This window comes from Ruegeria sp. BG6, assembly GCF_056538465.1.
Genome location: NZ_JBQFTB010000001.1, coordinates 112,210 through 561,545 on the forward strand (window position 1 = coordinate 112,210; position 449,336 = coordinate 561,545).

Genomic DNA, 449,336 nt, shown 5'->3' on the forward strand with positions numbered 1-449,336 from the left:
GCCGCGGCTTTGACGCGCTGATCGATGTGTTCGGCGCGGACCACGGTGGCTATGTCAAACGGATGAAGGCGGCTGTATCGGCGCTGTCCGATGGCAAGGTGCCGCTGGATATCAAGCTGACCCAGTTGGTGAAACTGTGGAAGAATGGCGAGCCGTTCAAGATGTCAAAACGGGCAGGGAACTTTGTCACTCTGCGCGATGTGGTCGATCAGGTTGGGCCAGACGTGACCCGCTTTGTGATGCTGACGCGCAAGAACGACGCGCCGTTGGATTTCGATTTCGACAAGGTGCTGGAACAGAGCCGCGAGAACCCCGTGTTCTACGTGCAATACGCCCATGCCCGCGTCATGAGCGTGCTGCGCCGCGCAGCCGAGGCGGGGATTGCCACAGATGACGCGACCCTTGCCGGGGCGGATTTGGGCAAGAACGACCATGCCTCTGAACTGACGGTCGCCAAAAAACTGGCCGAATGGCCGCGTCTGGTGGAAATCGCCGCGCGTACCAACGAGCCGCACCGGGTTGCATTCTACCTGTACGAGCTTGCAGGCGACTTCCACGCGCTGTGGAACAAAGGCAATGACGAAACCCAACTGCGCTTTATCCAGGATGGCGATGTTGCCACAAGCCAGTCGAAAATCGCTTTGGCCCGGGCCGTTTCTGTTGTGATTTCAGCGGGCTTGGGTATTCTTGGCGTCACTCCGGCGCAGGAGATGCGGTAACCAACACCGCCCGAACCGCCGGATCGAGGCAGACAAGAAATGACCCGCGCGCCACGTATTAAGGCGCATTCGGGCGGTGAGGCGGAAATGACGAGTTACGATTACTCGGGGCAGTCAGGCCCCGGGCACATGCATTACACGAATCAGGCGCATCCCGAAGATGGCTATGATTTTTCCGACGACATGCAGGACTATGATGCCCCGCACAGTGCGGTTGGACTGGGCCGGATCGTCAATGTGCTTGGTGCGGTCGCCTCTCTGGCGCTGGTCGCCGGTGTCGCTGTCTGGGGTTACAAACTGATCATGCGCGATGTCAGCGGGGTCCCGGTGGTGCGCGCTGTCGAAGGACCGATGCGTATCCAGCCGGAAAACCCGGGTGGAACACCCGCCGATCACCAGGGGCTTGCCGTGAACGCAGTTGCCGCGCAAGGCTCGGCCGCCGCGCCGGCTGATCGCCTGATCCTTGCACCGCGTCCGGTTTCATTGGCGGACGAGGATGCTCCGATGGGTACCTTGAAGCCGACAAAGGCCGTACACCACATCGAAGAGCCGATCTCGGATCAGGAGGCCGCGCGGTTGCGGCAGGGCGCAGTTGACGCACTGGTTGCTGAGCTGGCCCAGGAAGCTGCCAAACCCGGTCAAGTGGAAGAGGAAGGCGTGCAATTGGCCTCGCTGTCCACGCTTGATGACGAGCCCGCCATTGATCCGGCCGATCTGGCTGCACAAATGCCGGATCCAGAACTGGCGGTCCTGCCCGGCGTTCGCAGATCTCTGCGTCCGGTGGTGAGACCTGCGCGCGCGGTGCATCGCGGTGTGCCTGCGGACAGCCAGACCGAGGCCGCAATCAACGCCGCCGTCAAAGCGGCGGTCGGGTTGGATGTTGATCCGAATGCGCTGCCGAAGGGTACCCGGATGGCCCAGCTGGGGGCCTACGAAAGCGTTGAAGTCGCGCAGGCAGAATGGAGCCGGATGAGCGGTCGCTTTGATGAGTATATGGATGGAAAGCAAAGGGTTATCCAGAAAACCTCAAGTGGTGGCCGGACATTCTATCGACTGCGCGTTCTGGGCTTCGATGATCTGAGCGACTCGCGTCAGTTCTGCGCGGCGCTCCAGGCACAGGGGGCTGACTGCATCCCGGTTGCAGTACGGTGACATTTGGTGCCGCGATCACCGACGCCGAAGGCCTGCGTCTGACACCTGATGAAAAGAGCCTGTTCCGTCAGATGAACCCGTTCGGGTTCATTCTGTTTGCCCGCAACATCGACACCGCAGATCAGATCCGCGCCCTGTGCGATGATTTCCGCGAGGCGGTGGGCCGCAACTGCCCCATCACCATCGATCAGGAAGGCGGGCGGGTTCAGCGCTTGCGCTCGCCTTTGGCAAGGGAATGGCTGTCCCCATTGGACCACGCCAATCGCGCTGGCGATCAGGCTGAACGCGCCATGTACCTGCGCTATCGTCTGATTGCGAATGAACTGTTCGAGTTTGGGATCGACAGCAATTGCGCCCCGATGGTTGACCTGGCCCGCAACGAAACGCACCCATTTCTGAAGAACCGCTGCTACGGCACTGATCCCGCATCGGTTTCCAAAATTGCTAAAGCCGTGGCGCAGGGGCATCTGGATGGTGGTGTCCTGCCGGTTATCAAGCATATGCCGGGGCATGGTCTGTCGACATTGGACAGCCACCATGACCTGCCGCATGTGGATCTGGCTCAAGACGAGTTGGCACAGGCCGACTTTGCACCGTTTCGCGCCCTTAATGACCTGCCAATGGGGATGACCGCGCATCTGGTCTACGACCGGATCGATCCACAACCGGCAACGATTTCACCGACGATGATCCGGTTGATCCGCGACAAGATCGGTTTTGATGGCCTGATCATGACCGACGATATCTCGATGAAGGCGCTCAGCGGCGCGCCCGAAGACATTGCCGGTCAGGCACTGGCCGCAGGGTGCGATGTGGTTCTGCACTGCAACGGGTGCTTCGAAGCGCGGGCCAGAGTACTTGAAGCTGCCGGAGAGATGACCGGGCAGGCGCAAACCCGCGCTGAACGGGCGCTGGCGATGCGCAAAGCCCCTCGGGAACTTGACATCCCCGCGGCCGAGGCGGAACTATCTGCCCTAATGGGCGGGCAGGTGTATGAACGATAACCTTTTCAGCGAAGACCCGGTTTCGGTCGCGGACCGGCTGGCAGCCGAGGCGCTGATCGTTGACGTCGACGGGTTCGAAGGCCCGTTGGATGTGCTGCTGACCCTGTCACGGACGCAAAAGGTCGATCTGCGGAAAATCTCGGTTCTGGCGCTGGCGCAGCAATATCTGGCCTTTGTCGAAAAAGCCCGTGCGCTGCGGATCGAGCTGGCCGCCGATTATCTGGTCATGGCCGCCTGGCTCGCGTTTTTGAAATCCCGACTGTTGTTGCCCCCTGACCCGGATGATGAAGGCCCCTCGGGCGAGGAACTGGCCGCCCATCTGGCGTTCCAGCTGGAGCGTCTGCAGGCCATGCGCGACGCGGCCGCGCGCCTTATGGCGCGCGACCAGCTTGGGCGCGACTTTTTCAAACGTGGGCAGGGCGAGGATGTCACCCGCATCCGCACCGTGACGTACTCAGCGACGCTGCTGGACCTGATGCAGGGCTATGCGCGTATCCGGACGCGCGACGAGTTCCGCCCGTTTGTGATGGACCGCGACGCCGTGTTCACCATGGAGCAAGCGCTTGAACGGATGCGTCCCCTGATCGGGTTCGCTGGCACCTGGACAGATATGGAGACCTATCTGCCCGAGGGCTGGAATGCCGACCCGATGCGGCGGCGCTCGGCCACGGCGGCAACGTTCGCAGCCTCGCTGGAACTGGTGAAAGAAGGACATATGGAGATCAAGCAGAGCGAAACATTTGCTCCGATCCATCTGCGCAAGAGGACTGACACTCGTGACTGACGCCCCCGAAGACGAAGGCACCGGCACCCTGTTCGAAGCGCCGCCCTTGGCGGAACAGGAACGTATGGTCGAAGCCGTGCTTTTCGCCAGCGCCGAACCGGTGACCATCGCCGATCTTGAGGCGCGCATGCCTCATGGCAGCAACGCCGCGCAAGCTGTTGAATTTTTGCAGAAACGTTATGAGGGGCGGGGCGTGCGCGTGGTCCGGGTGGGCGAAGCCTGGGCGATCCGTACCGCCCCCGATCTGGGTTTTCTGATGCAGAAGGAAACGGTCGAGACCCGCAAACTCAGCCGTGCCGCGATTGAGACGCTGGCCATTGTGGCTTATCACCAACCCTGTACCCGTGCCGAGATCGAGGAAATTCGCGGCGTTTCGGTATCACGCGGAACCATCGACCAGTTGCTGGAAATGGAATGGATCAGGTTGGGCCGTCGCCGCATGACACCGGGTCGACCGGTGACTTTTGTGGTGACACCGGAGTTTCTGGATCATTTCGGGCTTGAGAATGCCCGCGATCTGCCGGGCCTCAAGGAATTGCGCGCCGCCGGTCTGCTCGAGAACAGGCCCCCTCCGGGCACGATCCCGCTGGGTGAAGGGCGCGAAGAAGAGGCGGACGACGAGCAGACCGAGCTGTTCGAGGGCGAGTAGGCAGGACGCCCATTTGTTGCCGCATGGATCGACTAGGTTAAGGGCAGAAAACGGAGTTGAGCAATGAATGCAAATCGGATCATCGACATGATCGTGCGTCAGGTCATGCGCCGGCTTGTCACGCGGGGCGTGGACATGAGCTTTGACATGGCCGACCGGATGGCCCGCAAGCCCGGGCAGACAAATGATGCGCCCCGCGACCCGGAGGCCGAGCGTCACATGCAGGAAAGCGCCAATCGGCAGGCGCAGGGCATGAAACAGGCTCAGCGCATGACCCGGCAGATGCGCCGGTTTATGAAGTTCTGACCGTTAGCCGACTGCTTTGAAATGCTTGGACAGTTTCAACCCCTGTCCCTGATAATTCGAGGCGATCCCGGCACCGTATAGCTGCGTTGGCATCTCGGACATCTTTTCGTACACCAAACGCCCGACGACCTGTCCATGTTCCAGAACAAAGGGCGCTTCGTGGCAGCGCACTTCAAGAACGCCGCGCGATCCTTCGCCGCCGGCGGCAGCGTGGCCGAAACCCGGGTCGAAGAAGCCGGCATAGTGCACGCGAAACTCTCCGACCATGGCCAGGTATGGGGCCATTTCAGCGGCGTACATAGGTGGGATATGAACCGCCTCGCGACTGACGAGGATGTAGAATGCGCCCGGATCCAGGATGATGCAGCTATTCCGGGTCCGCACTTCTTCCCAGTAATCCTGCGGGTCATATTCACCGATGCGATCCAGATCAATCACGCCCGTATGGGGCTTGGCGCGATACCCAACCAGATCAGTGTCCGGCAATTGCAGATCGACCGAAAAACCCAGCCCGTCCTGAATCACCGCAGGGCCATCGACCAGCGGCGATTCAGCGTGCAGCGCAGTCAATTCCGCGTCGCTCAGCACGGCCTGACCCTGACGGAAGCGGATCTGGTTCAGGCGCATCCCCGGACGAACGAGAACCGAGAACGAGCGGGGGCAAATCTCCGCATAAAGCGGGCCGGAATACCCCTTCGGAACCCGGTCGAATTCCGTGCCTTCGTCGGTGATGGTTCGGGTCAGCAGGTCCAGCCGCCCGGTCGAGCTTTTGGCGTTGGCCACGGCGCTGGTGTCGGCAGGCAGGGCCAGCGACTCCATCAGTGGCACCAGATAGACGCATCCCTTTTCCAGAACGGCACCGTCGGTAATGTCGATCCGATGCATCTCGAACTCGGCCAGACGATCCGCGACTGTGCGTCCTTCACCCGCGAGGAACGAAGCGCGCACCCGGTAAGCCATTGTTCCAAGACGCAAATCCAGGCTGGCAGGTTGGATTTGCGCCGGCAGGAAATCGGGGTTGGCGGTAATCTCACCGCGCGCAATCATCGCCTCGATCTGCTGGTTCGGGCATACGCCTGTCATTCCGATCCCCCCTGATGCCAGAGCGGGATCTGGCCTGTCTGCCATAAACGTCGGTGTGATTTGGTCGGGCTAGCAGGACTCGAACCTGCGACCTTCCGTCCCCCAGACGGACGCGCTACCAGGCTGCGCCATAGCCCGACGTTGAGGTGTTCATAAAGACTTTCCCGGCAGGGGCAAGAGGAAATCATCGCCTTTTTTCTTATCCTGCCGATCGGTTTTCTATTCTGTTCAACAGTGCGCGCAGTTCATTTGCGACGGGGGCGATTTGCTTCAGCAGGTCCTCGTCAAACTCGGTCCTGTTCCAGGCTTGCGATGCGATACCGCCCAGCAAAGGTGCCTCATCCAGATATTCTGGTTCGGCCTGCCTAGCGGCTTCCGAGCCGTTTGTTGCCGGGGCTTCCGCTGCTTCGGGCCGGGCCGAAACTTCCGGGGTAACGGAATCGCTGTCGCCCAGATCAAGATCAATCTGACCGGATGGCGGGACAGGGGGAGCGGTGAACGGAACGACGGTGTCGTCCTGAGTGATCACATCCGCCTCGGCCGCATCCTCGAGCGGCTGAGACAGCGAGGCCACATGCGCGACACCCTGTTCGCGCAGGATACGCTGAACACCTTTGATGGTGGTCCCATCTTCGTGCAAAAGCTTCTTGATGCCACCCAGCAGCCGCATGTCATTGGGGCGGTAATACCGGCGGCCACCAGCACGTTTGACAGGTTTGACCTGCGTGAAGCGGCTTTCCCAGAACCGCAAAACATGAGCCTGAACGCCCAACCAGTCCGCAACTTCACTGATGGTGCGAAACGCGTCGGGGGACTTGCTCATAATCGTGGCGCCCTGAACTTACTTGCGATTCCCTGCGGCGACGCGATCTTTCATCAGATGCGACGGACGGAAAGTCAGCACGCGGCGCGGCTGAATGGGAACCTCTTCACCGGTTTTGGGGTTGCGGCCGATACGGGCGGTTTTGTCGCGAACACTGAATGTACCGAAAGATGAAATCTTCACCTGTTCGCCACGTACCAGTGCGTCGGACATGTGGTTCAGCACGCTTTCGACCAGCTGCGCGCTTTCATTGCGTGAAAGGCCAACTTCACGAAAGACGGCCTCGCTCAGATCCATTCGGGTCAGTGTTTTGTCGCCCATGCCATTTCCCCTGTTGATAACAAAGCATAGGGGTAGAGCAAATTCGCTGTCAATATCAATGAATTGCAAGCGGACATGTAAGCCGAATTGCGCCTGTTACCAGCGCAGGACTACAGCACCCCAGGCGAGACCGCCGCCAATTGCTTCGGTAACGATCAGGTCGCCGGGTTTGATTTGGCCACGCTTCTTGCCGACCGACAGGGCCAGGGGAATCGAGGCTGCAGATGTGTTTCCATGATCCTGAACTGTGACAACGACATTTTCCATGGGCAATCCCATCTTCTTGGCCGTGCCCTGAATGATGCGGATATTGGCCTGATGCGGGACGATCCAGTCCACGTCCGCACTGCCAAGGCCGACTCGTTCAAGCGCGGTGTTCGCTGTTCCGGCCAGCTTTTCGACGGCATGGCGGAACACCTGATTGCCTTGCATCCGCAAATGGCCGGTCGATTGGGTGGATACACCACCATCGACATAGAGCAGATCCTTGTAGCGCCCGTCCGAGTTCAGGTCGGTCGCCAGAATTCCACGGTCCTGCGCCGTGCCTTCACCTTCCTGTGCCTCAAGTATCAGCGCACCGGCGCCATCTCCGAACAGCACACAGGTCGACCGGTCGGTCCAGTCCATGATTCGCGAAAACGTCTCGGCGCCGATCACCATAACCCGCTTTGCCTGACCGGCCAGGATCAACGCGTTCGCATTGCCGAGCGCAAAAACAAACCCGGCGCAAACAGCCTGCACATCGAAAGCAAAACCACGGGTCATGCCCAGTCCGGCCTGCACCATTGTAGCAGCGGACGGGAAGGTCAGATCGGCGGTCGAGGTCGCCAGAACAATGGCATCGATATCATCGGCGGTCAGACCGGCATCATCCAGCGCAGCAGTTGCTGCCTTGATGGCCAGATCGGATGTCGTCTCATCATCGGCGGCAAAGTGACGGCGTTCGATTCCGGAACGGGTTCGAATCCACTCATCCGTTGTATCCAGCGTTTTTTCGAATTCAGAGTTCGGGACCACGCGTTCCGGCAAATAATGCCCGATACCAACTACAACTGAACGGCCTGCCATTTTGTAGGTACTGCCTTTTTTGTTATTCTTCCGCCTGGGGCGGAGTATGCGCGGCATCTTGTGCAAGCTCGGCTGTGGATGCAACCCGTGCCGCCAATTTTTCAGCGAAACCCGACTCGGCCAGGGTAAACGCCAGTTTGACGGCCGCCGAGACACCCGTGGCATCCGCCCCGCCATGCGATTTCACGACCGTCCCGTTCAGGCCCAGAAACACGCCGCCATTCACGCGACGGGGATCAATGCGTTTCTTCAGGCGTTGCAACGAGGTGATCGCAAGAACCGAGGCCAGCCGGGACAGGGGCGAATACTTGAACGCCTCGCGCAGCAGGTCGCCTATCAGGCTGGCTGTGCCTTCTCCGGTCTTGATGGCGACATTGCCGGTAAAGCCATCGGTTACAATGACATCCGCCTTGTCACCGGGGATATCACTGCCTTCGACGAAACCCACAAATTCGAAATTCGCCTGCTCTGCGAATTCCGTGATCATGGTGTGGGCTTCTTTCAGTTCGGCGCGGCCTTTATGTTCTTCGGTCCCCACGTTCAGCAGGCCGATGCGGGGGCGGCCAAGCGCCATGCCATTGCGCGCGTAGGATGCGCCCATCAGTGCATATTGCAGCAGATCCTTTGCGTCGGCGCGGACATCCGCCCCGACATCCAGCATCACGTTGAAACCCTGCGGGTTGCGCGAAGGCCACAGAATGGCGATGGCCGGACGGTTCACGCCGGGCAATTTGCGCAGGCGCATCATCGACAACGCCATCAGCGCGCCGGTATTGCCGCAGGACACCGCGCCATGGGCATCGCCCTCGCGGACCGCTTCCAGCGTCGACCACATCGAGGTCTGCTTGCCGTTGCGCACCACCTGGCTGGGCTTGTCCTCCATCGTGACCACGTCCGGGCAATCACGAAAAACGACGCGCCCTTCAAGGACACGCCGTTTGGCAACCAGTCTACGCAGCTCTTCTTCCGGCCCGTGCAGGATAAATCCGATGTCCGGGTTCTTACTTGCCGATTTGGCAATACCCGCGACAACGGCAGCGGGCCCTGCATCACCACCCATAGCATCAACCGAGATGATGATCCGGTCGTTTTGCGTGGGCTGATCCGTCATGCCTGGGCCTGCGTCCTGTCAGGCTTAGGCTGCGTCTTCGTCCAGATCGATTTCGTCGGCTTGTGCGACGACTTCGCGATCATCATAGTGGCCGCAGGATGCACAAACGTGGTGCGGGCGCTTCAGCTCACCGCAGTTCGGGCATTCGTTCGGGTTTGCAGCAACCAGAGCGTCGTGTGCGCGACGGTTGTTGCGACGCGACTTGGAAACTTTGTTCTGTTGGACGGCCATGGTCTCAACCTTTGTCTACTAAGGGCCGACAGATTCGCTGTGGCCGGGGTTTCATTCTTCGTTTTCTCGTGGTTTGACGCGCGTTTAGGGGACGAGCCCCGCAATGTCCAACCCAAATTCCGATGAGCGCGCGAAAATACTGCGATTCTCGTCATGTTCAAGCGATTTTTCTGAGCGCCTGCTATGACAGGAAATCGCCCTAGTGTCACTCGTCTTTTTTCATCGCATCGCGCAAACCAGCCAGTCCGGCGAACGGCTTGACGTCCTCATCCGTCATCGCCTGTTTGCCCGGCTCGGTATAGTCAGCTTGCCCCAGTTCCGCGCCGTCCTTGCGCGGGTATTGGGGCAAGGCCAGCGACAGCGCCTCGATCATGATCGCTTGCGGATCGATTTCGGCGCCCAGCGGTTCGGTTTCGTCCCCTTCGGGAATTTCGAACTCTTCTTCGTCCGGGTCACTCCAGTCGGCCAGAAATACTCGTGTGACCGGGAGATCGATCCGGGTTGTCACTGGATCCAGCGAGACGACACAGGGCTGAACGACCGTCGCGCCGAGCTTGCCTCTGACCACCCAGTCTCGCTTTCCCTGTGCGCGTACGTCTCCCTTGAAGCTGAGTTTGCGCAGCCCCAGCAGCCCAAGTTCGTCCTTGATCGCCGCCAAAGATTGGGTCCCGGGGCGCAAATCAAACGGCGTCGGCGTGTTTTGCGGCAGGTCGGCCACCCGCAGAGATGTATGGTTGCTCACTTCATGGCCCTTTCCTGTGTTGAACCGAGGCACCGGTTTCTGTAATCGGATAGAAGCCGCAAGAGGCCAAGGCAAGAGGGTGCAGATGTTGAAGATCGTGAACAGGTTCAATCCGGCGTCGAAGATGCTTGTCTTTGCTGCGTGCCTGGCAACCCTAGGTGCCTGTACGGCGACCTACAAAAACCACGGCTATATTCCACCGGCCGAAGAGCTGGCAGAAATCAAAGTTGGCGTAGACACCCGCGACAGCGTGGCCGAAGCGGTCGGCGCGCCCACCTCGACCGGTGTAGTTCGGGATTCGGGGTACTACTATGTGGCGTCGCGTGTCCGGTTTTACGGCCCCAAGAAGCCCGAAGTGGTATCGCGAGAGTTGCTGGCCATCAGTTTCGACCAGCGGGGTGTTGTGCGAAACATTGAACGTTTTGGCCTGGAGGATGGAATCGTAGTGCCGCTGGAGCGCCGCGTTACCGAATCCAACATCGAGGACCAAGGGCTTATTCGCCAGCTGATCGGTAACATTGGCAACTTCAACCCGGCCAACATCCCGGGGGCAACAAACTAAAGTTCCGCCAAACTTGCGATGGTCACACGACAGTCACACATTGCATGGTATCGATACGGCAAGTCGATTTCGGGTCAGCAACCGCGGAGGATGCGACCATGGCACTTTTGCTCGGTAAGGGGCGGTATCGCGCCCGTCTTGCGCAGTCACCGCAGGACGTTGCGGCGGCGCAGCGACTGCGGACACTGGCTTTTGGAACGGGGCAGGCCGATCAGGACGATTTCGATCCGGTCTGCGCGCATATACTGGTTGAAGACGTGCGAAGCAGCGTGCAATTGGTTTGCTGCTTCCGCATGCTGACAATGAACAGCGGCGCTGACATCGGGCGCAGCTATTCCTCGCAATTCTATGACCTATCGGCGCTTGAAGGTTTCAGCGGGCGGATGGTCGAGATGGGGCGGTTCTGCATACATCCCGACTATTTCGATCACGACATACTGCGCGTCGCGTGGGGAGCCATGACCACTTATGTGGACGAGAACGAGGTCCGGATGCTGTTTGGCTGTTCCTCTTTCGCAGGCACCGAGACGGCCGAGTATCTGGACGCATTCGCCATGCTCAAACATCGTCATCTGGCGCCGAAGCGCTGGTTGCCCCGGGTCAAGGCACCGGATGTTTTCCGCTTTGCCGCGCGCCTGCGGCGCAGGCCGGATGTGAAGAAGGCGATGCTGCGGATGCCGCCACTGTTGCGGACCTATCTGATGATGGGGGGCTGGGTCAGCGATCATGCGGTGGTGGATCGGCGCATGAACACGTTGCACGTGTTTACCGGGCTTGAGATCGGAGCGATACCCCCGAGCCGCAAACGTTTGCTGCGAACCGCGGCCGGGTGATTTGAGTATTTTGGAAAAGGTGAAGCCGGGGCGTTGACGCGTCCCGTCAGCCGGTTTAGCTGGCGGGCATGGCGAGAATTCCTTTGTTGCAGATGTCCGGTGTTTCCCTGACGTTCGGGGGTGATCCGGTGTTTTCCGGGCTTGATCTTGTGGTCCAGCCCGGTGATCGGGTGGCCCTTGTCGGGCGCAACGGATCAGGCAAATCCACATTGATGAAAGTGATGGCGGGTCTGGTCGAGCCTGATCACGGCGAAATCGTTGTGCCGCCCGGAAAATCGGTTGGGTACATGGAGCAGGACCCGACGATGGAAGGGTTCGCAACGCTGGGCGATTACGCGTCCAGCGGATTGGAGCCGGACGAACTGTACAAGGTGGAACGCGCCGGTGAGGGGTTGAAGTTCGACCCGTCACGCGCGGTTGAGACCGCCTCGGGCGGCGAGCGGCGGCGGGCGGCGCTGGCCAAGCTGATGGCCGAGGCCCCGGATCTTATGTTGCTGGACGAGCCGACCAACCATCTGGATATCGAAGCGATTGGGTGGCTTGAACGCGAGCTGGGGTCAGCGCGGGCGGCTTTTGTCCTGATCTCGCATGACCGTGCCTTTTTGCGCGCACTGACGCGGGCGACTTTGTGGATTGATCGCGGGTCGGTGCGGCGTCAGGAACAGGGGTTTGACGCGTTCGAGGCGTGGCGGGACAAGGTCTGGGAGGAGGAAGACCAGCAACGCCACAAGCTGAACCGGCTGATCAAGTCCGAGGCGAAATGGGCGGTTGAGGGCATCAGCGCCAGACGCAAGCGCAACCAGGGTCGTGTGCGTGCCTTGCAGGCGCTGCGGGCGGAGAAAGCAGCGCAGATCAAACGTCAGGGCGCTGCCGCCATGTCATTGGAATCCGGCCCGAAATCCGGCCGAAAGGTGATTGTGGCCGAAGGGCTGGCCAAGAGCTTTGGGGATACGCAGATCGTGCGAAATTTCGATCTGCTGGTTCAGCGCGGTGACCGTGTGGCCTTTGTCGGGCCCAATGGTGTGGGCAAGACGATGCTGTTGAAGATGCTTCTGGGACAAGAGGCGCCGGATGAGGGCGCGGTCAACCTGGGGACCAATCTAGAGATCGCGGTTTTCGATCAGACCCGGGCGCAGCTTGATCCCGAAATGACCTTGTGGGACAGCCTGACCGGTGATCCGGACATGCGGGTGTCGGGCAAGGCTGATCAGGTTATGGTCGGCGGCCAGCCCAAGCATGTGGTTGGCTATCTCAAGGAATTTCTGTTCGACGAGCGGCAGGCGAGAGCCGCCGTTAAGTCTTTGTCTGGTGGGGAAAAAGCACGTTTGCTGTTGGCGAAGCTGATGGCAAAATCATCGAATCTGCTGGTGCTGGACGAACCGACCAACGATCTGGATGTCGAGACGCTGGACCTGTTGCAGGAACTGCTGGACGACTATGATGGCACGGTATTGCTGGTCAGCCATGACCGGGACTTTCTTGATCGCGTGGCCACCACTACCATCGCGATGGAGGGTAATGGGCGCGCTACAGTCTATGCTGGCGGCTGGTCGGATTACATCGCGCAACGCGGCGACGTGATCGATAAGAAAGAAGAAAAATCAAAACCTTCAAAGGCAAAGGTCAAGCAGGAAACGAAGCCGAAATCGGGACTGTCCTTCTCGGAAAAGCACCGGTTGGAAAAACTTCCGGCCGAGATCACGCGCCTTGAGGCTGAGATTGCCAAGCTGGAAGATCTGATGTCTGATCCGGAGCTGTTTACCCGCGAGCCGGTCAAGTTTCAGAAAGCCACCGATGCGCTGGTCGAGCGGCAGGAGAAACTGTCCGCCGCCGAGGAAGAATGGCTGATGCTGGAAGAAAAGGCCGAAGGCACTTAGTACTGTTTTGTACGCCCCGGCATCCCGGGTGTGTTTGATTTGTACCAAATTCCTGCGGCCGTATTCGGTGCATCAGCGCATGCGCAGCGCGCCGTCGATGCGGATGACTTCGCCGTTCAGGTAACCCATCTCGACGATGAATCCAGCCAGACGCCCGTATTCACGCGGATCACCCAGACGGGGCGGATTGGGCACGTCGGCGGCAAGCTGCTGCTGCACCTCTTCCGGCAACCCGGCCAGCATCGGGGTCATGAAGATACCGGGCGCGATGGTCATGACGCGTATGCCGGTCGAGGCCAGATCACGGGCCATGGGCAGGGTCATTCCCACCACGCCACCTTTGGAGGCAGCATAGGCGGCCTGACCTTTCTGTCCGTCGAAAGCCGCGATCGACGCCGTGTTGATGATCACCCCGCGTGCGCCGTCGGGTTCGGGTTCGTTGCGCGCCATCTCGGTTGCGGCGAGACGTGACACGTTGAAGGTGCCGACCAGATTGATGTCGATGGTTCGCTGGAACGCGTCCAGCGGGTGGGGGCCATCCTTGCCGACCGTCTTGATGCCATAAGCGATACCGGCGCAGTTCACGGCGACCGTGATCTTGCCCATCTTGTCCGTGGCCGATGCGATGGCAGCAGAGACCGAGGCCTCGTCAGTTACGTCCGTATTCGCGAAGTGCCCGTTGATATCCTCTGCCACCTGCGTTCCCCGTTCGGCGTCCCGGTCCAGAATCGTGACCTGAGCACCGTTTTCGGCAAAATAGCGGGCAGTGGCTTCGCCCAATCCGGATGCGCCGCCGGTGACGATCGCGGCTGTGGTGGACAATTGCATGGCGGGCTCCTCTGCGGTGATTTGAACGTGTGTTCATTTAATGGGAAGAGGCTATGCCTGTCCAGTCGTGTGTGCAGGAAGGTCCGTTTCCGTCCCAATTGGGTAGTTTATCGCCTGACGGGTGGTTTCACTCGGCGGCTGAGACGTCAGGAATGGTTGCTGTGACAACGTCCGAAGCTTTGATCTTGTAGACTGAAGGCGCGAGTTCGCTCTGAGACTGTCGGATGAAGATTTCACCTGTCACCCAAACCGGATCCGCAGATATGTCGACGCCTTCCGGATACTCAACAGAAATTACCTGATCAGGAAGTGGTGCGGTTGGATGCCGGCACGTCTGAGACAACAGAGGCACTAACAGGAAGTCTTTCACGTCCTTGAATTCAAACTCAACGGGATGAGCGTACCCGGCAATGAGAACAAGATCGCCTTCCAGGTCAGAGTTCCCCGGCACGCATTCGGCAATCTGCATCGATAGCATACGATCGCTTAAGTCTCTGGGCAGGCAACTTGGGTTTGACAGGTATTCATCCAAAAACTGAGCGCACTCGACAAGACGGCCTTCGCGAAGATCTGACCACGAGATCTTCTGCGGCTCGGACTGTGCTGCCAAACCAGTCAGAGAAACAAAGAAGACTGAATAGACCGGAAGCCTAATTGTCATTCTGACCGTGTGAAACAGTGAGCGGGCTTTTGTAATCCGGTTCGGTCAGACCCTGTTTACGCATCGCAATACCTGTCAGGCATTCCCTGATCGTTCGATTGGCATTCAAAGCCGAAACGTAGGTTGGGTCCATCAACGGAGCCAGTTCGACAATTTCGAACCCAATCACATTCGACTCGGCGCAGAGACGACGAATTATCGGAAAGATCTCGCGCGGCATCAGGCCGCCAGGTTCGGGCGTTCCCGTGCCGGGGACAAATGCCGGGTCAAAGGTGTCGATGTCGAAAGAGATAAAAATGTATTCCGGTCCGTCGTTCGCCTCGGCAATGACGTCCTCCATAACAGCGTCCCAGCCCCGGTGTTCGATCTCGGCCATGGTATGATAGCGGAACTGGTTGGTGCGCATCCATTCAAATGCTTTTTCGTCCGGGTAGTATCCGCGCAAAGCCACTTGAATGAAATTCTTACCCTCAACCAGGTCTTCTTCGATCAACCGATAAATTGGCATGCCATGATTGATCAGGTGCCCAAAACTGTATTTCCCGGCATCGTAATGTGCGTCGAAATGAACAACGCCGACGTTTCCCTTGCCGTAAACGTCCGTCATGGCCGCCACGTTCGGATACATCAGTGAATGATCGCCACCTACGACAAAAGGTATCACATGGCTGCCGTCAGCGTGTTGTACCGCCGCTGCCTGACCAACAAACGAGCGAACCGCGTGAATTGTGCGCTCGGTGCTCATCATGTCGTTCGGGGCGTTGCCGTAGTCGACGACCGTCATATCCTGAAGTGGGTCTACCATGACGTGCATATGTGGTTGCCGTGCCCCGTAGCCGAGGTAGATTGATGAGTTGCGCACGGCGTTTGGCCCGCGTGAGGCACCGCGCGCGCCGCTGCCCATATCCGTAAATGCTCCCATGATCGCCACGTCGACTTCAGCCGCTGCAAGATCGCCGGGCGTGAAGGCCAAGGGTTGGTGCAAAAACGTTGGAAGCTGCGCATAGCCTTGACCAAAGAAACGCTGAGGGTCGACAAGTCCGGGCTCTCGTCCTTCCCGCTCTCCTTCAAAACTCTGCAGGGGGGTGCGCCATGCATTGTAGGTTGGGTCCTCGGTGTCCAGAGGGATAACGGGTTGTTCCCCTTCGCGGATCGGTGACTGGCTGCCTTCGAACTCATGGCCATAAAGCTGAGCGTTCGCGGCACCAGCAAAGGCAACGCACAAAACAGCGAGCGTGAATTGGAGACTTTGAAACACCGGAAGCCCCTCCCTTGGTTTTGGCTTAACCAAAACTATCGCCGAAACTGCAGTTTTTCGCAAATTCTGGCTCGGGTACGTCCTTTGCACTGGGATGTAAGGCCTTTTGTCAGCCTGTTTTTCCTCCTGCAAATCCAGAGTTTCTTTTCCAGACTTGCGACCTTGTCCACTTAGCTGGCGCTCCGCCCATGGTTAAGCTTGGCGGTCAAACGAAAACGGCCACCGGTCAGGTGGCCGCTTCGAAGAATTGTATTTGTGTTCAGCCCAGCTGCACCAGCGCGTGACGCTTTTTTCCGGCGCTCAGCTTAATCGGTGAAGACAGCGCACCTGCGTCGATCATCAGGCCCGCATCCGTCAACGGTGCGTCGTCCAGTTTGGCGCCGTTTTCGGCGATCAGGCGTTTGGCTTCCTTGCCCGATTTTGCCAGACCGGATTTCACGATGATCTGCACGATGGACATGCCGTCGCCCAGTTCATCCACGCTGAGGGTTAGGGTAGGCAGATCACCTCCGACACCGCCTTTTTCGAACACCTCGCGGGCGGTGGCTTCTGCCGTCGCGGCGGCGTCGGCCCCGTGCAGCAGGGTGGTGACCTCATTGGCGAGACGGATTTTGGCCTCGTTGATCTCGGACCCGGCCAGCGCGCCCATGCGGTTGCATTCCTCGACAGGGAGTTCCGTGAAGATTTTAAGGAAGCGGCCCACATCTGCGTCGGTGGTGTTGCGCCAGAACTGCCAGAATTCGTAGGCGCTCAGCATGTCACCGTTCAGCCAGACCGCGCCGCCCTGCGACTTGCCCATCTTGCGGCCATCGCTGGTCGTCAGCAGCGGTGTGGTCAGGCCGTAGATCTCCTGATCCAGAACCCGGCGGGTCAGGTCTATGCCGTTGACGATATTGCCCCACTGGTCTGAACCGCCCATCTGCAGAACGCAGCCATAGCGGCGGTTCAGCTCGAGGAAGTCGTAGGCCTGCAGGATCATGTAGTTGAACTCGAGGAAGGACAGCGATTGTTCACGGTCCAGGCGTGATTTCACCGATTCAAAGCTCAGCATCCGGTTGACTGAGAAATGCCGCCCGATATCGCGCAGGAAATCGAGGTAGTTCAGACCGTCCAGCCATTCGGCATTGTTCAGCATCAGCGCGCCGGTCTCGCTGTCGTCATAGGACAGGTATTTGGCGAAAACCTGCTTCATGCCCGCGATATTGGCGTCGATCTGTTCGGGGCCCAGCAAAGGGCGCTCGTCCGAGCGGAACGAGGGGTCGCCCACCTTGGTCGTGCCGCCGCCCATCAGGGTGATCGGCTTGTGGCCGGTCTTTTGCAGCCAGCGCAGAACCATGATGTTCATCAAATGACCCACGTGCAGCGACTGCGCCGTGGCGTCATATCCGATATAGGCAGTTTGCACCCCGCTGATCAGCGCGTCGTCAAGGCCCTGATAATCGGTGCAGTCGGCGAGAAAGCCGCGCTCGATCATCGTGGCGATGAAATCCGATTTGGGGTGGTAGTTCATATCGTGCCCTCGGGGTTGATGTTGCGGGGCACTGTATAGGCGGCGGGATGGGTAAGGGAAAGGCACCTTTTTCGCTGAGATCGATGCCTAGGGGTCTTTCGGTTCAGGTGACTGGTCGACCGGTGGCAGGCTGAACGCGTATATCATTGCGATCAGGTTCAGCACCGCCAGCACGAAAATGGGCGTGACCGGGTCATGCAGATGGGCCACGGCGCCAAGAATGGCGGCGAACACGATGCCGACCAATCCGGCAATCACGTCCCCCAGCGCGACAAGGTAGGGACGTTCCTTTTCCTCGGTCAACTCGATCAGATAGAGGTAGCGACCGTAGATCACGCCATTACCTCCGACGGACAGCAGCAGGATCACCAGCGCGTAGAGCCAGACGTTCTGTGCGTAACCCAGCATCGTGAACGCCAGCGCCAGAATGGCCGATATCATCGAAATCAGGCACCCCAGCCACATGACCGGCTTGACCGATATGCGCCCGCTGAGCCAGCCCCAGACGACCGAGCCGATCACGACGCCTGCGCTGGCGGCCATGACGAAGTAGCTGAGCGAGTGTTTGGTGCCCACATGGTAGGTCGCCGCGTGGATGGTGTAGAACGGCATGGCCAGTTCCACCGAGATGAAGATCATACGGGCGGTCAGAAATTTGCGGTACCAGCCCAGGGCCATGCCGGTTTTGAAGCCGGTGGCAAGCTCGGCGAGGGGTTTGGGCTTTTGTGCCGGTGCGGGTTTGGCAGCGTGTTCTTCCTCAAGCAGGCGGACTCCGGCAAAGCTGATACCGGCGGCAAACATCGCGACAACACCGCACCACATCACGACGATATGGCGCTGGAGGGGTTCTTCTGAGGCCAGAAGATCCTTGGTGATCCAGACGATCGCAATGGCCAGAACGCCCGAGATCGTGGCCTGGGCAAAGACCATCCGGTTGCGCTTGGCCTTGGGAACCGACACACCGTAGATCTGGCTGGTGCCGAGGCTAGTGATCCCCTGACACAGGCCCATGATGATCGCGGTAATCAGGAACAATGCGACCACCATGATCTGCGGCAGGTTGGTGGCAAACAACGCCACAACGGCCAGGATGGCCCCGGTCAGGATGTTTGGGATATAGACCGCCACTTTCGCGCGGGTCACGCGGTTGATGAAGGGCGAGACGAAGATTTCAGCGATCAGCCTTGCGCCGGTGACAAACGGCAGCAGCAGCCCTGCAACGAAAGTGGGGGCTCCAAGCGCAAGATAGAGGAATGGCAGAACCAGCCGGGGGTTGACCAGTTGCCCGCCGATCGTCGCCAGCGCGCCTGACCAGAAAATCAGCTGGTAGTTGCGGGCCTCAATCGGATTGGTGCCCTCGGAGGTGTCCGGTCGCTGCATCAGGTAATGACTCGGGTGTTCTGGTTTCCATACGGTTGTAACTTGCCATACTCGGTCACTTTTTCGCAAATCCCCCGAGTATCGGAGTGCGGTGCCGGGTTGGATATTGATTTGAGGCAACGATTCCGGTTGCCGTGTGATCGGCGAATTCCATGCGGCTTGCTTTGTGCGGCTATACATGGGCAGGTTGAACCTGACGCCGGGATTTCAGGCGCAGAATGAAGTTGCAGGAGAGACAAGGGTGGGGCAGGCCATCAAGAAAAACGGGTCCGTCAGAGCTTTGGGCGCCATGTCCGGAACATCCCTGGATGGGGTGGATGCCGCCGTGGTGGTAACGGACGGGCGCGAGATTCTCGGGTTTGGGGAAAGCCTGTACCGCGCCTATTCGGATGAGGAACGCGCGCTGTTGCGCAGGGCGCTGGGACGCTGGCACGGCCCCGAGGTCGACGCGGCGGAGGAGTTGGTGACCCGCGCCCATGCCGAGCTTCTGTCAGAGTTCGAAGAGGTGGACGTCATCGGGTTTCACGGACAGACCCTGGCCCACGCGCCGAAAACACAAGGGACGTTGCAGGTTGGCGATGGCGTTGGCCTGTCGCAGGCGCTGGGCTTGCCAGTGGTCTGGGATTTCCGCAGCGACGACGTGGCGATGGGGGGCGAGGGGGCGCCGCTGGCACCGTTCTTTCACTTTGCCTGCGCCAAATGGATTGGCGCGACCCGGCCACTGTGTTTCCTGAACCTTGGCGGGGTTGGAAACCTGACCTATGTGGATCCGGCCTGTGCCGGGCCAGAGACGCCGGGCGCATTGCTGGCTTTTGACACCGGTCCGGCCAACGCGCCGGTTGACGATCTGATGCAGGCGAGGTTGGGTTTGCCAATGGATCGGGACGGGGCCGTGGCGCGGGGCGGTTCGGTGGAGACCGGCGCGCTTGAGCTGTTTCTGGCCGAGCCGTTCTTTGCCCGGATGCCGCCGAAATCACTGGATCGCAACGATTTTGCCGAGATGATTGAACTGGTCAGAGAGCTTGGCGATTCGGATGCGGTCGCAACCCTGACCGGAATGTGCGCGGCCGGTGTGGCGCAGGGGATGGAGCATTGCCCGAAACCGCCCGAACGAGTGCTGGTTACGGGCGGCGGACGGCGCAATCCGGTGCTGATGAAGATGCTGAGCGTGTCACTGGACTGTCCGGTCGAACCGGTCGAGGCCGTCGGATTGGATGGCGACATGCTGGAGGCGCAGGCGTTTGCCTATCTCGCGGTGCGCGTCGCGCGGGGGCTGCCGACCTCGTGCCCGGGAACAACCGGGGTCAAGGCGTTGGTGGGGGGCGGGATTGTATCCTCGCCGTCCCGTGGGGTCGCGGTTGGCGGGTAAGGGGCGCTGCCCCTCGGCCTTGCGGCCTCACCCCGGGATATTTGGGGCCAGATGAAGAACGGATCCTAACGGCTAAGGCTTTGGGCGTAGTCCGAGGTGAATTCGGCATAGCCGTTTGACGTGGATTTCAGATGCGCCTGTGTCCAGCGGTGCAGTTCGGGCAACTGATGGAACGGGACGTTCGGAAACGCGTGGTGTTCCGCGTGGTAGGGCATGTTCCAGGCAAGAAAGCGGATCAGCCTGTTGGTGAAGGTGGTGCGTGAGTTTTCCAGCATGTTGGCGACGGGCGGGCAGAGGCCGTGTTCGGCCAACAGGTAGAGACGCAGGAACGGCTGGCCGATCAGAACCGGAAGGATCCACAGCCAGAATAGTGTTGGGGAAAACAACAGGCTGAGGGCCGCGAGGGTGTAGAGGGACAGGAGACAGCGCGCCTCGGCCCGGATTGCGCGGTGCTGGCGGGCGGGCAGGTAGGGGGCGTCGATCCTGCCGCAGGCGTTGCGGAACATCACCCGTGCCATGCCGGACCAGTAGGGCCAGCCGCTGAGGTAGACCGCAAGGCTGCGCCAGTTGTCCGGACGGGGCTTGCCGTCGAGCTCGGGGTCATTCTGCGGGTGATTGGTCCATTTGTGGTGGGCCAGGTGGAAAAAGCGAAACCATGTGAAGGGCAGCGCGATGGGAACCGAGACCACGTGGCCGACCGCGTCGTTGAGCCATCCGGTCCGGAACGGGGTTTTGTGGGTGCATTCGTGGCTGAGCGTGAACAGGAAGACCAGAAGAATGCCCTGCGGCAAGAGCAGAACGGGCCAGAACGGGATTTGTGCAGCGATGCCGGCACTGGTTGCAGTCAGAACCCCAAGATAGATCAGAAGATGTTTCAACCCGAAGATGTCCGAGCGTCTTTGCAGACGGTCCTTTGTGTCTGCCGGGATGGAAGAGACGAGTGCGCGGTGATCCATGAGGTCAGCCGCGCGGGATGTCGAAGCCGGGTTCGGCCAGTTCGAAGCCTTCGAACTGAAACCCCGGCGAGACCGTGCAACTGACCAATGTGTAGGCGCCAGTGCTGCGGGCGGATTGCCATTGGTTTTCCGGCACGATCAGTTGCGGCTCACCCTCAGACAGATCGGGGGTGAGCAGGTGGTCGGTGGCCGGGCCGTGGCTGGTTGCGCTCAGCGAAAGGACCAACGGCGCACCGGCGTGATAAAGCCAGATTTCGGTGGCATCCACACGGTGCCAGTGGCTGCTTTCGTCTTGCTGCAGAAGGAAATAGATGCAGGTTCCAGTGGCGCGGCCTGAATTGCTGGCGCGCCAGGTTTCCCGGAACCAGCCACCTTCAGGGTGGCGCTGCATTTGCAGATGACTGATGATCTCTTGTGCGCTCATTTGATCCTCGGATGTTCGGGTCAATTATGCACGGGATGGCGCAATCCGCTATGGCAATCGCAGGCACAGGCCATATGTTTGGCGCATGACCCTGACGATCCCCTTTGACAATTCCTACGCCCGGCTGCCGGATACGTTTTTCGCGCGGCAGGCGCCGGTTCCCGTTCGTGCGCCGCAGATGATCGCGTTCAATGCCGATCTGGCCAAGGTTCTGCGAATTTCCGCGGGTGATGTGCAGGAGATGGCCGAGGCCTTTGCAGGAAACACCGTGCCCGCAGGGGCCGAACCGTTGGCGCAGCTTTATGCCGGGCATCAGTTCGGGCACTACAATCCGCAACTGGGCGATGGCCGCGCCGTGCTTTTGGGTGAGACGGTCGGCACGGATGGGGTGCGCCGGGACATTCAGTTGAAAGGGTCCGGACCGACCCCGTTTTCGCGGCAAGGGGACGGACGCGCCTGGCTGGGTCCTGTGCTGCGCGAATACGTGGTTTCCGAAGCCATGCACGCGCTGGGCATCCCGACGACCCGGGCGCTGGCGGCAGTGGAAACGGGTGAGGTCGTTCTGCGGGAAGGTCCGTTGCCCGGCGCGGTTCTGACCCGTGTGGCGCAAAGCCATCTGCGGGTGGGTACGTTTCAGGTGTTTGCCGCGCGCGGGCAGTTGGACAGTTTGAAACGACTGACGGACTATGCGATTGCGCGCCATTATCCCGACGCAGAGGGTCCGATGGGCCTGCTGCGTGCGGTTGTCGACGCGCAGGCGCAACTGATCGCGGGCTGGATGAGTGTGGGGTTTATTCACGGGGTAATGAACACCGACAATTGCTCGGTTGCCGGAGAGACCATCGATTACGGGCCGTGTGCCTTCATGGACAGCTATCATCCGAACACGGTCTACAGTTCGATTGACCGGATGGGGCGGTATGCCTATTCCAACCAGCCCGAGATTGCTGTCTGGAATGTGGCGCAACTGGCCACATCGCTGATCCAGCAGATGGAGGACAAGGAAGCCGCCGTCGAGGAGGCAACGGAGATCGTGCACGCAATGCCCGAGCTGCTGCAGGCGAACTGGTTGCGTCGGTTCCGGGCCAAGATCGGGCTTGCAGCGGCAGAGGAAGGGGATCTTGAGATGATTTCCGACCTGCTGACGCGGATGGCCCAGAACGGCGCCGATTTCACAAATACCTTCCGCGCGCTGGGCAGCGATACGGCACGGGACCAGTTCACCGAACGCGAGGCGTTTGACGCCTGGGCCGACGGATGGAGCGCGCGTCTGGCACGCGAGGCAGACCCGCAAAGCGTTATGGCAATGGCCAATCCGGCTTTCATCCCGCGCAATCACCGTGTCGAACAGATGATTCAGTCCGCCGTGAAAGGGGACTACGCGCCGTTTCACAGTCTGAACAAGGTACTGGCGAACCCATACGTGGATCAGCCCGATGCGGCCGGCTTGATGCGGCCCCCGACCGAAAGTGAAGTGGTCCGGGCGACCTTCTGTGGCACGTGAGTGCAGAGGCTAGGGTGTCGCCCGATACGGGTTGATCGTGTCCGGCCAGCGCCGCTGGTACTGGGTGACCAAAAGCAGCACATCCGATTCAGGCAGCGCGGTTCGTGAATCGCTGATCATGCGCAGGTTCAGGGTGTCGATTTCGTCTGCAGTGACGGGGCGGCCCGGATCATAGTAGACCGTCACCAGAATGCTGCGCCCCTGTTTTGTCACGGACATGTCCCGCAAGGTTCCGCCGTCCTCGGCGATGGCTTCGCGCAGGGCCCGGCGCGCGGTCGCCAGGTGTTCGGGGTTTGCGGTGACATTCGCCAGTTCTCCCAAACCGCCCCGGAACTCGCGAAAATAGGTACCGACAGCCAGCAGACAGAGCACCAGAACGATGATCGAGTCCCCGATCGGAGCGACGGGCGCAAGGGGGCCATCGCGGAACAGGTAGATGGCGCCCAGACCCAGTCCGGCGGCGGCGGTGATCATGCCATCGAAAAGCGAAGCGCGGGCCTCCAGACGCAGAATCGAACTGTTCTTGCCGGTCTTGCGCCAGGTGAAGTGATGAAAGGCCCAGAGGAAAAGACAGGTGGCCCCGATCGTCGCGAAATACACGAACATGGGCGCGAAATTCAGCGGCTCGGGATCAATGCCGCTAAGATAGCTGTAGATGTTCTTGATTGCGTTTGTGATGGCGAACAGGACAAGCCCCAGCAGTGACAGGGCACGGAAGGTGGAGAAGATTGCCTCGTCCGCCGCATATCCGAAGGGGCGCAGCTTGTCGGGTCCTGCGCCGACGCGCTGGCTGATCCGGCGGCCCAGAAAGGCAGAGCCGAAACCGATCAATGAAAACAGGCCATCCATCATGATGGCATTGGAGTTTGACAGGATACCGGCCAGAATACCCGCCCCAGCCATGAACAGATTGCCCCACATGGCCACAAGCAGCGACCGACCTTCGAGGCGTTTCTTCTTGTCTGTGTCCGGCATTGCCATCCTGTTTTTCCCCGAATTAACATCAATCCGCTGCACAAATAGTCAATAGCGTGCATTTCGCCAATGATTTGAACTGCGCGGATATTGCACCGAAAAACAAGCATTCCGGGGTTGCACACGGGAACGGGCGACGCAATCTTAGAGGTCTACGACAACCGGAAGCCCATGACCCGTTCGCCGACCCTTCGACTTGCCAGTTACAACATTCAGAAATGCGTCGGGCTGGACCTTCGGCGCCAGCCGCAGCGTATCCTTCAGGTTCTGGAGGGAATGAAAGCGGATATCGTGGTTTTGCAGGAGGCCGACAAACGTCTGCCGCCCCGGCCTGCGGCGCTGCCGCATTTCATGCTGGACGAAGCTGGCTGGAACATTGTCGATCTGGGCGGCGCGGGCAGCCTGGGCTGGCACGGCAACGCGGTAATCTGGCGGGGTGACGCCATACAGGTGCGCAGCGCATCCCATCACGAGTTGCCGGGGCTGGAGCCGCGCGGGGCCGTTCAGGTGGAATTCGATACTCAGATCGGTCCGCTTCGGGTTATGGGGATGCATCTGGGCCTGCTGCCCGCATCCCGCCGCCAGCAGTTGACGCAACTCAGGCGCAGCGATGCGGGGCAGAACAGTATGCCGACTGTCTGGGCGGGGGATTTCAACGAATGGTCGCGTCAGCCCGTGCTGGATCACCTGGTTCCGGGCATGCGGTTTCTGCCTCCGGTCGCAAGCTTTCCGGCGGCGCAACCCCTGGGCGCGCTGGACCGAATCGCGCTGGGCGGCGGCCTTGAGGCAATGCTGCACGGTGTACATAACGCGCGGCCGGCGCATATTGCGTCGGATCATCTGCCGGTCTGGGCTGACCTGCGGTCTGCAGTCTAGGGCGCGCTGGAAAATCACCTGTGGCGCGCGCCGTGCAGACGTACTAAGACAGAAACCCGAACACTTCTGGGGGTCATCATGCCGGATACGATCATCACCCGATGCGAAGCCAAAGGGCTGCGCATGACGGGGCAGCGCCGCACAATTGCCCAGGTGCTGGAGGAAAGCGAAGACCATCCGGATGTCGAAGAACTGTACACGCGCGCCTCGGCCGTTGATTCCGGCATCTCCATTGCAACAGTCTACCGGACCGTCAAATTGTTCGAAGAGGCGGGAATACTGGAGCGGCTGGAATTCGGCGACGGACGCGCGCGGTATGAGGACGCCGAGCGCGATCACCACGATCATCTGATCGACATGCAGTCGGGCGAGGTGATCGAGTTCGTTGATCCCGAGATCGAGGCACTGCAGGAAAAGATTGCCGCCAAGCTGGGCTACAAGCTGAAAGGGCACCGGCTGGAACTGTATGGTGTTCCGCTGGAACAGGACTGACCCATCACGAAAAGCGATTGGTCGCTTCAAGTCAATTCATTAAACCTGTCGTAATCCGGCTTGCGACGTCGCGAATGTTCCGGTTTTGGTGACTCACAGGCTCAGATTTTTCCAGCCCACCCAAACGGACACGCGCATGAACAACGTAAACGGCATATTGCTGATCATTGGCTCGATGGCGGCCTTTTCGCTTGAAGACATGTTTATCAAGCATCTGTCGACCAGTGTGTCGACCGGCCAGATCATGATTGTTCTGGGGCTGTTCTGCAGCCTTGTCTTCGTGCTGATGTCTTTGGCCACACGCAAACGCATCTTTGACCCGGTGGCGTGGCAGCCGTTGCCTCTGGCCCGTGCCGCGACCGAAGCGGTGGGGGCACTGACCTTTGTTACCGCCCTGTCGCTTGTCGACCTGTCCACAGTTGCAGCCGTGTTCCAGGCGATGCCGCTGGCGGTGACCATGGGGGCAGCGCTGTTTCTGGGGGAACAGGTTGGCTGGCGGCGGTGGAGCGCGATTGGCGTTGGCTTCATCGGTGTTCTGATGATCATTCGTCCCGGACTTGAAGGTTTCCAGCCCGAGTCCCTGTTTGTCGTGGCAACCGTGATTGCCATTGCGGTGCGGGATCTGATCACGCGGAAACTTGATGTTCGCGTCGCGTCATCTGTTGTGGCGCTGCAGGCCTACATCGCGGTGGCGTTTGCCGGTGCGGTTCTGATGGTGTTTTCGGCTCAACCGGTCATTCCGCTGCAAACGGCGCAGATCGGTCCTTATCTTGGCGCGATCGGGTTTGGCGTTCTGGGATATTACGGCATCGTAACCGCGATGCGGATCGGTGAGGCTTCGGCCCTGACGCCATTCCGGTACACCCGCCTGGTCTTCTCGATTGCCGCAGGGATGCTGATGTTCGGCGAACGTCCCGACCAGATGACACTGGCCGGTGCCATGCTGATCATGGGTTCCGGCCTTTACACCTTTGTTCGCGAGCGCCGTCTGGCGCGTGCCATGGCAGTTGCGGCCTGACGGATCGTCGCAGGTTGGGGCAAACAGGGTGCTGTTAGCCCTAAAGGCCACCTGATCGATGTGTTAGCGATAACATGACCGGTTTACTTTTCACCCGTTGATGGTATGAGGCGTGCAACTGAACGCAGCCACAGGGACGGGCCTTATGAGCACCATCATCGACATCCATGCACGTGAAATTCTGGACAGCCGGGGCAACCCGACGGTCGAAGTGGACGTGATCCTGGAAGACGGCACCATGGGACGCGCCGCTGTGCCCTCTGGCGCATCAACCGGCGCCTATGAAGCGGTGGAAAAGCGCGATGGCGACAAGTCGCGCTATATGGGCAAGGGCGTTCTGGAAGCCGTCGCCGCCGTGAACGGTGAGATCGCGGAAGAACTGGTGGGCTATGACGCGACCGAGCAGGTGGCGATCGATCAGGCGATGATCGAACTGGACGGGACCGAAAACAAGGGCCGTCTGGGCGCCAACGCCATTTTGGGTGTCTCGCTGGCGACTGCCAAGGCCGCAGCGGATTTCACCACGCAGCCATTGTATCGCTATGTGGGCGGCACTTCGGCCCGTGTTCTGCCTGTACCGATGATGAACATCATCAACGGCGGTGAACATGCAGACAACCCGATAGACATTCAGGAATTCATGATCATGCCCACCTCGGCCGCGAATATCCGCGAAGCCGTGCGCATGGGGTCCGAGGTGTTCCACACGCTGAAACGTGAGTTGTCGGCCGCTGGTCTGGCCACCGGTGTCGGCGATGAGGGCGGCTTTGCCCCCAATATTGCATCCACCCGCGAGGCTCTGGATTTCATCCTGCAGTCCATCGAAAAGGCAGGCTACAAGCCGGGCGAGGAAATCCACCTGGCGCTGGATTGTGCTGCAACCGAATACTACAGGGACGGCAAATACGTCCTGTCGGGCGAGAATATCTCGCTGACGTCCGAGGAAAATGCCGAGTATCTGGCGGCGCTGGTCAAGGATTACCCGATCATCTCGATCGAAGACGGCATGTCCGAGGATGACTGGGACGGCTGGAAAGCTCTGACCGACATGATCGGCGACAAGGTGCAGTTGGTGGGTGATGATCTGTTTGTAACTAACCCGGCGCGTCTGGCCGAAGGGATCGAGCGCGGTTGTGCCAACTCGATGCTGGTCAAGGTAAACCAGATCGGATCGCTGACCGAGACCCTGCGCGCTGTCGATATGGCGCATCGCGCACGCTACACCAATGTGATGTCGCACCGCTCGGGCGAGACCGAGGACGCAACCATCGCTGATCTGGCGGTTGCAACCAACTGTGGTCAGATCAAAACCGGCTCGCTGGCGCGGTCCGACCGGCTGGCCAAGTACAACCAACTGATCCGGATCGAGGAGTCACTGGGTGAGGTCGCGGAATATGCCGGAGCATCGATCCTGCGCTGAGTCGGAGCCTTTCGGCAAAAATAATAAGAATCCTGACTGAAGATCATTGCGGAGTCAGATGCTTTGGCCCGCGTGTCAAAAAAACATGTTCCTCCCTCGCCGATTAGGCGGGGGCACGCCATTTCAGTGATTTGCGGTTGGGTGCCTCGGACAAGAGTTCCCGTAGTCGCCCGGTTCATGCCATTCGGCAAGCAGCTTGGGAAACATGATTGTTTGACGGGTTCTGGCCGAGTTGTGGGGCGCAGCAGTGTGGTAGAACCGAGCTGATCAGCAATCGGGTCTATGTTCGCCCATCCAGGGCTTGGGAGAACCAGAGCGGCGTCAAACAGGTGCCAGATCGGTTGCTCATTCTATGTGTTCCAAACGATAGGGCTTTTGATGGGGGGCGTTTTCAAGCTGCCGCCTTGCTGTCTGTCACTGGAGCATGTGGTGAAAATCTCAGTTCTCCGTATCGCTTTCAGGTTGTGGCAAAGGGGCGCGTTTTGTCGCGAAAGTGTAAATTTCGGGATGCGAGGACAGAAAATATTCAAAAAATCCGAGACGAAATTAGGAAAACGCTCGAAAAGTCCGATCGCTGGATCGTCTATGGTTATCAATGCTCTAGCAGTGAATATGCTGGTCAAAAGACCGCGAAAACAGACATATCGGCGGAAAATGGCCGAGTATTATATCGTTATGTGTGAACTTGTTCCTAACGGCGGTGTCTCAACATGAGTTATCCTGATTGCATTGCAGAAAGGAGCTCACGATGTCTGTATCAAAATTCCTTCTGATGGTTTCGGCTCTGTCCGTATCCTTCCTTGCGGCTTGCGCAGGACCCGATACCTACCCGATCACAGGGATGCAGGTGTCTCAGGATGACCCGGTTCAGGAAATGTATAACCCCGATGTGATCTTCCGCGGGGAAAGCCGCTAGAGCGTTCTGCTCATCAGCATATAGCGGTCGCGGGCCTTGAAGCCGCTGCGCAGGTAGAGTTTTTGCGCAGCGTCATTGGTGCGATCGACTTCCAGATGCAGGGCCGTCACTCCGGCCTCGGCAAGGGCTTTGGGCAGATCGTGCAGCACTTCGGAAGCGATACCGCGGCCACGCACGGCCGGGCGGATGTAGATTTCATCGACAAAGCCGTCCATGCCGCCGAACTCGACCGACCACCCGAAAGTCAGGATGATATAGCCCAGCGGAGCCCGGCCGGGGCCAATCAGGTATATGCACCCATGCGGGATTCCTTCCAGAAGGGGACGCAGACCTTCGCGCCGCTGGTCGGCATCCTGTTCAATTCCAGTCTCGGCATGGAATGCGGAAACCAGCGTCATCAGGCGGTCCAGGTCGTCCGGTCGGGCGAGGCGGAGTGCTGCGGTCATAGCCGGGCCAGCCTTTCTGTAAGCAGTGCAAAGAAACCATCAGCGTCCAGATCGCCCATGAATGTGGCGTTTGGTGCGCGGTCGGTGACGCCCCACCAATCTGCGACGGTCATGCCCATGGTCAGTTCCGAATGGGTTTCAATCTCGACATTGACGTGACGCCCGCTGAACAAGTCGGGACGGATCAGATAGGCGGTGACGCAGGGATCGTGCAGCGGTGCGCCTTCGCTGCCGTATTTGTTCATGTCGAACCGCTCGAAGAAATCTGTCATTTCGGCCACGGCGATGCCGACCTTGTTGCCGAGCGAACGGAAGGCGTCATTTCGGGGTCTGGTGACAAGTGCCTTGTGAGTGACATCCAACGGCATGACGACGATAGGCCTGCCGGATCTGAACACGATATCAGCAGCTTCCGGATCCACGTGAATGTTGAATTCCGCCGTTGGGGTGATGTTTCCGACCTCAAAATAAGCCCCGCCCATCAGGACAATTTCCTGAACACGGTCGACAATGTCGGGGGCCTTCTGAAACGCCGTTGCGATATTGGTCAGCGGACCCAGCGGGCAAAGCGTCACGGTCCCCGGTGCCTGTGTACGCAGGGTATCGATGATAAAATCGACCGCGTGGCCTTGCGCCAGCGGCATCTGCGGGTCGGGCAGAACCGGGCCGTCCAGTCCGGTTTTACCGTGCACATGTTCCGCAGTGATCAGAGGGCGGTTCAGCGGGCGGTCGCATCCGGCATAAACGGGCACTTCGGTGTGACCAGCCAGTTCGCAGACGATACGCGCATTCTTGGCCGTCAGTTCCAGCGGCACGTTTCCGGCGACGGCGGTGATGCCCAGAACCTCGACCTCTTCGGGGCTGGCCAGCGCCAACAGGATGGCGACGGCATCGTCCTGTCCGGGATCGGTGTCGATTATGATCTTGCGGGCGGTCATGCTCTGCCTCCGGGGGTGGTGAAGGTCGGACACTGACAAGCTGAGCGTGTCTTGTCCAGTTGTTTCAGGCCCCGGTTGTTGCGCTTACCGGCGGGAGTTTGCCATTGGCGCGGTGTTCCTCGATTTTCACCTCGTCCCACAGCGCATCCATCTCGGCCAGATCACTTTGGGTGGGCGTCTTACCGCGTTCGGCCAGCCGGGCTTCGACCTTTTCGAAGCGGCGGGTGAACTTGGCGTTTGTGCGGCGCAGGGCGGCCTCGGGTTCGATGCCTAAGTGGCGGCCAAGGTTGACGATCACGAACAGCAGATCACCGAATTCGTCCTCGAGTGCGTCGGCATCCATGCTGTCGCGCGCCTCTTCCAGTTCAGCGGCCTCTTCCGTGATCTTGGCCAACACGTGGCTGGCATCGGGCCAATCAAATCCGACCCGGGCGGCGCGTTTTTGCAGCTTATGGGCACGCAGCAGGGCAGGCAGGTTGGCCGCAACCCCGTCCAACGCGCCTTTCTGCTTCTTGCCTGCACGCTCTGCCGCCTTGATGGTTTCCCAGTCCGCTGTCTGTTGTTCGGCGGATTTATCGCGGGACTCGTCGCCGAACACATGCGGGTGGCGGTCGACCATCTTGTCCGACATGGTGCGAACCACGTCCTGAAAGGTGAAATGCCCAGCCTCTTCAGCCATTTGCGCGTGAAAGACGGATTGAAACAGCAGGTCTCCCAACTCGCCCTTAAGCTCATCATAGGCCTCGCGCTCGATGGCGTCGGCGACCTCGTAAGCCTCTTCGATCGTGTAGGGGGCGATGGTGGCGAAATCCTGTTCGATATCCCACGGGCACCCCGATTCGGGGTCGCGCAGGCGGCGCATGATTTCCAGCAAGCGCTCGATCCCTGCGTCAGAGTCGGTGATCAGCGGATTTTCAGCCATTGCGAAGCCCCTTGTTCCGGTGTCAGATGCATCCATCCCGCAGCTTGGATCAGGAGTCCACCCCCGATGCCCGTCGTCAACCGAATTGCCGATTTCTCTGCCGATATGGCCGCATGGCGCCAGCACCTGCATACAATCCCGGAACTGGAGTTCGAATGCTTTGAAACGGCGGCTTTTGTCGCGGACCGTCTGCGCGAGTTCGGCGTGGATGAGCTGCACGAAGGCATCGCCAAAACCGGCATGGTCGCCATCATCAACGGGCGGGGTGAAGGGCCGACCATTGGCCTGCGTGCGGATATGGATGCGCTGCCGATCACTGAGGAGACTGGTGTAGACTATGCTTCGACGAATCCGGGCAAGATGCACGCCTGCGGGCATGACGGGCACACAACCATGTTGCTCGGGGCTGCGCGGTATCTGGCCGAGACACGGAATTTCCGGGGGCGGGTTGCGCTGATCTTTCAGCCCGCCGAGGAAGAAGGCGGCGGGGCCGGCGTGATGGTGGAAGAAGGCATCATGGACCGGTTTGACATCTCGCAGGTCTATGCGCTGCACAACGCGCCGGGCATTGCCGAAGGGGCGTTCCACACAACGCCCGGCCCGATCATGGCGGCGGTCGACACGTTCGAGGTGCATATACAGGGCAGGGGCGGCCATGGCGCGATGCCGCATGAAACCCGCGATCCGGTGATGGCGGCCTGCGGTATCGCGCAGGCGATCCAGACCATCGTCAGCCGCAATAACTACGCGTTGGATGATCTGGTGGTTTCGGTCACGCAGATTCATACCGGAACCGTGAACAACGTGATTCCCGACACGGCCTATATAAACGGCACCGTGCGCACCTTTGATCCCAATGTGCAGAAGATGGTGATGGAGCGGATGGAGCAGATCGTGCAGGGGCAGGCGGTATCCTACGGTGTCGAAGCGCGGCTGGACTATGACGTCAGTTACCCAGCCACGGTCAACGATGACGCCAAGGCGGTATTTGCGGCTGAAGTCGCCCGCGAGGTTTCCGGCGATGACCGGGTCACGGCCAATAGCGGGCGCGAGATGGGGGCCGAGGATTTTTCCTATATGCTGCAGGCACGCCCCGGAGCATATCTGTTTCTGGGACAGGGTGAAGGTGCAGGACTGCATCACCCGAAATACAACTTCAACGACGACATCGCACCGGTCGGGGCCTCATTCTTTGCCCGGATCGTGGAAAAGGCGCAGCCACTGGGCTGACAGGGAGAAGACATGGCACTGGAAGACGCAAAAAACCAGGTGGATGAGGCGTTCACCAATCCCGACCTCAAGGGGTTGTCCTACGAGAACACGTTCGGGGGCGCGACCTCGTTCCTGAGGCGGCTGTATACCAAGGACCTGAGCGGAGTTGATATCGCCGTGACAGGCGTACCTTTTGATCAGGCCGTCACCAATCGCCCCGGCACGCGTCTGGGCCCGCGTGCGATCCGCGAGGCCAGCGCACTGCAATCGCCCGATGCGCCTTATGGCTGGCCCTTTGATGCGCTCAGCGAGTTGGCCATCGTCGACTATGGCGACATGGCCTATGACTACGCCAACATCCCGGCCTTTCCGGATACGCTAACCGATCACATCCGCACCATTCTGGAGGCGAATGTCGCCTCGGTTACGCTGGGCGGGGACCATTACATCAGCTTCCCTATCCTGAAAGCCTATGCCGAGAAATACGGGCCGATATCGCTGCTGCAATTCGATGCGCACACTGACACCTGGGCCGACGACGACATGTCCCGCGTGGACCACGGCACGATGTTCTACAAGGCGGTTAAGTCCGGGATCGTGGACCCTAAACGCTCGGTTCAGGTGGGGATTCGCACACACAACGAGGATACGCTGGGCGTCAACATCATCGACGCGCGCGAAGTGTATGAGTCCGGCCCTGCCGCCGTGGCGCAGAAGATCAAGGGTATTCTGGGCGACAGTCCCGTTTACCTGAGCTTTGACATTGATGGGCTGGACCCTGCCTTTGCCCCCGGTACCGGGACGCCTGTCTGGGGCGGGCTGACCTCGATCCAGACGCAGATCATTCTGCGCGACATCGCCGGAATCAACATCAAGGGCGGCGATGTGGTCGAGGTTTCGCCTCCGTTCGACACCTCCGGCGCCACCGCGATTGCCGGTGCGCATGTGGCGACGCAGATCATTTGTCTGCTGGGCTGGAACAAGCTGGCTCCGGTTTAACATTTGGTTAGTCATACTTCCGGTATTTGCTTGATTGTATGACCGGGCAGAAGGGACAACAGGCATGGCAGATTTCAACCAACCGATCAGCGGCAATGATCTGGCCCGGTTTTCCGGGCCGAACACGTTCATGCGCCTGCCGCAGTCGGCCTCGCTTGAAGGGCTGGATGTGGCGGTTTTGGGTATTCCGATGGATATCGGCACCTCGTGGCGGTCCGGTACGCGGTTCGGGCCGAAACAGATCCGAAGTGAAAGCGCGATGATCCGGCCCTATAACATGGCGACATTCGCCGCGCCGTTTGACAGTTTGCAGATTGCCGACATCGGCGATCTGGCGATCAATACGTTTTCGCTGGCTGACAGTCTGACGATCATCAAGGACAGCTATGACGGCATTCTGGCGCAGAACGTGACCCCGGTGGCGATGGGGGGCGATCATTCGATCACCCTGCCGATCCTGCGCGCGATTGCGGCAAAGCACGGTTCGGTCGCCCTGGTGCATGTGGATGCCCATGCGGACGTGAATGACGAAATGTTTGGCGAGCGTGAGACCCATGGCACCGTCTTCCGCCGCGCCTACGAAGAGGGGCTGATCATTCCCGACAAGACCTTTCAGATCGGAATTCGCGGGTCCGGCTACGCCGCCAGCGATTTCACTGAAGCGAAGGGATGGGGTTTCCGCCAATATCCGGCCTGGGAACTGTGGCAGCAGAACCTGACCGAGATCGGCTCGCTTATCCGCAAGTCTGTAGGGGATCATCCGGTTTACATCACCTACGACATTGACAGTCTGGACCCGGCCTATGCGCCCGGCACCGGGACGCCTGAGATTGCGGGGCTGACCACACCGCAGGCGCTTCAACTGATCCATGCGCTTGGCGGCATGAATGTCGTGGGCTGCGATCTGGTCGAGGTTTCGCCGCCCTACGATCCGTCCGGCAACACGGCGCTGACGGCGGCGAACCTGTTGTTTGAATTGATCTGCATCCTGCCTGGTGTGACGTCACGATAACCGGGGTCGCATATTGCCCCGCATCGCGATCCGGCTAGGGTTTGTCAAAGGGTTGGGATCGGGATGACAAAGATGGTGCTGTGGCTTTGTGTTGCGCTGTTGGTTGGACTGGCGGCGTTCATTCGGCTGGCTCCGTCCGATCCCGTGACATGGCACGTCGCCCCGGTTGGTAACACGGACCGGGACATGAAAGGCGGCGTGGTGCGTGTGGTTGAAACCGGTCCGGACGGGTTGGCGCGTTTCGATACCATTGCACGGGCCGCTCCACGGACGACGGTTTTGGCCGGGTCGGTTGGTGATGGAATGGTGACATATGTCACCCGAACACCGACATTAGGGTTTCCCGATTACACAACGGCACAGCAAGACGGGGACATCCTGCGCATTCATGGCAGATTGCGGTTCGGGCGTTCAGATTTTGGGGTAAACCGGGCTCGTGTCGACCGGTGGTTGGCTTTGTTGCAGCCCTGAGGACAGGCAACCCTCCTGCACCTCGCGCCACATGGGGACGTTCAGTGACATCTGGCATTGGGCCATGAACATGCGGCCATCGACTTGCAGGCAGATCATCTCTCCCAGTTCGACGCGGGTGCCGGATTTATCGGTGCAATAACAATCCTGAACCTTGCCGCCGGGGCCGACCACATCGGCCATGGCAGGTGCCGCGCAGAGGGCAAGAACAAGCACGATCCGTTTCATGAATAACAGCTTAGCACAAGGCTTGCCCTTGACCAAAGCCCCGGGATGATAGACACCCCGCGCATGATCCCCGAAGAACGCCTTGAACAGATAACTCAGCGATTCCAGTACCTCGAAGCGGCCATGGCAGATGGCGCGTCGGGCGGTGATATTGCGGCATTGGCCAAGGAATATTCCGACCTCAAGCCGGTGGTTGATCAGATCATGACCTGGCGACAGCTCGTGGCCGATCTGGCCGAGGCAAAGGTGATGCTGGCGGATCCGGACATGAAGGAACTGGCCGAGGAGGAAATCCCGGCGTTGCAGGCACGTATTCCTGACGCAGAGCACGCGTTACAACTGGCGTTGTTGCCGCGGGACGCAGCGGATGCGCGCCCGGCGATGTTGGAAATCCGTCCCGGCACCGGCGGGGATGAGGCCGCTTTGTTCGCCGGAGACCTGCTGCGCATGTATCAGCGCTATGCCGAAGCGCGGGGCTGGCAGTTCGAGATCATTGAGGAGCAAGGCTCCGATCTGGGCGGGATCAAGGAAGTGGTGGCCCATATCAAGGGTGACAACGTCTTTGCACGCATGAAATACGAATCCGGCGTGCATCGGGTGCAGCGGGTGCCAGAAACCGAAAGCGGCGGGCGCATTCACACTTCGGCGGCTACTGTTGCTGTTTTGCCCGAGGCTGAAGACGTGGATATCCAGATCGACGCAAATGACATCCGCATCGACACGATGCGGTCTTCGGGTGCTGGCGGCCAGCACGTGAACACCACCGACTCGGCAGTACGGATCACCCACCTGCCCAGCGGCATCGTGGTGACCAGTTCCGAGAAGTCCCAGCACCGCAACCGCGAGATTGCGATGCAGGTGCTGAAAACGCGGCTTTACGATCTGGAGCGGCAGCGAATCGACAGCGAGCGTTCGGCGGATCGGGCCAGTCAGGTCGGCTCGGGCGACCGGTCCGAGCGGATCAGGACCTATAATTTCCCCCAAGGTCGCATGACGGATCACCGTATCAATCTGACCCTGTACAAGCTGGATCAGGTGATGCAGGGCGATCTGGACGAGGTGATCGATGCGCTGACCGCAGATGATCAGGCGCGGCTTCTGGCCGAGATGGCGCAATGACCGGGGCACAGACTGCGGCGCAGGCGATGGTGGCGGCAACTGCCCGGCTGCGCGCGGCAGGCGTTGAAGATCCGGCGCGGGACGCGCGGCTGTTGCTTGCTCATGCGGCCCGGATCGAAGCCAGCCGGGTCACCCTGATCGCGCCAGAAGAGCTGTCGCCGGATATCGCCGAGCGCTATGACCAGCTGATCTCGCTTCGGGCCATACGCGTTCCGGTCTCGCACCTGTTGGGTGAGCGCGAGTTTTACGGCCGTCGGTTTCGCGTCAGCCGTGATGTGCTGGACCCGCGCCCCGAAACCGAAGTGCTGATCGAAGCGGCCCTGAGCGAACCTTTTGACCGGGTGTTGGATCTGGGGGTCGGGTCCGGGTGTATTCTGATTACGCTGCTGGCCGAGCGGCGCAGCGCAACCGGGGTTGGTGTCGACCTCAGCGAAGCCGCCTGTTTGCAGGCCAGCGCCAATGCGGTGCAGCATCAGGTGCAGGCCCGCATCGATGTCTGGCATTCCGACTGGTTTGGTGCGGTTGATGGCATGTTTGACCTGATCGTTTCGAACCCGCCTTATATCTCGCTTTCCGAAATGGAGGAGCTTTCCCCCGAAGTACGCGAACATGAACCGCGACTAGCGTTGACAGATGAGGGCGACGGGCTAGATGGATATCGTCGGATCGCGTCATCGGCCCCGGGTTTTCTGTCGCGGGGCGGACGTCTTCTGGTCGAAATCGGACCGACGCAGGCCAACTATGTGTCCGCGTTGTTTGATGCCGCCGGATTGGCTGAAATTCGTGTCATTTCCGATCTGGACGGGCGGGATCGGGTAATTGTCGCAAGAATGCCCGGTTAGGCCCGAAAACTGAGGCTGAAATGCGCCTGCGAAAGTAAAAAAGCTGCGAAATATCCGATAAACCCCTTGTCTGCGCGGGCAGGACATGCTTACTCAGAGTAGTCAGCGAGGCTGGCGCTTTTGCGGCGCACCCCTGACGCCAAGCCCAAAAAAGTCGATGACGCGGTACGGGACAAGCCTCTGAGCAGCGTAAGGTACGGGTTGATCGACAGCGAATGACAAGGCTGACGTAAAATAAGATGAGATCTTCAAAATCCCGCTCGCGGGCCAAGAATAACCGCAATCGCCCTTCTGGTGGTAACGTCGTAAACCGGGTTTTCGACAGTTCAGGCCCCGAGGGCAAGGTGCGTGGCACGCCGCAACAAATCATTGATAAGTACAATCAGCTGGCGCGTGACGCTCAGTTGTCCAACGACCGCGTGGCGGCCGAAAATTTCCAGCAGCACGCCGAGCATTATCTGCGCATGCTGAGCGAAGCGCAGCGCGAGATTGATGCGCGTCGCGAAGAGCAGGAGCGCCAGAATCGCGAGCGCCAGGCCGAACGCGATCGCGAACGCGCCGAACGTCAGGAACGTGAAGCTGCCCGCCAGGCAGACCCGGCCGAGGCACCGCAGCCCGACGTGATGGATTTCGGTTCCGAGGAGGCAACGCCGGAATCGGGTCTGGTCGAGACGCCGGAAAGCAAAGAGGATGCGCCGGTCGCCGAAACGCCCGAGAAAAAGGAAAAACCCGCGCGCAAGCCCCGGGGCCGTAAGCCCAAGGCCGCGCCTGCACCTGCTGAAGAAGCGCCTTCAAGTGAAGGCGACGCGCCGGAAGCGGCTGAGTAAGCGCTCGTATCGGTTGAGAAGAAGCCCCGGGTTACGCCCGGGGTTTTGTGTTTCAGCCTTTGGAAACTTCACGCGCCAGCGCGCAGAAGGCTTCCAGAGGGACCTGTTCGGCCCGTTCCGTGGGCTGGATACCAGCAGCCAGCAGACGATCCTCGATATCCGGGGCCACGCCTTTTAGCGAGGCGCGCAGCATCTTACGGCGCTGGTTGAATGCGGCGGCGACCACGCGGGACAGTGTTGCGGCATTTGCCGGGAAACGCGGCTCGGGCAGGGCGGTCAGGTGGACCACTGCGCTTGAAACCTTGGGCGGCGGAGTAAACGCGCCGGGCGGCAGGGACATGGCAATACGCGCCTCGGCTCGCCACTGGGCCAGAATAGCGAGGCGGCCATAGGCCTTGCTTCCGGGTTGGGCGACGATACGCTCGGCCACTTCGCGCTGGAACATCAGAGTCAGGCTTTGCCAGAACGGCGGCCATTCGGGCGGTGTGAGCCACCGCACCAGCAGTTCGGTGCCGACATTGTAGGGCAGGTTGGCCGCGATGCGAATCGGCGGGGTCAGATGGGCCAGAGGGTCGATTTCCAGAGCGTCGCCATTGATCACCTCAAGCTTGCCGGGATAGGCGGCAGCGATGTCGTTCAGGGCGGCGATACAGCGCGTATCTTTTTCGACCGCGACGACCTTGCGCGCGCCTTCGGACAGCAGGCCACGGGTCAGTCCGCCGGGGCCCGGCCCGATTTCCAGCACATCGCATTGGGTCAGATCCCCGGCCTGACGGGCGATCTTTGCAGTCAGGTTCAGGTCGAGCAGAAAGTTCTGACCCAGCGACTTGCGGGCCGAGAGCTGATGTGACGCGATGACTTCGCGCAGAGGGGGGAGGGTGTCGATTGCGCTCATGATCCGATTACCGTGGCGCGGGTTGGTGGGTAAGCGCCAGAGGTTTTTTGCCTCCGGCGGGGATATTTTCGGCCAGGTGAAGGATCAAGGGGTTTGTGCCATCTGTTGGGCAAGTTTCAGGGCCTCGATCAGGCTTGCGGGATTGGCGATTCCTTTTCCGGCGATGTCCAGTGCGGTGCCGTGGTCAGGCGACGTGCGTATGAAGGGCAGGCCCAGCGTTACGTTTACGCCCTTGTCGAAATCCAGTGTCTTGATCGGGATCAGGGCCTGATCGTGATACATGGCGATTGCGGCATCGTATTGGGCGCGGGCGGCGGCGTGGAACATCGTGTCGGCCGGATGGGGGCCGGTGACGGTGTAGCCGTTGGTTGGCAGGTCTTTCAGAAGCGGCGCGATCCAGTCCAGTTCTTCCATTCCCATTTTGCCGCCTTCGCCCGCATGTGGATTGAGGCCCGCCACCGCGATACGGGGGTGTGCGATGCCGAATTGACGGCGCAGACCGTCAGCCGTGATGGCAATGGTGTCGCGCAACAGATCTGGCGTCAGTTCGGACGGCACGCGGGACAGCGGGATGTGGATCGTGGCGGGCACGACGCGCAGATTGGAACTGGCCAGCATCATCACCGCGCGCTCCTGACCGGCGAGGGCCGCCAGAAACTCGGTATGTCCGGGGAAGGAAAACCCGGCCCCGTCGATCAGGGCTTTCTTGTGAATGGGCGCCGTGCACAGCGCCGAGGCCTCGCCCGAGCGCACGAGGTTGACGCCCAGTTCAATGGCATCGATGACCGACGGCGCATTGTCCGGATCGGGATGGCCCGGTCGGTTGGGCGCGGGAAATTCCAAGTGCAGCACGGGCAGGGCCTCGGCGCTGACGGCTTGCGCCTGCGATGGTGCGCTTATTTTGCGGATCGGGGTGCCTTTGGGCAGGTGTGCAGCGTCGCCGATATAGAAAAACGGGCAGGCGCCGCGCAATTGGGACCATGCGCCAGCGGCGATTTCAGGGCAGATCCCGGCCGGTTCTCCGCAACTGAGCGCAATCGGGGCGATCATTGCGAGATGATGGTCGCATCGGCCTTCATCTGTTCCAGAAGACTGTCGGCAAAGGCTTGCAGGCGCTGCTGGGTCAGGGCATTCGCAATGTCCTGGCGCGTCGTGTCCTCGCCTCTGTCTAGGGTGCGGGTGCACAGCATCAGGAACATCAGGGTCTGCCCGTTGTTGCGGGTGAGCGTTGTCGACACCTCGTTGTTGTCCAGCTTGGCCAGTTCCAGCGCAACATCGCGCGGGATTTCCGACGGGGCCGCGGAGACACGATCCAGTGCTGCAGCCGGCTGATCCTTCGCGATGCCATAAAGGTCGTCGCAGGTGTCGATCTCTTCCTTCAGCCTGTTGGCCCGGGCCAGGGTTTCCGCGCTGCGCCCGCCGGGCAAGTAATACGCAGCATAGTCGATCTCGGAAAACCGGGGCGCGGCGGTCGAAACCTCGCGAACGCCGCGCATCTGGAACAGGGCGACAGCGTTGGGCAGCGACAACGGTGCGGTGATTTCGCCGTTCTTGAGGCCCAGAAGCACCGGTTGCAGGGCCGGGGGCAGGTCGGTCAGGCCCAGCCATTCCAGCCTGCCGCCATTATCACGGGTAGCGGCGGCTGAGTACTGTGTGGCAGCGGCAGAGAAGGCGTCATAGCCTTCGAGTTTCGAGATTTCGTCTGCCAGGACCTGGGCCTGAGGCAGAGTTTGCGGGGTCACCGGGATGATGATTTCCGACAGCAGAACCTGCAGGCCGCCATTGCCGCCTTGTCCCAGTGCCCGGTTGATCTCGTCTTCCGAAGGGCGGGATTGGGAAAGAAAGCGTGTGCTGATGAACTCGCGCCAAGCCAGCTGGTTGGCGACCAGATCCCGCACGGTTTCGCGATCGACCCCTTCATTTTTGAGGGCATTGAGGAATTCGTCGGACGACAGCTGACCGCGGGATGCGAATTCGTCGATACCGACCTCTATGTCTTCGGGTGTTGCCGTGATGCCGGCGTCGCGCAGGGCCTGGTTGCGCAGGCTGTCTTCGATCAAGGCTTCGCGCACCTCTTGGTCTGAACTGCCGGGAACGCCCAGAACGGTCAGCAATTGCTGGCGTTGCTGCAACTCGTACCAGGTGATTATGTCCTGATTGACACGGATCGCCGGCGAGAACAGGCTTTGGGCCGAGATCTGCCCGGCTGCGAGCGTGATGACCGCGGCAGCAAGTGCCGGAGTGGCCCGCCTGATCCAGCCGGAACGAATAAACCTTGAGAAACCTGATATCAGCTGCATGATCTTTTGTACTTCTTACCGCCGCCGTCGATGGCGTAACCTGTCAGGGCAACGGTAAACCCGAATTCCGTCGAAGGCTCAATACTTGATGTTGATGTGAAGCGTCGGCTGACGCTCATGTTAACCTGAACACATTCGTTCTGATAGGTCAGTCCAAACCCGTACCGGATCGGTTCGTCTTCGCTGAGGTCATAGCGCGCCTCGGCGCGGGTCAGCCAGTTCTCGTCTATTCTGTAGCGCCCGTTCACCCAGAATTCCGAGATTTCGTCATCCACGTTCTCGTCTGGGTCAGGCTCCTGCCAGACATAGCTGCCGACGATTGCATCGTCACCGCGCGCCCATTGACCGCGCAGTTCGGCCTTTGCAAAGCTGAAATCGCCGTTGATCAGGCCGCGCCCGCCGATGGACCAGCCCTTGACCGTGTCAACCTGCCCGGCAATCAGCAAATCGGAAGACGTGCCCTGAAGTCCGGATGTCAGGTTGAAGGCCGGGTCGGCATCGGCGCGGAAAACCTGACCTACCGTTGCCAATGCACGTGAGCCATTGATACCGTACCGCGCCCAGTTGACGCCTACAACGCCGGTCGGCCCGTCTTCACGGCGATCGACTGCGGGAAAGCGGGACAGAGAAAGCAGATCGCCCTGATCGAATTCCTGAAATGTGCTTTCGTCAATCGGCACGTCATTGGTCGACACATGGGTCCACCCGACCTGAGCGATGGGTTCCAGCACCTGCGAGGCACCGGATGCTTCGCGGCGCTGCATTGGATAGCGCAGCGTCATTGCCGCACGAGGCGTGAGCCGGTTGACGTTATCTGCGAAATTGCTGTCGTGCCGGATGTTGAACCTGTCCACCGACGCACCGAACTGTGCGTCAGCCCGTAATCCGGTGGCGAATATCCAGCTGCGCAGCCACTCGGCGTCAACAGTGGCACGCGCCACATCGCGTCCGGTGACGTCGACATCGCTGGTACGCTCGTATGCATGGCTGAGAAAAGACAGGCGGACTTCGCCGCCAACACCTTGGGGGAAGTATCGTTTCTGGTAGTTCAGGTCGAAAATCCGCGACGGTATTTCATCCTGATCTTCGCTGTCACGCAGCGTTTTGTAGTGGATCAGGTTGGTCCTGAAGGCCGTATCCCGTTTGATCCGCTCAAGCGCGACTTCGCTACGCAGGCGGTCGTAATTGGGCAGGCCATAATCCGCCAGATAACCGTCGTCAGACGTGGTGTTGATGCTGAACAGGAACCGGAAGTCGTTCTTCAAGAGAAAAAAGCCACTTGCGAACAGATAGCCGCGATCCTGGTTCGGCTGGATGTCGTCACGTGTGTAGGCCCCTTCGATGTTTATGCGGCCTGTTTTGAACGCTTGCCGGTACCGGTAGCCCAGCGTTCGTGTGCCCGAAGACAGGTACGGGGTCAGGGTCAGGTCCTTGTGGTCACCGAGCTTGAAGAAATACGGCACCTGAACGCCGGTCCCAAGCTGCGAGGTGGTTCGAATGGACGGTACAAGAAACCCTGTCGCGCGTTCCAGTGTTGGATCCGGCAGGCGCAAATACGGAAAGTAGAAGACAGGGAAATCCAGCACACGGAACTGTGCGCCTTCGAAATACAACTGCCGCTCAAGCTGGTCGTGGGTGACCTTGCGGGCGCGAATCTGCCATAGCGGCGCGCGACCGTTGGCACAAACTTGGCAGGACGTGGCCGAAACCTTGCTGAGCTGCGTGTATCGACCAGCGGCGCGGCGCGCCTCGACCGAGGCGATCTGGGTCTGTTGGTCGAACACCATCCGCGCGCCGATCAGAAGGCCATTCTGGATACCGTTGTCAAGTTCTGCCGAATCGGCCAGAATCGTGGTGCGTCCCTCCTGATCGATCCGGATCGGTCCCTGCAGTTCTAGAGAACCTGTTTCACGATCATAAATGATGCTGCGGGCAGTCAGTTTGATGTCGCCCTGAAACGCCTCGACATTGCCTTCGGCGATCAGCTTGCGATCCGGAGTGATAAAGATCTTGTCTGCGACCAGAAGGGCGGGAAGGTCCTGCGATTCAGCCGCTTGCCCGGCATTTGGTGCAGGCGCGGACTGCGCTGTAGCGATAGCTGGCGCGCAGTGGATCAGCGCACCGGATAGCAACAAGGGTAGCAAGTGCCGCATCAGCCGTCCTCCGCATGCAGCAACAGGCCCAGCGACAACAGCAGAGCGGCAAAGGGTGGAGCCCAGGCCGAGACGTAGACCGGCAATTGTCCGTTTTCCCCCAGGATTTGCGCAAAATTGCGGATAAAGTACATGGCAAAGCCCAGTAGAACGGCGGTCAGCACAGCGATGCCTGTGCCGCCGAAACGCACGTGGCGCATGGTAAAGGCGGCGCCGATTAGGACCATCGAGACCAGAAAGAAGGGCCGCGCGAGCTCGGATTGCAGCCAGACCTCGTATTGCTTGGTCGAGAACCCGGCCTCTCCCAGATCGTTGATCAGTTGCGGCAGATCATAGACCGAGACAGAGTCCTGCTGGCCTAGCGAATCCAGAATGCGCTGCCGGGTCAGAGACGTGGGCAGGTCCAGCCGGTCATGCGTCACCGCATTCAATTCGGGGTTTTCGTCATCTTTCAGGGACCAGATCTTGGCGTCCTGCAGGACCCATCTGCCATCTTCCAGCCGGGCTTCGTCAGCGACGATCTGCTGGGTCGGCTTGCCGTTTTGGCCAAAGGTGATGATCGTGACACCAGTCAGATGCAGGATGTCGTCATTCTCGGTGCCCTGCGCGTGAATGACCGATTGCCCGTCCTCCGCCCCTTGCCGCAGCCACAGGCCATCACGGCTGATGGACAGGGTGGAACGGCCGTCGTTGCGGTAGCTGTCCGCCAGACGCCGGTATTCTTCGGACGTTGCCGCAGCGATCGGGTTCAGCAGGGCCACGGCCAGCGCTCCGATAATCAGCGCCAGAACTACCGGCGCAGCCAGAGCGCGGATGCCGGACCGCCCGGTTGCACGGGTCACAACCAGTTCTGAACTGCGGGCCAGTCCAATGAACAGGGCAATGGTCGACAGAATAATCAGCAAAGGCAACATCTCGCTGATGGCAGCGGGAGTGTTCAGCAAAGTCAGCTGAAGCAGGCGCCCAAAAGACAGGTTGGAATCGTCAAAACGGCGGATCTGTTCGATCAGATCGATCAGAATCATCAGTGTCAGAAAAATGCCGCCAATGACCAGAAAACTTTGCAGGAATCTGCGGGCGAAATAGCGGTCGAGGATCACAACAACGCCCTCATCACCCCGAAAAAGCAAGGGGCCGGGCCGAATTTGCCGGAACGTGATTTTCTGCGCGACGGCTTGTGCCTGCCGTTTGGTGCCAAGTCTTGTCCCCCGATGCCTGTCGGTTCTTTTTGCGGGACTTTAATGCAAATGACGGCTGGGGAAAACTGCTATCTGGTCAAGCCGCGCGGTGCGGGCTAGGTCTTGGGGAACAGATTTTGAGGAGTTTGCAATGAGCAGTCTGGTTCCGGTCCGTTTTCAGGCCTTCGATGTGGATGCAATGGCGCAGGCCGAGGGGCGCGTGGCGATCATCATCACGTCAGAGGGGAAAATGGGCCCAGCCGCCCGCCGCGCCAATCGCCTGACACGCGGCGCGGTTGCGCGACTGGTTGAAAGCGAGAAGTTCGGCAAGGCCAAAACCGGGGACGTCATCTCGTTGGGCTGGCCGGGTGGGATGGCAGCGGAAGCGCTGGATGTTCTGGTTCTGCCGCGCCGGCCCGAGCGGGCCGAGGCGCGCAAGGCGGGTGCGGCACTGGCCAAGCTGGCAGGGGGCAAGGATCTGCTGGTGATGGCGGCCAATCAGCTGCGGTGCGAAGATCTGGCCATGGGTATCGCGTTGCGCAGTTACGATTTCGATGCGCACAAGACCAAGGACGCGGAAGAACCTGGCACCGTCACCATCAACCACGGCAAGCATGACGAGGTCGAGGCCGCCTTTGCGCCGCTTTATGCCGTGGCCGACGGCGTTCGGATGACCCGTGACCTGACCAACGAACCTGCCAACGTACTGACCACAACCGAGTTCGCCGATCGTCTGAAAGAGATGGAGGCGCTGGGGCTCGAGGTCGAGGTTCTTGAAGAAGACAAGCTGGCCGAGTTGGGAATGCGCACATTGCTGAGCGTCGGACAGGGGTCCGACAGCCCTTCGAAAGTGGTGGTGATGCAGTGGAACGGGGGCGACAAGGACGATGCGCCGCTGGCGCTGGTCGGCAAGGGTGTCGTGTTCGACACCGGCGGCATTTCGTTGAAGCCCGCCGGTGGCATGGAAGACATGACGATGGACATGGGCGGCGCGGGCGTTGTGGCGGGCACCATGCGGGCGCTGGCAAAACGCAAAGCAAAGGCCAATGTCGTCGGGCTGGTGGGGCTGGTCGAAAACATGCCCTCGGGCAATGCCACGCGGCCCGGTGACGTGATCACCTCGATGAAGGGCGATACGGTCGAGATCATCAATACCGACGCCGAGGGGCGGTTGGTTCTGTGTGATGTGATGTGGTATGCGCAGGAACGGTTCCGGCCCGTTGGCATGGTCGATCTGGCCACGTTGACAGGTGCGATCATCATCGGTCTTGGGTATGAAAATGCCGGTGTATTCTCGAACAACGACACGTTCTGCGATGCGTTCCTGAAATCTGCCGGGGCCGAGGATGAGGGCGCGTGGCGGTTGCCGCTGGGCGAGGCCTATGACAAACAGTTGAAATCACGCATTGCGGATATGAAAAACGTGGGCGGACGGCCTGCGGGCTCGATCACTGCGGCGCAGTTCCTGCAACGGTTTGTCAAGGAAGAGACGCCGTGGATTCATCTGGACATTGCCGGTGTTGCCTCGGTTTCAACCGAGACGCCTTACGCTCCCAAGGGGGCCACGGGCTGGGGCGTGCGCGCACTGAGCCGGTTCGTGCAGGATAATTTCGAGTAATCGGATGGGGGCCGTCTATTTCTATCACCTGACCCGGCAGCCTTTGGAGCAGACCCTGTCGGTGCTGCTTGACAAGGCGCGGCAGGCCGGGTGGCGGATTGCCGTGCGGGGGACCGATCCCGCGCGGATGGACTGGCTGGATGAAAAACTGTGGCTGGGTCCCGAGGAGGGGTTTCTGCCGCATGGTCGGGAAGGCGGGCCGCATGATGTGGCACAGCCCATCCTGCTGACCACCACGGCGGATGCCGCAAATGACCCATCCTGTGTGATGGCGGTGGATGGCGCGCCGGTCGAGGCCGACGAGGTTGCCGCGTTGGAACGGGTGTGCATCCTGTTCGATGGCAACGACGAACAGGCCGTTCAGCACGCACGGGGGCAGTGGAAGGCGCTGACCGCCGCGGGATGCTCGGCGCAATACTGGTCCGAGGCGTCGGGGCGGTGGGAAAAGAAGGCCGAGGCCTGATTTTCGAAAACAAGTCAGGAGAGTGACGGATGAAAACCAAGCCTCTGGGCCGTACGGGCATCATGGTGTCGGACCTGTGTCTGGGCACGATGACGTTTGGCACGCAAACTTCAGAACCCGAGGCGCATGCGCAGATCGACCTGGCGTTGGATGCCGGGGTAAACTTTGTGGATGCGGCCGAGATGTATCCGGTGAACCCGGTCTCGAAGGAAACGGTCGGGCGGACCGAGGAAATTCTTGGTAACTGGAATGCCGAAAACCGGTCACGACGGGGCGACTATGTGTTGGCCACCAAGCATTCCGGCGCGGGGTTTGCCCACGCCCGCGACGGCGCGCCAATCACCGGGCAGACCATCCCCGAGGCCATCGAAGGCTCGCTGCGGCGGTTGCAGACGGATTGCATTGATCTCTACCAGTTTCACTGGCCCAATCGCGGCAGCTACATGTTTCGGCAGAATTGGGATTATGCACCATCTGGGCAGAATACCGGAGAAGTTCTGGAGAACATGCAGGAGTGCCTTTTGGCGCTGCAGGCGCAGGTGAACAAGGGCAATATCCGCGCATTCGGCCTATCGAACGAAAGTGCGTGGGGGACGGCACAGTGGCTGCGGCTGGCCGAACAGATGGCCGCGCCACGGGTCGCGTCTGTACAGAACGAGTATTCGCTGCTCTGCCGCCACTTCGACACCGACCTGGGTGAGTTGAGCGTACACGAGGATGTGGGCTTGATGGCATTTTCCCCTTTGGCCGCAGGGTTCCTGACCGGCAAATACCAGAACGGGGCAGTGCCGGCCGGATCGCGCATGTCGCTGGTGCCCGCAATGGGGGGACGCAAGTCCGCGCGTGTCTTTGACGCAGTGGCGGCCTACCTCGAGATCGCGGATCGCCACGGCTTGGACCCGGTTCACATGGCGCTGGCCTGGTGCCGGACCCGACCTTTCATGATGTCAGCAATCTTCGGGGCCACGAGCGTCGTGCAGTTGGAGCATATTCTGCGCGGTGCCGATCTTGAATTGTCGATGGACGTTCTGGCCGAGATAAATCAAGCGCACCGGGCCCATCCGATGCCGTTCTAGGGGCGCAGCCCCCGTCGCCAGCGGTGTCTTGCCCGAGGTCTTTCTGAACAATTGACTGGTTTGGTCAGTGATGCGTGGGCTGGGTCCGGTCTTGCCTCAGGTCACGGGCCGAGAGGCCGTGGGCCGTACGGAAGGCGCGGGCAAAGCTGGATTGTGAGGCGAATCCGGTGGCCAGGGCCACATCCATCAGTGGCATGTCCGTGTCGGTCACAAGACGGCGCGCCTCGGCCAGGCGCAATTGCAGGTAGTGGTCCTGCGGCGTGGTGTTCAGGCGCAGTCGGAACTGTTGTTGCAGGGTGCGGGGGCTGGTGCCCAGACGATCGGCGATATAGGCCAGCGGCAGTGGTTCGTCGAGCGAGGATTCCATCAGCGAATTGGCGCGGGCGGTCAGGGCAGAATGGCGATGCGGTGCGCCGGTGCGGCTTTGGGGTTTCGAAGGTTGAGGCGCGCCTTCGTAGAGGAACAGGCCCGAAACCCGCGCTGCGAAGCCGGCGCCATGGCGGGCGGCGATGATGTGAAGCATCATCTCGACCGCGGGAATCGCACCACCCGATGTCAGGCGGCCTTCCGACACGGTGAAGCGGTCCGGGCGGACGTCGACTTCGGGGAACCGCGCGGCGAAACTGCTGAGGTCTTCCCAATGCGTTGTGGCAGGGTGGCCATTGAGCAAACCGGCTTCGGCCAGCAGCCACGGTCCACCATCGATACCGGCCATGGTGGCGCCGGTGCCGGCAATGCGGCGCAGGCCAGCCAGCAGACTGGGCGTGGCATGGCGGGCGAGCTGGAACCCGGCGACGACAATCATCAACTCGCAGCTTTGCAGCCGGGCCAGGGGGATCCCGGGCACCTGCAGGGCGCTGGTCAGCATTGCAGGTTCAGCCGTTGCGGTGACGTAATCCCAGTCAAAGGCCGGGCGGTCTGCCAGACGGTTGGCCGCGCGCATTGGATCAACGGCCGAAGCGAAGCTGAGCGTGTTGCATTCGTCCAGCACCAGTACCGCCGTTTTCAGGGCGCGATGTTCGGGCTGAAGTATGTTTTTTGCGGATTTCATCAAGTTCGATTCGCATTCTGGCAAGTGTTTTCCCAAGGCTGCGTCAGAGTCGGCAGCAACGCAAATCAGAATCCGGGGAAAAGCCTGGGGAAAACCCAAGGTGAAGCCGGGTATAACTTGGGGAAAACGCAATGCCTCTGGAAATGAACCGCGAAGTCTTCATCACCTGTGCTGTCACCGGATCGGGCGGGACGCAGGATCGCAGCCCGCATGTGCCGCGCTCGCCCAAGCAGATCGCCGAAAGTGCGATTGCCGCGGCAAAGGCTGGCGCAGCGGTGGTGCATTGCCACGTACGCGACCCGGAAACCGGCGCACCGTCGCGTGACCTGGCCCTTTATCGCGAAGTCACCGACCGCATTCGCGATGCCGAGGTTGATGCGGTTCTGAACCTGACCGCCGGCATGGGCGGCGACATCGTGTTTGGCGGGATTGAGAACCCGTTCCCTGTCAATGAAGCCGCAACGGACATGATCGGTGCGTCCGAGCGTGTGGCGCATGTTGCGGAGTGTCTGCCCGAAATCTGCACGCTGGACTGCGGCACCATGAACTTTGCCGAAGCCGATTACGTCATGACCAACACGCCCGGCGCGTTGCGTGCGATGGGCAAGATGATGACGGACCTGGGTGTGAAGCCGGAAATCGAGGCGTTTGACACCGGCCATCTGTGGTTTGCCAAGCAACTGGTCAAGGAAGGTATTCTGGAACCCAACGCCCTGGTCCAGCTGTGCATGGGCGTCCCGTGGGGCGCGCCGGATGATCTGAACACGTTCATGGCGATGGTGAACAATGTGCCGGATGACTGGACCTTCAGCGCGTTTTCGCTGGGACGGAACGAGATGCCGTTTGTTGCCGCCTCGGTTTTGGCGGGCGGCAATGTGCGCGTCGGGCTGGAAGACAATCTGTGGCTGGAGAAAGGCGTGCTTGCCGAGAACTGGCAGTTGGTGGAGCGTGCGGGCAACATCATCGAAAACATGGGTGCACGGGTGATCGGACCGCAGGAAGTGCGTGAAAAGCTGGGGCTGGTTAAACGGGCTCCGGTAGCGAAGTGAGAACGGAGCGGTACTTGGGGGCCCAGCCCCCAAACCCCCGGAGTATTTTGAAAAAGATGAAATATGCGCGTTCAACTGGCAGGATGACATGAAAACAGCGGCGATCATTGGTGGTGGTGTAATCGGCGGCGGATGGGCCGCACGGTTTCTGCTGAATGGCTGGGATGTTCGGGTGTTCGACCCGGACCCGGAAGCTAAGCGCAAAATTGGCGAAGTGCTGGAAAACGCGCGTCGGTCGTTGCCCGGTCTCAGCGATGTGCCTTTGCCGGCCGAAGGGGCGCTGAGCTTTCACGAGGATATGGCCGATGCCGTCAGGGATGCGGACTGGATTCAAGAAAGCGTACCCGAGCGGCTAGAGTTGAAACTGAAGGTTTACAAGGGGTTGCAGGAGGCGTGTGATCCTGGCGCGATCATCGGATCCTCGACCAGCGGCTTCAAGCCTTCGGAGTTGCAGGAAGGCGCACTGCGCCCCGAGCAGATCGTCGTGACGCACCCGTTCAATCCGGTGTATTTGCTGCCGTTGATCGAACTGGTGCCGACCGAGAAGAACTCAGCCGAGTTGGTTGCCACGGCCAAGGAAATGTTGACGTCGGTCGGCTTCTTCCCGCTGCATGTCAAGAAAGAGATCGACGCGCATATTGCAGACCGGTTTCTCGAGGCCGTCTGGCGTGAGGCGCTGTGGCTGGTCAAGGATGGCATTGCGACCACGGAAGAGATCGATGAGGCTATCCGTATGGGCTTTGGCATCCGCTGGGCGCAGATGGGGCTGTTCGAAACCTATCGCGTGGCCGGGGGTGAGGCCGGGATGCGGCATTTCATGGCGCAGTTCGGACCAGCCCTGCAATGGCCCTGGACCAAGCTGATGGACGTGCCGAAATTTACCGATGAACTTGTCGACATGATCGCCGAACAGTCGGATGCGCAATCCGGGATGCACTCGATCCGCGAACTGGAGCGTATCCGCGACAACAACCTTGTCGGGATGATGCGGGCGCTTAAGCTGCAGAATTACGGGGCTGGTGCAGTGCTGAACCAGCATGACGCAATGCTGCGGCCCGGCGCGCTGCCGACGCTGGAACAGGCAGATCTGAGCCAGCCGATCCTGACCCTGTCGCGGGCGGTGCCGCTGGACTGGACCGATTACAACGGTCACATGAACGAGGCCAAATACCTCGAGGCTTTTGCTGCGGCGACCGACCGGTTCATGGAGATCATTGGTTGTGACGCGGATTACATCGCCTCGGGCGGCAGCTATTTCACCGCTGAGAACCACCTTCGCTATATCGACGAAGTCCATGCGGGCGCAAAGATTGAAGTGCGCACGCAGATGTTGTTGGGTCAGGGCAAGAAACTGCACGTTTTCCATAGCATGTACGAGGGCGACAAGCTGCTGGCAACGGGTGAGAGCTTTTTGCTGCATGTCAGTCTGGAAACCCGCCGCCCCAGCGCGCCTTCGGCCGAAATCGAGGATGCGATGGCGCGAATTGCCGCCGCGCAGGCTGATCTGCCATACCCCGAAGGTGCGGGTGTGGCCATTCGGAAACCGTCATGACCCGGCGGGTTCTGGTCACGGCCGGCGCCGCGGGCGTCGGTCGTGCCATGGCCGATGCGTTTGACGCGGCAGGCTATGAGGTCTGGGTGACGGATATCGATCAGGCGGCGCTGCAGGCCTTGCCGGATCACTGGACGGCGCATTGGACGGATGTGACCAGCGAGAACGACATGAGCGCCGTCTTTCAGGCGGCCGGTGCAGCAGGCGGTCTGGACGTGCTGTGCGCCAATGCGGGGATCGCAGGGCCGACTGACGCGATCGAGGATATCGATCTGGCCGCGTGGCGGTCCTGTGTCGCGGTCAATCTGGACGGCGCATTTCTGGCAGCCAAACATGCGGTCCCGATGATGAAATCGGCGCGGGCGGGAAGCATAATCCTGACGTCTTCGACGGCCGGACAATATGGGTATCCGTTTCGGGCACCTTACTCAGCGGCGAAATGGGCCGTTATCGGGTTGATGAAGACGCTGGCGATGGAGTTGGGGCCACATGGTATTCGCGCCAATGCAATCTGCCCGGGCGCTGTCGAAGGCCCTCGAATGGAGGGCGTTTTGCAGCGTGAGGCCGCGGCCAAAGGAATGACGCGCGACCAGGTTTACCAGGGCTATGCCGCGGGCACCTCGATGGGCCGATTCGTCGAGGCACAGGATATCGCCAATATGGCGGTCTTTCTAGCCTCGGATGCGGCAAGGCTGGTGTCGGGGCAGGTGATTGCCGTGGATGGTCACACCGTCAACCCCGACCCCAAAGTCTAAGCGTCAGGCCTGATTTGGGCCACGCAACTGACGAATAGCGCTGCGCACGGCCTGCCAGTCCTGAGCTTCCTGTGTGTTACCGGAAGCTTCGCACTCGCGCATTTTCTGAGCGGCTTCCGCCTCGGCTCGGTCGCCGTGAGCGGTATAGAGGGCGCGTGCGTATTCTGCCGTTTTCAGTGCGTCCATTCTTGTAGTCCTCCGTCTTGTGGTCGGATGTCCCAAACGTTCGCGCGAAGGCACCATAGCACAGGAACTATCAAGCCGCATCACTGCGTCTGAGACGGATCTGAGATCGCTGACCTGAATTGCCGCAGATGATCCGGAAAATCGCGGGCGGTCAGGTCCGCCTCGCGGATCAGGGTATCGAAATGGCGGGTGAAAACCTCGACCCGGTCACGGTCGCGGAAAGCCATGTAATGGCTGCCGGCGTAGAAAACGCACAGAAGGGGGCCGAATATCGTGACTGGTGCGGAATAGAGCCGTTTGGCATCAAACAGATAGATGCGCAATCGTGGATAAAGCAACTCGCAGAGTTCCAGCAGATGATCGATCTGATCCAGCCGGACCTGCAAAGGCAGATCCTGATAGTAGCCCGTGCCATGGGCAAAACTGTGGATTTCATAAAGCGGCATCGCGATCTCATAGTCCGATTGCGCACTGCGCATCCACGCCAGTCGGTCGGCAGACGCACCGATCGCCTGATCGGCCGTACGACCCAGATGGGGGGCGTATTCCCATTCCAGAACGGCACGGGTTTTCAGCATGTCGGGCAGGGTGGCCGGGACATAGCGGATCTTGTATCCCGCCGCCTCCTGATGCCACTCAAAGATACGCTCATCAACCAGGGCGCGGGGGGCTTCGGCCATTGTCAGGGAACTGGCCAGCAGCTCTGCCGCGCTTTCAGGGCGGTTGGAGAGGCTGAGCAGCCAGTCCGCCGAAACACCAAGCGCCGAAGCGCAACTGCCAACTACATGCGCGTTAGGCAGTCGGGCGCCCGCGTCGGCCAAAAGCTGTGAAACTGTGGATCGGTCCACGCCGATTCCCCGGGCCAGTGCGCTTTGACTGACACCGCGTTCTTCCATGGCGCGGGCCAGACGCAGACGAAACTGCGCAGCGCGATCTCGTTTGTCGATTTTTTCCTGCATATGATAATAAATATCACGTTTGATTAGTTTTGTTAATCATATTCAGAATTCTCACGCCCCTCTGTTGCCGATAAATCTTGAAACATAACAAGACTATGGGTGACGGAATGGAGACACGGCGCAGATCAGTCGTGAAGGCTGTGGTTTGGAATGCGATGGGGCTGGCAATGATGACGCTGGTCGGGCTGATCGCAACCGGATCGGCGGCAGTTGGCGGTACGCTGGCAATCATCAACACAGCCATCGGACTGACCCTGTATGTGATTTACGAACGTGTCTGGGCCGGCATCACATGGGGGCGTGATGTCTGAGCGTTCCGGTCCCGAGTGGCGCACTTTCGCATTGATTCTTGCCTGTTACGGGGCGTGGTTGCTGACAGTCTTCTTCATGGCGTCCTGGAGCCTTTGGCTGGCCATCCCGGCAATGGGGGTCATAGCGGCACTGCATTCTTCCCTGACTCACGAGGCTTTGCATGGCCATCCGTTTCGAACCAAATGGGTGAACGAGGCGCTAATGGCGCTGCCGCTGACATTGTTCATTCCCTATAACCGGTTCCGGGATATGCATCTTGCGCATCATCGTGATGCGGCACTGACCGACCCCTATGATGACCCCGAAACCAACTATCTGGACCCCAAGGTATGGGAGTCTTTGGCCGGCTGGCAAAAGCTGGTTTACAGCGCCAATAACACACTTTTGGGCCGCATGGTTCTGGGGCCGCTTATTGGCCAGACCGCGTTCTTTCGCGATGAGTTGCGCGGGGCGCTGCGTGGCGATCCGGCCATTTTGCTGGCATGGGCATTGCATCTGCCTGGGGTGGCCATGGTGTTGTGGATTGCTGCTGCGTCTGCCATGCCGGTCTGGGCGTTTGTCATTTCGGCCTATATTGGGCTGGCACTGGTAAAGATCCGCACTTTTCTGGAGCATCGCGCGCATGAGAAATCGCGGGCCCGAACCGTTATCGTCGAAGATCGCGGTCCGTTGGCTTTTCTGTTTCTGAACAACAACCTGCACGTCGTTCATCATATGAACCCGGGCACACCGTGGTATCAGCTGCCTGCGCTTTACCGGAATAACAAGGAACGGTATCTGGCCTGCAACGAGGCCTATGTCTATCGTTCTTACGGACAAATCTTCCGTCAGTATTTCTGGAGCGCCAAAGATCCGGTGGCGCATCCTCTCTGGCCAAAGGGTTGATTTAAGGACAAAAGGGAAGCCATGAGCCTATGGATTCCCGTCACCGTTGCGGCCGCTGCGTTTCAGACCGTGCGGTTCATGCTGCAAAAATCACTGAGCCGCATTCAACTGAGTGCGGCAGGCGCCACATTCGCGCGGTTTGCCTATTCGATGCCGCTGGCCGTCATCGGCCTGATCGTTGCCATGCAATCGACCGGTTTTGCACTGCCACATTTATCCGCGAAGTTCTGGATGTTTGCGGTTCTTGGCGGGACCACTCAGATTCTGGCGACGATCTGCGTCGTAGCTCTGTTCAAACAGCGCAATTTTGCTGTGGGTATCACCTTTAAGAAAACCGAAGTGATTCAGACGGCTATCGTCGGTTTCCTGATCCTTGGCGATCAGGTTTCATCAGGGGCATTAATTGCCATCCTGCTGGGTTTGGCGGCGGTGTTCTTGTTGTCCAAAACACCGGGCGGCGACGGAGAGTGGTGGCGCCACCTGACCAACAAGGCGTCCCAACTGGGGTTGGGATCCGGCGTGCTTTTTGCCTTTTCGTCAGTCAGTTATCGCGGTGCATCGATGCAATTGGGCGATCTGGATGCGTGGTTCCGCGCGCTGGTCACGCTGGCCGCCGTGATCATGTTTCAGTTCCTCAGCATGGGACTGTGGCTACTATGGCGTGACCGGGCCGAATTGCGGGCCGTTTGGGACACCCGGCGAACCGGTGTTTTTGTCGGGCTGACCAGCTTGTGTGGTTCGTTCTGCTGGTTCTTTGCGTTCACGCTGCAAAATGCGGCCTACGTCAAAGCGTTGGGGCAGGTGGAATTGATCCTCAGCCTGCTGGCTTCGTTGCTGTTTTTCCGCGAAACCATCACCCGGCGTGAGATCGCCGGGATGTCTTTGCTTGGAATATCAATTTTGGCGTTGGTGTTGGCGATCTAGCCCGCGCGGCGTTCATCAAAGCTGAGGGCGATGAAGCTTGGCAGGTGATCGCCCATGCCCACGACTGATGGGCCGTTGTCCTCGTGACGGTTGCGCCCGCGGGGTTTGGGTTCTTTTTCCCGCTTGCCTTCACTTTTTCGGCCTTCGGAAGATCTGGATTTCTTCTCGGGCTTCGGGGTGTCCGGTTTGGGTTCATCTTTGACCGGGTTGTCGATGCGCGGAATATCCTTCTGGATCAGTTTTTCAATCGCATCCAGTGCCTTTTCATCGCGGCCCGAGCAGATCGTGATGGCCTTGCCCTCACGCCCGGCGCGGCCTGTGCGGCCGATGCGGTGGACGTAATCCTCGGCATGGCCCGGTACGTCGAAATTGAACACATGGCTGACCGATGGAATATCCAGGCCGCGTGCTGCCACGTCGGAGGCGACGAGCAGGCGCAGAGAGCCGTCGCGGAAACCGTCCAGCGTTTTCATCCGCTGCGACTGGTCCAAGTCGCCATGGATGGCGGCGGCATTGTAGCCGTATTTCTTCAGCGATTTCGCGCAGATATCCACATCGGTCTTCCGGTTGCAGAAGATGATCGCGTTGGTGCATTTGTCGCCTTCGGAGTCGATCAGCGCACGCAGAACCTTGCGTTTGTTGCTGGCTTCACGGTCGCGGCGACCACCCTTGAACATGACCACTCCCTGCTCGATGGTCTCGGACGCAGTGGCCTGACGGGCAACCTCGATCCGGGCGGGGGCAGACAGGAAAGTGTCGGTGATGCGTTCGATCTCGGACGCCATGGTGGCCGAGAAGAACAGGGTCTGCCGGGTGAACGGCGTCAGCGAGAAGATGCGTTCGATATCGGGGATGAATCCCATGTCCAGCATCCGGTCGGCTTCGTCCACAACCATGATCTGCACGCCGGTCAGCAACAACTTGCCGCGTTCGAAATGGTCCAGCAGGCGCCCCGGTGTGGCGATCAGAACATCGACGCCCCGATCAATCAGCGATTCCTGCTCCTTGAAGCTGACACCGCCGATCAGCAGCGCCTTGGTCAGTTTCAGATGCTTGGAATAGGTGTCGAAGTTTTCCGCCACCTGAGCGGCCAGTTCCCGGGTCGGACACAGCACCAGCGAGCGCGGCATACGTGCACGCGCGCGGCCACGGGCCAGCAGGGTGATCATCGGCAGGGTAAAGCTGGCGGTTTTGCCAGTACCGGTCTGGGCGATCCCCAACACATCGCGGCCCTCAAGCGCAGGTGGAATCGCGCCTTCCTGGATCGGAGTGGGTGTTTCGTATCCGGCTTCCTCAATAGCCTTGAGGACCTTCGGGTTCAGGTTCAGTTCGTTAAACTTTGTCATATATGTCCGGTTCATGCGGACACTTGACCTGGCCCGCGCGTCTGTAAAATGCCGGGCCCGGATGGCCATGCGCCCCATGCGCATTTCGGCTTGGGCGGGACATAACAAAATCGTAACACCAGGTCAAATGAAGAGCGGTTAATCTGGAGGCGCCAAAGGCGTGTATTCAGTTTTCCGCAACAATTCAATTGGTTCCGGGAAAGTGTTTCGCAACTTTAACGTCCAGATCAAGCGGACGATGCCGGATCATGCCGTGATCTTCCAGCCGGGTGCGTGTCGCGGGGGCTGCGCCGCTCATCTCGTCAAAAAAGCGGCGCAGCCCATCCAGGCCATCTTCTGCTTCGATCATGCCCAGAAGTTCATTCATGTTCACGCCGCCACGCTCGCGAGCGACATTGGGGGACATGCCGGGCTGATAGGACCCGCGTGCGATCCGGAACGGATAGTGGGCCAGCCAGTGTTCCCAATCGGGCGCGTGGCGGTGGCAAAGGTCCATGCCGTCCAGTTCCACGCAATCGCGCAGAATTTCCCCGTTTTGGAACAGGTTGTGGATACGAAAGTTGATCTTCGACATGCCGGTACGAACGAACAGCTTGCCCTGGATGTGGCTGAGGAAACCGCACAGAACAAAAGCGCCGTAGGTGGGATAAAGGGTTTGCACCAGCGTGTCGCGGCCCCGGCCTTTGGGAATAAAGGCCTTGTACAGATCTTTGCCGGTCGCCAGCGCCTCGATCGGGCGGGTGCGGGCGGCGGGAATGTCATCTGGAACCTGCGCCAGCAGGTCCGGAACCGGGCGTTTCGGCCACAGGAACTCGTCCAGGTCGATATGGGCCAGCCAGTTCAGATCTGTCTTGCGGTACGTGTAGGTGGCGTTTGCTGTCTGGCGCACCTGGTGTTTGTCCGGGCGGTCCCGCTTTCGCCTTTCCCAGAATGCGGCGTCACAGACCCACACTTCTATCTTTGGATGGGCCCGGAGGGCTTCGAAAGCCTGCGGATTGGGTTCGTCCAGAAAAAGGTACATCCGGTCGAGCCCCAGATCGAGGTGGTAGGCTGCAAATCGGAGGATATCAGGAGCCGCACCCCGTATGGTTGAAACGATACCCCAGCGCGGGTTTTTTAGGGCGTCCGTGGACTGAGGTAATGGCGTCATGGCGCCAATTTGCGGGCAGTCGCTGCGGGTTTCAAGCCTGGCTTGGGTGGCAGATCGGCCCAATTAAGGGCCCGATAATCAAAGCCGCATTCGATTGTCGGCTTCACGATCCGAAAATAGGGAGAAAGGTCGAAATCGCGTGGCGTGAAAAGCGAATGGTGGCGAATCCTCAGAATCTCTCGGGCGTGATCCTTGGAGCAATCCTCGAGCAGTGCCGGCAGGATCGGATAGCGTACACTTTGGAACGCCTGCGCAATTACGGTCGAACAGATTGCCCGCGTCGGATCGCCGGAACCCAGTGCCAGCATCTGGCGGCGAAAGCGAACCGGGACAGGCGGGTTTGGCATCAAATAGCGCAGCAGGTCAAAAATGTTCTTCAGGTCATAGGTCTTGCCGATGCTTCCGCGCATGAAGGCAATTACCCGCGCAGAATCCTCGTTCGTCAGGCCGACAGGCCGACAGATTCGGGTGTTGAGATGGGCAAACTGAGATACAGGCACGGCACGCACCCCGTCCTGAAGGTCAGCTTCGATCAACTGAGTATCCGGGTCTTCGCCACCCGCAAAGAACGCCACATGCGACCAGGTAGAATTCGTTAGATACTTGATTGCCGATGCAACCCGGCTGTTGCCCTCGACCAACAGAACATCGCAGGGCTGAAGTGTCTGGCGCAGCCGCTCGGGTGTAGTTGAGGAGAAACTCTGGTACCCTTTGAGGGGTTTCTCAATATACCGCGACAGAGCATATCCGAGCCTGGTCAGAAGTCTGTTCATACCTCTACCTCCGCGCTTGCGTTCGAAAGCAGGTTATTCTGACTCCGAACAGACCCGGATCACAAGCGTATTGATATCACGTCATCATTTCCTTGGTCGCTGAAAGGTTCAGCGCCGGATAGTCGCGGACGACCCGGTCGATGTCCCATTGCAAGCGGGTCAGATAGACAATGTCACCATCGTGGTCATGGGCGATGTGTTGCTTGTTGGCATTCACGAACTTTTCAACTTCGGGCTTGTCGCCGCTGACCCAGCGGGCACTGGTGAACTGCGACGCCTCGAAACGCACAGGCAGGCCATATTCCATCTCGATCCGGCTGGCGAGGACTTCGAATTGCAGCGCGCCAACGACGCCTACGATGAAACCTGAGCCGATCGAGGGTTTGAACACCTTGGCCGCGCCTTCTTCGGCAAACTGCATCAGAGCTTTTTCAAGGTGCTTAGCCTTCATCGGGTCGCCTGCGCGAACACCCTGCAGCAGTTCCGGCGCGAACGATGGGATGCCGGTCACGCGCAGCGCTTCGCCTTCTGTCAGCGTGTCGCCGATGCGCAGTTGGCCGTGGTTCGGAATGCCGATGATGTCCCCAGCCCAGGCTTCTTCCGCCAACTCGCGGTCGGAGGCCAGGAACAGGACGGGGTTCGAGATCGCCATCGGTTTTTTCGATCGCACATGCGTCAGCTTCATGCCGCGCTTGAAATGGCCAGAAGCCATGCGCACGAACGCCACACGGTCGCGGTGCTTTGGGTCCATATTGGCCTGCACCTTGAAGACAAAGCCTGCGACCTTCTTTTCGTCGGGTGCGATCTGGCGCGGTTCAGCGGACTGAACCTGCGGCTGCGGTCCGTAAGCACCGATGCCCTCCATCAATTCCTTCACGCCGAACGAGTTGATCGCCGAGCCGAACCAGATCGGGGTCATGTGGCCTTCCAGTACCGCCTGCGGGTCCAGGGCGGGCAGCAGTTCGCGCGCCATTTCGACCTCTTCCAGCAGCTTTTCCAGCAAGTGTTCGGGCACATGCTCGGCCAGTTTGGGGTCGTCCAACCCGTTGATCTCAATGCTTTCGGCTACCTTGTTGCGGTCGGCGCGGTCCATCAGCTCCAGCCGGTCGCGCAGCATGTCGTAGCAGCCGATAAAGTCGCGCCCGACACCGATAGGCCACGCGGCGGGCGTGACGTCGATGGCCAGCATTTCCTGAATTTCGTCGATAATCTCGAACGTATCGCGGCTTTCGCGGTCCATCTTGTTGCAGAAGGTCAGGATGGGCAGATCGCGCAGGCGACAGACCTCGAACAGTTTCTGCGTCTGGCTTTCAACGCCCTTTGCGCCGTCGATAACCATCACCGCCGCATCCACGGCTGTCAGGGTGCGATAGGTATCCTCTGAGAAGTCCGAGTGACCGGGCGTGTCAACCAGATTGAACCGAAAGTTCCCATAATCGAACGACATCGCAGAGGCGGAGACGGAAATACCGCGATCCTTCTCCATCTGCATGAAGTCCGAACGCGTCCGCCGCGCCTCACCCTTGGCGCGCACCTGGCCAGCCATCTGAATTGCGCCCCCGTACAACAGGAACTTTTCAGTCAGCGTTGTTTTGCCCGCATCCGGGTGCGAGATGATGGCAAATGTCCGGCGCCGGGCAATCTCGGGCGGCAATACGGGTTGGTTCGAGGCGGTATCAAGCATGAGCGCGCGTATAGGCGTGGAATCCTGCCGAGGCAAGACAAAGGGGCTGGTTCGAATCATACCGTTATGGCAATAAGAACATATAGTGAACAAATTGCGGAGAAGATCGATGAATTTGAAAGAGATTGCCGACGAACTGGTTGCCGGTTGCCGCGAAAACCGGGCCAAGGAGAATTTGGAGAAACTCTATGCGCAGGATGCTGTTTCGGTCGAAGCGCATGAAATGGAAGGCATGGGCCGCGAGACGCATGGACGCGATGCGATCCGGGGCAAGCATGAATGGTGGGAAAGTGCGCACGAGGTGTCTGGTGCATCCGTCAGCGATCCGTTCCCGCACGGCGACGACCGTTTTGCCGTGATCTTTGAAGTGCAGGGCACGGTCAAGGAAAGCGGTGAAAGCTTCGACATGAAAGAGGTAGGCATCTATCACGTCGCCAACGGAAAGATCGTGCGCGAAGAGTTCTTTTACTGACGCGCTTTGACTTCTGGTCTTCCCTGTCTGGCCGGTGCTAGACATGCGGGCAACAACAGATGGGGAGGATCGGATGGATCTGGGAATACGTGGAAAACGCGCACTTGTCTGTGCCAGCAGCAAGGGTTTGGGTCTTGGCTGTGCAGAAGCCCTGGCCGCAGCCGGTGTCGATCTGGTGATGAACGCACGCGGGGTGGACGCTTTGGAAGCCGAAGCCGCCCGGTTGCGAACGGAACATGGCGTCGACGTGCAGACGGTGGCCTGCGACGTGACCTCGGCCAAGGGGCAGAGCCAGGTGATAGACGCCGCGCAGGGTGTTGATATTCTTGTGACAAATGCCGGTGGTCCACCGCCCGGATTGTGGTCGGACTGGGATCGGGATGATTTTATCAAGGCGCTGGACAGCAACATGCTGACGCCGATCGCGTTCATGAAGGCACTGTTGCCGGGGATGATGGACAAGGGCTGGGGCCGGGTGGTGAATATCACCTCGCAATCCGTGCGCGCGCCGATCCCGGCGCTGGGTTTGTCGAACGCGGCGCGAACCGGACTGACGGGCTATGTTGCCGGGACGTCCCGACAGGTGGCCCGGCGCGGGGTTACCATCAACAATCTGCTGCCGGGTATTCATGCCACGGATCGCGCGGTGTCGCTGGACGGCGGCGTGGCGACGCAGAAGGGGATTTCAATGGATGAGGCGCGCGCGGAACGCGAGGCGACCATTCCTGCCCGGCGATATGGCACGCGGCAGGAATTCGGCGCGGCATGTGCATTTTTGTGCTCGCAACATGCCGGGTTCATCGTTGGACAGAACATCCTGCTGGACGGCGGCGGCACCAATCTGACGATGTGAGCATGGCGCAGGGGTTTTCACTTAAGGACCAATTGTTCAACGCGGAAAAAACCAGCTATCTTGCGGGTTTATTCTCTGCTTCTGATGCTGGTTTTGACGCAACTGCCTTTCAGGCGCGCGTCATGCAGCGGTTGCCAGAACTTGAGTTGAAAGAGCGGATGGCCTGGATTGCCGAGTGCCTGCAACAGGCAGTTCCCGGTGAATTGCCTGATGTTGCCCCGGTTATCCTGCGCGCGCTGCCGCCGCCTCTGGATCCGGACAAGACCGATGATGATTTCGGAGATTTCATCTTTGCGCCCTTGGGCGATTGGGTGGTGTCGGCAGGGCTGAACTACCCCGATCTGGCACTGGATGTACTTGCGGAACTGACGCAGCGGTTCTCGATGGAATGGGCGATCAGACCGTTTTTGAACGCCCACCCGGATCTTGTGATCGAAAGGATGCAGGATTGGTGCGTGCATTCCAGCTATCACGTGCGTCGTCTGGTCAGTGAAGGCACGCGGCCTCGATTGCCTTGGGGGCAGGCGGTGGGGCTGGAGTTGAGCGATCCGGTGCCACTGCTGGACAGGTTGCACGGCGACAACACACGATATGTCACGCGGTCTGTGGCGAACCATTTGAACGATATCACCAAAACGGACCCGGACCTGGTTCTGGATCGATTGCAGACCTGGCAGGCGGAGGGCCGACAGAACGCTGACGAGCTAAGATGGATGACCTCTCATGCCCTGCGCGGGCTGGTGAAATCGGGCCATGCAAGGGCGATGAAGATGCTGGGTTATGATCCCGATGCCGAACTGATCGTTGCGGTTGACCTGCATGGGGATGCCCGGATTGGTGAGGCGCTGGAGTTTTCAGTTGATCTGAGAGGTTCAGGAGATCAGCCGGTTTTGGTTGATTATATCATTCACTTTCAAAGGCCTGGCGGAAAGGTTTCACCCAAGGTTCACAAGCTGAAACAGTCCGTTCTGCGCGATGGCACGCTCAGCTTGGCCAAGAAACACAAGCTGAAAGGCGATGCCACCACCTTTCGGTTGGTGCCGGGCATGCACCGGTTGGAGATTCAGGTGAATGGAAAAATACGCGCCGGTGCGGATTTCGAACTGCTGGGCTGAGACGGCAAGAAACTCTCACGCTTTTGTCAGAATGGCGGTCGCCTGATTGCGCGCCAGTCGGTCTTGCACTAGCTGCTGAACAGTGGCTGAGGAAAGGATTCCGATGATGAAGCATGAGGCGGTACAGAACTATTATGGCGAAGTCCTGCAAGGCAGTTCGGATTTGCAGACCAACGCATGCTGCACGCCCGATGACATGCCGGATCATCTGAAGAAGATTCTATCCCGGGTGCATGACGAGGTGCTGACACGGTACTACGGCTGCGGCTTGATTGCGCCGCTGGACCTGGAAGGAATGTCGATCCTCGATCTGGGGTGCGGTGCGGGCCGTGACGTTTATGCGTTGTCCGCCATGGTCGGCGAAAAGGGCCGCGTCGTCGGCGTGGACATGACGCCGGAACAGCTGGACGTCGCGCGGGCGCATCAGGACTATCACGCGAATGCGTTCGGATATGCCGCCAGCAATGTTGAATTCCATCACGGCTTCATCGAAAAGCTGGACGAACTGGATCTTGAGCCGGGATCGTTCGACATCATCGTGTCCAACTGCGTTATTAATCTGGCCACCGACAAGGATGCTGTTCTGCGTGGCGCGCATCGGCTGCTGAAAGAGGGCGGCGAGATGTATTTCTCGGACGTGTACGCTGACCGCCGTGTTCCTGCCGCCATGGCTGAGGATGACGTTCTGTACGGCGAGTGCCTGTCCGGGGCATTGTACTGGAACGACTTCCTGTCAATGGCGCGCAAGGCCGGGTTTGGTGATCCGCGCCGGGTGACGCATCGTCCGCTGACCATTGAAAATCCGGTTCTGGAAGAGCGCGTCGCGCCGCTGAAATTTCTTTCGGCCACCTACCGGTTGTTCAAGCTGCCTGATCTGGAACCTGCCTGCGAGGATTACGGTCAGGCCGTAATCTACAAGGGCACCATTCCCAACGCGCCGCATCTGTTTGAGCTGGACGACCACCATGCCATAGAAACCGGCAAGGTTTTCCCGGTTTGCGGCAACACCTGGATGATGCTGCACGATACGCGCTTTGCACGGCATTTCCAGTTCATTGGTGATTTCTCGAACCACTATGGCATCTTCGAAGGTTGCGGGGGCGAAAGTCCGTTCGAAGCCACAGGAGAAGCCGCCTCTGGTGGATGCTGCTGATCCCTTGCGCCTGAGGGGCGGGATTGTTATCCCCGCCCAAGCCCGATGAATTTGATCGGGAAAGGCAACGGGGTTCATCGGTGACAGTAGAGAAAGCTCCTCCTCCTCGTCTGGAGATTCGCAATCTGGTCGCGCGCTATGACGGTCAGGTCGTGGTGGATAACGTCTCGCTGACGGTGCAGGCAGGGCAGGTAACATGTCTGCTGGGACCGTCCGGCTGTGGTAAGTCCACCACGCTGCGCATGATTGCCGGGGTCGAGATGCAGGACTCGGGCGAGATCTACGTCGATGGCAAGCTGATCTGCGACACGGTTTTCCGTGTCCCGCCGGAACGGCGCGAGATCGGGTTGATGTTCCAGGATTTTGCCCTGTTTCCCCATCTGAGCGTGGCGGACAACGTTGCGTTCGGTCTGAAAGGCCGGAAAGAGGAGAAACGCGCCCGGGTCGAGGAGCTGCTGACCAAGGTTGATCTGATGCGGTTCATCGACGGGTATCCGCATCACCTGTCAGGTGGTGAACAACAACGCGTGGCGCTGGCCCGCGCGCTGGCACCGCGCCCGCGCATCATGTTGATGGACGAGCCTTTTTCGGGCCTCGACAATCGTTTGCGCGATGGCATCCGGGATGAGACGCTGGCCATCCTCAAGGAAGAAGACGCGGCGGTGGTGCTTGTAACGCACGAGCCCGAAGAGGCGATGCGCATGGCCGATGAGATTGCCCTGATGCGCCGCGGCAAGATCATTCAGCAGGGCGCGCCGTATAACGTGTATACGCGTCCGGCAGACAAGGCGGCTGTTGCTTTTTTCAGCGATGTCAACGTGTTGCGTTCGCAGGTGAACGGAGCTTTGGCGGAAACGCCTTTCGGGCAGTTTCTGGCGCCGGGTGTGCCGGATGGCACCGATGTCGAGATTGTGTTTCGACCACAGCATGTGCGACTGGACTTCGACCGGGGCGGCAAGGGGCCGCTGCCGACGCACACGGATGGGGTTGCTGCGCGGGGGGTGGTGCAGCGCGCGCGGTTTCTGGGCAATGAAAGCCTTGTCGAGTTTGAGATGGATCATGATGGCTCGACCCTGAAAGCCACTGTTCCGAATGTTTTTGTACCCGGCCCGGGTCGGGTCATGTGGCTGACGGTTCGCCGCAACCGGTGTTTCGTATTCCCGGTCTGAGGGGCTATGGCTCAGTTTAGTGCCAAGTGGTGCGTGAAAGCCGCAGATTGCGGACGTGCATTGCTTGCCGCAGCGTGGGGCTGGGTCTATCAATGGCGAAACGCGGGGGTAATTCGGGCACATGCGTATTCTTCTGACCAACGATGACGGCATCAATGCGCCGGGATTGATCACGCTTGAGGCGATTGCAGCCGAACTGGCAGGGCCAGGCGGAGAGGTCTGGGTCGTTGCCCCGGCCTTCGAACAGTCCGGCGTTGGTCATTGCATCAGCTATACCCATCCCATGATGATCGCCAAAATGGGCGAGCGTCGCTTTGCCGCCGAAGGCTCGCCCGCTGACTGCGTTCTTGCGGGCCTGCATGATGTGATGAAGAACCAGCGGCCCGATCTGGTTTTGTCCGGCGTCAACCGGGGCAACAACTCGGCAGAGAACACGCTTTATTCCGGGACCATCGGCGGCGCGATGGAGGCGGCACTACAGGGCGTACCTGCGATTGCCCTGTCGCAATATTTTGGCCCCCGGAATCTGGGCCTTGACGATCCGTTCGAGGCCGCTGGCCGGTTCGGCGCGGATCTTGTCCGGCGCATTCTGGATGCGACACCGCAAGAGCAGGGCGATTACCGGTTGTTCTACAACGTGAATTTCCCACCAGTGCCTGCGAATGAGGTGTTGGGCACCCGTGTCGCATCACAGGGGTATCGCCGGGACACATGCTTTTCGGTAGAACCCCACAGTTCGCCCTCGGGGCGGCGGTTCTTGTGGATCAAGGGCGGGTATCAGCATAACCCGACTGCTCCGGGGACCGACGCGGCAGTCAATCTGGAAGGCTACATCTCGGTCACGCCGATGCGGGCAGACCTGACGGCGCATGATACGCTGGAGGCGCTGAAGGCGATCGAATGAGTGGACTGAACCCTGAAACAACCATGCAGTTCCTGTTCGCCCTGCGTAAACGCGGGGTGACGGATGCGCGCGTTCTGGCGGCGATGGAACAGATCGACCGGGGCCGCTTCGTCAAGGGCCTGTTCGCGGAACGCGCCTATGAGGATACACCCCTGCCGATTGCATGTGGTCAGACGATCAGCCAGCCGTCGGTCGTGGGGCTTATGACGCAGGCGCTCGAGGTTCGGCCAAGGGACACAGTTCTGGAGATCGGAACCGGCTCGGGCTATCAGGCGGCGATCCTGGCGAAGCTGGCGCGCCGGGTTTACACGGTTGAACGCCACAAGCGCCTGGTGCGCGAAACCGGTGAGTTGTTTCGCGAACTGGGCCTGACAAATGTGACGGCCATGCTGTCGGATGGATCGTACGGTCTGCCCGAGCAGGCCCCGTTCGATCGGATCATTGTGACCGCCGCTGCGGAAGACCCGCCCGGGCCGCTCTTGGCGCAGCTTAAAATCGGCGGTATTATGGTGTTGCCGGTGGGCCAGTCGGATGCGGTTCAGACTCTGATCCGGGTCAGGCGAACCGAAACCGGGCTGGACTATGATGAATTGTTGCCTGTCCGTTTTGTGCCCTTGCTGGAAGGGCTTGGGAAGGATGGGGTGTAGTTGATATTTCCGAACTATGCGCCGGAACCCCGGAAAACAGGGGCAGGCGTTGAGGACAGCAAGATGAGAGCAGTTTCCAAATCAGCAATGCGCCGTTGCGCCCTTGGAGCGACGGCATTGGTAATCCTTGCCGGGTGCGAGGGGCCATTGGACTATGACCTGCGGGGCAATGTAGGCGGATTTTCGACCGCCGATGCGGCGCTGGCGGCCACGGGCAATCGTCCGGCTCCTGACGTGCGTGGGGTCATCACCTATCCCAACTATCAAGTCGCGGTGGCTCGCGGCGGCGATACCGTCAATGACGTGGCCGCACGTGTTGGGCTGCCTCCGTTGGAACTAGCCCGGTTCAACGGTTTGAATGTCACTGACTCTCTTCGCGATGGCGAAGTTCTGGCGCTGCCGCGTTCGGTCGGCGGCGGCAGCAACGTCGATATTGCAGCCTTGGCCGGGTCCGCCATTGATGAGGCTCCCGAGAGCGGGGGTGTTCAGACCACGACATTGGAGCCGGCAAAGCCTGTATCACCCACACCTGCACCGGTGGGGCCCGAACCGGTTCGGCACAAGGTCAAGCGTGGGGAAACGGCCTATACCATTTCGCGTTTATATCAGGTGCCGGTGGAGTCCCTGGCGGAGTGGAACGGTCTTGGGTCCGATTTCACCGTGCGCGAGGGCCAGTACCTACTGATCCCGGTCAAGGATCAGCCAGCGCCACGCAGGTCCGCGGCAGCGGCCACTACTGCAACGAATGTAACGCAGCCGGGGCAGGGATCTCCGACGCCGACACCCCCCAGTGCCACGCAGCCCTTGCCGGACGAAGAGGTCGCGCCATTGGCCGAAGCGCCTGATGTGACGGCGGAAGCGCCGACAAACACCAGCACCGCCGCCTTGTCCCTCCCGGTCAGCGGGACGATCATCCGCACGTTCGACAAGAACAAAAACAAGGGGATCGACATCGCCTCGAGTGCGGGCGCGCCGGTCAAGGCAGCTGATGCCGGGACTGTGGCTGCTGTGACGGAGGACGCAAATCAGGTTCCGATCGTACTGGTGAAGCACAGCAATGATCTGGTCACGATTTATGCCAATGTTGCCGACGTTGCCGTCAAGAAAGGCGACAGGGTTCGGAGAGGACAGCAAATCGCGGCTCTGCGGGGCGGTGACGAGGCCTATGTGCATTTCGAGGTGCGGCAGGGGTTCGAAGCCGTCGATCCCGAGCCTTACCTCAAGTGACGGAAATGGCCCGTTTCGGGCCATGCCTCCGGCGGGAGTATTTTGAAAAAGATGAAGCCGGTCAGCTGTGCGGGTCGTAGTCGCTGAGCCGTTTGCCAGGTTCGTCGGGGAAGATCTCGGGCATTGGCGTGACCGCCTCGATCAGATCGATACGGAAGACGCGGAAACCGTCTCGCAACTCGCACCAGGCGGTGAGGGTCCATACTCGGCCCCAGTATTCCATGTGCAGCGGGCGGATCACGCGATCGGTCAGGACGCCGTCGATGCGGCGGTAGGACAGGCGCAGTTTCTGGCGGGATTTGATTGCGGCGCGGATCGGGGCCATATGTGCCAGTCCGCGCGCGGCGTCGGCAAAGGGGTAGACGGCGAACTTCCAGCTGTCGGCTTCGGCCACGACCTGAGTGGGCAGCACGGCGTCGATTTTGTCGGCCAGTGATTCAGCTGCGGATTTAAGGTCGGGATCGGCCGCCTCGGCCACAATCGCCATGCCGAGGTTCAGCGCCTCGAGTTCAGCGGGGGTAAGGTTCAATGGTGGCAGGGTGATCTGTTCGCGCACCATATAGCCGACGCCGCGTTCGCCCTCGACCGGAAAGCCCGAGGCGACCAGCGTGTCCATGTCGCGATAGATGGTGCGGACCGACACCTCGAGCCGGTCCGCAATGTCCTGCGCGCGGTGCAGTTTGCCGTCGCGCAGGATCTGGATGATGTCGAACAGGCGGTCAGAGCGGCGCATGACGCACCGTCCTGACCTGCCTCAGGCGGTCATGTTCCATAACACATTCTCGTGGCGCATCTGGATGCTTTCGGGGTTGACGGCAGCCATCAGGCCCGCGCAAAAATCCTGCTGCGGGAACTGCGCTGCGGCATCCTTGGCGGCCTTCATGTCTGTCCAGATCACGTAATCCGTCCAGCGGCCATCCTCACCCTGGCTCAGTTGGCGATGGGCAAATCCGGGGGCCGCGCGGACAAATGCCTCGGACGCCTGGCTGAGTTTCACGAACTCTTCCGGGGTGGTTCCGTTGGCAAGGGTGAAGGTGACGATTTCAGCAACATGGGTCATTTGATTCTCCGTTGACCAGGTTTCAATGCCCTCTGCCTAGCCTTTTGCAACTGACATAAACCTGTCAGTTGAGAATTGCGAGTCCGCAAAAACCGCGCCACCGGTTCACATTTATGCGCGGAATTGACCTGCCTCACTTTTGCAAAGCGCTTTGCAGGCGTAGACACGGACCCAGATCACATTTCCGGCGCGTGGCGCCGACGTAAAAGGAGAAAAGACATGCTCAACAATATCGGTCTTCCCGGCCTTCTGCTGATTGCCGTCGTGGTGCTGGTGCTGTTTGGCCGCGGCAAAATCAGCTCGCTGATGGGCGAAGTGGGCAAAGGCATCACCGCGTTCAAGAAAGGCGTCAAGGACGGAACGGAAGAGATTGAACAGGACGCGTCCGAGCTGGCCAAGGATGTTACGCCCGAGACCGAGAAAGACAAGGTCTAAGCGCGGATGTTTGATCTGGGCTGGACCGAGCTTCTTGTCATCGGCATCGTTGCGCTGATCGTGGTGGGGCCCAAAGACCTGCCGGTTCTGTTTCGCAATGTCGGTCGATTCGTCGGCAAGGCGCGCGGTATGGCGCGTGAGTTTTCCAGCGCCATGAACGAAGCGGCGGACCAGGCAGGTGTGAACGAGATCAAGAAGGGTCTGAATGCCGCTGCCAATCCTGTCAACACCGCCATGGACGGGGTAAAGCAGGCCGCGCAGGATATGGCCAAAAGCATGGATCCGACCAAGTTCGACCCGGACAGCGAAACCGGCAAACTGGCCGCTGAACGGGCGGAACAGGCCAAGAAGATCCAGGCCGCAACAGCTCGCGCCGCCGCCGACCGCAAGGCGAAAGAAGCCGCAGACGCGTTGGCCAAGGCAGAAGAGGCGGAAGCGGCGCTGAACACTGAAAGCAAGACATGACCAAGACCGACGAGATCGAAGATACCTCGGCCCCATTGATCGAGCATCTGGCCGAACTGCGCACACGGTTGATCCATTGCGTAGTGGCGTTTCTGATCGGTATGATCATCTGCTTTACGGTGGCCACGCCGATCTTCAACTTTCTGACGCAGCCACTGTGCGAGGTACTGACCGAGCGTGGACAGGATTGCGGGCTGATTTTCATATCGCCGCAGGAAGGGTTCTTTGTCGCCATCAAGGTCTCGTTGCTGGGCGGTTTCATGCTGGCTTTTCCCTATATCGGGATGCAGATGTGGCGGTTCGTGGCGCCCGGCCTTTATCGGTCGGAAAAGAACGCCTTTCTGCCATTCATGCTGGCGTCGCCCTTCATGTTTCTGCTGGGGGCAAGCTTTGCCTTCTACGTGGTCACGCCTTTGGCCTATGACTTTTTCCTGGGCTTCCAGCAATTCGGAGCGGAAGGCGAAGCGGTGGCCGACGGAACAAACGCAGCGCCGCTGAGTGTGGTGTTCCAGGGCTCAGCGCAGGAATACCTGAACCTGACGATCAAGTTCATCGTGGCCTTTGGCCTGTGCTTCCAGTTGCCGGTTTTGTTGACCCTGATGGGCAAGGCCGGGCTGGTCAGCGCCGAGGGGCTGGGAGCGGTACGCAAATACGCGGTCGTTGGCATTCTGGTGCTGGCCGCCATCGTGACACCGCCGGACGTGATCACCCAGATCATCCTGTTCGTCGTGGTCTACGGGCTGTACGAGATTTCGATATTCCTGGTGGCTCGGGTCGAGAAAAAGCGCGAAGAGCAATTGCGCGCCGATGGCTACTATGACGACGAAGAAGAAACAGACGAAGAGATCGTACAGGAAGAAGACGCTAGGTAAATCTGCTGAATGAAATGGATAAGGCGCGCCGGTTTCTGGCGCGCCTTTTTCGTGCCCGGCCCTTGTTGCGTCCGGGCGAACATGGTTTGACACAGGCAGAGATGACCGGAGGAGCCGATGGACGACCTAGCCCTGAACCGTATCGCCGACGCGCTGGAGCGTATGGTACCTGCACCGCTGGCCGCGCCCGATTTCGCCGTGGCATCGGCATTTGTCTGGCATGTTGAGCCGGATCGCCTGACGCCGGTCGAGCAGGTCAACAGGGTCGATCTGGATCTGCTGGTGGGGATCAACCGCTCTCGTGACACGCTTCTGGACAACACGCGCCGTTTCGCTGCAGGATTCAAGGCCAACAACGCCTTGCTGTGGGGCGCGCGGGGAATGGGGAAATCCAGCCTCGTCAAAGCTGTGCATGGCACTTTGCAGCATGAGCATCCGGATCTCAAACTGGTGGAATTGCAACGCGAGGACATGGGCTCGGTCGCGCGTCTTCTGAACCATCTGCGGGCCGCGCCTTACCGGTTCATTCTGTTCTGCGACGACCTGTCGTTCAGCCATGATGACCAACACTACAAGTCGCTAAAGGCGGTGCTGGATGGTGGTATCGAGGGCCGCCCCGAGAACGTGGTGTTCTATGCCACCTCGAACCGTCGCCATTTGATGCCACGTGACATGATCGAGAACGAACGCTCAAGCGCCATCAACCCCTCCGAAGCGGTCGAGGAAAAGGTTTCCCTGTCGGACCGGTTCGGCCTGTGGCTGGGTTTCCATCCCTGTGATCAGGATGAGTATCTGGCGATGATTGACCGTTACTGCGCCGCCTACGGTGTTTCGGTCGATGCTCAGATCCTTCGGGCCGAAGCCATTGAATGGCAGGCCACGCGTGGCGCAAGGTCCGGTCGCGTGGCCTGGCAGTTCTTCGTCGATCTGGCCGCGCGCAACGGCGTTCACATCGCCTGACCCGCCCGCTTCATCTGGCCAAAAATATCCCCGCCGGAGGCATGGCCCGTCAGGGCCATTCCTATAGCAGCGCCAGAATACGCGCGGCCTCGTCCGCTGTGCTGGTCAAGGCTTCGCGGTCTTCACCGGGATGGAAGCGGGCGCGCACGGCGGTTGGCATTGGCGCAGGTTCCACAATAGAAACCCGCGGTCCTGTCCGCTCGGTCTCGGCCGCCCAGCTGCGGGCCAGCGCCATTTGCGCGGCCTTGGTTGCGCCGTAGATGCCGTAGAACTTCTCGCCCGCCTTGGGGTCGTCAAAGAACACGGCGTGGCCGGCTTCGCCCAGTAGCGGCGCGATGTATGGGATCAGCACCGAGGTTGCGTTGGCGTTGGTATTCACCGCCTTGGTCCATTCCTTGGGGTCGATGAAATGCGCAGGTGTCAGGGCCGAGGTGTGGATTGCGGTGTGCAGCCAAAGATCGACCTTACCCCAGCGGTCGTGAATGCCCCGGCACAGGGTCGCCATTGCGTTAGGATCAGCAATGTCCATCGGCGCCAGAGTGGCGCTGCCGCCCTTGGCCTTGATGCGGTCGTCCAGTTCCTCAAGCCCGCCCGTGGTGCGGGCAACGGCAACAATGTGGTGTTCGGGCGCCAACGCTTCGGCCAGAGCGGCACCCAGCCCGCGCGAGGCCCCGGTGATGAGGGCGATTTTGGTCTGATCAGTCATGGTTGCGGTTTGGACCCGTGCGCGCAGGGCGTCAAGTCGCGATCACGAGCCGGGAATGGCAATCCGGTGCGTTTGGCCGCTTTGTCGCAGCATGATGCCGTCTTCATCAATCGCAACAATAGTGCCCGAAGCCACTCGGCTGCCGGTTTTGACCTCTTTTACGCGGCCCGAAGACATCCGCATCAATGCGCGCATATTCGTGGAGGGGCCAAAGACACCAAGGAGGGAAACAGATCCCTTTTTCAGCGCACCTTTCTGGGTGGCTGCGGCCTTCACTTTAGAGTTCGACATAAGTTCTGGCCGGGCAGGGCCCGGCCCCTGTTATCGGGTGGTGGTTGGCTTGCGCCTACCAAATGCGTTCGACGAACAAAAGCCCGGTCGTACGTGGCGATACGGGCAAGTGATCACGCTGGCAGGAACTGGTTGGATTCACGCAGCGTTCGCCGCCGGGTTGTGAGCGGAAACCCACTCATACATAGCATTCGGGCGGTGGGTTGGTTCGAATCGTGCGGCCGGATCGCTTCAGTTGGCGCCGTTCAGCCAGACGCCAGCTTGGCTGCGTTCCACGACCCGCCGACAACCATCATGTCCTGTTTCTTCTGGCTGACCCGGCTGCTGTTTTCGAGGCTTTCAAGATATTCCTCGCTGACACTTCCGGTTGGGTAATTGCCGTCAAAACACGAGCAGTCGAATTGCTTGATCTCGGGATTGCCTTCTTTCGCGGCCCAGATCAGGTCATCCAGTTCCTGATAGAACAGGGCGTCCGCACCCAGTTCCTGGCGGATTTCTTCGATAGATTTGCCGTTGGCGATCAGTTCATGCTTGGTGGGCATGTCAATGCCGTAGACATTCGGGTATTTGACCGGGGGCGAGGCGCTGGCGACGTACACCTTTTTGGCGCCGGCCTCGCGGCACATCTGGACGATTTTCTTGATCGTATTGCCGCGCACGATAGAATCGTCGATCAGCAGGACATTCTGGTCTTCAAACTCAAGCGGAATGGCATTCAGCTTGCGGCGCACGGATTTCTGTCGTTCCTGCTGGCCAGGCATGATGAATGTGCGCCCGACATAGCGGTTTTTGACCAGACCTTCGCGATAGGGGATGCCGGTGATCTTGGCGGCCTCGAGCGCGACGGGGCGTGCGCTGTCCGGCACGGGGATGATGCGATCAATCTCAAGACCGGCAGCCTCGATCTGGCGGGCCAGCGTTTGGCCCATGCGCATCTGTGTTTTGTAGACCGAGACGCCGTCCAATAGCGAATCCGGCCGCGCAAGGTAGACGTATTCGAAGATACAGGGGGTCAGTTGGCCCTCAACCGCCTGGAACGCGTGCATGTTTCCTTCCAGATCGATCAGGATCGCCTCACCGGGTTTCACGTCACGCAGCTTGTCAAAGCCGTTGATGCCGAATGCCACGTCTTCGGACGCAAAGGCATAGTCGTCGCCATCTCCGTCCACATCGCGTTTGGCAACGGACAAGGGGCGGATTCCATAGGGATCGCGGAACGCCAGCATGCCGACGCCGGCAACCAGACAGATCACCGAATAGGCGCCCTGAACCCGCTCCATCGTCATCTTTACGCCGGCAAAGATATTCCGAATGGGCTCGGCATTGCCGTTGACCTTGATGGCATCGGCCACTTTGTCGGCCAGAACGTTCAGCAGGATTTCCGAGTCGGATGTGGTGCGCAGGTGGCGGCTGTATTTGCCGGTGACCTTCTCGCGCTGTTCTGCGGTGTTGGTGATGTTGCCGTTATGAACAAGATAGATGCCGTAAGGCGCGTTCACGAAGAACGGTTGCGCCTCGGCCGCGCTGAGCGAACCTGCCGTGGGATAGCGGACATGACCAATACCGGTTTTCCCCAGAAGGGTTTCGGCGTCTTGCGCGTTGAAGACGTCCTTGACCAGCCCGTTCGCCTTCTTTTCACGAAAGTACTCACCGTTATATGTGACGATGCCCGAGGCGTCCTGACCCCGGTGCTGCAGCATCAGCAGCCCGTCATAGATTTCCGCAAAGACATCATGTGTCCTGCTTGCGATCCCCAAAATCCCACACATGTACGGGCTCCAATTCCTATGACGTTCTTGTGGTGAGTGTTCTCAATGGCCGGAACCGGAGTATTTGCCGGATGGTATTCGTACCCGTTGTCGCCAGTCTTCAGAACGGCAAAGTCGCGCCATCGCAAAAAGGGCAAGCGCGAAAGAAAACAGATACAGCAAGACCGGCAGCTCCGATTCCATGTCGGTTCGGTTCCACATAATACCTAACGGCGCGTGTGTCATCTAACGATCACAATCGCGATTTGCCGCAGGCCAATATTTGTCTGAATTCACGCGGAAGATGACATTTTTACCGACTTATGCTGTCATGCGAACAATGCCGACCGTTAAGGCGGTTTGTTACCGGACTGGATGTTACCTATGTGGCAGCATAAGCCAAAGGCCAAGGAAGCGGCCGCAGCAAAGCGCCGATGTCACCGATGCCGGGGCATGGGACGTGCGCCATGCCAGATCTGCAACGGTGCCGGAGAAGTGGTCAAAAGCCGCGATATCCTTGGCAAACCGATCTCAAGCAGATGCGACGGATGTTTTGGGTTGAAAACGATCCGATGTACGGTCTGCGGCGGCGAGGGGTTTGTCTGAGACCCGCAAACAAAAAGGCCCGGGCATTGCCGGGCCTGTCTGCAAACTCAACTGATAAGGCGTATCAACCTTCCGAGTTGCCCGCGGTGCAGCTGGCGACCAGTTCTTCATACTGGGTCGTAACCCAACCTAAGGCCGCTTCGGGGTTTTGCTCTTCGATCTTGCCACTGAACTGTTCGAAGACTTTGGCCGAACGGCTTTCGTCAACGATGGTATAGCTTTGGCCGGTCATCACCGTGTCGTAGACAAAGAAGGCGATGGCCACCAACAGAATGCCCCGCGCGATGCCGAAGAAAAAACCGAGTGCCTGATCCAGGCCGCCAAGCGCCGAGCGCTGGACCAGCGATGAAAACAGCGGCGTGAAGATGCTGACCACGATCAGTGCGATGGCAAAGACACCCGCAAAGCCGGTGATCACCGACAATTCGCAGCTGTCGCGCAGGAAGTCTCCGACGACCGGGATTTCCTTGACCAGCGGAACGGCCTGTGGTGCGAAGATAAAGGCCAGAACTGCGGCGGCGACCCAACCTGCGATGGCCATAACCTCGCGCATGAATCCGCGCGAATAGGCCAGAATGCCCGACAGCACGACGATCAGGGCGACTACCCCGTCAATTATTGTAAAACCTTCCATGGCCCTCGCCTGTTCGTTTTCTGCCCCTCGGGGCGCGACTTTAACCTGCTCCGAAGGTTTCGCCAACAAACCCGACCAAATCAGAGGGTCGGGTGAGTGTCAGACCTGCCACAGTGCCGGTTTTGCCACCTGCCGGAGCAATTGCCGCCGTGAAACCAAGTTTTTGCGCTTCTTTCAACCTGTTTTCGGTCTGCGGGGCCGGTCTAAGTGCCCCGGAAAGAGAGATTTCTCCGAAAACGACCGTGTCGGCGGGCAGGGCCGTGTCCTCACGCGCGCTGAGCAGTGCTGCGGCCACAGCCAGATCGGCAGCGGGTTCGCTAACTTTCAGCCCGCCTGCCACGTTCAGGTAGACATCGAGACCGGCAAAGGGGATACCACATCGGGCTTCGAGTACGGCGAGGATCATCGCAAGCCTTCCGCTGTCCCACCCGACGACAGTGCGGCGGGGCTGGGAATGCGGCGACGGTGCGACGAGGGCCTGCAACTCCACCAGCACGGGCCGGGTGCCCTCGATCCCGGCAAAGACGGCCGAGCCTGGGCTGGGTGTGCCACGTTCCGACAGGAACAGGGCCGAGGGGTTCGTGACCTGTGCCAGCCCTTTGCCGGTCATTTCGAACACTCCGATTTCGTCGGCGGGGCCAAAGCGGTTCTTGACCGCGCGCAGGATGCGGAACTGATGGCCACGCTCGCCTTCGAAATACAGCACCGTGTCGACCATATGCTCGACCACGCGGGGACCGGCGATCTGGCCTTCCTTGGTGACATGGCCAACCATGATGATCGAGACCCCGTGGCGCTTTGCAAAGGTCGTCAGCTCGTGAGCCGCTGCGCGAACCTGAGACACTGAACCGGGGGCGCTGTCGACATTGTCGGCCCACATGGTCTGAATCGAGTCGATGATCGCGAGGCCCGGTTTTTCCGTTTCCAGCGTTGTCAGAATATCGCGCAGGTTGGTTTCAGCGGCGAGTTGCACGGGGGCGTCTTCCAGACCCAGACGGCGCGCGCGCATGCGGACCTGCGTGCTGGCTTCTTCGCCCGAGACATAGATCGTCTTGACGCCTGCCCGGGCAAATCTGGCCGCTGCCTGCAACAGCAGGGTGGATTTGCCGATGCCGGGGTCGCCACCGACCAACAGGGCCGAGGCCGGCACAAGACCGCCGCCCAACACCCGGTCCAGTTCCTCGACGCCGCACAGGGTGCGGGGCGGGGGTGTTTCCTCGGTCGACAGGTCGGACAGCGCTACGGCCTGTCCACGCTTGCCGCCCAGCGATTTCTTCGCCGGGCCGGCGGAAAGGGGGGTTTCCTGAGTGATGGTGTTCCATTCACCGCAGGCGTCACATCGTCCGGACCAGCGGGAATGCGACGCGCCGCAGGCGTTGCAGGAGAAAGAAGTCGTTTTAGCCATGGCGCAATTCGTGCCCGAGCCGGGGCGGTTCTTCAAGCCCTTGCGGGGCTTTCTTCACCGCCGGTGGCGGCCACGACCTCGGGCCCTGCGGGCCGTCGGCCATGGCGGGCGCTGGCGCGCCGGGGTGGGTGGCTTATTCGGCGGCCCGGGGCGGTGACATGGCAATGACGCTTGCGGCGCTGGGGTCACTTCCGTCGGGCGGTGTTTGCAATTGGGTCGAAAGTTCAGGCAGAAGCTCGAACAGTTCATCGCGAAGGCGCGCAAGCTGGGATTTGGCGATGGATTCCTCGATCTCGATATCGCGGGTCCACTGGCGCAGCTCGTGCTGGACGGTCTGGGCATCTTCGATTCGTTGACGGAACAGCTCGATCTCTTCCTGACGTTGTTTCAGGAAGGTGCGGGCGCGGGCCACTTTGTCCGCGCCATAGGTCTGTGCCAGTTCGTGGCTGACCTGGCTCATCTGTGCGGCCAGTTCCAGAACCTCGGGTTCGAGTGACTGAAGGTCCGGGTGATCGCGCAGAAAGGCCAGGCGTTCCTTTACCGCGTCGAACTCGGAGGCAAGCGCGAAGGCTCCGCTGCGATCGGCGGCATGGGCCACCTGATAGGCATCGACCACATCCTGCATGTTCAGGGAAAACTCTCGATGCGTCTTTTCCAGCGCCATCATTCTGGCGTTTGAGGGCAGGTAGAAGGCCAGCATGAGAATCAGTGCAGTCAGGCCGAGCTGGACAAACATGCCCGCATCTATCGTGCCCGATCCGGCAATTCCGGCCTGCACCGACAACCAGGGCCAGACGCCGGCGGCCGATAGAGTGGTGGCCAAAACCGCTGCGAGGGCCGACGCGCAGATCAGGAAAAAAGTCAGTCGTAGAAAGGCATTCTGACATTGCAATGTGATAGTATGGATGGCGTCCATGACGTCCCAACTCCTTCTCGCAAACCGGCACTGACCGGGTCCGGGCGGCGGGGTTCGTCAAACACACAACGTGATCCGCAATGGACCGGCAAGGTACAAAAACTAAACTGCTCGAATTAGGAAGATGATACTCAGTATAATGATTTCAATCAATTAGACCTGAGGATTTCGTGAACTGGATGTCATTTCCGTAACGTAGCCCACGGCGATTGACGCCAGAATACAGCCCGTGAACAGATAAAGACCCCACGCCGTTTCGATGGTGGCGTAGGAGATGCCCTTGGCCAGCGTGATGTAAAGCGCGATGAGGAAAATGTCGGCCATGGCCAGTTTGCCCAGGATATTGAGCGCGGGCTGGACGCGGGCGTCCAGTAGATTCCATTGGATCAGCGCGGTGCCGATGGTTTTGATGTAGGGCGCAAAGAGGGCGAAGACGGTGACGATCAGCGCGAGGAAAACATCGGATCTCCAGAGGGATTGCAGGCCGGTGATGACGCTGATTTCGCTGAGGCCGAAGATCGGCAGTAGACCGGCTCGCATCAGCGGGGCGAACCATGCGATGGGGTAGAGGATCAGGAGCGAGAGGGTGGCGAGGCGGAGAGTCATGTGTGCAGACTTAGGCCCTCATGCCTTTGACGGAAAGCGTTAAACCCATAGTGTAAATCAATAAGATGGCTCCGACGAGGAGGTCAGACTGTAGTTTGTGTGATACTGTTGATCGCAATTTCCGATGCAGGATAACTGCAGAAACCACTTAGCCTCCCATAATTGGAGCTAGTGATATTTGACCTTTAAAACCAAAAACTTGCGACAAAAGAACCCCGACTAGCATGCCGGGTAGCAGGCCTTTGACCATCGAAAAGATCACTGGAAAGAAGATTACTTCAGTTTTGAGTGAACGGGGTACACCTGATTTTTCTCCGATGAAGTGAATAATAAACCAAGCGATCGTTACCGACAAAAGGTAATAAAATAGCAATTGTTGCAGGACAACTATTGCGTCGTCCATCACCGCACCGCCTCAATAGGCCCCTCTGCGCTGCCACTAATGAACTGCTCCACATAGGGATCACCCGAGGCATCCATATGCCCAACCGGGCCGGTCCACTGGATCACACCTCCGTGCAGCATGGCCACGTTGTCAGCAATCGCACGGACCGAGCTCATGTCGTGGGTGATGGTCATCGCGGTGGCGCCCATCTCGGTCACAATCTCGCGGATCAGGTCGTTAATGACGCCAGACATGATCGGGTCCAATCCCGTGGTGGGCTCGTCGAAGAAAATGATCTCGGGCTCGGCGGCGATGGCGCGGGCGAGGCCCACGCGTTTTTGCATGCCGCCCGACAGTTCGGCCGGAAAGCGGTCGGCGACGTTGGATTTCAGGCCGACGCGGCGCAGTTTCTCGATGGCGATTTCGCGCGCCTCATCCGCCGGGCGTTTCAGCGAACCGCGCAGCAGGCGGAAGGCGACGTTTTGCCAGACGGGCAGGGAGTCGAACAGCGCAGCCCCCTGAAACAGCATCCCAAAGCGTGCCAGGAACGCATCGCGGTCGCCTTTGGTCGCGTCTTTGCCATCGACATAGATCATGCCGCTGTCGGGCTTGATCAGGCCGAGGATGCATTTCAGCGCCACGGACTTGCCGGTGCCCGAACCACCGATTATGACCATCGAGGTGCCTTTGGGGATCTCAAGGTTCATGCCCTGCAGCACGTGGTTGTCGCCAAAGGCTTTCTGTACGTTCTCCATCCGTATCATAGCGAGAAGAACACCCCTGTCAGAACGAAATTAGCGGCGAGGATCAGCACAGCGGCAGCCTCGACCGAGCCTTTGGTGGCGCGGCCCACGCCCTGCGCGCCGCGGCCCGAATTCATGCCGTAGTAACATCCCATGATGGCTGCGATCATGCCGAAGGCTGCACCTTTGACCAGCGACGAGACGATGTCGCGGGTTTCCAGGAAATCCACGGTGTTTTTCAGATAGGCCGCCGGGTTGAAGCCCAGGTTTTGCGTTGCGACCGTGTAGCCGCCCATGATGCCGATTACGTCGCCAACCGCGACCAGAGCAGGCACGGTGATCAGCGCCGCCAGCACGCGTGGGGCGGTGAGGTATTTCATCGGGTGCGTGGACAGCGTGACCAGCGCGTCGATCTGCTCGGTCACTTTCATCGTGGCGATTTCGGCGGCGATGGACGAGGTCACGCGCGCGGCGATCATCAGGCCGACCAGCACCGGACCAAGCTCGCGCACCATGCCGATCGCAACGATCTGGGGCACGACGGCTTCGGCATTGAAACGCGCGCCGCCCGCGTAGATCTGCAGCGCCAGCGCGCCGCCGGTGAAAATCGCGGTCAGGCCGACGACGGGCAGCGACAGCCAGCCGATATTCAGCAGCGCGATGCCGAATTCGCGCGGGTAAAACGGCGGGCGAAAGATATGAGAGACCGCATCCAACGCGAACAGTCCGACGCGGCCGAATGCCGCCAACATGGTCAGGACGACGCGTCCAAGACCACCCAGAAGGGAAATGGGGTTCATTCCACGTAGCCCTTGGAATAGCGGTTGCCCAGTGAGGTCAGGATTTCATAGCCAATGGTCCCCGCGGCCTCGGCCAGATCATCTACGGTCTGATGTCCGTTCAGAATGCGCAGACGCTCGGGCGCATGCGGCAGGTCGGTGACATCGACGGTAATGAGATCCATCGAGATGCGGCCGACCACGGGGCATGGCTGATTGCCAGAGAACATGTCTATGCCGCCCCCGATGGCGCGGTGCAGCCCGTCGGCATAGCCAGCCGCGACGGTTGCAATCCGTGACGGTCGGCGCGCGGTCCAGCTGTTGCCATAGCCAACGGTTTCACCCACGGCCAGATCCCTGATCTGCACAACAGGCAGATCGGCTGTCACGACGGGTTTTGCGGCGGCGAACGGCAGACCGCCATATAGTCCGACGCCCGGGCGACAGAAGTCGAAATGGAATTCGGGTCCCAGCATGATGCCGCCAGTTGCCGCCAATGATCTGGGAGCGGCAACCCCGTCGGTCATCTCGCGGAAGGTGCGCAACTGTTGTTGGTTCATCGGGTGATCCGGCTCGTCCGAACAAGCCAGATGTGACATCACCACGACCGGGTTCAGCGCCTCGGCTTGCGGGCGCAGTGCGGCCCAGTCGGAAGGTTCCAATCCCAGGCGGTTCATGCCGCTGTCGAGCTGAATGCCAAAGCCGTGATCCGGCAGTGCCTCGCGATGGCGCTGAAACTGCTGGGGCGAGTTGATCAATGGTGTCAGATCGTGATCCCGCAGCAGATCGGCGTCGCCTTCCATGTGGCCGGAGAACACGCCGATCATCGGACCGGGGCCGACCGCCTGCCGAACAACGGCGCCTTCTTCGGCGACGGCGACAAAGAACTTCCGGACGCCTTCTTCGGCCAGTGTTGCCGAGACAGGCCCGGCACCCAGGCCATAGGCATCCGCCTTGACCACGGCGCCGGTTTCGACATCCGTTTTTGCGTCGAGCGCCCGCCAATTGCTGGCGAGCGCCTGAAGATTGATCGTCAAACGTGCAGTACTCATGGAACTGTTCATGACATTGGATCGCGGCAGGTCAAGAGGGAATGCTTCAATTCCCCTCGGGTTTATGGGCCTCATAAGCAGCTTCAAGCTCAGATCGCAGGAAATCGGCAAACAACAAAGGCTTGAACCCGGGGGCGCCGGTGCCGGGCAGAGGTTCGACAATTGTGCTCACATGCGGGTCAAAGAAGAACGGCACGCTGTATCGTTCACGACCCGAACGGTTGATGACGCGATGCGGTGTGGACAACAGGCGGCCATTCGACATCCGATGCAGCATATCCCCGACATTGACGACAAATGCCCCGGGGCGTGTGGGGACATCGACCCAGTTTCCGGCAGGGGTTCTGACCTGTAATCCACCGACCTGATCCTGCGCCAGCAAGGTCAGGCAGCCAAAATCGGTATGGGGTGCCGAGCCGAACAGATCACCAGGGCTGGCTTCGGATTGCGGAGGATAGTGCAGCAACCGCAGCCAGATGGTCGGAGTGTCGAAGGCCGAAAGAACAGAAAAATCGGCTGCGCCACTGGCCTTTAGGGCAATTCTCATCAACCTGCGCCCCAGATCGGACATGGCGCGGGCATAGGCCTCAAGCGTGGTCCTAAAACCCGGCAGATCCGGCCACCGGTTCGGGCCTGACAGGTAGATACCGGGATCGGCCTTTGTGTCTTCGCGCATCATCATGAAGCTTGCCGACTGATTGGGTTTGGTCACATCGGCCAGGTTCGAGTTTACATCCGTTGACGTATCGATGGCGATATAGCCGCGGTGGGTTCGGCCAACGGCGATCGCAAGTTTTTCGTCAAGCGGAAGCGCGTGAAACTGTCTTGAGGCTTCGAAGACATCGCTGATCAGACCGGCATCTATGCCGTGATCCTCGATATAGCCGAAGCCTGTTGTTCCATAAGCAGCCCGAAAATCGGCTGCGATTTCATCCTCGGCGCGCGCGCCCAGACGGATGACGGGGATTTCAGTGAATTCTGTCATTGTTCTTTCGCTTTGTTAAGGAAGATTGCAGGGGCAGAAAATGCCCCCGATCTATCCGGCAAAGCGTTTGCGGCGGTGCCCGAAGTGGCGTTCAAGCACCACGCGACGGGGTTTATGAGCATGACAAAACAGCATGGCCCGATCCGTGCATATCAGTTTGCCAAGGTCAAGGGATCAATACCCTTCGATCTGCCCGCCCTGTTGCCAGGGCTTGACCAGATTTCCGAAACGGGTGAACTGGGCCTCGAAGGACAGCTCGACAGTGCCGATGGGGCCGTGACGCTGCTTGCCAACGATGACTTCGGCCTTGCCGTGCAGGCGTTCCATGGCCTGCTTCCACTCTTCCATCTTTTCCAACTCGTGATCGCCGGGCTTTTCGCGTTCCTTGTAGTATTCCTCGCGGAACACGAACATCACCACGTCCGCATCCTGTTCGATCGAGCCCGATTCCCGCAGGTCGGACAGTTGCGGGCGCTTGTCGTCGCGGTTTTCGACCTGACGGGAAAGCTGAGACAGCGCGATCACCGGGATGTTCAGTTCCTTCGCGATTGCTTTCATGCCCATCGAAATCTCGGCGATCTCGTTGACGCGGTTGTCGGACATGCCGCGGCAAAGTTGCAGATAGTCGATCACCAGCAGGTCCAGCCCATGGGTCCGTTTCAACCGCCGTGCGCGGGCGGCCAGCTGTGAAATCGGCAGGGCGGGCGTGTCGTCGATGAACAGGGGGCACGCCTCAAGCTCCTTGGCGGCATCGACGAAGCGGCGGAATTCGGCTTCGGTCATGTCACCTTGGCGGATCTTGTGTGAAGAAATCTCGGACGCTTCGGCCAGAACCCGACCAGCAAGCTGCTCGGCGCTCATCTCCAACGAGAAGAAGCCGACCACTCCACCGTCAATCGCGCCCTCGCTGCCGTCCGACTTCAAGCCACGCTTGTACGCTTTGGCCACATTGAAGGCCACGTTGGTCGCCAGCGATGTTTTTCCCATCGACGGGCGGCCCGCCAAAATGATCAGGTCCGATGGGTGCAGGCCACCCAGTTGCTTGTCCAGATCGGCCAGACCGGTGGAAATCCCTGCCATGCCGCCACCGCGCTGGTACGCCTCGTTGGTGACATTGACGGCTTCTGTGACCGCCTTGAGGAAGGATTGAAAACCCTGTTCGGTCTGGCCCTGCTCGGACAACTGGTAAAGCTGCTGCTCGGCCTCGACGATCTGTTCTTTTGGTTCGCTGGAAACGTCGACCCGCGCCGCCTTGTCCGAGATGTCCCGGCCCAGACGGATCAGTTCGCGCCGGATGGCGAGGTCATAGATCATCTGCGCGTAGTCATGCACCGCGAAGGCGCTGATTGAGGCGCCGGCCAGTTTGACCAGATAGGCCGGCCCGCCAAGTTCCTTCAGGCCTTCATCCTCGGCCATGAAAGATTTCAGCGTCACAGGCGAGGCCAGCGCATTCTTGGCGATGCGCGCGGCCGCGACTTCGTAGATGCGGGCGTGGACCGGATCATAGAAATGCTCGGCCCCGATGATCGAGGCTACCCGGTCATAAAGGTCGTTATTGGTCAGGATCGCGCCCAGAAGCTGCTGCTCGGCCTCGATGGAGTGCGGCATTGTTTCGGCGTTCTGAATTTGCGCCGCTGCCTGCTCGATACTGCTGATCTCGTTCATTGCTGTTCTCTTGCCCCTTGGACAGAGGCCATAACGCAGCGCCCTGAGTCGGCGCAAATTGTATGTTTTCTGGGGATAGCCTGTGCATATCTTCCCGCCCCATCATATTGCAGGATGGGGCAGGGGTCCGTCAACATGTTGTGGATGGAGTGTCGGGCGTATTCGGCAATGTTTCCGATTGGGAAACGGTTTGCGCCACGTCAGCCCTTATTCGCTTCCTGCCAGCCGCGCGGATCGTTCAGGAATGCCTCGACCCCATCTAGTGTTTCCTGATCAAACGCTTTTTGCGCCTTGGCCTCGGCCAGAACATCCCACCAGGTACACAGGCTGTGCAGTCGCACCCCATGATCACCCAGGGTTTTTTCGGTTTCGGGGAAGATGCCGTAGTAGAAGATAACGGCAGTATGCCCGCAGGTCGCGCCGGTTTCGCGGATCGCGTCGACGAAGGACAGTTTCGAGCCGCCATCGGTGGTCAGGTCTTCGACCAACAGAACGCGTTCGCCTTCGCTCATGGCGCCTTCGATCCGGGCGTTGCGGCCATAGCCTTTGGGTTTCTTGCGCACATAGGTCATCGGCAGAGCCATACGCTCGGCCACCATTGCGGCAAAAGGGATACCAGCGGTCTCGCCGCCGGCAATGTTGTCGAATGCTTCAAAGCCCGCATCGCGCATCACGGTGACGGTCAGGAAATCCATCAAGGTCGACCGGATGCGAGGGTACGAGATCAGCTTGCGGCAATCGATATAGGTCGGGCTGGGCAAGCCGCTGGCTAGAGTGAATGGCTCGCGTGCGTTGAAATGCACGGCCCTGATCTCCAGCAGCATCCGCGCGGTCAAACGGGCGATTTCAGTGCTGTCGGGAAATGAACTGGGGATCATGGCGGAACCTCGGGGCTGAAATGACGTTGCGGGCTGATAGCCCGTCCAAAGGGGCGCTGTCGAGAGGGGTTGGCCCAAAAGAAAAGCGGACCCTGAATAAGGTCCGCTTTTGCCCTTGCGGGCTGCTGGACGGGCCTAGGTGGGCTAGGCCTGCCCGGATCAGGGCATTTACGCGAAAGGGACTTCGCTGTGCAACCGGCAATTTGCCGACCGCATAGTGTCAGTCATGCCTGTGCGATAACCGAAACAGTATGCCCGCAGTCAGGTGTGCCGGCCTGAGGAAGCACGTTACAGATCAGCACTTTGTGAGCAATGTGGCAGAAGAAAAAGGGGGGAACCGGCTGCCTGCGCCGCGGATGATGTTACTTGGCATCACGTGATTGTGCGTTGAGTGGTCTTAGGTCACAGGCCCTGAGCTTTGGCGCCTTTCTGGAGGTGCCGATACAACAGATCAAGGGCGTGGTCCCGTGCGGCAATGCGCACCTTGTCCCGGCCCAGAGCACCAAACTCGACGGTTTCGGTTATGGTGTCCTGGCCTTCGGCCGCCAGACCGAAGCACACACGACCTTCCGGCTTGAATTCAGACCCACCCGGACCGGCAATTCCGGTGACAGAGACAGTCAGCTGAGCGCCCGAATGCTTCAGCGCGCCCTCGGCCATTTCCCGGGCGACCTGCTCTGATACCGCTCCGTGGGCTTCCAGCGTGTCAGCCTGCACGCCAAGCATCTGCTGTTTGGCGGTATTGGTGTAGGTGACAAAGCCGCGTTCCACCACGGCAGAACTGCCGGGAATATCTGTCAGCGCGGCGGCAACAAGGCCGCCAGTGCAGCTTTCGGCTGTGGCGATCATCACCCCCTGCGCCTTGGCCCGATTCAGGATGTCGGTGACGCTCACAGGCCCAGTACCCCATGCGAAAAGCCGGCCAGCAGCGCGACGCAGATGGCTGAAAACACACCGGCGATCACGTCATCCAGCATCACGCCCATTGGGTCGCCACGCCGGTCGGCCCAGCCGACAGGGCCGGGCTTGGTGATGTCGAACAGGCGAAACAGCACGAAACCCGCAACCCAACCGGGCCAGAGCGCGGTGATTTCCAGCCCGTGCGCCCAGGCCGGGTATGAAATTGCCCAGAGGGCGATGAACTGCCCTGCAACCTCGTCAATCACGATTTCCGACGGATCGTGGTCATCCTGACCTGCGGTCATGACCTTTGTGGCCCAGAGCCCTGCGACAAAGACGATCAGAGTAGCCAGGGCCAGCAAGGGGAAGCCACCCAGCGTGTGCAATACCCAGACCATCGGCAGCGCGGCCAGTGATCCCCAGGTGCCGGGGGCGGGGCGCAGATAGCCTACGCCGCCAACGGTTCCAATCAGACGAGCCGCGTTCATGACTTCACCAGACAGGCCGTGGCCAGTGACGCGATGCCCTCACTGCGGCCGGTAAAGCCCAGACGTTCGGACGTGGTCGCCTTGACCGAGACCTGATCGGCCCGCAATCCCATGATTTTCGACATTTCTTCGCGCATTGCGGGCGCGTGAGGACCGATCTTGGGATATTCGCAAACAAGTGTGCAATCGACATTCGAGATGCGGTAGCCCATCTGTTCGGCCAGTTCGACCGCGTGCCGCAGAAATATTGCGCTGGCGGCCCCTTTCCATTGCGGATCCGATGGTGGGAAATGCTGACCGATATCTCCCTGCGCCAGCGCGCCATAGATTGCGTCGGTTACGGCGTGCATCCCGACATCGGCATCTGAATGTCCCTGAAGCCCGCGATCATGCGGCACTTTTACACCGCACAGGATCACATGATCTCCATCGCCAAATCGGTGAACGTCGTACCCGTTGCCCAGCCTTACTTCCATGTTCGTTCCCATGATACGTTCCGCCCGGGCAAAATCCTCGGGTCGGGTGATTTTGATGTTGTCTGCGTCGCCGGGCACGATAGCCACGCCTATACCTGCCGCGCGGGCGACTTCAACGTCGTCCATGGCACCGCCGGGGTGTGCGGCATGGGCTGCAACGATGGCGTCATAGTGAAATCCCTGAGGGGTCTGGGCCGCATACAATCCAGTGCGATCCTGTGTGCCCGTGACAGCGAAGCCGTCCCCCGTCCAGAGCGCGTCGGTCACCGCCACCCCCGGTGCCGCGGCGATGTTGTCGTTCAGTGCCGCCAGTACGTCGAGGATGGTAGCGCGGCTGACACAAGGCCGGGCGACATCGTGGATGAGGACGCGCGCCACGGTCTTGTCCGCCAGCGCCTGCAGGCCATTGCGGACAGACCCGGCGCGGTCTGCTCCTCCTGTCGCCAAAATCAGATCGGTACCGTCAAATTCAGCCCGTGCGGCGTGGTCGTCGGGGGAAAGGACCAGAACGATATGATCAACCAGTCCCCGGAACCTGTCGATTGTCCAGTCGGCCACGCGACGTCCGGACAGAGTGCGCCATTGTTTTGGCGTTCCGCCACCCGCGCGCATTCCGCGTCCGGCGGCGACAATAATGGCGGCGGTGGTCATGAGGTCTGCTCTCCTGCGTTGGGTCATTGTTTAGGATGCGGTGAATGCAGAGGCAATCGCCCGCGTCAATCTGCCTAAAAATTAGGCATGCGATGATTTTGCAGGCTTGTGGCATGCGGATTTCTTGGTCATATGCGCAGAATTCGATATTAAATGCGCAACTGCCCAAGGAATAAGCACTTTGACCCTGCATCTTGCTGACAAGCCTTTGTACCCGCCGGTTTTGCTGGCGCCGATGGCCGGAATCACCGATCGCCCGTATCGCGATCTGGTGATGCGCTTTGGCGCGGGCATGGTTGTCAGCGAAATGGTCGCCAGCCAGGAAATGGTGCAGGCAAAACCGGGCGTGCGCGAACGGGCCGAGCTTTCGGCGGATGTCGAAAATACCGCCGTTCAGCTTGCCGGGCGTGAAGCACGCTGGATGGCGGAAGCCGCGCGGCAGGTCGCTGATCGCGGCGCGCGGGTGATCGACATCAACATGGGCTGTCCAGCCAAGAAGGTGACCAACGGGTATTCGGGTTCGGCCCTGCTGAAAACGCCCGACCATGCCCTGACGCTGATCGAGGCGGTGGTGGAGGCGGTGGATGTCCCAGTGACGCTGAAGACCCGGCTGGGTTGGGACGACAGCCTGCTGAATGCGCCGGATGTGGCGCGCAGGGCGCAGGATGCCGGTATTCGGATGGTCACGATCCACGGTCGAACACGGTGTCAGTTCTACAAGGGACACGCAAACTGGCAGGCCATCCGTGCGGTGAAAGAGGCAGTGACCATTCCGGTCATAGCAAACGGCGACATCGTCGACACGCAAACCGCACGGACCGCCTTGGATCACTCGGGTGCCGACGGCGTGATGGTCGGACGTGGGGCGCAGGGAAAGCCCTGGTTGCTGGCGCAGTTATGTCACGACCTGTTCGGTGCCGACGCGCCGGACGTTCCGACAGGGCATGATCTGAGCGCGATGGTGCAGGAGCACTATCAGGCCATGCTGGATTTCTATGGACCCGACCTTGGTCTGCGCGTCGCTCGCAAGCATCTGGGGTGGTACATGGACGAAGCAGGAACGCCCGCCGCCTTGCGCCGCGCGATACTGACATCGCGCGCTACATCCGAAGTTCTGCGTTTGATCGCGGATGCAATCCCGCATCAGGGGGAAGCGGCCGCATGACCTCGGACCAGAGCATTTGGGCCTCATTGCCGGTTCCCGCATTCATCATCGACCGTGACGACCGGATCGCCGACGTCAATTCAGCGGGTGAGGGGTTCCTGAACGCCTCGCGCCGTTCGGTTGTCGGGCATCCGGTGTGGGATCAGATAGCCGTCGACGCCCCCCTGGAAGAGGCGTTTCTGAGGGCACGGCAGAATGGTTCGCCTTTGTTCGTCAATGATGTGGATGTTGGATCGGGCAGTCGTGCGCCTCTGCAATGTGCGCTGCAGATCGCGCCGTTGATGGGTCATCCGGGATCAATGATCATGATCCTTTCTCCGCGCGAACTGGCCGGACGGATGACTCGCGGGAACACGGTGAAATCCGCCGCGCAATCGGCTATCGGAATGGCCGAAATGCTGGCACATGAGATCAAAAACCCGCTGGCTGGCATCACTGGAGCTGCCCAGCTGCTTAGCATGAATATCTCTCAGCAAGATATTGAGTTAACAGACTTAATTGTCGAAGAAAGCCGCCGGATCGTAAAGCTGTTGGAGCAGGTGGAGCAGTTCGGAAACCTGTCGCAGCCGGACTTCCAGCCGGTCAACCTGCATGACGTGCTGGACCGTGCGCGGCGTTCGGCGCTGCTGGGGTTCGGCGCACATATGAAGATTGTCGAGGATTATGATCCGTCGCTGCCGCTGGCTTATGGCGATCAGGACCAGATCCTGCAGGTCATTCTGAACCTTCTGAAAAACGCATCCGAGGCGGCCGGACCGGAAGGCGGGACCATTCGCCTGCGCACCTATTTCGAACATTCATTTCGTCTGCGGCGCAACGATGGGTCCGGCCATTCCCTGCCGCTGCAGATCGAAATCATCGATGACGGCCCCGGCTTGCCCGAAGACATCCTGAGCGACATTTTCGATCCCTTTGTCTCTGGCAGGGAAAACGGCACGGGTCTTGGTCTGGCGCTGGTCAGCAAGATCGTCTCCGACCACGACGGCTGGGTTTCGGCCGAGTCGGTTCCGGGCCGGACGGTTTTTCGCCTGTCACTCAGGCGGGCGCCACGGGACGCGCAATGAAATTGAAACCGGCGGCAAATGGCATAGCAAGGAGAACAGCAGATGGATGGCACAGTTCTGGTCGCAGATGACGACCGCACGATCCGGACGGTTCTGACGCAGGCACTGACCCGTGCGGGATGCAAGGTGCACGCAACTTCTTCTTTGACGACGCTGATGCGCTGGGTCGGAGAGGGCAAAGGCGATGTGGTCATCTCGGACGTGGTCATGCCGGACGGCAATGGGCTTGAGATGCTGCCGAAGATCGCGCAGGACAGGCCGGGATTGCCGGTTATCGTGATCTCGGCCCAGAACACGATCATGACGGCAATTCAGGCGGCTGAGGCCGACGCTTATGACTATCTGCCGAAGCCTTTTGATCTGCCGGATCTGATGAAAAGAACGGCCCGGGCGCTGGATCAGAAGCAACGACCGCAGTCTGGTGCCCCGGAATTGGTTCGGGATCGCCCGGAGGAATTGCCTCTGGTGGGGCGTACGCCGGTTATGCAGGCGCTGTACCGGCTGGTGGCGCGGGTCATGAACACCGATCTGCCGGTTATGATTTCCGGTGAAAGTGGAACCGGTAAGTCTCTGATTGCGAAAGCAATACATGACTTCTCGGATCGTCGGACATTGCCTTTTGTTTCCGTCACCGCGTCTGAGTTGCGGGATCTGGAAGGACCTGCCCGCGTCATGGCGCGGGTTCGGGGTGGCACCCTGCTGATCGACGAAATCGCAGATATCGAAGACGACATTCAGGCCCGGATCGTGCGGATGATGGACAGCCCGGGCGATCATCTGCCGCGCTTCATGGCAACCAGCCAGTCGGACCTGACCGAAGCAATGGAAAGCGGCCGCGTGCGCCAGGATCTGTATTATCGTCTGTGTGGCGCGACGATCCACGTTCCGGCCCTGCGCGAAAGAATGGACGACATTACTTTGCTGGCCGATCATTTTCTGGCACGGGAAGAGCGTGAGACCGGCACGAAACGCTGGCTCAGCGCCGAAGCGGTTGAACTGGTGCGCCGTTATTCGTGGCCCGGGAATGTGCGGCAACTGGAAAACGCGGTGCGCCGCCTTGGGCTGACCAGTCAGGCGGATGAGATATCCAAAACCGAAGTCGAGATGGTTCTGGGCAGCCAGCCTGAGGCCGAACCGGTTCTGGGGGGCGGAGAGCGTGAGAAACTGTCGGCCTCGGTCGCGCGGCATCTGCGGCGGTATTTCGATCTGCACGGCAACATGTTGCCGCCTCCGGGACTGTATCAGCGTATCCTGCGCGAAGTTGAGGCGCCGCTGATCGAAATCGCGTTGGACGCAACCGGCGGAAATCAAGCAAAATGTTCGGATTTACTAGGGATTAACCGAAATACGCTGCGAAAAAAGATCATCGACCTCGATATTGAGGTGACACGCCGTCGCAAACTGATGTAATATCGCCACACAAACCGTGGCATTCGGGTTTCTACCTGGCAAGGACCACGACATATGGCGGTAAGCCGCGCAAGCGGCACATCAGGATGAGGGCAGACGGTGGCAACCCGGGCACAGAGCGGGCCAATACCATCGATTAATCGATGGCGAAAATCCCGAAAACTGCGCAATTTCGGCACCTTGGGGCTGGTTCTTCTGGGGCCAGCACTGGCGCTTGCCACCTATCTTGTCATTGGTCCGTTCGATCTGGGTTCGGCCGCGCCGACATTGCGCCTGATCCTGTTGGCCGACCTTGTCTATGTGCTGGTCGTGGCCGCACTTGTGCTAAGTCAGGTCGGCAGTCTGATCGCGGCGCGACGCGCCAAGTCAGCAGGTTCCCGTTTGCATTTGCGCCTGATCGGCGCGTTCACGCTTCTGGCGCTTGTGCCGACGGTGACCGTTGCCATTTTTGCCGGACTGACCGTGAATATCGGTCTGGAGGGTTGGTTTTCGGATCGTGTGCGCGAAGTTGTCGGGTCGTCGCTCAGTGCGGCCGAAGCCTATGAACAGGAACACCGTCAGGGCCTGACACAGGACGCGACCGTTCTGGCCCGGTTTTTGGATAATGCTCGGTCTCTGGATTATTATATTTCTGACGCTGAGTTGCGCGAAGTTCTGGCCCAGGGCCAGTCGCAGATTCAGCGTGGCCTGCGTGAAGCTTATGTCATTGACGGTAGCGGCGATATCCGGGCCCGGGGCGACAGGTCTTACCTGTTCAACTACGAAGAACCCACGGCTGAGCAACTGGCGAACGCGACCCACCGGGGCCTGCTGATCATCGCGGACTGGCAAAACAGCGAATTCAGGGCGCTGGTCCCTCTGCGGGCGTATCTGGACCGTTACCTTTATGTCAGCCGTGACGTGGACGGGCAATTGCTGACCCTTTTGGATGACACCAAGGAAACAGCGCAGTTCTATCAGCAGCTTGAAAGCGAACGGGGCAGGGTGCTGTTTGAATTCGGCCTGTTGTATCTGGGTTTCGCGGTGATCCTGATCCTGGCGGCGATGTCGTTGGGCATGTGGTTTGCTGAACGCTTGTCTCGCCCGGTGGGCCGCCTGACCACAGCAGCGCAGCGTGTTGGCGCGGGTGACCTGAGCGTTCAGGTTATTGAAGAGGCCAGCGATGACGAGATCGCGATGCTGGGTCGGTATTTCAACCAGATGACCCGCCAGTTGAAGGGTCAGCGGGACACGTTGCTGGAAAACACCCGTCATATTGAACGCCGTCGTCGACTGTTCGATTCAGTGCTCAGTTCGGTCACCTCAGGGGTTGTCGGAGTTGATCCTGACGGGTGCGTTACATTCGTGAACCGATCCGCCCAGCGTCTGCTGGACTGGTCGCGGGGCGAGGAGCTTTTGGCGATCGGTATCGCGGTACCCGAGTTCCTGCCTTTGTTCGAGAACCTTAAGGAAAGTGGGCAAGAGGCTGTTCAGGAAGAGATAAAAGTCACCCGAAAGGGCCAGTTGGAGAACCTTTTGGTCCGCATGGCAACTCGGCGCGGTGAGGATGGCGGGCTGGAAGGTTACGTGGTTGCCTTTGACGACGTGACAGACCTTGTCAGCGCGCAGCGGATGGCAGCCTGGGGCGACGTGGCGCGCCGGATCGCGCATGAGATAAAGAACCCTCTGACCCCGATTCAGTTGAGTGCCGAAAGGATCAAGCGAAAGTTCTCGCGCAAGCTGGACGAGGAGGACAGCAGCAGCCTAGAATCGATGACGGATGTCATCGTCCGGCAGACGAATGACCTGCGGCGCATTGTTGACGAATTCTCGAAGTTCGCTCGCATGCCTGAACCGGAACGGCGCGAGGAAAACATCGTTGATCTGGTGCGCGAGGCCGTTTTGCTCCAGCAGGCCGGGCAGCCGGATGTGCAGATCGATGCAGATCTGCCGAACCACGCTATTCCGGCGGATGTGGATGCGACGATGTTGAATCAGGCCCTGACCAACCTGATCAAGAACGCGGGCGAAGCTATTGGAACCTTGAAGGAAAAAGGTGCACCTAAAAACCTCAAGCCGCAGATCAAGGTTAGGGTATCGACAGATGATGCCGGGACACAGATCACCATCGCGGATAACGGAATCGGGCTGCCGGAAGACCGGGCGCGTCTGTTTGAACCCTATGTGACCACCCGCGACGAGGGCACCGGCCTTGGCCTGCCCATCGTGAAGAAGATCATCGAAGAACATGGCGGAGCGCTGACTTTGGAAGACGCGCCCGTATTTGACGGACAGGACCATTTTGGCGCAATGGCCGTGATCCGGTTACCTGGGGGCAGTGTTTCCCCGTCAGTCGCGCCACAGAAGCAGGCTATTAAAACCAACAAACTGAAAGCAGGCCAAAGATGAGCGACATTCTGATCGTAGATGACGAACGCGATATTCGCGAGCTGGTGTCCGACATTCTGGAGGACGAAGGCTATTCAACCCGACTTGCCGGCAATTCGGACGATTGCATGGCGTCGATCAACGCTGAACCTCCGGGTCTTTTGATCCTCGACATCTGGCTCAAGGACAGCCGAATGGACGGGATCGACATCCTGAAAGCGGTAAAGCGCGACAACCCGGACGTGCCCGTTGTGATTATTTCCGGTCACGGGAATATCGAGATTGCCGTGGCGGCCATCAAGCAGGGCGCTTATGACTTTATCGAAAAGCCATTCAACATTGACCAGTTGATGGTGGTCATCCGGCGCGCGATGGAAACCTCGCGTCTGCGTCGCGAAAACGCGTCGCTCAAGCGCAAGGAAGTCAGCTGCTCGGACATGATCGGCAAATCGGCATCGTTCCGTGCGATGCAGGGCCAGTTGGACAAGGTGACGAAGTCCAACGGCCGCGTGATGCTGAGCGGCCCTGCCGGGTCGGGTAAGGAAATCGCGGCACGCTATATCCACGCACATTCCAACCGTGCCAATGCGCCTTTCGTGACCGTGAATTGCGCCGGGGTCGAGCCCGAGCGGATGGAAGAGGTGCTGTTTGGCCGCGAGACATCTGAACGCGGTGTTGAATCAGGCCTGCTTGAGGAAGCCCATGGCGGCGTGATCTTCTTTGATGAGGTCGCCGATATGCCGTTGGGCACGCAATCGAAGATTCTGCGGGTTCTTGTGGATCAGCAATTTCAGCGGGTTGGCGGAACCGACAAAGTCCGGGTTGATCTGCGCGTCATCTCTTCGACCAATCGGGACCTGGAAGAAGAAATCACTGCTGAACGGTTCCGGGAAGAGTTGTATCACCGCCTGAACGTTGTTCCGATTGCGGTGCCGTCGCTTGAAGACCGGCGCGAGGACATTCCGGTACTGGCGCAGCACTTTATCGAAATGTGCAATGAAGCGCAGGGCTTGCCCGTTCGCGAATTGTCGGATGAGGCAATTGCACTGCTGCAGACCATGACGTGGCCGGGCAACGTGCGTCAGCTCAAGAACCTGATCGAACGCGTGTTGATCCTGGGGGATGGAACCGGTCCGATCGAGGCGCGGGAACTGCCCAACGACGAGGAAAAGGCCGAAGATTCTGGCCGCGTGGTTCTGTCCGGTGCGCTGGCGACTTTGCCGTTGCGCGAAGCGCGCGAGGCGTTCGAGCGGGAATACCTGCTGACACAGATCAACCGGTTCGGTGGCAATATCAGCCGCACCGCCAGTTTCGTCGGGATGGAGCGCAGTGCGCTGCACCGCAAGCTGAAGTCGCTTGGCGTGGTCACATCGAACAAATCCGGCGCGCGTGTCGCGCAACTGGATGAACCGGAACCGGCGGAATAACCCGCCGGTTCAGCCGGTGTGACCCGGCGTTATGATCTGAAACGACCCGTCGTCGAACTTCACGAAACAGGACTCGGTGCTTAGCGGCGGCAGGGTTGTCGTACGGGTCAGCGATACCCGGGATTTCACCGCTTGTTTGCAAGGTGGCAGGCTGACCGGGCGAAAACCCTTTTTGGCCATGCATTGCGCCTCGACCGTGTTGCGCAGGTCCTGATTCACATCGACGGTGTAGACGCGTCCGGGTTCCCACCATCCGGGTGAACGGTAGCAGTGGCCGCGACCATCGCAATAGGTGCGCCCCGGCCAATAGACGGGTGGGCTTTGCCGGACTTGGTTGGCAACAGGCACTTCATTCAGGGCCTTTACCTGGCATTGCGTGGTCTCCTGCTGCAGTCGCGCCACGCTGGCACCTTCGCGGTAATAGAGTGACAGAGGCCCGCAGGAAGACAGCAAGAACAAAGGAATAAAGGCGCGTAGCATTGTTTTCATGCGCATATCTTGCCTCACTCCCTGTTCCATGACAATTCAATTGACCGCTTTGGGGGCATCTGTCATTCAAAGATTTCAGGCAGAAGGGCCAGGAACATGAAGGTCATCATTTGCGGTGCGGGTCAGGTCGGCTGGCAGATTGCACGGCACCTTTCGGGCGAACTGAACGACGTGACAGTGGTGGACAACAATCCCGATCTGGTGCGCCGCGCGACCGAAACGCTGGACGTGCAGGGTATCGCAGGCTTCGCCAGCTATCCGGATGTGCTGGAACGGGCCGGGGCCCGCGATGCAGACATGATCATCGCCGCGACCCACTCGGATGAGGTGAACATGGTCACCTGCCAGATGGCGCATTCGGTGTTTTCGATTCCGCGAAAAATCGCTCGTCTTCGGTCCAAATCCTATCTGACAGCGATTCATGCGGACCTGTTTCGCCGGGACCATCTGCCCATCGACGTGGTGATCAGCCCGGAACGCGAGGTAGCCGCCGCCGCCATGCGCCGCCTGTCGGCCCCGGCGGCTTTTGACACCGAGATTTTCATGGATGGCAAGGCGCAGCTGCTGGGCATCCGAGTGGATGAAGACTGTCCGATCATCAACACGCCGCTCAGACAGCTGACCGACCTGTTTTCCACGCTCAGCTCGATCGTAGTCGGTGTACGCCGGGACGGCACGCTGTTTGCACCGGAATCCGAGGATCAGCTGTTTGTCGGTGACGAATGCTATGTCTTCACCAGCGTCAACGACGTCGAGCGCACGATGGAGGTGTTCGGCAAAGCACAAAAGAAACAGGACCGAGTCGTCATTGTGGGTGGCGGCAATGTCGGCCTTGAAGTGGCTCGCACGCTGGAAGAACGCGAAAGCCGCGTGCGCGCCAAGATCATCGAACGCGACCGCCGATGCGCCGAACTGGCCGCAGAAGCGCTGGAGCGGACGATTGTTCTGAACGGCGACGGGCTGGATGCGGCATTGCTGCGGGAGGCTGGCATTGAACGGGCCGACGCGATGCTGGCCGTCACGGATGACGACCGTGCCAATCTGTTGGCCGCGGTACGTGCCAAGGCCGAGGGTTGCGCGATGGCGATCGCGCTGATCAACGATCCCAGCATGGTGGCGCTCATGGGGCCATTAGGGATCGACGCCTATATCAACCCGCGCGCGACCACCGTCAGCTCGATCCTGCGCCATATCCGTCACGGCCGGGTGCGGCAGGTCTATTCCATCGGCGATGCCGAGGCCGAAGTGATCGAGGCCGAAGTGCTGTCAACCTCTCCCATGGCGGGGCAGAGACTGCGCGACATCGATTTCCCCGAAGGCGTTCTGGTCGGCGCGGTGCGCAAGGGCGACGAGTTGCTGCGCCCGACCGGCAGCCTGCGGATTGATGAAAAGGATGTGGTGGCCATCTTTGCCATGGCCAAGGACGTGCCCGAGGTCGAGCGCTTGATGCAGGTTTCGATCGATTTCTTCTGATGGCACACGCGCGGACACAACGGATCGGGCTTTTGCGGCGTTTGCCGCTGTTTCTGTTGATTTGGGGAATAACCGCGTTCTCGATGTGGGTGCCCGCAGTCTACGCGCTGGTATTGGATGACCACGACACGTCGCGATCGTTCTTCTACTCGGGCCTGCTTGGACTGTTTCTTGTGGCGAGCATCGCGCTGGCCTCGTCCAACAGGATACCTCGGCGCGGCACATTGGGGCAGTTGGCCGTTCTGCTGGGCTGTTTTACCGTTCTGCCCGTGTTTTTGGCGATCCCGTTTCACGATGCGCTTGGCAACACCACCTTCCTGAACGCGTATTTTGATATGGTCAGCGCGATGACCACAACCGGCGCCGACCTGTTTCCGAACCCCGACCGCCTGACTGCGCCGCTGCATCTGTGGCGGGCGTTTGTGGGCTGGATGGGTGGTTTGCTGATGTGGATTTCCGCAGCGGCGATTCTGGCGCCGTTGTCCTTGGGCGGGTTTGAGATTACCGCGCAGGGTCAGCCGGGACGACCGGTTTCCGGTGTTGCGCAAAGCGAAAAGGTTGATCCAAGGGGACGCCTGCTGCGTGTGGCGCGAACCCTGACACCCGTCTATGCAGGGCTGACTGCGGTGGTCTGGATATTGCTGCTGATTGCCGGTGAGGTTGGCCTGACCGCCGTAAGCCACGCGATGTCGGTCATGGCGACCTCCGGCATTTCCCCGGTGGGCGGGATGGAAGGGGCTCAGGCAGGTTTGACCGGTGAGGCGATCCTGTTCCTGTTCCTGTTCTTTGCATTGTCAAGGCTGACGTTTTCGGCAGATACGGCGACCTCGGGCTACTCCCGGCTGGATAAGGACCCCGAATTCCGCATCGGATTGTTGATCGTGGTTGCCGTAGCAGCCCTGCTGTTCTTTCGCGTGTTGGCTGGTGTGAACGAAATCGACGGCCAGATGTCGGTGCTTCAGGGCCTTAAGGTGATATGGGGCATGACATTTACAGCCTTGTCTTTTCTGACAACGGCAGGATTCGAAAGCAGCAACTGGGACGATGCGCAACAGCTTTCGGGGCTGGGAACACCGGGTCTGATCCTGATGGGGCTGGCCCTGATCGGGGGAGGGGTCGCCACCACGGCCGGCGGGGTCAAGCTGTTGCGTGTGTTTGCGCTATACCTCAATGGCGCGCGCGAGATCGACCGGCTGATCTATCCGTCATCGGTCAGCGGCGTTGGCGGCGGGAACCGGCGCATTCAGACCAATGGCGCCTTCATCGCCTGGATCTTCTTGATGATGTTCGCGCTTACGGCGGCGGTGTTCAATCTGTTGCTCGCCGCCATGGGGGCCGGGTTCGAACAGGCAATGGTTCTGACTGTTGCCGCGCTGAGTACGACCGGCCCCTTGATTGAACTGGCAACTGACGTTCCGATCCGGCTGATCGATATGACTGCAGGTGCAAAACTGACGATGTGCGCAGCAATGGTAATCGGCCGGCTTGAAACACTGGCGATCATTGCCTTGATCACCCCGGCCCTCTGGCGGGACTGACGTGGGGTCAGCAAAAGGAATTAGTGCCTGATTTTTAATCTGGAATATCTGTGAACTCCGCTCCATACTCACCCGGAGGGAGCGCGTTGGTCCGCAGCGCGTAGCAAGAACAATGGCGAGATTATAAAAATATGGCTTCGGACAGACAGAATCTTCAGGACGCGTTCCTGAATAATGTACGGAAAGCAAAGGTTCCGGTCACGATTTTCCTGATCAACGGTGTGAAATTGCAGGGTGTGATCACCTGGTTCGACAATTTCTGCGTATTGTTGCGCCGCGACGGACAGTCGCAGCTTGTCTACAAGCACGCGATTTCGACAATCATGCCGTCGCAGCCGATCAGCCTGTATGAGGGCGAAGACGCCTCTTGATGGAACATGAGAGGGCGCGCACCCGGGCCTGGGTGCTGCATCCCCAAATCAAATCAGATGAACAGCGCCGTGTCCCGGGACCGGCGCTGGAAGAAGCGGTGGCGCTTGCCGCTGCTTTGCCCGATCTGGATGTGGTCGGGTCGGAAATCGTGCGCTTGCAACGGGCCCAGCCGGGGCTTTTGTTCGGCAGCGGCAAGATCGAAGAACTAGGCGAGCGACTGCACGAGCACGAGGTCGAACTGGTTCTGATCGATGGCCCGGTGACGCCGGTACAACAACGCAATCTTGAGAAAGCGTGGAAGGTCAAGATCCTTGACCGGACCGGACTGATCCTGGAGATCTTCAGCGATCGGGCACGCACCCGCGAAGGTGTGTTGCAGGTCGAGATGGCCGCGCTCAGCTACCAGCGGACGCGGCTTGTTCGGGCCTGGACCCACCTAGAACGCCAGCGGGGCGGCCTGGGGTTTGTCGGTGGACCCGGCGAAACCCAGATCGAGGCCGACCGGCGTGCGATTGACGAACAGCTTGTGCGCCTGCGCCGCCAGTTGCAGAAGGTGGTCAAGACCCGCACGCTGCACCGCGCCGCGCGGGCCAAGGTTCCGTATCCGATTGTCGCGCTGGTTGGGTATACCAACGCCGGAAAATCCACATTGTTCAACCGTCTGACGGGTGCTGAAGTGATGGCCAAGGACATGTTGTTCGCTACGCTGGACCCGACCATGCGGCGGGTCGAGTTGCCCGACGGCCCCGAGGTGATCCTGTCGGATACCGTTGGTTTTATCTCGAACCTGCCCACCGAACTGGTCGCCGCATTTCGCGCCACGCTGGAGGAGGTGCTGGGTGCCGATCTGGTCGTGCATGTCCGCGATATCAACCACGAGGACACCGAAACACAGGCACAGGATGTCGAGGCCATTCTGACCTCGCTGGGGGTCGATGATGAACGGCCCCGGCTTGAGGTCTGGAACAAGATAGACCTGATGACTGACGACGAACGTGAGGCCGCTTTGGCGCGTGCGGAACGTGATGCTTCGATCTTTGCCATCTCGGCAGTGACCGGCGAAGGCGTCGAGGCGCTGCTGGCCGAGATTGCAACCAAATTGCAGGGCGTGCGGCATAAGGAAACTTTGACGCTGGGGTTTGCCGATGGCGGCAAGCGCGCGTGGCTGTTTCGGCAGGATGTGGTCCGGTCCGAGCAACAGACCGAAAACGGGTTCGAGATCACGGTGCTTTGGACCGCGAAGCAAGCGGCGCAATTTGCTGCTCTTTGATCCGGGGTCTGGTTTTGACGAAGAAAGACAGCAAGAAGGTCTATTTGAGTGGGCACATCGCTGTGCCTGCCGAAAGACTTGAACAGGTCCGTGCCGCGCTTTCAGAACATATCGCGCTGACGCGCGCCGAACCCGGTTGTGTCACCTTCGAGGTCGTTGAGGATCCGGGCATCCCCGGTCAGTTCAACGTTCATGAGGTCTTTGAAAACCGGGCTGCGTTCGACGCACATCAGGAACGCATGAAAGCCTCGCGCTGGTTCATGGTTACAGAAGGCATTCCACGCAAGTATTCGATTACCTCGGAATAACCCGGTCTGGACTTGTGCCTATCGCCCGTCGATTTGACGCTGATAGTCATCGGCGTCGAACCAATCCAGTGAAGACTGGACTTCATGATCGGCCGTCAGTTCCCATTCTTCCCAGCCGCGGGTGACGACATGGTTTCCGGTTTGCGCATGGTGCCCTTCCAGCGTCCAGACAAAAATCGCGTGATTTCCGGCCCAACGCAGCATATCGCACCTGACTTCCAGATCGGGAAATTCTGCGAAAAGGCCACGCGCCATTTCAGCAATCGCCGCGCGACCTACGATCGGGTCTCCCCGGTTGATTGAAATCTGGCCGTCTGATGCAAAAAAACTGGCGACGGCATCTGCGTCGCCCGAACTCCATGCAATCGCATAGTCGCGCGCGAGATTGTTTAGCCTGTCCTGAATACTGGCCATCTGTGCCCCCGGTCCCAAATAGTCCGCCCGCAGATCGTAGGCGAAAACACCCGTTTGCGTCCACGTCCGCGCAAAAAAGGGGCAAGGTCTTGCCGACGCGGGGTATTAATGCGGGATCAGGTGGGTGACACCGACGGCCGCGGCACGGGCCAGGTCGATGTCCAGAGACATTGGCAGATACTCTCCGCGCCGCCACAGTTGTGCCTGATCGTCGTAATAGCGTGACAGAAAATGGCCTGACTGACCCGTGGCGGTAATAAAGACCGAACTGTCCGGGTCGGCGAAGTCATAGACGCCGCGATAGCCTGCGCCATGTACGTTCTGGAACGGGTCGGGCCCTTCGCCCGAGGTTCGGCCGCGCAGCAGGGTGTTGTCTCCGCCGCTGGTCGATTGACGAATGTTCACGAAATAGCGCAGCACCGGAACCGAACCCAGAACCGGGTGGTCATGGGTGGCCTGATGCGCGTCACCCCAGCGCAGGGATTCCAGGGCGCTGCCGTAATTCTCGGCAATCCAGATCAGAGCATCGTCCAGCGCCAGTCTTGCCATGTCGGTGCAGGTCTCAACCGGCGCACTTTGACGGACGTCGCACCAGACCGAGGCCCCGTCGATGTCGCGGTAGACCCTTTCGATAAACAGCGGTTCGACATGTTTGAACTCGCTGGCCAGCGGGCCCAGTTCATCCGCGATCAGCCGGTTCTGCAGCGCGCGCAGCCATGCCGCATAGATCAGCGGTTCCGGCAGATGCTCGTTCATCTCGCCGTTCCACTCGGCCAGCAGGGCCAGGGCGATCTGGCGCTGACGTTCCGCTGTGCCGACAGGAGCGGATTCGCCGGTGAACCACAGGTCCGCTCCAATCAGGGGCAACAGAGACCGGGCGGTGAAACTGACGGTGTCGAGCTGCGCCTCGATAAAGCTGTCGCGGGTGTGCACCTCGCGTGACTGCATCAGGCGTTCCCAGCGATGGACACGCTGGGTGTCGCCCCATTCATACGACACGTGCTGAGGGAAGGGGCGGTCTATGATCTTGTTGTTGGTGTTACCCAGAACGCCACCCCTTGGGGCCACGAACTCTGGGTTGTCGGTATAAGGCATGCGGCCTTGCCAGCGGTTCTCGGCCAGCCAGCCGGGGGTCGGAATGCGGCCCTTGCTTTGGTTGCGCAGGTCGCGTTGTGGCATGGCGCCAATCAACTTCAAGGCGATCGTGTCCTTGTCCACCAGTGACAGGTTTTGCGACGGCGAGATGAAATCTTCGGCCGCCGTGATGGCCTGCTGCACCGTATCCGCGTTCATCAGCGCCATCGAAGCGGTCATCGACGTGTCACGCGGGCTAAGCGCCGTCCACGCAAGCGAGGCCACATGGCCCGTTGGTGTGATCGTTTCCAGATCGTAGTGAGTGCCGGGCAGTACCGGGCCGTTTTCCGTCCAGCGTAGGGTCAGAGTGATGGGCGGCTGGTCTTTGATCTCGATGATCGACGGGCGGGTCTGGAATGTTTTGTATCCGTCCGGTGTCAGGTATTCTTCGGGGTTTTCCGGGTTCAGTTGTTCGATATGGACATCCTGATCGTCCAGATAAGATGAGGTCAGGCCCCAGCCCAACCGGTCGCTGCGCCCGGTCATGATGGCGGGAATGCCGGGAATACTCGCGCCGATCACGCCGCCTTTGGCCAGCCCCAGCCGTGCCAGATACCACACGCCGGGCGCGGTAAAGCCAAGATGTGGGTCGTTCGCAAGCAGGGTTCCGCCACTGGCAGACCGCGATGGCGCGGCGCTCCAGGCATTCGACGCACCGGCAAGACCGCGTTTTGGAAAGGGCGAAAGCGGGGTGTCAGGCATCGGCGTTCCCCGCGCGTATCGGGGCAGGCCGGGGAACAGGCTGGCATATTCGGGCAATGCTGCAATCCCCGGGCCGGGAACGTCGGGCAGTATGTCCGCCAGTCGGTCCGGGTTATTCAGCATCAGTGATGTACGTGCGCGCAGCACCTCGTCCTGCAAATGGCCCGACAGTTGCAGGCCCATCAGTTTGATTACGGCGATGCTGTCCCCCGGTTGCCAGGGGGAGACCGGGGCGTTGAACAGGAACATCTCGGGTGCGCCGCGCCCAAGGGCCTTGTCGTTGATTTCATTCAGCCGGGCGTTCACGCCAGCGGCGTAGGCTTTCAGCGCTGCTTTGGTGTAGTCGTCCTGAACCTCGACAGAACGATGGGCCAGTCCATAAAGGTCGAGACGGCGCAGCAGCTTGTCGATATTGACAGTTCGGGCACCGAAAATTTCCGACAGACGCCCCTGCGAGGTGCGGCGCATAACGGTCATCTGCCAAAGACGATCCTGCGCATGCACATATCCGAGTCCGAAGAACACATCCGGGTCACTTTCGGCCAGAATATGCGGCACGTTTGATGTGTCGCGCACGATCTCGACCGGGCTGGTCAGGCCATTGACCTTTAGGGTCTGATTGTATTCGGGCAGGGACTGGCTGGCGAGGAAATAGACCAGTGCAACCGCCGCCACGGCCAGCAGGACAAGACCCGACGTGATGCGCACCAGCCAGCGAAATAAAAGACCCATCCTTGCCCCACAGTTTTTTCGTATTCGTTTGCGGCGAAAGTAGTGGAAGGCGGTCCCAACCGAAAGAGGAGCCGAACAACAATTTCCGTGTCGTCAACGCAAAAAACGTAAGCCCCGCCACTGCTGAACGACACGTGGCGGGGCTCCGCAGGAGGGGGAGTGGTAACCCGGTGTTACGGAATGATACGCGTGTATTTGATGCCTTCGACGGTCGCCCCGAACAGCAGGCCCGCCTGACCAAAGACCGCCGCGATCACAGGCGTGCGCAATGTCGTGGTGCTGGCCCCGACGCTGCTGCCGGTTGCGTCGACCACATAGCCGATGTCCGCGCCTGCGGTCCAACCGTTGGAGCGGCGGAAGTCGTTCAGCGCGTCTTCGGTCATGAAGAACAGAACATGCGCGTATTGCTGCGCGCCGATCTGCAGCCCGGCTGAGCCTTTGACAGCGGAATAATAGTCGACTGTCGCGCCCTGAACTCGCAATGCGCCCTGGCCAAAACCGCCGCCGAAGATGAACCCGGCTTCGGTGATCAGAGGCATGACAAGCATACCGTTCGCCTTGCTGGCGATCTCGATCGTGTTCGGGTACTTACTGTACATTTCGTTCAGCGTCGCATCGACACGGGCGTCGATGGTCGCTGCGTTGGTGTTGCCGACGCCGTTCCCGCAGGCGGCGGTAAATGTCAGCCCTGCCATGCCAAGTGCAAAGCCGCGACGACCCAGTCGGGGGGAATTGGAACTGCTCATGTTTCCTGTCTCTGTAATAAGTGCCTGATATGTCGGGTGTTCCCGATCTTGTGTGCAAGAATACGCCGATTGCGCCCGGCTGTCACGGGAAAGCTGCGGGTCAGGGGCCTTCAATCGGCGAAAAATTGCGACAGGGCGGGGTTTTAGCCTTGCAGAAGGCGCGCTACTTCGGGCGCGAAATAGGTCAGAACTCCGTCACAGCCCGCGCGTTTGAACGCCATCAGACTTTCCAGCATCACCTTCTCGCCATCGATCCATCCGTTCTGGGCCGCCGCCCGGATCATCGCAAACTCGCCCGACACCTGGTAGGCATAGGTCGGCGCGCCAAACGTGTCTTTAACCTGACGGCAGATATCAAGATAAGGCATGCCCGGCTTGATCATCACCATATCGGCGCCCTCGGTCAGGTCGCGTTCGATCAGACGCAGCGCCTCGTTCGAATTGGCCGGGTCCATCTGATAGGTCTTCTTGTCGCCGGTCAGTGCGCCCGATGCGCCAACCGCATCGCGGAACGGACCGTAAAACGCACTGGCATACTTGGCGGCGTAGCTGAGAATCATGACGTTGTGATGCCCCGCAGACTCGAGCGCGTGGCGCATCGCACCGATACGTCCATCCATCATGTCCGACGGGCCGATGATATCCGCGCCGGCATCCGCCTGCGCCCGCGTCATTTTCACCAGTGCTTCGACCGTGCGGTCATTTACGATCTCGCCATCGACGACATACCCGTCATGGCCGTTGATGTTGTACGGATCCAGCGCCACATCGGTCATGACGGCGATATCGGGGGCAGCATCCTTGATGGCACGAATGGCCCGGTTCGACAGGTTGTCAGGATTCCACGCTTCGGCGCAGTCTTCGGTTTTCAGGGCGCTGTCGGTATAGGGGAAAATACAGATTGCTGGGATGCCAAGCGCCTGCGCCTCGACGGCGGCGTGGGCGATTAGATCGACCGATCGGCGCACGACGCCCGGCATTGACGGCACCGGTTTCTCGACCCCTTCGCCGTCGCGCACGAACACCGGCCAGATCAGGTCATCCGGCGTCAGCGTATTCTCGCGGACCAGCCCCCGGATCGCCGCAGACTGGCGGGCCCGGCGGAAACGGGCGAGCGGATAGGGGGCGATGGTCGGTTTCATGGCGCGTTCTCCTTGAACAATCGTGCTTTGGGTGGCATGAAAACGCGTAGGTCTCAAGGGTAACAATCGACGCGGCATTGTGACAAAACCCCGTAAGACAATGTTTAAGGGGTTATGGCTTGGACTTATACTCTTCGATTACCGAAGTCATTGATTTGCGAAGCTTCTCGAACCTGTGGTTCTGGATCGCACTGGCTGTCATGTGGTCATCGGTGAGCCATTGGGTCCTTGGCGTTCCCTATGATCTGATCGTGCGCGCGCGACGCTCGGGCGGGCAGGCCGAAACGGACCTGATGGATATCGTCCGGATCAACACGAACCGCATGCTGTACATCATGGACATGTCCGGTGCCATTTTGTTTGCGATTTCGTGTTTTGTGCTGACCGGGCTTGCGATATCGGGCTTTTATTATGGGGTGGAGTTCGCGCAGGCTGTTTTCCTGCTGATGTTTCCGATGTCGATCGTGGTCATGTTGTATGTGGCGACCGCGCGTCGGCTGCAGCAGATCCCCAAACCTGACTTGGTCATCCGGACCCTGATGCGATGCAGGCTGTACACCCAGTTGATCGGCATGTTTTCGATACTGGTCACGGCCTTCTGGGGCATGTATCAGAACTTTTCTCTGGGACCACTGGGATAGACAAGTCGGAAAGGCGAGGCGATGAAGGCTGCGGACCACGTAACAGTTGGCGGAGCCCCCGAAGGGTTTGACGCGCAGCTTGTTCTGAAAGAGATTTCGCGGACCGGCGGTCCGGTGGCCCATGTCGCACGTGATGACAAGCGGATGGAGGCGATGCGGGCCGCGCTGGCCTTTTTTGCGCCGGAAATGCCGGTCTTTGTGTTTCCCGGCTGGGATTGCCTGCCTTACGATCGGGTTTCGCCCAACGCCGATATTTCGGCCACACGGGTGGCGACCCTGGCGGCGCTGGTGCATCAGATGCCGCAGCAATTCGTGCTGTTGACGACCCTGAATGCCGCAACCCAGCGCGTGCCGGCCCGTGAGGTCCTGCGCGAAGCGGCCTTTACTGCGCGGGTCGGGCATCGCATTGACGAAGACGCATTGCGCAATTTTCTGGTTCGCATGGGGTTCACCCAAAGCCCCACGGTAATGGAGCCCGGCGACTATGCCATCCGGGGCGGGATCATCGACATATTCCCGCCCGGTGAATCCGGCCCCGTTCGTCTGGATCTGTTTGGCGATGTTCTGGACGGTGCACGCCGGTTCGACCCGGTATCGCAGCGCACCACCGAGAAACTGCAAATTGTCAAACTGGCCCCGGTATCGGAAGTCATTCTGGACGAGGCCGCGATCACCCGGTTCCGTCAAAACTATCGTATTGAGTTCGGCGCCGCAGGTACGGACGACCCGCTTTACGAAGCGGTCAGTGCCGGGCGCAAGCATCAGGGGATGGAGCACTGGCTGCCTTTCTTCCATGACCGACTGGAGACACTGTTCGACTATCTGTCCGGTGCGACGATCCTGCTGGATGATCAGGTTACGCCCGCGCGGCTGGCCCGGTGGGACAGTATTGCTGATCAGTATGAAACCCGCAGGCTGGCGCTGGAAAACCGGTCGCGCATGGACTCGGTCTACAAGCCAACTCCGCCAGCCTTGCTGTACATGGATGACGGGGCCTGGGAACAGGCTGTTGCAAACCGGCGCGTGATGCAGTTCAGCCCGTTGCCGCAGGCAAGCGGACCGGGCGTGATCGACGCAGGTGGCCGGATCGGGCGCAATTTCGCCCCCGAACGACAGCAGGAGAACATCAGCCTGTTTGGCGCACTGGCCAGTCACATCACCGACAAACTGGCCAAGGGGCCAGTTCTGATCGCGTCCTATTCCGAAGGTGCCCGCGAACGCCTGACCGGTCTGATCGAGGATGAAGGTCTGGCCGAGGCGATCCCGGTGAAGGACGGCACTCGCATCGGCAAGCGCGGGTTGTACCTGGCTGTCTGGGCGCTGGAGCACGGGTTCGAAACCCCCGGTCTGACGGTGATTGCAGAACAGGATGTTCTGGGCGACCGCTTGATCCGGCAGCCAAGAAAACGCCGCAAGGCCGAGAATTTCCTGACCGAGACCCAATCGCTCAGCCCCGGTGATCTAGTTGTTCATGTCGACCACGGCATCGGTCGCTACATGGGGATGGAAGTGGTGACGGCAGCGGGGGCCGCGCACGAATGCCTTCTGCTGGAATACGCGGAACAGTCCAAACTGTATCTGCCGGTTGAAAACATCGAGCTGCTGTCAAAATACGGTCACGAAGAAGGTCTGCTGGACCGTTTGGGCGGTGGCGCCTGGCAGGCCAAGAAAGCCAAGCTGAAAGAACGCATCCGCGAAATGGCGGACAAGCTGATCCGGATCGCCGCCGAACGCGCCCTGCGCAAGGCTCCGGTCATGGACCCGCCGCCGCATGCATGGGAGGAGTTCAGCGCCCGTTTCCCTTATCAGGAAACCGACGACCAGTTGCGCGCCATTGCCGAGGTGATGGAGGACATGCATTCAGGCGCGCCGATGGACCGCCTGATCTGCGGCGATGTGGGTTTTGGCAAGACCGAAGTTGCAATGCGCGCGGCATTTGTCGCTGCCATGTCCGGTGTTCAGGTGGCGGTTGTTGCGCCCACGACGCTGCTGGCCCGCCAGCACGCGGCCAGCTTCAGGGACCGTTTCAGAGGGTTCCCCCTGGAGGTCCGGCAGCTCTCACGCTTTGTTTCGGCCAAAGAGGCGCAGCAAACCCGGGACGGACTGGCGCGGGGAACGGTTGATATCGTGGTCGGTACCCATGCGTTGTTGGCCAAGGGTATTCGGTTCAACAATCTGGGCCTTCTGATTATCGACGAGGAACAGCATTTCGGAGTGGCGCATAAAGAGCGTCTGAAACAGTTGCGCTCGGACATTCACGTGCTGACCCTGACAGCCACGCCGATCCCGCGTACTTTGCAACTGTCGCTGACGGGCGTGCGCGATCTTTCGATCATCGGCACCCCGCCTATCGACCGTCTGGCCATCCGTACCTACGTCAGCGAATTCGATGCGGTCTCTGTCCGCGAGGCGCTGCTGCGCGAACATTATCGGGGTGGGCAGAGCTTCTACGTGGTGCCGCGAATATCCGATCTACGCGAGATCGAGGAATTCCTGAAAGAACAGCTGCCGGAACTGACTTATGTCATCGCTCATGGGCAAATGGCGGCTGGCGAGCTTGATGACCGGATGAATGCGTTCTATGACGGCAAATACGATGTGCTGCTGGCCACGACGATTGTGGAAAGCGGTCTGGATATTCCGACCGCAAACACCATGGTCGTGCACCGCGCGGATATGTTCGGCCTTTCGCAGTTGTATCAGATACGGGGCCGGGTCGGGCGTTCGAAGGCCCGCGCCTATGCTTATCTGACCACCAAGCCACGCCAGAAGCTGACCGCCACGGCTGAAAAACGCCTGCGCGTTCTGGGTTCGCTGGATACGCTTGGCGCAGGTTTCACCCTTGCCAGCCAGGATCTGGACATTCGTGGTGCAGGCAACCTGCTGGGCGAGGAGCAGTCCGGCCAGATGCGCGACGTGGGCTATGAACTGTATCAGTCGATGCTGGAAGAGGCGATTGCCAAGATCAAAGCCGGTGAGATGGAAGGGTTGTCGGATGCTGATGATCAATGGGCTCCGCAGATCAATCTGGGTGTGCCGGTCCTTATCCCCGAGGATTACGTGCCGGATCTGGATGTACGGCTGGGCTTGTATCGCCGCCTCTCGTCGCTCTCGACCAAGGTCGAGTTGGAAGGGTTTGCAGCCGAACTGATCGACCGCTTTGGCACTCTCCCGAAAGAGGTGAACACCCTGATGCTGGTCGTGCGCATCAAGGCGATGTGCAAGCGGGCGGGTATCGCCAAACTGGATGGCGGACCGAAGGGCGCGACGATCCAGTTCCACAACGACAAGTTCGCTTCGCCTCAGGGGTTGGTCGATTTCATTCAGAACCAGCGCGGACTGGCGAAGGTCAAGGACAACAAGATTGTTGTGCGCAGGGATTGGAAGAAAGACAGTGACAAGATAAAGGGCGCGTTTGCCATTGCCCGCGATCTGGCCGAGAAGGTGGTTGCCGTGAAGAACAAGGCCAAGGTCTGAGCGTCGCGCTCAGTCACCGCCCACGAAGGTGCACAACTGCCATTCCCCCTGGTCGGATTTTACCAGCGCCGCGCGATGACCGGTCATAGGCCAGAGGTAGTCGCGGTGCATGAAGCCTCGCGCGCCGTCGGTTAGCATGACCTTCTGGTATTCGGCGTCAGGATCGTATTCGCTAATCAGGACGACCTCATGGCTTATCAGATCGACAATGTCGGCGGTCCGGTCTGCGCCCACCCGCAGTGACACCCCGGAGCCATTCACAAAATACGCGTTGAACGGGTCGACGGATGCGGGCAGGCCGATCTTCCACTGATACGGCATCCAGAATTCGCCCAGATCGTCAAAGTAACCGGGCGCGGCGAGGGTTTCCTCGAGAGCGGACCAGTAGGCTTCGCGCATCTCGTCGGCCTGATCGCGGTACTCCTCGGCCAAGGTGTCGGCGGGAAGTGTCAGGTTTTCCCTGAGTTCCCGGGGGCCGCCATTGCCGCCGTGGCTGAGATAAATGTCCGGGCAGGCCACCGCCACAACCGCTTCGGTGTCGCGGGCTGCGATGTTGGCCAGCAGGTTGGCGCGGAACGTCACCAATGTCGGATCACGTTCGGCCTGGTCGACCGGGGTAAACGTCATGCGTTCGGCCTGAACGGGAAGACCGGCGGCCAAAAGCATCAGGGCAGGGAGAAACCTCATTCGGCGGCCTTCATTGCGGACTGGGCGCAGAAGCACGAAGCGGCGACCGCGCGGTCTGCACGGGCCAGAGCCAGATCCAGTCTTTGTTTGATCTGCCTGATTTCAATGGAGTCACCTCGGGATTTCAGGCAATCGTATAGCCCCCTTAGGCTCCAGACATTGTCGGGATGGATCGACGCACGGCTGAGCGTGCCGCCCAGTCCTAGATCCTCGCGGTAGACAGCTTCGGCCTCGGCAACGTGGCCCTGTTCGAACAGCAAGGCCCCGAGTGCGTGGCGGGTTGGCTGCATCCAGCCCCATGGTTCGTCATAAGGCAAAGTGTCATCCAGTTCGACCGAGCGGCGCAGGTGTGCATAGGCGGTGTCGTAGTTTCCCTTGCGGTATTCGATTTCGCCCCGCAGCATTTCAGCTGCGATATCCAGCAGGTCGACGACACGATTATTGTGCAGTCGCCGGGTTTCGGGGACGCGGCCCCGGGCGGCAAGAAACCTCTGTTCTTCCGCTTCGGCCTCGGCCACCTGATCCGTTGCGGCAAATGCGATGGCACGGGCGTAGAGCTTGGTCGCGGTCAATGTGCAGTAGAGATCCGGGTCTTCGGGCAGTTCCAGAGCCTTGGCTTCGTCCCAACGGCCAAAACGGATAAGGATATGCGGCCCCATGGACATGTAGCTTTCGAAATAGTCCGCCATCGGCGGGCTTTCGATGCGCAGCATTTCCTCGGGCGTGGTATCCCAGATGCCCTGATTGGCACGCAGGGCCGGTTCCATCTGGCCCATAAACAGCGCGCCGTAGATGGTGAAGTGATAGTTGTGCTGACGGTAACCGGTGTAGATGTTGAACGGACCTTCGCGTTCGTAATACTTCAAATCTGCTTCGGTGGCTTTTTCGTTCCAATGGGTGACGTTCTGGTAGTGGCCGCACTGTACGTCGATATGGGTGGGCATGTGCACCAGATGACCTGCGTCCGGCACCAGCGTGCGCAACACGTCCCCGGCTTTCAGCGCCTTTTCAGGAGTGGGCGACATCTCCATCAGGTGCACGTACAAGTGCAGAAGCCCGGGATGCGACATGGCGGCCGGGTCGTTCCCCATGGCCCATTCCAGGGTATCCTGCGCTTCAAGGGTGGCGGCGCCGTCGGCGGGTTGACCGGTTTCCAGATCCCACATTTTCCAGGGGGTCAGGTTCAGCAACGCCTCGACAAATATGGTGCGCAGATCAAGGTGATCGGGAAAAGCTGCAAAAACTGTGCGCATCGCGTCCGCAAAATCATGGTCCCAGTCGTGCATGTCTTCGGTCGGCTCACGCTGAGGATAGCGGGCGGGCAGGGCGCGGATGAGCGCCTGTTCAACCGGAGTGCACCATTCAGCCAACGCCAGTGCTTTTTGGGTGGCGTCATAGGCCTCGGCCAATGCCTTCTCTTGTCCCTGATCGTCCAGCAATTCCCACGGCAGGTTGTAGTTTGGTCCGGCTGCGTAAGCCACGCCCCAATGCGCCATGGCGCAGTCCGGATCATGTTCCGCCGCGCGCTGGAAACAGGCCAGGGCCTCGGTGTGGTTGTAGCCGTAGGTCCAGATCAGACCTCGGTCGAACCACAGCTGCGCCTTTTCCGATGATGTGGTGACAGGGCAGGAGTATGTGCCCAGATCATAGTAATCACTCATAGAAAACTCCCCCGAAAAACGCGGGAAGCTTAACGTGATTCAGGGCATTTGCACAGGCTCAGGCCAGTAATCTGTTTTCGACGCGACCCATGTGAACCATCACGCCGAAAGCCATCACGCACATGGCAAGAATGCCCGTTGTCAGCGGTGTCACTGAGCCATCGAACAAAAGGCCCACTGGAGCTGCGATGGCTGCGGCCAGAACGGTCGAAATCGACCCGATCACAGATGCCGCCATGCCTGCGATGTGGCCCATCGGTTCCATCGCGATGGCATTCAAATTGCCCAAAGTGACGCCAGCCATGAAGAAGATGGTGGTCTGCCAGAATACAAACACCGCGAATGAGGCGTCGGGCGTCAGGTTCGCCATATTCAGAAAAATGACGCAGGACGTAATCAGGATCTGCGCCCCCAGCGCCCATGTTACCACGCGCCGCATACCCACTCGGACGACAATCGCGGCGTTCAGCAGGCTGGCCGAACCAGACATCAGCGCGACAAACCCGAACCAGAATGGGAAACTGTCCGCACTGTCATGGATCACGTCATAGACCGGCTGCACCATGGTCAGCATGGTGAACAGAATGCCCATGCACAGGGTCTGAACCAGGATCGAAAGGCGCACCGTAGGGTGTGACATCATCTCGTGCGTGGCCGCTACCAGCAGCGGCAGGCGAAACGGGCGACGGTCTTCGCGGGCCAGCGATTCTGGCAACCGTTTTCCCATCCACGTCACGACAATCAGGGCGAACAGGATGAAGGATACGAAAATCCCGCGCCAGCCGAACAGGGCAATCACGCCTGCGCCCAGCATCGGCGCAATCGCGGGAACAAGCGTAAATATCATCATCGCGATCGAAATGATCCGGGCCATCTCGCGCCCGGAATAGAGGTCGCGGATAATGGCCATGGCCACCACGCGGGGACCGGCGGCACCAAGTCCCTGAAGAACACGCGCAGCCAGAACCAGTTCAAGCGAGGAACTTGCCCAGGCAACAGCGGACGCCACGATATATAGCACTGCACCGCCAAAGATGACGGGCTTGCGCCCCAGCGCGTCCGAGATCGGGCCGGTGAAAAATGTGCCAAGCCCCATGCCCAGAACAAAGGATGTCAGGATCAGTTGCGCCCGGTTCACATCATCAGGGCTGAGCTCTGCGCCGATTTCGGGCAGGGCAGGCAGCATCGAGTCGATAGAGAACGCGATCGTGGCGAACATCATTGCTATCAACGCAATGAACTCGCCCCGCGACATGCGATAGGTCATGGGGAACTCCTTACCTGCTTGCGCTATCACGGCAAATCAGGCGGCGCTATAGCGCAAACGCACAGGACTATGTGCTAATTTGCAGGGGAAGCCTCAAGTTGAGACATGATTTCGCGGATGACTTTTTCCCACATTTCCGGCTGCTGGGCGCCAGGAACTGCGTGTTTGTTGGCCACGATGAAGGTCGGTACTGACCCAACACCCATTTCCCGTGAGTGCGTATCGCGGTTGCGGATATCGTCCCGGTCCGCGTCGGATTTCAGCAGCTTCATGACGACGGCCGCGTCCATACCCTGACTGTCGGCGATATCGGCAAGCACCTCATGGTCGCCGATGTCGCGTGCCTGCACAAAATAAGCATCGAATAAGGCGTCGACCACCGCGTCCTGCTTGCCTTCAATCCCGGCCCAATGGATCAGCCTGTGCGCATCAAGTGTGTTGGGCGTGCGTTTCATGCCCTCGAAATCGATTTTCAGGCCAGCATTTTCGGCGTGTTCGACCACGGGCGCATAGGCCTGCACGGCACCATCCTTGCCGCCAAACTTGCGCTCAAGGTATTCTCGGCGGTCCATGCCCGCGTCCGGCATGTCGGGGTTCAGTTGAAACGGATGCCATTCGATCACGAAAGGATGATCCGGTATGGCGGCCAGCGCTTTGTCCAGATGGGTTTTGCCAATATAGCACCACGGGCAGATCGGATCGGACAGAATATCAAGCTTGACGGATTGGGTCATGAGTTAGGTGCCTTGAAATAGGCCGGCAATGCGCGGCGCAGGAGTTTCCCATTGCCGCCTGCGGGAAGCGCCGGCAGATGTACGAAAGCGCGGGGCTGTTTGTATCGCGCAAGGTTGTCCTGGACATAGGCACGCAAGGCCGTCTCGTCCAGAGTTTCGGGGCCGGTGTAAAAGGCAGCTATCACAAATGTGTCCTGCTTGACCTCGACCGATGCGGCACCGACCTGTGTGATCCCGGGGTATTTTGACAAGACGGCCTCGACTTCGACTGGCGAAACCCGATAGCCGCCTGCATTCATCATATCATCGTCGCGACCCAGGTAGGTGATTTGCCCGTCGATCGCCATGGCGCCCTGATCTCCGGTCAGAAACCAGTCCCCCTGCATGCGGGCCTGAGCCTCATCCGGGGCGTTCAGATAAGTCAGCATCAGGCCGGGGTCGGACCGGTGGATGGCGATTGTGCCTTCCTGCTCCTGTGGAACAGGGCCATCGGGTCCCAGAATTGCGATCTTGCGACCGGGTTGCGGCTGGCCCAATGCCTCGCCCCGGGCCGGGTTTTCAGGACTCGAGGAAATGAAGGTCGAGCATTCGGACATGCCGTAGGCTTCGTAAAGTTCGGTTCCCGTCACCTCGGTCCAGCGTTCGTGCAGGTGTCGCGACAGTTTTTCGCCTGCGCACAGTCCGTGGCGCAGGTCGGGCAGGCTGAGCCGGTCTGTCCGCTGAACCATCTTTCGGTACACGCCGGGTGCTGCGGCAAAGATTGTGGCCCCGTGACGCCGCAACAAGTCGGGCAATGCTGCCGGATCGGTTCCCGGTTCGGGGATCAGCGCCGTCGCCCCGATGGTCCACGGATCCATCAGGCCAGTGCCAAGCGTGTAGGTCCAGTTGAACGCACCGGCATGACACAGCCGATCCTCGGGGCGCAGCCCATACCACCCTTCCACCATCATTTGCCGTGCCCAGATTGCGCGATGCGCATGCGCAACCGCACGCGGCTTGCCCGATGTCCCCGAGGTATAGACCACATAAGCCAGCCGATCCGGATCACCGAGATCAAAGGTGGCGGGCGGCAGATCACGCATGGCACGCAACGTTGCCAGATCAATTTGCCGGGGGTGCGGGGCACAGGCAACATCCGGTGCCTTCAGTATGGCGGCCGGGGACAGGTCGTCAATCATGCGGGCCGTTTCAGGCGCCGTCAGTTGCGATGACGTCGGAACAGGAACGACACCGACGGCAATCGCCCCCAAGTAGGCAATCGGGAAATCTACAGTATTCCCAAGGCGCATCAGAACGATGTCGCCGGGTTTCAACCCGGCCTGCAACAATCCTGTGCCGGTGCCCAGAACGGCAGACAGCAGTTGCCGATAGCTCCAGTCCTCGGTCGCCGTTTCATTCAGAACGGAGAGCGCGGTTTTTTCCGGAACCCGCTCTGCGTGGCGCAGAACGTGCGCTGCGAGGTTAAACGGAGTGGGGCAAGGGGCAGGCGGACCCTGATCAAAAATGGACAGCATGTCGTCTGGCTAACGCGGGGCAAGGCGCGTTGCAAGCGGCGCGGCCCGGCCCTATAGAAGTGCCATGAGAACGCAGGACCCGAAATCCCTGATCCGTATCGCCCGCGATGCCGGCGAAAATGTCGAACCCGAGCCATTGGATCTGGGCGCGCGCGTGCGCGAATTGCGCAAGGCCCGCAAGTGGACGCTGGAACAGGCGGCGACCCAGGCCGGTCTGGCGCGCTCAACGCTCAGCAAAATCGAAAACGGTCAGATGTCGCCGACCTATGATGCCCTGAAGAAACTCGCGACGGGGCTGGGGATTTCGGTGCCTCAACTGTTCACGCCACCCCAGCGCGATCAGGTCATTGGACGCATGTCCGTCACACGGATGGGGGAAGGTGCGGCCCATGCCACGACGACATACGAGCATGAGTTGCTGGCCGAAACGCTGACGAAAAAACAAATGCTGCCCTACCGGGCCCGCGTACGCGCCCGCTCGATGGACGAGTTCGATGGCTGGGTTCGTCATGATGGTGAGGAATTCCTGTACGTTCTGACAGGCGTCGTGCGGCTTTATACCGAGTATTATGAACCTGTCGAAATGCGCCGCGGCGACAGCGCCTATTACGACGGAAGCATGGGTCACAACGTCGTCTCGGTCAGTGACGAAGACGCGTTGATCCTGTGGGTTACGTCACTTGCGTAACGTCTGATCGAATTCGCGATTCAGGCTTTCGGTGAACAGGAAATCCTCCAGTTCTTCCCGGGCTTCGTTCACAGTCAGGTGGTGCCGTTCCGCCAGGTAAGCCTCGAACTGTTTTCTGTCTTGCCGGAAATGCGCGACATCCTGATCACGCAGGTTCGGAAAGCGCCGCTTAGCGCGCGCCAAGGATCCGTTCCAATCCTGCGTCAGTTCTGTCCATTTCATAATCATCAGCGAGCTTTCCGTTTCTTGTGCTACAGGACTGCCCGGCCCCCAGATATCAGGTTACGTAGGGGCGGGGTATATACATGCATGACAAAATGTCGCACCCGGGGATGTGATGACCGGAACGGAAAATGCCCGCTGCGGAACGTCCGCAACGGGCCACGGACCTGCGTTTCGGAGTGAGTGGCGGCCGGTCCGTGAACCACCAGGGCAGGGCGAACCGCCCGCAACTATATCACCGAAACTCAACAACTTTTGCACGGTTCACTGAGGTTCGATTTGATGACACGTTACATGCCCGGCACCCGATCCGTAAAGGTTCTTGTGTCCATTGGAGCAATTTTCGCTGAAATTAGAAGGTCCAACAACATATTGTGACGGACGCTGCGTAAGCAGTCATATGCTGCGGTGTTTTGACATGTGCCACTTTCCGCCGAAGTATTCCCTGACAACCGCCATCCGAGAAGACCGGGGCAGCACACGTTAGACGAGCGTTACGAGGCGTTGGTAAAGCGGGTTTCGCCGCACAAACGCGGGCGAGGAGGGGTACGCCCGCTGCAGATTATTCCTGATACCACCAGACCTCGGGCATGTATTGCGGGCCATCGCCGTAAATGGGCAGGTTTGGCGCGTACTTAAGCTCTTTCACATGCGCGATACGGCCGACATCGAAGTTCCAGATCGGAATGACATACCGGCCAGCGGTCAGGGTGCGGTCAAGCGCGCGGGTGGCCGCGACAAAGTCTTCCCGCGTTTCCGAAGCCAGCATCGCATCGATCATCGCGTCGACCGCGGGTGAAGCGACACCCATCAGGTTCCGGGTTCCGGGCGTGTTCGCGCCATCGCTGCCCCAATAGAGGCGCTGCTCGTTTCCGGGGGACAGGGACATGGCCCTTCGGAATGGCGTCATATCGAAATCGTGTTCCGAGATGCGACCGGTGTATTGCGCGTTGTCGACCGTTTCGGTTGTCACCTGAATGCCAAGGCGTTCCAGTGCACGGGAATAGATCTCGACTGCGGTGGCCATATCGCTGTCGCCCTGCTGCAGCAAAACGGTCATGGTGAAGGCATCGCCATTCTGGTTGCGCAGCACACCGTCCTGAATGGTCCACCCTGCTTCGGACAGCAGGTTCGCGGCCTTTCGGATATTGGCGCGATTGCGCGCCGAGCCATCACCTTGTGGTGGGCTGTAGCCTTCAATCGTTCCGGGTAGAAGATCATCGGCAAACGGTTGCAGCAACTCGGCGACCCGGCCCGTCGCTGGCCCGGGTTGCATCGCCAGGTCAGAGCCCGAAAAATACGAGGTGATCCGGGGCTGGGCACCGCCGGTGATGGTGTCGTTGATGAATTCGAAGTTGAAAGCCAGCGTCAGCGCCCCGCGCACACGCCAGTCATCGAATGGCGCCTTGCGCGTGTTCATCACAAAGCCGGTCATGCCCGACGGTTTGCCATGCGGGATTTCCGTTTTGATCACGTCTCCGCGCTGCGCGGCGGGGAAATTGTATTGCGTGTCCCATTTGTCGGCGTTGAATTCCCGAATGGCGGAGAGTTCCCCGGCCTTGAACGCTTCGAACAACACGGTCTGATCGCCGTAGAATTCGATCCTCATTTCATCGAGGTTCATGGTGCCACGGCGGAATGGAACATCGCTGCCCCAGTAGTCTGGGTTACGGCGCAGGTTTACGAAGCGCCCGGCCTCATAGTCCTCGACGACATAAGGCCCCGAGCCGATTGGAACATCGTGCAACTGTGCGTCGGCAAAATCCTTGCCGTCCCATTGTGCCTTCTGAAGGATCGGGCGCAGGCCCGCAATCAGCGCCAGTTCGCGGTCAGGTTCGTTGAATGTGATCCTGACCGAGCGTGGACCGGTCTGTTCGATGCTGTCGATCTTGGACCACAACCCGCGATACCGGAGATGCCCCTTGGTCCCCAGAGTTTCATAGGACCACATCACGTCGTCCACGGTGACCGGGCTACCGTCCGAGAATCGGGCGTTCTCGCGCAGCGTGAATTCCACCCAGGATCGGTCCTCGGCTGTCTCAACTGATTCGGCTAACAACCCGTAAAGAGTGAAAGGTTCGTCCCAGGATCGGCCCATCAGGCTCTCATGGGTCCAGAATCTCAGTTGCCAGGGTGACGTGCCTTTTTGCACAAACGGGTTCAAACTGTTATAGCCGCCGGTATTCCCGAAAACGACCTTTCCGCCTTTTGGTGCATTCGGGTTTACGTAAGGCAGAGACACAAAATCCGGTGGTAGGGCGGGATCGCCATACATAGCTATGCCATGAGACGAATCTGCATGGGCGAATGTGGTCGCAAAAATGCCGGTGATTCCCACCAGCATTGAACGAAGGGAGGGTGAAAAATCGGGGCTCATTTTGGAAACAATCCTGCTCTGGCCTTATTTTGTTGGGATTCACCGTAGCCATGATTTTTCTTATTATCAAACTTTTAGCTTGGACGAAGGCGCAGAATTGCTTATAAAGGATGCACTGCTCGATAGGTTTCTTGCCTGTATGAAACCTGCCTCAATAACTTAACGCCCGCTTCGTGCGGGCGTTTTTTTGTGATGGTGATGTCGGTGCTAGAGGAGTTGCATTGGCCCCAGCTTTCCCCGTTTTCTTTGCACGTGCAGCATGGCACTGTGTCGGAAATTCTGACTCAGCAGGAGAGCGGCGATGAGCGTTTCGGGAAAGACGGCAATTATCACGGGATCAAATTCGGGGATCGGGCTGGGCGTTGCGCGCGAACTGGCCAGGGCGGGCGCCAATGTGGTTTTGAATTCGTTCACCGATCGGGATGAGGACCATGCACTGGCTGCTGAAATCTCGAACGAGACCGGAACCAACGCGCGATATATCCAGGCCGACATGTCCAAGGGGGATGATTGCCGGGCCCTGATCGAAAAGGCCGGGGCTTGCGACATTCTTGTCAATAATGCGGGCATTCAGCACGTCGCGCCGATCGACCAGTTCCCGGTCGACAAATGGGATGCGATCATCGCGATCAACATGAGCTCGGCCTTTCACACGATGGCGGCAGCTTTGCCAATGATGCGGAAGGCCGGGTGGGGGCGCATCGTCAATATCGCGTCGGCCCATGGTCTGACGGCGTCACCCTACAAGGCGGCCTATGTTTCGGCCAAACATGGTGTGGTCGGCATGACCAAGACAGTTGCGCTGGAAACGGCGCAGGAACCGATCACCTGCAACGCCATTTGCCCGGGCTATGTTCTGACACCGCTGGTCGAGGCGCAAATCCCCGACACGATGAAAGAATACAACATGAGCCGCGAGGACGTGATCAAGAACGTGATGCTGGAACGCCAGCCCTCGAAAGAGTTTGCAACGGTCGAGCAACTTGGCGGGACGGCATTGTTTTTGTGCTCGGATGCGGCGGCGCAAATTACCGGAACGACGATTTCCGTCGATGGCGGCTGGACTGCCCTGTAGTTTTTCATGGGGGCGCGGCCCCCATACCCCCGGAGCATTTCGGAAAAGATGAAGGGGCGGGCTTTTGAAACGGATCAATCTGGCTTTGCAGGGCGGCGGCGCACATGGCGCCTTTACCTGGGGTGTACTGGACCGGTTGCTGGATGAAGAGGATATTGAGGTTGCCGCGATTACCGGCACATCCGCAGGAGCATTGAACGGGGCGGCTTTCAAGTCCGGGATGGTGCGGGCCGGGCGCGAAGGCGCGCGAGAGTGTCTGAACGGACTGTGGAAGCGCATGGGGGCGGTTGGCGACATGCGGATCGCCAACTGGATGCAGGCGCTGGAGCCTGCCCAGATCGCGCAGGCCATGGAGTATTCGCTTCCCTATTCGATTGGCGACGCGTGGTCGCGCATGGTTTCGCCCTATGCCTACGGTCCGTTTTACCAGAACCCGTTGAAGTCCGTCGTCGACCGTTTTGACTTTGGCGAGATTTGCGCGAACGAAGGCCCGCAGCTGTTTGTCTGTGCGACCTGCGTGCGCAGCGGCAAGATCCGGGTGTTCACGGGCGAAGATGTATCGACGGATGCCATACTCGCCTCGGCCTGCCTGCCGACGCTTTTTAAGGCCGTAGAGATATTCGATCCGAAAACGGGGCGAACCGAGGCCTATTGGGACGGAGGTTTTGCGGGAAATCCTGCGCTGTTTCCTTTGTTCAATGACGAGTTGCCGGATGATGTGGTCATCGTGAACATCAACCCGCTTGAGCGGGACGAGGTTCCGAAGACACCACAGCAGATTCAGAACCGGATCAACGAGATCAGCTTCAATTCGTCCCTGTTTCGCGAACTCAGGGCGATTGACTTTGTGCAGCGCTTGTTGCGTGAGGGCAAACTGAAGGTGGGTGAGATGAGCCGGGTTCTGGTTCACATGATCGCAGACAATGAGTTGATGAACAGTCTGTCGGTTGCCACGAAGACCGTTCCCAACCCGGTGATCCTGCACAAGCTGAAAAAGGCGGGCCGGGTAGCCGCGGACGGCTTTCTGTCAGCCCATAAAACCGATCTGGGTGCGCGTAGCACAGTAGATCTGCGTGCGATGTTTGGCTGATCACTCTGGCGGGCGGGTCGGGTCTTTTTCGTTTGGATAAACAAGACCTGCCGAGATCACCAGTTTCGCGGCATCCTCGATCGTCATGTCCAGTAGGATGACGTCTTCGGCTGGAAAAAACAGCAGAAACCCGGATGTGGGGTTCGGGGTCGTCGGAACAAACACGCTGAGCAGTTCGCCGCCGGTTTCTGCAAGGCGGCTGACCTCGCCTTTGGCGGTGGTGGACACGAAGCCGATCGCCCAGATACCACGACGCGGATACTGGATAAGGCAAGCCTTTTCGAACGAGCGGTCTGTTTGGGCAAAAACCGTTTCGGAAATTTGCTTGATCCCGGAATAGACCGAGCGGACGACAGGCATCCGATCAACAACGCGTTCTGCAAAAAGGATCAGCGAACGTCCCAGTATGCCCTTGGCCACCCAGCCCACGATCACCGTGAAGATCAGGAAGATGATGACCCCGACGCCGCGCAGGTTGATGCCGACATATTCCTGCGGCTGAAACCTTTGCGGCACCAGCGGCAGGACCGCACTGTCGATCCAGCCCACCACGGACCAGATCAACCAGATTGTAAGCCAGACCGGCGCAATGACGACAATCCCCGTCAGAAACGACGCCCGCAGGCCTGCAAACAGGCCGGGGCGGCGATGCGGTTCTTCGTCAAACGGTGTATTCATCTTAGTTCCGAGCGGTTTGCAGACTGCAATTAAGCAGTCTGGCGTGATGGTGCAATAGGGACGGTGTCAGGCGGTGTTGCGGGTCAAAGCCTTTGCGATGCCGGCGGCAAGGCGGGCGTTGTTGCGAACAAGCGCGATATTGGCCGTCAGGGATCGGCCCTTGGTCTGCTCGAATATACGCTGCAGAAGATAAGGGGTGACGCCTTTTCCCGTGATCCGGTGTGTCTCGGCGTCGGATTGGGCTGATGCGATGATCGGTGCCAGTTCATCGGCCGGAATCTGGTCGGTTTCGGGGATCGGGTTTGCAACCAGTTGTCCCCCGGGCAGGCCAAGGGCGCGGCGGGTTGAGTGGGCTTTGGCAATATCTTCCGGGCTGTCCATGCGCAAAGGCGCAGCATAGGGTGATTTGGCTGACCAGAAGGCCGGGAATTCATCCTGACCATGAGCAATCACCGGAACGCCCAGCGTTTCCAGAACCTCGAGCGTTTTGGCCAGATCCAGAATGGCCTTGGCACCCGCGGCCACGACCGTCACGGGCGTCTGTGCAAGCTCATGCAGGTCGGCGGAAATATCGAACGAGGTTTCGGCCCCCTGATGCACGCCGCCGATGCCGCCGGTGGCAAAAACCTCGATCCCCGCGTAATGAGCGGCGATCATCGTCGCAGCAACGGTTGTCGCACCGGTGCCGCCAGTCGAGATACAGGCGGCCATGTCGGCGCGCGAGATTTTGGCGACACCCTGCGCCTTGCCCAGATCCTGTAACTGCTCAGGTTCCAGCCCAACATGCAGCTTGCCCTTGATCACCGCCATGGTGGCCGGAACCGCCCCTGCGTCGCGGATATCCTGATCGACCTGCGCGGCGACCTCGATGTTCTGCGGGTAGGGCATTCCGTGGGTGATGATTGTGCTTTCAAGTGCAACGATGGGCTGGCCTGCGTCTTTGGCGGCGCGGACCTCGGCTGAGTATTGGATGTCGATCACAGTGGGGTTTCTCCGGAAACATAAGTTGCGGCTGCGTGCAGAGCGCGGGTCAGAGCCGCGTCGCTATCTGCGCCATTTGCTTCAGCGGCAATATGGGCCGCCATGAAAGTATCACCCGCGCCGGTCACGCGCGTAACCAAAACGGATGGGGGTTTCTGGGTCTGGATGCCATCGGCCGAGCCGACAGTGGCCAAGTTGCCGCCATCCGTTACCAAAACCCGTAGCGCGCCCCGATCCAGCAGGCCCTGGGCAGCGCTTTCGGAATCCCCGAACTCGCGCTGACACAGCAGACCGGCCTCTTCGAGGTTGACGTAAAGCGTCGCGCGGGCGTGTTTGAGGAAAGGCAGAAGGCGCTCGGCCTTGCCGGGTGAGGCCGGGGCAACGCGCAGATCGGCGCGAGAGAACGCCGGACTTTGCGCGATCTCCTCCAGCAGGTCTTGCGTCAGGTTCCCGTCCAGCGCAACCGGACCTTCGAACGGCGTATTTTCGTACCCCAATGGCCCGTGCATCAGTGGCCGGAGGATCTTGGCCCCGGCGGCTTCGAGAGAGTGGGCATCCGCGATTGCGGCAATCAGACCGTTTGCACCTTCGACCGCCATGTACCGGTCTGTCGGCAAATCCTGCGAGCGGTAAATATGGTCTGTCACCATCCCAAGGCGTGCACAGGCGTGCACAAGCTCGTCACCTTCGGGATCACGGCCTATGGCGGTCAGCAGGGTCGGGGTCATACCAAAGCGGACCAGCGTCATTGCGATGTTCATCGCCACGCCACCAGGCAGTCGGGTAATCCGCCCCGGAACGTCCGAGCCCTGACGCATGACGCTGGCGGATCGTCCGATCACGTCCCACAGGACGGACCCGATACACAAAATTTCACTGGTCTGAGTCATGCCGTTGTCATGCCGCAGCCCCGTGATCCGTGCAAGTCAGAACGTTAACGCCAACGGGAATTCCTGCCACGGCCTGCCGTTTTGGCTTGCCATCGCGCGTTATCGGCAGAACAATTGAAGGATATGTTGTCGGTATTCATGTTCATGTTGGATTGCAGCAAATGAGCCGCATTGTCAGAGCGTTATTCAAAACCCGCCCTGTACTTCTTCTTCTTGTTGCTCCTTTGGTTTTCTGGATCGCAGTCGGCAACGCATCAGCTCAGACGGCGAAACCGACAGTGGTGGATTTTCGGATCAATCAGGGCACATTGTTTCTGGAAATCAGCATGAATGCCGAGGCATTCGTCGCCGGGATTAACCCTTCAGAGGATCCGTCGCCCGTTTCAGGTGAGTACAGAAGACTGCGCCGCTTGGCGTCTTCGGAACTTGAGCCGCACATAAAGCAGTTCATGAAAGGCTGGTCGCCGTCCATGAACGTGTTTGCAGGTGGACCCGTCACGCTGTCCTACGAAGGTTCCCGCGTTCCTGTGGCCGGAGACCCTGAGGTGCCAAGGATTTCACGGGTTCTGCTGGCCGGGGCTTTACCGCCCGGCGCGTCCAGCCTGCAGCTGACCTGGCCCGAAGGTCACGGGCCGATGGTCCTCAGGCAGCAGGGGGTGGATGCGCCTTATACCGGGTATCTTGTGACGGGCGAGACAAGCCCTCTGATTCCGCTGCGCGGTGGGGCCGGTATGGACCCGGGTCAAACCCTGAAGGCCTATTTCTCCAACGGAATCGTTTATGCCACGACAGACGGGCTGCCGGTTATCCTGATTGCGTTGCTGCTGGTGCTGCACGCCCTTTGGGTGTCGGCGGTCTTATGGCAGCTTTCTGCTTTCGCGCTGGCCACTGCGGTTGGTCTGATATTGGGCACGCTACAGCTTGTCACGATCCCCTGTGCCTGGGTGCCATATCTCATGCCCGCAGCAACCGTGGTGCTGGGTGTGTGGAACGTTACAGTCCGGCGACCGGGCTTTCTGCGTTTGCTGACTGTTGCTCTGGTGGGTGGTCTGATCGGTTTAAGCCAGGCCTTCGCTTTGACGGCGATCGGAGTACCGCCGGATCGGCTGGCACCGGCGGTTCTGGGCTTTGGTCTGGGTGCGTTGACCGTGCCGGTCTCGGCCGCTGTTGTGTTGTTTGCATTGGCACTGGCGGTTTCCCGCAGATCGATCCGGCTCAGGCTGCGGATTTCGGTTCTGCTATCCCTCGTGATTGCCGGCTTCGGGGCATTTACCTTTGTTCGGCCCTTCCTTCCTTTCTAGGAAAGTGGCGCCAACAAAGCGGTCAGCGCTGCGACAGGATCATCACCCGCCCAGATTTCGTCGCCGATCCCAAAAAAGTCAGTGCAGGGGGCCAGACTGCCAATCAGCTCAGCCGTCAGACCGCCTTCGGCCACAACCGGGACTTCGATCATCTCGGACCACCACTGAAACAGATCTTGTTCGGCGCGCGTGCCGTCGCCAAGCTTGTCTGTTCCAACCGGCCCGAAGGCGACATAGTCCGCCCCGGCTTCACCGGCGGTCATGCCGTCATGGCTGGAAGCTCCGCAAAAGCTTCCGACGATCGCATCTGCCCCCAGTTCCTTACGGGCGGACCGCACGGAACGGGCGGCGTCATCCAGATGCACCCCGTCCAGACCCAGACGTTGCGCCAGCAGAACGTGGTTTGAAATCACCAGCGCCACGTCCCGCGCATGGGCGACTTCACGGCAGGCATCGGCCGCGCGTGCGATTGCATCCTCGTCGTTGCCTGCCAGGGCCAACCGGATGCATGCGATTTCTGTGCTGTCCAGAACGCGCGCCAGTCTTTCAGGGAATCGGCTCAGTTCGATGGCCGGCGGTGTGATCAGGTAGATCTGCGGCTGCTCGGGGGTGTCCATTGGCGCGTCCTTCGGATTTCTGTCTTTGGCGGGGTTTAGCGGATTGAGCGGTGGAAGCAAACTTTTATGCCTGCCGAGCGGGTATTTGAGAGCAGAACAAGGTGATTGGCTTGCCTCGTCGGTGACAGGGTATTAGAGCGGGCGGAACTTTCGGAGTAAGCCATGCCCAGCGACAAATCCCAGCCCTCATTCGTGCTTGTGCGCCCGCAGATGGGTGAAAACATCGGCGCAGCCGCGCGCGCAATGTGGAATTTCGGTCTGGATCGGATGCGTATCGTGGCTCCCCGGGACGGCTGGCCCAACCCCAAGGCAGTGGCCATGTCCAGCGGCGCGGGGCGGCTGCTGGATGAGGCGCAGCTGTTCGATGACCTGGCCGGAGCGCTTGAGGACAGCACCTTTGTCTTTGCCACCACGGCCCGTCAGCGCGGGTTGACCAAACCGGTTTACAGCCCCGAGCGCGCCATGCAACTGGCCGCCGAAAAAGTCGCGGCCGGTCAAAAGGTTGCGGTTCTGTTCGGACCCGAACGTGCAGGACTTGAGAATGAGGATATTGCGAAGGCAAACGCCATCATTTCGGTTCCTGTGAACCCCGAATACGCCTCGCTGAACCTCGGGCAGTGCGTGCTGCTGACCGCTTACGAGTGGATGCGCCAGACCGGAGACGTGGTGCATGAGACCACCGATCTGGGCAAGGGCGACTGGGCGACAGGGATCGAGGTTGAGAAATTGGCCGAACATTTCGAAGACCGGCTTGAGACCGCGGGTTTCTTTTATCCGCCTGAGAAGGCCGATGGGATGAAGGTGAACCTGCGCAATCTTTGGTCGCGGATGAACATGACACGGGCAGATGTGCAGATGTTGCACGGTGTCATGCGGCAGATGGTCCGCTGGAAGGAAAAGGGCTGAGGCTGGACCTTACACTCCGGTAGCCCTAGCTTGCGTGAAAATCAAAGGCATGAGGACGGCATGAGCGGCAAGCGCAGCATCTTCGAAGAAGTCTCGGACACCGAAAAACAAAAGGCGGTGCAGCCGGGGATGATCGACCGGGGCCGGCGCGGTGCGCGCGTGGCCATTCGTGTCTGGTTGATGAGCTTGTTTGCCCTGGTCGTGATCATGATCGCCGTAGGCGGGTTGACGCGGCTGACCGACAGCGGATTGTCGATCACCGAATGGCGCCCTGTTACCGGAGCCATCCCGCCGATGTCCGAGGCCGACTGGCAGGCCGAGTTCGACAAATACAAGCAGATCGATCAATGGCGCATTCAGAACCAGTGGATGGAACTCGAAGATTTCAAGTCGATCTACTGGTGGGAATGGGGTCATCGGCAGCTGGGCCGTGTGATCGGTTTGGTCTGGGCGCTCGGGTTCCTGGGCTTCTTGGTGACGCGCAGGATACCGACCGGCTGGACCGGACGATTGCTGATCCCCGGCGCATTGGGTGGCGTTCAGGGTGCAGTTGGCTGGTGGATGGTCGCCTCGGGCGTGACCCAGGGCGAAGGGATGACGGCCGTCGCCAGCTATCGGCTGGCAATACACCTGGGGCTGGCCTTCGTGATCTTAGGGTTCCTCGCCTGGTACATCCTTCTGCTGGGCCGGGAGGAGCGAGACCTGATGCAGGCCCGCCGCGCGAAAGAGGCAAAGCTGTTTTCCCTTTCAACCGGTCTGATGCATTTCGCCTTTTTGCAAATACTCATTGGCGCCCTGGTTGCGGGGATCGACGCCGGTCGTTCTTATACCGACTGGCCGTTGATCGGCGGGCAGCTTTTGCCACCTGACGCAACAATGCTGGAACCGATCTGGCGGAACTTCTTCGAAAGCCCGGGGCTGGTGCAGTTCATCCATCGCTGCGCCGGTTATCTTCTGTTCGCGTTTGCGGTTGTCGTCTGGCGTCGTGGCGGAACCAGCGCGCATCCTCAGACCCGATTTGCATTCAATGCGGCCTTTGCGGCCTTGTCGCTGCAAGTGGTCGTGGGAATCCTGACGGTGGTCTACGGGGCGCCATGGCAGATCGCCATATTCCATCAGTTCATGGCCGTTGTTGTTTGGACGCTGATCCTGCGTGCGCGTTTCCTGACGGCCTATCCCATCGCAACTTCACTACGCGGAGCGTGACTTACATGACTGCATTCAATGACCTGATGGCTTTTCAGCGCGAAACCTCGGCCCTGGGACAGATTGCCGGGCGTCTGGGTTGGGATCAGGAAACAGTCATGCCGCGTGGGGCTGCCCCTCAACGGGCCGAGGAAATGGCGGCGATCGAGGCGGTTCTGCATGCCCGCCGGTCCGACCCGCGGGTGGCCGATTGGCTGGATCAGGCCGCGCCGCAGGACGAGATCGGTAAGGCCCAGTTGCGCGAAATTCGCCGTGCTTATGAACGGGCGGTCAAGGTGCCGGCTGATCTGGCGACGGCAATTGCCCGCGTGACATCCGCGGCGCAGGGGAAATGGGCGCAGGCTCGTGCGGATGAAGATGTATCGGCCTTTCTTCCGGTTCTGGCTGAGGTCGTCTCGCTGAAACGCCAGGAAGGTGAGGCCCTGGCGCAGGGCGGCGACATTTATGACGCTATGGTCGAGGATTATGAGCCCTATACGACAGGTGCCCAGATCGCCGCCAACTTTGATGAGATGCGCCCGCGGCTGGTTGCCCTGCGTGCTGCGGTTCTGGACCGGCCGGAACCGGCTGCGCTGAGCGGAAGGTTTGATGAAGCGTCGCAGATGAAACTGTCGCAACAGCTGGCTGTAGCCTTCGGCTATGACCTGAACAACGGCCGCGTGGACAAGGCGGTGCATCCGTTCAGCTCGGGCTCTGGTCTGGATGTGCGGATTACCACGCGGACCAGCGAGACCGACCCGTTCAATTGTTTCTACTCAACGATTCACGAGGTTGGCCACGCCGCGTATGAACAGGGCATTGACAGTGCCTATCTGCTGACCCCGCTGGGCAGCGGCGTGTCCATGGGCGTGCATGAAAGCCAAAGCCGGATATACGAGAACCAGCTGGGCCGCTCGCGCGCCTTCACGGGCTGGCTGTTCGGTCAGATGGTCGAGGTTTTCGGCGGTTTTGGAATCCCCGATGCGGATGCGTTTTATGCAACCGTCAACCGCGTCCACAACGGGTACATCCGGACCGAAGCGGATGAGGTGCAGTACAATCTGCACATCATGCTGCGCTTTGATCTGGAACGTGCGCTGATGGCAGGTGATCTGCAGGTGAGTGACTTGGAGGCTGCCTGGAACGACCGGTTCAAGGCCGATTTCGGTTACGCGGTCGACAAGCCCTCGAATGGATGTTTGCAGGACGTGCACTGGTCGATCGGGCTGTTTGGGTACTTCCCGACCTATTCACTGGGCAATGTCTATGCCGGGTGTCTGCATCAGGCCTTACGCGCCGCAGTTCCGGGTTTGGATGCGCAGCTTGCCAAGGGCGATACATCGGGTGCAACCGGATGGCTGCGCGAAAACGTGCAGCGGCATGGCGGGTTGTATGCGCCGCGGGAAATCATCGCCCGCGCCAGCGGTTTGGCGCCGGGCCCTGAGCCGCTGTTGACCTATCTGGAAGAGAAGTTCGGATCGATTTACGGATTGTGAAAAAAGAACTGCGCACGGGGTTTCGCAGCCTGGCCGCAGTTCAACCCCACGTCACCGGGTCCAGACGGAACAGTTTGGACAACTGTTCGTATACATCCGGCACCTCGTGTTTCAGAGCTTGGGGCCGTTCGAAAAACACCTCGACTGAAACTGCGAAGAATTCTTCGTGCCCTGTGGCGCCATAAGGGTCGATAACGGTGCGACGCCCGGCCTCGACCGCGTGAACATGGGCGTCAAAAGCGGTAAGGAAGACGCGTTCCCACTCGGCAAAGCTCTGACCTTCGCTCAGGACTGGTACGCCGTTTGTGCCGCCTGACAGGTCGTCGATCTGGTGGGCGAATTCGTGCAGTACGACATTTTGCCCGTCACGGTCATCCATCGCGCCCCGACGGCTATGCGCCCAGGACAGGATAACCGGCCCGCGGTCCCAGCTTTCACCGGTGCGGACGATTTCTTTTTCGGTCACGACGTAACCGCTGCGTCGGCTCTGACGGGATTTGAAAGCGCTGGGATAAATCAGGATCGTGGTCAGATTGTCATACCAAAGATCACTGTTCACCACGAGCAGACAGGCCTGCGTCGCGATCGAAAGCTGCATTTCCTCGGTCACGTCCAGCCCGTCACAGCCATAAAACTCGACCTGATCGAGAAACAGGTTGACCTTGCCCTCCAGCGTGGTCCGAAACCGGGCCGGGAGCCTTCTGATCATGGGAACCTGATCGGCGATCACGGCACGCTCGTGATCGGACAAAGGAGACGACAGCAGAGAGTTCCGCGTTTGCCTTTTGGACCAGTAGCGATAGCCGAGGAAACCGGTGACAAGCAGCAGGCAGGCGATCAGGATGAACATGGCGTCACTCTAGTCGGAAGATACCGAGACAGAAACGCTTTTTGCTGCCGGGGCCGCGCAGAGAATGACTGCGCGGCCCGGCAGAATTTACTCTTCAGTCTCTTCGTCGCCCTGATCGGCAATCCAGGCAACGCTGACGACTTCTTCGCCTTTCCCGGTGTTGAACACCTTCACGCCACCTGCCGAACGCGAGCGGAAGGAAATGCCATCGACCGGCACCCGGATCGACTGGCCCTTGGAGGTGGCCAGCATGATCTGATCGTCGATTTCAACCGGGAACGAAGCCACCAGTTCGCCACCGCGCATGGCTTTGTCCATGGCCGCAACGCCCATGCCACCGCGCCCGCGAACCGGGTAATCATGGCTGGAGCTCAGCTTGCCCGAACCGCCTGTCGTGATGGTCAGGATCAGGTTTTCGGCCGCCGACATCTCGGCATACCGCTCCTGAGGCAGAACGCTGTCGGCGTTGCCTTCATCCTCGTCGGCCTCAGCCTCATCGGTAACACCGGCCATCAGGCGGCGCATCTTGAGATACGCGGCACGCTCGTCCGAGGTTGCCTCGAAATGGCGGATGACCGACATTGAAACGACCCGGTCGCCGTTGGTCAGCTTGATGCCGCGTACACCCGTCGACTTGCGGCCCTTGAAAACCCGGACAGCCGTGGTCTGGAACCGGATCGCGCGGCCGGAATTGGTGACCAGCATCACGTCGTCATCTTCCGAACAGATGCGCGCATTCACCAGTTCCACGCCTTCCGGCAGGTCCATCGCAATTTTACCGTTGCGCTTGACGTTGGTGAAGTCGCTCAGCGCATTGCGGCGTACATCCCCGGCGCTGGTGGCGAATACGATCTGCAGGTTCTCCCATTCATCATCCGGTACATCCACCGGCATGATAGCCGCGATAGAGACGCCGGTCGGGATCGGCAGGATGTTGACGATAGCCTTGCCCTTGCCGGTGCGCCCGGACTGCGGCAAACGCCAGGTCTTGAGCTTGTAGACCATCCCGTCGGTGGTGAAGAACAGCAATTGCGTATGGGTGTTGGCCACAAAGAGGGTGGTGACCACGTCCTCTTCCTTGGTCTGCATACCCGAAAGACCCTTGCCGCCGCGTTTCTGGGCGCGGAAATCGGCCAGCGGCGTGCGTTTGATGTACCCGCCCGAAGTGACGGTCACGACCATGTCTTCACGCTCGATCAGGTCTTCGTCTTCCATGTCACCGGACCAGTCGACGATCTCGGTACGGCGCGGAACGGCAAACTGGTTACGCACTTCGCGCAACTCATCGCCGATGATGCCCATGATGCGCTCGCGCGAGGACAGTATATCCAGGTATTCCTTGATCTTGGCGGCCAGTTGCTCCAGCTCGTCCGTGACCTCTTTGACGCCCAGTTGAGTCAGACGCTGCAAGCGCAGTTCGAGGATGGCACGGGCCTGAACTTCGGTCAGGTTATAGGTGCCGTCGTCGTTCATTCTGGACAGAGGGTCGTCGATCAGGCGCAGATAACCCTCGATTTCGGCAGCGGGCCAGCGGCGGGTCATCAGCTTCTCGCGCGCCTCTGCGGCGTCTGCTGACGAGCGGATCGTGGCGACCACCTCGTCCACGTTCGAAACGGCCACTGCCAGACCACACAGGATATGGCTGCGTTCGCGGGCCTTGCGCAGGTCGTATGCAGTGCGGCGGGCGACAACATCTTCGCGGAAGTCGATGAACGAGGTCAGGAAGCGGCGCAGGGTCAACTGCTCGGGGCGGCCACCATTCAGCGCCAGCATGTTGCAGCCGAACGAGGTTTGCATCGGCGAGAACCGATAAAGCTGGTTCAAAACCACTTCGGGGGTCGCGTCGCGTTTCAGCTCGACCACCACGCGTACACCGTTGCGGTCGGATTCGTCCTGTACATGGGCAACGCCTTCAATGCGTTTTTCACGCACGGCTTCGGCGATCTTTTCGATCATCGCAGCTTTGTTCACCTGATAGGGAATCTCGTCCACGACAATGGCGTAACGGTCTTTGCGGATCTCCTCAACGCGGGTCTTGGCGCGTATGATGACGCTGCCGCGGCCTTCCAGATAGGCTTTGCGCGCACCGGAGCGGCCCAGCATCACGCCGCCGGTCGGGAAATCGGGACCGGGGACGTATTCGATAAGTTGCTCGGAGGTCAGGTCCGGATCGTCGATCAGCGCCAGCGTGGCATCGACCACTTCGCCCAGATTATGTGGCGGGATGTTGGTCGCCATACCAACGGCAATACCGCCGGCACCGTTGACCAGCATGTTCGGGAAGCGCGCGGGCAGGACAGTCGGTTCCTTGTCCTTGCCGTCGTAGTTGTCCTGAAAATCGACCGTCTCTTTTTCGATATCGGCCAGCAGCGACGCAGCAGGTTTGTCCATTCGAACTTCGGTGTACCGCATGGCCGCCGGGTTATCGCCGTCCATCGATCCAAAGTTGCCCTGACCATCCAGAAGCGGCAGCGACATTGAGAAATCCTGCGCCATCCGCACCAGCGCGTCATAGATCGCGCTGTCACCGTGCGGGTGGTACTTACCCATCACATCGCCAACGGGGCGCGCGGACTTGCGGTATGCCTTGTCGTGCGTGTTCCCGGTCTCGTGCATCGCATAGAGGATACGCCGGTGGACCGGTTTCAGCCCGTCGCGCAGATCGGGGATTGCGCGGCTGACGATGACGGACATCGCATAATCGAGGTACGACGTGCGCATCTCGGATTCGATGGACACCGTCGGGCCGTCATAAGCGGGGCGTGCCGGTGGGGTTTCGTCCATGTTTTCAGGGGTTTCTGGCGTATCGCTCACGTAAACTGCCCGTTCTTTGTGCGGAGTCTATATCTTGTGGATGCACCTTATCAGACCCGGCACATAAGGTGCAAGCAACCTGCGTAATCGCGCAAGAATAACCTCGGTAACATCAGAGTAACATATTGTTAAGTAAGGATTAGGTGGTTTGCGTGCTATGCTGAAGAGACCTTGACAGAAATCGGAGGTCTGCATGGAGCGAAGTGAAACGGAGCTGATGTTAAAGGGGTACGGGCTGACAACAGCGGAATTCTTCTATCACATGCCCGACTACATTCATGTGCTGAATACATTCATCTGGCAGGATTACGATCTTGCGCCGGATCACCCAAAGCTGTTTGATTTCATCGACTTTTGGCAGCGTGAAATCGAAGGACCGCTTCATTCCGTCCGGTTCACGCACCGCAAGATGATCGCACCGGGTGAATGGCGTAACATGGTGGGTGAATTTCGGGTGAACTGAAAACGGACCTGAATGGCAGCTGTTGATGTTGCCTGTGTCATTTTCTGTTGTATCGGTTAAGGTGCGCTTCAGACTTCGGATCACACACGGATTAGCCTGATGCAGAGAGTAATGATTGCGGTTGCCGCCTGTTTGACGTTTTGCGGGCCGGCATCGTCCGAAGGAGTTTTGGACAAGATAAAAAAGGGTGCTGAAAGCACGGCGGACGCCATCGGTCAGGGGGCCGAAGCCGTCGGCGGGACACTCAAGAAGGGCGCAGGCGCGGTTGATGAGACGCTCAATTCAACCGCCGATCTGGTGTCTAACGAAGCCACCCCGGAAGAAACACGCGCCAAGCTGGATGCTATGGCGGAAACGGTACTTACCCAGTTGCTGGCGGAAAACCCGGATGCGGCGTTTCTTTATGAAATCAGTGCAGGCTATGCGGTGTTTGATTCCCGAAAAGTCACGGTGTTTCCTGTTTCCGCAGGATATGGCCGAGGCGTGGCGGTATCAAAAGAAACAGGTCAGCACACTTACATGAATATGGGAACAGGTGGGGTAGGTGCGGCCATCGGCATTGGCGGTTTTGAAACCAAGTTCGTCATCCTGTTCGAGACCCCCGCAGATCTGGAACACTTTATCGCCTACGGATACGACGCGACGGCTGAATCCGGTGCCATGTACGGCGATGACAGCAAAAGCGAGACGGTCCGGTTCACCGAGGGGCGTTCGTTCTTTGTGCTCAGCAAAAAGGGCTGGCGCGTCTCTGCCGGGGCGTCAGGAACCAAATACTGGAAATCCCCGGAGCTGAACTGAGGTTCAGGCGGAACAGCTTGCGCCGCCCAGGACGCAGAATTTGGCGCAATGGGGGTGGTTCAGGTGCACGTCCGCCTCGGCGTCCGCCAGTGTCGGCCCCATCTCGAACTCAGCCTCATAGGGCAGCAAGGTGCAGGCCAGAACCGCCGGACGATCCGCGCCTTTGCGTTTGACAACCATGCGGGACGAGGCGCACATGACGCTGTCGGGGGATTTGTCCAAAATGCCCCAACAAGCGGTCGTGATTTCAGGCACTTCTACGGTTTCGTCCATCTCGGGAAACAGGACAGTTTGACCAGGGTTGTGCGCGTCAATGTCAAAACCATGCTCTGCAAAAAACGCCGCATAGCCGGCGCGGCTTTCGGCGTCGCTGTCCCCCCAGACCGTCCGCCCGGCAACCGCCATTTTGATCCCGTTGTCGCGCAGCCACTCCATCCCGGTCAGGGTTTTGCCAAAGCTTCCTGCACCGCGTTCCTTGTCGTGCAGTTCGGGAAGGAAATGATCGACCGAGACCCGCAATGTCAGCTTGTCGCCAAAGTCACGTTGCAGACCTAACAGGCCCTCGCTCATCTTGCGGCGCATCATCGGCTTCATGGCGTTGGTCAGGATCAGGACCTCAAATCCGTGGTCCAAGGCGGCACGGGTCATGTCGATCATCTCGGGGTTCATGAACGGCTCGCCGCCAGTGAACCCAATTTCGCGGACCGGCCAGTTTCTGGATTTGATTTGCTTCAGAAAATCGGTCACCTCCGCCGCCGTGACATAGACCAGAGCATCGTTGGTTGGACTGCTGGCAATATAACAGTTCACGCATTCGATATTGCATAGGGTTCCGGTGTTGAACCAAAGCGTTTCGGGATTGCTCAGCTTTACCGAGGCGCGAATCTGACCGTCTGCTGTCATCAGTTTGTCCTGAAATTTTCCAGCATTGGCGATTTGGGCAGCGTTGTCTTTCATTCCCGTATCCGGTTCCTTGTAGTCGTCAGAATGACTTAACCTTTCGGGACAGCAGAGTTAAGTATGACGCGGCGGTCCTGACAGAGTTTTGATGACCTGCGAGAATTGAAAATTGATTGCGCTAACATTGGACATGCCGTCAGGGGCAAGGTAAGGAAAACCCATGGTTTCTCGTGTCATACCTGTGGACCCGTTCGATCTGGTCATTTTCGGCGCAACCGGCGATCTGGCAAAGCGCAAGATTCTTCCTGCGTTGTTCCGGAGGTTCTGTGCAAGGCAATGGCCCGACGATGTCCAGATCATCGGCGCGGCACGAGGGGATCATGACTGTCAGGGGTTCCGCGATATCGTGGCCGAATCTCTGCGTCAGCACGCGTCTCGGCATTGTCAGGACGAAGCGGCGCTGGAAAGCTTCCTTCAACGTGTCGATTATGTCGCTCTGGATGCCGTGTCGACAGTGGGATGGGATCGGCTGGCGGAAAAACTGACAACCGACCGCATCCGCGCCTTTTACTTTTCGGTTGGGCCAAGATTGTTTGGACCGTTGGCGGAGAGGATCAAATCCAACGATCTGGCGACCTCGCAAACGCGGATCGTGGTTGAAAAACCCTTTGGGCATGATCTGGACAGTGCGCGGGCCCTGAATGCGACTTTGGCGGCGCATTTCGAAGAAGGGCAGATCTATCGGATTGATCACTACCTGGGCAAGGAAACGGTTCAGAACCTGATGGCCGTCCGCTTCGGGAACATGCTGTTCGAACCGTTGTGGAACAGCCAGTATGTCGATCACATCCAGATCACCGTTGCCGAGACCGTCGGCATAGACGGCCGCGAGGAGTATTATGACCGCGCAGGTGCAATGCGTGATATGATGCAGAACCATCTGATGCAGCTTCTGTGCCTGATCGCGATGGAACCGCCGGCCAAGTTCGACCCGGACGCGGTGCGGGATGAAAAGCTGAAAGTCATTCGCGCACTGGACCCGGTTGAGCCGCACCACATCGTGCGCGGGCAATTCGCGGCAGGCGGCGGTATGCCCGGCTATCGTGACGTTGTGGGCAACCCGCGTTCGACCACGGAAAGCTACGTGGCTTTGCGGACCCATATCAGCAATTGGCGTTGGGCGGGGACCCCGTTCTATATGCGCACGGGCAAGCGGCTGGTGGCGCGGTCCTCGGTGATCAATGTGCAGTTCAAGGATGCGCCGCACTCGATCTTTGGTGAGGAATCCGGGCGGCATGCCAATGCGCTGTCCATCCGGCTGCAGCCAAATGAGGGCATCACGCTTAAGGTTACGATCAAGGAACCGGGACAGGGGGGGATGCGTCTGATCGACGTGCCGCTGGACATGAGCTTTGCCGTTGCTCTGGGCCCCGAAAATCAGGACCCGCCGGACGCTTATGAACGGCTTGTCATGGACGTGATCCGGGGCAACCAGACCCTGTTCATGCGCGGGGACGAGGTCGAGGCCGCGTGGGCCTGGACCGACCCGATCATTGCCGGGTGGCAGGCGCGGGGCGACGTGCCGAAACCCTATGATACAGGCAGCACCGGTCCGGGCGATGCCGAGCAGCTGATGAAAAGAGATGGTCGCCACTGGCAAGGGATAAAGCCATGAATATTCAGGAATATGCAGACCGCGACATGCTGGCCATCGATGTGGCAAACGCGTTGGCCGGGGATCTTGAGGCGGCCTTGCTGCACCATGACGTGGTGTCTTTGGCTGTTCCGGGGGGCACGACACCGGGGCCGATCTTCGATGGGCTTTGCGCCGCCGATCTTGAGTGGGATCGGGTATGTGTCCTGCCGACGGATGAACGCTGCGTTCCGGGGGACCACGACCGCTCGAACGAACGGCTCATTCGCGAGCGTTTGCTGACCAGCCGGGCCTCGGTCGCGCAATATCTTCCGCTTTATGTTGCCGGCAAGGCGCCCGAAGAGGTTTTGCCCGAGATTGAAAGCCTGATTGCGCCGGTTCTTCCTCTGTCGGTTCTGGTGCTGGGCATGGGCGAAGACATGCATACGGCATCGTTGTTTCCCGGTATGGACGGGCTCGAGGCAGCCCTGAGCAGCCACGCACCTACGCTGGCGGTGGCTCGTACCGAAGTTCAGCCCGAAGCGCGCATCACCCTGACCGCGCCGGTACTGGATGGGGCGCTGTCCAAACATCTGGTCATCTATGGCGCATCCAAGCGCGAGGCGCTGGAACGGGCAATGTCACTGCCGCCGGAAGAAGCGCCGATCGCTGCGGTTCTGAGCGGTTTGACGGTACATTGGGCGGAGTGATGACAATGCAGTTGGACACACTCAAATCGCTGGCAACATCTGTTAAGGATCACAGCATTCTGGACCTGTTCGACAGCGACGCTGACCGGGCGCACCAGTTTTCGGCATCTGCCGGAGATCTGCTGTTCGACTACTCCAAAACCCTGATCAACTCCGAAATCCGTGATGCCTTGACCGGGCTTTGCGATTCTGCGGGTCTGGCCGACAAGCGTACCGCCATGTTCGGCGGAGAAAAAATAAATCAGACCGAAGGGCGCGCGGTCCTTCACACCGCGCTGCGAAATCTGGATGGCGGGCCGGTTGAGGTCGATGGTCAGGATGTGATGCCAGAGGTTCTGGACACATTGCAGCGGATGCGCGTTTTTGCGGAAGAAGTACGCGGAGGCTCGATCGTTGGGGCAGGGGGTAGCTTTACGGATGTAGTGAATATCGGGATCGGCGGATCCGACCTGGGGCCCGTCATGGCCACCCATGCGCTTTCGCCATACCATGACGGTCCAAGGCTGCACTATGTCTCGAACGTGGATGGTGCGCATATTGCGGATACTTTGCGCCAGCTGGATCCCACGCGAACGCTGGTCATAGTCGCCTCCAAGACGTTCACGACCATCGAAACAATGACCAATGCCCGGACAGCGCGCGCCTGGATGCTGGACGGCGGCGGTGACCCGGCACGTCAATTTGCCGCCGTGTCAAGCGCGCTTGACAAGACGCAGGCCTTTGGCATCCCGGAAGACCGCGTATTTGGTTTCGCCGACTGGGTCGGCGGGCGCTATTCCGTCTGGGGGCCAGTTGGCCTGCCGGTGATGATCGCCGTCGGGTCCAACGCCTTTGACGCGTTCCTGCGCGGCGGTCAGGCAATGGACCTGCATTTCCGGTCCGCTGAGTGGTCCGAGAATATGCCGGTGATGCTGGCGCTTGTCGGTGTCTGGCACCGTCAGGTACTGGGCTATCCCAGCCGCGCCGTTCTGCCCTATGATCAGCGTTTGCTGCGTCTTCCGGCTTATTTCCAACAGCTTGAAATGGAATCGAACGGCAAGTCGGTCGCCATGGATGGCAGCCCGTTGACCGTGCCGTCTGGCCCGGTTGTCTGGGGAGAGCCGGGAACAAACGGACAGCACGCCTTTTACCAGCTGATCCACCAGGGCACCGATATCATACCGTGCGAGTTCATGGTGGCCGCGGAAGGACACGAACCTGAACTGGCGCATCACCACCGCCTTTTGCTGGCCAATTGCCTTGCCCAATCCGAAGCGCTTATGCGCGGGCGTTCGCTGGAGGAAGCGCGGTCGCGGATGGCAGACAAGGGGTTGAAGGGCGATGAACTGGAGCGGCAGGCGCGTCACCGCGTGTTTCCGGGAAACCGTCCATCCTCGACGCTGATCTATCCAAAGCTGACCCCGTTTGTGCTGGGCCAGATCATTGCGCTCTATGAACATCGGGTTTTCGTGGAGGGCATTTTGCTGGGCATCAACTCGTTCGACCAATGGGGCGTTGAGCTGGGCAAAGAGCTTGCCACATCTCTGGGACCAATCGTCGACGGCGACGAAAAGGCTGCGGAAAAGGACGGTTCGACCGCTGCCTTGGTAGACTACGCCCTGCGTCACAGAGCCTGAATTCCCTAATAACACCGGCGCCCTTAGCGCGGTTTTGTACAATCTTTTATTGTCAGACAATTAAATGATTGGCAGGATTTGTCAGGGGAGACGCTCTGATCAGACCGCCGAGACTTGGTCCGGTGCAGATTGATGATCAGGGATCAGCGCCGCGGGCCTCTTGCGGCGCAGCCAAAGGGAGGATGCCCATGCTGGGACAGATGATGACGCAGCCATTGCTGATTTCGTCGCTGATTGATCATGCGGAACGCTATCACGGACAGACCGAGATTCATTCGGTAGAAACCGATGGAACCATCACACAGACCAACTGGTCCGAGATTTCACGAAATGCGCGTCGGCTTGCGTCCGCACTTACGCAACTGGGCCTGCAGCCGCAGGACCGGATTGGTACCCTTGCATGGAACAACCGCCGCCATCTGGAAATCTACTATGCAACTTCGGGGGCCGGGTATGTCTGCCATACTGTGAACCCGCGCCTGTTTCCCGAACAGCTTACATACATCATCAACCACGCAAAGGATCGGGTCCTGTTCTTTGACGCGACCTTCATCCCCTTGGTCGCGGTGCTGCGCGACAAACTGACCGAAGTACAGCACTACGTACTGATGGGACCGAGAAATCAGGATGCCCTGTCGCAGATCCCAGGATTGCAGTTCTATGACGAGCTACTGGAAACCGGCAAGGCGGACTTTGATTGGCCCAGCTTTGATGAAAATACCGCTGCGGGCCTGTGCTACACGTCCGGAACAACCGGGAACCCAAAGGGGGTTCTGTATTCCCATCGTTCGACGGTGCTGCACAGCTTTGCGTCGAACGCTACGGATGTCATCGGGTTTTCGGCGGTTGATGTGGTCCTGCCGGTTGTTCCGATGTTTCACGTCAATGCCTGGGGGTCGCCCTATGCCTGTGCCATGTCCGGATCACGCATGGTTCTGCCTGGCCCTGATCTGCACGGGGAAGCGCTGGTCAAGCTGATCGACAAATATGGCGTTACGCTGGCCATGGGTGTGCCGACGATCTGGCAGGGTTTGCTGGCATATGCCGAACAGTCCGGCAGCAAACTGGCCAGTCTGAACCGTACGGTGATCGGTGGTGCCGCATGCCCGCCATCAATGATCGAAACGTTCAGGGAATCCTATGGTGTCGACACGGTGCACGCCTGGGGCATGAGCGAGATGAGCCCCCTGGGCACCGCGAATGTTGCTTTGGCAAAACACCGTGACCTTCCGGTTGAAGAACAGCACAGGTTGCGCGAAAATCAAGGTCGCCCGCCGTTTGGGGTCGAGCTGAAAATCGTGGATGACGCAGGCAACGATCTGCCGCACGACGGACAGACGCAGGGCGACCTGTTGGTGCGCGGGCATTGGGTGCTGGACAGCTATTTCCGGATGCAGGACGAGGACCTATTGCAGGATGGCTGGTTTGTGACCGGAGACGTCGCCACGCTGGACGCGGACGGATACATGACGATCCGCGACCGGTCCAAGGACATCATCAAGTCGGGTGGCGAATGGATCAGTTCGGTAGAACTGGAGAACATTGCCGTTGCGCATCCTCAACTGGCCACGGCCGCCGTCGTCGGCGTACCACACGCCAAATGGGGCGAACGCCCGCTGCTGGTGGCGGTCCGGGCCGCGGGGCAGGATCCGGCGCCGGACGAGATATTGTCGTTCTTTGATGGGAAAATCGCCTCGTGGCAAATCCCGGACAGGGTCGTCTTTGTCGACACCCTTCCACTGAGTGCAACCGGCAAGGTGATGAAACGCATTTTGCGTTCAGATCACTCGAATGCGCTGACCGGTTAAGCTCTTGGCTTTCTGGAAATTTGGCTCCGGCGGTAGGGATCAAACCTACGACCAATTGATTAACAGTCAATTGCTCTACCGCTGAGCTGGGCCAGAACGGTCCTCGCCGTGTAGTAACAGGCTCTGATCTCTTCCAGAGGTAAGTTGACGGTATATTGGGATGCCACGTAGAAACCAACTCCGGACTTGCGCTCAACGAAAGAGTATCTGGCGGGGGCTTGTGAAACCATAAAAGCCTATATAGTCAGGCGGGCAAAATCATTGCTATCCTCGTGCGCGATACGGAGAGTTTTTTATGAACGCCGCTGATTTGACTTCCAGCTCGAAAAACTTTCTGTCGTCCATTCATATAATGCGAGGCATTGCCGCATTGATGGTTGTTTGGAGCCATCTGGTAGGGTTTTGGTTGTACTCAACCTCTGGCACTTGGTCTGTTTACACTTTCTTCTACAACAACTTGATGTTGCCCTTCCATCTGTATCACGGCCTGGGGCATCTGGGGGTTGTGATTTTCTTTCTGATTTCAGGGTATATAATCTCTCTGGCGGTGGAAAACGACACCCGAAAAGCTTTTGTAATAAAACGGGTTTTCCGGATTTTTCCGGCGCTTATTGCGGCGGTTTTCTTTACTGGGTTCATTAATTTTGTTTTGGATTTTTTTGGCTTCCCAATCATCCCGGGTACATCGCTGGCAGATTTTAGAGATCTGCTTGGGTCCGCATTGTTGTTTGATCAACTGGTCTACTTCAAGAAAGGTATCCTGACAGTAACATGGACGCTGGTGGTTGAGATTTTGTTCTATGCCCTGGCCGCCGTGTTTTTCACGAGGATGTCCAGCCGTCCCATTCAATCCACACTGTTAATCCTTCTTGTGCCGTCGGTCATTATCGTGCTCATGCCGTCGGTAATTATCGTGTGGCCTGGTAGCAAGGTCATCATGTCATCCTTGTCCCATTATACGGTTTACTTTCCGATCTTCGCCATCGGAAGACTGACCTACCTGTATCGCGCCAAGAAAATAGAAGCGCCTGAATTTGCAGTGATGAATATGGTAACAGCTGTATTGTTCATCCAGCTTTATGAACACTATCAGCCTGGCTATCTGTTCGAAACGCCTACAACTCTTCCCATTTACACCTACATACAAGCTGTTTTGATTTTTTGGGGTGCGATATTGGCGAAGCCCAAGAAGTCGAAATTTCTCTACTTTTTCGCAAACATCAGCTATTCCCTGTATCTGTTCCACATACCGATGGGGATCTTCGTGCTGACCGTGCTCGATGGCAAAATTGCGTATGAGTGGAGCCTGCTTCTTTCTTTCCTGGCCTCGGTCCTGATCTCGACCGCCTCATGGAAGCTGATCGAGATTCCGGCGCAGCGCAGCGCGAGGAGACTTCTCGAGCGATCGGACGGCTGGTCGCTGAACTTCATACCGTTCTGGGCAAAAAGGTAAGCGATGGGGCACAACGTGCCCCATTTTCCGTTGGGGCGTACAGTGCCTTCGGCTCTTGCCAAGAAACCCATGGTCCTGAGGAATGCAAGAACCCGAAGCCCACAGGTCGGGTTCGCCTGGCGTTGCAAAATCAACGGTTTGTGATGGAATTGGCTCCGGCGGTAGGGATCGAACCTACGACCAATTGATTAACAGTCAACTGCTCTACCGCTGAGCTACGCCGGAACTGAGCTGCATGTATCAACAGGCAAAGCGGAGGTCCAGATGCAATTACGAATTTTTTGAGGGGTGAAGTACAAGCCCTCTGATCTGATCCGGCGGTGACCCAAGGCGGGCTTTCTTCTACAACGCTGCCGACGGCCTCATTGAGCCCAAAGCAGACTATCGTTTCGCCATACCCAATGACGCGGCGAGATAGTTAGTTGTTGGTCACTCAGACTGAATGGGTCTAACCTCTCCCGTGCGGGCCATCATAGCTTTCGCATAATCACGTTTTACAGTTGCACTGTCCTCGAAGCGAGCATGCACTACGCAAAAAAACAGGGCACTATCATCTAAACCGCTGCGAGGTGTAAACCAATCGAAAGGGTCGGTCGGCTCTACCGATGCAACCTGATTGGTTGGTGGCGCGGCAGGTGCGATATTGGCTTCACTATTTGTTATGTCATCGAGCAGTGTTGGGCGAGCCGTGCCGGTATCCGGTGTGAGAATACCCATGATCTGCTCGCGACCAGCCGGAATGAAACGCCCTTGTTCCTCGACGGGAAACCGGATCGGCTGCCCTGCATAGACATCTCGCTGAACTTGGCTGTTCTTAACAACAATCACACCGTTAACGAGAACGTACGGGATGCCTTCTGAAGGAAGGCCTTGCTGGCCAAGCGTATAGTTGGCCTTTTCGGTCACGGATTCCGGATCAAAAATTGTGATGTCCGCAACCATGCCTTCTTGCATCCTCCCACGCACTTGCATTGCCCGCAATCCGGTATCGCCCAACCGCTTTGCATGGATGTAGCTTAGCTGAGTGAGCGTGAGCATTAATGGCACATTCGCTTCGCGTGCCAATCTCAAAACAAGTGCGTGGCTGCCAGCAGATCTGGGATGCCCAGCATAGTCTTCATAGGGCGCATCCCAACTCATCAGATTGCCTTCGATGTCCAGTCCGGCCATCCCGTCGCCCGAGATGCCGTAACCCGCGATAGTGATCCAGTCGTTTAGCCATTGCTCCCTCGGCGGGCTGAAAACAATGGCTGTCCGTCCCGGCTCATTTTCTGCGAAACTCAAGAATTCGTCTTTGGTTACGAAGCGATCAAGTTGGGGGTCAAAGATGGTGTCTTCGTATTTGTACCCCATCGAACCTTCCCAGTTTTCGGGGGCGATGATCGAAGCTCCGTAGTTTCCCGACCCTGCGGTCCAAGGATAGTAGCTGGACCAAACGTTGTAGCCTTGGTCGCGGGCCATCTGGAGTTTTTCCTGATTTTCCCACCAGCCATAGTCATTGTCATGATGTATGTGGAGCGGTGCGTCGAGCACTATCGCATTGACCAAGATTTCGTTCACGCCCGTCTGTGTTTCTGTCGGTGTCGAAGCACTGGGATGAAATCGGTGATGGACGGAGGTCAATCTTCCGTAACGCGCCGCAGCCCGCTGCGCTTCGAACATCTCATAGGTAGTAATACCTTCGCGGGCGTAGCCGATGGTCGATCCCACGCCGAGCGCGCCTAAACGCAGCCCCTCATCAAGCTGTGCACTAATTTCGTTCATTTGCTCACGGATACTTGGGACCGAAGACCATCCCTCGACGCCGTCTTCCACAGACTGCGCCCTTAGCGCAAAGAAGTTCCGGAAGTCTATGTCTCCTCCTTCAAGCACGAGGCCGTCATGGACCCGCATCCGCGCGAATTCTTGTCCAACGACTGTGCCATAGTTTGCCTGCGTTGCACCCTTTCGTGCTTCGTACCATTCATCGATGTTCGCGGCTCCGACCTCAAAATCCATTTGGGTTGTGACGCCATCACGAAGGTTTACCTTGATACCCCACGGGTCCAACCCATGTTGCTCGAGGTCAATAAACCCAGGAGCTACAACGTGACCTGTCGCATCGATGGTCTCGCTGCCATCAATTTCTTCGTCAGTGATCGCGGTGATCCAACCATTGCTGACTCCGACGTTTGAGATCTGATCGAACCCGGTTTCCGGGTCCATTACCCGACCGTTGAGAATGACGACGTCGTAAGTCTGCGCGGTGCATAGTGTCGAAAGAACAGACAACGTGCCCGCCAGAAACAAGGTGCGCATAGATAGATCCTCCCGTTGACTATCAGAATATCGGAAAGCGGTTTCAGATCAACAAAATGGCATGTTTTGATATCTATTGGCGGTAGGTTGAATGGTCGTTTGTCCGCAGAGCGCACATTCGTGCCATTTGAGTCTCGGCATCAAAAGGGCATCGCGACCCTATATCCCTCTGCCGAAACATGAGGGCTTTAAGTGCGTGTCGGAATTATCTGGAGAATTTTGGCTCCGGCGGTAGGGATCGAACCTACGACCAATTGATTAACAGTCAACTGCTCTACCGCTGAGCTACGCCGGAACTGAGGGCCGTATAGCAACCTCGGATTTCGCCGTCCAGAGCAGAACGACCGGAAGAACGAAAATTCTTTTCGGCTTATTCCACCCTGTAAAAACAAGCGTCGGTCGACAATTTTCCTGTCGGACGGACGCGCGATTTTCCCCAAAGATCAACAAGATGCGCGAAAACATTCCGCTCGGCTGCCGGCAGAAGTGCTTTTGGCGTGTCGGTGTAGATCCGTATGGCCAACTCGCGGGCGGTGCCGGGGTTATGGCTGAGTGCCTGCAGTATCTGGGCTTCACGGCTTCTTCGGTGGCTGATCAGCCAGTCCAGCCGGGCGGCGGGATCGGCAATGGGTGCACCATGTCCCGCGTGAAAGACAGACCAGTCACGGGCACGAAGACGTTCACAGGCGACCATGAAATCGGTCAGATCCCCGTCCGGCGGAGACACCAGAGAACTGGCCCAGCCCATCACGTGATCCGCTGTAAAGCACACATCACCCCAGGCGAGCGCGATGTGGTTTCCCAGATGGCCCGGCGTATGAATAACCTCGACCTGCCAGCCGTCGCCGTCAACGGTTTCGCCGTCTGCCAGTTCGACATGCGGGCGAAAATCCCCGTCTATTCCTTCACCACCGCCAACAAGACCGTTTTCCGCAAGTTCGCGCATTACGTTGCTGCGCCCGGCCTCGGGGCCGCCAAAAGCCAGAATCGGCGCACCGGTGCGGGCGGACAAAGGGGCGGCGAGGGGAGAATGGTCCAGATGGCTGTGGGTGACAAAGATGTGGCTGATCTTCTGCCCAGGGTTCAGCGCGCCCAGAATGGCGTCGAGATGCGGTTCGCTGAGGGGGCCGGGATCGATAACCGCGACGTCCCCTGATCCCAGAAGATAAGTATTGGTCCCGCGATACGTCATTGGAGACGGGTTTGGAGCCACGATGCGTCTGAGGCCGTGTTGCAATTGCTCGGCCTGTCCTGTCGGCGGGTCGAAATCGTCGGGGGCTTGCATGGGCGATGTGCTCTTTCTCTTGCCGGTGCGGCTCGCTAGGTTTAGCGCATGTCAACGCATTGGCTCAAACCATATATGCCGCGCAGCCTGTACGCCCGGGCTGCCCTGATCATTGTTCTGCCGGTGGCTGTCCTGCTGCTGGTGGTGGGAATCGCGTTTCTGCAAAAACACCTGGAGGATGTCACCGCGCAGATGACGCGCGCGACGTCGCGCGAAGTGATGCTGGTGACCGAGGCCGTTGAACACGCGGAAACGCAGCAGCAGGTGTTGGCTGCGATACGGCCCGAACTGGCCACGCTCGAAATGCAGCTTCGGTTTCTTGACCTGAACGAACAGCCCGATGTCGGCAGGCGGCGCTGGTACGATTTCATCGCGCCTCAGGTGGAAGCGGAATTGCGAGCGTTGATTCCGAATCTGACGGCTGTGGCCCTTCCCAGCGGTCACGAAGCCCGGCTGTACCTGGATACGGACCTGGGACTGCTACAACTGACATTCGATCGTCGCCGCATGTCACCTACAACACCGCATCAGTTGATTGTGACGATGGTGTTCTTCGCCATAGTGATGACAACGATATCGTTTCTGTACATGCGCAATCAGTTGCGACCGATCACCCGGCTGGCAAACGCGGCCCAGGCCTTCGGGCGGGGCAGGGTCGTGCCGTATTCACCCGGAGGTGCCACCGAAGTCCGCGCGGCAGGAAGCGCCTTTCTGGACATGCGCGCGCGGATCGAACGTCAGATGGAACAGCGTACCCTGATGTTGTCCGGGGTCAGCCACGACCTGAGAACGCCGTTGACGCGTCTGAAACTGGGTCTGTCGATGTTGCCCGAGGATGAAGCAGCGCCCCTGTTGCAGGACGTGAATGAGATGCAATCGCTGCTGGATGCATTTCTGGAGTTTTCGCGGGGTGCCGCCGAGGGCGCACCGGAAGAAGTGAACCCGGAAATCCTGCTGCAGCAGATTGTGGACGACGCACAACGCGCCGGGCTAGCGGTTGAACTGGTTTCAGTCGAAGGCGGAGGAACCGTCATGTTGCGCTCGACGGCATTTCGGCGCGCCGTTGAAAACCTGATCGGTAATGCGGTTCGCTATGGCGACAGGGCAGAGGTCAGTCTGACCCTGACGCAGAAGTCGTTGCGGGTCAGGGTCGAAGATGACGGACCCGGCATCCCTGCGGAACAGCGCACCGAGGCGGTCAAGCCCTTCACCCGGCTTGATCCGTCCCGGAATCAAAACAAGGGCAGCGGCGTGGGATTGGGGCTGGCGATTGTGGCCGACATAGCCCGCGCGCACGGCGGCGTTTTGCGGCTGGCCGAAAGCAGCCGACTGGGCGGACTGTGTGCGGATATCATTATTGGACGGTAACGGCAGTTCCGGCGCGAATCGCGGCTACGATTGCGGAGGGCTTCCGGACCGGTATCTTGAAACTGCGCTCTATGGGAAGAATACCCAGTAACCTTTGCCTTTTCGGTCTTCGTTTCATATTTCGGCTGAAAGCAGATTGAGTGCCTTGGCCGGCCGTCGGTAATGCAAAAGCGTTACACCGTTGACTTTGTCCGGGCATTCCCCGAATTACTTTGGGAGGCAAGGGCCGTTAGCTCATCTGGATAGAGCGCCAAATTCCTAATTTGGAGGCAGCAGGTTCGAGTCCTGCACGGCTCACCACTTTTCCGGTATTCACCCTCTCGCAGCGCAAGGTTTGCCACAACTGGCTAAGGTTATGATTCTTTACCGCGAATCGGATCTATTGTTCCTTGTCCAACTAACACCCGAACAGTGCCTGAACGTAATATGGGGAAATCCACTCTCCTAGGGGATGAGGGACTTGAACCCCCAACCAAAGCGTTATGAGCGCTCTGCTCTAACCAATTGAGCTAATCCCCCAGGAACACGCGCTACGTACAGCAATGTTATCGGCACGCCAAGAGTGTTCGGTGCTCAATCTGAAATTCTTGGCGTTCACGGCATCCGGCGGCGTCCAGTGACACACCTGTTGCGCCTGACCGTTGCAACGCGCGGCGCAATCGAATAACCCGCGCGAATAGCATTCAGGAAGGGTTGGCCATGACAGCGGGCAAGAACGGAATCACCTATGCTGACGCAGGTGTCGATATTGATGCGGGAAACGCATTGGTGGACCGCATTAAACCTGCGGCCAAGCGGACCAACCGTTCCGGAGTGATGAGCGGCCTGGGCGGGTTTGGCGCCTTGTTTGATCTGAAAGACGCGGGATACACCGATCCGATCCTGGTCGGTGCGACGGACGGAGTTGGAACGAAACTGCGGATTGCCATTAATACTGGCGTTGTCGACGGCGTGGGCATCGATCTTGTCGCCATGTGCGTCAACGACCTGATCTGTCAGGGGGCCGAGCCGCTGTTTTTCCTGGACTACTTTGCGACCGGCAAGCTGGATACCGATACAGCCGCCCGGATCATCGAAGGTATTGCTGAAGGTTGCGTTCAGTCTGGCTGTGCCCTGATCGGTGGAGAGACGGCGGAAATGCCGGGCATGTACCCGGAAGGAGATTTCGATCTGGCCGGCTTCTCGGTCGGTGCCATGGAACGCGGTGCGCATCTGCCGGCAGGTGTGCAGCAAGGCGATGTTCTGCTGGGACTGGCGTCCAATGGGGTGCATTCCAACGGGTATTCGCTGGTGCGCAAACTGGTCGAGATGTCGGGCCTGGGCTGGGATGCAGATTCTCCGTTTGGTGACGGGTCGTTGGGCGAGGCATTGCTGACCCCGACACGGCTTTATGTGAAACAAGCACTGCAGGCGATCCGGGCCGGGGGCGTACATGCGCTGGCCCATATTACCGGCGGCGGTCTGACCGAAAACCTGCCTCGGGTTCTGCCCGACGATCTGGGTGCCGAAATTGACTTGAGTTCGTGGACACTGCCCCCGGTCTTTGGCTGGATGGCTCAGGTCGGCGGCATTGCCGAGGCCGAGATGCTGAAGACTTTCAACTGCGGCATCGGCATGATCATTGTCTGCGCCGCTGACCGTGCTGATGAATTGGCAAACCTGTTGACTGAAGCCGGAGAAAGCGTTTCCCGCATTGGCACCGTTACCGATCAGCCCGGTGTATCCTATTCCGGTAAATTGCTGTGAGCCATAAGCGCGTCGCCATCCTGATTTCCGGTGGCGGATCGAACATGGTGTCGTTGGTTGACAGTATGACCGGCGAACATCCGGCGCGTCCCTGTCTGGTTCTGGCCAACAACGCGCAGGCCGGCGGTTTAAGAAAGGCCACGGATCGGGGCATTCCGACCGCTGTGGTGGATCACCGCCCGTTCAACGGTGATCGCGCCGCTTTCGAAGCCGAACTGTTGAAACCCTTGCAGGAAGCACAGCCGGATATTGTGTGCCTCGCCGGATTCATGCGGGTGCTGACCGGCGATTTCGTTTCCCAGTTTCAGGGCAGGATGCTGAATATCCACCCCTCTCTGCTGCCCAAGTACAAAGGTCTGGATACGCATGCCCGGGCCATCGCGGCGGGCGACGCGGAGCATGGATGCTCGGTGCACGAAGTCACCGCCGCGCTGGATGACGGGCCGATCCTGGGACAGGCGCGAGTCAGGGTCGAAGCAGGCGATACGCCGGAATCTTTGGCGGAGCGCGTGCTGGCCTGGGAACACAAACTGTATCCTGCCGTGCTGAGAAGGTATGCAGAAGGCAACAGGTCGCCAGTTCTGCTGCCGTGATCCGCTGTGGGTGATTTACACGCGGCTGTTATTCTGCCTATGGTTTGCTCAAAGGCTCGGGACGAGGTCAAAAACGGGCAGTTGAAAGAACAAGAGCAAGAACAGTACGGCGAATGAAAACCCTGACAACGACGCAAGAGCTGGCCGCATTCTGCAAGGCCGCGGCGGACTTCCCTTATGTCACCGTGGACACCGAGTTTCTGCGCGAGCGTACCTATTATTCGAAACTCTGCCTGGTTCAGCTTGCCGTCCCTTCCAACGACGAAGACAGCGCCGTTCTGGTGGACCCACTGGCGGATGGGCTGTCGCTTGAACCGCTTTTCGACCTGTTTCGGAATGAGGACATCGTCAAGGTGTTCCACGCTGCGCGTCAGGATCTGGAGATTTTCTGGGTCGAGGCGGGTGTCTTCCCAAAACCCCTGTTCGATACGCAGGTGGCCGCAATGGTCTGCGGATTTGGCGAACAGGTCGGCTATGAGACGCTTGTGCGCAAGATTTGCCGACAGGGCGTCGACAAGACTTCTCGCTTTACGGATTGGTCACGGCGCCCGCTGACCGATGCGCAAAAGACCTATGCGCTGGCGGACGTGACCCACCTGCGTCAGATTTACGAACATCTGGCGGCTGAGCTGGAAAAAACACGCCGCAGCCATTGGGTGGCCGAAGAACTGCGCACCCTGACCGAGGCTGGCACTTATGAAATGCGGCCTGAGGAAGCTTGGAAGCGTGTCAAAACGCGCACGAATTCGGCAAGATTTCTGGCTGTCGTGCGTGAGCTTGCCAAGTTTCGCGAGGCATACGCGCAGGAAAACAATGTGCCACGCAGCCGCGTGTTCAAGGATGACGCATTGATCGAGCTGGCATCGACCAAACCGAAAACGGCATCAGATCTGGGCGGTTCACGTTTGTTGCTGCGCGAGGCGCGCAAAGGCGCAATTGCCAACGGGATTCTGGCAGCGGTTGAAACAGGTGTGAATTGCCCTTCGTCGGATCTACCGCTGGTCGACAAGGCGCGCGACAACCTCAAGGTCAACCCGGCGCTATCTGACTTGCTGCGCGTTCTGCTAAAGTCAAAAACCGAAAGTTCGGGTGTGGCGGCCAAACTGATTGCAACCAGTTCCGAGCTGGATCAGATCGCAGCGGGCGAACGTGAACTGCCAGCCATGTCGGGTTGGCGGTTTGAGGTGTTCGGTGAAGACGCCCTGAAACTGTGTGAGGGCAAGATCGCCCTGGCCGCCAAAGGGCAGGTCGTGAAGGTCGTTTCCCTCTGACGCCGATCAGCGCCGCCGCGATTCCAACGTGTTCTGCTGGCCGACCACCCGCACCAGACGGATGGATTGCAGATCCTGCAGGCTGACATTGATCGCGTCCGAAACCATCCGGGACCTCTCGGAACCTTGGCGGGTCTGAGCCTTGGGGTAATTTACCCGAAAGCCGAATTCCAGAACGCCGTTTTTCGAGTTCTCTTCACTGACAACAGGAACCAGACGCGCATTGAAGGCGCCCTGGCGTATTGCCGTGCCGGATGCATAGACAATCGCGCCCGAGGGTGTTGGATCGATCCTCAGTTCATCGATCCTTGCAAGCAGGACGCTCGTATCCGCTTCTTCGGGGCGGGAAAACAGGCCGGTTCCGGTGCGTTGCTTCGGGATAAGCGCATTGGCTTCGTCGACCGGAACCTCCTCCGGTGGGGGCGTGCCCGGGCCAAACCAGTTCGAAGGGTTCGCCCGAGAATCGCGCCAGCTATTGCAGGCAGACAGGGTCAGCGATGCGACCATTAGAAAGGTGAGTGTTTTTTTCATGGTCTCAAAGCCCTGAGCAGTAGTTCCGACAATGGGTTAGCGCAATTTCCATGCTTTGAAAAGCCGGACTGGGACTGGACAGACGCGCATGCTCGGCATAGGTCAAAAAAGTGAAGGTAACAAAAGGACCGCGGCAACATGGCAACGCCTGCCTTTGAAGAGATCGTCGAGGATTTCGAATTCCTTGAGGACTGGGAAGACCGGTATCGTCATGTCATCGATCAGGGCAAGGCGATGGAACCTCTGGACGAGGCGCTGAAGGTTCCGGCCACAAAGGTTCATGGATGCGCCAGCCAGGTCTGGCTGCATCCGATGATCGACAACGGTGTGTTTCGTTTTGACGGCGACAGCGATGCACTGATCGTGCGCGGCCTGATTGCGGTGTTGCGGTCGTTGTACAATGGGTTGCCAGTGCGTGACGTGCCGATGGTGGACGCCGGCGGGGAACTGGCGAGATTGGGTCTGAATGATCATTTGTCAGCGCAACGGTCCAACGGCCTGCGTTCGATGATCGAACGGATTCGCGACGTAGCGCGGGAAAACGCCTGATCGGGACTGGCGAGCGGCCAGTCGCGCGCACCCCAAGGTATTTTCAGACAGAAGAAGACCGGGCTGCCCAGTCTGCCAGGGTGGTTTCGAGATCTCCGTAGCCGGTAAACCGCCGCTCGAATTCCAGGCCCATGCGGTCGGCGCAGTCGCGCGCGCGAGCGGTCAGATCGGGGTCGTCGGTTTGCGCCTGGTACACGAGCTTGGTGTAATTGCCGAAATACATGTCGCGCAGTTCAGGGTGCCGGTCGAGGCCCAGAGGTTTCCAAATGAACGCATCGAACTGGCGGGCCAGAAAGTCGGTCAGATAGAAAGCTGTGGTTTCATCCTCGCCGCGCGCCTCGAACCGGGTGTTCCCTTCGAAGAAGGAATAGCAATGCGGTCCCTGAACCATTTCGACACCCAGTTCGGCGCACGCCTTTTGCAGCAGCCCTCCGGTTCCGCAATCGGCGTAGACAACAAAGATCTGGTCATAATTGTCGCGATGTTTGGCGACGGCGTCCTCAACGGCCCGAGTGATGCGATCGGGGTGGATGTGCAGGATGGCAGGCAGGCAGGTCAGCGCCATGTGATCCCAGCCGTTTCGCTTTTTCAGATCCAGAATTTCACGTGCTAGCGCGCCGCAAGCCAGCAAAAGAATGCGCCCCTGTTTTTCATCGCTGGAATAGCCTTCGGTTGTAAGGCTGGCATCGTCAGGTATGCGGTCCTGTTGCATTGCATTGCCTCCCGGGCAGTCCTTTGATCAGAAAAGGCGCGATCCATCGATGTGGCAAGCCCTGTCGCGAAATCGAGTGACAACACGGCGAGAATTGCGACCGGGCGAACAAAAAAGCCGCCCAGTGGCGGGCGGCTTAATGAACTCAGTCCTGAGCTTGTCAGCCCGCCATTTGATTGTGCTTGCGCGACACAAAGTCCTTGGCGGTTTCCACAGCCACGGCCGCATCGCGGCAATAGGCGTCCGCGCCAATCGCTTTGCCGAACTCTTCGTTCAGGGGCGCGCCGCCCACCAGAACAATATAGTCATCGCGAACGCCCTGTTCGACCAGGGTGTCTATCACCACCTTCATGTAAGGCATCGTGGTGGTCAGCAGGGCCGACATGCCCAGAATGTCCGGCTCTTCCGATTCCAGCGCTTCCAGATAGTTTTCGACCGGGTTGTTGATGCCGATGTCGACCACGTCAAAACCAGCACCTTCCATCATCATCGACACGAGGTTTTTACCGATGTCGTGGATGTCGCCCTTGACGGTTCCGATCACCATCTTGCCCACGCGTGGGGCACCGGTTTCGGCCAGCAGCGGCTTCAGGATCGCCATGCCACCCTTCATCGCGTTTGCAGCCAGCAGTACTTCGGGAACGAACAGGATGCCGTCACGGAAGTCATGGCCAACGATGGTCATGCCGCCGACCAGCGCTTTGGTCAGAATGTCGTAAGGGGTCCATCCGCGTTCAAGCAGGATGTTCACACCTTCTTCGATTTCTTCTTTCAGGCCGTCATAAAGATCGTCGAACATCTGTTCGACAAGTTCGTCGTCATTCAGTTCGGACAGGACGATGTCTTCCTCATCGGACATGGGGCATTTCCCTGAGCTGTGCGGACCCTTGGCCCGTGGTGGCGTTTTTCCCGTTTTGACCATTTTGCCGCAGTTCGACTGTGACGATTGCGACGTCGGCCGATCCGGGACCGACTTATAGGTCAAATTATTGACCCGCCCGAATGAATAATTTGCAGAATGATCCTGCAACTCATTCAGATTATGACAAAGCCACGGACCAATGGCCTGACTCCGGATTCCATCGCTGTGGCGCGGCGATAATTAGGCGGAAATCGATGCTTGTGTCCGGGAAAAGCTGCATCTACATTGCAATGGAACAAAATGAGAACAGCGGGATGCAGCAACCTAACATTCGTGGCAGAGGTGTCGTGACAAACGCAACGGGGCGGTTTGAGCGTTTGCAGACCGTTGCCTGCGATGACGGTTGGGACATTGAAGAGGATCTTCCGCCCTTACGGACGGAACTGCGAGATGAATCCGCCCGTAGCCTGATCACCTATAACCGGTCGCCGGATCTTTCGTTCGACAGATCGATTAACCCTTATCGCGGGTGCGAACATGGGTGCGTGTATTGTTTTGCTCGCCCGACTCATGCCTATCTGGGATTGTCGCCGGGCTTGGATTTTGAAACCCGTCTGATTGCGCGCCCCAACGCCGCCGAAATCCTGCGGCGCGAGATGTCATCCAAAAGCTACCGGGTTGCGCCAATAGCAATCGGTACGAATACCGATCCCTATCAGCCGGTCGAGAAAACCCGTTTGATTACAAGGTCGTGCCTGTCCGTTCTCAAGGACTTCCAGCATCCGGTCGCGGTTGTCACCAAGGGTGCGCTGATCGAACGAGATCTGGATATTCTGGCGCCCATGGCTGAACGCGGATTGGCGTGCGTCGGGGTTTCTTTGACGACGCTGGATGCGCAACTGTCCCGCAGGCTTGAGCCTCGTGCGCCATCGCCACAGCGCCGCCTGCGGATGATCCGGCAGTTGGCTGGGGCAGGGGTCCCGGTTCGTGTCATGACCTCTCCGGTCGTGCCCGGGCTGACAGACCACGAGCTCGAAAACCTGCTTGAGGCCGGGAAGGAGGCCGGGGCCGAATCCGCCAGCTGGATCATGCTGCGCCTGCCACGAGAAGTCTCGGAGCTTTGGCGCGAATGGCTGTTGGAGCATGAGCCGGCACGGGCGAACAAGATCATGTACTTGTTGCGGGACATGCATGGCGGGCGTGAATACGACCCGCGTTGGGGTCACAGAATGCGCGGCGAAGGTGAATATGCGCAGATCATCGCCAAACGCTTCAGGCTGGCGACCAAACGATTGCAACTGAGTACCCGGACAACGCGTTTGCGGTGTGACCAGTTTGAGCGGCCGCCACAGGCTGGAGACCAACTTAGCCTGTTCTAACGAAAAACACCCCGGGCAGGCCGGGGCGTTCTGCGAAAATAGTCAGCTGCGATCAGCGGTTTTCGATATCCACATAGTCGCGCATTGTTTCACCCAGATACAGCTGGCGCGGACGCCCGATCTTGTTCTGAGGATCGGCGATCATCTCTTTCCACTGGCTGACCCAGCCAACGGTGCGGGACAGCGCAAAGATCGGGGTGAACATCGAAGTCGGGAAACCCATCGCCTCAAGAATGATGCCCGAGTAAAAGTCGACATTCGGGAACAGCTTCTTCTCGGCGAAATACGGGTCATCCAGCGCCTGCTTTTCCAGCGCCTTTGCAACTTGCAGTTTTGGGTTGTCTTCGATACCCAGCAGGTCCAGAACCTCGTCCGCCGATTGCTTCATCACCTTGGCGCGGGGGTCAAAGTTCTTGTAGACGCGGTGGCCAAAGCCCATCAGGCGGAACGGGTCGTTCTTGTCCTTGGCGCGAGCGATGTACTCCGGAATACGATCCACGCTGCCGATCTCTTCCAGCATCTCAAGACAAGCCTGGTTGGCGCCGCCATGCGCAGGACCCCAAAGGCATGCAACACCCGCTGCGATACAGGCAAACGGGTTCGCGCCCGAGGACGAAGCCAGGCGCACGGTCGAGGTCGAAGCGTTCTGCTCATGATCTGCGTGCAGCGTCAAAATCCGGTCCATTGCTCGGCTCAGGATCGGGTTTACTTCATATTCTTCTGCCGGCACTGCAAAGCACATGCTCAGGAAGTTGGACGCATAATCAAGATCATTGCGCGGGTAAACGAAGGGTTGGCCGATGTGGTACTTGAACGCCCAGGCGGCAATTGTCGGCATCTTGGCGATCAGGCGGTGCGACGCGACTTCACGCTGGTGAGGGTCGGAAATGTCGGTCGAGTCGTGGTAAAACGCCGACATTGCGCCAACAACGCCCACCATGATCGCCATCGGATGTGCGTCCCGGCGGAAGCCACGGTAGAAGTATTGCATCTGCTCATGCAGCATGGTGTGGCGCGTGATCGTGGTTTCGAACTTCTCCAGATCCTTTGCGACCGGCAGTTCCCCGTAAAGCAACAGATAGCAAACTTCGAGGAAATGCGACTTCTCTGCCAGTTGGTCGATCGGATAGCCCCGATGCAGCAACTCACCCTTTTCGCCGTCGATGTAAGTGATCGTGCTGTCGCAGCTTGCTGTCGACGTGAAACCGGGATCATAAGTAAAGACACCCGCCTCGCTGTACAGTTTGCGGATATCGATGACGTCGGGCCCGGCGGTCGGCGAATGAACCGGCAACTCATAATCCTTGCCATGGACATTCAGAGTGGCTGTTTTTTTGCTGTCGGTCATCGTTATCCCTTCCTCAATCATGCGCTGGCCGGATCACAGTCCGACCTTGCGGCGACGGCTGTACGCAGGCGTACAGACCGGGTGTTAGCCGAGCAGCGTTACCCGAATATGAAGATTGGGTTTATTTCGCTGCATCAGAAAGCCGTGCCAGGGTCTCATCCCGTCCCAGCACAAGCATCATGTCAAAAACCGAAGGCGTTACAGCCCGACCCGCCAGCACTGCCCGCAAGGGACCAGCCAGCTTGCCGAACTTGAGCCCCTGAGATTCAGCAAACGAATTCAGGGCGTCCTCCAGCTCGCTTCGCGTCCAGCTAACATTTTGCACGTGCGGCGTCAATTCTCTCAGTATACCATCGGATACAGATGAAAGAGCTTTTGCCGCTTTCTCATCGGGTTCGATGGGACGCGACGTCAGAACAAAATGTGCTTTTTCAAGCAGTTCGGGGAAAGTCCGTGCCCGATCCTTGAGGCAATACATCGCACGCTCGAGATCACCACTTTGTGTCGCGCTGAGAGCGGGTTCGCCGGCGGCGGCCAGGTAGGCTTCGATTTCTTGCCGCAGTGCAGCATCATCCGAAATCGCGACATGCTGGCCGCACAGGTTTTCCAGCTTTTTCAGATCGAAACGGGCCGGGCTTTTGCCGATACCGTCCAGGTCGAACCATTCTTTGGCCTGTGCATCGGTGAAGAACTCATCATCCCCATGGCTCCAGCCCAGACGCGCCAGATAATTGCGCATTCCGGCGGCAGGATAACCCATTGCCTGGTATTCCTGTGCTCCCAGTGCGCCGTGGCGTTTGCTCAGCTTTTTGCCGTCAGGCCCGTGAATCAGCGGGATGTGGGCCCAGACCGGGACATCCCAGCCCATCGCCTGATAGATCATCATTTGACGCGCGGCATTGTTCAGGTGATCGTCGCCACGAATAACGTGGGTCACGCCCATATCGTGATCATCGACCACGACGGCCAACATATAGACGGGGGTGCCGTCCGACCGCAGCAGAACCATGTCGTCCAACTGGTCGTTGCGAATGGTCACGTCGCCCTGAACCTGATCGCGGATTACGGTGCTGCCTTCCTGCGGGGCCTTGATGCGGATCACATAAGGCGCGTCTGGGTGCGAGGCCGGGTCGGCGTCGCGCCAGGGGCTGCTGAACAGGGTCGATTTTCCCTCAGCCCGGGCCTGTTCGCGGAAGGCGGCGATCTCGTCCTGAGTCGAGAAACACTTGTAAGCCTTGCCTTCTGCCAGCAACTGCAGCGCAACTTCGGCGTGGCGGTCCGCGCCCTCGAACTGGCTGATCACATCCCCGTCATGATCCAGACCCAGCCAGGCCATGCCCTGCAGGATGGCTTCTGTTGCTTCCGGGGTCGAACGTTCACGGTCGGTATCCTCGATCCGCAGCAGGAACTTACCGCCACGTCCCCGCGCATACAGCCAGTTGAACAGCGCGGTCCGCGCGCCACCGATATGCAGAAAGCCGGTAGGGGAAGGGGCAAAACGGGTGACGACCTGATCGGACATTGTGTTGATTAACCTTTTGGTAACCGTGTCGGGTTTAGTTTGGCGCCTGTCTAACGAGCCCGAAGGACGGGGGCAAGCATGCGCGTTCTTGCACGGATTGAGGTCGCGCTGCGGAACCAGAGTGGATCTTTGTTCCACTGGTCTCCGGTTTGTCTGGCCGCGGGTATTGGCCTGTACTTCAGTTTGCGGTTCGAGCCGGACCGGGAGCTGTATGTTTGGGTGGCTGGAATTGGCTTGGCAATCGGGATCCTCGGGGTTCGGTTGCGGTCCGGCTGGGCGGCGTTGGCATTGGGGGGTGCGCTGATCGCTGGCGGGTTCATTCTTGCTGGCGCGCGTTCCCACATGGTGGCAGAGCCGGTCCTGTCGTGGCGTTACTACGGCCCGGTCGAGGGGCGGGTCGTGGCCCTGGATCGCTCTGCGTCGGATGCGCTGCGGGTCACGCTGGACCGGGTACGACTAGGGGATCTACCCGTAAACAGCAGGCCCCGGCGCATCCGGCTTTCTTTGCACGGTGGCGCGGTGTCTTTGGTTCCGGGGCAACGGATTATGACAACGGCTCATCTTTCGCCACCCCAGGGTCCGGTGGAACCTGGCGGGTTCGATTTCCGCCGACATGCATGGTTCCAGCGTCTGGGGGCCGTTGGATACACGCGCGTTCCAGTACTTACCACCGAAGCGGCGACGGCAGGTGATGGCCAAATTTGGATCGCGTCCTGGCGGGCCACGATTTCGAGCAAGGTTCGTTCAGTCCTGCCCGGTGAGGTCGGAGGATTTGCCGCTGCCGTTACAACAGGGGACCGCAGCGGCATGGGGCAATCCACGCTTGAAAGCCTGCGGGCCTCGAATCTGGCACATCTTCTGGCGATTTCCGGCCTGCATATGGGGCTGCTGACCGGGTTCGTTTATGTGGTTTGCCGTATCGGGCTTTCTGCGGTTCCACCATTGGCGTTGCGCGCACCAGTTCGAAAACTGTCAGCCCTGTGCGCTCTGTTCGCCGCCGTGATCTATCTGCTGCTTTCCGGTGGAAGTGTCGCCACGGAAAGGGCCTTTATAATGGTTGGTGTTATGCTCGGGGCCGTGCTGATCGACCGGCGAGCTATCTCTCTGCGCACAGTAGCGGTAGCCGCATTAGCAGTATTGGTTCTGCGCCCGGAATCTTTGCTGAGCCCGGGCTTTCAGATGTCATTTGCTGCCACTACAGCCCTGGTTGTTGTGTTTGGTGCATTGCGAGATTTTGGCCCGCTCCCCGGTCCCAAATGGCTTAGACCGGTTGCAGGAGTCCTCTTGTCATCTGCAATTGCAGGCTTGGCAACTGCCCCGATCGGCGCGGCGCATTTCAACACGATGTCGCACTACGGGTTGCTGGCGAACGTTTTGTCAGTACCTGTGATGGGAACAATCGTGGTGCCATCGGCCGTGGTTGCGGCCTTGCTGTCACCCTTTGGGCTGGAAGCATTGGCGTTAGGCGTCATGGGAATCGGCCTGCGCTGGATTTTGGGCGTTTCCGAATGGGTGTCAGGGCTGGAAGGCGCGCAAGGCTTTGTCGCCAGCCCACCAGACTTTGTGCTGCCGGTGTTTGCACTGGGTGCTTTGTGGTTTTCTCTGTGGCATGGCAAGGCGAGATGGGCCGGTGTGGTGCCCGTTACCACGGCTTTTTTGATGTGGGTGCAGGGGCACCGCCCCGAGGTTCTTATCGCCGATTCCGGCGCGTTGGTTGGTGTGATGACCGAGAACGGTCGGGCGCTGAGCAAGGCGAAAGGAAGCGGCTTTGTCGCGTCGGTCTGGCTTGAGAATGACGGTGACGGTGTTGATCAAGTGCTCGCAGCCGGAAGGTGGCCGCAGACGGACAAAAAAATCGCCCGATATGACCTGAAAGGCACTGAACTGGTACATCTGTCCGGCAAAAAGGCGGTTCAACTGTTTGATGAATGCAAATCCAACCAGATCATCGTGTCTGCTTTTGAACTGTCGTTGAGCGGGGGATGCCAAATCATCGATGCTGGGATTCTGCGACAGACCGGCAGCCTTTCCATCTCGGGTCAGACTGTGCGAACAAGCTCGGAACTGTCGGGCCAAAGGCTATGGTCCCCGGGCAGGCCCGGGAACTCCTGAGCGGTCAGTAAGTACGGATCAGGCCGACGAGTCGCCCCTGAACCCTGACTTTGTCCTCGGGCAGAACACGGGTTTCATAGGCCGGGTTTGCGGCTTCCAGCGCAATGGCTTGGCCACGGCGGAAGAACCGTTTCAATGTTGCTTCCTGCTCTTCAACCAGGGCCACTACGATATCGCCGTTGTCTGCTGTCGATGTTTCCCGGATTACAACTACGTCACCGTCGTTGATCCCGGCATCGATCATCGAGTCACCGCGAACCTCAAGCGCATAGTGTTCGCCCTTGCCGGACACCATCGTGCCGGGAACCGCCACGCGATGCGATACATGGCTGATCGCTTCGATCGGGACACCAGCAGCGATCCGCCCCATGACCGGCAATTCCAGTGCGTCGACTGAAACAGGTTCGAAATTCGCAGGGCGCGGGCCCGCTGGTTTGTCACCTTCAATCACGCGGGGCGAGAATGCGGCCGTGGGTTCGCCGCCGAGACTTTCAGGCAGCTTCACGATCTCGATCGCGCGCGCGCGGTGGGCGAGGCGTCGGATAAACCCGCGTTCTTCCAATGCAGTGATCAGGCGATGAATGCCGGATTTCGATCTGAGGTCCAGCGCCGCCTTCATTTCATCGAAACTTGGCGGAACACCGTCCGACTGCACGCGTTTGTGGATGAATTCCAGCAAATCCAATTGCTTCTTGGTCAGCATTGCTCACACCTCGATGCTCATACGTTTTCTTTTGTTCTACGCATGTTCACGTTTTGTGTCAACGAATTTGCCGTTTTTCAGATCGGCAGGTACTGAACCTCGTCACCTGTATCGCGCGCTGGATCGTGCGGAGGGCGAACGATCAGAGCATTCGCCTGTGCAAGAACACTAAGCAGGGAACTGTCCTGATCCGCACAGGCCCGGATACCGTTTTCGTCCCGAATGGCGCGCATATAATGTTCGCGCGGGCCGTTGTCCCCTACTGGTTCAGTCAGTTTCGCGGATCTGAGCGGTTGCAGCGTCTGCTCCAACCCCAGCATCCGTCGAACCATGGGAGCGAGGAACAGGTAGCCACATACCATGGCACTGACCGGGTTGCCCGGCAGACCCACCATAGCTGCATCCCCTAAACGTCCTGCCATCAACGGTTTTCCCGGGCGCATGCGGATTTTGTAGAAGGCGCGCTGCATCCCAAGACCTTGCGAAACGTCAGACACCAGATCGTAGTCGCCAACTGACGCACCACCGATCGTAACCACCAGATCTGCTCCTTTCGCCAGAGCGAACGCGGTTTCAAGTGATGAGACCGTGTCCTGTGCGATCGGCAGCATTCGCACTTCGGCGCCCAACCCCTGCAGCAACGCATGCAAGCCAAAGGTGTTGGAGGCAATGATCTGATCCGGGCCGGGTATTTCGCCGGGCATTACAAGTTCATCGCCCGTAGAGATCAACGCGACCACCGGTTTGCGTGTCACCGGAACGACCGGGATGTTCATGGCAGCCATCAGCGCCACGTCTTCGGCACGAATCTGGCGCGGCGCGGTGATTTTGGCACCGGCTCTGAAATCAACTCCGGCAGGACGTATGTTCGTTTTCTGACCAGGTGTATCCGTTATGGTGATCAGATCCCCTCGGCGCTCGACTTCTTCCTGAATGACCACGAAATCGGCACCATCCGGTACTGGAGCGCCGGTGAAGATCCGAACGGCCTGTCCCGGGCCGACAGTTCCTTCGAAACGTTGGCCTGCTGCCGATTCACCCACCAGTTTGAACATGGCATGAAGTTCGACTTCGGTCGATTTGACGGCGTACCCGTCCATTGATGATGCCGCGAATGGAGGCTGATCACGCGTGGCTGCTACATCTTGATTCAGAATGCGGCCTGCGGATTGGGCAAGCGGGACATGTTCGACTGGCAATGGTTCAACCAGGTCAAACAGCAGTTCCCGGGCTTCTTCAACGGTGATCATTCCGCCTCATAACGCCCTGATTTTCCGCCGTCTTTCAGAAGAACGCGGATGCCCCCGATCTCCATTGCCTTGTCCACAGCCTTGGCCATGTCATACACCGTCAATGCAGCAGTAGACACGGCGGTCAGCGCCTCCATCTCGACGCCGGTCTGGCCGGACGTCTTAACCGTCGCCTCAATCCGAACACCCGGCAGATCGGGATCAAGCATCAGTTCCACCGATACTTTCGTCACAGGCAGGGGGTGGCACAGAGGGATCAGGTCTGGCGTCTTTTTTGCACCCATGATGCCCGCAAGGCGTGCAATACCCAGGACATCACCCTTTCTGGCCCGACCTTCGGAAATAATTTCAAAGGTTTCCTGTGCCATCCTGATGTGGCCGGCCGCAACGGCAATACGGTCCGTCACGGCCTTGTCCGACACATCCACCATATGCGCCTGACCCTGAGCGTCAAAATGGGTCAATGGCATCACATCACCCCGGGAACCAGAGGACGCGCCAACAGGGCGCGGGTCGCTGCCTCGACATCATCCTGACGCATCAGGCTTTCGCCGATCAGGAAACAGCGCGCGCCGTACCGAGCGATATCAGCCAGATCTTCCGGCGATCCCAGACCGCTTTCACAGACGATGGTTCGATCGGCCGGAACCAGCTTCGATAGTCGCCGCGTTGTGTCAAGAGTGGTCTCGAACGTCTTGAGATTACGGTTGTTTATTCCGATCAGCGGGCTTTTCAAAGCTGCCGCGCGTTCAAGTTCTGTCTCGTCATGTACTTCGATCAGGACGTCCATGCCCCAATCGATTGCTGTCTGTTCCAATTCGGCGGCCTGAGAGTCCTCGACGGACGCCATGATGATCAGAATGCAATCGGCACCAAGCGCGCGGGCCTCAATCACCTGATAGGGGTCGTACATGAAATCCTTGCGCAGAACGGGCAGGGAAACGGCCTCGCGCGCCTGAACAAGATATTCCTTCGCGCCCTGAAAACTGGGGGTATCGGTCAGAACAGAAAGGCAGGCGGCACCACCATCCTCGTACGCTTTGGCCAGTGCGGGCGGATCAAAATCCGGGCGTATCAACCCTTTCGACGGACTGGCTTTCTTGATCTCTGCGATCAGCCCATACCCGGAACGCGCGGCGGTGTGCAATGCTTCGGCGAACGCACGAACTTCGGGTGCTTCGCGTGCCTCGCTTTCCAGCGTTTCCAGTGCCTTATTCGCCTTATCTGCCGCAACCTCTTCCAGTTTGTAGGCTTTGATTTTGTCCAGAACGGTCTCGGTCATGCGGCTTCCTGTGTAATTCGGGCAAGAGTTGTGATTTTTTCCCAGGCTTTGCCGCTGTCGATACTCTCAACGGCCATTTCTACGCCATCGCGCAAGTCACTTACAGCATCCGCAACGACAAGCGCCGCAGCAGAATTCAGCAGAACGGCGTCACGATAGGCCGATGGTGCGCCATCCAGCAGGGCGCGGAACGCAACTGCGTTTTCTTCCGGTGTGCCGCCAAGGATATCTTCGAACGGATGCACGGGCAGTCCGGCATCTTCGGGGTGCAGTTCAACCTCCTTTACGATCCCGTCTTCCAGAGAAGCAACCCAACTGACGCCGGTGATTGTCAGTTCATCGGTTCCGTCCGAGCCGTGAACCAGCCAGGCGTGCTCCGCCCCCAACAGGCCGAGGGTTTCGGCCATGGGCCGGATCAGATCGCGGCTGAACGCGCCGGTCAGTTGCCGTTTTACTCCGGCGGGGTTCGTAAGCGGGCCGAGGATATTGAAGATCGTTCGCGTGCCCAGTTCCTGTCGGCTTGGCATCACATGGGCAATTGCCGGATGATGCATGGGCGCCATCATGAAGCCAATGCCAGCTTCTTTCAAAGCTTTTTCAACCGTTTGCGGGCCGACCATCACGTTGATGCCCAGCTGCCCCAGCGCGTCTGCCGCGCCGGATTTAGAGCTGAGATTGCGATTGCCGTGTTTTGCCACAGTTACACCTGCGCCAGCCACAACAAAGGCGGTTGCGGTGGAGATGTTCAGCGTACCCTTGCCATCGCCACCGGTGCCAACGATGTCGATTGCCCCGGGTGGTGCTTTGACGGCATTGCACTTTGTGCGCATGACGGCGGCGGCCGCGGCGTATTCATCCACGGTTTCACCGCGCGTGCGCATGGCCATCAGCAACCCGCCAATCTGACTGGGCGTGGCTTCGCCATCAAAAAGGATGCCAAAGGCCTGCTCGGCCTCGGACCGGGTCAGCGGGCGGTCGGCCGCGGCCCCGATCAGCGGTTTAAGTGCGTCGCTCATGCGGGGACTTTCAGTTCTTGCAGGAAGTTTTTCAACAGCGCGTGCCCATGCTCCGATGCGATGGATTCGGGGTGGAACTGGACGCCGTGGATCGGCAAATCCCGATGCTGCAGACCCATGATGGTGCCGTCCTCCAGCTCGGCCGTGATCTCAAGGCAATCAGGCAGGCTTTCACGCTCAACGATCAGTGAATGATACCGGGTTGCTTGGAACGGGGAAGGCAGGCCCGAGAAGACCCCTTTGCCTGTGTGGTGCATGATACCCATCTTTCCATGTACGATCTCGTGGCACCGCACGACTTTCCCGCCAAAGACCTGTCCGATGGTTTGATGTCCAAGACATACACCCATCAACGGAGTGCGTGTCTCGGCGGCCGCCTGCGTCAGGGCCAGGCAAATCCCGGCCTGATCCGGGTCGCAGGGACCGGGGCTGAGCAGAATGCCGGCCGGGTTCATGGCCATTGCCTCCTGCACGTCCAGCGCATCATTGCGGCGAATGACCATTTCGGCACCGAGTTCGCCCAAATAATGTACCAGGTTGTAAGTAAACGAGTCGTAGTTGTCGATCAGCAGCAGCATTTGGGCACTTGTCTCGGCTTGGGCATTTCGGGCTGGCGATGCAACCACGGGCCACGGTATAATGTCGGGACATACATGCTCAGGCTTGTGGGGCAGCGTCAAGGGGACATCCCGCAAAGGACAGACCTGACAGGGAATTGCCGCAGCAGACGGCGCAGAAGCGATCGACGCAGAGAAAGACGAGAGGCAAAAGAAATGGGCGGATTTGTCGGAGGAATAATCGCCGGTGCGGTTGTCGTGCTGGCTTTGGGCGCGGTTCTGTCGTTGAACACGCCTTTGTCGTCAAAACCGGCCGTCTCAACGCACGCACCCGAACCTGCGCCGCTCGAGGATCCGGTGTCGACGGCCGATGCACCGGATGCCGGAACCGACGCCGATCTGGTCGAACTTCCGCCTGAAGCACCGGAACCCGTCGATGAACAATCAGATTCCCTTGCAGGGGTGACAAATGTCGACCCCACGCCGGATACGCAACCCGTCGTAGGAGAGAGTGAGCCCGCAATCGAAACGCCGGACGTAGCGCCCGAACCTGAAGTTGCGGTTGGCCCCGACGCGCCGGTTGCACAACCCGCCCCTGCAATTCCCGCTGGCACGCCACAGGTCGATTCTTTGCCTGAGGTGGCCGATACCGCGCCTGAACCTCCGGCACCACCAGCCGAAGAAGTCGCTGTTCTGGAACCGGAAGCAGAGCCTGCACCACTGCCGAGCAAGCCGGAAGAACCGAAGGTTGAGAATCCGTTTGAAAACAGCCCCATTGCCGTGGAAGGGGATGAAGATACTCTTCCTCGCAATCTGCCCCGTATCGCGACCTTGCCGCAGATCGGGGGCGATCAGCCCGCAACGGCGGGCTCGACAATTGGCAGGCGCGTGGTTCCCTTGACTGAACGGGACGACCCTGTTGTGGAAGCCGAAGAGACCGAGCAGGTGCCGGTCGGAAAACCGATCGAGGCATACGCGGCCAGCTTTGAAAACCCGGAATCCAAGCCCTTGATGTCGATCATCCTCATTGACGACGAAGGTGCCTTTGGGGCCGAGGCTTTGCGTGATTTTCCCTATCCGCTGAGTTTCGCGATCAGCCCGTCGGATCCTGACGCCGCTGAAAAGATGGCGCGCCACCGCGAGGCCGGTTTTGAAGTAATGGCCATCGCGGACTTGCCGGAAGCCGCAAATGCACAGGACGCCGAGGTGTCTTTGGCGGTCTGGTTCGAGACGCTGCCGGAAACGGTGGGTATTCTGGAAGGTGTAAACACCGGCATTCAGGGTAATCGTCAGGTGGCGGATCAGGTGGCGGCGATTGCGGCCGGAACCGGGCGCGGTCTGATCACGCAGGACAACGGTTTGAACACGGTTCAGAAACTCGCTGCCCGCAACGGGACACCTTCAGGTGTCGTGTTCCGCGACATTGACGGAGCAAGGCAGGACCCGAAGATCATGCGCCGCTTTCTGGATCAGGCCGCATTCCGGGCCGGGCAGCAGGGGACGGTTGTGATGCTGGGACGTTTGAGACCAGAAACGATTTCCGCACTGCTGCTGTGGGGGCTTGAGGATCGCGGCAACCGGGTTGCAATGGCACCGATCTCGGCCGTGATGTTGAAAGAAGTTCAGTAAATGTCAGGGAAAATTCAATAAAAGGCGGCTGGTCAGTGGATCGCCGCCTTTTTCTTTAGCTGTTTCCTGATCCCGTAAATCGGGCGGCGTCCGCCGCAGCGCGCCGGATCGCGTTCGATTTATGGACCGTTTCCATATATTCAGCCTCTGGGTCGCTGTCATAAACAACACCGCCGCCGGCCTGAATGTACAGTTTCTGGTCCTTAACGATTGCCGTTCGCAGGGCGATGCACATGTCCATGTCGCCGCCGGCGCTAAAATACCCGACGCCGCCGCCGTATACACCGCGCTTTTCGGGTTCGAGTTCATCAATGATTTCCATCGCGCGCACCTTTGGGGCACCCGAGACCGTGCCCGCCGGCATCCCTGCAAAAAACGCGTCCAGCGCGTCTTTGTCCTCTGCCAGTTCGCCAACCACGTTCGAGACGATATGCATCACGTGGCTGTAGCGTTCGATGATGAACTCTTCCGTGGGGCGCACGGTGCCGATTTTGGAAACGCGCCCGGTGTCATTGCGGCCCAGATCCAGCAGCATCAGGTGCTCGGCCAGTTCTTTCTTGTCGGCAAGCAAATCGACTTCGTTCGCCTTGTCCTCTTCCGGCGTCGCTCCGCGCGGACGGGTGCCGGCGATGGGGCGGATCGTAACTTCATCCCCGAAGACACGTACCAGAATTTCCGGGCTTGCGCCGACAACCTGAAATCCGCCGAAATTGAAATAGAACATGAACGGCGAAGGGTTTGTGCGCCTCAGGGATCGATACAGCGCAAAAGGCGGCAGCGGGAATTCCTGTGTCCAACGCTGGGCCGGAACCACCTGAAAGATATCGCCTGCGCGGATATATTCCTTGGCCTTTTCAACCGCTTCCATATAGCCGGATTTGGTGAAGTTCGAAACGGGCGGGGCGATCTCATGCGCGTCGCCCAGATCCCTGGATTCGGTCGGCATCGCGCGTTCCAGATCGCGGACAGCATCCATGACGCGTTCGGCAGCCTGCGCATAGGCGGCCTTGGCGGATTGACCTTCGCTGACCCAGGCAGGGGACACGACCGTCACGTCGCCTTTGACCCCATCCAAAACCGCGATCACCGACGGGCGCAGCATCACCGCATCCGGCAGGCCCAACGGGTCGGGGTTCACATCCGGCAGGTATTCGACCAGCCGCACCATGTCATAGCCAAGATAGCCGAACAGGCCCGCCGCAGCCTGCGGCAGTTCTTCAGGCAGGTCGATGCGGGATTCGGCCAGGAGCGACCGCAGGTTGTCCACAGGATTGCCGTCCTGCGGCACGAAGGCGTCCGGATCGAACCGGGCAGAGCGGTTCAGCGAGGACGTCTTACCATGGCAATGCCAGATGAGGTCCGGCTTCATACCGATGATCGAGTAGCGCCCGCGGACTTCGCCCCCCGTGACCGATTCCAGAACAAAAGCGTCCTTCTGAGCCCCCGTCAGTTTCAACATCAGCGAGACGGGCGTGTCCAGGTCGGCGGCCAGGCGGGTATAGACGACCTGATTCTCGCCTGCCTCGTAGGCACGCGCGAATACGTCAAATTCTGGGGTCAGGGCCATGTCCGCTCTCTTTTAGTAGCTCGCCTGCACGGCGTTCAGCGCACGCTGATCAATAACCGGGCGGGCACGAGTCTGGGCATCGCGCACATAGGCGTCAAAAATGTTCTGAGCCAGCGCCTGGTTCATCTGGACTTCCAGCGCGGCTTTCATCTGGCGCAGTTCGTCGGTCTCAGCCGGCGGCAGCAGTTCGTCCAGCCTGACGATCAGGGCGGCATCATTGCCGGGTACAACCCGCAACTCACCCGGCTCCATTTCAAAGACCTGGGTCATGAATCCGACCGGAGCGTCATCAAGGAAGGCGGTGCGGGTCAAAGCGTTCTCTACCCGGAACGGCAAACCTGTCGCGGCAAAGTCGCCGTCGGTCGCCAGTTGGGTCAAGACAGTGTTGGCCTGATCCTGCAGGGCCTTGCCTGTTTCAGCCTGAACCCATGCCTCGGCCACACGGTCACGGGCGGTCTCAAGCGGTTCAGGCCGCTGCGGCAGAACCTCATTCAGGCGCAACGCGAAAATCGAGCCGTCTTCGAGAAAGCCGATTTCGGGGAAGTCGCCTTCGCGGACGGCTTCGGCGGCGGCGCGAAAGCCCTCATACGCGGCGACACCTTCTTTGTTTTCACGGGTCCAGTCGATCTGGCCCAGTTCCAACTCGGTTTCGCCTGCCAGTTCTTCCAGGGTGGCCCCACCGGCAAGCATGTCGTTGATGTCCTCGGCCTGCGCCTCGATCAGACGCCGTGCACGCTCGGCTGCCAGTTCCTCGCGCAGGTCAGGGGCAGCGTCTTCAAACGGGATGTTGTTTGCTGCCAGTGATCCGTTGATCCGGAACAGCGCAGGGCCAAACACGGATGGCAGAGGTCCAACCACCACATCAAGATCTGCCCCAAAAACAGCATCGGCCGCTTCGCCGAGGTCCTCGCGGGTCACGTCGCCCAGATCAATATCGCTCAGTTCGAGCTCGCGATCACGCACGAGTTGTTCAAATGTCGTGCCGCCAACCTCGATCTGCGCCAGGGCATCCATAGCGGCCGCTTCGTCCGAAAAGGCCAGCCGTTCGACGAGGCGTCGTTCCGGTTGCTGGAATTCGGCGATGCGCTGATCATAGAGGCTGCGCAAGGCGTCGTCCTGGACTTCAACGCTGTCGAGCAACATTTCGGGCGACAGGATCGCGTAGGTCAGGCGTTTGGTGCGGGGCAGGGTGAAACGATCCGTGTTTTCGTCGTAATACGTTTGCAACTGCTCGTCCGTGGGTTCAGCAATCGGTGCGGTCAGGGCATCGGCCCCAAGTGTCGCGACGGTAAAGCTGCGCCGTGCGCCGACATAGCCCGTCAATACGTCCGACAGCGTTGCGGGCATTACGACGCCGCCAACAACCGCCCCCTGGACAATGGTCCGCGCGGATTCCTTGCGAAGATCAGATTCGAACTCGGCATCGGTCATCCCCGCCTGTTCCAGTTGGAACTGGTAGGTTTCGCGGTCGAAATTTCCGTCCACGCCCTGAAATGCCGGGATCGCGACGATTTCCTTCTGCAGGTTTTCATCGCCAATCGAAACGCCCAGCTGAGCCACTTCGTTGTTCAACGCAGCCAGAGCCGTCAGACGGGACAACGCCAGTTGGCCCAGCCCCAACTCCTGTGCCTGCGACATTTGCAGGGCCTGACCTGTCTGGGCCTCGACTGCGCGGATTTCACGCTGCAGTTCGCGCACATATGCGTTGATAGGGACCACTTCGTCGCCGACCTGCGCCACCGTCCGCACCGTACCGCTGAGGTTTACGGCGCCGAACCCTGCAAGTCCAAGCATCAGCAAGCCCATGAGAATCCAGACGAAGGTCTTTGATAGGTTTTTCATGCCTGCGGCCATGGACGCCCTCTTTCATGCTTTTGTCGGCAGATGACTGCCCTGTTGGTTGCGGCCCTGAATACGACGCGGACCGCCGGGGGGCAAGATCAGATGGAAAGCGCCTGAAGACGGTCGAACAAACGTTCGATACCGACGCGGTCGATGTTGGCAAAAGCGATGCGAACCTGCCGTCGGCCCGCCGTATCCTGAGTGGGTGTGAACATGGTACCTGGCAACAGCAGAACACCAGCTTCGGCCACCAGCTTTTGGGCAAGCTCATCTGACGGAATGTCGAATGGATGTTCAAGATATGCGAAATACGCGCCCAGCCCAAGCAACCGCCAGCCCCTGGCCGTCAGTCTGGGCATCTCTTCCGCGATGGCCGCACGGCGATCCAGGATTTCATCACGTTCAGACGCAAGCCATTGTGACAGGTTCTGCATCCCCCACAACGCGGCGAACTGGCCAATCTGACCCGGGCAGATAGCAACCGTGTCCAGAAACTTTTCGATCTCGGCCAAAAGTTGTGGACTTGCCGCGATGGCTCCGACCCGGTGGCCGGTCAGACGGAAGGCCTTGGAAAACGAGTAGAGATGAACAAATGTATCCTGCCAGTCGGGCTGACGGAACAGTTCATGCGGAGCACCGGACCGGCTGTCGAAATCCCGATAGGTCTCGTCCACCAACAGTTTGATGCCGACCTCACGGGCAAGATCATAGAACGCCCCAACCAGTTCCGAGGGGTATTCGACGCCGCCTGGATTGTTCGGAGTGACCAGCGCAATCGCGCGTGTCTTTTCGGTGATCAGGTCTCGGGCCCGGGCCACGTCCGGCAGCAGATCATCACCCGTGGGAAGATCAACAGCCCGCACACCAGCCATGTCGAGCCACATTTTATGATTGAAATACCAAGGGGTTGGCAGGATAACCTCGTCCCCCTGATCCGTGATCGCGGCGATCACAGCAGAAAATGCCTGATTGCATCCTGATGTGATTGCGACCTGTTCTGGATCAACATGGGACTGATAATGTGCCCCGATCTGGCGGGCCAGCTCTGTGCGAAGGTCGGTATTACCCAACACAGGCCCGTAAAGATGGGCGCTGTTTTCGGAAATCGCGAACTCTGCCATTGCCTTTCGCAGTTCGAGTGGCGGAGGGTCCACGGGCGCGGCCTGACTGACATTGATCAGAGGCCGGTCTTCGGGAAACTCGACGCCTTCCAGCCAGCGTCGCGCCTCCATCACCGGAGGGGCGAAAGTGGCGGTGGTGCGTGTATGTGTCATGCGGTTTTTGCGAGGCAATGCCCCGCGCTCCGAGGTATTTTGAACAGAAGAAACCGCGGCGTGGGATCAATCGGTGCCGCGATAAGGCTCGACATATTGCAGGGCCATGTCCCAGGGGAAGAAAATCCAGGTGTCCTGGCTGACCTCGGTGATGAAGGTGTCCACCATCGGGCGACCTTTGGGCTTGGCGTAGACTGTGGCGAAATGCGCGTTGGGATACATGTCGCGTACAAGTTCCAGCGTTTTGCCGCTGTCGACCAGGTCATCAATGATCAGCACACCGGTACCGTCGCCCATCAGGTTGGCATCAGGCGCCTTGAGCACTTCGGCCTCGCCTTGTTCCTGATGATGGTACGAGCGGACGCTGATCGTATCGACCGTGCGAATATCCAGTTCCCGGCTGACGATCATCGCAGGAGCCATTCCGCCCCGAGTGATGGCCACGACCGCGCGCCAGGCGCCGTCGTCAGGCCCCTGGCCATCGAGACGCCACGCCAGGGCGCGGGAATCGCGGTGAATCTGGTCCCAGCTGATATGAAACCCTTTTTCGTGCGGCAGGCGGTCTTTGGCGCTCATCTGATCAACCCTTTTCAATATCCGGCGCATCGACGGCTTTCATGCCGACGATGTGATACCCCGAATCCACGTGCAGATTTTCACCGGTTACACCGCTGCTGAGGTCGGACAACAGGTATAGGGCGGATTTGCCGACATCGTCGATGGTCACGTTCCGGCGCAGGGGCGAATTATATTCGTTCCACTTCATGATATAGCGGAAATCGCCGATACCGCTTGCCGCCAGTGTTTTGATCGGACCCGCCGAAATTGCGTTAACGCGAATCCCGTCCTTGCCCAGGTCTTCAGCCAGATACTTGACGGACGCTTCAAGAGCGGCCTTGGCGACGCCCATCACGTTGTAGTGCGGCATCACCTGCTCGGCCCCGTAATAGGTCAGCGTGATTGCGCTGCCGCCTTCGGACATCAGTTTTTCTGCGCGCTGCATCACTGCGGTAAAGGAATAAACCGACACGTCCATCGTCAGGTTGAAATTAGCCCGTGACGTATCGACATAGCGCCCGCGCAGTTCGTTCTTGTCCGAGAAGCCGATGGCATGGACGATAAAGTCCAGCTTGCCCCATTTTTCAGAAAGCTGCGCGAACAACCCGTCAATGGATGCCTCATCACTGACGTCACAGGGCAACACGATATCGCTGCCCAACTGGGCCGCAAGTGGGTCAACCCGTTTTTTCAACGCATCGCCCTGATACGAGAAGGCCAGCTCAGCGCCTGCTTCGGACAGGGCGCGGGCGATTCCCCATGCGATTGATTTGTCATTGGCCAGTCCCATGATGAGGCCGCGTTTTCCGGCCATCAACTGATTAGACATATTTGGATCTCCGCCTGTCCCGGTTTTATCAGAGTGGTTTAGGCCATTGGATGCGCCGCTTCAAGGCTGAGCGGGTCTTGCCCGCAGCGGGTTCTCGCCTTAGGGTCGTCAACATTACTTTCCAGGGGATGGAAATGAACGAGCGTAGCGGCATTTTTGCCGGAACTGATCCGTTTGAATTGGCGGAGCGGTGGCTGGGCGAGGCCAGAGAGTCTGAACCTAACGATCCGAATGCGATTGCTTTGGCGACCGTAGATTCGGACGAGATGCCCAATGTGCGCATGGTTCTGCTTAAGGAAATCGAGCCGGACGCCTTTGTATTCTACACGAACTATGAAAGCGCCAAGGCAGTGGAACTGGAAAGTGCCGGCAAAGCGGCTTTTGTCATGCACTGGAAATCCTTGCGGCGGCAGATCCGAGTTCGTGGTACAATATCGCGCGAGGATGGTCCGAAGGCGGATGAATACTATGCCTCGAGATCACTGAAAAGCCGTTTGGGGGCCTGGGCTTCCAAACAATCGCAGCCGCTGAGCAGCCGATCGGTTCTGATGGCGGAAGTGGCAAAAGTAACGGCGAAGCTTGGACCCAATCCGCCACGCCCGCCGTTCTGGGGCGGGTATCGGTTGGAGCCGACGGAAATCGAGTTTTGGGCCGATGGTGCATTTCGTTTGCATGATCGGTTCAGATGGCGGCGGGATCAATCGGGTTCCGCGTGGCAAGTGCAGAGGTTGAATCCATGACTTTCGCGTATCGTGAAATGCAACACGCAGAAAACAATGATTTTTTTCAGCTTGAATTTGCGCGCCATTCCCATACACATCAAACCCTTAACGAAGTGCTAATTTTCGCGATGGGAAAACAGTGCCAGAAGATCTGAACAACATGTACCGCGTACGTGGACACGTTAAATGGTTCGATCCCGCAAAGGGGTACGGATTTGTTGTGTCCGACGAAGGCGGCCCGGATATTCTGTTGCATGTGAACGTGTTGCGCAATTTCGGGCAAAGTTCGGTCGCCGATGGCGCCGGTATCGAGATTATGACGCATCGCACTGATCGCGGAGTTCAGGCGGTCGAAGTCGTGAGCGTCGATCCTCCCGCACGTGCAGATGCCATGCTGCTGGCCGATTTCGCCGATCTTGACCCGGTCGTGATTGCCAACGCACCGCTTGAGGCGGCGCGCGTCAAATGGTTCGACAAGGGCAAGGGCTTTGGCTTTGCAAATGTCTTTGGCCGTGATGAAGACGTTTTTCTTCACATCGAGGTTCTGCGCCGGTCCGGGCTGGCCGATCTTCAGCCTGGCGAGGCCCTGGCGATGCGTGTCATCGACGGCAAGCGGGGACGTATGGCGGCGCAGGTTCTGGCCTGGGAAGCTGCTCTGGACGCCTAAGTGCCAATGATCAGGTTTCTCTCGGTTCTCATTATTCTTTCAGTAATGTGGGCTGAAACCGCGTTGGCGGCCTGTCGGGAAGACAGGATCTATGTCCGGAACGACAAAACTCACATTCGGTTTGATATCGAACTTGCGATCTCGCCTCAGGACCGTGCGCGCGGCTTGATGTTTCGGGAATCACTGCCGACGCAGTCGGGGATGCTGTTTGTCTTCGATCCGCCGCAACCCGTGGCGTTCTGGATGAAGAACACGCTGATTCCCTTGGACATGATTTTTCTGGATCAGTCCGGGTCCGTAATGAAAGTGCACCACAATGCGGTTCCGGGTGATCTGACCCCTGTCGACGGCGGGGGTAAGGTATTTGCGGTATTGGAAATTAACGCCGGTCTCGCGGCGCGGTACCTGATAACGCCCGGTTCCCAGATGCGGCACAAAGTTTTTTCGCGCGGACCTGCGATTTGGCCCTGTTAGGGCTTTTCAAATCAAATCGGCACGTTTAGGAAGGCGCACGGTCCGGGGCGTGGCGCAGTCTGGTAGCGCACCTGTTTTGGGTACAGGGGGTCGTAGGTTCGAATCCTGCCGCCCCGACCACTTCCAAGATTAAATTGGGTTTCCACCAAATTCGGTGTACAGCCGCGAAAAATCGCGATTGACCATCTCGCTTTGCACTGGGATCTTCACGATTTTCCCACTTTTCTGCGGAACCAAAAAAAACAACTCGGCATCAACCCGATAGCCGGCCTGGATTTTGCTGGAATGCAGATACGTCACGATCTGCGGTAGGTTCTGAGGATAACCGTCAAAGTTGAGAATCAGATAGGCCGTCATGTCGGGGGGCAGCAACTCGCGACATTCAACGGTGTTACGGTCGGTTTTTACATAGTTGTTGCCCGGGCCCGCGCAGTCGGTTTCAAACGCACTGAACAGCTTTTGGGGATACTCCGGGAATTGAGCGCTGCGCGATGACGGGGACGTGTCTTGTGGTGTGCAGGACACGATCAGCGCGGCAACGGGCAGCAGATGAAGCAGATTCATATGTAAAACCAACAGGGTTCAGATTTTCGCGATGATTTCACTATGACACGGGACCGGCGCGCGGGACGATGATTCTCTGGCCCAAGCATTAACATCGTGTTGCTTGATAATTGGCCGATAACCATGGTGAGAAAAAAGAGAAATCAATTTGAGCCGCCCGGCGGTCAGGTCCTGCGTGGAGGCGTCTTACCTGTGGAGGAATCGTGGACAAGTGAATTGCGGACTCGTCATGGGATGAGGTCAACAAAAAAGATTTGAAAAAAGATCGAAAAAGCCCGTTGACCACATATGGGTATATACGTCAGATTGTATGGGCCGAAAGACGTGCCACAATATCTGGTAGGTACTTACCAGAATAAGGCAACGGGCGAGGGACGGAAAGCATACCAATGCCACGTGCAGCCGAATTGTTCGGCTATGCGCTGTCAAAGGCAGCGACCGATACCCTTTTGTCCGGAAATCGGTGGCAGGCGGTCGACACCCCGCAAACAAGATTTGGTGTCGAAAACCGAAAATTAAGCTGGTTGTAGCTAGGGCGGCGGACATGAAGATTGACAGAAAATTCACCAAATCCGGGCAGGATGCATATGCAGATCTGGAGTTTGTTTCGGCAACATCCGAAATCCGCAACCCGGATGGCACAATTGTTTTCCGTCTCGAGAATATCGAAATCCCTTCAAGCTGGAGCCAGGTTGCGAGCGATGTCATCGCCCAAAAATATTTCCGCAAGGCTGGTGTTCCGTCCAAGCTGAAGAAAGTCAAAGAAAAGGACGTTCCCGAATTCCTGTGGCGCTCGGTTCCCGCTGAAGACGCTGAGTTTGACGGAGAAATCTCGTCCAAGCAGGTGTTCGACCGTCTGGCCGGCGCTTGGGCGTATTGGGGCTGGAAAGGCGGGTATTTCTCAACCGAGGATGACGCGCGCGCTTACTTTGATGAGATGCGCTATATGCTGGCGACCCAGCGCGCGGCGCCGAACTCGCCGCAATGGTTTAACACCGGTCTGCATTGGGCCTACGGAATCGACGGCCCGGCGCAGGGTCACCATTATGTCGACTACAAGACCGGCAAGCTGACCAAATCCAAATCCGCTTATGAACATCCGCAGCCGCACGCGTGCTTCATCCAGTCCGTTGATGATGATCTGGTGAACGAAGGCGGCATCATGGATCTGTGGGTGCGCGAGGCGCGCCTGTTCAAATACGGCTCTGGCACCGGGACCAACTTCAGCCATCTGCGTGCAGAAGGTGAGGCGCTGTCGGGTGGTGGCAAGTCCTCGGGCCTCATGGGCTTTCTCAAGATCGGCGACCGCGCCGCTGGCGCGATCAAATCAGGCGGGACAACCCGTCGAGCAGCAAAGATGGTGATCGTCGATGCAGATCACCCGGACATCGAGCAATTCATCGAATGGAAGGTGATCGAAGAGCAGAAGGTGGCCTCGATCGTTGCCGGATCGAAGATGCACGAGAAGATGCTGAACGGCATTTTCGAGGCCATCCGCTCATGGGACGGCGCGCAGGACGATGCGTATGATCCCAACAAGAATGACAGCCTGAAAAAAGCGGTCCGCGAAGCCAAGAAAGTCGCGATCCCTGAGACTTATATCAAGCGCGTGCTGGATTATGCGCGTCAGGGTCACGACAGCATCGAGTTCCCGACTTACGACACCGACTGGGATTCGGAAGCCTACAGCTCGGTTTCAGGTCAGAACTCGAACAACTCGATCCGCGTGACCAATGCGTTCCTGACTGCTGTTGAAAAAGACGCGGATTGGGAGCTGATCAACCGCACCGATGGCAAGGTCGCCAAGACCGTCAAAGCACGCGATCTGTGGGAGAAGGTCGGCCACGCCGCATGGGCCTGCGCCGATCCGGGCATCCAGTTCCACGACACCGTGAACGAGTGGCACACATGCCCCGAAGATGGTGAGATTCGCGGCTCGAACCCGTGTTCGGAATACATGTTCCTCGACGACACGGCCTGTAACCTGGCCTCGATGAACCTGCTGACCTTCCTCAAGGATGGTGAGTTTCAGGCGGCGGACTACATGCATGCTACGCGCCTGTGGACCCTGACGCTGGAAATCTCGGTGACCATGGCGCAGTTCCCATCCAAGGAAATCGCGCAACTGTCTTATGACTTCCGCACCTTGGGTCTGGGCTATGCCAATATCGGCGGTCTGCTGATGAACATGGGCTACAGCTATGACTCGGATGAGGGGCGTGCAATCTGTGGCGCGCTGACTGCGATCATGACCGGTGTGGCCTATGCGACCTCGGCTGAGATTGCCGGTGAGCTTGGCCCGTTCAAGGGTTATGAGCGAAACGCAGACCACATGCTGCGCGTCATCCGCAACCACCGCCGCGCGGCGCAGGGTGTGGCCAATGGCTATGAAAAGCTCGCGGTTAAGCCGGTGCCTCTGGATCACGGCAATTGCCCGGACAAGCGTCTGGTCGATCTGGCCATGTCGGCCTGGGATGAAGCGCTGAGCCTCGGTGAAAAGAACGGTTACCGCAATGCGCAGGCCACTGTGATCGCACCAACCGGTACGATCGGTCTGGTGATGGATTGCGACACCACCGGGATCGAGCCGGACTTTGCGCTGGTCAAGTTCAAGAAGCTTGCCGGTGGCGGTTACTTTAAGATCATCAACCGCTCGGTGCCGTCGGCGCTTGAGAAGCTGGGCTATTCCTCGTCCCAGATCGAAGAGATCGTGGGCTATGCGGTTGGTCACGGCACCATCGGCAACGCGCCGGGGATCAACCATACCTCGCTTACCGGTCATGGCTTTGGCCCGAACGAACTGGCAAAGGTGGACGCCGCACTGGAAAGCGCCTTTGATATCCGGTTCGTGTTCAACCAGTGGACATTGGGCGAGGACTTCTGCACCGGCGTTCTGGGCATCCCGGCCACCAAGCTGAATGACCCGACATTCGATCTGCTGCGCCATCTGGGCTTTACCAAAGCGGATATCGACGCGGCGAACGACCATGTCTGCGGAACCATGACGCTGGAAGGTGCGCCGCATCTGAAAGAAGAACACTATTCGATCTTCGACTGCGCCAACCCATGCGGCAAGAAAGGCAAGCGTTTCCTTGGGGTTGATAGCCACATCACCATGATGGCAGCAGCGCAAAGCTTCATCTCGGGCGCGATCTCGAAAACGATCAACATGCCGAATGACGCGACCATCGAGGACTGCCAGAAGGCCTATGAATTGTCGTGGTCGTTGGGTGTGAAGGCCAACGCGCTGTATCGCGACGGCTCGAAACTGTCGCAGCCTCTGGCCGCTGCGCTGGTCGAGGATGACGACGATGCTGCGGAAGTGCTGGAAAGCGGTTCGGCGCAGGAAAAAGCCGTCGTTCTGGCCGAGAAAGTGATCGAGAAGGTTGTGGTCAAGGAAATGATCCGCAGCCATCGCGAGAAACTGCCGCATCGCCGAAAGGGATATACTCAAAAGGCGATCGTGGGTGGCCACAAGGTCTATCTGCGAACCGGTGAATTCGAGGACGGCAAGCTGGGTGAGATTTTCATCGACATGCACAAGGAAGGCGCTGGCTTCCGGGCGATGATGAACAACTTTGCCATCGCGGTGTCGGTTGGTCTGCAATATGGCGTACCGCTGGAAGAATTCGTGGATGCCTTCACCTTCACCAAGTTCGAACCGGCGGGGATGGTGCAAGGCAACGACTCGATCAAGAACGCGACGTCGATCCTGGACTACATCTTCCGCGAGCTGGCCGTGTCTTATCTGGACCGCACCGATCTGGCGCATGTGAAGCCCGAAGGCGCGACCTTTGATGATCTGGGCCGCGGCGAGGAAGACGGGTTGTCGAACGTTTCGGAAATCAGCGAAACGGCGGCGTCCAAGTCCTTGGAAGTACTGAAACAAATCAGTTCGACTGGCTACCTTCGCAAGCGATTGCCGCAGGACCTGATGGTGTTCAATGGCGGGCAGTCCGGCGCGAACGGCATGGCCGAATCCGCAGCGCAATTTGCGGCACCGGTTGCGGAGACAGCCGTCGCGACCAGCATGGATGCCCGTACGAAGGCAAAGATGCAGGGATACGAGGGTGACCCGTGCGGAGAATGCGGAAACTACACGCTGGTGCGCAACGGCACCTGCATGAAATGCAACACCTGTGGCGCGACAAGCGGGTGTAGCTGACGTTTAGCGCCCTGGCACCCCGGGGCGCAGGGGTCGGATGCTGCCACAGTGACCGGCCCCGACGAATACGGAGAAAGGCTCTGAGACTTACCAACTGACCTTTCTCCACTCGGCCGATATGCCCGTGTTGGCCGGGAACAGGGTGGGGCGGAATATCGGTCCTTCCCACTCTTTCACGGGGCGGGTGCGCTCGTCCCATGCGCAGTCCAGGCCGCAGGCAAAAAAACACCGGGCGGTCAACGATACGAGCCTGGAAGGCGAAACTGACAGGGGGCTTCGGCCCCCTTTCTTTTTTGACCTGAGCAAAGCCTTGCCGGAATGCGCTCCTGTCATCGGGCAAGATCCGCCGAACAGAACCTCGAGTGTTTTTCTTGGCGGTGGACCGCAGATGCGACTCTGCAAAACACGCAATGATTGGCCTTAATTGCACACCCTCAACCATTGCGAGTGACAGAAGACGTCACTCGGGTGTTTCTGGGGCCTGTCCGGACAGAAAACAGACAACAAAACTCTCAGGAGGCACCGAATTGAAACGCCAAAATCTGGCTGTATTCTCAGCAATCGTACTTGGATTGCCCACACTGGCCGTCGCTCAATCCTCAGTGGACACAAACGGGGATGGCGTACTGACAATCGAAGAAGTGCAGGCAATTCTGCCCGATGTCGACGCAGACGGGTTCTCGGCCATGGATGCAAATGGCGACGGCGCGCTGGATCAGGCCGAGATTGCCGTCGCACAGGAAGCGGGTTTGCTTCCATCCAGCGACGGCTAAATCCGGGTGCGGGAAAGCGGCCTGAGCATTTCAGGCCGCTTTTCAGTGTCTCATCTCGGCAAGTGAATGTTGAATCTGCTTCGAAGTTCAGCATCCAACAGCGGGTCGAATTGTGCCGGCGACGGTGCTGACAGGATTTCCTCTTTTCGCTTGATCGCTTTCTCAATCAGATCAGGTTTGCCGAGTTCCACCCATTCCTTGGGTGAGGAGCGATCTCCGAAGGTCGGATAGACATAATCTGCCTGCATGCGGCTGAGCGTTGCATCCGTGCCAAGATAGTGACCCGGTCCGCCCATGCAGACGGCCGCCATCTGGTCCAGCGCCAAAGTTTCGTCCGTCACTTCGATCCCGCGCACGCAGCGCTGCGCCTGGCCGATCAGGTCATCACTGAGGATCAGGCTTTCGAAGCAGAAGCCCAACAATGAGGCGTGCATTCCAGCCGCTTCGTAGACCATGTTCAGGCCCGACAATCCGGCCATAACGTTCGAGCACATCTGCTCCCACCCGGCCTGCATGTCCGGCAGTTTCGCATCCGATGCTCCGCCGGCGGCACCGCCCGGAATGTCGTAGAACCTGTGCATCTGGGCGCAGCCTGCGGTCAGAAGGGCCTGTTCACCCGAACCGATGGACATCGCGCCGGTGCGCAGGTCCAGACCAAAGGGCCAGGTGCCAAAAACGGCTGGCGCACCGGGTTTGACGGCATTGACGTAAACCAGACCGGCCAGGCATTCCGCCGTTGCCTGAGTGATTGCGCCCGCAATCGTCGAGGGCGCAGTTGCCCCGGCCATTCCCGCCGACAGCAGCAGGACCGGCATCCCGGCCTTAATGCATTCTTCCATGACTTCGCAGCTTTCCGTTGCGAATTTCATTGGCGGAACGACAAAGCAGTTCGAGTTGGACATGAACGGCCGCTCGCGCCATTTGTCCTCGCCGCCCGCGATCATGTGCAGCATTTCTATCGCCGGGGCCACATGGCTGGGTTCGGTAAAGGATGTGCCGATATGTTTGAACGTGCCCGAGGTCGTGGCGTAGACCGTGTTCAGATCCATCTCAAGGTTGTCCGCAATATCGCGGCAAACCATCGGACGCTGCACAAAGTGAATGTTGTCAAGCTGCTGGCAGATGCGTGATGCGTCATGCAGATCCTGCACGGTCGAATCGCGGTATTCCTGACCATGTACATCGACCATGCTGACAGCAGCGCCGGCCGTGCCGTAATGAACACGCGTGCCTGACAGTTCCAGATCGGTCTTTCCATCCCGGCTGTAAAGCGTCACGGAACGATTGGCTTTGGCGATGGTATCTTCCACCAGCGCACGCGGGAACCGGATGCGACCGTCATCACCCAGGGTACAGCCTGCGGCAACAAGATAATCGATCCCGCTTTGCGGCGCATCCGCAAGGCCAATCGTTTCCAGCGCTGTCAGCGCAGCTTCGTGAATGCGTTCCAACTGTGCCTGAGTCAGCACGTTCAGGGTGCCGCCCTCCATTCCGGGCCGCACGGGGCGCAGGTGATCGGGCAGGGCAGAGGCACGGGCGGCACGGCGCGCGGAGCGTCCGCCGCTGCGAGAGGAAGTACGGGTTTGGTCGTTCATGTGTTTGGTCCGGGTTAAGAGCTGTTCCTGAAGAGTGGCTTAATTCACCCTCAGAATGGCCTTCCCCGCGCCGCACGTCCGCGATCCGCACCAATGGTGCGGCTGATCAAGCGGATTTTCCAGTAGTCGCTTTTCATGCGGACCTCTTACGTTGGCCGTAGTTATCCTTCACCTGGCGACATGATCTGTCCTGTTTGCGACCCAAACTTAGAAATAGGTCGCCATTGCTCCCTTTCTTTGTCGAAAGGGTTTCAGCGTGAGATTTCTTCCCGTTCGGGTGGAAATCTGATATAGTCGGATCACTATTTATTAACCTGTCTGTTGTCAGAATTGAAATATCAGTTCTCGGACCCAATGTTCGGGTAAATGGTTTGTAAGCGCCCCGAAATTCCCGCTCATCGGGGCTGTAACATGTTGGAGACGTGGATGAAATTCAGCACGGCCCTCATTGTCGCAGTGACAATGTTAAGCGCCGTCCCGGCAGTCGCCGAGGATTGGACCGGGGGTTATGCAGGATTCAGCTTTGGGTATACTGAAGCGGACGGCCCCAACGGATCCAGCGGTGACGATTCCAGTTTTGGACTCCATGTCGGCTATGACCACGATTTCGGAAGCTTCGTTCTGGGAAGCGAACTGGAATACAATCACCTGTCGCTGAACCTCGGTCAGGGGGAAGGGACATTAGACAGTCTGACACGGCTGAAACTGCGCGGCGGGTACGACTTCGGACCGGCGCTGGGGTATGTGGTGGTCGGGGCCGCACGGATCGATACCTCCGCCGACAATGACACGGCGGCGGTCTACGGAATTGGCGTTGCCTATCCGGTCAATGACAGATTTATCATCAGTGGCGAGGCGCTACGTCAGAATTTTGATAATGTGACCCGATCAAATGGCAGTCTCGGCGCCAACACTTTCAATCTGCGGACGACCTTCCGGTTCTGATCACTGGTTCGGCTTATCCCGGGAGCGTTCATTGCCAAATCAAGCAGTGTTTGCAGCGCTGCAATGAAGAGGTCGTTTTCGATCGTCATCGCAACCCGGATGTAACCAGCCGCAACGCTGCCCAAGCTCTCACCTTGCCTCACCGCAATGGAATGCGTTTCGAGCAGCGCCATTGCAAATGCCTCACCACTTCGCCTGTTGATACGAACATTCAGCATCAAATACATGTCCCCTGTTTGGGCACCAGCCTGACAACGTTCCGAGTGCTCAACAGTTTGATAGCCAAGGTTCGCCGATTGCGGACGAGTTCCGAGAATTCCTGTTTCATATCACTGCCCGAGTTCAACGCAATACTCGCGGCGTCCTGAATAGACCCGGGAACACCATTCATGGTGTGTGTTGCCAGATTAACCAGTTGGGAGTTGACGTCTTCAATCTCGACGATCCAACTGCGGCGCGAGCCTGTCGTAATATGTGATTTGGACACTGAGCCGACGACCAAGATGCGTTCGGCCATACCCGGCTCAGTACGAGGCGAAATATGGACGCCACCCCAAACCTGAGTATCATCGACTTCGTCCGAAATCAGTCAAAGGTCGCGTGTTCGGCAAATACCAGAGATGCTTTGAAACGGGTCGGCGGAAAAGACCGCTCCGGTTGGATTGGTGGGCAAGGTTGATCTGCAAGGACAACGCCCCCGTCGGCTGCGGTATCGCTCCGTTCTGCGCTTGGCGGGAACTCGTTTTTCGGCTGGGTCTGAATGGCGTTGTATTGTCAATCAGCTACGAGGTGGCAACTCAGCCTGTACTTTTTTGGTAAGCGACTTGCGCACAATGTCATAGGAAGCGGTCAGCCGGTGGCGCATCTCTTCGGCATCCGTTTCCCATGGCAACAGCAACCAGCTGCGGTGAAAATAGGGCGCTTTGTTGCCGACGCCCGCTTCGATCAGCATCTGCGCAGTGTCGACATCAGGGGTTTTTACTGAAACGCCGTTGCACGCCGTGCCTATGCAGGCAAACATCTTGCCGCCAATCTTCCACGCGTCATGACCGCCGCCCCAGGGGTCGGACACTTCCGCTCCGGGCAGGTCACGGCATATGGAGTTCACGAGGTCTCGGCTCATACAAGGCAGAGTGCCCCTCCATCCGCGCGATCACAAGCCTTGGCTTGACGTGTTTTACGTGGTAATCGGTCCTTATGAACCGGATGACCTTCATCATTATCTGCTGCATTACCTGCTGATTTCTCAAGCGGGCCGGTTTCTTTCGTTTTCATCCCTGAGACAAGTTGCTAAGCCCGCGCCAACGCGCAAGCTATTGCTGTTTCTTAGGAGCCAACCAGATGACGACCATCAGACTGCACAACACACGGACGCGGACGAAGGAAGATTTCGTGCCGATCGATGCCGACAATGTGCGGATGTATGTCTGCGGCCCGACCGTCTATGACCGCGCGCATCTTGGCAATGCCCGGCCCGTGGTGGTGTTCGATGTGCTTTATCGATTGCTGCGCCATGTCTACGGCCCGGAACACGTGACCTATGTGCGCAACTTCACGGATGTGGATGACAAGATAAATGCGACGGCGCTGGCCCGAAAGCAGGCAGGCGCGGTCGGGTCGCTTGAGCAGCTGGTGCAGGAGCGTTCGGACGAAACCATCGGCTGGTATCTGCATGACATGGGGGCCTTAGGGGCGCTTGAGCCGAACGAGATGCCGCGAGCGACACAATTTGTCGATCAGATGATAGCAATGATCGAAGACCTGATCGCAAAGGGGCACGCTTATGCGGCCGAAGGTCATGTGCTGTTCGCGGTGGACAGCTGGAAGGAAGAATACGGAAACCTGTCTGGGCGGTCGGTCGACGACATGATCGCAGGCGCGCGTGTCGAGGTTGCGCCCTACAAGAAGAATCCGATGGATTTTGTGCTGTGGAAGCCCTCGACCGATGAGTTGCCTGGTTGGGAGTCACCCTGGGGCCGTGGACGTCCGGGATGGCATATCGAATGCTCGGCCATGGCTTTCGAGTTGCTGGGCGAAAGCTTTGACATTCATGGGGGCGGCAATGACCTTATGTTCCCGCATCATGAAAACGAAATCGCCCAGAGCAAATGCGCTCATCCGCATGGCGAGTTCGCAAGGGTCTGGCTGCACAATGAGATGTTGCAGGTCGAAGGGAAGAAAATGTCCAAATCGCTGGGTAATTTCTTCACCGTACATGATCTGCTGGAGCAGGGTGTACCGGGCGAGGTGATGCGCTTTGTGTTCCTGCAAACTCATTACCGCAAGCCTATGGACTGGACCGAGAAAAAGGCGCGCGAGGCCGAGGGGACGCTGCGCAAATGGCGGACGCTGACATCGGGCATCGAGCCCGCCGGCAGTGTGGCACCCGCGTTTGTGGAGGCGCTGGCCGATGATCTGAATACTGCGGGTGCCGTCGCGGAACTGCACCGGCTCGCAGCGAAAGGGGACGCTGCTGGTTTGTTGGCTGGCGCCCGTCTTCTTGGGCTACTGACGGATGAGCTGGGGGACTGGGCGCAAACAGATAGCGTCGATTTGTCCGGCCATGCCGAAAAGCTTGTTCAGGCGCGGGCTGCTGCCATGCAGAGCAAGGATTTCGCTGAAGTGGATCGTCTGAAAGCCTTGTACGTTTCCGCAGGCATTGAAGTTCGGATGAGCAAGGACAGTGTCGAACTGGTCCCCGGCGCGGGCTTTGATGCATCCAAGCTGGAAGGTGTGTGATGACCAAGGAACGGCTCTATCTTTATGACACCACCCTGCGCGATGGGCAGCAGACACAGGGCGTTCAGTTCTCGACCGCTGAAAAGGTGCAGATCACGCAGGCGCTGGATGCGCTGGGGATTGACTATATCGAAGGCGGTTGGCCGGGTGCCAACCCGACGGACAGTGCGTTTTTCTATGTGGCACCAAAGACTTCGGCCTGTCTGACCGCGTTCGGGATGACCAAACGCTCGGGTCGGTCCGCAGACAATGATGACGTTCTGGCGGCGGTGATAAATGCCGGAACGCAAGCGGTTTGTCTGGTGGGGAAATCACATGATTATCACGTGACCGACGCGCTTGGTATCGACCTTGCGGAAAACACCGAGAACGTACGCGCCTCGGTCGCGCATGTCGTGGCGCAGGGTCGCGAGGCTTTGTTCGATGCCGAGCATTTCTTTGATGGTTACAAGGACAATCCGGACTATGCGATCTCGGTTTGTCGCGCAGCACTGGACGCAGGTGCGCGCTGGGTTGTGTTGTGTGACACAAATGGTGGTGCCCTGCCTGCGGAGGTCGGGTGCATCGTTTCCGAGGTGATCGCTGCCGGGCTGCCTGGGGACCGTCTGGGTATTCACACCCATAACGACACGGAAAACGCGGTGGCCTGTTCGCTAGCCGCTGTAGATGCAGGCGCGCGCCAGATACAGGGTACGCTGAACGGATTGGGCGAGCGTTGCGGCAACGCCAATCTGACTGCCCTGATTCCGACGCTTTTGCTGAAGGAACCCTATGCCTCGACCTATGAGGTTGGCGTCAGTCGCGAAGCCTTGTCAGGTCTGACACGGATCAGCCGGATGCTGGACGACATATTGAACCGGGTGCCCAGCAAGCAATCGGCTTATGTCGGGGCCTCGGCCTTTGCGCATAAGGCAGGGCTGCATGCCAGCGCGATTCTTAAGGACCCGTCGACCTATGAACATGTCGACCCGGCGACTGTTGGCAATTCGCGCATCATTCCGATGTCGAACCAGGCCGGGCAATCGAACCTGCGCAAACGCCTGACCGAAGCCGGGCTGACGGTCGAAGCCGGCGATCCGGCGCTGGGGCGCATACTGGAGCGGATCAAGCAGCGCGAGGCGGTCGGGTATTCCTACGACACCGCGCAGGCGAGCTTTGAATTGCTGGCCCGGGCGGAACTGGGGCAACTGCCTCAGTTCTTCGAGGTCAAGCGTTACAAGGTCACGGTTGAGCGGCGCAAAAACAAATACAACAAGATGGTCAGCCTCTCCGAGGCCGTCGTTGTAGTGAAGGTCGACGGGGAAAAGAAACTGTCGGTCAGTGAATCGCTGGACGGCGACGGCAGCGACCGGGGCCCGGTCAACGCTCTCGCCAAGGCGTTGGCCAAAGATCTGGGTCAGTATTCGCGGATACTGAATGACATGCATCTGGTCGACTTCAAGGTGCGCATTACTCAGGGCGGCACCGAGGCGGTCACGCGGGTCATCATCGACAGCGAAGACGGTCATGGACGCCGATGGTCGACTGTTGGTGTCAGTGCCAACATAGTTGATGCCTCGTTTGAGGCTCTGCTGGATGCGATCCAGTGGAAACTGGTGCGCGACTGCAATCCGCGCTCGGAAGCGGCTGAGTGAGCGTGAAATTCGACGACGATCTCAAGGCCTGTGCGCAACTGGTGCACCGGGCGGATCCTGATCGATTCATGGCGGCAATGGCTGCCCCGGTTCCTGCACGCGCGGTCCTGTTTCCCATTTACGCACTGAATGTCGAAGTTGCGCGGGCACCGTGGGTGACGCAAGAGCCGATGATCGCGGAAATGCGCCTGCAATGGTGGCGAGATGCGCTTCAGGAAATCGCCCAAGGCCCGTCGGTGCGGCGGCATGAGGTCGTGACGCCGCTATCCAGGGTTCTCAGCCCTCATCTGGCATCGGCTATGGATGAATATGTGGCGGTAAGGCGTTGGGATATCTACAAAGACCCTTTCGAAGATGAAGAGCAGTTCGATACCTATATCGACCAGAGTGCGGGAACATTGATGGTCGCGTCAGCGCAGGCGCTCGGCGCTGCCGATGAAGCCGTTTTGCGCGATTTTGGCTATGGCGTCGGGGTCGCCAACTGGTTCCGTGCCATCCCCGAGCTTGAGGCGCGCGGCCGCATTCCTTTGTTGAACGGAACACCCGATGCCGTACGCGCATTGGCGAAGGCTGGGCTGGATCGGCTGAACAGCGCGCGCGCAAGGCGGACGGATGTTTCAGTGCAGGCCAGACCCGCGTTATTTGCGGGATGGCAGGCGGACTGGGTGTTGAAGCAGGCGCTGGCACAGCCTGAACGCGTCGCCAATGGCACATTGTGGCAAGGGGAAGTCAGGCGCCGCGCGTCACTGATGTGGCGGTCCGTCAGCGGTCGCTGGTAATGCGCCGATCAGGCTGTTTCGGCCTCGGCCGGTTTCAGAACCAGCCACAACAATGCGCCACCGGCCAGCGTCAACAATGGGATCATGGCGAGATTGACGGCCGTCCACCCCTCGACCGGTGAACCGCCCGAACAGTTCATCAATCCACCCGATGCCAGCGACGCCAGAGTAACACCGCCAAATACCAGCAGATCGTTCAGTCCCTGCATCCGTCCACGCTCGTTCACGTCGTGCGAGTCCGCGAGCATGCTGGTCGCGCCGATAAAGCCGAAATTCCAGCCAATCCCCAGCAGGATCAGGGCGACAAAGAAATTGCCAAGCTCAACGCCTTGCAGGGCGACGACTCCGGCCGCTGCCAGAATGGCCAGGCCGAGCGCGACGATCTTTTCAACCCCGAACCGGGCTATTAGTTGGCCGGTGAAGAAGCTGGGGACATACATCGCCAGAACATGGCTGGTCACGATATCCGCCGCATCATTCGGGCTGAAACCGCATCCAACCACGGCCAGGGGCGTGGATGTCATTACAAGGTTCATCAGCGCATAGGACACCATGGCGCAAATCACCGCCACCGCAATGCGCGGCGTCCGGAGCATTTCGATCCGCGTTCTGCCCTTCGGCGCATTTTCGGCGGGTTTTTCCGGTGTGGGAATATCGAGGAAAAAGAACAGGGCCGATCCGAATACGTTTACGGCAATCACGGCCAGATAGGTGCCGAGAAATGGAATGACATACGCTTGCGCCGTCAGCTTGACGATCTGGGGTCCTATGATTGCAGCGGCAAGCCCGCCGGCCATGACGTAGGAAATCGCCTTCGGACGAAAGCCGTCTGACGCAGTATCGGCGGCGGCAAAACGGTAAAAGCCATGTGCGCTCATGTAGATGCCGGTCAACAGACTGCCCACGAGGAAGATCTGGAAAGACCCCAGATACAGGCCGTACGCCCCGATAACGCCACCACAAGCTCCGGCAGTTGCTCCAACCAGAAAACCCACCCGGCGACCCCACTTCTGCATGATCGCCGAGATCGGCGTGGCAGCCAGCATCGACCCCAGCACGATCAGTGAGATAGGCAATGTTGCAAGGCAGGGGTTGCTGGCCAGCGACTGCCCCGCCAACCCGCCGACAATGAACATCATCGGCATTTGCGCGCCCAGAATGGCCTGCGCAGCAACCAGAACCGCTACGTTGCGTTTGGCCTGAGAATTGTCGGGAGAGGCAGTGATCATCGTCATGGGGCATGGGTATCGGTGAAATCCCCGGCACACAAGCGGGTTGCATATGCGGCATATGTGCCTAACGTGCGGCCCGTATCACATTATGGAGAGGCCATGTCCGTCGGACGCATCATCGAAACGCCCGAATGCGTTGCCGAAGGGGCAGGGTGGCTGGCAGAAACCTGTCCGCGCATGGCCCACGCGATGGACCAAACCGGGCCATTGCCCTTGCGTCGTCGCCCGGATGGATTTGCGCAGCTGCTCAGTGCGATTGTCAGCCAGCAAGTCAGCGTGGCTTCGGCCAATGCGATCTGGAAACGGCTGCAGGATGCCAAGCTCACTGGACCGCGCAAGATCATGTGGGCGACCGATGACGATCTGCGCGCCGTGGGGCTGAGCCGTCAGAAAATCCGATACGCCCGCGCGCTGGCCGAAGCACGTATTGATTACAGGGCATTGCGCGATGCTCCTAACGCGGATGTTGTGGCCACGTTGACCGAAGTGCCAGGCATCGGCGTCTGGACCGCCGAGATCTACGCGATGTTCTCGCTGGGCCGCGCGGACGTGATCGCGCCTGGGGACCTGGCATTGCAGGAGGCTGCGCGAATTCTGTACGACCTGCCAAAACGCCCGACGGACAAGGAGTTGCGCCAAATGGCCGAAGCCTGGTCACCGTGGCGGTCGGTTGCGGCGCGGGTATTGTGGGCCTATTACCGGGTCGCGAAAGAACGAGAAGGGATCAGATGACACGGGTTTTGAATGCGCTCCGGAAAGAGCCGGTTTCGGGGGATACACGCTCGGTCGTGGTATTCGTGCACGGTTACGGCGCCAATGGGGCTGATTTGCTGGGCCTTGCCGATCCGCTGGGCGAACATCTGCCCGACACGCTGTTTGTGGCCCCGGATGCGCCGGAACAGATCCCCGGCATGCCCAACGGGTATCAGTGGTTTCCGATCCCCTGGATTGACGGCTCGTCCGAAGAAGAGGCGCGCAGGGGAATGGCGATGGCGGTTGAGGATTTCAACGCCTTTCTTGACGCTTTGATGGTGGATGAGGATCTGTTGCCGGAACAATTGGTTTTGTTCGGCTTTTCACAAGGCACCATGATGAGTTTGCACGTGGCACCCCGGCGCGAAGACCCGGTTGCCGGTATCGTGGCCTTCTCGGGCCGGTTGCTGGAGCCTGACATGCTGGCCGAGGAAACCGTCAGCCGCATGCCGATTCTACTGGTCCATGGCGATTCTGATGATGTCGTGCCTCCGCAATCGCTTCCCGAGGCGGCGGAAGCTTTGCAAGGGGCTGGCTTCAAAGAGATTTACGCACATGTCATGAAGGGCACGGGCCACGGAATTGATCCTGACGGCCTTGGCGTGGCCTTGGCGTTCATGCGCGACAAGTTGAGCTTGTGAGCCTTTCTGAGAGCCAAATAACGAAGTAGTGGGCGCGGGTTTCTCCGCCCCCAGTTTTCCGAGATTGCAACACGGCTGCATGGAACCATCCTGCTTTGCAGATTAGCTGCGTTTTGTATGCGACTGCTTTGTCTGGGCGATAACACCTCGCGGATCAAAGCCTAACAGTCAATTATTCGCGCCTTGAGCCGCGAAGAAGTGATTTGGCAAACCTCTACAGGCGCGCTTCAATGAGGTCAGGGAGGTTTGCCATGAAGAATCCGGAGTCCTTTGAAAAGTTCTACTTCGCCAAAGTCGGGATGGGCGAGGCTTGTGGCTGCGCCGAACGCATTATTGATGTCTTCGAGTTCAACAGAATGGGAGGCGCGCACTCAAAGCAAGCTGTGAAACGCGAGGGTGGAAAACGCCGATCCTTCCGGGCCTGGGCTGTCAAATACGGTCTTCTGAGCCGAAAACGGCAAAGCTAGCACAAAACCCTCTGTAGAGCTTTAGGAAGCTCATTGTCATTTTTTTGGAAACAGTTCGTCCTGCCCAAGGTGAACTCGCACAATACACTTTGTTCATCCCATTTACTTGTTTCCTTCCACTCAACACCGGCCACCTAGTGTTTTGGTTGCTGAATCCGATTATGTGGGGAAGCTCGTTACCAGCAACCTAACTGCTGACGGTAGATGCGAGTCGGGTTGGAAGTGTTTCGGTCTTTTTTATTTACGTTCAGGCGAACACTGGCATGATGAAGCGGCTTCCGGAATTTATCCCTAAGGAACAAGATAATACGAAAATATCCTAATGGATATTACCGGTTCCGCGATATCGTTCTTTGGCTGGTGGTGCCCAAGGAGAGACTCGAACTCTCACGCCCGTGAAGGCGGGGGATTTTGAATCCCCTGCGTCTACCATTCCGCCACTTGGGCCACGAACACTGGATTATCGCCCAACGCGGGGAAGGTCCAGAGGCAAAAAACAACCAGTATCCGGATTGTTTGCCTTTGAACGGTTGACGCCCCGATGGGTGCATGGTTTGCCTTGCCGGGTGTGAGATTTGGACCTTAGTGTTTTATGTTGCGATCCCTTTATGACTGGACCATCCGTCTGGCCGAACATCCGCATGCTCTTTGGGCGCTGGCCATTGTGGCATTTGTGGAAAGCTCGTTCTTTCCGATCCCGCCGGATGTGCTGATGATTCCAATGATCCTGGCGCGGCCGTCGCGGGCATGGTTGATCGCGACCGTTGCCCTCGTGGCTTCGGTGCTGGGTGGCATGCTGGGATACGCGATCGGAGCCTACTTTTATGAAAGCATCGGCCAACCGGTCCTTGAGGCGATGGGCAAAGGCCATGCCATGGAAGAGTTCAACGAGCGTTTCAACGATTTCGGGTTCTGGGCTGTGCTGACCGCAGGTGTTACGCCATTCCCGTACAAGGTCATCACGATCATGTCCGGCTGGACCGGGATGCCCTTTGGGACGTTTGTTGCGACCTCAATTCTGGCACGGGCCTTGCGGTTCTTTGTTGTTGCAGGACTTTTGTGGGGGTTCGGCGAACCGATCCGCGATTTCATTGAAAAGCGCCTGGGTCTGATGTTTACCCTGTTCATCTTGCTGTTGTTCGGCGGATTTTTCGCGGTGAAGTATCTATGACTAACCGAAACAGATTAGTGCTGATTGCGGCCGCAGGGTCTGTCGCCTTGCTGTTGGGGGCATGGGGATTCCAGTACCTTGGCGGGTTGGCACCCTGCAAGATGTGCATTTGGCAGCGGTATCCGCACGCCGCCGCAGCGTTGATTGGTGCCGTGGCGATTGCTGTGCCACGGGTCTCGGTTCTGCCGCTTCTGGGGGCTTTGGCCGCCGCGACCACGGCGGGTATCGGTGTGTATCACGCCGGCGTCGAGCAGAAGTGGTGGGAAGGTCCCAGCAGCTGCACGTCCAGCGACATTGGTGGGTTGTCGACGACCGAGTTGATGGATCAGATCATGAATGCGCCGCTGGTGCGCTGTGACGACATCCCGTGGGAAATGCTTAGTCTGTCCATGGCAGGATGGAATGCCGTATTGTCGGCCGGTTTGGTTCTGGTCTGGCTTGCAGCTTGGCGGGCCCGGTAAACGTCAGATCTGATCCAGTTCCGCATCCCAGTACAGGAAGTCGATCCAGCTGTCGTGCAGATGGTTGGGCGGGAACTTGCGCCCGATATTGCGCAGCGCCTCGGCATCGGGTTGGCGGGGTTGCTTGCGCAGAGACATGCCAGCTTGCCGCAGCGATTTTGACCCTTTTCGCAGGTTACATGGGCTGCATGCTGCCACCACGTTCTGCCAGCTGGTCACGCCGCCCGCCGCGCGCGGAACAACGTGGTCAAAAGTCAGGTCGCCTCGGCTGCCGCAGTACTGGCAACGGAATTCATCCCGCAGAAATAAATTAAAGCGCGTGAAGGCCACGCGCTTTCTGGGTTTTACATAGTCTTTCAGAACAACGACCGAAGGTATTCGTATCTCGGTACTGGGACTGCGGACAACTTCGTCATATTCGGCCACGATGTCGACCCGATCCAGCCAGGCGGCCTTGATCGCCTCCTGCCATGGCCAAAGAGACAGAGGATAATAGGACAGGGGGCGATAATCGGCGTTCAGGACCAGTGCCGGATGACGCCTGAGTGCACCGGGTTCCCTGACAAATTCGGTCCTGAAGTCTCCGTCCATAACAGAATCGCTCCTCGCTCTGCACTGCCCGTTTTTTGACATCAGAGCGGGGAACACCCGCCCCGGCCTTAACTTAACTATATATCGTGTTAAAACTCTGACAAGCCCTGATTTTCCACAATATCTCGGGGATTGATTAATGCGAATCCGTAACAATCGCGTGACAGTTATCCACAGCTTTCGCTAGGTAGTTTCTGCGCGCTATGGTGTAGTTCATGTCCTGGTTCATTCGCTTCAATAAACCTTTCGATGTCCTGCCGCAGTTTACCGACAGGGCGAACGGAGATTCGCCGCGCAGCACGCTATCCGACTACATCGATCTGCCCGGTGTCTATCCGGCCGGACGACTGGATCGGGACAGTGAGGGTCTGCTGCTGCTGACGGATCACGGAAAGCTGCAGGCGCAGATTTCCGACCCGAAACACAAGATGGCCAAGACCTACTGGGTTCAGGTCGAGGGTATTCCCGACGCTGCCGCGATGAAGGCGCTGCGCGAAGGGGTCGAACTGAATGATGGGTCAACCCGGCCCGCAAAGGCACGGGTGATTGACGAACCGGAAAGTCTTTGGCCCAGGACGCCGCCAATCCGGGTGCGTCAGACGGTTCCTGATTGCTGGATCGAACTGACCCTGCGCGAAGGGCGCAATCGGCAGGTGCGCCGGATGACGGCAGCGGTCGGACATCCCACATTGCGTCTTGTTCGGGCCCGCATCGGGGATTGGACGCTGGAGGGATTGCAGCCGGGGCAATGGGAAAGCCTGCCCATGCCTGAGGTTTCCGCAGCACCGCAACGAAAGAGGGACCGCAGACCGCGACGGTGACAGAAGGCAGGGCCTGAGGTACACTGGGCTCATGAAAGTCACACCGGACATACCGCGCCCGTCGGCAGTTCTGGAGGCGGCGCTTTACGTCAATGATCTGGACGCGGCAGAGCGTTTTTACGGCGACATTCTGGCGTTGGAGAAAATCCAGCGCGTGGACAACCGGCACGTGTTCTTCCGCGTGGGCCGTTCCGTGTTGTTGTTGTTCAACGCCGAGGAAACGGAACAAGCACCGCGAAATCCTGACTTGCCGGTGCCGCCGCATGGCGCGCGCGGGCCGGGGCATGTGTGCCTTGCTCTTTCGCGGGTCGAAATGGACACAATGCGCAAGCATCTGCTTGACTGGAACGTACCGCTGGATGCCGAGTTTGATTGGCCGAACGGGGCCCGTTCGCTCTATGTGCGGGACCCGGCCGGCAATTCGGTCGAGTTTGCGGAACCGCATTTGTGGGGCTGAACCGGACTGCCCTCGGATTGTCCGGGGGGAAAGTTCGGGGAACACCGTCAGATATGCGGCTTTGCACGGGCTTGCGGGACGTGGGGGTTGACAAGCGATGTATTGGAATGAAACGTCGTAAGTGTTGGGAGATTTTTGAAATTCAGGTGCGTGAACCCGTTTTTTCGACGGGGGAACTTGCTGTGTTGACAAGCTCTTAGGAGGGGTTGTTTACGGATCTTCCGACCACAATAAAGATTTGGGAGATCACGAAAATGAAAAACAACAGCAAACTGGGCCTCGGCGCGCTTGTTACCGCAGCGCTGATGGCGCCTGCTGCTTTTGCGGAGGAATTCATCACAATCGGCACCGGTGGTGTGACTGGCGTTTACTATCCGACCGGCGGTGCGATCTGCCGTCTGGTGAACAAGGGCCGCAAGGAACACGGGGTACGCTGCTCGGTCGAATCGACCGGCGGTTCGGTCTACAACATCAACACCATTCGCGAAGGCGAGCTGGAGTTCGGTGTGGCCCAGTCCGACTGGCAGTACCATGCATATAACGGTTCCTCTAAATTTGAAGAGGCTGGCCCGTTCGAAGGCCTGCGCGCCGTGTTCTCGGTTCACCCCGAGCCGTTCACCGTTGTTGCACGTGCCGATTCCGGTATCACCAACTTCGAGGACCTGAAGGGCAAGCGCGTTAACATCGGTAACCCCGGTTCCGGTCAGCGCGGCACCATGGAAGTCCTGCTGGGCGAAATGGGCTGGACCACCGGCGATTTCGAGCTGGCAACCGAACTGAAGGCGGCTGAACAGTCTGCTGCCCTGTGCGACAACCAGATTGACGCGATGGTCTACACTGTTGGTCACCCGTCGGGTTCGATTCAGGAAGCAACCACCGCTTGTGACTCGGTTCTGGTGAATGTCAGCGGCGATGCGGTCAACAAGTTGGTTGAAAACAACTCGTTCTATCGTACCGCTACCATCCCCGGCGGGATGTATCGTGGATCGGATGGCGACACCCAGACCTTCGGCGTGGGCGCGACATTTGTAACGTCGGCTGACGTGTCGGAAGACGCTGTGTATGCAGTTGTAAGCTCGGTCTTCGAGAACTTCGATGACTTCAAAAAGCTGCACCCGGCATTTGCCAATCTCAAGCCGGAAGAGATGATTGCGGACGGCCTGTCGGCTCCGCTGCATCCGGGTGCCGAGAAGTACTACAAAGAAAAAGGCTGGATTCAGTAATCCGTCCTAAACAATTTGACGAGGCGCTTTTCGGCGCCTCGTTTTTCAACCGGTGAAACACCGGAACAAATAACCGCGCCGGAAACCGGCCGCTGAACGGGGAGAGATTTGATGAGCGCTGATCAGCAGGGCAATCGTCCGTTATCCGAAGAAGAACTTCAGGAATTGGTCGCATCTTCGGATGCAGGGGCCCGTGATCCAGCCGGAAACGTGGGCTTGTTTCTGGCGATTGTTGCCGCGATCTGGTCGATTTTTCAGGTTCTTCTGGCGTCACCGATCGCAAACTACGTTCTTCCCGGCAGCATTGTGAATAACGCACGGCAGTTCCATCTTGCCTTTGCGATGTTCCTGGCCTTCGCGGCCTATCCTGCGCTGAAATCCAGCCCCAGAAACTACATCCCGATCCAGGACTGGATCATGGGAATTCTGGGCGCGTTTGTCGCGCTTTACGGTTTCTTCTTCTACGACAAGATCGTCAATGCGGGCGGTCTGGCAGACGACACGGACAAATGGGTCGCTCTGGGTGGTCTGTTGCTGCTGTTCGAGGCCGCGCGCCGCGCGCTTGGCCCGGCGATGGCGATCATTGCCACGATCTTTCTTGCCTATGTGTTCTTCGGCTCGTCGGAATGGGTGCCCGAAGTAATCCGCTGGAAAGGCGCGAGCCTCAAAAAGGCGATGAGCCACATGTGGATCACGTCCGAAGGTGTCTTCGGCATCGCCCTTGGCGTATCAACAAAATTCGTGTTCCTATTCGTGCTGTTCGGTGCATTGCTGGATAAGGCCGGGGCAGGGAACTACTTTATCAAAATGGCCTTTGGCGCGCTTGGCCACCTGCGCGGTGGCCCGGCCAAGGCGGCCGTGGTGGGTTCAGCGGCAACCGGCCTGATTTCGGGTTCGTCCATCGCCAACGTCGTGACCACCGGCACATTCACCATCCCACTGATGAAGCGCGTCGGCTTTTCCAGCGAACAGGCCGGATCGGTCGAGGTCGCCAGTTCGGTCAACGGCCAGATCATGCCGCCCGTGATGGGGGCCGCAGCCTTCCTGATGGTCGAATATGTGGGCATCTCTTACGTCGAGGTGATCACCCACGCCTTCCTGCCTGCCGCGATTTCCTACATCGCACTGGTATACATCGTCCATCTTGAGGCGGTGAAGCGGAACATGCCCACGCTGGGCGACCGCGACGTGCATCTGGCGCGAACCGTAGTCGGGATGCTGTCCTTCTTCCTGATCTTTGCCGGACTCTGCTATGGCTCGCAATTTCCGGTCGATGCCGTGACCAGCTGGGTGCCGACGCAAGCTGGGCTAATCCTCAGCCTGATTGTCTGCGCGGTCTATGTCGGCCTTTTGTATCTGGCGGCGCAGGTTCCGGACCTGGAGCCTGATGACCCCAATGCCAAGGAAGTTACGCTGCCGGTCATTGGCGAGATCTACAAGGCTGGTCTGCATTACCTTCTGCCGATCATCGTTCTGGTCTATTTCCTGATGATCGAACAGAAGTCGCCCGGTCTGTCTGCTTTCTGGGCCACGGCACTGCTGTTTGTGATCCTTCTGACGCAGAAACCGCTGAAGGCGCTGTTCCGGGGACAAACCAACATGTCCGCGACATTCAAGGAAGGAGTTGCTGACCTGTGGCAGGGCCTGATCGACGGTGCGCGCAACATGATCGGTATCGCGCTGGCGACGGCCACTGCGGGTGTGATCGTGGGGACTGTGACCCTGACGGGTGTCGGACAGGTTATGGCTGACTTGGTCGAGTTCCTTTCGGGCGGCAACCTGATCCTGATGTTGGTGATGGTGGGGCTTCTCAGCCTGATCCTGGGCATGGGCCTGCCGACCACGGCGAACTACATCGTCGTCAGCTCGCTGATGGCTGGTGTCGTGGTTGAACTAGGGGCTCAAAGCGGCCTGATCGTTCCGTTGATCGCCGTGCACCTGTTTGTGTTCTACTTCGGTATCATGGCCGACGTGACGCCACCGGTTGGTCTGGCCAGCTTTGCCGCTGCCGCCGTGTCGGGGGGCGACGCAATCAAGACTGGGTTCACCGCGTTCTTCTACAGTTTGCGCACCGTGGCTCTGCCGTTTGTGTTCATCTTCAACACAGATCTTCTGTTGATCGATGTCACTTGGGTCGAAGGCATTATCGTGGCGATATTTGCGACGATAGCGATCCTCGTATTTACGGCTGGCACGATGGGGTACTTCCTGACCCACAGCCGCATCTATGAAAGCGTTGCGCTGATCTTTGTGGCTTTCGCACTGTTCCGGCCGGACTTCTTCATGGATCGCTTTTCACCGCCATTCGAAACGGTCGAACCTTCCGCGTTTGTCGAGGCGATGGGTGAAACTGCACCGGGGACCGAGGTTCGGATGGTCATCAGCGGGCCGGATTTCGACACCTTGCAGATGGTTGACACAACCATCGTCGTCCCGGTCGGCAGTGAAGAAGGCGGTGCCGCGCGTGTCGAGGCGATGGGCCTGCTGCTGATCGAAGAAGACGGGTTGGTCAAACTGGAAGAACCACTGTTCGGTTCGCCAGTTGCGGATGATCTGGGCAATTTCGACTATTACGGGGACGAGGCCGTGCGCCTGACCTCGGTCAGTCTGCCGTCCAGCCAGCCTCCGAAACAACTGGTCTACATCCCGGCGATGATCCTGCTGGGTCTGATCGCCTTCCTGCAACGCGGCCGCGCCGCAAGACAAGAGGTGCCGGCATGACACGTTCTGTTCTTTGCGCTGTTGATATCAGCAACGGGGATCTGGATGTCCCGGTCCTAAAAAAAGCCGGGGCGCTGGCCGAGATGGAGGGCGCGCAACTGGATGTCGTGTCGATCGTTCCGGATTTTGGTGAAACCTGGGTGTCCGGTTTCTTCGAACCCGATCATCACGAAAAGGCGCTACAGGACGCCCATGCTAGACTGTCGGAAATGTGCGAGGCCACACTGGGCAAAGAACGCAACGAAAAAGTGCGTCACGTGGTGGCAACCGGAACCGCCTATCAGGAAATCCTGAAGACAGCAGAAAGCGCGGGCAGTGATCTGATCGTGATCGGCGCGCATAAGCCCGATCTGAAGGATTATCTGCTGGGGCCCAATGCCGCCCGCGTCGTGCGGCACGCGAACGTTTCAGTTTATGTCGTCCGCTAGGTCAGCGCTGCTTCAGTAGCCTGTCATCTCAAGGTACCCACGACCTTCGTGGGTGCCTTTTATTTTGACCGGGCCTTCCCAGTACTCGAACCGGGTGCCCATCCACGCTTTTGGTGTCAGGGCCGATACTTCGACATCCAGGTCACGATCCGGTAGCGTGACACGCCACCGAACCGGAACATCGCGTTCTGCGACGATTTCGGTTTCCAGCGGCGTCATTGAAACAGACCCATTCGGCAAGCTGGTTGCCTCTCCGTCCGCGCCAATCCAAGTGGCCGAGGTGAAGTCTCCGCGCGCGCCACGAAGACGGAACGCCATGAGCTTGTCGCCGCCCTCAAAGCTGAGCGAGAACCAGTCCCAGCCGCTTTGGTCCGCAGCCAGAGGTTGCGAGGACCATTCGCGGTCCAGCCATCCCTGACCGGTGACTTCCACATCCCGGTCCGGCAAGTACAGAGTGCCCCGGACCGTGTAGGCGGGCTGAGAATAGTAGTAGCTGGCCTGACCATCTGCGGATTTGACCGAATACCCATCCTCACCGTGAAAAATCAGCGGTCCAGCGGCCGTCAGCGACAGGTCATATCCAAAGTTCTCGCCATTTGCCGTCAATGACAGGGTATTCAGGTCCGGACCACCCATTCGCCACTCGTCAATCCAAGCCTCGAAGGGGTGCGAGGAAACCCCGGCCTGCCCGATACCGCCACGCGACAGGCGCTCGGCAAAATAGTGGGTATCGGGCGTTGTGACAGCGGCGTGCCCCATCCAGATCTGAGGGCTCTGCCAACCACCAGTTTCAACCGGTTTCAGCGCTGAGCGAAACAGGGTCCACTGTACACCGTAATCCAGTCCATCTTCACCGCGCAGATTTGCCGTCAGGTACCACCATTCGATGCGAAAGGACGGATGCGGGCCGTGATCCTGCGGGAAATTGAATTGGTAGCCGGGTTCAGGAACATCAAAGCCCTCGGCGGAGCCGCCCAACCCGGCATAGCCCTGTGCCAAAGCCGGAAAGGGAAGCGCCAATAACAACACGAAAAGCCAGGTCCTAACGTTCATTGGCAAACACCTTCAGCAGATCCGCCGGGGGCAGGCGCAGCAAGCGCAAGGCGGGCAGGGCAGCGGCGGCAAGCGCGGCGACAACGGTCAATCCAAACAAACCCAGCCATTCCCTTGGGAACAGGAACATCGGCAACTGCCAGCCAAAAGCCTGCACATTGATGACAGTCAGCAGAACCCAAGCCAGAACAAGGCCCAGCGGCAGCGCCAGGCAGGCCGTCAGGATGGCCAACAGCCCGCTGCGTAGCAACTCCAGCCGGGCCAGGTGCGCGCGGCTCAGCCCAAGGGCCCAGACCGGCGCGATCTGCGGCAGCCGTTGTGTCCACAATGTCAGAAGGCTGGTCAGGATGGCGAATCCGGCAACGCCGAGTGTCAGAATGTTCAGCGCCGAAGTCACAACGAATGTCTTCTCGAACACAGTTATGGATTGCGCCTTCATCGCTGCCTGTTGGACAACGCTTTCGCGCGGTAGTTCGAAACGGTGCCGGACCGCCTGCGCCAGCTGACCTGCGGCTTCCGGGGAAACGCGGACACCAAAACGCCGAGCCGGTGTATTGGGCGCGATGGCATTAAGCTGTTCCATCGACACGATGGCCTGACCCGTCGGATTGCCGTAGTCGGAATAGACACCGGCAACTTCCAACACCCGACCGGGTGTTAGGGCCAACTGATCTCCGGGCCACAGATCGGAACGGCGGGCCAGTTGCTCGTTTATCAGAACAACCTCTCCGGCCATGACGCGATCCCAGACATCCTGCGACGAAGCGATCAGCGGCCAGTGCTTCCGGTATGTCGCATGATCGATCACACCGTATAGGAACAAGGGACCAGTTTCATGGGGCAGTTCGACCCGGCGGATCGGAAGAATGGCATCCACCTGTGGGGCGAGCCAATCGACAATCGCTTGGCTTTGTTGATCGTCTATGGCGGTGACGTACAATTCGGACGTCAGGCGCTGATCCAGCCAGCCGGTGAATGTCAGCCGAAAGCTGGACACCATCGTCCCGACACCGATATTCGCGGCCAACGCCAGCAGCAAAGCCATCAAGGCAAGTGAAAGGCCGGGAAGCTGCGCCCTCATGTCCGCCCAGACCCATTGCGCAACAGGACTGCGGGCCTTGCGCTCAAGGACATGAATGATTGCTGAAAGAAACGCAGGCAGCAGCAGGGCCGATCCGGTCAGGATACCAGCCAACAGGGCAAACCCGCCGATCAGCCCGGGGAAAACCAACAAGGCAAGGCAGCCCGCAACGATCAACCCGAGGCCGGTGAAGCCCGCAATCCGGCGTGAGCTTGTGGCCTTGCCCCACGCCTGCAGGCCCGGACCCGCAAGAAGCGGCATTCGAGACAGTCGCCATAGCGCGTGTCCACTGGCCATCAGCGTTCCGGCAACGGCCATGGCGATGCCTGCAGCGGCCCATTGAGGCTGCAACGACAACTGTCCGCTGACAGGGGCGCCATACAAACCGCGCAAGGTGGCTGCCACGTCAGGAAGTAGTGCACCCGCCAGAAAGAAGCCGAGCAAAAGGCCCAGCCCGCCGCCGACCAGAGCAAGCATGGTCAACTCCGCGAAGATCAGGCAAACCAATCGACGCATGGAGACGCCCAAGGCCCGCAAAGTCCGGATCATGCCGCGTCGCTGGGCAAAGGCCAGTCCAACCGTACCGTGAACGATGAACAGACCCACGGCGAAAGACAGCAGGCCAAAGGCCGAAAGGTTGAGATGGAAACTCTCGGTCAGTTGCGCGGTGTCCAGCTGAGATGACGGGCTGATCCGTTCCAGTTCAGGCGCGAGTTCCGACAAAGGCGGGACCGTGCGGGGTTGAACGGGCAATATGACCAACCGGCTTATTTCACCCCGTCTGTTCAAAAGGGTCTCGGCAACGCCGATATCGGTCAGGATAACGTCCGGCGGCAGAGACGCGCTTGTGATCGCTTTGGGCAGTCCGGAGTGTTCAGCGATCAGAGGTTCCAACACCGGCGAGATCAAAAGCACCCCCGGGGCTGTCAGCACGTCAACCGGTTCGGGCGGCTCGGCGCTTTGTTCTGCCTGCGTAATTGCGGGCAGGGCGGGGTAGGAGATCATGTCCACGCCCATCAGGCGCAGCGTTGGATCAGCGATGCGAAACGGCCCTTCCAGAACCGCTGCAACCTGCCACCCGGCCTTGCGCAGCGCGACATAGCGTTCGATGGGGATCGGGCCCGCCGGGTTTCTCAGAATGTCATACTGGCCAATTGCCAGTTGTGAATTGGCGCGATCATAACTGGCCCGCGCCTCGGCATTGATGGCCTGCACTGCTGACCAAAGACCGGTTGCCAGCGCAATTCCAATCAGCAGCGTTGCCAGTTGCAACAGATGCCCACGCCAGTGAGACCATAGCGCCTGAACGACCACAAAGGTCATGCGATGTGTCCGCCCGCAAGGTGGGCGTGCTGGTCCAGGCGCGCGGCAATGGCATGGGAATGGGTCACCAGCAGCAGTGCCGTTCCAGTATCTGCGACCAGTGACAGCATCAGATCCAGCACCGCCGCGCTGGCGGTCTCGTCCAGATTGCCCGTTGGCTCATCCGCCAGCAAAAGCTTGGGCCGAACGCCCAATGCGCGCCCTATGGCGACCCTTTGTTGCTGTCCGCCGGACAAGTATTCCGGATAGCGGTGCATCAGATCGGTCAGCCCCAGCCTGTCGGCCAGATGAGCAATCCAGTCCGGGTCGTGGCGATTGGCCAGCCGGGCGTGAAAGGACAGGTTTTGCCCGACGGTCAGCGAAGGGATCAGGTTGAACTGCTGAAAAACCAGCGCGACACTGTCGCACCTCAATGCGGCGCGTCCCGGATCGTCCAGCGCCGACAGTGCCGCGCCGTCCAGAGTTATTTCGCCGCTATCAAAACTGTCCAACGCGGCAGCGAGGTTCAGTAAGGTACTCTTACCGCTGCCGCTTTCACCAGTCAGCGCCAGTGTCTGGCCCGTATCCAATGACAGGGAAACGCCATTCAGAACCGGGCGGCCACCCGGGTACGATTTCCTGACCTGATCAACTACAAGCAACATCCGGGTATCCTGACTGGTTCCTGTCACAATGTGCAACGGCACGCGCCAGTGTCCAGTGCGCATGCTTTCCCGGTTCCTTTCGCCGCAGGTGTGGCACTGGTTGATGGCCGGGGTTGTTCCCGGCCGGGCAAAAGTCCATGCTGTGCCAACGGTTTCACCCTTCGGCACGAGGCGCGAGCGGATGTCCTTATCCGACCAGATCATCTGGGGCAGCATCTATCTGGGCATATGCTTTCTGATCGAGATTGCTTTGCTGACATGGTGCACGCAGTTGATTGAAAAACTGACTGAAAAGTGGCAGGACACGCACCGCTTTTTCACCACTGCCGCGCCGATCAGCGTGGCGCTGGTGTTCATCGTTCTGATTCACACTCTTCAAGTCTGGCTTTGGGCCATTGTCTGGGTCTTTGGTGATGTCTTGCCCGACTGGAACTCGGCTCTCTACTTCTCGTTGGTGACGTTCACGACGCTTGGATACGGCGACATCGTTCTGGGTGAAGAACTGCGTATCTTCGGGGCCTTCGCATCCGTGACCGGCCTTTTGGCGTTTGGCTTGTCCACCGCTTTCATGGTCGCGTTGATGACACGGGTGTTTCAGGAGGAGTTGTTGTTAAAGGATAGGGGCGAATAGACGCGCCAGAGGTGCCCCAAAGCGGATATGTGCCGGTTGTTGTTGCAGGGTGCGTGTCAGTTCGTAACTTTTCTCAAAGTCGGTGCGCAGCATACTTGCGGCGGCTTCAGCGGCGCGGGCATCGAAGAACAGGGCCATCGCTTCGAAATTCAGGCGGAAGGACCGATTGTCCAGATTGGTCGTTCCCACCGCCGCCAGAGTGTCATCGACCACAAAAACCTTCTGGTGCATGAACCCGTCGGCATATCGAAACACACGTACGCCGCAGTCACGGATTTCGTCGAAATAGGCAAAGGCTGCAAGCCAGGGCAGGCGATGGTCGATCATGTCAGGGACCAGAATCCGCACGTCCACGCCGCGCAGGGCGGCGTGTTGAAGGGCCGTCATGATGTCAATGTCTGGGACAAAATACGGCGAGGCGATCCACAATCTCTCTTTCGCCTCGGCGATGGCGGCAAAGAACATCATCGCGCCGGTCTCGGTCTCGTCCCCCGGACCTGTGGCAACCAGCAGGGCGTTCATGTCCTGATCGGATTCGCTGCCGGCCCAATCCAGATGGTCGATCAGGTCCTCTTCATGGGCCCAGTGCCAGTCTTCGGTAAAGATCAGTTGCAACTGGCGGACGATGTGACCGGTAATCCGGACATGCGTATCGCGCCAATGGCCAAAATGCGCGTTCTGACCCAGATATTCCACGCCGACATTATGCCCGCCAATAAAACCGGTCTCGCCATCAATGATCACAGTTTTGCGGTGGTTGCGGTAGTTCAGCTGAAACCGGAACTTTGGACCACGACGCTCCTTGGGGTTTGCGACATCTATTCCTGCTTGCTGCAGCGATTCAAGATATGCGGTGGGCAGGCCATAGCTGCCCACGGAATCGGTCAGGAAGCGTACGTGCACCCCGCGCTCCGCCGCCGCAACCAGCCGATCCTTTAATTGCTGGCCCAACGTGTCATCACGTACGATGTAGAACTGGATCAGGACATAATTCTTGGCGGCATCGATTGCCTCAAAAATTGCGTCAAAGGTCGCCTGACCGTCGATCAGCAACGACGCGCCATTGCCACGGGACACCGGCAGATGCGCCAAGGCTTCGAAGGGGCGCGGATTGATCTGCATGCTTTCTCTGTCCGGCTTTGAGAAGTCTGCAAAGGTCTTGATGCCTTCGACAACCCGTTCACTTTCCTTTCGGGCAATGCGGTATCCGCGAAATCGGTGATGACCCAGAAACAGGTACATTGGCACTGCCAGCATGGGGGTTGCGATCAGAAAAACCACCCAGCCGACCGCACCTTGTGGCGTGCGGGCCGTCTGTGCAGCCCGTATCGAGAACACCACAGCGGTGACGTAGAGAAATATCAGAAACGCGGAAACAAGCAGTGTCCACATGAGGTTGAAAGCTCCGAACCTGTTCAGTTCGCCCCAGTGTAGATGCGCGACCAGTCTTGCGCCATATCAACAATGACCCATCCCATCCCGGGCCCTTTGTCCAGACCGTCGGCCAGTTTCCCAATCGGGCTGTCGCGGTCATAAGCCCATTCGCGTTTGTCATCCGTGTGATGAATCAGGATGCCCAGTCGTGGTCCTTCGCCCGACGTCGTCCACTCCATCATGGCGAAATCTCCGTCCGAGTTTCCTCCTGCCAAAATCGGGCGCTTGCCGATTGTGCGTTCAATGTTGATTGGCTTGCCTTCCTTGTCGTCGATAAAGGCGATGCCCGGTGCCTTGACCAAAGCTGGCGAGCCATCGACCGTTTCATAACTGGTATTGCCGTATGTGCCGAGGACCTGCCAGGGCGGAATGCCATAGGCGCTTTCGGCAAAAACACGCATGAAATGAAGGCCGCCGCCGGAAACGATGTATGTCTTGAACCCTTCATCACGCAGGTAGCGCAGCAGCTCGATCATGGGTTGATAGGTCATCTGATCATAGCGGAGATCAGTTTGCGGATGGCGAGACTCGTCGAGCCATTGTGCGACCGTGTCCTGAAACTCGGCGACGGTCATGCCCGAATGCGAGGCGTTGACGACTTCGATCAAAGCATCATGTCCACCTTCCAGGACAGCCGCCAGATCTCCTTGCGCTGCTGCTTTCAGGATGGGTGTTGTTAGGATTGAGGGATCCTGTTCGGCCTTTTCGGCCAGACGGTCCATAGCGAAAATAAACTGAAAATACACAGGTTGCTCGGCCCAAAGGGTGCCATCATTGTCGAAAACAGCAATCCGGTCGGCAGGAGTGACATATGCTGGCCCGGTCGGATCCGTTACCGATTCTACAAATGAAATAATCTGATCGCGGGTCTCGGTGTCTTGCCAGCTTGGCAGGGGATCAGCACTGCCGGTGACAGGAAAGGTCAAGGCAAAGACGATGGCAGACAATCGCAGCATTACACAACACTCCGTTCAAAATGACCGGGGCCACCCTTGCAGGCGGCCCCGAGTTGTTTGCAGTTTTAGTTGCTGGTTGGCGTTGACAGTTTATCCATCACCTGATCCAGGCTGAAGCTGGCAGCTTTCTGCCGCGGCGGGAATTCCTGGAACGTGCTCAGGAATTGCCCGACATATTGCTGGGCAGGCACTAGGAAATAGACCCGGTCGATCATCCAGTCGTAATATGTGTTGGACGTGCGATAGCCACGCTCGTACGGATCGCGGCGCAGATTCACGATGATCGGGACGCGCAGCGGGGTGAAGGGTTCCATCCAGGCGCGCAGGGTTGCCCATGCTTTCTGCTCGAGAAAGATCAGCTTCCAGTCATCGAACCGCAAAGCCGAAAGGTCGCCGTCATCGGTGAAATAGAACACCTCCCGGCGCGGACTTTCAGCGGTTTCACCTGTCAACAGCGGAAGAATATTGTAGCCATCCAGATGCACCTTGTAATCGCGACCCATCGCGGGCGAGGAATAGCCGGCCATCAGCTTTTCCTTGATCTCCGGATCACCGGCGACAGCAAGGTATGTCGGCAGCCAGTCCATGTGGTGCACGATCTCATTGGTCACAGAACCCGGCTCGATCTTGCCGGGCCAGCGCACCATTGATGGTACGCGCCATCCGCCTTCCCAGTTGGTGTTCTTTTCGCCCCAGAACGGGGTCGACGCCGCATCAGGCCAGGTGTTGTAATGCGGGCCATTGTCGGTGGAATAGTGGACGATTGTATTGTCGGCGATGCCGAGTTCGTCCAGCAGGTCCAGCAACTGACCGACCTGGATGTCATGTTCGATCATGCCGGCTGTATATTCATCGGCCACGCCGCCCATGATCTCATTTGCCTGATTGCGCATTTCCTCTTTTACATGGGTGCGGAAATGCATGCGGGTGCCGTTCCACCAGACATAGAAGGGTGTTCCATCCTGATTGGCCTTGCGAATGAATTCTATGGCAGCTTCGAGCGTTTCCTCGTCCACCGTTTCCATGCGCTTTTTCGTCAGCGGACCAGTGTCTTCAATCGGACCTCCTGCGGTCGAGCGGATAACACCGCGCGGGCCATAAGCCTCGCGGAAGGTGCGCCCGTCGGGCAAAACCGCGTCTCCGGGATAGTCTTCATGTTCGGGCTCTTCCTCGGCGTTCAGGTGATAGAGATTCCCAAAAAACTTATCAAAACCGTGGTTTGTGGGAAGGTGCTCATCCCGGTCGCCAAGGTGGTTCTTGCCGAACTGGCCGGTGACGTACCCGTGGTCCTTTAGCAAACCCGCAATTGTCGGGTCTTCGACCTGCATCCCTTCTTTAGCGCCAGGCAGGCCAACCTTGGAAAGGCCGGTGCGAAACACCGATTGACCCATGATGTAAGATGACCGGCCTGCGGTGCAGGACTGTTCACCGTAGTAGTCGGTAAAAATCATACCCTCATTGGCAACGCGGTCGATATTGGGTGTCCTGTAACCCATCAAACCCATCGTATAGGCCGAGATATTGGATTGACCGATATCGTCACCCCATATCACAAGGATATTGGGCTTTTCATTCTGTGCCCATGCCGGAATTGCAAGGCACGCGGCAAATGTGGCCGCAGCCAGCCTACGTAATAGTGGGGTTGGTCTGAGTTCTTTTGATGACATCTTACGCTCCTGAAATGGCGGGTCGGAACCCGGTCGTTTCGAAATTGAGGTCTCAGCCGAAAAACTGCTGAAACATCATTTGTAAGGCGCTGATTCTCGGATTGAATTCTTTTTCTGAGAGAGCCTCGGGAAATGATTGAATAGTTGTACCTGCGGGGGCAAAACTATCACATAGGAAGATTAAAATATACTAATTTCAGGTTAAACTTAGCGGTGGGGTGGCCGGACCCAGTCAACTACTTTTTTTGGACCCGTCTTCACCCAATTGTCCGTCCAGTGACATCAGAATGGCAACCGGTCGCAATGCAGGAATGTGGCTGAAAACGATCAAGATGCATACGGTCAGCGGCACACTCAGGAAGGCTCCGATCAGGCCCCAAACAGTTGTCCAGAAGGTCAGCGCCAGTATCACCAGAAACGTGGACATATTAAGCGATCTTCCCAGCAGGGCAGGGTCCAGGAAGTTGCCAATCAGAAACTGGATGGTGCCGCAGCCAAAAACGATGATCAGAAACGGGCCGATTGTTTCATACTGAACCAGTGCAATCATGGCCGGGAAGACAACGGCGATGATAGATCCGATCGAGGGAATGAAATTCAGGGCAAATGTCAAAACAGCCCAGGTTTCAGCGTATTCGAGGCCAAGAAGCCGGAATACCGCGTAACTGATGCCGGCGGTAATCAGGCTGATAAAGGTTTTGACACCGACATAGCGTTGAAGACTGTCGGTAATTGCGTCCAGAATTGCGGCGAACTCGGCCCCGGCCAACGGGTTGCCTGCGGCCAGTTGGATCTTTTTGCGAAAAGCAAGTCGTTCGGCCATCAGAAAGGCGACGTATAGGCTGATGAGAAAGAAGTGATTGAGCAGAGAGGTGGCGCTGCCCAGCAGAATCCGGGCCACATAAGTCATGTCCAGGCTGACCAGATTGTCCCGTATGAATTTCGTGACATCGTTGCCGACCAACCCTGTGACGCGCTCTACCGCGCCGTCGAACTGACTTTCGTATGTGGTGACAGAACGGGCGAACTGCGTGGCTTGGCTGCCCACAATGTACATGATCATGAACAGACCTGCCAAAACCACGGTCACACCGGCAATGTTGGCCAGCCAGACCGGTGCGCGGGTAACGGCTATCACCCGGTCGCTGAGGGCAATGATCAGAACGTTTATCAGCAACGCCATGGTCAGCGGAATCAGGAATGCGGAACCGGCATATAGGCCAACCACGATCAGAGTGATGACAATCACAATGTCTCGCAGAACCGACAGCCTGAGCATGGGGCGGTCACTCGATTCTTGGGCTTTCAGATCCATGGAACGAACAGTTTCCGGTACATTTGTTAAGGGTCACGGTCCGATTCTGCACAGCGCGGCGGGTTTATGCAATGCGCTCAGGCATTTATACGCGTCTATTCGGCAACACAGGCCTGCACGCGGGTTCTTTGCAAGACTTATGCGGGTTAGACTCGCGACATGCACGCGTTCATGATTCCCTCGTTTGATCGTCCGCTTCGTGCCCTGTGGTTGGCAATCCGGCGGTTCGTCGACAAGAATGGTTTTGTGATGAGCAGCCATGTCGCCATGTCCTTGATGATGGCGTTGTTTCCTTTTGTCCTTTTCACCGTCGCGTTGGCTGGTTCATTGTCGCAGGGCTACGTCACTGACGATCTGATCGGCCTGATTTTCGGAGCGTGGCCTGAAGATGTGGCCAAACCGATCGTTGCCGAACTGCGCGCGGTGCTGGACAACGCCGGCTCGGGCGTCATAACGCTGGGCGGTTTGCTCGCCATCTATTTTGCATCAAACGGGGTGGCCGCTGTGCGCGCCGCTATGAACCAAGCCTATCATGACAGTGACAGCTGGCCGTTCTGGAAGACCCGGCTTTTGTGTATCGGCCTCGTCATCCTCGGTGGTGCCTCCGTTCTGATCATCGCAATGGTAGAAGTTGTGCTTCCCTTTTACACAAGGTTGGTGACGGAAAACACGGCCGTTGATGTATCAGGGTGGTTGTCCGTGGATAGGCTGGGCTGGATTTTTACGGTTGCCGTGCCTGCGGGCTTGGTGATCATCGCACATCTGGTGTTGCCAACGCGTCGGCATCGGTTGACCCAGATTCTGCCGGGCGCTTTTTTGACGCTTTCGTTGTGGGCCGCAGGCGGATGGGCTTTCTCCATCTATATCGGCAAATTCGCGACTTACAGCGCGACCTATGCTGGTCTGGCTGGGGCTATGGCGGCCCTGATTTTCCTGTACCTGTGCGCCGCCATGTTGATCCTGGGAGCGGAATTTAACGGTGCATTGATGGATCTTGAAAACGAGTCCCAAGCGAAAGACTAACAAAAGTAGGGCGCGCTGCCGGCGACCCGTTTGCTCGTACATTTGAGGTATTTGGCGTGAAATGCCGCTTTGTTCGGCATGTCAGCGCCTGTATTGCGCCATGTTGATGGCAAATTCCGCTGGCAATCTCAGGGCAGGGTACAAATCCCGGCATTCTTCATGAGGTCAGCCATGCCTGAACAACCAGCGCCCGAACCAAAGCGCACACGCCGCGTCACAATCGATCAGCGGATTGCGGAACTGCAGGCCAGACCGCCCGTTTACATCAATCACGGTGAAGCTCTGCTTATTCAGGGGATGGCCACCGCCTCCTTCCGCGAACAACGCCTAAGCGGAAACCGGATACTGCTGGACGATTAAGTTCAGCCCCTAAATCCAGTTGCGACAACGAATTTTTCTGAACTGTCCGACCGTGATGCAGGTGGTTTGACATTAGCCACCTTCTCGAATTTCTGTTTCAGCAGCTTTTGCAGATCGCCCTCAGCGCCGCCGGCCAGAACCTTGGCGACAAAGGTGCCGCCTTCTTCCAGAACGTCAAACGCGAAATATGCAGCTGTTTCGCACAACGCCATGATCCGCAAATGGTCGGTCTGCTTGTGGCCCGAGGACGCAGCGGCCATGTCTGACATTACCACGTCGGCCTTGCCGCCCAGCCAGTCTTTGACCTTCTGGTCGGCGTCGTCCTCCATGAAGTCCAGCACATGAGCTGTCGCACCGGCGACCGGTTCAACCTCCTGCAAATCGACACCCAGAACAGTACCGATCCGCTTGCCGCTTTTCTCGCCCAGCGCGTTGACCCGTTTGACCGCGACCTGCAGCCAGCCGCCAGGCGCGCAGCCCAGATCCACGACACGGGCACCCGGAACCAGAAAGCGGAATTTCTCGTCCAGCTCCAATATCTTGAATGCGGCACGCCCACGATAACCTTCGGCCTGGGCGCGCTTTACATAAGGGTCGTTCAACTGCCGCTCTAGCCAGCGGGTCGAGCTGAGCTTGCGCCCGCGTGCAGTCTTGACCTTGACCTTCAGGTCGCGCTGTCCGCGACCCGAGGTATTTTTGCCAGTCGGTGTCTTCGCCATCAGAACGGTCCGTCTTCCAATACGCCGTCCGCGCTCATCTGTGCATATAGCAGACCTTCGCGCAGCCCCCGGTCCGCCACGGAAAGACGGTCGGTGGGCCAGCATCGTAACAAAGCCTGCAAAATGGCCGAGCCGGACATGATCAGGGCCTGCCGGTCATCGCCGATGCGCGGATCCCGGCGCCGGCCCTGAGGGCCGAGTTCTAGATACCCACGTATGACTTTGTCAATCTGATCGCTGGTCATGCGCAGACCGTCCACTTTCGTCCGGTCATACCGTTTAAGACCAAGATGCGAGGCCGCAACGGTTGTCACCGTGCCACTGGTGCCGACGATCTGGAAGCCTTCCCGCGCCTGTTCGTCCTTGTAGGGCGCGAAGTCGGCAAGGTTTTCCTCGAAAAACCAACTCATCAGGGCAAAGCGGGCCGAGTCGTCTTCGACGTCGTGAAACTGATCGCGCAAAGTGGCGACGCCCAGCGGAACGCTGATCCAATCCACCACCTTGGCAGCGGGAAAGGGGCTTTCAGCCGCGTGAAAGCCGTTGTGAAGACGCATGATTGCAGCTGGGCGATCCCGGCGCGGCACGGATGAGATATCGATCCACACCAGCTCGGTCGAACCGCCACCGATGTCTACAACAAGCAGCTGCTCGGTCTTGGTCGATACCAACGGAGCGCAGGAGATGACTGCCAGACGGGCTTCTTCCTCGGGCTGTATGATTTCCAGCGTCAAGCCGGTTTCGCGCTTGACCTGGCGGATAAACTCGCGCGAGTTTTTGGCGCGCCGACAGGCCTCGGTCGCGATCAGGCGCATTCGCTTGACGCGGTTCCGTTTGAGTTTCTGCTGACAAATCCTGAGCGCCTGAACGGTACGCGCCATAGACGCCCGGGACAGACGCCCGGTGCGTTCAAGTCCCGCACCCAGTTGCACGGACTTGGAGAAACTGTCTACCACATGAAACCCGCTGCCCTTGGGCTGGGCTATCAGCATGCGGCAGCTATTCGTTCCCAGATCCAGTGCCGCATATAGTGCATCCGGATCGGGTTTTGCCGGCGCGGGGCTTTCGACCGCTTTCGGGAACGCGCCCGCACCTTTGGGACGCTTGGGCGCCATCTTCACGCCCTCCGATTTTCGAGTTAACCTGACCCTAGGCGGCACATCGCCGTCGTGCAAGTGATTTCAAAACTCAATTTAAGGTGAATGTCACGCATCGTTCACACTGAAGTGCAACCTGTCTTGTCAGAACCCTGTTCGGGGTTCTTTACAAGCTTACAGCCAGATACGGAGTCTGCCATGAAAGACGAGCGCACCCTTTCTTTTGACGAGTATGATGAACTAATAAACCCACGCCCTGAGGAATGTGATTTTGACCGCGTCGTCGAACGCGCCCTGTCGCGCCGTGGATTTATGGGAAGTGTTCTGGCGATGGGCAGCTTTGCTGCGGTCGGGGGCTCGATTCTGCCGACAGGCGCGCGGGCCGCTGCCAACCGTTTCTCGTTCGAAGCGATCCCTGTATCCACAGCGGACGATGTCGTTGTGCCCGCCGGTTACAAGGCAGAGGTCATGGTGCGCTGGGGCGATCCGCTTTGGTCGGATGCGCCCGAGTTTGATCACGCCACGCGCGGCACCGGTGCAAGTCAGGAACGCGCCTTCGGCGACAACACCGACGGACAGGATGTATTCTTCCATGATGGACACGTGCTGTTGGTGGTGAACAATGAATACACCAATCGCGATATCATTTGGGGCAACAACCCTGACGCCAAGCCGGCATCTGACGATGACGTGGCCAAAGGCATGATGGCACATGGTGTCACCGTTGTTGAGATTGCCAACACCGACGGCAAGTGGGGCATTGTCAAGGACAGCCCGTATAACCGCCGAGTCACTCCGCAGACCGACATGACCATCACCGGACCCGCCGCTGGTCATGACCTGATGAAAACCGAAGCCGATCCATCGGGCACAGCTTGCAAAGGGACATGGAACAATTGCGGCAACGGGATGACACCGTGGGGCACCTATCTGGCCTGTGAAGAGAACTTCAACGGCTATTTCTCGGCCGAAGATGAAAACCACGAAACCAGTGCCGAGCTTAAGCGTTACGGCGTGTCCGCCAAAGATTGGGGTTACGGTTGGGCAAAAATCGACGACCGGTTCGATGTCGCAAAGAACCCTAACGAACCAAACCGCGCAGGTTATGTCGTCGAAATCGATCCGAGAGATCCCAACTCGACCCCACGTAAGCTGACCGCCCTGGGCCGTTTCAAACACGAAAACGCGGACACCGTGGTCAACAACGATGGTCGCATCGTAGTTTACATGGGTGATGACGAACGTGGCGAGTTTCTGTATCGCTTTGTATCCGACGGCGTCTATGCGGCTGGAGTAGATACCAATGCGCTGCTTGAAAACGGGACGCTTTCAGTCGCTAAGTTCAACGATGACGGTACCGGCGAGTGGCTGGAGTTGACGCCCGAGACCACCGGGCTGGCTTCACAGGCCGAGGTCAGTATTCACACGCGCCTGGGTGCCTCGGCGGTGGGCGCAACCACGATGGACCGCCCGGAATGGGTCGCCTCGAACCCAAATGCGCCCGAGGTCTACTGCTGCCTGACCAACAACAAGAACCGAGGCGTCAAACCGAATGCAGGGGGCGACGACACATCCGCCAATGGCCCGAACCCGCGGGACAAAAACAACTATGGTCAGATCGTTCGCTGGCGTCCGGATGGCGGGGACCACACCGCCGCTGGATTTGGCTGGGATCTGTATGTTCTGGCGGGCAACCCCACGGTGCACAGTGACGCTTATGCCGGATCCGGCAACGTAAACGCCGACAACATGTTCAACTCGCCCGATGGCCTCAAGTTTGACAGCAATGGCCTGCTTTGGATCCAGACTGACGGCAATTACGGCAACGACGGTGACTTTGCAGGCCATGGCAACAACCAGATGCTGGCAGGGGACCCGGTGACAGGTGAGATCCGCCGCTTTCTGGTTGGCCCCAATGAATGCGAGATCACCGGTCTGAGCTGGTCACCGGATCGCCGAACCATGTTTGTCGGCATTCAGCACCCGGGTGAGGATGGAAACAGCCACTGGCCCGAAGGCGGTGACTCGGTGCCGCGTTCGGCGATCATCGCCATCACGCGTGAGGACGGTGGCCTGGTCGGTTAAGCCCCGCGTCTGAGTTGAATCATTCCCCGGACGGCAGGTGTGGTCCGGGGAGTTTCTGTTTATGTGCCGTTTTCATCGAGAACTTGAGAATTTTGAGGTGCCCGCAGAGCACCGAAACGGGTTAGAACCCGCGGTATCCCGTTGTGGGCCGAAAAGGTCGCTTGAAAAGCGTTGTGTGTCGAAAACCGACCGACCCGAGCCCATATTGAAGTTTAGAACCGGTCCATCTGGTAAGGAGGAATCAAAGGCGATGCCTGACGTCACAATCGTTTTTTGGCGCGACATCCCCGCTCAGGTCATCGTTGGCAAAGGCCGGCGTGGCGCCAAGCGGCAGTTGGAGGAGCGGTTCGAGCAAGCCATTGACCGGGCTGCGATGAAGGTAAATGCCAAGGACAGTGATGCCTACCTGGCCGAATGGCGCAAGGCCGACCCGTTCGAGGTCGAGGGTGATCCGGCAGAAATCGCCGAAGCCCAGGCCGTGCGCCTTGAAACGGAATACGATCAGGACCGCATCAAGGCCCTGATCGCCAACGACGGTTGGGCATAGGCCCGGTTTTAATAAAGGGAGGCCTCAATGGCTTTGCTGAATTTCAAGAAACGTGATGTGGCCGAGAAGGCCCCGGTGAATCCGACCGTCGAAGCCTTTCTGCAAGGTTATTCGATCGAGGTGATGCCTCGCACCGCCGAGAAGGTCGAGGATTTCCGCGCGTTGCTGCCCGAAGGCACCCGCGTCTACATCGCCCATATCGAGGGCACACCGATCGAAGACATGGTCCAGACCGCCAAGCGGATTGCGGCCGAGGGGTACCCGGTGATGCCGCACTTCCCGGCGCGCATCATCAAGGATGCCGCGACGCTTGAGAACTGGATTTCGATGTACCAGGGCGAAGCAGGGGTCGATCAGGCGCTGATGCTGGCCGGTGGTGTTGCCAAGCCGCACGGCGATTTTGACAGCTCGATGCAGCTGCTGGAAACTGGCCTGTTCGACAAGGCAGGCTTCAAACGTCTGCACGTTGCCGGCCACCCCGAGGGAAACAAGGACATCGACCCGGACGGTTCGACCAAGAATGTCGACGACGCGCTGCGCTGGAAACAGAAGTTCAGTGAAACCACCGACGCGGAGATGGCACTGGCAACCCAATTCGCCTTTGACGCCAAGCCGATCATCGCATGGGCCGACGGTCTGAAAGCGGCGGGCATTGATCTGCCGATCCACATTGGTATCGCTGGACCAGCCAAGTTGCAGACGCTGATCAAATTCGCGATTGCCTGTGGTGTTGGTCCGTCTCTGAAGGTTCTGCAGAAGCGTGCCATGGATGTCTCCAAGCTTCTGCTGCCCTATGAGCCGACCGATGTTGTGACCGAGCTGGCCAACCACAAGGCCGCCAACCCTGACTTCAACATCACCAACGTACATTTCTTCCCGCTTGGTGGTATCAAGACCAACGCCAACTGGGCAATCGACAACGGCGGCGCTTCGGCACAGCCTGTAAACTCCTAAGGAACGGACATGACCCGTACAGTCGTAGAATCAAAAACAAAAACCGCCGTTCTGGGCTTTGATGAACCGTTTTGTGTGATCGGTGAGCGGATCAACCCGACCGGCCGCAAGAAACTGGCCGCTGAACTGGAAGCGGGGGACTTCTCGACCGTTGAGAAGGACGCCATCGCTCAGGTTGCTGCAGGCGCGACCGTTCTGGATATCAACGCAGGCGTTGTCTACAACTCGAACCCCAACCCGAACGAGACCGAGCCGCCGCTGATGCGCAAGATCGTCGAAATGGTGCAGGGTCTGGTCGAAGTGCCGCTGTGCATCGACTCGTCGGTTCCCGGAGCCTTGGAAGCCGGTCTTGAGGCAGCTCAGGGCCGCCCGCTGCTGAACTCGGTCACTGGCGAAGAAGAGCGTCTGGAACTGGTTCTGCCGCTGGTCAAGAAATACAACGTTCCGGTTGTTGCGATCTCGAATGATGACACCGGCATCTCGGAAGACCCCGATGTCCGTTTCGAAGTGGCCAAGAAGATTGTTGAGCGCGCCGCCGATTTCGGCATCCCTGCGCATGACATCGTCGTCGACCCGCTGGTCATGCCCATCGGCGCGATGGCAACTGCTGGTCAGCAGGTGTTCGCTCTGGTCCGTCGCCTGCGGGAAGAACTGGGCGTGAACACCACTTGCGGTGCGTCCAATATCTCGTTCGGTCTGCCGAACCGGCACGGCATCAACAACGCGTTCCTGCCGATGGCAATGGGCGCTGGCATGACTTCGGCGATCATGAACCCGGTCGCGCTGCCGGTGACGCAGAAGAAGATTGCCGAGAAGAAAGAGCAGGTCACGGCGGCTGGAATCATCCTGCCTGAGGGCATGGATGATGAGGCCTTTGTTCAGATGTTCGGTCTGGGCTCGACCAAGCCACGCGCCGGTAAGGAAATGGAGGCCATTCGTGCTGCCAACCTGCTGACCAACAATGACGCGCATGGCGGAGAGTGGATCCGGTTCAACAAAGACCCGGAAGAAGCCGGTGCAGCCGGTGCTGCAGGTGGCCGTCGCGGCGGTGGCCGTCGTCGCCGCGCCTGAACTGTTTGCGACAATCTTCAAAAGGCCGGGTTATCCACCCGGCCTTTTCTTTTTTTGATATTGATCAATGCTGTTTTTCCGTGCTGCCGCAGAATACCGTGATCGGAACGCGGCGATCAGGTGATTTTATGACCAAGCATATTCCACCAAAACTGTCCGATGCGGATCTGAGCAAGCGGCTGACCAAAAAGGAATATTTCGAGCAGCTTGAGGGGCTTCAGGCGCAGCTTGCAAAGATACAGCAGGCTTTTTTGTTCCACGACCTGAAAGGCGTGATTGTGTTCGAAGGCTGGGACGCCGCAGGGAAGGGCGGAACCATTCGTCGGATCAGTCAGGCGCTGGACCCGCGCAGTTTCAAGGTCTGGCCGATCGGAGCGCCCCGAAACTACTATCTCAACCGGCACTACCTGCTTCGGTTTTGGGAACGTCTGCCGCCTTCGGGCGCAATTTCCGCATTTGATCGCAGCTGGTATGGCAGGGTCCTGGTCGAACGGATCGAGGAGCTTACACCTGAAAAACGCTGGCGCGAAGCATATCAGGAGATCAACGATTTCGAACGCATGTTGGTGGATGACGGGACCCGGATTGTGAAGCTGTTCTTTCACATTTCAGAGGATGAGCAGATGCAACGTTTCACCCAACGGCTGACAAACCCGCTGAAACGCTGGAAATTGACCTACGAGGATTTCCGTAATCGTGAGAAATGGGAGATAACCGAGGTCGCCGTGAATGAAATGTTGGCCAAAACCTCGACGCTGAAAACGCCGTGGCATGTGATCCCCGCGAACAACAAGAAATACGCAAGAATCAATGCTATGAACGTCATTGTTAAGGCGTTTTCAGAAGATGTTGATCTGAACCCGCAACACCTTGACCGGCAAACACTGGACGCGGCGGGCAAGGCATTAGACGTAGATCAATCGCTGATTGAAAGCCTGCGTGCCCGGACCGAGTAACGATCCTGCTTGATCCCGATCCGGCGACGATGCTATGCCAGCCAAAGAGGCGGGTATGGTGAAAAGGTATCACACGAGCTTCCCAAGCTCTTGTTACGGGTTCGATTCCCGTTACCCGCTCCAGGAAAATACTCTAAGCATCTATAAAATAATAATAAAGTTCGCTTTCACTGCGCAAATTTTGAGTTTTGACAAACGCAGATTATGCAGCGTTGTCTTCGATCAGATTCTCTGGTTCTTCAATTTGACCGTGTCTGCGCCGCTGACCTGTGGCCTTCAACCAGCTACCTCTTTTGGCCCGATTGATGGAGTGCCGCAATAAACCTGGTCGTCAAACAGGCACAGTGACATCAATCTTTGGCGCTTTGAACCAGCCTGACGATCCTGTTTTGGAGGTAGTCTCGGAAGCCCTTTGAATTTCTGCACCAGATGTTCAGATCAGGAACATCGGCATGTTTTCAACACTGCCTAACTCAATCTGGCAACGTCGTGACCGTCGATAACAATAGCAAAGTTCCAGAATTTCCCGACCTCTGCCTCAGCTGACCGTGCCGCTGTTTCCTCGTCAGGGATGCGTTCAATTCGAAAACCAAACTGTTCGAGCCCGCAATAATCAACTCGGCTCAGAATAATCGGAACCACATTTCTTTCGATTGCTGCGGCGGCGAGTAATCTTGCAACAGTATATGGAGACTTCGAAGGCTCAACGATCCTGACGCCAATATATGTGTGGTCCTCAACTTCGCGTTCCCAAAGTGCGGTTGACGGAAGTAAGTCCATATCGGGGAACAGAACTTTTCCAAATTGCCGCGTAGCTCGATCTCGAAGGATAACGTCATCCAAATTAGCCGGTTGTTCCGGCGTGAAGGTGTTGACTATCTTGTACCAATTGTTTTCAGCCATTTTTTCAGCTCGTCGCTATGATTTCAGCAGCTGCGGACACACCGGATTCAGGCAGCTCTATTTGTTGCAGTGTTGTACGAAAGTCTTCCGCGCCCCCGTCATCCAGACAAACCTGTACCGTTCGTTCCAGCTTCATGAATTCCGCTTCCGTAATGGTTGCACAAAGATTGCGGTCAGATAGTGCTCTTGCGCGTCGTTCCTGGTCGTCCAAATAAGGCGCAGACTGTGGGATAAGTATTGCGGGAATCTTGTGGTAGAGGATCTCGTGGACCGAATTGTACCCGGCCGCCGATATTACCAAGTCGGCGGATAGACATAGCTTTGTAGCCTCTAAAGTATTAACCACCTTTGTATTTTTCCAACCAAACGCGGCTGCCTGAACCGCGCTACCGGGCCAGGTTACGACCACGTGAAGACAGTCTGCGCGGCACTCAAGCATTCCTGAGATTGCTTGCAGTTGAGCGGACCTGTCAGAGGCAACTCCCCCGCCTAACATGCTGACAATCAACAGTTTAAAGTCGTGATCAAACTTTTCGACCAGACGCGTCCGGAGGTTTTCGGAGTCCTCGGGCGATTGCTCAACCTGCCGAAAAATTGGCCCTATGTTGTGAACTTGTTCACCGTAACTGTAAGCGTCGTTAAGCTCTTCAAAAGCCTCTGACGGCACGATGACCCGGTCGAATATGCCCTCACGACGAAGCATGGTATGCCGGGACCGACCCTTGGGCCAAAGGCCTCGGCGGATCCAGACTGCGGATAATCTGCGTTCCCGGATTACGCGATTGACGGAATCGAACACATAGCCACCGTCAAAAACGAACCGGTCGCCTTCTTGTAATGCGGCGTTCAGACGCCGGTAAGTCAGGATGTCATTCGCGTTGGAACTGTCGTTTACGTCTGACCGGGCGACCAGCGGTATACAGTCGATCCCTTCGCGTCGAACCATAGGAACACAACTTGGGAAGGCCGCAAACACCGGGGACATGTGTTTTGGCAATGCCTTGGCGATCACAGTGCACCGCTGCGCATGTCCTAACCCAACTCCGTTAGTTGGCAAGAACAAGGTTTTCGGCGACGTCCGTTTGGGTGGTCGCGGTTTGGCGCTAAGCCCTGCAGCGGTCTCGAGCCGGGATATATCTACTGTCCGCAGCCACGGAGACTTTCGTGTTTGGTCAGCGATGTGCGGTGTATTCCCGATAATTTTGCCGATCAGGTAGCCATCCAAAGCAAAAAGCGTCTTGGGTCCAAGTAACGCCGGCGCTCCGGACGATATCAAAACCTCGTCTTCGGTGCAGTCAATCACGACGCCACCGGCTGCAATCACTTCAAGCGCAAGCTCGGCCATCCGATCGCCTGCGATGCCATGCCCAAACATCGCAAGGATATCCGTTGAATTTGCGAGGGTTAGAGGCGAAAGATCAGTATAAAGAACTCTGGGGAGATCGTTGAATTTTGACGCCTTTAGGAACTCATTCTGCGCACCGCTCACAACCAGCTTAAAGCCATAGCTGCCCTGATTGCTCATCCGGGACAGACAGGACAAGGTTTCAGAGTCGTCCAACTCCAAGGAACCCAATACGACGGTTATATTCGCCAATTCACCAATTGGCCGGGTGATCGGTCGGGTTTCAGTTACCAGGGGGCTGACAGCTGAAGGTGATATAGAACGCGGCTGAAGGTCCGATAGATCAATGACCGTTGCTTCGCGCCCCAGTGCAAACGCGAGACGGGCTTTTGCACTAATGTAGCTTTGTTGAGTACTGAACCGGCCAGTTGCGATTACCGGAACATCCGTCCCGAGTTGCTTTTGCCGCAATGAGGCCAGCAGCCGGTCATCTACTTCTTCAGCGCCGAGGATAAACACGGCTTCAGCTTCGAGTTCTTCGGTATCGGCGAGAAGTGTCGCAGCCTCGTAGTGTCTTCCGCGCCCTGCATCCTCAGGAAAATAGGTTGCATCGATGCAAACATCGAAACCACGCTTTCTGAGTTTCAGAGCAAATATCAACTGTGCGTCAAAAGACCGAACTGAAAGTGTACCTGCCTCAACAAAAATCATGTCAGCGCCTCTCTGTCCGCGGTCAGAATGGCGCCCAATCGCTCTTTGAATTTTTGACCCGAGTAGCGCTCAAGCAGCGGCTGTGCCTCAGCAACTTTCTCATGATACCGGTCGGGGGACGAAATCAGGTCGGAAATGATCCGGTCCCCATCCTCGGGGCTACAGGGGATTACGGCATTTCCGAATGTCTTTGCGGTTTCCGGATCCGTCAAGACGACCTTGCCGGCTGCGATAGCCTCCGCAATTACGCGCCCGAAACTCTCTCGCCAAGTCGGCGCTGTAAAGTAGACAAAAAAATCTATCATCTCAAAAAAATCTTCCAGACTGATCGCGTCAAATGGAAACAAAGTCCAATGCGGACGAACGATGTCCGTGTCCATCAACGCGTTCGCACCAAGAATGACATTGGCCTTCGCGTGTTTGGGAAAACACAAATCAAGATCGGCGACAGATGGAAACTTTTCGAAGCCAGGTCGCGAATGTCGACCGCGTCGGTCCTCTGGCTTTTCGCATGGTTCGCCTTTGTCACTGAAAAAGATGTTGAACCAGTCATCTTCCAGGACAGTCCAATGGCGGACCTTGCGAAATTTGGACAACCAGCCTGTAACGGTCTCACGGTTATACGACGAAATTGGCGCAAGCGTTTTCCTAAGCGCGAGGGTCGACAAGTCTATCTGATCCAGGCAGCTTGAAACGTCGAAGCCTTCTTCGCCGCCCGGCCGCAAGAAGTTTTCGTGGGTTACAACGACTATTTCCTGCGCATAAATCTCTGCGCTCAAAGAGTTTTGAAACTTCAGGAAAGACGGATTGTGCAAGATAACAAAATCAGCGCATATCCGGGGGGCGTCCCAAACCATTGGAATACGAAGATCGTCCAACACTCGCTGCAGCACCGGCGCGACATGCTGACTGCTGCCAAACATAATGGAGGTCCTCGCATGCACCACCAGATCAGCGAACTCGGCGGCCACGCGCAGTTCGGCAGCGACGGCCATGGAAGTGCCACCTAAAAACCGGGGCTCAATAACATACGCGATCTTCACTTTCTTAGGATATCGAATGTTTGGAAATTGCGTCATGACTTCAGTGCAGGGAAGAAGCGGCAAGCGCTGCGCTGCCAACTCGTGAAACCTCTGCACTGTTTGCGGCATTGCCAGCAAAGCCGTAATCCACCTGTCCCCGTGAAACGGTGTCAAAAAAACTGCGCAACTCAAGTGATAATTCGTCATCACCCAATAGCAAGTCTGGGTTCTTTTGAAGATAATCCCACAAAGCCTGGATGTTATTCTCGGACAAAAACTGATCTATCGTCAGCAAATGCTCCAATGTAATTTCGGCACGCACATGCTGAGACGGTAGTAAGAACAATAGGGCAGTTACTATCGCAACAAGTTTAGAGCTAGGCATCTTAAACCCCGATCTCCGATTGTTAACCTACATCGTTTTGCCTTTTACAGCCAGAAACTGGCCGGTATTCATTGGTTTGTCGCCGTTTTTAGTTTGCTTAAAACCTGCCTTTTTAGCTGATCGACTTGATCCGAAGCAGAAGCGCTGCGACGAACCTTTTTCACTTTGGATTTCGTAGCACTATTGCCGGCCAACCATAATTCCACGACGCCGTTTTGCGTCTTGGACTTAGAGCCCGTGAAATCGCGCAACAAAGCTCCGGCATCTTCTGCAAGCGCTTTTGCCTGAGCGGCATCTTCCCTGTGATAGAACCGGACGTTGGATTGTTTAACCCCAAAGCCAACGCGCGCTGTTCCACTTAACTCATGACCTGCCGCTACGAGGTTATTGACCACTGAGTTCACTGTCCGTGCGCCAAGGCTGTTTGGTATAAACAGCTTAAATTCTGCGCCGCCGCTGCTGGCAATCACTTCCGCTGATTCAGTGTCCTCGCGCGGCTTTGCTGCGCCATCTGTCGTCTCAGACGACGTTAAAGGTGGTTCCAAATTGTCATGCAATCTGGCCATTGATTTTGGCGACACTTCTTCTGTTCTTGGTAGGGGGGCTTTTGAAAGCTGTCTCAGATCAATTCCTGTTCGACCATTTGAATCAGGCGCGTCCGGCGGACTTACCTTGCCTGGAATGATGAGGTTCAATTTCGGTAAATTATCAAGGCCGTTCAGGGCAAAATCCGTATCGCTTGGCGCAGATCGAAACGCTACAGCTTGTTTCAGTGTTGAAGGTTGGTCTTCGGCATAGACCAATGAAACCAGCTCGACTGAAATCTCAGGTGCGCTTGAGCCTGGATCAGTCGCATTTGCGACAACAGCTTTCAAACTGTCGAAGATCGCAGGAACATCAGGCAAAACGATTGACGCTCTGAAATGTAAAAACGCTTGCGCCAATTGATCGTGTGACCAAGCAGAATTCGGGATGGAACTTTGTGGATTCTGTGTGGCGGGAGGCGCGGTTGGCCGCTTTGGCGTCTCAAGGGTCAGCAGATCTGGACGAAGCGAAGGAGCGACCGGCGGTAGCATTGGTTCGAACAGCTTGGGATCAGGCGACATCTCCTTCATGGGGAGTAGAGCAGACGCGACTATGCTTGAGTTCTCTGTCATTGCCAAAATTTTTCCGAAGGAAGTCGCATTCGGCGACGCATCCGGTTGTGTCAACGACCGAACCATCAGACGTGGCGGGAATTCTAGCCCCTTTATTTGCGAACTGGTTGATTGCGTAGAACTCTTTTCCGGCAGTGTGGTGGTCTTGGAAGTGTCCACATCCAAGTTGCTGGAAGCGAATGGTTTTTCTCCATTATTTGATTCCCACCGGGCCAATACAAACATTGTCGAAAACGAAAATACGACACCAATTCCACACCCAATGGCTATTGAAGTAAATCGGCCTCTGTGCGGATGTTGTTGTTTGGGCCAGCGGAAACTGAGCTTTCTGCGAATGTTTTCAGCGGCATCTTCGACCGGCTGGCCTGCACTTGAGGGCGAGCGAACACGACTCCCAAGTTCGACACCCGTTTCGTCGTCTTTGGCGGGAACATCCCCAGCCGGAAACAAACGTTCAAGGCCACTGTTTTTTTCTGATCTCACGCCATGCAAAGACGCGATACTGGGCGTAAGCTGTTGATGTCTTTTTTGACCGGATCCAATTGAGCCTGTTTTCTTTTGCAGGGCTTCAGGAGGCGCGGCAGTTGCTCTTCCAGCACCATTGCTAACTTGCTCACCACCACCGACGTCCGACTCACCTGGGGCATGCTTTTCGGCCTCAGCCGAGGGACGCGCAAGCACCGCCTGTCTTCGCCTACGCGCTTCTTCCAGCCTGTCCCACAAGTGCTGTGGTCCGGAATCATTCACCCTTTTGGTTGAGTGATCCTTTCCCGATTGATCAGGTTTGCGGTCCGGATTTTCCTTGCGGTTCCGACCAAGTTCCGCAAGTTTTTTCTTCCGCTGTTTCCGCGCGTTTTCAATCTTCTGCTGCCATTCTTCTGACTGCAGAAAATCATGAATTTGTGACGCGTCATCACCGCCATCACCAGCAACTTCAGGTAGCGTACTCGTGTCGCTAACCTTTGACATAAGCAACCCCCAAAACGGTCATTGCGCTATGCTCTACATTATTGAAACAAGAGCAAAAAAAAGACTTTGGGCACAGTCTCTAATTATCTAACAATACACGAGAAGAGGTTATAAAAAATGCTGATCAAAGACAAGTGAGCAGCCGGGATGCGTCGCAAACTGCTTTGACGGACGGTTCGGAGCTCGGAGGACAGTTGAAAAATGCCAGCCTTATACTGCTTGCCTGTCTGCGACCATTGGGAACCGTGAACACGGGGCCATCGGTTTTGTTCGCCGCGGCACAATACGCGTCCGGTAGGTCGCCATGCTCACTACGCCGGATCGTTCTCAGGGCTGAGTGGATACCGCGTCAGTGTCCTAGATGTCGTAACTAGGTAGATATTTGTCTGAGCGTTCACAGTAGAAATGTCCCGGTTATCGTGAAACGACAGTTCCGCTGGTATAGCCCGTTTGCGATGTCAGACAGGGCACTAAGTTCACAAGCAACATGCTAGGCGTTGCACCGGGTTTCGATCTTAGGGCCCTCAGGCGGCCCGGCGGGCCTGGAACAGGTTGATGGCAGCAGGGATGCGGATGCCATCATCTGAGGCGAATGTCGCGAAAGCTTCGGCGACTGCGGTCCGGATTGCTTCGATATCTTCGTCTGAGGCACCGAAATGCGAAATGACGCGCGAGGCCGGGCCGACGCGCATACACAGTGCCGCAGTTTCCTCAAGCGTGTCCGGCCCGTGAAGGAACAGGGATACGGTTTCACCGCGAACGTCGCACAGTCCGGCGCGCGACAACATAACTGTCACATGTTCGATATCGTGAAAGGCCAGGGGGCCGGGCGCATAGCGATCTACTTTTGGGGGTTGGCCAAGCTGATTTGTGGCCGCGATATGGGGCAGCTTGAACCAAGGGTTGTCCGACAATGGTCCCCATGCTGCAAACGTCATCTGCCCGCCGGGTTTAAGCGCATTTGCCATATTCGCGAAGGCGGCGACCGGGTCCTCGAAGAACATCACGCCAAAACGGGAAATCACGGCGTCCTGCGTCCCTTCGGAAAACCCAAAAGTCTGAGCGTCCGCGCATTCGACCTCAACCTGCGTCAGCCCCAAATCCAAGGAACGTTCGCGCGTGCGGTGGGCGAAGGGTTGTGAGAAATCGGCAGCCAGAACGCGGCCATTCCGACCGACTTCTTGCGCTGAAGCGATTGTGCTGGCACCGGTTCCGCAACCGATGTCCAACACCCGCATTCCCGGCTTCAGCTCTGCACGTTCCAGCACAAGACCAAGTACTGGCGCAAGTAGATGGTCAAGCTGGTCCTCGTGAATCAACCATTTGGCCCCAAGAACCGATTTTCCCCAATACTCAGCTTGCTCCTCATTTGCTGTAGTCATGACGGCCCCCTGTCAATGGCCGGATTATGACCTCCGGCGGCGGCGGCGGCCAGATTTTTCGTCATCTCCGCCACCTGTGTTGAACGATGGCGATGGCAGGGTGACAACTTGCGCCAGCTCCGGGAACGGATCTGATTTGTGTGGGATCGCGTTGGCGGCGACGAAGTGATCCTGGAATTTCGGCTCGATAGCGGTTTCGATCTTGGTGACTTCGCGCACAACCCGTTCGATTTCGGACCGGGATGAGATGTTGCACAATGCAATGCGCGCGCCGGTCCCGGCGGCGTTACCTGCGCTGGAAACCTTTTCCAGCGGCGCATCCGGGATCATTCCCAATACCATCGCATGTTTGGTCGAGATATGCGCGCCAAAGGCACCGGCCAGCACCACGCGGTCGACCTTGTCGACCTTCATTTCGTCCATCAAAAGGCGTGCACCGGCATAGAGCGCCGATTTCGCCAGTTGGATTGCCCGGATATCGCCTTGGGTTACAGTAATGCGTGGGCCGCCATCGGCACTGGCGTCGTGGATAAGGTACGAATGCGTCCGCCCCTCGGGGATGCAACGCGGCGTGCCGGTCTGTTCGGCCGATCCGATCAGGCCGCCTTCGTCCAACAGTCCTGCAATGCGCATCTCGGCCACGGCCTCAATGATGCCGGAGCCGCAAATGCCGGTGATTCCGGTTGTGGCCACATCAAGATCGAAACCGTCTTCGTCGGACCATTTTTCCGATCCAATGATCCGAAAGCGCGGCTCCTTGGTGGCGGGATCGATTTCAATGCGTTCGATGGCGCCGGGGGCTGCCCGCTGGCCGGAACTGATCTGGGCACCCTCAAAAGCAGGACCTGTCGGCGACGAACAGGCCAGCACTCGGCTGGTGTTGCCCAACAGGATTTCCGCATTGGTGCCGACATCCACGATAAGGACCAGATCTTCCGACTTGCCGGGTTCTTCGGACAAGGCAACCGCAGCGCAATCCGCGCCTACATGGCCTGCGATACAAGGCAGGATATAGACCTGGGCGCGCGGGTTCATGTTGGTCAGATCCATCTCGCGGGCGGGCAGGGACATGCTTTCGGATGTGGCCAGTGCGAACGGAGCCTGGCCCAGTTCGACCGGATCAAGGCCAAGCAGTAGGTGGTGCATGACCGGGTTGCAGACAAACACGGTTTCCACGATCAGGGCCGCGTCGATCCCGGCCTCGTCCGCGATCGAGGTGGTCAGGTCATTGATCGCCTCACGCACGGCTTTCGTCATCTCCCGATCGCCGCCGGGGTTCATCATTGAATAGGAAACGCGGCTCATCAGGTCTTCGCCAAAGCGTATCTGAGGGTTCATCAGGCCCGAGGACGCCTTGACCTCGCCCGTTTCCAGATCGGTCAGGTGCGCAGCGATCGTGGTCGAACCCAAGTCGATGGCAAGGCCGTAAAGGCCGCTTTCGTGCAGACCCGGCCAGATTTCGACGATACGCGCGACGCTATCGTTGTGGCCCTTGTGGACGGCGACCGTGACTTCCCACTTTCCCTTGCGCAGCACAGGCTGAAGCTTGGACAGCAGCGACAGGTTTGCCGTCACGGCGTCGATCTTCCACTGTTCACGCAGGGCCCGCTCCAACCGCTCCAGATCGCCGGTGGGCGAGTGCATGTCCGGTTCCTCGACCACCACGAAATACAGGCGCGTCGCGGGGTCCATTGTGATGGCGCGGGCGGCGGCTGCCTTGCGAACAACCTGACGGTGGACCTGGCTTTCGGGGGGGACATCAATCACGACATCGCCCTGGACCGATGCCTGGCACCCCAGACGGCGACCGGGTTTCAGGCCACGCTTGTCGTCATAGCGCTGCTCGACGGCGTTCCATTCGCTTAGCGCGCCGTCGGACACGGTGACGCCGTGCTTGGGAAACTCACCATAGCTGGGTGTGATCTGGCATTTGGAACAGATGCCACGCCCGCCGCAGACCGAATCGAGGTCCACACCCAACTGGCGGGCCGCTGTCAGGATCGGAGTGCCGACGGGGAAATGCCCGCGTTTGCCCGATGGGGTAAAGACGACAAGTGGGTCGGTGGTCATGGAAGGCCTGCCTTTTTGTATTCGCGCGTATGCCGGGCAAGATATGAGTTTGCGCGCAAAGGGAAAGGGCATTCAGCGGCACGTTTTGCGCAGCTTGCGTCGTTTTTTACCAGACCGCCCGCCAACCGGGGCAAACTATTGGCACGCGGGGCTTTCCCTTGGGCTGAATCCGTGCAATAGGGTCGCCGTCAAACGGGGTTTTGCATGGGGTTAGCAAATGCAGATTCGTGAGGCACTCACCTTTGACGATGTTCTTCTGGTTCCGGGGGCATCCAGTGTCCTTCCTGCGACGGCGGATACAACCACGCGTGTGACGCGCAACATCAGCATGAACATCCCATTGCTCAGTTCGGCCATGGACACCGTGACCGAGGCGCGTATGGCCATTGCAATGGCACAGGCGGGCGGAATTGGCGTCATTCACAAGAATCTGTCGGTCGAGGAACAGTCCCGCGAAGTTCGGCGCGTCAAACGGTTTGAATCCGGCATTGTGTACAACCCCGTAACCCTTCGGGCGGATCAGACGCTTGCGGATGCCAAGGCGTTGGTCCAGCGCTACAATTTCACCGGATTTCCGGTAGTCGATGGCGATGGCCGCGTTGTTGGTATCGTGACCAACCGCGACATGCGGTTTGCCACGTCCGAGGACACTCCGATTCACATGATGATGACATCGGACAATCTGGCCATGCTGAAAGAGCCTGCGGACCTGGAAGAGGCCAAGAGCCTTATGCGTGCGCGCCGGATCGAGAAGCTTCTGGTTGTTGATGGCAGTGGAAAGCTGACGGGTCTTTTGACACTGAAAGACACCGAGCAGGCTGTTCTGAACCCCACGGCGTGCAAGGATCATCTGGGTCGCCTGCGGGTTGCAGCCGCAACTTCGGTCGGAGATGCGGGTTTCGAGCGTTCCGGAGAGCTGATTGACTCGGGCGCGGACATCATCGTCGTAGATACGGCGCATGGGCATTCACAGGGCGTTCTTGATGCCGTTAAACGCGTCAAGGCCCTGTCGAATGAAGTCCAGATTATCGCGGGAAATGTCGCGACAGGTGAGGCAACCAAGGCACTGATCGACGCGGGGGCCGATGCCATCAAGGTTGGGATCGGTCCGGGATCCATCTGCACGACACGGATGGTCGCAGGTGTCGGCGTGCCGCAGTTGACGGCCATCATGGATTGTGCCGCCGCCGCTGGCGAGGTTCCGGTGATCGCAGATGGCGGTATCAAGTTTTCCGGCGATTTCGCAAAGGCGATTGCAGCCGGCGCATCCTGCGCCATGGTCGGTTCGATGATTGCAGGTACCGACGAAAGCCCCGGCGAGGTGATCCTGTACCAGGGACGCTCTTTCAAATCCTATCGGGGGATGGGCAGCCTTGGTGCAATGGCACGTGGTTCAGCCGACCGGTATTTCCAGAAGGACGCCGCCAACGACAAATTGGTGCCTGAAGGGATTGAGGGGCAGGTGCCCTACAAAGGGTCAGCCAGCGCTGTTGTGCATCAGCTTGTGGGCGGGCTGCGTGCCGCAATGGGCTATACCGGATGTGCTTCGGTTGAAGAAATGCGCCGCAACTGCACCTTTGTAAAAATTACTGGCGCGGGGCTGAAGGAAAGCCACGTTCACGACGTCCAGATCACGCGTGAAAGCCCGAATTACCGCGTTATGTAATTGCGATGGTTCAACCAGTGGCGCCCTTTACCGGGCGCCGTTTTGGTTTTTTCGATGATCTGTTCCGACCATTCGTTTGACGACGGAGTTGCCTTATGACCCCTGCCGCCCGCATTCAGGCCGCCATCGAAATACTGGATGAGATTCTGGATGGCGCATCGGTCGAAAAAGCATTGACCGGATGGGCCCGGCGCAGCAGGTTTGCAGGCTCGAAAGATCGGGCAGGGGTGCGGGATCACGTGTTTGACGGCCTGCGCTGCAAGCGATCGTTTTCGGCACTGGGCGGATCTCAAACCGGTCGGGGTCTGATGATCGGGTCGGCGCGTGCCAAGGGCGAGGATATCGCCGGGTTGTTTTCGGGTGCACGCCATGCACCGCCCCCTGTTGCCGAACACGAGACAAGCCGGGCTTTTTCCTCGAAAGCTGAGGAGTTTGACATCCCGGAATGGCTTTGGCCAAAGTTCAGCGCGTCTTTGGGTGAGGATGCAATTCCAGCCGCCCACGCCCTGCAGTCCCGTGCCCCCGTTCAATTGCGTGTTAATCTCGTCAAGTCCGATGTGACTGAGGCTGTTCGAGTGCTTGTGTCGGACGACATCCTGACCAGACCGCACCCGGCCTGCGACACTGCGCTTGAGGTGATCGAGGGTGCCCGCAGAATCTCGCAAAGCCGGGCGTTTGCGTCCGGGATGGTCGAATTGCAGGATGCCGCGAGTCAGGCAGTCGCCGCATCAATCGACCTTGAACCCGGAATGCGCGTACTGGACTATTGCGCCGGCGGCGGGGGAAAAGCACTGGCATTGGCGGCCCGGCCCGGAGTTCAGGTTTATGCCCATGATATCAACGAAGCCCGGATGCAGGATATTCCAACACGGGCAGAACGGGCAGGGGTCAACGTCGAGCGACTGTCCGCTGACGACATCCTGCGGCAAGCCCCATTTGACGTCGTCTTGGCGGACGCACCATGTTCCGGCAGCGGATCTTGGCGCAGGGCACCGGCTGGAAAATGGGCGTTGACCGAAGCAAAGTTGCAGGATCTTTGCGTCATTCAAGCACAAATACTCGAGCAGATTTCACAACTGACCCATTCAGGCGGGCTGCTGGCTTATGCGACGTGTTCTATGCTTGTCGACGAAAACGAGGCAATTGTGAACGCGTTTCAGACAATGCACCCGGATTGGCGCCTAGCGTTTCAGAAGTCATGGCAGGTGACACACGGAACGGATGGGTTTTTTACAGCACACTTGACGCGACAAGAAACGGACCATTAACAACCAAAACGAGAGAGTCCTGCATTGATGTTATGTTAAGCGGGAATTAACCGTATTGGGTCCGTCATACTCGGTATCCAACATTCCGAGTCGTTTATGTCTGACACCACTGAGTTTTTTCCTGATCCTTCCGTTCGTCACACACCTTACGTATCGCGCCTTTTGGCGCTGGCCTTGTTTGCGCTGGGATTGTGCTTTGCACCGTTTCTAAACGCGATTCCGTCTGAATGGTCGATTGGGTTGATTGTTGTTGGCGGATCTTTGGCAGCTGCTGGAAGTATTGTCGTGTTTCGCGGGCAGTTGGCGGACAGGTGCGCAAGAAACGCAAAATCCGTTATGGCGGCGTTTGTTGCAAAGGACTTGTCCCCATGTCTGATCGCGGACAGTCAGGGTAATATTCAGATCATCAACCAGGCAGCCGTCAGGCGGTTTGGTGCAACGCAGGGGCAGCGTCTCGACCATTGTCTGCGATCTGTCTTTGCCAACCCCGCAGCACTCTTGTTGCGGCTGCAATCGAAGGTCGCCCAAAATGGCCGTGCGCGCGAGGATGCCGTGACGCTGGGTTCGACCATCCCTGTCAGCGTTTTTGGCTTTGGCAATGGGTTGTACTGTTGGCGGTTCGGATTGGACGAAAGCTCGCGTTGGGAAGGTTTGGATATTCCAGTTCTGACGGAAGGTAGAAACGGATCCGTTCTGCAAGCCAATAGCGCTGCGCAGGCACTGTTGGGGGGACAACCCGAAACGTTGGATCAGGCCATTGCCGGTGACGTTCCCGAGCCGGGCAGCATTCTGCAGATCAAGACAGGTGAGGGCGCTGTCCCTGGAACGTTTGTTCAGGTTTCGCGATCGGGTATGGTGCGCGATCTTTCCCTTTTGCCGCTGAAAATCGCGCCCAAAAGCCGGACCCGGATGACATTCTCGGATTTGCCTGTGCCGGTTCTTTGTCTCTCTCCTGACGGATGCATTCTTGAAGCCAACATATTGGCCAACAAACTGATCGGAGATATTGAGCCCGGTGTGACCAATGTCGTCGCAATCATGCAGGGGCTGGGGCAGCCGGTTCCCGATTGGCTGTCACGCACGGTCGCCGGTGAGGATGGCCCGCGTTCCGAGTTCCTGAAACTGACGCGGAAGGACAAGGATATCTTTATCCAGGTTACACTTAGCCGTGTCCTGCATGAAGGGCAGGTTTGCCTGATTGCGGTTCTGAACGACGCGACCGAACTGAAGACGCTTGAAGCCCAGTTTGTGCAGGGACAAAAGATGCAGGCGGTCGGACAACTGGCCGGTGGCGTTGCGCATGACTTCAACAACCTTCTGACGGCGATCTCGGGTCACTGTGACTTGCTGTTACTGAGGCACGATCAGAATGATCCGAACTACGGTGATCTTGTTCAGATCAACCAGAACGCCAATCGCGCTGCGGCGCTTGTCAGCCAGTTGTTGGCATTTTCCCGCAAACAAACCCTCAGACCCGAAGCGTTGGATCTGCGCGACACGATTTCCGATCTCATCCATCTTCTGAACCGTCTTGTCGGGGAAAAAATCCGATTGACGCTCAGCCATGATCCGGTGCTCAAGCCAGTTCGGGCGGACAAGCGGCAGCTTGAGCAGGTGTTCATGAACCTGGTGGTCAATGCGCGGGACGCGATGCCCGAAGGCGGTGAAATCCGGATTGAAACCGAGGTCATCGAGATGGCCCAGCCGCTTAAGCGGGACCGGGCGACCGTTCCGCCGGGTGAGTATGTGACGGTCAAGGTGATCGACAGCGGTGTCGGAATTGCAGCGGACAAGCTGCAAAAGGTTTTTGAGCCGTTTTACACAACCAAAAGAACTGGCGAAGGCACCGGGTTGGGCCTGTCGACTGTTTACGGAATCGTAAAACAGACCGGCGGCTTCATCTTTGTCGACAGTGCCCAGGGCTTCGGAACCGAGTTCGCTGTATTTCTGCCGGTTTCGGTGGCCCCGGCTGAGCCAGTGCCAGCGCAGCAGGATAGTCGGATTCCGCAAAATGCAAAACAGGGTGACGGAGTCGTCTTGCTGGTCGAGGACGAAGCGCCCGTTCGCGCTTTTGCCACGCGCGCATTGAGGTTGAAGGGGTACAAGGTGCTTGAAGCGGATTCCGGAGAAGAGGCTTTGCGCCTGCTCGAAGATTCCACTCTGAAAGTCGACGCATTCGTAACCGATGTCGTCATGCCGGGATTGGACGGTCCGACGTGGGTGCGCAAAGCGATGGAAACCCGGCCCGATGTCAGCGTGATCTTCATGTCAGGTTATACCGAAGGCGCGTTCAGCGGTTCAGGTCCCGAAATCGCCAGATCGACCTTCCTGCCCAAGCCGTTTTCGTTGAATCAGTTGACTGAAGCGGTCTTCCAGCAACTGAATTGAACGACTTAGAGCGCGGAGTCATGCAGGGCGAACTCGGCGCCATGTATGTTGCGGAACATCTGTTCGGTTTCTTCTGACAGGGCCAGGTCGTCAGGAGGAGACACATTCTCCCACTGCAGATCAATTTTGACGCTCAGACGGTCCTGAAGAAAGTCCAGAATTTTGTCCTGATGCTCGTATTTGAAAACGTGACGTGCGCCGAAACCATTGCTGCGGGTGCGAAAGAACTGGCTTTGACTGCCGACATCCGCAAACTCAGGTCGCGGAACTTGCATGTAGGCTTGCACGAACTCATCAAAAGTCAGGCCACGTGTTGAGTGCGGATGACCAACGCGATCTTGGCGGCTGCGAAACCTGTACCAACTGCCCATCCAATCTACGGGTTCGCGTACAACGGCCATGATTTCCATCTCGGTATCGTACACTTTACGAAAAATGTTCTGAAAAAAGCGATCGTACCGGCGAACGGGCGCATGCTTGAGTTCAGGCGGGCCAGTGACGACGATATCCGCATGATCCCGGAGGGCGGTGTGGTAGGCGGTGCTGCCGGTTTTGGGGACAGACAAAAAAGCCAGTCGTTCTTTATAAAAAACAAGCATTTACCCGCGTCCTTCTTGCGTTCGGCTTTGACGCAGATTGGCGTAAATGGATCTTTAACACAATTCCGGAAAAGTGAGTTACATAAGTTTTTGTTGAAATGTTCTACTTTTGGTCTCATAAGGAACAAGAGGCGAACAAAGCAGCGATTGCCGCCCGTTCAAGGGTGTGACAAAAGGGAAAGCGACAGGACAATGGCGGATCTTCTGACGATGAGCGACAAGAAAAACGCAGACAAGCAAAAGGCGCTGGACAGCGCCCTGGCCCAGATCGAACGCCAGTTCGGCAAAGGTTCGATCATGAAGCTGGGCGAAGACGCCAGGCAGGACATCGAAGCAAGCTCAACCGGATCGCTGGGATTGGACATCGCGTTGGGTATTGGCGGTCTTCCGATGGGCCGGATCGTGGAAATCTACGGCCCGGAAAGCTCGGGCAAGACCACGCTGACCCTTCACTGCATTGCCGAACAGCAAAAGCGCGGTGGTGTTTGTGCGTTTGTGGATGCCGAACACGCGCTGGATCCGCAATATGCCCGTAAGCTGGGCGTCGATCTTGATGAATTGCTGATCTCGCAGCCTGACACCGGCGAGCAGGCGCTTGAGATCACCGATACGCTGGTGCGATCCGGGGCCGTGAACATGGTTGTCGTCGATTCGGTTGCGGCACTGACGCCGAAATCGGAACTCGAAGGCGACATGGGCGACAGCAGTGTCGGCGTGCAGGCCCGCCTGATGAGCCAGGCAATGCGTAAACTGACAGGCTCGATCAGTCGTTCGAAGTGCATGGTGATCTTCATCAACCAGATCCGGATGAAGATCGGCGTCATGTTTGGCAGTCCGGAAACCACCACTGGTGGTAACGCGCTGAAATTCTACAGCTCGGTCCGTCTGGATATTCGCCGTATTGGCGCGATCAAGGATCGGGATGAAGTGGTTGGCAACCAGACCCGCGTCAAGGTCGTGAAGAACAAGGTGGCGCCGCCCTTCAAGCAGGTTGAATTCGACATCATGTATGGCGAAGGCATCAGCAAGATGGGCGAGTTGCTGGACCTCGGCGTCAAAGCCGGTGTGGTCGAGAAGTCGGGTTCGTGGTTCAGCTACGGCGACGAACGGATCGGGCAGGGCCGAGAAAACGCCAAGCAGTTCCTGCGTGACAACGCCCGTGTGGCCCTGGATATCGAGGATAAGATACGGGCGGCTCACGGCTTGGATTTCGAAATGCCCCCCAATGCGGACGAGGATGATATACTCGAAGCGTAATCGTCGCGCCGGAGCGAACGACAGAAATCCCACGGTTCCTTTCAGAAGGATGTAGAAAGCACGGAACAGGGCGGTCCTCCAGGGTCGTCTTGTTTCGTTCCGCCAAACCAATGCTGTGGACACTGCGAGGGCACGGGGCTAAACCTTCGCAGACCAAGATGATTGCGCGCTGAGAGAGCCTTATGCCCACGCTGAACGATATCCGATCCACCTTCCTGAACTACTTTGCAAAACAGGGGCACGAAGTGGTGGCATCCAGCCCGCTGGTCCCACGAAACGACCCGACACTGATGTTTGTCAACTCGGGCATGGTGCAGTTCAAAAACCTGTTCACCGGAGTTGAAACTCGCGACTATCAGCGTGCCACAACTGCGCAGAAATGTGTGCGTGCGGGCGGCAAGCACAACGATCTGGACAATGTGGGATACACCGCGCGGCATCACACGTTCTTTGAGATGCTTGGGAATTTTTCATTCGGCGATTACTTCAAGAATGATGCAATCCCGTTTGCATGGGAGTTGATCACCAAGGAATTCGGGATCGACAAAAGCCGTTTGCTGACCACGGTGTATCACACCGATGATGAGGCGTTCGAAATCTGGAAAAAGGTTGGTGTGCCCGAAGACCGGATAATCCGCATCGCAACCAATGACAACTTCTGGCAGATGGGGCCGACTGGCCCGTGCGGCCCGTGCACCGAGATTTTCTATGATCATGGCGATCATATCTGGGGCGGTCCTCCGGGTTCGGCCGAGGAAGATGGAGACCGGTTCATCGAAATCTGGAACATCGTTTTCATGCAGAACGAACAGTTCGAAGATGGCTCGATGGTTAAACTCGACATGCAGTCGATCGACACCGGCATGGGGCTGGAACGGATTGGTGCGCTTCTGCAGGGCAGCCACGATAACTATGACACCGACTTGTTCAAGACGCTGATCGAAGCGTCCGCGGAGGCAACCGGCGTGGATCCGTACGGTGACCAGAACGTGCATCACCGCGTTATCGCGGATCACCTGCGGTCAACCTCGTTCCTGATTGCCGATGGCGTAATGCCTTCAAACGACGGGCGTGGCTATGTTCTGCGCCGAATTATGCGCCGGGCCATGCGGCATGCCCATCTGGTGGGTGCCAAGGACCCGGTTATGCACCGCCTTGTGCCTACGCTGGTCCAACTGATGGGCGCGCAATACACCGAACTGGGGCAGGCGCAATCGCTGATCGAGGAATCTTTGCTGCTTGAAGAAACCCGTTTCAAGCAAACTCTGGACCGCGGATTGAAGTTGCTGGACGACGAGATGTCCGGACTGCCTGAAGGCGCGCCGCTGCCCGGCGATGCGGCGTTCAAACTGTATGACACCTATGGCTTTCCACTGGACCTGACGCAGGACGCGCTGCGCGAAAAGGGTCGGACAGTCGATACCGACGGTTTCGATGCGGCCATGGCCGAACAGAAGGCCAAGGCGCGCGCCGCCTGGGCCGGGTCCGGAGAATCGGCGGATCAGGCTGTCTGGTTCGATGTTCTCGATGCTGCCGGGGTCACGGATTTCCTGGGATACGACACCGAAAAGGCCGAAGGTCAGATCGCTGCGCTGATTGTTGATGGTTCATTGGTCGACACCATCGGGCAGGGCGGCAGCGGCTGGGTCGTTGTAAACCAGACGCCATTCTATGGCGAGGCCGGTGGCCAGGTCGGCGACACGGGCGAAATTCGCCGTCTGGAGGACCGTGATGATGTGGCGTTTGTCGAAGACACCAGAAAATTCGCCGACGGTAAAGTTTACGCCCACAAGGTGACCGTGGATCAAGGTACGCTTTCCAAGGGCGACGCAGTCGAACTTGAGGTCGATCACGTCCGCCGCACGGCAATTCGCGCGAACCATTCGGCCACGCACCTGCTGCATGAGGCTTTGCGCGAAACGCTGGGCGATCATGTGGCGCAGCGCGGCTCGCTTAACGCAGCGGATCGTCTGCGGTTCGACTTCAGCCATTCCAAGGCTCTGACACTGGAAGAGGTTAAGAAAGTCGAACGAGAGGTGAATGATTTCATTCGCCAAAACTCGGCCGTTGAAACCCGGATCATGACGCCCGACGATGCGCGCGAACTTGGCGCGCAGGCATTGTTCGGCGAAAAATATGGTGATGAAGTCCGCGTGGTGTCGATGGGCAAAGCGCCGACTGGCAAAGGCAGCGACGGGGAAACCTGGTCGATCGAACTGTGTGGCGGAACGCATGTGCGCCAGACTGGGGACATCGGCACATTCGTTGTGCTTGGTGACAGTGCCAGTAGTGCGGGTGTACGCCGGATCGAAGCCCTGACCGGGGATGAAGCGTTCCGATATCTGTCGGCACAGGATCACCGCGTCGCCCAGATCGCGTTGGAACTGAAGGCTCAGCCTGACGATGTTGTGGGGCGTGTGAAGTCCCTGCTGGATGAACGAAAGTCCTTGCAAAATGAGGTCGCTCAGTTGCGCCGTGATCTTGCCATGGCTGGTCCTTCGACCGGCGGTGGCGCAGAGGCCAAGCAGGTGAACGGCGTCAAATTCCTGGCTCAGGCCTTGAGCGGCGTTTCCGGGAAAGATCTTCCGTCCCTCATAGACGAACACAAAAGCCGCCTCGGGTCAGGGGCGGTGCTGCTTATCGCCGACGCCGGCGGCAAGGCGGCCGTCGCGGCTGGTGTCACGCCAGATCTGACGGATCGGGTCTCCGCAGTCGACTTGGTGCGGGCTGCCGTGGCTGAACTGGGCGGAAAGGGCGGCGGTGGCCGTCCGGATATGGCGCAGGGCGGAGGCAAGGACGCCTCGAATTCGGATGCGGCGATCAAGGCTGCGGAACAGGTATTGGGAGGATAAAATGGCTGCACTCTGGATTGCGCACGTAACAGTGACTGATGCCGAGGCATATGGAAAATACGCCGAGTTGGCCGGCCCAGCCATCGCCAAGCACGGGGGTGAGTTTATTGCCCGTGCTGCGCGTTACGTTCAACTGGAAGGCAAAGAGCGTCCTCGCAATGTTGTCGCCCGCTTCCCGTCACTAGAATCAGCGGTCGAGTGCTACAACTCGGACGACTACCAGCAAGCGCTGAATCATGCCCGTGAGGCGAGCGAGCGCGAGCTGGTTGTGGTTGAAATCACTGAGTAACTGTCAGGTTACAAAGCTCGTTTTGTAGATTTCTCTAGGATACGGCGACAGATCGGCAATCTTCAGCCTATGTCACAATCCATTTCAAAAGCGCGGCCCGCCTATGCGGGTTGCGCTTTTTTAGTTAATAATAACAATGCCTTAAACATATGGAGTCGCGCAGTCTTAAGGGTTTCGCGCCGCAATTGTGACCGCGCCATCTAATTTCTAGCGCGAAAAAGTCAGATTGAAGATCGAATTTTCGCCCTTTTTTCTGTCCAATTTTTTAAAGTGATTGCCCAAGCTGGGATGTTCGCAGGTCGTTTCGCAAGACGGAGTGCGGCCCTGTTTAATGCGCGATCGTGCAAAAAACACAGGATTGGGGTGTAGGAATGTCACTATTTATTACACTTGCGAAGCGCTTCCGCACCAGAGTTTTCCCAATATCGGTGGGCGTCACGACCGTTTGCATCTTGAGTATCTGCACGTTTATCGCGGCCCCGACAGCACACGCATCCGAGGGCGGCTTTATTCCAAGTGTCGCATCTTCACCGCCACCTTCCGGCGCCATCAATCTTTGCAGTCAATACAATTGGGCCTGTGTAGGAAAACGTTCTGTATCCATGTCCAGTCAACAGGAATTGAAGGTTGTGGAGCAGGTTAATCGGCGCGTGAATAACTCGACCCGCGAAGTGACCGATCAGTCCCAGTATAACACCCGCGAGAGATGGGCACTGCCAACGGCAAGAGGCGGTGATTGCGAAGACTTCGCCTTGCTAAAGAAAAGAGATTTGATCCACGCAGGGGTAGACCCAAGCAAACTGTTAATCGCTACAGTATTGGACAGACGCCGGGGGCCGCATGCAGTTCTGGTTTATCGTTCAGCCAACGGCGATTTGGTATTGGACAACCTCACAAACCGGATCAAGCACTGGACAGCGACGCGGTACCTGTTTCTTCGCATGCAGGACCCAAAACGACCTAGCCACTGGGTGGGTGTTTACGGTCATAGCTGAGCCCAACGCATCGTATTTGAGTTGTGAGAAACGTTGCATGGGTGCAAATTCTTTGCACCCATGTTTTTCAGGTAGGTTTCAAAACACGAAGAGCTACGTGTGCGCTGCTAACTGCGCTATCTAGGATCAAACCCGGACGTCTGGCCGTAACTTCCGTGGTTCCTCAAGTTGGCTCTTCTTCACCGCCTGGTTCTTCACCACCCGGCTCTTCACCACCTGGCTCTTCACCACCGGGCTGCTCGCCACCGGGCTGTTCACCACCGGGTTGTTCACCACCTGGCTGTTCACCACCGGGTTGTTCACCACCTGGCTGTTCACCACCGGGTTGTTCACCACCTGGCTGCTCACCGCCGGGCTGTTCACCACCCGGCTGCTCACCACCGGGCTGTTCACCACCGGGAGTTCCTCCTCCTGTGGTTTCTGGACCACCACTTGGACCGGTCGCTTCAACTCCGCCGCCCGAGTTTTCTCCGCCGGGAGTACCGGTATCGCGGTTCTCATCTGGGTGACCGTCCCCGGATCTTTGATTTGAGGTTCCGGTAGACGCTGTTGGAAAATCCGTAAGCAGTGCAGCCAGAGGCGCACACTCAGCGCCAAGTCGTGCCAGGATCTTGTCGAAATCGGCGCGACGTTGGACATAACGTATCATTCTACTCGTAACCGCATCACATTCGCACAAGACTTGAGATGATGCGCCGGACTGGCGCGCAGTTTTTACGTCGCACACACCGGCAGCGAAAGACTCGTCAGCCGAAACGACTAAGAAAGCAGTCGCCACGAGGTAAATCGGAAAGTTGCGGGACAGGGTTCCCATGTTGTACTCCTTGGTACTTTTTACTCAACCATGCCGATCATATGCACCGACTCATTCAAGGCGTGTATGAAGAGCATCACACAATTGACGCAAATACACCTTGATAAAGACCAAACCACAAGATGTAGTTTGGGTGAGTGATTGCGAATTAATACAATTTAAGGGAGAGGCGTTATTTTTTTCAAAGGAAACCGGGCAATTTGCCCAGGTTTCCGCTTTTTAGTTTTAATCTTTGTTGGAAGCAAAAATGCCACACAATCGCCATTGTTTCCGTGTCGGACATGTGCAGCCTGCAGTTGATCAGGCTGATTTTGCCATACGTTTACGCTCATGCGGGTCCAGAAAACGCTTACGCAGGCGGACCGCGTTGGGGGTGACTTCGACCAGTTCGTCATCGTCGATATAGGCAATCGCCTCTTCCAGAGAAAACTGTACATGCGGCGTCAGACGCACGGCGTCGTCCGAACCGCTGGCGCGCACGTTGGTCAGCTTCTTGCCTTTCAGAGGGTTCACTTCCAGATCGTTATCGCGCGAATGCTCACCGATCACCATGCCCTGATACACGTCGGTCTGAGGAGCAACGAACATGCGGCCACGCTCTTCGAGGTTCCACAGCGCATAGGCGACTGCCTGGCCGTTTTCCATCGAGATCAGAACACCGGCGCGCCGGCCCGGGATAGGGCCTTTGTGTGCCGCCCAACCATGGAAGACGCGGTTCAAAACGCCGGTTCCACGCGTGTCGGTCAGGAATTCGCCATGATACCCGATGAGACCACGAGAGGGGACATGAGCAATGATGCGGGTTTTGCCTGCACCGGCAGGGCGCATCTCGACCAGTTCACCTTTACGTGCACCTGTTACCTTTTCGATTACGGCTCCGGAATATTCGTCATCCACATCGATGGTGACTTCTTCAACCGGCTCCAGCCGTTGTCCGTTTTCCTCGCGGAAAAGAACCTGCGGGCGCGAGATGCTGAGTTCGAACCCTTCACGTCGCATGTTCTCAATCAGAACGCCCATCTGCAATTCGCCGCGGCCTGCGACCTCGAAAGCTTCGCCGCCGGGCGTGTCGGTGACGCGAATGGCAACGTTGGACTCGGCTTCTTTCATGAGACGGTCGCGGATCACCCGAGACTGGACCTTTTTCCCGTCGCGTCCGGCAAGCGGAGAATCGTTGATCCCAAAGGTCACGGTGATGGTCGGCGGGTCGATCGGTTGTGCGGGCAGGGCCTCGTCAACCTGAGGCGACACCAGCGAGTCCGCCACCGTGGCCTTGCTCATGCCCGCGATGGTGACAATGTCGCCGGCTTCGGCCACATCGATCGGCTGCTGGCTCAGGCCGCGGAAGGCGAGAATTTTGGACGCGCGGAAGTTCTCGATCAATTTACCGTCCCGGCTGAGCGCCTTGAGGCTGTCGCCTGCCTTCAGCGTGCCACTTTCCACGCGACCGGTCAGGATGCGGCCGATGAAGGGGTCGCTGCCCAATGTGGTGGCGAGCATGCGGAAGGGCTCGTTTTTCTTCTCTGCCTGCTTTGGGGCAGGGACGTGATCGACAATTAGGTCGAACAGGGCGGTCAGGTCCTTGCGCGGCCCGTCCAGTTCCATGTCGGCCCAGCCCGAACGGCCCGAGGCATACATGGCCGGGAAATCCAGCTGGTCATCGTCGGCGCCAAGGTTGGCAAACAGGTCGAAGCATTCATCCAGAGCCCGGTCGGGTTCTGCATCCGGCTTATCAACCTTGTTCAGAACCACAATGGGACGCAGTCCCAGCGCCAGCGCCTTGGAAGTCACGAACTTGGTCTGCGGCATGGGTCCTTCGGCAGCGTCAACCAGCAGGACAACGCCATCCACCATGCTGAGGATACGCTCAACCTCGCCACCGAAATCGGCGTGGCCGGGGGTGTCGACGATGTTGATGCGCGTACCTTTCCATTCGACCGAGGTTGCTTTGGCCAGAATGGTGATGCCACGTTCGCGTTCCAGATCGTTGCTGTCCATGGCGCGTTCGGCTACGGCCTGGTTTTCCCGGAAAGCACCGGATTGTTTGAGCAGCTCATCCACCAGGGTCGTCTTGCCGTGGTCAACGTGAGCGATGATTGCGATATTGCGCAGGTCCATGAGAGGTCAGCCTTTGAACTGGAAGTTGTCGCGCGCATAACGCGGCGCGACAAAATATACCAGCCCTAACGCGCGTTCAGTGGCCTGCGGTCTTGGAAAACAGATGAATGATCAGGATTCCGGATAGAATAAAGGTCAATCCGATCACGGCTGGCCAGTCCAGCCTTTGGCCGAACACCACGAAGCCAATGATGGCGATCAAAAATATTCCAAGCCCAGACCAGATTGCGTAAACGACGCCAACCGGCATGAATTTCAGTGTCAGTGCCATGAAGTAAAAGGCGAACCCATAGCCCACAACAACCAGAACCGACGGCCAGAAGCGTGTAAACTGCTGGCTGGCCTGCAATGCTGTGGTTCCGATCGTCTCGGACAAAACGGCTACAAGAAGGAAGAGATAGGCTTTGGGCAATGGAAAACTCTCACAACGAATGTTCAGGTGTGCTTGAGCATAAAAACCTGTCAAACGGCAAGAATTTTCTGTCATGCGAGGCAACGACAGTAAGCGTCGGAAGGTGACCAAAGGTCAGGATTACCAGACTATTTGCAGAAGTCTGAATGTGATATGTCAGCTTTTGTATTAAGTTTAGTAGTTTGAAGAGTTTGTCATGACGAATTTTGCAAGAACCGTCATTATTTTATCGGTGTTGGTAGCGGCGCTAGGGTGGCTTGCAGACGGGGGGTCCGTCGACAATGATGCAGCCCAGGTTGTTGAACGGGTAAAGGGTACACAGGTTTAAGTGTCCGCGAAACGCCAGAAAAAGGGGCTTCTGCCCCTTTTTCTTTTTAATGCACGCTTATCCGGCCGTAACTTCGAAAAACTCGGCAATTCTGGGTCTGAGCCAGCCCCAAAGCCGCGGAGCCCCGCGTTGAATGGGAACGCCCACCCGCTTTTCAATTTGTCCAAAAGTGACGTTGTAGTCGGCCCAGGTGCCGCCTTGGGTTTCCAGATTTCCAACCGGTGCCTGAAACCGGTCAACCGCCTTTGCGAACTGGGCGTCCGGGCTTTGCGCCGCTTCAAATTCTCGCCACAATGACTGGAACGTATCCCGTTGTGTTGCTGGCAAAAGTCCGAACAGACGTTCGGCTGCGGCTTCTTCCTCAGCGGCCTGCGCGGCGTGATCGACCTGTCCGTGGATTGGGTGATCACCGGCGTCGATTTCGACGATGTCATGCAGCAACAACATGCGCAGAACCCGATCGATTGACACAGATGGATCCGAGTATTCCGAAAGGACCCACGCGTAGAGCATGATGTGCCAGGAATGCTCGGCCGAGTTTTCGAACCTCGGATCATACAAAAGACGCGACGCGCGGTAGACAGTTTTCAACTGATCCGTTTCGGTGAGAAATGGTAGTCGGTCCCAGAAAGGATCGGTTTCTTCCAGATCTGTGCCATCCAGCATGGCCCGGGATCGTCGGAACGCAAAAGGAAATGCGGTTTCGAGATAGGCAGCGCGGCCGCCATCCAGATTGTCCTGCACAACGGTCAGGTGTTCGGGATCAGGGTTTGGTGCGCAGAGCACTTGAAACATCGGCTGGCACCGATCAAGGATTTTGGCAAAACGGGCATCAGGTGTCGCATCGGCCTCGAACTCCGCCCAAAGGGACAGGAACTCCGAGGCCTGATCGAACGGCAGCAAGCCAAAAAGCGTTTCGGCGGCAGCCCGTTCTGCCTGCTCCACCGCTGACCAATCTGTCGCCAGATGGATCGGATGATCGCCAACGATGATTTCGACCAGATCGTGCAGCAGAAGCATTCGGATGACGCGATCAATATCGACATCATCCTCAGCCAAGGGCGCCATCACCAAAGCCCACACCGCCAGATGCCAGCTGTGTTCCGCTGAGTTTTCCTGCCGGGACTGATCCAGCAGTGTATTTGCCCGATCAACTGATTTCAGCCTGTCCGCTTGTTTCAGAAACGCGATCTGTGCGGACAGTCTGTCAGTCATTGTTTTTCAATAGCCTTGAGTTTCGAGCGATGTGCGGACAGGTGTTTGACCAGGAATTGTCGCGCCTTTCGCTCGGCCATGCGGACCCGGATTTCGGTCAGGAACGCCTCTTCCAATGATTGGGAAGCCGCCGCAAGAACCTCGCCAACTTCCACAAAGAACCGGTCATTGCCGGTTTCATCCATAACCTTCAACGTATCTTCGGCCAGCCTTGCCGCCAGAGTGCCGATGGTGTCCGACATCAGCGGGTGTTCTCGGTCAGGCGGCGCTTTACATAGTCGGTTGTGGTGTCGATCAGCGTATCCATATGGCGGTCCTGGAAGAAGTGGTCTGCGCCTTCCACCTCGGTATGCGTGATGGTGATACCTTTTTGTTCGTGCAACTTGCTGACAAGCGAAGTGGTATCGGCCGGCGGCGCGACCCTGTCCGAGGTGCCGTTGATGATCAGGCCCGAAGACGGGCAGGGCGCCAGGAATGAAAAGTCATACATGTTTGCCGGGGGCGACACGCTGATGAAACCGGTGATTTCCGGGCGACGCATCAGCAGTTGCATTCCGATCCATGCGCCGAATGAAAACCCAGCAACCCAGCAATGCTTGGAGTTGTTGTTCATCGATTGCAGGTAATCCAGCGCGGATGCCGCATCGCTCAGTTCACCCACGCCCTGATCGTATTCACCCTGGCTGCGGCCGACGCCGCGGAAATTGAACCGCAACACGGTGAAGCCCATGTTATAGAACGCGTAATGCAGATTGTAGACCACCTTGTTGTTCATGGTCCCGCCAAATTGAGGATGCGGGTGCAACACGATAGCGATCGGTGCGTCTTTTTCCTTTTGCGGGTGGTAGCGGCCTTCCAGGCGGCCTTCTGGTCCGGGAAAGATCACCTCGGGCATATGTGCTTTAGTCCTGTCTTTGTACTACTGGCGGCCGGAAATACTTGACGGTTATCGTCGGACACCTTAGAACGGTTCTAATTACGTTGCATTGCGTATGACGCTGCCTGACGGAGATACGCATTGGTAGCGGCGGCGTCAATGATTTCGCACTGAACTTGCCACGAAGGAAAGTGAATGAAGCTGTCGACCAAAGGCCGCTACGCAATGGTTGCTCTGGCTGATATCGCTTTGCAGCCGACAGACGGGCTTGTGACTCTGGGTGAAATCTCTGAACGGCAAGACATTTCCCTGCCGTATCTTGAACAGTTATTCGTCAAACTCCGGCGCGCAGAACTGGTGGCTTCGGTTCGTGGACCGGGGGGCGGATACCGACTGGCACGCCCTGCGTCAGAAATCCGCGTTGTCGAAATTCTGGCCGCAGTGGATGAGTCCCTGGATGCTCTGCAAAAGGGCGCGGGCGCTTCGGGGGCTTCTTCGGGAAGCCGGGCCCAATCCCTGACCAACCGTCTGTGGGAAAGCCTCAGCGCGAATGTCTATGTGTTTCTGCATCAGACGCGTCTCTCGGATGTCATCAAGAACGATCTGGCACCGTGCCCGGCGGTTCCCAGTCTATTTGCGGTTGTGGACGAATAAAAAATGAGTATCTCGGGCGGCAAAACGGCTTGTGCTTCTAACTTTGAAAAGATGCATCTATGAATCGCATTTATCTGGACCATAACGCTACCACGCCGTTGCGGCCCGAGGCGCGCGACGCGATGATCGCGGCGATGGATGTCTGCGGAAACCCGTCATCTGTCCACGCGGAAGGACGTGCCGCTAAGGCGCTTGTTGAACGCGCACGCGCTCAGGTGGCAGCCGCATTTGGGGCTGATGGGGCCGACATCGTGTTTACTTCTGGCTCCACAGAAGGCGCTGCTTTGGCGTTGTCGGGGCGCGGACTGCACGGATCAGCAGTTGAACATGATGCCGTAAGATCTTGGATCGTTGAAGATTTACCGGTTCTTCCTTCGGGTGAAGTTAAAGTACTTGCACCCGAGAATTCGTGTCTTCAGCTGGCCAATTCTGAAACCGGTGTCGTGCAATCCTTGCCCGCAGGGCTGGCCGTAACGGATGCCACGCAAGCTTTTGGCAAACTTCCCGTGGCGTTCAACTGGCTGAATGTGCAGATGGCCCTGATCTCAGCCCATAAGATGGGTGGGCCCAAAGGGGTTGGTGCGGTTGTGATGAAACGCGGAACGGATCTGCCGGCCCAGATCAAGGGCGGCGGGCAGGAAATGGGGCGTCGATCCGGGACAGAAAATGTCATAGGAATTGCAGGGTTCGGGGCTGCAGCTGAAGCAACCGCGCGGGATCTGGCCAACGGCGTTTGGGATGAAATCGCAGAATTTAGAAATATTCTAGAAAACGCTCTTGAGGCCGGCTCCAAATCGACTATTTTTGTCGGAAAAGGTCATGAGCGCCTTCCAAACACATTGTGTTTCGCGTCGCCCGGTTGGAAGGGCGAAACGCAAGTCATGCAGATGGATCTGTCAGGATTTGCGGTCAGCGCGGGTTCGGCCTGTTCAAGCGGAAAGGTTCGGGCCAGCACCGTATTGACCGCCATGGGATATGACGAGGTGACGGCCGCCAGCGCGATCCGCGTGTCGCTGGGTCCTCGGACGAGTGAAGAAGATGTGCTGCGTTTCGCCGAAACGTGGCTTGAAAAAGAGAAAAAGCATCGCGCGCGTGCCGCGTGATCTGACGGAGGGTGTCATATGGCCGCTTTGGACCAGACCCAGGTAAAAGAAGGTGTTGATCAGGAAACCGTGGATGCGGTGCGTGAGGTCGGAACCTACAAGTACGGCTGGGAAACCGAAATCGAAATGGAATACGCGCCCAAGGGCGTGAACCCGGATATCGTCCGTCTGATCTCAGAAAAGAATGAAGAGCCGGAATGGATGACCGAATGGCGCCTGGCCGCGTTTGACCGCTGGACCCAGATGGACGAACCGACCTGGGCCATGGTCAATTATCCCGAGATCGACTTTCAGGATCAGTATTACTATGCCCGCCCCAAGTCGATGGAGGAGAAGCCCAAGTCGCTGGATGACGTCGACCCTAAGCTGCTGGCCACATACGAAAAGCTGGGTATCCCACTGAAAGAACAGATGATTCTGGCTGGCGTTGAAGGGGCGGAAGACGCCCCTGCAGAGGACCGCAAAGTCGCGGTGGACGCTGTTTTTGACTCGGTTTCTGTCGGCACGACCTTTCAGGCAGAACTGAAAAAGGCCGGTGTGATCTTCTGTTCGATTTCAGAGGCGATCAAAGAGCATCCCGAACTTGTCAAAAAATATCTCGGCACCGTGGTTCCGGTATCCGACAACTTTTACGCCACTTTGAACTCTGCCGTGTTCTCGGATGGATCGTTCGTATATATCCCCCCGGGCGTGCGCTGCCCGATGGAGCTGAGCACCTACTTCCGCATCAACGCGGAAAACACCGGACAGTTCGAGCGGACCCTGATCATCGCCGACAAGGGCTCGTATGTGTCCTACCTGGAAGGCTGCACTGCGCCGCAGCGCGACACCGCGCAGCTGCACGCAGCCGTGGTCGAAATCATCGTCGAAGAAGATGCCGAGGTGAAATACTCGACCGTTCAGAACTGGTTCCCCGGGGACGAGAACGGCAAGGGCGGCATTTACAACTTCGTGACCAAGCGTGCTGATTGCCGGGGCGACAGGTCCAAGGTGATGTGGACGCAGGTCGAGACCGGTTCTGCCGTGACCTGGAAGTATCCGTCCTGCATCCTGCGCGGTGATGACAGTCAGGGCGAGTTCTACTCGATCGCCATCACCAACAATTACCAGCAGGCCGATACCGGTACGAAGATGGTTCATCTGGGCAAGAACACCAAGTCGCGGATTGTGTCCAAGGGGATCAGCGCGGGTAAGGCTCAGAACACTTATCGCGGGCTGGTATCGATGCACCCCAAAGCCAAGGACAGCCGCAACTATACCCAGTGCGACAGTTTGCTGATCGGCGACAAATGCGGGGCCCACACGGTGCCGTATATCGAGGTCAAGAACAACTCGAGCCGGGTTGAGCACGAAGCGACGACGTCCAAGGTGGACGACGACCAGCTGTTCTACTGCCGCCAGCGCGGTATGGACGAGGAAGAGGCCGTGGCGCTGGTCGTCAACGGATTCTGCAAGGACGTGCTTCAGGCGCTGCCGATGGAATTCGCGATGGAAGCGCAGCAGCTGGTTGCCATTTCTCTCGAAGGCTCGGTTGGCTGATGGCTCGTAAGCCTGGCAAGTCCATCCGAAAGGATGACGTGTTGACCCTGTTGGGTTACGCACTCCCGGTTTTGGGCGGATTGCTGGGTGTTGCCTATGTCAACATCAATCACATGGACTTCATCAACCCGGTTTGGGCAGTCGGTGGAGGAGCGATCCTGGGATGGGTTGCTGTACGCCTCATGCGCCGGATGCTGGGATAGACATTGACTGGGGCTATCGGATGCCCCTTGCGGTACGCAAAAGGACAAAAAATGCTGGAAATCAAGAACCTGCACGTGAAACTTGAGGAAGAGGAGAAGCAAATCCTCAAAGGCGTCGACCTGACTGTCGAGGCAGGTAAAGTGCACGCGATTATGGGTCCGAACGGCTCGGGCAAGTCGACACTCAGCTATGTGCTGTCGGGCCGTGATGGTTACGAAGTGACCGAAGGATCGGCCATCCTGGACGGCGAGGATCTTTTGGAAATGGAACCGGAAGAGCGTGCCGCTGCGGGTATCTTTCTGGCGTTCCAGTACCCAGTCGAAATCCCCGGCGTCGGCAACATGACGTTCCTGCGCACTGCCGTAAACGCTCAGCGCAAGGCGCGCGGTGAAGAGGAGCTTTCGGCCGCCGACTTCCTGAAAGAAGTACGCGCCAAGGCGAAATCGCTGAAGATCGACGCGGATATGCTCAAGCGCCCTGTGAACGTCGGCTTCTCGGGTGGTGAGAAGAAGCGGAACGAAATCCTGCAGATGGCGATGCTGGAACCCAAGATGTGTATCCTGGACGAAACGGACTCGGGTCTGGACGTGGATGCGATGAAACTGGTGGCCGAAGGTGTGAACGCTCTGCGCGACGAAGGGCGTGGCTTCCTGGTGATTACGCACTATCAGCGTCTGCTGGACCATATCAAACCCGACGTCGTGCACATCATGGCAGACGGTCGGATCGTCAAAACCGGCGGCCCGGAACTGGCGCTGGAAGTTGAAAACAACGGCTATGCCGACATTCTGGCCGAGGTGAACTGATGGGGCTGCCCGAAGTTAAACAAACCGCGACCGAGGCGCGGCTGGCCAGTCTGGTCATGCCCGACGCCGGATGCACGCGTGCCGCCCGCGAAGATGCGCTGGCGCGAGTTCTGGAAATGGGCCTGCCGGGACGGCGCGATGAGTACTGGAAATACACGCGCCCGGACACGCTGATTTCGCCCGAGGCCCCTCAGGCCGCTCTGTTCCAGTCCGACGAGCCGTTGCTGTTCCATGATCTCGACCGTTTGAAAATCGTGTTCATCGACGGCGTGTTCAGCCCTGAAGATTCCGATGACCTGACACTTGAAGGTGTGACGATCGATCGGATCGGAGACATCTGCTGCAAAGATATCCATTGGGCCAAGGAGTTGTACGGCGTTCTTGAAGCGCGCGGGCAGACCCCGGTTCAGCGACCTCTGGCGGCGCTGAATACGGCCTTTGCGGCCGATGGTGTTGCGATTCACGTGACTGGCACGCCCAGCAAGCCAATCAGCCTGATCTATCAGCATGCCTCTGAAACCTCGGACGCCATGTTGCATCACATCGTGCGCGTCGAAAGCGGAGCCGAGGTGACCATTCTGGAAAACGGTCCGGCAGCTTCACGGTTTAACAAATGCATGGAGATCGACATTGCCGACGGCGGCACGCTGCATCACGTGCGCGCGCAGGGTCGGGATCATGAGCGCCGCGCAGCCACGCATATGTTCACGCGTTTGGGTCACGAGTCGGTTTACAAATCCTTTACTCTGACGGTGAACGGTGTTCTGACGCGAAACGAGCAAGTGGTCGAGCTGACGGGCGATGACGCAGTTGCTCATGTGGCGGGGGCCTGCGTCGGAGATGGTAATTTCCATCACGACGACACGGTGTTCGTGACCCACGACGCGGTAAATTGTGAAAGCCGCCAGGTCTTCAAGAAAGTCCTGCGGAATGGCGCAACAGGCGTGTTCCAGGGCAAAATCCTTGTGAAAGCGGGGGCCCAGAAAACTGACGGCTATCAAATCAGCCAGTCCTTGTTGCTGGATGATGACAGCCAGTTTCTGGCCAAGCCCGAACTGGAAATCTACGCCGATGATGTGGCCTGTTCGCACGGGTCCACATCGGGTGCGATTGACGAAACGGCCTTGTTTTACCTGCGTTCGCGTGGGGTATCGCTCAAAGACGCCACCAATATGCTGACACTGGCATTCCTGGCCGAAGCGGTGGACGAGATTGAAAACGAGGTGCTTGCCCAAGCCATTGTGACCCGTCTGGAAGGCTGGCTGGCGCGTCGCAGCTGATGCCTGTGACGACGGATATCGTGGCCACGTACAGGGGGCCGGGGCGTGTCATGCGCCGGCTTCTGGATATGGGGCCACGTGAAGACCGGGCGCTGGCTTTTGTCATGGCCTTCTGCACAATCGCCTTTGTCGCGCAGATGCCTGGAATGGCCCGGCGCGCGCACCTGGAAGGTGTCGAGCTGAACATGCTGCTGGGCGGCGCCTTGTTGGGGTCGGTTATCATCCTGCCATTGCTTCTGTATTTTGTGGCCCTTGTGTCTCATTGGGCGGCACGGCTTATGGGTGGGAACGGTTCCGCCTACGGCGCGCGGTTGGCTTTGTTCTGGGCTTTGCTGTCGTCCGCGCCGCTGGTTCTTTTGAACGGATTGGTGGCCGGATTTATCGGTCCGGGGCCGACCTTGTCCATAGTTGGGCTACTTTGGGTTGCAGTCTTTGTCTGGTTCTGGTTGTCAGGCCTCAGACAAGCACAGAGGCCTGAGACATGAACCTGAGTTTTCTGGGGAACCTCGCAGTGATGACTTTGGTCAGCCCGGCCGAGGCAGCCCGACGCTTGATCAAACTACGCCCAGGGCGCGAGATCCTGTGGCTGGCGTTTTTTCTGGCTGTCGTGCTCAACTCCATTGTGCAGTTCGGCCTTGACTACTTTGTGTGGCTGTCTGGCCCGGATGTGGCGCAGGCACCCGGTCCGGCCCTCATGAACCTGGTTACGTCAGCGGGTGCAATGCTGCTGAGCGTCGCGTCCTTTCTGTTTGTCGGACGACTTCTGGGCGGACGCGCCACGTTTGAAGACATCATGGTTCTGATGATCTGGCTGCAGTTCCTCCAGATACTTGCCTTGCTGGCTACGCTGGTCATTGCAGTGACACTGCCGTTTCTGATGGTTCCGATGTTGCTGGCAACGGCGTTGGTCAGCTTTTATATCACCCTGCATTTCCTGAACGAGGCGCATCAGTTCGCATCCTTGGGAAAGGCGTTTGGCCTGATCTTGCTGGCCGCGCTGATTGCGATACCTTTTGTCCTCCTCCTGACCCCAAGTGGGCCCGTATAGGGAATATGACCATGTATGATGTTCAGAGAATCCGCTCTGATTTTCCCATCCTGTCGCGAGAGGTGAATGGGAAACCCCTGACTTATCTGGACAATGGCGCCTCGGCGCAGAAGCCGCAGGTGGTGATTGATGCAGTTACCCGCGCCTATGCCGAGGAATACTCGAACGTGCATCGCGGTCTGCACTATCTGTCCAACCTTGCAACGGAAAAGTATGAGGCCGTCCGCGGCACGGTTGCCCGGTTTCTGGGGGTGGCGAACGAGAATGAGATTGTCCTGAATTCGGGCACGACCGAAGGCATCAACCTTGTCGCCTATGGCTGGGCCATGCCGCTCCTGAAAGCCGGGGATGAAATCGTTCTGAGTGTCATGGAGCATCACGCCAATATCGTTCCCTGGCATTTCCTGCGCGAACGTCAGGGCGTGGTCTTGAAGTGGGTCGATGTGGGCCCGGACGGCGGACTGGACCCGCAGGCCGTGATTGATGCCATCACACCGCGCACAAAGCTTGTTGCTGTGACGCAATGCTCGAACGTGCTGGGAACGGTCGTTGACGTGAAGGCGATCACAAAAGGAGCCCACGCAAAAGGTGTGCCTGTTCTGGTGGATGGCAGTCAGGGTGCCGTGCACATGCCTGTCAACGTTCAGGATATCGGTTGTGACTTTTACGCCATTACGGGGCACAAGCTGTACGGTCCTTCTGGTTCGGGTGCGATCTACATCAAGTCCGACCGCATGGCCGAAATGCGCCCGTTTATCGGCGGCGGCGACATGATCAAAGAGGTCAGCAAAGATCAGGTGATCTATAACGATCCGCCGATGAAGTTCGAGGCCGGTACACCCGGGATCGTTCAGACAATCGGACTGGGTGTGGCGTTGGATTACATGATGGATCTGGGGATGGAGAACATTGCCGCCCACGAATCCGCCTTGCGGGACTATGCCATGCAGCGTCTGACCGGCCTGAACTGGGTGCAAGTGCAGGGCACACGCCCGGACAAGGCCGCAATTTTCAGCTTTACACTGGACGGGGCAGGGCACGCGCATGATGTTTCGACCATTCTGGACAAAAAAGGCGTCGCCGTTCGCGCCGGTCATCACTGCGCCGGTCCGTTGATGGATCATCTGGGGGTAACGGCCACATGCCGCGCCAGCTTCGGGCTTTACAATACCACTGACGAGGTCGACACACTGATCGATGCACTGGAACTGGCCCACGATCTGTTCGCGTAAATCCTGATGACGGGCAACAGATTTGCAGTTGCACCCGGAACGGAACAAGGTTAGCTAACGGCCAAGGCACCTGTAGCTCAGCTGGATAGAGCGCTGCCCTCCGAAGGCAGAGGCCAGAGGTTCGAATCCTCTCAGGTGCGCCACCTCACTAAATTAGATGTACCGGGCTCATGGGCGTATAGCATTTCCGCAGCTAATGCTTTGTCCGAATTCCCAACGTGTTCGTGCCTTCAAAAAAAAAGAGCGCCCAAAGGCGCTCATCACTTCGAAATGGTACACAGTGGTTAGCCGCCCCAGCTGCGGACTTCGCCGCAGTCCATGTGGACAAAATTCGAGCGGTGGTATTTACCGACGCCCCCCGCGCGGCAGGAAATGGCGGCTTTGGCCATTTGCGAAACCGAGCGTGAAGACAACCGCAAGTCAGCGGCTTGGCCCTTCATGTGCAGGGAATTCTTGGCAACGCGGCGGGATTTCGATCGCAGCATCGCGTTAGTCTGAGGGGACCGGTAGCCGGACAACAGCATATAGGGTTCGTTGACATCCAGCAGGTTGTGAGATGCTGCCATGATGTCAATGGTGCGCAGGTCCATGGATTTGGACTGATCGGTACGCCAGTCGCGCATGAAGTGGTTCACTTCCTTGATGGCGTCTTTGATGTAATTGCCGTCAACCCAGTAAATCATGTCAATGCGTTCACCGGTGCGCCCGGAATACATGCGAATGCGGCGAATATCACCGCCGCCGCGAAGGAAACCTGCTGCATTGGAATAGGTCGGTGCGGCTACTACCGCTGTGGCCGCGAACGCACCCAATAGGGCACGCCGGGTCAAGCCCGAAGCACTGCTCTTGGTCATTTCGTTTTTCGTCCCGTACTAGTTCCTGCCTGCACACGATGTTACGTGCGCCGTATTAATTTTTTTCCCATCCCAGATGCGGAAGTTATGACACAGACGGATTCGTCCGCCAAGAAATCTTTCGGATACACCAATTCAAGGGGGAAATATCGGCAGGTTTTTGCGCAACTGATGCAGTGATGCATAAATTACAGAAGGTTAGGGAAATCACTTTCCAAGGCGATGCAATCACGCATCAGCAGATGTTAGAAGCGCAGATTTGATGAATTTGTGAATAGACAATCGGGCGGTCCGCCAATCATACTGGCTCGGTGCTGAATGTATCGGCGCAAAGCATTGAATAACCAAGGCCATCTCATGTTTTCTGTTTTCCGGACCTGTACCAGTATCCTCGCGACCGCCTGTTTCGCAGCAACAGCGGCCTTTGCCGATTCCGAGACAAACCCACCGACCGCCTTCCGCATGGCGGTTGCCGAGTCGTTGGATTCGGGGTCTTCGCTGGCTGAATATTACAAAACAAACGGGTTTTCGCCGATCTGGGCCGGGCAGACCGAACAACATGCTGAACGCCGGGCCGCTTTGATTAAGGCCCTGTCCAATGCCGCGTTCCACGGGTTGCCGGATGCGCGTTATGATGTCCAGGCTCTTCTGGACCAGATGCGCGCTGCCCGTTCCCAGAGGGACTTGGGTGCTGTCGAAGCGGATTTAAGCCGGGTTTTCCTGCGTTATGCTACGGATATGTACTCGGGCGTGTTGAGCCCTTCACAGATTGACGATGGTTTGGTGCGCGAAGTCGATCGCAGGTCGCCGCAGGAACATTTGCAAGGTGTCGCATCAGCCACAGGGGCGACGTACATAGAACAGCTGGTGCCAGAGTCCCTGCAATACCGGTCTTTGCTGAAACAGAAAAAGGTTCTTGAAAACCTGGTTGAGCAGGGCGGTTGGGGGCCGACTGTACCGGTTGCAAAACTCGAATACGGTGATACCGGACCCAATGTCATTCGGCTGCGTGACCGATTGGTGGCTATGGGTTACCTGAGACCAACCGCCAGCCCGGAATTTGATGCCGCAATGCTGGGGGCCGTGCGGGCGTTTCAGACTGCCCATGGGCTCGAAGCGGATGGCGTTGCCGGAAATGGAACCCTGACCGAAATCAACCGTCCGGCCAGCGACAGGCTCAAAGCTGTCTACGTCGCGCTTGAGCGGGAGCGTTGGTTGCCACACTCACGAGGCGCGCGTCATATCTTGGTGAATCAGGCGGACTTCTCGGCGAAGATCGTGGATGAAGGTCAGGTATCATTTGAGACGCGGGCCGTAATCGGCAAGAACACCCATGATCGGCGCAGTCCCGAATTCTCGGACATGATGGAACACATGGTGATCAACCCGAGCTGGTACGTACCACGCTCGATCATCACCAAGGAATATTTGCCAAAACTTCAGTCCAACCCTAATGCGGTCGGTCACATCCAGATCACGGATCGAAGTGGCCGTCAGGTCAATCGTGGCGCCGTGGACTTTACGCAATTCACTGCACGGGATTTTCCGTTCGCGATGCGGCAACCACCCAGCAAAAGCAATGCGTTGGGCCTGGTGAAGTTCATGTTCCCAAACAAGCACAACATCTATCTGCATGATACGCCGCATAAAAACCTGTTTGCCCGCGAGGTTCGCGCTTTCTCGCATGGCTGCATCCGCCTGGCGCAGCCCTTCGAGTTCGCCTATGCCTTGCTGGCCCGGCAGGAAGAGGACCCCAAGGCTTTTTTTCACAGGGTTCTGAATACCGGCAAGGAAACAAAGGTAAACCTCGCGCAGTCGGTTCCTGTTCACATCATCTATCGGACGGCGTATGTCGGTCCAAAGGGTGAAGTTCAGTACCGCCGGGATGTCTACGACCGCGATCGCAAGATCTGGGAGGCTCTGCAAAAGGCAGGGGTGGTCCTGCCGGACGTTCAGGGGTAATCACTGGGGCAAGTCCTGATACAAGGAAGCCCTCTATGCAATTCACAATCAAGCAAATCGCCGAAGCGCTGGACGCCGAATGCCAGGGCGATACCAGCCTGATCGTCTATCGTGCCGCCGAACCCGGAGATGCAGGCGCAGATGATCTGGCCATGGCCATGTCGCCCAAATACGCCGACGCACTGTCCGGCGGGTCGGCAAAGGCGGCGGTTGTGTGGGAAGGCGCGGACTGGCAGGGGATGGGCTTGCAGGCCGCTATCTTTGTGCCGCGCCCGCGGATGGCGATGGCAGGAATTACGGCGATGCTGGACCGAGGCCAGGGGGTCGCTCCGGGTATTCACCCTTCGGCCGTAATCGATTCGACCGCAGAGATTGCCGAAAACGTTTCCATTGGCCCACTTACGGTCATTGGTGCGCGGGCTCGCATTGGGGCCGGTTCAGTTATCGGCGCGCATTGTGTTGTCGGAATGGACGCCGTTCTGGGAGAATCTGCGGTTCTGCGAGAAATGGTCAGCATCGGTGCACGTGCAAGGATCGGTGACCGCTTTGTCGCGCAACCGGGTGCGCGCATTGGCAGCGACGGGTTCAGCTTTGTCACTCCGGAAGTGTCTGGCGTGGAAAACGTTCGCAAAACGATGGGAGATGCGGGGGATGCCAAGGCCCAGAACTGGCTGAGGATCCATTCGCTGGGCGCGGTGGAAATCGGCGATGATGTTGAGGTCGGCGCGAACTGCACCGTTGACAACGGCACCATACGCAACACCGTGATCGGATCGGGTTCCAAGCTGGATAACCTAGTCCACGTGGGACACAACACGCGCGTTGGGCAGGACTGCCTGTTATGCGGGCAGACCGGTGTTTCGGGGTCCGTTGAGATCGGAAATCATGTTGTTCTGGGTGGCCAGACCGGCGTCGTGGACAACATTTTCATCGGGGATGGCGTGATTGCCGGCGGGGGCACCAAGATCCTGTCCAATGTTCCGGCCGGGCGGGTAATTATGGGTTATCCGGGCATAAAAATGGAATCTCATACCGATATCTACAAGGCCCAACGCCGCTTGCCGCGCATGGCGCGTGACGTAGAGGCGCTGAAAAAGGCTGTTTTCAAACAGTCTTCGAGCGATTAAATCACAACCACCGTGATAATCAGAGGACCGATATGAGCATCACCGACCGCGTCATCTCCATCATTGCTGAGCAAGCCGTGCTGGAGCCTTCGGATGTGACGCCCGAAAGTACGCTCGAGGACCTGGGTATCGACAGTCTGGGCCTGGTTGAAAGCATCTTTGCCATCGAGGAAGAGTTCGACATCTCGGTGCCGTTCAATGCCAACGAACCGACAGCCAGCGATTTCGACATCTCGAATGTTGCAGCCATCATTGCAGGTATCGAAAAGCTTGTGTCGGAAAAGGTCTGACTGAGCCTCATGAAACGCGTTGTCATTACCGGGGCGGGCACGATCAACTCGCTGGGCCATTCCGTTCCCGATACGCTGGAGGCCATGCGCGAAGGCCGCTGCGGCATCTCTGAACTTGAGTTTCGCGATGTCGATCGTTTGGCTATCAAGATCGGTGGGCAGGTCAGGGGGTTCGAGGCCGAAGGCCGGTTCAATCGCCAGCAAATGTCGCTCTATGATCGGTTTACCCAATTCACATTGACGGCTGCCAAAGAGGCCATCGATCAGTCTGGGATCGAATTTCACGGCGATCTTGCGGCGCGTTCCGGTGTCGTTCTGGGAACGGCCGGTGGCGGTGTTTCCACATGGGACGACAATTACCGGTCGGTCTACGAAGACGGCAAGAACCGTGTTCATCCTTTTGTTGTTCCCAAGTTGATGAACAACGCAGCCGCCAGCCATGTGTCAATGGAGCATAACCTCAAAGGCCCGAGCTTTACCGTTTCAACGGCCTGCGCCTCGTCAAATCATGCTATGGCACAGGCTTTCCAAATGGTTCGCAGCGGGGCTGCGCCCACGATGATCACAGGCGGTTCGGAATCCATGTTGTGTTTCGGGGGCGTAAAGGCCTGGGAAGGCCTGCGCGTTATGTCCAAGGACGCATGTCGACCGTTCAGTGCCAATCGAAACGGTATGGTCCAGGGCGAGGGCGCCGGCGTGTTCGTGTTTGAAGAATATGAGCATGCGCGTGCGCGCGGCGCTGACATCCTGTGCGAGGTTGTGGGTTTTGCAATGTCGTCTGATGCATCCGATATTGTCATGCCCAGCAAACAGGGGGCATCCCGTGCGATGGCCGGGGCCCTGGCTGATGCAAAGCTGAACGCGAGCGAAGTGGGCTACATTAACGCCCATGGGACCGGCACCGCCGCCAACGACAAAACTGAATGTGCAGCGGTCGCGGACGTTTTTGGACCGCATGCGGATGATCTTATGATCTCGTCCACAAAGTCCATGCATGGACATCTGATCGGCGGGACCGGAGCGGTGGAACTGCTGGCCTGCATCATGGCTTTGCGGGACGGGATAGTTGCCCCGACAATCGGCTATGAGGAGCCTGATCCGGAATGTGCGCTGGATGTGGTCCCAAATATTGCGCGCGAAGCAAAAGTTGACGTTGCACTCAGCAACGCGTTTGCCTTTGGCGGATTGAATGCAGTCCTGGCATTGAAGCGGATCTGAAGCCAAAATAGCTTACAAACCAAAAACGCCGCCGAAAGTTATTCGGCGGCGTCTTTGATTGTTGGTCCGGATGATGTTCAGTTGATTTCCAACTTGTCGAATCCTGCAGTGAACCCTGCCAGAGAAATCTCAATCTCAAGAAGTTGGTTGGGTGCCAGAACCGAGACGACAGACATTTTGGCCGTGCTGCCGGCCTTCATGGCATCGACATCGCCTTGAGTGAACCCAAGCTGAGCCACGCAGCCGATGGGGTTGCAATGGTGGTAGTCATAGCGTTTGCCCGGAGCGCCATCGATCGACAAAGCCAGTTGCGCTTGCAACATGATTTCGAGCGGTACAATGACTGTTGCGCCTGCAACTGCTGCGACACCTTCGGGCAATTTGTTGACCGATATCTCCGCAATTGGCTGGCCTTCCTGCCCGGACAGCGTCTGCCGCAGCAAGCAGGGGTCCTTACCTGCTTCTGTTTTGAGGCATCTGATTTCCCAGTCGCCGCTTTGCTCTTTGACGTATTGTTCACCTACGCGCGGACCGGTTTCGCCCAGGTCGAGATCGGAAGCCGCTTCCGTCTGCGGTGTCTCTGCCGGAGTTTGGTCGTCCTGAGATGTTTCCTGCGCGGCTGCGGTGCTGCACCAGAGTGCCGCGGAAACAAGGCTGAAAGACAGGATGTTCTTGATCATGAGTGCCTCGGTTGCGTGATTGAGCTTTTTGCCCGGTCTATCACCGTTGAAACAGGGTGTCAGTCACTAAGCTGCATTATTGGACGGATGTGAACGGATTCTTGCCCATTTGCACTGGTATTTAAAACGTCCGGGCCAATGAAAAAGGGAGCCGGTGGAGCGGCTCCCTTCCTAGAATTTTCTCCCCGTCGGACTGGCCGACTTATTTATGCGCAGACGTTACGAAAGGGGGGCGCACGGGTCAACTGCTAACCTGAATTTTTAATATACTGACCAGTTCATTTTAATGCGGGCCGAAATCAAAAATGCCGTGCCCGAAGGCACGGCCAGTCGACAGGGAGGAAGTCTGCCACCCCGGAGCCTTCGCCCATGAGGCGGCAAATAAACTATCGCAGTCAAAGGTTAACTTTGTATGCTGTCGTGGGATCGGTGATAAGCAAGGCGAATAATTCATGAACAACAGTATTTTCCTGGGTGGCGGTGGCAAGGATTACGCTGAACCGCAGGGCCTGACGCTGAAGTATGCCAACCGACACGGTTTGATCGCCGGGGCCACCGGGACAGGCAAGACCGTTACGCTACAAATTCTGGCCGAAGGTTTCTCTAAGGCGGGCGTGCCTGTGTTTCTGTCAGATATCAAAGGTGACCTGTCTGGTCTGGCCTTGTCAGGAAGCCCGGATCACAAATTGCATCAGGCGTTTCAGGATCGCGCGCAACGCATCGGGCTGACTGATTTCGCCTACGCTGCCTGTCCGGTGACGTTCTGGGACCTGTTTGGCGAGCAGGGACATCCGGTCCGAACCACCGTCACCGAGATGGGCCCCTTGCTGTTGTCGCGTCTGATGGAACTGAGCGAGGCACAGGAAGGAATCCTAAACATCGCATTTCGTGTGGCCGACGAAGAAGGTATGCCGCTGCTGGACCTCAAGGATCTGCAGGCATTGCTGGTCTGGATCGGTGAGAACCGCGCGCAGCTGTCCCTACGATACGGCAATGTCTCGACAGCGTCGATCGGGGCGATTCAGCGCCGCTTGCTGGTTCTTGAAAACCAGGGCGGAACCAAACTGTTCGGAGAGCCAGCGCTGGATCTGGCGGATCTGATGCGAACCGATCAGAACGGGCAGGGGATGGTGAATATTCTGGCATCAGACAAGTTGATGGGCGCACCTCGACTATACGCAACGTTTCTGCTGTGGCTGCTGAGCGAGCTGTTCGAAGAACTGCCCGAGGTGGGCGACCCCGAGAAACCCAAACTGGTTTTCTTTTTCGACGAAGCCCATCTGCTGTTCGATGATGCCCCGAAGGTTCTGGTGGACAAAGTTGAACAGGTCGCGCGCCTGATCCGGTCAAAGGGAGTCGGTGTGTATTTCATATCCCAAAACCCGGCCGACATACCCCAGGATATTCTGGGCCAGTTGGGCAACCGCATTCAGCATGCCTTGCGGGCTTTCACGGCACGGGATCGCAAGAACCTGCGGTTGGCTGCGGAAACCTATCGTGAGAATCCCGAGTTCGATACCGAGGAAGCCATCCGAGAGGTCGGTGTGGGTGAGGCGGTAACGTCAATGCTGCAGAAGAAGGGCATACCCGGGATCGTCGAGCGCACATTGATCCGGCCACCGGGGTCCCAGCTTGGCCCGATCACGCAAAGCGAACGGCAGGCGATCCTTGATGCATCGGGGATGCGGGCAAAATACGATCAGCCCGTCGATCGAAAGTCGGCGTTTGAAATACTTCAGGCCCGGGCCGACGCAGCAGCAAAGGAAGCCGAAGATGCCGAGGCAGAAGATCTGTTTGAAACACAGACACCTGCCGAGCGCGAGTTTGCCGCGGCCCGCAGATATTCCGGGCAGCGCGTCAGCCGATCCTCTTCCCGCGTTTCGCGGAAGCAGGACACGTTTGCATCGGCCATGAGTCAGGCGTTGATCAAGGAACTGAAAGGGACGACCGGCCGCCGCATCGTGCGTGGCATACTTGGCGGGTTGTTTCGCAATCGCTGAGCGGATGCGCCGTTTCTAATTGAGGCGGCGCTGACCTTCCTGTCGGCAGTATGCGTCCGCCTCGGCGACTGACATCTTGGTTGCCGGATAGTCGATGGCCCGATCCCAAATGACCCGGTTCAGAGTATAGAGCTGGCAGGTCACAACCCCTTTTGGTGTTTGGACCTGGACAGGTGTTGTTTCAAGGCTTTCTGGGGACGGAACGCAGGCTGTCATAGCCGCGAGAACAGGCAGAACCAGTGCTGCTTTGGTGGTTGGTGCTTTCATGGTGGAACACAACTTTTCTAGGTTAACATACAAAATCGTTACAGATCGGCGGTTTAAGTGTGAGCGAGTGCCGAACAACAGCCAGAAACCATCTGGCTGATATATCCGTCTAGTCAGTTTTTTCTATCGATGCAACAAACCGCGCCGGACAGCCGGCGCGGTTCACTCAATTGTAAGAAGTTTGAAATTATTTTTCGGGGATCAGACCACGCGGGCTGAATCTAAGAACAATCAATAGAATCAATCCCATGGTAAACAACCGCATATGCGCGGCGCTGTCGATCAGGTGCGCTTTGAGTGCACTTCCGTCAGGCATACCCGCAGTGATCAGATTCATCAGCCACAGACCGATGGGCTCTACCTGAACCCAAAGGAACCAGATCAGGAACGCACCAAGGACGGCGCCAAAGTTGTTGCCCGATCCGCCCACGATCACCATGACCCAGACAAGGAAGGTGAACCGCAGCGGGTTGTAGGTGCCCGGCGTCAACTGTCCGTCCAGCGTGGTCATCATCGCGCCCGCTATGCCACAAATGGCCGAGCCCAGAACGAAGATCTGCAGGTGACGGCGGGTGACGTCCTTGCCCATCGCCTCGGCGGCGACCTCGTTGTCGCGAATGGCGCGCATCATGCGACCCCACGGGCTCTTCAGTGCCATCTGCGCCATCCACAGCAGAACCAGAAGGACAATTAGGAACAGCAAGGAATAGCCAAGTTTCACGGAAAGTGTTGAAGCCGTCACCGGGTCCAGTCCGAACCAATCGGCACGGGCAACGAAGCCGGGGTCATTTTGCAGGTCGACCTCATACCCGACCACAGGGGAAGGGCGGGGAATGCCGTAGACGTTCTTTACCCCACGCGCCAGCCAGTCCTCGTTCTTCATGATCGCGATAATGATCTCGGCGATACCGAGCGTCGCAATTGCCAGATAGTCCGAGCGCAAACCCAGCGCGGTTTTGCCGATCAGCCAGGCCGCACCTGCGGCCAGCAGCCCGCCAGCAGGCCAGGCCAGCAGCACGGGTAAGTTCAGACCGCCGATATTGCCTGCAACGGCGGGGTCAATCGCTTCGATGGCGGCAACGTTGGGATCGAAGATGGCGCGGTAGATAAAGAAACCAACGACCAGAATACCAATGATTGCCAGGGTCTGCGTGCGTCCCTTGGGCATCTTCTGTGCAACCATCACGGCCGCAACGACGGTTGCGGCCCCCAGCAACAGCGCGAGGATCACACCAAAGCCACCACCGGACCAGGCGCCCGGCGTTGGCGCGGTCGAAACCAGCACAACTGCCAACCCGCCCAGCGCAACAAAGCCCATGACGCCAACATTGAAGAGGCCCGCAAAGCCCCATTGCAGGTTCACCCCAATGGACATGATGGCCGAGATCAGGCCCATGTTCAGGATCAGGATCGCCGCGTTCCAGCTTTGCGTGAACCCGGTCAGCAGGATCAGAGCGCCAACGACAACAAATAGCAGTGTGTTTTTGACGGGCTCGCTCATATCACTTTCCCCTTGAACAGGCCCGTGGGCTTAAACAGCAGCACAATCAGCAGGATCGCAAAGCTGACGGCGAATTTGTAATCGGTGGACAGGAACTGGACCAAGCCTGACGGCTCCAGACTTTCCGGCGCCAGATAGGTCAGTACCTTTTTCCAGGCATAGGTGATGGTCACTTCGGAAAACGCGATGATGAACCCGCCCGCGATGGCACCCAGAGGGTTGCCAAGCCCGCCTACAATGGCCGAGGCAAAGATTGGCAGCAGAAGCTGAAAATAGACAAAGGGCTTGAAGCTTTTGTCGAGGCCGTAAAGCACACCCGCCGTGGTTGCCAGCGCAGCCACGATGATCCAGGTGATCATCACCACACGTTCAGGGTTGATGCCCGACAGCAGAGCCAGATCCTCGTTGTCCGAATAGGCGCGCATCGATTTACCGGTGCGGGTCTTGTTCAGGAACCAGAACAGCAGCGCCACGGCAACAACCGCCACGATCACGGTAATGCCCTGAGAGGTCTTGATCGCCAGCCCTTCTTGCAGGCCGGTCATCGCCTTGAAATCCCGCGCCGAAACAATGAACCGCGCGCCGTCCGAGAACCTTTGGTCATCCGGCCCGATGATGAACCGCACAAGCCCGTTCATGATGAACATCACGCCCATCGATACGATCACCAGAATGACCGGCTTGGCCTTTTGTTCCCTATAGAACCGATAGACCAGCCTGTCCGTGATCAGTACCAGAACGATACAGCCCAGAATGGCAAAGGGCAGGGCCAACAAGGCGGTCGGCAGCGGCCCGAAACTGACCCCGGCGGCCTGCAGGCCCCATGTGACCAGCACGGCGATCATCGCGCCAAAGGCCATCGTATCGCCATGGGCAAAGTTCGAGAACCGCAGGATGCCATAGATCAGCGTCACCCCCAACGCGCCCAGCGCCAACTGGCTGCCATAGGCGATTGCGGGAACAAGGACGAAGTTGGAGAGCGCCACAAAGGCGTTGAGAAAGTCCATGTTACTCTCCATACTCCGGACAGTTTATCTTGATTGTTTCAAACTGCCCTTCGGTGCTGTTCCGTTTGGTATAAAGCTTGAACCAAAGGTTTCGGCTCTCCCAAAGATCAACAACCTCATCGTCGTTGCTTGCATCGGCTTCGAATACAAAAGCATATGACTGTTCGTCATATGGTGAGATTTGTTTGCCAGAAAGCCAATCATTCAATTTGAATTCCAAAGGCTCACCTGAATCAAAATCAAACTTGAACCAAATCGGGAGGGGAACAGGCACTCTTGAATAGCGTGCAAAGTCAACCCAAGCGATTTCTTCTACTCTCTCAATAAGTTCGTATGGGTTGTTCCCATTTTTCTCGTTTATTGGCGCCATGAAGACTGTCGTTGTAACGACCAGTTCACTTTTTTCCTGCGTCACTTGGCAGAGCTTTTGAATGTCACATCTCTCAACAATCACACAATCATATTTCTTGAGCCCGCTAACAGGCCCTATGAATGCCAATAGTGACTGGGGTAGAGCGCACAGTACTAGTGCGGAAATCGTCTTAAACATCCTCACCCTCCCAAAAAACTCTTACGAACTTCGGGATCGGCCAGCAGTTCCTTGCCCGTGCCGGTATAGGCGTTCCGCCCCTGCACCAGAACATATCCCTTATCCGCGATCTCCAGCGCCTGACGGGCGTTCTGTTCCACCATCAGGATCGGCAGGCCGGTGCGTGAGACCTCGATGATCCGGTCAAACAACTCATCCATCACGATGGGCGAGACCCCGGCGGTGGGTTCGTCCAACATCAGAACTTTCGGCTGAGTCATCAGCGCGCGGCCCACGGCGACCTGCTGGCGTTGGCCGCCTGAAAGCTCTCCGGCGGCTTGGTTGCGTTTGTCGCGCAGGATGGGGAACAGGTCATAGACCTGCTCCATCGTCTGGCTGATGTCGTCGCGGCGGATGAAGGCACCCATTTCAAGGTTTTCCTCAACCGTCATTGAGGTGAAGATGTTTGAGGTCTGCGGGACGAAGCCCATGCCGCGCACCACACGGTCCTGCGGGGTGAGGTTGGTAATGTCCTCGCCGTCCAGTCGCACCGAACCGGACCGGACGTCCAGCATTCCGAAAACGGCCTTCATCGCAGTCGATTTGCCAGCGCCGTTCGGGCCAACGATCACGGCGATTTCGCCCTTGTCGACGGCGATGGTGCAGTCATGCAGAATATCCGGGCCCTTGCCGTAGCCACCCGTCATCGTGTCGCCGATCAGAAAGGGACCACCTTCGACCCTGTGGGTTTCGCCGCTTTTGCTGTGTGCAGGCGTCATCGTGCCAGCACCCCGGGTGTTGGTGATCGAGGTGTCCTTGTTGCCGTGGTCATCCTGATAGGGATTGTCGCTCGTGCCAGCGGTCATGATTGGGCCTCCAGCTTGTCCTTGTTTTTCAAACCGGTGCCCAGATAGGCTTCGATCACGTGTTCATTGGCCTTGATTTCGTCCAGCGTACCTTCGGCCAGCACCTTGCCCTCGGCCATGCAGATGACCGGATCGCAGATCTTGCCAATGAAATCCATGTCATGCTCGATGACGACAAACGTATAGCCGCGTTCCTTGTTCAGACGCAGGATCGTGTCGGCAATGGTCATCAGCAATGTGCGGTTTACGCCCGCGCCGACCTCGTCCAGAAACACAATCTTGGCATCGACCATCATGGTCCGCCCCAGTTCCAGTAGCTTCTTCTGGCCACCCGAAACCTGACCCGCCTTGTGGTCGGCCAGATGCTCGATGGTCAGGAACTCCAGAACCTCGTCGGCTTTCGCGCGCAAAGCGCGTTCCTCATCTGCGATGCGCTTGCGTCCGAACCACGTGTTCCACAGCGATTCCCCTGATTGGGCACCGGGAACCATCATCAGGTTCTCGCGGCAGCTCATCGATGAGAATTCGTGCGCGATCTGGAAGGTGCGCAGCAAGCCCTTGTGAAACAGCTCATGCGGAGGCAGGCCCGTGATGTCCTCGCCATCCATGTGCACTTTTCCGCTTGTGGGGGGCAGTACCCCGGCGATCACGTTGAACAGAGTGGTTTTTCCGGCCCCGTTCGGCCCGATCAGACCGGTGATTGAACCCTTTTGGATTTCCAGCGATGCCCCATCCACCGCATGAAACCCGCCGAAATGCTTATGCACGTCTTCGACGACGATCATATTATCCCCTTGCCGCCCTGTTCGGCGTTCTTGTTGTCCCATCCCCAGAGAAGAGGTGCGGTCTTTTGTCATTGAAACAGCCCGGACACAAGGCCCGGGCTGCTCGATTTATAACTTGTACTGAGGCGTCAACGGAAGTTGACTGTCTTGTTTTCGCCGTCAGTTACTTCGATCTCGCGGTAAGAACCAGCGCTCTCGCCGGGGCCGATCAGTTCCACGCCCGAGGCGCCGACATAGTCGATGTCCTGACCTGCGGCCAGCAGTTCCAGACCCTTGGCCAGTTCACCCGGATAGATCTTTTCACCCGGAGCGTTGGCGACGTCCATGATCTTGGCGCCGTAGTCCGCCGGGTTGGTCGACCCTGCGGCCTGCATGGCCAGCATGAACAACGCGGCGGCGTCATAGGATTCAGGCGAGTAGGGCGACGAGCCGTCGAAGCCACCGGCCTCGGCCATGGCAAAGTACTTCTCGGCACCTTCACCACCCGAACCGGCGATCTGACCGAACGAGCCGTTCAGGTCTGGTCCCACATTTGCGGGCAGCGAGTCACCGATCATGCCGCCGGGCAGACCGAACGTGTCGAATGCACCGCTGTCTAGTGCCGACTGGATGATGCCCAGACCGCCCTGGTCCAGATAACCGGCAACCACCAGAATATCGCCACCTGCCGACGCCAGAGCGCCAACTTCGGCCGAATAGTCGGCTTTACCGTCTTCGTGCGCCGCAACTATGGTGATTTCACCGCCAGCTGCTTCGAACGAAGTCTGGATCGCGTCCGCCAGACCCTTGCCGTAGTCGTTGTTGGTGTAAGTCAGAGCGATCGAGTTGATGCCGCGGTCTTTCAGAATGTCTGCCATCACCTGACCTTCGCGCGCATCCGAAGGTGCGGTGCGGAAGAACAGGCCGTTGTCTTCCATGGTCGACAGACCGGGCGACGTTGCCGACGGCGAGATCATGACCATGCCGTTCGGTATTGCAACGTTCTGCAGGATCGCGCCGGTCACACCCGAGCAGTCGCCGCCGATGATGCCGGCAACGCCATCGGCAATCATGCGTTCGCCGTTCGAGGTGGCCAGACCGTTGTCGATGCAGCCGGTATCGGCCCGGGTTCCGGTGACGGTTGCGCCATCCAGAAGCTTGCCGGATTCTGTGACCTCGGCCATCGCCATTTCTGCGCCGGACCCCATCGCCGGTGCCAGAGATTCAATTGGGCCGGTGAAGCCGAACAGGATGCCAAGCTTGACATCTTCGGCCATGGCGGTACCGGCCAGCAAAGCGGTTGCTGCAGTTGCTGTTAGCAGCTTTTTCATAAGGTTACTCCCATATTGGAACGTTAACGTCCGGCCATGACCCTAGGCAAGCAATGCGAAAAAGGGAAGTCCTAACGAAAAAGTGCTTTTGCTTGTCCTAACTCTATTTGTTTTGTTGGGTTTAACCAAAATTTGGGCGTCTGGCCAAAGCAGGAGGGTAATGATGATCAGGGTTTGCGCGATTCTTTCGATGCTGGGGATTGCTGTGACCGCATGGGCGGACGAACTGCAAACCTCGCAAGGCCCGGTGAGTGTCGAGGAAATGGCCGCCGGGCTGGATACGCCGTGGGCGATCGGGATTATCTCCAACGACGTATTTCTGGTGACGGAGCGAGACGGCGATCTTTTGTATTTCGACGGGGACAGAACCCAACAGGTCTCAGGCGTGCCGGATGTGGTCGCATCGGGGCAGGGCGGTTTGCTGGATGTCACAATCGCCCGTGATTTCGCGCGTAGCAGAGAGATCTTTCTTACCTTCTCCAAAGCTCAACAGGGTGGTGCAGGCACTGCGGTCGCGGTGGCGCGTCTTGCGGAAGACGGAAAACAACTCACCAACGTCCGCATCATTTTCGAGGCCGTCCCGGGCGGATCAGGTGGCCGCCATTTCGGCTCGCGCGTGGTCGAAGCAACGGATGGCAGTTTGTTCGTGACACTGGGCGAGCGTGGGGACCGTCCGGCGGCGCAGGACAGGTCCAATCATCTGGGGACGGTCGTCCGGATCAACCGCGATGGTTCGGTTCCCGCAGATAATCCCTTTGTGGGTCAGTCCACAATACGGCCTGAAATCTGGTCTTATGGCCATCGAAACCCGCAGGGCGCAGGGCTGGACGCCCGAGGACGTTTGTGGGTGTCGGAACATGGGGCCAAGGGTGGCGACGAGGTCAATCTTGTTCAGCCCGGCGCCAACTACGGTTGGCCGGTTATCTCGTACGGTGTTCACTATTCCGGTCAGAAGATCGGCGAAGGCACGTCGAAGCCGGGTATGAAGCAGCCCGAACATTACTGGGACCCCTCCATCGCCCCTTCGGGATTGCTGGTCTATTCCGGCAAAATGTGGCCCAAGTGGAAGGGGGATATCTTTGTCGGGTCGCTCAAGTTTGACTATATCGCGCGGTTGGCAGGTTCTCCGCTGCGCGAGGCGGAACAGATCAAAGGCCCCATGACCGAGCGTGTGAGGGACATCGTCGAAGGTCCCGATGGGGCAATCTGGTTCATTTCCGTGGGGCAGGGCGCGGTTTACAGAATGTCACGCTGAGCGCACCAACCGCGCGGTCCTTAGACCGACAACCGCCCGCTTTGCGTTCCACGCTCACGATAAGGGGTGGTGTTGTAGTGCGCCCGGTAGCATTTCGAGAAATGCGAAGGGCTGGCAAAGCCGCAGGCGAGTGCCACGTTGATGACGCTCATATCCGTCTGCATCAGCAGGTTGCGGGCCTTGTGAAGACGCAGTTCCATATAATACCGCTTGGGTGATCGGCTCAGGTAGCGACGGAACAGACGCTCCAGCTGGCGGGTCGACATGCCGACTTCTTTCGCCAGAATCGAAGGCGAAATCGGCTCTTCGATGTTCTTTTCCATCATCAGAATGACCTGACTCAGCTTGGGGTGCCGCACACCGATCCGTGTCGGGGTCGACAGCCGCTGCGTGTCCTGATCTGTGCGGATCGATGAATAGATCATCTGGTCGGCCACGGCGTTTGCCAGATCCTCACCGAATTCATCAGCGATTAGCTTGAGCATCAGGTCGATGGACGAAGTACCGCCTGCGGTCGTCATGCGATTGCCGTCGATCAGGAACACCGATTTGGTCAGTTCCACTTCATCGAACTCCTCGATGAAACTGTCGGAGTTTTCCCAGTGGATCGTCGCCCGCTTTCCGTCCAGAAGACCGGCCTTTGCCATCGTGTAAGCCGCTGTACACAGCCCGCCGACCTTGAGCCCTCGGCGCGCCTCGCGACGCAACCAGTTCAGCACTTTTTTCGTGGTTGCGGTCTGAACATCGACACCGCCGCAAATCAGGACAACCTCGTCGCGCCGCAGTTCGATCAGATCGGCGTCCAGTTTGAAGGTCGTTCCGGCGGAACAACTGACGGTGTCACCGCCTTCGCCCACCAGTGACCACGTATAAAGCTGGCGACCGGCCATGCGGTTGGCGATCCGCAGGCTGTCCAGCGCGGACGCAAAGGACAAAAGTGAGAATTTGTCCAGCAAAACGAAAACGAAGTTTTGCGGATTGGACGCAGTGTCTGGCACCGTGACAACTTGGCGTTGCTCTTTCATGGCGTGATGTCCTTGATTCGGCGCCGGGTGATCGTTTTCCCGGCGTCAGTTTTATCAGTCACCATGACCAAAGCTTGTTTGCGGCGTCAAGGGGCGCAAATGGGATATGGTCACTCTTCAATACATTTTGTATAGAGGCGACCTGACTACTTCAGCGGAGATCAAAGCTATGACAGAATGGCAAAAAACGGACTGGCGCAACAAGCCACGGGTTCAGATGCCAGACTATACCGACGCGGCCGCCCTGGCCAAGGTCGAGGCCCAGCTTTCGCAGTATCCCCCGCTGGTTTTTGCCGGTGAGGCGCGGCGCCTCAAGCAACATCTGGGTGCCGCCGGTCGCGGCGAAGCCTTCCTGCTGCAGGGCGGGGATTGTGCTGAAAGTTTTGAACAATTCAGCGCGGACGCGATCCGCGACACCTTCAAGGTGATGCTGCAGATGGCGATGGTTCTGACCTATGGTGCCAAGGTGCCGGTGGTCAAAGTCGGCCGCATGGCCGGCCAGTTCGCCAAGCCGCGCAGCGCCCCGACCGAGGTGATGGATGGCGTGGAGCTGCCCAGCTACCGCGGTGACATCATCAACGAACTGGCCTTCACGCCCGAGGCGCGGATTCCGAATCCGGACAAGATGCTTCAGGCCTACACGCAGGCGGCGGCCACGCTGAACCTGTTGCGCGCATTTTCGACCGGCGGATTCGCGGACATGAGCCGTGTCCATTCCTGGACACTGGGCTTCACCGACAAACAGGATGTCCAGAAATATTCCGAGATCGCGGATCGTATTCAGGACACCATCGATTTCATGGGCGCTGCCGGGATCACGGCGGACACAACGCATGAGTTTTCGACGGTTGAGTTCTACACCAGCCACGAAGGCCTGCTGCTGGAATATGAAGAGGCCCTGACGCGTCTTGATTCCACGTCCGGCAACTGGCTGGCTGGCTCCGGGCACATGATCTGGATCGGTGACCGCACCCGTCAGCCTGACGGTGCGCATGTCGAGTTCTGCCGTGGCGTTCAGAATCCGATCGGACTGAAGTGCGGCCCGACCACAACGGCCGAAGACCTCAAGGTTCTGATGTCGAAGCTGAACCCGGAGAACGAAGAAGGCCGCCTGACCCTGATTGCACGCTTTGGTGCGGGTAACGCGGGCGAGCATCTGCCGCGCCTGATCAAGGCCGTCAAGGAAGAGGGCGCCAAGGTGACCTGGGTCTGCGATCCGATGCACGGCAATACGATCAAGTCGGCCACGGGCTACAAGACCCGTCCGTTCGACTCGGTCCTGCGCGAAGTGCGCGACTTCTTCGGAGTGCATCAGGCCGAGGGCACCATCCCCGGCGGCGTTCATTTCGAGATGACAGGTTTGGACGTGACCGAATGCACCGGTGGCGTGCGGGCCGTGACCGAAGAAGACCTGTCGGATCGCTATCATACCGCCTGCGACCCACGCCTGAATGCGTCCCAGTCGCTGGAGCTGGCGTTCCTGGTCGCTGAGGAACTGACCAACCTCCGCCGCGACCGCGTTAAGCGCGAAGCCAGCTGATAGTGCTTCCCAGAAAAGCAGAACGGCGGGCCATGGTGCCCGCCGTTTTCATTTGATCGGATTAGTTCAATCCTTTCGCGAAACGACAAGCCGCAAATGAGAGGCGGGGTGTTTGAACCCTTCTTGTTTCTCGGCAAACCCCTCGGCCAATTGTTTCTGTGCGATTTGGGGGGCTTGGATTTCGGAAACAGCGCGGATCCGACTTTCCTTGATCGCAAAACGTTTGGGGGTGGCACCAATGGTGCCGTCGCTGACCATCACGCCCAGTATCCGGCTGACATCGCCCAGATCGCTTCTCAGTGGCAAAAGGATCATGCGTGCCTGCAAACGCGCGCTGCCCAAACGTCCTTTTGAGAGCAGGTCCATCTCTGCCAGCGCGGGTTCCGAAAAAACCCGTTCCAGAACTTCGGTAATCTGCTGCCTCGCCGAGGCCTCGAAAAATGCGGTAAGGGGCATGCCGCGGACTTCCATGCCAGCCAGTTTGGTCTGATGGCTGCATGCAAGGCGGAACCGCGCCAGACCGGGGGCGATACGTTCAAGAACAAAGGTGTATTCCAGAATATTCTCAAGTCCGCGCGGGTCGATCTGTGACCGCATCGGAACGCCGTCACCGGTTAAAAGAGCCGTCCAGTAGGCTTCGGCCTGACGGATCGGAGTAAGACTGCGCCCACTGTCAAAACGATCCATTGCAACGATCTTTCCAATTTTGGACCCGGAACCATTCCTGAAAAGAGACTTCATTTTCGTCACCCCGTACCAATCAAACGCCATTTTCATAAAATGCTACGCATTACGGCCATAGGCGTTCCAACAACCATGAAAGGAAGATTGGCACGGGTTAACTCAATTTTGGAGGAATTCTTTAACGAATGGTTAACTTCCGGGAGTTCACGCAATCACAGCAAGGTCTTGCCCTGTGGCGGTCTATGGCATTAGGTGCGGCAAGCACGCAGGAAATGGCATCGACAGAAAGGGCAGGCATGATCAGATCCATGACCGGATTTGCCTCGGGTAAGGGGGCTTTCGGGCCGCATAGCTGGACGTGGGAACTCCGCAGCGTGAATGGCAAGGGTCTGGACATGCGTCTGCGCCTGCCGGATTGGCTGACCGGATTGGAAGCAGCCTTGCGGGCAGAACTGTCAAAATCTCTTAGCCGCGGCAATGTGACTTTGTCGTTGCGGCTGAGCCGCGAAGAAACGGCACCAGATCTTGTGCTGAATGAAACCGCGATGGAATCGGCATTGGATGCGCTGGCTCGAACAGAAAACATGGCTACAGCGCGCGGCTTGACGCTTGCGCCATCCTGTGCCGCAGATTTGCTTGCGTTGAAAGGCATGATGGAAGCGGGCAATGATACGGACGATGCCGCGCCTTTGGTCGCACATCTTCAGTCTGAATTTCCTGCACTTATGGGCGCCTTTATCGACATGCGGCAGGCCGAGGGGAAAGCGTTGGCCGGTATACTTGACGGGCAACTGGATCAGGTCGCGGCGCTGACAGCTCAGGCGGCTGAGTTGGCCGAAAAGCGCAAAGGCAAGGCTGCCGAGGCGTTGCAGGAAAACCTGGCTCGCGTTCTGGACAACGCTCAGGGTGCGGACCCGGACCGCGTCGCGCAAGAGCTTGCGCTGATCGCCGTTAAGGCGGACATCACCGAAGAGATTGACAGACTGGGGGCCCACGTGACTGCCGCCCGCACTTTGCTGGCGCAGGACGGGGCGGTAGGACGCAAGCTGGACTTCCTGATGCAGGAGTTCAACCGCGAGGCCAACACCTTGTGTTCCAAGGCGCAAAGCGCGGAGCTTACCGCCGTAGGCCTCGAACTTAAGGCTGTGATAGATCAAATGCGCGAACAAGTGCAAAACGTGGAATAAAATCGGAGCGTAAGGATATGGCGGATAGACGAGGCCTTCTTATCATTCTGTCCTCGCCATCGGGCGCGGGCAAATCCACGCTGGCCAAACGGTTGATGAGTTGGGACACAGAGCTGGAGTTTTCAGTTTCGGCAACAACCCGCGCGCCGCGACCGGGCGAAGAACACGGGCGCGATTACTATTTTTTAAACGAAGACATGTTCCGTCAGCAGGTTTCAGACGGTCAGATGCTGGAACACGCGCATGTTTTCGGAAACTTCTATGGTTCTCCCGCAGGTCCGGTTCGCGAGTCGATCAACAGTGGCAAGGATGTCCTGTTCGATGTCGACTGGCAGGGTGAGGTGCAGATCCGGAACTCGGATCTGGGCAAACATGCGCTTTCGATCTTTATTCTTCCGCCTTCGATTCCGGAATTGCGACGCAGGTTGGAAAGCCGGGGGCAGGACAGTGAAGAAGTGATCGCCAAACGGATGCTCAAAAGCTGGGACGAAATCAGCCACTGGGGGTATTACGATTACGTGCTGATCAATGACGATCTGAATGCAACCGAAGAAAAGCTGAAAACCATCGTCAGCGCCGAGCGAATGCGCCGCATTCAGCAACCCGCGTTGCAGGATCATGTGCGGACATTGCAAAGTGAGTTCGAGGGTTTGTCATGACCATCTACGCACTGGGCGAACACACACCGCAACTTCACGAGGATACCTGGGTTGCGCCCGACGCCAATTTGATTGGGAAGGTCGTGCTGGAGCAAGGCGCCTCGGTCTGGTTCGGCTGCACCATCCGCGCCGATCACGAGGAAATTCGCGTAGGTGCGGGCAGCAATGTGCAGGAAAACTGCGTCATGCATATCGACGCCGGTTTCCCGCTGTCCATAGGGGCCAATTGCACCATCGGCCACAAGGTCATGCTGCACGGCTGCACAATCGGTGAGAATACCTTGATCGGGATGGGTGCCATCGTTCTGAACGGGGCCAGGATCGGCAAGAACTGCCTGATCGGGGCCGGGGCGCTGATCACCGAAAACAAGGAGATACCGGACAATTCCCTGGTCATGGGATCGCCCGGAAAGGTCGTGCGCCAGGTGGATGAGGCGACGGCGCAGCGGCTTACACTAAGCGCGCTGCACTATCAGGACAATATGCGGAAATTTCGTGAAACCCTGAAGCCGATTTCATAGGCCTTTTGACGAGACAAGTAGAAAGGCCGCAGCAATGGCAGAAGATCAGCTAAACGAATTTGTTTCGGCCATTCCCATGCCAGCATTGATGGTCGACCAGACAGAGCGGATCGTTGCTGCCAACACTGATGCCATAACTCTGTTGGGCCGCAACATTCATGGCCGACATTTCGCAACCATCCTGCGGCAGCCTCAGGTTATCGAAGCGATGGAGCAAAGCCTGAGCACGAAAGAGGCCGCGAAAACAAAGCATCTGTCCAACGACGGTGCGCAGGACACCACGTTCGAGGTCCAGTGCAGATACTTAAACGGGATCGGTGCCGTTTCGGGCGGGGCAGTTTTGGCCATCTTTCAGGACGTGAGCCATCTGGAACAGGCAAGCCAGATGCGGCGGGACTTTGTAGCGAATGTCAGTCACGAGTTGCGCACCCCCTTGACCGCCTTGATGGGGTTCATTGAAACACTGCGTGGCCCGGCCCGAAAGGATGAGGCCGCGCGTGACCGGTTCCTGCAGATCATGATGGATGAGGCGAACCGGATGAACCGTCTGGTGGGCGATCTGTTGTCGCTAAGCCGGGTCGAGAGCGAGGAACGTATCCGGCCCAAGGAAGCAGTGGACCTGACGGGGCTGTTGCAATCAACGATAAACACGCTGCGCCCGCTGGCAGAGGATGTGCAAGTCGCTTTGTCTCTGAACGCGCCGCCGGATTCCGTGTCGCTGCCGGGTGATGCCGATCAACTGCGTCAGGTCTTCACCAACCTTATCGAGAACGCCATCAAATACGGCAGCAGCGGCGGCGTCGTTGATGTCACGCTTGACCTTTTGGAGCGTGACGCGACCGTACGTGGCCCGTCTGTGCGTGTTCAGGTGGCGGACAAGGGGCCAGGTATCGACTCAGTACATTTGCCCCGGCTGACGGAACGGTTTTATAGGGCCGACAGCCACCGGTCACGTCAGTTGGGGGGGACGGGACTTGGGCTGGCGATCGTAAAACACATCGTCAACCGGCATCGCGGCCGGTTGCGTGTGGAAAGCGAATTGGGGCAGGGCACAACGTTCACTGTGATCCTTCCCATCGGGCACAGCGAAACCTGAAACCTGCTCAGGGAAGCCTTGCTGCAAGTGCATGACAGCTTTGCGCAAAGTTATGCAACTTTCCTCCGGCTTGTCATGAAACTGTTACACACCTGTCACAAAAGGCTTACGCGCGCCTTTTAGGGGTTCGCCCAAGATCATCATGGGGATGATCACTACATATCTTTGTCAAGGAGACTGAAATGTCCTTTGTAAAACTGTCGGCTTCTGCACTGGCCATCGCGGCCGTTTCGGCGACTACTGCTGCTGCGCGTGATCAGGTACAGGTTGCCGGTTCGTCAACCGTGCTGCCTTACGCTTCGATCGTTGCTGAAGCCTTCGGTGAAAACTTTGATTTCCCGACACCGGTTGTTGAATCGGGCGGTTCCTCGGCTGGTCTGAAGCGTTTTTGTGAAGGTGTTGGCGAAAACACCATCGACGTTGCGAACGCTTCGCGTGCCATCCGCGAAAAAGAGATCAAAGCCTGCGCTGAGAACGGCGTGACGGACATCATCGAAGTTCAGATCGGTTATGACGGCATCGTTTTCGCATCCGACATCAACGGCAACTCGTTCGAGTTCACGCCGGAAGACTGGTACAAAGCCCTGTCCGCTCAAATCGTCGTCGACGGCGAACTGATCGACAACCCGAACAAAACCTGGGCCGACGTAAACCCGAGCTTCCCGGAACAGCCGATCGCAGCCTTCATCCCGGGCACCAAGCACGGCACCCGTGAAGTGTTCGAAGACAAGGTGATCCTGGCCGGTTGTGAGCATCTGGGCGACTTTGACGTCTACAAGGCGGCCAACGGCGACGACAAGAAAGCAGCTGAAAAAGCCTGTATCGCTCTGCGCACCGACGGCGTTTCGGTCGACATCGACGGCGACTACACCGAAACACTGGCCCGTATCGAAAGCAACAAGGACGGCATCGGCGTATTTGGTCTGGCGTTCTATGAGAACAACACCGACAAGCTGCAGGTCGCGACCATGTCTGGCATCGTTCCTTCGACCGAGTCGATCGCATCCGGCGAATACCCGGTTTCGCGCCCGCTGTTCTTCTACGTGAAGAAGGCCCACATCGGCGTGATCCCCGGCCTGAAAGAATATGCCGAATTCTTCGTCGCTGACGAGATCGCAGGCCCCGATGGCCCGCTGGCAGAATACGGCCTGGTATCCGACCCCGAGCTGGTCAAGGTACAGGAAACAGTCGCCAACGAAACCGTTCTGGGCGGCGGCTCCTAAATACTCATATGAACGGAACCGGGGCGTTTTCTTCGCGTCCCGGTTCCTTTTGACTCCTACTCTGCCATCCTTACGGAGTTCTCATGGCGCTATCCTGGCTGTTGCTTATCCTGCTTGCGTTGGCAGTGATTGGATTTTTCGCGGGTCGGTCCCGCGCATTGGCAAGCGCGGCCGGAGAGGCCCGTGATTTGCATTCTTTGCCGTCATACTACGGCTACAACGTTGCTCTGACAGCTTTGGTTCCGGCATTGGGTGTACTGATCATCTGGCTTCTGGTGCAACCGATGATCGTGAACAGCACTGTTTCCGGCCTTATTCCTGATCAAGCGATCCCCGAGGGTTCAGATCGCGGCTTGGTTATGAGCGAGGTGCGCCGTGTGGCTTATGGTCTGGATGGCGCTGTGGCCACTGGCGCGATGGCTGAGGCGCAGGCCCGGGATGGCAATGCCGATATCGAAACCCTGACCAAAACGCTGAAAGAGTCCGGCCAGGTTCTGACGCAAGACATCACACAGCCAATTTTGGTGGCAGCGCAGAAGTACCGCAGCATGACGTCAACCGGGAAGGTGGCAATGCAGGTCGTCGTACTGGCGATTGCTCTGTTTGGTGCCGCTTTTGCCTATGTCAGAACGCACAAGGATTTCCGGGCCCGCAACGTGGTCGAGCAGGGGGTTCTGGCACTGTTGCTGCTCGCCGCGTCGATTGCAATCCTGACAACCGTCGGCATCGTTCTGTCGATGTTGTTCGAGACCATGAACTTCTTCCAGCTGCATTCCTGGAAAGACTTTTTCCTGGGAACCACCTGGGCCCCCAACTTCCGTGGCGGAAGTGAGCTGTCGATTCTGCCGCTGCTCTGGGGCACGCTATACATCTCGCTGATTGCGCTGCTGGTTGCTGTGCCGATCGGTCTGTTCGCCGCAATTTACCTGTCGGAATATGCATCCGGTGCGACCCGGTCGATCGCCAAGCCTCTGCTCGAGATTCTGGCGGGTATCCCGACCATCGTTTACGGCTTGTTTGCCTTGCTTACGGTTGGCCCCGCGCTTGTTTCCCTTTTCGGTGATGGTGGCGCTTTGGGGGTGGGCTGGATGGCCAGTTCCAACGCAGTTCTGACGGCCGGTCTGGTGATGGGGATCATGCTGATCCCGTTCGTGTCCTCGCTGTCTGACGACATCATCAACGCTGTACCGCAATCCATGCGCGACGGTTCTCTCGGCCTTGGGGCCACGCATTCGGAAACCGTGCGCAATGTGATCCTGCCCGCAGCGCTGCCGGGCATCGTCGGGGCAATTCTGCTGGCCGCCAGCCGTGCCATTGGTGAAACGATGATCGTTGTGATGGCCGCCGGTGCGATAGCAAAGTTCTCGGGCAACCCATTCGAAGCGATGACCACTATCACCACGCGAATCGTCAGCCAGCTGACCGGTGATACCGACTTTGCCAGCCCTGAAACGCTCGTCGCGTTTGCGCTGGGGCTGACACTCTTTGTGATCACGCTGGGCCTGAATATCCTCGCCCTCTACATCGTACGCAAATACCGGGAGCAGTACGAATGACCGATTTGTCCCAATCGCCCGCCTCCGCACCTGCGGCCAAGCCCAAAGGCGGCTCTCTGTTCCAGCAGGATGCCCGAACCAAGCGTCGGAACGCGGCCGAATCCCGTTTCAAGATTTACGGGATCGCTGCAATCAGCGTCGGCCTTCTGATGCTGGTTGTGCTGGTGACGAATATCGTGACCGCCGGAACCGGCGCCTTTCAGCAAACCTATGTCGAGCTGGACGTGGACCTGCTGGAAAGCAAGCTGGACAAAAAGGGCAACCGTAACATTGACGAAATCAAGAAAGTGTCGACCTTCGGATATGCACCGCTAATTTCCGCCGCGCTGGAATCCGAAGTTGAAAAGCTGGGCGTCCAAACTGACCTGAAACCCAAGGAAATGGGGAAGATCCTGTCCAAGGCGGCGCAGGCCGAATTGCGGAACTACGTCATCGCAAACCCGAACAAGATCGGCGAAACGGTCAGCTTTCGCTTTCTGACCAACAGCCGCGTTGACGGCTACCTTAAGGGGCGCGTAAGCCGCGAGTCGATCGTGAACGACAAAAGCATCTCGGCCGAACAGCTGGATCTTGTCGACCAATTGCGCGATGCCGGTGTTCTATACAAAGCCTTTAACCCTGACTTCATTTTCGGCGCCGATGCGTCCGACCAACGCCCCGAGGCGGCAGGGATCGGCGTCTCAATGCTGGGTTCGCTGTTCATGATGTTCGTCGTGCTGGCGCTGGCGCTGCCGATTGGCGTTGCCGCCTCGATCTATCTTGAGGAATTCGCGCCGCAGAACCGGCTGACCGATATTATCGAGGTGAATATCTCGAACCTGGCTGCCGTTCCGTCCATCGTGTTCGGTATCCTGGGTCTGGCCGTGTTCATCAACTACATGCACCTGCCAACGTCCGCTCCGCTGGTCGGCGGTTTGGTGCTGACGCTGATGACCTTGCCGACGATCATCATATCGACCCGAGCGTCGCTGAAGGCCGTGCCGCCGTCGATCCGCGATGCAGCGCTTGGGGTAGGGGCCTCAAAAATGCAAGCGGTGTTCCACCATGTTCTGCCCCTGGCCGCACCCGGTATTCTGACCGGAACCATCATTGGTCTGGCGCAGGCGCTGGGTGAAACGGCTCCGCTGTTGCTGATCGGAATGGTGGGCTTTATCGCCTCGAACCCGCCCGACGGCATCGTTGCGGGCTTCCTATCCCCGAACTCGGCCATGCCGGCGCAGATCTACGAATGGTCCAAGCGCGCCGATCCGGCCTTCTATGAACGTGCATGGGGAGGGATCATCATTTTGTTGATCTTCCTCGTCACAATGAACACGATTGCGGTCATCCTGCGCCGCCGCTTTGAACGCCGCTGGTAAGTGGAGGCAATAATGAACGACATGACACGAGTGGAGAGAACCGTGGACTCCGAAGAAATCAAGATCGCCGCGAAAAACGTTCAGGTCTATTACGGCGATGCCCACGCCATCAAGGACGTGAACGTGGAGATCGAAGACAAGAAGGTGACGGCCTTCATCGGCCCGTCGGGGTGCGGCAAATCCACCTTCCTGCGCTGCCTGAACCGGATGAACGACACCATTGACATCTGCCGGGTCGAAGGAGACATCCTGCTGGACGGCGAAGACATCTATGACAAGCGTGTCGACCCGGTGCAGCTGCGCGCCAAAGTGGGGATGGTGTTCCAGAAGCCCAACCCGTTCCCCAAGTCGATCTACGACAATGTCGCTTACGGCCCTCGCATCCACGGCCTTGCCAAGAACAAGGCAGAACTGGATGAGATCGTTGAGAAATCCTTGCGCCGGGGTGCGATCTGGGATGAGGTGAAGGACCGGCTGGATGCCCCGGGCACAGGTCTGTCCGGTGGTCAGCAGCAACGCCTGTGCATCGCTCGCGCCGTCGCGACCGAGCCCGAGGTTCTGCTGATGGACGAACCCTGTTCGGCGCTGGACCCGATTGCAACGGCGCAAGTCGAGGAACTGATCGATGAGCTGCGCGCGCAATATTCTGTGGTGATCGTGACCCATTCGATGCAGCAGGCCGCCCGTGTAAGCCAGAAGACCGCTTTCTTCCATTTGGGAAACCTGGTCGAGTTTGGCGAAACCGGCCAGATCTTCACCAACCCGGTGGATCCCCGCACGGAAAGCTACATTACAGGCCGGATCGGCTGAGTACAGGTAACCAGATATGACCGAACAACATATTGCATCCGCATTCGACCGCGACCTTGAAACGATCCAGGCCCACATCATGAAGATGGGCGGTCTGGTCGAGGCCGCAATCATGAGCTCGGCCCGCTCGCTTGAGACGCGCGACGAGGAACTGGCGCAGCAAGTCCGGCAGGGCGACAAGGCCATTGACGCGCTTGAAGAACTGATCAACGAAGAAACCGCGCGTCTGATTGCGCTGCGGTCCCCGACGGCCGGCGATCTGAGGCTGGTGTTGTCGGTCCTGAAGGTTTCGGCCAACCTGGAACGCATTGGCGATTATGCCAAGAACATTGCCAAGCGTACCACGGTTCTGGTCAACGCAGGCGAGATCAACGGAAGCGCTGCGGCTCTGCGCCGTATGGCGCGCGAGGTCGAGCGTATGCTGCGGGACGCCCTGGATGCCTATATCCAGCGCGACGCCGAACTGGCGGCCGACGTGATCGAACGGGACGAAGAGGTGGACCAGATGTATAACGGTCTGTTCCGCGAATTCCTGACGTTCATGGCCGAGGATCCGCGCAATATTTCGTCGTGTATGCATTTGCATTTCATCGCCAAGAACATCGAGCGTATGGGCGACCATGTCACTGCAATCGCTGAGCAGGTTGTTTATCTCGTGACCGGTGAACGACCCTCCGAGGCGCGGCCCAAGGCTGATATCACCTCGCAAACCGTCTAGGAGATCGCGATCATGTCCGCTGATCAGCCCACAGTTCTGGTTGTCGAGGATGAACCCGCGCAGCGCGAAGTGCTGGCCTACAATCTTGAAGCAGAAGGGTTTCGCGTCTCAAAAGCCGCCAACGGTGACGAAGCCCTGCTGCTGGTCGATGAGGATAGCCCGGACATCATCGTGCTAGACTGGATGATGCCAAACCTCAGCGGGATCGAAGTCTGTCGGCGTCTGAAAACCCGGCCGGATACGCGCTCCATTCCGATCATCATGCTTTCGGCCCGTACGGAAGAGGTGGACAAGGTGCGTGGGCTGGAAACTGGCGCGGATGACTATGTCGTCAAGCCGTATTCAGTCGTCGAACTCATGGCACGGGTGCGATCCCAACTGCGGCGTGTGCGTCCGGCGACGGTTGGTCTGCGGCTGGAGTATGACGATATCGTTCTGGATTCCGAGACACACAAAGTCAGCCGCGACAGCAAACCGCTGAAACTTGGCCCGACCGAGTTTCGCCTGCTCAGCACTTTCATGGAAAAGCCAGGCCGGGTCTGGAGCCGCGAGCAATTGCTGGACCGGGTCTGGGGGCGGGACATTTATGTCGATACCAGAACAGTTGACGTGCATATCGGACGCCTGCGCAAGGCTTTGACACAGCATGGGGGCGACGATCCGGTGCGCACGGTACGTGGTGCTGGCTACGCCTTGGGCTGAACAAGGGGCAGGGCGGCCCGGTCAGAAACTATGCGATTCACTCATGGGTGATTGCTAAACTCTTGCTGTCTTTTGCCAGCGCTCCGGGTTATTTTGCCGCGAAGCCGACTGAGCGGAGAATGATCATGAACGCCCCGACCCCCAAACCCACCTTGCGCGCCAAGGATACCCCGGATCTTGGTAAATTTGCCTGGGATGATCCTTTTCGCCTGTCTGATCAGCTGAACGAAGACGAACGCATGATTGCGGACAGCGCCCGTGCTTATGCTCAGGAAAAGCTGCAACCCCGGATTACGCAGGCGTTCGAGGAGGAAAAGACAGACCCCGAGATTTTTCGCGAGATGGGCCAAATGGGTTTGCTGGGCACCACGATTCCCGAAGAATATGGCGGGATCGGTGCCGGCTATGTCTCGTACGGGCTGGTGGCGCGTGAAGTCGAGCGTGTGGATTCCGGTTATCGATCGATGATGTCGGTGCAAAGCTCACTGGTGATGTATCCGATCTATGCCTATGGCAGTGAAGAACAGCGGCAAAAATACCTGCTCAAGCTGGCCAGCGGAGAGTGGATTGGTTGTTTCGGTCTGACCGAGGCGGACGCGGGTTCGGACCCGGCAGGCATGAAGACCCGCGCAGAAAAGATCGATGGCGGCTATCGGTTGACCGGCAGCAAGATGTGGATTTCCAATGCACCGATCGCGGATGTGTTTGTTGTCTGGGCCAAATCCGATGCGCATGACGGCAAAATTCGCGGATTTGTGCTTGAAAAAGGCCTCAAGGGTCTAAGCGCCCCTAAGATCCAGAACAAGCTGAGCCTTCGCGCATCAATCACCGGTGAAATCGTTCTGGATGGCGTAGAGGTTGGTGAAGACGCATTGCTGCCCCATGTTCAGGGTCTGAAAGGTCCGTTCGGCTGTCTGAACCGCGCAAGATACGGCATCAGCTGGGGGGTCATGGGGGCTGCGGAATGCTGCTGGCATGGCGCACGCCAGTATGGACTGGACCGCAAGCAATTCAATCGTCCCTTGGCGCAAACGCAATTGTTCCAGCGTAAACTGGCTGACATGCAAACCGAAATCGCGCTGGGGCTGCAGGCCAGCCTGCGGGTCGGACGCCTGATGGACCAGGCCGAAGCTGCGCCGGAAATGATTTCGATCGTGAAGCGCAACAATTGTGGCAAAGCTCTGGATATCGCGCGTCTGGCACGCGACATGCACGGTGGCAACGGGATCTCTCTGGAGTTTCACGTTATCCGCCACATGGTCAATCTGGAGACCGTGAATACCTATGAAGGCACTCACGATGTCCATGCATTGATCCTGGGGCGGGCGCAAACCGGCTTGCAGGCGTTTTTCTAAGCGCCGGATTTCGACGGTGAACATTCTGCCACTCGGCTGCTATTTTGGCAGCCGGGTGGTTGTCGTTGGTAAGATTTTATTCAGAGGTTTGTGAGTTGCCGTCAGCTTGACCGTCAATTTCACAAGATACGTTAATACGCATAATCTGTATTATGGTAAAAAGCCTCCTTCGCGTTCCTGGTGACACGTTCTTGGTGACACGTTGCTAATCAAAAGTAGTCTAACATCATAACAATCGGTTAGAAGAGATCTCTAACCCTGTTTGACGGCCTTCCGCATCAGGCCTTCCTGTGCGACAGACGCCACAAGTTCGCCATTCTGAGAAAAGATCGAACCGCGGTTAAAACTGCGACCACGGCCTGTCCAAGGTGAATCCATCGAATACAGATGCCAGTTCTCGAAGTGAACCGGTGCATGGAACCACAACGCATGATCCAGGCTGGCGCTGTTGACTTCGCCAGTATACCAGCTCAGGCCGTGCGGCCGCATCCCTGACGTCATCAGGTACATGTCTGACGCGTAGGCCAACAACAGATGTTGTGTGATTGGATCAGTGTCAGCCGCTGCTGACATGCGAAACCAGATTTGGTTGCGGTCATCGGATTTCACCGGATGGATCGGGCTGTGGTGATTGACTTCACGAACTTCGATCGGACGTTCCCGAAGCAGTTCGCCATGCAGCCGTTTCGGAACTTGATCCAGCAACTTGTGATACAACTCTGATCGCGCGGGATACGAGTTCGGTGAATTCGACTCTGGCATGGGATGTTGGTGGTCCCATCCATCATCCTGAATATGAAAAGACGCCGACAAGTTCAGGATTTGTTTGCCGTTCTGGATCGCAACAACCCGGCGAGTCGTAAAAGAACCTCCATCTCGCGCTCTATCCACTTGATATATTATCGGAATATCAGGGTTTCCGGGTCGTATGAAATACGCATGAAGCGAATGGCATAGCCGGTCGTCCACTGTCCTGTATGCCGCAGCCAGTGCTTGAGCTATGACCTGACCGCCGAAAACTCTTGTTGGGGTTTCCCCGCCGGATCCGGTGCCCCGAAACAGGTCTTGTTCAAGCCTTTCAACGTTGAGAAGATCAAGAAGGATACGCTCGGCTTCGGTCATATTGTGTCTCACTGGTGTATTTATTCAGGCGAAGTAACAGTCGCCGACCGGTCATTCAATGATTGTACCCAAAACCAGTGATTTAAGCTCGGCCCGGGACGGGTACGAACTGGAAGGAGACAACTGTGTGAAGAACACCGAAGTCAGATCGTTCTGGTAGTCGATCCAGAAAAACGTAGAAGCCATTCCGCCCCAACTGAAATCCCCTTGGGACCCGGCAACCCGGGTGCGACCTGGCCGGATAACAACAGCGCCCGCAAGTCCAAACCCCATTCCCTCCATTGGTTGTTCCGCAAAACTGCGCGGGCCCATCGATGCGATGTCACCGGGCAAATGGTTGAGCATCATGAACTCAACGGTCTTGGTGCCCAACAGGCGGTGGCCGTTCCCCTGCCCCCGATTTCGCAGCATTTCCGCGAAACGGGCATAGTCATCGATCGTGCTTACCAGACCGCCACCTCCGGAATACATCGTCGCGCGTTCAAACGGAGATTTCCCGGCTTCGTCTACAAGCCGCAGGCTGTTTTCCCCGACATCGGCGGAATTGAGCGCCATGGCATCGCCAGCCAAGGGCGTGTAAAGCGACGCAAATCTGCTGGAAGCTCCATGTGGGACTGAAAAACCGGTTTTTGTCATGCCCAATGGCTCAAATACATTTTGCAGAAGGAACCCGTCCAAGGACTGTCCGGATACGATTTCGACGATCCGGCCAAGAACGTCTGTCGCGACGGAGTATTCCCACCTGGTCCCTGGTTGGAACGCCAGTGGCAGGGTCGCGATTTTTGTTACGTTATCCGCCAGAAGGCCCTGATCCGGCTTGAAAAATAGTTCCTGCGCTTCCATGGCTTCTGGCAGTATTCCGGGGTTAAAGGAATAGCTGAGGCCGCTTGTGTGTGTCAGTAGCTGGTGTACCGTCGGGGTCATGGCAGGTTCTGTCTGATCAATCCTTGTTGCGTCAGACACAAGCGCCTGCATATCCGCGAACTCGGGCAAAAAGTCAGATACCAGCGCGTTCAGAGGAAACAAACCGCGTTCAACCAGTATCATGATGGCGACGGACGTGATCGGTTTGGTCATCGAATAAATTCGAACCACTGTGTCACGTGCAAAAGGCAGTTTGCGCGCAAGATCCCGATGCCCGCAGGTATGAAAAAACACCTTTTTACCGCCCTGGATCAGCAACAACGAAGAACCCGCGTATTTGCGCTGATTGACATAGCGTTGCATCCAGTGGCGGATGTGTTGCGTCCTGTCAGGGTCAAGTGTCGACTGACGTGCCATGTGTTTCCAAACCTGTGTTGTATTGCGGATTTCGCTGCTCCAACCAGCCAATGCAGGTGTCGGCCGCCGTTTTGTATGTATCGTAACGGAGTTATTACATATTTTAATACAACAATGGCATGTAGACATCTTCCCCATTTCACGTTTATCAAACTGTTATGGGGACAGTAAAATAATGCGCAAAATTCTGGTATTAAATGGGCCAAACCTCAATTTGCTGGGTACGCGGCAACCTGAGATTTATGGCAGCGTCACTTTGAAAGACGTCGAAGATCTGTGCTTAGCGCATGGAAAGTCAATTGGGCTGTCAGTATCACATCTTCAGTCCAACCACGAAGGCGCGCTTGTTGACGCCATCCACGCGGCGCGTGGGGTTTATGATGGGCTGGTACTGAACGCTGGCGCCTATACGCACACTTCAATTGCATTGCTGGACGCGATTTCGTCGGTCGAGCTGCCGACGATCGAAGTCCACCTGTCAAACATTCATGCGCGAGAATCCTTCCGCCACAAGTCCTATATCGCCCGGGCGGCGCTTGGTCAGATTTGCGGATTTGGGGCGCAAAGCTATGTGCTGGCTTTGGATGCGTTGGCTTCGCATCTCAATGACGGAGGTGGCGCGGCGTGAACCTGAAAGAATATCTTCATTTCCTGAGCTATACGAAAACTCTGGAAGAGCTATGGGATGCGCATTGCCGTCAAATGGCTGAGTTCGGGTTCGAGCGTCTTTTGTACGGCTACACGCTGTTCCGGACAGAAACGTCGCTGGGAGACCCTGAAGACTTTGTCATCCTCACAAACCATGGCCGGGCGTATTTGGATGGGTTTTTGCAGGGTGGACTGTATTTCCATGCGCCAATGTTGAAATGGGCGCTGAACAATGAGGGTGCGCAAAGCTGGAATCTGGCACAATCTTCGCAGAGCAACGGTTCGTTGTCTCCTCAGGAGAAGCAGGTTCTGGATTTCAACAAGTCCATGGGCGTTGTCGCCGGATATACTGTCAGCTTCAATTCCGTGTCGATGCGTACAAAGGGTGCAATCTCTCTGGCGGCCGGTAGTGATCTGAGCCAGGATGATGTTGACGCGATATGGGATGAGCACGGCGAAGACATTCTGCTGATGAACAATGTCGCCCATCTGAAGATCCTGACACTGCCCTATCACGCCCCCAACCGGGCCCTGACAAAGCGCCAGCGTGAGGCGCTGCAATGGGTCGGCGATGGCAAGACAACGCAGGATATTGCCCTGCTCATGGGGCTGACTTCAGCGACGGTAGAAAAGCACCTCAGGCTCGCGCGCGAGTCACTTGCAGTTGAAACAACAGCGCAGGCTGTCCTGAAAGCTTCGCTGCAGAACCAGATGTTCGTTATGGAGGCATAACGTGTCAATTTTGACGCTAAACTGCGTCAATTTACCTTAGGTAAGGAAATCATGACTTTCCGAATCCTTACCATAAGTTGCAAAGTGAGAGTGTTCCGTGAGTGGTGGCTTTAGCCAGGGAACAATTGATCGGATCTTTGCAATACCAGGGCTCTCCGGTCGCTCTGACTCAAATGCGTCTATTAGTCCACGTAGTTGAGTCGGAAATTTTGGGGGGCCTCGACCATCCCCATCATGCGGGGCCCCTCAATCAACCTTTTCTCCAATTTTGCGGTAGTCGGCAGCGTTCTGCGTACGTGCATCCGGAATGCAAAAAAACCGGTCACGCTTTGACGTAACCGGTTCCTATTTCTTAGTGGGGGTATCTGTTGATACCCCGCATTCTCAGCCCTGAGCAGCCTTGGCCACTTCGGCTGCGAAGTCTTCTTTTTCGACAACGATGCCTTCACCCACTTCCAGACGGACGAAGCCGGTGATGGTCGCGCCAGCTTCTTTGGCAGCGGCTTCAACAGTCAGGTCAGGGTTCACAACGAACTGCTGGTTCAGCAGAGTCGATTCCGCGACGAATTTCTTCATGCGGCCTACGATCATCTTTTCGATCACCTGCTCGGGCTTGCCGGATTCGCGGGCGATGTCCATCTGAACCTGCTTTTCCTTCTCGACAACAGCCGGGTCCAGATCATCTTCGGACAGGGCCGCCGGGTTTACAGCTGCGATGTGCATTGCAACCTGTTTGCCGATTGCTTCGTCACCACCGGTCAGAGCAACCAGAACACCGATTTTGCCCATGCCATTGGTGGCAGCGTTGTGCACGTAAGACACAACGGTGTCGCCCGACAGTTTGGCCATGCGGCGAACCGACATGTTTTCTCCGATGGTGGCGATCTTGTCGGTCAGCGTGTCGGCAACGGTCTTGCCGCCCAGATCAGCAGCCAGCAGCGCCTCGACATTGTCGACGCCTTCGGCGGCGTAGGCGATTTTGCCAACCATCTCCTGAAACTCGCCATTCTTCGCAACGAAGTCGGTTTCCGAGTTCACTTCGACAGCGACACCAGTGCCACCGTCCACGTGAACTGCAACCAGACCTTCTGCCGCGGTACGGCCCGATTTCTTGGCCGCTTTGGCCAGACCTTTGGTGCGCAGCCAGTCAACGGCTTCGTCCATGTTGCCGCCGGTTTCGGTCAGCGCTTTTTTTGCGTCCATCATGCCTGCGCCGGTCGAGTCGCGCAGTTCTTTAACCATTGCTGCTGTGATTGCCATCTTTTGGCTCTCCTCAATTCAAACGGAATTGGGGCAGGTCTACCCTGCCCCATATGTCATTTTGGTGACGGGCAGCTTACGCTTCAGCAGGTGCTTCTGCTTCGGCCTCTTCAGCAACGGCTTCTTCAACCGGAGCTTCTTCGAACGCACCCAGGTCAACGCCCGCAGCACCCAGCTGAGCGGTCATGCCGTCCAGTGCGGCGCGTGCGGCCAGATCGCAGTACAGAGCGATTGCGCGTGCAGCGTCGTCGTTGCCGGGGATGATGTAGTCAACACCATCGGGCGAGCAGTTGGTGTCGACAACAGCCACAACCGGGATACCCAGCTTGTTGGCTTCGGCGATGGCCAGTGCTTCTTTCTTGACGTCGATGACGAACAGCAGATCAGGAACGCCGCCCATCTCGCGGATACCGCCCAGCGAAGCCTGCAGCTTGGACTGGTCACGTTCCATGCCCAGACGCTCTTTCTTGGTCAGGCCTTCGGCGCCCGATTCCATTGCTTCGTCGATCTGGTTCAGACGGTTGATCGACTGGGAAACGGTTTTCCAGTTGGTCAGGGTGCCGCCCAGCCAGCGGTGGTTCATGTAGTACTGCGCCGACTTTTCAGCGGCTTCAGCGATCGGCTGAGCAGCCTGACGCTTGGTGCCAACGAACAGAACGCGGCCACCTTTTGCGACGGTGTCACGAACAGCCTGCAGAGCCTGATCCAGCATCGGAACGGTCTGGGTCAGGTCCATGATGTGGATGCCATTGCGCGAGCCGTAGATGAACGGGCCCATGCGGGGATTCCAACGCTGTGTCTGGTGACCAAAGTGAACGCCAGCTTCCAGCAGCTGACGCATGGTGAACTCGGGAAGAGCCATGCTTTACTTTCCTTTTCCGGTTTACGCCTCGGCGGGGGTGAAAGAAGCGGATGCTCCAACCGGCGGTCTTGATGAGGATGTCTCCCTCAAAAAGGCCAAACCCCGCCTGCGGGTTTGAATGGCGCGCGTATACGGCAGGTTTTGGTATAGCGCAAGGGTCTTTCGCCCTTATTTTTCGAGCCGCGCCAGGCTATGTGCGTGCCGAACCGCCTCCTCGCAATGTGCAGCCAAAGCCTTGCGGTTCTCAAAGTCGCTGACTTTTGCGGGGGCGTGATAGATCAACTCAACCGAGCCTTGCTTGTGTGCGCCGAGTGTCTTGAGAAGGTGCGGGCCGAAATCCATGTCGCCCCACCAGCCATAGAACCGCGCTGGCCGCCCATCCGGTGCACGGAAAACCACCGTGACCGGCTGGACATACATGAACTCTCGCAATTCTCTGGTAAATAACGCCTCGAAAAGTGTTGTTTTAAATGGCAAAACACGCAAACCATCAGTCGAGGTGCCTTCGGGGAAAAACAACAGCTTGTGCCCGGCTTTCAGTCGTGTTTCGAACACCTTGGTCTGCTCGCGCGCTTTCTTTCGGTCACGTTCAATGAACACGGTGCCGGTTGCGCGGGCCAGCCACCCAATGCCGGGCCATTTGGCAACTTCGGCCTTGGAAACAAAGTAGACCCTTTTGCGCGCATTGAGTGCGAAAATGTCCAGCCAAGAGGTGTGATTTGCCACAACCGCGCCTTGTTCCCGCATCAATTCGCCTGAGGTTCGATATCCCATTCCGAGTATTCGAAATGCATTCCTGCAGACGAACTGGGTGATGAAAGGTGTTACCGGCCTTCGAATGCCGTAAAGCGGTCGTTCGATCAGACGAAGGGCCAAAAGGATGATCAGACCACCAAACACCAAAACCGCCAAAGGCAGGCCGCGCAGGATCACCAGAAGCCAACCGCCCAGACCCAATCGGATGGGATCCGGCGCATCCTCGCTATTCCAGAGCGGGTCGTTCACAGGATTACGCCCCACTGTAGATGCGCTTTTGACGCTCGTTCATGCGGGCTGTGTCCAGGATCAGGCAGACATCGGTGGTGTTGAAGGCATGATCGATAAAGGCCCCCTCGCCCACAAATCCGCCCAGCCTTAGGTAAGCTTTGATAAGTGACGGCACCTGGACCATGGCAGCACGCCGATCCAGATTCTCGGGGGCGACAAGGTCCATGTCCTGAAAGACACCTGGCTGGGTATGTACCCGCAGATCAGGTGGTGCCAGATGGTTGTGATGCAGCATCGACAGGGGTTGAGCAAGTGCCTGAACATCCGTGCCGTGAAAACTGGCGACACCAAACAGAACTTCGATGTTGCGGTCTTCAACGTATTTCGCAAGTCCATTCCAGATGTAATACATCGCCGTGCCGCCCCGGTAATCGGGGTGCAGGCACGATCGCCCAAGTTCCAGCAGCTTGCGCCCGCTTTCTTTCAGGACAGTCAGATCATATTCATCTTCCGAGTAGAACTGCCCCAGTTCAGCGGCCCGATCACCGGGCAACAAACGATAGACACCAATCACCTCGCCCGTCGTATCGTCATAAGCCAGCATGTGATCGAAATGCGGATCGAAGCTGTCCTGCTCCAAACCGGCATCATGGTCAACCATCCGCCCACCGCCGCCCAACTCGCGCACGAACACGTCATAGCGTAGCCGCTGCGCCGCCCGAAGCTCCGCCTCGTTTTCGGCAAGTTTGACTGTGAAGGAAGGGCCTGCGTCGGGCATGTGCGATGTTTGATCCTTTTTGGTACTGGTCCGCCTGATACAGCAGTTTTTTGCGGCTTAGCAACATGCGCTGATCTGGCAGGTTCCGTTAACTTTTCCTAAACCAGTTTCAGAGATCAAAGACCGGCACCAGGGCAATACGTGTCCCGTCAATCACCACTTTCCCCTGCTCGCGAAAGTTCACGGTGATCTTGCCTGCGATGTTGGACTGAACCTGTCCGACGCCCCAATCGGGGAAATCCGGGTGGCGGACATACATGCCCGGTGCAAGAATAGCATTGAGGTCTGTCATGCGGTGGCTCCGGTCCGGCGGCAGATACAGCAGGAGGTACGAATGGGCGGCACGGACGTCAACCTGGCCGAGTTGATCGGTTCCCGGATCTGTCACGATCTGATCAGCCCTATAGGTGCGATCACCAACGGGCTGGAACTGCTTGAGATGGTTGGCAGCGTGCAAGGTCCTGAGATGGAGTTGATTTCCGGCAGCGTCGGCAGCGCCGGTGCCAGAATTCGCTTTTTCCGCGTGGCGTTCGGCGCTGCGGGCGACCAGCCGCTTGGACGAACCGAAATTGCAGATCTGTTACGGGATATCGAACGCGCCGGCCGCGTACGGATCAATTGGACCCTGGGCGAACCCGTACCCCGCAATCAGGTGAAACTCACCTTTCTGGCATTGATGTGCTGCGAAAGTGCAATGCCTATGGGAGGCGAGGTCGAGATTTCCCTGCATGACGGGAAATGGACCGTAGCCGGGAACGCGGACAAACTGAATATCGACTGTGATCTGTGGAAACACGTCGCGACCGGTCGTTTTCCCGGCAAGATAACACCAGCTCAGGTGCAGTTTGCCTTGCTGCATGAAACCTCGGCGGCTATGGGGCGGCGGATTGCGGTTGAAACTGCCGCAACCCGCGTGGTTTTGCGCTTTTAGGTTCGGGTCGTCCCGTTCCCGCGCACAAGATACTTGAAGCTGGTCAATTGCGCTGCCCCCACCGGGCCGCGTGCATGCATCTTGCCGGTGGCAATCCCGATCTCAGCGCCCATTCCGAATTCCCCGCCGTCGGCAAACTGAGTTGAGGCATTGTGCATCAGAATGGCACTGTCCAACCGCTCGAAGAAACGCGCGGCGGCATTGGCGTCCTCGGTCATGATGCAATCGGTATGGTCTGAGCCATTGGCTCGGATATGCGCGATGGCCGCGTCGATGTCGGCAACCGGTTTTGCCGCAATAATACTGTCGAGGAACTCCTTGCCCCAATCCTCATTGGTCGCGGCGATTGTGCCTTCGATGGCCAGATCGCCCTCGGCATGGACTTCGACGCCGGCCGCCATCAAGGCGGATACAACGTCGCGTCCCAGTGTCTTCGCAACGTCCTCGTGAACAAGAAGACATTCCGCAGCGCCACAAATGCCGGTGCGTCGCGTCTTGGCGTTCAGGACCACATCCAGCGTTTTTTGGGGATCGGCAGCCTTGTCCACGTAGATGTGAACGATGCCTTCGAGATGCGCAAAAACAGGCACACGTGCTTCGCGTTGCACCAGCCCGACAAGACCCTTGCCGCCGCGGGGGACGATGACATCCACGTAATCGGTCATGGTTAACAGTTCCTGAACCGCAGCCCGATCCCGGGTCGGGATCAACTGTATCGCGTCCTCGGGCAGGTTGGCGGCTTTAAGACCCTCAACAAGGCAGGAGTGGATCGCTGTCGACGAGTGAAAGCTCTCGGAACCGCCCCGAAGAATCACGGCATTGCCGGATTTCAGGCAAAGTGCACCGGCATCGGCGGTTACGTTTGGCCGGCTTTCATAGATCACACCGATCACGCCAAGCGGTGTGCGCACACGCTGAATATTCAGACCCGACGCCATATCCCATTCAGACAGAACTTCGCCCACGGGATCTGCCTGTTCAGCGACGGCGCGCAAACCGTCGACCATGCCGCGGACACGGTCCTCATCCAGCATCAGGCGGTCCATCATAGCGGCGCTCAGGCCCTTTTCGCGACCAAACTCCAGGTCTTTCCGGTTGGCCTCAATGATTGGCGCGCGGTTTTCCCAAACCGCGTCGGCGGCTGCAATCAGCGCAGCGTGTTTACGTTCGGCGCTGGCAAACCCAAGCGCGTTCGACGCTTCCTTGGCGCGTTTTCCGAGATCGGCCATCAGGGCGGGAATGGTGTCGAAATCCTTCATGTCATGTGCCTTTCAGGTCCGAGTGTTCTGCGTGTCTGGGAACGTCATCATAGTGCCAGATCGTCACGATGGATCAGGGCGGCCCTGCCCGGGTAACCGAGTGTCGCCTCGATTTCCGAAGATTTGCGCCCCTTTATCGCATCGGCTTCCTGCGCAGTGTAGCGGCTTAGGCCCTGCGCCAGACGCCGCGCCACGGGATCCAGAATCGCTACGGGATCGCCACGCCCGAAATCACCGGTTACTTCGATAACACCTGCTGGCAGCAGGCTTTTGCCGTTGGCCAGCGCACGCGCTGCCCCCTCATCCACCTTGATCTCTCCGCGCGGCTTCATCGCCGAAATCCAGCGTTTGCGCGCGGCGTGCGGATCCAAAGTCGCCGTGAACCATGTGCAATTTGCACCGTTCTCGAGCGTTTTCAGCGGGTTCAGCGGGGAACCTTCAGTAATCGCCATATCGCAGCCGGCGGCGATCGCCATCTTGCCAGCCAACAGTTTCGTCTTCATACCGCCCTTTGACAACCCGGAACCCGCATCGCCTGCCATGGCCTCAATCTCGGGCGTGATCTGTTCGATCACGTCATAGCGGGTCGCCTTCGGGTCGTCGTTGGGATTTCCGGTGTAGAACCCGTCAACGTCGGACAACAGGATCAACTGGTCGGCCCCAACCGTCACGGCAATCTGCGCGGCCAGACGGTCATTGTCGCCATAGCGAATTTCATCCGTTGCAACGGTATCGTTTTCATTGACGATCGGGACCACGCCCAGGCTCAACAGCGTCTCAAGCGTCGCCCGCGAATTCAGGTAACGGCGCCGGTTTGCGCTGTCTTCCAGCGTTACCAGAACCTGAGCGGTTTTGATGTCATGAGGCGCAAGAACCTCTTCATACGCGCGGGCCAGCCGAATCTGACCGACAGCAGCAGCGGCCTGCGACTGCTCTAACGGCAAGTTGGCCATAGGCAGGCCCAACACGCCACGCCCCAGAGCGATTGAGCCCGAGGACACCAGAATGACATCCGTGCCCTGATTCTTGAGCCAGACCACATCTTCGGCCAGAGAGCGTAGCCACTCGGATCGAAGCAGGCCCGTCTCGCGGTCCACCAGCAACGCGGACCCGATTTTGACAACCAAACGTTTTGCAGTGGTCAGGGTTGCCAAGCTTGTGCCTCCTCGTTGGGCTTTTGGCGCAGGCGGTCTTCGTCGATCTGCGTTCTAAGGGCGCGGAGCACCTCGGTCACACCCAGATGCGCGACGCCCGACATGGTCATGACGGGGCCGCCAACCGCCTCTTCCAGTTCGGCCTTGACCATTTCTGTTTCGTCGACATCCAGCGCGTCGACCTTGTTCAGCACGGTGATGCGCGGCTTTTCCGCCAGTTCGCCACCATACGCCTGAAGTTCGTGAATGATGGTGCGATAGTCCTCGGCCACAGTTTCCGAAGTTCCGTCAACCAGATGCAGCAGAACCGCGCACCGTTCGACATGGCCCAGAAAGCGGTCGCCAATCCCGCGCCCTTCATGGGCACCTTCGATCAGGCCAGGAATATCGGCCACGACGAATTCCACATTGTCGACGCCCACGACCCCCAGGTTCGGGTGCAGTGTCGTGAAGGGATAGTCGGCGATCTTTGGGCGCGCGTTCGACGTTGCCGCCAGAAAGGTCGACTTTCCGGCGTTGGGCATACCAAGCAGCCCCACATCGGCGATCAGTTTCAGCCGCAACCAGATCGTGCGGTCGATACCCGCCTGCCCCGGGTTGGCCCGTCGTGGCGCCTGGTTTGTGGCCGATTTGAAGTGCAGGTTGCCAAAGCCACCATTGCCGCCCTTGGCCAACAGTACGCGCTGGCCAACCTCGGTCAGGTCGCAGATGACCGTTTCCTCATCTTCGTCCAGAATCTCGGTACCGACGGGCACGCGCAAAACGATGTCGTCGCCATCTTTGCCGGTGCGCTGCTGCCCGCGTCCGGGCTGGCCGTTTTTGGCAAAGAAATGCTGCTGATAGCGAAAATCGATCAGGGTGTTGAGCCCGTCCACGACCTCGGCCCAGACAGACCCGCCTTTACCGCCGTCTCCGCCATCGGGACCGCCGTATTCAATGTACTTTTCGCGCCGAAAGCTGACGCACCCGCCACCGCCGGCCCCGGACCGGATGTAGACCTTTGCAAGATCGAGAAATTTCATGACTGTCCCCTACTGCAAAGGCCCCATCGGCCACAAGTCAGAGTTTTTTGCTGTATGTCCAGGTGGGCACATTCGCGTCGCGCGCCACCGAATAGCTTTCCGCATCACCCAGATACTGGAACCCGCAATGTGTCAGCACCCGGGCCGAAGCCGGATTGTCCTGAAACACGCTGGCGAACATGGTGGCGTTCTCAAGCGGGTTGGCATTGACCAGGGCCTCGACGGCCTGAGAGGCAATGCCAGTGTTCCAATACAGGGGCGCGACCCAATATCCGACCTCGGACTGATTGCGATCCAGCCGCATCAGTGAGATCACACCGATCAGCTCAGGACCGCCGTCCTTGGTGGCGTCCATGGCCCAGACATCCTCGTCGCGGTCGTCAGCCATTGAGCGGGTCACAAATGCCTCAACCGAGCCGGGCGGCAACGGGTGCGGGATCGACGTCGTCATGCGCGCCACGCGTTTTTCGCCTGCATAATACTCGATGAGACCCATATCCGACCTGCGCAGCGGGCGCAGATCGAACCGCTCGGTTTCAATGACCGGCTGATTGATTATAGTCTCAAGCTTCATGAGTTCGTTCCTCCTCCGAACAACACAAAAAATACGGACGCAACTGTCAAACTCGCCAACGTCCACATCAGATATTTTTCCACCGGGCGACCTTCAACCGCATGGGCAATTCTATCTCCGGCAAATGTCCAAATCGGGTGCAAAATCACCTGGCAGGACAATAAGCAGAGAGCGATCGTGAGCGTCGCGTCAAAACTCGACGTTCCGGCTGCAACAAAACCGGTAAACCCGGCGACGATCATCGCCCAGGCCTTGGGATTCAGCGGGTGAACAATCAGCCCCGCCCAGAACCCCGGAGCCGCTTCACGAGTAGAACCACGCGACAGACGCAAGTTCGCAATTTTCCACGCAAGCCAGCAAATATAGGCCGCTGAAGCGTATTTCAGGACTGAAAACACCAGGGGCGCCTGTTCAGCCAATTGCAGCAGTCCAAAACCCACGGGCCAAATGATCAGTTGTTTGCCCAAGATGACGCCGGCCACAAACGGCAACGCCGCCCGAAAGCCATAACGCGCACCGGTTCCGAGCAGGACCATGTTGGCCGGTCCCGGCGTACCGACCTGACTGGCGGCAAAGATCAAGAAACTGGTGGTGGCGACTGTCATCGGTTCTTGTGATCACGACTGCGTTAAAACGAAAAAGGGACCGGCATTTTCTGCCGGTCCCCCATGAATTTTTTATTAAACCTTCTGGGTTTCGGCTTACTCTGCGGCCTCCGCCACTGGCAGGACCGAAATAAAGGTGCGGTTCTTGAGGCCCTTGTGGAACTTCACGGCGCCATCGACAGTTGCAAAGATGGTGTGATCTTTGCCCATGCCTACGCCTTCGCCCGGCCAGAACTTGGTGCCGCGCTGACGCACGATGATGTTGCCTGCAATGGCGGCCTGACCACCATAGAGTTTCACGCCAAGGCGACGACCTGCTGAGTCGCGACCGTTACGGGAGGAACCGCCAGCTTTTTTATGTGCCATTCTCTCTCTCCTTAGCCTTTGGCCAGATCTTTGGCCTGCTCAACCCATTCGGGTTTCACTTTGACCGTTTCGATAGCAGCAATCTGCTCGTCCGACAAGGCGGCCAGAGCGGCAAAGCTCTCGATACCGGCCTCGGCCAGCTTTTTGGCAGCGGCAGGACCAACACCGTTCAGCTGGGTCAGATCGTCAGCGGCGGCAGCCGCAGCGGGTGCCTCTGCTTTGGCTTCAGCTTTCTTGGCAGGCTTTTTTGCCGCCGGAGCAGCTTCACCAGCCGGAACGGAACCGGTTGCAGCTTTGATGCCCGACTTGTCAGCGCCCGACGCCAGGATGTCGGTGATTTTGACCAGAGTCAGTTTCTGACGGTGGCCAACAGTACGCTTCGAGCTGTGCTTACGACGGCGTTTGACGAACTTGATGACCTTGTCGCCTTTGACCTGTTCGATCACTTCGGCCTGAACGCCTGCGCCTTCGATGAACGGTGCGCCGACAACCGGAGCGTCGCCGCCCAGCATCAGAACATCGTTGAATTGAACTTTTTCACCTGCGTCGGCAGCCAGTTTTTCAACGCGGAGCACGTCGCCCGCCTGAACTTTGTACTGCTTGCCGCCAGTCTTGAGGACCGCAAACATGCGTCTTTCCTTTTCCATACCGCGTTCTGTGGTCCCCTTGTGGGCGTTTTGGCCGAAGCCACCTCGAACAGCGCGCCCTTTTCGGGCTGTGTGACGACCTAGGGCAAAACCCTGAGGTCAAATAATAACGAGACCCGGCGCGGAGATTCCGGCCGGGATGCGCGCTTATCCATAGATTGCCCGAGAAAGTCAACACCAATGCGGTGCTAAAGATCGGATGCCCTCATCGAGTGCGCAACCGCCCTGCCCAGTTGATACGAAATCTCGTCAAACATCTGGTCAAAGCCTGTAAACAGCGCCTTGTTCAGGGCTCGGCCTGTGTCTGTACGGGAAAAGGCGATGTTCTCTCGCATTTGCGCCTCGGTCAGGGGTTGATAGGCCAGAAGAAGGAAGGAATACAGCCAAACGGTAGCGTCCTCAGTCCTTTCCGTTGTCTGCGCCAATAGCTGGGCCCAGAGTTCGGCGTCATCCTTGCTTTCTTCCAGATCAAGGCCGCGAAAGAAAAAGAAATCAGCGCTGAGAGAGTTCTGAACATTCTGATTGATCAGGTCGTTGACCTGAATGTACTCATCCACCAGTTTGAAGAACTTGTCGTCGCGGGGCTCATTTTCATACGCGTGCCGGGCCATCTCCTCGATCGTTTCGTCCGAGATTGCATCCCGCGCCGAGTTTTCCAGTGACACCACAGTTTTGCCGACAGCGCTTTCGAAAAACAGAATAGCCTGATCCATCTGAACGCTGGTCAGATTCTCGGTCAAGGCCGAGGTTATCTGGGACTGCATCCAGACGGTGTCGTAAATATCCTCGACTTGCGCTTCCAGGAATGAGCCGCCCTTTTGGTCCAGATGGGTTTCATCCAGTTCCTGCCGGTGCGCCTGACCTTCCTTCCGAAGGATCTCCATGATTTGGCTCAGCTGCAATGCCTCGGCAAGTTGATCCACCTTTTCGGATGCAGCGACCGTTCCGCATGCAAACAGTCCAATAAGTAATACTATAACAAGACGCATCAGATATCCTGAGCTGGATGCAATTCTGCCATCCGGGCCGCCAGAATTTCGAATTTCATGGCCATGATTTCGTATTGGATTGCATTCAGCAGCTCATAAACTTCCTGCATTTGCGGATGCTCCAGAGCTTTTGTGTAGGCTTCGACATCCTCGTCCGAGAAGTCCTGATAAGTATATGCGGCGCCTGCCAGAGCCGACAATTGCATCGCCTGACGCATCCCACTTTCGTTACGGCGCAGCATTTCCCGCAATTCATCGGCGCTGAACTGCAAGTCGATAACTCCAGACGCGCTGGCCGCCAAAAGAAAGCGCAATTGCACTTCCTGCAGCGCACGAAGGGCGGTTCCACCTGAATCGACGGCACGATTCATGCGCTTCAGGGTTTCGACCCTGTGCGAGCCGTCTTTGACAAGCTCTGAAATGATCTCCTGCCCCTGTTTTTGTTTGTCGTCCTCGTCTTCGTACAGATGAGAGACATTTTCAGCCTCGACAAGCCGTTGGCCGAGGTCCGACGCATAAAACTCTACGGCGTGGTTCAGCGAGTCGTCGCTCAACGTCTGTTCAAGGATTGATACGGCGATTTCGTGCATATCCTTGAGGTCAAAAACTTCTTCCGCCAGGCGCGTCCAGTCCGAGCCGAACCCCTCAGGATCGATACCAAGCATTTTGGGGGCTGACGCCGACGTCAGAGCAATACTTTCCAGCGCAACATCAAACCCGGTCGTTGTCAGGAATGCCTCAATCCGGTCCCTGCTGGCAGCAGAAGACGATTGCGCCATAGCTGCCACCGCAATCAACGGCATAAGCACGGACAGAAGGAAGTTTCGAACAAGCTTGATCATGAGTAAGAGCCTAGGTGATTTAAAATGACAGGCAATGGAAAATCAGTCCAATTCGAAATTCGGGAATTTTCCACTTGCACCCCTGCGCGTTCCTCACTAAATCCCCCCCTCACAGACCCCCGCGGAGAGGTGCCGGAGTGGTCGAACGGGGCGGTCTCGAAAACCGTTGTGGGTGCAAGCCCACCCAGGGTTCGAATCCCTGTCTCTCCGCCATACTCCCCTCATGTATTGTTTGAGCCGACTTCGGAGGTTGGTGTATCGGCGTGTTGTGGCTTTTGTCGCGTTAACATTCGCCTGTACGCGGTTGAAAGAAGACAAAATCACTGCCTGAAAAACATGAGAGTGTTTCTTTCTAAACAGCCCGACGTCAATCACCGGATCGGTCTATTTCAAAGAAGCAACGCCTAATAACAATGCGGCGGCACATTCTTGCCGCTGTTGCACGGTCGGATCAGCGTGCTGTGGCCCAAGATCCGAATTTGCAAAGAAATCCAGAGATTTCCCCCTTTGCCCAAGGGTAGATTTGACCCATCTCGACCGAGTAGATTTGAAGGAGACACTCATGTCGCGCACTCTAATTATCGGAATCGCCATCGCCGCCATTGGCGCAGGCGCCTATTACATCCTGAACCAACCCGAGCCGACTCCGGCAGAACAATTGCAATCGGCCGCCGAGGATGCAGCCGACGCGGCCAGCGAAGCTGCATCCGCCGCGCAGGATGCCGCCAACGAAGCGCTGCAGAACGCAACGGAGCAGGCCAGTGAAGCCGCCTCCTCCATCTCGGATCAGGCGGCAGAGCTTGCCGAGCAGGCCGGACAGACCGCAACAGACCTGGCCGATCAGGCCGGCGAGCAAGTCGCATCGCTGAGCAGCGAAGGCCAAGAGTTGCTTTCGTCCTGGATCGAAGAAGGCGCATTGACCCTGCAGAACTTTGACTATGACAAGATGGTTGCAGCGGTTCAGGAAAGCACTCTGACACAAGATGTCAAGACACAGGCGATCAAGATTCTGGATGAAATCAAGGCTTCGCCGGAAACGATTGCTTTGAAAATTCAGGAACTGCAGCAGCTGTTCACGCAGCAATAAATCTGATGGGGCCGGTTTCCGGACCGGCCCCCGTCTTGCATTATCCAACAATGCACTTGTTCGCATTTGCCCAAGGCCCTCTGCGGAGAATGAGCGCTGGAAAAATGAAATTTCAGAAAGGCTTATCTCGGGAAGTTTTGCCGTCAACCTACTGCGGCCGCGAAAAAAGAGTGACGAAACGGTGATTATCGCGCCATAGTAATCTCAAGCTGCGGCGTCCTTTGAACGACCGGGCACCAATGATGCCGGACATACCGGACGTGGGAGGTGATTTTGGACAACGCGCAGTTGCTGGTCAGCGGGTTGGCAAACGGATGTGTCTACGGTCTGATCGCGCTTGGCTTTGTGCTGATCTACAAAGCAACAGAGGCCGTGAATTTCGCACAGGGCGATTTCATGATGCTTGGGGCGTTCGTGACCATCGGCCTGACGAATACCGAATATATGGGACTGCCTTTCTGGCTTGCTCTGCCAATTTCCTTCACGGTGATGGGCGCTTTGGGCTATCTGCTCGAGCGTCTGATTATCCGACGCCTGTTTGGCGAAAGTCAGACTGCCGTTGTAATCCTGACAATTGCTCTGGGCTTTGTCATCCGGTTCGCCGCCGGTTTGATCTGGGGGCACGAGCCGCAAACTCTGCAAAACCCGTTGGCGGGCAAGGACGTCCGGTTCGGCGGACTGGTTCTGGGGATGGAAGACGTGGCCGTCATTGGCGTCACTTTTGTTCTGACCTGGGGTCTTTACGCGTTTTTCAACAGAACAAAGCTCGGGCTGGCGATGCAGGGCGCTTCGCAGAACCAACTGGCGGCTTATTACATGGGCATCCCGGTGCGGCGCGTTCAGGGCTTTGTATGGGCACTGGCAGGTGTTGTCGCAGCTATTGCGGGTGTTCTGTTCGCCGCCAAGGGGTCGGTCGACCCGACAACAGGACTGCTTGGTATCAAGGCCTTCGCGGCTGCGGTTATCGGCGGCTTCGGAAGCTTGCCCGGTGCTTTGGCGGGTGGGTTGATTGTTGGGGTGATAGAACCGTTTGCAAGCCGTTACATCGCGGCGGGTTACAGCCAGATCGCCCCTTATGCCTTGCTTCTGGCCGTGCTGGTTTTCCGACCCAACGGATTGTTCAGCCAAGTACGTATCAAGAAGGTCTGATCATGCGGGTTGTTTTCAAAACAAGTTACTTCCAGGACATCAGACCGTGGAAGGACGGGTACCAGTTGGGAATGTACCTGGCCTTGCTTGCCATAGCCGCCGCCGCACCCTGGTGGCTGGACGATTTCTACCTTGGTGAACTGACAAACGTTCTGATCTGGGCGGTCGCAGGACTGGGATTGATGCTGCTGACTGGCCACACCGGACAGGTCAGTCTGGGGCACGCTGCCTTTCTGGCCGTTGGATGTTACGCCAATGTCATTCTGATCGAGGCTGGAATTCCCTTTGTGGTCGCGTTTCCACTGGCCGGGGTTCTGACCGGCATCGCCGGAGTGACTGTTGCCATCCCTGCCCTGCGGTTGCATGGGATTTACTTGGCGATCTTCACGATGGCATTGTCCATTCTCATGGACGACATAATCGTGCTGGCCGAACCCATTACCGGAGGTGTCTCGGGTAAGTATTTGGGCGGGGTCGAGATTTTCGGACATCTGGTGGATCGCTGGGCGACGCCGTCCTGGTTCTACTGGGTGGTTCTGTCAATTTCGGTTGTTGTCACATTGGGCTATATCAACCTTCTGCGCTCGCCTTTGGGGCGCAGTTTTATCGCCGTACGGGATTCCGAGGTTTCCGCACAGGCCATGGGCGTGGATATCGCCCGAACCAAAATGATCTCGTTCGCCTTGTCCTGCATGGTCACGGGCTGGGCTGGCGCGCTGATGGGCATGTTTGCCGGCGCGTTCAACAACGAGACTTTCAGTGTCCTGATTTCGATTCAGTTGCTGATGATGATCGTGATCGGCGGGCTTGGATCAATCCACGGCGCCTTTCTGGGCGCAATTGTCATTGGTTTCCTGCCGCAATTTCTTTCCATTTCAAAGGAATACGTCGGGACCTTGATCGGCGGGAACACGGTCGCCATTCCGGGACTGGAGTTTGGTATTTTCGGAATGATCCTGATCGGGTTCATTCTATTTGAGCCGATGGGCATTTACGGCCGCTGGCTGAAAATACGCACATGGTTTGAGTTGTTTCCCTTCTACCGAAAAGATATGTTCAAAAGGCAGAAATCCTATCTCAGAACGGAGCGTCTGAGATGAGTTTTCTGAACTTCGAAAACGTCACCCTCAAGTTTGGCGGACTGACGGCCGTAAATGACTTGTCGTTTTCAGTTGAAAAGGGTGAGGTTTTCGCAATCGTTGGTCCGAATGGTGCGGGAAAATCTACCGTTTTCAACCTGATATCCCGGTTTTATGATCCAGTTTCCGGGGCCATCACATTCGACGGACATGATCTGCTGAGGGTTAAACCCTCTGGCGTTGCCGATTTTGGTGTTGCGCGCACATTCCAGAATATCGAGCTGTTCGAGCATGCCACGGTCCTGCAAAACCTGCTGGTCGGGCGGCATCGGCATCGTAAAGCTAATTTACTCTCTCAGGTTCTGTTCACACCGTCCGCAAAAAGACAGGAGATTGAAAACCGTGAGAAGGTTGAAGAGATCATTGAATTCCTCGACCTGCAGGCCTTTCGCGACAAGATTATATCGGGCCTGCCCTACGGTGTCCGCAAAGTCGTCGAGGTAGCGCGCGCATTGGCCACCGAACCCGGCCTTTTGATGCTGGACGAGCCGGCATCGGGTCTTTCCGTTGAAGAGACAACTGACATGCGATGGTGGATCGACGATATCAGGCGGCAAATGGGTATCACTGTGCTGATGGTGGAACATGATATGGGGTTGGTGTCCGGCGTGTCAGATCGGGTTCTGGCCATGGCGGACGGTGCCCGGCTGGCCCTGGGAACACCGGCAGAAGTTCAGTCGCATCCGGCCGTTATCGAAGCGTACCTGGGGAAGGCTTCATGAACGAACCGATCCTGACCATCCGCAATGTCGAAAGCTTCTATGGCGCGATCATGGCCATTCGCGGTGTATCTTTGGAGGTACACGAGGGCCAGATCGTTTCCATCCTGGGCGCGAATGGTGCTGGCAAAACGACACTGATGAAAACGATCTCGGGTGTAATGGACCCGGAAAAGGGGCGGATCAGGTTTGAAGGACACGATATTCAGGGGGCCGAGCCGCACATCGTTGTTCGGAAAGGAATTGTGCACGTCCCTGAAGGGCGCGAAGTTTTTCCGTTGCTGACAGTGGACGAGAATCTGAGCCTTGGGGCCTATACTTCGACCGACAGGACACGTGTCGAACAGGACCGGGAACTGGTTTTTTCCTATTTCCCGATCCTGAAAGAAAGGCGGCATCAGGAGGCCGGGACGCTTTCGGGGGGGCAACAGCAAATGCTGGCAATTGGGCGCGGGCTGATGGCGAACCCGAAGATCATGCTGTTGGATGAGCCGTCGCTGGGGCTATCACCCATTTTGGTGCAGGAGATTTTTGGCATCCTGAAACGTCTGAACAAAGAACAGAACATGACAATGATGCTGGTTGAACAGAACGCAAACGCAGCGCTGGAACTGGCACATTATGGATACGTGATGGAAGTCGGCCGCATCGTCATGGACGGGCCTGCCGGCGATCTGATGAAATCCGACGATGTCCGGAACTTCTATCTGGGCGTGCAAGAGGACGGTGCGCGCGAAAACCGCCGGTGGAAACGCAGAAAGACGTGGAGGTAGGCGATGAATATCAGCCCCCTGCCCCCACAGACGACGATCAACGGTGTTCAGTACAATGCAATGCCAGGTCAGCGCCCGGTTTGCGTGGATGGCTGCATCACCATCGGTCAGTTGTTCCGAAAGCGCTGTTTGGAACTGGGCAGCCGGACGGCGCACCGCGAAAAGGATTATGGTATCTGGAAGTCCTACTCGTGGAATGACTACTGGAAGCATGCCGAATGGATCGGGCTTGGACTGCGGAAACTCGGCCTGCAACGGGGCGAGGTCGTTTCCATCCTTTCCGAGGACCGCAAAGAATGGGCCTGGTTCGACATGGGCATTCAGGCCGTCGGTGGGATCGCCTCGGGGGTTTATACAACTGACTCGGCCAAGCAGCTGAACTATTTGATAAATGACAGCGGCAGCCGGTTTCTGATTGTTGAAAACGAAGAGCATCTGGACAAGTATCTCGAGATACAAGGCGACGTCCCCGATCTTTTGAAGGTCATCATCCTTGAGGACGAAGGCCTGCACGACCTGGATCATCCACATTGCCTGATGGTCGATGACCTTTATGAGATCGGGAGACAGGCCGCTGTAGAAGAACCGGATCGGTTTTTGGCAGAAATTGCCAAAGCCTCACCTCCGGATACGGCATTGCTGGTCTACACGTCCGGCACCACCGGAATGCCGAAAGGCGCAATGCTGAGTCACGAGAACATTCTGGCCGCCATTGAAGCCGGAGCGCATTCGATGCCGACCATGGCCAGTGACGAACAGCTTTGTTTCCTGCCTCTGTGTCACATTCTGGAACGGGATGTATCGGTATTCTTCCCTCTGGCCGCGAAGTGCACGGTGAACTTCGCGGAAAGTCCGGAGACGGTTTTTGCCAACCTGCAGGAAGTTTCACCCACAACCTTCACGGCGGTTCCGCGGGTATGGGAGAAGATCTTCTCACACGTTCAGATCATGGCACAGGAGGCTACGCCGATAGGACGCGCAGCCTATGGAATGGCCCTGAAGGCCGGCTACCGCCGCGCTGAATACCTGCTTTCCGACAGGCATGTTCCAATGGGCGTTTCCGCGCGCTTCTGGCTTTGGGACAGGCTGGTGTTGCGAAATCTCAGGCGCATGCTGGGGCTGGATCGAATTCGGCGCGGTGGCACAGGGGCAGCGCCGATCTCGCAAGAGCTGCTGAAATGGTACTGGGCCATCGGTGTGCCGTTGATCGAAGGGTTCGGCATGACGGAAACAGCCGGACTGGCGTCTATCAACACGCTTACAGACAACAAGATCGGTTCTATCGGCAAGGCTGTTGCGAACAACGACATCCGGATTTCGGACGAAGGTGAAATTCAGATCAAAGGGTTGAACATCTTCCAGGGTTACTGGCGCAACAACGCGAAAACGGCCGAGACATTTACGGCCGACGGTTGGCTCAAAACAGGCGATATGGGCCGCATCGACGAAGATGGCTTTGTGTCCATCACGGGACGCCTGAAAGACATCATCATCACAGCTGGCGGCAAGAACGTCACCCCGGCCGAAATTGAAAGCCGCCTTAAGTTCAGCCACTATATCTCGGACGCGGTCATCATCGGGGATCAGCGCAAGTATCTGACCGCCCTGATCATGATTGATCAGGAAAACGTAGAAAAATACGCGCAAGGCCGGAAAATCCCGTTTTCAAGCTTTGCGTCCCTGTGTGCAGCCCCCGAAATAAGGGATCTGATCGGCGCTGAAGTATCGTCGGTCAACGACGACTTAGCCCGCGTTGAACAGATCAAGGACTTTCGCCTCATCGACGTTCTGCTAACTGCCGATGATGACGAACTGACCGCCACGATGAAGCTTAAACGGAGTTTTGTTGAAAAGAAGTACGCACATCTCATTGAAAATATGTACGAATAGACACGGTGTACCCCAAAGGGAGGATGAACATGAAGAACGTGATGAAAGGACTGGCAGCATTCGCCGCCCTATCGGTTTCGCCGAATCTGGCGATTGCCGAAACGCAGGGCGTCACAGATAGTGAAATCGTCATCGGTTCGGTCAATGATCTGAGCGGGATTTTCGCTGCAGTTGGTGTTCCTGCCACAAAGGGCGCAAATGTGGTCTTTAACCGCGTGAACGCCGAAGGTGGCGTTCACGGCCGGACCATCCGCTTTGTCGTCGAAGACAACGGCTATCAGATGCCACGCGCCATGCAGGGCTACAACAAACTGCTGAATCGCGACAAGGTTTTTGCCATGTTGCAATCGCTGGGAACGCCAATGAACTTGGCGGGGTTCAAGCTGTTGGATCCAAAGGGGATTCCCAACGTTGCCCCTCTGACAGCCGCGCGTCAGATGTTGCAGGAGCCAATGCGCAACAAATTCACGTCCTTCTCGACCTACTTCGATCAAAGCCGCGTTGGTGTGAAGTATCTGGCCGGTCAGTTCGGGTCTCAGGCGGTGTGCAGCATGTATCTGCCGACAGACTTCGGGGAAGAAATCCTTGAAGGAACGAAGGCAGGTGCCGAAGAAGCCGGCATCAGCTTTGTCGCCGAGACCACGCACAAGCCGGATGAGACGGATTTCGTCGGCTCGCTCAGCAAATTGAGGGATGAAGGCTGCGATATCGTAACGATAGCGCTTGGGGTAAGGCAGGCAATAACCGTTGTGGGCACTGCCAAGAAGATGGGCCTTGAGGATATGAAATTCCTCGGCACCTCGGCCAGCTTCCTGACCGTCGTCGCCCAGGTGCCCGGCGGAGTGACTGAAGGCTTTTACGCCGCAGCCTCCTGGCAGGATTTGTGGGCACGGGCAGATGAACCTGCGCCCGCAGCCTTCATTGAAGAATACAAAACGGCTACAGGCGAAGACGCGGTGGGGTTTGCGATGCTGGGGTATTCAGCGGCGGAAATGATGGTCATGGCACTTGAGGCTGCAGGCCCCGATCTGACGCACGACAGCTTCATCGCCGCGATGGAAACGCTGGATTATCAGGACGAGTTGATCGGGAATCACATGTCATTCGGCCCCGATGATCATCAGGGCGCCGATTCAGTCTATGTCAACGTGGTTGAAAACGGAGCTTGGAAACTGGTCTATGAGGAATAGCTCAGGGACACTTCATATCTGAATTCAACTACAACGACCCGCCCGCCTGGGCGGGTCTTGCGTATTGGATGCATGGCGCTGATCTCGGCACCCGCTAAGCTTGCGCTGTCACGAAACTGTTATTATCTGGCGGTATGGCTACATCTCGAATCGAAAATCGGCTGAACCTGCAAAACTGCGAAGTCATAGCGCAGGGAAACCGTCAGTTTGTTTATCAACACCCTGATTCGCCGGACACGCTTCTGAAAATTCCGCAACCGCATACCCAGGACGAAAACGCCAACCTGGTGACGGACACCTGGTTCGACCGTCTTTTTCGCCGGTCTACGGTGTTCAAAGGGTTCTTGCGCGAATTTCATGAGTCCTTTGACCTGATGGTTCGCTATCAGAACCGAGACGAACCTATTCCGGTCTGTGAAGTCCGCGGCGTCATCCAAACCAATCTGGGTCTTGCGCTGATGTACGAGCGTATCTCGGAACCGGACGGCCAATTGTCACCCAGCCTTAAGGAGCTGGCCCAAAGCGGGCGTCTCACGCAGGAACATCTGGATTCACTGAACAAACACTTTGACATGTTGGTCGAAGACCAGGTCCTTATCAGCAACAAGAATGCTGGAAATATTGTCTATCAGTCGTTCTCTGACGGGTCCGGGCGATGGGTATGGATCGACAGTTTTGGCAGCAAGCAGATGATACCCATACGCCGCTGGTCGCGCCGTATGAACAAGCGCAAACTTGATCAGATTAGGCAAAGGTTCATGGGCCTCGCCGAAGCGGCGGTGCAACAAAGCAAAGCTGAACATTAACCTGCGTTCAGACGAAACCAGCGGTTTATAACCTGCAACTGGCGCAAGCGCCTGAACAAAAAAACGGTCGCAATTTCTTGCGACCGTCTGAATTCTGAATCTCTGTAGCTTATTAACGCTTCGAGAACTGGAACGAACGGCGTGCCTTGCGCTTACCGAACTTCTTACGTTCCACAACACGGCTGTCGCGGGTCAGGAAGCCAGCGGCTTTCAGGGCGCCGCGCAGGCTGGGATCGTACAGCTGCAGGGCTTTCGAGATGCCGTGCTTGACCGCACCGGCCTGACCGGTCAGGCCACCGCCTTTGACGGTTGCGACAACGTCGAACTCACCTTCCACGCCGGCAACCTGGAACGGCTGGCGCAGGATCAGCTGCAGAACGGGACGTGCGAAGTAGACGTCCTGATCCTTGCCGTTCACGGTAACCTTGCCGGAACCCGGCTTGATCCAAACGCGGGCAACAGCGTCTTTACGCTTGCCGGTGGCGTAGGAACGGCCCAGCTCGTCACGTACGGGTTCACGCACGATGACTTCTTCGGCCACGGTTTCAACGCCTGCGACGGCGCTCAGCTCTTCGAGAGTATTGATCTGATCAGCCATCGGTCATTAGCTCCGGGTGTTTTTCTTGTTCATGGACTTAACGTCCAGAACTTCGGGGGCCTGGGCTTCGTGCGGGTGCTCGGCACCGGCGTAAACGCGCAGGTTGGTCATCTGCTGGCGCGCCAGACGATTGCCCGGCAGCATGCGCTTGACCGCCTGGGTCACGACGCGCTCGGGGTGTGCACCCTCGAGGATCTGCTGCTTGGTGCGCGATTTGATGCCGCCCGGGTGGCCAGTATGCCAGTAGAAGTTCTCTTCGCGCTTCTTGCCGGTCATCTGGATTTTGTCAGCGTTGATTACGATGACGTTGTCGCCCATGTCCATGTTCGGGGTGAACGACGCTTTGTGCTTGCCACGCAGACGCATGGCGACGATCGAGGCAAGACGGCCCAGAACAACGCCCTCGGCGTCGATCAGGATCCATTTCTTGTCGATGTCTGCAGGTGTTGCAGAAAAGGTTTTCATGGCAGGATAGTCCTGTTTGATGTGAAAGACCGCCCCTGGCGGAGCGGCCCGAATTCGATGGATGGGGTTTAGACCTACTGCAACCCCCGGTCAATACATGTAAACGTGATTTAATTAAGTAATTACAGCAGGTTAAAAAATAGGTACTATTTTACCCCAAAAAACTTGTTCCAAAATGGCCATCATTCACCACACTGATACAGTCTCAGGTATGTCATGTCTCTTGGATGCGGAGAAGTCACATGAAGGAACTGACCCGGACAATAGCCAAGTATGGAGCTGCCTGGCAGGAAACTGATGCGAATAAGCGCCTTGAATTGCTGACGCAGTGCTTCGCGGAAAATGGTAGATATGTAGATCCAACCGCTGATGTTTCGGGCCGAAAGGAATTGTGCGCGCATATTGGGAATGTCCTGAAGGATGCGAATGGCCGCGTCGACATTACCAGCAGCCCGACATCACATCATGACGTGGTCCATTTTACGTGGCACATGGTGGCGCCCGGTGGCTCGGTCATGGTTGCGGGACATGATTTTGTTCATCTGGATGCACAAGGAAAAATTGCGCATTTGGCCGGATTCTTCGGGGACCCATCGCCTCTGCCTTAGCAATCAGACACTGATTTGTTCGGGTGGGTTGTCTAGCAGAGCCCGTAAGCGGTGCATCGCATCTTCAAATCGTTCAAGTGACACGTGCCCGTTCATGGCAATGCGTACCGCGTTCGGGGCGCGACCATCGCGCAGGGCGAACTCGTCTGCCGAGCGCAACTGAATTCCTTCACGCTCTGCCGCGCGGCTGAAGGCTGCGGCGCGCCACCCCGATGGAAGGTTTAGCCAGACAAACGGCACGTCCGGTGCCCAGTTCAGATCGAAGCCGCCCAGTGCGTTTACCGCAACGCGCACATATTCCCCCATCCGCTTGCGCACATCCTGCGTCACCTTTCGGGTTCGGGGATCTGACAGCAACAGACGCGTCAGTTCGGCCAAAGGCTGTGCCAGGCCAAAATATCCGTATTCTGCTGAACGGCGCAGATCCACGCTACGCTCCCTTGGTGCGATGGCGAACCCGACCCGCAGAGCCGGCGTCAGAATTTTCGAGATCGAAGAAACGTGCCATCCCCTTTCGGGCGCCAACGCGCGATAGCTTGGCTCGCGGGCGTCCCCCATGCGATAACAATCGTCCTCGATGATCTGAACGTCATAGCGGCGGGCGACCTCGACAACCTCTTTTCGGCGTTCCAGTGGCGTGTGTGATCCGGTCGGATTTTGTACTTCGGGCGAGACGCAGACAGCCTGTGCCGGGGTCTGGCGCAAAACATGCTCCAACGCGTCCGGATCAATTCCCCACCGGTCCATTTTGACGCCGACAACTTGCGCGCGCATCAACTCTCCGGCCCGGCGGAACCCGGCGTAAGACAAGTCTTCGACCAGAACGACCGGCTTGGGGCCACGCAAGATAGTCTGAAACACCAGGCACAGCCCGTTCTGTCCGCCGTGTGTCAGTACAATGTCATCATGGGTCAATGTGCCCAGCGGAAGATCTGAAAGCCAGTCGACCACCGCCTGCCGCATCGGCTTGTACGCGTCACGCGTTGGGTAATTCAGGAAAAGGCCGGGATCGGACTGAGCCACCTTCTGGAGGCATTCCCGGATCAAAGCCACCTGCCCTGCATCGGCCAGGCGCGGGCTGAACAGACTTACATTTGCGTTGTACTTGTCATCCCGCAAATGCAGCTGCCTGGCCCAGACATCGTCCAGAATGGGCGATTGTGGCGGGGCTACAAATGTACCACGCCCGACCTCGGCGTGTAGCAAGCCCTCGTCCGTCAGAATCGTATAAGCGCGTGCAACAGTGCCGGGCGTGATCTGCAGTCGATACGCAAGCTCGCGGACCGGAGGTAGTTTCGCACCAACTTCCAGTATATTGTTATCAATAGCTTTTCGGATTGTGTCGGCCACCAATGTATACTTGGGACCTTTGGATTTCGGCAATGACTCTGGCCAAATTGTATCCATTACAATTCTTCCCTTTATTTTGACACAATCCTGAATGTATCAAGCATATGTACCGAACATTTTCGCTTTGTGTCAATACAATTTGAAAGGAACCATGACATGACACGCGCAATGCACAACCCCGCCGCAGCCGCGTCAATCTTGGAAAGCTGGACGATAAATTGCTGCAGGATGTCGGTTTGACCCGGCATCAGGCCTATCGCGAAACCAAACGCTATTTCTGGATGAACTAGAAATCCCCAGTCCCATTATGGGACCTCTTCCCTGGCCGGGGCATGCCCCCGGCCTTTTTTATCCAAAAGCGGCCGCAGCCGATCCTTCCGGCGGAAGAGAGTATGTCATGCTGGCCCGCGCGACGGGTTTGTCCGAGCCTTCTGAAAACATCAGAACATCACCGACAGCCAATGTCCGCCCCAGTTTCAGCAAACTACAATGTGCAATCATGTCCGCACCGCCATCGGGTTTGCGCAGGAAATCCATTGAAGCGCTGGTCGTAACCGCCAAAGCCTGCCGCCCTTTTCTGGCCAGAACCATCGCGTAGACACTGACATCGGCGAGCGCAAAGATGGAAGGGCCAGAAACTGTGCTGCCGGGCCGAAGGTGCCGGTCAGCAACAACCAGGCGCATTTTGACCGAGTCGTCAGACAATTCCTCGACAATGAAATCCTCGCGAACCTGCGGAAATACCTGCGCCAGATAATCAGACAGTTCTTTTTTGTTCAGCGCCAACGACATACTTCCACTCCTCGCCTTGTCGCCCTAGAGTTGGCGCACAGCCAGCAGGAGGGCAAGATGGCAATTCTGGAACGTAACGACACCGGCGCAATCGCACATCTGAAAATGAACGCGCCCGAACGCCTGAATGCCCTGAGCGACGAAATGCTGGCGGCGCTGCAGGCCGAGCTTGACGCACTTAAATCCGATGCCTCGATCCGCGCAGTGATCCTTTCCGGTGCCGGGAAGGCATTTTGCGCAGGACACGACCTGAAGCAGATGACCGCCGGTCGCCAGGCCCCGGACCGTGGGCGGGGGTATTTTCAGGACCTGTTCGCGCGGTGTGCCCGAATGATGATGTCCATCCAGTCCCTGCCCCAGCCCGTCATCGCGCAGGTACATGGCATCGCGACCGCCGCAGGCTGCCAACTTGTCGCGACTTGCGATCTGGCGATTGCGGCCGAAGGCACGCGGTTTGGCGTCAATGGGGTAAATATCGGGCTTTTCTGTTCAACGCCGATGGTTGCGCTTAGCCGTAACATCCCGCGCAAGCATGCATTCGAGATGCTGACCACCGGCGACTTCATTTCTTCCGAAAGGGCAGCTGAGCTGGGGCTTGTGAATCGGGCAGTGCCGGAAATGCTGTTGGAACATGAAACGATGTCTTTGGCCGAACACCTGGCGACCAAACTCGGAACCGCCGTAAAAATTGGGAAAGAGGCGTTTTACCAGCAACTCGAAATGCCGATCCAGCAGGCCTATTCCTATGCCGGCGACGTAATGGCGGAAAATATGCTGCATCGGGATACCGAGGAAGGAATCTCGGCTTTTATCGAAAAACGGCCGCCAAATTGGCAGCAATGAGGCAATTGTTTTACATTTTTTTCCTCACTGTCCGTATTTTTGCACTTTTCAAAAGGGCGACACTGTGGCAAAGCTGGGTCGAGGCTAAGGCCTCAACGATACTTTTGGGTCGCCGTGGGCGGAAGGTCCCTCCGAGCTGGTCTCTCTCACCGGCGTAGACATTCCCGCAGCGGCGACCCCAAGATCCCCCTCGCAATCCGCACATTATACGACGCGCGTAGTTCTGTTGCGTCGGTCAGCACTCTGCCCTATGTGGCAGCTTATGACACAGAAACTGCATATCGTGGGCGGCGGCATGGCCGGGTCCGAGGCGGCCTGGCAGGCTGCGGAGCTTGGCGTGGAAGTCGTGATTCACGAAATGCGGCCCAAGGTGGGCACATTTGCGCATCAGACCGGCAATCTGGCCGAGATGGTTTGTTCGAACTCTTTCCGGTCGGATGACGATGAACAGAACGCCGTCGGTCTGCTGCACTGGGAAATGCGCGCCGCAAACGGGTTGATCATGACAACCGCAGATGCGCATCGGCTGCCCGCCGGTGGCGCGCTGGCGGTTGACCGCGATCCGTTTGCCGAGGATGTTACCGCCAAATTGCGGGCGCACCCTCGTATCGAAATCACCGGAGAGGAAATCACCGCCCTGCCCGATGACGGACAATGGATCTTTGCGACCGGGCCGCTGACATCGCCGGAATTGGGTGAAGCCATCCGCAAAGAGACCGGAGCCGAGTCGCTGGCCTTTTTCGATGCCATCGCGCCCATCGTCTACGCCGACAGCATCGATATGAGCCGGGCCTGGATGCAGTCGCGCTATGACAAGGGCGAAACCGAAGAAGAACGAACGGCCTACCTGAACTGCCCCATGGATCGCGATCAGTATGAGGCGTTCATCGATGCGTTGCTGGCTGCGGACAAAACCGAGTTTCACGAAGGTGAAACCGCAGGGTATTTTGATGGCTGCCTGCCGATTGAGGTCATGTCGGAACGCGGTCGTGAAACCTTGCGGCACGGGCCCATGAAGCCAGTTGGCCTGACCAACCCGCATCAACCGGACGTGAAACCCCATGCGGTGGTTCAGTTGCGCCGCGACAACGCGCTGGGAACGCTGTTCAACATCGTCGGCTTCCAGACCAAAATGAAGTACGGGGCCCAGACCGAGGTGTTTCGCATGATCCCGGGGCTGGAGAACGCCAGTTTCGCGCGTCTGGGTGGAATTCACAGAAACACCTTTATCAACTCTCCGACACTGCTGGATTCGCAGATGCGACTGAAATCCAAACCAAATATCCGATTTTCTGGCCAGATCACGGGCGTTGAAGGCTATGTCGAAAGCGCGGCCATGGGTCTGTTGGCCGGTCGTTTGGCCGCCGCTGAAATCATGGGTCTTTCCAAACCTGAAGTGCCGCAGGACAGTGCCATGGGTGCCCTGATCCATCACATCACCGGAGGGGCCGAGGCCAAGACTTTCCAGCCGATGAACGTAAATTTCGGCCTGTTTCGCCCAGTTGACGGCCTTAAAGGCGGACGGCGCGGGCGAAAGGACCGTTACAAAGCCTACACTGACCGAGCCAAAACCGAATGGAAGAACTGGCTTGCGCATTGGTGACTGGACGCGCCGGGCAAACCGGGCCTAACATACCGGTATGAGCGACAAATACCTCAAAGACACTTACGATCTGGATAGCCCACAGGAAACCCGGGCACATTATCAGAAATGGGCCCCGTCCTACGATGACGAGGTTGGCGCCAATGGCTATGCCACGCCGGGACGTGTTGCCGAAGCGCTTTGGTCCAAAATGCCTGAGGCGCAGACACCAATTCTTGATTACGGGTGCGGCACAGGCCTGTCCGGCGTCGCATTAAGGGATGCCGGTTTTCAGATCGTCGACGGTGCTGACCCGACGCCGCAGATGCTAGAGGGCGCCAAGGCCAAGGGGGTTTATCGCAACCTGAAGACCTTCGACATCACAAACTCAAAACCTTTGACGGCTGGTGAGTACAAGGCAATCACAGCGATTGGCGTGATCGGCATCGGCGCAGCCCCGCCCGAGACATTGGATATGCTGATGCATGCGCTTCCCATGGGTGGGTTGCTTGCATTTTCTTTTAACGATCATGCGCTTGCGGATCATACTTACACCGTTCGATTGAATGACTGGCTGGATATGGGCGCGGCGCGCCTATTGTTCCGCGAATACGGTCCGCACCTGCCCGGCCTGGACCTGAACTCCGAAGTGTATGTCGTAGAAAAGACGTGACTTTTGTAACCCGGTTTGCTCCTTCACCCACAGGTCCGTTACATCTGGGGCACGCGTACTCTGCCTTGCTTGCCGGTGAAATGGCCATTGCCGAAGGCGGAGAGTTTCTTCTGCGCATTGAAGATATCGACCGTTCCAGATCGCGGTTGATGTGGGAAGACCAGATTTATGAGGACCTGAGATGGCTGGGCCTGCATTGGCCTGAACCAGTCATGCGCCAATCCGCGCGTACGGCAATTTATGAAAAAGCGCTTGATGATCTTTGGGTTCAGGGCCTGCTTTACCCTTGTACGTGCAATCGAAGGGACGTTCTGGCTGCCGCCAGCGCCCCACAAGAAGGTGCGCCGTTGCATGGTCCGGATGGAATCATCTACCCCGGAACGTGTCGTGGAACTCTGAAAGAACGAGGTCCAGGCGGAGACAGGCGGCCAACGGACACACCGCTTCGTCTGGACATCTCGGCAGCAACCAAAAAAGCCGCCAGCCTTTTCAAAGACCGCACGATACCAGGAGGACCGGTGAAATCGATAGCGAGTTTCACGGAATTGGGTGAAGGCCCGAACGGCGAGACCGGAGTGATTGAGTTCACTCCGGAGGAGATGGAAACCTGCATCGGTGATGTAGTCCTGTCCCGGCGTGATATGGGAACCTCATACCACCTTTCCGTCGTTCTGGATGATGCGGCACAGGGCGTCACGCATGTTGTTCGCGGACAGGACCTGTTCGAAGCCACCCGAATACATGTTCTGCTGCAGTCGCTGTTTGGTCTGCCGACGCCATTCTATCACCATCACCGCCTGATCCGGGATGATACCGGCAAACGGTTGGCCAAGCGCGACGATGCCAGGGCGATCGCGAAATACCGCGCAGAAGGGGCCAGCCCCGGCGACATCCGTGCGATGGTCGGGCTATAGCGGCCGCTACGACATCGGGGCCATCAATTCTACTTCGTTGCCATCTCTTACGGCTGTGTAGAAACAACTGCGCCTGTTGGTATGACAAGCCGGTCCTGTCTGGCGCACAAGAACCAACAGGCAATCCCGGTCGCAATCGACCCGGAAATCCACCAGTTCCTGGACGTTCCCCGAGGTTTCACCCTTGACCCAGAAGGACTGACGGGATCTGGACCAATACGTAACGCGGTGCGTATCCAGCGTGCGCTGAATGGCTTCAGCGTTCATCCATGCCATCATCAGAACGTCGCCTGTCTGCTCATCTTGAGCGATGGCGGGGACCAGACCGGATTCGTTGTATTTCAGGTTGGACGGATCAAAGACGGGTGTTTCAGACATGACAAAAACCTTTTGCATCCGGAGGGCTGGCCACTATGTATGGGGAACAGCCAATGAGGAAAAGCCATGTCCGGCGAGAACGATCTAATCAAGCTCTATTCCGGCCGCATTCTGGCGCTTGCATCGGATATTCCGCATTTGGACCGGCTGGATCACCCTGACGCGAGCGTCAAGAAAAGGTCGCCGTTGTGCGGGTCCACTGTCACCGTTGACGTCAAACTGCGCGATGGGCGGATTTCTGATTTTGGACAGGATGTGAAAGCCTGCGCGCTTGGGCAAGCCTCTGCTTCGGTTGTGGGTCAGGCCATTATTGGCGCGACCCGGGCGCAAGTGGAACTGGCGCGCGAACAGTTGTCGGCTATGTTGAAAAAAGCAGGCCCTGCTCCCGACGCGCCGTTTGAAGGGCTTGAGGTGCTGATGCCTGCCCGCGATTACAAGAACCGGCATGCCTCGATCTTGCTGGCGTTGGACGCGACGGCCGAGGCGATGGAAAAAGCAGAACAGGCCAACTGCGCCTGAACGTGGTATTTTTTTGAAAATCTCTCTAGTCTCCGGGCTGAAATTGGGGAGAGAGAGTTTTGGATAATTTACTTGAGCATTTCGTGACCCTTTGGGTTGTGATCGACCCGATCGGTACAATTCCAGTCTTTGTTGCCGTCACGGCGGGTATCGAGGCTTCGGCACGTCGCAAGACGGCATTACTCGCTGCGTTGATCAGTGCCGGTGTGTTGCTGTTTTTTCTTGTGTTCGGTCAATTGCTGATCGAAGCGCTGGATATCGGCCTGAACTCGTTTCAGGTGGCCGGGGGGATCATCCTGTTCCTGTTCGCGCTGACGATGATTTTCGGGGAAAGTAAATCGGAAACCGATCAGCGCCTGGTCGAAGAGGATTCTGCAATCAGCACAAGTAAACCCAACCCGGCAATCTTTCCACTGGCGGTGCCGTCCTTGGCGTCACCCGGCGCAATGCTGGCTGTCGTCATTCTAACCGACAACAATCGATACAGCTTTGCGGATCAGGGAATTACTGCGCTGGTGATGCTGGTGGTTTTGGCAATCGCCGCGGTATTGATGTTATTGGCCGACCCCATCATCCGTGTCATCGGGCATTCCGGATCGGCCATCATCAGTCGCGTCATGGGAATGATCCTGGCCTCGGTTGCGGTCAATTCAGTTCTATCGGCGCTAATGGAAATCTTCAGAACGGGCCAGTTGTAAAAAAAACCGCCGCACCTTCCGGGCGGAAAGGGCGGCGGCAGGTAATGCGTTTCTCGTGGGGGTCCGGATATCCGCGTGGGGCCGAGGCATGGCCCCTCAAGGGAATTGGGACAGGCAGGTCACCCTTGACTGAAATGGGGAAACAAGCGCGGCTTAATCGGCACGAGATCGCAGGCAGAAAGGCTTAGAAACCCACGGGAAGGTGAAGGGCAACCACCAGCATGACGACCAGTGACACCGCGCCCGCCGCATCCTGAACAAGTGTGGCTTGCGAGCGGGTAATGGCGGATTTGATCTGGGTCAGCATGGGTTCACCTCCGGTCAGGGCTTTAATCATTTGTTGACCTTTTGTTCTCATATTTTGCCGAGTCGGTAAAGAACTTTTTGAGAACATTTGTGAACCAAACGGAACTTCTCACCTAACCTACTGAAATCAAACGGATGGCCTGATCCTGTTTCATCAGCCATAGCAGAACTCGCGCGGCCTTGCCCCGGTCTGACGTCAAATCCGGATCCGCAGACAGCAATGCCCTGGCGTCTGACTGGGCAACCGCCATCAATCCGGCCTGACGTTCCAGATCGGCAATACGGAACTTCGGCAAACCGGATTGCGCGGTTCCAATCAGATCCCCGGCTCCTCGCATCTGCAGGTCGGTCTCAGATATGCGAAACCCGTCCTCCGTCTCGCGCAAGACTTCAAGACGTTTGCGCCCGCCTTCGCTCAGCGGTGGTTGATACATCAACAGACAGGTGGATGCGTCCTGGCCCCTGCCGACCCGCCCACGCAATTGATGCAATTGCGCCAGCCCGAATATCTCGGCGCGTTCGATTACCATGATCGTGGCATTTGGAACGTTTACGCCCACCTCGATCACCGTCGTTGCTACCAGAACTTTGGTGTTGCCAGATTGAAAGGCATCCATCGCGGCGTCTTTTTCGGCCGGGGGCATTTGTCCATGCACTAGGCCGACCACGTCATCCCCCAGTATCGCGCGCAGCCGCTTGAACCGTTCCTCGGCAGCAGTCAGGTCTGAAACCTCGGATTCGTCCACCAGGGGGCAAACCCAATAGCACTGCCTGCCTTCTTCGATGGCGTGCCTCAGGTGGGCCACAACCTCATCCATGCGTTGCGTGCTGACAACGGCTGTTTTGACAGGCTTGCGTCCGGGCGGCTTTTCATCCAGCACCGAGACATCCATGTCTCCGTATTGCGCAAGCGCCAGACTGCGCGGAATCGGCGTGGCGGTCATGACAAGGACATCGGCGCCCTTCCCCTTGTCCGACAATTCCATTCGCTGGCGCACACCAAACCTGTGCTGCTCATCCACAATGGCCAAATGCAGGGCTTTGAATTCCACATCGCCCTGAAAAACGGCATGCGTGCCGACAAGTATCTGAATATCACCCTTTCTCAGCGCGGCCAGCTTGGCTTTGCGTTCAGCGCCTTTGTCCCGTCCGGTCAGGATTTCCAGCACGACACCAGCCTCGTCAGCGAGTGGGCGCAATCCCTCCAGATGCTGCCGAGCTAGAATCTCGGTCGGCGCCATCATGACGCCCTGCCCGCCCGCCTCGACCGCGATCAGCAACGCCATGAAAGCGACCAACGTTTTGCCGGCGCCAACATCCCCCTGCAGCAAACGGTTCATTCGTGCGGCTGACGCCATGTCGGCGGAAATCTCCTCGATGGCCCGCAATTGTGCACCTGTGGGGCGATATGGCAGGGTGCTCAGCACCTTCGATTGCAAAACGCCGGTTGCCCTGCTGACAATTCCGCGCGACTTCCTTTCCCGGCTTCGGGCCAGGGCCAGCGTCAACTGATGGGCCAGCAATTCGTCATAAGCCAGACGCTCACGCGCGGGTGCAAACATTGCTACGTCATCTGCCCCTTGCGGATGATGTGCCGACTGGATGGCCGTTTTCCAGCCCTGCCAGTTCTGACGCGCCACCTGAGCCGGATCGATCCATTCGTCCAAATCCGGAGCGCGGGCCAAGGCGCTATGCGCCGCCTTGTATGCGGTCTTCTGGGTCACGCCTTGGGTCAGATGATAGACAGGTTCAAACTCCGGCAGCTCTCCGGCCTGTTCCGGCGAAACCACGTGATCGGGGTGTACCATCTGCGCCACTCCGTCGAACAGCTCCAGTTTACCTGACACCAACCTGCGTGCCCCTGGCGGCAGAATTTTCGTAAGGTAGTCGCCACGCGCGTGAAAAAACACCAGCTGGAAATCGGCCTGACTGTCCTCGACGTGAATACGATACGCGCCGCCTTTCGTTCTTGGGGGGCGATGCGTGCCGACCGTGACCTCGACCGTCAGTGTTGTTGGCAGGTTTGCACCCTGAATAGTGTCACGCCGCCGCCGGTCAATGACGGCATATGGCAGAGCAAACAAAACGTCACGAGGTGACTCGATTCCGATCTGCCCCATCAACTGAGCTGTTTTCGGACCGACACCTTCAAGTGTTTCAAGCCGGGCGAAAAGTGGAAACAGGGGTTCAGGGCGGCCGCTCATGCATCCCCGATCAGCTGTAGCCAGCCGTCTTCATCCAACGTCGTGATCCCAAGATCCGCCGCTTTCTTGGCCTTTGACCCCGCGCCGGGACCAGCCACAAGCAGGTCGGTTTTCTGACTGACCGAACCTGAAACCTTGGCACCCAACGCTTCTGCCCGAGCTTTGGCTTCCGCACGCGTCATCTTTTCAAGCGTTCCGGTGAATACAACCGTTTTTCCGGCAACCGGGCTGTCGGATGCCGGGGCCTCCGGCGGTATGATCGTCAGGTGTCTGCGCAAATCGTCAAACGCCTGACGCTCTTCCGAGTTTGCGAAAGCATCGGACAGGGACAGCCCCAAAGTCGCACCGATGCCGTCAATGCCGGTCAGATCGGACCAGGCCTGCGCGGCCGTCTTCGGGACATCCGACCCGATTATCGCGGCATCGCGCGCCTCCTTGATCCGTGCTCTTCGGTTGCCGGCTGTCGCGGATAGACGCTCAGCCTCCTCTGCTTCATCCGCGGCGCGTTGGGCCAGAGCAGCCGCCCGGGCTGCATCAATGGCCTGCGCCATCGCTTCCCAATCCCGATAGAACAACGCAAGATCCCGTGCGCCCACTTCACCAACGTGGCGTATCCCCAGCGCAAACAGTAGTCGCGCCAACGGGATCGTGCGCTTCTCCTCAATCGCTTCAAACAGATTTCCGGCCGAGGTCTCGCCCCACCCATCCCTGTTTTTCAACCGCGCCAGATTTTTGGCGTCACGCTCTTTCAGAGTGAAGATGTCCGCAGGTGTGTTGATCGGTAGCGTCGGGTCGTCATGAAACATCTCGATCTGTTTGGCGCCCAGACCTTCGATATCGAAAGCCTTACGAGATACAAAATGCTTCAGCTTTTCAACGGCCTGTGCCGGGCAAATCAAACCTCCCGTGCAGCGGCGAACCGCATCCCCGTCCTCCCGGATCGCTTCGCTTCCGCATTCAGGGCACCGTGTTGGAAATTCGAAAACAACAGAGTCGACGGGACGCTTTGACAGATTCACGTCCGCCACTTTTGGGATCACATCGCCTGCCCGATAGACCTGAACCCAGTCGCCAACCCGAATATCTTTGCCATCTCGGATTGTTCCGCCTTTTGCATCGCGACCGGCTATGTAGTCTTCGTTGTGCAGCGTTGCGTTGGAAACGACGACCCCGCCAACCGTCACTGGGTGCAGCCGGGCCACGGGGCTGAGCGCGCCGGTTCGGCCGACCTGAATATCGATGGCCTCAAGCCGGGTCCAGGCCAGTTCTGCGGGAAACTTGTGCGCCACCGCCCAGCGTGGTGTGGTCGACCGAAACCCAAGCCGGGCCTGAAGCGCCAGTTCGTTCACCTTGTAAACAACGCCGTCGATGTCATAGCCAAGCGTTGCGCGTTGCGCCTCGATGTCCCGATAATGGTCCAGCATCCGACCGGTTGTTTCACACAGCCGCGTCAGCGTATTTGTGGCGAACCCAAAACCTGCAAGACGTTCAATTGCGGCCATTTGCGTGTCGGCCAAAGGTTCCGACGATTCGCCCCAGGCATAGGCAAAGAACCGCAACGGGCGCGTCCGAGTAATTGAGGCATCCAACTGACGCAAAGACCCGGCCGCGGCGTTGCGGGGATTGGCAAATGTTTTGTCGCCAGCCTGTGACTGACGCGCATTCAGGTCGTCGAAATCGACGTGTGACATGTAGACCTCACCCCGAACCTCGAGAACTTCGGGTGCGTCTTCAATGGTTTGAGGAATGTCCGAAATCGTGCGCGCGTTTTCGGTTACGTTCTCGCCCACCTCACCGTCGCCACGCGTTGCGGCCTGAACCAATTTTCCACCCTCATACCGCAAGGACAAGGACAGACCGTCAATCTTCGGTTCTGCAGTGAAGGCAAGCGGCGCATCATCCCGCAACCCCAGGTATTTCCGGATCGAACGATCAAAATCCCTGACGTCTTCGTCGTCAAAAGCATTGCCCAGCGACATCATCCGCACAGAATGTGCAACTTTGGAAAACCCTTCAGCGACGCGCGCACCAACCTGTTCGCTTGGGCTGTCCGGACGTTTCAGATTCGGAAAACGCGCCTCGATTTCTGCGTTTCTGCGCTTGAGCTGGTCGTATTCCGCATCCGAAATCTCGGGCGCGTCTTCTGTGTGGTATTGGGTATTGGCGCGCAGCAAAAGGTCAGAAAGGCGCGCCAGTTCTTCCTGCGCTTCCTGTTCTGTCAGGTCGGTTACCGAAATGGAGTTGCTCATGGCCTCGCCCTGTCACGTGATCTTGGACCTCAGTGATAGGGCGAGGTCATGGCCAGGTCCAGTCGTGCTGTTCGTGAGTGAGGGTGCCGCCCTGAACCGGCAGCGGCATTTTCAGATTTCGCTCAGGCGCCGACTGCCATGCGGGTTTCATCGAGGCTGTTGTTTTGCGGATCGCGCAAAACATAGCCCCGCCCCCAAACCGTATCGATGTAATTTTCACCTCCGGTTGCATTGCTCAGTTTCTTGCGTAGCTTGCAAATGAAGACATCAATGATCTTAAGTTCCGGTTCGTCCATTCCGCCGTATAAATGATTTAGAAACATCTCCTTTGTCAGGGTTGTTCCCTTTCGAAGGCTCAGCAGTTCGAGCATTTGATATTCTTTGCCTGTCAGGTGAACAGCTTTCCCCTCGACCTCAACAGTTTTTGCGTCAAGGTTGACCGCGACACGCCCGGTGTGAATGACGGACTGTGAATGCCCCTTCGAGCGCCGAATGATCGCGTGAATACGGGCAACCAACTCTTCACGATGGAAAGGTTTGGTCAGATAGTCATCGGCACCAAAACCGAACCCTTTGATTTTGCTTTCAGTATCGTCCGCGCCCGAGAGAATCAGGATCGGAGTTTCGACCCGAGCGATCCGCAATTGCCGCAACACTTCATGTCCGGTCATGTCCGGCAAGTTGAGGTCCAGCAATATCAGGTCGTAGTCATAAAGCTTTGCCAGATCGATGCCTTCTTCGCCGAGATCCGTTGCGTAAACGTTCAGGTTGGCATGTGTCAGCATCAGTTCGATGCTTTTGGACGTTGTCGGATCATCCTCGACAAGAAGTATACGCATTCACTGCTCCAATTCAGGTCAATACTGCAATTTCAATTCAACCTTGATCAAAAATAGTTAACCCGGTGTTACCGTTGAATCATTTATTCATGCTCTACCTTGGGTTGTCTATATTTTTTTAACGCTGTCACTTTTAATGCGTCCACGCCGTAGTCTGCGACGGCGGCGACCCACCCATTGAATTCCTCGTCACTGATTCCATATCGTTTCTTTGCGTCCGATAGGGTAATCAGCCCATACACAACGCCCCGAACGACAGTTGCCTTGCGCGAGGCGACCCAGCGGCGCGTTTCCGCCGGAGGCAGATCAGCCCGTGATAAAACCGTTCCATCCGGCAGGGTTACCGATCTTGGCCCCTCAACTTTGTGCAAATACATCGTTCGCCTCACTTTCTGCTGCGACAAAGCTGCGTCCAGCATACTTAAAGCCACATGAAACCGCCCCTTGAGAGTGTCTAGAATTTTCCTATATTCTGCCGGTCTTTCTTAATCCGCACTGGAAATGCCATGGCCCTCGATACCGAGACTCCGCTGAACTCGCTTGGATTTGCCAAACCGCCCTCGGAAACCCGGGTGGTCGTGGCCATGTCCGGTGGTGTCGACAGCTCTGTTGTGGCCGCCTATCTGGCTGATCAGGGGTATGACGTCGTGGGCGTAACGCTGCAGCTTTACGATCACGGCGCGGCACTGGCCAAGAAGGGTGCCTGTTGTGCCGGTATCGATATTCACGATGCACGTCGCGTGGCCGAAGAGCGGGGCTTCCCGCATTACGTGCTGGACTACGAAAACATCTTCAAAGACGCAGTGATCGACGAGTTCGCTGACAGTTATCTGGCGGGCGCAACGCCCGTTCCCTGTATTCGTTGCAATGAGCGTGTGAAATTCAAGGATCTGCTGGAAACCGCTAAGGATCTCGAGGCCGACTGCATGGCAACCGGCCACTACATCCAGCGCAAGGTTGGTCCCAATGGGCCCGAGCTGCACAGCGCTGAAGATGCAAACCGCGATCAGTCTTATTTCCTGTTCTCGACCACGCCGGAACAACTGGATTTCCTGCGTTTCCCTTTGGGGCACCTGCCTTCCAAGGACGCAACCCGCGAGATGGCCGCGCAGTATGGTCTGTCCGTTGCAGATAAACCGGACAGTCAGGACATCTGTTTTGTTCCTGATGGAAACTATGCCAGCGTGATCGAAAAGCTGCGCCCCGGAGCTGCCGAACCGGGTGAAATTGTTCATGCGGACGGTCGTGTTCTGGCACAGCACAACGGCGTCATTCACTACACCATTGGCCAGCGGCGTGGGCTGGGCATCGGTGGGCTGAGCGAGCCGCTTTATGTCGTCAAACTGGATGTGAACAACAAACAGGTTGTTGTTGGTCCCAAGGAAATGCTGGCCACACGTACCGTTCCCGTCCGCGAGATCAACTGGCTGGGAGACACGCCGTTCACGTCACAAAAAGAATGGCATGTCTCGGTCAAGGTTCGTTCGACCCGCCCACCGCGCGAAGCGATTGTCAGGCCTCTGTCGGACACGACCGCCGAGGTGGAGTTGCTGACCCCGGAGGAAGGCATCTCGCCCGGTCAGGCTTGTGTGTTCTATGAAACAGATGGAAGCCGCATTTTTGGCGGCGGATGGATCTGGCGAGGATACTGACGTGGCGTCTGGTCACAGTCTGTCTGGGGCCTAAAGGGCGTCCGTCCCGGTGTTGAGAAGAATATACAGACCGACCGCGACCATAATATAGGGTGCGATCCGGTCCAGCCGGGCCATTCTGGGTGCAAACAGTTTGGCCTTAGGTGCCGCCCAGGCGGCAACTCCTGTCAATAGACAAGCGGCGGCGGCTGCACCAAACAGCCCTGCCCACCTATATGACGTCGAGGATTCCGCAAGAAGCGGTGTCATGACTGCAAACGTGTCTATGGACAGGCTGAGAAACAACAAAACAACCGAGATCACGGCTCCTTGCGGCTGGGTGTCGGTTTTGCCCCGCCCGGAAATCTGCAACCAGATGCCCCGGACACCCAATGCCAGTGGTACAACGCCAAGGTATCCAATTGTCGTTGGATATGTGCTGTGGCTCAGCCCGATGGCCACGGCGGTTGCCAGTAGAAGAACGACGGTTTGCGCGACAGCGAACCCCACGACCGGACGACGTCGGCCCATGACAACGATCAGACCGAACAACACCGCAAGGTTGTCCAGATTTGTCGAGACCTGCGCGATTCCCGCAGACAGTGCAAACAGAGCGTGATCAATCATGCCCGTTTCGCATCCGTGCCAGCACGGCGCGGGCCGCACGCAATCCCGGAGCCTCTCCACCCCGCCCCAGACGATCCATCGTGAGGGCCATGGCCTCCTGCTGAGCCTCTGGTACTTCCATGACCTTTGACAAGGCTGCGGCAATCTTGTCCGGGCGGCAATCGTCCAAAAGGCATTCGGGCACAGTGCGGGTGTCTGACACCAGATTGACCAAAGTCACCGTATCCAGCTTGACCATGCGTTCGGCCATCTTCTGGGTCAGCCAGGTCAGTTTGTAGGCGATGACCATTGGGGTGGATTGCGCAGCGAGTTCCAGCGACACCGTGCCAGACGCGGCCAGTGCGACATCTGCCGCTGCAAACGCAGCACGTTTGCGAGACGCCGCCTGATCCGCCTCTAGCTCGCGTGGGTCGATCACTATGGGTTCGCCTGGCCATGATCGGATCTGATCGCGCACCGTATCGACGATGTGCGCAACTGCCGGGACCACGACGCGCATGTCTGGATGATCGCGCAGAAACACACGCAGGGCTTCACCGAACACCGGGGCAAGCCGTTCGACTTCCCCGCGGCGCGATCCGGGAAGCGCTAGCAGGATCGGTGCTTCTCCCAGATCATAGGCGCTTCGGAATTCCGATATGTCCGTATCCGTTGCAATGGGTTCGTTTACGACTGGATGGCCGACGAAATCGCATTCCATGCCGGCCCTTGTCATGAATTGCGGCTCGAACGGCAACAAGGCCAGAACGTGGTCGATGACCTTGGCCATTTTGTCGGCCCGACCGGGACGCCAAGCCCAAACGCTAGGCGCAACATAGTGAACGGTGCGAATGTTGCTGCCCGCCTTCACCAGCTTGGCCACACGAAGCGAGAAATCCGGGCTGTCGATGGTAATCAGCACATCGGGTTGTGTATCCATAACCGCTTGTGCGGTTTCAGAAATGCGGCGTTTGAGGTGGAAGAACTTCGGCAGCACTTCAACCAGGCCCATGACAGACAGTTCTGCCATTGGAAACCGGCTGTTCAGTCCCTGCGCCTGCATCAAAGGGCCGCCTACCCCGTCGAATTCGACATCCGGGACAAGCGTCTTCAACCCTTCCATCAACGCGCCGCCCAACCGGTCGCCCGAGGGTTCACCGGCGACCAGAAACACGCGCATCAGACCGACCGCTCACGAACGAGAAGGAAAAGACCCAGTCGGTTGCATTCCTCGACGACCCGATCGCGTTGAAGGACGATTACCCCGCCTTTTTCGATAACGATGCCCGACAGACCTGCCGCAACCGCATCTGACACAGTATCAGGCCCGATCGCAGGCAGATCAACACGATGGTCCTGAGAGGGTTTTGGGGCTTTGAACAGAATGCCGCCGCCAGCATCCGGCCTTTGGGTCAGGGATTGCAGCATCCAGGCGGTTCCGAAAATCCCCTCAACCGCCATGGCCTGGCCCTTGGAAACCACGCAGGCCTGACCAATGTCGGCCGCTCCCATGGCCCGCACGATCCCAACAGCGCGGTCCGCATCCGCCAGATCCGCATCAGAAGGCTGGGTTTCGGTCAAACATCCCAACGGGGGCAACAGTTCCGGTGCGAGGTCCTGTGCCGCACGAACCGAAAGCCCGCTGTCTTCCAGAATACTGATCACAGCGCGCAACGCGCCGTCGTCGCCTGAGACAATTGCCTTCTGAATAACCGGAACCAATGGCATCGTCGCCGGATCGATCCGCGAAGGATCAATGACCGGGCGACGCACCGCGCCGGCCATGCAAATCTCGGTAACTCCACGGTTTTGAATATTAGCAATGAAACTGCCGAACCGCTCTAAAGGGAAAACGATGTCTGGCGTCAGGTCATCAGGCAGAAAGCCCTCGAGCGCGCAGATCACAGGGCGTTCGGGCAAATGGCTCAACACCTCGGTCGGCAATTGCCCGGTTCCTGCGATTAGAGCCAGCACGGTCCTATTTCCCCGGTGTCAGGAATGAACGGTCGCTGTGTCCGGTCACGAAATCGACGATGCGCCGCACATACTCACTGTTGTTGCCTTCGCCTATCCGGTGGGCCCGGTCCATGAAGGTCCCCTCGCCGCTCGACAGCTCGCGGAAAGCCGCGCGCAAGGCGGCGATATCTTCGCGCGGAACGCCCCGGCGTTTCAAACCTACGAGGTTCAACCCGTCGAGTTCGCCACGAGGCGCCTGAACAAGTCCATATGGAATTACGTCGTTGGCAACCATTGTCAGCGCCCCAATAATGGCACCGCGACCAACGCGGACCCATTGGTGCAAACCGGATATGCCGCCGACGATTACGTCATCTTCGACAATGCAATGCCCTGCAGCCCCGGCGTGGTTGACCATGATGACCCGATTGCCGATCTGAACATCATGCGCCACATGAACACCCGCCATCAAAAGACAATCGTCGCCTACCCGCGTAACACCGCCACCACCATCTGTTCCGGTGTTGATTGTCACATGTTCGCGAATGCGGTTCCGCTGACCAATTTCCAGCCGGGTGTTTTCGCCGCCGAACTTCAGATCCTGCGGTATCTCACCGATGACCGAAAAATTGAAGATAACGGTGTCCTCGCCAACCGACGTGTCGCCGGTCACGACAACATGCGATTTCAGTTCCACGCGATCTGCCAGTTTGACCTGCGGGCCGACATAACAGAACGGACCGATGGCACAGTCCTGCCCAATCTGCGCGCCGTCTTCGATGATTGCGCTGGGATGGATACGGCTCATGTTGTTTTTTCCATGTCCCAGTCGACATAGGCCGAAAACTCGGCCTCGGCCGCAACCTCGCCGTCTACAGTTGCCCGACCGCTGAATTTGAAGATCTTGCCGCCCTTTTTGCCGCGCACGGTTTCAACGTGCATTTCGAGCACATCTCCCGGAACCACTTTCCGGCGGAATTTGCACTTGTCGATGTTCATGAAATAGATCAGCAACTCGCTGTCGATGACATCCATTCCGACACCCAGCATGACACCGGCGGTCTGGGCCATTGCCTCGACAATCGTCACCCCCGGCATGATCGGCGTTCCAGGGAAATGACCCTGAAAATGCGGCTCGTTCATAGTGACGTTCTTGATGCCCACTGCGGACTGATAGCCGGAAATGTCTACCACCTTGTCGACCAGCAGAAACGGATAGCGATGCGGAAGGATCCGCTGGATCAACTGAATGTCGGCGCTCTTGGTTTCCGTCGTCATGGTAAACGAGTCCCTTCGTGCATTTCTCTTTTTCGAGTGGTTAGCAAGACCCGCGAACAAGGGCAAGCAAGCCTATTCGCTTGCCTTGTTATCCAATCTTCTACCATCGCCGATCATCGCATTGATCCGACGGATGGCCATGTTGGTGATATCGGACGATTCCGCGCGGAACAAAACATTCGACTGTTCGAGGATTACCGATGCCCCGGTCTCTCGCAAGAGGTCGACCAGAACCGGTTGCACCATCTCGAAAAACAGCTTGCGGGAGTTTTCGCTCCGGCGGGCGAGCGCATCAAGTTTGGCCCGCTGTCCTTCGCGGTGGGATTGGACCTTATCATCGAACGCTTCGGCAAGTGGCCGGAACTCTTCGGCTGTCAACGTCGACCGCCTTTCCGTCAGTTCCTTTTCTTCCTTGCTCAATTCGGCAACGATTCGTTCGTTTTCTTCCGCCAACAAGGCACTTTCGGCGTCAATTTCGCGCAGGATGCGCTGACCGAATTCTGACCCAGCGAAAAGGCGTTCGCTGGACAATGTCAAAACACCAGATTGCGGCACACCCAGTTGCTGTGCCGTACTTTGCGTTGCAACTCCGCCAAGCAAAAGCAGAATGACAAAAAGGGCCCGAACCGGGCCCTGAATGTCTGGAATAAACCGCATGACCATCAAAGGATCAGAACTGAGCCTGAATGGTCAGGTCAAAGCTGCGCTCCTGGTCAAAGTCTTCCTTTTTGAGTGCTTTGGAGAAGTTAAAGCGCAATGGGCCAAACGGCGTGTCCCAAAGAACCGACACGCCCAGAACATGGCGGATCGAGCCATCAGCACCGACGATATTCGCCCCTGCGGTATTGACGTTGTCGATGTTGTAGAGGTTGCCGACGTCGTAGAAAACACCACCGCGCAGGCCCAGTTCTTCGGGAAGGCCAAGCGGGAAATCAGATTCGAAGCGGGCCACCCAGTAATAGTTGCCGCCAATCGCATCATCCTGACCGTTCGACAGATCGCGCGGGCCGATACCGGCCGGATCGAAGCCGCGGAAAGTACTCGGGCCAAGAACAAAGCGATCCACGGTTCGGCTGAAATCGTTGCCTCTCCAATGGAATGCGCCCATTTCCAGCGAAGCGCGCAGGACGACCTCTTCGCTCAGAACACGTGTCTGGGCAATGCCGCGCGCGGTCGATTTGATGAACTTGTCGTCGCCACCAAGACCGGCCGCGTCCACACCGACCTCAAACAGGACACCAGCGTTTGGATTCAGACCGGCGAGCCGGCTGTCATACACATAGGAAATACCCAAGGCACTGCTGCTGCGTTCACCTTGTGCAATTTCCGAGGCAATGACGGCACCGTTGATCTGGTTGTCCTGCTGCGTCATTTCACTGCGGTCCCAGCTGTAACGCAGGCTCAGCGAGGAAAGTTCGCCAATCGCATAGCTGATTTGCGGGGTGAAGAACACTGTATCGGTGTCATAGCTTGCAAAGCTCGAATTGGTTGTCGAAAGACCAAGGCCAAGATCGAACCGCAGCTTCCGACCCAACAGATAGGGTTCGGAAAAGTTGATGACGTATTGTTCCGAATCCTGCGCGGTTGAAAGCGAAAGACCCAAGTTCTGTCCGCGTCCCAGGAAGTTGGATTCGTTCAGACCGATCGCAATACCAAATCCGTCAGCGGCCGAGAAACTACCGCCAAGGCTGAGAGAGCCGGTTGGCTGTTCTTCGACGTCCACATCAACGATGACCTGACTGGGCGATGACCCTTCACGAGGTTCCACATCCGCCGTTGCGAAGAAACCAAGGGCACGAATACGCTCGGCGCTCTGGCGAATTTCGCGGGGGTTGAACGGATCACCTTCGACGGTATCGAACTGACGGCGGATCACACGGTCCAAGGTCGTCGTGTTTCCTTCAATATCGATCCGTTCGACAAAAATACGCGGACCGCGGGTCAGTACAAATTCAACGTTGAGCGTCAGATCTCTCTCGTTCCGGGTAACACGCGGCTCTACTCGCAGGAAATCAACGCCCTGCTTCAGACCCAACCGTTCCTGCCGGGCGATCGAGTTTTCGACCAGAGAAGGCGAATACGTTACGCCCGGTTTGATTTTCAGGGCTTGCTGATACGCGGCAGCGTCGACGCCGGGAATTTCACTGACAGTCGTGATTTTTCCAAACGAGAACTTCTGGCCTTCGGTGATGTTCATCACCAGAAAGAACGCATCTCGTTCGCGGGTGAATTCAACATTTGCGCTGTTGACCCGAAAGTCGACATAGCCGCGCGACAGGTAAAAGTCGCGGATAACCTGTTTGTCGAACTCGATACGGTCAGCGATAAACGTGTCGCCGCGCAGGAAAGTCCGCAGGATGTTCGCTTGCTTGGTCTCCAGAACCCTGCGCAGGCGCCGATCGGAATATGCGCGGTTGCCGACAAAGCTGACCCGCTCAACTTCGATCGTTGTGCCTTCGGCAATTTCGAACACCAAGTCGACACGGTTGTCGCTGCGCCGGATAATGCGCGGGATGACAGTCGCTGCAACCCGACCCTGTGCCGAGTAAATATCAGCGATCAGGTCCGCGTCTGCTTCGGCAACCTGAGGCGTAAAGACCCTGCGCGGCTGCGAGGAAATCGCATCCATCAAGACATTGTCCTTAACACGGCGATTGCCCTCAATGCTGATCTTGTTGATCGTCGGGTATTCCTGAACCTCGATCACCAATATCGACCCGCGCGGTGTCAGTTCGACTGTTTCAAAAACACCACTGTCAAGCAATCGCTGATAGGCATCATTCAACTGTCCTGCCGTCACGGTTTGACCCGGTTCGATTCCGGTCCGCGAGATAATTGTCGAGGTTTCGATGCGTCGGTTACCTTCCACCTGGAAGGAATTGATCGTGAAGTTCTGGGCATGTGCCGCCTGCGGCGCAGCCACTAAACTCATTGCACTAAAAAGAAAAAGAAACGTTAGTGTGCGCCACAAAATATTGTTTGCAGTCTTGTTCACACCGCAGAATATGCCCACGCCCCGCCTGTCCGTCATTTTTTTCACTACCCAGAATTTTCAGACTTTTAATGCTGAGTAACGGGATTGAAGGGTCTTGTCAAAAGCGCAAAAACACAAAACGGCCCAGCGGGCCGTCTAAATCAATCAACATGTTGGGCGAGAATCACATACCTGCCAGGTATGCCCCACCTGCAAGCGCCAGAGCCGTCGCGCCAAAGCACAAAAGAACATCCCAGTTCAATATGAACAGAACGCTGAACCCCTGGTAGGATTTTTGCAGAGTCTTTGGCATCGGTCTCTCAGCCTGTCTTTCAATACACCAAACAATCTTAGCCATGGATTTGGGCAAGATTGCGGCATCAATGTGCGCGAGACGTCACATTCAGCAGAACAGGTCGTTGCTGACAGAAAACAGCATCAGGCCAAGTATCAGGCTGATCCCCACCCCCATCAGAATCCGCAGGGCTGCGTCACTAGGCGGTTTGCCGGCGACCGCTTCGTAAGCGTAGAACACCAGATGACCGCCATCCAATGCCGGGATCGGGAACAGATTCAGAAGGCCTACGGCCGTCGACAGAACCGCGATGAAGAACACAAAACTCTGTGCGCCCTGACTGGCCATTGCTCCGGATGTCTCGGCAATACCGATAGGACCGGACATGTTGCAGGTGCTGATCGCCCCTGTAATCATATGCCAGATGCCAGACAAAGAACCGTTGATTACGCGCAAAGTCTGTCGTGCACCGCCTGTCAGGGAATCCAATAAACCCGCCGGAACAGTAGCCGGTTCCAGCATCATCCCGCCAACGATCCCGATACGCCAATGCGTTACGAATCCGCCGTCCGGCTGAGGTTCATCCGTACGTCTTGGGGCTAAGGCAAATTCCAGATCGGCGCCGTCCCGCCAGACGTTCAGCAACAGCACACGCCCGTCAGATCCTTCGACCCGCTCTTTCAATTGCTCGAAGGCAAAAATGGGGTCTCCATCCACCGACGTAATCACGTCGCCCGATGCCAGTTGAATGTCCATTGCAGCACTGCGCGGTGTAACCTGCTGGATCAGCGGCGGAAACAGCCAGGGCGCGGACACATTCAGTGTCTCGCCGTCCCGGATGATGGTGTATTCCAGGCTCGGTTCAACCGGCAGAGACTCGGTAAACTCGGTCCACGAGATTTCCTCGTCGAAATCCGGGGTAGGAATACCGGCAATTGCGATGATCTCATCGCCTTCCCGCAACTCCTGAACAGAACCGGGCAATGGTTGGAGTTTGCCAACGGTCAACGGCTCTCGTGAAACACCCTGAGACCAGAAGATCAGCCCGAAAACCAGAATGGACATTGCGAAGTTGAACGCGGGCCCCGCCGCAACGGTCGCCGCACGGGCCCACAAAGGCGCACCATGCATGGTACGGCGTACTTCTTGAGGGCTTTGTTCTGTAATTTCGTGCATCGCAGCTTCGTCCTTGCCCGAAGCAGCGTTGGCATCACCAAGAAACTTGACGTAACCACCGAACGGCAACAGGGCGATCTGCCATTTTGTCCCGCGCTTGTCCATGCGGCTCCACAGGACAGGACCGAATCCGATCGAAAACACCTCGGCATGAATGCCGGACCAACGTCCAACGATATAATGGCCGTATTCGTGCACCGCGACGATGACAGACAGTGCAACCACAAAAGCAACAATCGTGTACAGCAGGCTGCCGAATTGAGGGATCAGGGAAAGAGTGTCCAAGGGTTTATCCTGCTCGTTGGAGTATGGCTTCGTCGACCCATTGACGTGCCAGATGGTCCGTTTTTTGCACATTATCAAGGGTCATAGGGGCATCAATAAGGCCATCTTCTGTATCAAATCTGTCCAGAACCGCTGCAACGGTATCGCCCATCTCAAGAAATCCGATGTCCTTGGCGATAAATCTGTCCAGAGCACGTTCTTTGGCCGCGTTGAAGACGGCACCGGAAAGACCCCCACGGGCCATCACCTCGCGCGCCAGCCGCAACGCGGGGTACCGCGATTCGTCAGGGTCCTGAAACCGAAGCTGCCCAAGCCGTGCCAGGTTCAGACGGTCGACCGGCAGGCTCTGCCTTTCGGGCCAGTGCAGAGCGTAGCCAATGGCATGGCGCATATCCGGTGCACCCATATGGGCCATGACAGCGCCGTCACTAAACCCGACCAGTGCATGTACAATCGATTCCGGGTGGATCAGAACTTCGATCTGGTCCGGGTCTATTCCAAATAATTCTTTCGTTTCAATTACCTCCAGCGCCTTATTGAACATTGATGCGCTGTCTATGGTAATCCGTTGTCCCATGTTCCAATTGGGGTGACTCGACGCTTGCTCGACCGTCGCGAGGGCCAGGTCCGACAAGGGCCAATCACGAAACGCCCCGCCGCTGGCGGTAATGATCACCCGTTCGACGGTCTCAATGTTTTCTCCGACCAGCGCCTGAAACACGGCCGAATGTTCACTGTCCACAGGCAGCAGGCGCGCGTTGTTTTTGCGCGCAGTCTCCAGAACCAGAGAACCAGCACACACCAGCGTCTCTTTGTTTGCCAAGGCCAGCGTCGCCCCTCGTTTCAGCGCTTCGATGCCCGGAGTTAGCCCGGCTGCGCCCACAATGGCCGACATTACCCAGTCGGCCGGGCGGGATGCAGCCTCGGCCAGTGCTTTTTCGCCTGCCGCAACCGCAACCCCGCTGCCGGACAGCGCGTCTCGCAAATCCTCAAGCCGGTTTTCATGGGCGGTCACGGCCAGATCGGCGCCGAGCCTGCGGGCATCTTCGGCCAGTTGTCGGATGTTTGCCCCGCCCGTCAGCGCGACAACATCGTAGGACGAAGGATTCCGGGCGATCAGGTCAATGGTGTTTTGACCGATGGACCCGGTCGCGCCAAAAATTGAGATCTTGCGCATTACATAACCCCGGGGGCGTAGAACAACCCTGCGATCAACACGAACAAGGCAGCCCCCATCATTCCATCGAACCGGTCAAGAAAGCCGCCATGTCCGGGTATCAGGTTCGAGCTGTCCTTGACGCCAAACTTTCGTTTAACCGCGCTTTCCACGATATCTCCGGCCTGACTGGCCATCGACGCCAGCACCGAAATCAGCACAAACAACACACCAAACCCGGCCTGCATCGCGACAACACCGCCAACAATGGCTGCGGCAACCCAACCGCCTGCCGTACCGGACCATGTTTTCTTCGGGCTTACCTTGGGCCAAAACTTAGGGCCGCCAAACGTTTTGCCAACAAAATACCCTGCAACATCTGTTGCGACGACAACGGCGATCAACCAGACCATCCAGCCAAAGCCCATGGTTTCACGGATCGAAATGAAACCCAGACCGGCGGCGGCGATCCAGAAGGCAAACGCGGCATAAAGCCCTTTTGCCCGACTGATCTGCCCTGCCCCGACCAGCGCTGGCGCGAGCAAAAACGGCAACGTGTAAAGCGCAGGCAGGTGATAGCTGAGGACGACGGCAACCCCGGTCAATATCCCCAACTGAACCGCCAGACCGGCTTGACCCGGATCAATCATGCGGACCAGTTCCCAGGTCATGATGGCGCAGGCCGCAGCGATGAATGCTTCGAACCACAATCCGCCAAGCCACACTTCCACTGCACCGATAGCAACCAGAACAGCTGCCGACAGAATTCGGGCCGTCAGGTCAGACCATCGACCGTCGCTCATGCGAGAACTGCGCCAAAGCGGCGCTCACGCGAGCCAAAGTTCCGACACAAATGTTCAAGTTCAGCTGCTGTGAAATCCGGCCAAAGCGTGTCGATGAACTCATATTCGGAATAGGCTGACTGCCACAGAAGAAAGTTCGAAATCCGCGCTTCGCCGCTGGTGCGAATTACAAGATCGGGATCAGGAAGAACATGCGTATCCAAGTATCTTGGAAGCGTTTCTTCATCCACATCTTCGGGGCGCAACCGGCCCGCTGCCACGTCGCGCGCCAGACGTTGTGTACCGCGGGCAACTTCATCCCGCCCGCCGTAGTTCAAGGCAACCGTGAGATGGACCAAGTCATTGTCTCGGGTTTCTTCCTCAAGCGTGTCCATCAGTCTGGTCAGCTTGGAATCCAGACGTACCCTGTCTCCGATAAAGCGGACACGAATACCGTTTTCCTTCAGCGTTCGCGTTTCTTTGATGATGTATCGGCGAAACAGGCTCATCAGTCCGGCGACTTCAACCTGTGTTCGTTTCCAATTCTCTGTCGAAAAGGCGAATACGGTCAGATACTTCACGCCAAGACCGGGGCAAGCTTCGACCACCTCGCGAACACGCCGCGCACCTGCGTGATGTCCATACAGCCTAGGCCGGCCACGTGCTTGTGCCCAACGACCATTGCCATCCATAATGATGGCGACATGGCGCGGTCCGGCGGCGATAGGAGTGCGGGGATCGTTGGGCATTCTTCCGGCTCAGACCTGCATAATTTCTGCCTGTTTGGTCTCTAGTGCGGTATCAACCGATTTAATCATCTCATCGGTCAGATCCTGCACCTCGGTCTCCCAGAATTTCTGGTCGTCTTCAGACATGCCGTCGGACTTGGCCTTCTTGATCTGGTCCATGCCATCCCGGCGCACGTTCCGAATGGAGATCCGTGCGCTTTCAGCGTACTGCCCTGCAACCTTGCCCAGTTCGCGACGACGCTCTTCGTTCAACTCGGGGATCGGCAGCATGATGATGGTGCCGTTCAGTTGAGGATTTATGCCCAACCCACTTTCACGAATGGCTTTTTCCACTTTGCCGACAAGGGACTTGTCCCATACGTTCACAGTAACCATCCGGGGTTCGGGCACGTTGACGGTGCCAACCTGGTTGATCGGGGTCAGCGAACCATAGGCATCAACCATGATCGGCTCCAGCATCGACGCTGATGCGCGGCCAGTCCGCAGGGATGCAAATTCGGTTTTCAGGTTGGCCATTGCGCCGTCCATGCGGCGTTTCAGATCATCAGTGTCCAGTTCAAAATCGTCAGACATGCTGCTCACTCCCCGTTTTCAGGTACTGTTGGAATGGGTCTTAAGCCATCGCAAATGGGATGTATAGCAATGATGAGCCGGAATTGCGCCAATGACCAGAGGTGTTTCCGGCATTTTTGAGGTGTTTCCTCGGCAAAAGAACCGGCCAGCATTGGCGCTGGCCGGTTAGAAAATCACCGGGTGTGTCACGCGTTTACATCAACGACAACACGGCCCTGAACCTGTCCTTGAAGAATATCCGCGCCAAGTTTGGGCAAATCGCTCAAGGATGCAGGCTGTACCATGGCGTCCAGTTTTTCCATCGGCAGGTCTGTCGCGATACGTTTCCAAGCGCGCACCCTGTTGTCATAAGGCTGCATCACGCTGTCGATGCCCAACAGGTTGACGCCCCGCAACAGGAACGGGATGACCGTCGCAGGCAGGGCCGCCCCACCGGCCAGACCAACCGCGGCAACCGATGCGCCATATTTCATCTGTCCCAGAACCCGGGCCAGCATCGCACCGCCTACCGCATCAATACAGCCCGCCCAGGTCTCGCTTTCCAGCGGGCGTTTTGTGGTCTCGTTCAGATCCTCGCGCGGAACGATCGTGGTCGCGCCCAGAGTTTTTAGATAATCGGCAGCTTCCGCGCGCCCCGTTACTGCGGCAACTTCATAGCCCAGATTGGCCAGTATCGCAGTTGCCACGGACCCAACGCCGCCGGCCGCGCCTGTTACCAGCACAGGACCCTGACCCGGCTGCAGGCCATGGTCCTCCAGCGCCATGACCGCAAGCATGGCAGTGAAACCAGCTGTTCCCACAGCCATCGCCTGCCGCGCGTCCAACCCATCGGGCAACGGAACCAGCCAGTCGGCCAGTGCGTTGGCTTTCTGCGAATAGCCGCCCCAATGGGCCTCGCCCACGCGCCAACCGGTCAGAACCACTTTGTCGCCCGGTTTGTATCTGTTGTCCGAAGACGTCTCGACCGTTCCTGCGTAGTCGATGCCCGGAATATGCGGATAGCTGCGGACCAGCCCGCCCCCTTTGGCCGACAAGCACAGACCGTCCTTGTAATTTACGGTCGAGTATTCGACGGCGACCGTAACCTCGCCATGGGGCAGATCATCAATCGACAGTCCTTTGATCGACGCACTGGCCAACCCGCTTTCTTCGTCTTTCTCCATTACCAATGCATTGAACATCGTGCTTTCCTTTCCTTTTCACAGCCAGGATATCGCATTTACCTGGTTAGATTATTCAGGGTGGAGTGCAGTGACGAGGGTATAGCCCCTGCCCGTCAGGCCCAGAATTTGGCCTGAACAACCGCCTTGCGCATGCCCCGTGAAGTTTGAATTTCCAGTTCCGTACCCGCAGCCCAATGGCTGGCGTGCACCATTCCGATTGCAACGTTTGTTCCGAAATCCGGCGACCAGACGGCCGATGTGACCTGGCCGACCCGGTTCCCTTCACAGAAGGCTGGCCAGGCCCGGTCGCACGGGGGAACTGGATCGCCGTCAATCGCGACCGGCCGGATCTGCTGTTTGGGACCCTTCTCGGAGGCCTTCACCAGAGCGTCCCGACCCACACATTCCGTCACGACGTCCGTATTGCAGAACTTGCCCAACCCGCATTCATGCGGGGTGTTTTCGTGGGTCATGTCGTTACCATAAGACAAAAGCCCGCCTTCGATGCGTTCAATCAGGTTTGGGCAACCGGCGCGCACATGCAGATCTTCCCCGGCTTTGAAAAGGGCGTTCCATAGCGGCATACCGATATCACTGCCGTCTACATAAACCTCGAACCCGCCCTGTTTCGAATATCCGGACCGCGCGATGACAAGGTCGCGCCCGCGAAACCGGAACAGGCCGAACCGGAAAAAGCGGATGTCGCGGATCCCGTCGCCGAAAACACGCGCCATCAACTCATCAGATTTTGGGCCTTGGATCGCCAGAGGCGAGACATCCGGTTCCCAAACCTGAACATCCAGTGCAAGCCCATTCGCCAAGCCATTGACCCAGAACAACAAGTCACTGTCCGCGATCGAGATCCAAAAGCGGTCTTCGGACAATTTCAGCGCGACGGGGTCGTTCAGCATCCCTCCGGCCTGGTTCACGATCGGAACATAGTAGCACTGACCGGTCACCATTCCGCTCAGATCACGCGGGGTGAGCATCTGCAGCAGGCGCGCCGCATCAGGACCGCGAACCTCGATCTGGCGCTCGCAAGAAACATCCCAAACCTGAACGTGGGTCTTGAGATGGCGGCAATCCGCTTCAAGCGACTCGAACACCGTCGGCAACAACATCCTGTTGTAAACCGTGTACGCTTTGACACCCGCTTCCTCGACGCCTTCGGAAAAAGGTGTTCGGCGCAGTCGGCGTGACGGTGAAATCAGGGCCATTCAGGCACCCTCCGGCAGAAAGACCAGATCACTGACCGGCGCGGATGAGCCAGCTTCCGTCAACATCTTGTGCAACTGTCCCCGATGATGGGTCTGGTGATTGAACATGTGGATGACGCATTGCGCGTAAGGCTTTGTGACATCAGCTTCTTTTGCGGCTGAAAACCAGGTAAAGTCTCCGGTCAAGACGTCGTCACCCAACTCGTCGGCCCATTTGGCAATACGGACATCAACAGTCTCACGAAGCGGCATCCAATCGGACAGACCAGCGCAGACAGATGTGCTTTCCGGGATTCCGCCACCCGGTCCCGTTCCCTTGTCAAAGCGCGAAATCCAGATCCAGTCACCCCACAAAAGATGGTTGGCCGTTCCCATGATCGAGCCAAAGAACGCACCACGCTCACGCATCAGTTCTTCTTGTGGCAGCGCTTGCAAGAATCCTTTTAACTGGCTGTTCTGCCAGTTATTGTATCTGGCCATTTGACGCGCATAGGCACCTGTAATCATCATTTGGGCCCATGCCAGTCGATGGGGCAGATTTCAGCGGACTTGCCACCAAAATCCCAGACCCGGCCATAATCGCGAACCTTTGATTTGTTTCCCTTCGCGACAATGATGTCCGGTCCCATCCAATATTTCGAGTTGGAAACCATCACCGGATGCTCGGGGTCCTTGCCTGCAAGCATTTCAATTTCACCCTGAATCTTCCGGCCGATCATGATGCGACGTTTGGTACCGTCCCGCTCAATCTCGACCGGAGCACGCTCGGCCCCAATGATTTCACTGACCAGCATGGTAAAAAGTCCGGTCGTTCCGCCGGCCTGCCCGCTGAATATCTGAAGCAAGCCGTTATACGCCTTGCCGCTGGCGCGTTCGTCCACATACGCGGCCACTTTCCACTGGCCTTCCCCCATACGGCCGGGAATATCAACCAGCAATCCCACGTTCAGGCCCGACAGGTCCTCACCTTCATAGTGCCCCTCATCAATGATGATACCCATCCAGGCATGGCAGTGTCCCTCGGTCGGGGGGTGCGCGCCCAGCGAGACCACGCAGGGGCAAAACACATCGCAGGAGCAATTCAGGATCAGTTCACCCTTGATGGACCAGTCCGTCGGGCTCATCTCGCGGCGTTTGGGGTTCGGCATGCGACTGTCGATCCGCTGGCTGATCGGAAGCTTGTCGGAATCCTTTTTTCTGTTTTTAGCCATAAGCTTACCCTCCGTAAATGATAGGATACACGAGCAGAAGAAGGCCACCCGCGATCAATGCGAACCCCAGCGGTCGTGTGACCGCGTGACCGATCTGGGGTAATTTTTCCAAAACCATGAACAGGGTCGCCAGACCCATCCATAACAGGCTCATGACACCGCCCACAAACCCCAGCGCCATGAAGCCCCAGCAACAGCCGACACAAAATGCGCCCAGCCCAAGGCCCATCCGCAGGCCACCCAGGAAACCGGTCTTCCAGTGGCCAAGGAAGTACGTCATCGGGGCGTGACACACACCATGACACACCTCTTTGACGCGGCTGAACTGAAAAGCGCCCACAACGATCATAAGTCCAGCGGCGAAATAGCCGGATTTGGCGATACCGAGCATGTCGACAATGCCGCCAAAAAGCAGCGAAAGCTGAACCGCGGCGATAAAGGCGGCAAATCCAACCCAAACCAGAAAATACCCGGCCAAAACGCCGACCCAACCGGCACGCGTTCCATTGGCGCTGTGGATAAGATCATCGTAACTGCGCAGCGTCGGAACCAAAGTCGGCAGCATCATGGCCGCCATCATGATAGCCCACATCCAGAACAGCGGACCGAATTCCGCCATGGGCATATACATGTCCATGCGCGGGTCCATCACGCGCATCGCCTCGCCCATCGGACCCGGTCGCCCGATCAGATCGAGGTCCATGTCGCGGCTCATCGAGAACATCATCCACCACGCCCAGAGGATCGTGATGTAGAAACTCAGCCAAAGACCGCTGCGTAAAACTGCGCGACTCACTCGCTCCTCCCGACTCAGTCCTTGCATTTCAAATGTCAGACTTTTAAATGTCAGACAAATAAAAACTGAGTTTTGGCGTGTCGGACATGAAAGTTGATCCCAAAAAACCGGCTGACTTGTCGGCACAGATTGCTCAGGCCATTCGCGACGCCATTGTCTCGGGTGAGTTGATTGTCGACGCACGCCTGCCGTCCGAGGCCGAGTTGTCGGAACAGTTTAAGGTCTCGCGACCGACCGTACGCGAGGCGCTCAAAAGGCTCGCCGCGCAATCACTTATCCGAACCCAGCGTGGCGCTTCGGGTGGTGCTTTTGTCAACAAACTGAGCTTTGAGGACGCCTATTCGCAGCAAGTCACCACCTCGACCCTGCTGCTGTCAATGAATGCTGTCAGTTTCGACACCGCCTGCGAAGCCCGTTACGCGCTCGAGCGGGCCTGTGCCGCCCTTTCGGCAGCGCGTCACACCCCGGACCACCTGACCACGATGCGGACCGAAATCTATCGTCAGTCACAACCCGGGCTGACCGATGAAGCCTTTTGTGCCTCGGATGTTGCTTTTCATCGCGCTTTGGTCGACGCCGCAGGCAATCCGGTTTTGTCCTACCAGTTGGCGGGTGCGGTCGAAGCGATGCAGCCGCTGATGAACATGATCACCTTCTCCGCCCGGTCCCGGGAAGAGATCATTGCGCTGCACAACCGGATCGCCGATTCGATTGAGGTGCGGGATGCGGTGGCGGTGGACCGAACGCTCGTCGAACTGGAAACCTACACGAGGCAACTGGCCCATGACGTGGCTGAACGCCGACGCAACCCAGCCTGATTTCGCATCAGATAAAGCTTGACGGAGGAGGCAGACGAAAAGGACACTCGGGCAGGCAGCATGACAGCCGGCATGAAGACCGGATCTCTCAATGCAAATTGAATTACAATTACTTACGGGAGGACGTTATGAACCAAAGACCGGACCCAACCTTTTACCCATCCGCCAAGCTGGCGATGGAGGGCCCAACGGAAACTCTGGCCTTCACGCTGATGCTCAGCCCCGACTTTTCGCAACCGGATGGTCTGGCTGTCGTTAACGTCGATCCGACTTCGGCGGATTACGGAAAAATCGTTCATCAGGTGATCATGCCCGAAAAGGGTGACGAGTTTCACCATTTCGGCTGGAATGCCTGCTCATCATCGCTGTCGCCGCTCAGCGGCCATGCATTTCTAGAACGCCGCTATCTGATCATTCCCGGCATACGGTCCAGCCGCATTTACATCATCGATGTCAAAAACCCGCTGGAAGCGAAGATTCACAAGATCATCGAACCCGAGGAAGTTTTTGCCAAGACGGGATATTCCCGGCCTCATACCATTCACTGCGGCCCCGAAGGCATCTACGTCAGCACATTGGGTGGCGGTGGCAAAGACGGCACAGACGGCCCGCCGGGTATCTTCATCATGGATTGCGAAAGCTTCGAGATCATAGGCCGATATGAAATCGAACGCGGGGTTCAGGACAAACACTATGACTTCTGGTGGAACCTGCCGCGTGATTACATGGTCAGTTCTGAATGGGCGCTGCCGCCGCAGTTTGAAAACGGGATCGTGGCCGAGGATCTGCTGTCGAACAAGTACGGCCACCGCATCCACTTCTGGAACCTGCGCAGCCGCACGAATATCCAAACTATCGATCTGGGTGAAAACCATCAGATGGCGTTGGAAATCCGCCCGGCGCATGATCCGGTCAAGCAACACGGCTTCTGTGGCGTTGTGGTGGATACCACTAATCTTCAAGGTGCCATCTTCACCTGGTGGCGCAATGACGACGGAACGTTCGAAGCCAAGAAGACCATCACAATCGATCCGCAACCCGCTGATCCCGAAGATCTTCCCGATCTTCTCAAGGGGTTTTCGGCCGTTCCGCCTCTGGTCACGGATATCGATCTGAGTCTGGACGACAAGTACCTTTATGTTGCCTGTTGGGGCACCGGTGAGATGCATCAATACGATGTGTCGGACCCGATGAACCCGACCCTGGCCGGCAAGGTCGAGATCGGTGGGATCGTCAAAAAGACCAAGCATCCCAACGGCAATGACTTTGGTTACGGACCGCAGATGGTTGAGATCAGCCGGGATGGCAAACGCGTCTACTGGACCAACTCGCTGTACTCCACCTGGGATGATCAGTTCTATCCGGGCGAACGCGGCGCAGCCATGGTCAAGGCCGATGTCGGTGACAATGGCGGCCTGACACTGGACCCCAAGTTCTGGGTCGACTTCCCCAAGGGCTATCGCAGCCACCAGATCCGGCTAGAAGGCGGCGACTGTTCGACGGACAGTTTCTGCTACCCGTCCGTCTGATTTGGAGTTCCTGATGACATCAACGGCCGGCCTGTGGCTGGCCGTTGTGCTTAGCGGTGCATATCACGGCCTGAACCCCGGCATGGGCTGGCCGCTGGCCGTTTCAGCGGCATTGATGGAGCAGAAGCAATCGGCCCTTTGGCGAGCGCTGACTGCCTTGGCTGGGGGGCACTTTCTCGCCATGCTCGGGGTCTTGCTGCCGTTCGCGCTGATGGCGGTTTTAGTGGATTACCAGCGCGAAATTAGGATCGGCGCAGCCCTGATCGTTATCGCCATGGGCTTTTACATCGCGATTGTCCGTCGCCACCCCCGCGCCCTCTCCCGTGTTCCTCCGGGAAAGCTGGCATTGTGGTCATTTCTTGTCGCTCTGGCCCATGGCGCCGCGCTTATGCTGGTTCCAATCTATCTGGGACTTTGCAATCTGGATGAGCTGGACGCCGGGCATCGTGCGGTTTCCGAGATCATGACGACCAACGGTCTTCTGGTGCTGGCCGTTGCCGCGCTTCACACAGCCGCAATGGTTTTGGGCGGAGGCATTCTGGCCTATGCCGTCTATCGCTGGTTGGGTCTGCAATTCCTGTCACGCAGTTGGTTCAACCTCGAACTCATCTGGGCACTTAGCCTTATTCTTGTGGGGATACTGGGCCTGTGGTCGGCAATTTAGGTTCTTTCCTTTGCGAACATGCGCATTACTCTCCCTTTCAACAAAAACGACATGAGACCGGAATGACCCCGACCCTGAATACGCTTGCCGCGATACTGACAATCGGCTTTGGCCTTTTCGGCTTTCTGGCTCCGGCCTGGACTGCGGCTTCACTGGATTTAGCCCCAACAAACAGCACCATGGGCCTGAGCGAGATGCGCGCTTCGGTTGGCGGATTGTTCGTAGTCACCGGCCTTGCTGTTTTGTGGTTCAATAACCCAATGGCCTACACGATGCTTGGCGTGGTCTATGCCGGCGCGGCATTGGGCCGGTTCGTATCGATTGCACTGGACAACCCGCCACTGGCCAAGGCGATGGTTTTCGGCGGAATCGAACTGGCGTTGGCAATCTGGCTGATCCTGGCGAACATGAACAAGTCAGTTTAATAAACTGAAAAGAAACAATTACGTCAGCGAAAATCTGGATTTGCATCCGATCGGAACGTCACCTATATATGAAGGGTCCTTCGGGACTATGGACATAAACGCGCTCGTAATAAGCGGATCGGACCCGGGGGCGGTACCCGGCGGCTCCACCAATATCCTTCGTTTGGGGAACATGGGGCCGAAACAGGATCGACGAACGTCTAAAGGAGTTAGCTTTGTCTCGGCTGTCTGCCACCGTTATCGGCGAAAATAGTACAATTGCAAACGACAATCGTGCTCCGGTTGCAGTTGCTGCGTAAGCAGTAGCAAGACCGAAACTTAAGTCCTTGCGCCTAGCAGCGTAAGGCGGGGTTCGCAGGTACCTGGCAACAGAAACCTGCATTTCAATGCAATTTGTCCGGTCAGAAACACTCTCTTGTTCAGGGATTGTTCATTCCTTTTTGCCATCGTCACTTCCATCAGAAGGGAGAGCGGCGATGTCACATTCCGAATTGCTCAGGCAGTGGTATTCAGAGGTTTGGGAAAACGGCAACACAGAAGCCATCGGACAGTTCTTTGCCCCCGACACGCTGGCCGAGGGGTTGATCCCGGAAATGCAGGTCGGCGCTGACGATTTCCGTGATCTGGTGACCGCATTCCGGCATATCCTTGGCGACATAAAAGTCGACCTGCCGAAGATAATCGAAGACGGCGATTGGGTTTCTGCCATTGTCCATCTACAGACGACACGCGCCGACAATGGCGCACCACTACAGGCAAGCGGCAGCGTCATCGCGCGTATCAAAGACGGGTACATGGTCGAAGCTTATAATCAGTTCGACTTTATTTCTTTTTTTGAACAGCTTGGACAGTTTCCCGAAGATACCCTGCCCGTCTGCATGACCGGACTAAGACTGGACTGGGCCTGATCAAAACCTGCGACCTTGACCATGAAAGCCGTTCCACGTTAGCAAAGGGTATGGGGTAACATTGCGAACGCCCCGTGAGGCGTCAGCCCAAGTTTCGCATGTATCCGAACGCGACAGGAGACATGCCATGGCTGCGCCAAATTCCATCACCTCCAAACAACTGCTGCGACTGATCGGAACACCGACAGCGCTGGTTTTGGTGGATATCTGCCTCGAGGAAGACTTTGCAGCGGATCCGGTCCTGATTCCGGGTTCAGTACGGCATACCGCGTCAGACATGCAGGGCCTTATGGCGACGATCGATGGGCGCTCCAGTGTAATCATTTGCCAAAAAGGCAAAAAGCTGAGCCAGGGCGTAGTTTCGTGGCTGCGCAGCGAAGGACAACAGGCCGAGTTTCTGGAGGGCGGTATACAGGCTTGGCGCGATACGCCGGGGGCGCCAAGCGTCCCCTACTCCGCTATTCCGCCCCTGGTTGACAATCGGACGCTTTGGGTGACCCGACACAGGCCCAAAATAGACCGCATCGCATGCCCTTGGCTGATCCGGCGTTTTGTCGACCCCAATGCGCGTTTTCTGTTTGTCGCGCCGTCGGAAGTGAAGGAAGCGGCCAGAATATTCAATGCCACCCCATTTGATATTGAAAACACGGTCTGGGGCCATGACGGGGACAAATGCACCTTTGACACAATGCTGGACAAGTTCGACCTTCACATGCCCGCGCTTGACCGGATGGCGACTGTTGTCCGGGCGGCAGACACAGACCGTCACGATCTCGCACCCGAGGCGGCCGGTCTGCTCGCTCTTTCCGTTGGCCTGTCCCGCCAATACCGGGATGATCATGAGAACCTGTTAGCTGGCCTTGCTCTGTATGATGCGCTGTACCGTTGGGCCCGGGACGGGTATGAAGAAGGCCATAACTGGCCCGGCGAGCAAAAATAATGACACCCGACTATTCCGAATTGATCCGGGTATTCGGCCGGATTGGGCTGCTGTCGTTTGGTGGTCCCGCAGCACAGATTTCACTTATGCATCAGGAACTGGTCGAACGCAGACCATGGCTGGACGAACAAAGCTATTTGCGCGCTTTGTCCTTATGCATGTTGCTACCGGGGCCCGAGGCGATGCAGCTTGCAACCTATGCCGGCTGGCGCCTGCGCGGTGTGCTTGGCGGATTGATCGCGGGTGGCCTTTTCGTCATACCTGGCGCCATCATCATTGCGGTTCTGGTTGGTCTTTATGTCGCCTTTGGAGAACTTCAGGTTGTACAGGCCGGGTTTCTGGGCATCAAGGCGACCGTAATCGTCATCGTACTGCAGGCTTTGCGAAACCTGTCGCGAAAGGCTCTGTCCGATGCCGAACATCGCATCCTTGCTTTGCTGGGCTTTCTGGCAATTTTTGCACTTAACCTGCCGTTTCCACTTATCATATTTGCAGCCGCTCTCTGGGGCTTCGCGACCTTCAAAGGTCAGCACCCTTCGACACCCGCGCCAGCAGCCCCGACCATGTCCCGTCCGATCAGAACTGCGGTGATTTGGCTGACCCTCTGGCTTGGGCCCTTGGCTGTTCTGACCCTGACGGGGCAGCAACTTCTCAGCGATCTGGGGTGGTTCTTTGCGCGCCTCGCAGTTGTCACTTTTGGTGGTGCCTATGCCGTTCTGGCATACATGACGCAAACAGTCGTCGACACATATCAATGGATCAGCACGGACCAGATGATCGATGCGCTTGGGTTGGCTGAAACGACGCCGGGCCCACTGATTTTGGTAACACAATTCGTGGCCATGTTGACGGGTCAGTTGTCAGGGGGCGCATCCATGGCTATAGCGGCGGGTGCCGTGGCCCTTTGGGCCACGTTTGTTCCCTGCTTTCTGTGGATTTTTCTTGCCGCGCCGTTCCTGGATCAACTGGCGGCCCGCCCGCGCCTGTCTGCGGCTCTGCACGGGATTACCGCTGCAGTTGTGGGGGTGATTCTCAACCTATCCTTGTGGTTTGCCCTCAATGTTCTATTTGAACAAGTTCCGGAAAAAACTCTGGGTCCTGTATCAATTCCCGTACCCGACACCTCGACTTTGGACGTCGCTGCCTTGATACTGACGTTAGCTGCCGGAGTGTTGATTTTCCGCCTAAAAATCGGGATGGTTCCGACTTTGGGTCTGATGGCCTGCGCCGGAATTTTACTGAACCTCCTATGAACAATCAGGTGTAACGCGGCCTTTCGTTTCCTTTGAAATCCCCTATGCTAGACGCTACCACTTTTGAGGATGACACATGTCGCAAGACATCGACTATGGAAACCTGATGCACACCGCCATGCGCGGTCTGATCAAAACGGTTTTGACCGGCGTTTCGGAACATGGACTGCCAGGTGCGCACCACTTTTTCATCACCTTCGATACCCGGCATGATGGTGTTGAACTGGCCGATTGGTTGCGCCAACGCTATCCGCAGGAAATGACGATCGTAATGCAGCATTGGTTCGAAAACCTTGAAGTGGGCAATGCGGGGTTTTCCATCACTTTGAATTTTGGTGATGCGCCTGAACCGCTTTATATTCCGTACACGGCCATCAAGACTTTTGTTGATCCGTCTGTGGAATTCGGGCTGCGTTTCGAAAGTCCGGAAGACGAGGAAGAAACGGACGAAGATATCGAAGAAATCATCGAGGTCGAAGAACCGGATGAACCGCATGACGCGGATGTGGTTTCCCTGGACAGTTTCCGGAAATAGCCAAGCTTCCGCTTGAAACAGACCCCGCCTTGAGCGGGGTTATTCTTTTTTCAGAAACGTTTCCACCGAGCGGGATTTTACCCCATCGCGAAACCGCGAAAACGACAGGTTCAACCCGCCTTCGGCCAGTGTTCGGTCAAACTGCTGCAATTCGTACCCACCTGTTTCCGAGATAAAAAGGGAAAACACGGTCAGCGTTTCGCCATCAATGCGCCCCCAGACGAAAGGCTCTCCTTTCATGGGGTCGAGTGGAACCTCGTGCCCGAACACGTTGCGTTTCATCGCTGCAGAAAACACGTCTTGCCGGTTTGACGGCTGAAAGTCGATCGAGAACTTCTGTTCCTTGATACGCCCATCTGCCTTGTAGGTGGTCGTCGTCCAGCTCACATTGAAGCCGTTGTCGGTTTCGTGAATTGAAACGCTCATGTCTCTGGGCGTCTCGCTCCCGTCTTCGTCCACGAGATTGGCTGACCCAGTATAATCACCCAAAAACGGCCCGATGCTGGACGCCTGCGCGGGATGGCTGGAGACAAGCACCCACGCAAATGCACACATCACTATTGCGACAAGTGTCGGGGAAAATGTCGTGCGGGAAACGTGCATCAGATCCTCCATCGCAATAATGCTTATATTGTAGCTCAGCATGACGCGGGCACAATGGGACGGATGCACCCGTTGGCAACAAAATTGTCGCTGCTCTCTGCCTATACCTTTGTCACCCTTGAGATTAAGGTGCGCGCAACTGGCCGATTGCGTTGCAACCCGCTTGGCGCTAAACGGCATACAATTGCATACACGACGGAGTGACAGATGTCTCAGACCCGCACCGAATCCGACAGTTTTGGCCCGTTGGAAGTGCCCGCTGACAAGTATTGGGGCGCTCAGACACAGCGTTCGATCATGAACTTCCCGATCGGGTGGGAAAAGCAGCCGGTTGCCATCGTTCGCGCGCTGGGTGTGATCAAAAAAGCTTGCGCGATGCAGAACAAGGCCACCGGCAAGCTGGATGCAAAAATTGCGGATGCGGTCATTCAGGCGGCCGGAGAAGTGATCGAGGGCAAGTTTGATGACAACTTCCCTCTGGTCGTTTGGCAAACCGGATCCGGCACCCAGTCGAACATGAACTCGAACGAGGTCATCGCGAACCGCGCCATCGAGATTCTGGGTGGCGTTATCGGATCGAAAGAGCCAGTGCATCCGAACGATCACTGCAACATGGGGCAGTCATCCAACGATACCTTCCCAACTGCGATGCACATCGCAACAGCAATGAGCGTTCGTGACGTCCTGCTGCCGGGTCTTGAAAAGCTGGCTTCCGGGCTTGAGCAGAAGGCTGAGGAATTCAAGGACATCATCAAGATCGGACGCACGCATACGCAGGATGCGACGCCCCTGACCCTGGGTCAGGAGTTTGGCGGGTACGCCCATCAGATTCGTCAGGGAATTGCCCGTGTGCATGCCGCAATGCCCGGCATTTATGAATTGGCGCAAGGTGGTACCGCTGTTGGTACCGGTCTGAACACACAACACGGTTGGGACCATGCGGTTGCCGCAAACATGGCCGAAATCACCGGCCTGCCCTTTGTCACGGCGCCCAACAAGTTCGAAGCACTGGCCGCGCATGACGCGATGGTGTTCCTGTCGGGTGCTTTGGCCACGATTGCCGGTAGTTGCTACAAGATCGCCAATGACATCCGCTTTCTGGGCTCCGGTCCCCGGTCGGGGCTGGGCGAACTTATCCTGCCGGAAAACGAACCGGGTTCGTCGATCATGCCGGGCAAGGTAAACCCGACCCAGGCCGAGGCGCTGACGCAGGTGGCCGCCCATGTCATGGGCAACGACGCCGCGATCAAGTTCGCTGGCAGCCAGGGTCATTTCGAGCTGAACGTCTATAACCCGATGATGTCCTACAATCTGTTGCAATCCATTCAATTGCTCGGCGACGCCGCTGACAGCTTTACCGAACGGATGCTGCTGGGCATCAAGGCCAACGAGTCGCGCATCGAAAAGCTGATGACGGAATCGCTGATGCTGGTCACTGCGCTTGCGCCGACCATCGGTTATGACAATGCCACGACCGTTGCCAAGACTGCCCACAAGAACGGTACCACCCTCAAGGAAGAAGCCATCGCACTTGGCTTTGTGGATGAGGCCACTTTCGACGCAGTGGTACGCCCTGAACAGATGATTGGCCCGAAAGACTGATGGGCAAGCCGGTAAATTTGAACCGGTACCGAAAACAGAAAGCGCGGGCTGAAAATAAGGCCCGCGCAGATCAAAACGCTGTGGCTTTTGGACAAACCAAGGCCGAAAAAGAGGTTGTCAGGCTTCGACAAGACAAACAGAAGCGTGACCTCGACAATCACGAGCTGAAGGAATGAGTGGCCGCCCGGTCAAACGCTCGCTGACCCTTCAGGGGCACCGCACTTCGGTTTCTTTGGAAGACGAATTCTGGCGCGCGTTCCGTGACATCGCACGGGAAAAAGATAAGCCGATCAATTCCCTGGCGGCGGAAATTGATGCGGCCCGCGATCCTGAAACAGGTTTGGCTTCCGCCATTCGAGTCTTTGTTCTGAACTGGTATCGCAACCGGGATTGAGGCTTGTAAAGGTCTGGCAGCCAAGTGTACCTTGATTTGGAACAAAATAGGTACAGACATGAGCAAAACGATCACCGGGCCTGACGGTCAACCGCGCTGTGCCTGGTGTCAGGCCGCGCCGGAGTTCTTTGACTATCATGATCAGGAATGGGGCTATCCGGTCTCAGACGACCAGCGTCTATTCGAAAAATTGTGCCTTGAGAGCTTTCAGTCGGGACTGAGTTGGCGAACCATCCTGTCAAAGCGCGAACATTTTCGGGAAGCGTTTTGCGGCTTTGATTTCAACAGGATGGCAGAGTTTACTGAAGCAGACGTTGAACGCCTTTTGCAGAATGCGGGGATCATCCGGCACCGCGGCAAGATCGAGGCTGTCATCAACAACGCCCGCTGCGCTCAGGAACTGATCAGGGTTGAGGGTTCTCTGGCCGCATATGTCTGGCGGTATGAGGCTGAAACTCCCCCACCGCCGCAAACAGCGTCGACATCGCCGGAATCGGTCGCAATGTCGAAAGACCTGAAGAAACGCGGATGGAAGTTCGTGGGGCCTACCACCGTTTTCGCGTTCATGCAGGCCATGGGGTTGGTCAACGATCACGCCGAAGGCTGCATCATGCGTGAAAAAGCGGCGCAATTGCGCCGCGATTTCAAAGTTCCGGTTTTAGAATAAGTCAGACCGAAGCCTGATAGATCTTGTCGATGTTACCGCCCAAGGCCGCGTTGAATTCGGCATCGGACTGCTGTTTTAAAAGACCTTCGGTCAGCGCGCGCGAGAAGGAAGCGATCATCTTTCCATTCTGGTTCAACAGGTCGCAGGCCTGTTTTGTGGAATAGCCGCCCGACAGGGCCACAACCCGCAGAACGCGCGGGTGATCTGCCACTTCATCATACAGATTGGCTTCGCTTGGGATCGTCAGCTTCAGCATGACGTCCTGGCCCTCGGCCAACTGGTCCAGGTTCTTGAGGATCTCGGCTTTCAGGATGCTCTCAGCCTCGGCCTTGGTTTCCGAATGGATGTTCACCTCGGGTTCGACAATCGGGACCATGCCCGCGCTGATCACCTCGCGTGCGACGTCAAACTGTTGAGCCACAACAGCGGCAATACCTTCTGCGTTGGCCTCGTGAATGACCGAGCGTTCTTTTGTTCCAAAGACACCATCGGCCTTGGCCAGCGTTTCTGCCAGACCGGGGATCGGTTTCATCATCTGAACGCCGTTGGCCTGATCCTCCAGTCCCTTGTCGATTTTCAGAAATGGAACGATGCCCTTGGCCGACCACAGATAATCGGCGACCTTGCGGCCTTCGATTTCTTCGTTCAGGGTGCGTTCGAACAGGATAGCGCCAATCACCTTAGCTTTGGTGAAGTCGTCTGCCAGAATGATGCGTGCGCGCATCTTCTGGATTTCTCCGAACATCTCTTCTTCCGAGTTGTAGTCCGAGGCTTCAACACCATAAAGCGCCAGCGCCTTAGGTGTAGAACCGCCGCTTTGATCCAGTGCCGCGATGAAGCCTGCACCGTCGGACATTTGCGCGCGCTGTTCTGCTTTGGACATATCTGTTTCCTGTTCAATAATGATTCCGTGTTTTCCATCGCATACAACAAGGCGTTGACCGATGGTAGTTTGTTAGCGCTCAACCAGCCGCAGCCATATCCCGGCTTTCGAGCGAACGGTCAGATGCGCGACCGGAACAGGATCGCGTCCGGTCACCGGCTCAAACCGATAGTGCTTTAACAGCATCGACAGGATCAGCGGTCCTTCAATCATCGCGAACCCTGCCCCGGTACAAACCCGCGATCCGGCGGAGAAGGGAATGAAGGCGTGCCGCTGGCAGGTCCTGCCGTTTTCCGTCTCCCACCGCGCTGGATCAAAGGCATCCGGGTTTTCCCACAGGCGCTCATGACGGTGCAAATGCCACGGGCTGATAACAATTTGCGACCCCTGCGGGACGTCCCGATCTCTGAAACGCTCGGGACAGGTGGCTTCTCGCACCATCATGGGCACGGGTGGATAAAGGCGCAGGGTCTCGCGAAACACACTTCGACTGAGCTTCAAGCCTGAAACGGCGGCAAATGAAGGATCGTCCAATGCCGTCGCCTCTGCCGCGACCTTATCCTGCCATTCCGGATACAGCGCCATCAGATAAAGTGCCCAGGCCAGTGCCGAGGCGCTGGTTTCGTGCCCGGCCAGAAAGAAGATGGCCACCTGGTCGATCATCTCCTGCGTCCCGAAACAACGCCCTGTTTCCGGGTCCGACCTGGTCATGATCTTGGTTGCAAGGTCATCGGGTGCTTTCCCCAGGGCTATTGCCTCCGCCCGCTCGTCCGTGAGGCGTGCAATCAAGTCCCTGATTTCCCGCGCTGTCCTGCGGGTCTTGCGGGAATGAAACCGGGGCACCCAGCTAGGGACAGGTACAAAGGCCGCAAGGTTCAGCAGCGGTTGTTCCCGCTGATAGGTGCGAAACTTGTCAAAAACCTGTGCGGCCACCGTGTGTTCGATCGGAACAGAGAACAAAGTACGAAAAATCACATCTGCGGCGGCGTGACTGGTGATTTCTTCGCATTCGATATACTGGCCGCCGCGCGTTCGCAGTCGGTCAACACTGGCCTGCGCCGCTGCATACATGGCCGGAAACGTGTCCTTCAGCCGCCCCCCCTCAAACGCCGGATCAATGATGCGGCGTTGGCGTTTCCAGGTTTCGCCATTGGTCAAAAAGACGGAGTCGCCCAGCAGCGGGCGCAATCCCTCGCTGATCCGGCCGGACTTCGGAAAATCGTCGGGGCGTTGTTTCAGCACCAAATCAATGAGTTCAGGCTGATTGATCATGTAAGACCGAAAGAACGGCGTCCTGAACTCGGCCATCCAGGCCCGATACAAGCGTTGCGGTTGTGCCGAGAGGATATCCTGACGAAAGAGCTTCAGATAGCGCCACAAAGACACCTTGTCGGGACGAGAGACGGGTTTTGGTGGGGTCACGAGTGCACCGACGTGTAACCTGACACCGCCTCTTCGATCCGCGAACGCGATGGTGCCCGGTTGCGAAACCGTTCCCCCAATGTCAGTGGCCCGGCAGTGATACGGAAATAGTCATAATCGCCGGGCTCGTCGAAGGCGCAGAGATATTGAAAATGCAGTCGAAAAAACCGCCAGCGTAATGCCTTCCAACGGTCTGCTGAAAGGGTTTGCGTGAACGCAGCAGACAGAACCAAAGGCCAACGCTTATCAGATCCGGCGACGCCGCTGACGCACACAGGATCGCACAAGGCAAATGCGCAGCCGTCGCCCGGGGCCGAGACATCGATCCAAGTCAGGTCTGTCCTGGACGACATGAATTGTAGATCACTGCGCAACTGATGGGCATCGGGCAGAAAGGACACCATAGGGACCACCTGCCCCAATGTCAGAAAGGATAACACAGGTCCGTCTTCGGACACGGGTTCTGACCGCAATAGGTCGGCCAGAACCGATACGCCCAGATGCGCGCCCGAGCTGTGCCCGACCACCAGAACCTCGTCCACTTCTGTTTCCATAGCTTGCCCGATCAGTTCAACAAACTGGCGCATTCGAGATTGCATTTCCGGGGGCACACCGCCCCGTTCGCGCGAGGAATAGGCGTAGTCATGCATCAGGTAATAGGCAAACAGCCGGTTATCGATCTTTCGAAACCAGCGCAGCAAAACAAGCGCTACTACAAGCCCTGCTGCCAGACCGGGCCAACCCAGCAAGGTAAAACCGGCCCAGACCACGCCAAAAGCCGCCATCAGTTGCGCCAGCAACATGCCCACCGGGTAAAGCGCTGCAATCACCGGGCCTTTGCGCAAGCGCATCAGACGCCAAATTGCCCCCGTGGACAGGTAAATCCAGACCGTCCGCGCCAATTGAAGGTAAGTCGCGGCTATCGAGGTTTCCATGCTGTCGCGGACAATGTCTGACCAAACCAGAACTTCAAAATCGGTGTCGACCGCGACCCCGTCCTGACATGAGGAAACGTGCCAGCCATATGGACCGTCATTCGTTCGGGCCGACAACGAAATGTCATAACCGGAAATTTCACCCTGTGCGCGCCCTTCCCTTCGGTAAAGCTCGCGGTATCGACGCGGGTGAATGGGATCGTATCCCGGAATGTAGAACACCCGGCGCTTGCGCACCTGCAACTGGTTTTTCTGACTGCTCATGCTCGTACCTTCTGCGACGCAGGTTAGCGCAGCATTACGGCCAAGGTAAGATGGATCGGAAAATCAGCCCAGCGTTGCCAGCGCAGGAAAGGTTTCCAGCAGCCACCAGCTGAACTCGGTGAAAAGGCCGGTTATCAACATGATACCGACAAACAGAAGAAGCCCGCCCATCGCCTTTTCTATCGTACCCATGTAGGGCTTGATGCGGTTCATGACCGACATTGACCGGTTCAGGAACATAGCGGCCAGCAGGAACGGAATACCAAGCCCTGCGGCGTATATACCCAGCAGGAATGTTCCCCGGGCCACCGAAGCCTCGGACGCGGCCAGCGACAGAATGGCCCCCAATTGCGGTCCGATACAGGGCGTCCAGCCGAATGCAAACGCAAGGCCCAAAATGTAGGCTCCGAACACGGACCCGCTGGAATCGCCGGTTTCCATGCGCGCCTCGCGGTCGAGGATCGGAATGCGGAATACGTTCAGAAAGTGAAGCCCGAACACGATGACAACCGCGCCAGACAACTTGGCGAACAGTACCTGATTGGTCAGAACAAAGGCGCCAAAAGCTGAAGCTGTGAAGCCCAACAGCAAAAACACCGTCGACAGGCCCATGACAAAAAACAGGGCCGCCAGCGTTGCCTTGCGGCGGGCTTTGGTTTCATCCTGCATCTCGTTGATGGTCACACCACTCATATACGCCAGATACGGCGGAACGATCGGCAAAACGCAGGGTGACAGAAAACTGATCAACCCGCCGATCATGGCGATGAACATGGCAGGCAAAAGCCCCGCGTCGATGATTTCAATTCCGAACATGAAACAGCACATAGGGTATGAAACCGGCGGCGTCACGAGGCCATTCGGTCACATCCTCGTGCTTGCGTGCTGGACACCGTGACAAAGTGGAAATATCTGAACGATATGTCTGAACCGACCGAAACCCTTGATGCCTTGGGGCTGTTGTGCCCGTTGCCCGTGCTCAAAGCGCGCAAACGTCTGAAATCCATGCCGGCGGGTGCTGTGTTGCGCATGTTGGCCGACGATCCCGCTGCAATCATCGATGTCCCCCATTTCTGTGCGGAAAGCGGGCACAGCCTGCTGTCGCAGGAGGAAATCGACGGACACCAGGTTTATCTGATCCGGAAATCGGCCTGAATTTGAACTCACGAAGTAAATGAAAAAGGCGGGCTTTCCGCCCGCCTTCCGTATTATTGGCCCAACGACCACCATCCGCGCCGCTTGGGCTTTGGTGGCTGGGCGGGTTCACGTTCTTCGACCACGGTTTCCAGAACGGGTTCCGGAGTTTCCTCGGCAGCCTGTACGGGCTCCTCAACAACGGGTTCAGAGACGTCTTGTGCTGCGACCGGTTCAGCCTCCGGCTCCTCCGGAACGACAGGTTCCTCTTGCGCCGTTTCGTCCACCTGCGGTTCTGAGGTTTCTTCTTCCGCGCCCGACTCAGGTTCAGCCGCAGCAGTCTCCACTTTTTCCTCAGCTTCCTGCGGCTTATCCGCGGTTTCTTCCGAAACCGGTTGATCAGCCAGAGCCTCGGGTGCCTCTACAGGTGCCTCTGCAGCAACCTCGGCCTCGGCGTCCTTTTTGCGGCGACGAGGTGCGCGACGTTTCTTGGGCTTGGGTTCCGGCTTTTCACTTTCATCCTCACCCTCGGACACACTTGCATCCTGGGTTTCGACATCGGCAGCGGCCACTTCAGTTGCCTCCGATGGTGCATCGCCGTCATCAGACGCTGCTTCTGGGGTGTCAGATGCGCCGTTGTTCTTCTTGCGGCGACGGCGGCGGCGCTTGCGCTTTGGCTTGCTTTCGTCTTCCGCCTGTACCGTTTCTTCTTCCGGCTGATCCTCATCCGTCGCGTCAACCAGATCCATCAGGGACGCATCAACGGAAACGACTGGTGCGGTTGCCTCGGGAACGATCCGGCTGGCGGTCTTGAACTTCTCCAACGAGAAATCCGGGCTTACTAGATGCACATCGCCTTCGACCCGAACCGACAATCCATAACGCGATTCGATCTGGGCGATATGTTCGCGTTTCTGGTTCATCAGGAAGTTAGCGATGCTGACCGGGCACCGAACCAGCACCTCGCGCGAGCGGCGGCGAGTGCCTTCTTCTTCGATCTGACGCAGAATGGTCAGCGCCATGTTGTCGTCCGAGCGGATCAGTCCCGTACCATGGCAGGCAGGGCAAGGTTGCGTTGTCGCCTCCAGCATACCCGGACGCAGTCGCTGACGGCTCATCTCCAACAGACCAAAGCCCGAGATTCGGCCAACTTGAATGCGGGCCCGATCTGTCTTCAGCTTCTCTTTCAGACGCTTTTCGACAGAGGCGTTGTTCTTCCGCTCGTCCATGTCGATGAAGTCGATCACGATCAAACCAGCCAAATCGCGCAGACGCAACTGGCGCGCCACCTCTTCGGCAGCTTCAAGGTTCGTCTTGAGAGCGGTTTCCTCGATCGAGCCTTCCTTGGTGGCGCGACCCGAGTTCACGTCAATCGCAACCAGTGCCTCGGTGACGCCAATGACGATGTAGCCACCCGATTTCAGCTGCACGGTCGGGTTGAACATCCCCGCCAGGTAGCTTTCAACCTGGTAGCGCGCGAATAGCGGCAGCGCGTCTTCATACCGTCTCACGTTTTTGGCGTGTGACGGCATGATCATCTTCATGAAGTCCTTGGCGATGCGATATCCGCCCTCGCCTTCGACCAGAACCTCATCAATATCGCGATTATAGAGGTCGCGGATCGAGCGTTTGATCAGGTCGCCTTCTTCGTAAATTTTCGCAGGCGCGATGGACTGAAGTGTTAGTTCCCGGATCTGTTCCCACAGGCGCTGAAGGTATTCATAGTCCCGTTTGATTTCGGATTTGGTTCGCTTGGCGCCCGCGGTACGGATGATCAGACCCGCACCCGTCGGCACGTCGATTTCCGCCGCGATTTCCTTCAGCTTCTTCCGGTCTGGCGCATTGGTGATCTTGCGGCTGATCCCGCCGCCACGGGCGGTGTTTGGCATCAGTACACAGTAGCGCCCGGCCAGAGACAGATACGTGGTCAGAGCGGCACCCTTGTTGCCCCGTTCTTCCTTGACGACCTGAACCAGCAGAACCTGGCGAACCTTGATGACTTCCTGAATCTTATACCGACGCGGGCGCGGTTTGCGCGGCGGGCGGATATCTTCGCTGTCATCTTCATCCGCCACGGACTCGATCGTTTCATCCTTGGTGGAGGCATCCAGCAAAGCTTCGGAATCATCTGTGTCCTCGGAGCCTGCCCTGTCGTCCTCGGCGTCGTCCTCAACCGCTTCTTCAAGCTCTGAAGCTACGGCCTCTGCGTCGCCAGCCACATCTTCCGATGCAGCGGCTTCCGATCCATCTTCCGGCTCGGCCTCAGTTGGTTCTTCCCGGTCTGCTGTGTCGACGGTTTCGGCCTCCACTTCCTGCCCTGCATCCTCAGCCGCGCCTTCCGCCTCCTCAGGCGCGTCAGCATCGTCAACGGGTTCTTCAACCGGGGTTTCGCCGACAAGCTCAACCGGAGAGGTTCCTTCGGGAACGGACAGATCAACCGCCTCTTCACCTTCATCCAGATCGATCGTTTCCATACCCGTGGGTTCGGACGAAACCTCGATGCTCTCGACGGCATCGTCGGATTTCACATCCGCCGCCTTGGTCCGCGAACGGGACCGGCGCTTTTTGGGTTTGGATTCTTCGGCTTCGTCCCGCGCCTTCATCGTTTCGGCGTAGGCGCGTTCCTCTTCCATCAGCGCTTCACGGTCGGCGACAGGGATCTGATAGTAGTCCGGGTGGATCTCGGAAAACGCCAGAAAACCGTGTCGGTTTCCGCCGTAGTCCACAAACGCCGCCTGAAGCGACGGTTCAACCCGTGTTACTTTTGCAAGATAAATGTTGCCGGCAAGCTGACGTTTGTTTTCGGATTCAAAATCGAATTCCTCGACCTTGTTTCCGTCGACCACCACGACGCGGGTTTCCTCCGCGTGGGTGGCATCGATAAGCATTTTCTTAGCCATTTGTCCTTGGTGCACCGCGCCAAACGCGTTGTCCTTACCCGTCCGGGGGGACAGGCGCTTTTGGGGTGGTGTCTTGTCAGGGCGATATCGGACGGCGCGCGGCAGGGTCTGGCGCTTTGGCCCCCTGCCCGGTCACTCAATCGTTGCGCGCGCGTCATCGCGGTTCTTCTCCGACAGGCGCGGTCGTCCGCTACCTGCCCATTTATTCCTTTCACCCGCCATTTCACGGGTTAAGGCGTTCAGATGCCCCTATTGGGGCACAATCGGTCTGCGTCGCCTGGCGGGAAGGTGCACCACCTTTTGCGGCGTCGCAGCGAAACTCAAAGATTCGGGACTTTAGGGCGCAAAAACTGCCCTGCCCGTCCGGACACAATAAAAGCAGTCCTGTGGAAAAGACAATGGGCAAACTGCATCTGACCGCACGGACACATCCGACGCCCGGCTTATTCTGTTCAAAAATGCCTCAAGAGGGGGCTGGCCCCCTCTGAAATACGTCATAGATAGTCAGTACGTTGCAGGCCGTATTTGGCCATCTTTTCATTCAGTGTCCGACGCGGCAGGCACAATTCGTCCATAACAGACGCAATCGAACCTTTGTGGCGGCGCATGGTGTTGTCGATCAGCATCCGTTCAAACGCCTCGACATACTCTTTCAGCGGCTTGCCCTCGGTCGTCATCACCGGTTGCATCTCTTCATGATCAGACATCAGCAAAGACGCAATGGTTCCGGACCCACGCCGAGACTGCAAAACCGCGCGCTCGGCAATGTTGATCAGTTGACGCACATTTCCGGGCCATGGGGCTTGCAAAAGCTGCGCCGCCTCCTGCGCGCTGACCTGCGGCGCATCACAGCCATATTCTTCGGCGAATTGCTCGCTGAGACGTGTGAACAACGTCAGAATGTCCTCGCCCCGCTGGCGCAAAGGCGGCATGGTGATCCGCAAAGCCGCAAGACGATAGAACAGGTCGGGACGCAACACATCCTCGCTTGTCTTGCCGGCTTCCTGCAGGTTCGAGATCGCGACAATCCGTGTTTCGGCCGGAGTACCCTGATCGTTCATGACACTCAGCAGACGTGCCTGCAGTGTGTCGCTCAACGCCTCGACATCCTCCAGAACAAGCGTGCCGCCGCGCGCTTCTTCGATGGCTGGCAATTGTGCGTCTTCCGGCATCATCGGGCCAAACAAACGCTTGGACAGCGCCTCTTCCTCAAGCGCGGCACAGGACACTAAAACGAATTTCTTGCCCGCGCGGCTGCCCACTGCGTGCAGTGCATGCGCCACCAGCGTTTTGCCCGTGCCGGTCTCACCATCGATCAGAACGTGACCATCAGCCTGACCCAGATCGAGAATATCCTCGCGCAGGCGCTCCATCACCGGGCTGGCACCGATCAGCTTATTCATGATCTGCGTACCACCTGACAACTCGCGCCGCAGTGCGCGGTTATCCAGGGTCAAACGACGCGCATTGCTGGCGCGTTTTGCCAGTTCGGACATACGATCCGGATTGAACGGCTTTTCAAGGAAGTCGAACGCCCCAACCCGCATCGCCTCGACCGCCATCGGCACATCGCCGTGGCCCGTGATCATGATGACGGGCAACGTGCTGTCGGCCCCCATCAGCTTTTTCAGCAACTGAATGCCGTCCATTCCCGGCATCTTGATATCCGAAATGACGATACCGGGGTAATCCGGACCAAGAACCTTGAGCGCGTCTTCGGCGCTGGAAAAGGTCTCGGTGTCATATCCTGACAACGCCAGCCATTGGCTGATCGACTGGCGCATGTCCTGTTCGTCGTCCACAATGGCGATTTTCATGGCCTGTGCCATAGTCATTCCTCGTTATTCAGCGGCCTCAAGGCCGTCGCTTCCAAGTATCGGCAGCTGCATCTCGAAAACTGCACCACCGTGCTGTCCGTTGCGTGCGGTCAGCCGTCCGCCATGGTCGTTCACGATCCCCGACGAGATGGCAAGCCCCAGTCCAACACCGTCACCCGGCTGCTTGGTGGTGTAGAACGGTTCAAACAGGTTCTCGATATCTTCTATACCATACCCGTTGTCGCGCACCGTCAGTACCGCAGTATCGCCCGCCGCAAGGATAATTTCCACATCCGGGTCTGCCACCGATTTGGTGGCGTCCAGCGCGTTCCGCAAGAGGTTGACCATCACCTGTTCAATTCGCATCCGGTCGCCCATCACGACCACCGGCTCCTCGGGAAGAATTTGTGTGATCTTCACCTGCCGCTGGCGCAGTTGCGGCTCCATCATCGACAGGGACGAGGCCAGCGCTTCTCCAAGATTTACAGGGGAAAACGCGTCCGCTCCCTTGCGTGCATATGACTTGAGCTGCCGCGTGATCGCACCCATCCGTTCGATCAATCCGTCAATGCGGCCAAAGCTTGCAAGCGCTTCTTCCGGGCGGTTGCGGCGCAACAAAAGACGCGCGCCGGCCAGATAGGTTTTCATGGCGGCCAGCGGCTGGTTCAACTCGTGACTGACGGCGGCCGACATCTCACCCAAAGCGGCAAGTTTCGAGCTTTGGGCCAGCGTTTGTTCGGCCACTTCCAGTGTCTTTTCAACCCGTTCCCGCTCAGCGATTTCCCGCTGCAACCTTGCGTTCAATGCGCGAAGCTCTGCCGACTCGCGCTGAATCGATACCATCCGAACGGCCGCGCGTCGGCTGAGCGCATAGAAGGCCAGCGCCAGAAGAATCGCAAAGCCCATGATCTCCAGCGCCAAAACGCTGTTCACCTTCTCCCGGATCGAGGAATAAGTCGTGAAGGACGTCATCTGCCAGCCACGGAACGGAATTCGGGTCTCCATCCGCATCACAGCCTCACCTTGCAGATAGGCATCGGGCGGAAGGACCGTCCAGTCAGTGGTCGCGCGTATAGCACGCTGAATCGCGCCCTGCGGAGGCTGGCGCAGCATTGCGGCCTTTTCGTCCAGTCCCCGCCATTGCGGTTCGGTTGAAAGAATGATGGTGCCGGTGCTGTCCACGACCATGACAGCATCGGAGATCCCGGCCCAGGCGCGTTCAAATTTTTGCAGGTCGACCTCGACAACGATCACGCCCAGGGTCTCGGTTCCGGCTTCCATGCGACGGGAGTAGACAAAGCTGTAGCCGCCCGATTCCCGTTCGATCACGGTAAAGATCGTCGAGTTCGATCGCGCCGCATCGACAAAATAGGGCGAGTTGCGATGCAACTCACCCAGACGATTGCGGTCCGTGGCAGCGACCGAGCGACCATCACGGTCCAGCAGCATCAGCGAGGCCGCGCCGATCTCTTCAACGAAGGATATCAGGCGTTGGGTCGAAAGGGAAAAATCGCCCGACTGCAATGCCGCGATCAATGTCGGGTCGCGCGCCAGCAACTGCGGAACGATCGAATTTCTGCGCAGCTCGCTCAGCAGGTTTCCGGAATACAGGGTCAACCGCAACTCAGCCCGGTTGCGGGTGGATTCGGTAAACCTGTCTGTCAGTAAACGGTTCGTGACCCACACTGTGGCTGAGGCAGCGACCAGCAAAACGATAACCGCAACCCGCAACCGCCATCCAAGCGGCGCGCCGCGAAGCGGTTTCGCTATTTTGGGCATGTTCGTGGGCGCGACGGAGCTCATACGTGAAATTTACGCGTCCGGCGTTGCGACCTCAAGTCACGCTGGTGCCAAAACCCCGGACAATGCGCGGAACAACGCCGTTCCGTCGGTGCCGCCGTGCCCTTCGTCCGCTGCCCGCTCGGGATGGGGCATCATTCCGAGAACGCGACGGTTTTCCGAAAGAATGCCCGCAATATCGCCGACCGACCCGTTCGGGTTCTCGGCATAGGTAAACGCAATGCGGTCATGCTCTCGCAGCGTCGACAATGTTACGTCATCAGCGAAGTAATTTCCATCGTGATGAGCAATCGGAATTCCGATCACATCCCCCGAATTGTAGCCTTGCGTAAACGCGCTGTCGCTGGTTTCGACCTTTAGGCCAACTGTGCGGCAGATGTATTTCAACCCGGCATTGCGCAGAAGCGCCCCGGGCAGAATGCCGGTTTCAGTCAGAATCTGGAATCCATTGCAAACGCCAATGGCGTAACCACCACGCTTGGTGTGGTCAACAACGGCCTTGCAGATCGGCGACTGGGCCGCAATTGCACCGCAACGCAGGTAGTCGCCGTAAGAAAATCCGCCGGGCACACCGACAATGTCCACACCCTCGGGCAATGTGGCATCCTTGTGCCAGACCATCTCGACCTGGAAACCCGCCCGTTCAAAAGCAACTGCAAGGTCCCGATCGCAATTGGATCCGGGGAATACGATTACGGCTGCGCGCATGGCCGACCCTCCTTGATCAGATCCGAGAAAGCTCAGACCAGTTCGATTTCGTAGCGTTCGATGACCGTGTTAGCCAACAGCTTTTCGCACATCTCGGTGATGTCCGCCTCGGTCGCGCCGTCTGCAAGTTCCAGATCGATCACTTTGCCCTGACGCACGCTCTGGACCTGATCAAAGCCCATGGCACCCAATGCATGACGCACCGCTTCGCCCTGAGGGTCCAGTACCCCGTTCTTGAGCATGACATGCACCCGTGCTTTCATTTTCGAAACTCCACCTGTGGGGCGAAGGTCCAGGCCCCATTTCGTTGCGCGGGGGATAGCGCGGTTGTGGGCGCTGGACAACCCTTCTTGGCGGCTACGGGGTATGCAGTTTGACGCAGAGGCATCTGTCATCTTTTGAAAGAACCCCAGACATGCTCCAACACGCCGGATTGGCAACTGCCGAACTGAACAAAGAAAAAGCGCCCCCTCAACCGAGGCAGCGCTTTGTTCCAAATCGAACGGACCTGTTAGGTCAGTTGATCAATGTCGGCTTGGTCACGTTACTTTTGGGCAGAACGCCCAGACGCCGGGCAACCTCGGAGTAGGCGTCGGTCAAATTGCCCAGATCGCGCCGGAACACGTCTTTGTCGAGCTTCTGGCCGGTTTCGATGTCCCACAGGCGGCAGCTATCCGGGCTGATTTCATCCGCCACGAGCAAACGCTGAAAATCACCTTCGAAGACGCGGCCTATCTCGATCTTGAAGTCGATCAGACGGATACCCACAGCCAGCATCACACCGCTCATGAAATCGTTCACGCGCAGCGCCAGGCTGAGGATATCTTCCATATCCTGCTGGCTGGCCCAGCCAAAGGCCGCAATGTGTTCTTCCGAAACCAGCGGATCGCCGAGCGAGTCATCCTTGTAGCAGTACTCGATTATCGGGCGCGGCAACTGTGTCCCTTCGGCGATGCCCAGACGCTTGGACAGCGAGCCTGCGGCGTAGTTGCGAACGATCACTTCCAACGGCACAATCTCGCAGCTGCGCACAAGCTGCTCGCGCATGTTCAGACGGCGAATGAAATGGTTTGGCACGCCAATCTGCGTCAGGCCGGTCATGAAAAACTCGCTCAGGCGGTTGTTCAACACGCCTTTTCCGTCAATGACGTCTTTCTTTTCTGCGTTGAAAGCCGTGGCGTCATCCTTGAAATACTGAACGATTGTGCCCGGTTCCGGGCCTTCATACAGGATCTTGGCCTTGCCTTCATAGATTTTCTTGCGACGCGCCATGTGCGACCTTTCCAGTCTGCTGAGCGGGAATGAGTCCCCTCACGTTGGCGTTCTCATAGTCCAAGCCCCCCTTTCCCGCAAGTTCGTCAACCCGAGAGGCTTTGACGCAGCGCAAATCCCTTGCGTCCACAACGTGCAATAGTCATATCATGAAGACAGAATTCGAAACTCAAGGGGTCCCCGACAAATGACCACATTTGACGAACGTGAAGCCGCGTTTGAAAACAAATTCGCGCATGATGAAAAAATGCAGTTCATCGCCAGAATGCGCCGGAACCGCTTTATGGCCGTTTGGGCATCCACGCTTAAGGGTGAGACGGTAGAACAAGCCCGCAAATACGGTCAGGAACTGGTGCACACAGATCTTCAAAACGTAAGCGAAGACGACGTTGTCGACGCCGTCAAAGGGTATCTGGGCGACCTTGCTGACGAAAAGACCATCCGCGTAAAGATGGCTGAGTTGTTGGTGGAAGCCAAAGAGCAGGTCATGGCGGAAGTAAACATCTGACCTCCAAGATACAAAGCTCATGATCTTCATGAGTTTTATGAATTTGATTTAACGCCCCGGTCGTGAGACACGGGGTGTCTCAATTTTCAACGGTCGAATGCACCTTTATTCGGACGACTCGCATGACAAACGCGCTTAGCACACTTTTGGAAACCAAGGATGCCATTCTGGCGGACGGGGCAACCGGCACCAATCTGTTCAATATGGGACTGCAATCGGGCGACGCGCCGGAATTGTGGAATGTGGATGCACCGGACAAGATCAGGGCGCTGTACCAGGGATCCGTTGATGCCGGCAGCGATCTGTTTCTGACCAACACTTTTGGCGGAACAGCCTCGCGTCTGAAACTGCACGATGCACAGGATCGCGTTGCAGAACTGAACCGAATCGGCGCCGAACTGGGCCGTGAAGTCGCCGACAAATCAGGTCGCACGGTGATCGTCGCTGGGTCGGTCGGTCCCACCGGTGAAATCATGGAACCGGTCGGAAGCCTGTCACACGCGGATGCCGTCGAGATGTTTCATGAACAGGCCGAAGCCCTGAAAGCAGGCGGCGTAGATGTTCTCTGGCTGGAAACCATCAGCGCGCCCGAGGAATTCCGGGCCGCAGCAGAAGCATTCGCGCTGGCTGACATGCCCTGGTGCGGTACCATGAGCTTTGACACCGCGGGTCGCACCATGATGGGCGTGACATCGGCCGATTTTGCCTCGCTGGTTGAAACGTTGCCCAATCCGCCCGTGGCTTTCGGCGCCAATTGCGGGACCGGGGCGTCGGATATCCTTCGCACGGTGCTGGGTTTTGCGGCACAGGGAACAGAACGGCCTGTGATCTCGAAAGGGAATGCGGGCATACCGAAATATGTCAATGGTCACATCCACTATGACGGAACGCCCGAGTTGATGGGCCAGTACGCGGCCATGGCTCGTGACGCGGGGGCGACCATCATTGGCGGCTGTTGCGGCACGATGCCTGAGCATCTTCGTAAGATGCGCGAGGCGCTGGACACAACCGCACCGGGTGATCGACCGACACTGGATCAGATAACGGGCGCACTGGGTCCGTTCTCTTCAGCCTCTGACGGCACTGACGAGGATGCGGCAGTCCCGGACCGCCGCGCGCGCCGTCGCCGCCGGGCTTGAGCTTCAGCGCCCCTCGAATTTCGGGGGGCGTTTTTCCATGAATGCAACGACGCCTTCGGCAAAATCGCGGGTGCGACTGCAATCTCCCTGCAAATGAGCCTCGGTCGTCAATTGCTGCGTCAGGGATTTGTCGTAAGTTCCGCGAATGGCCTTCTTCATCGCAGCAAACGCAGCGGTTGGCCCATTGGCCAGATAAGACGCCCGCTTGCGCCAGTGCGCGTCAAACTCTGCATCACTGACGGATTCCCAGATCAGCCCCCAGTCATCGGCTTGACGCGCGGTGATCTTGTCCGCGAACAGCGCCGCGCCCATCGCTTTGGCCATCCCCATCTGACGCGGCATGAACCATGTACCGCCGGCATCCGGCAATAACCCGATCCGCGCAAATGCCTGCAAAAAATATGCACTTTCAGCCGCGATCACGACATCCGCGCACAAAGCCAGATTGGCCCCAGCCCCGGCGGCTGCCCCGTTTACCGCGGCGATTGTCGGAACCGGGCAATCGTGGATCGTTTCCAGCATCGGTTCGTATTCGTCGCGCAGAGATCTTTCCAGGTCGATCTTGCCAGTGCTCGAAGCATCCCCAAGATCCTGCCCCGAGCAAAACGCGTTGCCGGCCCCGGTTATCACGATCGCCCTGGCGCGACGGGCCGCATGCTTCATCGCATGCATGATTTCGGCCCGCATTTGCGTGGTCAGTGCGTTCATCTTATCCGGCCGGTTCAGCGTAAGAACCGCCAGATCATCCGCAATGTCCAGAAGGACCGTTTCGTATTCCATGTTTTCCTCCCAAACTCAGAACCCTGGGTGAACCTGATGGATAAATGCGGGAAGGAAAAGCTAAACCGAACGTCAGTCTTCGAGAATTTGGCGCAGACGCTCTTTCTCGTCCTCGCTCAGGGCGTCTGCTTCGGACGCGCCCTGCCCTTGTGACCGCTTTCGCAAGAAGTTCCAGCCCATTCCGGCGGCAATCAGCAGCATTATGGGACCGGCCAGCCAAAGCATCAGGTTTGACCCGGTCACTTTCGGCTTCAAAAGAACATATTCGCCGTAACGGTCAACGATATAGGCCACAGCCTCTTCGTCGCTGTCCCCGGCCACCAGCCGCTCACGCAACAACAGGCGCAAATCGCGCGCCAGTTCGGCATTGCTTTCATCAATGCTTTCATTTCGGCAGACAAGGCAGCGCAACCCGGTGCTGATGTCGCGTGCCCGCGCTTCGAGTGCCGGGTCATCCAACACTTCATCCGGTTGAACAGCCATCAACGGGGAAGCAACAAGCATCAGGATCAGAGCCAGACGTCTCATTCCGCAGGTACTCCGCCAGCCGGGGACTTGCGGGCGCCGGCAGCCACACGAAAACGACGATCAGACAGGCTGAGAACTCCGCCAAGCGACATCAGAATACACCCGCCCCAGATCCAGTTCGCCAGTGGTTTGATGTAGGTTCGCATGACCCAACCGCCATCGGCCTGCTGGTCGCCGATCACGACATACACATCCCGCAGGAAACGATAGTCGATCGCCGCTTCGGTCGTGGGCATCCGCGCCACGGGATAGTCGCGTTTTTCCGGATGCAGCGTTGCGATGGGCCGCCCGTTCTTTTCAACGATTACATCTGCCATGGTCGAGAAGTAGTTCGGCCCCTGTACCCGGCGCACATCATTCAGGGTCAGGGTGAACTGCCCGACTTCGAATGGCTGGCCCGGTTGCGCAACACGTATGTCTTCGACTTCCCACGCGGTCAGTCCCGCAATGGCAAATATCGTCACCCCCAACCCTGTATGAGCGACCGCCTTGCCCCAATCCGCACCGGGCAGACGCACCAGGCGGTTCAGGTTGTTTTTGCGGCCCGTGCGGCTCCACAAATCCACGATTGCACCGAAAGTGATCCATGCGCCAAGGAACAGACCAACCGGCCCCAAAGCGCTGCGTCCTGTCTGCATCGCCCAGACCAAAAACGCCAGCGCAAGCGCCAGCAGAAACGCGTAGCGCAGCGACCAGGCCGTTTTGCCAAGCTTGCCCCGTTTCCAGGGCAGCATGGCACCAACGGGCAACGCAATGCCCAACGCGACCATGAAGGGCGTAAAGGCCGCATTGAAGAAAGGTGCCCCAACAGAAAGCTTCCGATCAAAGGCCATTTCCGCCACCATCGGCCACATGGTTCCCACAAAGACGACAAAACAGCTGACAGCCAGAAGGATGTTGTTCAGTATCAACGCGCTTTCGCGGCTGACCATGCCAAACACACCCTTCGCCTCCATTGCCTGTGCGCGGGTGGCAAACAGGGTCAGCGAACCGCCGATGAAGAAAATCAGAATAAGCAGGATGAACACGCCCCGTTCCGGGTCGTTCGCAAAAGCGTGAACCGAGGTCAGCAGGCCGGACCGTACGATGAAGGTTCCGATCAGCGAAAATCCGAAGGCTATAATGGCCAACAGGATCGTCCAGCTTTTGAGGGATTCGCGTTTTTCGACAACAATTGCCGAATGCAGCAATGCGGCAGCCAGCAGCCACGGCATGAACGAGGCATTTTCAACCGGATCCCAAAACCAGAAACCGCCCCAGCCCAGTTCATAGTAGGCCCACCATGACCCCAGCGCGATGCCGATCGTCAGAAACACCCAGGCCGCCAATGTCCATGGCCGGACCCAACGCCCCCATGCCGCGTCGATTCTGCCCTCGATGAGGGCGGCAACGGCAAAGCTGAAAGCCATGCTCAGTCCGACATACCCCAGATACAGGAACGGCGGGTGGAACGCGAGGCCGGGATCCTGCAGCAGCGGGTTCAGGTCGCGACCGTCAAACGGCGCGATGACCAACCTGTCAAACGGGTTCGAAGTGAACAGAATAAAGGCGAAAAACGCGACAGCAATGGCCGATTGAACCGCCAGCACGCGCGCCTTGAGCGTTGGCGGCAGACCGCCCCCGAAGAAAGCGGCCATGGCACCGAAAATGGTAACAATCAGCACCCACAACAGCATCGAACCTTCGTGGTTCCCCCAGGTGCCGCTGATCTTGTACAGCATCGGCTTGGCGGAATGACTGTTCTCTACCACGATACGCAGCGAAAAGTCCGACGTGATGAAGGCCCAGGTCAGCGCACCAAATGAGAACGCGGTCAACAAGAACTGAGAGATCGCAGCCGGTTCCGCAAATGCCATCCAGCCGGTCCATCGTTTTGCAGCGCCGATCAAGGGCACCACGCTTTGAACGATGGCGACAAAGAAGGCGAGGATCAGGGCAAAGTGGCCAAGTTCTGTAATCATGGCCAACGATATAAACCTGTCGCGCGGCAAGCACCAACAACAATCGCCAGGATTTGGCGCACATAGTGTCGCGGGTCAGGCACCGCGCAGGCGCATCCAGTCCTCCAATGCGCGGTTTTCGTCAAGGTCAACGGCCGCCTCGACTTCGGGTTGGTCCGCTCCGGCGTCTACATGCGTCGGCATATCCTTGTCCAACGTTTGCAGGGTTCTGAGATTCTCGACGACGACAGGAACCCGTGTCATACCGGCGGCAATTTCCCGTTGCAGATCCTGCACTTTGCTGTGGTGACGCGCGCCAAAATAAAAGGAAACGATTACCCCCAACAGCCACCACAAAGGTTCAGGTACAAGCGCAATCCCCTGCATGCGGGCCGCAAACCAGATCGGGTCGACCATGGCCGCCACAAACAATCCCAACGTCCCCAAAGCCAGCGCCGGTCGCGGAACTCGGTTCAACCCATCCATAAACCGATCGAATGCACCTTTTTGCACTTTGTGAAACTCAGCGCCGAACTGAGACATCGCCTGCCCTTGGACCGTTACGGACCGCTCAGCTGCCGCATCGGCGTTCTCGTGGAAAACTTCGACTGTTTCCCGCACAAGATTTCGCCCGCCCCCGAACAGAAATGCCAATACGCCCGAAATCAGTCCCATCGTGCAACTCTCCTTTGAAATTCCGCGTCGCTTAGGTGGTAGTCGGTTGAAAGGAATTCTTCCGCCCGTCGAATCCAGCCCCCTTTTCCCCCAGACCGGGTGCGCGCATATTTGCGGGACTCAGGACGCCGATCTGCCAGTTGAAAGTAGTAGTTTCGTCGGGCGACACCGTACGCGTCACACAGCGCCGCCGCATCAGGCATCGCCGCTTCCCGGCAAGCTTCTGCCGTCTGCGGACCAACCACGCCATCCACCGTGACCGCGAAACCCATTTGCACCAACAACCGTTGCAGGATTCGGACGGCATGCGCACCGGCATTTACGTACATGTCAAAAACAGTCGCGTGCAGCATTTCTGGCAACAACCCAAGGCGGGGTTCCTCGAAATAGTATTGCAGAAAGATCTCAACTGCCTGATTTCGCGACAATGCACGCACGTCAGCGTGCGAAATCTCTCCGTCTCCGGTCAGGTCCAATCCCAACCGCCTCAGCGTGCTGATTGTAACACCGAACTTCGTGGGTCCGCCGGGGTCATCCGGATCATCCACATACCCGCCTTCCCGTGCCACTATGCCCCTGGCGATTTGCCGAACCGTCTGCATGCCGACCTCATACCAACTTTCAGGTCAGACGGTCAGTCAAAGGCATTAACAACGCGCAAAAAGAAAGGGCGCTGCATGTCCGTCACATGCAACGCCCTACTTCTTTTTGTTCAAGGTTACGCTGCCGCCGGAGGCATGCGGATCAGCTGAGGTCAGCTCTCATCGGCCTCTTTGTAGACCCCTTGTTCCTTCAAGGCATCCACGACCTCTTTCGGCATATAGGTCTCATCGTGTTTTGCCAGTATTTCAGTGGCTTCAAAGACACCGTTCACGTAACTTCCGGTTCCCACCATACCCTGATTTTCCGAAAACAGGTCCGGCAGTACACCCGTGAATGCCACTTTGACGGCTTCGCCGCCGTCTGTGACGCTGAAATAGACCGTCTCGCCCTGCCCGCGAATGATTGACCCTTCTTCGACCAGCCCGCCAATCCGGAATACTTCGGTCGGTTTGGGAGGTTCCGCGATGACCTGACTTGGCGAGCGGAAAAAGTTGATGCCGTCCCGCATGGCGTACCCAATCAACGCCGTCGACAATGCCAGGGCAACAGCTGCCAGCAAAATGATCTGTACACGACGGCGTTTCTTGAGCGTTTTCATCTTTTCCTCACGGGAACAACGGGGCCATCATCAGCCCGGCGGTTTCATTTTCACCTAACATCAGGTTGGCGTTCTGCAAGGCTTGGCCACTGCTACCTTTTGTCAGGTTATCAAGTGCCGCGACCACAATCGCGCGACGTTCAATCCGATCTGCAACCACGCCGATATGGCAGAAGTTTGACCCCCTAACATGGTGGGTCGAAGGCGTTTCACCAAAGGGAAGCACCTGCAGAAACGGCTCTGCTTCATAGGCCTTGCTCAGTGTTTCATAGATGCTGTGCGGGTCGCCCTTCACATAGGTCGTTGCCAAAATCCCCCGATTGGCGGGGATCAGATGCGGCGTGAACTGCACATGCACGGTCCGCCCCGCCAGTTTCGAGAACTCCTGATCGAACTCCCCCAGGTGACGGTGCGTCCCGCCTACGGCATAGGCGTTGTACCCTTCACTGAGCTCTGCGTGCAAAAGGTTTTCTTTCAACGACCGACCCGCCCCTGAAACGGCGCATTTCAGGTCGAGAATGATGTCATCGAGATCAACCACACCCGCTGTTATCAGCGGCCGCAATGCGTATTGCCCTGTCGCCGCGTTGCATCCTGTGCCAGCAACCAGTCGCGCAGCCCGGATTTCATCGCGGTAGAATTCGGTCAAGCCGTAAACAGCCTCTTCCTGCTGTTCCAATGCAGCGTGCGGGTTGCCGTACCATTTCTCGTATTCCGCCGGGTCGCGCAGGCGGAAATCGGCGGACAGGTCGATAATCTTCAGGTTTTTCGGCAGATCACGGATTATTTCCTGGCTGGTTTTGTGCGGCAATGCGCAGAAACACAGGTCAATCTGCGAGAAATCAATTTCCGAAATCTTGCACAGATCCGGCAGGTTCATATGCCTCAGATGTGGGAAAACCTGCGCCATAGGCTGCCCAGCCTTACGTTCAGCGGCCAGAGCGGTGATTTCCATATTCGGGTGCTCGGCGATCAGCCGCACCAGTTCCGCACCGGTATAGCCGGAAGCGCCAAGAATTGCGATTTTGTGGGTCATGTCAGACCTCTTGCATGAGTGTGTCACATATCACGACCGCCGATGTGACGGTCATCGGATTAAGGAATGGGTGTCCGGGCGTCCTTGACCTAAGTCAGGCCGCCTCAAATGTGATTTGTCGTCGGAGAAACTGAGTCGCCCGATCGCTGACAATGCCGGGTTTGCCGGTCGTCAGAAACCCGCCCCCGCCCGAGCCAAGCATGTTCGGATGGCGTTGCAGGTAATCCGCAAGGCTTTCCGCCACCAGATCTCCCTGACTGAACACCTGAACATCCGGACCAAGCGCCTGCTGAAACGTTTCGGCCATCAAAGGGTAATGCGTGCACCCCAGAATGGCGGCCTGTGGTTCGGGCATCTTCCGCTTCAGGGCATCCACGTGGCTGCGCACCAGCGCTTCGGCCAGAATCATGTCGCCATCTTCGATCGCGTCAACAACACCGCCACATGCCTGCGCCTCGACATCTACACCGATGGCACGGAAGGCCAGTTCCCGCTGAAACGCACGACTTGAAACGGTGGCCGGGGTCGCAAACAGCGCGACATGCTTCACGGCGACCTCTCGCGGGGGCGAGTTGTCGCCCCATTGGCGTTCCGTCAGGGCCTCGATTAGCGGCACAAAGACGCCGAGAACCCGCTTGCCGTCGGGCACGCCCTCTTCCTGCATCCGCCGCAACGCAGCCGCGCTGGCGGTGTTGCAGGCGAGAATCACCAGATCACAGCCCTTTGCCCACAGGCCATGCACTGCCTTGCGGGTCAGTTGATAGATATCCTCGGCATCGCGCACGCCGTATGGTGCATGCGAACTGTCTGCGAAATACAGGAAATCCACGTCCGGCAGACGTTTCCGCGCGGCGTCCAGAACGGTCAGCCCGCCGAGACCAGAATCAAATATACCTACTGCCATTTGCCCCTTCAGGCGCGATGCCGTTCCTCGAATTCATACCCGTAGTCATAGGACTTTAACGGTTTCGGAGACAGCTCATACGTCGCTTTGCGCAAGAAATCCATCATCTTGCGCGTGTCCTTGCCCAAAGGGTCCAGAACATCCCGGCCAATGGGCTCACCGATGACCACCTTGACCGGCGTGTCGACCCGCTTCTTGAACTCTTTGATCAGCAACCCCATGCGCAGCGTATTGTGCAAATGACTGGCAATCTGAAACAGGCGTGAGGTGTGCCCGTCAAAAAAAACCGGTACAACCGTTGCATTCGATTTCGCAACCATTCGGGCCGTAAAACCGCGCCAGCCCGGATCCATCGGGTGCGATAACGGTTTGGCTCCGGTGCTGACCGTTCCGCCCGGGAAGATCCCGATGGCACCGTCACTACCCAGATAATCCAAGGTCGTCTTCCGCGTTTCGAGGTTTAGCCTCATCGCCTCCTTCGTATTATCGAACGAAATTGGCAGGATGATACGATTCAGATCCTCGGCCTTTGTGAATACATGATTGGCCAATATCCGAAAATCTCCGCGCGTCTGAGACAGGATGTGGCCCATCATCAGACCATCCAGAATTCCGTACGGATGATTTGCAATCAGGATCAGCGGCCCGTCAGCGGGTATGTTCGACAAAGATCCGCCGACGATATCCAGTGACAATCCGTACCGGTCGACCATAACCGCCCAGAAATCCCGGCCGTTGGCGACTTCGCGCTCGTACCCATCCGCCCGTTTGATCAGACGCAAACGCCCGGTCGTATTCTCCATAAGCTTGATGACCATCTTCCCGCCTCTGGTCTCGGCGGAATAGGCATAGGAAATGTCACGGGCGACATGACGGCGCGAAGGCATGCGATACTCCGGTCTGTTTCACGCAATTTAGGTGCAGGTGAGCCTTTTGCACAGATGCCGTTACAGGATTATGACATGTCATTCGGCCGCGGCACGCATCTCGGGACCGCCGTCGCGGATGATCGCCAGCAATTCCTCGCGCTTTTTGGCTGCTTTGGCTTCGTTCTCCCTCAGAACGGGTCCAAATCCGCGAATCTCCAGCGGAAGCCGCGCAAGGGCCGCAAATGCGTCACGTGTTTCTGCGGTGATCAATGGCGTGATCTCACGCAGGTCGGATTCGTACTGACGGATCAATGCACGTTCCATCTTGCGTTCGGCACTGTAACCAAAAATGTCGAAGGGTGTACCGCGCAGGAATTTCAGTTTGGACAGAAGCTTCATCGGTCCAAGCATCCATTCCCCAAAAGCACGCTTGCGCGGTCGCCCGTTCGGTCCGGTCCCTCCCATTATTGGCGGCGCCAGATGAAAGGTCATCCTGAAGTCGCCGTCGAACTCGGACTTTGCCTGTACCCGGCTATCCAGAAGAAGGCGAGCAACCTCATATTCGTCCTTGTAGGACAGCAGTTTGTGATAACCTTTGGCCACAGCCTCGCGAACCGAGGCGTCCTCGAAAGCGTCAACCACCTTGCGGTAGCGTTTTGCCAGACGATTGCCCTGATATTTCTTCAGATGATCGGTCCTGAAGTCGATCATCTGCTCCAGCGATTTGGGCAACTCTGCAACGGAAGGCGACAGTATCGCATCGACTTCCTGGGAATGCAGAACTGCCCACCGGCCAACATCAAAGGCGCGTTTGTTGCGTTCGACCGCAGTGCCGTTCAGTTCGATGGCTTGCAGAACGGCCTGATGTGAAACCGGCAGTAGACCCTTTTGCCAGGCAGCACCAAGGACCATCATGTTTGAATAGATCGAATCTCCCATGACAGCGCGCGCCAGCTCGGTTGCATCAAACATCGAAACGCCGTCCTTCAATCGCGCCTGCAGCGCCAGTTCCAGCCGGTCGCTGGGGATCTGGAAATCGGTGTCCCGGGTGAAGTCGCCGGTGATCGTTTCATGGCTATTGACCACCGCGCCGGTTTGGCCGGTTCGGGTCAGACCCAGTGTTTTGGCCCCGGCAGACACGACCAGATCGCCGCCAATCAGCGCATGTGCTTCGCCGGTCGCGACGCGGATGGCACTGATGTCTTCAGGACGGTTGGCCAACCGGCAATGGATGTGCACCGCACCGCCTTTTTGCGCCAAACCCGCCATTTCCATCATGCCAGCACCCTTGCCGTCGATCTGGGCCGCCTGAGCCAGAATGGCACCCAGCGTCACAACCCCGGTGCCGCCGACGCCAGTGATGACAACGTTATGAGTTCCATCAATACGCGGAAGTTGCGGCATAGGCAGATCGGGCAAGTCGATCTCGGTCGTCGCTTCCTTTCGGATCTGAGCGCCTTCCAACGTCACGAATGAAGGGCAAAACCCGTTGAGGCAGGAAAAATCCTTGTTGCAGCTGGACTGATCAATGGCGCGCTTGCGACCAAGTTCCGTGTTCTTCGGAATGATCGAGACACAGTTCGACTGAACACCGCAATCCCCGCAGCCTTCGCAGATGTCAGTGTTAATGAACACCCGCTTATCCGGGTCGGGAAATGTTCCGCGCTTGCGGCGGCGGCGTTTTTCGGCGGCGCAGGTCTGCACGTAGACAATAACCGACACGCCCTCGATCTCGCGAAAACGTTCCTGCACCAGCATAAGTTCGGCGCGCTCGAAGGTTTCGACATTAGCGGGCAGCGCCTTGAAGTTCACGTCTTCCTTTTCGTCATAAACAACAGCCACCGTCTGAACGCCCATTGCCTTGACCTCGGCCACAATACGTTCGGCCGTCAGACCGCCTTCATTGTCCTGCCCGCCGGTCATGGCAACTGCATCGTTGAAAAGGATCTTGAAGGTGATGTTTGTCCCCGCCGACAATGCCGCCCGGATCGCCTGAACGCCCGAGTGGTTGTAGGTTCCGTCCCCAAGGTTCTGGAACACATGCTTGGTGGTCGAAAACGGCGCTTCCCCAATCCAGTTTGCGCCTTCACCGCCCATCTGAGTGAACCCTGTCGTCTCACGATCCATCCACTGAACCATGTAGTGGCAGCCGATACCGGCATAAGCGCGGCTTCCCGTCGGCACGCGGGTAGAACTGTTGTGCGGGCAACCCGAACAGAAATATGGCAGGCGCGTCGCGATTTCCTGGGCGTTGTCGGCCCTGCGGGCTTCGGACAGTTTTGCCAGCCCGGCGCGAACGCCGTCTGTATCGTGCCCCTCTTCGATCAGGATCTCACCGATTTTCTCGGCGATCATGATCGGATCCAGCGCGCCGCGTGTCGGGAACAGTTCTTCTCGGTGCAAGGTGCCGGCACCGCCCTTGTACCAGCCATAGACACGGCGGCCGCGGCGATCGTCGAAAATGGCCTCTTTGACCTGAACCTCGATCAGCTTGCGCTTTTCCTCGACAATCACGATCAGATCCAGGCCTTCAGCCCAGTCGTGGAACCCAACCATGTCCAGCGGGAAGGTCTGCCCCACCTTATAGGTGGTAATGCCCAGCCGCTCGGCCTCGTTTGCGTCGATGTTCAGCAGGGACATGGCATGGGTCAGGTCCAGCCAGTTTTTGCCCGCCGCAACAAACCCGATTTTCGCGCCCGGCTTACCCCAGATACGCTTGTCCAGTTTGTTGGCATGAGAGAAGGTTTCCGCCGCAAAACGCTTGAAGTCGATAATGCGCCCTTCCTGCAGGTGAGGCGTGTCGCCCAAACGGATGTTCAACCCGCCCTCGGGCATGTCGAACTCGGGCATCACCAGCCCCATGCGATCCGGGCTGCCGTCCACGACGGAAGTCACCTCGATCGTGTCTTTCATCGTCTTCAAGCCAACCCAAACGCCGGCAAAACGGCTGAGCGCAAAGCCGTAGATACCGTAATCCAGGATCTCCTGAACACCTGCCGGGCTGACCACAGGCATGTACATGTCGACCAGAGACCATTCCGACTGGTGCAACACGGTCGAGCTCTCACCGGTGTGATCGTCGCCCATTGCCATCAGCACACCGCCATGGCGCGCGGTTCCGGCCATATTCGCATGCCGCATCACGTCACCGGACCGGTCCACGCCCGGACCCTTGCCGTACCACAACCCGAACACGCCGTCGTACCGGCCGTCTCCTCGCAACCCGGCCTGCTGGCTGCCCCACAGGGCTGTTGCCGCCAGATCCTCGTTCAGACCGAACTGAAAGGTGACATCGCTTTCCGAAAGCTCTTTTTGCGCTCGCATCATCTGCTGATCGACCGCCCCAAGCGGCGAACCACGATAGCCCGTCACCAGTCCGGCGGTGTTCAAACCCGCCTTCTGGTCGCGCGCTTTTTGCATCAGCATCAGCCGAACAAGCGCCTGCGTTCCGTTCAGAAGAACGGGATTTCTGGTCAGATCAAAGCGGTCATTCAGCGTAATCTTAGGCTCGCTCATCGGACGCCTCCCCTCGTCAGATCAGGTTGCTAACTTAACACATATTTTAGGTCATAATTTCTGACCTGTATAGACGCTATCCTCTGAATTGTAACGATTTCACAGTTTGAATGTAGAACTTGTTACCTATTTCATATAGGGCTTCCTTAGGATAACGAAAGTTGCGGCGATGGACTGGGACAAGCTTAGGATATTTCACGCGGTTGCAGACGCGGGCAGCCTGACGCACGCCGGAGACAAGCTTAACCTGTCCCAATCGGCCGTCAGCCGCCAAATCCGCGCGCTGGAAGAATCACTCGATGCCACCTTGTTTCATCGCCATGCCCGAGGGCTGATTCTGACCGAACAGGGCGAATTGCTGTTCGATGCGACCTCGGCCATGTCCAAACGTCTGGACGCTGCCGCCGCGCGCATCCGCGATAGTGAAGAAGAAGTGTTTGGGGTTCTTCGAGTAACAACCACTTTCGGTTTCGGAACCCTTTGGCTGGCCCCTAGGCTGCCGAAATTATATGAACAATATCCCGACCTGAACATCGACCTGATGTTGGAAGAACGGGTTCTGGACCTTCCCATGCGCGAGGCCGATGTTGCCATCCGTATGAAAGAACCCAGCCAGGCGGATCTTGTACGAAAACGCCTTATGACCGTCCAAATGCAGCTTTATGCAACCAAGGAATACCTGGACACACATCCCTCACCTGCAACGATTGAGGAAATCTCCAATCACCGGCTAATTTGCCAGACCCCCGCCGCGCCGCAGGTCGGCGCCAGCGCAGCAATGGTCAGGCATTTAATGACGCACAACCCCAGCTCCCTGCTGACGGTCAACAACTACTTCGGGGTTTTACAAGGTGTACTGCATAACCTTGGCATCGGTGTTTTGCCCGACTATGTCACGCAGAACTTTCCGCATCTGATTTCTATTCTGGCAGATATCGAAAGCGCCGAAGTTCCGGTCTATCTCGCATACCCCGAGGAATTGCGTCACTCGAAACGTGTCGCTGCCTTCCGGGATTTCGTTCAGGATGAGATCATCGAACAGCGGAAACAGTTGAAGAGGCAGGGAAAACTGTAGCTATGCACATTTGGCATAGCGGACATGAGCAGCAAACAGCCTAATAAATCTTGAACGAACGAAAACCGCACACTAAATGAGCACTCGAAGGCGGTGATGCTGAAACGCTCATCATCTTCATACCTCCCTGTTGGACTACGGCCGAGCTTATTGCTCGGCCTTTTTTTTGGCCCGAAAGCCAAGCCCTCTGAAAACAAGCCAATTTTTCTGGGAATCGTTCCACACTCCCTCTATGCTACCGGAAAATAGAAATTTTCTACTTTCGAGGGAAATCTCATGTTCAATCTGCTTCGCCTAATGCTGGCGATGATCGTATCCGTGTTTATTGTGGGTACGGCGCTGGCTCAGGAGTCTGACACAGGCTCATCCTCTACGGTGGCGGCCCCGGTCGTTCCCGATGACCTGAGCCCCGAGCAGGTGGACGATTTGGTTGCGCGCATGTCTGACGATCAGGTGCGCGCCCTTTTGTTAGAGCGGTTGGATGCCGTAGCCGAGAAGAGGGCCAAGGAGGCAGAAGGACAGGAAGACCCGCTGACCGAAATCAACGAAATATGGGCGGCGATGGTTGCCTCATGGACTAATGTTCTGACGACACTTCCAAACATTTTCAGCGCGCAGGTTAAAGCATTTAGCAACTTTTCCGAAACTCTCGGATCGACCGGTGTGCTTACTTTGATCGGGCTGGTCGCAAGCGTTCTGGTTGTGGGATTCATAGCTGAAAAGTTGTTCGATCTGTTAACCAGAAGATGGCACAAACACACCGAAGTCGGGGATGAGGCCGACCTTTGGGGTGCCGTGAGCTTTTTGTTCCGCCGGTTTTGCCGCGAGATCGCCGGGTTGATTGTTTTCTATATCGTCATCCGGACTCTGGGCCGGATCCTTTTGACACCCGAGCAGCTCAAATTTGCGGGCCCTTTCGTATTCTATCTTATCTGGATCCCGCGATTGGGCGCGGCGGCGTCGCGGTTCATTATGGCACCAAACAACCCAAAATTCAGACTGGTCAACATTGACGATCACTGGGCAAAATACCTGCATCGGAATCTGATTGGTTTGCTGATCCTGATTGGGGTTACGCTGTTCGTTGTCCGCTTCAATGGTTTGAACGGTATCACTCCCGGCGATACCCGCATCGGTTTCTGGCTAAATAGCGCTATTCATATCTACATTGGCGTGATCGCCTGGACCGCGCGCGAGGGCCTGTCGCAGATGATGCTGGGCACCGATCCGGATCACACAAAATTCGATGAAGAAGTCGCGCAGTATTATCCGTACTTCGCAATCGGCGTTTCGGCGGTGACCTGGCTGCTGGTCGAGTATCTTGCCGCACAGCGCGACCCGGCAATCCTGGCGCTGTTGGTCAAAGGCCCGCATTTCACGACTATGTTCTGGTTGCTGATTGCACCCGCCCTCGACACTCTGATCCGTGGATTGGTGCGCCATCTGCAACCGCCGATGTCCGGCGAAGGCCCGCTTGCCGAACGCGCTTATCGGTCGACCAAGCGCAGCTATATCCGCATCGGCCGTGTTCTGGCAGGCCTGTTTGTCGTGATGATGATTGCGCAGGCATGGCAGTTGGATTTGCGGCATGTCGCTTCCGCTGGCATCGGCGCCGAAGTTGGTGGGGCCGTGATCGAGTTTCTGCTGATTATTGCCGTCGGTTATATCATGAACGAGGTCGTCTCGCTTTGGATCAACCGTCGTCTGGCCAAAGAACAGACAGCCGCCGAAGCTTTGGACGAAGAAGCCGGTGGCGAAGGCGGCGGTGCGGGCGGCTCGCGTCTGGCGACCGTTCTGCCATTGCTGCGCATCACCGCGCAGGTGACGATTGCCGTCATCTTCGGCCTGCTGGCGCTCGGGGCACTGGGCGTCAACATCACGCCGCTCCTCGCCGGTGCCGGTGTTCTCGGCCTGGCCATCGGCTTTGGTGCGCAGAAGCTGGTTGCCGACATTGTTGGCGGCATCTTCTTCCTGATCGATGACGCCTTCCGCGTTGGTGAATACGTGGATGTGGGCGGCACTATGGGAACCGTCGAAAAGATCTCGATCCGTTCGATGCAATTGCGCCACCATCGCGGGCCGGTTCACACGATCCCTTATGGTGAAATTCAGAAGCTGACGAATTTCAGCCGTGACTGGGTCATCATGAAACTGAAGTTCACGGTGCCATTCGACACTGACCCCAACAAGGTCAAGAAGATCTTCAAGAAGATCGGGGCCGATATGATGGCGGACGAAACTCACAAGGAAGGTTTCTTGCAGCCCTTCAAATCTCAGGGTGTGTTCGACTTTGACGATGTCGGGATGATCATCCGAGGCAAGTTCATGGCCAAACCGGGCAAGCAGTTCACGCTGCGCAAGGAAATCTTCAACCGGGTCAAGGCTGCCTTCAACGAAAACGGAATCGACTTTGCCCGCCGCGAAGTCCGTGTTGCGATCCCCGGCCTGGAAGAGGCGGAAACCCTGACCGAAGAGCAAAAGGCCGCAGTTGGCGCCGCCGCTGCTGACTCGTTGAACAAGCAGCAAGGTGGTGCTTGATAAGCTCCGCGCGCGGTAGCTGCCCTAGCTGTCGGGTTTTGGACCAAATTCTTGAAGAACCGGCGCACCGCGCCGGTTCTTTTTTGCCCGGGTAATTGCTCTCCTCCTAGCTTTCGGCCCGGTTCTTGCGCCCTGCGCGGTCTTGACCCTTCCCACGGGCGCGCCCATGGCCTAAAAGGCGCGCAATCTCGGCCATCTCGGACACAGGACAAACCATGCAAGAGCCCGCCATCACCCCGGATCTGATTGCAGCACACGGGTTGAAACCCGAAGAATACGACATGATCCTGGAGATCATCGGGCGCGAGCCGACATTTACCGAGCTTGGCATCTTTTCGGCCATGTGGAACGAACACTGTTCCTACAAGTCCTCGAAGAAATGGCTGCGCACGCTGCCCACCTCGGGGCCTCAGGTCATTTGCGGCCCTGGCGAGAATGCGGGCGTGGTGGATATCGGCGACGGTCAGGCCGTCGTCTTCAAAATGGAAAGCCACAACCACCCCTCGTATATCGAGCCCTACCAAGGGGCGGCGACCGGCGTGGGTGGCATTCTGCGCGACGTATTCACCATGGGTGCGCGTCCCATTGCGTCGATGAACGCACTGTCCTTTGGCGAGCCGGGCCACCACAAGACACGCCAACTGGTGAACGGCGTGGTTGAAGGGATCGGCGGCTACGGCAACTGTTTCGGTGTGCCCTGTGTGGGCGGCGAAGTCCGTTTTCACCCTGCCTATAACGGCAACTGCCTTGTGAACGCGTTCGCCGCCGGCCTCGCTGACAGCGACAAGATCTTCTATTCTGCCGCATCGGGCGTCGGTATGCCTGTCGTTTATCTGGGAGCCAAAACCGGCCGCGATGGCGTTGGCGGTGCGACAATGGCCTCGGCTGAATTCGATGACACCATCGAAGAAAAACGCCCCACCGTGCAGGTTGGTGACCCCTTCACCGAAAAGCGTCTGATGGAAGCAACGCTGGAATTGATGCAGACCGGCGCGGTGATTTCGATCCAGGACATGGGCGCGGCCGGTCTGACCTGTTCGGCTGTTGAAATGGGCGACAAGGGCGGCCTTGGTGTGCGTCTGGATCTGGAAAACGTGCCTCAGCGCGAAGAAGACATGACCGCGTATGAAATGATGCTGTCGGAATCCCAAGAACGGATGCTGATGGTCCTCAAGCCGGAACTTGAGGCCGAAGCTCGTGCAGTATTCGAAAAATGGGATCTGGATTTCGCAATCGTTGGTGAAACGATTGCCGAAGACCGCTTCCTGATTATGCACAATGGCGAAGTCAAAGCTGACCTTGTCCTATCGAAACTGTCCTCGACCGCACCGGAATATGACCGCCCGTGGGAGCCGACGCCCGAGGCCGAGGAACTGGCCGACGTGCCACAGATCGATCCGATCGACGGATTGAAGGCCCTGCTGTCCTCTGCCAACTACGCGGGCAAGCAATGGGTTTATGAACAGTACGACACCATGGTGATGGCGGATTCCACCCGCACACCGGGATTGGGCGCTGGCATGGTTCGCGTTCATGGCACTGACAAGGTATTGGCCTTCACCTCGGACGTTACCCCGCGCTATGTGCGCGCCAACCCGGTTGAAGGCGGCAAGCAGGCCGTGGCCGAAGCCTATCGCAACCTGACAGCCGTCGGGGCCAAGCCGCTGGCCACGACCGACAACCTGAATTTCGGCAACCCGGAAAAGCCCGAGATCATGGGCCAGTTTGTCGGCGCCATTCAGGGCATCGGCGAAGCCGTTGGCGCGCTGGATATGCCGATCGTGTCCGGCAACGTGTCGCTTTACAACGAAACAGATGGTCAGGCGATCCTGCCGACCCCGACCATAGGCGCGGTGGGTCTGCTGCTGCATTCTGACGAGATCATCGGCAACGAAGTCCGCGAGGGGCATGTAGCGCTGGTCATCGGCGAAACCAAAGGTCATCTGGGTCAGTCCGCCCTGCTGGCCGAGGTGTTCAACCGCGAGGACGGTGATGCGCCCCATGTCGATCTGGCGGCCGAGGCCCGCAACGGAGATTTCATCCGCACCAACCGCAACATGATCAAGGCGTGTACCGATCTGGCCGACGGCGGCCTTTCTCTGGCCGCTTTCGAGCTGGCCGAAGCGTCTGGTGTCGGCGTTCAGTTGGACGAGGCATCGACCGAGTTCCTGTTCGGTGAAGATCAGGCCCGTTATCTGGTCGCCTGCAACTTCGATCAGGCCGAGGCGCTGATGATCGCCGCCGGTCAGGCCGGTGTCCCTCTGGTCTCGGTTGGCAGGTTCACGGGCGATGCTGTCAGGATCGGAAGTTCGGAAGCGCCGCTGTCGGAACTGGCGGAAATCTTCCGTGGCAGCTTTGCCGCTGCGGTGGCCTGACGCCCACCCTGCATACATCCCAAACTCAGAAATCCTGCGCGCGCGACCGGGCGCGGGATTTGTAAACGTGGTCGCCCCGAGGCACCTTGCACGCCCCTGCGCATCGCTCTACATCTTGGGAAAGACCTTCAGGAGTAACCTTTATGCCGATGAGCGCCCACGAAATCGAACACCTGCTGCGCGAAGCCTTTCCGGATGCGAAGATTCAGGTTGGCGGGCATGATGGTGTTCATATGTCTGCCATGGTCGTTGACGAAAGCTTTCGCGGAAAGAACAGAGTGCAGCAACAGCGCGCAGTCTACGCCGCGTTGAAAGGCAAAATGGACGGCCCGGATGGCGAGCTACACGCGCTGGCTTTGACTACAAAAATTCCGGAATGATCAGACCCGGCGTCATCACTCGCAAGGCCCAGTGGAGACCGGATTATGAGTGATTTGATGCTTGGAGTTTGCATAGTAGTTGGATTGATTGTTGCCGCAGCGCTGATTGAAGCCTATTTGAAGCGCAACAAGAAACGCTCGCTGGCCGATATGCGTCCTGATCCGGACGAAATCAGCCAGGTGGGCGGAATAGAGAGATACGGGCTGGATCCGTTGTCTTTGGCGCAGGCCGAGCATCGGCGGCTCGAAGCGGAAGGATGGGGTCCGGAGGCCCCACAAAACGAAACAACCGCCCCGGATGCGGGTGAAGAGGACAAGCAAGATGAGCGACGTTAAGACCCAGATCGACGATACCGTCAAAGCCAATGATGTGGTGCTGTACATGAAGGGCACCAAGGAAATGCCGCAATGTGGTTTCTCGTCCCGCGTGGCCGGTGTTCTGAACTATATGGGTGTTGACTACACCGACGTGAACGTTCTGGCCGACGAAGAAGTGCGTCAGGGCATCAAGGACTATTCCGACTGGCCGACCGTGCCGCAGCTTTTCGTAAAAGGCGAGTTCGTGGGCGGCTGTGACATCGTTACAGAAATGACCCTGTCGGGTGAACTGGACACGCTGTTTGACGAAAACGGCGTCGGCTACAACAAGGAAGCAGCCGACAAAATCCGCGAAGCAAACGCCTGATCGGCGCTTACCGGCTGCTACATTCCTGATAGATGACCTGCTCACTGGCGGCGCTTCCTGCCGCCAGATAGCTGATCGAAGCGTTCCAGCCCTTGGAACGCAGAATATACGTTCCCTCTGTGCCCAGAGACTCGTAGCGAATCCCAGATCCGCTTTCGACTTGGCGCATGGCGACCAGAGTGTTGTCGACCATGACCGCCGCTGCACCTGATCCATCGGTCGAATTAAAGTAGCTCACATGCAGCGGCACTTCGTTTTCGCAGGTGAAAGTCACTGATAATATGTCGATCTCGGCCAAAGCGGCCGATCCTGACATCAGCAGTCCAAAGCATGCCAGATTGCGCAGCATTCTCATCCCGCGGACTTCTCTTCCAGCATTGACGCCAGCGCTTCGGCCCGCGCAGCCAGTTCTCCCAAGGTGTCGGTCACCGATGGCGGCACGACTGCCACTTCAACACGCTCGGGTTCCGGCGGTGGTGCATTTCGCAGCGTCTCTAGCTCCGCTTGGAACTCGGCGAGCTTTGCCTCAAGGGATTTGACCTTTTCTTCGGTTCCGGCGGTTTTGTCCGCCAGCATCAGGCCAGCCATCAGCAGCATTCGTGATTCCGGCATGCGCCCGATCTGGTCCGACAAAACCTGAGCCTCGTCGTCCAGCATTTGGGCCGCTGCCTGCAGAAATTGCTCTTCACCCTCCTGGCACGAGACGTCAAAACCACGACCACCGATATGAATGGTTACTTCGGGCATCACTCCACCTCACCTTCTGCCAGCTTTGCCTGTGACAACAAAGGTTCCAGCCGTGCCAGAACCGCATGCGCCTCGGCTGCATCCGTCGCCTGAGCGGCACGCGTTGCTTCCAACTCGGCAACTGTGGCGCGGTTCAGCATCTCGGCGTCCGGCAGACCGTCCTGCACGGCGGCGCGCAACTCATCAACCGAACGCCGCAACTGTTCGTTGGCTTTGCGCATGCGCTGCAGGTCGTCATCCAACCGCGACATGGCAGCCCCGTGGCTCGACCGTTCCGCCCTCAGCATTTCCAGTTCGGCGTTAAGCTCTTCAAGACGCTCGGTGTCGGCGATCTCTGACAGCAGCCGGGCATTTTCGTCCTCAAGCTCCTGCAGCTTTCCACTCAATGCGCTTAACCGAGTGTTTTCGGCCTTCAGCGCCTCCAGTTCCTCACGGTTGTCCAGCGCAGCCTTGGCGTCGGCAAGCTCTGCGCGCGCGGCCTCAACCGAGGCCAGTCTGTCATTGGCATCGGCAAGTTGTTGGCGCAGTGCCGTTTTCTCGGCGTCATCAACAGGAACGTTTCGCAAAGCCTCCATATCGGCGCGCATCGCGTCGACTTCCTGTTCGTGACGTTCTTTCAGAGATTTCAGCCGCTCTTCCAACTGCGCATTCGCCACACGCTCGTCCTCAAGCGCGACGCGCAGTTCGTCATCTGCGCCTTCTTTGGCTGGTGCTGTGTCCTGAATGGCCGCTACACCCGCGCCAATCCGCTCCATCGCGGCGGTCAGGCGACGCTGTAGTTCTTCGATCTGGCTCATGCCCCTGTCACCTCATTATCAAGGTTCGTTATCTCTCGGGTTTGTCCGAATCAATGCAAACCACTTCTGTGCCTAGTCTAACGGATTGTTCCGGAAAATACCCACTGTTTGCTTTCAACGACTTGGACCGTCTTCTTGAAGCAGCCACTTCAAGGAATTCCCGGTTCCACTTGAACTTTGGGGGCTGAGTGTTATTGAGCGCGCAACCTGCCCGTAACCCAAAGGAACAACGCCCGTGGACCTGACTGCGCTGCGCAATGCCAACCCCGAACACTGGGACAAAGCTGCGGCCATCCGCACCCTGACCCTCGACGCCGTCGCCGCCGCCAATTCCGGCCATTCCGGCATGCCGATGGGCATGGCCGATGTTGCGACCGTACTGTTCGAAAAGCACCTGAAGTTTGATGCGTCAGCCCCGAACTGGCCCGACCGCGACCGGTTCATTCTGTCGGCGGGTCACGGCTCGATGCTGGTTTATTCGCTGCTGTATCTCACCGGCCATGCGGATGTGACGCTGGATGAGATCAAGAACTTCCGCCAGTTGGGCGCAAAAACGGCGGGCCACCCGGAAAACTTCCTGATCGAAGGTGTTGAGACAACCACCGGCCCGCTGGGTCAGGGCATCTCGAACGCCGTCGGCTTTGCCATGGCCGAGGAAATTCAGCGCGCGCATTACGGCAAGAAGGTCGTCGACCACTACACCTACGTGATAGCGGGCGACGGCTGCCTGATGGAAGGCGTCAGCCAGGAAGCCATCACTCTGGCCGGCCGTCATGAGCTGAGTAAGCTGATCGTCTTCTGGGACAACAACAACATCACCATCGACGGCACGGTCGATATGGCCGACCGCACCGACCAGGTGCGCCGTTTCACGGCTTCGGGCTGGCAGGTGATCGAAATCGATGGCCATGACCCCAAAGCTATCGACGCCGCCATCGTACAGGCGAAGAAATCCAACAAACCGACCATGATCGCCTGTGAAAGCCATATCGCACTGGGTCATGCGGCGCAGGATACGTCCAAGGGGCACGGCGCACTGACCGATCAGGATCAGCTGAAGGCGGCAAAAGACGGCTACGGCTGGCCTCATGGCGCATTCGAAATCCCGGCCAACGTAAAGTCTGCCTGGGAAGTTATCGGCGCCCGTGGCGCGACCGAGCGCGCCGCGTGGCAAGAGCGTTTTGCGCAACTGTCCGAACGCAAGCAGGCCGAGTTCAACCGCGCCTACGCGTTTGAAGCACCCAAAAAACTGGCCGGTGCTATCCGCTCGTTCAAGAAACAGATGTCGGAAGACCAGCCGAAACTGGCAACTCGGGCCTCGTCCGAGAAGGTTTTGAATGTCGTGAACCCGATCATGACCGAGACCGTGGGCGGTTCGGCAGACCTGACCGGTTCGAACAACACCAAATCCGCCGATATGGGCGTGTTCCTGCCGGAAAACCGCAAGGGCCGTTACATTCACTACGGCATTCGCGAACATGGTATGGCCGCTGCGATGAATGGCATGGCGCTGCACGGCGGCATCCGCCCTTATGGCGGCACATTCATGGCCTTCACCGACTATGCCCGCCCGTCCATGCGCCTGGCCGCGCTGATGAAGGTGCCTTCGGTCTTCGTCATGACCCACGACTCGATCGGTCTGGGTGAAGACGGCCCGACCCACCAGCCGGTCGAGCATCTGGCGATCTCGCGCGCGACACCGAACACCTACGTGTTCCGCCCCGCGGATACAGTCGAGACAGCCGAAGCCTGGGAACTGGCGCTGACATTCAAAGAAAGCCCCTCGGTCCTGTCCCTGACCCGTCAGGGCGTGCCCACCGTACGCAAGGACCACAAGGCCAGAAACCTGACCGCACAAGGCGCATATGTTCTGGCCGACGCGGAAGCCAAGCGTCAGGCTATCCTGATCGCCACCGGTTCGGAAGTCTCGCTGGCGATGGAAGCCAAAGCCATGCTCGAGGCCGAAGGCATCGGCACCCGTGTCGTTTCCATGCCCTGCATGGAACTGTTCGCCGAACAGGACGAAGCCTATCGCAAACGCGTTCTGCCCGCAGGTGCCGTCCGTATTGGTATCGAGGCCGCCGTCCGCGCCGGTGGCTGGGATCGCTGGCTGCTGGGCGAGCGTGGCCGCGAGGCCAAGGCCGGTTTCATCGGCATGTCGAGCTTCGGCGCTTCGGCCCCGGCTGGTGAGCTTTACAAGCATTTCGGTATTACTGCCGAGGCTACTGTTGCCAAGGTCAAGGAACTTCTGGGCCTTTAAGCGCAACCAGAACAAACAAGCAAAGGGCGGCTCGAGCCGCCCTTTTCCATTTGGTTTCAGTGAGATCCGGACTTTCCAAAGATCGGCATTATCACTTTGGTTGCAAGCGGGATTAGGATCAGACCCCAGACCAAACCGAACACACCGTCCATAGTGGCCTTGGATATCCATTCCACCGCGCCAGCCCACTGATCGGACACGGAATGACCGATGGCATAGGCCCAATCATGGATGTGGTGGCCCAGCCAGCCAAACCCAAGAACCTCCATCCCGTGGATCACAATTGAACCTCCGACCCACAGCATCGCGGCAGTTCCCACAATCGACAAGGTTTTCATCACGGCAGGCATGGCCCGCACGAGTCCCCTGCCCAGCCCCCGGCCAATAGGTGTCGGGGCGTTATTCGCCAGATAAAGTCCCACATCGTCCATCTTCACGATTAACGCGACCGAGCCGTAGACCGCTACCGTCACCCCGATCCCGACAACGGCCAGTGTTGCGGCCTGCATCCACAAATTCGGGGCCTCGATCGCCGCCAGCGCAATGGTCATGATTTCAGCAGACAGGATAAAATCGGTTTTGATGGCACCCCTGACCTTTTGTTCCTCAAGATGGCCCGGATCGCGCACGCTCATATCCTGTTCAATCGCGTGGCTTCCGTGCGGGAACAGAACATGAAAGATCTTTTCGGCCCCTTCGAAACACAAGTATGACCCGCCAAGCATCAAAAGTGGTGTGATCAGCCAGGGTGCGAAATTGGCCAGCAGCAAAGCCACCGGCAGCAACAGAATGATCTTGTTGAAGATCGAGCCGCGCGCGATACGCCAGATGATCGGCAACTCCCGTGCTGGCGCAAAGCCCTGCACGTATTTGGGAGTAACAGCCGCGTCATCAATGATGACCCCTGCGGTCTTTGCCCCGGCCTTGCCGGCGGCAGCCACCACATCGTCCACCGAAGCTGCTGCTACCTTGGCAATCCCTGCCACATCGTCCAACAGGGCCAACAGACCACTCATCGCGCTTCCTTTCCTGTCACCTGCCGCAATCGAGACCCTACCCGATCTCACGGCTAGCGCAAGCGTTAGCGCAATCGCGTGAGGTTTGCGCTAACACCTTAAAAATATGCCATTTTTGCCCTTTTGAGAATTCGCTTTCACCGTTATATGGCCCCCAAAGCAAGCGCATTTGGAGACGTCATATGACCATCAAGGTCGGTATCAATGGTTTTGGCCGCATTGGCCGCTGTACCCTGTCACATATCGCGGCATCCGGCCGTAACGACATCGAGGTGATCAAGGTCAACGCCACCGGACCGCTGGAAACCTCGGCACACCTGCTGAAATATGACAGCATTCACGGACGTTTCCCGCGTGACGTTTCCATCAACGGCAACACCATGGATCTGGGTCGCGGCCCGATGCAGATGTTCTCGACCTACGACATGACCGAACTGGACTGGGAAGGCTGTGACGTCGTTCTGGAATGCACCGGCAAGTTCAATGACGGTCTGAAGGCAAAGACCCACCTGGACCGTGGCGCACAGAAAGTTCTGTTGTCCGCCCCGGGCAAAAACGTCGACAAGACAATCGTCTTTGGCGTGAACCACAACGGTCTGACCGCTGCGGATAAAATGGTTTCCAACGGCTCCTGCACCACCAACTGCCTTGCTCCGCTTGCCAAGGTATTGGACGAAGGCATCGGCATCGAACACGGCATCATGACCACGATCCACGCCTATACCGGTGACCAGCCGACCCTGGACCGCCGCCACAGCGACCTGTACCGCGCCCGCGCAGCCGCCATGTCGATGATCCCGACCAGCACCGGTGCCGCCAAGGCGCTGGGTGAGGTTCTGCCCAACCTGAAAGGCCGTCTGGACGGGTCGGCCATCCGTGTTCCAACACCGAACGTTTCCGCCGTGGACCTTAGCTTCCGTGCGTCGCGCGATGTTACGGTCGAAGAGGTTAACGCGATCGTTCAGGAAGCTGCGCAAGGCCCGATGCAGCGCGTTCTGGGCTACGAACCCGCGCCGCTGGTCTCGACCGATTTCAACCACACCGAAGAAAGCTCGATCTTCGCGCCGGACCAAACCCGCGTGGTCGACGGACGTATGGTCCGCGTTCTGGCATGGTACGACAATGAATGGGGCTTCTCTGTCCGCATGGCCGATGTCGCCGTTGCAATGGGTCGTCTTAACTAAACCAGCCGACTATTGTTGAACATCTTGGCCCGCTCAGGTTATCTGGGCGGGCTTTTTCCTGCGGTGCGCAAATGACCAATCAAATCGCCATCTGGCTCGGCCTGTTCATCCTCGGCGGTTTCTTCCTCGACTTTGCATTGTTCGGAACCGAACATTTGTTGTTCCTTGCCAAAAAGCTCTACAGCTTTCTCGACTGGCTCGCTTTCTGGCGCTGACAGAGGTTTTACTTGACATTTCCTGCTATCTGGCTTTGTTAGCGCTAACCTTATTCAGGCCCACAATCGACGGAGCAGAAAATGACACTAAAGCTGGCAATCAACGGATTTGGGCGGATCGGACGTGGTGTGTTGCGCGCGGTCATGGAAACAGGCCGTACAGACGTCGAGATCGTGGCAATCAACGATCTGGCAAAACCGGAAATAAACGCCCATCTTTTCGAATTCGACAGCGTCCATGGGCGTTACACACGGCCTGTTCGGTTGACAGATGCCGGATTGGATGTCGGATCCGGACCGATCAGACTTTCCAGTGAACGCGACCCCGAAAACCTGAACTGGTCCGATGTGGACGTGGTTCTTGAATGCACCGGTGTTTTTCGCACGCGCGAAGCCGCATCGCGTCACTTCGAAAACGGCTCAAAGAAGGTCCTGATTTCGGCCCCTGCGCGCGGTGATGGCGCGGTCAAGACAATCGTATTTGGGGTGAACGACAAAGACCTGACGGCTGCTGACACTGTTGTATCAAACGCGTCGTGCACAACGAACTGCCTGGCCCCCGTTGCCGCGGCACTGGATGCCGGGCTGGGCATTGTGCATGGCAACATGACGACGGTGCATGCATATACGGCCAGTCAGCCGGTCCACGATACCGCAGGCAAGGACCCTTACCTGTCACGAGCCGCCGCGTTGTCGATGATTCCCACTACGACGGGCGCAGCATCTGCTGTCGGACTCGTGCTGCCCCAACTGGCCGGCAAACTGACGGGCCAGGCCATTCGCGTTCCCACACCGAATGTGTCGGTCGTTGACCTGGTCGCCGAGGTGTCGCGACCAACCACGGAGGCCGAAGTAAATGCGCTGTTTACGGATGCTGCTTCCAGGATCCCGGGTGTTCTGGTTGCCGAGACTCGTCCGCTGATTTCAGTGGATTTCAACCACGATGCCCACAGCTCGACCGTGTCCCTGCCGGAAACAAAAGTAACTGACGGAACCCTTGTCAGGGTGCTGGCGTGGTATGACAATGAATGGGGCTTTTCGAACCGGATGCTGGATACGGCCGCCGCGATGGGTGCCCTAGCCTAACCTTTTGCGCAAGGCGTCGTTGACGAGGGGCGTAACGAATTTCGATACGTCCCCGTCCAGCCGGGCAATCTCTTTCACAAGTTTCGAGGCAATGGCCTGGTGTCTCGCCTCGGCCATCAGGAAAACGGTTTCAACCGTATCATCCAGCGCCCGGTTCATTCCGACCATCTGGAATTCATATTCAAAATCCGCCACAGCCCGCAATCCGCGCACAATGATCTGGGCGCCAACATCGCGCGCGCAGTCGATCAGCAGATTTTCGAATGGATGGGCGACGATCTCGGTTCCGGTCTGATCGCTCAGATGGGCACATTCGGCCTCGATCATGGCTACGCGTTCCTCCAGCGAGAACAACGGACCCTTGTCGCGGTTGATTGCAACGCCGATGACCAGTTTATCCACCAGGGCCGAGGCGCGGCGGATAATGTCGATATGTCCCAGGGTGATTGGGTCAAAGGTTCCCGGATATAATCCAACCCTCATCGAGACCTCCTGCGCAATAAAATTTCTGCGCAAGCAAACACAACTCTGCCGCAGGTGCAAGAGGGCCCGTTACATGCAAGGGGCATCAATGCCCCATGATCATGCCTTCCAGCGCGTCTTTCTCCATCGCCAGTTCGGATAGCTGCGCTTTGACAACGTCGCCCAAAGTGACGATACCGACCAGCTTGCCATCTTCTATCACCGGCATGTGTCGAAAGCGCCCTTCGGTCATGCGTGACATGATGTCCTGCACGGAATCCTGCCGCGATGCGGTCACAAGCTCGCGGGTCATGTACGTGCTGACCGGCTGGGTCAGGCAACCGCTGCCGCTTGCCGCCAGCTCGCGTACAATGTCGCGCTCCGACAAGATACCGGCCGCTGTTTCTCCGCCATCATCGGACACAACCACCGTACCGATCCGTTTATCCGCCAGAATCTGGGCCGCCTCGGACACGGTAGCCGAAGGTTGAACGGTCACTACCCCGCTGGTCGCCTTGGATTTGAGAATGGCCTGTACAAGCATTTGCAAAAAACCTCCGGACTAACGTACTGTTTTTTCAAAGCCTTGCCCGAATGTTTGCACCTGTCAAGGTGCAGCTTGAGCCTCAAGCCGCGCGACCTCTTCGCGGATGCCCTGCGTCAACGCGTCGGCAAAGCGATTCAGTCGCTCATTGCGCTGATCTCCGAGGTGCCGGACCAGATGGAAACTGCGTGTCAGACTAACCTGATCCGTCAATATTTTCCGCAGGTTCGGATGGAACGGAAGCGTGAAATCATGCGCGACGCAGATGCCGCTGCCAAGCGTGACTTGGCGCAGTTGAACTGAGACGGAATTCGATGCAAGCGCGACACGGTCAACGCCAAGATCGACGAGATAATCCAGTTCACGATCAAAGATCATATCAGGAATGTAACCAATCATCCGGTGCCCTCGCAGGTCGTCCACAGAATGAATGGCGTCATGCTGTGCCAGGTATTCCTGCGTGGCAACCAGATGCAGTCGGTAATCACTGATCTTCTGGACAAGCAATTTCCCTGCCGTCGGGGCGCTGACGGTAACTGCCATGTCAGCCTCGCGCCGGGACAGATTGATGACCCGCGGCAGGGCCAGAATCTGTATGTCCAGATCCGGGTTTGCATCACAGATCTTTGCGCAGACCTGGGGCAGCAGGTAATTGGCGCTGCCATCGGGTGCACCGATCCGTATCTGACCGCTCAGCGTTTTGGAGGATCCCGTAACTGTTCCGGCTGCTGCCCGCATCGCCTCTTCGGCCTGCAAACCATGCTCGACCAACCGTTCGCCGGCAGTGGTTAGAATGTATCCCTGCTGAGATTTTGAGAATAGCGGTGTTTCCAGCGCGGTTTCCAGCCGGGCGATTCTACGCCCAACGGTTGCAGCGTCGATCTTCAACAGGCGGCCGGCGGCAGACAGGCTTTGTTCACGGGCCACCGCCAGAAACACCCGCATATCATCCCAGTTCCGGTTCATCCCAGGCCTTTGCATTTTTGCAAGACTTCTTTGAGACATTGCCTCTGTTCAAGTGATTTATGCAAGCCTATTGTGCGCGCAACTTACTTCGGAGGAATTCGCTATGACTGAACTGACCCATTTCATTAACGGCGAAAACGTGGCCGGATCGTCCGGCCGCTTTGACGACGTCTTCAACCCTGCAACGGGCGAAGTGCAGTACAAATGCCCGATGGCGAGTGCTGCCGAAACAACTGCGGCCATCGAAAGCGCCGCAGCCGCTCAAGTTGCATGGGGTGCAACCAACCCGCAAAAACGCGCCCGCGTCATGATGGCCATGGTCGGCCTGATGAACCGCGACATGGACAAACTGGCCGAGGCGCTGAGCCGCGAGCACGGCAAAACCCTCCCCGATGCCAAGGGCGACCTGCAGCGCGGTCTGGAAGTCGTCGAGTACTGCATCGGCGCGCCTCAGATGCTGAAAGGTGAATTCACCGATAGCGCAGGCCCAGGCATCGACATGTACTCGATGCGCCAGCCGCTGGGCGTTGTCGGCTCGATCATGCCGTTCAACTTCCCCGCGATGATGCCTCTGTGGCACGTTGGTCCGGCGCTGGCCTGCGGCAACGCCGTGGTTCTGAAACCGTCCGAGCGTGACCCCTCCGTTCCGCTGATGCTGGCCGAACTGTTCATTGAGGCCGGTCTGCCCAAGGGCGTGTTCCAGGTGGTGAACGGTGACAAAGAGGCCGTAGATACCATCCTCGACAGCGAGATCATTCAGGGCGTCAGCTTCGTTGGCTCTACCCCGATCGCGCAGTACATCTACTCTCGCGCAACCGCGAACGGCAAACGTGCGCAGTGCTTTGGCGGCGCAAAAAACCATATGATCGTTATGCCCGACGCGGATCTGGATCAGGCTGCCGACGCTCTGGTCGGTGCCGGGTTTGGCGCTGCCGGCGAACGCTGCATGGCCATTTCGGTTGCTGTTCCCGTTGGCGAGGAAACCGCCGATGCGCTGATCGAAAAACTGATCCCGCGCGTCGAAAAGCTGAAGGTCGGTCCCTACACCGCCGGCGATGATGTCGACATGGGTCCGGTTGTTACCGGCGCCGCGAAAGAGCGTATTCTCTGCCTGATCAATTCCGGCGTGGAGCAAGGCGCGAAACTTGTCGTCGACAACCGCGACTTCAGCCTGCAGGGCTATGAGGACGGCTTCTTTGTCGGCCCACACCTGTTCGACCACGTGACGCCAGAGATGGACATCTACAAGCAGGAAATCTTTGGCCCGGTCCTGTCAACTGTGCGTGCAGGTTCCTATGAAGAAGCGCTGAAACTGGCGATGGATCACGAGTACGGCAACGGCACCGCGATCTTCACCCGCGACGGTGACACCGCGCGTGACTTTGCCAGCCGTGTAAACATTGGCATGGTCGGCATCAACGTACCGATCCCGGTTCCGCTGGCCTACCACACTTTTGGCGGCTGGAAGAAATCCATGTTCGGCGACCTGAACCAGCACGGTCCGGACAGCTTCAAGTTCTACACCCGGACCAAAACCGTAACGTCGCGCTGGCCGTCCGGAATCAAGGAAGGTGGGGAGTTCAACTTCAAAGCGATGGACTGATCTGCACATCGGACCTGAAAAACGATATGCTCGGCCTGCCACAGGCCGGGCTTTTTTCGGCGAAGCGTCGCCAACGGGGACCATTTCACGAAAAATTCAGACGCAAAGCTCTGGAAAACCGAACCGGCGGACAATATTTTAGGAGAAAATTATTTCCCGAGCAGTTCCTGAACCGGAGGCCAACTTGTCAAATCCCCGCATGACCCGCCGCTCTGCATTGCTGGGCGCAGCGACCTTCCTGGCGACGCCAGCCCTGGTACGCGCGCAAAGTCTTGACGCATTTCCGCAGGAAGAAGAAGCCATCAGCACGCAGTTGCCGGTGCGCCGCAATGTGTCCTCGTTCTCGCAGCAGAACTGGCAGGATCACTTCAATGAACTGGGCGTCGGATGCCTGCTGGCCGATATTACCAGCCGCGCCGTTCACTACTGGGCACCGGATGGGACCTATAAACTCTATCCCAGCTCAGTCCCGATGAGCGAGGAACTGACCAAACGCGGGTATACCGAAGTTGTGCGCAAGCGGGAAAATCCCAGCTGGACCCCGACTGCATCTATGCGCGAGCGTGACCCGAACCTGCCGGTGCGAATGGAAGGTGGCGACCCGGGCAATCCGCTGGGAACCCGCGCAATGTATCTGGGCTGGCCTGCCTATCTTGTGCACGGAACGCATGATACACGCAAAATCGGTCGTCAAAGCTCGTCCGGCTGCATTGGTTTGTACAATCAGCATGTCGAACAGTTGTACCCGCTGGTGCAGATCGGCACACAAGTCAGACTGATCTGACGAAAAAAACCCGGCCGCAAGGCCGGGGTTTTTCATTTTCGTTGGGAAACTTATTCAGGCAGGATCACCGCGTCGACAACGTGGATCACACCGTTGCTGGCCTCGATATCAGCCTGCACCACCTTGGCACCGTTAACCTTGACGCCATTTTTGGCGTTCACGCTAAGGCGGTCGCCCTGAACGGTCAGCACCTTCGCGCGCTTACCTGCAATGTCCCCTGACATCACTTTGGCCGGAACCACGTGATAGGTCAGGATGGAAACCAACTGATCTTTGTTTTCAGGCAAAAGAAGCGATTCAACGGTACCCTCGGGCAATGCCGCAAACGCCTCGTCGGTCGGGGCAAAAACAGTGAAAGGTCCGTCGCCTTTCAAAGTGTCAACCAGCCCTGCAGCCTGAACTGCGGCGACAAGAGTGGTGAATGATCCGGCCGAGACGGCGGTATCAACAATATCGGACCCGGCACGAGCCTGCATTGGCAAAATCAGTGTAATCGCGGCGGCGGCGCCCAGGAATGTGCGGCGAAACATGGCTGTCATCTCCTCTCCAGCTTGTTATGGAAAGGGTTACGGCAGCCCCGGCGTGGCGGATCACTTTGAGGTCAAGATTTTCTGAGCTGAACCCAAATACTCTGCGCCCGACCATCCTTCAGGAATGGCAAGGCCTCGACCGCGCCCGGGCGTTCCCGCTGAAGGTAATATCCCGGCCAAAGCATTGAATATAAACCAGATTGCAACAAGGCGTGCAGCATGTACTGTTCGCCCCATCCGGGGCAATCATAGAAGAAACGATTGGGGTACTCGTAGGGCAAAAAAACATCGTGCACGTGGATGACGACACCGGGTTTCAGGGCCGGAATGATGCGACAGAACAGATGCGCGACGTCGTTGCTCATGCGGACCACATGGCTGGAATCGATGAATAGAACGTCGCCTTCTTGCAGGATTTCAAACAGCGCAGGATCGACATCTTCCAGCCGTTTTTGTTCAAAATCATCCACGACATGCGCAATATCCGCCCTCGGATACGGATCTATTGCCGTAATGCGGGTGTTCAGCCCGCCATCAATGATCGCCTGTCGCGTGACGCGGGTTGAATTGCCACACCCGACTTCGATCACATGTTTCGGCTTGAATCTACGGATCATCAGATAAAGCGCGTCCGCATCCGGGCTGTCATAGTATCCGTTCCCGATGCGATAGCCGGTCTTGTTGCGCGACGGGTCCTTCAATGCCGCAAGCGCATCGGCATGTTCGTGGTATTCCTCGACCAGCGGGCCGACATCGAACCCATCCATTCCCGGAGAAAGGGCATATGCAGGGCGTTCCAATCCGCCAGCCCGTTCAAAGCTTTCGAGTCGGGCGCGCTCATCCCGTTCAGTGACTTTGTCGATCAGCTTGACGCCGAAGCGATCCAGAATTGCATTGGTCCGCGGGAATTTCCTGGGTTTCACGCCGCCGTCTCCGATCCGTGGTTGAACACTCCCCGCTCCTTACCTGTGCCGACCAAGGCTTCGCAAGCACCTGCGCGGCAAACACTTGGCAAAAGGGCAAATTCCGTATTCACTGGCGTGAACATAAAGACCGGAGGGCCGCCATGCAGCAGGAATTCACGCTGGGTATTGAAGAGGAATACCTGCTTGTGGACCGCGACAGCCTGCAATTGTCCGAAGCACCTGCCGCTTTGATGGATGCTTGCCAGGCCGATTTTGAAGGTCAGGTCAGCCCTGAATTCCTGCAATGCCAGATCGAGGTGGGAACCCGCCCTCATGCCACGATTGGCGCGGCCCGTGAAGACCTCAAGCGGTTGCGGTCCTGCGTTGCCACACGCGCCGCTGAATACAATCTTGCCCCGATTGCCGCATCCTGCCATCCGTTTGCAAAGTGGAAAGACCAGCATCACACACGCAAGGATCGCTATGACGCCTTGCAACATGCCCTTGGAGGTGTTGCGCGACGCATGCTGATCTGCGGCATGCATGTTCACGTCGGCGTCGAAGACAAGGCGTTGCGTGCCGATCTGATGCCGCAGCTGTCCTACTTTTTGCCGCACCTGCTGGCTCTTTCCACATCCTCTCCGTTCTGGAGCGGTGAAGACACAGGGTTGTCCTCCTATCGGCTGACCGTGTTCGACAACCTGCCCCGAACCGGATTGCCTCCGGTACCGGCCAGTTGGGCTGAATACGAGCGTACGACAGGAATCCTTGTGGAACTCGGCGTCATCGAAGACACCTCAAAGATCTGGTGGGACCTGCGCCCCTCGCATCGGTTTCCGACGTTGGAAACCCGTATCATGGATGTGCAGCCCCGGCTGGAACACGCCCTTTCGCTGGCTGCGATGATCCAGGCGCTGACCCGGATGCTGTGTCGTTTGAAAGACCGCAACCTGCGCTGGCGTCACTATGACCGGTTCCTCATCGGCGAAAACCGCTGGCGCGCGCAACGGTACGGCGTTGGCGAGGGGCTGATCGATTTTGGCGACCGTTCAATCAAGCCAATGCCTGAACTGATTGGTGAACTGATGGGAATGCTGGCGGAAGATACCGAGGCGTTGGGCACGATGACCGAATTGGCCCGCCTGCGGCAAATTGCGGAAAACGGAACGTCCGCCACACGCCAGCGCCGTGTACACGCCGAGGCCGTGGCAAAAGGGGACGATCCCGGTCAGGCGGTCGTGAAGCACCTGATCGAGGAATTCCACGAAGATCTCTGATATCGCGCACCCGGGCCGATCAATACCATAACCTTACTTCCCGTGATTGCTGATCGTGCAAAATTTCTGTAACGATTGGGAAATAAACAATTGTTCAATTCAGCATCGACGGGAAGGATTGGCATGGATTTCGCGCTGACCGAGGAACAGACAGCTATCTTCGACATGGCCTATGCATTTGGGCAGGAAAACATCGCTCCGTTTGCGCGGCAATGGGAGGCGGATGGAACCATTCCCAAAGACCTTTGGCCCCGGATCGGCGAACTGGGCTTCGGTGGCTTGTATGTCTCTGAGGACGCAGGAGGATCGGGTCTGAGCAGGCTGGATGCAACGCTGGTTTTTGAAGCTTTGTCCATGGCTTGCCCGTCGGTTGCAGCCTTCCTGTCGATCCACAACATGTGCGCAAAGATGCTGGACAGTTTCGCCAGTGACGAGCTGAAATCACGTATCATGCCACAGGTTCTCAGTCTTGATACGGTCCTCAGCTACTGCCTGACCGAACCCGGCTCGGGCTCGGACGCTGCAGCGCTCAAAACCCGCGCCGAGCGTACAAACGAAGGTTACACGCTGAACGGCACCAAGGCGTTTATCTCGGGCGGTGGCTACTCTGATGCTTATGTCTGCATGGTGCGCACGGGTCAGGATGGTCCAAAGGGGATTTCGACCGTTTATGTCGAAGACGGAACGCCCGGTCTCAGCTTCGGGGCGCTGGAGCAGAAAATGGGTTGGAAAAGCCAGCCGACGGCGCAGGTGCAGTTCGATGACTGCAAGATACCATCGGGGAACCTGGTCGGCACCGAAGGTGACGGATTCAAATACGCCATGATGGGACTGGACGGCGGGCGCTTGAATATCGCCTCCTGCTCTCTGGGTGCGGCGCAAACCGGCTTGGACATGACCTTGCAATACATGTCCGAGCGTAAAGCATTCGGTCAATCCATCGACCAGTTTCAGGCCCTGCAGTTCCGCCTGGCCGATATGGAGATTGAACTGCAGGCCGCGCGCGTCTTCTTGCGGCAGGCCGCGTGGAAGCTGGATCAAGGCACGCCCGATGCCAGCAAGTTCTGCGCGATGGCCAAAAAGTTCGTTACCGAAACGGGATCAAAAGTCGTCGATCAATGTCTGCAGTTGCATGGCGGGTACGGCTATCTGGCCGATTACGGGATCGAAAAGCTTGTGCGTGATCTGCGCGTGCATCAGATATTGGAAGGCACCAACGAGATCATGCGCGTGATCGTCGCCCGCCAGATGCTTGCCCAACGCTGAGGGTCAAATGCCAGATATCGACATCCGTGTGACAGGCCGCGCCGGGCGCATCACATTGACTCGGCCCAAGGCGCTCAACGCGCTTAGTTATGACATGTGCATGGCCATAGACAGCGCCCTGCGGAACTGGCGCGAAGATGACTCGGTTGACCTGATCATTATTGATGCCGAAGGCGACAAGGCCTTTTGCGCCGGAGGTGACATTGCCGAGCTTTATGAAACGGGCATGAAAGGCGATTTCGCCTATGGTCAAACCTTTTGGCGCGACGAATACCGGCTGAATGCCATGATCTTCGAATACCCCAAACCGGTGATCAGCTTTCTGCAGGGTTTCACAATGGGCGGCGGTGTTGGCATCGGGTGCCACGGAAGTCACCGGATCGTGGGCGAGACCGCGCAGATCGCATTGCCTGAATGCTCCATCGGACTAGTTCCGGACGTCGGCAGCACGCTGATGCTGGCCCTGGCACCCGGCCGGTTAGGTGAATATCTGGGAACAACCGGACGACGCATGGGGCCAGGTGATGCGATTTATGCCGGATTTGCCGATCACTATATCCCGCAGTCCCAATGGTCCGATCTCATGGAGCTGCTCGAAGCCTCTGGTGATGCCGAGATACTGGCCAAACACGCGCAGACTCCGCCGGAGAGTACATTGGAGCAGGACCAACCTGTGATCGATGACATATTCTCGGGCGAGGCGCTGGGCGACATCCTGACCAATCTGCGTAACGCTGATCCGGAATTTTCCACCAAAACTCTGGCCACACTCGGACGGCATTCACCTTTGTCGATGGCCTGTTACGTAGAAATGCTGCATCGATTGCGTGGGCCATCTCTGACGATACGCAAAGCGTTGGAACTGGAATTCCGGTTTACGTTCCGCGCCATGGAACACGGGGATTTTCTGGAAGGTATTCGCGCGCAGATCATAGACAAGGACCGCAATCCTAGGTGGAGCTTTGCGGATCAATCCGTACCCGCAGTCGCTGTTTCGAAAATGCTGCAACCACTGGGCGCGGACGCACTGACATTCGAGGAGGAATAAGGATGAAGATCGGTTTTATCGGCCTTGGCAACATGGGCGCACCGATGGCCGCCAATCTGGCGAAGGCCGGGCATGTCGTGATTGGCTTTGACATGGCAGACGTTACGGTCGAAGGGGTCACCATGGCATCTTCCGGGGCCGAGGCCGTCGCCGGAGCAGACGTGGCAATTACGATGCTTCCAAACGGTCAGATCTTGCGATCTGTCGCGGACGAGATTGTTCCGGCCATGCAGAAAGGCGCCACCTGGATTGATTGCTCAACCGTCGACGTCGACAGCGCGCGCGCTGTGGCGGATCAGGCCCTGGCAGCCGGGTTAAGAGCCGTCGACGCTCCGGTTTCAGGCGGTATCGGGGGCGCCGCGACTGGTACGCTGACTTTCATGGCAGGTGGTTCGGAAGAAGCGTTTGCAACGGCCGAACCGCTGTTCGACATCATGGGCCAGAAGGCCGTTCATTGTGGCGATTCCGGCGCAGGTCAGGCGGCAAAGATCTGCAACAACATGATCCTCGGCGTCACCATGATCGCGACCTGTGAGGCTTTTGCACTGGCCGACAAGCTGGGGTTGGATCGCCAAAAGATGTTTGATGTCGTCAGTACATCGTCCGGATATAGCTGGACAATGAACGCCTATTGCCCTGCCCCCGGCGTTGGTCCCACCAGTCCCGCCGACAACGGCTACAAACCAGGTTTTGCTGCTGAACTGATGCTGAAGGATTTACGCCTTAGCCAGCAGGCCGCGGAAGGGTCGGATGCGGACACACCCATGGGCCAGGCTGCAACGGCTTTGTATGAACAATTTGTCGAAGCTGAAGATGGGTTGGGAAAAGACTTTTCCGCCATGCTGCCCCGGTTTGAAAAGAGAGGCCGGAGCTGAGGCGCGAAAAGCAGTTTTTTGCTGACCCGAAAATAGTTGTTTGTCGTCACTTCTTTGTCCCGGTCTGTACGTGCTAAAACCAGTGCAGAATAATTGCAGGAGCCGTCGATGAAGACTCTGAGAACTTTTGGATCCATCGCTTTGCTGGTGATCAGTACGGCTGCAGTCGAAGCTGGCAACGGAAAGGCCGGGCACTGCCCGCCCGGTCTGGCCAAAAAGGCAGTCCCCTGCGTGCCACCAGGACAGGTCAAAAACCTATATCGGACGGGCGACCGTATCGAACGGGACTATGTCTGGATCGACGATCCCTATCGATACGGCCTGAAACGAGGCGGCAATTACGTTCGCGCCGGCGACTATGTCTACAGAATCGATCCTGAAACGCGGAAAGTTCTCAACTTGATCGGCGCCGTGGCGGATATCCTGTACTAGGAAACTGACGGGCCGCTATTCTGCAGCGACCCGGTCCAAATTCAACATCGGCCTGAGGTAGTGCCCGGTATGGCTGCCCTCACACTCCGCAACTTGCTCGGGTGTGCCCTCGGCAACAATCTGTCCGCCGCCATCGCCACCTTCCGGGCCAATATCGATGATCCAATCGGCGGTTTTGATCACATCCAGGTTGTGTTCGATCACAATGACCGTATTTCCCTGATCTACCAGTTCGTGCAGTACTTCCAGAAGCTTACGGACATCTTCAAAGTGCAGGCCGGTGGTCGGTTCATCCAGAATATACAGCGTCCGCCCGGTCGAACGTTTGGACAGTTCCTTTGAAAGCTTGACCCGCTGCGCCTCACCACCCGAAAGCGTGGTGGCCTGCTGTCCGACCTTGATATAACCCAGACCAACCCGCGCCAGTGCGTCCATCTTGTCGCGAATGGAAGGCACAGCTTTGAAGAAGTCCTGCGCGTCTTCCACCGTCATATCAAGAACATCCGCGATGGACCTGCCCTTGAATTTGATCTCCAGTGTCTCGCGGTTGTACCGCGCACCCTTGCAGGTTTCACAGGTCACGTAGACGTCCGGCAGGAAGTGCATCTCGATCTTGATGACCCCGTCACCCTGACAGGCCTCGCACCGACCTCCCTTGACGTTGAAGCTGAACCGTCCCGGTTTGTACCCTCGTGCCTTGGCCTCGGGCAGACCGGCAAACCAGTCGCGGATCGGGGTGAACGCCCCCGTGTAAGTTGCTGGATTTGAACGCGGAGTCCGCCCAATAGGTCGCTGGTCGATGTCGATGACCTTATCCAGATGCTCCAGTCCCTTGATCGTCTCGCACGGCGCGGGTGTCTGGCGCGCACCATTCAGGCGCATCGACGCCGTTTTGAACAGCGTCTCAATGGTCAAAGTGGATTTCCCGCCGCCGGAAACTCCGGTCACACAGACAAACTTGGCCAAAGGAAACCCAGCCGTCACATTCTTCAGGTTGTTCCCGGTCGCATTGACCACCGACACTTTCTTCTTGTTGCCCTTGCGCCGTTCAGCGGGCACTGCGATCTCGCGCGTTCCGGCTAGATATTGCCCCGTGATCGAGGCCGCATCCGCCGTAATTTCCGCAGGTGTTCCCTGGCTTACGACCTGCCCGCCATGCACACCGGCGCCGGGACCAATATCAAAAACGTAATCAGCCTCACGGATGGCTTCTTCGTCATGCTCAACAACGATCACGGTATTCCCTTGATCGCGCAGGTTCTTGAGCGTTCCAAGCAGACGGTCATTGTCGCGCTGGTGCAATCCGATTGACGGCTCGTCCAGCACATACAGAACCCCTGTCAGACCCGAACCGATCTGGCTGGCCAACCGGATCCGCTGGCTTTCGCCACCAGACAGGGTTCCACTTGAACGTGACAGCGTAAGGTATTCCAAACCAACATTATTCAGGAATCCAAGTCGTTCGCGGATTTCCTTCAGAATTGCGCGCGCAATCTCGTTTTTCTGCGTGCTCAGATGGTTCGGAGCATCCTCGATCCAGGCCAGAGCCTCCTTGATCGACATCTGAACCACCTGCCCAACATGCAGGCCCGCGATTTTGACGGCCAGGGCTTCGGGACGCAGACGGTAACCATCACATGTGCCGCATGGGCGGTTATTCTGATAGCGCTCGAATTCTTCACGGATCCAGGCGCTGTCGGTCTCGCGGTAACGGCGTTCCATATTGGGAATTACGCCCTCGAAACTGCGAGTCACCTGATAAACCCGTCCACCTTCGTCGTAACGGAACTGTATTTCTTCATCACCAGACCCCCGAAGAAACACCTGCTGCACCTTCTCCGGCAGGTCTTTCCATGGGGTGTTCTTGTCGAACTCAAAGTGGCGGGCGATGGCTTCGATGGTTTGAAGGAAGTACGGCGATTTACCCTTTCGCCACGGCGCCAGTGCCCCGTCATACAGTTTCAGTGTCTGGTCCGGCACCACGAGACGCTCATCGAAGAACAGTTCCACTCCCAGACCGTCGCAATCCGGGCATGCCCCAAAAGGTGCGTTGAACGAGAACAGGCGCGGCTCGATCTCGGGGATCGTGAAGCCGCTGACCGGACAGGCAAAATTCTCGCTGAAAGTGATACGTTCGGGGTCTCCTTCGCGCGGCGCGGTTTCCAGAATCGCGATTCCATCGGCCAGATCCAGCGCAGTCCGCAGGCTGTCGGCCAGACGTGTTTCCATCCCTTCGCGTACAACCAGACGGTCGACTACGACGTCGATGTCATGGCGAAACTTCTTGTCCAGAGTGGGCGGCTCATCAAGTTCATAGAACTCCCCGTCCACCTTGACGCGCTGGAAGCCTTGTTTGCGAAGTTCCAGAAACTCCTTTTTGTACTCCCCTTTTCGGTCCCGCACGATGGGTGCCAGAAGGTATCCGCGCGTCCCTTCCTCCATCGCCATGATGCGGTCGACCATGTCCTGCACCTGTTGCGCCTCAATGGGCAGACCCGTGGCAGGACTGTAGGGCGTTCCTGCACGCGCGAACAGCAGGCGCAAATAGTCATAGATCTCGGTGACCGTACCAACGGTGGAGCGTGGGTTCTTCGACGTCGTTTTCTGCTCGATGGAAATCGCCGGGGACAGGCCGCTGATATGGTCAACGTCTGGCTTTTCCATCATGTCCAGAAACTGGCGCGCATAAGCGGACAGGCTTTCGACATAGCGCCTTTGACCTTCGGCATAGATGGTATCAAAGGCCAGCGAAGACTTGCCCGAACCAGACAGACCTGTAATCACCACAAGCTGATCGCGTGGAATGTCAACATCAATACTTTTGAGGTTATGCTCGCGTGCGCCGCGCACCGCGATATTCTTCAGCTCAGCCATTTCGGCCCCCAACAAACAAGTTTCCTAGAAATAGGCGAGCCAGGCTGAGTCTCCAACACAAAAGTTAGAACAAAGTGTGAACAGTCGGATTATTGCCGACAACTCCTGACATTAGCCCCATGTCGATCGCCCCAATGGGCAACTGTTTTCGGTCAATCTACGAAATCAGGGAAATGGCGCGGTTGACGGGGCTCGAACCCGCGACCCCCGGCGTGACAGGCCGGTACTCTAACCAACTGAGCTACAACCGCGCATTTAGGGTCTATGTCTGATCCATTGACCCGGATCACAGGCTGGCAGCGATGGCGCGGTTGACGGGGCTCGAACCCGCGACCCCCGGCGTGACAGGCCGGTACTCTAACCAACTGAGCTACAACCGCCCGCTGCCCGTTCGCTCTGAACGTTGGGGTGTATTATGGCCACGCCCCGGCATCGTCAAGCGGCGTTTTCAAGTTTTTTGCCTTATCCTGATTTTTTCCCGAACCCGCCCTTTGAACAGGCGCCGGGTTCTACGTGAAATGCATTGAGGGCAAGCAAAGTTTCTGCGCTACCTGCATCTGATCTTGCGAACCGGACTGACACACTGTAAGAGGCGGCCTCACGGGTGATTAGCTCAGTGGTAGAGCGCTTCGTTCACATCGAAGATGTCAGGAGTTCAAATCTCTTATCACCCACCATCTTTTCAATGACTTGTCGGATTGCCACAAAGTATTCCTCAGTTCACTGTCCTTGTACGAACTTAGGCGCTATGCCTTAATCCTTCATCAACGGCAACAAGCGAAGGGCTTCGTGTCGCTCGGATCAATCAAACCTTGCGTTCTTGATTCCACGGCCCGTTGCTCACTCCCCAAGCCAATGGCCGCGCAGGTTGGGGATGATGCGGCAAACTTCCATCAACTGGATCCCATGCAAGTACAGGCGAGTGGCATGGGGCTGATGCTCACAATAAGTTGCACGATGAGACTCCACACGCTAGGCCAATTGCGTTAGTAGGGGGGAATTTTATGAAACTGATATTAGCGGCTGTCGCCGTGTGCCTTGCAAACGCGGCTAGTGCAATCACCACTGTTACCTTTGATCATGTTGAAGTCGGATATAACCCGTCAACGGGCGCGCAAATAGGAACGTCTAACGGATTTATTTATGATTTCAGTTGGGCATATCTACAGGGCAACCAGCTCGGGTTGCTCAATGATAGCGGGATCACAACCTCAACAATAAAAGCAGTTACCGGACTGGCCTTTACGCCTCATTCAATAAAAGCAACAGGAGAGTCTTGGCTTAACATCGCTGGGCCAGGGCCTGCACCGAAGCCATCGCTGACCTTTTTCGGGATGAGGGGTGGTTCAACCGTGGCGTCCCTGTTTGTCCCGTTCAGCACCAGCAGTGTCACATTTTCCAGCGCCTTCAATGCAATTGACGCCCTTATCGTGCAACTGAATATCCCAAGCGCTGTGATTGACCCGATAAACCCAAGCCCCGGCGCCGTTTGGTGTGTGCAGTTTTGCGCCGAATACCATCTGGACAATCTTGTCGTTACGCCCAACGTGGCGACGGTCCCACTGCCTGCTAGTGGCCTCTTACCGATAGGCGCAATTGCTGGACTGTTTGGAATCAGGCGACGTAGAATAACCGCCTACTAGAGCCTGGCTGGGAGCCCGGTGACACCAAGGCTGGCTTACGCGTGCTGCCAGAACTGCCTCAATACCAACAAGTTGAGCTGATTGAGGGTTGCTCGAGAGCAAGCTTGTCACAGCGCGATCCCCCCGCCTATCCTGACCGGAATTGATCGGTAATTCCGGGCATTGTTTTCAGGATTGTTTATGGCTGAATTGAAGCGCGATATTGGTCTTGTTGGCCTGACGTTCATTTCGGTTGGAGGCATTATTGGCTCGGGCTGGCTGTTCGGGCCTATGCTGGCCGTGCAGCATGCTGGTCCTGCGGCCATCCTGTCCTGGATCATCGGCGCGGTTGCCATGTTTGTTCTGGCCATAACATTTGCCGAAATCTCGGCCATGCTGCCGATATCCGGTGGAATTGCAAGGGTGCCTCAGTTTTCACATGGCAACATAGTCTCGATGGCCATGGGGTGGACAGCCTGGATCGGATATAACACCACCGCACCAATCGAAGTTGAGGCGATGTTGAAATACCTCGCGCCCTATGCGCCCTGGCTGCATGCTGCGGATACCGGCGATCTGACCGGGGCTGGCATTGCGGTTGCGCTGGTTTTCATGCTTCTGTTCGTCGCGGTCAACGCATTGGGGGTGAAGTTTTTCACTCAGGTCAACGCCGCGCTGACGTGGGCCAAAATCACTATCCCTATCGTTCTGTCGATCCTGCTGATCGCGACACGGTTCAACACCGAAAACTTCACTCAGCCAGGTGGTTTTGCGCCCTATGGATTACAGGGCATCATGGCAGCGGTGTCGACCGGAGGCGTGATATTCTCTTTCATCGGGTTTCGCCACGTCGTCGACATGGCCGGTGAAGTTCGAAACCCCAAATTCGCCATCCCCGCAGCCCTGGTTCTATCCATCGTTCTGTGCGCGGCCCTGTATCTGGGACTTCAGATCGCCTTCATCGGCGCGCTTGATCCCGAAATGCTGAAAAACGGTTGGGCACAATTGAACTTTGGCGGTCAGGGTCCGCTGGACGGAATAATCATGTCCGTGGGGATCATCTGGTTTCTCAGCCTGCTCAACATAGGCTCGGTAATCGGACCTTTTGGCAACGGATTGGTGGCCACTGGCTCGAACGCGCGTATTGCCATGGCGTTGTCCAAAAACGGCTTCCTGCCGCAACGCCTGCAAATGCTGTCTTCGTTCGGCGTGCCGCTTTGGGCACTGGCGCTGAATTTTCTGATCGGAACGCTTTTCCTGCTGACCGTACCTTTCGCCACAGTGATCGCGTTGAACGGAGCGGCCATCGTCCTGTCATTCGCCGTCGGCCCAATCGCCGTGGTCTGCTTGCGCCACCTCATGCCCGATCACCCGCGTTCGATCCGCATCCCGGCCGTCAAGGTGGTCGCCGTCACGGCCTTTGCCGTTGCCACATTGGTCGTCTACTGGAGCGGTTGGGACACGGTCTGGCGACTTGGCATTGCATTGATCGTTGGAATGGTTCTTCTGCTGCTGCGGTTCCGCAACCGTCTTGACGAAATGGACGTGACCGAAGCTTTGTGGCTGGCGCCCTATTTTGCCGGTATCGGGCTGATCTCTTTCCTTGGGCAATTCGGCGAAGGCGCGCAAAAGCAGATCCCCTTTGGTTGGGATATTCTGCTGTGTATCCTGTTTTCCGCCGTGATCTTCAGTCTTGCCGTCCGTTCAGCCCTATCCACTGAAAAATTTCAGGAATACATCGCCGAAGAAGAAATACTGGATCCCAAGGAACCCGTTATCGGGTTCTGAATAACCGAGTGACCCAAATGAAAAAGCCCGCCGTAACTGCGGCAGGCTTCTCCATATTCTCTCAGGTGGCCAGTATCCCGGCCCCGACTTCCGGTAACTTAATGTGCAGTCGCCGAAGGTCCGGTGCTTTCGGGCGCCTTGGCGGCGGCTGCCGCTGCTTCCTCGGCCGCTTCGTCCCATTCGATGGGATCTGGCGCGCGAACAAGTGCCTGCTCCAGAACTTCCGAGACATGCTTGACCGGAATGATCTTAAGGCCTTCCTTAACCTTATCCGGAATGTCCGCCAGATCCTTCTCGTTCTCTTCCGGGATCAGCACCGTCTTGATGCCTCCCCGCAGGGCAGCCAGCAGCTTTTCTTTCAAACCGCCAATCGGCATTGCATTCCCGCGAAGCGACACCTCGCCCGTCATGGCAATGTCCTTGCGCACCGGAATTCCGGTCAGGACCGATACGATCGACGTTACCATCGCCAAACCGGCCGAAGGACCGTCCTTGGGGGTTGCCCCATCCGGAACGTGCACGTGAATATCCAACGTGTCGAACTTGGGCGGTTTCACACCGATCTGAGGTGAAATCGACCGCACATAAGACGAGGCCGCGTCGATGGATTCCTTCATCACGTCGCCCAGCTTGCCGGTGGTCTTCATCCGCCCTTTGCCGGGCAGTTTCAGCGCCTCGATATGCAGCAGATCACCCCCTACCGAGGTCCAAGCCAGACCGGTAACAACACCAACCTGATCGTCCTGTTCAGCAAGACCATAGCGGAACTTCGGCACGCCCAGGAATTCATCAAGATTGTCCGGCGTCACCGTGACGGATTCAGCCTCTTTCTTGATGATCTTGGTCAGCGATTTCCGCGCCACCTTGGCGATTTCACGTTCCAGGTTCCGCACCCCGGCTTCACGGGTGTAGATGCGAATGATCTTCTGGAGCGCCTCGTCGGTCAGATCAAACTCCTTGGTTTTCAGACCATGGTTCTTGACCTGTTTGCCGATCAGGTGCTGTTTGGCGATCTCGCTCTTTTCCTCTTCTGTGTAGCCGGCCAGCGGGATGATCTCCATCCGGTCCAGCAAAGGCCCGGGCATGTTGTAGCTGTTCGACGTGGTCAGGAACATCACGTTCGACAGGTCATATTCCACTTCAAGATAGTGGTCCATGAACGTGCTGTTCTGTTCCGGGTCCAACACTTCCAGCATTGCCGAAGCCGGGTCGCCACGGAAGTCCTGCCCCATCTTGTCGATTTCATCGAGCAGGATAAGCGGGTTCGTGGTCTTCGCCTTTTTCAGCGCCTGGATGATCTTGCCGGGCATCGAACCGATATAGGTGCGACGGTGACCGCGGATTTCGGATTCATCGCGTACGCCACCCAGCGAGATGCGAATGAACTCGCGCCCCGTGGCTTTAGCAACGGATTTACCAAGCGAGGTCTTACCCACACCCGGAGGGCCAACGAGGCACAGGATCGGACCTTTCAGCTTCTTCGAGCGCTGCTGCACCGCGAGATACTCAACGATCCGTTCCTTGACCTTCTCAAGCCCATAGTGATCGGCATCCAGAATATCCTGCGCCCGGCCCAGATCCTTTTTGACACGGGACTTGGTGCCCCATGGCAGAGCCAGAATCCAATCCAGATAGTTGCGCACCACTGTTGCCTCGGCCGACATGGGCGACATGTTCTTGAGCTTCTTCAGCTCGCCTTCCGCCTTTTCCAGCGCCTCTTTCGACAGCTTGGTCTCGGCTATTTTGGCTTCCAGTTCGGCAACTTCATTGCTGCCGTCTTCGCCATCGCCAAGCTCTTTCTGAATGGCCTTCATCTGCTCATTCAGATAATATTCGCGCTGCGTCTTCTCCATCTGGGATTTGACGCGGGTCTTGATCTTTTTCTCGACCTGCAGAACCGACATTTCGCCCTGCATCAGGCCGTAGACCTTCTCGAGCCGTTCGCTGACGGACAGAGTTTCCAGCAACTCCTGCTTTTGCTCGACTTCAATGCCCAGATGACCCGACACGAGGTCAGCCAGCTTGGCGGGCTCAGTTGTCTCGCCAACTGCTGCAAGCGCTTCTTCGGGAATGTTCTTGCGCACTTTGGCATAGCGCTCGAACTCGTCCGCAACGGTGCGCAGCAGCGCCTCGGTCGTGGTCACATCGCCGGGTATCTCGGTCAGATACTCCGCACGGGCTTCGAAGAAATCGTCGTTTTCGAGGAATTCGGTGATCTGCACGCGTGCCTGCCCTTCAACCAGCACCTTGACGGTGCCATCGGGCAGCTTCAGCAGTTGCAGCACGTTCGCCAGAACACCGGACTGGTAAATCCCTTCGATGGTGGGATCGTCGTCACCCGGATCAATCTGGCTGGACAGCAATATCTGCTTGTCGTCCTGCATCACTTCTTCCAGTGCACGGACGGATTTTTCCCGCCCCACGAACAGCGGCACGATCATGTGCGGAAAAACCACGATGTCGCGCAAAGGCAGTACGGGGTATGAGGAATTCAGAGGCTCTTGCATGCTCAATCCTTATCATTGGCAAGACGGCACTGGTCCCTAGAAAGGCAACCTTTGGCCATCTCCTGTCTTGGACGATAAAGGTGGGGCGCTGACCGCCTGTTTTCAACCTCATCGCCGTTTGTCGGCAATCAGAATGACCGGATGATTTACCGACTGCAAGGCGTCGCGCGGACATATCCACGAATTTTGTTGAAACCCAACCGGATTTGCCGCCTAAACAGGCTCAATATCCCCTTCCGCACGCTGCGCGTGAAAGTCACCTTGCCAAGCCGCAAACCGACCCTCGGAAATCGCGTGTCGCATTCCCTGCATAATCTCTTGAAAATAGTGCAGATTGTGCCATGTCAGCAGCATCCCCGAAATCATCTCGTTCGAACGGAAAACATGGTGAAGGTAAGCGCGCGAATAGTTTGAACAGGCCGGGCAACCGCACGCTTCATCCAGCGGGCGCGGGTCGTCCGCGTGACGGGCATTCTTGATGTTGACCACACCGCGACGGGTGAAAACCTGCCCTGTTCGCCCAGACCGCGACGGCAACACGCAATCCATCATGTCGATCCCGCGTGCGACGGCACCCACGATGTCGTCAGGCTTGCCAACACCCATCAGGTAACGGGGCTTGTCCGAGGGAAGATAGTCCGGCGCGTATTCAAGGCAGTCGAACATGGCTTCCTGCCCCTCGCCCACTGCCAGACCGCCGACGGCATAGCCTTCGAAACCGATTTTCTTCAATGCCTCGGCGCTTTCCTCGCGCAGGTCGCGTTCCAGCCCGCCTTGCATGATCCCGAACAGTGCATGGCCCGGACGGTCCCCGAACGCCTCGCGCGACCGGTCGGCCCATCGCATCGACAGGCGCATGGATTCTGCGATACGGTCCCGATCCGCTGGCAACGCTGGGCACTCATCGAAACACATGACGATGTCCGATCCCAAGAGCCGCTGGATTTCCATTGACCGCTCGGGTGTCAGTTCATGTTTTGATCCGTCGACATGGGATTTGAAGGTCACGCCTTTTTCCGTTAGCTTGCGCAGCCCGGCCAGCGACATGACCTGAAATCCACCCGAGTCCGTCAGGATCGGCCGCTCCCAGTTCATGAATTTATGCAATCCGCCCAGGCGATCGATCCGCTCAGCGGTGGGGCGCAACATCAGGTGATATGTATTGCCCAACAGGATATCGGCCCCCGTCGCGCGCACGCTTTCCGGCATCATCGCCTTTACGGTCGCGGCTGTCCCGACGGGCATGAAAGCAGGCGTGCGAACCTCACCCCTCGGGGTAAGGATCACACCGGATCTGGCCTTGCCGTCGGTGGCCTTTAGGTCAAAGGAAAAACGGTCTGTCATTGTGTCGCCTCGGGGTCGCTGAACCGGGCAGGATTTGCCTGATCCGCCTGCCCTTTGCAACCCGTCAGGGCAAAGTGACAACGCGCTCCGTGAACAACGCCACAACGCCTTCGCCGTCGACATCCCTGCAAACGCGAATTGCGGGACGCGAGGGATCCGGCCGCGTGGCACCGTTTTCCTCCCCACCGACGATCACGCGCAGGCCTGTCTCGACCGTGTCGAACATCGGTTCGTGAGAGCATGCAATTACGGCGGTCGAGTCGTGCAACCCGCATCCTTCCAGCCCACCGACTTCCTTATAGAACTTAAGGTAGAACTTTGAAATGTCGCGCAAAAAGACGCCCATGTTTGGGGAACTTTCGGCCAGCGCATCGAAGTCCGCGCCCCGGTAAAGGGTCTTCAGCGTGACGTCCAATCCAACCAGAACCGTATTCGGGGGGGCCGCAAAAACGAAATCCGCCGCTCGGGCATCGTGGTAAATGTTGGCTTCTGCGTGGGCGGTGATGTTTCCGGGGCAATACACGGCGCCCCCCATGATCACCAGCCGACCCAGATTTTGGGAAAACTCCGGGTCCAAGCGCATCGCATCGGCGATGTTGGTCAACGGACCAACCGCACAAACGACCAGTTCGCCTTTGTGTTCGCGTGCCATTTCGACCAGAAATTCTGCCGCTGGCAGGGGATGGTTTTCGCCGAACTGCGGGATTTCCGTCAGGTCTCCGAACCCTTCCGGCCCGTGGACATGTTCGGACGGCACATGTGCGTCCGTCTCAAGCGGAAAGGCTGCGCCTTCCGCGACTGCAGCATCAAGGCCGAGTTTGTGCAGCAAAAACCGCGCATTACGGCTGGACTGATGCACATGCGTGTTTCCGAAAATGGTCGTCAGACCTATCAGGTCAAATTCCGGCGCGGCGGCGGCGTAGGCAATAGCCATCGCATCGTCGATTCCCGGATCAGTGTCGATAATCAGTTTCATATGCGCCCGATACCGCAATCATGGCAGGATGCAAAGCGGACACATCTGTTGTTTTCCCTCGAACTTCGACGCCTTCACTGGTTTGCATTCGAGACCAACCTGTCCATACCAGAGTTGAAATTGGGCGACTCAACCCCCAAGTGTATACCATAGTACACAATAAAGAGGACAGAAATGACCGAAGATCAAATCATCGGATTGCTTTCATCGAATATCATTTACCTGCTGGCGGCGGCCCTAATCGTAATCGTCATCCTGAAGGGCATTAAGATCGTCCCGCAATCCGAAAAGTTCGTGATTGAACGCTTCGGTCGGCTGCACTCGGTTTTGGGGCCCGGAATCAATTTTATCGTTCCTTTCCTGGATGTTGCTCGCCACAAGATATCCATTCTTGAACGTCAGCTTCCAAACGCAACGCAGGATGCGATCACCAAGGATAACGTTCTGGTCCAGATCGATACATCGGTGTTCTACCGCATTCTGGAGCCTGAAAAGACAGTCTACCGAATCCGTGACGTCGACGGTGCGATTGCGACCACGGTGGCAGGTATCGTGCGCGCTGAGATCGGCAAAATGGATCTGGATGAAGTACAGTCGAACCGCGCCCAGTTGATCTCCCAAATCCAGGAAAGTGTCGAAACAGCCGTCGATGACTGGGGTATCGAAGTGACCCGCGCCGAAATTCTGGACGTTAATTTGGACCAAGCGACCCGTGACGCCATGCTGCAGCAGCTGAATGCCGAACGCGCGCGCCGGGCTCAGGTTACCGAAGCTGAAGGCATGAAGCGCGCTGTTGAACTGCAGGCCGATGCCGAACTTTATGCGGCGGAACAAACCGCCAAGGCCCGGCGTATTCAAGCCGAAGCAGAGGCTTATGCGACCGGTGTCGTAGCCAAGGCCATTCAGGACAACGGCATCGAGGCCGCTCAGTATCAGGTCGCTCTGAAACAGGTCGAATCGCTTAACGCATTGGGCAACGGGACGGGAAAACAGACGATCGTCGTGCCGGCAAACGCCCTTGAGGCTTTCGGTGATGCGTTCAAGATGCTGAAAGGAGCAAAGTGATGGCAGATCCCTTCTGGCTGACCTGGTGGATCTGGATGGCCGCCGCATTGGCCTTGGGAATCCTTGAAATCGTGCTGCCGGGTTTCATCTTTCTTGGCTTTGCCATCGGTGCAGCAATCACCGGTATCTTGCTTATTTTGCCGGGGCTTACACCCTCGCTGCCGATACTGTTGCTGATCTTCGCGGTGTTGTCGCTGGTGTCCTGGCTGGTTCTTCGGCGCATATTCGCGCTGCCCCATGGTCAGGTCAAAACGTTCAACCACGATATCAATGACTGAACGGGGGTGGCGCCCAAGGCGGGCGCCATTGCCGCACTGGACGCTGGTCCGGCCTTTCCCTATATATTTTCTCAGGTAACAAACCCGAGGCAAGAATGACGCATCCCAGTGAACAGTTTGAAGGCACGCCGCTGATTGCCCCTTCGACCATCGAACACCCCTTGTACGAGGCCGTGGTCGAGGCATGCCGAACGGTTTATGATCCTGAAATTCCAGTGAATATCTATGATCTCGGGCTAATCTACACAATCGAGATTGCCGAGGACAATGCAGTCAAAGTCATCATGACCTTGACCGCACCGGGCTGCCCCGTCGCCGGAGACATGCCGGGCTGGATCGTTGAAGCCGTTGAGCCTGTTGCCGGCATCAAGGAAGTCGATGTTGAACTGACCTGGGAGCCACCCTGGGGAATGGAAATGATGTCTGACGAGGCCCGACTGGAACTCGGCTTTATGTGAGCAGGGAATTATCTTCAAAAAAACAATCTGTTGTCGTGAAAAAGTCATCCAACTGTTACACGGCTGTAGCAAAACTTTCATACACTTGCGCGACAAATCGGTGCGTCGACGAATAAGTGCATTCCTGTTGTCGCTCGCACGGGCTGCTGGATCGCCTGCCCTCCTTGAAATCTCCGGCCCGAGTATTGGACCGCTCTTGCCCGAGGGCGGTCCAGATCGTTCAGGGTAAACTGCAATTTACTAATTGCCGCAAGTCGATTTGATCTCTGCTGCCCTATCGTCCAATTGCTTGACGTAATCTCCGGACAGCATTTGCAGTCTTTTGCCTTCGGTGCCGGTAACCAGTCCAAGCAAAGCGCCCGCGGGCGTAATTGCCGCCACACTTTCCAACTGCTTGTCTTCGGCATGCTTCTTTTCTGAGGCGATCGCGCGCAGATCGCCTTCAGCGGTTGCGCAATTGACAGGGTGTCTGGGCCCGTCCGACGCAGCCCAGGCTGTGCCAGCCAAAACAGTAAAACTCAGCCCCAACAGCGCCAGCGGCGCATTTGTTTTCAGATATTTTGACCGCAATGCCATATTCGCAAACCTCGTGATTGTTGTTGCATCGAAGGACCGATATCTGTTGCCCCTCCGGATCAGGCTAATCCGGCCAGCCGCGCTGGTGCAAGGCGACCGGTGCCCGCAAACCGGCTGTTTCAAAGCAAAACTTCGCAATCATAGGCCGCGCTCACTTGAGCCCGGTGATCGAAAGCCCTAAATTAGTGTCAACGCGACGACGGAGATCCCCTGATGTTTGGCATTCCTGGCAAACAGGCTGTAACCATGACGCCCAAGGCGGCCGAGCAGATTGCTCGTCTGATGGCCTCGGCTGGACATGCCGGGCTGCGCATCGGCGTGAAAAAAGGCGGATGCGCCGGCATGGAATATACCATGGACTATGTGGATCATGCGGACCCTAACGACGAGGTTGTCGAACAGGACGGTGCACGGGTCATGATTGCGCCCATGGCGCAAATGTTCCTGTTCGGGACCGAGATCGACTACGAGGTCACTCTGTTGGAGTCCGGCTTCAAGTTCCGCAATCCAAATGTTGTCGATGCATGCGGCTGCGGCGAGTCGATCAAGTTCGACGAGGCGCTGACTGAACAGCGGTAAGGCGTTTGTGCGCCACATCAACATTCTCCCCAAAGCTCCCGGGTTTGCGGCCACCTATTGAACAGGTATGCCGTGTGTAATGGCGCAGACGGAATTTCCGGCGTTTGACCGGCCACCAACCCTTGCGCGGAATTGTCAGGTGGGGCGTAGGGTGCTATCCGAAAATGAAATGATGTCAAAATGAAGAGGTGCAGGGATGCGGCGCAAGCTGGCGGCTGGAAACTGGAAAATGAACGGAACCAGCGAAGCGCTGGGCGAGCTTGAGGTGCTGGCCAGCACCCACCCTGCCCCAACTGTCGATATTCTGATCTGCCCTCCGGCCACACTGGTTCACCGCGCCGCGCAGGCGACGCAGGGAACCGGCATTACTATCGGCGGCCAAGATTGCCACGCGGCCCCGAACGGCGCCCACACCGGCGATATCAGCGCCGACATGCTGGTCGACGCTGGCGCAACAACCGTCATTCTGGGGCATTCGGAACGGCGTGAGGATCATTCCGAACAGAATGAGGACATTCGCGCCAAAGCCCGCGTCGCAATGGACGCCGGTCTGAAAACCGTCATCTGCGTTGGTGAAAGTCTGGAACAACGCGAAGCTGCCAATACGCTTGATATTATTGGCGGCCAGATGTCGGGGTCCATTCCGGATCAGTCGAACGGTGAGAACCTGATCGTCGCGTATGAGCCGATCTGGGCCATCGGAACCGGAAAAGTTCCCACTCTGAACGAGATCGGAGAGGTTCACGACTTTATCCGCGCGCGTCTGGAGCGCCGCTTTGGCGAAGGGGTCGGGCGTTCGGTCCGGTTGCTTTATGGCGGTTCGGTAAAACCCGGCAACGCAGCAGATATTTTCGCCGTCTCCAATGTCGATGGTGCGCTGGTTGGCGGCGCAAGCCTGAAAGCCGCCGACTTCTCGGGGATCATCGAGGCACTGGAAAACTCCTGATCAGGCAAGTTTCATCGTGATCATCCCGGCCACGATCAGAACCGCCGCGCAAGTGCGCGCGGCGGTTACCGCTTCGCCCAGAAACATTATACCGACCAGAAACGCGCCAACGGCGCCAATCCCTGTCCAGACGACATAAGCTGTGCCCAATGGCAGCGTCCGCATTGCCAGCGCAAGCAGGACGAACGAGCCCAACATCGACACGCCCATAATCGCGGTGGGCCAAAACCGGGTAAAACCAGCCGATTGCTTCATGGCAATGGCCCAGACAATTTCAAGCAGTCCGGCAGTTAACAGAATGATCCAGGGCATATGAGAGACCTCGTTTTGCCCGGGCCGTCCCGGAAAATTTCCCATTTTGGGGGAGGTCGTCCTCTGAGCGGCAGATAATCACTCAATTCGGTTCTTCAAGACAAAACCGGGCGGATTGCGCCGCCCGGTTTTTGCGTTGTCATGTAGACGCTGTCTAATTGGTCACGATTTCCGGCCCCATGAAGGTATTGGGCAGGAAGGTCGACAACCACGGAATGTACGTCACCATGATGAGGAAGACGAACAGCACCGCAAGGAACGGCAGCGCGGCCTTCACGACGCCCATCATCGGCATTCCCGCAACGCCCGAGGTCACGAACAGGTTAAGGCCGACCGGTGGCGTGATCATTCCAATCTCCATGTTCACCACCATGATGATGCCCAGGTGGATCGGGTCGATGCCCAGTTCGATGGCAATCGGGAACACCAGTGGCGCAACGATGACGAGCAGGCCTGAGGGTTCCATGAACTGACCACCGATCAGAAGGATCACGTTGACCACAATCAGAAACGTAATCGGCCCCAGGCCCGCAGACAGCATTGCGCTGGCGATATGCTGCGGCACCTGTTCGTCGGTCAACACATGTTTCAGGATCAGTGCGTTGGCAATCACGAACAATAGTGTGACGGTCAGCTTTCCAGCCTCGAACAGCGTGTGCTTGGTATCCGGGTGAAAGAGCGCCGTGACCAGTGCATAGGGTTTCTTCAACAGCGAGATATTCTGCGCGTCACCTTCGCTGCTAAGCGGCCCCATGTCCTTGTAGACGAAGCAGGCGATCAGGAACGCATATACTGCTGCCACTGCGGCAGCTTCGGTCGGCGTGAAGATACCGCCGTAAATGCCGCCCAGGATGATAACGATCAGGAACAGGCCCCAACCAGCTTCACGCGCTGATGCGAATATCTCGCCCCAGCCTTTCCAGTCGCCCTTGGGCAGGTTCTTGACCTTCGCCATCACATAGATTGCGACCATCAGCATCAAACCGGCCAACAGGCCCGGAATGACGCCTGCCAGGAACATACGGCCGACCGAAACCTCGACTGCCGCTGCATAAACCACCATGACGATCGAAGGCGGGATCAGGATACCCAGGGTTCCTGCGTTACAGATCACACCGGCCGCGAATTCTTTGGAATACCCAACCTGTCGCATTCCAGCGATAACGATCGAACCGATGGCGACCACCGTTGCAGGGGATGACCCCGACAAGGCTGCAAACAACATACAGGCAAAAACGCCCGCAATCGCCAGCCCGCCGGGCAAATGGCCCACACAGGCAATCGAAAAGCGAATGATCCGGCGCGCCACGCCCCCCGTCGTCATGAAGGACGACGCCAGGATAAAGAACGGGATCGCGAGCAGAGTGAAGTGCCCCTCGAACGCCTCAAACAGCGTCCCGGCAACCGAAGCAAGCGAACTGTCGGAATAGATCAGCAGGAACAGGGTCGAGCTGAGGCCAAGTGCAACCGCGATCGGAACGCCGATCAGCAGCAGGCCAATGACCATCGAGAAAAGAAGAACTACATCCATCAGTCATGCTCTCCTTGCTGGGCCCGGACTTCTTCGATCTCGTCCTCGACTTCGTGGCTGGCGACCAGACGGTCGGTTTCACCGCGCCAGATCTGCACTGCGACTTGCGAAAAACGGATCACCAGCAGCAGCATGGAAACTGGCAACACCAGATACGGCACCACCTTGGGAAGTTTCTCGTATTCTTCGCCATAGTTGATGAGGCCCTCAAGAAAGCGCAGCGGCGCGACAATGGGGATATCGTCAACCTCGTAGAAACTCTGGCTGCGCGCTCCGCTATCGAACCCTGTCGGGAACCAGCGTCCGGATGTGGGCGGCAGGTCGGCAAACACCGCCCAATAGTCATACGACCCTTTCAGCAGCAGCAGCGAAAACACCAGACAGCACGCGACGGCGATCAGCGCCAGTATCCGGCGCGGCGCCGGGGCCAGCATGTTAAGAATGGCGTCGACCCCCAGATGCGCGTGTTTCTTCACCGCATAAGATGCGCCAAGCAACACCAGCCAGCCAAACATGAACACCGTCAGTTCAAGCGCCCACAATATGTTCGAATTAAAGAAGAAACGCGCGATCACATTTGCAAATGTAACGGCCGTCATCAGGCCCAGGAGCAACGCAATCAGGGTTTCTTCGATATGGTCGACCAGCCCGCCATGGCCGGATTTCGCACCAGACATCTATCTGTCCCCACATTTTTATTGTTGATAAAGATTGGGGCGGGCCTTTTCGGCCCGCCCGGCCTGCGCGTCGATAACTCCCCAGTCCCCTGACGCGCGGCCTGGACCGGGATCAGAACCCGGCGTTGATTGCCTGAGCGGCGTCGATCTTTTCCTGACCTACGTCATCAGCGAACTTGTCCCAAACGGGCTTCATCGCATCAACCCAGGCCTGACGTTGTTCAGGGTTCAGTTCGCGAATAATTCCACCGGCGTCCGTGATCGAGGCTTTCGCCGCTTCGTTCACGGCAAAGGCTTCCTTGTTCCGGGTCTCGGTCACTTCGCTCAGAATGGTCAGGAACTGATCACGCACTTCCGGCTCGAGGCTGTCCAGCCAGTCGACCGAAGTCACCACCAGATAATCGATGATACCGTGGTTGGTCTCGGTGATGCCGTCCTGCACCTCGAAGAACTTCTTGCCGTAGATGTTCGACCAGGTGTTCTCCTGTCCGTCCACAACGCCCTGCTGCAGCGCGCCATAAACTTCCGAGAATGCCATCTTCTGCGGGCTGCCACCGATGGCTTCCATTTGCGCAACCAGAACGTCCGAAGACTGAACCCGGAACTTCAGGCCATCCGCATCAGACGGGTCAACCAGCGGTTTGTTCGCCGACATCTGCTTCATGCCATTGTGCCAGAAGGCCAGACCCTGCAGGCCACGGCGCTGCATGCTGTCTTTCATCGCCTGACCGTCCGCCGAGGCCTGGAATGCATCCACAGCGTCGATATTCTTGAACATGAACGGCAGGTCGAACAGGCGGAACTGTTTGGTGAACTTTTCGAACTTCGACAGCGACGGCGCGGCCAGCTGAACGTCGCCCTGCAGCATCGCCTCAAGAACCTTGTCGTCATTGTAGAGCGTGGAGTTCGGATAGACCTCCATGCACATGACGCCCTGCATCTCGTCGTTGACGCGTTGTTCCAGCAACGAGGCAGCGATGCCCTTCGGATGCTTGTCGGTGTTGGTCACGTGTGCAAACTTAACGACAATTTCTCCGTCCTCGCATGCTGCCATCCCGGCGGTAGCCGTCACGGTCAGCGCAAGCGCGGTTGCAGCTGTTGTCAGGATTTTCATCTGTATTGTCCTCCCAGACTTCCTAGAACCCTTCATCGGGCACTCTTGCAGCGCCCCATGACGCGAAGTGAACCGAATCAGATCTCTTCTCACAACTTTTTGTTTCATGGCTGTTTTTTTGATATTTTATTGTTTTACATCAAATACCTAGGTGAAATTAATACCTGAGATTTCAGGAGCCCCAAGAAGCCATGTGCGGAAATCCGCACAGGCCTTTGGCGCAATGTGCGGATTTCCGCACTACGGCGACTCACGAGTTCCGAATCAAACACCCGGAGATTCGCACCGGTAGCAACTCCCTTGGGGCGGGATACTCCGCCAAGCGCGCATAACCGCAGATTTTTAAGTGAAACTGAGTCGCACGGCCGCGTCAGCGCCGATAGTCTTCCGGGCGGATGCCGTAGCGTGCAAGTTTGTCGTAAAACGTCTTTCGCGGCAGCTTCAGTGCACGCGCCGCTTCCGTGGCCTTCCCGTTATGCCTGCCCAAGGCGGTGATAAGCAGCGAACGTTCGACACGCGCCATCTGCTCGCTCAGCCCCAGATCAGCAGCCTGCGCAACATCTTCGGGCATTCCCAGAACAAATCGCATCGCAGCGGACATCAGTGAGCGCGCATTGCCCGGCCAGTCGCTGGCCATCAAGGACGCCAGATGTTCCGAGGTGATTTCGGGCGCGGCAATCCCCGCCTGCTCTGCGGCCTGCGCGACATAGTGGCGAAAGATCACCGGAATATCCTCGGGACGCTCTGCCAGCGACGGGATGCGCACCCGCATGACGTCAAGGCGATAGAACAGATCCGCATGAAAGCGGCCCTGCGAAGACAATGCCGACAGGTCCGCTGTGGTGCCCGCCAAAATGCGGACCCCGGCGCCCTGCTCGACAATCTCAAGCGCGGCGTACTGCGTGGCCTCGGGCATCGCCGACACTTCATCCAGAAACAGCGAGCCACCAGCGGCGTCATGACAGACCTGCACCAGCTCCGCCGCGGTCAGACCCGAGGATGGCCGCTTTACAAAAGGCCCCTGTGCCTGTGGCGACATCATATGGACCACTTCGGCAACCTTGGATATTCCACTTCCCGCCGGCCCGGTTACCAGAACCTCGGCGTTGGTCGGGGCTACGGTGCGTACGCGTTCGCGCAGAGCTTCGGCCTGCTGGGACAGTCCGAACAACAATCGGGCGGCGGGATCACCGCGTTCCAATTCGCGTTTTAACGCGCGCTGTTCCAGAACCTGCGCACGGGCTTCAATGGCCCTCTTCAGAACCGCCAGAAGGTCGGAAGCGGCACAGGGTTTTTCAAGGAAATCGAAGGCACCCTGCCCCATGGCCTGCACCGCCATCGGAATGTCGCCCTCTCCGGTCAGAAGGATGACCGGCAGATCGGGGTCGATTTCATGCGCGTAATTCAGCAGATGAAACCCGTCTCGCCCGGGCATGCGGATGTCCGAGATGATGACACCGGGAAATTCGGCTTGGATATGGTCCTTCGCGGCCACAAATGACCCTGCTGGAATCGGAGCGTAATCGGCCAGTTCCAGCGTCTGCGCCAGGGCGTCCCGAACCGCCGCATCGTCGTCAACCAGTAGGACCTTGTGCATCATGCGGCCTTGTCATCCTCGTAATAATCCAGCTCGACGGTAAAACACGCGCCACTCTGTGAATTGTAACCCCGAATGTCGCCGCCGAAACTCTGAACCAGCCCATAAGAAATCGACAGGCCCAGCCCCATACCCTCGGACGAACCAACGGCCTTGGTCGAATAGAAGGGTTCAAACAGCTTTTCGGGATCCTCGATTCCCGGACCGTTGTCGCGCACGGTCACGGAAACTCGCGCATCGGTGTCGATCCATATGCGAATATGTCGATCGTCCTGTTCGCTCATGGCATCTGCGGCGTTGTTGATAAGGTTGACGAAAACCTGAACAAGCCGAACCTCACCACCCCAGGCGAAGACCGGTTCAACATCGGGCTGCCAATCCACTGTGACCCCTTCAGCGTGCAACCGTGCCGAGGTCAGTTCGACGGCTGTATTGATGACTTGAACAAGATCCACCTTTCCCATCGGTTCGCTTTCATTTCTGGCGAAGGCGCGCAGGTTCTTGATGATACGGGCCATACGCGCCGCCATTTCAGAAATACGCCCCAGGTTTTCGCGGGCCTTTTCACTCCGACTGCGCTCCATGAACGCGGCGCCATTATCCGCAAACTGCTGAATGGCCATAAGCGGCTGGTTCAACTCGTGGCTGATACCCGCTGACATTTGCCCCAACGCGCTCAGCTTTCCGGCCTGCACCAGATCAGATTGCGCGCGCTTCAGTGCGGCTTCCGCTTCCATCCGCTCGGACACTTCGCGCCGCAAGGCCAGGTTTGCATCCGTCAGATCACGGGTCCGCCGCGCGACTTTGCTTTCCAGAACAGTGTTTGCCTCGGCCAATGTGCGCCTGCGCTCAGTTGCCAGAAAAAGTAACGCCCCAAAGGCCAGACAGATTGCGGCAACCGCGGCGGCCTGTAATCCCGCCAAGCGCCGGGCCGGTGCTACGTCCACCAGCACCTCGGCCGTCATATCGATAACCGGCAGGTCAAGCGTCAGGTGCAGCGCGTGACGGGGCAAATAACGCCCCCAGTTCAGCGTCCACAATTCATGCCCAGCGACCCGGGTCGAGCTGAAATCGACCGTGCCGCCATCCGGCGGTGAAAGACCTTGTTGTCCCTCTGCTCGCCGCCAAAACAGAAGATCGGACCTGTTCGAGATGAAGACAACGCCTTCCGCATCCACGAAGAATACCGCTTCGGTGCTGCCGCGCCAGGTTTGCTCAACATCCTGCACGTCCGCGACAACCATCAAAGCACCCTCAACCTGCCCCGACGGTCCAAAGGTCGGAGCCGCATAAGAATAAATCCGATCACCGCTTTCCGGCAGGGCCCCATGGGCACTTCCCATGGCCCCCTGCATGGCGCGCTCAAAAGCAGGATATCCGGCCATGTCGGGCTGCCTTACCGGCTGGGCCGCGACCAGAACCTGCCCGTTGGAATCCAAATACATCATGTTCACTGCAGCAGTCTTGTCGGACACATCCAGCAGCAGGGACCGGGCCGCCTGCCTGTCTGCCGGGGTTTCTAACTCGTGCAGGGCTGGATGATCGGCCATCAGGACCGCCAGCTCCTGATACACCTGCATCTGCGTGCTCAGCCGGTCTGCTGCAAGTTCAAGATCTGCCTCGGCCTTTTCGCTCAGTTGCGACAGGGCTTGACGATAGGCGTAGGACCAGACCCCGGCAGACAACAGTCCGACGACAAACAGAAATCCAAGGATCACCCAGACTCGATACATGACATAGGGTCTTGCATTCGACGCGCCTCATGGCAAGTCTGCGCAGCATGAAGACGCTTTTTCAATCGCCGGTCGAGCCCGGCTTCGTGCAAAACCCCTACCCATTCTATGACGAGGCGCGCCAGTACGGCGACCTTGTGTATTGGGGCGACTACAATAAAGTGGCCGCTGTTTCTTATCGCGCTGTGCAAGCCCTGCTGAAGGATCGGAGGTTTGGCCGAGAGGTTCCGGCAGAATTGCGAGAACCCGGCCCCGCCCATCTGGCGCCGTGGTTGAATGTCGAAGCGCATTCCTTGCTTGAAGCTGAACCTCCACGGCACACGCGGCTGCGCGCCCTCGTCATGCGCGCCTTCACCACACGTTCAATCGCGTCCCTGGCGCCTTCGATCGAGCAGCTTTGCCACACCCTGATGGACCGGTTCCCCGCGACAGAGTTCGACCTTCTGGACGCCTATTGCACTCAGGTACCGGTCATTACGATCTGCCGTCTTCTGGGCGTCCCCGAGGACATGTCACCACAGTTGCTGCGATGGTCGCATGACATGGTCGCGATGTATCAGGCCAGCCGGAATCACCAGACCGAGGACAACGCGGCCAGGGCCGCACAGGAATTTACCGATTTTCTGACCCGCTATATCGAACAGCGCCGCAGCGATCCCCGCGACGATCTGATCACGCGCCTGATTGCGGCCGAAGAGGACGGAGAAAAACTGTCCCGCGACGAACTGGTTGCCACTTGCATCCTGTTGCTGAACGCCGGGCACGAGGCCACTGTTCATTCCCTGGGGAACGGGATGAAAACCCTGTTGCAAACCGGATCCCGTCCGCTTGCACCCGACGAAATCGATGCCGCCGTTGAAGAAATTCTGCGATATGATCCGCCACTGCACATGTTCACGCGCTATGCCTATGAGGATGTGGAGATCTTTAATCACCGCTTCAGCCGTGGCGATGAGGTTGCGCTGTTGCTAGGTGCCGCAAACCGCGACCCCGCGGTCTGGAATGCACCGAACACCTTCGACCCGACCCGGCCCATTGTCACAAACACCAGTTTCGGCGGCGGCCTGCACTTTTGCGTCGGCGCCCCGCTGGCCCGTCTCGAGATGCGCATCGCACTGCAGGTGTTGTTTCAGCGGGCACCAGAATTACGACTGTCGGCACAGCCGGAGTATTCGAACAGCTATCACTTTCATGGGCTTACCCGGCTGCCTGTTCACGTCTGAGTTCCAGAACATGCTGACTGAATAGCGCATAATGCGCTATGCCTCTGGCGGGAATATTTATAGCCAGATGAAATCGGATCCTTTATTCATCTGGCCCCAAATATCCCGGGGGAGGCGCGCGTCAGCGCGGCGGGGGCAGCGCCTCCCACTTCGTTAACCAACAACCAACGCACCCAGCGGCAGCATCGTCGTCGATTTGATCTCTTCCATCGACAAAAGAGCCGTGACGTTGTGCACCCGCACTTCCGAGATCAGGGTCTGATAAAAATCGTCATAGGCGCGGGCATTTCTGACGCGTACCTTGAGGATGTAGTCGATGTCCCCAGCAAGGCGGTGCGCCTCCTGCACTTCTGGACGGTCCCGCAGCGCCTTTAGGAACTTTCGCTGCCACTCGGCCTCATGTTCGGAAGTTCGGATCAGAACAAAGAACGTCGCCTCGAACCCCAGTGCCTCGGCATCCAGCAACACTGTCTGCTGACCAATGACCCCTGCACTTTTGAGTTTTCGGATTCGGTTCCAGACGGGTGTCTTGGAACTGCCGACCCTTGCAGCGATTTCATCCAGTGACTGACTGGCGTCGCGTTGCAGCTCGACCAGAATTTTCCGATCCGTATCATCAATCCGCACCGACATTCCAATTTCCTTCCATTTCCGGAACCCGCGTCCCAAAGCTCAGTCTGTATGGAACGTATGTTCTTATTTATTCGCCTATATGGCGTTATTCCGGGAATATTTCCTATATTGAGGGTCAAGTCAAACACAGTCGAGATCTTCAGATGCGGCAATCGCACACATATACGGATACAGGGCACGTCGATTTCGTCGGCGCAGGTCCGGGTGATCCGGAATTGCTGACGCTTAAGGCGCTGAACGCGTTTGAGCGTGCGGATATCGTTCTGCATGACCGCCTGATCAGCCCCGAAATTTTGGCGCTGGCCGGCAAGACCGCTGAACTGGTCGATGTTGGCAAGGCCGGCTTCGGACCCTCATGGAAACAGGAAGACATCGACGCATTATTGGTGGACTACGCACTGAAGGGTCAGCGTGTGGTCCGTCTGAAGTCGGGGGACCCCACTGTATTCGGGCGTCTGGACGAAGAAATCGAAGCGGTCGAGGCTGCAGGTGTTTCCTGGCAGATCATTCCCGGCATCACTGCCGCCTCTGCCGCTGTTGCTGGCATCGGTCAAAGCCTGACGCGCCGCGGTCGCAATTCCTCGGTGCGGTACCTGACGGGTCACGACATGAAGGGTTTTGCCGACCACGACTGGAATGCACTGGCGCGTCCCGGTTCCGTGGCTGCAATCTATATGGGCAAGAAATCCGCCCGTTTCATTCAGGGCCGTCTGATCATGCACGGTGCTGACCGCGCAACCCCTGTCACCATCGTCGAAAACGCGTCGCGCCCAGGCCAAAGGGTGCTGTCCACGACGCTGGACCAATTGCCCACCGATCTGCATGCCGCCGCAATGGACGGCCCCGCACTGACCCTTTATGGCCTCGCACCGCGCCGTGCAGCCGAGGCCCTGACCGAATTCAACAAGGAGCTTGCCTGATGGCCCGCGCTTTTACACCCAAAGTGGTTACAGCCAACGACCTGCTGGAAGGAGACGTCATTTATCTGACCGAAGACGATCGCTGGTCACGCGATCTGTCCGAGGCTGAACTGATTACTGACGAAGCTCACGCACAGGTGCGTCTGCTGGATGCCGCACGTCAGGCGAATACCATCGTTGGCGCATATCTGGCCGACGCGGTCGCTGGCAAACGCGGCCCCGAGCCCACTCATTTTCGGGAAGACTTCCGCCGGACTGGTCCGTCCAACTATGCCCACGGCAAACAGGAAACTTCCCCGCAGCCCCGGGCCTGACCTCTGGCCCCTCACTCTCCCCTACAAGGCCCCAAGGTTCGGGGCTGCAACTAAGGACAGCTAATCATGTATCGCTACTCCGAGTTCGACACAGCATTTTTGGCAGAACGCAACGCGCAGTTCCGCGCGCAGGTCGAGCGTCGCATCGACGGCTCGCTCACCGAAGACGAATTCAAACCCCTGCGCCTGATGAACGGCCTGTATCTGCAACTGCACGCCTACATGCTGCGCGTAGCGATCCCTTACGGGACGCTGAACAGCGCTCAGATGCGTCAGCTGGCCCTACTGGCCGAAAAGTGGGACAAGGGCTATGGCCACTTCACCACCCGTCAGAACATCCAGTACAACTGGCCGAAACTGAATGACGTGCCGGATATGCTGGACGCGCTGGCCGAGGTTGGGATGCACGCCATTCAGACCTCGGGCAACACCATCCGCAACGTGACCGCCGACCATTTCGCCGGTGCCGCCGCGGATGAGGTCGCCGACCCGCGCCCCTATGCGGAACTGCTGCGTCAGTGGTCCACCGACCACCCGGAATTCCAGTTCATGCCGCGTAAGTTCAAGATCGCCATCACCGGCTCGGAAAACGACCGCGCCGTGATTAAGGCGCATGACATCGGCCTGCAACTGGTCGAGCGTGACGGCGTTCTGGGGGCTCGTGTCATCGTGGGTGGCGGTTTGGGCCGTACGCCAATGATTGGCAAGGAACTGTCCGAATTCGTCGCCTTTGACGACCTGCTGGCTTATCTCGAAGCCACCGTTTCCGTGTGGAACCAGATCGGCCGCCGCGACAACAAATACAAGGCGCGCATCAAGATCACCGTGCATGAGCATGGCATCGACGCCATCCGTGCCAAGGTGAATGAGCGCTTCCTGAAGGTTCGCCCGCAGTTCAAAGGCGCGGACATGTCGCTGCTGGACGAAATCAAGACCCACTTCGCTGCCCCTGCCTTCCGAGAGGGTTCGGTTGCGTCGTTTGAATCCGCCTACACCAACGATCCGGTCTTCCGCTCGTGGGTCGATACCAACATCGCGTCGCACAAGAACGCAGACCACGCGATTGTCACCATCTCGATCAAGAAGCACGGCCAGACGCCGGGCGATGCAACTGCCGAGCAGATGCGCGTGATGGCCAACCTGGCCGAAGAGTTCGCCTATGACGAGCTGCGCATCAGCCATGAGCAGAACGTGATCCTGCCGCATGTCCATAAATCGGACCTGCCTGCGATGCATGCGAAGCTGAAGGAATACGAACTGGCAACCGCCAATATCGGCCTGATCAGCGACATCATCGCCTGCCCCGGCATGGACTACTGTGCGCTGGCGACGGCTCGTTCGATCCCGGTTGCGCAAGAGATTGCAACCCGCTTCGACGAGTTGAAGCTCGAGCATGATATCGGCCACCTGAAGATCAAGATCTCGGGCTGCATCAACGCATGTGGTCACCACCACGTGGGCCACATTGGCATCCTGGGTTTGGATCGTGCCGGCGTCGAAAACTACCAGATCACTCTGGGCGGTGATGCCACCGAAAGCGCGGCCATCGGCGATCGCACTGGTCCGGGCTTTGCTTACGATGAGATCGTCCCCGCCGTGGAACGCATCGTCGAAACCTACTTGAACCAGCGTGAAAGCGCAGAGGAGACGTTCCTGGAAACATACCGCCGCGTTGGCATGGCGCCGTTCAAGGCGGCGCTTTACCCCGAGGCACAGGCCAATGCCGCTTGACCTGATCCAGACTGAACTGGGTAAAGACCGAAGTGAACTGACTGAACGGGTCGAGGACCTCAACGCCCGATTCCGCCACCACAGTGCACACGACGTGATGCATGGCGCGATTGAAGAGATCGATGAGCTTGCCCTTGTGTCAAGCTTTGGGGCGGAATCGGTGGTGTTGCTGCACATGGCGGCTGTTGTCGACAAGGCAACGCCCGTCCTTTTCATCGACACTCAGATGCTGTTCACCGAAACGCTGGAATATCAGCAGGAGGTCAGCGAGCGTCTTGGGCTGAGAAACGTTCGGATCATCAGGGCGGACGATGAAGACGTCCAGCGCGATGACCCCTATGGCGCCTTGCGCCTGCGCGACACGGATGCGTGCTGCAACCTGCGCAAGACATTCCCGCTGCAAAAGGCCCTTATGGGCTATTGCGGCTGGATCACCGGGCGCAAACGGTTTCAGGCCGGCACCCGCGCCGCGCTCGACTTTTTCGAGGTCGAGGACGGAACAGGCCGGATCAAGGTCAACCCGCTGGCGCATTGGGCACCCGAAGATGTGCGCGCCTACATGGACGAAAACCGCCTGCCCCGGCATCCGCTGGTGGCAAAAGGATATCCCTCAATCGGCTGTGCGCCCTGCACCTCGCCGGTCAAAGAGGGCGAAGACCCCCGTGCCGGACGCTGGCGCGATCAGAACAAGGAAGAATGCGGCATCCATTTTGTCGACGGCAAGATGGTGCGTGTTGGAGAAAAGCAATGAATGTAATCGTAACGGATCAGGGGTTTTCCCCCGATGATTGGACCGACGGCTTTGTTTCGCTGGATGATGCCGCCAATGACGTGGTTGCCCTGGATGTAAGTTCAGACACCGACCCGGATGAACTCTACGATCGTCTTGGCCGAGCCGAACTGGTGCGGGTCGATTTCCCGTCCTTCGCAGATGGCCGCGGCTTTACCATCGCCCGCACCCTGCGTCTGAAAGGCTATACCGGGCGTCTGCGCGCCAAGGGGCACGTTCTGGCAGACCAATACGCCATGGCGCGGCGCAGTGGCTTTGACGAGGTCGAGATTGATGATGGCCTTGCCACCCGTCAGCCCGAAGATCAGTGGCTTGCCCGCGCCAACTGGAATGAGAACAACTATCAGGCCCGCCTGCGCGGTTAAGGCCGCACATCGCCAGCTTGTGACAGAAAGGGGGCAATCTGTCCCCTTTTCCTGACTTGGATCAACGATTAAACGGAGATGTCGGTTTAGCAGACCGGCAGGTAAACGATGACAGAGATGAAGCCCGTGAGCGAAGTAACTGCCGTAAAGGCCCCCGTCCTGCCGGACGCGCAAACTGTAATTGACGTGAAACACTGGACCGACAGCCTGTTTTCTTTCAAGGTGTCGCGCCCTGCCTCGCTGCGGTTCCGTTCGGGCGAATTCGTGATGATCGGGTTGTTGGGCGATAACGGAAAGCCGCTGCTGCGCGCCTATTCCATCGCCTCGCCTTCGTGGGACGAGGAACTCGAGTTCTACTCGATCAAGGTGCAGGACGGTCCGCTGACCTCTAAGCTGCAACACATCAAACCCGGCGACCAGATCATCCTTCGCCCCAAGCCCGTTGGTACCCTGGTGCACGACGCGCTGCTGCCCGGCAAACGCCTGTGGTTCTTTGCCACCGGCACCGGTTTCGCGCCCTTCGCTTCGCTGCTGCGCGAGCCGCAGACCTATGAGGATTATGATGAGGTCATCATCACGCACACCTGCCGTGAAGTGGCTGAACTGGAGTACGGCCGCCAGCTGATCGAAAGCATCCGCCAGGACGAACTGCTGGCCGAACTGATCGGCGAAGGTTTTGCAGACAAGATCCGCTACTACCCGACCACCACCCGGGAAGAGAGCCCCAAGATAGGCCGCATCACCAACCTGCTGAAAGACGGCACCGTATTTGCCGATCTGGGCATCGATGGCGGAATCAAACCCGAAACCGACCGCGCGATGGTTTGCGGCAGCCTGGCTTTCAACCTCGATATCAAAGAAATTCTGGAAGAGTTCGGACTGCGCGAAGGCGCAAATTCCGACCCCAAGGAATTCGTCATCGAAAAAGCCTTTGTTGGCTGATCTTTGGAACTGGCCGGGTAATTGCCACCCGGCCAGCTCAATCCCGCCAACAAAGGCGGGTTTTTCGTGTTTTCCGGCCTTTATGCTGCTTGAAACGCCTTTCGCACCGGTCTAAATTCCGGTCTCGAAATTCTGCAATCATCAAAGGAATGAACCCATAGCCCGCAGACCCCACAACGCGCCGCCGCAGAGAGACACCGGACCGCGCGTCAATGAAAAGATCCGTGCCCCTGAAATCCGCCTGATTGGCGCTGACGGTGATAACGTAGGGGTGGTTCATCCCGCCAAAGCTATGCAGATGGCCGCTGATGCCGGACTTGATCTGGTCGAGATCTCGCCCAATGCCAATCCTCCGGTTTGCAAAATCATGGATTTCGGCAAGTTCAAGTACGAACAGCAGAAACGCGAAAGCGAAGCCCGCAAGAAGCAGAAAATCATCGAGGTGAAAGAGGTCAAGTTCCGGCCCAACACCGACACGCATGATTACGACGTCAAGATGAAGAACGTCGTCAAGTTTCTGGAAAAGGGCGACAAGGTCAAAGTCACCCTGCGCTTCCGTGGCCGTGAGATGGCGCACCAGAACCTGGGTCGCGAGCTGTTGGAGCGTGTTGCCGAAGACATCAAGGAAATCGGCAAGGTCGAGAACATGCCGAAGATGGAAGGCCGTCAGATGATCATGATGATCGGCCCGCTTCCGCAGAAATAAGTTCTGCAAGCAACCAATTTCAAACCCTGTCAGAGTTGCTCTGGCAGGGTTTTTTGTTCACCGAAAATTCAATCCTCGCGATTTGTACACACCTGTCCCCGTCCGCAAATCTTAAAGGCTGGAAAGCGACAATAGGTCGATTTCAGGCGCTCTGATTTCGACGGCGTGCTGGCCAAACTGGAATGCGCGGAATCGCGATGCGGTTAAGCGTGAGATGCCGGATAAAGGGGAGGTAACGATGGGTGAAATGTCATTCGCTGGCGGCGTTTATCAATCGCTGCCGACGCAGGCCTATTGTGATGAGGCCGTTTTTTCTCAGGAACGCACCCGGATATTCAGGCGGTCCTGGCATTTGGTAGGCCATGTGACCGACATCCCCAACTTCGGTGACTATGTTGTCGAGGACGTCAGCGGCGCCTCAGTGATCGTGATTCGGGGTCAGGACAGCGAAATCCGCGCCTTTTTCAACGTCTGCGTTCATCGCGGCCATGAATTGCTGAATGGCAAGGGTTGCACCAAAAAGATAACGTGCCCCTATCACGCATGGACCTATGACACGACCGGACAGTTGCGCGCCGCGCCGAATGCCACCGCGTTTCCCGGCTTCGACAAAAGCCGGTACAAGCTGCGCCCGGTTCAGGTTGAACTGTTCTTCGGGCTGATTCTGCTGAACCTGGACCCGGACGCCCGGCCAATGGCCGAACTGGCCGAAAGCGCGCTTGGCGAAATCGCTGAATACGCGCCCAACCTTCCCAACTATAAACGAGCGGATCGGACGGAACGGTTGGCCGGCGCGAACTGGAAAGTCGTCGCCGAGAATTTCAACGAATGCTATCACTGCGCTGTGGTTCACAAGACTCTGACAACTGGTGTGGTCGATCCGGACCAGTACCGGACGCGCGGTCACGATTACGGCATTCGCCATGCAAGCCCGGCCCGTCCGGACAGTCAGAAATCCTACAACTATGTCGCCGACCCAGAGGCGCGCACGGACAAGTTCCTGACCTGGTGGTTCTTTCCGCTTTTTGCCCTGCAAGTTTACCCCGGTGGGATTGTGAACACCTATCGCTGGACCCCGGTCAGTGTGAACAAAACAAAGATTGAAGTTGACTGGTGGTTGCCCGAATCCGAACCGAGGGCCGTTGAACAAGAGATCATCCTGCAACACCGCAACACCACCTTTGCCGAAGATGGCCCGATTGTGGATTCGGTTCAAAAAGGGTTGGAAAGTGGCGCGATCGGGTTTGGGGCACTGGTGGTCGATGACGCGTGTTCATCGCAATCAGAACACCCGATCATGGCGTTCAATGCGCATTACCAGAGAGCCATGGAAGGCACGGCCCTCTGACAATTCTCTGACTTGATCAAGCCGGCAGCGAAACCTCGATGGCTTTGCTTAGTTTTGTGACCAGTTCGTCAATCTGCTCGTCCTCGATGATAAAGGGCGGTGCCAACAGGACGTGGTCACCTTTCCTGCCGTCGCGCGTTCCGGACATCGGGTAACAGATCAGCCCTTCGGCCAAAGCAGCCTTCTTGATCTTTCCCGCGACACCCAGCGCAGGGTCAAAAGGCGTGCGGCTTTCCCGATCGGCCACCAGTTCCACCCCGCGGAACAACCCCCGGCCGCGGATATCGCCAATATTCGGATGCTGTCCAAACGCAGCCTCAAGCGCTGATTGCAGCTTTTCACCCATCACGCCAGCTCGGGTCGGCAAATCTCGGTTAGTCAGCTCCCTTACAACGGCCAAGGCAGCAGCCGTCGCAACCGGGTGCCCGATATAGGTGTGTCCGTGCTGGAAGAAACCGGACCCATCCCGGATCGCATCATAAATTGCACCGGAACACAGCGTCGCACCAATCGGCTGATACCCCGCGCCCAGACCCTTGGCGATGCACAGGATATCCGGCGCCACCCCATCATGGTTGCAGGCAAACAGATGCCCAGTCCGGCCCATGCCACACATCACTTCGTCCAGAATCAACAACACGCCATACTTGTCGCAGATCTCACGAATGCGTTTAAAATACCCCTCAACCGCAGGAACTGCACCCAATGTCGCGCCAACAACCGGCTCTGCCATGAAAGCCATCACGGTATCGGGACCAAGCCGTAGAATCTCGGTTTCCAACTCATTGGCGACGCGCTGACCATAGTCAAAGCTACTCTCGCCATCGGGTTTTTCAGCGTATTCGAAACAGGGCGCGATATGGGTCATCTCGATCAGCATCGGCGCGAACTGCGCCCGCCGCCACGCGTTTCCACCTGCCGACAACGCACCCAGAGTGTTGCCGTGATAGCTCTGCCGCCTAGCGATCACATGCCGGCGTTCGGGCTGACCGATTTCAAGATAATACTGGCGCGCCAGCTTGATCGCGGCTTCGGTGGCCTCAGACCCCCCGGAAACGAAGTACACCCGGTCCAGATCACCCGGCGCGTGTTCGATCAGCAAATCCGCCAATTCCTCTGCCGGTTCCGAGGTCATGAAGCCTGTATGGGCAAAGGCGATCTTTTCAACCTGTTCCTGTACCGCCTTGATCACGGCCGGGTTGGAGTGCCCCAGACAGGAAACCGCCGCATCCCCGCAATCCAGATAGCGCCGCCCGTCAGCGTCAATCAGGTAACATCCGTCACCGCCTGCTGCGACCGGCAGTTCGGCCTTGGTGTGACGTGGAAATACATGGCTCATATCAAAATCCTCTCAATTTTTGCGACCAGCGCTGCTACCGATGCCGCATTGTCTGTCCATGTTCGACCTTGTGCGTCGGTCAGGCTGTTTTCGAAACCAACCCGCACATCACCGCCTCGCTTTGCGGCTTCGGCAAGGCACATATGTTCCTGTTTCCCAAAGGCGCAGATCATCCACGGCGCCGGATTTTGCGGGAAACCATCAATATCTTCAGGTGTCGATTCTCCACCTGTTGTGTAGCGGCCCAGAACCAGCAGGCGATCCGCCTGCTCTTGTCGCACAATCCCTTTGTCCCGCCACTGATCCAGCAAAGCGGTATCTTCTGCATCATAAAGGATGTGCTGAACCCGTGTACCCTGTTCCGCACAAAGTCCATAAAGCCGTGCCGCAAGCTCCGGCGCGCGGGCAGTTTCACGGACGGAAATCGAAGCCCAGCCAGGTTGGACTTGCTTCACACATTCAAACTGCGCCGCCAAATCAAAAACGCCCGCGGCCTCGGTTGTGATCTGAATGTCCATCTCCGGCACAGTGCGGCTCAACTCGGCAATCGCTTCTCGGTATCGCCCAGCATCCAAAGAATGGGCACCTTGGTCGTCACGGACATGCAAATGCAGCCCCTGTGCACCGGCATCAAAACAGGATCGGGCGGTGGCCAATATTTCATCCAGCGAAACAGGCAGCTTCGGATGATCAATGTGACCACGCCGCGCGCCATTGGGCGCGACCATTACGTAAGGTCTGATTGTTTCATTTTCCGGACGTTGCATTCCCTGCTCCAACCCCAGCCGCGTTCCTGCACCCCATTTACCTGCCGACCACGTGTTTTCAACTTGCCATTTTCATAACATATGTTTTTCTAGTAACATGCCGGAATCTCCAACCCAACTGACCAGCCGCCTTCGCCGCACCATCGATGACCTGCCAACACAGCTTCAGGCAGCCGCAAAATACATTATCGATCATCCGGCAGATTTCGGTATCGACCCGGTTCGAGTTACCGCCCAAAAGATCGGCGTCAGTTCCAACGTTCTGGTCCGATTGGCACAGAGGCTGGGCTTTGACGGGTTTGACGCCTTTCGTCAGCCATTTCGGCACGCTCTGGCCACAGACCGAGAGGAACAGCTGGGACAGGACTGGCTGTCCAGCCTCAGACAAGAAGGGCAATTCGCTACGGCTCAATCCCAATTCGCACGGAATGAGTTGAACGTCGTCACCCGATCGTTGCGGCAGATAGACCCCAAGAAAATGCAGATGGCCACGGAAATCATATCCAATGCAAAGCGTTGCTTTGTGACGGCCACACGGGCCAGCCATGCACTGGCGTCTTATTTTTGCTACGCCGGACGCATGGCACAACCCGGAATGCAGCTTATCCCTCGGCAAATGGGCTCCGCGATTGATGATCTGATCGAAGGGGACACGCAGGATTGTCTGTTCGCGATAACCGTCCAACCTTATTCAGCGGACACGATTCAGGCCATGCGGTATGCCCGCGACATGGGAATGAAAATCATACTTTTGTCGGATAGTGACGTCATCGCCCCAGGCGTCAAACCCGACGTTGTACTGGCAGTCAGCACCCGATCCCTGCACCACTTCTCAAGTTTTTCGGGCGCAATGGCGGTTCTGGAATGCTTGCTTGGTCATCTCTTTGACGCCGGCGGCGACGCCGCACGAATTCGCGTGGAAGAATATCAGAAAGCTCGTGAGGAAACCGGCGCCTACTGGCGCCCTTCTAAGCCGCCCAGAGTGCGTCAAAAGAACAGCCCCCGGTAAACCCGGGGGCTGCCCCTGTTCATTGCGCTGTTTACATCGTCGCTTCGACAGCCCGTCTGGTCATCACGTTCACCAGATGTGCGCGATACTCCTTGCTGCCATGCAAGTCCCCAATCATGTTCGCGGGGTTGACCCTCAGGTCCATCAACGCATCCGGCCGGAACTCTTTGTTCAGGGCCTGCTCAGCCTCACCCCATCGAAACACGCCATCTTCGCTGGCCCCGGTTACGGCAACCCGAACACCGTCAGCGAAGCGGGCAAGAAACACGCCCACCAACGCAAAACGCGACGCCGGTTGCAGAAACTTCTGGTAACTCGCCGCCTGTGGCACCGGAAAGCGGACAGACGTAATGATTTCACCTTCATCCAGCGAAGTGGTGAACATGCCCTGAAAAAAGTCATCTGCCGCAATCTGGTGTGTATTGGTAACGATGGTCGCACCTGATCCCAGAACACCCGCAGGATAACAGGCTGCAGGATCATTGTTTGCCACCGACCCGCCAATTGTGCCGCGGTTGCGCACTGCCGGATCGCCGATCTGACCAGCCAGCGCCGCCAGTGCCGGGTACGACCCCGCCGCATCACGCGCCACCGAGGCATGAGTCGTCGCCCCGCCGATCGCAACCGAGCCATCGTCTTCAATGCAAACACCCTTCATCTCGGCAATTCCGCTCAGGGATACCAGGGATGATGGCGCCGCCAGTCGCTGTTTCAGCGTCGGGATAAGGGTCTGCCCTCCTCCCAACGCCTGTGCATCCTCGGCCGCCAACGCGGCAACCGCATCGGCTATGGTCGAGGGTTTTTCAAACTCGAAACTGTACATTTTGCTTTTCCTTTCCGAAGGGCGTTTCCCGGCCCTTCATCTTTTTGGAAATACTCCGGGGGTCCGGGGGCTGGCCCCCGGTCCATCCTCTCAACTCAGCCGTTCATAGCTGCCCAGACGCGCGACGGGCTGACCGGCATGTCGATGTGGTCCACCGCCTTGCCGCCCGAATTCAGCGCATCCAGCACCGCATTGACAACTGCCGGCGGCGATCCGATCGCGCCCGCTTCGCCACAGCCCTTCACACCCAATGGGTTATGAGTACACGGCGTCTGGCTAGAATGGTCGACACCATAGAATGGCACATCATCGGCACGCGGCATGGCGTAATCCATGAAGGACGCACTCAGCAACTGGCCATTCTCGTCATAGGCGCAGTTCTCCAGCAGGGCCTGACCGATGCCCTGACCGATACCGCCATGGACCTGGCCGTCAACGATCATCGGATTGACGATATTGCCAAAATCATCCGCAGCCGTGAATTTCTCGATGCTGACCTGACCGGTGTCCGGATCAACCTCGACCTCACAGGCATAAGCACCTGCCGGGAAGGTGAAATTGGCCGGGTCATAGAAGGCGGTTTCCTCAAGCCCCGGCTCGACCTCCAGCGGATAGTTGTGCGGGACATATGCCGTCAGGGTCACATCCCCCCACGCCACCGACTTGTCGGTGCCCGCGACACTGAACTGACCATCCTTCAGCTCGATATCGGCCTCGGACGCTTCCAGCAGATGTGCAGCGATCTTTTTCGCCTTATCGATCACCTTCTCGGTCGCTTTGACCATGGCCGACCCACAGACCGCAAGCGAACGTGAGCCGTAGGTGCCCATCCCGAACGGGATCTTGGACGTATCCCCATGCACGATCTCGACCATCGACTCGTCGATGCCGATCATGTCCGCCACCACCTGCGGGAAGGCGGTTTCATGCCCCTGCCCGTGGCTGTGCGCACCGACCATGACGCTGATCGACCCAGTCGCGTTCACGCGCACCGTCGCAGCGTCATAGAGACCCGCGCGGGCCCCCAGCATTCCAACGATGTTCGAGGGCGCGATGCCACAGGCCTCGATATAGCAGTTGATGCCAAGACCGCGCAGCTTGCCCTTAGCTTCACTCGCTGCACGACGCGCAGCAAAGCCTGCCAGATCGGCAGCAGCCTCAAGCTTGTCCATCGTCCCGTTGTAATTCCCGGTGTCATAGGTCAGCGCCACCGGCGTGTCATAGGGGAACTGAGTGATGAAGTTCTGACGGCGCAGTGCAATCGGATCGACGCCCAGCTCACGTGCGGCCTTGTCCACGACGCGCTCCAACTGGAAGGTCGCCTCGGGGCGGCCTGCACCGCGATAGGCATCCACCGGCACCGTGTTCGTGAACATCGCTTTCACGTTTACCTGAATGACCGGCGTCTTGTAGTTGCCCGCCATCAACGTGCCGTGCAGCCAGGTCGGAACCGAGCTGGAGAAGGTCGACAGATACGCGCCCAGATTGGCATAGGTGTTGGTCCGCAGGCCGACAAAATTATTGTCCGCATCCAGCGCCAGCTCGATCTTGCTGACGTGATCCCGACCCTGCGCATCCGACATGAATGCCTCGGACCGGCTGGCCGTCCACTTGACAGGACGCCCGCAGGCTTTTGCCGCAAAGGTACAGAACGCTTCTTCGGCATAGTGGAAGATCTTGGTGCCAAAGCCGCCACCCACATCCGGGGCCACCACGCGGACCTTGTGTTCGGGCAGACCCAGAACAAAGGCGCACATCAGCAGACGGATCACGTGCGGGTTCTGCGACGTCGTGTAAAGAGTATACTCTTCGGTCGCGCGGCTGTACTCGGCCAAGGCCACGCGCGGCTCCATTGGGTTGGCGACCAGACGGTTGTTCACCAAATCCAGCGTTGTCACATGAGCCGCGTTGGCGAAGACATCGTTTACCTTGGCGTCATCGGCCTCGCCCAGCTGCCAGTCATAGCAGATGTTGTTCTTGAGGTCGTCATGAACCAGCGTCGCGCCATCTTGCGCTGCGGCCTTCATATCCATGACGGCTGGCAATTCATCGATATCCACGTCGATTGCCTCGGCCGCGTCGCGCGCCTGTTCAAGGCTATCGGCCACAACGGCGGCGATGGGATCGCCAACGTGGCGAACTTTGCCCTGCGCCAGAATGGGGTGCGGCGGCTCCTGCATGGGTGCGCCGTGTTTGTCGGTGACTTCCCAGCCGCAGGGCATCCCACCCACGCCTTCGAAGTCCTTACCGGTGAACACTTTGACCACACCTGGCATGGCTTCCGCCGCAGATGTGTCTATGGATTTGATCCGGCCATGTGCAATGTCGGACCGCAGAAAATGTACATAGGCCTGACCACGTACGTTGATGTCGTCGGTGTAATTGCCCGCTCCGGTCAGAAAGCGCACGTCCTCGCGCCGCTTGGAACTGGCTCCGATGCCACTGTCTTTGGGCATTGCTTGTTCTCCTCCCTGGGAAAGAATTTTCGCTAAAAATTCTTTGCGACCGCTTTATTCGGCGGCGATGCTGGAAACGTCCTGGCCCGATGCGGCCATGATCGCCTTGACTATGTTGTGATACCCGGTGCAGCGGCACAGGTTGCCTTCCAGATATTTCCGGATCTCGGCCTCGGTCGGACGCGGGTTATCTTTCAGCAGCGCGGCGGCGCTCATCACCATGCCGGGCGTGCAAAAGCCGCACTGAAGGCCATGGTGATCCTGAAACGCCTGCTGGATCACGTTCAGCGAACCGTCCGGGTTGGCCTGCCCCTCAATCGTACCGACGTCGGCACCGTCCGCCTCAAGCGCCAGCATGTTGCAGGATTTGACCGCCTCCCCGTTCACGTGAACGACGCACGCGCCGCACTGCGCAGTGTCGCAACCAACATGTGTACCGGTCAGCGACAGGTGATCGCGCAGAAAGCTGGACAACAAGGTCCGGCCTTCGACTTCACCGCTCACGGGTTTTCCGTTCACGGTCATTGAGACCTGTGTCATAAGTTCCTCCCATTTCGTTTTTTTGCTTGTGCCGAGTTAAACACGGGAATTTTCGTTTGAGAACAAAAATCTTTGGCAGGTGCACGAACAGGTGGATTGGCCAATCACAACAGCTTAGCCCGCAATGGCGACCGGGCAAAATGCCCCTACGTCACACCTTCTTTCTGGCCCGGGGCTGCGGTCGTGTCGGAATTTCCTTGAGCAATCCGCCAACCCCCATCCCGGCGATATCCGCACTGGTCACCGGGATGCCGCAGGCCACGCGGGACAACACCCAGTCGGCCCCGTTCAAGGCAGGCGCACGCGCACATCCCGGCAGTCCAATGACGGGACGATCCGACAAGCTGCCAAGAAACAGCAGGTTGCCGGGATCGACCGGCATACCAAACCTGTCTACCTGACCCCCAGCCGAGCGCACGGCTTCGGGGGCCACGTCGGCGGGATCCGATGTCGCAGACCCTGTCAAGATCATCACGATATCCTCTTGCATTGCGGCAATGGCTTCGGCCAGATCTGGCGTTCGATGCGGCACGATGCGGATATCGTTCAACTCCATCCCAAGCGCTTCGACACGTCCGCGCATCGAAGCAATACCCTTTTCATTCGGTGGACCGCCGGGAATGTCGGTCACGATCAATCCGGCTGTGCGGTGGACGGGTACGACCAGCCGGATCGAGTTCTCGGCCAGTCGCGATGCCCGCAACACGTCACCGCCGGGAACCGCATACGAGATCACCTTGATCGTTGCGACCATCCCACCGGCTTCCATCTGCTGGTGCTGGGGGACAGTGGCGACCGTTATCATTGGATTGACCAGATTGAACTGCCGCAGAGCATCTGTATCCAGAACCACGACGCCGGGCCCGTCCGCCAGCAGGTTGACGCGCCCGGTAAATGGCTGCGTTACCCGAAGACCAGCAGCGGCCGGGTCTGGCGCCAAAGCCTCGGCCAGCATTCGGGCGGCTTCGTCCTCGTGGCAATCCCCGGGTTCCAGCCGGGCCACGATAACCTCGGAATGGCCGGCTTGTGTCAGTTGTTCAAGGTGTTCACGCGACAGGATCACGCCTTTGCGCAGTTTGACTGTGCCAGCCTGAACCGAGTGCGCAAGTACCGCCCCTTCTGCTTCGGGCACCTGGACCGGTCCGAATTTCACGCTTTGCCCCGCAACACGGCGGTCATTTGCGCCAAAATGGCAACCGCTATTTCCGAAGGATCCGCAGCGCCGATATCCAGTCCGATCGGACCGTGGATTCTGGCAATCTGCGCATCTGTTAAGCCAGCCTGCTTCATGCGGTCCATTCTTTTGGCGTGTGTGCGTGTAGAACCAAGTGCGCCTATATAGAACACATCAGCCTGCAACGCGGCCTGCAACGCCGGATCATCCAGTTTGGGATCGTGGGTCAGCAAAACCACTGCGGTCCGCGCATCCAGCCCCAGTTGAGCGACCGCCTCGTCTGGCCATGCCGTCAGAATGGTTTCACCGGGAAACCGCGCGCTGGATGCGAAGGCTTCTCGCGGATCAATGATTGCAGGATCATACCCGGCAATCCGCGCCATTGGCACAAGCGCCTGCGCAATGTGGACCGCGCCCACGATGATCAGCCGCAGCGGAGGGTTGTGGACAGCCACAAAGGTCTTGCCGTCCGCTTCAAAACCGGACCGGTCCATGCGGAGCCTCTCGCGATAAGCGTTCCGGCGTAAAGCCCGGTGCCCCGTGTCGATATTGACTTCATACGCGACGGCTTCACGCCCTGCGCGCGCCGCAACCAGATCGGTCAGCATGTTTTCCGTCAGAACCGAGCCGACAGGCTCGACCAGAACACGTATCGTGCCGCCACAGGCCAGACCGACGGCAAAGGCGTCCTCGTCGCTGACACCGAATTCCAGCAGGCGCGCCTCGCCTTCATCGATGGCTTCCATTGCTTCGACGATTACGGCACCCTCGACACATCCACCGGAGACTGACCCTTCGATCCGGCCATCTCCCCCGATCACAAGCTGCGATCCCACCCGGCGCGGTGCACTGCCCCAGGTATCGACGACGGTCGCCAGGGCCGCGCCGCGGCCCTTGCGGAACCAGTTCAGTGCTGTCTCCGGGCTATTGTCGAATCGGTCCATCGAAACCTCCTGGCGTTTCCCGTTCCAACATAGGCAGGTTTGCTGCAATGAAAAGTCAGCCCTGCGGCCAGGTCAGCAAGAAACCCATGGCTGGAAGACAAACGGATCCTCGGGGCAATCTGACGGCTTCATCATATTCAAAAAACCCTAGGATTGATTGTTTTCGGCGCAGGATTTAGCCTAACCCCCGCATCTGGCAAGCTGCCTGATGTTCTGCCACTTTTTTTGAATCGGAGAGAAAATTGAAACGTATTCTTTCACTGGGGACCGCATTGGGGCTGATGGCCTCGACTGCTGTATGGGCTGATACATTCGAACGGTATGGAGAGGTTGAAGGCTGGAAAGTCTTTGTGGACAAGGAAAAGAAGTCCTGTCTGATTGAAGCCGTGGACAGTGCCGAAAACGTGGTTCAGATGGGGCTGACCGAAGACCGCGGGGTTGGCTACGTCGGCATATTCACCAAGGAAAAAACCGATATCAAACGCGGTGAAAAAGGTGCGGTCGCAATCATGCTGGGTGACAACCTGTATGTCGGCGAAGGTACCGGCATGAAAGGGAACATCACCAAGGGCTATTCCGGTGGCTATGTCCTGTCGGACAACCCGCAATTCGCCGACGATCTGGCCAAACAGAAGGTCATGGTCGTTTTTCCGGAAAAGGAATTCGCCTTTACCGTCGATCTGACGGGCACCTACAAAGCCATGGAAATGGCACGAGAGTGCAATGAAAAGCAGCTAGGCTAAGCCTGCTCTGAAAGCGCGGTCATCAGCCGCGCTTTCTCGCCGTTGTCGTCGGTCCGCGATATGACCTGGGCCAGTTCCTCAAGCGAAGCGATGGAATGACCTGCCCGAAAGCTGTCGACATGGGGCAGCATGGCCGCAATTCCCTTGGCCTTGGGTGCAAAGCCATCCCATCGCAGCAGGGGGTTCAGCCAGATCAGGCGTCTTGCGGACAGATGCAGCCTCTCAATTTCCTTCGACAGTGCATCCGGCTCACCGCGATCCAGCCCGTCTGAGATCAGCAGAACCACCGCGCCCTGCCCCATGACCCGTCTGGACCAGTCCCGATTGAAAGCGTGAAGGCATTCCCCGATACGGGTTCCTCCTTCCCAGTCCTGCGCCTCGGCTCCGGCGGCGGCCAGCGCTGCATCGACATCGCGCTGATGCAGGTGTCTGGTGATATTCGTCAGTCGGGTTCCGAAAGTGAAAGCATGAACCCTGGCCCAGCCCGCGCCGCGCGCATTCGAGACGGTGTGCAGAAAATGCAGGATGATCCGGCTGTATTGACTCATCGAGCCCGATATATCGCAAAGAACGACAAGGTTGGGCCAGCGCGGTCTGGGCCGTTGCCGGGCGATGTCCCGCATGTCCCCACCTTGCCGCATCGCGGCCCGCAACGTTCGGGCCCGGTCGATACGATGACCCAGATGGCTGACTTGACCACGGCGTGAAGCAATGGGTTTGACCGGCAGAGACAAGCGCGACAGCATCCGTTTGGCCTGTGCGATTTCGTCGGTGCTCATCTGTTCGAAATCCAGATTTCGCAGTCGTTCTTCGGACGACGCGGTCTGAGAGGCATCAATGTCGAGTTCGGTTTCCTCACCCTGATCCTCGACTTCGGGCAGATCCTTTTCGACACCATCCAGCAGGGCCTCGGCTGCCCGCTTTTCGGCTGCATCCGCTTTGCGCTCCTCCTGAACACCGCGAATGGCCGGCAGCATCATGGACATCATGTGTTCGAGATAGCGTGGATCCCGCCAATAAAGGCGAAACACCTGTGCAAACACGGTGCGGTGTTCCGGACGACTGACGAAACAGGCGTGGAGGGTCCAGTAGAAATCCTGCTTGCGGGTAAAACCGGCGGCTTCAACGGCGCGGATGGCATCAATGACGCGGCCGGTTCCTATCGGCAACCCGGCCTTGCGCAGAGCGCGGGCAAAATGGGTGATATTCTGCGCCAGTTTGGGATCATCGGGAATGTCGATCGGCAGTTGCTCGGCCATCACAATGCATGGGGGCGCTGCCCCCATACCCCCGGAGTATTTGGGAAAAGATGAAGCATCACGCCGGTTCGAGTGAGGCTTTGGCCTGATCCAGAATGCGTTTCGCCTCGGACCCCTGCAGTTTCTGGATATCATCCTGATATTTCAGGATTGCGCCCAGTGTGTCGCCGATCACTTCGGGGCTGAGGTTGATGACATCCAGCGCCAACAGGCACTTGGCCCAGTCGATCGTTTCGGCGACGCCGGGCTTCTTGAACAGGTCCTCGGTCCGCAGATGCTGGACAAAGGCCACAATTTCACGACTGAGGGCGTCGGCGGCCTCGGGCGCGCGGGCATGCAGGATTTCGATTTCACGGTCGAAATCCGGATAGTCGACCCAATGATACAGGCACCGTCGTTTAAGCGCGTCGTGGACCTCGCGCGTTCGGTTCGACGTGACGATCACAATCGGAGGTTCCGGCGCTTTGATCGTACCGAGCTCCGGGATCGTCACCTGAAAATCACTGAGAGCTTCCAGAAGGAAAGCTTCGAATGGCTCATCCGTACGGTCCAGTTCGTCAATCAGGAGTACAGGCGCGCCGCCTTCATCGGGTTGCATGGCCTGCAGCAAAGGGCGTTCCACGAGGTATTCTTTGGAAAACAGTTCGGCCTGCAGGGCGGATCTGTCGGCAGTACCTGCCGCTTCGGCAGTCCGGATTGCTACCATTTGCGCGGGAAAGTTCCACTCGTAAACGGCCGATGCGGCATCCAGCCCCTCGTAGCACTGCAACCGGATGAGCCGCCGCCCCAGACCGGAAGCCAGCGCCTTGGCGATCTCGGTTTTGCCGACCCCGGCCTCGCCTTCCAGAAACAGCGGGCGACCCAGTTTGAGAGACAGAAACACAACGGTCGCCAGAGACCGGCCGCAGACGTATCCCTGCGCGCCCAACATCTTCTGAACCGCATCAATGGATTGGGGGTGGTTCATCAGCCAATCTCCTTTCGCACACAAGGGCATGGTGCCGGTCTTGCGTCAACCCCACGGGTCTTTCTGGACTTACTGCGATCAGATGGTTCGACAAGGTCTTTCACGATTGCGACCCTTGTGCTAGCCGGGGCATATGACAGACAGCATCACGATCCGCCGCCCCGACGACTGGCATCTGCATCTGCGCGATGGCGCCATGTTGCACGCCGTTCTGCCCGAAACAGCACGCCACTTTGCGCGCGCCATCATCATGCCGAACCTTGTGCCCCCTGTCGTCACCGGCGCACAGGCCGCAGCCTATCGGGAGCGTATTCTGGCCTCGCTGCCGGAAGGAATGAGTTTCGAGCCGCTGATGACGTTGTATCTGACCGAAGATACGGACCCGGATGACCTGGCCGCCGCCCATACCAGCGGTCTGATCAAGGCTGTCAAGCTGTACCCGGCAGGGGCGACGACAAATTCGGCCTCGGGCGTGCGCGATTTCGACAAGGTCCGCCCTGTTCTGGAAAGGATGGCCGACATTGGTTTGCCGCTTTGTGTGCATGGCGAAGTAACCGATGCCGACATCGATATTTTTGACCGTGAAGCCGTGTTCATCGACCGCGTTCTGGACCCGATCCGCAGGGCGACGCCCGGACTGCGTGTTGTGATGGAGCATATTACGACGAAAGACGGTGTTGATTATGTCAGGTCGAATGAGACCGGTCTGGGTGCGACGATTACGGCGCATCATCTGATCATCAATCGCAACCACATTCTGGTTGGCGGCATCAAACCACACTATTATTGTCTGCCTGTCGCCAAACGGGAAGAACACCGCCTTGCATTGCTGGCCGCAGCGGCCTCGGGCGATGCGCGGTATTTCCTGGGCACGGACAGCGCACCGCATACGGATGCCAACAAGGAAATGGCCTGCGGTTGCGCCGGGTGTTTCACGGCGACAAACACCATGTCGCTGCTGGCGGAAATGTTCGAGCGTGAAGACGCGCTGGACAAGCTGGAAGGGTTTGCCTCGCTCAACGGTCCGGCATTTTATGGCTTGCCTGTGAATGAGGACAGCCTGACCCTGACGAAAGGTGACGCGGTGACCTACCCGTCCAAAATTGAGACAGGGGATGGCCCTGTGACCGTGTTCGACCCGGGCTTCCCGCTGCACTGGCGGGTTGATTAACCTACAGGATTGATTGGCAATTCGCGGGCGCGGCCCCCGGTGCGCAGCATCGACCAGACCGCGTCCGCGTCTTCGTGTCCGATAAGTTTGGCGGCCTTGCCGCGGACGCGGTCTTCGCGGTCCGACAGAGCCATGGGCGTCAGCAGATCATGCTTCGCCTCACACCGGACGCCATCGCGGCGCAGAAGAGATATCTGCGCCTGCGTTTCAGACAGGCTGTCATCGGCATCGACTGAAATCCGGTTTCGCAGGGACACAATGCGCGGGTCGGCGCAGGTTCTGGCCGAATAGCTTTCCGGCAATGCGGTATCGAATCCCAGCGCCTGCATCGCAATCACCGTTCGATAGGAAAACTTGGCACCCAATCCGGTGTCCGGCGACATCTGGTTACACACGCTCATCCAGCGCGGGTGCGTCTTGATCTTGATCTCGGCCACTTCGGGTTCCGCGATGTCAAGGTCACGCGCCGCTTCCAGCGCCGCGTGCAACCCGTGGCAGCAGGCATGGAACTTGTGGCTGACGGACTCGAACAGCCATTCATCACCCAAACCATCAAGGGCAGAGACGATGTCGCCCTCTCCGTGATGAGTGGCGCCAAACCCGTACTGCCCTTCAAGCGCGGCAGAGTTCGGTTCGAACCCGCGCTGAACAAGCAGCGCCGCCTCGACACCGGCAGATGATGCCATACCGGCGTTATATGGCTTACCCATGGTTCCAAACTGCGCCTTAAGCCCGGAGGCGCGTGTCGCAGTAAGCCCCAGGGCTCTTTCCATTTGCCCGGCATCGAAGCCCAATATCCGCCCGGCGGCAACGGCCGCGCCAAACACGCCCGCCGTTGCGGACTGGTGAAACCCAGCTTGATAATGACCGCGTCCCAGCCACAGCCCGATGCGGATGGAGACCTCCATACCGACCAGCGCGGCCTCAAGAAGGTCCACGACAATGCGGTCGTCCCATTCCGCCAAGGCCAACGCAGCAGGCACAACAACCACCGAGGGGTGTCCGATATGGGCAAAATGCGTGTCGTCGTAATCCAGCGCATGTGAGACCGTACCGTTGACCAACGCGGCCGCGCGCAAGGGCGCTGAACCGCCGCCGAACAAGCGGGCCTGTTGTAGGCCGGCCTCGGCCAGAACCATTGCGCGGACGGTTTTCGACACAGGTTCGTCCGCGCCCGCCCGCCCTACCGCGATCCAGTCGAGCACGGACAGGGATGTTACGATCCGGGTCTGGGATGAGGTCGAAACGGGGCCAGCGGCGAAAGCGGCAATCTTGGTAGTGAAATCAGTCATGAGCGCAGTCTAGCGTGCGCCCGTCTCCGGTAAAGCGTCAGGATTGGGACACTAGCCGTAAAGTTCGGCGGCCCGGGCTTCAAACGCGCGCACGATCCGCTGCATTGCTTCGTTGAATACAACGCCAATGATGCCTTGCAGGATGGCATTCTTGAATTCGAAGTCCACATGGAAAGCGATATTGCAGCCGCCATCCGGGGCGTCCTCGAACTGCCAGTCGGACTTCATGTATTTGAACGGACCATCCAGGTATTCGGTATCGATCCTTTTCTGATCCGCAAACAAAGTCACGCGGCTACCAAAACGCTCGCGAAAGACTTTGAAAGAGATGACCAGATCGGCCTCCATCACCTGCGCTTCTCCAACAGCAAAGGTCTTGCGGACCCGCGCCGCGGCACACCATGGCAGGAATTCCGGATATTTGGCCACATCGGCAACCAGATCATACATCTGCTGAGCGGTGTAAGGCAGGTGGCGGTTTTCCGAATGAATGGGCATGGCGTCCGGTATTTGCAGGTGACAATGGCGCGTCATGTCGTATGTTGCGCGCCAAAGATCAAGGGGGCAGCAATGAGCGACCGCGCATATGTGATAGATGAGATGATCTCGGCCAAGGCGATTGCCGCGCGGATCGAAGAGCTCTGTCGCGAGATCACCGATGAGTTTGGCGGTACGGACAAGCTTGTCGTTGTTGGCTTGCTGCGCGGCAGCTTCGTGTTCATCGCCGACCTGGTGCGGGAACTGAACTTGCCGATCGAGGTCGATTTTCTCGAGGCATCCTCGTATGGAGACTCGATGGAAAGCAGCCGGGAAGTACGCATTCTCAAAGACTTGCGCGGCGCAATTGAAGGCCGGGACGTGTTGGTTGTCGAAGACATCGTCGACACGGGCCACACCCTGAACCATGTCACCCACCTGCTGCTGAGCCGGAAACCCAAACGACTGAAATCTATTGCTTTGCTGGACAAGCCCAGCCGGCGCGAGGTTGACTTCCGCTCGGATTGGATCGGGTTCGAAATTCCGGATGAATTTGTCGTGGGATACGGAATCGACTACGCACAGCGTAACCGCAACCTGCCTTTCATCGGCAAGGTTCGTTTTATCGAGAATTGACCGAGGACCGTACGGACCCTCGCCGTGTTCTGCGCAGTTCAGGTGGGGCCTACAAGCTAGTATTCGGCGTAATTTTTCAGGGTCTTTCAATCGCTGTATTGTGTGCTTGGCTTGTTGGTCAGGTAGTCCGTGACTAACCCCTGAAATGTCTACTGTACGAAAAGTCAATAAATTCAAGCAACCGAATATCAATGGACAATGTGCTCAACCGCAGACTACCCTTAGAAGAACAAAGGAGGTTTCTGCTAATGAAAGTGTCGTCTATTGGTCTTGTGGCTGCCTTTACAGTCGCTCTGACAACTGGTTTTGCGGATGCAAAAGATAACAAAGGCAAAGCAAAAGGTGCGGACAAATCCAAAGTCGAAGAGGCGATAAAATCCAATAATGGCGTCGCTGTTCCGCCCGGGCAGGTAAAGCGTTACACGCGAGGCCAAAAACTACCGAAAGATCTGCAATTCGACTACTTGGATGACCTTGATGGCTGGAAGTTGAAACCGTTACCTCCCGGTCAGAGATACGTCCGCGTGGATGACGAAATTTTGTCGATCTCGGACGACACACAAACCGTCATTGAGGCCGTGGGAATTGTCAGCGATTTGGTGAATTGAGCGATCAACCAACCAGTGAGCGAATTGCAGCCGAAAAAACCGTGGCACCAACCGGGATCAGCGCATCCGGGAAATCGTAGTCGGGATTGTGCAGTTGCGGGTGATCCGCCCCTGCCCCAAGCCAGAACATCGCCGTTTTCGCCGCTTTGCCGAACTGCCCAAAATCCTCAGAAAATTTCTGCGGCTCGGAAGTAATCTGGTAGGCCACATTCCGAGACGCGCAGGCGTCGGAAAGGATTTTGACCGCCTCGGTGTCGTTCGTGCACGCCTCGAAGATGTCATCATAGGTGATTTCGACCTGCAGCCCTGCTTTGTTTGCCGCTCGTCCGACCAGCGTCTCGGCCTCTTCGACCAGATTCCTCATCCGATCATCCGAAACGGTTCTGAGGGTCACCCAGATTTCCGCCTGCCCAGGAGCGACGCCAAAAGTCTGCTCGCCCAGGCTGGCATGCGTTACGGTTGTCAGGGCAAAATCATCGGTCAGCGGACCGCCTGTCCCCAACCCGGCCAGTTCCGGCAACAACCAAGCAAGCGCACCGATCGGCGAAATCCCGTCCTCGGGCGCGGCGGCATGTGAGGTTTTTCCCGTCAGAACCACCCGCATACCGCGCGAGGCGCAGTTGGCCGAGCGCCGGCAGATTTCGACATGACCCAGCTCAAGCCCGGGCAGATTGTGCAGCGAAAACACATAATCCGGGGAAAACTCAGAAAACCTCGGATCGGCCCGATAAGCGGCGGCACCCTTTCCCGTCTCTTCCGCCGGTTGAAAGATCAGAACCACACGACCGGATTTTGGCGGGTTATCTCTGAGGTCTTGGGTCACGCCCAGCACCATTGCCATATGGCCGTCATGCCCGCACAAATGACCTTTGCCCGCGACCCGCGAAACGTAGGGCGCGCTCGAAAGCTCCTGAATAGGAAGCCCGTCCAGTTCGCACCTGATGGCAACACAGGGCCCCGGATGGCCGCTGTCATATACTGCTGCTACGCCATGGCCGCCGATATCAGTCAGAACACGACCCGCACCAAGAGACCGCAGCAGGTCGGCAACCCGAGCGGCCGTTTTTTGTTCCTCACCGGACAGTTCCGGAAATTGATGCAATTCGTGTCGCAGCGCGGTCAGACGCGACAGGGTTTCAGGTTTCACCCTTGCTCCAGCTTCTTTTGGCGCGCGGCGCGCAGCCG

General features: G+C 58.0%; 439 protein-coding genes, 14 tRNA genes, 1 other RNA gene and 1 pseudogene (2 of these 455 only partly in view). 220 read left to right on the plus strand and 235 right to left on the minus strand.

Features of this window, described 5'->3' with window-relative positions:
• From argS to ACR0JW_RS00595, 6 genes are all read left to right on the plus strand, one after another.
• A protein-coding gene (gene argS / locus ACR0JW_RS00570) for an arginine--tRNA ligase (RefSeq protein WP_170677497.1) crosses the window boundary here: on the plus strand, positions 1–719 show its 3' portion. The gene continues 1,027 nt to the left of window position 1, outside the view; the window shows 719 of its 1,746 coding nt (coding positions 1,028–1,746); its start codon lies beyond the left edge, outside the window; its stop codon occupies positions 717–719.
• A gap of 39 nt (positions 720–758) precedes the next feature.
• Positions 759–1,871, plus strand: coding sequence for an SPOR domain-containing protein (locus ACR0JW_RS00575; RefSeq protein WP_480713482.1), 1,113 nt, complete (start codon positions 759–761; stop codon positions 1,869–1,871).
• Positions 1,868–2,875 carry a beta-N-acetylhexosaminidase gene (gene nagZ / locus ACR0JW_RS00580; RefSeq protein ID WP_170677495.1) on the plus strand — a complete coding sequence of 336 codons (1,008 nt, stop codon included), beginning with the start codon at positions 1,868–1,870 and terminating at the stop codon, positions 2,873–2,875. Before ACR0JW_RS00575 ends, nagZ begins: the two co-directional genes overlap by 4 nt.
• On the plus strand, positions 2,865–3,659 hold the full coding sequence (locus ACR0JW_RS00585; RefSeq protein ID WP_170677493.1) for a segregation and condensation protein A: 795 nt from the start codon (positions 2,865–2,867) through the stop codon (positions 3,657–3,659). The genes nagZ and ACR0JW_RS00585 overlap by 11 nt, the downstream gene beginning before the upstream one ends.
• Positions 3,652–4,308: an SMC-Scp complex subunit ScpB gene (gene scpB, locus ACR0JW_RS00590; RefSeq protein ID WP_170677491.1), complete on the plus strand. Its 657-nt coding sequence runs from the start codon at positions 3,652–3,654 to the stop codon at positions 4,306–4,308. Before ACR0JW_RS00585 ends, scpB begins: the two co-directional genes overlap by 8 nt.
• A gap of 63 nt (positions 4,309–4,371) precedes the next feature.
• Positions 4,372–4,614 (plus strand): hypothetical protein, encoded by a 243-nt coding sequence (locus ACR0JW_RS00595; RefSeq protein WP_170677489.1) that lies wholly within the window; start codon positions 4,372–4,374, stop codon positions 4,612–4,614.
• Positions 4,615–4,617: 3 nt separating this feature from the next.
• Here the strand turns inward: ACR0JW_RS00595 and ACR0JW_RS00600 are convergent, their stop codons facing one another.
• From ACR0JW_RS00600 to ACR0JW_RS00635, 8 genes are all read right to left on the minus strand, one after another.
• On the minus strand, positions 4,618–5,697 hold the full coding sequence (locus ACR0JW_RS00600) for a 2'-deoxycytidine 5'-triphosphate deaminase (RefSeq protein WP_480713483.1): 1,080 nt from the start codon (positions 5,695–5,697) through the stop codon (positions 4,618–4,620).
• 61 nt (positions 5,698–5,758) lie between these two features.
• Positions 5,759–5,835, minus strand: a tRNA-Pro gene (locus tag ACR0JW_RS00605).
• A gap of 61 nt (positions 5,836–5,896) precedes the next feature.
• Complete coding sequence (locus ACR0JW_RS00610; protein ID WP_480713484.1) at positions 5,897–6,520, minus strand: MerR family transcriptional regulator; 624 nt, start codon at positions 6,518–6,520, stop codon at positions 5,897–5,899.
• An 18-nt stretch (positions 6,521–6,538) separates the two neighbouring features.
• Entirely contained in the window at positions 6,539–6,841 is a 303-nt protein-coding gene (gene ihfA, locus ACR0JW_RS00615; protein ID WP_008755922.1) for an integration host factor subunit alpha, read from the minus strand.
• Between the two features lie 96 nt (positions 6,842–6,937).
• Positions 6,938–7,909: a beta-ketoacyl-ACP synthase III gene (locus ACR0JW_RS00620; protein WP_480713485.1), complete on the minus strand. Its 972-nt coding sequence runs from the start codon at positions 7,907–7,909 to the stop codon at positions 6,938–6,940.
• A 22-nt stretch (positions 7,910–7,931) separates the two neighbouring features.
• The gene (plsX, locus tag ACR0JW_RS00625; protein ID WP_170610513.1) at positions 7,932–9,020 is read right to left on the minus strand and encodes a phosphate acyltransferase PlsX; all 1,089 of its coding nucleotides are present in this window, start codon (positions 9,018–9,020) and stop codon (positions 7,932–7,934) included.
• A gap of 24 nt (positions 9,021–9,044) precedes the next feature.
• Complete coding sequence (gene rpmF / locus ACR0JW_RS00630) at positions 9,045–9,251, minus strand: 50S ribosomal protein L32 (RefSeq protein ID WP_008756996.1); 207 nt, start codon at positions 9,249–9,251, stop codon at positions 9,045–9,047.
• Positions 9,252–9,456: 205 nt separating this feature from the next.
• The gene (locus ACR0JW_RS00635) at positions 9,457–9,993 is read right to left on the minus strand and encodes a DUF177 domain-containing protein (RefSeq protein WP_170610515.1); all 537 of its coding nucleotides are present in this window, start codon (positions 9,991–9,993) and stop codon (positions 9,457–9,459) included.
• A gap of 85 nt (positions 9,994–10,078) precedes the next feature.
• Between ACR0JW_RS00635 and ACR0JW_RS00640 the strand changes: the two genes are divergently transcribed.
• The 3 genes from ACR0JW_RS00640 to ACR0JW_RS00650 all read left to right on the plus strand — a co-directional run bounded on the left by ACR0JW_RS00640 (position 10,079) and on the right by ACR0JW_RS00650 (position 13,265).
• Entirely contained in the window at positions 10,079–10,555 is a 477-nt protein-coding gene (locus ACR0JW_RS00640; protein ID WP_170677479.1) for an outer membrane protein assembly factor BamE domain-containing protein, read from the plus strand.
• 98 nt (positions 10,556–10,653) lie between these two features.
• Entirely contained in the window at positions 10,654–11,388 is a 735-nt protein-coding gene (locus ACR0JW_RS00645; protein WP_480713486.1) for a GNAT family N-acetyltransferase, read from the plus strand.
• Positions 11,389–11,456: 68 nt separating this feature from the next.
• Entirely contained in the window at positions 11,457–13,265 is a 1,809-nt protein-coding gene (locus ACR0JW_RS00650; RefSeq protein ID WP_480713487.1) for an ABC-F family ATP-binding cassette domain-containing protein, read from the plus strand.
• Positions 13,266–13,337: 72 nt separating this feature from the next.
• On the opposite strand, the gene ACR0JW_RS00655 is transcribed toward ACR0JW_RS00650, so the two are convergent.
• The 5 genes from ACR0JW_RS00655 to ACR0JW_RS00675 all read right to left on the minus strand — a co-directional run bounded on the left by ACR0JW_RS00655 (position 13,338) and on the right by ACR0JW_RS00675 (position 18,902).
• Positions 13,338–14,093, minus strand: a complete 756-nt coding sequence (locus tag ACR0JW_RS00655; RefSeq protein WP_170677475.1) for a 3-hydroxyacyl-CoA dehydrogenase — start codon at positions 14,091–14,093, stop codon at positions 13,338–13,340.
• Between the two features lie 127 nt (positions 14,094–14,220).
• Positions 14,221–14,754 carry a DUF3299 domain-containing protein gene (locus ACR0JW_RS00660; RefSeq protein WP_170677473.1) on the minus strand — a complete coding sequence of 178 codons (534 nt, stop codon included), beginning with the start codon at positions 14,752–14,754 and terminating at the stop codon, positions 14,221–14,223.
• Positions 14,744–16,012, minus strand: a complete 1,269-nt coding sequence (locus ACR0JW_RS00665; protein WP_480713488.1) for an agmatinase family protein — start codon at positions 16,010–16,012, stop codon at positions 14,744–14,746. The genes ACR0JW_RS00660 and ACR0JW_RS00665 overlap by 11 nt, the downstream gene beginning before the upstream one ends.
• A 259-nt stretch (positions 16,013–16,271) precedes the next feature.
• On the minus strand, positions 16,272–17,522 hold the full coding sequence (gene tyrS / locus ACR0JW_RS00670; protein WP_170677471.1) for a tyrosine--tRNA ligase: 1,251 nt from the start codon (positions 17,520–17,522) through the stop codon (positions 16,272–16,274).
• Positions 17,523–17,609: 87 nt separating this feature from the next.
• Positions 17,610–18,902, minus strand: a complete 1,293-nt coding sequence (locus ACR0JW_RS00675) for an MFS transporter (protein ID WP_170677469.1) — start codon at positions 18,900–18,902, stop codon at positions 17,610–17,612.
• Positions 18,903–19,143: 241 nt separating this feature from the next.
• On the opposite strand from ACR0JW_RS00675, the gene ACR0JW_RS00680 reads away from it, so the two are divergent.
• Entirely contained in the window at positions 19,144–20,271 is a 1,128-nt protein-coding gene (locus ACR0JW_RS00680) for an anhydro-N-acetylmuramic acid kinase (protein WP_480713630.1), read from the plus strand.
• Positions 20,272–20,336: 65 nt separating this feature from the next.
• Here ACR0JW_RS00680 and ACR0JW_RS00685 read toward each other — a convergent pair whose 3' ends face one another.
• Together ACR0JW_RS00685 and ACR0JW_RS00690 are read right to left on the minus strand one after the other, a co-directional pair.
• Positions 20,337–21,227 (minus strand): fatty acid desaturase, encoded by an 891-nt coding sequence (locus tag ACR0JW_RS00685; RefSeq protein ID WP_170824482.1) that lies wholly within the window; start codon positions 21,225–21,227, stop codon positions 20,337–20,339.
• Positions 21,228–21,231: 4 nt separating this feature from the next.
• Positions 21,232–21,651 carry a cupin domain-containing protein gene (locus ACR0JW_RS00690; RefSeq protein ID WP_170677463.1) on the minus strand — a complete coding sequence of 140 codons (420 nt, stop codon included), beginning with the start codon at positions 21,649–21,651 and terminating at the stop codon, positions 21,232–21,234.
• A gap of 85 nt (positions 21,652–21,736) precedes the next feature.
• On the opposite strand from ACR0JW_RS00690, the gene ACR0JW_RS00695 reads away from it, so the two are divergent.
• The gene (locus tag ACR0JW_RS00695; RefSeq protein ID WP_480713489.1) at positions 21,737–23,155 is read left to right on the plus strand and encodes a protein adenylyltransferase SelO; all 1,419 of its coding nucleotides are present in this window, start codon (positions 21,737–21,739) and stop codon (positions 23,153–23,155) included.
• Between the two features lie 9 nt (positions 23,156–23,164).
• On the opposite strand, the gene ACR0JW_RS00700 is transcribed toward ACR0JW_RS00695, so the two are convergent.
• A complete protein-coding gene (locus ACR0JW_RS00700; RefSeq protein ID WP_170677459.1) occupies positions 23,165–24,136 on the minus strand; it encodes a cation transporter in 972 nt (323 codons plus the stop codon).
• Positions 24,137–24,301: 165 nt separating this feature from the next.
• Here ACR0JW_RS00700 and ACR0JW_RS00705 point away from each other — a divergent pair, with 165 nt between their 5' ends.
• The 6 genes from ACR0JW_RS00705 to ACR0JW_RS00730 all read left to right on the plus strand — a co-directional run bounded on the left by ACR0JW_RS00705 (position 24,302) and on the right by ACR0JW_RS00730 (position 28,852).
• Positions 24,302–25,006 carry an endonuclease/exonuclease/phosphatase family protein gene (locus ACR0JW_RS00705; RefSeq protein ID WP_170610549.1) on the plus strand — a complete coding sequence of 235 codons (705 nt, stop codon included), beginning with the start codon at positions 24,302–24,304 and terminating at the stop codon, positions 25,004–25,006.
• A gap of 78 nt (positions 25,007–25,084) precedes the next feature.
• Positions 25,085–25,498 (plus strand): Fur family transcriptional regulator, encoded by a 414-nt coding sequence (locus ACR0JW_RS00710; RefSeq protein ID WP_170610551.1) that lies wholly within the window; start codon positions 25,085–25,087, stop codon positions 25,496–25,498.
• A 136-nt stretch (positions 25,499–25,634) separates the two neighbouring features.
• On the plus strand, positions 25,635–26,516 hold the full coding sequence (locus ACR0JW_RS00715) for a DMT family transporter (RefSeq protein WP_170677455.1): 882 nt from the start codon (positions 25,635–25,637) through the stop codon (positions 26,514–26,516).
• A gap of 145 nt (positions 26,517–26,661) precedes the next feature.
• Complete coding sequence (gene eno / locus ACR0JW_RS00720; protein ID WP_170610557.1) at positions 26,662–27,936, plus strand: phosphopyruvate hydratase; 1,275 nt, start codon at positions 26,662–26,664, stop codon at positions 27,934–27,936.
• A 209-nt stretch (positions 27,937–28,145) separates the two neighbouring features.
• Positions 28,146–28,619 carry a hypothetical protein gene (locus tag ACR0JW_RS00725; protein WP_170677453.1) on the plus strand — a complete coding sequence of 158 codons (474 nt, stop codon included), beginning with the start codon at positions 28,146–28,148 and terminating at the stop codon, positions 28,617–28,619.
• A 65-nt stretch (positions 28,620–28,684) separates the two neighbouring features.
• Entirely contained in the window at positions 28,685–28,852 is a 168-nt protein-coding gene (locus tag ACR0JW_RS00730; RefSeq protein WP_170610563.1) for a hypothetical protein, read from the plus strand.
• On the opposite strand, the gene ACR0JW_RS00735 is transcribed toward ACR0JW_RS00730, so the two are convergent.
• The 3 genes from ACR0JW_RS00735 to mazG form a co-directional block, all read right to left on the minus strand.
• On the minus strand, positions 28,849–29,298 hold the full coding sequence (locus tag ACR0JW_RS00735) for a GNAT family N-acetyltransferase (protein WP_480713490.1): 450 nt from the start codon (positions 29,296–29,298) through the stop codon (positions 28,849–28,851). The two genes, ACR0JW_RS00730 and ACR0JW_RS00735, sit on opposite strands and share 4 nt — an antisense overlap.
• The gene (locus ACR0JW_RS00740; RefSeq protein ID WP_170677451.1) at positions 29,295–30,236 is read right to left on the minus strand and encodes a nucleoside hydrolase; all 942 of its coding nucleotides are present in this window, start codon (positions 30,234–30,236) and stop codon (positions 29,295–29,297) included. Before ACR0JW_RS00740 ends, ACR0JW_RS00735 begins: the two co-directional genes overlap by 4 nt.
• 64 nt (positions 30,237–30,300) lie before the next feature.
• On the minus strand, positions 30,301–31,158 hold the full coding sequence (mazG, locus tag ACR0JW_RS00745) for a nucleoside triphosphate pyrophosphohydrolase (RefSeq protein ID WP_170677449.1): 858 nt from the start codon (positions 31,156–31,158) through the stop codon (positions 30,301–30,303).
• A gap of 66 nt (positions 31,159–31,224) precedes the next feature.
• Between mazG and ACR0JW_RS00750 the strand changes: the two genes are divergently transcribed.
• From ACR0JW_RS00750 to ACR0JW_RS00765, 4 genes are all read left to right on the plus strand, one after another.
• The gene (locus ACR0JW_RS00750; protein ID WP_170677447.1) at positions 31,225–32,388 is read left to right on the plus strand and encodes a M20 aminoacylase family protein; all 1,164 of its coding nucleotides are present in this window, start codon (positions 31,225–31,227) and stop codon (positions 32,386–32,388) included.
• Between the two features lie 12 nt (positions 32,389–32,400).
• Positions 32,401–33,369, plus strand: a complete 969-nt coding sequence (gene speB, locus ACR0JW_RS00755) for an agmatinase (protein ID WP_170610578.1) — start codon at positions 32,401–32,403, stop codon at positions 33,367–33,369.
• Between the two features lie 64 nt (positions 33,370–33,433).
• Positions 33,434–34,381: an agmatinase gene (gene speB, locus ACR0JW_RS00760; RefSeq protein ID WP_170677445.1), complete on the plus strand. Its 948-nt coding sequence runs from the start codon at positions 33,434–33,436 to the stop codon at positions 34,379–34,381.
• 63 nt (positions 34,382–34,444) lie between these two features.
• Positions 34,445–34,852: a DUF1499 domain-containing protein gene (locus ACR0JW_RS00765; protein ID WP_170677443.1), complete on the plus strand. Its 408-nt coding sequence runs from the start codon at positions 34,445–34,447 to the stop codon at positions 34,850–34,852.
• On the opposite strand, the gene ACR0JW_RS00770 is transcribed toward ACR0JW_RS00765, so the two are convergent.
• Positions 34,793–35,080 carry a hypothetical protein gene (locus ACR0JW_RS00770; RefSeq protein WP_170677441.1) on the minus strand — a complete coding sequence of 96 codons (288 nt, stop codon included), beginning with the start codon at positions 35,078–35,080 and terminating at the stop codon, positions 34,793–34,795. The two genes, ACR0JW_RS00765 and ACR0JW_RS00770, sit on opposite strands and share 60 nt — an antisense overlap.
• Before the next feature lie 63 nt (positions 35,081–35,143).
• On the opposite strand from ACR0JW_RS00770, the gene prfA reads away from it, so the two are divergent.
• The 3 genes from prfA (at position 35,144) to ACR0JW_RS00785 (ending at position 37,868) form a co-directional block, all read left to right on the plus strand.
• Complete coding sequence (gene prfA, locus ACR0JW_RS00775) at positions 35,144–36,199, plus strand: peptide chain release factor 1 (protein ID WP_170677723.1); 1,056 nt, start codon at positions 35,144–35,146, stop codon at positions 36,197–36,199.
• Complete coding sequence (gene prmC / locus ACR0JW_RS00780) at positions 36,196–37,041, plus strand: peptide chain release factor N(5)-glutamine methyltransferase (RefSeq protein WP_480713491.1); 846 nt, start codon at positions 36,196–36,198, stop codon at positions 37,039–37,041. The genes prfA and prmC overlap by 4 nt, the downstream gene beginning before the upstream one ends.
• Before the next feature lie 239 nt (positions 37,042–37,280).
• Positions 37,281–37,868: a DUF4167 domain-containing protein gene (locus tag ACR0JW_RS00785; RefSeq protein WP_170610596.1), complete on the plus strand. Its 588-nt coding sequence runs from the start codon at positions 37,281–37,283 to the stop codon at positions 37,866–37,868.
• Between the two features lie 52 nt (positions 37,869–37,920).
• Here ACR0JW_RS00785 and rsmA read toward each other — a convergent pair whose 3' ends face one another.
• From rsmA to lptG, 5 genes are all read right to left on the minus strand, one after another.
• Positions 37,921–38,763, minus strand: coding sequence for a 16S rRNA (adenine(1518)-N(6)/adenine(1519)-N(6))-dimethyltransferase RsmA (gene rsmA / locus ACR0JW_RS00790; protein ID WP_170677438.1), 843 nt, complete (start codon positions 38,761–38,763; stop codon positions 37,921–37,923).
• 84 nt (positions 38,764–38,847) lie between these two features.
• Entirely contained in the window at positions 38,848–39,813 is a 966-nt protein-coding gene (pdxA, locus tag ACR0JW_RS00795; RefSeq protein WP_170677436.1) for a 4-hydroxythreonine-4-phosphate dehydrogenase PdxA, read from the minus strand.
• On the minus strand, positions 39,810–41,063 hold the full coding sequence (locus tag ACR0JW_RS00800) for a peptidylprolyl isomerase (protein WP_170677434.1): 1,254 nt from the start codon (positions 41,061–41,063) through the stop codon (positions 39,810–39,812). Before ACR0JW_RS00800 ends, pdxA begins: the two co-directional genes overlap by 4 nt.
• Positions 41,054–43,216 carry an LPS assembly protein LptD gene (locus tag ACR0JW_RS00805; RefSeq protein ID WP_170824485.1) on the minus strand — a complete coding sequence of 721 codons (2,163 nt, stop codon included), beginning with the start codon at positions 43,214–43,216 and terminating at the stop codon, positions 41,054–41,056. Before ACR0JW_RS00805 ends, ACR0JW_RS00800 begins: the two co-directional genes overlap by 10 nt.
• The gene (lptG, locus tag ACR0JW_RS00810) at positions 43,216–44,316 is read right to left on the minus strand and encodes an LPS export ABC transporter permease LptG (protein WP_170677721.1); all 1,101 of its coding nucleotides are present in this window, start codon (positions 44,314–44,316) and stop codon (positions 43,216–43,218) included. The genes ACR0JW_RS00805 and lptG overlap by 1 nt, the downstream gene beginning before the upstream one ends.
• Before the next feature lie 229 nt (positions 44,317–44,545).
• On the opposite strand from lptG, the gene ACR0JW_RS00815 reads away from it, so the two are divergent.
• From ACR0JW_RS00815 to ACR0JW_RS00825, 3 genes are read left to right on the plus strand one after another with little or no spacing between them, the layout of a single operon-like run.
• Positions 44,546–46,012, plus strand: coding sequence for a leucyl aminopeptidase (locus tag ACR0JW_RS00815; protein ID WP_170824486.1), 1,467 nt, complete (start codon positions 44,546–44,548; stop codon positions 46,010–46,012).
• 4 nt (positions 46,013–46,016) lie between these two features.
• Positions 46,017–46,475: a DNA polymerase III subunit chi gene (locus ACR0JW_RS00820; RefSeq protein WP_170677428.1), complete on the plus strand. Its 459-nt coding sequence runs from the start codon at positions 46,017–46,019 to the stop codon at positions 46,473–46,475.
• A 29-nt stretch (positions 46,476–46,504) separates the two neighbouring features.
• Positions 46,505–47,551, plus strand: a complete 1,047-nt coding sequence (locus ACR0JW_RS00825) for an aldo/keto reductase (RefSeq protein WP_170677426.1) — start codon at positions 46,505–46,507, stop codon at positions 47,549–47,551.
• 64 nt (positions 47,552–47,615) lie between these two features.
• Here ACR0JW_RS00825 and ACR0JW_RS00830 read toward each other — a convergent pair whose 3' ends face one another.
• Positions 47,616–48,602 (minus strand): GlxA family transcriptional regulator, encoded by a 987-nt coding sequence (locus ACR0JW_RS00830; protein WP_170677424.1) that lies wholly within the window; start codon positions 48,600–48,602, stop codon positions 47,616–47,618.
• Between the two features lie 131 nt (positions 48,603–48,733).
• Here ACR0JW_RS00830 and bcoG point away from each other — a divergent pair, with 131 nt between their 5' ends.
• The 3 genes from bcoG to ACR0JW_RS00845 all read left to right on the plus strand — a co-directional run bounded on the left by bcoG (position 48,734) and on the right by ACR0JW_RS00845 (position 51,958).
• Positions 48,734–49,651, plus strand: a complete 918-nt coding sequence (gene bcoG / locus ACR0JW_RS00835) for a 3-dehydrocarnitine:acetyl-CoA trimethylamine transferase BcoG (RefSeq protein ID WP_170619157.1) — start codon at positions 48,734–48,736, stop codon at positions 49,649–49,651.
• A gap of 88 nt (positions 49,652–49,739) precedes the next feature.
• Positions 49,740–51,203, plus strand: a complete 1,464-nt coding sequence (locus tag ACR0JW_RS00840; RefSeq protein WP_170677422.1) for a carnitine 3-dehydrogenase — start codon at positions 49,740–49,742, stop codon at positions 51,201–51,203.
• On the plus strand, positions 51,200–51,958 hold the full coding sequence (locus ACR0JW_RS00845; RefSeq protein ID WP_170610629.1) for an SDR family oxidoreductase: 759 nt from the start codon (positions 51,200–51,202) through the stop codon (positions 51,956–51,958). Before ACR0JW_RS00840 ends, ACR0JW_RS00845 begins: the two co-directional genes overlap by 4 nt.
• 3 nt (positions 51,959–51,961) lie before the next feature.
• Here ACR0JW_RS00845 and ACR0JW_RS00850 read toward each other — a convergent pair whose 3' ends face one another.
• Both ACR0JW_RS00850 and ACR0JW_RS00855 read right to left on the minus strand, forming a co-directional pair.
• Positions 51,962–52,144: a hypothetical protein gene (locus tag ACR0JW_RS00850; RefSeq protein WP_170610632.1), complete on the minus strand. Its 183-nt coding sequence runs from the start codon at positions 52,142–52,144 to the stop codon at positions 51,962–51,964.
• An 80-nt stretch (positions 52,145–52,224) separates the two neighbouring features.
• A complete protein-coding gene (locus ACR0JW_RS00855) occupies positions 52,225–53,103 on the minus strand; it encodes a helix-turn-helix domain-containing protein (protein ID WP_170610635.1) in 879 nt (292 codons plus the stop codon).
• A gap of 107 nt (positions 53,104–53,210) precedes the next feature.
• Here ACR0JW_RS00855 and ACR0JW_RS00860 point away from each other — a divergent pair, with 107 nt between their 5' ends.
• Genes ACR0JW_RS00860 through ACR0JW_RS00870 form a run of 3 tightly spaced genes read left to right on the plus strand, consistent with a single transcriptional unit; the run spans position 53,211 to position 55,224 of the window.
• Positions 53,211–53,414: a DUF2061 domain-containing protein gene (locus ACR0JW_RS00860; RefSeq protein WP_170610965.1), complete on the plus strand. Its 204-nt coding sequence runs from the start codon at positions 53,211–53,213 to the stop codon at positions 53,412–53,414.
• Positions 53,407–54,300: a fatty acid desaturase gene (locus ACR0JW_RS00865; RefSeq protein ID WP_170610637.1), complete on the plus strand. Its 894-nt coding sequence runs from the start codon at positions 53,407–53,409 to the stop codon at positions 54,298–54,300. Before ACR0JW_RS00860 ends, ACR0JW_RS00865 begins: the two co-directional genes overlap by 8 nt.
• A gap of 21 nt (positions 54,301–54,321) precedes the next feature.
• Positions 54,322–55,224, plus strand: coding sequence for an EamA family transporter (locus ACR0JW_RS00870; RefSeq protein ID WP_170619158.1), 903 nt, complete (start codon positions 54,322–54,324; stop codon positions 55,222–55,224).
• Here the strand turns inward: ACR0JW_RS00870 and ACR0JW_RS00875 are convergent.
• From ACR0JW_RS00875 to ACR0JW_RS00890, 4 genes are all read right to left on the minus strand, one after another.
• Entirely contained in the window at positions 55,221–56,570 is a 1,350-nt protein-coding gene (locus tag ACR0JW_RS00875; RefSeq protein ID WP_170677420.1) for a DEAD/DEAH box helicase, read from the minus strand. The two genes, ACR0JW_RS00870 and ACR0JW_RS00875, sit on opposite strands and share 4 nt — an antisense overlap.
• Positions 56,571–56,754: 184 nt before the next feature.
• Positions 56,755–57,720, minus strand: a complete 966-nt coding sequence (locus tag ACR0JW_RS00880) for a glycosyltransferase family 2 protein (RefSeq protein WP_170677418.1) — start codon at positions 57,718–57,720, stop codon at positions 56,755–56,757.
• Positions 57,717–58,493, minus strand: a complete 777-nt coding sequence (locus ACR0JW_RS00885; protein WP_170677416.1) for a YiiX/YebB-like N1pC/P60 family cysteine hydrolase — start codon at positions 58,491–58,493, stop codon at positions 57,717–57,719. Before ACR0JW_RS00885 ends, ACR0JW_RS00880 begins: the two co-directional genes overlap by 4 nt.
• 76 nt (positions 58,494–58,569) lie before the next feature.
• On the minus strand, positions 58,570–60,177 hold the full coding sequence (locus tag ACR0JW_RS00890; RefSeq protein WP_170677414.1) for a peptide chain release factor 3: 1,608 nt from the start codon (positions 60,175–60,177) through the stop codon (positions 58,570–58,572).
• Positions 60,178–60,286: 109 nt separating this feature from the next.
• Here ACR0JW_RS00890 and ACR0JW_RS00895 point away from each other — a divergent pair, with 109 nt between their 5' ends.
• From ACR0JW_RS00895 to ACR0JW_RS00930, 8 genes are all read left to right on the plus strand, one after another.
• On the plus strand, positions 60,287–60,649 hold the full coding sequence (locus ACR0JW_RS00895) for a nuclear transport factor 2 family protein (RefSeq protein ID WP_170610651.1): 363 nt from the start codon (positions 60,287–60,289) through the stop codon (positions 60,647–60,649).
• Positions 60,650–60,722: 73 nt separating this feature from the next.
• On the plus strand, positions 60,723–61,502 hold the full coding sequence (locus tag ACR0JW_RS00900) for an SDR family oxidoreductase (protein WP_480713492.1): 780 nt from the start codon (positions 60,723–60,725) through the stop codon (positions 61,500–61,502).
• A 2-nt stretch (positions 61,503–61,504) separates the two neighbouring features.
• The gene (locus ACR0JW_RS00905; protein WP_170677717.1) at positions 61,505–62,617 is read left to right on the plus strand and encodes a hypothetical protein; all 1,113 of its coding nucleotides are present in this window, start codon (positions 61,505–61,507) and stop codon (positions 62,615–62,617) included.
• A 106-nt stretch (positions 62,618–62,723) separates the two neighbouring features.
• Positions 62,724–63,770, plus strand: a complete 1,047-nt coding sequence (locus ACR0JW_RS00910) for a methyltransferase domain-containing protein (protein WP_170677714.1) — start codon at positions 62,724–62,726, stop codon at positions 63,768–63,770.
• Between the two features lie 80 nt (positions 63,771–63,850).
• The gene (locus ACR0JW_RS00915) at positions 63,851–64,939 is read left to right on the plus strand and encodes an ABC transporter ATP-binding protein (protein WP_480713493.1); all 1,089 of its coding nucleotides are present in this window, start codon (positions 63,851–63,853) and stop codon (positions 64,937–64,939) included.
• A 121-nt stretch (positions 64,940–65,060) separates the two neighbouring features.
• On the plus strand, positions 65,061–65,843 hold the full coding sequence (surE, locus tag ACR0JW_RS00920) for a 5'/3'-nucleotidase SurE (protein WP_170677410.1): 783 nt from the start codon (positions 65,061–65,063) through the stop codon (positions 65,841–65,843).
• The gene (locus tag ACR0JW_RS00925; RefSeq protein WP_170677408.1) at positions 65,840–66,490 is read left to right on the plus strand and encodes a protein-L-isoaspartate(D-aspartate) O-methyltransferase; all 651 of its coding nucleotides are present in this window, start codon (positions 65,840–65,842) and stop codon (positions 66,488–66,490) included. The genes surE and ACR0JW_RS00925 overlap by 4 nt, the downstream gene beginning before the upstream one ends.
• Before the next feature lie 63 nt (positions 66,491–66,553).
• Complete coding sequence (locus ACR0JW_RS00930; RefSeq protein WP_480713494.1) at positions 66,554–67,717, plus strand: peptidoglycan DD-metalloendopeptidase family protein; 1,164 nt, start codon at positions 66,554–66,556, stop codon at positions 67,715–67,717.
• 61 nt (positions 67,718–67,778) lie between these two features.
• Here the strand turns inward: ACR0JW_RS00930 and ACR0JW_RS00935 are convergent, their stop codons facing one another.
• The gene (locus ACR0JW_RS00935; RefSeq protein WP_170677404.1) at positions 67,779–68,450 is read right to left on the minus strand and encodes a helix-turn-helix transcriptional regulator; all 672 of its coding nucleotides are present in this window, start codon (positions 68,448–68,450) and stop codon (positions 67,779–67,781) included.
• A gap of 21 nt (positions 68,451–68,471) precedes the next feature.
• Positions 68,472–68,777, minus strand: a complete 306-nt coding sequence (locus ACR0JW_RS00940; RefSeq protein ID WP_170677403.1) for a hypothetical protein — start codon at positions 68,775–68,777, stop codon at positions 68,472–68,474.
• A 219-nt stretch (positions 68,778–68,996) separates the two neighbouring features.
• On the opposite strand from ACR0JW_RS00940, the gene ACR0JW_RS00945 reads away from it, so the two are divergent.
• From ACR0JW_RS00945 to ACR0JW_RS00960, 4 genes are all read left to right on the plus strand, one after another.
• A complete protein-coding gene (locus ACR0JW_RS00945) occupies positions 68,997–69,212 on the plus strand; it encodes a twin-arginine translocase TatA/TatE family subunit (RefSeq protein WP_170610679.1) in 216 nt (71 codons plus the stop codon).
• A gap of 6 nt (positions 69,213–69,218) precedes the next feature.
• Positions 69,219–69,677: a Sec-independent protein translocase protein TatB gene (gene tatB / locus ACR0JW_RS00950; protein ID WP_170610681.1), complete on the plus strand. Its 459-nt coding sequence runs from the start codon at positions 69,219–69,221 to the stop codon at positions 69,675–69,677.
• A complete protein-coding gene (tatC, locus tag ACR0JW_RS00955) occupies positions 69,674–70,549 on the plus strand; it encodes a twin-arginine translocase subunit TatC (protein WP_480713495.1) in 876 nt (291 codons plus the stop codon). Before tatB ends, tatC begins: the two co-directional genes overlap by 4 nt.
• Before the next feature lie 117 nt (positions 70,550–70,666).
• Positions 70,667–71,509, plus strand: coding sequence for an ATP-binding protein (locus ACR0JW_RS00960; RefSeq protein ID WP_170677399.1), 843 nt, complete (start codon positions 70,667–70,669; stop codon positions 71,507–71,509).
• A gap of 61 nt (positions 71,510–71,570) precedes the next feature.
• Here the strand turns inward: ACR0JW_RS00960 and ACR0JW_RS00965 are convergent, their stop codons facing one another.
• The 17 genes from ACR0JW_RS00965 to ACR0JW_RS01045 all read right to left on the minus strand — a co-directional run bounded on the left by ACR0JW_RS00965 (position 71,571) and on the right by ACR0JW_RS01045 (position 87,423).
• On the minus strand, positions 71,571–72,215 hold the full coding sequence (locus ACR0JW_RS00965) for an SDR family NAD(P)-dependent oxidoreductase (RefSeq protein ID WP_170677397.1): 645 nt from the start codon (positions 72,213–72,215) through the stop codon (positions 71,571–71,573).
• A 42-nt stretch (positions 72,216–72,257) separates the two neighbouring features.
• Positions 72,258–72,506 (minus strand): hypothetical protein, encoded by a 249-nt coding sequence (locus tag ACR0JW_RS00970; protein WP_170677395.1) that lies wholly within the window; start codon positions 72,504–72,506, stop codon positions 72,258–72,260.
• Positions 72,507–72,751: 245 nt separating this feature from the next.
• A complete protein-coding gene (gene purF, locus ACR0JW_RS00975) occupies positions 72,752–74,275 on the minus strand; it encodes an amidophosphoribosyltransferase (RefSeq protein ID WP_170677393.1) in 1,524 nt (507 codons plus the stop codon).
• Positions 74,276–74,924: 649 nt separating this feature from the next.
• Positions 74,925–75,494, minus strand: a complete 570-nt coding sequence (locus ACR0JW_RS00980; RefSeq protein ID WP_170610697.1) for a CvpA family protein — start codon at positions 75,492–75,494, stop codon at positions 74,925–74,927.
• 40 nt (positions 75,495–75,534) lie between these two features.
• Entirely contained in the window at positions 75,535–76,899 is a 1,365-nt protein-coding gene (gene radA / locus ACR0JW_RS00985) for a DNA repair protein RadA (protein ID WP_480713496.1), read from the minus strand.
• Positions 76,900–77,032: 133 nt separating this feature from the next.
• Positions 77,033–77,815: a kinetochore Spc7 family protein gene (locus ACR0JW_RS00990; protein ID WP_170677389.1), complete on the minus strand. Its 783-nt coding sequence runs from the start codon at positions 77,813–77,815 to the stop codon at positions 77,033–77,035.
• Between the two features lie 153 nt (positions 77,816–77,968).
• Positions 77,969–78,421, minus strand: a complete 453-nt coding sequence (locus ACR0JW_RS00995; protein WP_170824495.1) for a paraquat-inducible protein A — start codon at positions 78,419–78,421, stop codon at positions 77,969–77,971.
• Between the two features lie 148 nt (positions 78,422–78,569).
• Positions 78,570–78,824 carry a hypothetical protein gene (locus ACR0JW_RS01000; RefSeq protein WP_480713497.1) on the minus strand — a complete coding sequence of 85 codons (255 nt, stop codon included), beginning with the start codon at positions 78,822–78,824 and terminating at the stop codon, positions 78,570–78,572.
• Entirely contained in the window at positions 78,824–79,570 is a 747-nt protein-coding gene (locus ACR0JW_RS01005; RefSeq protein ID WP_170677383.1) for an ATP-binding cassette domain-containing protein, read from the minus strand. The genes ACR0JW_RS01000 and ACR0JW_RS01005 overlap by 1 nt, the downstream gene beginning before the upstream one ends.
• On the minus strand, positions 79,567–80,349 hold the full coding sequence (locus ACR0JW_RS01010) for an MlaE family ABC transporter permease (RefSeq protein WP_170677381.1): 783 nt from the start codon (positions 80,347–80,349) through the stop codon (positions 79,567–79,569). Before ACR0JW_RS01010 ends, ACR0JW_RS01005 begins: the two co-directional genes overlap by 4 nt.
• Positions 80,346–81,380: an alanine racemase gene (gene alr, locus ACR0JW_RS01015; RefSeq protein ID WP_170677379.1), complete on the minus strand. Its 1,035-nt coding sequence runs from the start codon at positions 81,378–81,380 to the stop codon at positions 80,346–80,348. The genes ACR0JW_RS01010 and alr overlap by 4 nt, the downstream gene beginning before the upstream one ends.
• Positions 81,381–81,426: 46 nt before the next feature.
• Positions 81,427–82,365, minus strand: a complete 939-nt coding sequence (locus tag ACR0JW_RS01020; protein ID WP_170677377.1) for an isopenicillin N synthase family oxygenase — start codon at positions 82,363–82,365, stop codon at positions 81,427–81,429.
• Positions 82,366–82,539: 174 nt separating this feature from the next.
• Positions 82,540–84,030 carry a replicative DNA helicase gene (locus ACR0JW_RS01025; RefSeq protein WP_170677374.1) on the minus strand — a complete coding sequence of 497 codons (1,491 nt, stop codon included), beginning with the start codon at positions 84,028–84,030 and terminating at the stop codon, positions 82,540–82,542.
• Between the two features lie 200 nt (positions 84,031–84,230).
• Entirely contained in the window at positions 84,231–84,908 is a 678-nt protein-coding gene (locus ACR0JW_RS01030; RefSeq protein WP_170677373.1) for an orotate phosphoribosyltransferase, read from the minus strand.
• A gap of 402 nt (positions 84,909–85,310) precedes the next feature.
• Entirely contained in the window at positions 85,311–85,802 is a 492-nt protein-coding gene (locus ACR0JW_RS01035) for a CinA family protein (protein ID WP_170677370.1), read from the minus strand.
• Positions 85,799–86,296 carry a phosphatidylglycerophosphatase A family protein gene (locus ACR0JW_RS01040; RefSeq protein ID WP_170677368.1) on the minus strand — a complete coding sequence of 166 codons (498 nt, stop codon included), beginning with the start codon at positions 86,294–86,296 and terminating at the stop codon, positions 85,799–85,801. Before ACR0JW_RS01040 ends, ACR0JW_RS01035 begins: the two co-directional genes overlap by 4 nt.
• The gene (locus tag ACR0JW_RS01045; RefSeq protein ID WP_170677367.1) at positions 86,293–87,423 is read right to left on the minus strand and encodes a bifunctional 2-C-methyl-D-erythritol 4-phosphate cytidylyltransferase/2-C-methyl-D-erythritol 2,4-cyclodiphosphate synthase; all 1,131 of its coding nucleotides are present in this window, start codon (positions 87,421–87,423) and stop codon (positions 86,293–86,295) included. The genes ACR0JW_RS01040 and ACR0JW_RS01045 overlap by 4 nt, the downstream gene beginning before the upstream one ends.
• A 181-nt stretch (positions 87,424–87,604) precedes the next feature.
• On the opposite strand from ACR0JW_RS01045, the gene dusB reads away from it, so the two are divergent.
• The 5 genes from dusB (at position 87,605) to ntrX (ending at position 94,856) form a co-directional block, all read left to right on the plus strand.
• Positions 87,605–88,588 carry a tRNA dihydrouridine synthase DusB gene (dusB, locus tag ACR0JW_RS01050; RefSeq protein ID WP_170824498.1) on the plus strand — a complete coding sequence of 328 codons (984 nt, stop codon included), beginning with the start codon at positions 87,605–87,607 and terminating at the stop codon, positions 88,586–88,588.
• Positions 88,585–89,652 carry an ATP-binding protein gene (locus ACR0JW_RS01055; RefSeq protein ID WP_170677363.1) on the plus strand — a complete coding sequence of 356 codons (1,068 nt, stop codon included), beginning with the start codon at positions 88,585–88,587 and terminating at the stop codon, positions 89,650–89,652. Before dusB ends, ACR0JW_RS01055 begins: the two co-directional genes overlap by 4 nt.
• A 42-nt stretch (positions 89,653–89,694) precedes the next feature.
• Positions 89,695–91,062, plus strand: a complete 1,368-nt coding sequence (locus ACR0JW_RS01060) for a response regulator (protein ID WP_170610742.1) — start codon at positions 89,695–89,697, stop codon at positions 91,060–91,062.
• Between the two features lie 99 nt (positions 91,063–91,161).
• On the plus strand, positions 91,162–93,450 hold the full coding sequence (locus ACR0JW_RS01065; protein ID WP_170677361.1) for a sensor histidine kinase: 2,289 nt from the start codon (positions 91,162–91,164) through the stop codon (positions 93,448–93,450).
• Entirely contained in the window at positions 93,447–94,856 is a 1,410-nt protein-coding gene (ntrX, locus tag ACR0JW_RS01070) for a nitrogen assimilation response regulator NtrX (protein WP_170610749.1), read from the plus strand. Before ACR0JW_RS01065 ends, ntrX begins: the two co-directional genes overlap by 4 nt.
• Positions 94,857–94,865: 9 nt before the next feature.
• Here ntrX and ACR0JW_RS01075 read toward each other — a convergent pair whose 3' ends face one another.
• Positions 94,866–95,345, minus strand: a complete 480-nt coding sequence (locus ACR0JW_RS01075) for a hypothetical protein (RefSeq protein ID WP_170619163.1) — start codon at positions 95,343–95,345, stop codon at positions 94,866–94,868.
• A gap of 96 nt (positions 95,346–95,441) precedes the next feature.
• On the opposite strand from ACR0JW_RS01075, the gene trkA reads away from it, so the two are divergent.
• The 5 genes from trkA to ACR0JW_RS01100 all read left to right on the plus strand — a co-directional run bounded on the left by trkA (position 95,442) and on the right by ACR0JW_RS01100 (position 100,306).
• Positions 95,442–96,818 (plus strand): Trk system potassium transporter TrkA, encoded by a 1,377-nt coding sequence (gene trkA, locus ACR0JW_RS01080; RefSeq protein WP_170677359.1) that lies wholly within the window; start codon positions 95,442–95,444, stop codon positions 96,816–96,818.
• On the plus strand, positions 96,818–98,356 hold the full coding sequence (locus ACR0JW_RS01085) for a TrkH family potassium uptake protein (RefSeq protein WP_170610757.1): 1,539 nt from the start codon (positions 96,818–96,820) through the stop codon (positions 98,354–98,356). Before trkA ends, ACR0JW_RS01085 begins: the two co-directional genes overlap by 1 nt.
• Positions 98,357–98,487: 131 nt before the next feature.
• A complete protein-coding gene (gene hfq, locus ACR0JW_RS01090; protein WP_010440340.1) occupies positions 98,488–98,727 on the plus strand; it encodes an RNA chaperone Hfq in 240 nt (79 codons plus the stop codon).
• A complete protein-coding gene (hflX, locus tag ACR0JW_RS01095; RefSeq protein WP_170677358.1) occupies positions 98,727–99,998 on the plus strand; it encodes a GTPase HflX in 1,272 nt (423 codons plus the stop codon). The genes hfq and hflX overlap by 1 nt, the downstream gene beginning before the upstream one ends.
• Positions 99,999–100,012: 14 nt before the next feature.
• Positions 100,013–100,306 (plus strand): putative quinol monooxygenase, encoded by a 294-nt coding sequence (locus ACR0JW_RS01100; RefSeq protein WP_170677356.1) that lies wholly within the window; start codon positions 100,013–100,015, stop codon positions 100,304–100,306.
• Between the two features lie 18 nt (positions 100,307–100,324).
• On the opposite strand, the gene ACR0JW_RS01105 is transcribed toward ACR0JW_RS01100, so the two are convergent.
• From ACR0JW_RS01105 to hemB, 4 genes are all read right to left on the minus strand, one after another.
• A complete protein-coding gene (locus tag ACR0JW_RS01105; protein WP_170677354.1) occupies positions 100,325–100,720 on the minus strand; it encodes a nuclear transport factor 2 family protein in 396 nt (131 codons plus the stop codon).
• Between the two features lie 105 nt (positions 100,721–100,825).
• Positions 100,826–103,288, minus strand: a complete 2,463-nt coding sequence (locus tag ACR0JW_RS01110; protein WP_480713498.1) for a penicillin acylase family protein — start codon at positions 103,286–103,288, stop codon at positions 100,826–100,828.
• A gap of 173 nt (positions 103,289–103,461) precedes the next feature.
• Entirely contained in the window at positions 103,462–104,034 is a 573-nt protein-coding gene (locus tag ACR0JW_RS01115; RefSeq protein ID WP_170610771.1) for a lipid-binding SYLF domain-containing protein, read from the minus strand.
• Positions 104,035–104,177: 143 nt separating this feature from the next.
• Entirely contained in the window at positions 104,178–105,176 is a 999-nt protein-coding gene (gene hemB, locus ACR0JW_RS01120) for a porphobilinogen synthase (protein ID WP_480713499.1), read from the minus strand.
• A 119-nt stretch (positions 105,177–105,295) separates the two neighbouring features.
• On the opposite strand from hemB, the gene ACR0JW_RS01125 reads away from it, so the two are divergent.
• Positions 105,296–105,817 (plus strand): component of SufBCD complex, encoded by a 522-nt coding sequence (locus tag ACR0JW_RS01125; protein ID WP_170610777.1) that lies wholly within the window; start codon positions 105,296–105,298, stop codon positions 105,815–105,817.
• Between the two features lie 21 nt (positions 105,818–105,838).
• Complete coding sequence (gene mfd / locus ACR0JW_RS01130) at positions 105,839–109,294, plus strand: transcription-repair coupling factor (RefSeq protein ID WP_480713500.1); 3,456 nt, start codon at positions 105,839–105,841, stop codon at positions 109,292–109,294.
• 9 nt (positions 109,295–109,303) lie between these two features.
• On the opposite strand, the gene ACR0JW_RS01135 is transcribed toward mfd, so the two are convergent.
• The 5 genes from ACR0JW_RS01135 to ACR0JW_RS01155 form a co-directional block, all read right to left on the minus strand.
• Positions 109,304–109,981: an SH3 domain-containing protein gene (locus ACR0JW_RS01135; protein WP_170677347.1), complete on the minus strand. Its 678-nt coding sequence runs from the start codon at positions 109,979–109,981 to the stop codon at positions 109,304–109,306.
• Positions 109,978–111,642: a tetratricopeptide repeat protein gene (locus tag ACR0JW_RS01140; protein WP_170824502.1), complete on the minus strand. Its 1,665-nt coding sequence runs from the start codon at positions 111,640–111,642 to the stop codon at positions 109,978–109,980. Before ACR0JW_RS01140 ends, ACR0JW_RS01135 begins: the two co-directional genes overlap by 4 nt.
• A gap of 58 nt (positions 111,643–111,700) precedes the next feature.
• A complete protein-coding gene (locus ACR0JW_RS01145) occupies positions 111,701–112,909 on the minus strand; it encodes an MFS transporter (RefSeq protein WP_480713501.1) in 1,209 nt (402 codons plus the stop codon).
• Positions 112,910–112,983: 74 nt separating this feature from the next.
• A complete protein-coding gene (locus tag ACR0JW_RS01150; RefSeq protein ID WP_170610790.1) occupies positions 112,984–113,643 on the minus strand; it encodes a DsbA family oxidoreductase in 660 nt (219 codons plus the stop codon).
• Positions 113,640–115,157, minus strand: coding sequence for a class I adenylate-forming enzyme family protein (locus ACR0JW_RS01155; RefSeq protein ID WP_170677338.1), 1,518 nt, complete (start codon positions 115,155–115,157; stop codon positions 113,640–113,642). The genes ACR0JW_RS01150 and ACR0JW_RS01155 overlap by 4 nt, the downstream gene beginning before the upstream one ends.
• A 64-nt stretch (positions 115,158–115,221) precedes the next feature.
• Here ACR0JW_RS01155 and ACR0JW_RS01160 point away from each other — a divergent pair, with 64 nt between their 5' ends.
• On the plus strand, positions 115,222–115,845 hold the full coding sequence (locus ACR0JW_RS01160) for an XRE family transcriptional regulator (RefSeq protein WP_170610796.1): 624 nt from the start codon (positions 115,222–115,224) through the stop codon (positions 115,843–115,845).
• Here the strand turns inward: ACR0JW_RS01160 and ACR0JW_RS01165 are convergent.
• Both ACR0JW_RS01165 and ACR0JW_RS01170 read right to left on the minus strand, forming a co-directional pair.
• Positions 115,834–116,067 carry a hypothetical protein gene (locus ACR0JW_RS01165; protein ID WP_321252695.1) on the minus strand — a complete coding sequence of 78 codons (234 nt, stop codon included), beginning with the start codon at positions 116,065–116,067 and terminating at the stop codon, positions 115,834–115,836. The two genes, ACR0JW_RS01160 and ACR0JW_RS01165, sit on opposite strands and share 12 nt — an antisense overlap.
• 562 nt (positions 116,068–116,629) lie before the next feature.
• Positions 116,630–118,444, minus strand: a complete 1,815-nt coding sequence (locus tag ACR0JW_RS01170; protein ID WP_170677336.1) for an extracellular solute-binding protein — start codon at positions 118,442–118,444, stop codon at positions 116,630–116,632.
• Positions 118,445–118,745: 301 nt separating this feature from the next.
• Between ACR0JW_RS01170 and ACR0JW_RS01175 the strand changes: the two genes are divergently transcribed.
• Complete coding sequence (locus tag ACR0JW_RS01175) at positions 118,746–119,519, plus strand: 3-hydroxybutyrate dehydrogenase (protein ID WP_170677334.1); 774 nt, start codon at positions 118,746–118,748, stop codon at positions 119,517–119,519.
• 64 nt (positions 119,520–119,583) lie between these two features.
• Positions 119,584–120,609: a patatin-like phospholipase family protein gene (locus tag ACR0JW_RS01180; protein WP_480713502.1), complete on the plus strand. Its 1,026-nt coding sequence runs from the start codon at positions 119,584–119,586 to the stop codon at positions 120,607–120,609.
• Here ACR0JW_RS01180 and ACR0JW_RS01185 read toward each other — a convergent pair whose 3' ends face one another.
• From ACR0JW_RS01185 to ACR0JW_RS01195, 3 genes are all read right to left on the minus strand, one after another.
• Complete coding sequence (locus ACR0JW_RS01185; RefSeq protein WP_170610807.1) at positions 120,610–121,287, minus strand: DUF502 domain-containing protein; 678 nt, start codon at positions 121,285–121,287, stop codon at positions 120,610–120,612.
• Between the two features lie 66 nt (positions 121,288–121,353).
• Complete coding sequence (locus tag ACR0JW_RS01190; protein ID WP_480713503.1) at positions 121,354–122,268, minus strand: pseudouridine-5'-phosphate glycosidase; 915 nt, start codon at positions 122,266–122,268, stop codon at positions 121,354–121,356.
• Complete coding sequence (locus ACR0JW_RS01195; RefSeq protein WP_480713504.1) at positions 122,265–123,158, minus strand: PfkB family carbohydrate kinase; 894 nt, start codon at positions 123,156–123,158, stop codon at positions 122,265–122,267. The genes ACR0JW_RS01190 and ACR0JW_RS01195 overlap by 4 nt, the downstream gene beginning before the upstream one ends.
• A gap of 161 nt (positions 123,159–123,319) precedes the next feature.
• On the opposite strand from ACR0JW_RS01195, the gene ACR0JW_RS01200 reads away from it, so the two are divergent.
• The gene (locus ACR0JW_RS01200; protein WP_170677326.1) at positions 123,320–124,459 is read left to right on the plus strand and encodes a HupE/UreJ family protein; all 1,140 of its coding nucleotides are present in this window, start codon (positions 123,320–123,322) and stop codon (positions 124,457–124,459) included.
• Here ACR0JW_RS01200 and ACR0JW_RS01205 read toward each other — a convergent pair.
• Entirely contained in the window at positions 124,456–125,076 is a 621-nt protein-coding gene (locus tag ACR0JW_RS01205) for a thiamine phosphate synthase (protein WP_170677324.1), read from the minus strand. The genes ACR0JW_RS01200 and ACR0JW_RS01205 overlap by 4 nt on opposite strands.
• Before the next feature lie 162 nt (positions 125,077–125,238).
• Between ACR0JW_RS01205 and ACR0JW_RS01210 the strand changes: the two genes are divergently transcribed.
• Genes ACR0JW_RS01210 through ACR0JW_RS01220 form a run of 3 tightly spaced genes read left to right on the plus strand, consistent with a single transcriptional unit; the run spans position 125,239 to position 128,663 of the window.
• Positions 125,239–125,982: an RNA methyltransferase gene (locus ACR0JW_RS01210; RefSeq protein ID WP_170610821.1), complete on the plus strand. Its 744-nt coding sequence runs from the start codon at positions 125,239–125,241 to the stop codon at positions 125,980–125,982.
• A 60-nt stretch (positions 125,983–126,042) separates the two neighbouring features.
• Positions 126,043–127,188, plus strand: a complete 1,146-nt coding sequence (ctaA, locus tag ACR0JW_RS01215) for a heme A synthase (RefSeq protein WP_480713505.1) — start codon at positions 126,043–126,045, stop codon at positions 127,186–127,188.
• Between the two features lie 5 nt (positions 127,189–127,193).
• Entirely contained in the window at positions 127,194–128,663 is a 1,470-nt protein-coding gene (locus ACR0JW_RS01220) for a carboxypeptidase M32 (protein WP_480713506.1), read from the plus strand.
• A gap of 40 nt (positions 128,664–128,703) precedes the next feature.
• Here the strand turns inward: ACR0JW_RS01220 and ACR0JW_RS01225 are convergent, their stop codons facing one another.
• Together ACR0JW_RS01225 and gyrA are read right to left on the minus strand one after the other, a co-directional pair.
• Positions 128,704–129,513: a M90 family metallopeptidase gene (locus ACR0JW_RS01225; protein ID WP_480713507.1), complete on the minus strand. Its 810-nt coding sequence runs from the start codon at positions 129,511–129,513 to the stop codon at positions 128,704–128,706.
• A gap of 87 nt (positions 129,514–129,600) precedes the next feature.
• Positions 129,601–132,327 (minus strand): DNA gyrase subunit A, encoded by a 2,727-nt coding sequence (gene gyrA, locus ACR0JW_RS01230; RefSeq protein ID WP_480713508.1) that lies wholly within the window; start codon positions 132,325–132,327, stop codon positions 129,601–129,603.
• Positions 132,328–132,520: 193 nt separating this feature from the next.
• On the opposite strand from gyrA, the gene ACR0JW_RS01235 reads away from it, so the two are divergent.
• A complete protein-coding gene (locus tag ACR0JW_RS01235) occupies positions 132,521–132,790 on the plus strand; it encodes an usg protein (RefSeq protein WP_170610835.1) in 270 nt (89 codons plus the stop codon).
• Between the two features lie 168 nt (positions 132,791–132,958).
• Positions 132,959–133,588: a hypothetical protein gene (locus ACR0JW_RS01240; RefSeq protein WP_170677313.1), complete on the plus strand. Its 630-nt coding sequence runs from the start codon at positions 132,959–132,961 to the stop codon at positions 133,586–133,588.
• Between the two features lie 3 nt (positions 133,589–133,591).
• Here the strand turns inward: ACR0JW_RS01240 and ACR0JW_RS01245 are convergent, their stop codons facing one another.
• Positions 133,592–134,545, minus strand: coding sequence for a radical SAM family protein (locus ACR0JW_RS01245; RefSeq protein ID WP_170677311.1), 954 nt, complete (start codon positions 134,543–134,545; stop codon positions 133,592–133,594).
• A gap of 163 nt (positions 134,546–134,708) precedes the next feature.
• On the opposite strand from ACR0JW_RS01245, the gene zwf reads away from it, so the two are divergent.
• The 4 genes from zwf (at position 134,709) to ACR0JW_RS01265 (ending at position 140,255) form a co-directional block, all read left to right on the plus strand.
• Complete coding sequence (zwf, locus tag ACR0JW_RS01250; RefSeq protein ID WP_170677309.1) at positions 134,709–136,163, plus strand: glucose-6-phosphate dehydrogenase; 1,455 nt, start codon at positions 134,709–134,711, stop codon at positions 136,161–136,163.
• Positions 136,160–136,831: a 6-phosphogluconolactonase gene (gene pgl / locus ACR0JW_RS01255; protein ID WP_170677308.1), complete on the plus strand. Its 672-nt coding sequence runs from the start codon at positions 136,160–136,162 to the stop codon at positions 136,829–136,831. Before zwf ends, pgl begins: the two co-directional genes overlap by 4 nt.
• A gap of 5 nt (positions 136,832–136,836) precedes the next feature.
• Positions 136,837–138,447, plus strand: coding sequence for a glucose-6-phosphate isomerase (pgi, locus tag ACR0JW_RS01260; protein WP_170824509.1), 1,611 nt, complete (start codon positions 136,837–136,839; stop codon positions 138,445–138,447).
• A 188-nt stretch (positions 138,448–138,635) separates the two neighbouring features.
• Positions 138,636–140,255, plus strand: coding sequence for a long-chain-fatty-acid--CoA ligase (locus ACR0JW_RS01265; RefSeq protein WP_170677305.1), 1,620 nt, complete (start codon positions 138,636–138,638; stop codon positions 140,253–140,255).
• 21 nt (positions 140,256–140,276) lie between these two features.
• On the opposite strand, the gene ACR0JW_RS01270 is transcribed toward ACR0JW_RS01265, so the two are convergent.
• Positions 140,277–140,346: transfer RNA gene (locus ACR0JW_RS01270), tRNA-Asn, on the minus strand.
• Positions 140,347–140,550: 204 nt separating this feature from the next.
• Here ACR0JW_RS01270 and ACR0JW_RS01275 point away from each other — a divergent pair.
• Positions 140,551–141,708: an acyltransferase family protein gene (locus tag ACR0JW_RS01275; RefSeq protein ID WP_170824510.1), complete on the plus strand. Its 1,158-nt coding sequence runs from the start codon at positions 140,551–140,553 to the stop codon at positions 141,706–141,708.
• 150 nt (positions 141,709–141,858) lie between these two features.
• Here the strand turns inward: ACR0JW_RS01275 and ACR0JW_RS01280 are convergent.
• The 4 genes from ACR0JW_RS01280 to ACR0JW_RS01295 form a co-directional block, all read right to left on the minus strand.
• Positions 141,859–141,933, minus strand: a tRNA-Asn gene (locus ACR0JW_RS01280).
• Between the two features lie 204 nt (positions 141,934–142,137).
• Positions 142,138–144,006, minus strand: coding sequence for an amidohydrolase family protein (locus tag ACR0JW_RS01285; RefSeq protein ID WP_170677301.1), 1,869 nt, complete (start codon positions 144,004–144,006; stop codon positions 142,138–142,140).
• A gap of 220 nt (positions 144,007–144,226) precedes the next feature.
• Positions 144,227–144,301 (minus strand) — tRNA-Asn (locus tag ACR0JW_RS01290).
• 75 nt (positions 144,302–144,376) lie between these two features.
• On the minus strand, positions 144,377–145,291 hold the full coding sequence (locus ACR0JW_RS01295; RefSeq protein ID WP_170824512.1) for an MBL fold metallo-hydrolase: 915 nt from the start codon (positions 145,289–145,291) through the stop codon (positions 144,377–144,379).
• 48 nt (positions 145,292–145,339) lie between these two features.
• On the opposite strand from ACR0JW_RS01295, the gene ACR0JW_RS01300 reads away from it, so the two are divergent.
• Together ACR0JW_RS01300 and ACR0JW_RS01305 are read left to right on the plus strand one after the other, a co-directional pair.
• Positions 145,340–146,659 (plus strand): ATP-binding protein, encoded by a 1,320-nt coding sequence (locus ACR0JW_RS01300; RefSeq protein ID WP_480713509.1) that lies wholly within the window; start codon positions 145,340–145,342, stop codon positions 146,657–146,659.
• A gap of 223 nt (positions 146,660–146,882) precedes the next feature.
• Positions 146,883–146,959, plus strand: a tRNA-Arg gene (locus tag ACR0JW_RS01305).
• A gap of 145 nt (positions 146,960–147,104) precedes the next feature.
• On the opposite strand, the gene ACR0JW_RS01310 is transcribed toward ACR0JW_RS01305, so the two are convergent.
• Positions 147,105–147,178, minus strand: a tRNA-Met gene (locus ACR0JW_RS01310).
• Between the two features lie 180 nt (positions 147,179–147,358).
• On the opposite strand from ACR0JW_RS01310, the gene purM reads away from it, so the two are divergent.
• The 3 genes from purM (at position 147,359) to rnd (ending at position 150,269) form a co-directional block, all read left to right on the plus strand.
• Positions 147,359–148,405 (plus strand): phosphoribosylformylglycinamidine cyclo-ligase, encoded by a 1,047-nt coding sequence (gene purM, locus ACR0JW_RS01315; RefSeq protein ID WP_170677297.1) that lies wholly within the window; start codon positions 147,359–147,361, stop codon positions 148,403–148,405.
• Positions 148,402–148,998, plus strand: coding sequence for a phosphoribosylglycinamide formyltransferase (gene purN, locus ACR0JW_RS01320; RefSeq protein ID WP_170614914.1), 597 nt, complete (start codon positions 148,402–148,404; stop codon positions 148,996–148,998). Before purM ends, purN begins: the two co-directional genes overlap by 4 nt.
• 113 nt (positions 148,999–149,111) lie before the next feature.
• A complete protein-coding gene (rnd, locus tag ACR0JW_RS01325) occupies positions 149,112–150,269 on the plus strand; it encodes a ribonuclease D (RefSeq protein ID WP_170677296.1) in 1,158 nt (385 codons plus the stop codon).
• Between the two features lie 6 nt (positions 150,270–150,275).
• On the opposite strand, the gene ACR0JW_RS01330 is transcribed toward rnd, so the two are convergent.
• Positions 150,276–150,800, minus strand: coding sequence for a hypothetical protein (locus tag ACR0JW_RS01330; RefSeq protein ID WP_170614916.1), 525 nt, complete (start codon positions 150,798–150,800; stop codon positions 150,276–150,278).
• Positions 150,801–150,938: 138 nt separating this feature from the next.
• On the opposite strand from ACR0JW_RS01330, the gene ACR0JW_RS01335 reads away from it, so the two are divergent.
• A complete protein-coding gene (locus ACR0JW_RS01335) occupies positions 150,939–151,349 on the plus strand; it encodes a SufE family protein (protein ID WP_170614917.1) in 411 nt (136 codons plus the stop codon).
• Positions 151,350–151,392: 43 nt separating this feature from the next.
• Here the strand turns inward: ACR0JW_RS01335 and ACR0JW_RS01340 are convergent, their stop codons facing one another.
• Both ACR0JW_RS01340 and ACR0JW_RS01345 read right to left on the minus strand, forming a co-directional pair.
• Positions 151,393–152,061, minus strand: a complete 669-nt coding sequence (locus tag ACR0JW_RS01340; RefSeq protein WP_170677294.1) for a DUF1638 domain-containing protein — start codon at positions 152,059–152,061, stop codon at positions 151,393–151,395.
• A gap of 160 nt (positions 152,062–152,221) precedes the next feature.
• On the minus strand, positions 152,222–152,920 hold the full coding sequence (locus tag ACR0JW_RS01345; protein WP_170614919.1) for a corrinoid protein: 699 nt from the start codon (positions 152,918–152,920) through the stop codon (positions 152,222–152,224).
• Positions 152,921–153,237: 317 nt separating this feature from the next.
• On the opposite strand from ACR0JW_RS01345, the gene ACR0JW_RS01350 reads away from it, so the two are divergent.
• A complete protein-coding gene (locus ACR0JW_RS01350) occupies positions 153,238–154,302 on the plus strand; it encodes a PA0069 family radical SAM protein (protein WP_170677292.1) in 1,065 nt (354 codons plus the stop codon).
• A gap of 52 nt (positions 154,303–154,354) precedes the next feature.
• On the opposite strand, the gene gltA is transcribed toward ACR0JW_RS01350, so the two are convergent.
• Both gltA and gltX read right to left on the minus strand, forming a co-directional pair.
• A complete protein-coding gene (gltA, locus tag ACR0JW_RS01355; RefSeq protein ID WP_170614921.1) occupies positions 154,355–155,650 on the minus strand; it encodes a citrate synthase in 1,296 nt (431 codons plus the stop codon).
• 121 nt (positions 155,651–155,771) lie between these two features.
• Positions 155,772–157,172: a glutamate--tRNA ligase gene (gene gltX, locus ACR0JW_RS01360; RefSeq protein WP_170824513.1), complete on the minus strand. Its 1,401-nt coding sequence runs from the start codon at positions 157,170–157,172 to the stop codon at positions 155,772–155,774.
• Between the two features lie 78 nt (positions 157,173–157,250).
• Here gltX and ACR0JW_RS01365 point away from each other — a divergent pair, with 78 nt between their 5' ends.
• Positions 157,251–159,284: a ComEC/Rec2 family competence protein gene (locus tag ACR0JW_RS01365; RefSeq protein ID WP_170677288.1), complete on the plus strand. Its 2,034-nt coding sequence runs from the start codon at positions 157,251–157,253 to the stop codon at positions 159,282–159,284.
• A 4-nt stretch (positions 159,285–159,288) separates the two neighbouring features.
• Here the strand turns inward: ACR0JW_RS01365 and lexA are convergent, their stop codons facing one another.
• The 6 genes from lexA to ACR0JW_RS01395 all read right to left on the minus strand — a co-directional run bounded on the left by lexA (position 159,289) and on the right by ACR0JW_RS01395 (position 164,113).
• Entirely contained in the window at positions 159,289–159,987 is a 699-nt protein-coding gene (lexA, locus tag ACR0JW_RS01370; RefSeq protein ID WP_170614924.1) for a transcriptional repressor LexA, read from the minus strand.
• Between the two features lie 77 nt (positions 159,988–160,064).
• On the minus strand, positions 160,065–161,237 hold the full coding sequence (locus ACR0JW_RS01375) for a molybdopterin molybdotransferase MoeA (protein ID WP_170677284.1): 1,173 nt from the start codon (positions 161,235–161,237) through the stop codon (positions 160,065–160,067).
• Positions 161,234–161,707, minus strand: coding sequence for a cyclic pyranopterin monophosphate synthase MoaC (gene moaC / locus ACR0JW_RS01380; RefSeq protein WP_170677282.1), 474 nt, complete (start codon positions 161,705–161,707; stop codon positions 161,234–161,236). Before moaC ends, ACR0JW_RS01375 begins: the two co-directional genes overlap by 4 nt.
• Positions 161,707–162,519, minus strand: a complete 813-nt coding sequence (gene trpC, locus ACR0JW_RS01385) for an indole-3-glycerol phosphate synthase TrpC (RefSeq protein ID WP_170824515.1) — start codon at positions 162,517–162,519, stop codon at positions 161,707–161,709. Before trpC ends, moaC begins: the two co-directional genes overlap by 1 nt.
• On the minus strand, positions 162,516–163,535 hold the full coding sequence (trpD, locus tag ACR0JW_RS01390) for an anthranilate phosphoribosyltransferase (protein WP_170677278.1): 1,020 nt from the start codon (positions 163,533–163,535) through the stop codon (positions 162,516–162,518). Before trpD ends, trpC begins: the two co-directional genes overlap by 4 nt.
• Positions 163,532–164,113: an aminodeoxychorismate/anthranilate synthase component II gene (locus tag ACR0JW_RS01395; RefSeq protein WP_170677276.1), complete on the minus strand. Its 582-nt coding sequence runs from the start codon at positions 164,111–164,113 to the stop codon at positions 163,532–163,534. Before ACR0JW_RS01395 ends, trpD begins: the two co-directional genes overlap by 4 nt.
• A 195-nt stretch (positions 164,114–164,308) precedes the next feature.
• Between ACR0JW_RS01395 and ACR0JW_RS01400 the strand changes: the two genes are divergently transcribed.
• A complete protein-coding gene (locus ACR0JW_RS01400; protein ID WP_170677274.1) occupies positions 164,309–165,721 on the plus strand; it encodes a polysaccharide deacteylase family 2 protein in 1,413 nt (470 codons plus the stop codon).
• A 55-nt stretch (positions 165,722–165,776) separates the two neighbouring features.
• Here ACR0JW_RS01400 and trpE read toward each other — a convergent pair whose 3' ends face one another.
• From trpE to fabI, 5 genes are all read right to left on the minus strand, one after another.
• The gene (gene trpE, locus ACR0JW_RS01405) at positions 165,777–167,288 is read right to left on the minus strand and encodes an anthranilate synthase component I (RefSeq protein ID WP_170677272.1); all 1,512 of its coding nucleotides are present in this window, start codon (positions 167,286–167,288) and stop codon (positions 165,777–165,779) included.
• Between the two features lie 12 nt (positions 167,289–167,300).
• On the minus strand, positions 167,301–169,142 hold the full coding sequence (locus tag ACR0JW_RS01410) for a SurA N-terminal domain-containing protein (protein ID WP_480713510.1): 1,842 nt from the start codon (positions 169,140–169,142) through the stop codon (positions 167,301–167,303).
• 86 nt (positions 169,143–169,228) lie between these two features.
• A complete protein-coding gene (locus tag ACR0JW_RS01415; RefSeq protein WP_170677268.1) occupies positions 169,229–170,404 on the minus strand; it encodes an aminotransferase in 1,176 nt (391 codons plus the stop codon).
• A gap of 66 nt (positions 170,405–170,470) precedes the next feature.
• Entirely contained in the window at positions 170,471–170,980 is a 510-nt protein-coding gene (gene gpt / locus ACR0JW_RS01420) for a xanthine phosphoribosyltransferase (protein ID WP_170677266.1), read from the minus strand.
• Between the two features lie 4 nt (positions 170,981–170,984).
• Positions 170,985–171,791, minus strand: a complete 807-nt coding sequence (gene fabI / locus ACR0JW_RS01425) for an enoyl-ACP reductase FabI (protein WP_170614935.1) — start codon at positions 171,789–171,791, stop codon at positions 170,985–170,987.
• A 134-nt stretch (positions 171,792–171,925) separates the two neighbouring features.
• Here fabI and pdxH point away from each other — a divergent pair, with 134 nt between their 5' ends.
• From pdxH to ACR0JW_RS01445, 4 genes are all read left to right on the plus strand, one after another.
• Complete coding sequence (gene pdxH, locus ACR0JW_RS01430; RefSeq protein ID WP_170677264.1) at positions 171,926–172,531, plus strand: pyridoxamine 5'-phosphate oxidase; 606 nt, start codon at positions 171,926–171,928, stop codon at positions 172,529–172,531.
• A gap of 142 nt (positions 172,532–172,673) precedes the next feature.
• Positions 172,674–173,180: a cold-shock protein gene (locus ACR0JW_RS01435; RefSeq protein WP_480440326.1), complete on the plus strand. Its 507-nt coding sequence runs from the start codon at positions 172,674–172,676 to the stop codon at positions 173,178–173,180.
• A gap of 6 nt (positions 173,181–173,186) precedes the next feature.
• A complete protein-coding gene (locus ACR0JW_RS01440; protein ID WP_170614938.1) occupies positions 173,187–173,654 on the plus strand; it encodes a DUF192 domain-containing protein in 468 nt (155 codons plus the stop codon).
• A 43-nt stretch (positions 173,655–173,697) separates the two neighbouring features.
• Positions 173,698–173,774, plus strand: a tRNA-Pro gene (locus tag ACR0JW_RS01445).
• A 9-nt stretch (positions 173,775–173,783) separates the two neighbouring features.
• Here the strand turns inward: ACR0JW_RS01445 and ACR0JW_RS01450 are convergent.
• A complete protein-coding gene (locus ACR0JW_RS01450; protein ID WP_170677262.1) occupies positions 173,784–174,218 on the minus strand; it encodes a hypothetical protein in 435 nt (144 codons plus the stop codon).
• Positions 174,219–174,762: 544 nt separating this feature from the next.
• On the opposite strand from ACR0JW_RS01450, the gene ACR0JW_RS01455 reads away from it, so the two are divergent.
• Both ACR0JW_RS01455 and ACR0JW_RS01460 read left to right on the plus strand, forming a co-directional pair.
• Positions 174,763–178,383 carry a vitamin B12-dependent ribonucleotide reductase gene (locus ACR0JW_RS01455; protein WP_170677260.1) on the plus strand — a complete coding sequence of 1,207 codons (3,621 nt, stop codon included), beginning with the start codon at positions 174,763–174,765 and terminating at the stop codon, positions 178,381–178,383.
• Between the two features lie 527 nt (positions 178,384–178,910).
• The gene (locus tag ACR0JW_RS01460; RefSeq protein ID WP_170614941.1) at positions 178,911–179,156 is read left to right on the plus strand and encodes a penta-EF hand family protein; all 246 of its coding nucleotides are present in this window, start codon (positions 178,911–178,913) and stop codon (positions 179,154–179,156) included.
• Between the two features lie 50 nt (positions 179,157–179,206).
• Here ACR0JW_RS01460 and ACR0JW_RS01465 read toward each other — a convergent pair whose 3' ends face one another.
• Complete coding sequence (locus tag ACR0JW_RS01465; protein ID WP_170677258.1) at positions 179,207–180,751, minus strand: trimethylamine methyltransferase family protein; 1,545 nt, start codon at positions 180,749–180,751, stop codon at positions 179,207–179,209.
• A 426-nt stretch (positions 180,752–181,177) separates the two neighbouring features.
• Between ACR0JW_RS01465 and ACR0JW_RS01470 the strand changes: the two genes are divergently transcribed.
• Complete coding sequence (locus ACR0JW_RS01470) at positions 181,178–181,696, plus strand: porin family protein (protein ID WP_170677256.1); 519 nt, start codon at positions 181,178–181,180, stop codon at positions 181,694–181,696.
• A 217-nt stretch (positions 181,697–181,913) separates the two neighbouring features.
• Here ACR0JW_RS01470 and ACR0JW_RS01475 read toward each other — a convergent pair whose 3' ends face one another.
• The 3 genes from ACR0JW_RS01475 to ACR0JW_RS01485 all read right to left on the minus strand — a co-directional run bounded on the left by ACR0JW_RS01475 (position 181,914) and on the right by ACR0JW_RS01485 (position 182,971).
• Positions 181,914–182,213, minus strand: a complete 300-nt coding sequence (locus tag ACR0JW_RS01475; RefSeq protein ID WP_480713511.1) for an aminotransferase class I/II-fold pyridoxal phosphate-dependent enzyme — start codon at positions 182,211–182,213, stop codon at positions 181,914–181,916.
• 261 nt (positions 182,214–182,474) lie between these two features.
• The gene (locus ACR0JW_RS01480) at positions 182,475–182,819 is read right to left on the minus strand and encodes an MmcQ/YjbR family DNA-binding protein (RefSeq protein ID WP_170677252.1); all 345 of its coding nucleotides are present in this window, start codon (positions 182,817–182,819) and stop codon (positions 182,475–182,477) included.
• Positions 182,816–182,971 carry a hypothetical protein gene (locus ACR0JW_RS01485; RefSeq protein ID WP_480713512.1) on the minus strand — a complete coding sequence of 52 codons (156 nt, stop codon included), beginning with the start codon at positions 182,969–182,971 and terminating at the stop codon, positions 182,816–182,818. Before ACR0JW_RS01485 ends, ACR0JW_RS01480 begins: the two co-directional genes overlap by 4 nt.
• A gap of 66 nt (positions 182,972–183,037) precedes the next feature.
• Between ACR0JW_RS01485 and cysS the strand changes: the two genes are divergently transcribed.
• The 3 genes from cysS to ACR0JW_RS01500 are packed head-to-tail and all read left to right on the plus strand — an operon-like array spanning position 183,038 to position 186,848.
• Positions 183,038–184,435 (plus strand): cysteine--tRNA ligase, encoded by a 1,398-nt coding sequence (gene cysS / locus ACR0JW_RS01490; RefSeq protein ID WP_480713513.1) that lies wholly within the window; start codon positions 183,038–183,040, stop codon positions 184,433–184,435.
• Positions 184,435–186,069 (plus strand): citramalate synthase, encoded by a 1,635-nt coding sequence (gene cimA / locus ACR0JW_RS01495; protein WP_170677250.1) that lies wholly within the window; start codon positions 184,435–184,437, stop codon positions 186,067–186,069. Before cysS ends, cimA begins: the two co-directional genes overlap by 1 nt.
• 2 nt (positions 186,070–186,071) lie before the next feature.
• The gene (locus ACR0JW_RS01500) at positions 186,072–186,848 is read left to right on the plus strand and encodes a squalene/phytoene synthase family protein (protein WP_170677712.1); all 777 of its coding nucleotides are present in this window, start codon (positions 186,072–186,074) and stop codon (positions 186,846–186,848) included.
• An 8-nt stretch (positions 186,849–186,856) separates the two neighbouring features.
• Here ACR0JW_RS01500 and ACR0JW_RS01505 read toward each other — a convergent pair whose 3' ends face one another.
• On the minus strand, positions 186,857–188,083 hold the full coding sequence (locus ACR0JW_RS01505) for an MFS transporter (RefSeq protein ID WP_170677249.1): 1,227 nt from the start codon (positions 188,081–188,083) through the stop codon (positions 186,857–186,859).
• Positions 188,084–188,179: 96 nt separating this feature from the next.
• Here ACR0JW_RS01505 and ACR0JW_RS01510 point away from each other — a divergent pair, with 96 nt between their 5' ends.
• The 3 genes from ACR0JW_RS01510 to ACR0JW_RS01520 all read left to right on the plus strand — a co-directional run bounded on the left by ACR0JW_RS01510 (position 188,180) and on the right by ACR0JW_RS01520 (position 189,941).
• Positions 188,180–188,812 (plus strand): DNA-3-methyladenine glycosylase family protein, encoded by a 633-nt coding sequence (locus ACR0JW_RS01510; protein ID WP_480713514.1) that lies wholly within the window; start codon positions 188,180–188,182, stop codon positions 188,810–188,812.
• A complete protein-coding gene (locus tag ACR0JW_RS01515; RefSeq protein ID WP_170677247.1) occupies positions 188,809–189,474 on the plus strand; it encodes an alpha/beta fold hydrolase in 666 nt (221 codons plus the stop codon). Before ACR0JW_RS01510 ends, ACR0JW_RS01515 begins: the two co-directional genes overlap by 4 nt.
• A gap of 251 nt (positions 189,475–189,725) precedes the next feature.
• Complete coding sequence (locus tag ACR0JW_RS01520) at positions 189,726–189,941, plus strand: hypothetical protein (RefSeq protein ID WP_170677246.1); 216 nt, start codon at positions 189,726–189,728, stop codon at positions 189,939–189,941.
• A gap of 361 nt (positions 189,942–190,302) precedes the next feature.
• Here ACR0JW_RS01520 and ACR0JW_RS01525 read toward each other — a convergent pair.
• A tRNA-Leu gene (locus tag ACR0JW_RS01525) sits at positions 190,303–190,388 on the minus strand.
• Between the two features lie 145 nt (positions 190,389–190,533).
• On the opposite strand from ACR0JW_RS01525, the gene ACR0JW_RS01530 reads away from it, so the two are divergent.
• Together ACR0JW_RS01530 and ACR0JW_RS01535 are read left to right on the plus strand one after the other, a co-directional pair.
• The gene (locus tag ACR0JW_RS01530) at positions 190,534–191,112 is read left to right on the plus strand and encodes a YqaA family protein (protein ID WP_480713515.1); all 579 of its coding nucleotides are present in this window, start codon (positions 190,534–190,536) and stop codon (positions 191,110–191,112) included.
• A complete protein-coding gene (locus tag ACR0JW_RS01535; protein ID WP_480713516.1) occupies positions 191,109–191,573 on the plus strand; it encodes a disulfide bond formation protein B in 465 nt (154 codons plus the stop codon). The genes ACR0JW_RS01530 and ACR0JW_RS01535 overlap by 4 nt, the downstream gene beginning before the upstream one ends.
• A 3-nt stretch (positions 191,574–191,576) precedes the next feature.
• Here ACR0JW_RS01535 and ACR0JW_RS01540 read toward each other — a convergent pair whose 3' ends face one another.
• On the minus strand, positions 191,577–192,164 hold the full coding sequence (locus tag ACR0JW_RS01540; RefSeq protein ID WP_480713517.1) for an HNH endonuclease: 588 nt from the start codon (positions 192,162–192,164) through the stop codon (positions 191,577–191,579).
• A 215-nt stretch (positions 192,165–192,379) separates the two neighbouring features.
• Between ACR0JW_RS01540 and ACR0JW_RS01545 the strand changes: the two genes are divergently transcribed.
• The 5 genes from ACR0JW_RS01545 to ACR0JW_RS01565 all read left to right on the plus strand — a co-directional run bounded on the left by ACR0JW_RS01545 (position 192,380) and on the right by ACR0JW_RS01565 (position 197,814).
• Positions 192,380–192,985, plus strand: coding sequence for a pseudouridine synthase (locus ACR0JW_RS01545; protein ID WP_480713518.1), 606 nt, complete (start codon positions 192,380–192,382; stop codon positions 192,983–192,985).
• A gap of 31 nt (positions 192,986–193,016) precedes the next feature.
• Positions 193,017–193,442, plus strand: coding sequence for a VOC family protein (locus ACR0JW_RS01550; protein ID WP_170677242.1), 426 nt, complete (start codon positions 193,017–193,019; stop codon positions 193,440–193,442).
• 254 nt (positions 193,443–193,696) lie between these two features.
• Complete coding sequence (locus ACR0JW_RS01555) at positions 193,697–194,665, plus strand: TAXI family TRAP transporter solute-binding subunit (protein WP_170614958.1); 969 nt, start codon at positions 193,697–193,699, stop codon at positions 194,663–194,665.
• 111 nt (positions 194,666–194,776) lie between these two features.
• Positions 194,777–197,386: a TRAP transporter permease gene (locus ACR0JW_RS01560; RefSeq protein ID WP_480713519.1), complete on the plus strand. Its 2,610-nt coding sequence runs from the start codon at positions 194,777–194,779 to the stop codon at positions 197,384–197,386.
• Positions 197,383–197,814, plus strand: a complete 432-nt coding sequence (locus ACR0JW_RS01565) for a universal stress protein (protein WP_170677240.1) — start codon at positions 197,383–197,385, stop codon at positions 197,812–197,814. The genes ACR0JW_RS01560 and ACR0JW_RS01565 overlap by 4 nt, the downstream gene beginning before the upstream one ends.
• 12 nt (positions 197,815–197,826) lie before the next feature.
• On the opposite strand, the gene ACR0JW_RS01570 is transcribed toward ACR0JW_RS01565, so the two are convergent.
• From ACR0JW_RS01570 to ACR0JW_RS01580, 3 genes are read right to left on the minus strand one after another with little or no spacing between them, the layout of a single operon-like run.
• Positions 197,827–198,867 carry a lipocalin-like domain-containing protein gene (locus ACR0JW_RS01570; protein WP_170824520.1) on the minus strand — a complete coding sequence of 347 codons (1,041 nt, stop codon included), beginning with the start codon at positions 198,865–198,867 and terminating at the stop codon, positions 197,827–197,829.
• On the minus strand, positions 198,857–201,271 hold the full coding sequence (locus tag ACR0JW_RS01575; protein WP_170824521.1) for an FtsX-like permease family protein: 2,415 nt from the start codon (positions 201,269–201,271) through the stop codon (positions 198,857–198,859). The genes ACR0JW_RS01570 and ACR0JW_RS01575 overlap by 11 nt, the downstream gene beginning before the upstream one ends.
• On the minus strand, positions 201,268–201,915 hold the full coding sequence (locus ACR0JW_RS01580) for an ABC transporter ATP-binding protein (protein ID WP_170677710.1): 648 nt from the start codon (positions 201,913–201,915) through the stop codon (positions 201,268–201,270). Before ACR0JW_RS01580 ends, ACR0JW_RS01575 begins: the two co-directional genes overlap by 4 nt.
• 181 nt (positions 201,916–202,096) lie before the next feature.
• On the opposite strand from ACR0JW_RS01580, the gene ACR0JW_RS01585 reads away from it, so the two are divergent.
• Positions 202,097–202,546, plus strand: coding sequence for an ion channel (locus tag ACR0JW_RS01585; RefSeq protein ID WP_170614964.1), 450 nt, complete (start codon positions 202,097–202,099; stop codon positions 202,544–202,546).
• Here the strand turns inward: ACR0JW_RS01585 and cls are convergent.
• From cls to ACR0JW_RS01605, 4 genes are all read right to left on the minus strand, one after another.
• Positions 202,526–203,938, minus strand: a complete 1,413-nt coding sequence (gene cls, locus ACR0JW_RS01590; protein WP_170614965.1) for a cardiolipin synthase — start codon at positions 203,936–203,938, stop codon at positions 202,526–202,528. The two genes, ACR0JW_RS01585 and cls, sit on opposite strands and share 21 nt — an antisense overlap.
• Positions 203,939–203,961: 23 nt before the next feature.
• Positions 203,962–204,936: an HAD family hydrolase gene (locus ACR0JW_RS01595; RefSeq protein ID WP_170677236.1), complete on the minus strand. Its 975-nt coding sequence runs from the start codon at positions 204,934–204,936 to the stop codon at positions 203,962–203,964.
• A 65-nt stretch (positions 204,937–205,001) separates the two neighbouring features.
• Positions 205,002–206,603, minus strand: coding sequence for an arylsulfatase (locus tag ACR0JW_RS01600; RefSeq protein ID WP_480713520.1), 1,602 nt, complete (start codon positions 206,601–206,603; stop codon positions 205,002–205,004).
• 232 nt (positions 206,604–206,835) lie between these two features.
• A complete protein-coding gene (locus ACR0JW_RS01605; protein ID WP_480713521.1) occupies positions 206,836–207,882 on the minus strand; it encodes an AI-2E family transporter in 1,047 nt (348 codons plus the stop codon).
• Positions 207,883–208,077: 195 nt separating this feature from the next.
• On the opposite strand from ACR0JW_RS01605, the gene ACR0JW_RS01610 reads away from it, so the two are divergent.
• Positions 208,078–208,941, plus strand: a complete 864-nt coding sequence (locus ACR0JW_RS01610; protein ID WP_170677233.1) for a YihY/virulence factor BrkB family protein — start codon at positions 208,078–208,080, stop codon at positions 208,939–208,941.
• Positions 208,942–209,112: 171 nt separating this feature from the next.
• Positions 209,113–209,301: a hypothetical protein gene (locus ACR0JW_RS01615; RefSeq protein ID WP_170614969.1), complete on the plus strand. Its 189-nt coding sequence runs from the start codon at positions 209,113–209,115 to the stop codon at positions 209,299–209,301.
• 2 nt (positions 209,302–209,303) lie between these two features.
• Here the strand turns inward: ACR0JW_RS01615 and ACR0JW_RS01620 are convergent, their stop codons facing one another.
• Together ACR0JW_RS01620 and ACR0JW_RS01625 are read right to left on the minus strand one after the other, a co-directional pair.
• Positions 209,304–210,020, minus strand: coding sequence for an RlmE family RNA methyltransferase (locus tag ACR0JW_RS01620; RefSeq protein ID WP_170614970.1), 717 nt, complete (start codon positions 210,018–210,020; stop codon positions 209,304–209,306).
• Positions 210,020–211,132, minus strand: coding sequence for a Ppx/GppA phosphatase family protein (locus ACR0JW_RS01625; protein ID WP_170614971.1), 1,113 nt, complete (start codon positions 211,130–211,132; stop codon positions 210,020–210,022). The genes ACR0JW_RS01620 and ACR0JW_RS01625 overlap by 1 nt, the downstream gene beginning before the upstream one ends.
• Positions 211,133–211,312: 180 nt before the next feature.
• Between ACR0JW_RS01625 and ACR0JW_RS01630 the strand changes: the two genes are divergently transcribed.
• The 6 genes from ACR0JW_RS01630 (at position 211,313) to ACR0JW_RS01655 (ending at position 216,850) form a co-directional block, all read left to right on the plus strand.
• Entirely contained in the window at positions 211,313–213,199 is a 1,887-nt protein-coding gene (locus ACR0JW_RS01630; protein WP_170677229.1) for a PhoX family protein, read from the plus strand.
• Between the two features lie 250 nt (positions 213,200–213,449).
• Positions 213,450–213,746 carry a virulence factor gene (locus ACR0JW_RS01635; RefSeq protein ID WP_321252861.1) on the plus strand — a complete coding sequence of 99 codons (297 nt, stop codon included), beginning with the start codon at positions 213,450–213,452 and terminating at the stop codon, positions 213,744–213,746.
• A gap of 27 nt (positions 213,747–213,773) precedes the next feature.
• Positions 213,774–214,700, plus strand: coding sequence for a methylenetetrahydrofolate reductase (locus ACR0JW_RS01640; RefSeq protein ID WP_170614974.1), 927 nt, complete (start codon positions 213,774–213,776; stop codon positions 214,698–214,700).
• A 9-nt stretch (positions 214,701–214,709) separates the two neighbouring features.
• Positions 214,710–215,771 carry a methyltetrahydrofolate cobalamin methyltransferase gene (locus ACR0JW_RS01645; RefSeq protein ID WP_170677225.1) on the plus strand — a complete coding sequence of 354 codons (1,062 nt, stop codon included), beginning with the start codon at positions 214,710–214,712 and terminating at the stop codon, positions 215,769–215,771.
• 128 nt (positions 215,772–215,899) lie between these two features.
• Entirely contained in the window at positions 215,900–216,727 is an 828-nt protein-coding gene (locus ACR0JW_RS01650; protein WP_170677223.1) for a polyphosphate kinase, read from the plus strand.
• Positions 216,728–216,776: 49 nt separating this feature from the next.
• A tRNA-Gly gene (locus ACR0JW_RS01655) sits at positions 216,777–216,850 on the plus strand.
• A gap of 345 nt (positions 216,851–217,195) precedes the next feature.
• On the opposite strand, the gene ACR0JW_RS01660 is transcribed toward ACR0JW_RS01655, so the two are convergent.
• The 7 genes from ACR0JW_RS01660 to ACR0JW_RS01690 form a co-directional block, all read right to left on the minus strand.
• Positions 217,196–217,630 carry a hypothetical protein gene (locus ACR0JW_RS01660; RefSeq protein WP_170614977.1) on the minus strand — a complete coding sequence of 145 codons (435 nt, stop codon included), beginning with the start codon at positions 217,628–217,630 and terminating at the stop codon, positions 217,196–217,198.
• Between the two features lie 4 nt (positions 217,631–217,634).
• Positions 217,635–219,686, minus strand: a complete 2,052-nt coding sequence (locus tag ACR0JW_RS01665) for a glycosyltransferase (RefSeq protein WP_480713522.1) — start codon at positions 219,684–219,686, stop codon at positions 217,635–217,637.
• Positions 219,683–220,807 carry a glycosyltransferase family protein gene (locus ACR0JW_RS01670; RefSeq protein WP_170677219.1) on the minus strand — a complete coding sequence of 375 codons (1,125 nt, stop codon included), beginning with the start codon at positions 220,805–220,807 and terminating at the stop codon, positions 219,683–219,685. The genes ACR0JW_RS01665 and ACR0JW_RS01670 overlap by 4 nt, the downstream gene beginning before the upstream one ends.
• Positions 220,770–221,093, minus strand: coding sequence for a hypothetical protein (locus ACR0JW_RS01675; RefSeq protein WP_170677217.1), 324 nt, complete (start codon positions 221,091–221,093; stop codon positions 220,770–220,772). The genes ACR0JW_RS01670 and ACR0JW_RS01675 overlap by 38 nt, the downstream gene beginning before the upstream one ends.
• Before the next feature lie 68 nt (positions 221,094–221,161).
• Positions 221,162–223,219, minus strand: a complete 2,058-nt coding sequence (locus ACR0JW_RS01680; RefSeq protein WP_480713523.1) for a hypothetical protein — start codon at positions 223,217–223,219, stop codon at positions 221,162–221,164.
• Positions 223,220–223,743: 524 nt separating this feature from the next.
• The gene (locus tag ACR0JW_RS01685; RefSeq protein ID WP_480713524.1) at positions 223,744–224,601 is read right to left on the minus strand and encodes a methyltransferase domain-containing protein; all 858 of its coding nucleotides are present in this window, start codon (positions 224,599–224,601) and stop codon (positions 223,744–223,746) included.
• Positions 224,602–224,625: 24 nt separating this feature from the next.
• Positions 224,626–226,671: an ASKHA domain-containing protein gene (locus ACR0JW_RS01690; protein WP_170677211.1), complete on the minus strand. Its 2,046-nt coding sequence runs from the start codon at positions 226,669–226,671 to the stop codon at positions 224,626–224,628.
• Positions 226,672–226,888: 217 nt separating this feature from the next.
• On the opposite strand from ACR0JW_RS01690, the gene guaB reads away from it, so the two are divergent.
• From guaB to ACR0JW_RS01705, 3 genes are all read left to right on the plus strand, one after another.
• The gene (guaB, locus tag ACR0JW_RS01695; RefSeq protein WP_170614984.1) at positions 226,889–228,337 is read left to right on the plus strand and encodes an IMP dehydrogenase; all 1,449 of its coding nucleotides are present in this window, start codon (positions 226,889–226,891) and stop codon (positions 228,335–228,337) included.
• A 95-nt stretch (positions 228,338–228,432) separates the two neighbouring features.
• Entirely contained in the window at positions 228,433–229,605 is a 1,173-nt protein-coding gene (locus tag ACR0JW_RS01700) for an RsmB/NOP family class I SAM-dependent RNA methyltransferase (protein WP_480713525.1), read from the plus strand.
• Between the two features lie 96 nt (positions 229,606–229,701).
• Positions 229,702–231,993 carry an ATP-binding protein gene (locus ACR0JW_RS01705; RefSeq protein WP_170677207.1) on the plus strand — a complete coding sequence of 764 codons (2,292 nt, stop codon included), beginning with the start codon at positions 229,702–229,704 and terminating at the stop codon, positions 231,991–231,993.
• Positions 231,994–231,998: 5 nt separating this feature from the next.
• Here the strand turns inward: ACR0JW_RS01705 and ACR0JW_RS01710 are convergent, their stop codons facing one another.
• Positions 231,999–232,592 carry a sulfotransferase family 2 domain-containing protein gene (locus ACR0JW_RS01710; RefSeq protein ID WP_170677205.1) on the minus strand — a complete coding sequence of 198 codons (594 nt, stop codon included), beginning with the start codon at positions 232,590–232,592 and terminating at the stop codon, positions 231,999–232,001.
• Positions 232,593–232,784: 192 nt separating this feature from the next.
• Here ACR0JW_RS01710 and recA point away from each other — a divergent pair, with 192 nt between their 5' ends.
• The 4 genes from recA to ACR0JW_RS01730 all read left to right on the plus strand — a co-directional run bounded on the left by recA (position 232,785) and on the right by ACR0JW_RS01730 (position 237,985).
• On the plus strand, positions 232,785–233,849 hold the full coding sequence (recA, locus tag ACR0JW_RS01715) for a recombinase RecA (protein ID WP_170614988.1): 1,065 nt from the start codon (positions 232,785–232,787) through the stop codon (positions 233,847–233,849).
• 182 nt (positions 233,850–234,031) lie between these two features.
• A complete protein-coding gene (gene alaS / locus ACR0JW_RS01720; RefSeq protein ID WP_480713526.1) occupies positions 234,032–236,701 on the plus strand; it encodes an alanine--tRNA ligase in 2,670 nt (889 codons plus the stop codon).
• Between the two features lies 1 nt (position 236,702).
• The gene (locus ACR0JW_RS01725) at positions 236,703–236,990 is read left to right on the plus strand and encodes a DUF1330 domain-containing protein (protein WP_170614990.1); all 288 of its coding nucleotides are present in this window, start codon (positions 236,703–236,705) and stop codon (positions 236,988–236,990) included.
• A gap of 341 nt (positions 236,991–237,331) precedes the next feature.
• A complete protein-coding gene (locus ACR0JW_RS01730; RefSeq protein WP_480713527.1) occupies positions 237,332–237,985 on the plus strand; it encodes a transglutaminase-like cysteine peptidase in 654 nt (217 codons plus the stop codon).
• A 126-nt stretch (positions 237,986–238,111) separates the two neighbouring features.
• Here the strand turns inward: ACR0JW_RS01730 and ACR0JW_RS01735 are convergent, their stop codons facing one another.
• The 6 genes from ACR0JW_RS01735 to ACR0JW_RS01760 all read right to left on the minus strand — a co-directional run bounded on the left by ACR0JW_RS01735 (position 238,112) and on the right by ACR0JW_RS01760 (position 243,767).
• Positions 238,112–238,624 carry a hypothetical protein gene (locus ACR0JW_RS01735; RefSeq protein ID WP_480713528.1) on the minus strand — a complete coding sequence of 171 codons (513 nt, stop codon included), beginning with the start codon at positions 238,622–238,624 and terminating at the stop codon, positions 238,112–238,114.
• 475 nt (positions 238,625–239,099) lie between these two features.
• Positions 239,100–240,917 carry a translational GTPase TypA gene (gene typA, locus ACR0JW_RS01740; RefSeq protein ID WP_170614992.1) on the minus strand — a complete coding sequence of 606 codons (1,818 nt, stop codon included), beginning with the start codon at positions 240,915–240,917 and terminating at the stop codon, positions 239,100–239,102.
• Between the two features lie 76 nt (positions 240,918–240,993).
• Complete coding sequence (locus tag ACR0JW_RS01745) at positions 240,994–241,329, minus strand: DMT family transporter (RefSeq protein ID WP_321252898.1); 336 nt, start codon at positions 241,327–241,329, stop codon at positions 240,994–240,996.
• Positions 241,330–241,714: 385 nt separating this feature from the next.
• Positions 241,715–242,872: an HD domain-containing protein gene (locus ACR0JW_RS01750; RefSeq protein ID WP_170677195.1), complete on the minus strand. Its 1,158-nt coding sequence runs from the start codon at positions 242,870–242,872 to the stop codon at positions 241,715–241,717.
• Positions 242,869–243,114, minus strand: a complete 246-nt coding sequence (locus tag ACR0JW_RS01755) for a hypothetical protein (protein ID WP_170614995.1) — start codon at positions 243,112–243,114, stop codon at positions 242,869–242,871. The genes ACR0JW_RS01750 and ACR0JW_RS01755 overlap by 4 nt, the downstream gene beginning before the upstream one ends.
• Positions 243,114–243,767 carry an alpha/beta hydrolase gene (locus ACR0JW_RS01760; protein WP_170614996.1) on the minus strand — a complete coding sequence of 218 codons (654 nt, stop codon included), beginning with the start codon at positions 243,765–243,767 and terminating at the stop codon, positions 243,114–243,116. The genes ACR0JW_RS01755 and ACR0JW_RS01760 overlap by 1 nt, the downstream gene beginning before the upstream one ends.
• Positions 243,768–243,944: 177 nt before the next feature.
• Between ACR0JW_RS01760 and iscR the strand changes: the two genes are divergently transcribed.
• From iscR to ACR0JW_RS01810, 10 genes are all read left to right on the plus strand, one after another.
• Positions 243,945–244,403, plus strand: a complete 459-nt coding sequence (gene iscR / locus ACR0JW_RS01765; RefSeq protein ID WP_170614997.1) for a Fe-S cluster assembly transcriptional regulator IscR — start codon at positions 243,945–243,947, stop codon at positions 244,401–244,403.
• Between the two features lie 59 nt (positions 244,404–244,462).
• Positions 244,463–245,506: a cysteine desulfurase family protein gene (locus tag ACR0JW_RS01770; RefSeq protein WP_170677193.1), complete on the plus strand. Its 1,044-nt coding sequence runs from the start codon at positions 244,463–244,465 to the stop codon at positions 245,504–245,506.
• Positions 245,507–245,524: 18 nt separating this feature from the next.
• Entirely contained in the window at positions 245,525–247,045 is a 1,521-nt protein-coding gene (sufB, locus tag ACR0JW_RS01775; RefSeq protein ID WP_170677191.1) for a Fe-S cluster assembly protein SufB, read from the plus strand.
• Complete coding sequence (locus tag ACR0JW_RS01780) at positions 247,045–247,248, plus strand: hypothetical protein (protein ID WP_170677188.1); 204 nt, start codon at positions 247,045–247,047, stop codon at positions 247,246–247,248. Before sufB ends, ACR0JW_RS01780 begins: the two co-directional genes overlap by 1 nt.
• A 51-nt stretch (positions 247,249–247,299) precedes the next feature.
• Complete coding sequence (sufC, locus tag ACR0JW_RS01785; protein WP_170824529.1) at positions 247,300–248,055, plus strand: Fe-S cluster assembly ATPase SufC; 756 nt, start codon at positions 247,300–247,302, stop codon at positions 248,053–248,055.
• The gene (locus ACR0JW_RS01790; protein ID WP_480713529.1) at positions 248,055–249,335 is read left to right on the plus strand and encodes a SufB/SufD family protein; all 1,281 of its coding nucleotides are present in this window, start codon (positions 248,055–248,057) and stop codon (positions 249,333–249,335) included. The genes sufC and ACR0JW_RS01790 overlap by 1 nt, the downstream gene beginning before the upstream one ends.
• Positions 249,335–249,820, plus strand: coding sequence for a YIP1 family protein (locus ACR0JW_RS01795; protein WP_170677182.1), 486 nt, complete (start codon positions 249,335–249,337; stop codon positions 249,818–249,820). The genes ACR0JW_RS01790 and ACR0JW_RS01795 overlap by 1 nt, the downstream gene beginning before the upstream one ends.
• Entirely contained in the window at positions 249,817–250,383 is a 567-nt protein-coding gene (locus ACR0JW_RS01800; RefSeq protein WP_170677180.1) for a Yip1 family protein, read from the plus strand. Before ACR0JW_RS01795 ends, ACR0JW_RS01800 begins: the two co-directional genes overlap by 4 nt.
• An 11-nt stretch (positions 250,384–250,394) precedes the next feature.
• Positions 250,395–251,615: a cysteine desulfurase gene (locus ACR0JW_RS01805; protein WP_170677178.1), complete on the plus strand. Its 1,221-nt coding sequence runs from the start codon at positions 250,395–250,397 to the stop codon at positions 251,613–251,615.
• A 66-nt stretch (positions 251,616–251,681) separates the two neighbouring features.
• Positions 251,682–251,758 (plus strand) — tRNA-Arg (locus ACR0JW_RS01810).
• A gap of 141 nt (positions 251,759–251,899) precedes the next feature.
• On the opposite strand, the gene mepK is transcribed toward ACR0JW_RS01810, so the two are convergent.
• Entirely contained in the window at positions 251,900–252,469 is a 570-nt protein-coding gene (gene mepK / locus ACR0JW_RS01815; protein ID WP_170677160.1) for a peptidoglycan L,D-endopeptidase MepK, read from the minus strand.
• 357 nt (positions 252,470–252,826) lie between these two features.
• Between mepK and ACR0JW_RS01820 the strand changes: the two genes are divergently transcribed.
• The 4 genes from ACR0JW_RS01820 to ACR0JW_RS01835 are packed head-to-tail and all read left to right on the plus strand — an operon-like array spanning position 252,827 to position 257,066.
• On the plus strand, positions 252,827–254,431 hold the full coding sequence (locus ACR0JW_RS01820; protein ID WP_170824536.1) for a L,D-transpeptidase scaffold domain-containing protein: 1,605 nt from the start codon (positions 252,827–252,829) through the stop codon (positions 254,429–254,431).
• Between the two features lie 35 nt (positions 254,432–254,466).
• Positions 254,467–255,558, plus strand: coding sequence for a UDP-3-O-(3-hydroxymyristoyl)glucosamine N-acyltransferase (gene lpxD, locus ACR0JW_RS01825; RefSeq protein WP_170677156.1), 1,092 nt, complete (start codon positions 254,467–254,469; stop codon positions 255,556–255,558).
• A gap of 32 nt (positions 255,559–255,590) precedes the next feature.
• Positions 255,591–255,848 (plus strand): acyl carrier protein, encoded by a 258-nt coding sequence (locus ACR0JW_RS01830; protein WP_170615009.1) that lies wholly within the window; start codon positions 255,591–255,593, stop codon positions 255,846–255,848.
• Between the two features lie 9 nt (positions 255,849–255,857).
• The gene (locus tag ACR0JW_RS01835; protein ID WP_170615010.1) at positions 255,858–257,066 is read left to right on the plus strand and encodes a beta-ketoacyl-[acyl-carrier-protein] synthase family protein; all 1,209 of its coding nucleotides are present in this window, start codon (positions 255,858–255,860) and stop codon (positions 257,064–257,066) included.
• A gap of 77 nt (positions 257,067–257,143) precedes the next feature.
• Here ACR0JW_RS01835 and ACR0JW_RS01840 read toward each other — a convergent pair whose 3' ends face one another.
• Entirely contained in the window at positions 257,144–257,746 is a 603-nt protein-coding gene (locus tag ACR0JW_RS01840; protein WP_170615011.1) for an invasion associated locus B family protein, read from the minus strand.
• Positions 257,747–258,198: 452 nt separating this feature from the next.
• On the opposite strand from ACR0JW_RS01840, the gene ACR0JW_RS01845 reads away from it, so the two are divergent.
• Entirely contained in the window at positions 258,199–259,746 is a 1,548-nt protein-coding gene (locus ACR0JW_RS01845; RefSeq protein WP_170677154.1) for a helicase HerA-like domain-containing protein, read from the plus strand.
• Between the two features lie 15 nt (positions 259,747–259,761).
• Here ACR0JW_RS01845 and ACR0JW_RS01850 read toward each other — a convergent pair whose 3' ends face one another.
• From ACR0JW_RS01850 to ACR0JW_RS01880, 7 genes are all read right to left on the minus strand, one after another.
• Positions 259,762–260,013, minus strand: coding sequence for a hypothetical protein (locus ACR0JW_RS01850; protein ID WP_170677152.1), 252 nt, complete (start codon positions 260,011–260,013; stop codon positions 259,762–259,764).
• 187 nt (positions 260,014–260,200) lie between these two features.
• Complete coding sequence (locus ACR0JW_RS01855; protein ID WP_170677150.1) at positions 260,201–261,514, minus strand: branched-chain amino acid ABC transporter permease; 1,314 nt, start codon at positions 261,512–261,514, stop codon at positions 260,201–260,203.
• Positions 261,511–262,521 carry a branched-chain amino acid ABC transporter permease gene (locus ACR0JW_RS01860; RefSeq protein ID WP_170615015.1) on the minus strand — a complete coding sequence of 337 codons (1,011 nt, stop codon included), beginning with the start codon at positions 262,519–262,521 and terminating at the stop codon, positions 261,511–261,513. Before ACR0JW_RS01860 ends, ACR0JW_RS01855 begins: the two co-directional genes overlap by 4 nt.
• Before the next feature lies 1 nt (position 262,522).
• A complete protein-coding gene (locus tag ACR0JW_RS01865; RefSeq protein WP_480713530.1) occupies positions 262,523–263,071 on the minus strand; it encodes a hypothetical protein in 549 nt (182 codons plus the stop codon).
• 2 nt (positions 263,072–263,073) lie between these two features.
• On the minus strand, positions 263,074–263,916 hold the full coding sequence (locus tag ACR0JW_RS01870) for an ABC transporter ATP-binding protein (RefSeq protein ID WP_170677145.1): 843 nt from the start codon (positions 263,914–263,916) through the stop codon (positions 263,074–263,076).
• On the minus strand, positions 263,913–264,701 hold the full coding sequence (locus ACR0JW_RS01875; RefSeq protein WP_170677143.1) for an ABC transporter ATP-binding protein: 789 nt from the start codon (positions 264,699–264,701) through the stop codon (positions 263,913–263,915). Before ACR0JW_RS01875 ends, ACR0JW_RS01870 begins: the two co-directional genes overlap by 4 nt.
• 128 nt (positions 264,702–264,829) lie before the next feature.
• Complete coding sequence (locus ACR0JW_RS01880; RefSeq protein ID WP_170615018.1) at positions 264,830–266,011, minus strand: ABC transporter substrate-binding protein; 1,182 nt, start codon at positions 266,009–266,011, stop codon at positions 264,830–264,832.
• A gap of 163 nt (positions 266,012–266,174) precedes the next feature.
• On the opposite strand from ACR0JW_RS01880, the gene ACR0JW_RS01885 reads away from it, so the two are divergent.
• A complete protein-coding gene (locus ACR0JW_RS01885) occupies positions 266,175–267,266 on the plus strand; it encodes a PQQ-dependent sugar dehydrogenase (protein ID WP_170677141.1) in 1,092 nt (363 codons plus the stop codon).
• Positions 267,267–267,286: 20 nt separating this feature from the next.
• Here the strand turns inward: ACR0JW_RS01885 and ACR0JW_RS01890 are convergent, their stop codons facing one another.
• Positions 267,287–268,291, minus strand: coding sequence for a GlxA family transcriptional regulator (locus ACR0JW_RS01890; RefSeq protein WP_170615020.1), 1,005 nt, complete (start codon positions 268,289–268,291; stop codon positions 267,287–267,289).
• 169 nt (positions 268,292–268,460) lie between these two features.
• Between ACR0JW_RS01890 and ACR0JW_RS01895 the strand changes: the two genes are divergently transcribed.
• Positions 268,461–269,831: a class II 3-deoxy-7-phosphoheptulonate synthase gene (locus ACR0JW_RS01895; protein WP_170677139.1), complete on the plus strand. Its 1,371-nt coding sequence runs from the start codon at positions 268,461–268,463 to the stop codon at positions 269,829–269,831.
• 66 nt (positions 269,832–269,897) lie between these two features.
• On the opposite strand, the gene ACR0JW_RS01900 is transcribed toward ACR0JW_RS01895, so the two are convergent.
• A complete protein-coding gene (locus ACR0JW_RS01900; RefSeq protein WP_480713531.1) occupies positions 269,898–270,518 on the minus strand; it encodes a PAS domain-containing protein in 621 nt (206 codons plus the stop codon).
• Positions 270,519–270,823: 305 nt separating this feature from the next.
• On the opposite strand from ACR0JW_RS01900, the gene ACR0JW_RS01905 reads away from it, so the two are divergent.
• The 11 genes from ACR0JW_RS01905 (at position 270,824) to ACR0JW_RS01955 (ending at position 281,700) form a co-directional block, all read left to right on the plus strand.
• Positions 270,824–271,702 carry a YicC/YloC family endoribonuclease gene (locus ACR0JW_RS01905; RefSeq protein ID WP_480713532.1) on the plus strand — a complete coding sequence of 293 codons (879 nt, stop codon included), beginning with the start codon at positions 270,824–270,826 and terminating at the stop codon, positions 271,700–271,702.
• 17 nt (positions 271,703–271,719) lie between these two features.
• Entirely contained in the window at positions 271,720–272,361 is a 642-nt protein-coding gene (gmk, locus tag ACR0JW_RS01910; protein WP_170677133.1) for a guanylate kinase, read from the plus strand.
• Positions 272,358–272,882, plus strand: coding sequence for a gamma carbonic anhydrase family protein (locus tag ACR0JW_RS01915; protein WP_170824539.1), 525 nt, complete (start codon positions 272,358–272,360; stop codon positions 272,880–272,882). Before gmk ends, ACR0JW_RS01915 begins: the two co-directional genes overlap by 4 nt.
• Before the next feature lie 34 nt (positions 272,883–272,916).
• Complete coding sequence (locus ACR0JW_RS01920; protein ID WP_480713533.1) at positions 272,917–273,978, plus strand: sensor histidine kinase; 1,062 nt, start codon at positions 272,917–272,919, stop codon at positions 273,976–273,978.
• A 182-nt stretch (positions 273,979–274,160) separates the two neighbouring features.
• Complete coding sequence (locus ACR0JW_RS01925) at positions 274,161–275,201, plus strand: substrate-binding domain-containing protein (protein ID WP_170677127.1); 1,041 nt, start codon at positions 274,161–274,163, stop codon at positions 275,199–275,201.
• Between the two features lie 83 nt (positions 275,202–275,284).
• Complete coding sequence (gene pstC, locus ACR0JW_RS01930; protein ID WP_170677125.1) at positions 275,285–276,757, plus strand: phosphate ABC transporter permease subunit PstC; 1,473 nt, start codon at positions 275,285–275,287, stop codon at positions 276,755–276,757.
• On the plus strand, positions 276,754–278,115 hold the full coding sequence (pstA, locus tag ACR0JW_RS01935) for a phosphate ABC transporter permease PstA (RefSeq protein WP_170824540.1): 1,362 nt from the start codon (positions 276,754–276,756) through the stop codon (positions 278,113–278,115). The genes pstC and pstA overlap by 4 nt, the downstream gene beginning before the upstream one ends.
• A 12-nt stretch (positions 278,116–278,127) precedes the next feature.
• Positions 278,128–278,925 carry a phosphate ABC transporter ATP-binding protein PstB gene (gene pstB / locus ACR0JW_RS01940; protein WP_170677121.1) on the plus strand — a complete coding sequence of 266 codons (798 nt, stop codon included), beginning with the start codon at positions 278,128–278,130 and terminating at the stop codon, positions 278,923–278,925.
• Between the two features lie 16 nt (positions 278,926–278,941).
• Positions 278,942–279,643 (plus strand): phosphate signaling complex protein PhoU, encoded by a 702-nt coding sequence (gene phoU / locus ACR0JW_RS01945; protein WP_170677119.1) that lies wholly within the window; start codon positions 278,942–278,944, stop codon positions 279,641–279,643.
• A 12-nt stretch (positions 279,644–279,655) separates the two neighbouring features.
• On the plus strand, positions 279,656–280,345 hold the full coding sequence (phoB, locus tag ACR0JW_RS01950) for a phosphate regulon transcriptional regulator PhoB (RefSeq protein WP_170677117.1): 690 nt from the start codon (positions 279,656–279,658) through the stop codon (positions 280,343–280,345).
• Between the two features lie 125 nt (positions 280,346–280,470).
• The gene (locus ACR0JW_RS01955) at positions 280,471–281,700 is read left to right on the plus strand and encodes an acyl-CoA dehydrogenase (RefSeq protein WP_170677115.1); all 1,230 of its coding nucleotides are present in this window, start codon (positions 280,471–280,473) and stop codon (positions 281,698–281,700) included.
• 252 nt (positions 281,701–281,952) lie between these two features.
• Here ACR0JW_RS01955 and ACR0JW_RS01960 read toward each other — a convergent pair whose 3' ends face one another.
• Together ACR0JW_RS01960 and ACR0JW_RS01965 are read right to left on the minus strand one after the other, a co-directional pair.
• Positions 281,953–282,822: an acyl-CoA thioesterase gene (locus ACR0JW_RS01960; protein WP_170615034.1), complete on the minus strand. Its 870-nt coding sequence runs from the start codon at positions 282,820–282,822 to the stop codon at positions 281,953–281,955.
• A 51-nt stretch (positions 282,823–282,873) separates the two neighbouring features.
• Entirely contained in the window at positions 282,874–284,103 is a 1,230-nt protein-coding gene (locus ACR0JW_RS01965) for a serine hydrolase domain-containing protein (RefSeq protein ID WP_170677113.1), read from the minus strand.
• Between the two features lie 175 nt (positions 284,104–284,278).
• On the opposite strand from ACR0JW_RS01965, the gene aroQ reads away from it, so the two are divergent.
• Positions 284,279–284,731, plus strand: a complete 453-nt coding sequence (gene aroQ, locus ACR0JW_RS01970; RefSeq protein WP_170824541.1) for a type II 3-dehydroquinate dehydratase — start codon at positions 284,279–284,281, stop codon at positions 284,729–284,731.
• A complete protein-coding gene (locus ACR0JW_RS01975; protein ID WP_170615037.1) occupies positions 284,728–285,483 on the plus strand; it encodes an autoinducer binding domain-containing protein in 756 nt (251 codons plus the stop codon). The genes aroQ and ACR0JW_RS01975 overlap by 4 nt, the downstream gene beginning before the upstream one ends.
• A 384-nt stretch (positions 285,484–285,867) precedes the next feature.
• Here the strand turns inward: ACR0JW_RS01975 and tsf are convergent, their stop codons facing one another.
• The 5 genes from tsf to ACR0JW_RS02000 form a co-directional block, all read right to left on the minus strand.
• Complete coding sequence (tsf, locus tag ACR0JW_RS01980; protein WP_170677109.1) at positions 285,868–286,743, minus strand: translation elongation factor Ts; 876 nt, start codon at positions 286,741–286,743, stop codon at positions 285,868–285,870.
• A 76-nt stretch (positions 286,744–286,819) separates the two neighbouring features.
• Positions 286,820–287,605: a 30S ribosomal protein S2 gene (rpsB, locus tag ACR0JW_RS01985; RefSeq protein WP_170677107.1), complete on the minus strand. Its 786-nt coding sequence runs from the start codon at positions 287,603–287,605 to the stop codon at positions 286,820–286,822.
• A 168-nt stretch (positions 287,606–287,773) separates the two neighbouring features.
• Positions 287,774–288,610 carry a lyso-ornithine lipid O-acyltransferase gene (gene olsA, locus ACR0JW_RS01990; RefSeq protein ID WP_170677105.1) on the minus strand — a complete coding sequence of 279 codons (837 nt, stop codon included), beginning with the start codon at positions 288,608–288,610 and terminating at the stop codon, positions 287,774–287,776.
• Between the two features lie 4 nt (positions 288,611–288,614).
• Positions 288,615–289,370 (minus strand): L-ornithine N(alpha)-acyltransferase, encoded by a 756-nt coding sequence (gene olsB / locus ACR0JW_RS01995; RefSeq protein ID WP_170677103.1) that lies wholly within the window; start codon positions 289,368–289,370, stop codon positions 288,615–288,617.
• Positions 289,371–289,479: 109 nt separating this feature from the next.
• Entirely contained in the window at positions 289,480–289,662 is a 183-nt protein-coding gene (locus tag ACR0JW_RS02000; RefSeq protein ID WP_170615042.1) for a DUF3553 domain-containing protein, read from the minus strand.
• Positions 289,663–289,704: 42 nt separating this feature from the next.
• On the opposite strand from ACR0JW_RS02000, the gene ACR0JW_RS02005 reads away from it, so the two are divergent.
• Positions 289,705–290,301 (plus strand): histidine phosphotransferase family protein, encoded by a 597-nt coding sequence (locus ACR0JW_RS02005; RefSeq protein ID WP_480713534.1) that lies wholly within the window; start codon positions 289,705–289,707, stop codon positions 290,299–290,301.
• Here ACR0JW_RS02005 and ACR0JW_RS02010 read toward each other — a convergent pair.
• From ACR0JW_RS02010 to ACR0JW_RS02050, 9 genes are all read right to left on the minus strand, one after another.
• Positions 290,298–291,560 (minus strand): glutamate-5-semialdehyde dehydrogenase, encoded by a 1,263-nt coding sequence (locus tag ACR0JW_RS02010; protein WP_480713535.1) that lies wholly within the window; start codon positions 291,558–291,560, stop codon positions 290,298–290,300. The genes ACR0JW_RS02005 and ACR0JW_RS02010 overlap by 4 nt on opposite strands.
• Before the next feature lie 47 nt (positions 291,561–291,607).
• Positions 291,608–292,714, minus strand: coding sequence for a glutamate 5-kinase (proB, locus tag ACR0JW_RS02015; protein ID WP_170615045.1), 1,107 nt, complete (start codon positions 292,712–292,714; stop codon positions 291,608–291,610).
• Entirely contained in the window at positions 292,702–293,736 is a 1,035-nt protein-coding gene (obgE, locus tag ACR0JW_RS02020) for a GTPase ObgE (protein ID WP_170677089.1), read from the minus strand. Before obgE ends, proB begins: the two co-directional genes overlap by 13 nt.
• A 37-nt stretch (positions 293,737–293,773) precedes the next feature.
• Positions 293,774–294,310 carry a GNAT family N-acetyltransferase gene (locus ACR0JW_RS02025; protein WP_170615047.1) on the minus strand — a complete coding sequence of 179 codons (537 nt, stop codon included), beginning with the start codon at positions 294,308–294,310 and terminating at the stop codon, positions 293,774–293,776.
• Positions 294,307–294,915 (minus strand): LysE family translocator, encoded by a 609-nt coding sequence (locus ACR0JW_RS02030; protein ID WP_170677087.1) that lies wholly within the window; start codon positions 294,913–294,915, stop codon positions 294,307–294,309. Before ACR0JW_RS02030 ends, ACR0JW_RS02025 begins: the two co-directional genes overlap by 4 nt.
• A gap of 96 nt (positions 294,916–295,011) precedes the next feature.
• The gene (rpmA, locus tag ACR0JW_RS02035; RefSeq protein WP_010440093.1) at positions 295,012–295,281 is read right to left on the minus strand and encodes a 50S ribosomal protein L27; all 270 of its coding nucleotides are present in this window, start codon (positions 295,279–295,281) and stop codon (positions 295,012–295,014) included.
• 11 nt (positions 295,282–295,292) lie between these two features.
• On the minus strand, positions 295,293–295,910 hold the full coding sequence (locus ACR0JW_RS02040; protein ID WP_170677703.1) for a 50S ribosomal protein L21: 618 nt from the start codon (positions 295,908–295,910) through the stop codon (positions 295,293–295,295).
• Between the two features lie 206 nt (positions 295,911–296,116).
• Positions 296,117–296,917, minus strand: a complete 801-nt coding sequence (locus tag ACR0JW_RS02045; protein ID WP_170677084.1) for a DUF2059 domain-containing protein — start codon at positions 296,915–296,917, stop codon at positions 296,117–296,119.
• The gene (locus ACR0JW_RS02050) at positions 296,917–297,759 is read right to left on the minus strand and encodes a DUF2059 domain-containing protein (protein ID WP_480713536.1); all 843 of its coding nucleotides are present in this window, start codon (positions 297,757–297,759) and stop codon (positions 296,917–296,919) included. The genes ACR0JW_RS02045 and ACR0JW_RS02050 overlap by 1 nt, the downstream gene beginning before the upstream one ends.
• A gap of 123 nt (positions 297,760–297,882) precedes the next feature.
• Between ACR0JW_RS02050 and ACR0JW_RS02055 the strand changes: the two genes are divergently transcribed.
• The 9 genes from ACR0JW_RS02055 to ACR0JW_RS02095 all read left to right on the plus strand — a co-directional run bounded on the left by ACR0JW_RS02055 (position 297,883) and on the right by ACR0JW_RS02095 (position 306,512).
• A tRNA-Ser gene (locus ACR0JW_RS02055) sits at positions 297,883–297,972 on the plus strand.
• A gap of 349 nt (positions 297,973–298,321) precedes the next feature.
• The gene (locus ACR0JW_RS02060; RefSeq protein ID WP_170677080.1) at positions 298,322–298,846 is read left to right on the plus strand and encodes a hypothetical protein; all 525 of its coding nucleotides are present in this window, start codon (positions 298,322–298,324) and stop codon (positions 298,844–298,846) included.
• A 273-nt stretch (positions 298,847–299,119) separates the two neighbouring features.
• Positions 299,120–299,995, plus strand: coding sequence for a branched-chain amino acid ABC transporter permease (locus tag ACR0JW_RS02065; protein ID WP_170677078.1), 876 nt, complete (start codon positions 299,120–299,122; stop codon positions 299,993–299,995).
• Between the two features lie 2 nt (positions 299,996–299,997).
• Complete coding sequence (locus ACR0JW_RS02070; protein WP_480713537.1) at positions 299,998–301,095, plus strand: branched-chain amino acid ABC transporter permease; 1,098 nt, start codon at positions 299,998–300,000, stop codon at positions 301,093–301,095.
• Positions 301,092–301,856 carry an ABC transporter ATP-binding protein gene (locus ACR0JW_RS02075; RefSeq protein WP_480713538.1) on the plus strand — a complete coding sequence of 255 codons (765 nt, stop codon included), beginning with the start codon at positions 301,092–301,094 and terminating at the stop codon, positions 301,854–301,856. Before ACR0JW_RS02070 ends, ACR0JW_RS02075 begins: the two co-directional genes overlap by 4 nt.
• Positions 301,853–302,626, plus strand: a complete 774-nt coding sequence (locus ACR0JW_RS02080; RefSeq protein ID WP_170677072.1) for an ABC transporter ATP-binding protein — start codon at positions 301,853–301,855, stop codon at positions 302,624–302,626. Before ACR0JW_RS02075 ends, ACR0JW_RS02080 begins: the two co-directional genes overlap by 4 nt.
• A 3-nt stretch (positions 302,627–302,629) precedes the next feature.
• Entirely contained in the window at positions 302,630–304,516 is a 1,887-nt protein-coding gene (locus ACR0JW_RS02085) for an AMP-dependent synthetase/ligase (RefSeq protein ID WP_480713539.1), read from the plus strand.
• Positions 304,517–304,545: 29 nt separating this feature from the next.
• On the plus strand, positions 304,546–305,706 hold the full coding sequence (locus ACR0JW_RS02090; RefSeq protein ID WP_480713540.1) for an ABC transporter substrate-binding protein: 1,161 nt from the start codon (positions 304,546–304,548) through the stop codon (positions 305,704–305,706).
• 134 nt (positions 305,707–305,840) lie between these two features.
• Positions 305,841–306,512: a YrbL family protein gene (locus ACR0JW_RS02095; protein ID WP_170677066.1), complete on the plus strand. Its 672-nt coding sequence runs from the start codon at positions 305,841–305,843 to the stop codon at positions 306,510–306,512.
• 112 nt (positions 306,513–306,624) lie between these two features.
• On the opposite strand, the gene rpsI is transcribed toward ACR0JW_RS02095, so the two are convergent.
• Together rpsI and rplM are read right to left on the minus strand one after the other, a co-directional pair.
• On the minus strand, positions 306,625–307,110 hold the full coding sequence (gene rpsI, locus ACR0JW_RS02100) for a 30S ribosomal protein S9 (RefSeq protein ID WP_170615060.1): 486 nt from the start codon (positions 307,108–307,110) through the stop codon (positions 306,625–306,627).
• A 6-nt stretch (positions 307,111–307,116) separates the two neighbouring features.
• Positions 307,117–307,575 carry a 50S ribosomal protein L13 gene (gene rplM, locus ACR0JW_RS02105; protein ID WP_039536983.1) on the minus strand — a complete coding sequence of 153 codons (459 nt, stop codon included), beginning with the start codon at positions 307,573–307,575 and terminating at the stop codon, positions 307,117–307,119.
• Between the two features lie 242 nt (positions 307,576–307,817).
• Here rplM and ACR0JW_RS02110 point away from each other — a divergent pair, with 242 nt between their 5' ends.
• Entirely contained in the window at positions 307,818–308,183 is a 366-nt protein-coding gene (locus ACR0JW_RS02110; protein ID WP_170677064.1) for a nuclear transport factor 2 family protein, read from the plus strand.
• A gap of 3 nt (positions 308,184–308,186) precedes the next feature.
• Here ACR0JW_RS02110 and ACR0JW_RS02115 read toward each other — a convergent pair whose 3' ends face one another.
• Complete coding sequence (locus ACR0JW_RS02115; RefSeq protein ID WP_480713541.1) at positions 308,187–309,590, minus strand: aminotransferase-like domain-containing protein; 1,404 nt, start codon at positions 309,588–309,590, stop codon at positions 308,187–308,189.
• 119 nt (positions 309,591–309,709) lie between these two features.
• On the opposite strand from ACR0JW_RS02115, the pseudogene ACR0JW_RS02120 reads away from it, so the two are divergent.
• A pseudogene (locus ACR0JW_RS02120) lies at positions 309,710–309,823 on the plus strand (DUF1127 domain-containing protein); the annotation flags it as partial.
• Positions 309,824–309,881: 58 nt separating this feature from the next.
• Here the strand turns inward: ACR0JW_RS02120 and ACR0JW_RS02125 are convergent.
• Complete coding sequence (locus ACR0JW_RS02125; protein ID WP_170677060.1) at positions 309,882–310,325, minus strand: PaaI family thioesterase; 444 nt, start codon at positions 310,323–310,325, stop codon at positions 309,882–309,884.
• A gap of 30 nt (positions 310,326–310,355) precedes the next feature.
• Here ACR0JW_RS02125 and ACR0JW_RS02130 point away from each other — a divergent pair, with 30 nt between their 5' ends.
• The 4 genes from ACR0JW_RS02130 to gluQRS all read left to right on the plus strand — a co-directional run bounded on the left by ACR0JW_RS02130 (position 310,356) and on the right by gluQRS (position 314,337).
• Positions 310,356–311,168, plus strand: coding sequence for an enoyl-CoA hydratase (locus tag ACR0JW_RS02130; protein WP_480713542.1), 813 nt, complete (start codon positions 310,356–310,358; stop codon positions 311,166–311,168).
• 262 nt (positions 311,169–311,430) lie between these two features.
• A complete protein-coding gene (gene trmFO / locus ACR0JW_RS02135) occupies positions 311,431–312,771 on the plus strand; it encodes a methylenetetrahydrofolate--tRNA-(uracil(54)-C(5))-methyltransferase (FADH(2)-oxidizing) TrmFO (RefSeq protein WP_170677056.1) in 1,341 nt (446 codons plus the stop codon).
• Between the two features lie 37 nt (positions 312,772–312,808).
• Positions 312,809–313,423 (plus strand): methyltransferase domain-containing protein, encoded by a 615-nt coding sequence (locus tag ACR0JW_RS02140; RefSeq protein ID WP_170677054.1) that lies wholly within the window; start codon positions 312,809–312,811, stop codon positions 313,421–313,423.
• A complete protein-coding gene (gene gluQRS, locus ACR0JW_RS02145; RefSeq protein WP_170824546.1) occupies positions 313,420–314,337 on the plus strand; it encodes a tRNA glutamyl-Q(34) synthetase GluQRS in 918 nt (305 codons plus the stop codon). The genes ACR0JW_RS02140 and gluQRS overlap by 4 nt, the downstream gene beginning before the upstream one ends.
• 6 nt (positions 314,338–314,343) lie before the next feature.
• Here gluQRS and hisI read toward each other — a convergent pair whose 3' ends face one another.
• Positions 314,344–314,733: a phosphoribosyl-AMP cyclohydrolase gene (hisI, locus tag ACR0JW_RS02150; RefSeq protein WP_170677050.1), complete on the minus strand. Its 390-nt coding sequence runs from the start codon at positions 314,731–314,733 to the stop codon at positions 314,344–314,346.
• Positions 314,734–314,781: 48 nt separating this feature from the next.
• Here hisI and ACR0JW_RS02155 point away from each other — a divergent pair, with 48 nt between their 5' ends.
• Entirely contained in the window at positions 314,782–315,234 is a 453-nt protein-coding gene (locus tag ACR0JW_RS02155; RefSeq protein ID WP_170677048.1) for an iron-sulfur cluster assembly scaffold protein, read from the plus strand.
• Between the two features lie 59 nt (positions 315,235–315,293).
• A complete protein-coding gene (locus ACR0JW_RS02160; RefSeq protein ID WP_170615071.1) occupies positions 315,294–315,932 on the plus strand; it encodes a MarC family protein in 639 nt (212 codons plus the stop codon).
• Between the two features lie 184 nt (positions 315,933–316,116).
• On the opposite strand, the gene ACR0JW_RS02165 is transcribed toward ACR0JW_RS02160, so the two are convergent.
• From ACR0JW_RS02165 to sciP, 5 genes are all read right to left on the minus strand, one after another.
• On the minus strand, positions 316,117–316,269 hold the full coding sequence (locus tag ACR0JW_RS02165) for a hypothetical protein (protein ID WP_170676223.1): 153 nt from the start codon (positions 316,267–316,269) through the stop codon (positions 316,117–316,119).
• 82 nt (positions 316,270–316,351) lie between these two features.
• Positions 316,352–318,442 carry an ATP-dependent DNA helicase RecG gene (gene recG / locus ACR0JW_RS02170; RefSeq protein WP_170677046.1) on the minus strand — a complete coding sequence of 697 codons (2,091 nt, stop codon included), beginning with the start codon at positions 318,440–318,442 and terminating at the stop codon, positions 316,352–316,354.
• Positions 318,439–320,691 (minus strand): NAD-dependent DNA ligase LigA, encoded by a 2,253-nt coding sequence (ligA, locus tag ACR0JW_RS02175; protein WP_170824547.1) that lies wholly within the window; start codon positions 320,689–320,691, stop codon positions 318,439–318,441. The genes recG and ligA overlap by 4 nt, the downstream gene beginning before the upstream one ends.
• Before the next feature lie 122 nt (positions 320,692–320,813).
• A complete protein-coding gene (gene ctrA / locus ACR0JW_RS02180; RefSeq protein ID WP_170677042.1) occupies positions 320,814–321,530 on the minus strand; it encodes a response regulator transcription factor CtrA in 717 nt (238 codons plus the stop codon).
• Positions 321,531–321,613: 83 nt separating this feature from the next.
• A complete protein-coding gene (sciP, locus tag ACR0JW_RS02185; RefSeq protein ID WP_170619092.1) occupies positions 321,614–321,907 on the minus strand; it encodes a CtrA inhibitor SciP in 294 nt (97 codons plus the stop codon).
• A 129-nt stretch (positions 321,908–322,036) separates the two neighbouring features.
• Between sciP and mnmA the strand changes: the two genes are divergently transcribed.
• Complete coding sequence (mnmA, locus tag ACR0JW_RS02190) at positions 322,037–323,182, plus strand: tRNA 2-thiouridine(34) synthase MnmA (RefSeq protein WP_480713543.1); 1,146 nt, start codon at positions 322,037–322,039, stop codon at positions 323,180–323,182.
• A 30-nt stretch (positions 323,183–323,212) separates the two neighbouring features.
• Here the strand turns inward: mnmA and ACR0JW_RS02195 are convergent, their stop codons facing one another.
• From ACR0JW_RS02195 to ACR0JW_RS02280, 18 genes are all read right to left on the minus strand, one after another.
• A complete protein-coding gene (locus tag ACR0JW_RS02195) occupies positions 323,213–323,788 on the minus strand; it encodes a hypothetical protein (RefSeq protein WP_170677038.1) in 576 nt (191 codons plus the stop codon).
• Positions 323,781–324,947, minus strand: coding sequence for a lipid-A-disaccharide synthase (gene lpxB / locus ACR0JW_RS02200; protein WP_170824549.1), 1,167 nt, complete (start codon positions 324,945–324,947; stop codon positions 323,781–323,783). Before lpxB ends, ACR0JW_RS02195 begins: the two co-directional genes overlap by 8 nt.
• Positions 324,947–325,741: a UDP-2,3-diacylglucosamine diphosphatase LpxI domain-containing protein gene (locus tag ACR0JW_RS02205; RefSeq protein WP_170677034.1), complete on the minus strand. Its 795-nt coding sequence runs from the start codon at positions 325,739–325,741 to the stop codon at positions 324,947–324,949. The genes lpxB and ACR0JW_RS02205 overlap by 1 nt, the downstream gene beginning before the upstream one ends.
• 4 nt (positions 325,742–325,745) lie before the next feature.
• Entirely contained in the window at positions 325,746–326,531 is a 786-nt protein-coding gene (gene lpxA, locus ACR0JW_RS02210) for an acyl-ACP--UDP-N-acetylglucosamine O-acyltransferase (RefSeq protein ID WP_170615079.1), read from the minus strand.
• Entirely contained in the window at positions 326,528–327,001 is a 474-nt protein-coding gene (fabZ, locus tag ACR0JW_RS02215) for a 3-hydroxyacyl-ACP dehydratase FabZ (protein WP_170677032.1), read from the minus strand. Before fabZ ends, lpxA begins: the two co-directional genes overlap by 4 nt.
• A 72-nt stretch (positions 327,002–327,073) precedes the next feature.
• On the minus strand, positions 327,074–327,658 hold the full coding sequence (locus ACR0JW_RS02220) for an OmpH family outer membrane protein (RefSeq protein ID WP_321253041.1): 585 nt from the start codon (positions 327,656–327,658) through the stop codon (positions 327,074–327,076).
• Positions 327,659–327,671: 13 nt separating this feature from the next.
• A complete protein-coding gene (bamA, locus tag ACR0JW_RS02225) occupies positions 327,672–330,032 on the minus strand; it encodes an outer membrane protein assembly factor BamA (protein WP_170677028.1) in 2,361 nt (786 codons plus the stop codon).
• A gap of 127 nt (positions 330,033–330,159) precedes the next feature.
• Positions 330,160–330,288, minus strand: coding sequence for a hypothetical protein (locus ACR0JW_RS02230; protein ID WP_480713544.1), 129 nt, complete (start codon positions 330,286–330,288; stop codon positions 330,160–330,162).
• Positions 330,289–330,378: 90 nt separating this feature from the next.
• On the minus strand, positions 330,379–331,731 hold the full coding sequence (gene rseP, locus ACR0JW_RS02235; RefSeq protein ID WP_170677026.1) for an RIP metalloprotease RseP: 1,353 nt from the start codon (positions 331,729–331,731) through the stop codon (positions 330,379–330,381).
• Positions 331,732–331,735: 4 nt separating this feature from the next.
• Positions 331,736–332,908, minus strand: coding sequence for a 1-deoxy-D-xylulose-5-phosphate reductoisomerase (gene dxr, locus ACR0JW_RS02240; protein WP_170677024.1), 1,173 nt, complete (start codon positions 332,906–332,908; stop codon positions 331,736–331,738).
• Positions 332,908–333,690 carry a phosphatidate cytidylyltransferase gene (locus ACR0JW_RS02245; protein ID WP_170677022.1) on the minus strand — a complete coding sequence of 261 codons (783 nt, stop codon included), beginning with the start codon at positions 333,688–333,690 and terminating at the stop codon, positions 332,908–332,910. Before ACR0JW_RS02245 ends, dxr begins: the two co-directional genes overlap by 1 nt.
• Positions 333,687–334,418 carry a polyprenyl diphosphate synthase gene (gene uppS / locus ACR0JW_RS02250; RefSeq protein WP_480713545.1) on the minus strand — a complete coding sequence of 244 codons (732 nt, stop codon included), beginning with the start codon at positions 334,416–334,418 and terminating at the stop codon, positions 333,687–333,689. Before uppS ends, ACR0JW_RS02245 begins: the two co-directional genes overlap by 4 nt.
• Before the next feature lie 9 nt (positions 334,419–334,427).
• Entirely contained in the window at positions 334,428–334,991 is a 564-nt protein-coding gene (frr, locus tag ACR0JW_RS02255; RefSeq protein ID WP_170618994.1) for a ribosome recycling factor, read from the minus strand.
• A 185-nt stretch (positions 334,992–335,176) separates the two neighbouring features.
• Complete coding sequence (gene acuI, locus ACR0JW_RS02260) at positions 335,177–336,172, minus strand: acryloyl-CoA reductase (protein ID WP_170677018.1); 996 nt, start codon at positions 336,170–336,172, stop codon at positions 335,177–335,179.
• 95 nt (positions 336,173–336,267) lie between these two features.
• Entirely contained in the window at positions 336,268–337,371 is a 1,104-nt protein-coding gene (locus tag ACR0JW_RS02265) for a dimethylsulfoniopropionate demethylase (RefSeq protein WP_170677016.1), read from the minus strand.
• Entirely contained in the window at positions 337,372–337,878 is a 507-nt protein-coding gene (locus tag ACR0JW_RS02270; RefSeq protein ID WP_170677700.1) for a DinB family protein, read from the minus strand.
• Positions 337,878–338,582, minus strand: a complete 705-nt coding sequence (locus ACR0JW_RS02275; RefSeq protein ID WP_170615090.1) for a DUF1326 domain-containing protein — start codon at positions 338,580–338,582, stop codon at positions 337,878–337,880. Before ACR0JW_RS02275 ends, ACR0JW_RS02270 begins: the two co-directional genes overlap by 1 nt.
• A gap of 4 nt (positions 338,583–338,586) precedes the next feature.
• Positions 338,587–339,378, minus strand: coding sequence for a DUF2182 domain-containing protein (locus tag ACR0JW_RS02280; protein ID WP_480713546.1), 792 nt, complete (start codon positions 339,376–339,378; stop codon positions 338,587–338,589).
• 86 nt (positions 339,379–339,464) lie between these two features.
• On the opposite strand from ACR0JW_RS02280, the gene ACR0JW_RS02285 reads away from it, so the two are divergent.
• The 9 genes from ACR0JW_RS02285 to ACR0JW_RS02325 all read left to right on the plus strand — a co-directional run bounded on the left by ACR0JW_RS02285 (position 339,465) and on the right by ACR0JW_RS02325 (position 346,450).
• Complete coding sequence (locus tag ACR0JW_RS02285) at positions 339,465–340,196, plus strand: FadR/GntR family transcriptional regulator (RefSeq protein ID WP_480713547.1); 732 nt, start codon at positions 339,465–339,467, stop codon at positions 340,194–340,196.
• A gap of 128 nt (positions 340,197–340,324) precedes the next feature.
• The gene (locus ACR0JW_RS02290) at positions 340,325–341,725 is read left to right on the plus strand and encodes a selenium-binding protein SBP56-related protein (RefSeq protein ID WP_170677010.1); all 1,401 of its coding nucleotides are present in this window, start codon (positions 340,325–340,327) and stop codon (positions 341,723–341,725) included.
• A 13-nt stretch (positions 341,726–341,738) separates the two neighbouring features.
• The gene (locus ACR0JW_RS02295; RefSeq protein ID WP_170677008.1) at positions 341,739–342,389 is read left to right on the plus strand and encodes a hypothetical protein; all 651 of its coding nucleotides are present in this window, start codon (positions 341,739–341,741) and stop codon (positions 342,387–342,389) included.
• A gap of 62 nt (positions 342,390–342,451) precedes the next feature.
• Positions 342,452–342,814, plus strand: a complete 363-nt coding sequence (locus ACR0JW_RS02300) for a DUF4345 family protein (RefSeq protein WP_170677007.1) — start codon at positions 342,452–342,454, stop codon at positions 342,812–342,814.
• A 36-nt stretch (positions 342,815–342,850) separates the two neighbouring features.
• Positions 342,851–343,197, plus strand: a transfer-messenger RNA (tmRNA) gene (gene ssrA, locus ACR0JW_RS02305).
• A 93-nt stretch (positions 343,198–343,290) separates the two neighbouring features.
• Positions 343,291–343,722, plus strand: a complete 432-nt coding sequence (locus ACR0JW_RS02310) for an ester cyclase (RefSeq protein WP_480713548.1) — start codon at positions 343,291–343,293, stop codon at positions 343,720–343,722.
• Positions 343,723–343,849: 127 nt separating this feature from the next.
• Positions 343,850–344,662: a chromate resistance protein ChrB domain-containing protein gene (locus ACR0JW_RS02315; protein ID WP_480713549.1), complete on the plus strand. Its 813-nt coding sequence runs from the start codon at positions 343,850–343,852 to the stop codon at positions 344,660–344,662.
• Positions 344,662–345,915, plus strand: coding sequence for a chromate efflux transporter (gene chrA / locus ACR0JW_RS02320; protein WP_170677003.1), 1,254 nt, complete (start codon positions 344,662–344,664; stop codon positions 345,913–345,915). The genes ACR0JW_RS02315 and chrA overlap by 1 nt, the downstream gene beginning before the upstream one ends.
• A gap of 76 nt (positions 345,916–345,991) precedes the next feature.
• Positions 345,992–346,450, plus strand: a complete 459-nt coding sequence (locus ACR0JW_RS02325; protein WP_170824555.1) for a ClpXP protease specificity-enhancing factor SspB — start codon at positions 345,992–345,994, stop codon at positions 346,448–346,450.
• Positions 346,451–346,489: 39 nt separating this feature from the next.
• Here ACR0JW_RS02325 and ACR0JW_RS02330 read toward each other — a convergent pair whose 3' ends face one another.
• Positions 346,490–347,005: a hypothetical protein gene (locus tag ACR0JW_RS02330; RefSeq protein WP_480713631.1), complete on the minus strand. Its 516-nt coding sequence runs from the start codon at positions 347,003–347,005 to the stop codon at positions 346,490–346,492.
• A 255-nt stretch (positions 347,006–347,260) separates the two neighbouring features.
• Here ACR0JW_RS02330 and fumC point away from each other — a divergent pair, with 255 nt between their 5' ends.
• The 4 genes from fumC to ACR0JW_RS02350 are packed head-to-tail and all read left to right on the plus strand — an operon-like array spanning position 347,261 to position 349,716.
• The gene (gene fumC, locus ACR0JW_RS02335) at positions 347,261–348,655 is read left to right on the plus strand and encodes a class II fumarate hydratase (RefSeq protein ID WP_170676997.1); all 1,395 of its coding nucleotides are present in this window, start codon (positions 347,261–347,263) and stop codon (positions 348,653–348,655) included.
• Positions 348,655–348,831, plus strand: a complete 177-nt coding sequence (locus tag ACR0JW_RS02340; protein WP_170676995.1) for a DUF4169 family protein — start codon at positions 348,655–348,657, stop codon at positions 348,829–348,831. The genes fumC and ACR0JW_RS02340 overlap by 1 nt, the downstream gene beginning before the upstream one ends.
• Positions 348,828–349,049: a ribbon-helix-helix domain-containing protein gene (locus ACR0JW_RS02345; RefSeq protein WP_170676993.1), complete on the plus strand. Its 222-nt coding sequence runs from the start codon at positions 348,828–348,830 to the stop codon at positions 349,047–349,049. The genes ACR0JW_RS02340 and ACR0JW_RS02345 overlap by 4 nt, the downstream gene beginning before the upstream one ends.
• Before the next feature lie 58 nt (positions 349,050–349,107).
• Positions 349,108–349,716, plus strand: coding sequence for a DNA-3-methyladenine glycosylase I (locus ACR0JW_RS02350; protein ID WP_170824556.1), 609 nt, complete (start codon positions 349,108–349,110; stop codon positions 349,714–349,716).
• Between the two features lies 1 nt (position 349,717).
• Here ACR0JW_RS02350 and ACR0JW_RS02355 read toward each other — a convergent pair whose 3' ends face one another.
• From ACR0JW_RS02355 to ACR0JW_RS02370, 4 genes are all read right to left on the minus strand, one after another.
• The gene (locus ACR0JW_RS02355) at positions 349,718–350,599 is read right to left on the minus strand and encodes a fructose bisphosphate aldolase (protein WP_170676989.1); all 882 of its coding nucleotides are present in this window, start codon (positions 350,597–350,599) and stop codon (positions 349,718–349,720) included.
• A gap of 72 nt (positions 350,600–350,671) precedes the next feature.
• On the minus strand, positions 350,672–352,021 hold the full coding sequence (locus ACR0JW_RS02360; protein ID WP_480713550.1) for a cytochrome P450: 1,350 nt from the start codon (positions 352,019–352,021) through the stop codon (positions 350,672–350,674).
• Positions 352,018–353,220: a hypothetical protein gene (locus ACR0JW_RS02365; RefSeq protein ID WP_170676985.1), complete on the minus strand. Its 1,203-nt coding sequence runs from the start codon at positions 353,218–353,220 to the stop codon at positions 352,018–352,020. Before ACR0JW_RS02365 ends, ACR0JW_RS02360 begins: the two co-directional genes overlap by 4 nt.
• Before the next feature lie 63 nt (positions 353,221–353,283).
• On the minus strand, positions 353,284–354,036 hold the full coding sequence (locus tag ACR0JW_RS02370) for a cytochrome c biogenesis CcdA family protein (RefSeq protein WP_170615107.1): 753 nt from the start codon (positions 354,034–354,036) through the stop codon (positions 353,284–353,286).
• Between the two features lie 105 nt (positions 354,037–354,141).
• Here ACR0JW_RS02370 and ACR0JW_RS02375 point away from each other — a divergent pair, with 105 nt between their 5' ends.
• Positions 354,142–354,375 (plus strand): sulfurtransferase TusA family protein, encoded by a 234-nt coding sequence (locus ACR0JW_RS02375; RefSeq protein WP_170676984.1) that lies wholly within the window; start codon positions 354,142–354,144, stop codon positions 354,373–354,375.
• Positions 354,376–354,428: 53 nt separating this feature from the next.
• Here the strand turns inward: ACR0JW_RS02375 and ACR0JW_RS02380 are convergent, their stop codons facing one another.
• The 6 genes from ACR0JW_RS02380 to purC all read right to left on the minus strand — a co-directional run bounded on the left by ACR0JW_RS02380 (position 354,429) and on the right by purC (position 362,851).
• Positions 354,429–357,254: an Rne/Rng family ribonuclease gene (locus ACR0JW_RS02380; protein WP_480713551.1), complete on the minus strand. Its 2,826-nt coding sequence runs from the start codon at positions 357,252–357,254 to the stop codon at positions 354,429–354,431.
• Between the two features lie 494 nt (positions 357,255–357,748).
• Positions 357,749–359,083, minus strand: coding sequence for a sigma-54-dependent transcriptional regulator (locus ACR0JW_RS02385; RefSeq protein WP_480713632.1), 1,335 nt, complete (start codon positions 359,081–359,083; stop codon positions 357,749–357,751).
• Between the two features lie 12 nt (positions 359,084–359,095).
• The gene (locus ACR0JW_RS02390; protein WP_170676980.1) at positions 359,096–360,850 is read right to left on the minus strand and encodes an ATP-binding protein; all 1,755 of its coding nucleotides are present in this window, start codon (positions 360,848–360,850) and stop codon (positions 359,096–359,098) included.
• Between the two features lie 60 nt (positions 360,851–360,910).
• A complete protein-coding gene (gene purQ, locus ACR0JW_RS02395; RefSeq protein ID WP_170676978.1) occupies positions 360,911–361,579 on the minus strand; it encodes a phosphoribosylformylglycinamidine synthase subunit PurQ in 669 nt (222 codons plus the stop codon).
• A 32-nt stretch (positions 361,580–361,611) separates the two neighbouring features.
• Positions 361,612–361,842, minus strand: coding sequence for a phosphoribosylformylglycinamidine synthase subunit PurS (gene purS / locus ACR0JW_RS02400; RefSeq protein WP_170676976.1), 231 nt, complete (start codon positions 361,840–361,842; stop codon positions 361,612–361,614).
• A 253-nt stretch (positions 361,843–362,095) separates the two neighbouring features.
• Positions 362,096–362,851, minus strand: a complete 756-nt coding sequence (gene purC, locus ACR0JW_RS02405; RefSeq protein WP_170616901.1) for a phosphoribosylaminoimidazolesuccinocarboxamide synthase — start codon at positions 362,849–362,851, stop codon at positions 362,096–362,098.
• A 187-nt stretch (positions 362,852–363,038) separates the two neighbouring features.
• Between purC and ACR0JW_RS02410 the strand changes: the two genes are divergently transcribed.
• The gene (locus ACR0JW_RS02410) at positions 363,039–363,359 is read left to right on the plus strand and encodes a DUF1476 domain-containing protein (RefSeq protein WP_170616899.1); all 321 of its coding nucleotides are present in this window, start codon (positions 363,039–363,041) and stop codon (positions 363,357–363,359) included.
• Between the two features lie 122 nt (positions 363,360–363,481).
• The gene (gene bmt / locus ACR0JW_RS02415; RefSeq protein ID WP_170616897.1) at positions 363,482–364,498 is read left to right on the plus strand and encodes a betaine--homocysteine S-methyltransferase; all 1,017 of its coding nucleotides are present in this window, start codon (positions 363,482–363,484) and stop codon (positions 364,496–364,498) included.
• Between the two features lie 3 nt (positions 364,499–364,501).
• Here bmt and ACR0JW_RS02420 read toward each other — a convergent pair whose 3' ends face one another.
• The 10 genes from ACR0JW_RS02420 to ACR0JW_RS02465 all read right to left on the minus strand — a co-directional run bounded on the left by ACR0JW_RS02420 (position 364,502) and on the right by ACR0JW_RS02465 (position 375,947).
• Positions 364,502–365,278: an enoyl-CoA hydratase-related protein gene (locus tag ACR0JW_RS02420; RefSeq protein ID WP_170616895.1), complete on the minus strand. Its 777-nt coding sequence runs from the start codon at positions 365,276–365,278 to the stop codon at positions 364,502–364,504.
• A 72-nt stretch (positions 365,279–365,350) separates the two neighbouring features.
• Positions 365,351–365,806 (minus strand): cytochrome c-type biogenesis protein, encoded by a 456-nt coding sequence (locus ACR0JW_RS02425; RefSeq protein ID WP_170619002.1) that lies wholly within the window; start codon positions 365,804–365,806, stop codon positions 365,351–365,353.
• Positions 365,803–367,767, minus strand: coding sequence for a heme lyase CcmF/NrfE family subunit (locus ACR0JW_RS02430; RefSeq protein WP_170676973.1), 1,965 nt, complete (start codon positions 367,765–367,767; stop codon positions 365,803–365,805). The genes ACR0JW_RS02425 and ACR0JW_RS02430 overlap by 4 nt, the downstream gene beginning before the upstream one ends.
• Positions 367,768–367,842: 75 nt before the next feature.
• Positions 367,843–368,421 (minus strand): holin family protein, encoded by a 579-nt coding sequence (locus ACR0JW_RS02435; RefSeq protein WP_170676970.1) that lies wholly within the window; start codon positions 368,419–368,421, stop codon positions 367,843–367,845.
• Positions 368,412–369,023 carry a holin-associated N-acetylmuramidase gene (locus ACR0JW_RS02440; protein ID WP_170676969.1) on the minus strand — a complete coding sequence of 204 codons (612 nt, stop codon included), beginning with the start codon at positions 369,021–369,023 and terminating at the stop codon, positions 368,412–368,414. Before ACR0JW_RS02440 ends, ACR0JW_RS02435 begins: the two co-directional genes overlap by 10 nt.
• Before the next feature lie 152 nt (positions 369,024–369,175).
• Complete coding sequence (gene ccmE / locus ACR0JW_RS02445; protein ID WP_170676966.1) at positions 369,176–369,622, minus strand: cytochrome c maturation protein CcmE; 447 nt, start codon at positions 369,620–369,622, stop codon at positions 369,176–369,178.
• 7 nt (positions 369,623–369,629) lie between these two features.
• Positions 369,630–370,658, minus strand: coding sequence for an N-acetyl-gamma-glutamyl-phosphate reductase (argC, locus tag ACR0JW_RS02450; RefSeq protein WP_170616885.1), 1,029 nt, complete (start codon positions 370,656–370,658; stop codon positions 369,630–369,632).
• Positions 370,659–370,752: 94 nt separating this feature from the next.
• Positions 370,753–371,562 carry an aspartate/glutamate racemase family protein gene (locus ACR0JW_RS02455; protein ID WP_170676964.1) on the minus strand — a complete coding sequence of 270 codons (810 nt, stop codon included), beginning with the start codon at positions 371,560–371,562 and terminating at the stop codon, positions 370,753–370,755.
• 8 nt (positions 371,563–371,570) lie between these two features.
• Positions 371,571–372,449: a lysophospholipid acyltransferase family protein gene (locus ACR0JW_RS02460; protein ID WP_480713552.1), complete on the minus strand. Its 879-nt coding sequence runs from the start codon at positions 372,447–372,449 to the stop codon at positions 371,571–371,573.
• A 78-nt stretch (positions 372,450–372,527) separates the two neighbouring features.
• The gene (locus tag ACR0JW_RS02465; protein ID WP_480713553.1) at positions 372,528–375,947 is read right to left on the minus strand and encodes an indolepyruvate ferredoxin oxidoreductase family protein; all 3,420 of its coding nucleotides are present in this window, start codon (positions 375,945–375,947) and stop codon (positions 372,528–372,530) included.
• Positions 375,948–376,116: 169 nt separating this feature from the next.
• Between ACR0JW_RS02465 and ACR0JW_RS02470 the strand changes: the two genes are divergently transcribed.
• The 6 genes from ACR0JW_RS02470 (at position 376,117) to grxD (ending at position 383,000) form a co-directional block, all read left to right on the plus strand.
• On the plus strand, positions 376,117–377,022 hold the full coding sequence (locus tag ACR0JW_RS02470) for a LysR family transcriptional regulator (protein WP_170676957.1): 906 nt from the start codon (positions 376,117–376,119) through the stop codon (positions 377,020–377,022).
• Positions 377,023–377,298: 276 nt separating this feature from the next.
• Positions 377,299–379,560, plus strand: a complete 2,262-nt coding sequence (locus ACR0JW_RS02475) for a mechanosensitive ion channel family protein (RefSeq protein ID WP_170619005.1) — start codon at positions 377,299–377,301, stop codon at positions 379,558–379,560.
• A gap of 215 nt (positions 379,561–379,775) precedes the next feature.
• Positions 379,776–381,935, plus strand: coding sequence for a phosphoribosylformylglycinamidine synthase subunit PurL (gene purL / locus ACR0JW_RS02480; protein ID WP_170676955.1), 2,160 nt, complete (start codon positions 379,776–379,778; stop codon positions 381,933–381,935).
• 143 nt (positions 381,936–382,078) lie between these two features.
• Positions 382,079–382,315, plus strand: a complete 237-nt coding sequence (locus ACR0JW_RS02485; RefSeq protein WP_170676953.1) for a BolA/IbaG family iron-sulfur metabolism protein — start codon at positions 382,079–382,081, stop codon at positions 382,313–382,315.
• A 45-nt stretch (positions 382,316–382,360) separates the two neighbouring features.
• Positions 382,361–382,651: a hypothetical protein gene (locus ACR0JW_RS02490; protein WP_170676951.1), complete on the plus strand. Its 291-nt coding sequence runs from the start codon at positions 382,361–382,363 to the stop codon at positions 382,649–382,651.
• Complete coding sequence (gene grxD, locus ACR0JW_RS02495; RefSeq protein WP_170676949.1) at positions 382,638–383,000, plus strand: Grx4 family monothiol glutaredoxin; 363 nt, start codon at positions 382,638–382,640, stop codon at positions 382,998–383,000. The genes ACR0JW_RS02490 and grxD overlap by 14 nt, the downstream gene beginning before the upstream one ends.
• Before the next feature lie 7 nt (positions 383,001–383,007).
• Here grxD and ACR0JW_RS02500 read toward each other — a convergent pair whose 3' ends face one another.
• From ACR0JW_RS02500 to ACR0JW_RS02510, 3 genes are read right to left on the minus strand one after another with little or no spacing between them, the layout of a single operon-like run.
• Positions 383,008–383,349 (minus strand): MliC family protein, encoded by a 342-nt coding sequence (locus ACR0JW_RS02500; protein ID WP_480489791.1) that lies wholly within the window; start codon positions 383,347–383,349, stop codon positions 383,008–383,010.
• A gap of 2 nt (positions 383,350–383,351) precedes the next feature.
• On the minus strand, positions 383,352–383,747 hold the full coding sequence (locus ACR0JW_RS02505; protein ID WP_170616863.1) for a cell division protein ZapA: 396 nt from the start codon (positions 383,745–383,747) through the stop codon (positions 383,352–383,354).
• Positions 383,747–384,544 (minus strand): coiled-coil domain-containing protein, encoded by a 798-nt coding sequence (locus ACR0JW_RS02510; RefSeq protein WP_170676945.1) that lies wholly within the window; start codon positions 384,542–384,544, stop codon positions 383,747–383,749. Before ACR0JW_RS02510 ends, ACR0JW_RS02505 begins: the two co-directional genes overlap by 1 nt.
• 235 nt (positions 384,545–384,779) lie before the next feature.
• Between ACR0JW_RS02510 and tkt the strand changes: the two genes are divergently transcribed.
• Positions 384,780–386,804, plus strand: a complete 2,025-nt coding sequence (tkt, locus tag ACR0JW_RS02515) for a transketolase (RefSeq protein WP_480713554.1) — start codon at positions 384,780–384,782, stop codon at positions 386,802–386,804.
• Between the two features lie 56 nt (positions 386,805–386,860).
• Here the strand turns inward: tkt and ACR0JW_RS02520 are convergent, their stop codons facing one another.
• Complete coding sequence (locus ACR0JW_RS02520; protein ID WP_170676941.1) at positions 386,861–387,820, minus strand: DUF808 domain-containing protein; 960 nt, start codon at positions 387,818–387,820, stop codon at positions 386,861–386,863.
• 182 nt (positions 387,821–388,002) lie between these two features.
• On the opposite strand from ACR0JW_RS02520, the gene gap (ACR0JW_RS02525) reads away from it, so the two are divergent.
• From gap (ACR0JW_RS02525) to gap (ACR0JW_RS02535), 3 genes are all read left to right on the plus strand, one after another.
• On the plus strand, positions 388,003–389,004 hold the full coding sequence (gene gap / locus ACR0JW_RS02525) for a type I glyceraldehyde-3-phosphate dehydrogenase (RefSeq protein WP_170676940.1): 1,002 nt from the start codon (positions 388,003–388,005) through the stop codon (positions 389,002–389,004).
• Positions 389,005–389,075: 71 nt separating this feature from the next.
• Positions 389,076–389,219 (plus strand): hypothetical protein, encoded by a 144-nt coding sequence (locus ACR0JW_RS02530; protein ID WP_170616853.1) that lies wholly within the window; start codon positions 389,076–389,078, stop codon positions 389,217–389,219.
• Positions 389,220–389,300: 81 nt separating this feature from the next.
• A complete protein-coding gene (gene gap / locus ACR0JW_RS02535; protein ID WP_170676939.1) occupies positions 389,301–390,305 on the plus strand; it encodes a type I glyceraldehyde-3-phosphate dehydrogenase in 1,005 nt (334 codons plus the stop codon).
• Here the strand turns inward: gap (ACR0JW_RS02535) and coaD are convergent.
• The 3 genes from coaD to ACR0JW_RS02550 all read right to left on the minus strand — a co-directional run bounded on the left by coaD (position 390,297) and on the right by ACR0JW_RS02550 (position 392,277).
• Positions 390,297–390,788, minus strand: a complete 492-nt coding sequence (gene coaD, locus ACR0JW_RS02540; RefSeq protein ID WP_170616849.1) for a pantetheine-phosphate adenylyltransferase — start codon at positions 390,786–390,788, stop codon at positions 390,297–390,299. The genes gap (ACR0JW_RS02535) and coaD overlap by 9 nt on opposite strands.
• An 85-nt stretch (positions 390,789–390,873) precedes the next feature.
• Positions 390,874–391,311, minus strand: a complete 438-nt coding sequence (locus ACR0JW_RS02545; RefSeq protein WP_170619007.1) for a CBS domain-containing protein — start codon at positions 391,309–391,311, stop codon at positions 390,874–390,876.
• 63 nt (positions 391,312–391,374) lie between these two features.
• A complete protein-coding gene (locus ACR0JW_RS02550; RefSeq protein ID WP_170616845.1) occupies positions 391,375–392,277 on the minus strand; it encodes a LysR family transcriptional regulator in 903 nt (300 codons plus the stop codon).
• Between the two features lie 103 nt (positions 392,278–392,380).
• Between ACR0JW_RS02550 and ACR0JW_RS02555 the strand changes: the two genes are divergently transcribed.
• Positions 392,381–393,880: a CoA-acylating methylmalonate-semialdehyde dehydrogenase gene (locus ACR0JW_RS02555; protein ID WP_170676935.1), complete on the plus strand. Its 1,500-nt coding sequence runs from the start codon at positions 392,381–392,383 to the stop codon at positions 393,878–393,880.
• 199 nt (positions 393,881–394,079) lie between these two features.
• Positions 394,080–394,664 (plus strand): L,D-transpeptidase, encoded by a 585-nt coding sequence (locus ACR0JW_RS02560; protein WP_170676933.1) that lies wholly within the window; start codon positions 394,080–394,082, stop codon positions 394,662–394,664.
• A gap of 50 nt (positions 394,665–394,714) precedes the next feature.
• On the opposite strand, the gene ACR0JW_RS02565 is transcribed toward ACR0JW_RS02560, so the two are convergent.
• Positions 394,715–395,194, minus strand: coding sequence for a fasciclin domain-containing protein (locus tag ACR0JW_RS02565; RefSeq protein ID WP_170676931.1), 480 nt, complete (start codon positions 395,192–395,194; stop codon positions 394,715–394,717).
• A gap of 71 nt (positions 395,195–395,265) precedes the next feature.
• Positions 395,266–396,117 carry a class I SAM-dependent methyltransferase gene (locus ACR0JW_RS02570; protein WP_170676929.1) on the minus strand — a complete coding sequence of 284 codons (852 nt, stop codon included), beginning with the start codon at positions 396,115–396,117 and terminating at the stop codon, positions 395,266–395,268.
• 143 nt (positions 396,118–396,260) lie between these two features.
• On the opposite strand from ACR0JW_RS02570, the gene ACR0JW_RS02575 reads away from it, so the two are divergent.
• From ACR0JW_RS02575 to ACR0JW_RS02595, 5 genes are all read left to right on the plus strand, one after another.
• Positions 396,261–397,376 carry a carboxylate-amine ligase gene (locus ACR0JW_RS02575; RefSeq protein WP_170616837.1) on the plus strand — a complete coding sequence of 372 codons (1,116 nt, stop codon included), beginning with the start codon at positions 396,261–396,263 and terminating at the stop codon, positions 397,374–397,376.
• Positions 397,377–397,499: 123 nt separating this feature from the next.
• Positions 397,500–398,642, plus strand: coding sequence for an acyl-CoA dehydrogenase family protein (locus ACR0JW_RS02580; protein ID WP_170616835.1), 1,143 nt, complete (start codon positions 397,500–397,502; stop codon positions 398,640–398,642).
• A 7-nt stretch (positions 398,643–398,649) separates the two neighbouring features.
• A complete protein-coding gene (locus ACR0JW_RS02585) occupies positions 398,650–399,690 on the plus strand; it encodes an enoyl-CoA hydratase/isomerase family protein (RefSeq protein ID WP_170676927.1) in 1,041 nt (346 codons plus the stop codon).
• A gap of 2 nt (positions 399,691–399,692) precedes the next feature.
• Positions 399,693–400,565, plus strand: coding sequence for a 3-hydroxyisobutyrate dehydrogenase (mmsB, locus tag ACR0JW_RS02590; protein WP_170676925.1), 873 nt, complete (start codon positions 399,693–399,695; stop codon positions 400,563–400,565).
• A 108-nt stretch (positions 400,566–400,673) separates the two neighbouring features.
• Positions 400,674–400,997, plus strand: a complete 324-nt coding sequence (locus ACR0JW_RS02595) for a hypothetical protein (protein WP_170676923.1) — start codon at positions 400,674–400,676, stop codon at positions 400,995–400,997.
• 15 nt (positions 400,998–401,012) lie between these two features.
• Here the strand turns inward: ACR0JW_RS02595 and uvrA are convergent, their stop codons facing one another.
• The 3 genes from uvrA to ACR0JW_RS02610 all read right to left on the minus strand — a co-directional run bounded on the left by uvrA (position 401,013) and on the right by ACR0JW_RS02610 (position 404,251).
• Entirely contained in the window at positions 401,013–403,871 is a 2,859-nt protein-coding gene (gene uvrA / locus ACR0JW_RS02600; RefSeq protein WP_170676921.1) for an excinuclease ABC subunit UvrA, read from the minus strand.
• A 174-nt stretch (positions 403,872–404,045) separates the two neighbouring features.
• Positions 404,046–404,122: transfer RNA gene (locus ACR0JW_RS02605), tRNA-Asp, on the minus strand.
• Between the two features lie 52 nt (positions 404,123–404,174).
• Positions 404,175–404,251, minus strand: a tRNA-Asp gene (locus ACR0JW_RS02610).
• 222 nt (positions 404,252–404,473) lie between these two features.
• Between ACR0JW_RS02610 and ACR0JW_RS02615 the strand changes: the two genes are divergently transcribed.
• The 3 genes from ACR0JW_RS02615 (at position 404,474) to ACR0JW_RS02625 (ending at position 407,281) form a co-directional block, all read left to right on the plus strand.
• Positions 404,474–404,548: transfer RNA gene (locus ACR0JW_RS02615), tRNA-Val, on the plus strand.
• Between the two features lie 327 nt (positions 404,549–404,875).
• Positions 404,876–405,514 carry a VPLPA-CTERM sorting domain-containing protein gene (locus tag ACR0JW_RS02620; RefSeq protein ID WP_170676919.1) on the plus strand — a complete coding sequence of 213 codons (639 nt, stop codon included), beginning with the start codon at positions 404,876–404,878 and terminating at the stop codon, positions 405,512–405,514.
• 180 nt (positions 405,515–405,694) lie between these two features.
• On the plus strand, positions 405,695–407,281 hold the full coding sequence (locus ACR0JW_RS02625) for an APC family permease (protein ID WP_170676917.1): 1,587 nt from the start codon (positions 405,695–405,697) through the stop codon (positions 407,279–407,281).
• Positions 407,282–407,379: 98 nt separating this feature from the next.
• Here ACR0JW_RS02625 and lon read toward each other — a convergent pair whose 3' ends face one another.
• From lon to ACR0JW_RS02640, 3 genes are all read right to left on the minus strand, one after another.
• Entirely contained in the window at positions 407,380–409,788 is a 2,409-nt protein-coding gene (gene lon, locus ACR0JW_RS02630; protein ID WP_480713555.1) for an endopeptidase La, read from the minus strand.
• A gap of 213 nt (positions 409,789–410,001) precedes the next feature.
• On the minus strand, positions 410,002–411,132 hold the full coding sequence (tgt, locus tag ACR0JW_RS02635) for a tRNA guanosine(34) transglycosylase Tgt (RefSeq protein WP_170676913.1): 1,131 nt from the start codon (positions 411,130–411,132) through the stop codon (positions 410,002–410,004).
• Between the two features lie 64 nt (positions 411,133–411,196).
• Complete coding sequence (locus tag ACR0JW_RS02640; RefSeq protein ID WP_170676911.1) at positions 411,197–412,108, minus strand: nucleoside hydrolase; 912 nt, start codon at positions 412,106–412,108, stop codon at positions 411,197–411,199.
• A 174-nt stretch (positions 412,109–412,282) separates the two neighbouring features.
• On the opposite strand from ACR0JW_RS02640, the gene ACR0JW_RS02645 reads away from it, so the two are divergent.
• From ACR0JW_RS02645 to ACR0JW_RS02655, 3 genes are all read left to right on the plus strand, one after another.
• Positions 412,283–413,173, plus strand: a complete 891-nt coding sequence (locus tag ACR0JW_RS02645; protein ID WP_170616816.1) for an SPFH domain-containing protein — start codon at positions 412,283–412,285, stop codon at positions 413,171–413,173.
• Positions 413,173–413,451, plus strand: a complete 279-nt coding sequence (locus ACR0JW_RS02650; RefSeq protein ID WP_170616814.1) for an NfeD family protein — start codon at positions 413,173–413,175, stop codon at positions 413,449–413,451. Before ACR0JW_RS02645 ends, ACR0JW_RS02650 begins: the two co-directional genes overlap by 1 nt.
• 95 nt (positions 413,452–413,546) lie before the next feature.
• Positions 413,547–413,909 carry an SUF system Fe-S cluster assembly protein gene (locus tag ACR0JW_RS02655; RefSeq protein WP_170616812.1) on the plus strand — a complete coding sequence of 121 codons (363 nt, stop codon included), beginning with the start codon at positions 413,547–413,549 and terminating at the stop codon, positions 413,907–413,909.
• 240 nt (positions 413,910–414,149) lie between these two features.
• On the opposite strand, the gene ACR0JW_RS02660 is transcribed toward ACR0JW_RS02655, so the two are convergent.
• Complete coding sequence (locus ACR0JW_RS02660; protein ID WP_170676909.1) at positions 414,150–414,485, minus strand: hypothetical protein; 336 nt, start codon at positions 414,483–414,485, stop codon at positions 414,150–414,152.
• 213 nt (positions 414,486–414,698) lie between these two features.
• Here ACR0JW_RS02660 and ACR0JW_RS02665 point away from each other — a divergent pair, with 213 nt between their 5' ends.
• A complete protein-coding gene (locus tag ACR0JW_RS02665) occupies positions 414,699–415,064 on the plus strand; it encodes a HesB/IscA family protein (protein WP_170676907.1) in 366 nt (121 codons plus the stop codon).
• A 196-nt stretch (positions 415,065–415,260) separates the two neighbouring features.
• Entirely contained in the window at positions 415,261–416,010 is a 750-nt protein-coding gene (tpiA, locus tag ACR0JW_RS02670; protein WP_170676905.1) for a triose-phosphate isomerase, read from the plus strand.
• On the opposite strand, the gene ACR0JW_RS02675 is transcribed toward tpiA, so the two are convergent.
• The 6 genes from ACR0JW_RS02675 to ACR0JW_RS02700 form a co-directional block, all read right to left on the minus strand.
• Complete coding sequence (locus ACR0JW_RS02675; protein ID WP_170676903.1) at positions 416,011–416,322, minus strand: DMT family transporter; 312 nt, start codon at positions 416,320–416,322, stop codon at positions 416,011–416,013.
• Between the two features lie 154 nt (positions 416,323–416,476).
• Entirely contained in the window at positions 416,477–417,853 is a 1,377-nt protein-coding gene (locus tag ACR0JW_RS02680) for a TRAP transporter large permease (RefSeq protein ID WP_170676901.1), read from the minus strand.
• A complete protein-coding gene (locus ACR0JW_RS02685) occupies positions 417,853–418,530 on the minus strand; it encodes a TRAP transporter small permease (RefSeq protein ID WP_170676899.1) in 678 nt (225 codons plus the stop codon). Before ACR0JW_RS02685 ends, ACR0JW_RS02680 begins: the two co-directional genes overlap by 1 nt.
• A 112-nt stretch (positions 418,531–418,642) precedes the next feature.
• Positions 418,643–419,644 carry a DctP family TRAP transporter solute-binding subunit gene (locus ACR0JW_RS02690; RefSeq protein ID WP_170676897.1) on the minus strand — a complete coding sequence of 334 codons (1,002 nt, stop codon included), beginning with the start codon at positions 419,642–419,644 and terminating at the stop codon, positions 418,643–418,645.
• Between the two features lie 370 nt (positions 419,645–420,014).
• The gene (locus tag ACR0JW_RS02695; RefSeq protein WP_170676895.1) at positions 420,015–421,244 is read right to left on the minus strand and encodes a sigma-54-dependent transcriptional regulator; all 1,230 of its coding nucleotides are present in this window, start codon (positions 421,242–421,244) and stop codon (positions 420,015–420,017) included.
• The gene (locus ACR0JW_RS02700; RefSeq protein WP_480713556.1) at positions 421,241–422,974 is read right to left on the minus strand and encodes a sensor histidine kinase; all 1,734 of its coding nucleotides are present in this window, start codon (positions 422,972–422,974) and stop codon (positions 421,241–421,243) included. Before ACR0JW_RS02700 ends, ACR0JW_RS02695 begins: the two co-directional genes overlap by 4 nt.
• A gap of 47 nt (positions 422,975–423,021) precedes the next feature.
• Between ACR0JW_RS02700 and ACR0JW_RS02705 the strand changes: the two genes are divergently transcribed.
• Complete coding sequence (locus tag ACR0JW_RS02705) at positions 423,022–424,197, plus strand: cytochrome P450 (RefSeq protein ID WP_170676891.1); 1,176 nt, start codon at positions 423,022–423,024, stop codon at positions 424,195–424,197.
• A 153-nt stretch (positions 424,198–424,350) separates the two neighbouring features.
• On the opposite strand, the gene ACR0JW_RS02710 is transcribed toward ACR0JW_RS02705, so the two are convergent.
• Entirely contained in the window at positions 424,351–424,830 is a 480-nt protein-coding gene (locus tag ACR0JW_RS02710) for an Lrp/AsnC family transcriptional regulator (protein ID WP_170616790.1), read from the minus strand.
• Positions 424,831–424,973: 143 nt separating this feature from the next.
• Here ACR0JW_RS02710 and cobA point away from each other — a divergent pair, with 143 nt between their 5' ends.
• The 8 genes from cobA to ACR0JW_RS02750 all read left to right on the plus strand — a co-directional run bounded on the left by cobA (position 424,974) and on the right by ACR0JW_RS02750 (position 431,946).
• Positions 424,974–425,750, plus strand: coding sequence for a uroporphyrinogen-III C-methyltransferase (gene cobA / locus ACR0JW_RS02715; protein WP_170676887.1), 777 nt, complete (start codon positions 424,974–424,976; stop codon positions 425,748–425,750).
• Positions 425,750–426,064, plus strand: a complete 315-nt coding sequence (locus tag ACR0JW_RS02720) for a DUF2849 domain-containing protein (protein ID WP_170676885.1) — start codon at positions 425,750–425,752, stop codon at positions 426,062–426,064. Before cobA ends, ACR0JW_RS02720 begins: the two co-directional genes overlap by 1 nt.
• A 66-nt stretch (positions 426,065–426,130) precedes the next feature.
• Positions 426,131–427,795, plus strand: coding sequence for a nitrite/sulfite reductase (locus ACR0JW_RS02725; RefSeq protein ID WP_170676883.1), 1,665 nt, complete (start codon positions 426,131–426,133; stop codon positions 427,793–427,795).
• Positions 427,785–428,546 carry a phosphoadenylyl-sulfate reductase gene (locus tag ACR0JW_RS02730; RefSeq protein WP_170806258.1) on the plus strand — a complete coding sequence of 254 codons (762 nt, stop codon included), beginning with the start codon at positions 427,785–427,787 and terminating at the stop codon, positions 428,544–428,546. Before ACR0JW_RS02725 ends, ACR0JW_RS02730 begins: the two co-directional genes overlap by 11 nt.
• The gene (locus tag ACR0JW_RS02735) at positions 428,543–428,950 is read left to right on the plus strand and encodes a DUF934 domain-containing protein (protein ID WP_170616778.1); all 408 of its coding nucleotides are present in this window, start codon (positions 428,543–428,545) and stop codon (positions 428,948–428,950) included. The genes ACR0JW_RS02730 and ACR0JW_RS02735 overlap by 4 nt, the downstream gene beginning before the upstream one ends.
• 108 nt (positions 428,951–429,058) lie before the next feature.
• A complete protein-coding gene (locus ACR0JW_RS02740) occupies positions 429,059–429,892 on the plus strand; it encodes a ferredoxin--NADP reductase (RefSeq protein ID WP_170676879.1) in 834 nt (277 codons plus the stop codon).
• 244 nt (positions 429,893–430,136) lie between these two features.
• The gene (gene infC / locus ACR0JW_RS02745; RefSeq protein WP_321254933.1) at positions 430,137–430,598 is read left to right on the plus strand and encodes a translation initiation factor IF-3; all 462 of its coding nucleotides are present in this window, start codon (positions 430,137–430,139) and stop codon (positions 430,596–430,598) included.
• Between the two features lie 238 nt (positions 430,599–430,836).
• On the plus strand, positions 430,837–431,946 hold the full coding sequence (locus tag ACR0JW_RS02750) for an aromatic ring-hydroxylating oxygenase subunit alpha (RefSeq protein WP_170676878.1): 1,110 nt from the start codon (positions 430,837–430,839) through the stop codon (positions 431,944–431,946).
• 16 nt (positions 431,947–431,962) lie between these two features.
• Here the strand turns inward: ACR0JW_RS02750 and ACR0JW_RS02755 are convergent, their stop codons facing one another.
• Entirely contained in the window at positions 431,963–433,285 is a 1,323-nt protein-coding gene (locus ACR0JW_RS02755) for an aspartate aminotransferase family protein (RefSeq protein ID WP_480713557.1), read from the minus strand.
• Positions 433,282–434,052 carry a beta-keto acid cleavage family enzyme gene (locus ACR0JW_RS02760; protein ID WP_480713558.1) on the minus strand — a complete coding sequence of 257 codons (771 nt, stop codon included), beginning with the start codon at positions 434,050–434,052 and terminating at the stop codon, positions 433,282–433,284. Before ACR0JW_RS02760 ends, ACR0JW_RS02755 begins: the two co-directional genes overlap by 4 nt.
• A 97-nt stretch (positions 434,053–434,149) precedes the next feature.
• Here ACR0JW_RS02760 and ACR0JW_RS02765 point away from each other — a divergent pair, with 97 nt between their 5' ends.
• Positions 434,150–435,061 (plus strand): MurR/RpiR family transcriptional regulator, encoded by a 912-nt coding sequence (locus ACR0JW_RS02765; RefSeq protein WP_170824566.1) that lies wholly within the window; start codon positions 434,150–434,152, stop codon positions 435,059–435,061.
• A gap of 31 nt (positions 435,062–435,092) precedes the next feature.
• Here ACR0JW_RS02765 and ACR0JW_RS02770 read toward each other — a convergent pair whose 3' ends face one another.
• The 5 genes from ACR0JW_RS02770 to ACR0JW_RS02790 form a co-directional block, all read right to left on the minus strand.
• Complete coding sequence (locus ACR0JW_RS02770) at positions 435,093–435,884, minus strand: FAD binding domain-containing protein (protein ID WP_170676872.1); 792 nt, start codon at positions 435,882–435,884, stop codon at positions 435,093–435,095.
• Between the two features lie 95 nt (positions 435,885–435,979).
• Positions 435,980–438,340: a xanthine dehydrogenase family protein molybdopterin-binding subunit gene (locus tag ACR0JW_RS02775; RefSeq protein ID WP_170676870.1), complete on the minus strand. Its 2,361-nt coding sequence runs from the start codon at positions 438,338–438,340 to the stop codon at positions 435,980–435,982.
• Positions 438,341–438,394: 54 nt separating this feature from the next.
• A complete protein-coding gene (locus ACR0JW_RS02780; protein ID WP_170676868.1) occupies positions 438,395–438,880 on the minus strand; it encodes a (2Fe-2S)-binding protein in 486 nt (161 codons plus the stop codon).
• 151 nt (positions 438,881–439,031) lie between these two features.
• Complete coding sequence (locus tag ACR0JW_RS02785; protein WP_170676866.1) at positions 439,032–440,033, minus strand: molybdopterin-binding protein; 1,002 nt, start codon at positions 440,031–440,033, stop codon at positions 439,032–439,034.
• The gene (locus ACR0JW_RS02790) at positions 440,030–440,998 is read right to left on the minus strand and encodes an XdhC family protein (protein WP_170824568.1); all 969 of its coding nucleotides are present in this window, start codon (positions 440,996–440,998) and stop codon (positions 440,030–440,032) included. Before ACR0JW_RS02790 ends, ACR0JW_RS02785 begins: the two co-directional genes overlap by 4 nt.
• A gap of 242 nt (positions 440,999–441,240) precedes the next feature.
• Between ACR0JW_RS02790 and ACR0JW_RS02795 the strand changes: the two genes are divergently transcribed.
• Positions 441,241–441,741 (plus strand): hypothetical protein, encoded by a 501-nt coding sequence (locus ACR0JW_RS02795; protein ID WP_170616759.1) that lies wholly within the window; start codon positions 441,241–441,243, stop codon positions 441,739–441,741.
• On the opposite strand, the gene ACR0JW_RS02800 is transcribed toward ACR0JW_RS02795, so the two are convergent.
• Both ACR0JW_RS02800 and ACR0JW_RS02805 read right to left on the minus strand, forming a co-directional pair.
• Positions 441,738–443,000: a vWA domain-containing protein gene (locus ACR0JW_RS02800; RefSeq protein ID WP_170676862.1), complete on the minus strand. Its 1,263-nt coding sequence runs from the start codon at positions 442,998–443,000 to the stop codon at positions 441,738–441,740. The two genes, ACR0JW_RS02795 and ACR0JW_RS02800, sit on opposite strands and share 4 nt — an antisense overlap.
• Positions 443,001–443,058: 58 nt before the next feature.
• Positions 443,059–443,967, minus strand: a complete 909-nt coding sequence (locus ACR0JW_RS02805; RefSeq protein ID WP_170676860.1) for an AAA family ATPase — start codon at positions 443,965–443,967, stop codon at positions 443,059–443,061.
• 133 nt (positions 443,968–444,100) lie between these two features.
• Here ACR0JW_RS02805 and pyrC point away from each other — a divergent pair, with 133 nt between their 5' ends.
• Complete coding sequence (gene pyrC, locus ACR0JW_RS02810; protein ID WP_170676858.1) at positions 444,101–445,138, plus strand: dihydroorotase; 1,038 nt, start codon at positions 444,101–444,103, stop codon at positions 445,136–445,138.
• Here the strand turns inward: pyrC and ACR0JW_RS02815 are convergent.
• Positions 445,135–446,430, minus strand: a complete 1,296-nt coding sequence (locus ACR0JW_RS02815) for an MmgE/PrpD family protein (RefSeq protein WP_170676856.1) — start codon at positions 446,428–446,430, stop codon at positions 445,135–445,137. The two genes, pyrC and ACR0JW_RS02815, sit on opposite strands and share 4 nt — an antisense overlap.
• A gap of 51 nt (positions 446,431–446,481) precedes the next feature.
• Entirely contained in the window at positions 446,482–446,928 is a 447-nt protein-coding gene (locus ACR0JW_RS02820; RefSeq protein ID WP_170616917.1) for a type II toxin-antitoxin system RatA family toxin, read from the minus strand.
• Between the two features lie 72 nt (positions 446,929–447,000).
• Between ACR0JW_RS02820 and hpt the strand changes: the two genes are divergently transcribed.
• Both hpt and ACR0JW_RS02830 read left to right on the plus strand, forming a co-directional pair.
• A complete protein-coding gene (hpt, locus tag ACR0JW_RS02825) occupies positions 447,001–447,543 on the plus strand; it encodes a hypoxanthine phosphoribosyltransferase (RefSeq protein ID WP_480713559.1) in 543 nt (180 codons plus the stop codon).
• 191 nt (positions 447,544–447,734) lie between these two features.
• Positions 447,735–448,151 carry a hypothetical protein gene (locus tag ACR0JW_RS02830; RefSeq protein ID WP_480713560.1) on the plus strand — a complete coding sequence of 139 codons (417 nt, stop codon included), beginning with the start codon at positions 447,735–447,737 and terminating at the stop codon, positions 448,149–448,151.
• 4 nt (positions 448,152–448,155) lie between these two features.
• On the opposite strand, the gene ACR0JW_RS02835 is transcribed toward ACR0JW_RS02830, so the two are convergent.
• Positions 448,156–449,298, minus strand: a complete 1,143-nt coding sequence (locus ACR0JW_RS02835; protein WP_170676849.1) for an amidohydrolase — start codon at positions 449,296–449,298, stop codon at positions 448,156–448,158.
• Positions 449,295–449,336: the 3' portion of a lipoyl synthase gene (lipA, locus tag ACR0JW_RS02840; RefSeq protein WP_170676848.1), read on the minus strand. It continues 909 nt past the right edge of the window; the window shows 42 of its 951 coding nt (coding positions 910–951); the start codon falls outside the window, past its right edge; its stop codon occupies positions 449,295–449,297. Before lipA ends, ACR0JW_RS02835 begins: the two co-directional genes overlap by 4 nt.

Excerpts from the sequence above, each read along its gene's own strand:
- olsB (WP_170677103.1), bottom strand. The coding sequence starts at position 289,370 with ATGCCCGACGCAGGCCCTTCCTTCACAGTCAAACTTGCCGAAAACGAG.
- ACR0JW_RS02660 (WP_170676909.1), bottom strand. The coding sequence starts at position 414,485 with ATGGCATTGCGGTCAAAATATCTGAAAACAAATGCGCCGCTGGCGCTG.
- mnmA (WP_480713543.1), top strand. The coding sequence starts at position 322,037 with ATGGCCCTCGATACCGAGACTCCGCTGAACTCGCTTGGATTTGCCAAA.
- ACR0JW_RS01540 (WP_480713517.1), bottom strand. The coding sequence starts at position 192,164 with ATGGACGGAGACTTCAGGACCGAATTTGTCAGGGAACCCGGTGCACTC.
- ACR0JW_RS02560 (WP_170676933.1), top strand. The coding sequence starts at position 394,080 with ATGACCCGCCGCTCTGCATTGCTGGGCGCAGCGACCTTCCTGGCGACG.
- ACR0JW_RS02275 (WP_170615090.1), bottom strand. The coding sequence starts at position 338,582 with ATGGCTAAAAACAGAAAAAAGGATTCCGACAAGCTTCCGATCAGCCAG.
- ACR0JW_RS01340 (WP_170677294.1), bottom strand. The coding sequence starts at position 152,061 with ATGCAACAGGACCGCATACCTGACGATGCCAGCCTTACAACCGAAGGC.
- ACR0JW_RS02575 (WP_170616837.1), top strand. The coding sequence starts at position 396,261 with ATGCAGCAGGAATTCACGCTGGGTATTGAAGAGGAATACCTGCTTGTG.
- ACR0JW_RS02820 (WP_170616917.1), bottom strand. The coding sequence starts at position 446,928 with ATGCCCATTCATTCGGAAAACCGCCACCTGCCTTACACCGCTCAGCAG.
- ACR0JW_RS00820 (WP_170677428.1), top strand. The coding sequence starts at position 46,017 with ATGGGGGCCGTCTATTTCTATCACCTGACCCGGCAGCCTTTGGAGCAG.
- ACR0JW_RS02140 (WP_170677054.1), top strand. The coding sequence starts at position 312,809 with ATGAGCGACAAATACCTCAAAGACACTTACGATCTGGATAGCCCACAG.
- ACR0JW_RS01455 (WP_170677260.1), top strand. The coding sequence starts at position 174,763 with ATGAAGATTGACAGAAAATTCACCAAATCCGGGCAGGATGCATATGCA.
- ACR0JW_RS01850 (WP_170677152.1), bottom strand. The coding sequence starts at position 260,013 with ATGAAAGCACCAACCACCAAAGCAGCACTGGTTCTGCCTGTTCTCGCG.
- ACR0JW_RS02565 (WP_170676931.1), bottom strand. The coding sequence starts at position 395,194 with ATGTTTCGCCGCACATTCCTGGGCGCCGCCGCCGCGATTACACTGATT.
- ACR0JW_RS02665 (WP_170676907.1), top strand. The coding sequence starts at position 414,699 with ATGTTTGGCATTCCTGGCAAACAGGCTGTAACCATGACGCCCAAGGCG.
- ACR0JW_RS02500 (WP_480489791.1), bottom strand. The coding sequence starts at position 383,349 with ATGCTGCGCAATCTGGCATGCTTTGGACTGCTGATGTCAGGATCGGCC.
- ACR0JW_RS02705 (WP_170676891.1), top strand. The coding sequence starts at position 423,022 with ATGAAGACGCTTTTTCAATCGCCGGTCGAGCCCGGCTTCGTGCAAAAC.
- ACR0JW_RS02640 (WP_170676911.1), bottom strand. The coding sequence starts at position 412,108 with ATGAAACTGATTATCGACACTGATCCGGGAATCGACGATGCGATGGCT.
- ACR0JW_RS01620 (WP_170614970.1), bottom strand. The coding sequence starts at position 210,020 with ATGGCGAAGACACCGACTGGCAAAAATACCTCGGGTCGCGGACAGCGC.
- ACR0JW_RS01710 (WP_170677205.1), bottom strand. The coding sequence starts at position 232,592 with ATGCTTGTTTTTTATAAAGAACGACTGGCTTTTTTGTCTGTCCCCAAA.
- hflX (WP_170677358.1), top strand. The coding sequence starts at position 98,727 with ATGGAACATGAGAGGGCGCGCACCCGGGCCTGGGTGCTGCATCCCCAA.
- uppS (WP_480713545.1), bottom strand. The coding sequence starts at position 334,418 with ATGCCCAACGATCCCCGCACTCCTATCGCCGCCGGACCGCGCCATGTC.
- ACR0JW_RS02675 (WP_170676903.1), bottom strand. The coding sequence starts at position 416,322 with ATGCCCTGGATCATTCTGTTAACTGCCGGACTGCTTGAAATTGTCTGG.
- ACR0JW_RS02775 (WP_170676870.1), bottom strand. The coding sequence starts at position 438,340 with ATGCCCAAAGACAGTGGCATCGGAGCCAGTTCCAAGCGGCGCGAGGAC.
- hfq (WP_010440340.1), top strand. The coding sequence starts at position 98,488 with ATGGCTTCGGACAGACAGAATCTTCAGGACGCGTTCCTGAATAATGTA.
- ACR0JW_RS01435 (WP_480440326.1), top strand. The coding sequence starts at position 172,674 with ATGTACCGCGTACGTGGACACGTTAAATGGTTCGATCCCGCAAAGGGG.
- purM (WP_170677297.1), top strand. The coding sequence starts at position 147,359 with ATGACAGCGGGCAAGAACGGAATCACCTATGCTGACGCAGGTGTCGAT.
- ACR0JW_RS01550 (WP_170677242.1), top strand. The coding sequence starts at position 193,017 with ATGAAAGTCACACCGGACATACCGCGCCCGTCGGCAGTTCTGGAGGCG.
- ACR0JW_RS01060 (WP_170610742.1), top strand. The coding sequence starts at position 89,695 with ATGGATGGCACAGTTCTGGTCGCAGATGACGACCGCACGATCCGGACG.
- ACR0JW_RS01635 (WP_321252861.1), top strand. The coding sequence starts at position 213,450 with ATGCCTGACGTCACAATCGTTTTTTGGCGCGACATCCCCGCTCAGGTC.
- ACR0JW_RS00935 (WP_170677404.1), bottom strand. The coding sequence starts at position 68,450 with ATGCGCCGCTCTGACCGCCTGTTCGACATCATCCAGATCCTGCGCGAC.
- ACR0JW_RS02620 (WP_170676919.1), top strand. The coding sequence starts at position 404,876 with ATGAAACTGATATTAGCGGCTGTCGCCGTGTGCCTTGCAAACGCGGCT.
- ACR0JW_RS02325 (WP_170824555.1), top strand. The coding sequence starts at position 345,992 with ATGTCGCAAGACATCGACTATGGAAACCTGATGCACACCGCCATGCGC.
- pgl (WP_170677308.1), top strand. The coding sequence starts at position 136,160 with ATGAATATTCAGGAATATGCAGACCGCGACATGCTGGCCATCGATGTG.
- ACR0JW_RS02760 (WP_480713558.1), bottom strand. The coding sequence starts at position 434,052 with ATGCAACGTCCGGAAAATGAAACAATCAGACCTTACGTAATGGTCGCG.
- ACR0JW_RS00735 (WP_480713490.1), bottom strand. The coding sequence starts at position 29,298 with ATGACCGCAGCACTCCGCCTCGCCCGACCGGACGACCTGGACCGCCTG.
- ACR0JW_RS02300 (WP_170677007.1), top strand. The coding sequence starts at position 342,452 with ATGACCCCGACCCTGAATACGCTTGCCGCGATACTGACAATCGGCTTT.
- ACR0JW_RS02295 (WP_170677008.1), top strand. The coding sequence starts at position 341,739 with ATGACATCAACGGCCGGCCTGTGGCTGGCCGTTGTGCTTAGCGGTGCA.
- ACR0JW_RS00870 (WP_170619158.1), top strand. The coding sequence starts at position 54,322 with ATGAGCCTATGGATTCCCGTCACCGTTGCGGCCGCTGCGTTTCAGACC.
- phoB (WP_170677117.1), top strand. The coding sequence starts at position 279,656 with ATGTCCGCTGATCAGCCCACAGTTCTGGTTGTCGAGGATGAACCCGCG.
- ACR0JW_RS00740 (WP_170677451.1), bottom strand. The coding sequence starts at position 30,236 with ATGACCGCCCGCAAGATCATAATCGACACCGATCCCGGACAGGACGAT.
- cysS (WP_480713513.1), top strand. The coding sequence starts at position 183,038 with ATGACGACCATCAGACTGCACAACACACGGACGCGGACGAAGGAAGAT.
- ACR0JW_RS01470 (WP_170677256.1), top strand. The coding sequence starts at position 181,178 with ATGAAATTCAGCACGGCCCTCATTGTCGCAGTGACAATGTTAAGCGCC.
- ACR0JW_RS01755 (WP_170614995.1), bottom strand. The coding sequence starts at position 243,114 with ATGTCGGACACCATCGGCACTCTGGCGGCAAGGCTGGCCGAAGATACG.
- ACR0JW_RS02510 (WP_170676945.1), bottom strand. The coding sequence starts at position 384,544 with ATGAGCCAGATCGAAGAACTACAGCGTCGCCTGACCGCCGCGATGGAG.
- rsmA (WP_170677438.1), bottom strand. The coding sequence starts at position 38,763 with ATGAGCGCAATCGACACCCTCCCCCCTCTGCGCGAAGTCATCGCGTCA.
- chrA (WP_170677003.1), top strand. The coding sequence starts at position 344,662 with ATGACACCCGACTATTCCGAATTGATCCGGGTATTCGGCCGGATTGGG.
- ACR0JW_RS02030 (WP_170677087.1), bottom strand. The coding sequence starts at position 294,915 with ATGACAGTCGCCACCACCAGTTTCTTGATCTTTGCCGCCAGTCAGGTC.
- mfd (WP_480713500.1), top strand. The coding sequence starts at position 105,839 with ATGAAGGCTGCGGACCACGTAACAGTTGGCGGAGCCCCCGAAGGGTTT.
- guaB (WP_170614984.1), top strand. The coding sequence starts at position 226,889 with ATGCAGATTCGTGAGGCACTCACCTTTGACGATGTTCTTCTGGTTCCG.
- ACR0JW_RS01795 (WP_170677182.1), top strand. The coding sequence starts at position 249,335 with ATGCCTGTGACGACGGATATCGTGGCCACGTACAGGGGGCCGGGGCGT.
- ACR0JW_RS02370 (WP_170615107.1), bottom strand. The coding sequence starts at position 354,036 with ATGTTCGGAATTGAAATCATCGACGCGGGGCTTTTGCCTGCCATGTTC.
- uvrA (WP_170676921.1), bottom strand. The coding sequence starts at position 403,871 with ATGGCTGAGCTGAAGAATATCGCGGTGCGCGGCGCACGCGAGCATAAC.
- ACR0JW_RS00750 (WP_170677447.1), top strand. The coding sequence starts at position 31,225 with ATGCCCGTCGTCAACCGAATTGCCGATTTCTCTGCCGATATGGCCGCA.
- ACR0JW_RS01055 (WP_170677363.1), top strand. The coding sequence starts at position 88,585 with ATGACCTCGGACCAGAGCATTTGGGCCTCATTGCCGGTTCCCGCATTC.
- ACR0JW_RS00655 (WP_170677475.1), bottom strand. The coding sequence starts at position 14,093 with ATGCAATTGTCCACCACAGCCGCGATCGTCACCGGCGGCGCATCCGGA.
- ACR0JW_RS00675 (WP_170677469.1), bottom strand. The coding sequence starts at position 18,902 with ATGCAGCGACCGGACACCTCCGAGGGCACCAATCCGATTGAGGCCCGC.
- ACR0JW_RS00990 (WP_170677389.1), bottom strand. The coding sequence starts at position 77,815 with ATGGACGCCATCCATACTATCACATTGCAATGTCAGAATGCCTTTCTA.
- hemB (WP_480713499.1), bottom strand. The coding sequence starts at position 105,176 with ATGAAACCGACCATCGCCCCCTATCCGCTCGCCCGTTTCCGCCGGGCC.
- ACR0JW_RS00765 (WP_170677443.1), top strand. The coding sequence starts at position 34,445 with ATGACAAAGATGGTGCTGTGGCTTTGTGTTGCGCTGTTGGTTGGACTG.
- ACR0JW_RS01375 (WP_170677284.1), bottom strand. The coding sequence starts at position 161,237 with ATGATCACCGTTGAAGAAGCCCGGGAACTGCTGTTTGACCTGGTTGAA.
- ACR0JW_RS01675 (WP_170677217.1), bottom strand. The coding sequence starts at position 221,093 with ATGCCTAGCTCTAAACTTGTTGCGATAGTAACTGCCCTATTGTTCTTA.
- ACR0JW_RS01265 (WP_170677305.1), top strand. The coding sequence starts at position 138,636 with ATGCTGGGACAGATGATGACGCAGCCATTGCTGATTTCGTCGCTGATT.
- ACR0JW_RS01220 (WP_480713506.1), top strand. The coding sequence starts at position 127,194 with ATGACTGCATTCAATGACCTGATGGCTTTTCAGCGCGAAACCTCGGCC.
- pstB (WP_170677121.1), top strand. The coding sequence starts at position 278,128 with ATGAACGACATGACACGAGTGGAGAGAACCGTGGACTCCGAAGAAATC.
- ACR0JW_RS00980 (WP_170610697.1), bottom strand. The coding sequence starts at position 75,494 with ATGGAAGGTTTTACAATAATTGACGGGGTAGTCGCCCTGATCGTCGTG.
- moaC (WP_170677282.1), bottom strand. The coding sequence starts at position 161,707 with ATGCCATTGACCCATTTTGACGCTCAGGGTCAGGCGCATATGGTGGAT.
- ACR0JW_RS01200 (WP_170677326.1), top strand. The coding sequence starts at position 123,320 with ATGAGCCGCATTGTCAGAGCGTTATTCAAAACCCGCCCTGTACTTCTT.
- ACR0JW_RS00695 (WP_480713489.1), top strand. The coding sequence starts at position 21,737 with ATGACCCTGACGATCCCCTTTGACAATTCCTACGCCCGGCTGCCGGAT.
- ACR0JW_RS01345 (WP_170614919.1), bottom strand. The coding sequence starts at position 152,920 with ATGTCCGATGAGGAAGACATCGTCCTGTCCGAACTGAATGACGACGAA.
- ACR0JW_RS01840 (WP_170615011.1), bottom strand. The coding sequence starts at position 257,746 with ATGATCAAGAACATCCTGTCTTTCAGCCTTGTTTCCGCGGCACTCTGG.
- ACR0JW_RS01295 (WP_170824512.1), bottom strand. The coding sequence starts at position 145,291 with ATGCAAGCCCCCGACGATTTCGACCCGCCGACAGGACAGGCCGAGCAA.
- ACR0JW_RS00595 (WP_170677489.1), top strand. The coding sequence starts at position 4,372 with ATGAATGCAAATCGGATCATCGACATGATCGTGCGTCAGGTCATGCGC.
- coaD (WP_170616849.1), bottom strand. The coding sequence starts at position 390,788 with ATGAGGGTTGGATTATATCCGGGAACCTTTGACCCAATCACCCTGGGA.
- ACR0JW_RS01085 (WP_170610757.1), top strand. The coding sequence starts at position 96,818 with ATGGCACACGCGCGGACACAACGGATCGGGCTTTTGCGGCGTTTGCCG.
- ACR0JW_RS01465 (WP_170677258.1), bottom strand. The coding sequence starts at position 180,751 with ATGAACGACCAAACCCGTACTTCCTCTCGCAGCGGCGGACGCTCCGCG.
- ACR0JW_RS01145 (WP_480713501.1), bottom strand. The coding sequence starts at position 112,909 with ATGACCTATCGCATGTCGCGGGGCGAGTTCATTGCGTTGATAGCAATG.
- ACR0JW_RS00785 (WP_170610596.1), top strand. The coding sequence starts at position 37,281 with ATGAGATCTTCAAAATCCCGCTCGCGGGCCAAGAATAACCGCAATCGC.
- ACR0JW_RS02550 (WP_170616845.1), bottom strand. The coding sequence starts at position 392,277 with ATGAACCGGAACTGGGATGATATGCGGGTGTTTCTGGCGGTGGCCCGT.
- ACR0JW_RS02805 (WP_170676860.1), bottom strand. The coding sequence starts at position 443,967 with ATGAACCACCCCCAATCCATTGATGCGGTTCAGAAGATGTTGGGCGCG.
- ACR0JW_RS00905 (WP_170677717.1), top strand. The coding sequence starts at position 61,505 with ATGGCGCAGGGGTTTTCACTTAAGGACCAATTGTTCAACGCGGAAAAA.
- ACR0JW_RS02025 (WP_170615047.1), bottom strand. The coding sequence starts at position 294,310 with ATGAAGCTTGAGACTATAATCAATCAGCCGGTCATTGAAACCGAGCGG.
- ACR0JW_RS02485 (WP_170676953.1), top strand. The coding sequence starts at position 382,079 with ATGCCGATGAGCGCCCACGAAATCGAACACCTGCTGCGCGAAGCCTTT.
- mepK (WP_170677160.1), bottom strand. The coding sequence starts at position 252,469 with ATGACCAAGAGCAGTGCTTCGGGCTTGACCCGGCGTGCCCTATTGGGT.
- ACR0JW_RS01075 (WP_170619163.1), bottom strand. The coding sequence starts at position 95,345 with ATGAAAACAATGCTACGCGCCTTTATTCCTTTGTTCTTGCTGTCTTCC.
- ACR0JW_RS02000 (WP_170615042.1), bottom strand. The coding sequence starts at position 289,662 with ATGACAGACCTCAATGCTATTCTTGCACCGGGCATGTATGTCCGCCAC.
- purF (WP_170677393.1), bottom strand. The coding sequence starts at position 74,275 with ATGTGTGGGATTTTGGGGATCGCAAGCAGGACACATGATGTCTTTGCG.
- pdxA (WP_170677436.1), bottom strand. The coding sequence starts at position 39,813 with ATGATCGCCCCGATTGCGCTCAGTTGCGGAGAACCGGCCGGGATCTGC.
- ACR0JW_RS01000 (WP_480713497.1), bottom strand. The coding sequence starts at position 78,824 with ATGGACGACGCAATAGTTGTCCTGCAACAATTGCTATTTTATTACCTT.
- ACR0JW_RS02330 (WP_480713631.1), bottom strand. The coding sequence starts at position 347,005 with ATGTGTGCATTTGCGTGGGTGCTTGTCTCCAGCCATCCCGCGCAGGCG.
- ACR0JW_RS01275 (WP_170824510.1), top strand. The coding sequence starts at position 140,551 with ATGAACGCCGCTGATTTGACTTCCAGCTCGAAAAACTTTCTGTCGTCC.
- ACR0JW_RS00600 (WP_480713483.1), bottom strand. The coding sequence starts at position 5,697 with ATGACAGGCGTATGCCCGAACCAGCAGATCGAGGCGATGATTGCGCGC.
- argC (WP_170616885.1), bottom strand. The coding sequence starts at position 370,658 with ATGACCCACAAAATCGCAATTCTTGGCGCTTCCGGCTATACCGGTGCG.
- ACR0JW_RS02800 (WP_170676862.1), bottom strand. The coding sequence starts at position 443,000 with ATGGCCGAGCAACTGCCGATCGACATTCCCGATGATCCCAAACTGGCG.
- ACR0JW_RS01835 (WP_170615010.1), top strand. The coding sequence starts at position 255,858 with ATGAAACGCGTTGTCATTACCGGGGCGGGCACGATCAACTCGCTGGGC.
- gap (WP_170676939.1), top strand. The coding sequence starts at position 389,301 with ATGACACTAAAGCTGGCAATCAACGGATTTGGGCGGATCGGACGTGGT.
- ACR0JW_RS00640 (WP_170677479.1), top strand. The coding sequence starts at position 10,079 with ATGTTGAAGATCGTGAACAGGTTCAATCCGGCGTCGAAGATGCTTGTC.
- tatC (WP_480713495.1), top strand. The coding sequence starts at position 69,674 with ATGACCAAGACCGACGAGATCGAAGATACCTCGGCCCCATTGATCGAG.
- ACR0JW_RS00645 (WP_480713486.1), top strand. The coding sequence starts at position 10,654 with ATGGCACTTTTGCTCGGTAAGGGGCGGTATCGCGCCCGTCTTGCGCAG.
- ACR0JW_RS02350 (WP_170824556.1), top strand. The coding sequence starts at position 349,108 with ATGAGCAAAACGATCACCGGGCCTGACGGTCAACCGCGCTGTGCCTGG.
- ACR0JW_RS02315 (WP_480713549.1), top strand. The coding sequence starts at position 343,850 with ATGGCTGCGCCAAATTCCATCACCTCCAAACAACTGCTGCGACTGATC.
- ACR0JW_RS01915 (WP_170824539.1), top strand. The coding sequence starts at position 272,358 with ATGACCATCTACGCACTGGGCGAACACACACCGCAACTTCACGAGGAT.
- ACR0JW_RS02115 (WP_480713541.1), bottom strand. The coding sequence starts at position 309,590 with ATGGATACAATTTGGCCAGAGTCATTGCCGAAATCCAAAGGTCCCAAG.
- gap (WP_170676940.1), top strand. The coding sequence starts at position 388,003 with ATGACCATCAAGGTCGGTATCAATGGTTTTGGCCGCATTGGCCGCTGT.
- ACR0JW_RS02110 (WP_170677064.1), top strand. The coding sequence starts at position 307,818 with ATGAAGGAACTGACCCGGACAATAGCCAAGTATGGAGCTGCCTGGCAG.
- ACR0JW_RS00650 (WP_480713487.1), top strand. The coding sequence starts at position 11,457 with ATGGCGAGAATTCCTTTGTTGCAGATGTCCGGTGTTTCCCTGACGTTC.
- ACR0JW_RS01235 (WP_170610835.1), top strand. The coding sequence starts at position 132,521 with ATGGAGCGAAGTGAAACGGAGCTGATGTTAAAGGGGTACGGGCTGACA.
- ACR0JW_RS00825 (WP_170677426.1), top strand. The coding sequence starts at position 46,505 with ATGAAAACCAAGCCTCTGGGCCGTACGGGCATCATGGTGTCGGACCTG.
- ACR0JW_RS01750 (WP_170677195.1), bottom strand. The coding sequence starts at position 242,872 with ATGACTGACAGACTGTCCGCACAGATCGCGTTTCTGAAACAAGCGGAC.
- ACR0JW_RS00900 (WP_480713492.1), top strand. The coding sequence starts at position 60,723 with ATGGATCTGGGAATACGTGGAAAACGCGCACTTGTCTGTGCCAGCAGC.
- ihfA (WP_008755922.1), bottom strand. The coding sequence starts at position 6,841 with ATGGGCGACAAAACACTGACCCGAATGGATCTGAGCGAGGCCGTCTTT.
- trpC (WP_170824515.1), bottom strand. The coding sequence starts at position 162,519 with ATGACCGAGACCGTTCTGGACAAAATCAAAGCCTACAAACTGGAAGAG.
- fabI (WP_170614935.1), bottom strand. The coding sequence starts at position 171,791 with ATGTCTAATCAGTTGATGGCCGGAAAACGCGGCCTCATCATGGGACTG.
- ACR0JW_RS02410 (WP_170616899.1), top strand. The coding sequence starts at position 363,039 with ATGACCACATTTGACGAACGTGAAGCCGCGTTTGAAAACAAATTCGCG.
- ACR0JW_RS02650 (WP_170616814.1), top strand. The coding sequence starts at position 413,173 with ATGGCAGATCCCTTCTGGCTGACCTGGTGGATCTGGATGGCCGCCGCA.
- ACR0JW_RS02695 (WP_170676895.1), bottom strand. The coding sequence starts at position 421,244 with ATGATGCACAAGGTCCTACTGGTTGACGACGATGCGGCGGTTCGGGAC.
- ACR0JW_RS01285 (WP_170677301.1), bottom strand. The coding sequence starts at position 144,006 with ATGCGCACCTTGTTTCTGGCGGGCACGTTGTCTGTTCTTTCGACACTA.
- ACR0JW_RS00715 (WP_170677455.1), top strand. The coding sequence starts at position 25,635 with ATGAACAACGTAAACGGCATATTGCTGATCATTGGCTCGATGGCGGCC.
- purL (WP_170676955.1), top strand. The coding sequence starts at position 379,776 with ATGCAAGAGCCCGCCATCACCCCGGATCTGATTGCAGCACACGGGTTG.
- ACR0JW_RS00575 (WP_480713482.1), top strand. The coding sequence starts at position 759 with ATGACCCGCGCGCCACGTATTAAGGCGCATTCGGGCGGTGAGGCGGAA.
- ACR0JW_RS02040 (WP_170677703.1), bottom strand. The coding sequence starts at position 295,910 with ATGTTTGCGGTCCTCAAGACTGGCGGCAAGCAGTACAAAGTTCAGGCG.
- ntrX (WP_170610749.1), top strand. The coding sequence starts at position 93,447 with ATGAGCGACATTCTGATCGTAGATGACGAACGCGATATTCGCGAGCTG.
- ACR0JW_RS02595 (WP_170676923.1), top strand. The coding sequence starts at position 400,674 with ATGAAGACTCTGAGAACTTTTGGATCCATCGCTTTGCTGGTGATCAGT.
- ACR0JW_RS01520 (WP_170677246.1), top strand. The coding sequence starts at position 189,726 with ATGAAGAATCCGGAGTCCTTTGAAAAGTTCTACTTCGCCAAAGTCGGG.
- ACR0JW_RS02490 (WP_170676951.1), top strand. The coding sequence starts at position 382,361 with ATGAGTGATTTGATGCTTGGAGTTTGCATAGTAGTTGGATTGATTGTT.
- ctaA (WP_480713505.1), top strand. The coding sequence starts at position 126,043 with ATGAGCGGCAAGCGCAGCATCTTCGAAGAAGTCTCGGACACCGAAAAA.
- bamA (WP_170677028.1), bottom strand. The coding sequence starts at position 330,032 with ATGACGGACAGGCGGGGCGTGGGCATATTCTGCGGTGTGAACAAGACT.
- ACR0JW_RS02465 (WP_480713553.1), bottom strand. The coding sequence starts at position 375,947 with ATGAGCGAGCCTAAGATTACGCTGAATGACCGCTTTGATCTGACCAGA.
- ACR0JW_RS00660 (WP_170677473.1), bottom strand. The coding sequence starts at position 14,754 with ATGACAATTAGGCTTCCGGTCTATTCAGTCTTCTTTGTTTCTCTGACT.
- ACR0JW_RS01545 (WP_480713518.1), top strand. The coding sequence starts at position 192,380 with ATGTCCTGGTTCATTCGCTTCAATAAACCTTTCGATGTCCTGCCGCAG.
- pstC (WP_170677125.1), top strand. The coding sequence starts at position 275,285 with ATGGCGCTATCCTGGCTGTTGCTTATCCTGCTTGCGTTGGCAGTGATT.
- ACR0JW_RS01735 (WP_480713528.1), bottom strand. The coding sequence starts at position 238,624 with ATGTCCAACGTCGCGCCGATTTCGACAAGATCCTGGCACGACTTGGCG.
- ACR0JW_RS00865 (WP_170610637.1), top strand. The coding sequence starts at position 53,407 with ATGTCTGAGCGTTCCGGTCCCGAGTGGCGCACTTTCGCATTGATTCTT.
- ACR0JW_RS00705 (WP_170610549.1), top strand. The coding sequence starts at position 24,302 with ATGACCCGTTCGCCGACCCTTCGACTTGCCAGTTACAACATTCAGAAA.
- ACR0JW_RS01925 (WP_170677127.1), top strand. The coding sequence starts at position 274,161 with ATGTCCTTTGTAAAACTGTCGGCTTCTGCACTGGCCATCGCGGCCGTT.
- ACR0JW_RS01725 (WP_170614990.1), top strand. The coding sequence starts at position 236,703 with ATGGCTGCACTCTGGATTGCGCACGTAACAGTGACTGATGCCGAGGCA.
- tsf (WP_170677109.1), bottom strand. The coding sequence starts at position 286,743 with ATGGCAATCACAGCAGCAATGGTTAAAGAACTGCGCGACTCGACCGGC.
- ACR0JW_RS01960 (WP_170615034.1), bottom strand. The coding sequence starts at position 282,822 with ATGACCGAAGCCGAGCGTATCCTTCTTGATCTTCTCAACGTTGAAAGG.
- ACR0JW_RS01160 (WP_170610796.1), top strand. The coding sequence starts at position 115,222 with ATGAGAACGCAGGACCCGAAATCCCTGATCCGTATCGCCCGCGATGCC.
- ACR0JW_RS00960 (WP_170677399.1), top strand. The coding sequence starts at position 70,667 with ATGGACGACCTAGCCCTGAACCGTATCGCCGACGCGCTGGAGCGTATG.
- ACR0JW_RS01640 (WP_170614974.1), top strand. The coding sequence starts at position 213,774 with ATGGCTTTGCTGAATTTCAAGAAACGTGATGTGGCCGAGAAGGCCCCG.
- ACR0JW_RS01885 (WP_170677141.1), top strand. The coding sequence starts at position 266,175 with ATGATCAGGGTTTGCGCGATTCTTTCGATGCTGGGGATTGCTGTGACC.
- ACR0JW_RS01400 (WP_170677274.1), top strand. The coding sequence starts at position 164,309 with ATGGGCGGATTTGTCGGAGGAATAATCGCCGGTGCGGTTGTCGTGCTG.
- ACR0JW_RS02720 (WP_170676885.1), top strand. The coding sequence starts at position 425,750 with ATGGCCCGCGCTTTTACACCCAAAGTGGTTACAGCCAACGACCTGCTG.
- trkA (WP_170677359.1), top strand. The coding sequence starts at position 95,442 with ATGAAGGTCATCATTTGCGGTGCGGGTCAGGTCGGCTGGCAGATTGCA.
- ACR0JW_RS01595 (WP_170677236.1), bottom strand. The coding sequence starts at position 204,936 with ATGCTGCGATTGTCTGCCATCGTCTTTGCCTTGACCTTTCCTGTCACC.
- ACR0JW_RS02270 (WP_170677700.1), bottom strand. The coding sequence starts at position 337,878 with ATGATTACAGGTGCCTATGCGCGTCAAATGGCCAGATACAATAACTGG.
- ACR0JW_RS01805 (WP_170677178.1), top strand. The coding sequence starts at position 250,395 with ATGTATGATGTTCAGAGAATCCGCTCTGATTTTCCCATCCTGTCGCGA.
- ACR0JW_RS00895 (WP_170610651.1), top strand. The coding sequence starts at position 60,287 with ATGAATTTGAAAGAGATTGCCGACGAACTGGTTGCCGGTTGCCGCGAA.
- sufB (WP_170677191.1), top strand. The coding sequence starts at position 245,525 with ATGGCCGCTTTGGACCAGACCCAGGTAAAAGAAGGTGTTGATCAGGAA.
- ACR0JW_RS02545 (WP_170619007.1), bottom strand. The coding sequence starts at position 391,311 with ATGCTTGTACAGGCCATTCTCAAATCCAAGGCGACCAGCGGGGTAGTG.
- ACR0JW_RS00910 (WP_170677714.1), top strand. The coding sequence starts at position 62,724 with ATGAAGCATGAGGCGGTACAGAACTATTATGGCGAAGTCCTGCAAGGC.
- ACR0JW_RS01610 (WP_170677233.1), top strand. The coding sequence starts at position 208,078 with ATGCACGCGTTCATGATTCCCTCGTTTGATCGTCCGCTTCGTGCCCTG.
- cobA (WP_170676887.1), top strand. The coding sequence starts at position 424,974 with ATGCGGCAATCGCACACATATACGGATACAGGGCACGTCGATTTCGTC.
- ACR0JW_RS01505 (WP_170677249.1), bottom strand. The coding sequence starts at position 188,083 with ATGACGATGATCACTGCCTCTCCCGACAATTCTCAGGCCAAACGCAAC.
- ACR0JW_RS00700 (WP_170677459.1), bottom strand. The coding sequence starts at position 24,136 with ATGGCAATGCCGGACACAGACAAGAAGAAACGCCTCGAAGGTCGGTCG.
- ACR0JW_RS00945 (WP_170610679.1), top strand. The coding sequence starts at position 68,997 with ATGCTCAACAATATCGGTCTTCCCGGCCTTCTGCTGATTGCCGTCGTG.
- ACR0JW_RS01245 (WP_170677311.1), bottom strand. The coding sequence starts at position 134,545 with ATGAAAGACAACGCTGCCCAAATCGCCAATGCTGGAAAATTTCAGGAC.
- ACR0JW_RS02195 (WP_170677038.1), bottom strand. The coding sequence starts at position 323,788 with ATGATTGATCACGCTCTGTTTGCACTGTCTGCGGGAATCGCGCAGGTC.
- ACR0JW_RS01615 (WP_170614969.1), top strand. The coding sequence starts at position 209,113 with ATGCCTGAACAACCAGCGCCCGAACCAAAGCGCACACGCCGCGTCACA.
- ACR0JW_RS00730 (WP_170610563.1), top strand. The coding sequence starts at position 28,685 with ATGTCTGTATCAAAATTCCTTCTGATGGTTTCGGCTCTGTCCGTATCC.
- purC (WP_170616901.1), bottom strand. The coding sequence starts at position 362,851 with ATGGCGCGTCGCAAGAAAATCTATGAAGGCAAGGCCAAGATCCTGTAT.
- ACR0JW_RS02155 (WP_170677048.1), top strand. The coding sequence starts at position 314,782 with ATGTCCGGCGAGAACGATCTAATCAAGCTCTATTCCGGCCGCATTCTG.
- ACR0JW_RS01150 (WP_170610790.1), bottom strand. The coding sequence starts at position 113,643 with ATGACCCAATCCGTCAAGCTTGATATTCTGTCCGATCCGATCTGCCCG.
- ACR0JW_RS01135 (WP_170677347.1), bottom strand. The coding sequence starts at position 109,981 with ATGAGGTTTCTCCCTGCCCTGATGCTTTTGGCCGCCGGTCTTCCCGTT.
- ACR0JW_RS01485 (WP_480713512.1), bottom strand. The coding sequence starts at position 182,971 with ATGAAAACGAAAGAAACCGGCCCGCTTGAGAAATCAGCAGGTAATGCA.
- ACR0JW_RS00585 (WP_170677493.1), top strand. The coding sequence starts at position 2,865 with ATGAACGATAACCTTTTCAGCGAAGACCCGGTTTCGGTCGCGGACCGG.
- tgt (WP_170676913.1), bottom strand. The coding sequence starts at position 411,132 with ATGACAGACCGTTTTTCCTTTGACCTAAAGGCCACCGACGGCAAGGCC.
- ACR0JW_RS01335 (WP_170614917.1), top strand. The coding sequence starts at position 150,939 with ATGGCAACGCCTGCCTTTGAAGAGATCGTCGAGGATTTCGAATTCCTT.
- ACR0JW_RS02245 (WP_170677022.1), bottom strand. The coding sequence starts at position 333,690 with ATGAGCGACGGTCGATGGTCTGACCTGACGGCCCGAATTCTGTCGGCA.
- ACR0JW_RS01645 (WP_170677225.1), top strand. The coding sequence starts at position 214,710 with ATGACCCGTACAGTCGTAGAATCAAAAACAAAAACCGCCGTTCTGGGC.
- rplM (WP_039536983.1), bottom strand. The coding sequence starts at position 307,575 with ATGAAAACCTTTTCTGCAACACCTGCAGACATCGACAAGAAATGGATC.
- tyrS (WP_170677471.1), bottom strand. The coding sequence starts at position 17,522 with ATGAACTACCACCCCAAATCGGATTTCATCGCCACGATGATCGAGCGC.
- ACR0JW_RS01605 (WP_480713521.1), bottom strand. The coding sequence starts at position 207,882 with ATGCTCAGGCTGTCGGTTCTGCGAGACATTGTGATTGTCATCACTCTG.
- ACR0JW_RS02765 (WP_170824566.1), top strand. The coding sequence starts at position 434,150 with ATGCCGGAATCTCCAACCCAACTGACCAGCCGCCTTCGCCGCACCATC.
- alr (WP_170677379.1), bottom strand. The coding sequence starts at position 81,380 with ATGAGTACTGCACGTTTGACGATCAATCTTCAGGCGCTCGCCAGCAAT.
- ACR0JW_RS01660 (WP_170614977.1), bottom strand. The coding sequence starts at position 217,630 with ATGGCTGAAAACAATTGGTACAAGATAGTCAACACCTTCACGCCGGAA.
- ACR0JW_RS02375 (WP_170676984.1), top strand. The coding sequence starts at position 354,142 with ATGTCTGAACCGACCGAAACCCTTGATGCCTTGGGGCTGTTGTGCCCG.
- ACR0JW_RS00690 (WP_170677463.1), bottom strand. The coding sequence starts at position 21,651 with ATGAGCGCACAAGAGATCATCAGTCATCTGCAAATGCAGCGCCACCCT.
- alaS (WP_480713526.1), top strand. The coding sequence starts at position 234,032 with ATGCCCACGCTGAACGATATCCGATCCACCTTCCTGAACTACTTTGCA.
- ACR0JW_RS01105 (WP_170677354.1), bottom strand. The coding sequence starts at position 100,720 with ATGGCCAGTATTCAGGACAGGCTAAACAATCTCGCGCGCGACTATGCG.
- ACR0JW_RS01045 (WP_170677367.1), bottom strand. The coding sequence starts at position 87,423 with ATGACCACCGCCGCCATTATTGTCGCCGCCGGACGCGGAATGCGCGCG.
- ACR0JW_RS01395 (WP_170677276.1), bottom strand. The coding sequence starts at position 164,113 with ATGCTGCTGCTGATCGACAACTACGACTCGTTTACTTACAACCTGGTA.
- ACR0JW_RS01030 (WP_170677373.1), bottom strand. The coding sequence starts at position 84,908 with ATGATCCCCAGTTCATTTCCCGACAGCACTGAAATCGCCCGTTTGACC.
- ACR0JW_RS01205 (WP_170677324.1), bottom strand. The coding sequence starts at position 125,076 with ATGGACACCCCCGAGCAGCCGCAGATCTACCTGATCACACCGCCGGCC.
- ACR0JW_RS01900 (WP_480713531.1), bottom strand. The coding sequence starts at position 270,518 with ATGGATCGTTTTGACAGTGGGCGCAGTCTTACTCCGATCCGTCAGGCC.
- ACR0JW_RS02520 (WP_170676941.1), bottom strand. The coding sequence starts at position 387,820 with ATGAGTGGTCTGTTGGCCCTGTTGGACGATGTGGCAGGGATTGCCAAG.
- ACR0JW_RS00940 (WP_170677403.1), bottom strand. The coding sequence starts at position 68,777 with ATGACCCATGTTGCTGAAATCGTCACCTTCACCCTTGCCAACGGAACC.
- ACR0JW_RS02730 (WP_170806258.1), top strand. The coding sequence starts at position 427,785 with ATGCCGCTTGACCTGATCCAGACTGAACTGGGTAAAGACCGAAGTGAA.
- ACR0JW_RS02010 (WP_480713535.1), bottom strand. The coding sequence starts at position 291,560 with ATGAAGGATTTCGACACCATTCCCGCCCTGATGGCCGATCTCGGAAAA.
- ACR0JW_RS00930 (WP_480713494.1), top strand. The coding sequence starts at position 66,554 with ATGAGAGCAGTTTCCAAATCAGCAATGCGCCGTTGCGCCCTTGGAGCG.
- ACR0JW_RS02390 (WP_170676980.1), bottom strand. The coding sequence starts at position 360,850 with ATGCCCAAAATAGCGAAACCGCTTCGCGGCGCGCCGCTTGGATGGCGG.
- ACR0JW_RS02340 (WP_170676995.1), top strand. The coding sequence starts at position 348,655 with ATGGGCAAGCCGGTAAATTTGAACCGGTACCGAAAACAGAAAGCGCGG.
- gltX (WP_170824513.1), bottom strand. The coding sequence starts at position 157,172 with ATGTCCGATCAGGTCGTCACCCGTTTTGCCCCTTCCCCTACCGGCTTT.
- ACR0JW_RS02725 (WP_170676883.1), top strand. The coding sequence starts at position 426,131 with ATGTATCGCTACTCCGAGTTCGACACAGCATTTTTGGCAGAACGCAAC.
- ACR0JW_RS00770 (WP_170677441.1), bottom strand. The coding sequence starts at position 35,080 with ATGAAACGGATCGTGCTTGTTCTTGCCCTCTGCGCGGCACCTGCCATG.
- ACR0JW_RS02580 (WP_170616835.1), top strand. The coding sequence starts at position 397,500 with ATGGATTTCGCGCTGACCGAGGAACAGACAGCTATCTTCGACATGGCC.
- ACR0JW_RS00860 (WP_170610965.1), top strand. The coding sequence starts at position 53,211 with ATGGAGACACGGCGCAGATCAGTCGTGAAGGCTGTGGTTTGGAATGCG.
- eno (WP_170610557.1), top strand. The coding sequence starts at position 26,662 with ATGAGCACCATCATCGACATCCATGCACGTGAAATTCTGGACAGCCGG.
- ACR0JW_RS01705 (WP_170677207.1), top strand. The coding sequence starts at position 229,702 with ATGTCTGACACCACTGAGTTTTTTCCTGATCCTTCCGTTCGTCACACA.
- ACR0JW_RS01865 (WP_480713530.1), bottom strand. The coding sequence starts at position 263,071 with ATGTTTAAGACGATTTCCGCACTAGTACTGTGCGCTCTACCCCAGTCA.
- ACR0JW_RS02750 (WP_170676878.1), top strand. The coding sequence starts at position 430,837 with ATGGGTGAAATGTCATTCGCTGGCGGCGTTTATCAATCGCTGCCGACG.
- ACR0JW_RS02345 (WP_170676993.1), top strand. The coding sequence starts at position 348,828 with ATGAGTGGCCGCCCGGTCAAACGCTCGCTGACCCTTCAGGGGCACCGC.
- ACR0JW_RS00620 (WP_480713485.1), bottom strand. The coding sequence starts at position 7,909 with ATGGCAGGCCGTTCAGTTGTAGTTGGTATCGGGCATTATTTGCCGGAA.
- ACR0JW_RS00830 (WP_170677424.1), bottom strand. The coding sequence starts at position 48,602 with ATGAAATCCGCAAAAAACATACTTCAGCCCGAACATCGCGCCCTGAAA.
- ACR0JW_RS01830 (WP_170615009.1), top strand. The coding sequence starts at position 255,591 with ATGAGCATCACCGACCGCGTCATCTCCATCATTGCTGAGCAAGCCGTG.
- ACR0JW_RS01110 (WP_480713498.1), bottom strand. The coding sequence starts at position 103,288 with ATGGGTCTTTTATTTCGCTGGCTGGTGCGCATCACGTCGGGTCTTGTC.
- ACR0JW_RS01790 (WP_480713529.1), top strand. The coding sequence starts at position 248,055 with ATGGGGCTGCCCGAAGTTAAACAAACCGCGACCGAGGCGCGGCTGGCC.
- aroQ (WP_170824541.1), top strand. The coding sequence starts at position 284,279 with ATGCGCAAAATTCTGGTATTAAATGGGCCAAACCTCAATTTGCTGGGT.
- ACR0JW_RS00925 (WP_170677408.1), top strand. The coding sequence starts at position 65,840 with ATGAGTGGACTGAACCCTGAAACAACCATGCAGTTCCTGTTCGCCCTG.
- ACR0JW_RS01350 (WP_170677292.1), top strand. The coding sequence starts at position 153,238 with ATGCAGCAACCTAACATTCGTGGCAGAGGTGTCGTGACAAACGCAACG.
- lpxD (WP_170677156.1), top strand. The coding sequence starts at position 254,467 with ATGCAATTCACAATCAAGCAAATCGCCGAAGCGCTGGACGCCGAATGC.
- ACR0JW_RS01955 (WP_170677115.1), top strand. The coding sequence starts at position 280,471 with ATGAACGCCCCGACCCCCAAACCCACCTTGCGCGCCAAGGATACCCCG.
- ACR0JW_RS01920 (WP_480713533.1), top strand. The coding sequence starts at position 272,917 with ATGGCAGAAGATCAGCTAAACGAATTTGTTTCGGCCATTCCCATGCCA.
- ACR0JW_RS02530 (WP_170616853.1), top strand. The coding sequence starts at position 389,076 with ATGACCAATCAAATCGCCATCTGGCTCGGCCTGTTCATCCTCGGCGGT.
- ACR0JW_RS01800 (WP_170677180.1), top strand. The coding sequence starts at position 249,817 with ATGAACCTGAGTTTTCTGGGGAACCTCGCAGTGATGACTTTGGTCAGC.
- ACR0JW_RS02780 (WP_170676868.1), bottom strand. The coding sequence starts at position 438,880 with ATGACACAGGTCTCAATGACCGTGAACGGAAAACCCGTGAGCGGTGAA.
- pyrC (WP_170676858.1), top strand. The coding sequence starts at position 444,101 with ATGACAGACAGCATCACGATCCGCCGCCCCGACGACTGGCATCTGCAT.
- ACR0JW_RS02475 (WP_170619005.1), top strand. The coding sequence starts at position 377,299 with ATGTTCAATCTGCTTCGCCTAATGCTGGCGATGATCGTATCCGTGTTT.
- ACR0JW_RS01010 (WP_170677381.1), bottom strand. The coding sequence starts at position 80,349 with ATGAACCCCATTTCCCTTCTGGGTGGTCTTGGACGCGTCGTCCTGACC.
- ACR0JW_RS01565 (WP_170677240.1), top strand. The coding sequence starts at position 197,383 with ATGACACGTTCTGTTCTTTGCGCTGTTGATATCAGCAACGGGGATCTG.
- ACR0JW_RS00875 (WP_170677420.1), bottom strand. The coding sequence starts at position 56,570 with ATGACAAAGTTTAACGAACTGAACCTGAACCCGAAGGTCCTCAAGGCT.
- typA (WP_170614992.1), bottom strand. The coding sequence starts at position 240,917 with ATGGACCTGCGCAATATCGCAATCATCGCTCACGTTGACCACGGCAAG.
- cimA (WP_170677250.1), top strand. The coding sequence starts at position 184,435 with ATGACCAAGGAACGGCTCTATCTTTATGACACCACCCTGCGCGATGGG.
- ACR0JW_RS02310 (WP_480713548.1), top strand. The coding sequence starts at position 343,291 with ATGTCACATTCCGAATTGCTCAGGCAGTGGTATTCAGAGGTTTGGGAA.
- ACR0JW_RS01880 (WP_170615018.1), bottom strand. The coding sequence starts at position 266,011 with ATGAAAAAGCTGCTAACAGCAACTGCAGCAACCGCTTTGCTGGCCGGT.
- cls (WP_170614965.1), bottom strand. The coding sequence starts at position 203,938 with ATGTGGACACTGCTTGTTTCCGCGTTTCTGATATTTCTCTACGTCACC.
- ACR0JW_RS01515 (WP_170677247.1), top strand. The coding sequence starts at position 188,809 with ATGACACGGGTTTTGAATGCGCTCCGGAAAGAGCCGGTTTCGGGGGAT.
- ACR0JW_RS01300 (WP_480713509.1), top strand. The coding sequence starts at position 145,340 with ATGTCAACGCATTGGCTCAAACCATATATGCCGCGCAGCCTGTACGCC.
- ACR0JW_RS00815 (WP_170824486.1), top strand. The coding sequence starts at position 44,546 with ATGAGCAGTCTGGTTCCGGTCCGTTTTCAGGCCTTCGATGTGGATGCA.
- ACR0JW_RS02735 (WP_170616778.1), top strand. The coding sequence starts at position 428,543 with ATGAATGTAATCGTAACGGATCAGGGGTTTTCCCCCGATGATTGGACC.
- ACR0JW_RS01330 (WP_170614916.1), bottom strand. The coding sequence starts at position 150,800 with ATGAAAAAAACACTCACCTTTCTAATGGTCGCATCGCTGACCCTGTCT.
- tpiA (WP_170676905.1), top strand. The coding sequence starts at position 415,261 with ATGCGGCGCAAGCTGGCGGCTGGAAACTGGAAAATGAACGGAACCAGC.
- ACR0JW_RS02710 (WP_170616790.1), bottom strand. The coding sequence starts at position 424,830 with ATGTCGGTGCGGATTGATGATACGGATCGGAAAATTCTGGTCGAGCTG.
- ACR0JW_RS00970 (WP_170677395.1), bottom strand. The coding sequence starts at position 72,506 with ATGTCGAACTCTAAAGTGAAGGCCGCAGCCACCCAGAAAGGTGCGCTG.
- pgi (WP_170824509.1), top strand. The coding sequence starts at position 136,837 with ATGCAGTTGGACACACTCAAATCGCTGGCAACATCTGTTAAGGATCAC.
- ctrA (WP_170677042.1), bottom strand. The coding sequence starts at position 321,530 with ATGCGTATACTTCTTGTCGAGGATGATCCGACAACGTCCAAAAGCATC.
- ACR0JW_RS01650 (WP_170677223.1), top strand. The coding sequence starts at position 215,900 with ATGACCAAGCATATTCCACCAAAACTGTCCGATGCGGATCTGAGCAAG.
- ACR0JW_RS01890 (WP_170615020.1), bottom strand. The coding sequence starts at position 268,291 with ATGAAAGAGCAACGCCAAGTTGTCACGGTGCCAGACACTGCGTCCAAT.
- ACR0JW_RS02700 (WP_480713556.1), bottom strand. The coding sequence starts at position 422,974 with ATGTATCGAGTCTGGGTGATCCTTGGATTTCTGTTTGTCGTCGGACTG.
- phoU (WP_170677119.1), top strand. The coding sequence starts at position 278,942 with ATGACCGAACAACATATTGCATCCGCATTCGACCGCGACCTTGAAACG.
- ccmE (WP_170676966.1), bottom strand. The coding sequence starts at position 369,622 with ATGAAAACGCTCAAGAAACGCCGTCGTGTACAGATCATTTTGCTGGCA.
- tatB (WP_170610681.1), top strand. The coding sequence starts at position 69,219 with ATGTTTGATCTGGGCTGGACCGAGCTTCTTGTCATCGGCATCGTTGCG.
- ACR0JW_RS01680 (WP_480713523.1), bottom strand. The coding sequence starts at position 223,219 with ATGTCAAAGGTTAGCGACACGAGTACGCTACCTGAAGTTGCTGGTGAT.
- ACR0JW_RS00995 (WP_170824495.1), bottom strand. The coding sequence starts at position 78,421 with ATGACTCTCCGCCTCGCCACCCTCTCGCTCCTGATCCTCTACCCCATC.
- ACR0JW_RS01600 (WP_480713520.1), bottom strand. The coding sequence starts at position 206,603 with ATGTCATCAAAAGAACTCAGACCAACCCCACTATTACGTAGGCTGGCT.
- ACR0JW_RS01165 (WP_321252695.1), bottom strand. The coding sequence starts at position 116,067 with ATGAAATGGACAGAACTGACGCAGGATTGGAACGGATCCTTGGCGCGC.
- ACR0JW_RS01415 (WP_170677268.1), bottom strand. The coding sequence starts at position 170,404 with ATGACACATACACGCACCACCGCCACTTTCGCCCCTCCGGTGATGGAG.
- ACR0JW_RS02420 (WP_170616895.1), bottom strand. The coding sequence starts at position 365,278 with ATGGAATACGAAACGGTCCTTCTGGACATTGCGGATGATCTGGCGGTT.
- ACR0JW_RS01860 (WP_170615015.1), bottom strand. The coding sequence starts at position 262,521 with ATGGACTTTCTCAACGCCTTTGTGGCGCTCTCCAACTTCGTCCTTGTT.
- ACR0JW_RS02625 (WP_170676917.1), top strand. The coding sequence starts at position 405,695 with ATGGCTGAATTGAAGCGCGATATTGGTCTTGTTGGCCTGACGTTCATT.
- ACR0JW_RS01440 (WP_170614938.1), top strand. The coding sequence starts at position 173,187 with ATGATCAGGTTTCTCTCGGTTCTCATTATTCTTTCAGTAATGTGGGCT.
- ACR0JW_RS00685 (WP_170824482.1), bottom strand. The coding sequence starts at position 21,227 with ATGGATCACCGCGCACTCGTCTCTTCCATCCCGGCAGACACAAAGGAC.
- ACR0JW_RS01155 (WP_170677338.1), bottom strand. The coding sequence starts at position 115,157 with ATGCTGTCCATTTTTGATCAGGGTCCGCCTGCCCCTTGCCCCACTCCG.
- ACR0JW_RS02050 (WP_480713536.1), bottom strand. The coding sequence starts at position 297,759 with ATGATCAAGCTTGTTCGAAACTTCCTTCTGTCCGTGCTTATGCCGTTG.
- gltA (WP_170614921.1), bottom strand. The coding sequence starts at position 155,650 with ATGACCGACAGCAAAAAAACAGCCACTCTGAATGTCCATGGCAAGGAT.
- ACR0JW_RS02555 (WP_170676935.1), top strand. The coding sequence starts at position 392,381 with ATGACTGAACTGACCCATTTCATTAACGGCGAAAACGTGGCCGGATCG.
- rnd (WP_170677296.1), top strand. The coding sequence starts at position 149,112 with ATGAAAACCCTGACAACGACGCAAGAGCTGGCCGCATTCTGCAAGGCC.
- rpmA (WP_010440093.1), bottom strand. The coding sequence starts at position 295,281 with ATGGCACATAAAAAAGCTGGCGGTTCCTCCCGTAACGGTCGCGACTCA.
- fumC (WP_170676997.1), top strand. The coding sequence starts at position 347,261 with ATGTCTCAGACCCGCACCGAATCCGACAGTTTTGGCCCGTTGGAAGTG.
- ligA (WP_170824547.1), bottom strand. The coding sequence starts at position 320,691 with ATGAGCAACTCCATTTCGGTAACCGACCTGACAGAACAGGAAGCGCAG.
- sufC (WP_170824529.1), top strand. The coding sequence starts at position 247,300 with ATGCTGGAAATCAAGAACCTGCACGTGAAACTTGAGGAAGAGGAGAAG.
- ACR0JW_RS01185 (WP_170610807.1), bottom strand. The coding sequence starts at position 121,287 with ATGAATACACCGTTTGACGAAGAACCGCATCGCCGCCCCGGCCTGTTT.
- ACR0JW_RS01690 (WP_170677211.1), bottom strand. The coding sequence starts at position 226,671 with ATGACCACCGACCCACTTGTCGTCTTTACCCCATCGGGCAAACGCGGG.
- fabZ (WP_170677032.1), bottom strand. The coding sequence starts at position 327,001 with ATGACGACGGAAACCAAGAGCGCCGACATTCAGTTGATCCAGCGGATC.
- lpxB (WP_170824549.1), bottom strand. The coding sequence starts at position 324,947 with ATGCGCGTGTTTCTGGTCGCCGGTGAACCCTCGGGCGACCGGTTGGGC.
- recA (WP_170614988.1), top strand. The coding sequence starts at position 232,785 with ATGGCGGATCTTCTGACGATGAGCGACAAGAAAAACGCAGACAAGCAA.
- ACR0JW_RS02290 (WP_170677010.1), top strand. The coding sequence starts at position 340,325 with ATGAACCAAAGACCGGACCCAACCTTTTACCCATCCGCCAAGCTGGCG.
- ACR0JW_RS00840 (WP_170677422.1), top strand. The coding sequence starts at position 49,740 with ATGAAAACAGCGGCGATCATTGGTGGTGGTGTAATCGGCGGCGGATGG.
- ACR0JW_RS02165 (WP_170676223.1), bottom strand. The coding sequence starts at position 316,269 with ATGATTAAAGCCCTGACCGGAGGTGAACCCATGCTGACCCAGATCAAA.
- ACR0JW_RS02585 (WP_170676927.1), top strand. The coding sequence starts at position 398,650 with ATGCCAGATATCGACATCCGTGTGACAGGCCGCGCCGGGCGCATCACA.
- ACR0JW_RS01175 (WP_170677334.1), top strand. The coding sequence starts at position 118,746 with ATGAGCGTTTCGGGAAAGACGGCAATTATCACGGGATCAAATTCGGGG.
- ACR0JW_RS01005 (WP_170677383.1), bottom strand. The coding sequence starts at position 79,570 with ATGATACGGATGGAGAACGTACAGAAAGCCTTTGGCGACAACCACGTG.
- ACR0JW_RS02435 (WP_170676970.1), bottom strand. The coding sequence starts at position 368,421 with ATGGGACTGATTTCGGGCGTATTGGCATTTCTGTTCGGGGGCGGGCGA.
- ACR0JW_RS02455 (WP_170676964.1), bottom strand. The coding sequence starts at position 371,562 with ATGGCAGTAGGTATATTTGATTCTGGTCTCGGCGGGCTGACCGTTCTG.
- ACR0JW_RS00855 (WP_170610635.1), bottom strand. The coding sequence starts at position 53,103 with ATGCAGGAAAAAATCGACAAACGAGATCGCGCTGCGCAGTTTCGTCTG.
- ACR0JW_RS01560 (WP_480713519.1), top strand. The coding sequence starts at position 194,777 with ATGAGCGCTGATCAGCAGGGCAATCGTCCGTTATCCGAAGAAGAACTT.
- bcoG (WP_170619157.1), top strand. The coding sequence starts at position 48,734 with ATGCCTCTGGAAATGAACCGCGAAGTCTTCATCACCTGTGCTGTCACC.
- ACR0JW_RS02080 (WP_170677072.1), top strand. The coding sequence starts at position 301,853 with ATGAACGAACCGATCCTGACCATCCGCAATGTCGAAAGCTTCTATGGC.
- ACR0JW_RS00880 (WP_170677418.1), bottom strand. The coding sequence starts at position 57,720 with ATGACGCCATTACCTCAGTCCACGGACGCCCTAAAAAACCCGCGCTGG.
- ACR0JW_RS01170 (WP_170677336.1), bottom strand. The coding sequence starts at position 118,444 with ATGAGCCCCGATTTTTCACCCTCCCTTCGTTCAATGCTGGTGGGAATC.
- ACR0JW_RS02425 (WP_170619002.1), bottom strand. The coding sequence starts at position 365,806 with ATGAGACGTCTGGCTCTGATCCTGATGCTTGTTGCTTCCCCGTTGATG.
- hisI (WP_170677050.1), bottom strand. The coding sequence starts at position 314,733 with ATGCAAAAGGTTTTTGTCATGTCTGAAACACCCGTCTTTGATCCGTCC.
- ACR0JW_RS01780 (WP_170677188.1), top strand. The coding sequence starts at position 247,045 with ATGGCTCGTAAGCCTGGCAAGTCCATCCGAAAGGATGACGTGTTGACC.
- ACR0JW_RS01845 (WP_170677154.1), top strand. The coding sequence starts at position 258,199 with ATGAACAACAGTATTTTCCTGGGTGGCGGTGGCAAGGATTACGCTGAA.
- ACR0JW_RS02460 (WP_480713552.1), bottom strand. The coding sequence starts at position 372,449 with ATGCCTTCGCGCCGTCATGTCGCCCGTGACATTTCCTATGCCTATTCC.
- ACR0JW_RS00800 (WP_170677434.1), bottom strand. The coding sequence starts at position 41,063 with ATGCAGCTGATATCAGGTTTCTCAAGGTTTATTCGTTCCGGCTGGATC.
- ACR0JW_RS01225 (WP_480713507.1), bottom strand. The coding sequence starts at position 129,513 with ATGTTCATCCTGATCGCCTGCCTGCTGCTTGTCACCGGTTTCCTCGGC.
- ACR0JW_RS01210 (WP_170610821.1), top strand. The coding sequence starts at position 125,239 with ATGCCCAGCGACAAATCCCAGCCCTCATTCGTGCTTGTGCGCCCGCAG.
- ACR0JW_RS01535 (WP_480713516.1), top strand. The coding sequence starts at position 191,109 with ATGACTAACCGAAACAGATTAGTGCTGATTGCGGCCGCAGGGTCTGTC.
- ACR0JW_RS01475 (WP_480713511.1), bottom strand. The coding sequence starts at position 182,213 with ATGGCCGAACGCATCTTGGTCGTCGGCTCAGTGTCCAAATCACATATT.
- ACR0JW_RS01410 (WP_480713510.1), bottom strand. The coding sequence starts at position 169,142 with ATGGCCGCAGGCATGAAAAACCTATCAAAGACCTTCGTCTGGATTCTC.
- ACR0JW_RS01770 (WP_170677193.1), top strand. The coding sequence starts at position 244,463 with ATGAATCGCATTTATCTGGACCATAACGCTACCACGCCGTTGCGGCCC.
- trpE (WP_170677272.1), bottom strand. The coding sequence starts at position 167,288 with ATGGCCCTGACCCCAGAATTTGACGTATTCGCGCGTGCCTACGAGGCA.
- lexA (WP_170614924.1), bottom strand. The coding sequence starts at position 159,987 with ATGCTGACCAAGAAGCAATTGGATTTGCTGGAATTCATCCACAAACGC.
- ACR0JW_RS02070 (WP_480713537.1), top strand. The coding sequence starts at position 299,998 with ATGCGGGTTGTTTTCAAAACAAGTTACTTCCAGGACATCAGACCGTGG.
- rpsB (WP_170677107.1), bottom strand. The coding sequence starts at position 287,605 with ATGGCTCTTCCCGAGTTCACCATGCGTCAGCTGCTGGAAGCTGGCGTT.
- ACR0JW_RS01115 (WP_170610771.1), bottom strand. The coding sequence starts at position 104,034 with ATGAGCAGTTCCAATTCCCCCCGACTGGGTCGTCGCGGCTTTGCACTT.
- ACR0JW_RS02075 (WP_480713538.1), top strand. The coding sequence starts at position 301,092 with ATGAGTTTTCTGAACTTCGAAAACGTCACCCTCAAGTTTGGCGGACTG.
- ACR0JW_RS01875 (WP_170677143.1), bottom strand. The coding sequence starts at position 264,701 with ATGATCGTCGTCGAAGACGTGCATAAGCATTTCGGCGGGTTTCATGCG.
- ACR0JW_RS02440 (WP_170676969.1), bottom strand. The coding sequence starts at position 369,023 with ATGCAGACGGTTCGGCAAATCGCCAGGGGCATAGTGGCACGGGAAGGC.
- ACR0JW_RS02085 (WP_480713539.1), top strand. The coding sequence starts at position 302,630 with ATGAATATCAGCCCCCTGCCCCCACAGACGACGATCAACGGTGTTCAG.
- trpD (WP_170677278.1), bottom strand. The coding sequence starts at position 163,535 with ATGAGCGACGCACTTAAACCGCTGATCGGGGCCGCGGCCGACCGCCCG.
- ACR0JW_RS02740 (WP_170676879.1), top strand. The coding sequence starts at position 429,059 with ATGACAGAGATGAAGCCCGTGAGCGAAGTAACTGCCGTAAAGGCCCCC.
- ACR0JW_RS02265 (WP_170677016.1), bottom strand. The coding sequence starts at position 337,371 with ATGGCCCTGATTTCACCGTCACGCCGACTGCGCCGAACACCTTTTTCC.
- rpsI (WP_170615060.1), bottom strand. The coding sequence starts at position 307,110 with ATGGCTGATCAGATCAATACTCTCGAAGAGCTGAGCGCCGTCGCAGGC.
- ACR0JW_RS02380 (WP_480713551.1), bottom strand. The coding sequence starts at position 357,254 with ATGGCTAAGAAAATGCTTATCGATGCCACCCACGCGGAGGAAACCCGC.
- gpt (WP_170677266.1), bottom strand. The coding sequence starts at position 170,980 with ATGAGCGCCAAAGACCGCCTGCCGCACGAAAAAGGGTTTCATATCAGC.
- ACR0JW_RS01555 (WP_170614958.1), top strand. The coding sequence starts at position 193,697 with ATGAAAAACAACAGCAAACTGGGCCTCGGCGCGCTTGTTACCGCAGCG.
- ACR0JW_RS01760 (WP_170614996.1), bottom strand. The coding sequence starts at position 243,767 with ATGCCCGAGGTGATCTTTCCCGGACCAGAAGGCCGCCTGGAAGGCCGC.
- ACR0JW_RS01575 (WP_170824521.1), bottom strand. The coding sequence starts at position 201,271 with ATGACCTTTGTGGTCGTTCAGGCGCTATGGTCTCACTGGCGTGGGCAT.
- ACR0JW_RS00710 (WP_170610551.1), top strand. The coding sequence starts at position 25,085 with ATGCCGGATACGATCATCACCCGATGCGAAGCCAAAGGGCTGCGCATG.
- ACR0JW_RS02645 (WP_170616816.1), top strand. The coding sequence starts at position 412,283 with ATGACCGAAGATCAAATCATCGGATTGCTTTCATCGAATATCATTTAC.
- iscR (WP_170614997.1), top strand. The coding sequence starts at position 243,945 with ATGAAGCTGTCGACCAAAGGCCGCTACGCAATGGTTGCTCTGGCTGAT.
- lpxA (WP_170615079.1), bottom strand. The coding sequence starts at position 326,531 with ATGAGCCGTATCCATCCCAGCGCAATCATCGAAGACGGCGCGCAGATT.
- ACR0JW_RS02685 (WP_170676899.1), bottom strand. The coding sequence starts at position 418,530 with ATGTCTGGTGCGAAATCCGGCCATGGCGGGCTGGTCGACCATATCGAA.
- ACR0JW_RS01870 (WP_170677145.1), bottom strand. The coding sequence starts at position 263,916 with ATGACCGCTGGCACGAGCGACAATCCCTATCAGGATGACCACGGCAAC.
- mmsB (WP_170676925.1), top strand. The coding sequence starts at position 399,693 with ATGAAGATCGGTTTTATCGGCCTTGGCAACATGGGCGCACCGATGGCC.
- ACR0JW_RS01020 (WP_170677377.1), bottom strand. The coding sequence starts at position 82,365 with ATGACAGAATTCACTGAAATCCCCGTCATCCGTCTGGGCGCGCGCGCC.
- plsX (WP_170610513.1), bottom strand. The coding sequence starts at position 9,020 with ATGACGGATCAGCCCACGCAAAACGACCGGATCATCATCTCGGTTGAT.
- ACR0JW_RS02385 (WP_480713632.1), bottom strand. The coding sequence starts at position 359,083 with ATGGCACAGGCCATGAAAATCGCCATTGTGGACGACGAACAGGACATG.
- ACR0JW_RS02005 (WP_480713534.1), top strand. The coding sequence starts at position 289,705 with ATGGGCGGCACGGACGTCAACCTGGCCGAGTTGATCGGTTCCCGGATC.
- ACR0JW_RS01025 (WP_170677374.1), bottom strand. The coding sequence starts at position 84,030 with ATGAACGAGATCAGCAGTATCGAGCAGGCAGCGGCGCAAATTCAGAAC.
- ACR0JW_RS01625 (WP_170614971.1), bottom strand. The coding sequence starts at position 211,132 with ATGGCGCCCAAGCGTCCCAAAGGTGCGGGCGCGTTCCCGAAAGCGGTC.
- ACR0JW_RS00610 (WP_480713484.1), bottom strand. The coding sequence starts at position 6,520 with ATGAGCAAGTCCCCCGACGCGTTTCGCACCATCAGTGAAGTTGCGGAC.
- ACR0JW_RS02770 (WP_170676872.1), bottom strand. The coding sequence starts at position 435,884 with ATGTACAGTTTCGAGTTTGAAAAACCCTCGACCATAGCCGATGCGGTT.
- obgE (WP_170677089.1), bottom strand. The coding sequence starts at position 293,736 with ATGAAATTTCTCGATCTTGCAAAGGTCTACATCCGGTCCGGGGCCGGC.
- ACR0JW_RS02230 (WP_480713544.1), bottom strand. The coding sequence starts at position 330,288 with ATGCCAAAGACTCTGCAAAAATCCTACCAGGGGTTCAGCGTTCTGTTC.
- ACR0JW_RS01905 (WP_480713532.1), top strand. The coding sequence starts at position 270,824 with ATGACCGGATTTGCCTCGGGTAAGGGGGCTTTCGGGCCGCATAGCTGG.
- ACR0JW_RS02365 (WP_170676985.1), bottom strand. The coding sequence starts at position 353,220 with ATGAGCAGTCAGAAAAACCAGTTGCAGGTGCGCAAGCGCCGGGTGTTC.
- ACR0JW_RS00805 (WP_170824485.1), bottom strand. The coding sequence starts at position 43,216 with ATGCGGCACTTGCTACCCTTGTTGCTATCCGGTGCGCTGATCCACTGC.
- ACR0JW_RS01895 (WP_170677139.1), top strand. The coding sequence starts at position 268,461 with ATGACAGAATGGCAAAAAACGGACTGGCGCAACAAGCCACGGGTTCAG.
- ACR0JW_RS01570 (WP_170824520.1), bottom strand. The coding sequence starts at position 198,867 with ATGAACGTTAGGACCTGGCTTTTCGTGTTGTTATTGGCGCTTCCCTTT.
- ACR0JW_RS02830 (WP_480713560.1), top strand. The coding sequence starts at position 447,735 with ATGGACAATGTGCTCAACCGCAGACTACCCTTAGAAGAACAAAGGAGG.
- ACR0JW_RS02680 (WP_170676901.1), bottom strand. The coding sequence starts at position 417,853 with ATGGATGTAGTTCTTCTTTTCTCGATGGTCATTGGCCTGCTGCTGATC.
- lon (WP_480713555.1), bottom strand. The coding sequence starts at position 409,788 with ATGCAAGAGCCTCTGAATTCCTCATACCCCGTACTGCCTTTGCGCGAC.
- ACR0JW_RS02755 (WP_480713557.1), bottom strand. The coding sequence starts at position 433,285 with ATGAGCCATGTATTTCCACGTCACACCAAGGCCGAACTGCCGGTCGCA.
- ACR0JW_RS02060 (WP_170677080.1), top strand. The coding sequence starts at position 298,322 with ATGTCGCGCACTCTAATTATCGGAATCGCCATCGCCGCCATTGGCGCA.
- ACR0JW_RS01685 (WP_480713524.1), bottom strand. The coding sequence starts at position 224,601 with ATGACTACAGCAAATGAGGAGCAAGCTGAGTATTGGGGAAAATCGGTT.
- recG (WP_170677046.1), bottom strand. The coding sequence starts at position 318,442 with ATGAGCGGCCGCCCTGAACCCCTGTTTCCACTTTTCGCCCGGCTTGAA.
- ACR0JW_RS02355 (WP_170676989.1), bottom strand. The coding sequence starts at position 350,599 with ATGTCCAAAGCAGAACAGCGCGCGCAAATGTCCGACGGTGCAGGCTTC.
- ACR0JW_RS02220 (WP_321253041.1), bottom strand. The coding sequence starts at position 327,658 with ATGCGGTTTATTCCAGACATTCAGGGCCCGGTTCGGGCCCTTTTTGTC.
- ACR0JW_RS00890 (WP_170677414.1), bottom strand. The coding sequence starts at position 60,177 with ATGCTTGATACCGCCTCGAACCAACCCGTATTGCCGCCCGAGATTGCC.
- dxr (WP_170677024.1), bottom strand. The coding sequence starts at position 332,908 with ATGCGCAAGATCTCAATTTTTGGCGCGACCGGGTCCATCGGTCAAAAC.
- ACR0JW_RS01585 (WP_170614964.1), top strand. The coding sequence starts at position 202,097 with ATGTCCTTATCCGACCAGATCATCTGGGGCAGCATCTATCTGGGCATA.
- ACR0JW_RS01450 (WP_170677262.1), bottom strand. The coding sequence starts at position 174,218 with ATGAATCTGCTTCATCTGCTGCCCGTTGCCGCGCTGATCGTGTCCTGC.
- ACR0JW_RS01510 (WP_480713514.1), top strand. The coding sequence starts at position 188,180 with ATGTCCGTCGGACGCATCATCGAAACGCCCGAATGCGTTGCCGAAGGG.
- ACR0JW_RS01480 (WP_170677252.1), bottom strand. The coding sequence starts at position 182,819 with ATGAGCCGAGACCTCGTGAACTCCATATGCCGTGACCTGCCCGGAGCG.
- gmk (WP_170677133.1), top strand. The coding sequence starts at position 271,720 with ATGGCGGATAGACGAGGCCTTCTTATCATTCTGTCCTCGCCATCGGGC.
- ACR0JW_RS01820 (WP_170824536.1), top strand. The coding sequence starts at position 252,827 with ATGTTTTCTGTTTTCCGGACCTGTACCAGTATCCTCGCGACCGCCTGT.
- ACR0JW_RS02505 (WP_170616863.1), bottom strand. The coding sequence starts at position 383,747 with ATGCCCGAAGTAACCATTCATATCGGTGGTCGTGGTTTTGACGTCTCG.
- ACR0JW_RS01700 (WP_480713525.1), top strand. The coding sequence starts at position 228,433 with ATGACCCCTGCCGCCCGCATTCAGGCCGCCATCGAAATACTGGATGAG.
- ACR0JW_RS01965 (WP_170677113.1), bottom strand. The coding sequence starts at position 284,103 with ATGGCACGTCAGTCGACACTTGACCCTGACAGGACGCAACACATCCGC.
- ACR0JW_RS01195 (WP_480713504.1), bottom strand. The coding sequence starts at position 123,158 with ATGACTCAGACCAGTGAAATTTTGTGTATCGGGTCCGTCCTGTGGGAC.
- sciP (WP_170619092.1), bottom strand. The coding sequence starts at position 321,907 with ATGTATTTGCACAAAGTTGAGGGGCCAAGATCGGTAACCCTGCCGGAT.
- ACR0JW_RS01630 (WP_170677229.1), top strand. The coding sequence starts at position 211,313 with ATGAAAGACGAGCGCACCCTTTCTTTTGACGAGTATGATGAACTAATA.
- ACR0JW_RS00845 (WP_170610629.1), top strand. The coding sequence starts at position 51,200 with ATGACCCGGCGGGTTCTGGTCACGGCCGGCGCCGCGGGCGTCGGTCGT.
- grxD (WP_170676949.1), top strand. The coding sequence starts at position 382,638 with ATGAGCGACGTTAAGACCCAGATCGACGATACCGTCAAAGCCAATGAT.
- ACR0JW_RS02090 (WP_480713540.1), top strand. The coding sequence starts at position 304,546 with ATGAAGAACGTGATGAAAGGACTGGCAGCATTCGCCGCCCTATCGGTT.
- ACR0JW_RS02125 (WP_170677060.1), bottom strand. The coding sequence starts at position 310,325 with ATGTCGTTGGCGCTGAACAAAAAAGAACTGTCTGATTATCTGGCGCAG.
- frr (WP_170618994.1), bottom strand. The coding sequence starts at position 334,991 with ATGTCTGACGATTTTGAACTGGACACTGATGATCTGAAACGCCGCATG.
- ACR0JW_RS00885 (WP_170677416.1), bottom strand. The coding sequence starts at position 58,493 with ATGAACAGACTTCTGACCAGGCTCGGATATGCTCTGTCGCGGTATATT.
- ACR0JW_RS00965 (WP_170677397.1), bottom strand. The coding sequence starts at position 72,215 with ATGACTGATCAGACCAAAATCGCCCTCATCACCGGGGCCTCGCGCGGG.
- prfA (WP_170677723.1), top strand. The coding sequence starts at position 35,144 with ATGATCCCCGAAGAACGCCTTGAACAGATAACTCAGCGATTCCAGTAC.
- ACR0JW_RS01855 (WP_170677150.1), bottom strand. The coding sequence starts at position 261,514 with ATGAGCGAGCCCGTCAAAAACACACTGCTATTTGTTGTCGTTGGCGCT.
- ACR0JW_RS01365 (WP_170677288.1), top strand. The coding sequence starts at position 157,251 with ATGCGCGTTCTTGCACGGATTGAGGTCGCGCTGCGGAACCAGAGTGGA.
- ACR0JW_RS02655 (WP_170616812.1), top strand. The coding sequence starts at position 413,547 with ATGACGCATCCCAGTGAACAGTTTGAAGGCACGCCGCTGATTGCCCCT.
- ACR0JW_RS02285 (WP_480713547.1), top strand. The coding sequence starts at position 339,465 with ATGAAAGTTGATCCCAAAAAACCGGCTGACTTGTCGGCACAGATTGCT.
- ACR0JW_RS02790 (WP_170824568.1), bottom strand. The coding sequence starts at position 440,998 with ATGGACCGATTCGACAATAGCCCGGAGACAGCACTGAACTGGTTCCGC.
- ACR0JW_RS01580 (WP_170677710.1), bottom strand. The coding sequence starts at position 201,915 with ATGTTGCTTGTAGTTGATCAGGTCAGGAAATCGTACCCGGGTGGCCGC.
- bmt (WP_170616897.1), top strand. The coding sequence starts at position 363,482 with ATGACAAACGCGCTTAGCACACTTTTGGAAACCAAGGATGCCATTCTG.
- ACR0JW_RS01040 (WP_170677368.1), bottom strand. The coding sequence starts at position 86,296 with ATGAACGCGGCTCGTCTGATTGGAACCGTTGGCGGCGTAGGCTATCTG.
- ACR0JW_RS01665 (WP_480713522.1), bottom strand. The coding sequence starts at position 219,686 with ATGATTTTTGTTGAGGCAGGTACACTTTCAGTTCGGTCTTTTGACGCA.
- ACR0JW_RS01140 (WP_170824502.1), bottom strand. The coding sequence starts at position 111,642 with ATGAGTGATTACTATGATCTGGGCACATACTCCTGCCCTGTCACCACA.
- ACR0JW_RS02430 (WP_170676973.1), bottom strand. The coding sequence starts at position 367,767 with ATGATTACAGAACTTGGCCACTTTGCCCTGATCCTCGCCTTCTTTGTC.
- purS (WP_170676976.1), bottom strand. The coding sequence starts at position 361,842 with ATGAAAGCACGGGTGCATGTCATGCTCAAGAACGGGGTACTGGACCCT.
- rpmF (WP_008756996.1), bottom strand. The coding sequence starts at position 9,251 with ATGGCCGTCCAACAGAACAAAGTTTCCAAGTCGCGTCGCAACAACCGT.
- ACR0JW_RS02815 (WP_170676856.1), bottom strand. The coding sequence starts at position 446,430 with ATGACTGATTTCACTACCAAGATTGCCGCTTTCGCCGCTGGCCCCGTT.
- speB (WP_170610578.1), top strand. The coding sequence starts at position 32,401 with ATGGCACTGGAAGACGCAAAAAACCAGGTGGATGAGGCGTTCACCAAT.
- acuI (WP_170677018.1), bottom strand. The coding sequence starts at position 336,172 with ATGTTCAATGCATTGGTAATGGAGAAAGACGAAGAAAGCGGGTTGGCC.
- mazG (WP_170677449.1), bottom strand. The coding sequence starts at position 31,158 with ATGGCTGAAAATCCGCTGATCACCGACTCTGACGCAGGGATCGAGCGC.
- zwf (WP_170677309.1), top strand. The coding sequence starts at position 134,709 with ATGGTTTCTCGTGTCATACCTGTGGACCCGTTCGATCTGGTCATTTTC.
- radA (WP_480713496.1), bottom strand. The coding sequence starts at position 76,899 with ATGGCTAAAACGACTTCTTTCTCCTGCAACGCCTGCGGCGCGTCGCAT.
- hpt (WP_480713559.1), top strand. The coding sequence starts at position 447,001 with ATGAGCGACCGCGCATATGTGATAGATGAGATGATCTCGGCCAAGGCG.
- ACR0JW_RS02095 (WP_170677066.1), top strand. The coding sequence starts at position 305,841 with ATGGCTACATCTCGAATCGAAAATCGGCTGAACCTGCAAAACTGCGAA.
- ACR0JW_RS02045 (WP_170677084.1), bottom strand. The coding sequence starts at position 296,917 with ATGCGTCTTGTTATAGTATTACTTATTGGACTGTTTGCATGCGGAACG.
- surE (WP_170677410.1), top strand. The coding sequence starts at position 65,061 with ATGCGTATTCTTCTGACCAACGATGACGGCATCAATGCGCCGGGATTG.
- speB (WP_170677445.1), top strand. The coding sequence starts at position 33,434 with ATGGCAGATTTCAACCAACCGATCAGCGGCAATGATCTGGCCCGGTTT.
- ACR0JW_RS00850 (WP_170610632.1), bottom strand. The coding sequence starts at position 52,144 with ATGGACGCACTGAAAACGGCAGAATACGCACGCGCCCTCTATACCGCT.
- ACR0JW_RS02470 (WP_170676957.1), top strand. The coding sequence starts at position 376,117 with ATGGACTGGGACAAGCTTAGGATATTTCACGCGGTTGCAGACGCGGGC.
- trmFO (WP_170677056.1), top strand. The coding sequence starts at position 311,431 with ATGACACAGAAACTGCATATCGTGGGCGGCGGCATGGCCGGGTCCGAG.
- ACR0JW_RS02690 (WP_170676897.1), bottom strand. The coding sequence starts at position 419,644 with ATGAAAATCCTGACAACAGCTGCAACCGCGCTTGCGCTGACCGTGACG.
- pdxH (WP_170677264.1), top strand. The coding sequence starts at position 171,926 with ATGAACGAGCGTAGCGGCATTTTTGCCGGAACTGATCCGTTTGAATTG.
- purQ (WP_170676978.1), bottom strand. The coding sequence starts at position 361,579 with ATGCGCGCAGCCGTAATCGTATTCCCCGGATCCAATTGCGATCGGGAC.
- prmC (WP_480713491.1), top strand. The coding sequence starts at position 36,196 with ATGACCGGGGCACAGACTGCGGCGCAGGCGATGGTGGCGGCAACTGCC.
- ACR0JW_RS01530 (WP_480713515.1), top strand. The coding sequence starts at position 190,534 with ATGTTGCGATCCCTTTATGACTGGACCATCCGTCTGGCCGAACATCCG.
- pstA (WP_170824540.1), top strand. The coding sequence starts at position 276,754 with ATGACCGATTTGTCCCAATCGCCCGCCTCCGCACCTGCGGCCAAGCCC.